Below are 453,802 nucleotides of genomic sequence, written 5' to 3'. Positions count from 1 at the left end.
TGGGCGGCGCCCTGGCCGTGCATTATCTGGCCCTGCATCCCGAGCGTCGAGCGCGGCTGCACGGGCTGGTGCTCGACGGCGTGCCGGCCAGTTATCGCGATGTGGCGCGTGACGTGCTGAGCCAATCCTGGCTGACCTGGCCGTTGCAGGTGCCGCTGTCCTGGCTGGTGCCGGACGGCGACAGCGCCATTGCTTCCATCGCCCAGCTCGAGCCCTTGCCATTGCTGATCTTCCACAGCCTTGACGACGAGGTCGTGGCGTTTTCCAATGGCGAGCGCCTGAACCAGGCGGCCCGCTCGCCACGTCGCTTCATTGAAACCCGTGGTGGGCACGTGCAGACCTTCGCCGAGGATGCCTGGCGCCAGGTGCTGCTGACCTTTCTGCAAGACCCACTGGCCTTAGTCGACTCGCCCATTCCTCCCGCTTCCGTTTCCGAGACCTCGCAATGAAAGAACGTGATCCCATCCCCATGATCCTCACCGGCGTGGCCAGCATCGTCGGCACCATCGGCGTGCTCTGGTACTACGGCTATCTGCATTTCGCCAAGCCTGAGGACGCGCTGTTGCTGTCGGAGTTCACCATGCTCAAGACCATCCCGGGGGAGGATTACAAGGTGTCGCTCAAGCCTGCCGACCAGGTGGCGCAGTGTGTCGATGGCGTGCTGGTGCTGTTCGACACCCAGCAGAAGGGCCTGACTGGTGTATTGGTGGACAGCAAGAAGCAGGCCGTACGTTGCCTGGGGCAGGAAACGCCAGCGCTGGAGCAGTAAGGCGGCGCAGGGCGTTCAGGCCCCCTGGCAGGGGTAAAAAGAAAGGTTCTTCGCGGAATCTCGGGAAAATTAGTATTGATACCGGACTGGCAATACGGTGTGAGTTATTCTCGTGTCTGTTCCGAATTGCCGCGTTTTTGCTGATGTTTTTGGTTTCGCCCTCCCGGGCGAGTCACTTTTGACGGGCAAAAGTAACCAAAACCCTCCGCCCGGTCATCCGGCCCTCGCTGCGCGAGGGTTCGCTCACTCCATCGCCGCTCCAGAGGCCCGCCACGGTGGGCCATCCCTGGCCCATCGCGGCTCTCGCGACATCCATGTCGCTCGACCTCTTCCACGACGATTCCGTTCGCCCTCCTGGGCGGGCTCTGCACGCGCCTGAACGCGAGGTAACCCAGAAGTAGTGCGCAGTGCTTGTACATGTGTCAGCCCTAGGGCTGACCGGGATGCCGGCTGAAAGCCGGCAAGCTATCCGGGAGAATGAAACTACGCGAATGAAAGTTTTGGTTTAACTCGACGACGCAGTCGCGGCTCCAGAGCTACCAGAACACGCCAGGCGTACCTTGGAATGCCAGTTCGTTCAGGCGCGCAAATGCCCCCTTCAGGAGGCCGAACGTAGGCATTGCGCAGGGGGCGAGTGGCATGGATGCCACGAGAGGCGTAATGGGCCAGGGATGGCCCATGTACGCCGACCCCGGAGCGATGCCGGAGTGAGGGAAGTCGAGCGCAGCGAGACCCGGATGGCGGGGGTGCGTTTCTTTTGCTTACTTTTCTTTGCGCATTTCAAAGAAAAGTGAGTCGCCCGAGGGGGCGAAACCTGGAATCTCTGAAAACACCCAAAGCGGCGTCCAGAACACCCACACAAGACGGCAAGATCACACAAACTTGCCAGTCTGGTGTCAACCAGGCATTCCCCCTGAAAATACGATGAATCAAAAGAAACCCGCCATGAGGCGGGTTTCTGCCACAGCGGGGAGGGGATCAGGCCCCACTGGCCGAACGCGGTACCACCGGCTGGTTGTCGTTGGAGATGGTGACCTCCACCCGACGGTTCTGCGCCCGACCGGAATCGGTGCTGTTGTCCGCCACCGGATACTCCTTGCCATACCCCTGGGCGACGATACGCGACGGGTCGACACCCGCACGCACCAAGGCCATGCGCACCGCGTTGGCGCGGCGTTCGGACAGGCCCAGGTTATAGGTGGCCGAGCCGACGTTATCGGTGTAGCCCTCGACTATCACCTTGCGCTCCGGGTTCTCCTGAAGGAACTGCGCCAGTTGGGTGATGCTCGGGTAGGCACTGCTCTTGAGCTCGGCCTTGTTGAAGTCGAACAGCACGTCACCGAAGGTCACCAGAGTGCCGCGCTCGGTCTGCTTGGCGTTGAGCTTGTCCTGCAACTTGCGGATCTGCGCATCGCGGGCGTCCAGCAGGGCCTGGGCGCGTTGCGACGAGGTGTTCTGCAGCTCAGCTTCGGCCTCGCGCAGGGCAATGGTCTGCTTGGCTACTTCCACCCGTTGGTTGGTCAGGTAGGCCAATTGGTCGACCTTCTGCTTGTCCGCGTCGTCCAGGTAGGCCTTGTCGGCCTTGTCCAGCCATTCCTTGGCTTCCTTGGTCTCCAGCGCGGCCAGGCGATTGGCCTGCGGATCGCTCTGCAGCGTGGAAAAATTGCTACGTGCCGACTCCAGATTGGGGTTGGGCTGGTTGGCGCAGGCCACCAAGCCGATGCTCAGGGCCAGCAGGGTGGGAAGCATGATGTGTTTACGCATGGCGTTCATCCTTTGATCAGTCGGTGAATGGAGGCGTCGACAAGCCCATTACTGGGCGTTGCGCATGCCTTCCTCACGCAGCTCTTGAATCCCTTGACGGGCATCTTGCAGGGCGCGCTCAGCCTTGGCGGCCTGCGCCTTGCGCTCGGCAACGCGGGCATCCCATTCGGCCTGTTCGGCCAGACGACGTGCCTTCTCGTAGTCTTCGTCATGCATGGCGAACTCGGCTTCCTTGAGTTTGTCCTGCGCGGCCTTCATCTCCACAGGTGCGAACTCGGTCGCACCGGCGCTGACCGCCGAATTCACCGCCGACTCCGATACGGCGTATTGCTCGCTGGGGGGATTGCCGGCACAACCCGCCAGGAGCAGGCTGCTGCCGAGTAGCAGGGCGGCCAGTTTGAAACCACGCAGGGGCGTGGCAGAACCTTTCACATCGAGGGTCTTGGTGAGGGTTGAATCCATTTTTCAGCACTCCTGTGAACGATGAAGTTCGAGACGTTCGGCCTGGGCCGCAGTGCGCGAGATTCACGGCAATTCAATGCGGCGACCTGTCTTTACTGACTGAGGCGTTCGCGCGAGAGTTCAAAAAAGATGGCAATGTGATTGGGGATTTCTGTCTGACCGGTTGGTCATTTTTCTGCGCTCGTATCGAGCCCTTCAGGCCCATGGTCATACGGCAAAGCCTTGAAAAGACGGCGTTGACTGGGCCACTCTGTGAAGCAATCGTTGCCACCGGCGGGGGAAGGCCTGATGACCGATATCGATCTGCGCTTGCGCAAGGACGTGCATCTGCTGGGCGAGCTGCTCGGCGAAACCATTCGTCAACAGCATGGTGATGCCTTCGTCGAGAAGATCGAAGCCATCCGCCACAGTGCCAAGGCCGATCGCAGTGGCGACTCGGAGCGCCTGGGGGCGACCCTGGCCGGGCTCGGCGAAGAGGAGTTGTTACCGGTGGCGCGGGCCTTCAACCAGTTCCTCAACCTGGCCAACATCGCCGAGCAGCAACATCAGGTGCGGCGCCGCCGAGCGGATGAAGAGGAGCCGTTCGAGGCCGTGGTGCTCGATGAGCTGCTGGCGCGTTTGTGCGGCGCCGGCCAGGATGCCGACGAGCTGGCCCGGCAACTCGCCCGGCTGGACATCGAACTGGTGCTCACCGCGCACCCCACCGAAGTGGCGCGGCGTACCCTGATCCAGAAATACGATGCCATCGCCGCGCAACTGGCGGCGCTGGATCATGACGACCTGTTGCCACGTGAACGCGAGGCCGTGGTCGAGCGCCTGCGCCGGCTGATCGCCGAGGCCTGGCACACCGAGGAGATTCGCCGTAGCCGGCCGACCCCGGTGGACGAGGCGAAGTGGGGCTTCGCCGTCATCGAGCATTCGCTGTGGCATGCCGTGCCGCAATTCCTGCGTGGCGTCGATCGCAGCCTGCAGGCTGCCACCGGCCTGCGCCTGCCGCTGAGCGCGGCGCCGATTCGCTTCGCCTCGTGGATGGGCGGCGACCGCGACGGCAATCCCAACGTCACCGCCAGCGTCACCCGCGAAGTGCTGCTGCTGGCGCGCTGGATGGCGGCCGACCTTTATCTGCGCGATGTCGACAGCCTGGCTGCCGAACTCTCCATGCAGCAGGCCAGCGCGGCCTTGAAGGCCCGGGTCGGCGATGTCGCCGAGCCTTATCGGGCCTTGCTCAAGCAGGTACGCGAGCGCCTGCGCGCCACCCGTCAGTGGGCGCATGACTCGCTGGCTGCCGAGGTGCCGGCGCCCAATGCGGTGCTGCATGACAACCAGGAACTGCTGGAGCCCTTGCAGCTTTGCTACCACTCGCTGCACGAGTGCGGCATGGGCGTGATCGCCGATGGCCCCTTGCTCGACTGCCTGCGCCGCGCCGCCACCTTCGGTCTGTTCCTGGTGCGTCTGGACGTGCGCCAGGATGCCGCGCGGCATGCCGCAGCGATGTCCGAGATCACCGAATACCTCGGCCTGGGGCGTTATGCCGAGTGGGACGAGGACACCCGCCTGACCTTCCTGCAACGCGAACTGGGCAGTCGCCGGCCCTTGCTGCCGAGCGACTACCGACCCAGTGCGGACACCGCCGAAGTGCTCGCCACCTGCCGCGAGGTGGCGGTTGCACCGGCTGCCTCGCTGGGCTCCTACGTGATTTCCATGGCTGGCGCCGCCTCCGACGTGCTGGCGGTGCAACTGCTGCTCAAGGAGGCCGGGTTGCGCCGGCCGATGCGTGTGGTACCCCTGTTCGAGACCCTCACCGACCTGGATCACGCCGGCCCGGTGATCGACCGCCTGCTGCAGTTGCCCGGCTACCGTGCACGCCTGCATGGCCCGCAGGAAGTGATGATCGGCTACTCCGACTCGGCCAAGGATGCCGGCACCACGGCGGCGGCCTGGGCGCAGTATCGGGCGCAGGAGGAACTGGTGCGCCTGTGCCGCGAGCATCAGGTCGAGCTGCTGCTGTTCCATGGCCGCGGTGGCACCGTGGGGCGTGGCGGCGGCCCGGCTCACGCGGCGATCCTGTCGCAACCGCCGGGCTCGGTGGCGGGGCGCTTCCGCACCACCGAGCAGGGGGAAATGATCCGCTTCAAGTTCGGCCTGCCGGATATCGCGGTGCACAACCTCAACCTCTACCTGGCTGCCGTGCTGGAAGCGACGCTGTTGCCACCACCGGCGCCGGAACCCGCCTGGCGGGCGATGATGGATCGTCTGGCCGAGGATGGCGTGACGGCTTACCGCAGCGTGGTGCGCGAGCATCCGCAGTTCGTCGACTATTTCCACCAGGCCACGCCGGAGCAGGAACTCGGGCGCTTGCCGCTGGGTAGTCGTCCGGCCAAGCGGCGTGCCGGCGGCGTGGAAAGCCTGCGTGCCATCCCGTGGATCTTCGCCTGGACGCAGACCCGTCTGATGCTGCCGGCCTGGCTCGGCTGGGAACGTGCCCTGGGGCAGGCGTTGAGCCAGGGCGAGGGCGATCTGCTGAGGGAGATGCGCGAGCGCTGGCCGTTCTTCCGCACCCGCATCGACATGCTGGAAATGGTGCTGACCAAGGCCGATCTGGCCATCGCCGAGCTGTATGACCAGCGTCTGGTGGAGGCGAACCTGCGCCCGCTGGGCGCGCAATTACGCGACCTATTGTCGCAGGCCTGCTCCGCCGTACTCGAAGTGACCAGCCAGTCCAGGCTGCTCGCCCATAGCCCGCAGACCCTGCAGTCGATCAGCGTGCGCAACACCTATCTCGACCCGCTGCACGTCCTGCAGGCCGAGTTGCTGGCCCGTTGCCGGCAGCGCGAACAAGCGCCGGAGAGCCCTCTGGAGCAGGCGCTGCTGGTCAGCGTGGCAGGCATTGCCGCCGGCTTGCGTAACACTGGCTGAAGGTGTGAAAGCAGGCTGTGCGAGGTGGGTAACGGCCGCTTCATGCCGCCAGGAGTAGGGGATTTATCCGACTTTTGGCTGCTTGTGCAGCAACGGAGCGCTGTGTATCTTGGGCAGCCTTTTGGCCGCTACGGCTGCCGCAGACCTTTCCAGAGATTGGCCCCACGAGGCGAGTCCGACGATCACTACACAAATCTTGAGGAGCACATCGATGCGCGTGATTCTGCTGGGGGCGCCCGGTGCCGGCAAAGGTACCCAGGCTCGCTACATCACCGAGAAGTTCGGTATTCCGCAAATCTCCACCGGCGACATGCTGCGCGCAGCGGTCAAGGCCGGTACCGAGCTGGGGCTCAAGGCCAAGAGCGTGATGGATGCCGGCGGTCTGGTCTCCGATGACCTGATCATCAACCTGGTGAAGGAGCGCATCGCTCAGCCCGATTGCGCCAATGGCTTCCTCTTCGATGGCTTCCCGCGCACCATTCCGCAGGCCGAAGCCCTGCGTGACGCTGGCGTCGCTCTGGATCACGTGGTGGAGATCGCCGTGGACGACGAAGAGATCGTCAAGCGCCTGTCCGGTCGCCGTGTGCACCCGGCTTCCGGCCGCGTCTACCACACCGAATACAACCCGCCGAAAGTGGCTGGCAAGGACGACGTCACCGGCGAGGAGCTGGTGCAGCGTGAAGACGACAAGGAAGAGACCGTGCGTCATCGCCTGTCCGTCTACCATTCGCAGACCAAGCCGCTGGTGGACTTCTACCAGAAGCTCGCCGCCGAAACCGGCACGCCCAAATACACCCACGTTCCGGGTGTCGGCAGCGTCGAGCAGATCACCGAGAAGACCCTCGCCGCCTTGGCCTGAGTCCGGCTCCCAGGGGGAGCAAGCTCCCTTGCGCAAAGGCCCGTTTCGGGCCTTTGTCGTTTCTGTTGCGCATGCCGGCCTGGCCCGTATCGCTGAGCCTCGCTACGCTGATCCTTCGACCCTTGGGTATATGGGCCTGGGTCATCTTCCCCCTGAAAGAGGACATTCGATGAGCGAGACATGCAAAGGTCGTCCTATCTGGCTAGGACTGGCCATATCGCTGCTGAGCCTGGCTAGCGTGCAGGCCGACGAAGCTGCCAAGCCGGATTGCGCCGTGGCCGAATTCACCATGGGCCTGCGTTTCCAGCAGCAGTCGGCGGAGATCCAGGCACTGCAACTGCAGGCCTACAACATCGCTACGGAGAAGCTGGACAAGGCCGTGGCGGCCGCCAAAGATCCGTCCAAGCTGGCCATCGTCACCGACCTGGACGAAACCGTGATCGACAACAGCGCGCTGCTGGCGCGCGACCTGAGCAACTGTCACCAGTACGACGCCTGGGACACCTGGCTGCCCTGGGAGCGTGAAGGCACGCCGGCGCTGATTCCCGGCGCGAAGCAATTCCTCGAGCATGCCGACAAGCTGGGTGTGACCATCCGCTACATCTCCGATCGTTCCGACGAACAGAAGTCCTACACCCTGGCCACCCTGAAGAGACTGGGCTTGCCGCAGGTGTCCGCAGACAGCGTGCTGCTGCTTGGCCCGCCCAAGGTGGAGCGCCGTGCCCTGGTCAGCGCCGATCACCAGATCGTGCTGCTGCTCGGTGACACCCTGCACGATTTCGATGCGCGTTTTCGCAAGACGCCGCTCGACGCGCAACGCAAGACCGTCGCCGAAGAGACCGGCAAATGGGGCACCGAGTGGATCGTTTTCCCCAACGCGGGCTATGGCACCTGGTCCAAGGCACCGCTCAAACCCTGGGACGCCAAGATGGAAATTCAGCCCTGGTAACGCCTGGCCGACAGCCGTCTGTGGCTGCCGCTCACGCCCTGCGGGCTGGAAAACGCCGAGCCGGTCTAATGCCGGCTCTTTTTCTGCAGCCATACGAAACCGATGACCACTCTCCTGGCCCTGGATACCGCCACCGAAGCCTGCTCCGTTGCCCTGTTGCACCAGGGGCGCGTGCTCAGTCACTACGAAGTGGCGCCGCGCCTGCACGCGCAGCGTCTGCTGCCGATGATCCAGCAGTTGCTGGGCGAGGCTGGTATTGCCGCTAACGCCCTCGATGCCATCGCCTTCGGCCGTGGCCCGGGGGCCTTCACCGGGGTGCGCATCGCCATAGGCGTGGTGCAGGGGCTGGCCTTCGCCCTCGACCGCCCCGTATTGCCGGTATCCAACCTGGCCGTGCTGGCGCAGCGCGCTTTTCGTGAGCAGGGCGCACGGCATGTGGCGGCGGCCATCGATGCGCGCATGGATGAGGTGTACTGGGGCTGCTATGGCGAAGAGCAGGGCGAGATGCGCCTGCTCGGCCAGGAGGCGGTGCTGCAGCCGGAGCAGGCCGAGGCGCCGCGCGGGATCAGCGCCGACTGGTTCGGTGCAGGCACCGGCTGGGGCACCCATGCCGCACGTATCGCCCTGCAGCCTTCGGCCCAGGATGGCAGCCTGCTGCCCCATGCCGAAGACCTGTTGAGCCTGGCGCGTTTCGCCTGGGCGCGCGGCGAAGCGTTGCCAGCCGATCAGGCGCAGCCGGTGTACCTGCGGGACCAGGTGGCCACGCCGAAAGCACCGCCGGCATGACAACTGGTCGGATGCCTGGCGTCAAGATCCCCTTGGCATTTGCCAAGGCCGGCACTCACCGCTACATTGCCAGCATTGCCCACTGTTCAGCCGAGCCCCCGAGCACTTCCTAGATGCGCATCGACGGTTACCTACCTTCCTACTCGCCAGATCGTGGCCCCCGTTCGGGCACCGCGGTCACGCCCTATCGCGAGGCGCAGCGGGAGATCGAGGTTCAGCGTGAGCAACCGGCGGCACCGTCGAGCAGCCAGGGGCTGGAACAGCAGCCGCAGATTCGTCGCGTGCAGGCCAGTAGCGCCAACAGCGACAGCCTGCCGAGCCGTGAGCAGAGCGCCACCTACGCCCAGCCGCGTCTCAGCGACCGCGTCGCCCAAGCGTTGGCCAGCTACAGCACCACCGCCACCTATGCCAACGAATCCGACGCGCAGGAAGTGCTCGGGCTCGACCTCTACGCCTGAGCGTCTGCGATGCGCTTCCGGCTGGCATGACTGCGGCGCTCCCCTATTTCCTCGGCTGTCCGTCCTGGAGTGAGGCCGCCTGGCGCGCCACGCTCTATCCCGCCGACACCCGGCCGGTGGATTTTCTTGCCCGCTACACCCAGGTCTTCAATGCCGTCGAGGGCAACACCACCTTCTATGCCCGCCCCAGCGAACAGACCGTGGCGCGCTGGGCACTTGCCATGCCGACGAACTTTCGCTTCTGCGCCAAGCTGCCGCGCGATATCAGCCACAGCGACGATCTCTGCCTGCAACTCGAAGCCAGCGCGGATTTTCGCCAGTTGCTGGCACCACTGGGCGAGCGGGTGGCGCCTTACTGGTTGCAACTGCCAGCCAGCTTCGGGCCGCCGCGCCTGGCCGAGCTGGCGGCGTTCATCGAGGCCTGGGGCGATACGGCGCTGGCCATCGAGGTGCGCCACCCGGAGTTCTTCGCCAAGGGCGAGGCCGAGCGAGCACTCAATCGCCTGCTGCAAGCACGTGGTATCGAGCGTATCTGCCTGGATTCACGGGCGCTGTTTAGCTGCACCGAGCAGACGCCAGCGGTGCTGCATGCCCAGGCCAAGAAGCCGCGCCTGCCGACCCGCCCCACGGCCTTCAGCGGCAGTCCGCAACTGCGTTTCATCGGCCACCCGGAGCTGCTGGCCAACGACCCTTTCATGCAGCCCTGGTTGGACAAGGTGGCCGGCTGGATCGAGCAGGGATTGCGTCCATATGTCTTCGCCCATACCTCGGACAACCGTTTGGCGCCGGAGCTGGCGCGACGTTTTCATGAGCAGTTGAGCCAACGCCTGCCCGGTCTGGCCGAGTTGCCGGCATTGCACACCGAGCCGGAGCTGGAGCAGCTCGGGCTGTTATGACGGGAGCGCTCATGCGAACAGGGAAGATCGGTCGTTTGTTTCTGCTTGCACTGCTGTCGAGTGCTCTCGTGCTGCTAGCGTTATGGCGCGGCTGGTTGGAGGTAGCGCCGCGTTTCAATCCCTGGGCACCCCTGGACGTGCGTGAGGCGCCTAACCTGCTGACCGGCTTCAAGCTCTGGCGTCTGAAAGAGGATCGCGCCTTGTGTGATCAGGCCCTGGCCAGCTCCGACCTGCGCTTCACCCGCCTGGGCGATAGCACGCCGCGGCCTGGGTGCCCGGTGGAAAACGCCGTGCGCATTCAGGGCGCCGGCATCGGCCTGAACAGCAGTTTCATGGCTACCTGTCCCCTGGCCGTGAGTTTCGCCCTGTTCGAGCGCCATGGTCTGCAGCCTGCCGCGCGTGAGGTGTTCGGCCAGCCGGTAGCGCGCCTGGAGCATATCGGCAGCTTCGCCTGCCGCAGCATCGCCGGCAGCCAACGGCCCAGCCAGCACTCCTACGCCAACGCGTTGGACATCGTCGGCTTCCGCCTGCGCGATGGCCGACGCATCAGCGTGCTGCACGACTGGTCGGGGCAGGGCGACAAGGCACGCTTTCTGCGCCGGGTTCATGAGGCAGCCTGCGACAGCTTCAACATCACCCTGGGGCCGGACTACAACGCCGCCCACCGTGATCATTTTCACGTGGACATGGGCATGTGGCGGATGTGCCGCTAGCGGGCACCTCTAAGAACTGGTTCATCGCATTTTCAGGGGGAATGCGTGGTTGAGACCGGACTGGCAAGTTTGTGTGTTGTTTTCGGTGTTCAAGCTGCTTATCGGCGTTTAGTTGATAGCTCCTGTTTCGCCCCCCGGCGACCTTCTTTTGTCAAACGCCACAAAAGAAGGCAAAAAGGCCCCGCCATCCGGCCCTGGCTACGCCAGGGCCGGATGAAAGGGCGGAGGTTTTGGTTACTTTTGCCCCAAAAGTGACTCGCCCGGGAGGGCGAAACCAAAAACATCAGCAAAAACGCGGCAAACTGGAACAGACACAAGAACAACCAGCAAGCCAACACAAACTTGCCAGTCCGGTATCAATACTGATTTCCCCGAGATTCCGCGAAGCACCTAAAAAACTAACTCGGCTTTGGCTTCCTGCGTTGCTCTACCTCCTGCATCCCTGCAGTCTTCGCCTACGTTTTTCAACGGCCTGCTAGGGGGCTTGCGTGCTCGGCAAGTGCTGCGGCATTCCCGGAGCGCATGGCGCACCCTACGCGCATGTCGATGTGGCGCGACTAGCGCTTGGCCAACAGCAGGTCGGCCGCCTGGCCGCTGCGCCCATCGGCGAACTCGAACTGGCCCAACTGGGCGATCTGATCGTAAGCACCGAGGGCGATATTCACATTCCGTGGACGCAGGTCGATGGCGCTGACGCCGGCCTCGCCCAGTGTCTGCAGTTGTTGTCGACCCTGAGCATCGAAACGCAGCAGGCGCAGCCTGTCGAACATGGCATCGGCGGTATCGATACGGCCATCGCCGTTGTCGTCGAAGCGGGCTAGCTCGGCAAAACCGTTGGCTGCGCCGTGCTGGTCGCCGAACAGCTCGCGGCCGTCATCGATGTGCCCGTTGCCATTGCGATCCAGGGCCAACAAGGCGTCGTCGCCGACAGGGGCGCTGATCGAATCCTGGCGGCCATCGGCATCAAGGTCGAAACGTAGCGGGCGATCCAGGCCACTGGTGGAGAAACCATTGCCCGCCAGATCCAGCACCAGCGGGTCGACCTGTTGGGGTGTCTGCTCGACCCTGACCTCCAGCTCCAGGCCGCGCTGCTCGACCACGGCCTGGCTGAGCGCCTCGGCAGCGCTGGACACGGCTGGCGGCTCGTCCTTCTGACGCAGCTCGCGGGTGATGTCGCCAGGCGTCTGCTGATCTTCGATACCCAGGGTACGGCGCAGTATCTGGTAATCGACGGACTCGCGCGTGGCGCTGTCGAGCGTATCGTCCGCTGGGCGCGGGCTGGCAGGGAGGCTGCTGGGGCGTGGAGCGGAGAGAGCGTCAAACATGATCACACTCGATGCGGCTGTCGTTGGCCGGCTCTGGCAGAATGTCACCTCTTCGATATCGGCCGAGTCGCCGATGCTTTGAGTGATTCTTGAGCAGAATGAGCCAATGACCGACGAGCGGCACAACGCCAGCATCCGCATGCACGCCTTGCATCCCCAGTACGCCGCAGCGGCCGCGCAGTGGGCCACACGCCTGGGCCTGGCGCAGAGCGGTGACAGCGAATACGCCCTGCAACTGGGTGAAGAAGGGTTGCAATTGGTGGAGATCGGCGACAAGGCGCCAGGGCCGGTGCGTGTGGACTTCGTCGAGGGGGCGGCGGCGCATCGCCGTCAGTTCGGCGGTGGCAGCGGGCAGATGATCGCCAAGGCCGTGGGGCTGCAGCCGGGCATTCGCCCGCGCACGCTCGATGCCACGGCCGGGCTCGGCCGCGATGCCTTCGTTCTCGCCAGCCTCGGTTGCGAGATGACCCTGATCGAGCGTCAGCCGCTGGTCGCGGCCTTGCTGGAAGACGGCCTGCAGCGTGCCGCCCTGAATCTCGAGGTGGCGCCCATCGTAGCGCGCATGCGCCTACTCACCGGCAATGCCATCGAACTGATGCAGGCCTGGCAGGGGGAGGCGCCGCAGGTGATCTACCTAGACCCGATGTTCCCGCACCGCGACAAGAGCGCCCTGGTGAAGAAGGAGATGCGCCTGTTCCGTCCCTTCGTCGGCGATGATCTGGATGCCCCGGCATTGCTGCAGGCCGCCCTGGCCCTGGCCAGTCATCGGGTGGTGGTCAAGCGCCCGCGCAAGGCGCCGGCCATCGAGGGCAGCAAGCCAGGCTATGTGCTGGAAGGTAAATCCAGCCGTTATGACATCTATCCGAAGAAGAAGCTGGAAGCCTGAGTCTCGAATGGCGTCTCGTTACTGCGCGCCGGATCCTGGCCGATAGGCGCGCAGGAAGAGCTGCACCGCGTCGTTCATGTGCAGCTCGGCGGCCTTGCCTTGCAGCGGTTCGCCACAACCGATCAGCAGGCGGAAATGCGCGCCGCCCTTGAGCAGACAGAAGAAATGATCGGCCGCGCGTTGCGGGTCGTCGATGGCCAGCAGACCGCGCTGTGCGGCTTTGCCCAGCAACAGTTCCATCTCTTCCTGAATGCGCAGGGGGCCGGCTTCGTAGAACATCTGCGCCAGCTTCGAGCCCTGGCTGGCCAGGTTGACCATCATGCGATGCATTTCTACCGACTCGCGGCTGTTGACCAGCGCGAGGAAGCCACGGCCAATCTCGAGTAGCTGTTTTTCCAGCGGCACGTCATCCGGCAGCTTGAACAACAGCTCGGGCAGTTGCTCTTCGCACTTGGCCTTGATCGCAGCGGAGAACAGCGTCTCCTTGTCGGTGAAATGGTTGTACACCGTGAGCTTGGAAACCCCGGCTTCGTTGGCGATGGCATCCATGCTGCTGCCGTCGTAGCCATGGCGCAGGAACAGCGTCTTGGCAGCGTCGAGAATGGCGCGGCGCTTGGCGGGATCCTTGGGGCGGCCGGGGCCGGAAGGCTGTAACAACTTGTCAGGCATTGATGGCTTTTAATACTGGACTGGTGAGTTTGCTATTTCTACTATACTCGGCAGTACAAATATTCCAAACCTTCTTTGAAAGGTCGTCATCATGTCCCGCCATGTCATCGCACTCCTTGCGTCCCTGGGTCTTTCCGTCCTGCTTTCTGCCTGTGGTAACGGCGAGCAGAACGAGCTGTCCATCCGCCCTGCCATGGTAGTACACCCCCAGCCAGCCGCCGCCCTGGTCGACAGCTACCCAGGGGAGGTACGCGCCCGCCTGGAGCCTGAACTGGCTTTCCGTATCGCTGGCAAGGTGAGCAAGCGCCTGGTGGACGTCGGGGATCGGGTCAAGCGCGATCAGCCACTGGCCGAACTGGATCCGCAGGATGTGCGTCTGCAACTGCAGGCCTCACGGGCCCAGGTGGCGGCGGCCGAGGCCAATCTGCAGACCCTGCGTGCCGAGCGTGAACGTTACAAGGCGTTGCTGGCACGCAACCTGGTCAGCCGCTCGCAATACGACAATCTCGACAACCAGTTCCGTTCTGCCGAAGCGCGACTCAAGCAGGTGCGGGCCGAATACGATGTGGCGCGCAATCAGACCGACTACACCGTGCTGCGCGCTCCGCAGGACGGGGTGATCGCGCGGCGCATGCTCGAAGTCGGGCAGGTGGTGGCGGCCGGGCAGGGCGTGTTCACTCTGGCAGCCGATGGTGAGCGTGAAGTGGCGATCAGCCTGCCCGAGCATAATTTCGGCCGCTTCCAGCTCGGCCAGAGCGTCGAGGTGGAGCTGTGGTCACAGCCGGGGCGGCGCTTCCCCGGGCGCATTCGCGAGATGGCACCGGCGGCCGATCCGCAGTCGCGTACCTTCGCCGCGCGAGTGGCCTTCGCTGAAGGCGATATACCAGCCGAACTGGGCCAGAGTGCGCGGGTGTTCATCGCCAGCGACGGCTTGGTGCCGCTGGCCGTGCCGCTGTCTGCCCTGAGCGCCGAGCAGGATCAGCCCTTCGTCTGGGTGGTCACATCTGCCGAGCACAAGGTGGAACGGCGGGCGGTGCGTGTGGGCGCCTATGGTGACAACCAGGTGCCGGTGCTCGAAGGGCTGAGCGCCAGCGACTGGGTCGTGGCTGCCGGCGTGCACATGCTGCGTGAGGGGCAGCAGGTACGCCCGGTCGATCGTGACAATCGCAACGTCGACATGGCCGCCAAGGAGTAAGCCGATGAGCTTCAACCTGTCTGCCTGGGCGTTGCGCCACCGCGAGATCGTGCTCTATATCATGCTGCTGCTGGCCATAGTCGGTGGTATTTCCTACACCAAGCTGGGGCAGAGCGAGGATCCACCCTTCACGTTCAAGGCCATGGTGATTCGCACCAACTGGCCGGGTGCCAGTGCCGAAGAGGTGGCACGTCAGGTCACCGAGCGTATCGAGAAGAAACTGATGGAAACCGGCGAGTACGACCGCATCGTCAGTTTCTCGCGGCCGGGGGAGTCGCAGGTTACCTTTATGGCCCGCGACTCGATGCGCAGCGCCGAGATTCCCGAGCTTTGGTATCAGGTGCGCAAGAAGATCAGCGATATCCGCCATACCCTGCCAGTCGGCATCCAGGGGCCATTCTTCAACGATGAATTCGGCACCACCTTCGGCAACATCTACGCGCTGACCGGCAGTGGCTTCGATTACGCAGTGCTCAAAGATTATGCCGACCGCATCCAGTTGCAATTGCAGCGGGTCAAGGACGTGGGCAAGGTGGAGCTGGTCGGCCTGCAGGACGAGAAGATCTGGATCGAACTGTCCAACACCAAGCTGGCTACCCTGGGCCTGCCCCTGGCGGCGGTGCAGCAGGCGCTGGAAGCGCAGAATGCGGTGGCGCCTGCCGGCTTCTTCGAGACCGCCAGCGAGCGCATTCAGCTTCGCGTCACGGGGCGCTTCGAGTCGGTGGAGGAGATTCGCAGTTTCCCCATCCGCGTGGGCGATCGCACCTTCCGTATCAGCGACGTGGCGGAGGTCAAACGCGGCTTCAACGACCCGCCTGCACCGCGCATGCGCTTCATGGGTGAGGATGCCATCGGCATTGCCGTATCGATGAAGGACGGCGGCGACATCCTGGTGCTGGGCAAGGCACTGGAGGGTGAGTTCGCTCGCCTGCAGCAGACTTTGCCGCTGGGCATGGAGCTGCGCAAGGTGTCGGATCAGCCGGCAGCGGTGAAAGCCGGTGTGGGCGAGTTCGTCAAGGTGCTGGTGGAGGCCCTGACCATCGTCCTGCTGGTCAGCTTCTTCTCCCTCGGCCTGCGTACCGGCCTGGTGGTGGCGCTGGTGATTCCGCTGGTGCTGGCGATGACCTTCGCCGCCATGTACTACTTGGGGATCGGCCTGCACAAGATTTCCCTCGGCGCGCTGGTGCTCGGCCTGGGGTTGCTGGTGGACGATGCGATCATCGCGGTGGAGATGATGGCGATCAAGATGGAGCAGGGCTATGACCGCTTCAAGGCGGCCAGTTTCGCCTGGACCAGCACCGCCTTTCCCATGCTCACCGGGACCCTGATCACGGCGGCCGGTTTTCTGCCCATCGCCACGGCGCAATCGGGCACCGGCGAATACACCCGCTCGATCTTCCAGGTGGTGGTGATCTCCCTGGTGGCCTCGTGGATCGCCGCGGTGATGTTCGTCCCCTATCTGGGCGACAAGCTGCTGCCGGATCTGGCCAAGCTGCATGCGGCCAAGCATGGCGGCGATGGTGCGCACGACCCCTATGCCACGCCCTTCTACCGGCGGGTGCGAGGGCTGGTGGAGTGGTGCGTGCGCCGGCGCAAGACGGTGATCGTGCTGACGTTGGGTTTGTTCGTGGCCTCCATCCTGCTGTTTCGCTTCGTGCCGCAGCAGTTCTTCCCGGCCTCCGGGCGGCTGGAGCTGATGGTGGACATCAAGCTGGAGGAGGGCGCTTCGCTGAAGGCTACCGAAGCCGAGGTCAAACGCCTGGAGAAGATGCTGCAGAGCCAATCCGGCATCGACAACTACGTGGCTTACGTGGGCAGTGGTTCGCCGCGCTTCTATCTGCCGCTGGATCAGCAGTTGCCTGCCGCCAGCTTCGCCCAGTTCGTCGTGCTGGCCTCCAGCATCGAGGAGCGCGAGCGCCTGCGCACCTGGCTGATCGAGGTGATGGGTGACGAGTTCCCCAGCCTGCGCAGCCGCGTCAGCCGCCTGGAAAATGGCCCACCGGTGGGCTATCCGGTGCAGTTCCGGGTCAGTGGTGAGCATATCGACGAGGTGCGTGCGCTGGCGCGCCAGGTGGCGGACAAGGTGCGGGAAAATCCACACGTGGCCAACGTACACCTGGACTGGCAGGAGCCGAGCAAGGTGGTGATCCTCGATATCGATCAGGATCGCGCCCGGGCGCTGGGGGTCAACACCTCGGACCTGTCGCGCTTCCTGCGTGGTTCGCTGTCCGGCACCAGCGTCAGCCAATACCGCGAGGACAACGAGCTGATCGAGATCCTGCAGCGTGGCACGCCGGAGGAGCGCACGGCGCTCAGCCAGTTGCCGAGTCTGGCGGTGCCCACCGACAGCGGCCAGAGCGTGGCGCTGTCACAGGTGGCGACGCTGGAGTATGGCTTCGAGGAAGGCATCATCTGGCACCGTAATCGTCTGCCGACCGTTACCGTGCGTGCCGATGTCTATGGCAAGGAGCAGCCGGCCAGCCTGACGGCGCAGATACTGCCGACCCTGGAACCGATCCGCGCCGAGCTGCCCAGCGGTTACCTGCTGGAAGTGGGGGGCACGGTGGAAGATTCGGCTCGTGGACAGAAGTCGGTCAACGCCGGTATGCCGCTGTTCATCGTGGTGGTGCTGACCCTGCTGATGCTGCAGCTACGCAGCTTCTCGCGCTCGGCCATGGTGTTTCTCACCGCGCCGCTGGGGCTGATCGGGGTGACCCTGTTCCTGCTGATCTTCCGCCAGCCGTTCGGCTTCGTCGCCATGCTCGGCACCATCGCCCTGGCCGGCATGATCATGCGCAACTCGGTGATCCTGGTCGACCAGATCGAGCAGGACATCAGTCATGGGCTGGATCGCTGGCATGCCATCATCGAGGCCACGGTGCGGCGCTTCCGCCCCATCGTGTTGACCGCCCTGGCGGCGGTGCTGGCGATGATCCCGCTGTCGCGCAGCGTGTTCTTCGGGCCCATGGCGGTGGCCATCATGGGCGGGCTGATCGTCGCCACGGCGCTGACCCTGCTGTTCCTGCCGGCCCTCTACGCCGCCTGGTTCAGGGTCAAGGAGCGGGAAATGTAGGGTGCGCCGTGAGCACCAATAAGGCGGGGGCGATGCGCACGGCGCAGCCTGCGAAGCCGGACTGCTGGGAAAGCGCCATAAAAAACGGGAGCCACTGGCTCCCGTTTGTTCATTGCAGCGGATAAGACTTATTCGTCCATCTGCGACTGCAGGTAGTTCTGCAGGCCGACCGCTTCGATCAGGCCGAGCTGGGTTTCCAGCCAGTCGATATGCTCTTCCTCGGACTCCAGGATGTCTTCCAGCAGATCGCGGCTGGCGTAGTCGCCGGCGCTTTCGCAGTAGGCGATGGCCGCCTTGAGGTCGGCATGGGCCTTGTGCTCGATCTTCAGGTCGCACTCGAGCATTTCCTTGGTGTTCTCACCGATCAGGATCTTGCCCAGATCCTGCAGGTTGGGAATGCCTTCGAGAAAGAGGATGCGCTTGATCAGCTTGTCCGCATGCTTCATCTCGTCGATGGACTCGTGGTACTCATGCTCGCCGAGCTTCTTCAGGCCCCAATCTTCGTACATGCGCGCATGCAGGAAGTACTGGTTGATGGCGACCAGCTCATTACCGAGGATCTTGTTCAAATGCTGGATAACTTTCTTGTCACCTTTCATGGGCGCTCCTGCAAGGCATGTCGAGTTGTCGATAAGGCTGGATTTTCAGCCTTGATCAATCCTCTGTCAAACCTAACTATTTGAATTTTAAACGAAAATTAAACTTAATAAGAATGTTTAGAATCTGCATCGAGACGCCAAGCGCTTGAATTCAAATAATAAAAAATAAACGACGGCAGCCCCTTGGCACGGGAATGCCGAGATGCTGTGAAAATATTTTTAGCAACTTGGCTGCAAGCCTCTGGACGAGGCCCGCAGGCGAGCTCAGGCCGCGTAGGCCGAAGGATGGTGTTGTTGCAGGTAATGTTGCAGGCGTAGCTGCTGGGCGCTGCTCATGAACAGCCCCAGCTTGCTGCGGCGCCAGAGGATGTCGCTGCTGCTGCGTGCCCATTCCTCGCGGCACAGGTAGTCCACTTCGCGGGTGTAAAGACCGGCGCCCAGGTGTTCGCCCAGATCCGTGAGGCTGTTGACCCCTTCGAGCAGGCGCCATACCCGGCTGCCATAGCTGTTGGCCCAGCGCTGGGCCAGCGGTGCGGGCAGCCAGCCATGGCGTTTGCACAGTTGTTCGGTGAGGCTGGCAACGTCATCCATGTCCTCGCCACCGGGCAGGGGGGCGCCGGCCGTCCAGCTCGGCCCCATGCGCGGAAAGCTCGGCTGTAGAAGTGCCATCGCCGATTCCGCCAGTTTGCGGTAGGTGGTGAGCTTGCCGCCGAACACCGAGAGCAAGGGTGCCTCTCCAGGGGCGCCGGCCAGCGACAGGGTGTAGTCGCGGGTGATCGCCGAAGGTTCATCGGATTCGTCGTCGCACAGGGGGCGCACACCGGCGAAGCTGTGCAGCACGTCGCCGCGCACGAGCTGCTTGCGAAAGTGGTCGTTGACCACCTTGAGCAGGTAGTCGGTTTCTTCTTCGCTGATCGCCACCTTGGCCGGATCGCCCTGGTATTCGCGGTCGGTGGTGCCGATCAGGGTGAAACGCTGCAGGTAAGGGATGGCGAAGACGATGCGGCGATCCTCGTTCTGCAGGATGTAGGCCTGCTCGCCGTCGAACAGCTTGGGCACCACGATATGGCTGCCCTGGATCAGGCGGATGCCGTAGGGCGATTCCTGCTTGAGGTCTTCGCGCAGCAGACGTGCCACCCAGGGGCCGGCGGCATTGACCAGGCCGCGTGCGCGAATCGAGAACAGGCTGCCATCGGCACGCTCCAGATGGATGTGCCACAGGCCCTTGCTGCGGCGGGCGCTGACGCAGCGGGTGCGCGGATGGATATGCGCGCCTTTTTCCCGTGCGGCCATGGCGTTGAGCACCACCAGGCGGGCATCGTCGACCCAGCAGTCGGAATACTCGAAGCCGCGGGTGATATCCGCCTTGAGCGGGCTGCCCGCGCCGAAACGCAGGCTGCGCGAGGCCGGCAGGCGCTCACGCTTGCCGAGGTGATCATAAAGGAACAGGCCGGCGCGGATCATCCAGGCCGGACGCAGGTGCGGGCGGTGCGGCAGTACGAAGCGCATCGGGCTGACAATGTGCGGCGCCTTGGCCAGCAGTACTTCACGCTCGGCCAGGGCTTCGCGCACCAGGCGAAATTCATGATGTTCGAGATAGCGCAGGCCGCCATGGATCAATTTGCTGCTGGCCGAGGAGGTATGGCTGGCCAGGTCGTCCTTCTCGCACAGGAACACGGACAGGCCGCGTCCGGCGGCATCGGCGGCGATGCCAGCCCCGTTGATACCGCCGCCGACGACGGCGAGGTCATAGACTTCGGCAACAGGACTGGCGAGATGATCATGGGGCATGGCGGCACACTCGGCATGAAATCGACTGGGTTATGTTCGTTTCCGAACATACTCTAGTCGAATGTGCGCATACGTGCCAGGTGCTCGTGCGTTTTCGCGCCGAGCGGTCGACCTGCTGTCTCAGACCAGGTCGAGGTGCACCTTGTTGGCCTGCAGCAGGCGCAACACCGGAGCGGGGGGCTGACTGTCGGTGAACACGCGGTCGACCAGGCTGATCGAACCCAGGCGCACCACGGCGTTACGCCCGAACTTGCTCGAGTCGGCGGCGAGAAAGACCTGCCGCGCGTTGTCGATGATGGCCTGGGAGACGCGCACTTCCTGATAGTCGAAATCCAGCAGGCTGCCGTCTTCGTCGATGCCGCTGATGCCGACGATGGCGTAATCGACCTTGAACTGCTGGATGAAGTCCACCGCTGCCTGGCCGACCACGCCACCATCGGCGCGCACCGTGCCGCCAGCCACCAGCACCTCGAAATCCGCCTTGGCGCTGAGCTGGGCGGCGACGTGCAGGTTATTGGTGATGATCTTCAGGCCCTTGTGGTTCTGCAATTCACGGGCGATGGCCTCGGTGGTGGTGCCGATGTTGATGAACAGCGAGGCATGGTCGGGAATCTGTGCCGCCACGGCTTCGGCGATGCGTTGCTTCTCGTCGCGCATTTGCCCGGCACGCATGCCGTAGGCGGTGTTCTGAATGCTCGAGGCCTCGCAGGCGGCGCCGCCATGGGTGCGGCGCAGCAGGCCCTGTTCGGCAAGCTGGTTGATGTCGCGGCGGATGGTCTGCGGCGTCACGGCGAAGGCCTGGGCCAGTTCGTCGATGCTGACGTAGCCGCGCTCGCGGGCGAGGTTGAGGATGTCGTGCTGGCGGGGAGCGAGGTTCATGAGCGCTTCCTGTGAGGTTTCCTCATTATAGGGTGTAGCGATGAGCGTTTTCGGCCTGCTACTGTAAGGCATCTTTCTTTGTATTTTCACATCCGAACATGACTCCTGCGATCGATCTGTTGAAGAAGGCCAAGGCCGAGCACCGTGTGCTCAGTTATCAGCATGACCCCAAGGCTCCTTCCTATGGGCTGGAAGCGGCGGAAAAGCTGGGGCTGGCGCCGGAACGGGTGTTCAAGACGCTGTTGGCGGTGACCGAGAAAGGTGAGTTGCTGGTAGCGGTGGTGCCGGTGACCGGCAGTCTCGATCTCAAGGCGCTGGCCAGCGCCGCCGGGGTGAAGAAGGCCGATATGGCCGACCCGGCCGCCGCGCAGCGGGCAACCGGTTACCTGGTGGGCGGCATCAGCCCGCTTGGCCAGAAGAAGCGCCTGCGCACCTTCATCGACAACTCGGCACGTCAGCATGCGAGCATCCACGTCAGCGCCGGGCGGCGTGGCTTGGAGTTGGAGCTTTCGGCCGAGGTGCTGGCGCATTACACCCAGGGGCACTTCGCGGCCATCGGCAAGGTCTGACGACCCGACGCGCCTAGATCGATTCATGAACAGCCTCTCGATGGGGCTCGCCTCCAGGCAGGCGGCCCATGATGCAGACAAAAGTGGCGAGAGCCATTGATAACAACAAGGAAAAGCCATGTCTCAGTACCTGTTAGCCATCGACCAGGGCACCACCAGCTCCCGCGCCATCGTCTTCGACACCGAGGGCCGCCCCGTGGCGCGGGCGCAGCAGGAGTTCCGCCAGTATTTCCCCCGGGATGGCTGGGTCGAGCACGATGCCGAGGAAATCTGGTCGTCCACCCTGGCGGTCTGCCGGGAGGCCATCGCCAGCAGCGGCCTGGCTGTCGAGGCGATCGCCGCCATCGGCATCACCAACCAGCGCGAAACCACCCTGGTGTGGGATGCCGCCAGTGGTGAGCCGATCCATCCGGCCATCGTCTGGCAGGATCGGCGCACCGCCGATTACTGTGCACGGCTCAAGGCCGAAGGCCACGAGGCGCTGGTGTCGGCCAACAGCGGCCTGCTGATCGACCCTTACTTTTCCGCCACCAAGCTGCGCTGGATCCTGGAAAACGTGCCTGGCGCCCGTGAGCGTGCCGAGCGCGGCGAGCTGCGTTTCGGTACCGTCGACAGCTTCCTGCTGTGGCGTCTGACCGGCGGCAAGGTGCACCGCACCGATGCCAGCAATGCCTCGCGCACGCTGATGTTCAACATCCACGAGCAGCGCTGGGATGAAGAGTTGTTGAAGCTGTTCGAGATTCCCGCCAGCCTGCTGCCCGAGGTGCTCGATTGCGCCGCCGAGTTCGGCCACGCCGACGCCGAGCTGTTCGGCGCCAGCATTCCGGTGCTGGGCATGGCCGGCGACCAGCAGGCCGCGCTGATCGGCCAGGCCTGCTTCCAGCCGGGCATGGTCAAGAGCACCTACGGCACCGGCTGCTTCATGATCCAGAACACCGGCAGCGAGCCGGTCAGCTCGAAGAATCGTCTGCTCACTACCGTCGGCTATCGCCTCGGCGGCAAGGTCACCTACGCGGTGGAAGGCAGCATCTTCGTGGCCGGGGCTGCCGTGCAGTGGCTGCGTGACGGTATCAAATTGATCAGCCATGCCCGCGACAGCGAAGCGCTGGCCGAGCAGACCGGCCAGGCCTGTGGTGTGTATCTGGTACCGGCGTTCACAGGGCTGGGGGCGCCTTATTGGGATCCCAAGGCGCGTGGCGCGATCTTCGGTCTGACTCGCGATACCGGCATCAAGGAGATCGTCACCGCCGGCCTGCAATCGGTGTGCTACCAGACCCGCGATCTGCTCGAAGCCATGCGCCAGGACGGCGCCGCCGCGCCCAGCGCCCTGCGTGTGGATGGCGGCATGGTGGAAAACAACTGGGTCATGCAGTTTCTCGCCGACATCCTCGGTGTCAGCGTCGAGCGCCCCGAGGTGACCGAAACCACGGCCCTCGGTGTGGCCTACCTGGCCGGTCTGCAACTGGGCCTGTATGCCGATCTGGATGCCATCGCCAGCCATTGGCACCGCCAGCAGCGCTTCGAGCCGAAGATGGACGAAGCGCAGCGGGGGCAACTTTATGAAGGTTGGCTGGACGCCGTGCAGCGAGTGCGCAGCGAAGCCTGAGGCAACTGTTCGGTTGCAACTGTGTCTGGTGGCGGAGGATTCGGGCCGGCATGCTCGTGGTTACCCAAGTAGCCAGGACATCCGTCATGCCCCTCGAATTCCATCAGGTCGATGCCTTCACCGCACAGCCTTTCGCCGGCAACCCGGCCATGGTCTATCGCCTCGACGCCTGGCTCGATGAGGCGTTGATGCAGTGCATCGCCGCCGAGCACAACCTCGCGGAAACCGCTTTCGTGGTGAAGGAGGAGGGCGTCTGGCATATCCGCTGGTTCACCCCCGGCAGCGAGGTGCCATTGTGCGGTCACGCCACGCTGGCCACGGCCAAGGTGCTGTTCGATCTCTATGACGAGCCGGGCGAGGTACTGGATTTCACCTGCCTGTCCGGCCCGTTGCGCGTGACCCGCCAGGGCGAGCGGCTGGAGCTGGACTTCCCGGTGCGCCCGACCGTGCCGGTGACGCCTGCGTTACGAGCCGATGTCGAGGCGGCATTGGGGCAGTCGGCTGGCGAGGTGCGGGCGCTGCTCAACCCGGATGGCAGCGTGCAGGAGCTGATGGCGGTAATGGCCAGCGAGGCCGAGGTGCGCGCCTTCGTGCCCAATCTGCCGGCTCTTGCGGCGTTGCCTGGGCTGGGGGTGCTGATCAGTGCGCCGGGCGAGCGGCACGATTTCGTCTCGCGCTATTTCGCCCCGGCCATCGGCATCGATGAAGACCCGGTCACCGGCTCGACCCACTGCATGCTGGTGCCTTACTGGGCAGAACGGCTCGGACGTGATCGCTTCAGCGCTTTCCAGTGCTCGGCGCGCGGTGGCGAGCTGCACTGCCAACTGCAGGGCGAGCGGGTGAAGATCGCCGGGCAGGCCCGGCATGTCGCCAGCGGTCGGTTGTTCGTCTGAGGTTCAGTCGCTGCTGACCCGGCGCACGCCACTGGATTCGCCAAGGCTGATCTGGGCGGCGACGCTGCCCTGGGCCGGGAAGGCCACCAGGTGGTCGGCGGCGACGCGGATGCCCACTTCGTCCCCCGGCAGATGGTCGGCATGGCTGGGGAATATCGATTCCAGCTGAGTGCCGGTGGGCAGTTGCAGGCGGTAGAGGGTGGCGGCGCCGAGGAAGGTCTTGCCGACGATGCGTGCCTGCAGCGCGCTATCCGGATCCGCCACGATGTCGTCCGGGCGCAGCAGCACGTCCACCGCGCTGCCCTGTGCCCAGGTGTAGGCGCGGTTGCCGCGGATCTCGCCCAGCTCGGTCTGCACCCTGTTCGGGGCGAGCAACTGGCCGCGAATGAAGTAGCCCTGGCCGATGAAGCTGGCGACGAAGGGCGTCAGCGGCTCGTGATAGAGGTTGAACGGCGTGTCCCATTGTTCCAGATGGCCGCTCTTGAACACGCCGACCTGATCGCTGACGGCGAAGGCTTCTTCCTGGTCGTGGGTGACCAGGATGGCGCTGGTGCCGCGTGCCTTGAGAATCTCGCGCACCTCATGGCTGAGGCGCCGGCGCAGTTCGCCATCGAGGTTGGAGAACGGCTCGTCGAGCAGCAGCAGTTGTGGCGAAGGCGCCAGGGCACGGGCCAGGGCGACGCGCTGTTGCTGACCACCGGACAGCTCGTGCGGGTAGCGCTTGGCCAGGTGGCCGAGCTTGACCAGTTCGAGCAACTCGTCAGTGATGCGTTGGGCATCGGGCTGCTGGCGAATGCCGAAGGTGACATTCTGCGCCACGTTCAGATGGGGGAACAGGGCGTAGTCCTGGAACACCATGCCGATGCGGCGTTTCTCCGGTGCCAGGGTAAAGCCGGGGCGGGAGATGACCTCGCCACCTAGCTCGATCTCGCCGCTGAGGATCGGCTCGAAACCGGCGATGGCGCGCAGGGTGGTGGTCTTGCCGCAGCCTGAAGGGCCGAGCAGACAGCCGATGTCACCGGCGTTGAGGTGCAGATCGAGTGCCTGCACCACCTTGTGCGCCTGGTAGCCACAGCTCAGCCCGCGTAGCTGCAGCAGCGCGCTCATGCGTGGTGGTACGCCGGCTCGACCAGCAGTTCCAGCAGCGCCTTCTGCGCGTGCAGGCGGTTCTCGGCCTGATCCCAGGCCACCGAGCGTGGGTCATCGAGCATGTCGACGCTGATTTCCTCGCCACGGTGCGCCGGCAGGCAGTGCATGAACAGCACGTTGTCGGCGGCGAGGTCGAGCAATTGCGGGGTGACCTGATAGGGTCGGAAGCGCGCCAGACGCTGCTCGGCCTCTTCTTCCTGACCCATGGAGGCCCATACATCGGTGCTGACCAGATGGGCGCCGGCCACGGCCTCGCGCGGATCACGCAGCACCTGCACGCGCTCGCCGGCCAGGGAGAGGAAGCGTGCATCGGGCTCGTAACCTTCGGGGCAGGCGACGCGCAACTGGAAGTCGAACTGCATCGCCGCCTCGATGTAGGAATTGCACATGTTGTTGCCGTCGCCGATCCAGGCCACCGTCTTGCCGGCGATGCTGCCGCGGTGTTCGAGGAAGGTCTGCATGTCGGCCAGTAGCTGGCAGGGGTGCAGGTCATCGGACAGGCCGTTGATCACCGGCACCTTGGACTTGGCGGCGAACTCGGTGAGGTTGCTGTGGGCGAAGGTGCGGATCATCACCGCATCGAGCATGCTCGACATGACGATGGCGGCGTCGCCGATCGGCTCGCCACGGCCCAGTTGGGTATCGCGCGGCGAGAGGAAGATGGCCTGGCCGCCGAGCTGGATCATGCCGGCCTCGAACGACAGGCGGGTGCGGGTCGAGGCCTTCTCGAAGATCATGCCCAGCACGCGGTTCTTTAGCGGCTCGAACAGCACGCCGCGATTGCGCAGATCCTTCAGCTCGATGCCTCGGCGGATCAACCCCACCAGTTCGTCCGGTGTGTAATCCATCATCGAGAGAAAATGTCTGACGCTCATCGTTAACTACCTTTATCACTACAGTTCGCAAGCTGGTGCCGCTGCATAAGTGCTGAAAACGGCGAAGCTTGCGGCAGGAGGCCGCAGGATGCGACGAAACAGGGGGAAGGCGCGATCTTATAAGGAAATGACGAGGCGGCGCAAATTGCCGCCCCATAATGGACAAATCGCTGTTTTGTAAGCTATTTCCTAAACCCTTGTGCGACCTGTCACAAAAATGACATTGAAGCTTGCGCCGCTCTAGATCGGCCTTCTAGGATGCCGCCGCCTTTCCAAGGCAATGCATTGCCCCCGTAATGGGGTTCCCATGGAAAATATTGTGCAAAGGAGTTTTGCATGAAACACGTAGCCTACGCCGCCGCTTTCTCCGCTCTCGCCCTGCTGACTGGCTGTGCCAGCCAGAACGTTAGCCAACCGACCGCTCCGCTGACTGGCGCTGTCGAGACTAACCTCAAGGCGGACGTGAAAGTGGGCGAGCCCATCTCCGGTCAATCTTCGGTGAACATCCTGTTCGGTGTGTTCAAGCTGGGTGGTGATACCCAGTTCGCCGACGGCGTGACCTACGGTGGTGGCGAGGGTGGTTTCGCGCTGGGTCTCGACCCGGTTGCTTCCGCCAAGTCCGCAGCTGCCTACAAGGCAGTCAAGGCCTCGGGTGCCGACCTGATCGTCGCCCCGCGTTACGAAGTGAACGTTCAGGATTACTTCGTGTACAAAACCGTTAACGTCAACGTTACCGGCAAGAAAGGCACCGTGACCTCCATCCGTTAATTCGGATAGTCAGGGTAGCTGTCTGAATCGGCAGGCTTGATGCCTGCCGATTCATGAGACGAACGCTGCTGGCGTCGTCGTCTCGCCCGGCCCATAGTTCCAGACCTGCGACCACGATGGTCGACATGGATCAGAACAAGAGGCCCGGCCATGACCCAGTCCCTCCATTACCGTGCATGCCACCTGTGCGAAGCCATCTGCGGCCTCGCCATCGAAACCGCGACCCAGCCTGACGGCAGCACGCAGATTCGCTCGATCAAGGGCGACGCCCAGGACAGCTTCAGCCGTGGCCATATCTGCCCCAAGGCCGTGGCGCTGCAAGACATCCAGAACGACCCCGACCGCATTCGCCAACCCATGCGCCGTATCGGCGACACATGGCAGGCCATTGCCTGGGAGGACGCCTTCGCCCTGGTCGCCGAGCGTCTGAGCGCGATCCAGGCCGCTCATGGGCAGAACGCGGTGGCCGTGTACCAGGGCAACCCCAGCGTGCACAACTATGGGCTGATGACCCATAGCAACTACTTCCTCGGCCTGCTGAAGACCCGCAACCGTTTCTCCGCCACCTCGGTCGACCAGCTTCCGCACCATCTCACCAGCCACCTGATGTATGGCCATGGTCTGCTGATCCCGGTGCCCGATATCGATCACACCGACTTCATGCTGATCCTCGGCGGCAACCCGCTGGCCTCCAATGGCAGCATCATGACCGTGCCGGACGTGGAGAAACGCCTGAAAGCCATCCAGGCCCGTGGTGGCAAGCTGGTGGTGGTCGACCCGCGGCGCAGCGAGACCGCGGCGATCGCCGACCAGCATCTGTTCGTGCGTCCCGGCAGTGACGCCGCCTTGCTGCTGGGCATGCTCAACACCCTGTTCGACGAGGGGCTGACCCGCCCCAGTCACCTGCCGGTCGAAGGGCTGGAGCAGGTGCGTGAAGCCATCGCAGCCTTCGATGCCGAGGCGATGAGCGCGCGCTGCGGGGTGCCGGCGGAGACAATCCGCCAACTGGCACGGGACTTCGCCGCCGCCGACAAGGCGGTGTGCTACGGGCGCATGGGGGTTTCCACCCAGGCCTTCGGCACCCTGTGCCAGTGGTTGGTGCAGTTGATCAACCTGGTCAGCGGCAACCTCGACCGCGCGGGTGGCGTGCTCTGCACCCAGCCGGCGGTGGATCTGGTGGCGAGCACTTCGGGTGGGCATTTCAACCGCTGGCAGAGTCGCGTGTCCGGGTTGCCGGAGTACGGCGGCGAGCTGCCGGTAGCGGCGCTGGCCGAAGAGATGCTCACCCCTGGCGAGGGGCAGGTGCGTGCCTTGATCACCGTGGCCGGCAATCCGGTGCTGTCCACACCCAACGGGCGCAAGCTGGAGCAGGCGCTGGAGGGGCTGGACTTCATGCTGGCGGTGGACTTCTACATCAACGAAACCACCCGCCATGCCGACCTGATCCTGCCGCCGACCGCGCCGCTGGAGCACGACCACTACGACACCACCTTCAACCTGCTGGCCGTGCGCAACGTCACCCGCTTCAACGAGGCGGTACTGGCCAAGCCGCAGGGCGCCCTGCACGACTGGGAGATCTTCGTCGGCCTGGCCCAGGCCTTCGCCAAGCACAATGGTCTGGAGCTGAAACCGACCCTGGCCCCGGAGCAGATGATCGACATGGGCCTGCGCTTCGGCCCCTATGGTGATCGCAGCGAGCGCAAGCTCAGCCTGGCGGCGCTGCGCGAGCAGCCGCACGGTATCGACCTGGGGCCGCTGCAGGCGAACCTGGTGGCACGTCTGAAGACTCCGAGCAAGGCGGTGCAGGCTGCACCCGAGCTGCTGTTGGCCGATCTGGCGCGTTTTGCCGAGCAGGCCGCGTCGGCTGCCGATGAGCTATTGCTGATCGGTCGTCGCCATGTGCGCAGCAACAATTCCTGGATGCACAACTATCATCGCCTGGTGAAGGGCAAGCCGCGCCATCAGTTGTTGATGAACCCGGCCGATCTGGCCAGTCGTGGTCTGGCCGATGGTCAGCGCGTACAGGTACGTTCGCGGGTCGGCAGCATCGAGGTAGAGGTGGCAGCCAGCGACGAGGTGATGGCCGGTGTGGTCAGCCTGCCCCATGGTTGGGGACATGCCCGTCCGGGCGTGCAACTGGACATCGCCCGTGCGCAACCGGGTGCCAGTGCCAACGACCTGACCGACGAGCGTCGGCTCGATGCACTGTCCGGCAATGCCGTGCTCAATGGCGTGCCGGTGCAGGTGGTGGCTGCGTAGGCCGCTAAGATCCAAGGTCGCATTGAGACAATGTGGCGACGGCAAGGCCGAGCATTATGCTCGGCTTTTCGCTACAATCGCGCCACCGTGGCGACCTTCGGGTCGCGAAGTCTATGCCGAGGTGCCCCATGGATATCATCGAAATCATCAAAGAGCAGATCGCCAACAACACCGTTCTGCTGTACATGAAAGGCTCGCCCAACGCTCCGCAGTGTGGCTTCTCCGCCCGTGCCGCGCAGGCGGTGATGGGCTGCGGCGAGAAGTTCGCCTACGTCGACATCCTGCAGAATCCGGAAATCCGCGCAAACCTGCCCAAGTACGCCAACTGGCCGACCTTCCCGCAACTCTGGGTGGCCGGTGAACTGGTCGGCGGCAGCGACATCCTCAGCGAGATGTATGAGAAGGGCGAGCTGCAGACCCTGATCAAGGATGCCGTGAGCAAGGCCAGCGCCTGATCGCCAGCCGTGCACGACAAAGAACCCGCCTCGGCGGGTTCTTTGCTTTCTGCCATCAGCTTTCTATTTCTGCAGCCACTGGCCGTTCAACTGGATGTACTGGCCCTTTGGGGTGCGGTCGATGGCCTTCTTGCCGGCGATGGCCTCCACATCGCTGAGGCCGATGCCGTTGTCCTTGGCCACTTTCTGGTATTCGGCGCGGCGCGCCTGGTTGATCAGCCGGGCGATCTCCTCGGCCTGGCCGCCGGGCCTGACCACGCCGAGATAACCATTGGGCTGCTCGCCCAGTTGGCCGCTGGTCTTGGCTTCGCTCAGGGCGCTCATGGCCTGGTTGAGACTCATGGCATAGGCCGGCAGGCTCAGGGTCAGTGCCAGCAGCAGCGTCGAGAGGTATCGAATCATCGTCTTTCTCCGTGGAACCGGTCGGGCAGGGGGCTCAGAACAGACCGCTGTCTTCGTTGAAGACCTCGTCAAGCGCCCTGTCCACCTTGATGTAGATTTCATGCTCGACCTTGACGTTGAGGTTGATGTTGATCGGCTCGTTGGGCATGGCCAGTTGCACCGTCGGGGTGCAGGCCTGGCACAGTAGCCCGAGGCTCAGGGCGGCGAGGAGGCGATACGGGCGCATGGCGCTACTCCTTGGGTGCTTGGGGGACGCGCTGGCGCATCCGTTGCTGAATCCGTCGCTGGATGATGTCGTTGACCTTGCCGGTCAGTTGCAGGCTGGCCAGCAGGGCTGGAATGTCTTCTTCCAGATTGATGTTGAAGTGAATGGGGCGGCCCTGCTCGATGGCCGGGTTCTGTCCATGCAGGCGTATGCCAAGGCGCAGTGTGCCGGAGCTGTCGTAGTCGAGGCTACTGCTGAGCAGATCGTAGTGGAAGTCCTGCAGCGCGTCGGTGACCAGCTTCATGCCGGGGTTGGTCTGGCCCATGGCGCGTATGCGCGGTGAGTCAAAGCGCAGGCGCCCACCGGGCGGGCGGGCCTGGATCTGGCCGCCTTCGATGCTCAGGCCTGTGCCCAGGTGCACGGGCAGGGTGCCATCGATCAGGCCGCTGCCGGCCAGCCCCTCGGTGGGATAGACACGAAACAGGGTTTCCAGATTCAGGCCGCGTAGCTGCAAGGGCAACACCTGTTCGGGCTGCGCCAGATCCCAACGGGTGGCATCCAGGCTGAGCTGACCATCGAGCACGCCCAGTTGCGCCTGTTGCAGGTGCACCTGGCCGACTCCGGGCTTGTTCAGGCGCGCCTGGTAAGACCCCTGTAGCTTCAGTGGCCCGAGCACGATACCGGGATCGATTTCGGCGGCCTGCAGATCGGCGAGCTGCAGGTTCAGACGATCACCGTCGAGAGCCAGGCGCAGCGTGCCGTCGACCCCACTCAGGCTGCTGCGGTCGTAGATACCGGCCAGGCCCTTGCCGCTCAGCTCGGCATTCAGGTGCAGCGGCTGGCCAACGGGTAGCGCCAAGTGGGCCTGGCCGTGCAGGCGGCCCTGATCCAGCGACAGCAGCGGTGGCCAGTGGCGCAGGGTGGCTGGCAAGGGGTTGCCGGCGCGCAGGAACAACTCGTCCAGGCGGGCGTCCAGGCGCATGCCGCTTGCCGCATCACGTTGCAGTTGCAGGCCCAGTTGCAGGCCGGAGTCGGCCGCCAGCGAACCCGTGGCGGACTGCTCATCGAGAGTGGCCTGCACTTCACCTTGCCATCGCCAGCCTTGGGGGTTCAGCACCGCCTGCCGCAGTTCGCCCAGTTCCAGCTTGAGCGGGCCGCTCAATTGCGGCGACTGGGGTGAGCCTGTCAGTTTCAGAGCGGCCAGTTCGGCATGCAGTCGCCTGGCTTGCACTTCTGCTTGTTGCACACGTTCGAGGGTCAGTTGCGAGCCGGGTTCGAGCTGCAGATCCACATGCTGTTCGGCGAGCATGCCGGCAAGCTGCAGTTTCAGGTCGATGCCCCCGAGCTGGCTGTCGGCCAGTTGCAGGCGTTCGCTGCGGGCATGCAGGTGCGCCTGTCTGACCTGGAGTTGCCAGCCCGGCCACTGCCCGAGCGCCAGTTCGGCTTCGGCCTCCAGGCGCAGCGGGCCCTGGCTGCTCAGGGCCAGGTGCAGGGCGATATCGGTTTCGTCCTGCTTGGCTACCGGGCTCAGGCGCAGCGTCAGTGGGCCGCTGTCCAGGCCCTCGGCTATCTGAGCCTGCCAGGGCGCGGCGCCTGGGTCGAGCTGCAGTTCGCCTTGCAGTTGCCGCGCCTGCCAGCGCGTGCCCAGGTTCTCCAGGTGCAGCGCCAGCGTGCCACTGAGCAGGCCGAGCCTTGGCACTGGCCAGGGTTCGGGTAATTGTGCATCCAGTTGCAGCCAGCCAGGGCTTTGCAGCAGGTGCGACAAGGCCGCCGTGTCGCCCAGTTGCACCTGCCACTGGGCATTGAGTGCCATCTGTCGCGGGGCCTGGGGCAGGGCGGTGTCATCGCGCAACAGCCATTCGCCCAGCCAGTCGACGACCCAGGCAAGATCCCCGCTACCCGGGGTGCCCAGTTCGCCCTGCCAGCGCAGGCCGGCAGCCTCTGGTTGCAGGCGGGTATCCAGGAGCATCTGCAACTGTTCATCGAGCAGCAGGCTGGCGGTCAGGTGCCGCGGCGTGTCGCGCGTTGGCGCCAGGCCCTCGAGCGTTGCCCGTAGTTCGGCGTGGTGTTCGCCGCGCAGCAGTTGCGCACTCAGTTGCAGGGCGTCGCCCTGCTGGCGCAGTTCGAGGTCGCCTGCCAGCGTGCAGCGGCCCCTGGCGCAGGGTAGGTGCGCGTCGATGCTCTGCAGTTGAATGTGCGCAGGCAGCCAGGGCAGGATTGCCGCTAGCTGGCCGAGGTCGAGAGGCGGCTCGCTGCGACTTTCGCCGGAGCTGGCCTGCACTTCCACCTGCAGGCCATGCAGCGACAGGCTGGAGTGTGGCCACAGGCGCAGCCGTACTTGCTCGGCATGTAGGCGCAGGCTGCCATCGTCACGCAGCAGGCTGAGATCCTCGGCGTGCAGGCCCTGCCAGGTGGGGCCGAGACTGCGCCAGTCGAGCTGCAGGCCTTGTGCGTCCAGCAGGCCATGCACGCGGTAAGCGGCGTAGCCGGCGAGCATCAGCAGCAGTACCAGCAATGCTGCCAGGCTTTTCAGCCAGAATCGCCGGCTGCCCATGCTCTCTCCTCGTCCGCGCATCAGTCGGCGACGGTAACCCAAGGTGTCGAAGGTGCCAAGCCGGGGCGAACGGGCATTGCTGCTGATCCGCTTCTACCGCGCAGTTGCCGCCGTTCAGCGAATATCAGGCCTTGTTGGCAACCCCGGCGATTACCGGGCGACTCAGGCGCTGGGCTCGGCCATGCGTGCAGGGCAGGTGCAGACTTTCCGGTTCCGCTCGGCGCGCTGTCCGGCAGGCGGTAACAAGGTGGCGCTGTACGTATCTGGGCCTTTGCCGAGAACAAACCCCGTAATCTTCGGCTGTGGTTGTGCGAACCACGGCCGACTACGGGGCCTTCAAGCAGGCGCAGACGCCCGATCAACCGCGGCTGTTCCGTCGAGTGCAATTTCTGCTGCAGGGGCAGTTGCCGCAGCTGGCCTGAAATACTCGACGAACTGCCTGCAATGCCCCGAAACAGAGCGCTGCGCGGATTTGCCGCACGGAGTTGTGCACAATGACGGCGCAGCTTGTCATGTCACTGTCAAAAAGCGCCGTAAGCGTTTGATTTTTCGTAGCGCTTTATTAAGTCAATGAAAAATATGAAATTTTTTAGCTGGTGAAAAAATCGACAGTTTGTCTCGAAGCCCCGATTCTTAGGCACTCAAGCCCCTTTCGCGCAACTTGTTCACTGAGTTATCCACAGGTTCTGTGGATTGTGTCGAGACATCGCGCAGGAACCGAATTCACCTCGTCTGGCAAGTCTTTACCTTGGCGAAAAAAAGAGTAGAGTGGCGCGCCCCAGCAGTAACCCTCTGTTGATTTATGCCTCGTGTTCTCCCTGCAGTAGCCGCTGTCACCCCCTCTGGCCGCACCCGTTTGCCCATGCGTGTCGCGCTCTGGCTCCTCGACCGTCCGCGTCTGGGGCAAGCGCCCAGCGTCAAGCGCATCGCCGGCAACCTGCTCAAGCAACCGGCACGCAGAGGCTGCGTGCAGGCGCAAAGCCGCCTGGGCCAGTTGCTCTGCCGTGACTGTGGCAATACCCGTGATCGCCGTATCGGCTACGAACTGCTGCGTCAGGCGGCCCGTGCCGGTGATCGTGGCGCCCAACAGGAGCTGCAGCGCCTGTCGCGCTGAACACGGCTGCTGGCCCTGTGTAGGCTGCCGTCTGGGTATACTGCCCGGCACTCGCACCTGGAGTGTCTATGCCCATCGATCCCTTATCCCTCGCCATTGGCGCTACCGTCACCCTGATTCCGCTGCTGGCCGGCCTCTGGGCGTTGCAGCGGCGCGTTGTCCAGGCTCAGGGCGAACAGGCGCTGCTGCAGGAGCGTCTGGAACATGCGCAACTGAGCCAGGCGGGCCTGCATGCCCAGCTCGACGCCTGCCGCACGGAGCTGGCCGAGATCAGCGAGATCAAGGTCGAGCAGCAGACCGAGCTGGCCGGTCTGCGCCGTGAGAACGAGCTGCTGCAGCAGGAGCGGCAGATCGCCCGCGAAGCGGCGCAGAGCTGGAACCTGCAGCGCGAGCGCAGCGAGAGCGAAGTGCGGCGGCTGACCGCCGAATGTGCGGCGCTATCGGCGGAGCTGCAGGAGAACCGCGACAATCAGCAGCAACGCCTGGACGACCTGCAAGGCGCCCGCGACGAACTGCGCGCGCAGTTCGCAGAGCTGGCGACGAAGATCTTCGACGAGCGCGAGCAGCGTTTTGCCGAGAGCAGCCAGCAGCGCCTCGGGCAACTGCTCGACCCGCTCAAGGAGCGCATCCAGGCCTTCGAGAAGCGTGTCGACGAGAGCTATCAGCAAGAGGCACGCGAGCGTTTTTCCCTGGGCAAGGAGCTGGAGCGCCTGCAACAGCTCAACCAGCGCCTGGGTGACGAAGCGACCAACCTGACCCGTGCCCTGAAAGGGCAGAAGACCCAGGGCAACTGGGGCGAGTTGGTGCTCGAGCGGGTGCTGGAGCATGCCGGCCTGGAGAAGGGGCGTGAGTATCGCACCCAGGTCAGCCTCAAGAGCGCCAGTGGCGAGCGCTACCAGCCGGATGTGCTGGTCAATCTGCCAGGCGAGCGCCAGGTGATAGTCGATGCCAAGGTCAGCCTCAACGCCTATCAGCAATTCATCGCTGCCGAAGACGAGGCCAGCCGCCAGCAGGCGCTCAAGCAGCACCTGCTGTCCTTGCGCAGCCACCTCAAGGGTTTGTCCGGCAAGGATTATCAGCGTCTGGAGGGCTTGCACAGTCTGGATTTCGTCCTGCTCTTCGTGCCCATCGAGGCGGCGTTCGCCGCTGCCTTGCAGGCCGAGCCGAACCTCTTCCAGGAGGCCTTCGAGCAGCAGGTGGTGATCGTCAGCCCGACCACTCTGCTGGCCACCTTGCGGGTGATCGACAGCCTCTGGCGCCAGGAGCGCCAGGGGCAGAACGCGCGCGAGATCGCCGAGCGTGCCGGCCAGCTCTACGACAAGTTCGTCGCCTTCATCGCCGATCTGGACGAGATGGGCAGCCGCCTGCAGCAACTGGACAAGGCCTACGCCGCCGCGCGCAACAAGCTGATCGATGGCCGCGGCAATCTGGTCGGGCGGGTGGAGAACCTGCGCCTGCTCGGCGCGCGGGCGAGTAAGAACCTGCCGGCTGACCTGCTCGAACGTTCGGCCGACCTGCCGGCATTGGATGAGCGGTAAGTGAGCATTTCGGGATATCAGAAAAGGCAGTCTTGATACCGGACTGGCAAGTTTGTGTGAGTGCTTGTTCGGGTGCTTGTTCCGGCTTGCCGCGTTTTTGCTGATGTTTCTGGTTTCGCCCTCCCGGGCGAGTCACTTTTGTAGGGCAAAAGTAACCAAAACCCTCCGCCCGATCATCCGGCCCTGGCTGCGCCAGGGTTCGCTCACTCCATCGCCGCTCCAGAGGCCCGCCACGGTGGGCCATCCCTGGCCCATCGTGGCTTTCGCGACATCCATGTCGCTCAACCTCTTCCACGACGATTCCGTTCGCCCTCCTGGGCGGGCTCTGCACGCGCCTGAACCTGCGGTAACTCTTTGGGACTCTGCGTGCTTGAACATGAGGTCAGCCGTAGGGCTGACCGAGATGCCGGCTGCAGGCCGGCAAACTGAAACTAGGCGAATGAAAGTTTTGGTTTAACTCGAGGACCCAATCGCGATTTCATAACCACAGAACACGCCGAGCAACCTATGGAGTGCCCGTTCGTTCAGGCGCGCGAGTGGCCCCTTCAGGAGGGTGAGTGGAATCGTTGTGTAGAGGGTTGAGCGGCATGGATGCCGCGAGAGCCGCGACTGGCCAGGGATGGCCCTTCGCGGCGGGCCCTCGGAGCAGCGATGGAGCGAACGAACCCCGGCGCAGCCGGGGCCGGATGGCGGGGCCAAGCCTTTTTGCCTTCTTTTGTGGCGTTTGACAAAAGAAGGTCGCCGGGGGCGAAACGGGAGATATCAACTAAACGCCGATAAGCAGCTTGAACACCGAAAATGACCGGATACATCACACAAACTTACCAGTCCGGTATCAACCAATCCTATGCAGAGAACCCACTTTCAACGCAGCAATGTCACGGCTGTTGTCCAACGCCCTGCTAACGGCGCCGTTGCTGTTCGATACGCTCCACATACTCCCGCAACCAGCCGGCCAGCTCACCTGGCTCGGCCAGAAGTTGCCAATGCCCGGCCCTTACCTTGCGCCGGGTCAGCGATGGCGCCCAGCGCTGCAGATCATCGAATAGCTGTGGCCGCACGAAGCGATCGTGCAGCGCCACGATCAACTGCACCGGCACGGGGGTGGTGCGAATGCGCGGGCGGAACAGGCGACGGATGAAGTTGGCGCGATAGAGCTGTACACCGTGGATGCCATCGGCGCGCTGGCTGGTGTGTCTTTGCGGCTGGGCGATGCCCTCCAGGCGTTGCAGCAGCCAGGGCCAGGCGCGATCCAGGCCGAGACGCCAGGTCAGTTCGGGCAGCAGCGGCAGGTGAAAGAAAGCGATATACCAGGAGCTGAGCAATTGCCCTGCGGCCTGTAGCCAGGGGCGCAGGCGACGCTGCGCCAGACGTTCGCGCAGCCAGTGACCGACGTGATCCAGGCAGGGCCCGGAGAGGCTGGTATAGGAGGCCAGCAGCGGCTGCATGCGTGGCTCGGTCACCGCTTCCCAGGCCTGGATCGAGCCCCAGTCGTGGGCCACCAGATGCACCGGGCGGTTCGGGCTGGTGGCCAGGATCACCGCCTCCAGATCACGCGCCAGGTGTTTCAGGCGATAGGCCTGGCGCTGGCGTGGTTTATCCGAAGCGCCAAAGCCGCGCACGTCATAGGTGATGATCTGATAGTCGGCGGCCAGCGCAGCGATCAACGGCAGCCAGACGCCATGGTGATCGGGGTAGCCGTGTACCAGCAGCAGGGGAGTGGCATCTGCCCGGCCCCAGCGCTGCACGGCCAGGTTCAGGCCATCGCCACGGACGGTCAGCCGTTGCAGCGCAGGTGGTTCGAGTGGCAGGGCGGCGTTCATGACAGGCCCTCGGTGTGGCAGGTGTGAGGCAAGCAGGTCGGCATCGGGGCTCCAGGTGCAGGTTTCTTACATCGTTCGATGTCATTGTTGTGCGCCTGGCAGGCCTTGCCTAGCGCCCCTGGTTGCTGGCCTGCTGTGTTACCTCCGGGCGAAAGCCCTCTGGCATGCGGGTTTCCCGGCCTGATGGAGGCTTACCGCTGACACCTGAAGGCGGTAAGTCCAGCCCTTGGTTCGGGTGGCCCATGCGGTTGTTGCACCTCATTGAGCGGGGCTATGATCGGCCGATGAAAATTTCCTCCCCATTGGTGCAACGTCTGCTCGGCATGAGTCACCCGGTTGCCGAGGCGACGCAGGCTGAATTCAGCGTCGAGCAACTGGCTGCCGCCGCGCAGACCACCGTGCGCAACGTGCGTGCCTATCAGGATCGCGGCTTGCTGCCGCCGCCGCAGCGGCGTGGCCGGGTCGGCATCTACAATGCCGAGCATCTTTCGCGCTTGCGCCTGATCGGTCAGTTGCTCGAGCGCGGCTACACCATCGCCAGCATTCGTGAGCTGCTGGAAACCTGGGAGCAGGGGCGTGACCTGGCCCATGTCCTGGGTCTGGACGAAGCCATTCGCGGCCCAGGGCAGCCGGAGGTCGCCTCGCGTCTGGAGTTCAGCGAGCTGCAGGAGCTGTTCGGCGAAGCGCTGGACGATTCATTGATCGAACGCGCCCAGGCCCTCGGCCTGCTGGAGTTCGCTGGCGATCATCTGCGCGTGCCCAGTCCACGGTTGCTGGCTGCCGGGGTGGCGCTTTACCGCGCGGGCATTCCCTTGCCGATACTGCTCGATGAGCTGGCGACCATACGTGGCCATATCGAACGGGTGTCGACCGGCATCGTGCGGATGATCGTCGAGCAATTGGTCAATCCCCGTCTGCAAGCGCCGCTGCCGCATGCTCGCGAACTGGAACACCTCAGCGCCCAGTTGCTGCAGTTGCGCCCCCTGGTGGAGCAGGTGATCGAGGCCGAACTGAGCCGTGGTCTGCCGCTCGCTGCCAATCGGGAACTGAGTGAACGGGTCAATCAGTTGCTGCAGGGCTTCCTGCAGCGCTCTTCATGAGTACAGCAGCGTGGCGGCGCCGGTAAGCAGCCCGAGCAACATGATCGGCAGACAGCGCAGCGCCAGATGACGACCGCCAATCAGCAGGATCAACCCGGCCTTGACCAGGCTGTTGCTCAGCGCGGCAAGGAAGATACCGTGCACGGCCACCTGCTGATTCAGCCCCGCCTGGGCACTGCGTGCCAGTGACAGGGTAATGGCATCGACATCTGCCAGCCCTGACACCAGTGCCACCAGATACACCCCGGCATCCCCCAGCCAGTGCCTGGCCCCCTCGACCAACGCCAGGATTAACACCAACAGCGCAGCGAAACGCAGTGCTGGCGCCAGCTCGAAAGGGTTCTTCAGCGGTGGTTCGCCGCCTTCTTCCGGTGTGCGACCGGCCAGGCGATAGAAAGCGAGCGCGCCAGCGGCATATATCAGCATGGGCACGGCCAGTGGCCAGAACAACTGGGCGAGCAGAGCATGCTCGATCACCCCCACTTCCAGCAGCACGCGGGGAAACATCAGCGCCGAGGTGGCCAGCAGGCCGCAGACCAGCATGGCCCGCAAGCGCGTGTTCCCCTGCAGGCGGGCGAGGGTGAGGGTCATGGCGGTGGAAGAGACGATGCCGCCAAGCAGCGCGATGATCAGCAGGCCGTGACGGGTGCCCACCAGGCGAATGGCGACGTAGGCGGCAAAACCTATGGCGGCGATGACCACCACCATCCACCAGATCACGTAGGGATTGAACACGCCCCAGGGGCCATAACCTTGATTGGGTAGTGCGGGCAGCAGCACCAGGGAGATGAACAGCAGCTTCAGGGCGCCCAGCACCTCGCTCTCGCTCAGGTGCTGCAGCGCACTGTGCAAGGTGCGCTTGAGGCTGAGCAGCAAGGCCACCGCCACCGCACCCGCGGCTGCCAAGGGCGCCTGACCCGCCACCGCCAGGCTGCCGAGGGCGAAGGTGATCAGCAGTGCCACCTCGCTGGTCATGCCCAATTCCTGATGCTGGGTCAGGTCGCCGATGTAGGAGGTCAGTACCAGCGCGCTGAAGCCCAGGAACACCACGGCCCAGGCCAATACGCCGAAGTGCTCGCCGAGTAGCAGGGCGAAGCCCCCGAGCAGGCCGCTCAGGCCGAAGGTGCGGATGCCTGCGGCCAGGCGTGCATCGTCCTGGTCACGCTCCTGCCAGCCGCGCTCGGCGCCGATCAGCAGACCGGCCGCCAGGGCGCTGGCGAAGTTGAGCAGCAGTTGCAGCGCATCGGACATGGCGCATCCTTGAGCATGGGGGCTTCTGACAGTCTAGCGCCCCTTGCCTGGCGCACCTTGCGCCAGGTCAGTCCGACTCAACCGCGTAGCGGCAGATGCCGACTGAGCAGGGCACGCAAGGCGGCCGGTTTGACCGGCTTGGGTAGATAGTCGAGGCCGGCGGCGTGTACCTCGGCCACCAGTTCGGGGCGGCCGTCGGCGCTGATCACCACGCCGGGCACTGGCTCGCCCAGACGGGTACGCAGCCAGGCCATGAGTTCGGTGCCGGTCTCGCCTTCGTCCAGGTGGTAGTCGATCAAGGCCAGTTGTGGGCGCACTGCCTCACTGAGCAGGTGTTCGCATTCCACGCGGTTGCGCGCGATCCACACCTGGCAGCCCCAGCGTGACAGCAGGCTGTGCATGCCGGTGAGGATGCTGTCCTCGTTGTCGATGCATAGCACCTGGGTGCCTTGCAGCGGTTGTGCGTCACTGGCCGGCGCGCCAGTGCCTTGCACTTTCGGTGCAGGCTTGCGGGCCAGCGGCACGCTGACGCTGAACACGCTGCCCTTGCCCGGCCAGGAGCGTACTTGCAGGCCGTGACCGAGTACCCGGCACAGGCCATCGGCAATCGCCAGCCCCAGCCCCAGGCCTTTTTCGGCACGGGTCTGGTGGCTGTCCAGGCGCTTGAACTCCTCGAAAATCACCCTGCGCTTGTCTTCGGGGATGCCCATGCCGCGATCCCAGACCTCCAGGCGCAACTGATTGCCTTCGCGGCGCACGCCCAGCACCACCCGGCCCTTGGCGTAACGGAAGGCGTTGGTGAGGAAGTTCTGCAGCACCCGGCGCAGCAGCTTGATATCGCTGTCGATCCACTGCTGGCTGCCGTGCACGCGCAAGTCGATGCCCTGTTCGGCAGCCAGCACGCCGAACTCGGCGGCGAGGGTATCGAACAGGTTGGCCAGGGCGAAGGGGTGGCGATCCGGGGTGATGCGGCCGTTCTCCAGACGCGAGATGTCCAGCAGGTCGGTGATCAAATCTTCGGCCGAGCGCAGCGAGCTGTCGAGGTGGCGCACCAGTTCCTGGGCTTCGTCGGGCAGGGCTCCTTCCTGATGCGACAGGGCGGCGGAGAACAGCCGGGCGGCATTCAGCGGTTGCATCAGGTCATGGCTGACGGCGGCGAGAAAGCGCGTCTTGGACTGGTTGGCGGCTTCGGCATGGGCCTTGGCCTCGGTCAGTGCCTGGTTCAGTTGCGACAGCTCCTGAGTGCGTTCGGCAACGCGGCGTTCCAGGCTCTCGTTGGCTTCCTTGAGGGCGCGCTCGGCTTGGCGAAATTCGGTGATGTCGGTGAAGCTCATGACGAAGCCGCCGCCCGGCATGGGGTTGCCGATCAGCTCGATCACCCGGCCGTTGGGGAATACCCGCTCGTAGCTGTGTGCGGTGCCCTGGCGCATCCAGTACAGGCGCTTGGCCACACTCTCCTCGACATCGCCGCTGCCGAGCATGCCGCGCTCGGCGTTGAAGCGGATGATCTCGGCAATCGGCCGGCCCACGTAGATCAACCCGTCGGGATACTCGAACAGCTCCAGGTAGCGATGGTTCCAGGCCACCAGGCGCAGGTTCTGATCGACCACGCTGATGCCCTGGGTGATGTTCTCGATGGCGCCTTGCAATAGCGCACGGTTGAACTGCAGCACCTCGGACGCTTCGTCGACGATGCGTACCACGTCCTCGACCTGCATCTCGCGGCCTTCGATGGCCGCCTTGACCACCGCGCGGGTGCTCGAGGCGCCGAGCACGCCAGCGAGCAGGCGCTCGGTGTGGGCAATCCAGTCGCTGTTGGCCGGCTGGTTGGGGTCGAAGGTCTTGGCGTTGCCCTGGCGCTGGGCGAAGCGCATGAAGCTCTGGCGGGCGCGTTCCTCGCCGACGAAGCGCGCCGAGAGCATCAGCAGGTCTTCCACCTGCACCGCCAGCAGGCTGCGACCGCTGGGTTTGATGCCCAGGTCATGGCCGATGAAACGCCCGGCCTGCCAGTGCTCCGATACCCGGGTGCGGGAGAACCAGGAGACCCAGGCGAACAGCAGCATGTTGCCGGCCAGCGACAGCACCACGCCACGGGTCAGCGGGTCGACGTGCAGGCCGATGGGGGCATGCAGCAAGGTGGTCAAGCCGGGGAAGCCGGACAGCGACCAGCCCATGCCGCGCGCGGCCAGCGGCAGCACCAGGGTGTAGAACCACAGCGCGGAGCCGACGATCAGCCCGGCGAACACGCCACGGCGGTTGGCCTGCTTCCACACCAGCGCGCCGAACATGGCCGGTGCCAGTTGCCCGATGGCGGCGAAGGACACCTGGCCGATGGTGGCCAGGCTGGTGCCTTCGCCGAGCAGGCGATAGCAGACGTAAGCCAGCAACAGGATCAGCACGATGCTGACGCGCCGCGCCGTGAGCATCCAGTGGCGGAAGGCCTCGAAGGGGCGCTCGGTGTTCTTGCGGCGCAGCAGCCAGGGCAACAGCATGTCGTTGGAGATCATGGTCGACAAGGCGACGGACGCGACGATCACCATGCCGGTGGCCGCCGAAGCACCACCGATGAAGGCCAGTACTGCCAGGCCTGGGTGGGCTTCGGCCAGTGGCAGGCTGATGACGAAGGAGTCCGGGGCGATGCCGGCGGGTAGCAGCATCTGCCCGGCCAGAGCGATGGGCACCACGAACAGCGCAGCCAGTACCAGATAAGCCGGGAACACCCAACGCGCCAGGCGCAGATCCTTGGGCTCGATGTTTTCCACCACGGTGACATGGAACTGCCGTGGCAGGCAGACGATGGCGATCATGGCCATGCCGGTCTGCACCAGCATGGCTGGCCAGTTCACCGCCTTGGCCCAGAAGGCGTCCAGCTCCGGCGTGTGGCGGGCCTGGGCGAACAGGTCGTTGAAACCGTTGTACAGGCCGAAGGTGACGAAAGCGCCGACGGCGAGGAAGGCCAGCAGCTTGATCAGCGACTCGAAGGCGATGGCCAGCACCATGCCGCGGTGGTGTTCGGTGACGTCCAGGTTGCGCGTGCCGAACAGGATGGTGAACAGAGCCAGTGCCAGCGACACGATCAGCGCGGTGTCCTGGGCACTGGTGCCGGTGCTCTGCGCCTCGACGCCGATCAGCAGGTTGACGCCCAGGACGATGCCCTTGAGCTGCAGGGCGATGTAGGGCAGCACGCCGACCAAGCAGATCAGTGCCACCACCACTGCCAGCGACTGCGATTTGCCGTAGCGCGCGGCGATGAAGTCGGCGATGGAGGTGATGTTCTCCTGTTTGCTGATCATCACCATCTTCTGCAGTACCCAGGGCAGGCTCAGCATGAGGATGATCGGGCCGATGTAGATGGGCAGGAACGACCAGAGTTGCTCGGCCGCCTGACCCACTGCGCCGAAGAAGGTCCAGCTCGTGCAGTACACCGCCAGCGACAGCGAGTAGACCCAGGCACGAATCTTCGGCGGCATGGGCGTGCTGCGCCGGTCGCCATAGAAAGCGATGGCGAACAGTACGGTCATGTAGAGCAGGGCGACGGCGGCGATCAGCCCGGTAGACAGCGACATGCGGACACTCCGGAACGCAGGGGTAACGAAAGGAGCCCGCGTCTCGATATGGCGGGTCATGGGGCAGTGTTGCATCAAAGCGCGCGCGCGTCAGTTGCGACCAAGGTCGCACGGGCCGATTGCCGCAGGGACAATTGTGTAGCACGCTCGTGCCTGATAGCGTGATCGGCTCACGACTGCGTCAGAGGGCATCATGTTCAAACCGCAATTGGTCACCTTGCAACGGGGTGCGCTGCGCCTGGAGCCGTTGGCCGATAACGACATCCCGGCATTGGTGGCGCTGGCCGAGGCCAACCGTGAGGAGCTGCTGTACATGAATGGCACCCTGCGCCTGGACTGGTACCGCAGTGCGCTGGCCGACCAGCGTGAACAACGGGCGCTGCCGTTCGTCATCCGCTTGGGCGATCGTCTAGTGGGTACCACGCGCTTCGCCGATTTCCTCAATGCACTGCCGGCTTGCGAGATCGGCTGGACCTGGCTCGATCGTGAGCAGCATGGCAGTGGCCTGAATACCACCATCAAGTACCTGATGCTCAAGCATGCTTTCGACAACTGGGGCATGGTGCGTGTGCAGCTCAAGACCGCCGCCAGCAACCTGCGCTCGCAGCGCGCCATCGAAAAGCTCGGTGCCGTGCGCGAAGGCTTGCTGCGCAACCATCGGCGCCTGGCCGACGGCCGCCTCGACGATACGGTGCTGTACAGCATCACCGACCAGGAATGGCCGCAGGTGCGTCAGGCATTGGAAGCGAGCTTCGGCGCCTGAATCATGCAACCGGATGCAACGAGGGAGCACGTACGTTTCAGCACCAGCGCGGATGCGCAGGGGGTCGAGCTGTTGTCCGCGCGTTTCATCGAGCACCGTTTCGCCCCTCACGTGCACGATGGGCATGTGATTGCGGTGCTCGAGGCGGGCGCCGAGCGTTATCGCTATCGTGGTATCGAGCACCTGGCGGGGGCCGGTTGCATCGCTTTGCTCAACCCGGATGAGGTGCACACAGGCTCCAAGGGGGCCGAGCAGGGATGGCAGTATCGGGTGTTCTATCCGCAGCCTGGCACCTTCGACACCCTGCTCGAGGAGTTGGAGCTGCGGCCGAGCACGCCGATGTTTCAGGACAGCGTGCACCATGATCCGCTGCTGGCTACACGGCTGAGCGTTCTGCACCGCCTGCTGGAGACTCCGCGCAGTGATGCCTTGCAACGGCAGACCCTGTGGCGTGAGGTGATGCTCGAACTGTTGCAGCGCTATGCGCGCCTGCCGGTGCCGCGCGCAGCCGGGCGCGAGCCACGGGTAGTGGCCATGGCCAAGGAGCTTCTGGCCAGTCGGTTGTACGAGCCGCCGTCACTGGAGATGCTGGCGGAGAGCGTCAATCTCTCGCCTTTTCATTTCGCCCGGGTCTTTCGTCGCGCCACCGGCTTGCCACCCCATGCCTGGCTCAAGCAGCGACGCCTGGAGCAGGCTAGGGCCCTGTTGCGACAGGGCAGTGCACCGCTGTCGGTAGCGATGCAACTGGGCTTTGCCGACCAGAGTCACCTGTCGCGCCAGTTCAAGCAGGCCTACGGTATTGCCCCCGGCGAATATCGACGGGCTTGCCAGACCTGAAGCGCAAGATCGTTCAAGACCTCCCGTCGAGCAGCGGCTACGCTCGCAGCACCAAGGAGGTTCCATGTCTCGTCATCACGAATTCACCCAGGGCGCCCGCGACATGCTGCCGATGCTGCTCGGTGCCATGCCCTTCGGCATCATCTTCGGCAGCCTGGCGGGGGCCGCCGGGCTCGCCCCATGGCAGACGTTCGGCATGTCGGCGCTGGTGTTCGCCGGCTCGGCGCAGTTCATCGCCATCAGCCTGCTGGCCGGTGGCGCCGGCATCGCCGTGGTGCTGCTGACCACCCTGGTGGTCAACCTGCGGCATGCCCTGTACAGCGCCAGCCTGCAACCCCACGTGCGTCATCTGCCCAAGCGTTGGCGCATGCCGTTGGCCTTTTGGCTCACCGACGAGGCCTACGCCGTGGTGCAGCAACGTTACCTGCTTGGCGACGCCGGCGCGTATCGGCACTGGTATTTCCTAGGCGCAGCACTGGCCATGTACCTCAACTGGCAGGTCTGTACGCTGATCGGCGTGCTGTTCGGCCAGGCAATCCCCAACATCGGCGAGTGGGGGCTGGATTTCGCCATGCTGGCGACCTTCATCGGTATCGTCGTACCGATGCTGCGCAATCGCCCACAGGTCGCGGCGGCGCTGGTCGCCGCTGGCGTGGCCCTGGCCTGTCACGAACTGCCGTACAAGCTGGGGCTGATGGCCGCAGCGGCCAGTGGCATAGTCGTCGGCGTGTGGCTGGAGCGACGCCAGCCGCAGCAGGAGGTGGGCTGATGGATATCTGGTTGCTGATCCTGGGCATGTTGGCGATCACCTTCGCCACCCGCTACAGCCTGTTCGCCTTCCCCGACCTACGCTTCCCGCCGCTGGTACGCCAGGGCCTGCATTACGTGCCCACGGCAGTGCTGACGGCCATCGTGGTGCCGGGCATGCTGCTGCCAGACGGCCAGCACTGGGCGTTGGTCTGGAACAATGCCTACCTCCTGGCGGGCCTGGCCGCCATCGTCATCGCTGCCTGGAGTCGGCACCTGCTGGCAACCATCGGTGGGGGGCTGCTGGTGTTCTTCCTGTTGCGTTGGGCCTTTGGTCAACTGCCGATCTAGCAGGCCGTTGAAAAACGTAGGCGAGGCAGCCAGTGCAATACCGATGGCGGCCCCGCAAAAACAGCCGAAAAAGCGCAGTTTACGTGTTGTAAATGAGCATTTTGACTGGGCTCGCACGCGAGGCTGTTTTTAACGCAGCAATGGCAACGTAGGTAGTTTTTCAACAGCCTGCTAGGTTTGGTGGTGCGCACGGCGCACCCTACGCCAGCGCATTGAGCTTCAGTTCGCGCTGGCTAAAGCACATGTAGCGCTCGTTGGCGTTGAGTAGCAGCGTCTGCCCGTCGACCTCCAGCTCTTCCCCGAAGCAGCCTTCGGTCTGGCTGTGATAGAAGCTTTCTTCGGGGCTCGTGCTCAGGCACTCGTAGCGTTGTTGGCGTACCTGAATCTGCAGGCTGGGCAGGTCGATGTAAACGACCTGCATGTCCTGGCTCTGCCCGGCTTGCAGGTCGCAGCACTGCAGGATGGGGGTGTGGGTGAAGGGCGATGCCGAGAGCATGATGTGTTGGCAGCCCTGCAGATCGGGGCGTGCCACGCCGTCCACCAGCCAGTTGCCTTGTTCGTCGCGGCGCAGGCACAGGCGGCGCTGGCCATGATTTTCTACCTTGAGCCAGAGACGGCGAAATTGCCATTGCGGGTCGCAATCGATCAGATAGCTGGCGGCGACGCTTTCGCCCCTGATCACCTGCATCAGGTGACTGGCGGCATGAATGCCTTTGTCGTCATGGGTGAGGCGCAGGGATTCCACGCCAGGGGTGTGCCAAGGTTTCCATACCAGCGTTTGCTGCATCGGACGACTCCATGCCGAGCGCGAAACAGAAGGGAAGGGGCAAGCTGCGCGCCGAACACGTTCCCTCGTGTTCCATCAGTTGTTTGCGCGCAGCATAAATTGATGGCGATGTGATGTCTGTCAGCCTTTTGCTACAGGTGCGCAATTTCTTGCGCTTTTTTCAGCCCTTGCGGGTCAGCGGCGGGCGCTCGAACTCCACCCCTGGCAGACCATGACTCATCAGCGCACGGATATTGCCGTGGTCGTGGCCTTGCGGCGTGGCCAGCACGCTACGGTAGTGCTCGCCAAAGGCACGCAGGGCTTCGTCCTGGCTGAGGCCCTCGAGCAGGGCCAGGCCCAGGGTCTTGCAGGAGCCCTCGTTCTGCCCGGCAGCGTTTTCCACGTCACCGTTGCGAAAGGCGCTGGGCTGGTAGTCGTAGTGTTCGGCAATGAAGGCCAGGGTTTCGCTGAAGACGAAGTCGTCTTGCTGCAGGCGCTTGCGCAGCTCGGCGAGGGCGGTCATGCGGGTTTTCCTTTGTCGAATGCGGCTTTCTGTTCGGCCGTGGCTTCTTTCTGGTACTTGGCCTTCCAGTCGGCATAGGGCATGCCATAGACGGTTTCACGGGCCTGGTCGACGCTGACGTCCACTCCCATGTCGTCGGCGGCGGCTTTGTACCATTTGGACAGGCAGTTGCGGCAGAAACCGGCCAGGTTCATCAGGTCGATGTTCTGCACGTCCGGGCGCGTGCGCAGGTGCAGCACCAGGGCGCGAAAAGCAGCAGCTTCCAGTTCGAGGCGTTCTTGCTCGGTCATGGCGGATTCTCCAGGGCAGGGCGGTGGCGGCGATGATAAAAGCCCCCACCTGGGCCGGCAAGCCGAGCGCGACGCGGCTTTAGCGATGACCGGCCAGGGTGATCGACACCGACTCGGCGAAGCGCAGGGCATGCGGTTTGTCCACTTCCACTTCGGCGTAACGCACCGCCTCGTGGCGCATGATCAGGTCGAGGATCTCCTGGGTCAGGCGTTCGAGCAGGGCGAAACGGTTGCCTTCCACATGGGCGATGATCGCCTTGGTGATGGTGCGGTAGTTCAGCGCATGCTCGATGTCGTTGACCTGCACGGCATCGACGGCTGGGTAGAGAATGGTCAGGTTGATCAACACATCCTGCTTGTTGTTGATCTCTTCTTCCTTGATACCGATATAGGTGCGCAGGCGTAGATCCTTGACGCGGATGCGCGCCATTCCGGGTTCCAGTCGTGGCATCAGTTGTTCCGTCCGATCAGTTGCAGGAATTCGTGGCGCGTGTTGCACGACTCGCGGAAAGCACCCAGCATCACCGAGCTGCTCATCACCGAATTCTGCTTCTCCACGCCACGCATCATCATGCACATGTGCTTGGCCTCGATCACCACGGCGACGCCAGCGGCGTTGGTCACGTTCTGAATGGCGTCGGCGATCTGCTTGGTGAGGTTTTCCTGAATCTGCAGGCGGCGCGCGTACATGTCGACGATACGCGCCACCTTGGACAGACCCAGTACCTTGCCGGTAGGGATATAGGCCACATGCGCCTTGCCGATGAAGGGTAGCAGGTGGTGCTCGCACAGCGAGTACAGCTCGATGTCTTTGACGATCACCATTTCGTCGTTGTCGGAGGCGAACAGGGCGCCGTTGACGATTTCTTCCAGCGATTGCTGATAGCCGTGGCAGAGGTACTGCATGGCCTTGGCGGCCCGCTTGGGGGTGTCGAGCAGGCCTTCGCGCTCGGGGTTTTCACCGAGGCCAACAAGGATTTCACGGTAATGCTGGGAAAGAGGATGGCTCATGGCAGTGTCCTGGGGCGGTCGCCTCACTTGAGGTGACGGCCACCGTTTAGGCTGAGGATGGTTCCGCTCACATAGGGGTTGTCGAGCAGGTAGCGCAGGCTCTGGTAGAAGGCCTGTGGGCCGGGTTCGATGCCCAGCGCCGATTTGGCCAGGGCCTTGCTGCGGTAGGCCGCGTCATCGCCTTCGTTGAACATCAACAGCGCCGGGGCGATGGCGTTGACCTTGATGCGTGGCGCCAGGCGCGCGGCGAACGACAGGGTCAGGCTTTCCAGGCCGGCCTTGCTGGCGCAGTAGGCCGGGCGCTTGGCGCTGCCCTTGCGTACCACGTCATCGCTGACGTGGACGATGTCGGCCTGCTCCGATCGCAGCAGCAATTCGCTGCAGTGCAGGTTGATGAGGTAGGCCGCGAGCATGTGCAGGTTGAATAGCTGGCGGAAGGCCTCGGCTTCTTCACCGGGCGTTTCGGCCAGCCATTGTGAGGCGTTGTGAACGATGGCGCGCAAGCCGTCGCAATGCCCCTTGAGCTGCTCGATAAAGGCCAGGATGCCGGCCTCTTCGCTGAAATCGGCCTGCAGGGCAATGGCGCCGCGCTCACGCAGATGCGCGACGCTATCGCGTTCCTGGCGGTAACTGATGATCACGGCTTGGCCCTCGTCGAGCAGGCGCTCGGCGCAGTACAGGCCGACTCGTTGACTGGCACCGGTGATCAGTATGGGGAAGCTGGCTGCGCTCATTTGCGGCTCATGAATAAGACGATGAAGGCCTGGCTGTACTGCCTCGGGATACCTGACCAGTGGCAGGCAGTACGAACCAGACCGTGATTAAAGCTATACCAGAGCTGCATCTTGTACAACCATGCGAAGCGCATGGTTTTATTGTTGCAGGGGCAAGATTGGCCTATTTGCCTGACTTGAAAGGCTTTTTCTTGTGATCCTGTATTCTCTGTTTTTGTACTTTTGCTGTACGAATTTGGTGGTTTGTATAGGTTTTGCCGGCTGACATCGGTCAGCACGAGGCTGACCGATGGGCAAGGAGAGAGGGGGAGGTCAGAGCTTGCCGATGCTGGCCGGGCGCCTGTCCAGGCGGGCGGCATCGGTGCCGTGCAGCCAAGGCGCCAGCAGGTGGGTGGACAGCGGGATGAACAGGTAGGTCATCAATGGCGTCAGGGCCAGGGTCGAGAGCAGCACGCGGATGACCAGCGAGAAGTCGGCGAGCCAGGGACCGAAGAACAGGTTGAAGGCCAGCGAAACCGGAAAGAAGGCCAGCCAGATGGCGATGCTCTGCTTCCAGCGTGGCGGTTGGCGCAGGCCGTTGCCGAACCAGGCATCGAGGCCGATGGCGCGCTTTTCCTGGGGTTGGGCGTAGAGGCCTGCGCCCCTTTTCAGCCAGGCCCGGCGTGAGGCCGAATGCTCCCAGGCAGCCATGGTGCGTTCGTCGCTGAAGCGGAACACGATCTGGAATTCGTCGTCGCCTGGCGGCGGGGCCAGCACGCCGGAGCCGAGATAGCCGGGGAAGTCGGTGGCCAGATGTTCGCCTTCGTGCAGCCAGTTGATGAAGTCGTTGTAGCGACCATTGGCGACGCGGCGCGCCACCATGAGAGTAACGGGGGACATGGTGTATCTCCTCGACTGTTGCCCCTTGCCGGGGTATGGCATTGGGCGTGATCGAGCACGGGGTGTTGTGCTCGATGAAAATTCAGCAAGGATTATTCCGGTTTTTCCGAGCTTAGCCAGCCTCGCCATCTGACGGGTTTCGCAGCGGGCAGGCCTGGCCACCCCGACAGCGCGCTGCACCGTCGGGGTGCGGCAAGCGTGCCAGATGAGGGCGCAGGCGACAGAACAGGCGATAGCCCCATTCCAGCAAGGGGCGCAATGGGCGCCAGCGCAAGGGCGCGACCCAGGTTCCAAGGCCGGCGGCCTGCCAGCTCCACAGGCTGGCATCCAGCCCCAGCAGCCACTGGCCGTCGGCCCAGCGGGCGTGCAGGCGCTCGCGCATGGCTGTCAGGCTGAGGCCCAATACGGCGGGGTCGAAGTTTGCCGCGCTGATATCCACCAGCAGCAGGCGTGTTGGGCTTGCATGCTTGCGCAGCAAACGGATCTCCCGTGCGCAGAGCGGGCAGTCGCCGTCGTAATAGAGCGTCAGGGGCCAGGCTTCTGGGTTGTGCATGAGGGGGCTCTGTATAGTTGTTGTCCAATGTAAGGTGGCCGTTGCTGAGTTACAATGTCCGAACTTTCTCTTGCCGCGATCCCCACGCCATGACCGAACCCGCCGGTGCCATATCACTAGCGTCCAGTGCGCTGAAGCAGGAAGAGCTGTTCCCGATTCGCGAGGTGTCGCGCCTGACTGGGGTGAACCCGGTCACGCTGCGCGCCTGGGAGCGGCGTTATGGCCTGATCCAGCCGACCCGAACCGACAGCGGTCACCGCCTCTATTCACAGGCCGACATCGATGCCGTGCGCAGCATTCTGGCCTGGATCGAGCGTGGTGTATCGGTCAGCAAGGTCGGCAGCATCCTGGCCAAGAGTGCCAGCAATCGCAGCGTTGCCACGCCCGTTCACGACGAAGTCAGTAGCGATGACTGGAATCAGTGGCAGGCGCAGGTACGTCAGGCGCTGCAGGGGTTCGACGAGGCACGCCTGCAGCGTCTGTACGGGCAGATCTTCTCCTGTTACCCCTTGCCCGTAGTGTTTCAGGAAATCTTCATGCCGCTCTGGCAGGAGTTGCTGTTGCGCCAGGATGAGGTGGGGCAGCGCGCCGAATGGCTGCTGCTCGATGGCCTCTTGCGGGCACGTTGCTGGCAACGCCTGCAGATGGGGGCGCGCGAGGAGGCGAGCGGGCGAGTGTTGCTGGCAGCGCTGCCGGGGCATTGCCGTGAGCTGGAATTGCTGGTGGCGGCGTTGATGCTGAGCACGCTGGAAACCGAGGTGAGCGTCATTGGCCCTGGCATTGCGTTGCTCGACTTGCCACTGATCTGCGAGCGGATGCAGCCACAGGCGCTGGTGCTGTTCAGCAACCAGCCGCCCGCGGAGGATTTCCCGCGTCAGTTGGCGCGCCTGGCGCTGGGGCTGGATTGTCCGTTGATGCTAGCCGGCGATAGCTCCGATCTGGCCGAAGAAAGCCTGACAGGCTCACCCATCGCCTGCCTGGGCAGCGAGGGGCGCCTGATGCAGCGGCGCATGCGGCAGTTCCTCGCCGGGCATCTGGATACCTGAGCCGCTTAGCAGGCCATTGAAAAGCGAAAAACAGCCGAAAAAGCGCAGTTGGCGTGCTGTAAATGAGCATTTTTGAGGGGGCGCCTAGCCTGGGCTCGCACGCGAGGCTGTTTTTGACGCAGTATTGCCAGCGCACGACTGCATGGATGCAGGAGGTAGAGCGACGCAGGAAGCCAAAGCCGAGGTAGTGTTTCAACGGCCTGTTAGGCGCTGGCCTGGCTGGTCTGACTGGCTGCATGGTGGTCGAAGAGGAACTGGCGCAGGTGCTGTTCATCTTCGTCGTGCAGGGATTGCAGGCGATAGGCGTAGCAGGTGCCGGTAACGCGACGTACCAGGCGAGCCTGCAGATGGATGCAGGCTTCGTCCGGCAGTTGCAGGTTGGCGTGCAGGGTGTGCGCCGGTTTGCCCTTGTTGGCGCTACGCACCAGCATGCCATTGCTGGAGAGTTCGATGACTTCCAGACCGCCGGGACGGTTCTTGCCGTCCAGCAGGGCCAGAGGCTGTAACAGGGTCAGGCGCCAGGGCCGTTCGACTTCCCCGGGTTCGAGAATCAGAGGCGCCCCCACTTCCAGGCGTGGCGCCTGGCGCCCCTTGCGGATCAGGCGGATCGGGTAGCTGAGGTGCTTGTCCTGGCTGCGCGCGTCCAGGCTCAGGTACTCGTCGGTACCCAGTTGTTCGAGGAGTTCACCGAGTTGGGCGCCGATATCCGACGGTGCACGGCGTTCGCGCGATGTCTGCGTGGCTAGGTGCTGGATGAAGTCGATTTCAGCCTGAGTCAGGAGCGGGTCGTGGTTCATGACGGTCACTGCATGGTGATTCACCTACTGCAGACCGCGCTTCAGGCCATTAGTTTTGTACGTTCGTCAGCTTTTCACGCTCGCCAGCTCGGCGCGCAGTGCGGCCACCTCGGCTTCCAGCTCGCGCACGCGCTGCTGCGCCTCGACCTGCTCGGTGACATCCTTCTGAATGCCGATGTAGTAGGTCAGTTGATCGCCTTCGTTGAACACCGGGGTGATCGACAACTCGTTCCAGAAGGCACTGCCGTCCTTGCGATAGTTGCGAATGATCTGTCGGCATGGCTTGTGTGAGCGCACCGCCTCACGGATGGCCTGCAGACCCACCTGGGCCCGGTCGTCGCGCTGCAGGAAACGACAGTCCTGGTAGAGGATGTCGTCGCTGACATAGCCAGTCAGGCGCTCGAAGGCGGCATTGGCGTAGATGAGAATGTTGTCTTCCCCCTCTTGCTCGGCCACCACGATGCCATCATTGGAGGCGTCGACTACCAGTTGCAGCAGCTTGGCATTGATCATGGGGGTGATTCCTCGATGGATGTGCGCTGCATTCTAAGTCATCGAGTCGCGCTGTCCACTTGCGGCATAATGCGCGGCGTTTTTCCTGTATCTGGAGTTGTCATGAAAGTCGCCATCGTTTCGGGGTCGGTCTACGGCACCGCCGAAGAAGTCGCCCGCCACGCCGAACGGCTGCTCGAGGCGGCCGGGTTGCAGGCCTGGTACAAGAACCACATGAATCTCGATGAATTGCTGGCCTTCGCTCCTGATGCCGTGCTCACCGTGACTGCCACTACCGGCATGGGCGAGCTGCCGGACAACCTGCTGCCGCTTTACTGCGAACTTCGCGAGCGCCTGCCGGCCTGGAGCGGCAAGCCTGCCGCCGTGCTGGCGCTGGGCGATTCCAGCTACGACAGCTTCTGTGGCGCTGGCGAGTTGATCCGCGAACTCTATGCCGAGTTGGGCCTGCGTGAAGTGGTGGAAATGCTGCGTCTGGATGCCAGTGAAACGGTCACCCCGGAAAGCGATGCCGAACCCTGGCTGCAAGCCTTCGCGGCGGCGCTGAAGGCCTGAGATGCACCCGCGCGCTCGCCAGTTGATCGACAGCCTCGGGCTCGAGGCGCATCCAGAGGGCGGTTTCTACCGTCGCCTGTTCGTTTCGGCACAATGTGATGCGCAGGGGCGAGCAGCGTCGAGCGCCATCCTGTTCCTATTGCCTGCGGGTGTGGTCAGTCGCTGGCACCGGGTCGATGCCGATGAGCTGTGGCACTTCCATGAGGGCGATCCGCTGGAGCTGTTGATCGCCGAAGTGCCCGATGTGGTACGCATCGAGCGGGTCGGCCCGGTCGACAGCGGGCAGTTGCCGCAGCGCGCAGTGCCGGCACAGGCCTGGCAGGCAGCGCGTTGCACTGGCGCCTTCAGCCTGGTCGGTTGCACTGTGGCGCCGGAGTTCCAGTTCCAGGGCTTCCGCCTGCTCGCCAATGATCCGCCGCGCAGGCGCACTGGCCGCTGCTGCTGAGCGATTACGGCGATCTGCTCTGAGGTGGGAGCAGGTCGAGCCAGGCCTGCGCTGCCCGCGACAGGTAGGCGTCGCGGCGCCAGATGAACGCGATATCCCAGCGCAGATCCGAGTCCAGCAGTGTTCTCCTCACCACACCAGGTCGCTCGAGGCTGCGCGCCACCACGCGTGGCAGCAACACCACGCCCTGACCCGCGGCCACCAGTGCTGCGAGGAAGTCCGCCTGGCCGCTGCGTCCGCCCTCCTGCGGGGTGAAGCCCAGGCGCTGGCAGGCCAGTAACAGGCGATCATTGAGGGTGAAGCTCTGCTGGTAGAGCAGGAAGGGCGTCTCGGCCAACTGCTGCAGGTGCAGGCCCTGATGGCTTGCCAGCGCATGCTGGGCGGGCAGGAGGATATCCAGTGGTTCGTTGCAGAACGGCTGGTAGGCGAAGTCCGGATCGCTTGGCTTGAGGGCTGCGCCGATCTCCAGTTCGCCGTTGCGCACCATGCGCTCGACCATCTTGCTGCCACCCTCGGCGAGGCTGATGGTGATCTTCGGATAACGGCGTCGGTATTCGGCGAACAGGCCGGCGAACAGTGCATCGCTACCGAGCATGGGCAGGCCCAGGCGCAGTTCTCCACGAACCAGTTGCTCCAGGTCATCGAGTTCGCGTGACAGCTCCTGCTGCAGGCGCAGGAAGTCCTCGGCGCGACGGCGCACCACTTCGCCGGCATCGGTCAGGCGCAGGTGCGGGCCGTGTCGTTCCAGCAGGCGTACACCCAGGCGAGACTCCAGTTGGGCGACTTGCTTGCTCACGGCTGACTGGCTGGTGTGCAGCACGGCGGCGGCCTGGGTGAAACCACCCTGGCGTACCACCTCGGCGAAGCTGCGCAGTTGTTTGAATTCCATTATGGAATGGCCTCGATTCTAACAATTCGCTTTGGTGATGATAGGCCCGGGAATAAGCTGTTAGCCATATCCTTTGGAGCTTTACACATGGCTCGCATCCGCCATCTTTCCCGGCTGTGCTTTGAACTGGCGATCCTGATCGGCCTGTACCTGTTCGGTAGCTGGCTGGCTGCTCATCTGGGCTGGCCGGTTCCCGGTGGCGTCATCGGGCTTGGCCTGCTGCTGGCGGCTTTCGCCAGTGGTCGGGTCGAACCGGCGGCACTGCAACTGGGGGCGGGGTTGCTACTGGCGGAGATGCTGCTGTTCTTCATACCGGCGCTGATGAGCCTGCTCGACTATGGCAGTCTGCTGCGCACCGAGGGCTGGCGCATCCTGCTGGTGATCGGCAGCAGCACCCTGCTGGTGATGCTATTCACCGCCCTGACCGTGGAGCTGTTGTGCCGCCGGAGCCTGCGCCATGAGCCTTGAGCCCATGCCCCTGATGTGGCTGGCGCTGACCCTGGGAGCCTATGGCCTGAGCCGCTGGCTGTATCGGCGCAGTGGGCGTTATCTGCTGTCGCCACTGATCCTGGTGCCGCTGCTGTTGCTGGCGCTGGCCATTCCGCTGCACACGCGCTATGCGGAGTACATTGGCAACACCCACTGGTTGATGGTGATGCTCGGTCCTGCCACGGTCGCCTTCGCCGTGCCCATCTGGCAGCAGCGTGCGCTGCTGGCGCGGCACTGGCCGGCATTGCTCGGTGGCATGCTGGTGGGGAGCGCGGTGGCCATCCTCAGTTCCTGGTGGCTGGCTGGTGCCCTGGCCCTGGATAGCGAGGTCAGTCGCTCGCTGGTGCCGCGTTCGATCACCACGCCCTTCGCCATGCCCATCGCGCAGCGCCTCGGCGGCGTGGCCGAGCTGACGGCTATCTTCGTCATGCTCACCGGCGTTTTCGGTGCGGCAGCCGGTGGCCTGCTGCTGCGCTGGTTGCCGCTGAAGACGGCGCTGGCGCGCGGCGCGCTGCTCGGTGTTGGGGCCCACGGTGCCGGCGTGGCCAGGGCGCTGGAGGTGGGCAGCGAGGAGGGAACCGTCGCCGGGCTGGTGATGGTGCTGATGGGCTTGCTGAATTTCTTCGCCGCGCCACTGTTGCTCCTGCTTCTATAACGGCGGCGAATATCCTGCTATCGCGACGGCCCGGCGGGCCTCTGGCCTGCAAAGCCATGAAGAGGGCTGCCAGAGCGATTACCACTTCTTGGCACCACGGCTAGACTGCGGACACCACCGACCCACAACAAGACCGAGGTGTCAGCCGTGAACGCTCCGCTGCAACTGCCCGTCGTCAAGAATCAGGTTTCCGAAGCCGAATGGCGCGCCCGCGTCGACCTGGCTGCCTGCTACCGACTGATTGCGCTGTATGGCTGGGACGATCTGATCTTCACCCATATCTCGGCCAAGGTGCCGGGTACGGAAGATTTCCTGATCAATCCCTACGGCCTGATGTTTCACGAGATCACCGCCTCGAGCCTGATCAAGGTCGACCTGGCTGGCAACAAGCTGATGGACAGCCCGTTCGACATCAACCCGGCGGGCTACACCATCCACAGTGCGGTGCACGAGGTACGCCCTGATGTGGGCTGCGTGCTGCATATCCATACGGCTGCCGGCATCGCCGTGTCGGCGCAGAAGCAGGGCCTGTTGCCCTTGTCGCAGCAGTCGCTGTTCGTCCTCGCCAGCCTGGCCTACCACGGTTATGAAGGGGTGGCACTGAACCATGACGAGAAGGCGCGCCTGCAGGCCGATCTGGGCGACAAGAACTTCATGATTCTGCCCAACCATGGCTTGCTGACGGCCTTCGGCAGCATCGCCGATGCCTTTCTCGGCATGTTCGTCCTGCAACGTGCCTGCGAGATCCAGGTCATGGCCCAGAGCGGTGGCGCCGAACTCATTCATATCCCGCAGAGCGTGCTCGATGGTGCCCAGGCGATGATCGCCGGGGTGATGAAGACGCCGCAGGGCATGGGTGGCGCGCTGCCCTGGCCGGCCTTGCTGCGCAAGCTCGACCAGCAGATGCCAGGCTACGATCAGTGAGCACGCTGACGGGGATCGAGCTGAGCGCCTGGCGTGCCCAGGGCCAGACCCTGCACTTTCGCGGCCATGCCATCGGCTATTGGGTCGGCGGTGATGAGGCTGCCGAACCCCTGTTGCTGATTCACGGCTTTCCCACCGCGAGCTGGGACTGGCATCGCCTCTGGACGCCACTGACCGAGCGCTACCGGGTGATCGCCTGCGACATGCTCGGCTTCGGTTATTCCGCCAAGCCCCGTGGTCATGCCTACAGTCTGCTGGAGCAGGCCGATCTGCAGCAGGCGTTGCTGGAGCATCTGGGCGAGCGGCGGGCCTTGCACGTGCTGGCCCACGACTATGGCGACAGCGTGGCGCAGGAGCTGATTGCCCGGCATCGGGAGCAACGCCTGCACCTGGCCAGTTGCGTGTTCCTCAATGGTGGCCTGTTTCCCGAAACGCACCATCCGGTGCGGGTGCAGAAACTGCTGCTGGGGCCGCTCGGGCCCTTGATCGGTCGTCTGTTTTCGCGGCGTTCGCTGGCGCGCAGCTTTGCCCGTATCTTCGGCCCGCAGACCCAGCCCAGCGACGCCGAGCTGGATGCCCTGTGGCAATTGATCGCCCATGACAACGGCCCGGCGGTGATGCATCGGTTGATCCGCTACATGCCCGAACGTCGTCAGCAGCGTGAGCGTTGGGTGACCGCCATGCAGGCCACCGACGTGCCGATGCGGGTGATCGATGGCGCTGTCGATCCCATATCCGGGGCGCATATGGTGGCGCGGTATCGGGAGTTGATCGCCGATGCCGATACCGTCCTGCTCGAAGGCATCGGCCACTATCCGCAGCTCGAGGCACCGGCCGAGGTGCTCGAGCATTACCTGCGCTTTCGCGCTGCCATGGGCTCGCCTGCATAGCGGTTTGCTGGCCGGCAAGGCGGGCCAGGGCGAGCGCAGCGGCAGCAGCGGAGGGTGCGTCAGCGATGAAGATATTTATCGAACGACCTGCCTCGCGCGTCACTCACTAGTTCTGTCAATCACAGAAAAAGTCGAGGTGATCCATGAACAAGTTACTGTCCGCTTTTCTGCTCGGTGGGATGCTCAGCACCCTGACATTGCCGGCTCTGGCCGCTGGTGATGAAGACAACATCCGGCCGGCGCCGGCGCAGACCTTGCCGACCACACCAGGCCAGGACGATCCGACGATGCAGGGCGATGACGATGGCTCGCAGATTCCGCCGGCCGTGCCCAAGGCCGGTGGCCCCGCACGCGATGGCAACCCGGGTAACGACGGTGGTCCGGGGCGAGGCGATGGCATGGGCTCGGGTGATGATGGTGCCGACTCTGGTTCTGGCACTGGCTCTGGGTCTGGCTCCAGCTCGGGGTCTGGTTCCGGCAACTGACGGTCGAGCCGCATAAGGTCGCATTATCGGCCGTCATTCAGGTGCCCCGCACGCTCTTGTAGAGCCTGCGGGGCTGCCTGACACTCGGGACATTCGCAACCTGCCCGAGGAGCCAGCCCGATGAGCGATACCGTTCGTTTTGAAGATCAAGTGGTGATAGTCACGGGGGCGGGTGGTGGCCTGGGTCGCGCTCATGCGCTGCTGTTCGCCCGCCATGGCGCCAAGGTGGTGGTCAACGATCTCGGTGGCAGCACCCACGGCGAAGGTGCCAACGCTTCGGCCGCCGACAAGGTGGTGGAAGAGATCCGTGCCTTCGGCGGTACGGCGGTGGCCAGCCACGACTCGGTGACCGACGGCGACCGGATCGTGCAGACCGCGCTCGATCATTTCGGCCGTATCGACGTGCTGGTCAACAATGCCGGCATCCTGCGCGACAAGAGCTTCCACAAGATGGAGGATGCCGACTGGGATCTGGTCTACAAGGTTCATGTCGAAGGGGCCTACAAGACCACCCACGCCGCCTGGCCTTACTTGCGCGAGCAGAATTTCGGACGGGTGATCTTCACCTCGTCCACCTCCGGCATCTACGGCAACTTCGGCCAGAGCAACTACGGTATGGCCAAGCTCGGCCTCTATGGGCTGACCCGTACCCTGGCCATCGAAGGGCGCAAGAACAACATCCTGGTCAACGCCATCGCCCCGACTGGCGCCACCCGCATGACCGAAGGGCTGATCCCGCCGCAGGTGTTCGAGCAGCTCAAACCCGAGCTGGTCAGCCCGCTGGTGGTATACCTCGGCAGCGCTGCCTGCCAGGACAGCGGTGGCCTCTACGAGGTCGGTGGAGGCTGGATCGGCAAGGTACGCTGGGAGCGCAGCTTGGGCGTCGGCTTCGATCCCCAGGCCGGCTTCAGCCCCGCTGATGTTGCAGCGCAGTGGCAGCGTATCTGCGACTTCGACGGTGCCGCCCACCCGGCGGACAACGTCGAGGCGCTGCGGGAAATGATGGCCAACCTGCAGAAATACGCGATCTGATGCAGCGATAGGCTTAGCGCCAAGGATGGCATCCAGGCTGCGCGTCACCCTTTGCCCCCACTTTCGTCGGGTGCTGGCATCTCTGCGGGGGGCTAAGCTCGTTGCATACCTACAACAACAGGGAAGCCCCCGATGCGCCGTCTGCTGCTGTCGTTGCCCTTCGTCCTGCTCGCCGGCTGCTCCACGCCGGGGGCCTTCTTCGGTGATCTCGACGGTGAACCCTTCACCCCCCAGCAGCTCAGCGATGAGAACCGGGCCATGGTCTATCTCTACCGCCCGCGCAACGACTGGGCGGATCAGGAACTGGAGGCGCCGGCGCTGTTCATCGACAATCAGTTGATCGGCAGTCTGCCGAGCAATGGCTACCTGGCCCTGGATTTCGAGGCCGCCAACTACAAGCTGGAGATGCGCCGCCCACTGGCCGGCAGCTTCTGGACGCTGCTGGCCGACGGGCCGCTGGATTTCACCCTGATCACCAGTTTCTCCCTGGATGCCGCCGTGGGCGGCACCTACTACTTGCGCTACGACGAGGACGGCCCACCCCCCATGGGCACGGCCATGGAGGGCGGCGGCGAGGGGCCGCTGCAACTGGTCTCGGCAGAGTTGGCCGAGCGCGAGCTGCCGGTGACACGGCAGGTGCAGCCGCTGGCTCAGGTCGCTGCCAGCCAGGAAGAACCCGAGCGCCCGCAGCGCGGCTTCTGGCGATCAGTCGGCGAGGCGCTGGACAAGATCGGCATCTGAGAGGCGTAGTACCCGGCTGTTACCTGCTGCTGGGAGCGAGGGCGAATAATCAGCTCGCTCCATTCCACTTCAGGAGACGATCATGGCAGCCAAGAAGATTCTCATGCTGGTCGGCGACTACGCCGAAGACTACGAAACCATGGTGCCGTTCCAGGCCCTGCAGATGGTCGGCCACAGCGTGCATGCGGTGTGCCCAGGCAAGGCCGCCGGGCAGACGGTGCGTACCGCCATCCACGACTTCGAGGGCGAACAGACCTACAGCGAGAAGCCGGGGCACAACTTCGCGCTGAACTTCGACTTCGCCAAGGTACGCGCCGAGGATTACGACGCCCTGGTGATCCCCGGTGGCCGCGCGCCGGAATACCTGCGCCTGAATGCCGAGGTGCTGGCCCTGGTCAAGGCCTTCGCTGCCGCCGACAAACCCATTGCCGCCGTCTGTCACGGTGCCCAGCTACTGGCAGCAGCCGGCGTGCTGCAGGGGCGTGAATGCAGCGCCTATCCGGCCTGCGCGCCGGAAGTCGGCTTGGCGGGTGGCACCTATGTGGAGATCCCGGTGGATCAGGCTCATGTGCATGGCAAGCTGGTCAGTGCACCGGCCTGGCCTGCGCATCCGGCCTGGCTGGCGGCGTTTCTCAAGGTGCTGGGCACGGAAATTCGCCTGTAAACCCGTAGCCCGGACGCAATCCGGGGGCGCATGATGGGCTGGATTTCCCGGATTGCATGCGGGCTACGACAGGGAGCAGAAAGATGTGCGAACTCTATGTGAAGGCCGACCCCATCCTCTACGAATCGCGCTCACGTTCGCTGCGCATTCGTGGTGTGGTGACCACCTTGCGCCTGGAGAACCAGTTCTGGGACATCCTGCGCGAGATCGCCGAGGTCGATGGCATGACCACCAACCAGTTGATCGCCAAACTCTATGAAGAGGTGATGGATTTTCGCGGCGAGGTAGTCAACTTCGCTTCCTTCCTGCGCGTCAGTTGCACCCGTTACCTGGCGCAGAAGGCCGGCCGCCAGGTGCCGTTACGCCTGGTCGGCAGCAGCGCCTGAATCACTGATACATCCAGAAGTTCGGGTGTTCCTGCACGCTCGGCGCAACGCTTTGCTGGGTGGGGCGGTTTGACTGGAAGAAACGTCTGATCAGGCTCATGGCCGGGCTCCTGTAGGTAGGGGAAACAGGTGAGCATGATCAACGTCAGGCGTTCATAGTAAAAGTGGATTAATCCTATTTAATCGATAATTACTACCTATTTTAAGCGCCCCTTCAACGCCGAGGCAGGCGCACGCTGACCTGCAGGCCGCCTAAAGGCGAGTCCTGCAGGGCGATGCTGCCCTGATGCAGTTCCACCACTCGACGCACGATGGACAAGCCAAGCCCCGCCCCCTGGCCTTCGCCGAGGCGGAAGAAACGCTCGAACAGGCGCTCGTGCATGTCCACCGGCACGCCGGGGCCGCTGTCGTGCACCTGCAGGGTCAGCGCCTGCGCATCGCTGAGCAACTGCACCTGAATGCTGCCACCGAGCGGGGTGTACTGCACCGCATTGCTCACCAGGTTCTGCAGCAGGATGCCCAGGCTCGGCGCGTCGGCGATCAGTTGGTAGTCACCGCTGTCGCTGGCCTCCAGCACCAGATCCTGCTGGCGCTCGAGGGCCAGGGGCGTCAGTTCGGCCAGCTCGCCGCGGAGGAAGGCCAGCAGATCGAGATTGCTCATGCTCAGGCGCACGCTGTTGGGATCCAGGCGGGCCAGGGTGAGCAGTTGCGCCACCACGCGGGTGGCACGGTCGACGCCGCCGGCGAGCTGGCGCAGGGCCTCATCACGGTCGCGGGCATCCGCTGCCTCCAGGGCGTTCTGTGCGTGGATGCGCAGCACCGCCAGCGGCGTACGCAACTCGTGGGCGGCGTCGGCGATGAAGCGTTTCTCCTGATCGAGCAACTGGTTGACCTGCAGCAGCAACCGGTTCAGTGCCGCCGCCATCGGTTCCAGCTCGCCCGGCAGTGGCGGAAAGACCAGCGGCGCCAGGTTGTCCGGAGCGCGCCCGCGAATGGCCTGGGCCATGCGTTGCAGCGGGCTCAGGCCCCAGCCCACGACCAACCATAACAACAAGCCGACGATGGGCAGGCCGTACAACAAGGGCTGCAGGCTACGCCGGGCGATCTTGTCGATCAGTTCGCCGCGCACGTCCTCGCGCTCGCCAGCCAGTACCCAGTGGTTGTCACGCACATCCTGCAGAACGAACACCCGCCAGCGGTGTTCGCCAATACTCACGGTGTGGTAGCCGATCAGGTAGCGTGCCAGTTGCGTCAAGCGTTCGTGCATCGGCTGGCCTTCATCGGGCAGGGTCAGACCGAGCTGCTTGATCATGTCGTCGAGCAGCCCGGGTGGCGCACTGGCGGACTGGAACAGCACTTCGCCATCGTAGTTGAGCATCTGGAAGGCCAGCTTGCCTTCATACTCATGACCGAACAGGTTGTCCGGATTGCGCACGTTGCGCAGCAGCAAGGCTTCGTCGAGTACGGCCTGCATCTCGCGGCGCTCGTTTGCGTTCAGGTCATGGCGCACCAGCCCCATCAGCAGGCGTGCGGTCTGCGACAGTTGGGCGTCGAACAGCTCGCGTACCTCATGCACCGAGTCGTGGTAGATCTTGTGGCTGATCAGGCCGAAGCTGGCGGCCAGCATCAGCAGCAACAGAACCAGCAGGCGGGTGCGGATGGAGCCGAAGACTTTCAGCAGCCTCATTTGTCCACCAGATAGCCAACGCCGCGCACGGTGCGGATCAGCTCCGGAAAGAATTTCTTGCGTAGGTGGTGCACGTGCACTTCCAGGGCGTTGCTTTCCACTTCCTCGTCCCAGCCATAGAGCGCCTGCTGCAGCTTGTCGCGGGTCAGCACGCGGCCGGGCTGGATCAGCAACTCGTGCAGCAGAAGGAATTCCTTGCGCGGCAGGTTGAGGCTCTGGCCCTGGTATTCGACCATCTGGCTCGCCGGGTCGAGACGGATGCCACGGTATTCCAGTGCCGGTTGTGGGCGCTGGAAGCTGCGCCGCAGCAGGGCGCGCAGGCGCGCCTTGAGTTCGGCGACATCGAAGGGCTTGATCAGATAGTCGTCGGCGCCGGCATCGAGGCCAGCGATACGGTCGCTGGTGGCATCGCGCGCGGTCAGCACCAGCACCGGCACCGGGTTGGCGGCGGCGCGCAGGTGCTTGAGCACCTGCAAGCCATCCATGCGCGGCAGACCGAGGTCGAGTATGGCCAGCTCGAAGCTCTCGTGGCTCAGGGCGTGCAAGGCACTGGCGCCATCCTGCAGCCAGTCCACGGTATAGCCTTCGGGTTTCAGCGCGGTGCGAATGCCTTCGCCCAATGCCGGGTCGTCTTCGACGAGAAGAATGCGCATGGCAACTCCTGTAAGCGGTCCGAGTTAGCGGAGTTTACTCTCGACCTGCTGCAAAAGCGCCTTGGCTTCTGCACGGCGCCCCTGATCGGCCAGCTCGCGGCCAGGGCGATCCTTGGCGGCCAGGGCCTTTTCCAGCGCGGTGCGGGCTTCGTCGTAGCGTTTCTGGCGTTGCAGGAAGTCGCCGTAGAAGTAGTTCGGGTCGATGCCATCCGGGTTGATCGCCAGCGCCTGCTTGAGCATCTGCTCGGCTTTTTCGTCGTCGCCGAAACCGATCGGCCAGCCCGGAACCTGATAGTAGAGGCTGCCGAGGCTGGTGTAAGCCGAGCCGGCCAGTGCCTGCGGGTCGATGGCCAGGGCCTGTTCCAGACTGGCCTTGGCCTGCTTGACCAGGCTCAGGGCGCCGAGGCCGCCCTTGGCACCAGCCTCGGTGCTGAGGATGATGCCGCGCCAGATCAGCAACTCGGGGGCCTTGGGCTCGCTGGCCAGGGCCGCGTCGGCCTGGCTGACCAGCTTGGCGAAGGCTTCTTCACGTTGCTTTTCCGGCGTCTGGTAGTTGATCTCGGCCCAGCGGGTCTGCAACTGGTGCAACTGCGCTTCGCCGCTGGCGCTCAAGGCGAAGGCGGGCAGGGTGGTGAAGCCGAGCGTGGCGATGAGCAGGGTACGCAATGCGTTCACGAGTTTCTTCCTCAGGGTTTATGACGGGCGAAGCGTTGGATGATCGGCAATTGCTTGCGCAGAGCCTGGTCGACCACCTTGGGCAGTAGACCGTTGAGGCGTACGAACAGCCGCTCGGGCCAGCCGAGATGGCGTTCTTCCTGCTCGCGGCGAAGGGTGTCGAGCAGTTCATTGGCGACCTGTTCGGGGTCGTCCATGGCCACGCCCAACTCATCGTTCATCGCCACCACGCTGGGGGCGTTCATCGTCGTGCGGGTGGCGCGCGGAGCGAAGTAGAGAACGCGCACATGGGTATCGGCCAGTTCGCGCCGCAGGGCCTCGGAAAAACCACGCAGGGCGAACTTGCTGGCACAGTAGGCGGCGAAGCCGGGGTAGCCGATGGCGCCGAAGGTGGAGCCGACGTTGATCACCAGGGCTCGCCGTTGTGCCCGCAGCAGCGGCAGCAGGCGCTGGGTGATCTGCAGCGTGGCGGTGACGTTGAGGCCGATCAGCTCGGCGATCTGCTGTTCGTCCTGCTGGTCGAACAAGGCAAAACGGTTGACCCCGGCAGCGTTGATCAGGCAGTTCAGCCCACCGAAGTTCTGCGCAGCGGCTACCAGCACATCGCGCCCGGCACGACTGCCGATATCGGCCTGTACCAGTTGCACTTGGTCGGGGTAGCGCTGGAGCAGTTCCTGCAGGGGCTCCAGGCGTCTGCCCACCAACAGCAGATGGGCGCCCTCGCTGGCCAGGCGCTCGGCCAGGGCCAGGCCGATACCGCCACTGGCCCCGGTGAGCAAGGCACGGCAATCCGTCGGTTGCATGAGCTTACTCCTCGCCCGCTAGCGGCAGGCTGCGGAACATGTCGCCATAGAGGCGGTAGACCACCTTGGCGGTGTGCACCACGGCGGCCTTGTCATCGTCGTTGTCCAGGCGGCTCATCAGCTTCTTGAAGAACTCGATGTGATCCAGATCCAGGCTGCCGTGGGAGTTGAGGTAGCTGAAGGCCTGGCTCGGCAGGCGCAGCTTGTCCTGGATGATGCCGGCGGCCTGGGTGGCCAGGGCGATGCTGGTGCCTTCGAGGACGTTGACCATGCCGAAGAAACCCACCGGGTTGTGCCGGGCGATGTGGTCGTAGACGTAGGCCACCATCAGCTCGGTGGGCAGGCGTGGGGTGCCATGGCGTACGGCTTCCTTGTCCACACCGCAGGCGGCGATGTCATTGAGCACCCACTCCTGGTGGCCGGTTTCCTCCTCGATGTACTCGGCGATGGCTTCGCGCAGCCATTCCAGTCGTTCGGGCAGACGTGCGCCGCAGGCCATCAGCAGCGGTACGGTATGCTTGACGTGGTGATAGGCCTCGGTGAGGAAGGCGATGTAACTGTGCAGCGCCACCTGGCCGGTCATGGCCTGCTGGATGATCGGCGCGCCGAGCAAATAGTCGCGTTCGGCCTGGGTCTGCTCCAGCAGGGATTGGTAGAAACTCATGCAGGTACTCCTTCTGCCATCAACTCATCGATGGCGGCTTGGTAATGGGTGAACAGGGCTGTGCGACGCAGACGACCGTTGGCCGTGGCCAGATCGTTGCTCGCATTGAAGGGAGAATCGGCGCGCAGCCAGTGGTGCACGCGGGCGTAATCCGGCAGGCCGCGATTGACCGCGTCCACCGCTGCCTGTAGCTGCGCGTCGGGGGTATTGGGGAAGCGTGGCACCAGCACCGCGACGTTGGCCGGCAGCGCCTCGCCATGCAGCCAGGCCTGGGCGATGGGCAATTGCTGCACCAGCTCGGATTCGACCCACTCCGGGTTGACATTGCGCCCGTAGGCAGTGATGAACTGGTGCTTCTTGCGCCCATGCAGCACCAGGAAACCGTCCTCGAAATGGCCGAGGTCGCCGGTGCCCAGCCATTCGCCTTGCGGTGCCGGCTCACCGAGATAACCGAGCATGCGTGCGCCCTTGACCAGTACTTCGCCATCGTCCGCCAGCGTCACCTGCAGATGGCCGAGCGGCTTTCCGGTGCTGCCGAGGCGGCGCTGTTCGGGCGTGTTCAGGCACACCACCGAGGCGCATTCGGACAGCCCGTAGCCCTCGAAGATCGGCAGCTCCAACGCCTCGGCCCGCTCCAGCAATTGTGCAGAGACCCGCCCACCACCGACCGCGACGAAGCGCAGCGAACTCGGCAGTGGCAGGCCGCGCTCGGCGGCGCTGACCAGCGCCAGCAGCAATTGTGGCAGCAGGATCAGACTGTGCGGCTGGGCCGCTTGCAGCGCCTGCAGGAAACGCATCAGGTCGAAGCCGCTGGCGCCGCTCAGACCGACTTGCGCCATGGGCATCAGCTCCACCCGCGCCCCGGCCAGCAGCGGTGCGTAGACGCCGGCGATGTTCTCCAGCAGTGTCGCCAGCGGCAGGATGCACAGGTGGCGCTCGACGTTGCGACTGGCACTGGCCTCGACCAGGCTGCCAGCCACCGCCAGTTGCGTGACCAGATCCAGGCACACGCCCTTGGGCTGGCCGGTGGTGCCGGAGGTGTAGGTGATCTTGCAGGTATTCGGATGCAGCGTGGCCGGTTGCGCCACGTGGCGGCGATGGATTTCGCCCTCCAGGCAGACGAAGCCGGGGGCTGCGCTGCCGATCAGGCAATCGATGCCGGCGCTGTCGAGCACATGACGTCGCTGATCGGCGGAGAAGAACCCCGGCACGGGCACGCAGACCAGGCCGGCATGCAGCGCCGCCATATCCCACAGCACCCAGTCGATGCCGTTGTCCAGGGCCAGCGCCACGCGCTGCACGCCCAGGTCACGCAGGTGCCTGCCGCGGCTTGCCACCGCGTCGAGCAGTTGGGCGTAGCTCAGCGTACGTTCGCCCTCGATCAGCGCGACATGCTCGCCATATTGGGCCAGGCGCGTGAAGAAAGGCTCAGCTACAGACCACATCGGGCATCTCCTCCAGAGCATAGAGCGGTTGATGGCCGAGGCGTGGGTAGGCGCCCAGTTGCAGCAGGCGCTGATGGCCGCCATGGATATCGCCGGCCATCACCAGTGGGCGGCTGTCGTAGTAACTGCCCCAGTCGGCCAGCTCTGCGCCCATGCGCGCCGGGTCGGCCTCGCCGAGTGCGATTGGGGTCAGTCCCAGGCGCTGGAAACTGTTGAGCAGGGTCGGTGTGCCGGTGAAGGTGACCCAGCGAAAACCCAGCGCCACCAGCAGATCGGTGAGGGCGACTATCAGCAGGCGTGCGGCGCCGGGGTTGTCGGCGGCCAGGTTGCCCACTTCCACCAGTTCGCCACGGCCAGGCTCGGTGTGGCCCAGGCGTGCACCAATGGTCTTGTGGATCGGCTCGTCCAGATAGCGCTCGAGAAACAGCGAGCCATTGCCTGCGCTGCGCACACCCACCGCGCCGAGCAACTGCCCGGCTGGGTTCTCCAGGCCGAACAGACAGGGCATGAAGTGGCGGATGTGCGCGCCATGCTGCAACTCGAAGCGCTGGCGGATGAAATGCTCCAGCGCCGCGCGCCGCGCGCTGTCGGGGGAAGCCAGGTGGAGTTCGTAAGTATCCCCGCGCCCGATACGGGCCACGGGACGATCATGCTGTGCCCAGGGGAGTTCCATCGTCGGGATCTCGGTAATGAACCTGGGGCCGATTGTGCGAGGGGCTGGCTTAACGCTGTATTAAGGCTTTGCAGAATGTTTCGGGCGCTGCACTATCACGAAGGAATTTGCTCCAGCGGATAAGGTTCGCGCTGGGCAGGCCATTGCTGACAGGATCAAGATTGGGCATTCAAGGAGGAAAGATGACGCCAGCCAACGCTGACCCCAGGCTGCAACCCTTGCTCGCCGAACTGGCCGAGCTGATTCGCCAGGCGCGGCAACAAGCAGTGCGGGCCGTGGATGCGATTCAGGTGCAAACCTGCTGGGAAATCGGCCGACATATCGTCGAGTTCGAGCAAGGCGGGCAGACGCGTGCCGCCTACGGCAAGAAGTTGTTACCGACCAAGGGGCTGACGGCCGAGTTCGGCAAGGGCTTCGATGCTTCTAACCTGCGTTATATGCGTCTGTTCTACCAAGCCTTTCCAATTCGTGACGCACTGCGTCACGAATTGAGTTGGACGCACTATCGCACCCTTCTCAAGCTGGACAGCGACAGCGTGCGGCAGTGGTACATGAACGAAGCCGCCACGCAGAACTGGAGCACTCGCGCGCTGGAACGCCAGATTGGCACGCTGTATTACGAGCGCCTGCTGGCCAGTCAGGATCGCGCGGCGGTCGAGCAGGAGGCGGCGAGCAAACTGCGGGCCTTGGGCAAGAGCCCGCGTGAGTTCGTGCGCGATCCGGTGCTGCAGGGCAGCGAGCAACTTTTTGCCAGCAAGTACAAGCTGGTGCTGCCCAGCGAAGAGGAGTTACGCGCCGAGCTGGATCGAGAGCGAGCGCGCCTGGCCGAGCAACGTGGCCTGTACTGGATTGACTGAGCCTGGAGCATTACCTGCGCCTGCTGTGCCAGAGCGCCGAGCACCTGACTGGCCCGGCCCCCTTGCCTGAGCAAATTCAGCCTACCTGCGCAACCCAGTCGTTGAGGTTGTAGTAGTTGCTGATGCGCGCCACCTTGCCGTTCTTGATCTCGAAGAAGGCGCCGGCCGGCAGGACGTAGGTCTGGCCGTTGGCCGGTGGCAGGCCTTCGTCGTCGGCCAGGTACTCGCCATGCACCACGAATTCGGCAGCGGCGCGATCGCCTGCGGCGTTCTGCATGACCACGATGTCGGCCAGGCGCTCGCGGTAGCAGCGGTTCATCTTGTCCATGAAAGCGGCGAAGGTGGCCTTGCCGACCTGGCGCTCGCCCTGGTTGATGTCGTGCACCACGTCCTCGGCCAGCAGGTCGAGGAAGGTGGGCATGTCGCCGGCGTTGAAGGCGGCGTAGTAGGCCTGAACCAGTTCGGTGGCGGTCATGGCTAAGTTCCTTTCGTAGCGTGGTTAGTGGTGGAATGGCTCGCATGATAAGTTCGCGCTTTCATGCCGGCATAGCCGCCGGCGTCACCCTGCTGCTGGCGAACGACTCCAGATGGATATCGAATTGCTCCAGGGGCGGCAGATAGCGCCCCATATCGAAGACCTGGCGCATTTGCGCATCACGGTCTTCCGCGAATTCCCCTACCTCTACGACGGCAGCCTCGACTACGAGGCCGAATACCTCGACACCTACGTGCGCAGTGCCGATAGCCTGTGCGTGCTGGTACGGGACGGGGGCCGGGTGGTCGGCGCCTCCACGGCACTGCCGCTGGCCGATGAAACCGTGGAATTCCAGCAGCCGTTCCTCTCGGCGGGCTGGGACCCTGCGTGCATTTTCTACTGCGCCGAGTCGGTGGTGTTGCCGGCCTGGCGCGGCCATGGCCTGGGCGTGTGCTTCTTCGCCGAGCGCGAGGCCCATGCGCGCAAGCTGGGTCGCTTCGACTGGTGCACCTTCTGCGCCGTGCAGCGCCCGGCCGATCATCCGCGGCGGCCCGCCGACTACCAGCCGCTGGACGCCTTCTGGGCGCGCCGGGGTTATCGCCATCATCCCGAACTGCATACCCAGTACCACTGGCGCGACCTGGACGAAGCCGAGGAATCGGCCAAGCCCATGTCGTTCTGGCTCAAGGAACTCCAGTCATGATCAAGGTTGCCGCCTGCCAATATCACATCGACCTGCTGACGAGCTGGGATGCTTACGCCGAGCACCTCGCCAGGCTCTGCGAGGAGGCGGCCGGGCAGGGCGCCGAGCTGTTGCTGCTGCCGGAATATGCCGGGCTGGTGCTGACCGGGCAGTTGTCGGAAGCAGAACGCAGTGACCTGCATGGCTCCATCGCTGGCATCCAGGCGCTGCTGCCGCGCTGGTTGGAATTGTGCGAGAGCCTGGCGCGGCGGCTGCAGGTATATCTGCAACCCGGCTCGGTAGCCGTGCTGGATGATGACGGCGTCTACCGCAATCGCGCCTGGCTGTTCGGCCCCGACGGCTGCCTGGGCAGCCAGGACAAGCTGATGATGACCCGCTTCGAGCTGGAGCAATGGCAGATCGCTGCCGGCAGCGGGCTCAAGGTGTTCGACACGGCGCTGGGCAAGCTGGGCATCCTGATCTGCTACGACAACGAGTTTCCGCTGTTGGCGCGCACCTTGGCCGAAGCCGGAGTCGATCTGATCCTGGCGCCCAGTTGCACCGATACCGAGGCCGGCTTCTACCGTGTGCGCATCGGCGCCCAGGCGCGAGCGCTGGAGAACCAGATTGCAGTGCTGCAGTCGCCCACGGTGGGCCTGGCACCCTGGTCGCCCGCGCTGGACGAGAATATCGGCCTAGCCGCGCTGTACGTGCCGTCGGACTATGGCATGCCGGCCACTGGGGTGATTGCCGAGAGCGAAGCGCTGTGCCCCACGCGTAGTCACTGGCTGATCGCCGAGCTGGATCTGGCCGAGGTGCGCCGGGTGCGCGAGCAGGGTCAGGTGTTCACCCGGCGCGACTGGCCGCGGCAGTTCGACGATGGTCGGCTGGTGCTGCGTTGAACGCGCCAGAGGCATTGCCTGATTCGCCGCTGGCTGCTTATGAGCAGGCACTGGCGGGTGGTTTCGTCGCCGATGCCGCGCAGCGCCGTGCGGTCGAGGCGCTGCAGCTTTGCCACCAGGCCTTGCATCAAGGGGAATGCCCGCCCGGTGTGTACCTCTGGGGGCCGGTGGGGCGCGGCAAGACCTGGCTGATGGACAGCTTCTACAACAGCCTGTGTGTGCCAGCACGGCGTCAGCATTTCCATCACTTCATGCAGTGGGTGCATCGCCGCCAGTTCGAGTTGACCGGTAATGCCGACCCACTGCGTCTGCTGGCCGAGGAGCTGGGGCGCGAGGTGCGTGTGTTGTGCTTCGACGAGCTGTTCGTCAGCGATATCGGCGACGCCATGCTGCTCGGCCGTCTGCTCAGCCTGGTGGTGGAGCAGGGCGTGGTGCTGGTGGCCACCTCCAACCAGCCGCCGGATCAGCTTTATGCCGACGGTTTCAACCGCGAGCGTTTCCTGCCGGCCATCGCCGTGCTCGAGGCGCATATGCAGGTGGTGGCCGTGGACGGCGAGCAGGATCATCGCCTGCACCCCGGCACCGAGGTGCAGCGCTACTGGGTGCAGCAGCCGCAGGCGCTGGCCGAGTTGTTCGCTCGCTTGAGTCAGGGCCAGGTGGTCAGCCGTGAGCCGGTCGAACTGAGCCATCGGCATATCGCCAATCTGGGCAACTGCCCGGCAGCGCTGTGGTGCCGTTTCAGCGATCTATGCGAACAGCCGCTGGCCGCGCCGGACTTCATCGAACTGTGCGGGCGCTTTCCGGCCATCCTGCTTGACGGGGTACCGCGCCTGGGTGGCGAGCCACGCGAGGGGCGTATCGCCCGTGGCACCGAGGACGCTGCCGAGCGGGTCGATGCCGGGGATCGTCAACTGCCGGCGCTGGCACGCAACGACGATACGGTGCGCCGCTTCATCGCCCTGGTCGACGAGTGCTACGACCGCCGCGTACCGCTGTATATCGAGGCTGAGGTGGCGCTGGATGAGCTGTACACCCAGGGCTACCTCGAGTTTGCCTTTCGCCGTACGCTCAGCCGTTTGCGCGAGATGCAGTTGGAGCGCTTCGGCCGCTCATAGCAAGAGCATCTGCAGCTCACGGCTGACCTTGACGGTGATGCCGCCGCTGCTGGATTGCACGTCCTGGCTGGTGCCCTGCAGCGGGTTGTACAGGGTGCCACTGCCGTTGCGCGGCAGGCGCACGCTGCCTTCCTCCTGTGCCCAGAACCACCACAGCCAGCGGCCGTCGGCACGCTGCCAGGCGATGCTGAGCATGCCGGCCGGGGCGTTGGCGAAGCTCGGTGGGTTCAGCGGCGTCAGGCGTGGGCCGCTGATCTGCAGGAAGCGTTTGAGGGCCTGGTAGGCGGGTTTCTCGCTGCCATCCAGGCGCAGCAGACCGTAGTAGCGATCACGCGGTGTGGCGCGGGCATCCAGGTCGCTCAGGGTGAAGAGAAACACCCGGTCGAAATCCATCGCGCTCATCAGGGCCAGGCGCCGCAGCATGTAGTCGGCCTGGCCTTGTTCGCCGATGATCGGCTGCAGTTCCGCTGGGCCGGGGTAGCTCGACCAGCCGAACTCGGTGGCCCAGATCGGCCCGCTGCCGTACTGGCGCAGGTACTGGTTGACGGTATTGGCGTTGCTGATGAAGTCGCCCGCGCCGGGCACGTCGCCTTCCGGTTCCTGGCTGTAGGGGTGATAGGCCGTGACGCGGTCACGCTTGACGCTGCCGAGGCGCAGCAGCGCTTCGAGCATCAGCCCGCCACGCACCGGCATCTGGCTGTAGTAGGCATTGCCACCGATCACCTGGGTGGCGTCCGGGCGGGCGCTGGCCAGGGCGTTGAGGCTGCTTTCCAGCAACTGCTGGTACTGCAGCGGGTTTTCCGCTGGTTGCCAGAAGGAGGGAATGTTCTGCTCGTTCCACACCTGCCAGGCCTTGGCGTAAGGGTAGCGGCTGGCCAGGGTGGCGAAGCTGCTGGCGAACAGTTGGGCGTTGATCGGCGGGTATTGGTCGCGATTGCTCACGCCGCTGGGTGCGGAGGTGGCGAAGGGCGCCGAGCCCACCAGATAGATCAGCGGCTTGAGTTGCTCTTGCTCGACCACCTGCATCACGCGGTCGACCTCCGCCCATTGCCATTGCCCGGGGGCGGGCTCCAGACGATCCCAGTGCAGGCCCATGCGAATCCACTGCAGCTCCAGCTCCTTGAGCTTGGCGATCTGCTGGCGATAGGCCGCTTCGGGAAACCAGGGCAATTGCACGTTGAGGCCGAGAAAGTCGGCCCAGGCTACCGTGCGCGGTGCTTTCATCGAATAGGAAGGGCCGGCCTGGGCGGCAAAGGCGACGCCTGCGGCCAGCAGGAGGGTGGCGAATCCTTTGTACAGGTAGTGGAACATGGCTGCTCCCCCTTGCAGGGTGATCGGAGTAGCAGCATAGGAGCGGCAGGCTGGCGCTGATGTGCGCTGGGTCTGCTTGCGGATGGAGGGCAGCGATCAGGCGACTGACGGTTTGATGGCGTTTTGCTGCGCCTGGATATTGGCGTTTTGCTGCTGCACTTGGCAGCGCCAGGCCGCGAACGACGGTTTGCCAATGGAGGCAAACCGTCGTCTTGGCGAGCCATCAGCCAGCCAGATACTGTTCGGTGGCGAGCACCGTGGCGTAGGCGAACGCCAGCGCCGCCATATTGGCTGCATGCACCTGGGCGGCGGGGATCGTGCTGCCCTCGAAGGCTTGGTCGTGGGTGGCGCAGGCATCGTGAATGACGGTGGTGGCGTAGCCGAAGTCGGCGCTGGCGCGTGCGGCGGCGGCGATGCACATGTGGCTCATGGCGCCCACCAGAATCACCTGTTCGATGCTGGCGGCATCCAGTTGCGCTTTCAGATCGGTGCCAAGGAAGGCGTTGACCTTGTGCTTGAGCACCATGGCTTCGCCTACCTGCGGCAGCACGCTGGCATGCAGACGCGCGCCATCGCTGCCGGGGGCGAAGAAGGGCGCGTCGTCGCTCTCGAACTCATGGCGAACGTGAATCACCGTATCGCCTGCCGCGCGAGCCGCTTCGAGCACGCGTGCGGCGTTGCTGGCGGCGCTGTCCATGCCCGCCAGGGGCCACTTGCCACCTGCAAAATAATCGTTCTGGATATCGATAAGGATCAGGGCACGCTTGCTCATGGGACTCTCCGTGGGATGATGTGCGCCCACCTTAGCGCTGCAGTGCTGAGGCGAGGATGGGCGAGGCCGACAATCTGCGGGGAAAAACTGACAATGAGCGAGCGTTGCCTGGAGATCGGGCTGTTGCTGTATCCCGGTGTGCAACTGGCGGCGGTTCATGGCCTGGGCGATCTGTTCGCCGTGGCCAACCGCATGGTTGCCGAGCAGCAGCGGCAGGGACTGCCGAGCTTGCGCATCAGTCACTGGCAGGCGGATGCAACGGGCGCTCTGGTACGCGTGTTCGACAGCCAGCCGCAGGCCGTCGGGGCGCCGCAGGTGGTGATTCTGCCGCCCTGCCTGGGCGGCGATGCCGAGCAACCGCTGGCGGCCTGTTATGGCGACTGGTTACGCCAGCAGCATGGCGTAGGGGTGACCTTGGCCTCGGTCTGCGCTGGTGCCTTCCCGCTGGCGCATGCCGGCCTGCTCGATGGGCGCAGGGTGACCACGCACTGGGCGCTGGCGGCGCAACTGGCGGCGCGCTTCCCGCAGGTGCAGGTGCTACCGGAGCGCATGGTGGTCGATGACGGCGACCTGATCACAGCGGGTGGCCTGATGGCCTGGACCGACCTGGGCCTGGCCCTGGTGACGCGCCTGCTGGGGCCGACCGTCGCCGCGGAAACCGCGCGTTTTCTGGTGGTGGATCTGAACCGGGAGTCACAGCGGCACTTCAGCCATTTCGTGCCCAGCTTCGACCATGGCGATGCCGCCGTGCTGGCGGTGCAGCACTGGCTGCAGGGCGAGGCCAGCGCCGAAGCGGTGCTGGCGGACATGGCCGCGCGTGCCGGCCTGGGCGAGCGTACCTTTCTGCGACGTTTTCGTGCTGCCACCGGGCTGAAACCCACCGAGTACTGCCAGCAGTTGCGCGTGACCAAGGCCCGTGAGCTGCTTGAGTTCACTCGCCAGAGCATCGATCAGGTGGCCTGGCAGGTGGGCTATCGCGACAGTGGTGCTTTTCGCAAGGTGTTCGCCCGCCTGGTAGGCCTATCGCCAGGCGACTATCGTCGGCGCTTCGGCACCGCCGCGCGTTAGCAGGCTGTTGAAAAACTACCTCGGCTTTGGCTTCTTGCGTCGCTCTACCTCCTGCATCCATGCAGTCGTCGCCTAGGTTTTTCAACGGCCTGTTAGACCGACTCTTCCGCCGCTTTGCCCGCCGGGTTCTGCCGGGTGGGCATGGCGAGTATCTCCGGCAGCACTTCGCGAGCGAATACGGCATGCAGGCGGCGCAGTTCGGCCAGCGGGTCGCGGTGGTGATCGACGCGGATGTCCCAGAGCGGGTATTGCTCCTGATCGACTATGTAGATCACCGCGGACGACTCGCCATGACGATCGCCACCGCAGTGATCGCCAGCGGCCAGCGCCTCGATCAGGCGGTCGATCAGCGGGCGCTGCTCTTCGCGGCAAAAGGCCTCGGCCACGGCGTCCAGCACCTGCGGCCCGACCAGGCGATTGCCCTGCACGGAAAACTGCTCGCCGCTCAGTGAGCCGGCCCAGGGAATGCAGCGCTCACCCGTCCAGCAGACGGTATCGCCACGGGCATCGATCAGCGCACATTGGCGCAGTGCCATGCAGGGATCGGTGTCGTGCAAACGCGCCAGCGCCTCGGCGGCCGAAAGCCCCTGGCGCAGCAGTTGCAGGCCATCCAGGCCGAGATAGGGATTGACCTGTGCCTGGGTCGCCACCGCGCCCACGCCGGCAGCGGCATGGCTGAGCAGCTTGCCCACCGCCGGCATGGCCGTGGCAGCGGCAACGCCGAATTGTCCGCTACGCGGGCAGCGGGCGATAAGGGAAAAGGTCATGACGGCTCCTCGGCGATTTTCAGCTTAGGCCAGGCCGGGACGGGTATCGTTCCGCTTGGTTGGTTTTGCCTGATCAGGCAGGGCAGCGTCTAATGCGCGCAGTCCAACGCATGCAATCAGGAGTACCGCCATGATCCTTGGCAAACCGCTCGCCGACTGGTGTGCGGAATATCCGCTGCTCGACGAGCTGATCGCCCTGCGCGAAACCAGTTGGTTCAACCCTGTCGTGGCGCCTGCGGTCGAGGCGCTGGCCGACGTCGGCCTGAGCGCGGCCGATGTGGTCGAGGCCAGCGCCCGGCTGGCACGTTTCGCACCCTATCTGGCCCGGGTATTCCCGCAGACGGCCGGCAGTGGCGGCATCATCGAGTCGGATATTCTGCCCTTGCCGCAGATGCAGGCGCTGCTGTGTGAAGAGGCCGAAGGCGAGATCGGCACGCTGTGGCTCAAGCGCGACAGCCATCTGCCCATCTCCGGTTCGATCAAGGCCCGTGGCGGTATCTACGAGGTGCTCAAGCATGCCGAGGATCTGGCGCTGGCGGCCGGGCTGATCAGCCTCGACGACGATTATGCCTGCCTCGACAGCGACGCGATGCGCGCCTTCTTCAGCGGTTATCAGGTAGCGGTCGGCTCTACCGGCAATCTTGGCCTGTCCATCGGCATCATCAGCGCGCGCCTGGGCTTTCAGGCCACGGTGCACATGTCCGCCGATGCCCGCGAGTGGAAGAAGGACAAGCTGCGCGAGCATGGCGTGACGGTGGTCGAGTACGCCAGCGACTACAGCGTCGCGGTGGAGCAGGGACGGCGCCAGGCCGAGGCTGATTTGCGGTGCCACTTCGTCGACGACGAGAACTCCAGGCACCTGTTTCTCGGCTACGCAGTGGCCGGCGAGCGCCTCAAGCAGCAACTGGCGGCGGCCGGCGTCGTGGTCGATGCCGAGCATCCGTTGTTCGTCTACCTGCCCTGTGGCGTCGGCGGCGGGCCAGGTGGTGTGGCCTTCGGGCTCAAGCTGGCGTTTGGCGATGCAGTGCATTGCCTGTTCGCCGAGCCGACGCACTCGCCCTGCATGCTGCTCGGCGTGCATACGGGCCGGCACGACGAACTGGCGGTGCAGGACTTCGGCATCGACAACCGTACTGCCGCAGACGGTCTGGCGGTCGGCCGTCCATCCGGCTTCGTCGGCCGCGCCATGCAGCGGCTGATCGATGGCTACTACACTGTCAGTGATGAACAAATGTTCCGTTATCTGGCACTACTGGAGCGCAGCGAGGGCCAGCGTCTGGAGCCTTCGGCCCTGGCCGGCATGCCCGGTGTCTTGCGTGTTCTGGCCGAGCAGCAGGGCTATCGCCAGCGCATGGGCCTGACGCCGCAGCGTCTGGCGCGGGCGACCCATCTGGTCTGGGCCACGGGCGGCAGCATGGTGCCGCAGGCAGAGATGGACGGTTACCTGGCGCGTGGTCGACAGCTATTGCCTTGAGTGCCCCTGCAAAGGTACGAGCCCGGCTCTAGAGCGGGTTCGTGAAGCGCCGAGGCTTGCGCCGGGGGCTCAGTCCTGCGGTGCTACGGGCTTGTACGCCTCACCAGAAGGTGCTTCGGGCACGCGGTCACAGAGCTGTGCGGCAGGCATGCCGAGCCAGGCGCCCTGAGAGTAGTCGATGCCCAGGTGCAGAACACGCTCTTGCACCGAGCGTGAATGCACGAACTCGGCGACTATCTGCATGCGCAACTTGCGGGCGAACTGGACGATGCCGCGGGTGATGGTGCGGGCGTTGGCGTCGTTGTCCAGATTGTGGATCAGGCTGCCGTCGATCTTGATGATGTCGGCGCCCAGGCGTAGCAAATGCTCGAAGTTGGAGTAACCCGCGCCGAAGTCGTCGATGGCTACTCTGGCACCGAAGGTTTTCACATCGTCGATGAAGGACTTGACCTCGTCATAGTTCTTGATGCCTTCGGATTCGAGAATCTCGAAGATCACTCGGGGGCCTATGCCGGTCTCCTTCAGGCGCGTCCTGATGAAACTGATGGTGGCAGGGTCGGTGAGGTCTTCATAGGACAGGTTGAGGGAGAAATCGAAGGGTTCGTCGCGGAACTGAGCGAAACTCTTGTCCACCATGATCCGGGTAATCTGGCCATAGATGCGCAGCTTCTTGGCAATGTCCAGGAACAGGCCCGGGCTCACCGCTTGGCCCTGCTCGTTTATCAGACGCACCAGGCACTCGAACTTCTCCACCTTCCCGCTGTGGTTGTTGAGGATCGGCTGGAAGAAGGGCACGACACGGTCTTCCTGCAGCCCGGCTCTGAGCAGGGAGGCCCAGAGCAGATTGTGCTCGTATTCTTCCCTGACCCTGAGCGCGGGATCATAGACGCCGAAATGCCTGTGCTGGCGCCTGGCGAGCTTGAGCGCGATATTGGCGCAGGACAGCAGCTCTGCGCCATTGGCCGTGTGCGGGCCGCGGGCACTGGTGGCAGCGCCCTGGGTCACTGAAATGCCGAATTCCTGGCCGTCCCAACGAAATACCTGGGTGCCCGCGAAGGCCGCCAGCGCTGCCATGCGTGCCTCCAGATCATCCGGATCCAGGGGGACAGGGAAGCGCACGGCGAACTCGTCGGCAGGCATCTTGTAGAGCACGCAGTCCGACCAGGCCGACTCGCGGGCGACGAACGCGCTCAGGGCCTCGGCCAGTTCGCGCAGCAGGTTGTCGCCACACTGGTGACCGTAGAAGTCGTTGATTTCCTTGAAGGCGTCGATGTTGACCAGAATGAGGCTCTCGCGGCCCGGCACGTGCGTGTCGTGCAACAGTTTCGCGCGATTCTCGAGCTGGGTCAGTGCATCGGTGTAGAGGGCCTGGAGCAGGCGCATGATGGTGGCGACTATGTACAGAATGACCATCGACAGCACGAGCAGCACGATGCCCGTGGCGATGGCGATGCGCAGATTGCTCTGCCGCATGGGGGTTAGCACGGAGTCGATTTCGTCTTGCGGCACGCCGATACCGAAGGTCATGTTGGCCCGTGTCTTGGAAACGAACAGCCTGTAGTCGCGCCCTTCTATCGATAGCTTGTGTACCATCACCGGTACGCGAAAACGCCCGGAAGAGGAGATTTCCGGCGCGGCGGCTGGCGAGGAGAAGTAATCGTTGGACAGCGAGTCCATGATCGCCTGGCTGGTATCGGCGTTCTTGCCCATGGTGAGGCTGGACAGTTTGCGATCGTTGCCATCGATGAAGAAGGCAAAGCTGCTCTGCGTCACATCCACCGAGCGCACCAGGCGCATGATGTCATCGTTGCGCCAGGTGGTGCTGGCGAGGCCGATGAACTTGCCTTGATCGTCATACATGCAGGTCGTGACCGCCAGCATGGCATTCTCGGCGATGGGGTCGTAGTAGGCCGGTGTCCAATGAAAGCTCTGCGGGCAAGGGGCATTCTGTTCGGTCGGCAGGGCCGTTTTGTACCAGTCCTGCTCCATGTAAGGGGAGGACTCGTCGTTGTACCTGGGGTCGATGGCGACGGCATTCTTGTCCCAATGGGCGAACAGGGCGAACGCACGCTGCCTGGGCGTATAGGTGAAGGGTGTGAACCAGATGCCGCCGCCGTAGGCTTCGGGAAAGTTGCGCACGCGTTCGATCAGGGCGCGCTCGAACGTCTGCGTGTTGCTGGCGCCCTTGTGCCGCTGGCGATAGAAAAGCTCACCCAGGCGCGCCAGTGCGCTGGTATGCATCTCCAGCAGTTTGTGCTGGCTGTCGATGCGGTCGAGGTTGGCGTGAAAGGTATCCTCGATCTGGCGCATCCTCAGGGCTGACATGGCTTCTTGCGAGTAGCTCAGGTTCAACCAGGACATCAGGCCCATGCCGGACATGAACAGGGTCACCAACAGCAGCAGGATGGCCATGATCAGCTTTTTCAGGGACTTCATGTCCCCCCGGTCGCCAATTGCTGATGGCACGCGTATCCAGCGCATCAGGCCGGCCAGGCGATTGGCGTTCATGGTCGGCGCTCCAGCCTCTGGTTCAGGCGCTCGCGGGCAGCTTCGAGTTGCTCGGGAGTGAGGGCCTGGGCGACATCGTCACGTAGCGACCTCGCGCTAGCGTTTCCACCGGCCGTGGCGAGGCTTAGCCAATAGAAGGCTTCCGCGTCGTCTTGCTGCACGCCTTCACCTTTGGCGTAGAGTGTTCCCAGGCGGCTTTGCGCCTGCGCCAGACCATTCTCCGCTGCCTTGCGCAACCAGCGCCGTGCGGCGTCGGCGTCGGCAGCACCGCCTAGGCCCTTCTCGTATAGCTCGGCGAGGAGCATCTGAGCCTTGGTATTACCCTCCTGTGCGGCTGCCAGGAAGCGTTGCCTGGCCTTGTCGGAGGCTTGCGGAACTCCATCGCCTCGGTAATGCATCAGGCCGGCGCGGTAATTCGCTTCGGCCAGTCCGTGATCGCCTGCGGTTTCAAACCATTTCAATGCTTGGCCGGCATCCTTGGGCAGGCCCTTGCCTTCCAGATACAACAAGCCGAGGTGCAGCTCGGCTTCTGGCAAACCCTGGGCCACGGCCTTGCGCGTCCATTCGAGCGACTCCAGGGGGCGCTGTAGTACCTGGGCGATGGCGGCCATGTTGTATTGGGCTCTGGCATCGCCTGCCTGGGCCGGGTCGCGACAGACTCGCTCGGCTTCGCGGTAGTTGGCGATGGAGAACAGCAAATAGCAGTTCTGCAGCTCTTTCGACGAGGCAGGCGCTGCTTTGGGTGCCTCGGGCGCTGGCGTGCGCGGACTGGGTGTTTCGACGTTGCCGGCCTGCGCAGGCAGGCGTGCGGCAAAGTCGGCGACGACGGCTGGGCAAGCGATGCCGTAGCCGCTCCTGAGCTTTCTCAGATTAGCCGGGTTCAGCGCTCTGCCCTGGTAGCGCCTGGCGATCACTGCGCAACGCTTTTCCCGTTCCTCGCTGACCAGCTTGAGGTACTCGGCGCGGCTCGGGTCAGTGCGGTAGCGCACGAGATAGTCCGCCAGTGGGTCGATATAGGGCTGATCCAGCAGTGCCTGATACTCGCTGTGAGCAAGGCCAGTCTTGGCCTCCTGGTTTGAGGTCTCGGCCTCTGGCTTGGTGGCGCAGCCCGAGAGCAGCAGAGCGGCCGCGAATGCGGCGAATGCCGCCAGGCGTCTCACGCCCCCGGCCAGGGCCTCGTCTGTCTGTCCGCTCGCATGCAGAGCGGGGCTGTGGGCTCTATTGGTTGCTGCCAATTCAAGGGTCATGCTGATGCTCTTTGGTTCCGCTCGAGGCCCCTGCAGGGGGCCTGCTGGGGGCGAAGAGATTGATCAGGGCTGGCAGGACAACCGCCTATCCATTGCCCTGCAGGTATCTCGATGAACGATGTATGGGCAGGCTTTCAGGGAGCGCTCGATATCTTGCAAGCCGCTCCAGGGAAGCAGATTGGCGCTCGATCTTTGCTCCCCATGGCCTGGGGAGACGCTAGCGAAAGGCTTGCTGGGCCTGAGATCGGCTGGTGATCTGCAGTGTTTTCATGATCTCGACTGCTGAAACCCATGACCTCATGCAGCGAGATCGCACGTAATGGACACTCTAGGTGCAGATAATGGCATTTTGGTGGCAGGCTGTCACGGGGAGCGGGGCGGGCATGACGGGCGGGCATGCCTGCCAGAAACGACGAACCCGGCACTGGGCCGGGTTCGTGGGGTAGCGCTGTGAGGCTTACTTGATCTCGACCGCCAGGCTGTCGGCGATCTTCTTGCTCCAGATCGCCGGGCCGGTGTTGTGCACCGACTCGCCGTTGGTGTCGACCGCGACGGTCACCGGCATGTCCTTGACCTCGAACTCGTAGATTGCCTCCATGCCCAGCTCGGGGAAGGCGACGGTCTTCGAGGCCTTGATCGCCTGGGCCACCAGATAGGCGGCACCGCCCACGGCCATCAGGTATACGGCCTTGTTGTCCTTGATCGCCTCGATGGCGATGGGGCCGCGCTCGGACTTGCCGATCATGCCCAGCAGGCCGGTGCTTTCCAGGATCTGGCGGGTGAACTTGTCCATACGGGTGGCGGTGGTGGGGCCGGCTGGGCCTACCACTTCGTCACCCACCGGATCGACCGGGCCGACGTAATAGATGAAGCGACCTTTCAGGTCTACCGGCAACTGCTCGCCCTTGTTCAGCATGTCGACCATGCGCTTGTGCGCGGCGTCGCGGCCGGTGAGCATCTTGCCGTTGAGCAGGATGGTCTCGCCCGGCTTCCAGCTCTGCACCTCTTCCGGGGTGATGCTGTCGAGGTTGACGCGGCGCGCGCTCGGGCCGGCTTCCCAGACGATTTCCGGGTAGGCGTCCAGATCCGGTGCCTCCAGCGAAGCGGGGCCGGAGCCGTCGAGCACGAAGTGGGCGTGACGGGTGGCGGCGCAGTTGGGGATCATGCACACAGGCAGGCTGGCGGCGTGGGTCGGGTAGTCCATGATCTTGACGTCGAGCACGGTGGTCAGGCCACCCAGGCCCTGGGCGCCGATGCCCAGTTGGTTGACCTTGTCGAACAGCTCCAGGCGCAGTTCCTCGATGCGGTTCTGCGGGCCGCGGGCCTTCAGCTCGTGGATGTCGATGTGCTCCATCAGCACTTCCTTGGCCATCACCGCAGCCTTCTCGGCGGTGCCGCCGATGCCGATGCCGAGCATGCCCGGCGGGCACCAGCCGGCGCCCATGGTCGGCACGGTCTTGAGCACCCAGTCGACGATGGAGTCGGACGGGTTGAGCATGGCCATCTTCGACTTGTTCTCGGAGCCGCCGCCTTTGGCTGCGACGTCCACTTCCACCTTGTCACCGGGGACGATGGAGTAGTGAATCACTGCCGGGGTGTTGTCCTTGGTGTTCTTGCGCGCGCCTGCCGGGTCGGCCAGGATCGAGGCGCGCAGCACGTTTTCCGGCAGGTTGTAGGCGCGGCGCACGCCCTCGTTGATCATGTCGTCGACGCTCATGGTGGCGCCGTCCCAGCGCACGTCCATGCCCACCTTGACGAACACGGTGACGATACCGGTGTCCTGGCAGATCGGGCGGTGGCCGGTGGCGCACATGCGCGAGTTGATCAGGATCTGCGCCATGGCGTCCTTGGCGGCCGGCGACTCTTCCTTCAGGTAGGCCTCGTGCATGGCCTGGATGAAGTCGACGGGGTGGTAATAGGAGATGAACTGCAGGGCGTCGGCGACGCTCTGAATCAGGTCGTCCTGCTTGATCACGGTCATGGGGCGCTCCTCTGGCTGGGAACATCGGTAGGCAAGCGCCGAGTCGTGACTCGGCGCAACGGCAAAAGGGCACCCTCAGCAATTACCCGGGCGGGCCGACGCTGCAGTCGCGCCGTGTCGCCCTGATGCTCGAAGTGGGGCCGAAAAAGGCGCGGCAGTATAACGCACCCGCTGTAACGGGCACAGCCGCTGGGGATCGTAACGCCTGCTTATCGCTTCCCTAGGCTTTTGTCGGGCACATCTGTAGAGTAAGGCACGATGCCAGTATGGGGCGGAGCCCATGAGCTCAACCAGACGACGAGCCACGCAAAGCAGCCTGCAAAATCTTCTGCTCAAACGCTTCGCTATGGCATTCACGACCTATGTGATGATGGCGCTCGTTTGCTGGCTCGCTGTGCTCAACGATCTGTTCGTGGGCTCCGTCAGCAGTGCGGCATGGTTGACGCTCGGGGTTTTCGCCAGTCAGTTGGTGTTCCTGGCCTTGTTCCTCTCGGGGCAGAACCTGCGTTTCGAGGATCCCAGCCTCACCGAGGCGCAGGTGCTGGTGGCGCTGGCGTGGCAACCGCTGGTGCAGGCCTGCTTCGATAGCGCACGCGGCAGTCTGTTGGTCTTCTACGTATTGATCCTGCTGTTCGGTGTCTTCCAGCTAACGCCGCGCGTGTTCGTGCGCTGTGCTGTATTCGCCTTCCTGGGGTTTGCCACGATGGTACTGGTCGAGGCCTATCGCATGCGCCTGAGCGATCCGGGGCTGAGTTGGCTGCAGGTGTCGATCCTGTTCGTATTGCTGGTCTGGCTGTGCCTGTTTTCCGGTTACATGCAGGCCATGCGCCAACGCATGCGTCAGCGTCGTTTCGCCCTGCAGGCGCATCAGGACACCTTGCGCGGGATGATGCGCCAGCTCGAGGATCTGGCCGCGACCGATGAGTTGACCGGCTTGTTCAATCGCCGTCATTTCCTGCGCATGGCCAGTCGCGAGTTGCAACATATGCAGGTGGAACGGCAGCATGGTCTGGCCTTGATCGATCTCGATCATTTCAAGCGCATCAATGACAAATACGGTCATGCCGCTGGAGATCGCGTGTTGCAGACCTTCGCTTCGGTCGCGCGCTCCTGCCTGCGTGACGGTGACGTGATCGCCCGTTATGGCGGTGAGGAGTTCGTGCTGTTGTTGCCCAATACCGACGCCGACCAGTTCTCGGCCTGCTGCGAGCGCCTGCGTGAGGTCTTCTCCAAGGCCGAGCCGGTAGGCGTCAAGGTGGGGGAGCTCAGCCTGTCCATGGGCATGACCCTGCTCAATGCCGGGGATGACCTCGACGAAGCCCTACACCGCGCCGATCAGGCCCTGTATCACGCCAAGCGCAGCGGACGTAACCGCTGCGAGGCCACCTGGGAACAGGCCGATGCCTGAGTTGCGGGTCGGCCAGCGGCGATTTCAGGTGGCCGCACAGAGCAATCTGCTCGATGCCTTGCTGGGTAACGGTATCAATGTGCCGCATAGCTGTCGCGCCGGTAGTTGTCATGCCTGCCTGGTGCGCTGCGTCGAGGGTGAGGCGCATGATCGTCAGCCCGAGGCCTTGGCTACAGACAAGCGTGCCGAAGGTTGGCGCCTGGCCTGTCAGTGTCAGGTGGTCGGTGATCTGAGCGTCGAGCCCTTCGACCCGCAGCGCGATGGCCTGGCGGCCAAGGTCATGGCAGTGGACTGGCCCAGCCCGCAGGTATTGCGCCTGCGTTTGCAGCCGGCCAGGCCGCTACGCTATCGCGCCGGGCAACATCTGCTGCTCTGGCATGGCGATGTGGCTCGCCCTTACTCGCTGGCGAGCCTGCCCGGTGAGGATGACTGGTTGGAGTTCCATATCGATTGTCGTCAGCCAGGGGCCTTCTGCGATGCCGCGCGCAGCTTGCAGGTGGGCGACAGTCTGCGTCTGGGCGAGCTGCGTGGCGGCGCCTTGCAGTATGACGCGGACTGGCAGACGCGGCCGATCTGGCTGCTGGCCGCCGGCACCGGCCTGGCGCCTCTTTATGGCGTATTGCGTGAGGCGCTGCGCCAGGAACATCGGGGCGCCATCCGCCTGTTGCATCTGGCGCACGAACCGGCCGAGCATTATTTGGCCAGCGAGCTCGAAGCACTGGCCGAGGCGCATGCCAACCTGCAGGTCGAGCTGATCACGGCGGCGCAGTTGCCGGCTGCTTTGGCCGAACTGCGCCTTGTTTCGCGGCAGACCCTCGCCTTACTCTGCGGCCAACCCAAGGCACTCGACAGCTTTGCGCGGCGCCTGTACATGGCGGGTTTGCCGCGCGGCCAGATGTTTGCCGACGCCTTTCTCACCCACGCGTAGACCCAGGTGCCTACGGCTTCGGAGCATTGCATGAGTGAACATCTGCATATCGAACGCGACGCTGGCCTGTTGACCCTGCGCATGCAGCGTCCGGACAAGAAGAATGCGCTGACCCGAGCCATGTACGCCGGTATGGCCGAAGTGCTGGACGAGGCGGCCCGCGACGCGGCAGTACGCGTGGTGCTGTTGAGCGGAGACGAACACTGCTTTACCAGCGGCAACGATGTCGCCGACTTCCTGCAGGCGCCGCCTTCCGGCCTGAACAGCGAAGTGTTCCAGTTCATGCGGGCTCTGTTCGATTTTCCCAAGCCGGTGGTGGCAGCCGTTGCCGGGCCGGCGGTGGGGATCGGCACCACCTTGCTGCTGCACTGCGACCTGGTCTACGTCAGCCGCGACGCGCAATTGAAGATGCCTTTCGTCAACCTCGGGCTGTGCCCCGAATACGGCTCCAGTCTGATCCTGCCACGCCTTCTGGGGCATGCGCGGGCCGCCGAGCTGCTGTTGCTTGGCCAGAGCTTCAGCGGCGAGCAGGCTGCCGCCTGGGGCATCGCCAATCAGGCACTCGACGATGGCCCTGCCACGCTGGCCAAGGCCCGGGCGATGGCGTTGCGCTTTCTCGAGCTAGCGCCCTCGGCAGTCGCCGACAGCAAGCGCCTGATGCGAGCACCGGATCGTGAGGCCCTGCGCCGGGTGATCGAAGAGGAGGGCGTTCTGTTCAGTCAGCGGCTGCGCTCGCCGGAGGCCGTCGAGGCGTTGTCGGCGTTCATGCAGCGCAGAAAGCCAGATTTTTCGAGGTTCGCCTGATGGACAGCGCAGCTCTGCTCTGGGGCCTGCTGTTCGGTAGCATCGGCCTGGGCTTCGTCATCTACGGGCGGCGTCAGCGCAAGCCCATTCCTTTCCTCTGTGGGATGGGCCTGATGGGCGCTCCCTACCTGATGAGCAGCACGCTCTGGCTGGTGATGGCCGGTACCCTGTTGGTCGCCATTCCTTTTTTCCTGCATTCCTAAGCGCTGCACGCACTCCTGGCGTGCCTGCGCTGGACTGGTCGGCAAGCATCGCGAACGAAGCGCAAAACCGGCCGTTTGTCACATCGCCCGAAGAGCTTTCTTGTTGAGAGGTTCAGGCGGTCGAGCAGCAGATCTTCGATGCTGCTTGTCAGTCATCGCTTACATGAGGCGTCAGTCTTCAGGGCAAACGGGCTCTGATTCTTTCCGGTTCGTCTGTGTGAAATTTTCAAGCGATTGATACTAAGGGAGTTTTTATAAACGCTCTGTTTGCCGAAATGACATGCCGGTGATTTGTATGGGGTTGAGCGCGAAACGGGCGCGAGTAATATCGAGCCCGTGCTTAGGGAGAAGCACAGGTCGTCAGGAAGATGGTCAGGAATATCGCACGAAGCGATTCATCAGGACGATGAGTTGGGAAATAGAGGGACTAGGGACAAAAAGTGGGCGGGTTTTTCCCGCCCCTTTTTTTGTCCATGAAAAAGGGGATGCCGAAGCATCCCCTTTTGCGTTGCAAGCGCGGCCATCAAGCGTTGTGCTTGATGTCCTCCGGCTTCGCTTCGTCGTTCACCACGGCTTCACTGGGCTGCTCGCTTGCCTGCTCGGCAGGCTCTTGGCTGGCAGCGGGTTCGGCTGCAGCCTCCTGTGCTGGAGCGTTCTGCTCGGCCTGGGCGGCCTCACGAGCCAGGCGCTCGGCTTCGCGCTGGCGACGACGCACTTCTCGTGGGTCGTTCGGGGCACGGCCGGTGGCGTTGGCTGGAACCGGCGCAGGAGCCGGAGCAGCCTCTTCGACCGGCGCCGGAGCTGGAGCCGGCTCCTGAGCGGCCTCGACCACCGGCTCTGCTGGAGCGAGCGGTTCGGCGGACGGCGTTTCAGGCTCGGCAGGCGCTTCAACCTCGGCAGGTGCTTCGCTGGCGATGACAGGCTCGGCCTCGGCAGCAGACGCCTCGCTCACCGGGGCTTCGACCGCTTCGCTCGGCATGGCTGTGGGTTCTGCTGCTGGGACTTCGGCCTGAGCAGCAGGGGCTTCGGCGACAGGTGCTTCGGCCTGAGCAACCGGAGCGTCGCTCGCAGGAGCCTCGCTGGCCAGGTTTTCGCTGCTGTCGACGCTTTCGGCAACCACGGCAGCGGCTGCGGCAGTGGCTGCCGGAGTGACCGTCTGTGCTTCGTTGTTACCGGCTGCCTCGCTGTTCTCGGCGCTTTCGATCAGATTACCGTCAGCATCACGCTGACGTTCGCGACGGTTGCTGCGGCGACGCTGGCCACGGGAGCGGCGACGTGGGCGCTCGTTCTCGTTACCCCCCTCCTGCTCGTCATCGCCTTGTTGCTCGTCGTTCGGCAGCGCTTCGTCCTGCAGGGCCTCGGCCTGTTCCGGGCGTGGCTGGCGCTCTTCGCGTGGCGGACGCTGACGCTCCTGGCGTTCGGCGCGTGGCTGACGTTCGGTGCGTTGTTCTTCCTTGCGCGATTCGGCGGCGTTGTTGTCCAGCGGCTCGCGCAGTTCGCGCACGCGCTCTTCACGCGGTGCGCGTTCCTCGCGTGGGCGACGCTCACGACGGTTTTCCTGGCCTTCGCGCGGCTGACGCTCTTCGCGTGGCTGGCGCTCCTCGCGAGGCTGACGCTCTTCGCGCGGAGCACGTTCCTCACGCGCGCCGCGCTCTTCGCGGGGCTTGCGCTCTTCGTCGCGACGACCGCCACGGTTACGGCTCTGCTGACGGCCGTTGCGGCGCTCTTCGCGCGGCGGGCGCTCGCTGCTCTTTTTCTCTACCACAGCCGGCTGGGCTTCTTCTTCCTTACCGGCGAAGAGGCTGACCAGCGACTTGACCAGGCCCTTGAACAGGCTCGGCTCAGGCGCCTTGGTCGGCGCCAGCGGAGCCGGTTGCGGCTCGGCGGCGACCGGTGCGCTGCTGCGCGGCGCGGCCTTGATCGCGGCTTCCTGGCGAACCAGGGTGCGGGTCGCGGTGGCCGGTTGGGCAGCGGCGTCTTCGGCTTCGGTGGTGGCGGCGATTTCGTAGCTGGTCTGGCCGCTCAGCGCTTCGGGGTTGTCGTCACGCAGACGCTGCACCTCGAAGTGCGGGGTTTCCAGGTGATCGTTGGGCAGGATGACGATGCGTGCACGGGTACGCAGTTCGATCTTGGTGATCGAGTTGCGCTTCTCGTTGAGCAGGAAGGCGGCGACCGGGATCGGTACCTGAGCGCGGACTTCGGCGGTGCGATCCTTCAGCGCTTCTTCTTCGATCAGGCGCAGGATGGCCAGCGACAGGGATTCTACGTCACGGATGATGCCCTGGCCGTTGCAACGCGGGCAGACGATGCCGCTGGTCTCGCCCAGAGACGGACGCAGGCGCTGACGGGACATTTCCAGCAGGCCGAAACGTGAAATACGGCCGACCTGCACGCGGGCGCGGTCGGCTTCCAGGGCTTCACGCACCTTCTCTTCCACGGCGCGCTGGTTCTTCGCCGGAGTCATGTCGATGAAGTCGATGACGATCAGGCCGCCGATGTCGCGCAGGCGCAGCTGGCGGGCGATTTCTTCGGCTGCTTCCAGGTTGGTCTGCAGCGCGGTTTCCTCGATATCGCTGCCCTTGGTGGCGCGCGCCGAGTTGATGTCGATGGAAACCAGGGCCTCGGTCGGATCGATGACGATGGAGCCACCGGAGGGCAGCTTCACTTCACGTTGGAAGGCGGTTTCGATCTGGCTTTCGATCTGGAAACGGTTGAACAGCGGCACGCTGTCTTCGTACAGCTTGATCTTGCTGGCGTACTGCGGCATCACCTGCTGGATGAAGGACAGGGCTTCTTCCTGGGCTTCGACGCTGTCGACCAGCACTTCGCCGATGTCCTGGCGCAGGTAGTCGCGGATGGCGCGGATGATGACGTTGGATTCCTGGTAGATCAGGAACGGGGCAGGGCGGCTGGTGGAAGCTTCCTTGATGGCGCTCCACAGTTGCAGCAGGTAGTCGAGATCCCACTGCATTTCTTCGCTGGAGCGACCCAGGCCGGCGGTGCGCACGATCAGGCCCATGTCGGCCGGAGCGTTGAGGCCATTGAGTGCCTCGCGCAGTTCGTTGCGCTCTTCGCCTTCGATGCGGCGGCTGATGCCACCGGCACGGGGGTTGTTGGGCATCAGCACCAGGTAACGACCGGCCAGGCTGATGAAGGTGGTCAGGGCTGCGCCCTTGTTGCCGCGTTCTTCCTTCTCGACCTGGACGATGACTTCCTGGCCTTCCTTGAGCACGTCCTTGATGTTGACGCGGCCGCCTTCGGGGGCCTTGGAGAAGTATTCGCGGGAGATTTCTTTGAGGGGGAGGAAGCCGTGGCGTTCGGAGCCGAAATCGACGAAGGCGGCTTCGAGGCTGGGTTCTACGCGGGTGATGCGGCCTTTGTAGATATTGGCCTTCTTCTGTTCGCGGGCACCGGACTCGATGTCCAGGTCGTAGAGTTTTTGGCCATCTACCAGGGCAACACGCAACTCTTCGGGCTGAGTTGCGTTAATGAGCATTCTTTTCATGTGGTACCAATGGGTTCCGGGGCTAGCGGAAGCCACGTTAGGCACACACGACTCTCAGGGTCGGTGTCAGGCGCGTCAGAAACGGTCGTAAATCGTTCCCCTGTCGAGCGACGGCGCCATTAGAGGCTGCGGTCGCGACGGACGTCTCCTGCTTGCTGTGGTGACAGAAAGCACTCAATCAGGAGGAGGAATCAACTGCAGGTCGCGGACGAGATAAGGCGTCTTTGATCAAGCCAGAGGCTACGCAGGCCTGCTGTTGTACATCTCCACCCTACACGTATCGCTGAAAATCGGGTGCCGCGCGGATTCCGCAGCGGTTGTCATTATCACGACCGCCCGGCGGGCGAGTCGCGCATCATACTCAAGGCTTTATTTCCGAATTCTTCGCAGCCTTTTTGGCCGTTCTAAACCGAGGAATCCGTCGGACGGCCTCACGTCCCGAAAGGATTGCGCGGGCAGGGGATGGCAAGTTTGGCGATCATCCGCAAGCCAGGCCGCTTTTGGCGGCGTTCGCGACTATAGCAGTAATGATTAAGTGCTTCAATTCCATAAAAAATTGTTATGATTGCGCGATGACTACTCCTGCCTCTCCAACCTCCGGCGTCCAGCTGATCGAGGTTGCACCGGAACTTGCCGGCCAACGCATCGACAACTTCCTCCGGACTCAGCTCAAGGGCGTGCCCAAGACGCTGATCTACCGCATCCTGCGCAAAGGTGAGGTGCGTGTGAACAAGGGGCGCATCAAGCCCGAATACAAGCTGCAGGCCGGCGATGTGGTACGGGTGCCGCCGTTGCGTCTGCCCGAGCGCGACGAGCCCGAACCGCTGGCGCAGGGGCTGCTCGAGCGCCTGGAAGCGGCCATCGTCTACGAGGACAAGGCGCTGATCGTGCTCAACAAGCCCGCTGGCATCGCCGTGCATGGTGGCAGCGGCCTCAACTACGGGGTGATCGAGGCCTTCCGTCAGTTGCGCCCTGAGGCCAAGGATCTGGAGCTGGTGCACCGTCTGGATCGTGATACCTCCGGTCTGCTGATGATTGCCAAGAAGCGCAGCATGCTGCGTCATCTGCATGAGCAGTTGCGTGGCGATGGCGTCGACAAGCGCTACATGGCGCTGGTGCGTGGCCACTGGGCGACGGCCAGGAAGCAGGTCAATGCGCCGCTGCAGAAGAGCAATCTGCGCTCTGGTGAGCGTATGGTCGAGGTCGATGACGAGGGCAAGGAGGCGCTGACGTTGTTTCGCGTGCTGCGCCGCTTCGGCGATTTCGCCACCCTGGTCGAGGCCAAGCCAGTGACCGGGCGTACCCATCAGATTCGCGTGCACGCCAAGCATGCTGGGCACTCCATCGCTGGCGACTCCAAGTATGGCGACGATGACTTCACCCGTGAGATTCGCGAGCTGGGTGGCAAGCGTCTGTTCCTGCATGCCTACGAGCTGCACGTGCCGTTGCCCGAGGGCGGGGTGCTCAAGCTGGAAGCGCCCGTGGACGAAATGTGGGCCAAGACCCTGGAGCGTCTGAGTGCCTGACTATCGACTGCTGATCTTCGACTGGGACGGTACGCTGGTGGACTCCATCGGCCGTATCGTCGAGGCTATGCATCGCGCTGCCGACACGGCTGGCGTGCCGCGCTGCAGTGATGTCGCGGTGCGTGGCATCATCGGGCTGGAGTTGGGGGTGGCAATCCGTACCCTCTATCCGGAACTCGACGAGCCGTTGCGTATCGAAACCATCCGGCGTGCCTACAGCGAGCAGTACCTGGCGCTGGAAACCGAGCCTTCGCCGTTGTTTGTGGGTGTGGAGGAGTCGCTCGAGGTCTTCCGTGAGCAGGGCTATCGTCTGGCGGTGGCGACCGGCAAGGGGCGCAATGGTCTGAATCGGGTGCTGGCGGACAAGGGCTGGCTGGATTATTTCGACATTACCCGCTGCGCTGACGAGACGGCGAGCAAGCCTGATCCGCTGATGCTGCACGAAATTCTTGCGCATTGCCGGGTGCAGCCGGAGCAGGCGCTGATGGTGGGGGATTCGACCTTCGACCTGCTGATGGCGCGCAATGCCGGCATGGATGCGGTGGCGGTGGGTTTCGGGGCGCAGCCGTTGTCGGTGCTGCGTGAATGTGCGCCATGTCTGGCGATCAATGAGTTCAACGAGCTGCGTGCCTGGCTGCAAGGTCGGCATGTGCAGCCTTCTATGGAGGTGAGTGAAGATGTCGGATGAGTGGAAGTCATCGTCGTCGGATGGTGAGGATGCCAAGAGCTGGAAGCTGCTGGAGAAGGTTCTGCTGCTTGGTGTGCAGGAGCAGCGTCGCTCGCGGCGTTGGGGCATTTTCTTCAAGCTGCTGACCTTCATTTACCTTTTTGTAGCGCTGGGGTTGTTCCTGTCGACCTTGTACCAGAGCAAGGTGACCACGACCGGGTCGCACACTGCGCTGATCGAGATTCGCGGCATGATCGCCGACCGCGAGGAGGCCAGTGCCGACAAGGTGATCGGCAGCTTGCGCGACGCCTTCGAGGATCCCAACACCAAGGGTGTGATCCTGCGCATCAACAGCCCAGGCGGCAGTCCGGTGCAGTCCGGCTATATCTATGACGAGATCCGTCGTCTGCGTGGCGAGTATCCGCAGATCAAGCTTTATGCTGTGATCAGCGACCTGGGTGCTTCCGGCGCCTACTACATTGCCAGCGCGGCCGACGAGATCTACGCCGACAAGGCCAGCCTGGTCGGTTCCATCGGTGTCACGGCGGCCAGCTTCGGCTTTGTCGGCACCATGGAGAAGCTGGGCGTCGAGCGCCGCGTCTACACCTCGGGCGAGCACAAGGCCTTTCTCGATCCCTTCCAGCCGCAGAAGGAGGAGGAAACGCGCTTCTGGAAAACCGTGCTGGACACCACCCATCAGCAGTTCATCGACAGCGTGAAGAAAGGGCGTGGCGACCGGCTCAAGGTGGAGGGGCATCCGGAGTTGTTCTCCGGCCTGGTCTGGTCGGGCGAGCAGGCGCTGCAGCTCGGCCTGGTGGATGCTCTGGGCAGTGCCAGTTACGTGGCGCGTGAAGTGATCGGCGAGAAGGAAATGGTCGACTTCACTCAGCGTGATACGCCCTTCGATCGTTTCGCCAAGCGCCTGGGTGCCAGTGTTGCCGACCGTATTGCCCTGTGGATGGGCTTCCAGGGGCCGACGCTGCGATAAAGGCAGCGGCAAGCTTCAAGCGCAGTTGCTTTTGCTTCGACTTGAGGCTTGTCGCTTGAAGCTTGCCGCTATTGTCAGGGAACCTCCATGCCAACCTTTAGCAGCATGTCCACCAGGCGGATCAGTGGTAGGCCGATCAGGCTGGTGGCGTCTTCGCCTTCGGTGCTGCGGAACAGGCTGATGCCCAGACCTTCGGACTTGAAGCTGCCGGCGCAATCGAAGGGTTGTTCGCGCTGCAGGTAGCGCAGAATCCGTTCGTCGCTCAGCTCACGAAAGTGCACGGTAAAGGGTATGCAGTCTACCTGGCAGTTGCCGCTGGTGCTGTCGAGCAGGGCCAGGCCGGTGAGGAAGGTGACACTGCTGCCGCTGGCGGCGCGCAGTTGCGCCTGGGCTCGTGGCAGGTCGTGGGGCTTGCCGAGAATCTCGCCGCTGCCGAGCACGGCGACCTGATCCGAGCCGATGATCAGGTGGTCGGGATGGCTGGCGGCGAGGGCGCGGGCTTTTTCTTCCGCCAGGCGTTTGACCAGGTCTACGGCTGCTTCGCCTTCTCGCCGGCTTTCATCGATGCTCGGGGACTGCCAGGTGAAGGGCAGTTGCAGGCGGCCGAGCAGCTCGCGGCGATAGGGTGAGCTGGAGGCGAGCAGCAGCGCGGGCATGTTCTCTTCCTTTATATAGGCGGGCGGGAAATTCTACTGATCGCCGGAGCCTTAAAACAGGCCGAATTTCCTTTGACACGGGCAGGGTGCATCCCTAGAATGCTGCGCCTATGTTGAATGGGCCGATTCCACCTCACGTTGATCCGCGCAAGCTCGCCGACCGCGAAGCTACCCTAGAAGGGCAGCTCGAACTGGCCAGCCTGGAGCGTCTCTGCGACCCGCTTGCCGATACGGCAGGTAGAGTGCAGGCGAAATTTCATTTCGCACGTGATGAGCAGAAAACTGTGGTGATTCGCAGTGAGCTCGAGGTCGAGGTCAAAATGGTCTGCCAGCGTTGTCTGGAGCTGGTCGCGCTACCCATCCGCAGCGAATGTGAATACGCAGTGGTTCGGGTTGGAGCGAACACTCAGTCCTTGCCGAAGGGCTACGACGTGCTGGAAGTGGGTGAAGAGCCGCTGGAGCTGCTTGGTCTGGTCGAGGATGAACTGCTCCTTGCCTTGCCGATCGTTCCCGCTCATGCCCCAGGTGAATGCCAGCAGCCGGCCGGTCTCGATGAGCCCGAGCCAGGCGAGGACGAGGTATCGCGGTCCAACCCGTTCAGTGTATTGGCGCAGTTAAAGCGTGACCCAAACGTTTAGGAGTTGATGAGTTATGGCTGTTCAGCAGAACAAAAAATCCCGTTCCGCCCGCGATATGCGTCGTTCCCACGATGCGCTCGACGCGAACACCCTGTCCGTAGAGAAGAGCACCGGTGAAGTTCACCTGCGCCACCACGTTTCTCCGGAAGGCGTGTACCGTGGTCGCAAGGTGATCGACAAGGGCGCTGACGAGTAATCTTGTCCGCCTCGATCATCGCGATTGATGCAATGGGTGGGGACTTCGGTCCCCACTGCATTGTTCCGGCCTGCATTTCCGCGCTGGCCGAATTTCCCTCGCTGCACCTGACCCTCGTTGGTCAAGCCTCCCTCATCGAAGAGCAGCTCGAACGCCAGTCCGGCGATGTCGACCGCGCGCGCCTGCAGATTCATCACGCCAGCGAAGTGATCACCGCGAACGAGCGCCCGGCCCAAGCCCTACGCGGCAAGCCCGATGCCTCGATGCGTGTGGCGCTGGAGCTGGTGCGTCAGGGCCACGCCCATGCCTGTGTCAGCGCCGGCAATACCGGCGCGCTGATGGCCTTGTCGCGTTACCTGCTCAAGACCCTGCCGGGCATCGACCGACCGGCCATGGTCAGCCCGCTTCCCACCGAGCAGGGTCATTGCTACCTGCTGGATCTCGGCGCCAATGTCGATTGCAGTGCCGAGCATCTCTATCAGTTCGCCATCATGGGCGCGGTGGCGGCCGAGACGCTGGGCATCGAGCAGCCGCGCGTAGCGCTGCTCAACGTCGGCACCGAGGACATCAAGGGCAACCAGCAGGTCAAGCTGGCTGCTAGCCTGTTGCGCCAGGCCTCGGGGCTGAATTTCATCGGTTACATAGAGGGTGATGGCCTGTATCGCGGAGAGGCCGACGTGGTGGTGTGCGACGGTTTCGTCGGCAACATCCTGCTCAAGTCCAGCGAGGGGCTGGCGCGGATGATCACCGGGCGGCTCGAGCGCTTGTTCAGCGAGGGTCTGTTCGCCCAGACCATCGGCGCCCTGGCGATGCCCTTGCTGCGCCGCCTGAAGGATGATCTGGCGCCGGCCCAGCACAATGGCGCGAGCTTTCTTGGTTTGCAGGGCATTGTGGTCAAGAGCCATGGTGCCGCTGGCGAGGAGGGTTTTCAGAGTGCCATTCGCTGCGCATTGCGCGAGGTGCAGGAAAATCTGCCGCAGCGACTGCATGGTCGCCTCGAGGACATGTTGCTGTAAACTCGTCACGTTTTCAGAGCGCTGGCCGTAGCGGAATGTGACTGCGGCACGCGGCCTGTCATCCAACTGTCAGTTTGCTGCGCCAGGCTCGCCTGGCGCTGGTTTTTCGACTCAAGGGACCTATCCATGTCTGCATCCCTCGCATTCGTCTTCCCCGGTCAGGGTTCGCAAGCCCTGGCCATGCTCGCCGATCACGGTGCCCAGCAGAAGCTGGTACTCGACACCTTCGGCGAAGCCTCCGAAGCCCTCGGCTATGACCTCTGGGCGCTGACCCAGCAAGGCCCGGAAGCGCAACTGAACCAGACCGACAAGACCCAGCCGGCCATTCTCACCGCCTCCATCGCTCTGTGGCGCCTGTGGCAGGCCGAGGGCGGCGCCCAACCGTCGTTCGTTGCCGGACACAGTCTGGGCGAATATTCCGCGCTGGTTGCCGCTGGCAGCATCGGTTTTGCCGATGCGGTGAAGCTGGTGGAGCGCCGTGGCCAACTGATGCAGCAGGCTGTACCGGCCGGGCAGGGCGGCATGGCTGCCATCCTCGGTCTAGAAGATGCCGACGTGCTGGCTGCCTGCGCCGACGCCGCGCAAGGTGACGTGGTCAGTGCGGTCAATTTCAATGCCCCCGGCCAGGTGGTGATCGCCGGTAGCGTGGCTGCCGTCGAGCGTGCCATCGAGGCGTGCAAGGCGCGTGGCGCCAAGCGCGCCATGGCGCTGCCGGTCAGCGTGCCGTCGCACTGCGCCCTGATGAAGCCGGCCGCCGAGCGTTTCGCCGAGTCGGTGGAGGCGCTGAGCTGGCAGGCGCCGCAGATCCCGCTGGTGCAGAACGTCAGCGCCGCCGTGGTGTCCGATCTGGCTACCCTCAAGGCCGACCTGCTGGCCCAGCTCTACAGCCCGGTACGTTGGGTAGAGTCCATGGTGCGCCTGTCCGAACAGGGTGTCACCGACCTGGTGGAGTGCGGCCCTGGCAAGGTGCTGAGCGGTCTGAACAAGCGCTGCGTCAAAGGCATCAATACCCATAATCTGGACACCCCCGATGCCTTTGCCGCCGCCCGCGCAGCGTTGGCTTGAAACGGTTTAGGAAAGGAGAACAAACATGAGTCTGCAAGGTAAGGTCGCGCTGGTCACCGGCGCCAGCCGTGGTATCGGCCAGGCAATCGCCCTGGAATTGGGCCGTCAGGGCGCTATCGTTATCGGCACCGCTACCAGCGCCTCGGGCGCCGAGCGTATCGCCGAAACGCTGAAGGCCAATGGTGTCGAAGGTGCCGGCCTGGTGCTCGACGTAAGCAACGACGAATCCGTGGCCACCACGCTCGAACATATTCAGCAACATCTTGGCCAACCGCTGATCCTGGTCAATAACGCTGGTATCACGCGTGACAACCTGATGCTGCGCATGAAGGACGACGAGTGGCACGACGTGATCAATACCAACCTGAACAGCCTCTACCGTCTGTCCAAGGCCGTGCTGCGTGGCATGACCAAGGCGCGCTTCGGGCGCATCATCAACATCGGTTCCGTCGTCGGAGCCATGGGCAATGCCGGTCAGGTCAACTACGCTGCGGCCAAGGCGGGGCTGGAAGGCTTCAGCCGCGCCCTGGCACGTGAAGTGGGTTCGCGCGGTATCACGGTCAACTCGGTGGCACCGGGCTTCATCGACACCGATATGACCCGTGAGCTGCCGGAAGGCCAGCGCGATGCGCTGCTGACGCAGATTCCGCTGGGCCGTCTGGGCCAGGCCGAGGAGATCGCCAAGGTGGTCGGCTTCCTGGCTTCCGACGGTGCAGGTTACGTGACCGGGGCTACCATTCCGGTCAATGGCGGTATGTACATGAGCTGATAATGGGGCCTCCGAACGTCCGGAGGCTCTCGAATGTGACGCGAGCCATCAGAAAACTGTCATAGTCGCTGTCTAAAATCCGTTATAAAGCTGCAACAGGTTTATAGACAGATCGTTGAAGTGTTCCTGGGGGCTCCCCGGCATTCAGCTTGAAATGCTAAAAACCCTTTCTATACACTTGGCCGCTACCAGCTGCCTGGATTTGTCCAATTAGGAGTGAAAACAAGGTATGAGCACCATCGAAGAACGCGTCAAGAAAATCGTTGCCGAGCAACTTGGCGTCAAGGAAGAGGAAGTGACCAACAGTGCTTCCTTCGTTGAAGACCTGGGTGCCGACTCTCTTGACACCGTTGAGCTGGTGATGGCTCTCGAAGAAGAATTCGAGACCGAGATCCCGGACGAGCAAGCCGAGAAGATCACCACCGTTCAGGAAGCCATCGACTACGTGACTGCCCACGCGCAATAAGTCACCGTCAGCTTCCCGAGCTGCAGAAGCCGCACAGCCCTCAACAGGCGTGCGGCTTTTCTTTACGTGCAAGGCGCCTGTGCGCCTGAGTAGTAGAACAAGAGGAGATTGCTGTGTCGCGTAGACGCGTCGTGGTTACCGGTATGGGCATGTTATCGCCACTGGGTAACGATGTGCCGAGCAGCTGGCAGGGCATTTTGGCCGGCCGCAGTGGCATTGGCCTGATCGAGCACATGGATTTGTCCGCCTACTCCACCCGTTTCGGTGGGTCGGTCAAGAATTTCGATGTCGAGCCGTACCTTTCCGCCAAGGAAGCCCGCAAGCTCGACCTGTTCATCCAGTATGGTCTCGCTGCCTCCTTCCAGGCCGTGCGCGATTCCGGGCTGGACATCACCGATGCCAATCGTGAGCGTATCGGTGTGGTCATGGGCTCCGGTATCGGCGGCCTGACCAATATCGAGAACAACTGCAAGGTGTTGCATGAGCAGGGGCCGCGGCGCATTTCGCCGTTCTTCGTGCCAGGCTCGATCATCAACATGATTTCCGGTTTCCTGTCGATCCACCTGGGCCTGCAGGGGCCTAACTACGCCATCGCCACGGCGTGCACCACCGGCACCCATTGCATCGGCATGGCTGCGCGCAACATCGCCTATGGCGAGGCTGACGTGATGGTTGCCGGTGGTGCCGAGATGGCGGCCTGCGGCCTGGGTATGGGCGGCTTCGGCGCAGCCCGCGCACTGTCGACCCGCAACGACGAGCCGACCAAGGCCAGTCGTCCCTGGGACAAGGGGCGTGACGGCTTCGTGCTCTCCGATGGTGCCGGCGCCCTGGTGCTGGAAGAGCTGGAGCACGCCAAGGCGCGTGGTGCCACCATCCATGCCGAGCTGATCGGTTTCGGCATGAGTGGCGACGCCTTCCACATGACCTCGCCGCCCGAAGATGGCGCCGGTGCCGCCCGCTGCATGGCCAACGCCCTGCGCGATGCCGGCATCAATGCCGACCAGGTGCAGTACATCAACGCCCATGGCACCTCCACCTCGGCTGGCGACCTTGCCGAGGCGCAAGCGGTCAAGCGCGTGTTCGGCGATCACGCCTACAAGCTGGCGGTCAGCTCGACCAAGTCCATGACCGGTCACTTGTTGGGTGCGGCGGGCGCGGTGGAGGCGATCTTCAGCGTGCTGGCGCTGCGCGATCAGGTCGCGCCGCCGACCATCAACCTGGACGAGCCGGACGAAGGCTGTGACCTGGACTTCGTTGCGCACCAGGCCAAGGCCATGCCGATCGAGATTGCCCTGTCTAACTCCTTCGGCTTCGGCGGCACCAACGGTTCGCTGCTGTTCCGTCGGTACCACGGCTGATGCTGAGCTGGGTCAACGGTGCGCCCGGCGAGCAGTTGTCGGTTCGCGACCGTGGCCTGGCTTATGGCGATGGCCTGTTCGAGACCATCGCCGTGCGTGGCGGCCGCATCCCGCTGCTGGCACGGCATGTGGCGCGTCTGGGCGAAGGCTGCCGGCGTCTGTCCATTCCCCTCGACCTGGCGCTGATGGAAGGCGAGCTGCAAGCCTTCGCTGGGCAACTGGGCACGGGCGTTGCCAAGCTGATCCTCACCCGTGGCGAAGGCCAGCGTGGTTATGCGCCGCCGCAGCCCTGCCAGCCGCTGCGCATCCTTCAGGCAGCCCCCTTGCCGCAGTATCCCGCCACCCATGCCGAGCAGGGTGTGCGCCTGTTTCCTTGTTCCACCCGTCTGGCCGAGCAGCCTCTGCTGGCTGGGCTCAAGCACCTCAATCGTCTGGAACAGGTACTGGCACGTGCCGAGTGGCAGGATGCCGAGTGTGCCGAAGGCCTGATGCGTGACGGCAGTGGCCGGGTCATCGAGGGCGTCTATAGCAATCTGTTCCTGATCAGCGCTGGCACCCTGGTTACCGCCGAACTGTCGCGCTGTGGCGTGGCAGGGGTGATGCGCGCCGAGATCATCGAGCAGGCGCAGGTGCTCGGAGTGCCTATTGAGTTACGCGATGTTGCCTTCGACGAACTGCTGGCGGCTGACGAAGTCTTTCTCTGCAACAGCCTGTACGGCATCTGGCCGGTGCGCGCGTTGCAGGCGCAGCACTGGCCGGTCGGTACGCTCACCCGTAAACTGCAGGCCATCGTTCGCCGTCTCTTGGAATCCTGATCCGTGCTACGCAAGCTATTACTGCTGCTGCAATGCGGCCTGTTGTTGGCCGCGCTGCTGGTCGTCAGCGCCGCCTGGTTGCAGCACGAGGCCCTGGAGCAACCGCTGGGGCTGGAAGCGGAGCGCCTGTTGCAGGTGCCACCTGGCTCCACCCCCAGCGGGCTGCTCAATCAGTTGGAAAGCGAAGGGGTGATCCATGGCGCCTTCTGGCTGCGCCTGTATTGGCGCTTCAACCTCAAGGCGCCGTCCCTGCACAGCGGTGAATACCGCCTGCTGCCGCAACAGACGGCGCGTGACATGCTCGGTCTGTGGCAGCGTGGCGAGGTGGTGCAGTACAGCTTGACCCTGGTGGAGGGCTGGAACTTCCACCAGTTGCGGGCCGCACTTGCCAGGCAGGAAGCACTGACCCAGAAGCTGGTCGGCCTCGACGATGCCGAGCTGATGACGCGCCTTGGCCTGGCCGGGCAGCATCCGGAAGGGCGCTTCTTCCCCGATACCTATCATTACGTGCGCGGCATGAGCGACGAGGATCTGCTGAAGAAGGCCAATGCCCGGCTCGAAAGCGTGCTCGCGGAGGAATGGCGGCAGCGCGCCGAGGGGCTGCCGTACCGCGATTCCTACGAGGCGCTGATCATGGCCTCGATGATCGAGAAGGAAACCGGCGTCCCCGAGGAGCGTGACGAGATCGCCGGGGTATTCATCCGGCGCCTGCGCCTGGGCATGCGCCTGCAGACCGACCCGACGGTGATCTACGGCATGGGCGAGGATTACAACGGCCGCATCACCCGCGCCGATCTGCTGACGCCGACGCCCTACAATACCTACACCATCGACGGCATGCCGCCAACGCCGATCGCCATGGTCGGTCGTGAAGCCATCCACGCGGCGCTGCATCCACGTGAAGGCAAAACGCTGTATTTCGTCGCCAAGGGTGACGGCAGCCACGTATTTTCCAACACCCTCGACGAGCACAACCGCGCGGTGCGCGAATATCAGCTCAAGCGTCGAGCCGACTATCGCTCCAGCCCAGCGCCGCGCGCGGCTGACAGCCAATAAGGTTTTATCGTGACCGGTCTGTTCATCACCCTCGAAGGCCCGGAAGGCGCCGGCAAGAGCACCAACCGCGACTACCTCGCCGAACGCCTGCGCGAACGCGGCGTGGAGGTGCTGCTGACCCGTGAGCCGGGTGGCACGCCCCTGGCCGAGCGCATTCGCGAACTGCTGCTGGCACCCAGTGACGAGCCCATGGCCGTGGATACCGAGCTGCTGCTGGTGTTCGCCGCCCGTGCCCAGCACCTGCAACAGGTCATCCGCCCGGCCCTGGCCAGGGGCAGCGTGGTGCTGTGCGACCGTTTCACCGATGCTACCTATGCCTACCAGGGCGGCGGGCGCGGCCTGCCCATCGAGCGCATTGCCCAGCTCGAGGCGTTCGTTCAGGGCGAGCTGCGCCCGGATCTGACGTTGATCTTCGACCTGCCGGTGGAGGTGGGCCTGGCCCGTGCCGCTGCCCGTGGTCGCCTGGATCGCTTCGAGCAGGAAGGGCGGGGCTTCTTCGAGGCGGTTCGCCAGGCCTATCTGCAGCGTGCGGCACAGGCGCCGCAACGTTACCGCGTGCTGGATGCCGGGCAGAGCCTGGCTCAGGTACAGGCCGATCTCGACGCCCTGCTGCCGAGCCTGCTGGAGGCCTGCCGTGGCTGAGATCTACCCCTGGCAGACAAGCCTATGGCAGCAGCTTGCCGGGCGCGCCCAGCATGCCCACGCCTACCTGCTGCACGGCCCGGCCGGTATCGGCAAACGTGCCCTGGCCGAGCGCCTGATGGCACGTCTGCTGTGTCTGAGCCCGAATGGCCTGGATGCCTGTGGGCAGTGCAAGTCCTGCCACCTGCTGGCGGCGGGCACCCACCCGGACAATTTCGTCCTCGAGCCCGAGGAAGCGGACAAGCCGATCAAGGTCGACCAGGTGCGTGAGCTGGTGGAGTTCGTGGTGCAGACCGCGCAGCTTGGCGGGCGCAAGGTGGTGCTGCTGGAACCGGCCGAGGCGATGAACCTCAACGCCGCCAACGCCCTGCTGAAAAGCCTGGAAGAGCCTTCGGGCAATACCGTGCTGCTGCTGATCAGCCATCAGCCCAGCCGTCTGTTGCCGACCATCAAGAGTCGCTGCGTGCAGCAGGCCTGTCCCTTGCCAGGGCCGGGCGAGAGCTTGGCCTGGCTGGCCGGCGCGCTGCCGCAGGCCAGCGAAGAGGAACGTCGCGAACTGCTGACCCTGGCCGCCGGCTCGCCGTTGATGGCGCTGCGCCTGCAGGAACAGGGCGTGCGCGAGCAGCGAGCAGAGGTGGTCGAGGGGGTGAAGAAACTGCTCAAACAGCAGGCGACGCCGAGCCAGCTAGCGGAAAGCTGGAAGGCCTTGCCGATGAAACTGTTGTTCGACTGGTTCTGCGACTGGGCGCAACTGATGCTGCGCTATCAGTTGACCCAGGACGAAGAGGGGCTTGGCCTGGCCGACATGCGCAAGGTGCTGCAATACCTGGCGGACAAGACGCCCCAGCCCAAGGTGCTGGTGGTGCAGAGCTGGCTGCTGGAGCAACGGCAGAAGGTGATCGGCAAGGCCAACCTCAACCCGGTGTTGCTGCTCGAAGCACTACTGGTGCAGTGGGCAGCATTGCCGAGCAGCGAGCGCGGTTGAGCCGCTGCACCTGTGGATGGGGCAGGGCGTCACATTTGCCATCGTTATGCTGGCCAGCGGTTTGCACCCGAACCCGCGCAGGCCCTAGAATCGAGCAGCTAAGCAATAACCGCCAGGAATACGCCAAATGAGCCTGCCTCCCAATCTGGGTCCTCGTAACGGAATCTTGTCCCTGACCATCAAGGACAAGTCCGTGCTCTATGCGGCGTACATGCCCTTCATCAAGAACGGCGGTCTGTTCATCCCCACCAACAAGAGCTACAAGCTCGGTGACGAAGTGTTCATGCTGCTCAACCTGATGGACGAACCGGAGAAGATTCCGGTAGCCGGCAAGGTGGTATGGATCACCCCCAAGGGAGCCCAGGGCAACCGTGCCGCCGGCGTCGGTGTGCAGTTCAACGAGGGCGACGCCACCGCACGCAACAAGATCGAGACCTACCTGGCTGGTGCGCTGAAGTCCGATCGTCCGACTCATACCATGTAACGGCAGCGGCAAGCGGCAAGCCACGAGCGACAAGAAAGCGGCAGCGCTGGTGCCCGCTTTTGCTTGCGGCTTGAAGCTTGCCGCTAGAGGCTTTCCCATGCTTATCGACTCCCATTGCCACCTCGACCGTCTTGACCTCGCGGCCCATGGCGGCTCTCTCGACGCGGCGCTCGATGCCGCGCGTGCTGCTGGTGTCGGGCACTTCCTGTGCATCGGCGTCAGCGCCGACAACGCCGCCACGGTGAAGAGCCTGGCCGAGCGCTATGCCGATGTCGATTGCTCGGTGGGTGTGCACCCGCTGGATCTCGAACCGGGTGCCGAACCGGCGCTGGATTGGCTGCTGGGCGAACTGGCTCATCCCAAGGTGGTGGCCATCGGCGAAACCGGCCTGGACTATCACTACGAGCCCGAATCCGCCGAGTTGCAGCAAGCCTCGTTTCGCCTGCATCTGGAGGCGGCCCGCATCACCGGCAAACCGGTGATCGTGCACACCCGCGAAGCCCGCGCCGATACCCTGGCGTTGCTGCGCGAAGCGGGGTTGCCACAGGCCGGCGTGCTGCATTGCTTCACCGAGGACTGGGAGATGGCCAAGGCTGCGCTGGATATCGGTTTCTACATCTCCCTGTCGGGCATCGTCACCTTCCGCAATGCCGAAGCGCTGCGCGAGGTGGCGCGCCAGGTGCCGGCCGACCGCCTGCTGGTGGAAACCGACTCACCTTACCTGGCGCCCGTGCCGCACCGGGGCAAGCCCAACCTGCCGCAGTACGTGCGGGAAGTGGCCGAGTACCTGGCGGTGCTGCGTGGGGTGAGTTACGAGACTCTGGCCGAGCAGACCGGTAACAACTTCAAGCGCCTGTTTCCGTTGGCTGGCGTGGCGTGATGAGGTAGCCCGGATGCCATCCGGGGAATTGGATATACCCGGATTGCATCCGGGCTACGTTTCGCGAGACGCCATGAGATTTGGGTTCCGTGAAAACTCGGCCTGACACCGGACTGGCAAGTTTGTGTGTTGGTTTCGGTTGTTTTTGGTGTTCAAGCTGCTTATTGGTGTTTAGCTGACGCCTCTTGTTTCGCCCCCCGGCGACCTTCTTTTGTCAAACGCCACAAAAGAAGGCAAAAAGGCTTGGCCCCGCCATCCGGCCCCGGCTACGCCGGGGTTCGTTCGCTCCATCGTCGCTCCGAGGGCACGCTGCGAAGGGCCATCCCTGGCCAATCGCAGCTCTCGCGGCATCCATGCCGCTCAACCCTCTACGCAACGATTCCACTCACCCTCCTGAAGGGGCCATTCGCTCGTCTGAACGAACTGGCATGCCATGGGCTGCCCGGCGTGTTCTGGTAAAAGTGGAGTCACAGCATGGCAGTCGGGTTAAACCAAAACTTTCATTCGCGTACTTTCATCTTGCCGGCTTTCAGCCGGCATTCAGGTCAGCCCTACGGCTGACCTCATGTTCAAGCACTCCACGCTAGTTCTGGGTTACCGCAGTTCCAGGCGCGCGCAGAGCCCGCCCAGGAGGGCGAACGGAATCGTCGTGGAAGAGGTTGAGCGACATGGATGTCGCGACGACTGCATGGATGCAGGAGGTAGAGCGACGCAGGATGCCAAAGCCGAGAGCCACGATGGGCCATGGATGGCCCACCGTGGCGGGCCTCTGGAGCGGCGATGGAGTGAGCGAACCCTCGCGAAGCGAGGGCCGGATGATCGGGCGGAGGGTTTTGGTTACTTTTGTCGGGCCGGCCATCCGGGGCAAAAGTGACTCGCCCGGGAGGGCGAAACCAAAAACATCAGCAGAAACGCGGCAACTCGGAACAGACACAAGAACAACTCACACCGTATTGCCAGTCCAGTATCAAGGCCGGCATGCACGACACCCCACCAAGCACCCAAAAAAAACCCGGATTCTGGGGGATGAATCCGGGTTAAGACCATTAGGAGTAAAGCAAGGCACAGTCGTGCCCATACTGGCGGGACACTTGGGGGGATATGCCGCACACCAGCAGTTTCAGTATTGGCCAGCCTCGCCGAGCGTCCAGGCCAAATGGAATCTTTCTTAAACGGATTTGGAATACCCCAGCCGCTGTTGAGTCCTCAGTCTTTTGCCAACTGGGCCAGCAAGCCCAAAGTGTCCTCGATCACCTGCTCGCGGGTGTAGAAATGTGGCGACAGGCGCACGCCCGAGCCGCGCTGGATGCAGATCACCTGCTCTTCGCGCAGCCGCTGGTAGAGCGCCTGATTGTCCCAGCCGGCCAGGCTGAAATTGACGATGCCGGCGCGCCGTGCAGGGTCGAGCGGGCTATGGATCTGCGCGCCAGGTAGCGCGTGAATTCCAGCGGTCAGGCGTTGCACCCGCTGCTCCAGCAACTCGCCAACGCGCTCCATGCCGACTTCTTCGAGCAGCGACAGGCTCGCCTCCAGGGCAAAGGCGCCGAGCATGTTCGGGCTGCCGCACTCGAAACGCCGTGCGCTGCGTGCCGGCTGCCAGTCCTGGCGCGTGTAGTCGCCGGCATGCTCGAGCATGTGCCAGCCATATTCCTGCAGGGCGAGCTGCTCGCGCACCGGGTTGCGGCAATAGAACACGCCGAGCCCTTCCGGGCCGAGCATCCATTTGTGGCCGTCGGCCATGGCGAAATCGCAGTCATAGGCCTGTACGTCGAAGGGCAGGGCGCCGAGCTGCTGGATGGCATCGATGCAGAACATCACGCCTCGCTGTCGACAACCCTGACCGAGACGTGGCAGATCCAGGCGCAAACCGCTGGCATATTGCACCGCGCTGATCGACAGCAGCCGCGTGCGCGGGGTGATGGCGGCCAGCAGGGCGCCCTCCGGATCGGCGCCGCTGAGGTTCACCTCGATCACCTCCACGCCTTTGGGCGCCAGGGCCAGCCAGACGATGCGGTTGGAGGGGAACTCTTCGTCGCTGATGATCACCTGATCGCCGGGGCGCCAGTCGAGACCGAAGGCGACGAAGGAAAGTGCCTCGGAGGTATTCTTGACCAGTGCTATATCGCCGGTGCTTGGTGCGTTCATCAGGCGCACGAGGCGTTCGCGTAGGCTACGCTCAAGTTTCAGCCAGTCGGGATAGTCGCGCGCGCCGTGGGTCACGTTCGTTTCCGAGAACCGTCGTACTGCTTCGGCACTGCGTCTGGGCCAAGGGGCGACCGCCGCATGGTTCAGATAACGCAGATCGGGCGCTTGGGGGAACTCATCATGAAACACGTACATGGTCGGATGATCCGTGCAATTTGGCTACATTTAGGCATAATGTGCGCCTTCAAATTTTGACTCCACAGTCCCTTTATGCAGAAAGAACCCCGTAAGGTCCGCGAATTTCGCCGCCGCGAACAAGAGATTCTCGACACCGCATTGAAACTCTTCCTCGATGAAGGGGAAGACAGCGTCACCGTCGAAATGATCGCCGACGCGGTGGGCATCGGCAAAGGCACCATCTACAAGCACTTCAAGTCGAAGGCGGAGATCTACCTGCGCCTGATGCTCGACTACGAGCGCGACCTGAACGAGCTGCTGCATTCCTCCGACGTGGATCGCGACAAGGAAGCGCTGTCGCGCGCCTACTTCGAGTTCCGCATGCGCGATCCGCAGCGCTATCGCCTGTTCGACCGCCTGGAAGAGAAGGTGGTCAAGGGCAATCAGGTGCCGGAGATGGTGGAGCAACTGCACAAGATCCGCGCCTCCAACTTCGAGCGCCTGACCCAGTTGATCAAGGGCCGTATCGCCGAAGGCAAGCTGGAAGACGTGCCGCCGTACTTCCACTACTGCGCTGCCTGGGCACTGGTGCACGGCGCCGTGGCGCTGTACCACTCGCCGTTCTGGAGCAATGTGCTGGAGGATCAGGAAGGCTTCTTCCAGTTCCTCATGGATATCGGCGTGCGCATGGGCAACAAGCGCAAACGCGACTGAGCGCGACCTCGCGGCACAGCGATTGCGACCTCGCCGCTTCCGAAGCCGGCCTGCATCTATGAGGCGGCCGGCCTCGCGATATACTCCGGGCATCGAGCCATCGGAGCCTTTCATGATCGTCGACCGTCAGGGCAGACGTTTTCGCAACCTGCGTGTCAGCCTCACTGCCGCCTGCAACTATGCCTGTACCTATTGCGTACCGGACGGCAAGCGCCTGGTCGCCGCCCAGGACGAACTGTCCGCCGATGCCCTGGCGCGTGGCGTGGCCTATCTGATCGAGGCTGCGGGCATCGAGCGTTTGCGCATCACGGGTGGCGAACCGCTGGTCAGCACGCGGCTGGAGCCCTTTCTGCGCCAGGTCAGCCAGATGGGCCTGGACGACATCAGCCTCACCACCAATGGTCAGTTGCTCGAGCGCAAGCTGCCACTGCTGAGCGAGTGCGGTATTCGCCGTCTCAATGTCTCACTGGATACCCTCGATGCCGCCGCCTTCCGCAGCATCGCCCGTGGTGGCGACCTGGCCACGGTGCTGGCCGGCATGCAGGCGGCGCGCGAGGCGGGAATGAAGATCAAGGTCAATATGGTGCCGCTGCGTGGGCAGAACCTCGATCAGGTATTGCCCCTGCTGGACTATTGTCTGGAACGCGGCTTCGAGCTGCGCTTCATTGAGCTGATGCGCATGGGCCACCTGGCCCGTGATGGCAATGCCTTCAACCAGCAGTTCGTCGGCCTGCCCGAGTTGCTCGAACTGATCGGCAGCCGCCACCAGTACGTGCAGGCCAGTGCCCCGGTGGATGCCACGGCGATGCGCTATGCCATTCCGGGCGTCGGCCATTTCGGCGTGATCGCCAATGAGAGCGTGCCTTTCTGCCGCACCTGCTCGCGCTTGCGCCTGTCCTCCACCGGCTGGCTGCATGGCTGCCTGTCGTCGAGCAACCGCCACTTTGTCGGCGATCTGCTGGACAAACCACGCCACCAGGCCCTGCCGGCGCTGCAGCGGCTGCTGGTCAAGGCGTTGGGGGACAAGCAGGATCTGGCTTTTTCCGGCGGTGCCACGGTGATGAAGATCATCGGCGGCTGAGTCGCCGCTGTGTGGCTCGGCAGTCACGCCATGCCCGGATAAACTGTGCCGGCTTTTCCCTTGCGAGTGTGCTGCGGATGTCTGCCCGTTTTCCCATCGACTACATCGAACCGGTTTTTCGCCCACCGAGCGAAGCCCAGTCGCTGATTCTGCCAGTCACCAACGGTTGCTCCTGGAACCAGTGCACCTTCTGCGAGATGTACACTGCCGAGCAGAAGAAATTCCGTGCCCGTGACGAGACGCAGGTGCTGGAAGAGATTCGCCGCGCCGGCGAGCAGTTGATCGTCAATCGAGTGTTTCTCGCCGACGGTGATGCACTGGTGCTGCCGACCCGGCGCCTGCTGGCGATCCTGCGCGCCATCGGCGATTACATGCCCGAGGTAAGGCGGGTTTCCAGCTACTGCCTGCCGCGCAACCTGCGCAAGAAGTCGGTCGAGGAACTCAGAGAACTGGCCGATGCTGGCTTGAAGATGGCTTACGTCGGCTGCGAGTCCGGTGACGACGAGGTGCTGGCGCGGGTCAACAAGGGAGAAACCTACGCTTCCAGCCTGAGCGCTCTGGACAAGCTTGGCCAGGCCGGCATCAGTCGCTCGGTGATGATCCTCAACGGGCTTGGTGGTGAGGCGCTCAGCGATCAGCACGCGGACAACTCGGCACGGCTGATGAACGAGGCGCAGCCCGAATATCTGTCCACCCTGGTGGTCAGTTTCCCCATGGGCGAGGCGCGTTTTCGCCAGCGCTTCGTCGATTATCGGCCGCAGAGCCAAGTGCAACTGTTCCGCGAGATCGAGCGTCTTCTCGACGGGCTGCAGTTGCGGCAGACGGTGTTTCGCAGTGATCACGCCTCCAACTATCTGGTGCTCAAGGGCACCCTGGGGCGCGACAAGGAACGCCTGCTGGCCCAGGTGCGCAATGCTATCGAGCAGCCGCAGCAGGCGAATCTGCGCCAGGAGTGGCAGCGCGGACTCTGACCAGGCTGGCGCAGAATCTGCATCCCTGCCTTGTCCGCCGGTTTTCCGTCACCGGCTCGTGGAGGATCGATGAATGCGTAACCTGTTTCTCCTGCTGGCGCTGCTGGGCCTGGCCGGCTGCATGAAGGTCAGCGACCTGGCCAGTGGTGCCGAGTACCACCTGCGCGACGCCGGGTTCCTCGACCATGGCCGTACCGAGCGCATGGCCTCGCGGCGTCTGCAGCAGGATTCCTTCATCTATATCGCCCAGGGCCATTTCGTGCCGCCGGGGCATGGCTATCCCCGGCCCAACGTGGTGGCCGAGGAGGCCTTCAAGGGCTTCGTCCAGTACTTCCCCCTGGTGCGCCGCGCCAAGCAGCCGCTGGGCCTGGAACAGGCGATGGCTGAGGCTCGCGATGCGGGCGCCCATTACCTGCTCTACAGCCGCTTCGCCTACAGCGACGACCGCATCGGTAACGAGGATGAATGGGCGGATCAGGAGGCCCTGGATCGCCTGGGTACCGACCGCGCCGTGATCCAGCTGATGTTGATCGAGACCAACACACGCTTTCTGGTGGACACCGCCCGTATTCGCAGCCGTGGCGGCTTCCTGACGTTCTACGACGCCCAGCCGCAGGATCTCATCGGCCCAGCGCTGGAGGAATACGCCCGCAGCCTGCTGGGCGTGGCGCACTGAACGAGTCGTGCCTTTGCCGGGGGCCAGGCGTGCGATGTTGTATGCTCCAGGGGGCGTAGCGATGTGGAGGAGGACAGCGCATGAGCGATCCAGGCAAGGCCGGCGACCTGCTGGCACAGATTCCCAAGGGCGAAGGCAAGGGCCTGCCCCCGGTGCACCTGTGGAATCCGGATTTCTGTGGCGATATCGACATGCGCATCGCCCGCGATGGCACCTGGTATTACCTGGGTACGCCCATCGGTCGCAAGCCCATGGTGCGCCTGTTTTCCACCATCATCCGCCGCGATGGCGACGACTACTTTCTGATCACCCCGGTGGAGAAGGTGGGCATTCAGGTGGAGGACGCGCCCTTCGTCGCGGTGACCCTGCAGGTCGAGGGAGAGGGCGAGGCACAGGTGCTACGCTTCACCACCAATGTCGAGGATGAGGTCATCGCAGATGCCGAGCACCCCATCCGGGTCGAGCTCGACCCTGCGACACAGGAGCCCTCGCCGTACATTCTGGTAAGGCGTAATCTCGAGGCGCTGATTCACCGCAACGTGTTCTATCAACTGGTGGAACTGGCGATGCAGCGCGAGATCGACGGGCAGCCCTGGCTGGGTGTATGGAGCAGTGGGCAGTTCTATCCCATAGGGCCGATGCCGAGCTGAGAGCGAAGGCACCGGTGCGCGCGGCGCACCCTACGGATTTGAGGTGAGAGGCACATGCAGGAGCAGCGCATCGAAACCGCACGCCTGACATTACGGGCGCCTCAGGCCCTGGACGCCGCCGAGGTGCAGCGCCTGGCAGGTGATTTTCGTATCGCCGACGTCACCGGCAGCATCCCCCATCCCTATCCCCCCGAGCTGGCGCAGCAGTGGATCGAACGCTGTGTGCAGGGCTGGGCCAGCGGAGCGGCGGCCAACTTCGTCATCATCGAGTCCGACAGCGGACAACTGATCGGCAGCATGTCGCTCGAGAACATCACGCGAGGCGAGGCCGAGGTGGGCTACTGGATCGGCGTGCCGTACTGGAGTCGCGGCTACGCCAGCGAGGCCTGCAATGCCCTGGTGGATTTCGCTTTCCGCCAGTTGCGTCTGCGCCGCCTGCATGCCAGCCACCTGGCGCGCAATCCGCAATCCGGGCGCGTGTTGTTCAAGGCCGGCTTCCGTCACCTGGGCCTGGGCCATAGCGCGAGCGGGGAGCCGATGGAGCTGTACGAACGGGTATCCGGCGAGTAGGCGGCGCTGGCTCAGCGCACCCGATCCCGGCTCTGCACCGCCAGATCCAGCGCCTTCTGCATGTCCAGCCGTGCCGAGCGGCCGACGTCCTTGTCGCTCAACTGGTAGTTGCGTTCCGAGGGCAGGATGGGGGCGGTGAGGTCTTCGGCATCCATCGGCTCGAAGTCGTAGTCGCCGCCGATGGTCATGGCGCTGCGCCGCAGCAGCATGCGCACCTGTTCGGGTTGCAGATCCGGGTTGATCGACAGCATGGCGGCGACGACGCCGGTGACCATCGGTGTGGCGTAGGAGGTGCCGCAGTGTACGTCGCCGCTCTTATCGGCCTTGCGGGTAGAGGCACGGGCACAGGCCGCGGCGGTAATGTCGACGCGCATGTCGACGTTCGACGAGTTGCGTTTGACCACATAGGCCGGGTCGTCCACGGCGACGTCCAGGCGTTCGCTGCGCTGGTGCCCACCGACCACCAGCAACTGCTCGGTGATGAAGGAGGAGGGCAGGCGGTACTCGTCGCGCCCGGAGAAGGACGAGCCGTTGCCAGCGGAGTTGACCACCAGCACGTCCGGATGCTCCTTGCGCAGCCAGAGGAAGAACTCCTCCAGCAATTCCTCGTAGCCGCTCATGGCGATGCCCGAGCGCACCAGCGAGTCGATCTCGTCGCCCTCGACGTTGCGCGTGCCGACGCGGTGGATACCCCAGCTCCAGTTGAGCACACGCACGCCATCCTCGACCAGGTTGACCGAGGCGGCGATATTGGCGGTGATGCCGGCATCGGAGTTGCGCTCGACTATGACCTCGAAGCCTTTGCTGGCCTTGTCCAGGCCGCGCAGGAATCCGGTGTTGCCGCCCTTGTTCCAGTGCGCGGCGAGAATGCCGGCCACCGTGCTGCCGTGGTTGTCTGGTTGCTCGGCATCACGGGCGTAGAGGCAGGTACGGGGTTCGCCGTGTGCGCAGGCGCCCAGGTAGTCGGCGAAATCAGGGGCATCGAAATCGACGTTGCGCTCGATCACGCCTACGCGGATCGGCTTGGGCTCGATGGGAGCTGCATCGGCGCGAATGCGCCGCTGGTAGTAGTTCACTGCATCGGCAAAACGGTTCGCCGCCCATTCCTCGGAGTTCCTTTCCGGTTGTGGCGTTGGCGCGCGCGCCGCTTCGGCTTCTTCGCCTCGTTCAGGGGCGCTTTCTTCCACGATTACGGCATCGACGCTGGTTTCGTTGCCGATGCGCAGCACCAGGGCATCGCGTTCGGTGAGGTTGTGCACCGGCAGGCGCAACTGGTAGACATTCAGCGGTGGGATGGCGCCGACCACCTTGGCGCCGTATTTCTTTGCCAGGCGGGTGGCCTCTTCCAGACCGTCATGGCTTTCCTCGATCAGCAGGCTGACGAGATCGACGTAGGTGATCAGGCCGTCCATGTTCTTCGCCACCTCATCGGGGGTGGCGGCCAGTACGTGGCTGCGGTGCAGCGACAGCCATACCGGGTTGCTGGCGCGCGGGCCGTCTTCCAGCCAGAGCGGCGCACTCTGCTGCTCACGGCGATTGAGGCTAATACGCAGCTCGTCGTGGCTGCGTGTGACCGCCGAGGCTGGCAGGGTCTGCTCGCCCAGGTGCAGCCGGGGCAGCTTCTCGCCGAGGCCTCGCACCTGCAGGCACCAGTCCTGGCGTTCCTGCGCGAGCAGGTCGCCGCAGCGTTGCAGGCTGTGGATGCGCAAGGGCTCCTCGGCCTCGGCCAGCGGGCTGAGCAGGGCCATGGAAAAAGCGCAGAGCAGGGCACGGTTGGGCAGCATGGGTAAAGACTCCGTGGCGATTCCTGCTGTTCCGACTGCCTGGGGCGTGCTTCGTTCAGGTCGGGGATAGCTGAAAAGACGCGGCAGGCTGTATCTCGATCGAGCCGAATGCTCGGAAAAAAGTTACAGTATTACGTTATCTTTCCCGGTCTACGCGAAGCCTTCCATGTCCTCCAATCGCCTGCTCTCGATCGATGCCCTGCGCGGCTTGGTCATCCTCTTCATGTTGCTCGATCACGTCCGAGAAACCTTCTACATGCATCAGCAGGTGGGCGATCCGATGGACGTGACGGCCACCGACCTGGCGCTGTTCTTCAGCCGTACCCTGGCCCATCTGTGCGCGCCGGTATTCATTCTGCTCACCGGGCTTTCGGCATTTCTCTATGGCGAGAAGCAGATGAGCCGTGCGGCGACCAGCGCCTTTCTGTTCAAGCGTGGCTTGTTCCTCGTGGTGCTGGAATTCACCCTGGTGAATTTCGCCTGGACCTTCCAGTTCCCGCCCACGGTGATCTACCTGCAGGTGATCTGGGCCATCGGTCTGAGCATGCTGGCGCTGTCGTTGCTGCTGTGGTTGCCGCGCACGCTGCTGGCGGCGCTGGGCCTGGTGCTGGTGGCCGGGCACAACCTGCTCGATGGGCTGCACTTCGCGCCGGAGTCGGCCATGCACATCCCCTGGGCGGTGCTGCATGATCGGGGCTGGCTCGAATTCTCCGACTCGCTGCGCCTGCGCACCTCCTACCCGCTGCTGCCCTGGATCGGCGTGATTGCCCTGGGTTACGTGATCGGTCCCTGGTTTCGCTGGTCGAGTGAGTCTGCACAACGTCTGCAAGCCTTGCGCAGGTTCGGCTTTGCCGCGCTGGGCGTGTTCGTGATGCTGCGCCTGGCCAATGTCTATGGCGAGAAGCCCTGGGCGGTCGAGGCCACCTGGCAGCAGACCCTGATGGGGCTGTTCAATGTCACCAAGTATCCGCCGTCGCTGCTGTTCCTGGCGCTGACCCTGGGGATCGGCCTGTTGCTGCTGGCGTACTTCGAGCGGCACAACGCTGGCCGCGTGGTGCGCTCTCTGGCCGTGTTCGGCAGCGCGCCGATGTTCTTCTACCTGCTGCACCTGTACGTGCTCAAGCTGCTCTATATCGCGGCGTTCGCCATCTGGGGGGCGAATCAGGGGCATTATTTCGGCTTCGACTCGGTGGCCTGGGTCTGGGTGACGATGCTGGTGCTGGCGGTGCTGTTGTTCTTGCCCACGCAGTGGTTCGCCCGGCTCAAGGCGCGGCGGCGGGACATTCGCTGGTTGAAGTACCTCTGAGGGCGCCTGTCGTAGGGTGCGCTGCGCGCACCGGCTGTTTTCGAGACGGCCAATTGGTGCGCACGGCGCACCCTACGGCTAGGTGCGCTGCTCGACATCGACAGGATGCCTTACGTTGCAGGAGCCCGCTTGCTGTAATCCGCAGGGAGTGCCTGTCGTAGGGTGCGCTGCGCGCACCGGCTGTTTCGCGGTGGCCAATTGGTGCGCACGGCGCACCCTACGGCTAGGTTCGCTGCTCGGCATTGACAAGATGGCGTGCGTTGCAGGGGCCCGCTTGCTGTAATCGCAGGGAGCTTCCGTTGTAGGGTGCGCTGCGCGCACCGGCTGTTTCGCGGTGGCCAATTGGTGCGCACGGCGCACCCTACGGCTAGGTTCGCTGCTCGGCATCGACAGGATGCCGTACGTTGCAGGAACCTGCTTGCTGTAATCGCAGGGAGCTTCCTGTTGTAGGGTGCGCTGCGCGCACCGGCTGTTTCGCGGTGGCCAGTGGTGCGCACGGCGCACCCTACGGGTCGGTTTTCAGCGTTTCTGCGTTTACAGCTTCATGTTTACCGACAGGTAGGCCGAGCGGCCCGGCGCCGGGGAGAACATCGGCTGGTCGTCGCCACCCCAGAAGAAGTTGTCGAACCACACGTACTCGTAGTCACGGTCGGTCAGATTCTTCAATTGCAGGTCGAGGCTGGTGGTGTCGCTGAGCTGGTAGCGCACGTTGGCATCGAGCACCGCGAAGCCGCCGTACTTGCCCTGCTGGTTCAGTTCATCGATGTAGTAGTCGCCTTGAGCGCGGGCCTGCAGGCCGAAGCGCCAGGCATCGTTGAACTGGTAGTCGGCGCCGAGGTTGCTGATATAGCGCGGGGTGGAGAACACTTCCTTGCCGGCCAGCGACTGGCCACCTGCGGTGAAGGCGCTGACCACCTTGGCTTCCTGGATGGCGTGCGAGCCCCACAGCGTCCACTGCTTGTTGACCTGCACGGTGAGCTGCATGTCGACGCCGCGGCGACGGGTTTCACCCAGGCCGACTGTGGTGCCGGTACTGGGCATGTTGGCCACTTCATCGGTGGCGTCCTGCTGCCAGACGGCGATACGGGCTTCGGAGTCGGCGAAGGGCTTGAACTTCACGCCCACTTCCTTGCCAGTGTTGATCGAAGGCTTGAATGCCGCCTGGCCGGGCGTCAGGTAGGCCGGTTTATCGGAGCCGGTGAGGATCTGGAAGGTACGGCCCCAGTTGGCGTAGACGTTGATGTCCGGTGTGATGCTGTACACCACGCTGAGCTTGGGTTGCCTGATCCAGCCGTAATCCTGCAGCTCCGCCTTCGTGCCGTTGGCCAGCTCGGTGTTGCCGGAGAAGGTGTCCACACGGTACGCCGGGATGATCTTCAACTGCTCGATGGGTTGGATGATCGCCTGTACGTAGGCACCCGTGTTGTACAGGGTGTAGTGGTCGTCGTTCTGGATGCGCGCCGGCGCTGCGTCGAAGTCGGTGGGGATGCTGAAGTTGTAGCGGTAGCGGCGGTACTCGTTGTTCTGCTGCTCGTAGTTGATGCCACCGTCGAGGGTCAGCATCTCGTGGGCACGCCAGGTCAGGTTGCTGAGCATGCCGGTCTGGCGTTCCTGCCACTGACGGCGTTGACGCGGGGCATTGCCGACGGGGTAGTCGGTGAAGGTCACTTTGCGGTCATCATCGTAGCTGTTGTAGTACAGCTTGTTGCTCAGGGCGAGCGCGTCACTGAGCTGGAAGTCGGCATGCAGGCTGAGCTGCTTCATGTCGCGGTCGTCGCCGTCATTGGCGTTCTTGGCCGGCGACCGGGTGCGGCTGGCGGCCAGTTGCTCGGCGGTGAGAAAGCCGGGTTCCTCGGCCTGGTGGTGGTAGAGACGGGCGATCACGCCGAGCTTCATGCTCTGCTCGTCGTCGCTGACGAACCACTTGCCGCCGAGCGAGTACTTGTTCGATTCGCTGTGCTCGCGAAAGCCCTGCGAGTCCTGCTTGGCGAGGAAGTAGTTCTGCGCGAAGTTACCCTGCTCATGGCCCACCGCCAGCTGCACTTCGCGGGTGTCGAAACTGCCGTAGGTCACGCGGCCGTCGGTGTAATTGCCGCCCTGGCGGGTGACCATATTGACGTTGCCGCCGATGTTGTGCAGGCCGTAACGCGGGTCATTGGTGCCGCGTACCACCTCGATGTAGTCCAGCTCCAGCGGGAAGATCATGTCGATGAAGCGCTGGTTGCCGCTGTTGACGTTGCTCGGAATGCCGTCGATCAGCGTCTTGATGCCATTGATGTAGCCCTCACCATTGAAGGCGCGGAAGGTCACCTTGCCGGACTCGGCGCCCATGCGCGTTTCGGTCAGCTGGATGCCGGGCATCTGTCCCAGCAGCTCCCAACTGTTCATCACGTTCTTGTCCTCGATCTTGTCGCTGCCCATGATGTCGACCGAGGTGAGGATGTTGTCGGTACGCAGCGTGCCGCTTTCCTTGGGGGTGACGTAGAGCTCGCCGAGCGAGATGGTGGAGTCGCCTGCAGAGGCCGCGTGGAGGTCGGTGGTGACTAGGGCAGTCAGAACGGCAAGGGAGGCCGAGGTGGCTTTCATGGGTCTTCCTAGTGGTTGTCTTGCTTGAGTGGGCAGAGGTTGTTTCGCGTTGGGAGCGGATTCGTCGTCGAGTCGTCATGCGCGCCTCTTGATCCCGGGCTGGGCTGCACCGGGACAAGTCGAATCAATAAAATATGTTATACCATAACGTTTTGTGCGGAAATCCCGACGCGCTCAGAACCGGCAGATTTGGCTCAGCTCGGATCGGCGATGGCGCTACTCGCCGTCATAGAGGTGGAACTGGTTCTTGCCCTGGCGCTTGGCCTGGTACATCGCTTGATCGGCCTGGCTCAGTAGTTCCATGGCCGTGCAATCCTGGCCGGCATAGATCACGCCACCGATGCTGGTGGTGCAACTGTGCGCGGTGCCATGGATCGAGTAGGGCGCGGCGATGCGGGTCTTCACCTTCTCCACCACGCTGAGCAGCCACTGGTTGTCGCAGATGTACGACTGGTGCAGGTTGATCAGCAGCACGAACTCATCACCGCCCAGGCGCGCTGCCGTATCGGTCTTGCGCAGGGTGTCCTGCAGGCGTTGGCCAACTTCTTCGAGCAGGGCATCACCGGCCTCGTGGCCGAGCGTGTCATTGAGCTGCTTGAAGTTGTCGAGGTCGAGAAACAGTACCGCGAAGCTCGCCTGGTCGCGGCTGTAGCGATCGATGGCTTGCGTCAGCCGCTCGATCAGCAGCCGGCGATTGGCCAGGCCGGTCAGGGTGTCGTAGAAGGCCAGTTGATGAATCTCGGCTTGCGCCGCCTTGGCGCTGGATATGTCCCGGGCGATCTTGGATGCACCGATGATGCGACCGTCCTCGTTGTAGATGGGGGAAATGGTCACGGAAATGTCGATCAGATGGCCGTCACGGTGCAGGCGTTGAGTCTGAAAATGCTCGACTTTCTCACCTCGGGTGATCTTCTCGAGGATCTCGTCTTCCTCGAAGGCACGCTCCTCGGGGATGAGGCGGCGAATCGAGGTGCCGATCATCTCTTCGGCGCTGTAACCGAACATGCGCTCCGCGCCTGCGTTCCAGCTGGCGACGATGCTCTCGGTGCTCTTGCTGATGATGGCGTCGTCGGAAGATTCGACCAGGGCCTTGAAGTGCATCAGGTTCAGCGAGGCCAATTGGCGTTGCGTGCGCGCGATCCAGCCCAGTACGCTGTTGTTGTCCTGCGCCTTTATGGGGGTGAGGAAGTCGCCGTGTCCGAGCCGATTCAGGGTGTTCTGCAGATCCTGTATCGAGCAGCCGAGTAGCCGACGAATCTCTCTGCCGAGCAGCAGGATCAGGGCCAGCAGCGTGCCGCACATGACGAACAGGAAGAGCGTGGCGATCGACAGGCGTTGCTGCGCCATGTCCACCGCGTTCTGCGTGCGGGTGATGATCATCTGCTGCGCTTCGATGATCGGCTGCATCACCTTGGCCTTGAGGGTGATGAAGTGCTGATCGGCGAGAGTGGTCAACGCTCTGTCACGGTTGTGAGGCTGACGAGGCTCGCTATCGGCGAGTTGCATGGCGGCTCTTTCGATCTCGACCAACTCGTCGGAGTAGCGCTTGGCTTCGATGAGCTTGCTCAGTTCTCTCTCGGTGAAGCCGGTACGGCGCATCAGTTCGATCAGGGCGATACGCTCACCTAGCTCTTCGTGCGCGCTCTGGGCGTCATTGCCCTCTATGGCCTTCAGCTCCCAGTAGGCCAGGTTGTAATGGGCCGGACGCGGCTGCAGGCCATCGCGGATCGCCACCACACTGTCGAAGTGATCGAGGTAGCGGCGCTCGCCAGTGATCACGTAACTGCGCATCATGCGCGCCAGATCCGCCGAGGACTGGCGCAACTCCTCGGCCAGATTCAGAGAGAGTCGCCGTTGTTCGACCGCCTCCTGATACCTGGCCTGCTCGAGCAGCAGTACGACGAACGCCAGGCCCAGCATGAGCACCACAGCCAGCATGGCGTACAGATATCGGGTGAAGCGGTTGGGGTGTATGGGGCTATTCGGCATGGCTTGGCAGTTACTCTGCTCCAGGGGCTGAGTTCCATCTCGAGATCTGCCGACCTCCGAGCCTGTAGCCGCTCGAGGTTGGGGCCGATATCTCACTGGTACGTCCTTTTAGTTATAAGCCAACTTGGTGGGACGCGCCGGGCGATTACCTGATGAAATGGTCGAATTGTGCCGGGGTAAAGCGCCTGCAAGGCTTGACTGCTCATGCCATTGTTCTGTGCCATGGGCAGTGGACAAGGAGAGGGCTAGACGCCGTGCTCGAACGTGAACGACTTCATCGTGATGGTTATACCCTGCTGCGTCAGGCCATCGCCCCCGAGTGGCTCGATGGCCTGCGCGACGCCTTCGATGCCGGGGTGAAACCGGCGGATCAATGGCCCGTACCGCGCGGTACGGATTACCGCCACTCGCTGCTGGATGATGACCCGAGCGTGCAGGCCGTGTGCCGTTTGCCGCAGGTCTTGGCCGTGGTCGGGGCGTTGATCGGTGAGCGCTTCTTCCTCGCTCAGGTGGAAGGCCGCGAGCCCCTGGCAGGCCGTGGTCACCAGCGCCTGCATCGTGATCTGTCGGCTCAGCGGCCAGGGGATATCGCCAACGCCCTGGCCTATTTCGACGATTACGGCCCCGACAACGGTGCGACCCGCCTGGTGCCCGGCAGTCATCGCCCGTTGCCCGGCGCGCCAGAGGTCGATTTCGATGATGAGTCCGCTGTCATTCAGCTAGCGGGGCGCGCGGGTGACATCCTGCTGTTCGATGTCGACCTGCTGCATGCCGGCAGCCTCAACCCCAGTGGCGCGCGGCGGCGTAGCATCCTGATCAGCTATTTCTCGGCGAACTTGTATGAGTCGCACCTGCAGAGCATGGCCTTGCGAGGGGTACGGATGGACACCCGCGAGCGTTTCACTCCCGAGGACATGACCTGGCCCTGGGACGACCGCTGAATGCCGGGGGGCCGGTTCAACCGTTGGGTACCACCTCATAAGGCGTGTTGCTGATGAACAGGTTGCGCCAGTCCGGGCGCCATTGGGGGATGCTGAGGACGAAGCGCCGTTCACGCTTGTCGAACTCGATCCAGGTCACCCCCAGGGTCTGTTCATCCTCGCTGACCCGCATGTCCACGGATTGCCTGAGGTAGAGCGGGCTGCGAAATACCTGGGTCGGATCCTGGCGGTCGACGATGCGCAGGTACGACAGGCCACCGCCAGGGGTGAGCAGGCCGCGCACCGGCACGCTTTCGATCAGATGGCCACCTTGCGGGCTGACCTGGGAAACCGAGGCCGGCGCGTCGAGCGCCTCGTTCAGGCTCCAGCCCAGGAACAATGCAAGTGTCGCGAAAAGGCCGCAGGCTGCGACAAGGATCTTCTTCATGTCAGGGCTTGGCTATGTTGATGGCGGAGGTGCCAGGCGGCAGCGGCTCGCGCAGCAGATCGGAAAACACGCGGAAATCGCCGCCTTTGTTGTACCGGGTTCGGTACTCGGCGAAATGGCTGTTGAGCACCAGCATGTAGCGTTTGCTCTGTTCATCCATGTAGCGCCTCTGGTTTTCCGTGTTCATGCCGAACAACGACTGCTGCATGATGCCTTGGGAGACCGCATCCACACCGGCATTGTGCGCGAAAGCTTGCAGCAGGCTGGGGGCGATGCCATCGAAGTTCCAGAAGCCCAGCGGCTGGCTGAACACCGTGCCATCGTCGTTGAAGTCGTAGTTGTCCTCGGCGTAGAACAGCAGGGTTCGCGGCTGAAACTCGATGCGCTCGGCATACACCCGCACTTCGCCCTCGGCTGCCACCCGCAGGTTGAAGTCAGCCAGCGCTCCGCGCAGGTCGTTGAGGCCTTCGCTGCCCCATTTGGCAAAGGTGATGGGCCGTGAGTTGAAGTAGCCGAAGCGTTCCACCGCGCTGGCCAGGTTGGGGAACACCAGGGGGTAGCAGCCAGGGGCCTTGTCGCCATAGGCTGCGAGCAGATGCTTGCGGATCTGCCCCATGGCGGCGGCGTTGTTCCAGCTTCGGCGTAGCTCGGCGAGCACCGGCTTGACCTTGTCGAAGCTGGCCACCCAGCTCATCTTGACGATGCTTTCCTCGATGTACTGCGCCGGGGGCCACTCGGCGTGTTCCTTGACCCGTGTCGACATGCCGCCATTTTCCGTCGGCCAGGGTTGCCCCTGAAACCAGTGGCGCATCAGCGCGGCGGAAACCGGCCAGTCGATGGCCTCCATGGCGTCTGGAATGTCGGTGATCTTGAATAGCCTGGCTTGAACCGGCGTGCCTTGCGTCTGGCTCGCTGGGCTCAGGTTCGATTGTGCAACGACTGGCTCGGCGCTCGACATGTCCTTACCTCAACCGATGAAGATTTCGCTTTGTGGCTCGAACTCGACGGACACGACTTCGGCCGCATAGGCCGCTGCGCGTTTGGTCTTGCCCTGCTCATCGGTAACGCCTTCGATGACCTTGCCGGAAGCCGTCTTCAGCTTGTACGGGCGGCCAGCCAAGGGCTGGCCGGTATCGCTGTCGCTGAGCACGAAATGCTCGTCGAACTGACTGGGGATCGGCGCCGGGGCCGTGAAGGAGGCCGTGCTCACTGACGAGCCGACCAGAATGTCGCCCGAGCCGGTCACGATGCTGCCGCCATGGCTGGTGGGGCTGCCGAGGAAGGCGACCGGCTTGCCGTTGACCAGGATGGTGCCTTCTCCCTGAGTGATGGCGCCGCCACAGCTACTGTTGTCGCCGACGCGGGCAGCGGGCAGGTTGTTGAACAGCACATCGGCAGAACCCACCGCTATGGGGTTGGAACCGTGACCGGGCAGAGGGCAGGCGTGGGTATCGGATAAGCGGGCGGCAGGCTTGGCCATACGAGTTCCCTTCGTAGTCGTGGGGCGAGTCATGAAGACCCTAGCAGGGCTCAAGAGTTCTCGCGACCGCGCATCGCCGGTAATTCGACTCGTTTAACACTTTGCGTTGCTGCCACCATAAGGTCGGTGCGCCATGGCGGCAGCCTGTCCGTGCGCTCAGCCTCAGGCCGCCAGCAGCGCCTTGCCCAACGCCTCGTTGAAGGCTTGTATGTCGCCAGGGTTGCGCGAGGTGATCAGCGTCCAGTTCTGGCCCGGGCAGACCTGTACCTGGGTATCGACCCACTCCGCCCCGGCGTTGACCAGATCGGTGCGCACGCTGGAATAGGAGGTCAGCACCTTGCCGGGCACCACGCCGGCGTCGATCAGCAGCCAGGGGCCATGGCAGATCGCTGCGACCGGCTTGCCTGCTTCGCGGAACGCCTGCACCAGGCCCTGGGCATCGCCGTCCTGGCGCAGGGTATCGGCGTTCACCGTGCCGCCGGGAATCACCAGCAGGTCATAGTCCGGTGCAGCGAGGCCGGCGATCTGCGTATCCGACTGCACGCTGACGTCCTTCTCCTTGTCCTGCAGCCAGGTCTCGGCCTGGCCGCCCTTGATGCTGGCATGGGTGACCGTGGCGCCCTGATCCTTCAACGCCTGCATGGGCTTGAGCAACTCGTCGCGCTCGATACCCGTATTGGCGGTGATGAACAGCACCTTCTTGCCTTGCAGATTCGTACTCATCCGGAAAACCTCCGCTGATGCGCCACAGGGGCGCGGCTGAATGATCGCGTTGCAGAACGCGGTATGTATCAGGGTTGAGAGGCGGGCAGCGCAGAAGTTCGCATCGAGCGACGGGCGTGGCTTGTCCAGAGGGTATCGCTTCGCAATCGGGAGGGCGTTGATCGGCAGAGGTTGCTCCTCTGCCAATCGATTAGTCATGGCTGTAGGCTGCGGCGTGGTGGCAAGTACACCTCAGCCCTCCTCGGGGTTTTCTTCTCCTGCCATGCAGTGGATGAAGGCGTTGTAGGTGTCTATTACATATTCAGCCGACAAGGCGTTGCTTGCAGTGAAAGCTTCTGCCTGGCCTGATGCATCGGTGGTTGGGAGTTTGGTTTTCGCGGCGATTACCTTTATCGATTTCTCGATATCGAAGGATTCGTCGTTGATCTGCTTGGTGACGTCGTCCTGCAACTTGATGATCAGCCTGGTGGCGTTCGAGTTGATCGTGTTGAGGATTTTCAGTGCGTTATCCGTATTGCTCTGCAGGTTGACGAGATTTTTCGCCGCAGACAGAAAGCTAGCGCCGTTGTCTTTGTGCAGGCTGGCTACCAAAGCCTTGCTTTTAGGGGCCGAAAGTTTTGCCTTGAAGTCGGATGAATGTTCTTGCAAGCGCTCCAGCAGGGGGGCCTTGTTTTTCGCGGCATCCAACAGTTCCTGAAGGTTGGGTCTGGCACACGCAAGGCGGTTGTTCGCTTCCCGTACCAGTCGATCCTGAGTCTTGAAGTTGCCATAGGTGGAAAAACCGAGCGCGGAAAGGCCGATGGCTCCGGCTGATTTGTACAGCTCGGAGCCGCTACCCACCGCCGCACCTATCGCGCCTATTGCGGCACTGGCCAGCATGAGACCGTCACTGGCCGCCTGACTCTTGGCGGCCCCCGTGCTGTAGGACTCGTATTCCAGTTGCAAGCGATCGAGCAGGCAGATGGAGCTTGCCCGGCCATCGTTGCAAGAGGCGGCTGCAATATGCCTTGGGGCCGACATATTGGCGCAGCCGCTGACGAAGACCGCAATCAGGAGCAGGTAAAGGGGGCGCTGAAGCGTCATGCTGGTTCGTCCGTGAAGGAGATGGAGTCTTCAGCGTAGAAGGCTATTGGGTCATGTCAATATGATGTCATGGATTGGTTTGAGTCCATGCCGTAACTGCCAGGCACATGCAAGGCATGTAGGTGCTTGTCCGTTTACCAGAGGTCGGTATCGTGCCCTCTGTAGATAAGCTTCATTCCGGCAATTGCACCGCCTTGCCTTTGCTCCCGAACAGATTCCAGCTCGTCACGAACAGTGCTGCGACCAAAGGCCCGATCACGAAACCGTTGATGCCGAGCAGGGCCAGGCCGCCCAGGGTGGAGATGAGGATCAGGTAGTCTGGCAGGCGGGTGTCCTTGCCGACCAGAATGGGGCGCAGGATGTTGTCCACCAGGCCGATCACCAGCACGCCGAAGGCGGTGAGGACGATGCCTTGCCAGAGGCTGCCGCTGAGCATCAGGTAGATCGCCACTGGGGCCCAGACGATGCCGGCGCCGGCCGCTGGCAGCAGCGACAGGAAAGCCATCAGCACGCCCCAGAGCAGCGGGCTGTAGATACCCAGCACCCAGAAGATCAGGCCGCCCAGGGTGCCCTGTACCGCCGCCACCACCACGTTGCCCTTGACCGTGGCGCGCACCACGCGGGTGAACTTGATCTGCAGGCGGCGCTTGGTGGTCTCGCCCAGCGGAATGGCGGCGCGGATGTCATGAACCAGCCTGCGACCATCGCGCAGCAGGAAGAACAGCAAGTACAGCATCACGCCGAAGCTGATGAGGAATTCAAAGGTGCCCTGACCGATAGCGAACACCTTGGTGGCCAGGTATTGGCTGGCGGTCATGGCGCCCTGGGAGATCTTCTCGCGCAGGCCATCGAGGTCGGAAACACCGAAACGGTCGAGCTGCTCCTGCATCGAGGGGGGCAACGTCTGCACGGTTTGGGTGACGTAGGTGCCGATATCCAGCTCACCCGACTCCAGTTTTTCATACAGGGTCGTGCCTTCGGCTACCACCGCCGAGGTAATGAAGATCACCGGCAGGATCGCCACCAGCAGGCAGGTGGTCAGGGTCAGCAGGGCGGCCAGGTTATCCTTGCCGCCCAGGCGTTGCACCAGGCGCTGTTGCAGCGGCGCGAACACCACGGCCAGCACCATGGCCCAGAACACGGCACCGTAGAAGGGCAGCAGGATCCAGAAGAAGGCGATCGTCACCAGGACGAGCAGGAGGACGAAGGCTTTGCGTTCGAGGGGCATGGGCGGTTCGGGGCGATGGTTCATGCCCCTTAGTCCCCCCGATGGGCGGCAAAGTGCAGAAAAGTTGCCGGTGCCCGCTCACAGCCGGCGAATGGAGCGGCACAGCGTGACGATCAGCGTCTGCATCAGCGCCAGGGCGATGAGGAAGGTGGCCACGTAGGCCCAATGGCCCAGTTCGGCATGAATCAGTACCACCGAGCCGATGCCTGCACCGGCACCGATATTGCCGGCCAGGGTGATGAGCGAGTTGGCCTGGGCCGCGTGATCCTTGCCGGCGATCTCTTCGGACATGGTGATGAGCAGGGCATAGCCGGGTAACTGAAAGGCGCCCAACAGCGTGGCATAGAGCAATACGGTAGACGATGTGCTGGCCTGGTAGAGCAGGCAGATGCTCAGCATCACCGCCACGCCACAGGCGGCCAGCACGATGAACTTGCCGCCCAGGCGTTCGGCCAGTGGTGCGACGAACAGCGAGCCGACCACGCCGCCCGTGATCATCAGTGCGCCGGCTGCCGACAGGGTTTCGAGGGCGAAGCCGTGTTCTCTGAGCATGGGCTCCAGGCATAGGGCCAGGGCATTGAACAGGCCGCAGCCGATGACGGTGGTGATCAGCACAGGCGCCATGGCCGGCGCCCGCAGCAGTGGCAGCAAGCCGCCCTCGATGCCTGACGGAGTGAGGTCATGGCCCGGCCTGTGGGTGCAGAGCCACAGCAGCACTGCTGGTATCAGGCCCACCAGGCCGGTGAGCGCCAGTGCCTGTGGGATGCCATAGGCTTCGACCAGCAAGGGCGGCAGGCCGAGGCCCAGGGCCAGACCGAGGAACAACCCGGCCGTGCTGATGCCGATGGCGGTGCCGCGCTCGGCGTCGTCGAACCACTCGATGGACATTTTCGCCACGCCATTGAGCAGCATCGGTTGCGACAGGCCGATGAGCACCTGCCCGGCCATCAGGCTGAAGAAGCTGCTGTCGAACCTGAAACCCAGTGACAGCGCCAGCAGGCCACACCCCCAGGCTGCGCCTCGGCGGAAGCCGATCCTGTCGATCAGCCGGCCACAGGGTATGGAGAACAGGATGCACAGCAGCGGTATGACCAGAATGCTCAGGCTGCTGGCCAGCTCGCCCAGGCCATAGTGCTGTTGGATCTGGGCCTGCTGGGGGATGAGAAAGCTGACCTGTGCCTGATTGCTGCACAGCACCAGGGCGAACAGGGCAGCGACTGCCCAGCGCCACTGGCTCATGGGGCGGACGGTGGTTGGCGCGAGGCTGTCGGTCGGGTTTTGGCTGGGGTAACCCATTTCTTGTATGAACCTCGCGGGTGAGTCAGGAGAGAAACATGAGCGATGCTTATGTTTATCCTGGCGCGGGGTAAATGGGAAGAGGGCATGCGAAATTTGTAGGTTGCCAAGTGCTGGCTGACATCCGCCTGGGTGAGATCGACTGCGGCTGAAAATGGCGGGTGGTGGACTGCTGGCAGCCTTGCGTTGCAGGGCTGGCCCGTTCGTGCAAGGGCGCTGCCGTCTTGTCGCTCCTAGCTCCGCTCTGGCGAGCGGTAGGCACTGGGTGTAACGCCCACCTCGCGACGAAAGACCTGCGAGAAGTGACTGGGGCTTGAGTAGCCTACCTCCAGGCCAATATCGATAACGCTGTGGTCGGTTTCCAGCAGCAATTTACGTGCATGTGCCATGCGCAGGCGGATGAAGTAATGCGATGGCGACAGCCCGGTGGCGCGCTTGAACAGCCGGCTGAAGTGGTATTCGCTCAGTTGCGCGGCCTGCGCGAGGGCGGCCAGGGAAAAGTCTTGTGCTAGGCGCTCGGTCATCAGTTCGATCACGCGCCTCAGTTTGTAAGTCGGCAGGGCGTTGCGGAACCTGCCCATACTCGGCGGGGCTCGATAGTTGCGTACGAGGTGAATCGCCAAGGCCTGGGCCAGGCTGTGCACGAGGAGTTGGCTGGTGGGGCGGCTGTCGAGGAGTTCCGAACGAAGTCGTTCGAGCAGCAGCCGTACCCATTCGTCACGGCCACCAGAGACATCGACGAAGCTCACCATCGCGGCGTGCGGTAATGCTAGGTCGCGGGCTGCATTGTCGATCAGGGCGGGGGCGAGATAAAGGTGCATCACCTCGAAGCTGTCGCCATTGGTGGCCTGCCAGCGCATTTCATAGGGCTGCGTGGTGCTGGTCAGAAAAAAATCGCCGACGCACACCTCGGCCTGCTTCCATGCACCTCCTGGTTCACGCTCTTCGACGATGGCCGAGCCTGCCAGCACCATCACCAGCAGCGGCTCGGCCACAGCCGGCACCAGGATCGGCTCGGCGATGCTGCGGTGGATGAAGAGGTGCAACACCACATCCTGCGTGTCGGGCGACTGTGGCGAGACAGGATTGTCGCCGGGCATGTATCGCCACATGGCTTCGGCCGGAATCCGCAAGGCGTTGGACGAGTCGGCAGGTTTGGATTGCTTCATCAGTAACGTCTCCATCGATGCCAGGTGCCAGGGGGCAGGGTTAGAGGTTAGCGCGTGGGCGCTGGGCTGCCATCCCTCCATGCTTCAGCAGATCGAGCGCAAGATCGCGACAGCCAGCGCAAGACGGCGAAAGCCTGGCATGGTCAAGCGAGGGAAGATGAAACCGTATTCGAGCGCACCTGCATTTGTCGCTCGCTTCGCCCTGATAGATTAGATAAGGAGCCGACATGTCTGACATCAAGCACACCATCACGCAGGATTTTGAAGGCCAGGTTGCCCTGGTCACTGGTGCCGCCAGCGGCATCGGCAAGGCCATCGCGCTGTTGTTGCATGCTCGCGGTGCCAGGGTCATCGCGGAGGACATCGACTCCGCCGTGAAAACGCTGGCCCAGCCGGGGTTGGTACCCTTGGTCGCGGACATCACCGAGGACGGCGCCGCTGAGCGCGCGGTAGCGCTTGCGGTCGAGCAGTTCGGCCGGCTCGACATCCTGGTGAACAACGCGGGCATCATCATCAACAAAGCGGTGGTGGACATGAGCCGGCAGGACTGGGAGCGCATTCAGGCTGTCAACGCCACTGCTGCCTTCCTGCATTGCCGTGAGGCGATGAAGGCGATGATGCCGAACAAGGTGGGCTCCATCGTCAATATCGCCTCCTATGCGTCTTATTTCGCCTTTCCCACCATTGCTGCCTACGCAGCTTCCAAGGGGGCGCTGGCCCAGCTCACGCGCACCCTGGCGCTGGAGGCCATCGAGCATGGCATCCGGGTGAACGCCGTCGGTTCGGGCGATGTGGTGACCAACATACTCAACGATGTTGTGGAGGATGGCCCTGCCTTTCTGGCACAGCATGGCGAGGCAGCACCGATCGGCCGTGCGGCTCAACCGCAGGAGATCGCCGAGGTGGTCGCCTTTCTGGCATCCGAGCGGGCGAGCTTCATGGTCGGGGCGGTGGTCATGGCCGATGGTGGCATGACAGTGACGGCTGGCTGACATGCGATTCAGGCTGCACTCGCGCCAACGTGAGTCTGGTGCCGGTGCATCGCTCCAGCAAAGCAGCTCCAGCGTGACGAACAGTTTTCGAGGTCGGTGCGGCTCTTGACAGCTCTGGGATACTGGATGGCACGAGGATCATCAATCGAGGAGGTTTGGCCATGCGTGACGAGGAACTCAAGACGCTGTTCGATCAGCAGGCGGCGGGTTACGACCAGCAGTGGGCGGGCATGGCGCCGATCCGCCAGACGCTGTATCTGCTGCTCGATGCGCTGTTCACCGAACTGCCGGCCGATGCGCGGATTCTCTGCGTCGGGGTGGGCACGGGGGCGGAGATCGGCTACCTGGCCGAGCGCTTTCCCGCTTGGCGCTTCACGGCGCTCGACCCCTCGGGGGCGATGCTCGAGCAGTGTCGGCAACGAGCGCAGCGCGGCGGTTTTCTGCAGCGTTGCGACTTCCATGAGGGTTACCTCGATACGCTGGCGGCGCAATCCGCTTATGACGGCGCCACCTGTTTCCTGGTCTCGCAGTTTTTCCTCGATACCTCGGCCCGCACCGACTTCTTTCGGCAGATCGCGCAGCGCCTCAAACCCGGCGCATTGCTGGCCAACGCGGATCTGACCTGCGATACCCGAACGCCCGCCTACGAGGTGTTGCTGCGCCAGTGGATGACCCTGATGTCTGCCGCCGGCGTACAGCCTGAAATGCTCGAACGGGCGCGAGCTGCCTATGCCCGGGATGTGGCCGTGCTGCCGGCGCAGCAGGTGGCCGGCATCATCGAAGCGGCGGGGTTCAGCGCACCAGTGCAGTTCTTCCAGGCCGGGCTGATGGGGGGCTGGGGCTGCCGGCGTTTGGCCGAGGGCTGAACGCCGCGGCCATTCACTCCGTTCGGCTGCCGTGCTCGCGGTCGCGCGGGTAGTGTCGGTCGAGGGGGAAGGGCGGCAACCAGGCTTCGCGGCGGATGGTCCAGAGTTCGTAGGTGGGGGTGAACTGGTTCGGTTCGTCCAGCGAGCCAAGGTTCAGCTCGATTTCATCCGCCGTGCGCGAGAACACCGACGAGCCGCAACGCAGGCAGAAATGACGGCCGCCGTACTGGCCGGTTTCGCCTTCTATCGTCACCGCATCCTGTGCAAATATCGCCGAGGCATGGAAGAGGGCGCCGTGATACTTGCGGCAGTCCAGGCAGTGGCACAGGCCGACCCGGTAAGGCTGGCCGCTGGCTGTGAAACGTACCTGGCCGCAGAGGCAGCCGCCGGTGATGTGTGGCATAGGATGTACTCCATTTCTGGCGTGTTGGCTGCGACCCTAGCAAAGCCCTGAGAAGGCGGTATGTCGGTTGGCCTGTGACGCTGTGAAGGATGTCGCAATATGCCTGGCTGACGCCGCCATCGCCTTCGTAGCCCAGGTGAGGGCATGGGCTATCATGCCGCTACTTGTCATGAGCATGGAGATTTCGTGATGGGACTGTACTTGGGGATTGCCGGACTCATCGTCTTTCTGCTGGTAGTGATGTGGGCCGCGCGCAAAAAGCATACAGGCACGTACCACTCGAGCGACGCTGGCAGTCCGACCCTGGACAGCGGGGGCAGCTTCTTCGGTAGCGACTGTGGCGGCGGTGACAGTGGTGGCTGCGGCGGTGACTGAGTACTGCCGTTCTGCTCCCTCTGGCAATCCTTTGCCCTGTATCATCGACGGTAGAGTGTCGCGGCTTTCTCAGCATTGACTGCAGGCATGCCGTATTCGTACCTGGGGTCGTGCCGCTGGCAGGCCCAACCTTTTGCGAGTGATGACAGCATGATCGAGGTAACCGAAGTTTCCATTGCCGAGCTGCGTGCCGCGCTGGAGTCCGGCCGCACCACGGCGGTCGAGTTGGTCAAGGCCTATCTGGCCCGCATCGAGGCCTACGACGGGCCGAATACGGCGACCCGACTCAATGCGGTGGTGGTACACAACCCCGACGCGCTCAAGGAGGCCGAGGCCTCCGATGCACGCCGTGCTCGTGGTGAAACCCTCGGCCCGCTCGACGGCATTCCCTACACCGCCAAGGACAGCTACCTGGTCAAGGGGCTGACGGCTGCTTCCGGCAGCCCGGCGTTCAAGGATCTGGTGGCGCAGCGCGACGCCTTCACCATCGAGCGCCTGCGTGCGGCCGGTGCCATCTGCCTGGGCAAGACCAATATGCCGCCGATGGCCAATGGCGGTATGCAGCGCGGCGTCTACGGCCGTGCCGAGAGCCCGTACAACGCCAACTACCTGACCGCTCCCTTCGCCTCTGGCTCGTCCAATGGCGCCGGCACAGCGACCGCCGCCAGCTTCTCCGCCTTCGGCCTGGCCGAGGAAACCTGGTCGAGCGGGCGTGGCCCCGCCTCGAACAATGGCTTATGCGCCTACACGCCGTCGCGCGGGGTCATCTCGGTGCGTGGCAACTGGCCGCTGACGCCGACCATGGATGTGGTGGTGCCTTACGCGCGCAGCATGACCGATCTGCTCGAAGTGCTGGATGTGGTGGTGGCCGATGATCCGGACACCCGTGGCGATCTGTGGCGCCTGCAGCCTTGGGTGCCGATCCCGAAAGCCTCCGAAGTGCGCCCGGCCTCCTACCTCGATCTGGCCGCCAGCGCCGATGCGCTGAAAGGCAAACGCCTGGGCGTGCCGCGCATGTACATCAACAAGGACGAGCTGGCCGGTACCAGCGAAAATCCCGGCATCGGCGGGCCGACCGGGCAACGCATCCACACCCGCGCCTCGGTCATCGATCTCTGGGAACAGGCTCGTGCTGCCCTGGAACAGGCCGGTGCCACGGTGATCGAGGTGGACTTCCCGTTGGTCTCCAACTGCGAAGGCGACCGCCCCGGTGCGCCGACGCTGTACAACCGAGGCCTGGTGCCGCGCCAGTTTCTGCACGACGAGCTGTGGGAGCTGTCGGGTTGGGCCTTCGACGACTTCCTGCGCGCCAATGGCGACCCCAAGCTCAATCGCCTGGCCGACGTCGATGGCCCGCAGATCTTCCCCCACGACCCCGGCACCCTGCCCAACCGCGAGGATGACCTGGCCGTTGGCATGGACGAATACGTGCGCATGGCTCAGCGCGGCATCACGCCCTGGAACGAGATCCCCAGCGTGCCGGACGGCCTGCGTGCCCTGGAGATGACCCGCAAGCTGGATCTGGAAGACTGGATGGACGCGCTCGAGCTCGATGCGGTGATCTTCCCCGCCGTGGCCGATGTCGGCCCGGCCGATGCGGACGTCAATCCGCAATCGGCCGACATCGCCTGGAGCAACGGCATCTGGGTCGCCAACGGCAACCTCACCATTCGCCATCAGGGCGTGCCCACCGTCACCGTGCCCATGGGCGTGATGGCCGATATCGGCATGCCGGTGGGCCTGACCTTCGCCGGTCGCGCCTACGATGACTCGTCGTTGTTGCGACTGGCGGCTGCCTACGAGTCGACCGGCAGCAAACGCCTGATTCCACCGCGCACACCGCCATTGGCCTGAACCGCTGCGGCCGGGGAGGGCTCCCTTCTTCCTCGGCCAGGCTCAGCCACGGCCCCGATTCTCCCGCCATGCACATGGCGCTCACGAGCAAGGAGTTTGCCGCCATGGCATCCCCCGACAAGCATAAGAAACGCGCCCAGCGGGCCAAGACCAAGGCCAGGCAGAACCGTATGGGCAAGACCAGGGCCAAGGGCAGTCTCCTTCATCCGGTGCTGGCCGATCCGCTGATCGACGAGCCGTTCGATGATATCGAGTTCGACTTGAGCACCTTCGATTTCCAGGACATCGAGGAGAACGGTTTCGACCCGGCGCTGTTCGACGAGCTGTTCGTGCGCATGCAGTACGCCGAGCGCACCAGCCTGCTGGCGCTGTGCCTGGTATTTTTGCAATACCCGGTGCTGGAGCTGGTGGTGGCCGAAGAGTCGCAAGACTCGGCCACCGATTTCATCATGGCGTTGCTGATTGCCTATCGTGCCTTCTTCCATGATGAAGACGAGGACGCCGCCATCGCCTGGATCAGTAGCGAAGCCTTCCAGAGTGCCTACAACGAGGCCTCGCTGCTTCTGCAGCAGCGCAGCACGCGCGGCGCATAGGCGCGCGTGGCCTCCCCCATGTCCTCTTCGTCGCGACATATCCCCTGACATTTCCTCCTCCTGGTGTCTGCCGCTTAAAGGTTGCTGAAAGGTTGGCCTTTTAGCCTCCGGGCGTGCTTTTCGCGTGCCGACAAGAAAAAGAGGAGAAAGCGGTTTGTTGACCCTGATTGGTCTGTTGACCATTTGCTGCCTGGTTGTGCTGTTGCTCGTTGGGCGCATGTCGCCCGTTCTGCCATTGATCGTGGTGCCGCTGCTGGGTGCGTTGGCTGCGGGCTTCGGCCCCGAGGCGATTTCCGGTTTCTTCACCGATGGCATCGGTCGCGTCACCGCTATTGCCACCATGTTCGTGTTCGCCATCACCTTTTTCGGCGTGCTGCAGGACACCGGGCTGTTCCGCCCGTTGATCGGCGGTATGGTGCGCCTGACCCGCGGCAACGTCATCGCGGTGACCGTGGCCACGGCGGTGATCGGCATGCTGGCCCACCTCGACGGCGCCGGTGCCACCACCTTCCTGCTGACCGTTCCCGCTCTGCTGCCGCTGTACAAGCAACTGCGCATGAGCCCCTATCTGATGCTCCTGCTACTGGCTCTGGGCGCCGGCATCTTCAACATGCTGCCCTGGGCCGGGCCGTTGGGCCGCGCTTCGGCGGTGACCGGCATCGAGGTCACCGAACTGTGGCGCCCCCTGATCACCATTCAGGCCATCGGTGTGGTGCTGCTGATTGCCCTGGCCGCACTGCTGGGCTGGCGCGAGCAACGTCGCATCGTCGCCGGCAAGACGGGTGACGAAGGCGTACTGGTGGAAACCAGCAGCGACCTGCACGAGCCGAGCGCCGAGGAGCGTGAGCTGGAACGCCCGCGCCTGCTCTGGGCCAACGCCGCGTTGTTCCTGGCGGTACTGGTGTCGCTGTTCTCCGGCGTGCTGCCGGCCGGCTACATCTTCATGATCGGCCTGTGCCTGGCGCTGCTGATCAACTATCCGGGTGGCAAGGCGCAGATGCAGCGTATCTCGGCGCATGCACCGGCTGCACTGAGCATGGGCATGATCATCCTGGCGGCGGGTTCAATGCTCGGCATCTTCACCGGCACCGGCATGCTCACGTCCATCGCCCAGGATCTGGCGCAGGTGTTGCCGGCGCCGCTGGTAGGGCAGATGCATATCGTGCTCGGCCTGTTCGGCCTGCCCATGGAGCTGATGCTCAGCACCGACGCCTACTACTTCGGCCTGCTGCCAGTGACCCTGGAAGTGGTCAGTGCCCAGGGCGTGGAGCCGGCCAGCGTGGTCTACGCGCTGACCATCGGCAATATCATCGGCACCTTCATCAGCCCCTTCTCGCCGGCGCTGTGGTTGGCCCTGGGCCTGGCCGGGCTGGATCTGGGCCGCCATATCCGCTACTCGCTGTGGTGGATGTGGGGCTTCTCGCTGGTGCTGTTCGGCGCGGCCTGGGGGCTGGGCATGTTCTAGGGCCTGTTGAGGTTTCGCTCGCGGTTCGCGCCGAAACCTGGGCCCCAGGGGCTGGCGCCCCTCAGTCGTACAAGAAAGGGGCGCCATGCGCAGCATGGCCTTTGCTGCTGCAGCGGCAGGTTTCTAGCTGATCTCCACCTGATAGCGGAAATTCTCTGCGGCGGCGCGTGACAGGCGGTACTCCAGCGGGGTGCGATCGTAGCCCAGGGCGATGCGTTCGATGACCACGATGGGGCTGCCTTCGTCGACGTCGAGCGTGGCCGCCAGCGAGGCATCGGCAGCGGAGACGGTGAGGGTTTCCTGTGCCGAGGCGATACGTTGGCCGCAGTGCTCCTCGTAGAAGGGGTAGAGCAACTGGGGAAAGTCGTTCGGTGCGATCTCCTGCAGGGCGCCGAAACGTGAGGCTGGCAGCCAGATACGCTCATGGAACAGCGGACGACCTTCCACCAGGCGCAGACGCTGCAAGTGAATACAGGCTTCGCCCTCGGCCAACCGCAGTGCCTGGCGCGCGGCCTCTTCAGCGGGGACACGCTGGCAGTCGAGAATGTGGCTCAGCGGCACCTGGGTGAGGCCACTGGCGCTGACCTGACGAAAGAAACGGAACAGCGAACCGTCGAAATTCGGCCGCCGCACGAAGGTGCCGCGCCCCTGAGCACGCACCAGCAACCCTTCGGCCACCAGGGTCTCCACGGCCTTGCGCACCGTGCCCACCGCCACGCCGTACTGGCGGGTCAGTTCCGCTTCGGTGGGGATGGCCTCGCCCGGTAGCCACTGGCCAGCGGCAATTTTCGCCAGCATCTCGTCCCGTAGCCGCTGGTACAGCGGCAGACGTTCATCCTGTCCCAGGGGTGTAACGCTCATAGATCACGCATCCGAATCTCGACCGGCCGTCACTTTACCACTGGGTGTCGCGTTGACAGCAGTGGAACTCTCTCGATAGAGTCATATATTCATATATATGACTGAATGTCTGTATAAAAAGCAGTCGCCTCGACGCGCGGCTCGAACAATGAACGACAGAGGTAGTTTCGTGACGCCCATGCCTACTGCCAGCTTCACCGGCATCGACACCCATGCCCACATCTTTCGCCAGGATCTGCCGATGGTGCCCGGCCGTCGCTACAGCCCTGCGTATGACGCCACGGTGGAGCAGTACCTGGCTCATCTGGATGGCTGTGGCCTGTCCCATGGCGTGCTGATCCAGCCGAGCTTTCTCGGCACCGACAACCATTACATGGTCGAAGCGCTGCAACGTTTCCCCGAGCGCCTGCGTGGCGTGGCGGTGGTCGATGCGCAGGTGAGCGATGCCGAGCTGGACGCCCTGGCCGCCGCCGGCGTGGTAGGCGTGCGCCTGAACCTGATCGGCAAGGCTCTGGAGGATTACACCGGCGCGGCCTGGAACGAGCTGTTCCGCCGCCTGGCCCGGCGTGGCTGGCAGGTGGAGATCCAGCGCGGTTTCGATGATCTGCCGTCGATCGTGCCGGTGATTCTCGAATCCGGCGTCACCCTGGTGATCGATCATTTCGGCCTGCCGCAGCCCAGCCTGCATCTGGATGATCCACGGCACGAGGCCTTCTTCGCTCTGTTCGGCCAGGCGCCGCTGTGGATCAAGCTGTCTGCCGCCTACCGCAGCCAATCCGACCTGGCCCGCGCCCAGGCCATCACCGCGCATTTGCGCGCGGCCTGTGGCGGGGTGGGGCGCTTCCTTTGGGGCAGCGATTGGCCCAACACCCAGTTCGAGTCGCAGACCCGCTACGATCAGCAGTTCGCGCTGCTCGAGGCTCTGCTGCCCAACCCCGAGGAGCGCCGTCGCGTTCTGGTGGATAACCCTGCAACCCTGTTCGGCTTCGCGTAAGCGAGGCCTTCGCTCACATCAGAACAACAAAAGGAGTCAAACCATCATGATGAGCTTGCTCGTCGTCAGCGCGATCGTTCTTGCCGTCGCCTTGGGTTACACCACCAAGATCAACATCGGCCTGTTCGCCATTGCCTTCGCCTACCTGCTGGGCTGTTTCGGCATGGGCCTGAGCCCGGGCGACATCATCAGCATGTGGCCGCTGAAGATCTTCTTCGTGATCTTCTCGGTCTGCCTGTTCTACAGCTTCGCCACCGTCAACGGCACCCTGGAGAAGCTCGCCGGCCACCTGTTGTACCGCTGCCGTGGCGTGCCGCACCTGCTGCCTTACGCCATCTTCGTGACCGGTAGCGTGATCGCCGGCATGGGCGCCGGTTACTACACCGTGCTGGCCTTCATGGCACCGCTGACCCTGCTGCTGTGCCAGCGCACCGGCATGAGCCTGATTCTCGGCGGCATGGCGGTGAACTACGGCGCCCTGGCCGGGGCGAACTTCGTGTCCAGCCAGAGCGGCATCATCTTCCGCGGCCTGATGACCAGCGCCGGCATGCCGGAGAGCGAAGCCTTCGTCAATGCCCTGGCGATCTTCGCCAGCACGGCGATCATCCCGGTGCTGGTGATCAGCGCTTTCGTCTTCCTCGGTGGCCATGGCCGCAACCTGAAGAACGCGGTGATCAACGCCGACCTGCCCGAGCCCTTCAACCGCGAGCAGAAACTGACCCTGCTGCTGACCGTGCTGATGATGCTGCTGGTACTGGCTGCGCCGCTGGCGCTGCTGGCCTTCCCGGACAATGCCACGGTCAAGTTCATCAACAGCAAGGTGGACATCGGCCTGATCGCCAGCCTGTTCTCGGTGATCGCGCTGCTGCTGAAACTGGGCGACGAGCGCAAGGCCATCGCCTCGGTGCCCTGGTCGACGCTGATCATGATCTGCGGTGTCGGCATGCTGATTACCGTCGCGATCAAGGCCGGCACCATCGCTGCCCTGGCGTCGTGGATCAGCGGCAACATTCCGCCCGTGATGATTCCGGTGGCCTTCGGTGTGGTGGCGGCGCTGATGTCGATCTTCGCCAGCACCCTGGGTGTGGTGACCCCGGCACTGTTCCCGATGGTGCTGCCGCTGGCAGCCTCGATGTCGATCGACCCAATGATCATCTTCATCGCCATCGTGGTCGGCGCTCAGGCCACCTCGATCTCGCCGTTCTCCTCCGGTGGCAGCCTGCTGCTGGGCTCCTGCACCGAAGAGAAGGCGCGCGCCACGCTGTTCTCGCAACTGCTGCTGCGCGCCGCCCCCATCGGCTTCGTCGCCGCCATGCTGTTCAACCTGGCGCTGACCTTCCTGTTCTGATGCAAGCCTGCCGCGTTGGTGTGCCGCTCGTACGGCGCACCAACGCGGCGGCACCTCCTCCCTACTGCAATCGATAATGCGCCAGGTCACTCTGGCTCAGCAGGCGAATGCGCCCCTCCGGTACCTGCTCGATGGCTTCGGCCAGGCTGGTGTTCACCCCCATTTCGCGGAAGTAGCTGGCCGGGCTGACGAAGGCGCGTGGGCCGGCCGTCTGGGCCAGTGCCGAGTCACCATTGGCGAAGGGTGGGCGGCGCAGTGCCACGGCGCCCTTGATCGTGCGCTTCTTGCCGGCCGCCAGCAGGTAGATGCAACTGCCCTGGCACAGCCCGTCGGACGGCACCAGCACCTCGAAGCCGGTTTCGCGCAGCAGGCGCCCCATGCGCATGGCTTCCGGCGCGCTGCCGCCGAGGCTGTCGAGCAAGACGATCTTGCGCGTGAAGTGGCCTGGGTGGGCGCGCAGTCCTTTGAGCAGGGCTTCGTAATCGCCGGGCACTATCTCTTCGGAAACCTTCGCCGCCAACAGCCCGTCATGGGCTTCTACGGTCACCTTGGCCTGGGCCGGCAGTGAGGTAAGGAGGGCGGTGCCGATCAGGGTGAGGCGCAGAAACTGGGCAATCATCGAATGGGTCATGACGGTGGCTGGGGAGGCAGAAGATACCTGCGCGCGCACCGTCATGCACCTCTGGGCTGTCAGTGCGTTGCGCGTTGCACGCGCCAGGCCCAGGCGAACAGCACCAGGCCGCCGATGGCAGTGGCGGCGCCGATATAGCCGGTGACCGTCCAGTTCATGCCGGCGCTGATGGCCAGGCCGCCGAGCCAGGGGCCGAGAGCGTTGGCGACGTTGAAGGCGGCATGGTTGGAGGCTGCCGCCAGGGTCTGGGCACCGCTGGCGACGTCCATCAGGTGGGTCTGCAACGCCGGGCCGAGCGCGATCATGGTACCCAGGGCGAAGATCGCCGGCAGGATGCTCCACAGGCTGTGCGCGGCGAACGGGAAGACCAGCAGCACCAGGGTGCTCCAGGCCAGGATCCAGGCCACCGCGCGCAGGCGCAGGCGGTCGAACAGCCAGCCACCGGCGCTGTTGCCGACGATGCAACCGGCACCGAACACGGCCATGGCCATGGGAATCCAGCCTGGGCCGACCTGGGTGACGTGAAGCAGTGTCGGCGCCATGTAACTGAACACGCAGAACATCCCGGCGAAGCCGATGGCACCCATGCCCAGGGCCAGCCAGATCGGCGCACGATTGAAGGCGCGCAGCTCGCCTGTCGGGCTGCTGCGCTCCTCGTGCGGATCGGCTGGCAGGAAGATCGCCACCATGGCGATGGTGCTCAGGGCGATCACTCCGACCAGGGCGAAGGCGTAGCGCCAGCTCATGAACTGGCCGAGCCAGGTGGCCAGCGGGTTGCCGATCAGAATGGCCACGGTGAGGCCGGCCAGCACTCGGCTGACCGCCTTGGCGCGCTTGTGCGGTGGTGCCATGGACGCGGCCACCAGCATGGCGACGCCGAAATAGGCACCGTGCGGCAGGCCGGCGATGAAGCGGAAGATCAGCAGCGGCTCATAGGTCGGCGCCAGGGCGCTGGCGAAGTTGCCGAGGGCGAAGCAGGCCATCAGCAACAGGAGCAGGATGCGCCTCGGCAGGCGCGCGCCGAGCAGGGCCAGCGCGGGGGCGCCGACCACCACGCCGAGGGCGTAGGCGCTGATCACATGGCCGACCTGGGGTTCACTGACCCCCAGATCCTGGGCGACGTTGGGCATCAGGCCCATGATGGCGAACTCGCCGGTGCCGATGGCGAAGCCGCCGAGGGCCAGGGCAAGTTGAATGAGAAGGATCGCGCCCGGCGACAGCGAGGTCGCGGCGCTGGGAGCAGGGTGGCTCATGGAAAACCTTGGATTGGGTGGAGCGGGGCGCAGGATTATATTCTCCCAGTGCCTTGCTTGGGTATTGGCGGCCGCTCTATTTCGGGCTTTGTGACGAATGGTCGAGGTTGTTCTGCGCCTTCACGTAGTCGACGAAGGCGCGCAGCGGCGCTGGCACGTGGCGCCTGCTGTGGTAGTACAGATACGGGCCCTCGAAGTGTTGCCACCAGTCCTGCAGGAGGGGTTGCAACTGGCCATTGCTGAGATGCGCGGCAATGTATTCCTCGAAGGTATAGAGGATGCCATGACCGGCACAGGCCGCGGCGATCAGCAGATCCTGCGAGGAGCTGACCAGGCGGCCCTCGGGGGCGATGCGCAAGGTGCGTCCTGCCTGCTCGAACTCCCACACGCCCAGCTTGCCGCTGGCGAAGCGGTAGCCGAGCAAGCGGTGCTCGCTCAGTTCGCTAGGGTGCTGCGGCGTGCCGTGGCGCTGCAGATAGCTGGGCGCGGCGACTGCCATGAAGCGTTGCCGACGCGGCCCGATGGGAATGGCGATCATGTCCTTGGCCAGGCTTTCCTCGTAGCGAATGCCGGCGTCGTATCCGGCACCGATCACGTCGATGAAGGTGTTGTCCATGTTCACCTCCAACGCGATGCCGGGGTAACGCGCGAGAAAACCGTCCAGCAGGTGCGGCAGGATATGCCGCGCGATGACCCCCGGCACATGCAGGCGCAACGAACCGACCGGATGCTGCGGGTCTTCCTGCAGGTCGTTGAGCGCGGCGTTGATCTCGTCCAGCGCGGGACGCAGGCGTTCCAGCAGCCGCGCGCCGATTTCCGTGGGCGTCAGGCCGCGGGTGGTGCGATTGAGCAGGCGTACACCCAACTCCTTTTCCAGGCGCCGCACGCAATCGCTCAGTGACGAGGCCGACATGCCACGGCGTTGCGCCGCGACACGGAAGCCGCCGGCCTCGACCACGGCGGCGAACAGGGCGATATCGGAGAGGTTCGGTTGGCGCATGGGGGGCGGCCGGACTATGGCGAAGCCTTGGATGATGCGGCGTCGTGGCGGGTTTGCCAATCCTGAAGGGGAGACTGGGTGGTTCGTGTGGGAGCGGCTTCAGCCGTGAGCTTCGCCGTTACGGCGCTCATTCCCGGATTGCATCCGGGCTAGGGGGCGCGCCTTTGACACATCGGGTAACTGTCCGCCTGGCCGTATACGCTGTTCGGCTTTGGACGGCTTATCGTACAGGCCGTCTGCCCGCACCCTATGTCCTGTAGCTGCGCCTGTCTGGCGCATCGAGTCAACGGACACGAGGAATCGGTGATGAAAAAGAAAGTTGCACTAGGCCAGGGCCATACGCGCCGTGATGCTCTGAAGCTGTTCGCGATGGTGGGCGGCGGACTGGCCCTGGGGGCGCTCGGCACCTCGGTTGCCTGGGCCGATGTGGCGCCGCACTGGCAGGCGGCGGACATGCCAGCGCTGCGCGGCAAGCGTATGCTGGTCACCGGCGGCAGCAGTGGCATGGGCTTCGAGGATGCCCTCGCGCTGAGCCGGGCTGGCGCGCAGGTGATCATCGCCGCCCGCAATGCCCAGCGTGGCGTCGAGAGCATCGAGCGCATCCGTGCCCAGGTACCGGATGCGCGCCTGCGTTTCGAGCAGGTGGATCTGGCTGATCTGGCCTCGGTACGCAACCTCGCCCAGCGTCTGAACGACGAGAACGAAGCGCTGGATGTACTGATCAACAATGCCGCGATCATGGCGCCGCCGCAGCGTGGCGTGTCCCGTGATGGTTTCGAGCTGCAACTGGCCACCAACTTTCTCGGCCACTTCGCCCTTACCGGCTTGCTCCTGCCGTCGCTGCTCAAATCCGCCGATGCGCGGGTGGTGACCCTGGCCAGCATCGCCGTGCACCGTGGCCGTATCAATTTCGATGATCTGCAGTCGGAGAACAATTACAACCCCTATGCAGCCTATGCCCAGTCGAAACTGGCCTGCCTGATGATGGCGTTCGAGCTGCAGCGGCGCAGTCAGGCCAATGGCTGGGGCATTCGCAGCATCGCCGCGCACCCGGGGGTTGCCGTCACCGAGCTGGTCGAGCGCGGGCCCGGGTTGCAGAGCGAGTTCGGCCGCCAGTGGGCGGAGGATCGCGAGGCTTACCACTCGGCCGCGCAGGGGGCGCTGTCGTCGCTGTTCGCGGCAACGGCTGCCGAAGCCGAGGGTGGCCGTTATTACGGGCCCACCGGCGAAGAGGAAAAACGCGGCCCGCTTGGCCTGGCCAGGGTGCCGGCTGCGGCAGGGGATGCCGAGGACGCGGCGCGCCTGTGGTCGGTGGCCGAGCGCCTGACGGGCGTTCGCTACGGCTGAGTCATTACCCGTGCGCCAGGTGGGCGCCCCCCTTCGAGGAATTTCCCATGTCATCGTCAACCCTGTCGCAGCGCGTGGCCCTGGCCATCAACGCGCAGCGCGGCGAGCTGTGGCCAGCCCTGGCCGGCTTTGCCCTGTTCTTCTGCCTGTTCTCGGGTTATTTCATGCTGCGGCCGATCCGCGAGGCCATGGGCATCGTCTCCGGGGTGGAGAATCTGCAGTGGCTGTTCACCGCTACCTTCGTGGTCATGCTGGTGGCGGTGCCCTTGTTCGCCTGGTTGAGTTCGCGGGTGCCGCGGATTCATTTCATCGACTGGGTGTATGGCTTCTTCACCCTCAACCTGGCGTTGTTCGCCCTGGCGTTCTTCTCGGCGGCTGAGAGCCTGTGGCTGGCGCGCAGCTTCTACGTGTGGATCTCGGTCTACAACCTGTTTGTCGTTTCGGTGGCCTGGAGCCTGATGGCGGATGTGTTCGACAGCGAGCAGGCCAAGCGGCTGTTCGCCTTCATCGCTGCCGGTGCCAGTGTCGGCGGCCTGGTCGGGCCGGCGCTGAGTGCGTCGCTGGTCGGTCTGCTCGGGCAGAGCGGCCTGATCCTGCTGGCCGCCGTACTGCTGGCCATGGCGTTGTCGCTCAAGCAGGTGCTGATGCGCTGGCGCGAGCAAGGTGGGGCTGGGCGTGCAGGCGCGGTGCAGGCGGAAAGCCCGCGGCGCCCGGTGCCGGGCAATCCGTTCAGTGGCTTGCAGCGGGTGCTGGCTTCGCCCTACCTGCTGGGCATCGCCGGTTTCGTCATCCTGCTGGCCACGGCCAGTACCTTTCTGTATTTCGAGCAGGCGCGCCTGGTGGCCGAGCTGTTCCCGCAGCGCGCCGATCAGGTGCGCGTGTTTGGCACGATCGATTTCATCGTGCAGGGCGGCGCGCTGGTCGCCCAGGTGTTCATCACCGGGCGCATCGCCCGGCGTATGGGGGTGAGGGTGTTGCTGGCCTGCGTACCGCTGTTGGTGTGCATCGGCTTTATCGGCCTGCTGCTGATGCCGACCTTCGCCACGCTGGCGGCGCTGATGATCGTGCGCCGCATTGGTGAGTATGCCTTCGTGCGGCCTGGGCGGGAGATGCTCTTCGCGCCGCTGGATGCCGAGAGCAAGTACAAGGCGAAGAACTTCATCGACACCGTGGTCTACCGTGCGGGCGATGCCATCAGTGGCTGGTTCAAGAGCCTGCTGGACATGCTTGGCCAGGGCGCCTGGCTGGTGGCGCTGGTGGGCGCAGCCAGCGCTGCGCTATGGGGGCTGCTTGGCTGGTACCTGGGCACCCAGGCGGATCGCAAGGCGACCGAGCAGCGACTGCTGGCGACCCCATAACAGGCTGTTTGCTCAGTCGCGTGCCGGCGTGTTCAAGCCGCGCTTTACCGCCGGGCGTGCGAGGAAGGCATCGAGTACACGGCTGACGTTGCCGAAGCGCTCGAACTGCACCAGTTCGTCGGCTCCGTAGAAATCCACCAGGCAGCGTACCCAGGGCAGTACGGCGATGTCGGCGATGCTGTAGTCGCCCATGATCCAGTCGCGGCCCTGCAGGCGCTGGTCGAGCACGCCGAGCAGGCGTGCGGATTCGGCCACGTAGCGATCACGCGGGCGCTTGTCCTCGTACTCGGCGCCGGCGAACTTGTGGAAGAAACCGAGCTGACCGAACATCGGCCCGACCCCGCCCATCTGCCACATCAGCCATTGCAGGGTTTCGTAGCGCGCCGCTGGCTCCTCGGCGAGCAACTTCCCGGTCTTCTCCGCCAGGTAGACGAGGATGGCGCCAGACTCGAACAGTGCCAGCGGCTGGCCGTTCGGCCCATTGGGGTCGAGGATGGCGGGAATCTTGTTGTTCGGTGTCAGCGAGAGGAATTCCGGGCTGAACTGCTCGTTGTGCTCGAAGCTGACCAGGTGCGCCTCGTAGGGCAGGCCGGTCTCCTCGAGCATGATCGACACCTTGACCCCGTTGGGCGTTGGCAGCGAATAGAGCTGCAGGCGCTCGGGATGGCTTGCCGGCCATTTGTGCGTGATGGGGTAGCTGGAAAGATCGGTCATGGGGTTTCCTTTCGCGGCGGCGTTGAAGGTTCGTGGCATGTGGCGGGTCGGTTTCCAACAGGGGCCTGGTCGGGGTATGTTGCGACCCTCGCATACAGCATAGGGAGCGCCTTCATGAGCCTGATGGGCCAGTACGATTCCGACAACATCTTCGCCAAGATCATTCGTGGCGAAGCACCTTGCTACAAGATCTATGAGGACGAAGATGTCCTGGCGTTCCTCGATCTGTTCCCGCAGTCCTACGGCCATAGCCTGGTGATCCCCAAGCGCGCCACGGCGCGCAACATCCTGGAGATCGATACGGACAACCTGGCCAAGGTCATGGCCGCGGTGCAGAAAGTCGCCCGCGCCCTGGTGGACGAACTGCAGCCGGCCGGTGTGCAGGTGGCACAGTTCAATGGCGCGCCGGCCGGGCAGACCGTGTTCCATATCCACATGCACGTGATTCCGCGTTTCGAGGGCGAGGGGCTCGGCATTCACGCCGCCAACAAGGCCGATCCGGCCGAGCTGGAGAAGCTTCAGGCGCGCCTGAGTCAGCGCCTGCAGGAATGATGGGCGAGGGCGCCGGTAGCGGCGCCACTCGGCTCAACCTTGCTGGCTGGTCTTGCCGCCCCATTCGAGGAAACGCACCTTGTGCAGTTCGCCCTGGCTGTCGCGGTACACCATGATGGTCGGCACCACGCCACTCTTGTTGGAGTTGTCGGTGCGTTCGAGCACGCTGGCGATATCCAGTTGCATGCCGTAGTGGTAGTTCTCCACGGCCAGCCCATGGCCGGCCTTGCCGGTGTCATCGGCGAACGCCATGGGAGCCAGGCTGGAAATGACGGCGGAAACGAAAGTGGCAATTTTCATCGGTGTTTCTCCATGGGTTGACCTGCACCCAGTGGTGCAGTGGCTAGGTTTCCGATGAAACCACTCGGCGCCGCCTGGCTGAAATCGAAGCCCTTGCTAGTGGGCATCATCCAGATCGATGAAACTTGCTCAAGGCATTGATCACGCCAATACTCATGGCGCACCCGAGACGCCCACGGAGGGCTACATGCGTTCGTTCCTTTTCGCTGTACCGTTGTTGCTGATGGCTGGTTGCTCCTCGTTTCGCGCCGATCCCGAGCACGTTCGTCCGGTGCCGGAGGATCGCCTGCTGGCCTTCCAGAAGGCCGAGGCGAGTAGCGCGCACATCGTGGTCACGCGTGACTTCGGCCTGATGGGGGGCGGCTGTTACGTCGCCATCGAGGTGGATCGTAAGGTTGCCGCGCGCATCGGTGTGGGGGAGGAGGCGAGCTTTCAGGTGCCGCCGGGCACGCATATCGTCGGCATCACCCCGGATCGCATGGACGATACCCTGTGCGGCATGGGGCGCCTGCTGCGCGAGGTCGCCGTGCCGCTCGCGGCCGGGCAAACCCAGCATCTGCGCATCGTCAGCCAGAACAAGGGTGGTTTCGACATTCTGCTGGATGATCCCAGCCAGCGCTGATAGCGGAGATCCTTCGCTCAGGTCGAAGAGCTAGTGCTCGAACTCTTCGGCCATAAGCGCTTCCAGCCAGTCCATGAAGGCGCGTACTCGCCGTGGCAGGTGCGCACCGTGTGGATGCAGCAGATGCACCGGCATCGGCGCTGCCACCCAGTCGTCCAACAGACGGAGCAGACGCCCACTCTGCAGGTGGCTGCGCATGCCGATCAAGGGTGCCTGGATGATGCCCAGGCCACCCAGGCAAGCGCCCTCGTAAGCGTCGATGTTGTTCACCGTGACCCGTCCGGCCATGGCCAGGCGATGCAGCTTGCCGTCGCGCAGGTACTCGAAACCCTCAGGCCGTGTGCCGAAGGCAGTGACGTAGTGGATCAGGCTGTGCTGGGCGAGGTCGTCCAGGCTTTCGGGCGTGCCATGCGCGGCCAGATAGGCCGGGCTGGCGCAGTTGACCATCGAGAGTTGGCCCAGGCAGCGTGCCACCAGGCTGTCGTCATCGACGGCACCGATGCGCAATACGCAGTCGAAGCCTTCGCGCAAGGGCTCTACGCGTCGGTCGCTGCACCCCAGTTCGATCTCCAGGGCCGGGTGTGGGGCGAGAAACTCCTGCAGGCGTGGCGCTACCAGGCGCCGGGCGATTTCCGTGGGCATGTCCACCCGTAGGCGTCCGCTCAGCCCCTGGGTTTCATGACGAAACATATGCTCCAGCTCGTCCATCTGCGCCAGCAGTTCACGGCCGCGTTGGTAGAGCGCCTGGCCGTCCTGGGTCGGGCGCACCCGGCGCGTGGTGCGGTGCAGCAGGCGGGCATCGAGCAGGCGTTCCAGGTCGCGAACCTGTTCCGACACGGTCGAGCGCGGCAATCCCAGGCTTTCGGCAGCCTGGGTGAAACTGCTCAGTTCGGCGACGCGCTGAAAGGTGCGCAGCAGTTCCAGCTTGTTCATCAAGGCAGCCCTCATTGTTCGCTTATAGCGATCAGTATTTCCGGATTTGCTGGATTTATCACCATCCACGCCAGCAATAACCTGTGAGCGAACCTCATCAATCACCCCAGGAGATTGCTCATGACTCGCAAGATCGCACTCATCACCGGCGCCAGCCGTGGCCTTGGTCGCAGTGCTGCGCTGCACCTGGCCGCACAGGGCGTGGACATCATCGGCACCTATCGTAGCCAGGCCGACGAAGCACAGCAGTTGGTTCAGGAGATCGAAGCGCAGGGCGGCCGCGCCCTGATGCTGCAACTGGACGTCAGTGACAGCAGCCGCTTCGCCGCTTTCGCCGAGCGCGTCGCCCAGGGCCTGCGCGACACCTTCGCCAGCGAGCGTTTCGACTTTCTCATCAACAACGCCGGCATCGGCATTCATGCCGCGTGCAGTGACACCAGCGAGCAGCAGTTCGACGCGTTGCTGAACGTCCAGCTCAAGGGGCCGTTCTTCCTCACCCAGCGCCTGTTGCCGTTGCTGGCCGACGGCGGGCGCATCGTCAATGTCTCCAGCGGCCTGGCCCGTTTCACGCTGCCGGGCTACGGCGCCTATGCGGCGATGAAGGGCGGTGTCGAGGTGTGGACGCGCTATCTGGCCAAGGAGCTTGGGCCACGTGGCATCAGCGCCAACGTGCTGGCGCCCGGTGCCATCGAGACCGACTTCGGCCAGGGTGTGGTGCGCGACAATGCCGAGGTCAATGCCTTCCTCGCCAGCAACACGGCGCTGGGGCGGGTCGGTTTGCCCGATGATATCGGCGCCGCCTTCGCATTGCTGCTCAGCGATGCCGGGCGCTGGATCAATGGGCAGCGCATCGAGGCGTCAGGCGGCATGTTCCTCTGATTCGCCTGGCCGGCGTCGCAGTCTCACTTTCAGGTGCCGTTGCGCTTACAATCGGTGGGTCTGCACAGGGAGGTCGAGCCGATGGGATTACCGATAGCGATAGTGGGGGCGGGGACGGCTGGCCTGGCCAGTGCCATCTTCCTTGCCCGCCAGGGCTACAGCGTTCGCCTGCTGGAGCGGGTCGAGCATCTGCAGCCCGTGGGCGCCGGCATCCTGCTGCAGCCCTCAGGCCTGGCCGTGCTGCAGCGCCTCGGCCTGCTTGCCGAATGCACCGCACTGGGGGCACCGATCAGCCGCCTGTATGGCACCAATTGCCAGGGACGCACCATTCTCGATACCCGCTATCACCACTGGCAGCCCGGCAGCTATGGCCTCGGTATTCACCGTGGCGTCCTGATGACGGCGCTGCTCAGCGCGGCGCAACGGGCCGGCGTGCAGGTGGAAAGCGGCATCAACGTTACCCGATTCCAGCAGAGTGCCATGCACGTTCGCCTGCTGGGTGAAGGCGAACAACCTCTGGGGGATTTCGCCGCGCTGATCCTGGCCGACGGCACGCGTTCGGCCTTACGTGCTCAGATGCAGGTCAGGCAGTGGGTGCGGCCTTATCCCTGGGGCGCGCTGTGGAGCATGCTGCCGATGCCCTCGGCTCTGGAGTCCCGTGAATTGCGCCAGTGGTATCGCGGCTGTCGTGAGATGTTCGGCCTGATGCCCAGCGGCTGCACCCACCAGGCGCGTGACAGCGCCCTGACCAGCCTGTTCTGGAGCCTGCCATTGAGTGAGCATGACGCCTGTCGCGAGGCCGGACTCGATGCCTGGAAGACACGTGTGCGCGCCCTTGCCGGCGACGCCGTCGAGCCTTATCTGCAGCAATTGCATGACCCCGCGCAACTGACCCTGGCCGCCTATGCCGACGTGCGCATGCAGCGCTGGCACGATAACCGCGTTCTGGCCATAGGTGACTGCGCCCACGCCATGAGCCCGCAACTGGGGCAGGGGGCCAATATGGCGCTGGTGGATGCCGCCGCGCTGGCCGACGCCCTGGGTGCGAGCGATACGAGCGCGCAGCAGGCGCTGAACTGGTCGGCCATCTTCAGCCGCTACGGCGCAGCCCGCCGCGCTCACCTGCGTTATTACCGCCAGGCCAGCCGTTTGTTGACGCCGTTGTTCCAGTCCAACAGCAGTGCCCTTGCGGTACTGCGTGATATCGCCCTGACGCTCGCTCGGTACAACCGCTTTGGTCGTCAGCATGCCGTCAGCACCCTGGTCGGTGCGCGCAACGGCTGGCTGTGGTCTGGCGGGCAGAAGCGCGATCTGCATGTATGGACGGGGGAGCGGCAGGCGTGGGAGTGACGGCTCCAGACTGAGGCTTGTCGTACGCATCAGGCCTTAACGATAGCGTTCGAGGATGGCCTCGAACTCGCCGTCCTGCTTCATTTGTACCAGCGCCCGCAGCAGGGCCTGGGTCGGCACGTCCGGGGCGTCGCGGACGATGCAGGAGATCAGGTCGGCACTGACTTGCGCGAGGGCATGCAGGCGTTTCTCCTGGGGCTGGTTGCGGTTGAACCAGTCCAGGCTGAGTTGGCTGCTGATCGCGTAGTGATAACGGCCTGCCTCGAGTTTTTCCAGGGCCAGTTCCTGCGTGCGGGCATCTTCACGGTGTATGTCGCTGTTGCTCAGGAGCGGCTCCAGAGTGGGATAGCTGAAACCCAGCACTGTCCCCAGGCGCTCGCCCCGCAGCCGTTCCAGGCTGAAGTCGGGGTCGGCATCGCGCGCGACGATCAGGTCGCGCTGGAGCATGAAAGGCAGGCTCCAGATGTACTGGTGATGTGATGCGCCGAGCCAGCTCGGGTTGAGGTAGCAGCGCACGTCGATGCCTCCTGTGACCAGCAACTGCTGGATACGCAGGCGCGGCAGCACCAGCATCTGCGCGCGGCGGCTGACCTTCTGCGCGAGGCGCATCTGCAGGTCGTAGACGATCCCGTCCGTGGCCTGGCCGTCGACGACTTTCATCAATGGCATGGCCCAGCTTTCGGCCACCGAGAAACGCAGTGGGCGCTGCTCCTGTGCGAAGGCTGCAAGGCTGAGCAGGAGCGAGGAGGCGAGAAGCGGAAGGCGCATGCCGCTGCCGCGCAGGATAAGGGGACGAACCCTGTTCAAGCCGGTGCTGGCTCGAAACTGTCGGCGCGCGCCATCTGCCACATGCGCTGATAGAACTCGCCGCTGATCTCGCCACTGAGCAGCTCACCCGGTGCAAGGAACACGTGTTGCTGGGCGAACAGCTTGATCTCGCTGGCCGACAGGCGCTGCACCAGGTGCTTGGCATCGATCTGCGAGGGATGTGCGAGGCCGGCGGCGGCGAGCATCTCGGCCAGCGCCTTGAGCGTGTTGCGGTGGAAATTGTGAACCCGCTGGGCCTTGTCCTCTACCACCAGGGCGCGCTGGCGCAGTGGATCCTGAGTGGCCACGCCGGTGGGGCACTTGTTGGTGTGGCAGCTCTGCGACTGGATGCAACCGATGGCGAACATGAAACCGCGTGCCGAGTTGGCCCAATCGGCGCCGATGGCCATTACCCGGGCGATGTCGAAGGCGCTGACGATCTTGCCGCTGGCGCCGAGCTTGATCTTGTCGCGCAGATTGCTGCCGACCAGGGTGTTGTGCACGAACAACAGGCCTTCGCGCAGTGGCGCGCCGATATGGTCGGTGAACTCCAGCGGCGCGGCGCCGGTGCCGCCTTCCTTGCCGTCGACGACGATGAAGTCGGGGAGGATGCCGGTAGCCAGCATGGCCTTGACGATGCCCATGAACTCCCAGGGGTGGCCCAGGCAGAGTTTGAAACCCACCGGCTTGCCGCCCGACAGCTCGCGCAGTTGGGCGATGAACTGCAGCAGTTCGGTAGGCGTGGAAAAGGCGCTGTGGCTCGAGGGTGAGACGCAGTCCTCACCCATGGCTACGCCACGGGTGCTGGCGATTTCCGCGGTGATCTTGTGCTTGGGCAGGATGCCGCCGTGGCCCGGCTTGGCGCCCTGGCTGAGCTTGATCTCGATCATCTTCACCTGCGCCGTGCACGCCTGTTCAGCGAAGCGCTCGGGGTCGAAGTGACCGTCCTCGGTGCGGCAGCCGAAGTAACCGCTGCCCAGCTCCCACACCAGGTCGCCGCCGTGTTCGCGATGGTAGGGGCTAATGCTGCCCTCGCCGGTGTCGTGATAGAAGTTGCCCAGCTTGGCGCCCTCGTTCAGCGCGCGAATGGCATTGGCGCTGAGCGAGCCGAAGCTCATCGCCGAGATATTGAACATCGATGCCGAATACGGCTGGCGGCACTGCGGCCCACCGATCTCCACGCGAAAGTCGTCTGGATCGCTCAGCGGGGCCGGGCGCATGGAATGGCTGATGAACTCGAAACCGTTCTGGTACACATCGTTCAGCGTACCGAAGGGCTTGTCGGCGCCCTGATCCTTGGCGCGGGCGTAGACCAGCGAACGCTGCGCGCGGGAAAACGGCAGTTGCTCGGCATCGCCTTCGAGCAGGTACTGGCGGATCTCCGGGCGGATGCCTTCGACCATATAGCGGATGTTGCCAAGGATCGGGTAGTTGCGCCTTACCGCGTGACGGGTCTGCAACAGATCGAAGATGCCGATCAGGCTGAGCACTGCGGTGACCAGGGTGAAAGGCCACAACCAGTCGTGACTCAGAAAGGGCAGGCTGGCCAGGGTGAACAGCACGCAGAGGGCAAAGAATGCGTAGCGGCTGAGCAAGGAAAGGGTCATGTGGCCTCCTGAGCTTGGCTGAAGCGCAGACTCTAGACTAAAAGGTTATATGTGGTCATGTTCTGTCCTTGCAGACACTCTCAAGGGCTGAGGACGAAAGGCGTTGCGCTGTGGCACACTCAGTGGCCCGGAGCCAACCATCGCCAAAGCTTGGCCCACCTCCCCGATTTTCGGCCGGCGCGCTTGTCGCCGGCCTACTGCCTGAGGCCGCCCGCGGCCGAGAAGAGGAATGAGCGTGCATAACGTCGTGATCAGCGGTACTGGCCTCTACACCCCGGCCAACAGCATTTCCAACGAAGAGTTGGTGGCGTCCTTTAATGCTTATGTGCAGCAGTTCAACGCCGATAACGCCGAGGCCATCGCCCGTGGCGAGATGGAGGCGTTGAGCGAATCGAGCACGGCCTTCATCGAGAAGGCCTCGGGCATCAAGAGCCGCTTCGTCATCGACAAGGCCGGCATCCTCGACCCGCAACGCATGGTGCCGCGCATCCCCGAGCGCTCCAACGAAGAGTGGGGCATCCTCTGCGAGATGGCCGTGGGCGCTGCCAAGCAGGCGCTTGAGCGCGCCGGCAAGACCGTCGCCGATATCGACGGGGTGATAGTCGCCTGCTCCAACCTGCAGCGCGCCTACCCGGCGGTGGCCATCGAAGTGCAGGCGGCGCTGGGGATTCAGGGCTGGGGCTACGACATGAACGTGGCCTGCTCCTCGGCCACCTTCGGCATCCAGGCCGCGACCACCGCGATCCAGACCGGCCAGGCCCGCGCCATTCTCATGGTCAACCCGGAAATCTGCACCGGTCACCTCAACTTCCGCGACCGCGACAGCCATTTCATCTTCGGTGACGCCGCCACCGCGGTGATCATCGAGCGCGCCGACCAGGCCACCTCCAAGCACCAGTTCGACGTGGTCGGCACCAAGCTGCTGACCCAGTTCTCCAACAACATCCGCAACAACTTCGGCTTCCTCAACCGCGCGGCGGAAGAGGGCATCGGTGCCCGCGACAAGCTGTTCGTGCAGGAAGGCCGCAAGGTGTTCAGGGACGTCTGCCCGATGGTGGCCGACCTGATCGCCGCGCACCTGGCCGAGCACCAGCTCAACGTTGGCGACGTCAAGCGCTTCTGGCTGCACCAGGCCAACCTCAACATGAACCTGCTGATCGCCCGCAAGCTGCTCGGTCGCGATGCCGAGCCGCACGAGGCGCCGGTGATCCTCGACACCTACGCCAACACCAGCTCGGCCGGTTCGGTGATCGCCCTGCACAAGAACCAGGATGATTTGCCTGCCGGTAGCCTGGGTGTTCTAAGCTCCTTCGGTGCCGGTTATTCCATCGGCAGTGTAATTTTGCGCAAGCGTTGAACTCTCTGTAGGAGTGCCTGAGCTGCACGGAGCGTTCGGCTGCGTGCGCAGGCTCGATCTACGGGAGTGCCATGTCCGAATCCGATCTGCTGGAGCGCCTGCTCGCCGGTGAGCAAAAGGCCTACCGCGAGTTGGTCGCTCGCTACCAGGGCGCAATGCGAGCGGTGGCTTATGCCATCGTCGGCAGCCGCCATGTCGACGAGGTGGTGCAGGATGCCTGGCTCGCCGTGGTGCGCAACCTGGCGGGCTTTCAGGGGCGCGCCAGCCTCAAGACCTGGCTGCTGACCATCACCGCCAATACTGCGAAGACCCGGCTCAAGCAGAGCCGCCGCGAAGTGCTGCTCGACGACCTGCCCGCCCCTCATGGCACGGTCGGCGACGAGCGTTTCGCCGATGACGGCCACTGGCTGCTGGCCCCCCATACCTGGCATCAGGACAGCCCCGACGCGCTGCTCACCGAAGACGAACTGCGCCAGTGCCTGGAACATACGCTCACCAGCCTGTCCGAGCTGCAGAGCAGCGTCCTGCTGCTGCGTGAGCGCCAGGGGCTGGAGCTGGAGGCGATCTGTAATCTTCTCGACATCTCGCTCTCCAATGTTCGTGTGCTGCTGCACCGGGCACGCCTGAAAGTCTTCGCCACCCTGGAACATTTCGAGGAGACGGGCCAATGCTGACTTGCAAGGAACTGGTCGCTCACTCCAGCGATTTTCTCGATGGCCAACTGACGTTGCGCCAGCGCCTGGCCGTGCGCGCGCACCTGGCCATGTGCGGCAACTGCCGACGCTTTATCCGCCAGATGAAACTGACCCAGGCGGTGATCCGGCAAATGCCCGAGGGCGAGCTGCCCGAACTCGACGCCCTGGCCGAGCGCCTGGCGCAGAACCGGCGTAATCAGGGGTGAACCGCGTTCTTGCTGGACGGCTCGGTTGCGTCCTCACGCGTAGGGTGGATCGGGGCGCGTAGCCGACGCTTTTTTCATCCACCACCTGGCGACTGGCCGGGTCACGCACTCGCCACAATCAGCCTCGACCTGTTCCGGCGATCCACACCAATCCTGCGCATAAATACCCATCGCCACGGCCCGATGGAAGCTCGAATAGGGCCAATCCACCAGCCGCTGAACGTGACCATGTTTGAGCACCGTAGGATGGGTAGAGCAACGCGAAACCCATCGAATTTCCCCCGGGTTTCGCTGTGCTCTACCCAGGCTACTTGCTGGCTATGTACGGCAATTGCCGGCGCTTTATCCGCCAGATGAAACTGACCCAGGCGGTGATCCGGCAGATGTCGGAGGGCGAGTTACCCGAACTCGACCCCCTGGCCGAACGCCTGGCGCAGAACCGGTGCAATCAGGGGTGAACTGCGCCCTTGTTGGATGGCTTGGTTGCGTCCTCTCGCGCAGGGTGGATGACGCTTTTTCATCCACCACCTGGCGACTGACCGGGTCACTCAGTCGCCACAATCAGCCTCGACCTGTTCCGGCGATCCACACCAATCCTTCGCATAAATACCTATCGCCACGACCCGATGGAAGCTCGAATAGGGCCAATACACCAGTTGCTGAACGTGGCCATGTTTGAGCACCGTAGGATGGGTAGAGCAACGCGAAACCCATCAAATTTCCCCCGGGTTTCGCTGTGCTCTACCGAGGCTACTTGCTGTCGAACAGGCGAGTCCGGCAGAGGAACAAGGCCGATAACAATTCTTATCCCCGTGATCGCTTGAACGCTTGGCTCCCGCGTGCGAATTATAGAGTTGCCAGGGCGTGAGCGCCCACAACAGGCCGGATATACGAATGCAACCGCGCTGACGACAGGATCGAAAAGCTATTGCTCACTACTTGTGGGGAGAGTCCATATACCTTGATTAGGCCACGCTGCAGGGAAACTCGGCGTGAACTTGATCCAACAAACCGAAGCCCTCGCGTGCTGTACCGAATATGAAGCTGGCAGGGGTTTCACCACTGAAGATTGCGTAGGCGGACGTGGATGCAGATATTGCATCTCCAGCGCCATAGATCTTCATTGGTATACCGCTCACTTGCGGGATCTCGCCGCGAATAACGGTGCTCATAGTGGCCGATATTCCACCACCATTAGCCGGCCCATATCCGAAGCTCATTGGCTGCGGTCCAGACGCTGGAAAAGCGAAGCGCCAGAACCGAAGGTCTCCAAAGCGTGGACGTACCTCGATAGCCTTAATTCCAGCATTGCCCAAGTAGGCATCGTGCTGCCGAATAATCAGGTTAGTCTGAGTCGCAGTGTGTCTTGTAGGTGGGCGTTGTTCTACGGCAGCACGAATTTCCTCAATCCAATCCGGACTCGCTAGGTTCACGCAGAGTCGGGCTCGCAAGGCCGGTGGAACGTCTCGGATTGATACATTGTGTAGAAGGCCAATGAGCGGGAACGCTTCTTCTTTGGTCTCAATTGCCCGTTGCAACGCGTAGGCAAGTTCCTCTTGGCATGGCCTGCTCGCAAGGCTTGCCGGTGTAATTAGATATGCCCAGCCGGCGAGCGCATCGGAGCAGATGCGCTCGCCGAGCTGTGTCCATAGGTGCTGTCCTGGGATGAGAGCTACTCGGTCATATAAAGCTACGACTCCGGCGGCAGCAAGCTGCTGAATGAGGTAGTCAAAATCTCCTTCAGCGTTGTCAGCCCAAGCGTAGGTAATCCAAAGAGGGGGCATATCGAGGCGTCTCCTGTGTTGTCTAACGTTGCCAACACGCGCATCTGTATAGTGGAGGCGAAGCCGCAATGGAAAAGCTGTCGCTGTGTTTGGTTTTGTTAATTGCTTATTCGACGTTGTCAGCTGGATAGATCTCTATCATCAGTGAGTTGTCAGGAGCATTAGAAACGCCGAACTTCTTACCAATGACGCCAAACGTCTGAAGATTCATAGGTACGATCTTATTGAAGCCCATTTTTTGCAGCACGGCAGCCAGTTGATTCGCTAAAAAAGTTGTCTCTTTGCAGCCTGGATATCCCAGAGTTATGTGAGAGCGAACAATCTTTTCGGAATGTTGTGTTGAGAAGCGTGATATTTCTTGCTTCAGAAATTCGATATCTTCCTGGGTCACTTCGCGCTGCTGAAGACCTGTGTATTTATCTCCAATCTCACCATGATTGGTGCCGGTATTTATATTTTTCCCAGTGATGGTTTTTTGTTGTGAGAGAGGTTCTGAGGCTGGGCTGGGCTGAACCGCATTTACTTCAAACCAAAGGAATTTGGCATGCCGACCGCGCGCCCTGTCTATGTTGTACTGGATGAAAAGCACAATCAGCATTATTGCCAAGATGACAAACGACCCAGCAATGATCCACTGGAATATTTGATTGCTCAAAGCTGATTCAAGAATTTTATCCATATGCTCCTCAGCGAGATTAAATTAACAGTGATTAGATAGTCTTCCCTACTAATCCAATAGCATGGAAGACGGTATAACTCCGAAAAATGAAATCTTAAAGTTCAGGAAGATTTAAATTTTTCAATGACTTGGCAAACGAGGTATGCGCCAGCGCGTATTCGCTTGACTTCCACATTTCACGCTTTCATTACTACTGGGTAGGTATACACAAAGGCACTGGAAAGGTGCAAGGTGCGCGAGGGATCGTGTCGAAATCAACGGTCGACACAGAGTCGCAGCGCGTAGGGGCATGACGCTTTTCTTATCCACCGTTTGCGCTGGCTGTTCGGGCTACTGGCTATCGAAAGCCTCGCCGCTGAAGCGCCTCCCACGGTGTACTGGATGTTCCTGTGCCTGTGGGAGGGGCTTTCGGCTCTGGCATCCTGCTTCGCTCTACCTCCAGCATCCATGCAGTCGTAGCCGCGATTGGTAGCGGGCAAAGCGCCCCCGGATTTCATCCGGGCTACGAAAATTTTCAGCCTCGCTGTAACGCCCACATCTCTGCCTCGTCCATTGCTGCGAGGGCGCCAATCCGGCCCCGCATTCCGAAACGATGGAGAGATGCCATGAAACCACTCAATACCCTGACCGCTACCCTGGGCGCTGCGCTGCTGACTTCCGTGGCCTTTACCGCGCAGGCCGCGAGCAATCCCTTTGCCGCACAGGAGCTGAGCAGCGGCTACAGCCTGGCTGCTGGCGAGAAGAGCCAGGAAGGTTCCTGCGGTGAAGGCAAGTGCGGCGGCGAGATGAAGGCCGACAAGGAAGGCTCGTGCGGTGCCGAGAAGAAAGCCGGTGCCGAGGGTAAATGCGGCGGCGAAAAGAGCGAGTAAGCAGAGAGGGGGACGGGCCATGCAATTGGCAGAACTGGAAGGGGCCGGCCTGGGTTTGCGCCGTGGGCTGCTTGCCGAGTTGCTCGATGACGAGGCCAGCGGTGCCGACTTCCTGGAAGTGGCACCGGAGAACTGGATCGGTGTCGGTGGTCGACTGGGCAAGCAGTTGCGCGCCCTGAGCGAGCGTCGTCCGCTGCTGTGTCATGGTCTGTCCCTCAACCTCGGCGGCTTTGCGCCGCTGAACATGGAGCTGCTGCACGCCATCAAGGGCTTTCTCGACGAGCACGGTGTGTTGGCTTACAGCGAGCATCTGTCGGCCTGCGCCGACGAGGGTCAGCTCTATGACCTGATGCCGTTGCCGTTTTCCGAGGAGTCTATCGAGCGCATCGCCGAGCGCGTGCGCATCGTTCAGGACGTGCTGGGAAGGCCGCTGATCATCGAGAACGTCTCGGCCTATGCACGCCTGCCGGGCGAGCTGGACGAGGCGGATTTCGTTTGCGCCGTGCTGGAGCGCGCGGACTGCCAACTGTTGCTGGACGTCAACAACGTCTACGTCAACAGCCTGAATTTCGGCTTCGATGCCGCTGCCTATATCGCGGCGATGCCCAGTGAGCGCATCGCCTATCTGCATGTCGCCGGGCATTACGACCAGGCGGCAGACCTGAAGATCGACACCCATGGTGCGCCGGTGATCGACCCGGTGTGGGCACTGCTGAGCAGCGCTTATGCGCAGCATGGCGTGCGCCCGACGCTGTTGGAGCGCGATTTCAACTTCCCGCCGCTGGCCGAGCTGTATGCCGAGCTGGCACATATCCGCAGCCTGCAGCAGGCTGCGCAACCGCTGAGCAGGTACGGCACATGAGCGGTGTACAACTACAGCGCGACTTCGCCGCGCGCATCCGCCAGCCCGAGGCTCAGGCGCTGTTGCCGGGTATCACTGGCGAGCGCATGGCGATCTATGAGGAGCTGTTCTTCAACAATGTCGCCAGCCTGGTTGGCAGTGCCTTTCCGGTGCTGCGCGCGGTTTTAGCAAGCGAGCGTTGGCAGAGGCTGCTGCGCGCCTTCTTCGCCGAGCATCGGGCGGCGACCCCGTACTTTCCGCAGATCAGCCAGGAGTTCATCGCCTGGTTGCAGCAGGGGTATCGCGCCGAGCCGGAGGATCCGCCGTTCATGCTGGAGCTGGCGCATTACGAGTGGGTCGAGCTGGCGCTGGACGTCAGCGCGGCGCAACTGCCTGCACAAGGCTGGTCGCCATTGGCCTGGCCGTTGGCCTACCGCTGGCCGGTGCAATTGATAGGGGGCGAGCACCGCCCGTTGCAACCGCCAGCACAGCCAACCTGTTTGCTGGTCTGGCGCGATAGCCAGGACAAGGTGCGCTTCATGCAGCTGACGCCTTTCGCCTATCAGCTCGCACTGCGTCTACAAACCGGTGAGCCGGTGATGCAGGCACTGCAAGGCCTGGCCAATGCCCACGGCCTGCTTGCTGACGGTGCCTATTTCGACAACGCCCGCGCGCTGCTGGATAACTGGCAGGCACGGGATATCTGGTTTCCCCTCGCCGAGGACTGACTCATGATCGCTCTACTCAATCGCTGCCAGGATGCCCTGGAGGCGTCCCGGCGCCTGGATTTTCTCGGCCCGCTGCTGTTGCGCCTGTATCTGGTGCCGGTGTTCTGGATGGCTGGCACGCAGAAACTCAAGGACATCGACGCCACCGCTGCCTGGTTCGGTAACCCGGACTGGGGCCTGGGCCTGCCATTTCCCGAGCTGCTGGCCTGGGCGGCGGCGCTGACCGAGGCCGGTGGCGCCATTCTGTTGCTGTTCGGCTTTGCCGTGCGCTGGATCAGCATTCCCCTGAGCATCACCATGCTGGTGGCGATCTTCACCGTGCATTGGCCCTATGGTTGGCAGGCAATTGCCGATCCGTCCGCGCCCTTCGCCAACGAGCGCGTGCTGGCCGCGGCGGAAAAGCTCGAACGGGCGCGGGCGATTCTGCGTGAGCACGGCAATTACGACTGGCTGACGAGCAGCGGCAAGTTCGTGGTGCTGAACAATGGCATCGAGTTCGCCGCCACTTATCTGGTGATGCTGGTGGCGCTGTTCTTCAGCGGGGCGGGGAGTTGGTTGAGCGTCGATTACTGGCTGGCGCGGCGCTACGGACACCTCTAAAAACTAACTGCGTTGCCATCACCGCGTTAAAAACAGGCTCAAAATGCTCATTTACAGCTCGTAAACTCCGCTTTTTCGCCTGTTTTTGCCTTGTGCTGGCTGCCTCGTCTACGTTTTTAGAAGTGTCCTGGCGTGGATGAGGTCAGGATTCTTCGCGCAGGGCGTCGATCCACTCCTTGGGCACGTCGCGTCTGAGCGCCAGTTGGCACTGCTGGCTGTCGGGGTCGAAGACGATTACCGCCTCGCCCTTGTCCAGGGCGCGGCGTACCCGTTGTACGCGGGTTTCCAACGGCGTCTCGTCACCATTGTCGGTGCCGTCACGGGTGACGAAGTCTTCGATCAGGGCGGTGAGGGTATCGGCTTGCAGCAGATGAGGCGGTATCAGCACGGTGGGGCTCCGGTGTTGCGCTGTCAGGGCTCCGAGCGTGGGCTCAGGTAGCGCTCCAGGGTGTCGTACAGCAGTGTGCTGTCCAGGGGTTTGCTGAGAAAGTCGTTCATGCCGACATCCAGGCCGTGCTGCCGGTGCTCGTGCAGGATATGCGCAGTCAGGGCGATGATCGGCACCGCCGGCAATTGCCGGTTGCGCTCCAGGCGGCGTATGTCGCGGGTGGCCTCGAAGCCGTCCATTTCCGGCATCTCGCAGTCCATCAGCACCAGATGGAAGGCCTCCGGTGCCTGGCTGTAGGTTTCCACCGCAGCCTTGCCGTTGCTGACCAGGCGCACGTCATAGCCGCGCTTCTTGAGAAAGCCCTGAACCACCAACTGGTTCACCGGGTTGTCTTCGGCCACCAGAATGCACGGCGCATCGCCGTTTTCACTGCGTATTTCTCGAACCAAGGTATGCACCTGTGCGCGGGGTTCCTGATAGAGCTCGTCGAGGGCCTGGCGCAGGCTGTTGACGGCAACGGGTTGGGCCAGGTGCTGCAGGCGCAGACCCTGGCCGGAGGGTAGGGTATGGCAGTGCTCCGGCGGGCACACCAGTAGCACGCGCTGGCCCGGCTGCAATAGCGGCGCCAAGGATTCCAGCCAGTGCGTGACACTGCCGGGCCAGGGGGCGATCAATACCAGCAGTGGTGCGACCTTGAAGTCTTCCAGATATTCGTGCAAGCGCTCCGGTGTCTGGCAGCGCTCGGTGCGCATGCCCCAGCGCCCGAGCAGGCGGCTCATGGCATCCAGCCCCAGGCCATCCAGTGAGGCGAGCAGGGCCATGCGCCCAGCGAGCAGGCGAGCGAGTTCGTCCGGTGGCTCGATGGTCTGCGGCAGGGCTATCTCGAAGGCGAAGCGCGTGCCCTGGCCGAGGGTGCTCTGCACCTCGAAGCGCCCGCCCATCATCTCCACCAGCTCCTTGCTGATGGCCAGACCCAGGCCGCTGCCACCATAGCGGCGCGTGGTGCTGGAGTCGCCCTGGGCGAAGGAGTCGAACAGCTTGGCCAGCACCTGCTCGCTGATGCCGATGCCGCTGTCGCTGACGGCGAAGACCAGACTGGCGGCGCCCTGGCTGTCGTTGCGCCGGCTGATGCTGAGGGCGACGTGGCCTTCGGCGGTGAACTTGAGGGCATTGCTGAGCAGGTTCATCAGTACCTGCTTGAGCCGTGTCGGGTCGCCCTGGATACGTCGCGGTACGCCATTTTCCAGGCTCACGTAGAGGCGCAGATGCTTGTCCAGAGCCTGGCCGGTGAACAGGCTGAGGGTTTCGGAAATCATCTCTTCGAGATCGAAGTCGATCTGCTCCAGGCTCAGCTTGCCGGACTCGATACGGGCGTAGTCGAGGATGTCGTTGATCACCGCCATCAGCGAGCTACCGGAGCTGGCGATGGTGTCCACGTAGAAGCGCTGGCTGCGGTCGAGCTGGGTTTCGCGCAGCAATTGCAACATGCCCAGCACGCCATTGAGCGGGGTGCGGATCTCATGGCTCATCTTGGCCAGGAAACGGCTCTTGGCCTGGTTCTCGAACTCCGCCTGCTCGGCTGCACGGCGCGACTGGAAGCCTTCTTCCTTGAGCAGGTTGATGCGGTCGGCCAGGCCGATGGAGAGGGTGATCAGCTCGATGGTCACGCCGATCTTCACCGCCGCACCACCGAACACGCCGAATAGCTCCAGGCCCAGCGAGCCGGTGGTGGCATGGATGAAGGCGAACAGCAATATGGCCCAGGCCAGGGTGTAGTAGGAGCCGTAGCGCACACCACGGCGCCAGGCGTAGAGGCCGGTCAGCAGAAGGATCAACGACACCAGCGAGACGGTCAGGCTGGCGAGAATGTTCCAGGCGGCGAAACCGATCAGCGGCACCGACAGCAGGCAACCGACGCACGCCAGCATCAGCAGGCGCAGGCCGATATCCAGGCGTGGGAAGTATTGGCGGATATGGAGGAAATGCCGGCTGAACTGGATGGCGGTGAGGCAATGCAGGTACATCAGGATATAGATGGCCACCGACTGCAGCGCCACGTGTTCGGGCAGCAGCTTGAACAGCATGCCGTCGAAGCAGGTGGCCAGCAGGCCGACGTTGAGGCTGTAGGCCAGATACCAGAGATAGGCCGATTCACGCAGCGACAGGTAGAGGAACAGGTTGTAGCAGAACATGGCGAACAGCACGCCGTAGAACGCGCCGTTGAGACCCATGAGGTTTTCCTGGGCGGCGGCGCTGGCGCCATAGGTGGCGAAGTACATCGGCACGAATACCGTGCTGGTGGTTTCCACCCTGATCAGCAGGGTGCTGGTGCCGGGTTCGAGCTGCAGGGGAAACCAGAAGTTGCGCACTTGCACCGGACGCTGGGCAAAGGCGAAATGGTCGCCGCTTTCCTGTTCCAGGCGCTGCCCATCGGGGCCGAGCTGATAGACCTGGATATGATCGAGCAGCGGGTAGTTGACTTCCAGATAACCGCCCAAGGCATGGCCGAGGCGGTTATCCAGGCTGACCTTGAACCACCAGGCCGAAGCGTTCTTGCCCAGATTCGGTTGGGTGGCCTGGATGGGGGCGAAGGCGTTCGCATCCAGGGCCAGCACCTGATCGACGCTCATTTTGCCGCTCTTGTCTTCGTGATAGCCCAGGTAGGGGCTCAGGGACAGGCGCATGTCTTCCCTGTCCAGCGGCATGGATTGTCCTGCCCAGCTCGGGCAGGCCAGCCAGAAGAGCAAAAAAGCCAGGCAGAAACGAGGCATCCACGAACCTCTGGGCCAGAGTCATTCTTATCGCGAGCAGGCAGCTCGGGTTGGCAGGGCTGAAAAAGGGGGAACTCGCGTCCCCCCTCCAGTCTCGTGTCACTTTGCCTTTATGCAGTGCCGCCTTCAAGCGTCCTGTTCGCGCTGGCCGAGCAGGCTGTCCACGGGGGGAACACGGGTATCGCTTTCCATTTGCGCTTCGTGCTCCAGTTGATGGCTGAAACGCTCCAGCGAGCCTTGCGCGGGTTGCGCGTCGCTGGCGAAGACGGGTGGGCTGAGTACGTAGGCGGTGAGGATCTGGGTCAGCGCCTTGAGGCTGTCGATATGGGTGCGTTCGTAGCCATGGGTGGCGTCACAGCCAAAGGCCAGCAGGGCGGTACGGATGTCGTGGCCGGCAGCGACCGCCGACTGGGCATCGCTGTGGTAATAGCGGAACAGGTCACGGCGCACCGCGATCTCGTTCTCGGCGGCCAGGCGCAGGAGCTGGCGTGACAGGTGATAGTCATAGGGGCCGCCGGAGTCCTGCATGGCCACGCTGACGGCGTGCTCACTGGACTGCTGGCCCGGGGCGACCGGGGCGATATCGATGCCGACGAATTCGCTGACGTCCCAGGGCAGGGCGGCGGCGGCACCGGAGCCGACCTCCTCGGTGATGGTGAACAGCGGGTGGCAGTCGATCATCGGCTGCAGGCCATGATCGCGCATGGACTTGAGCGCGGTCAGCAGCGCCGCCGCACCGGCCTTGTCGTCGAGATGGCGGGCGCTGATATGGCCGCTTTCGGAGAATTCCGGCAGCGGATCGAAGGCGACGAAGTCGCCCACGGCGATGCCCAGGGCGTCGCAGTCGGCGCGGGTGGCGCAATAGGCGTCCAGGCGCAGCTCGACGTGATCCCAGCTCACCGGCAGGGTGTCGACGGCGGTGTTGAAGGCGTGCCCCGAGGCCAGCAGCGGCAGTACGCTGCCACGGATCACGCCGTTGTCGGTGAACAGGCTTACGCGGCTGCCTTCGGCGAAGCGGCTCGACCAGCAGCCCACAGGCGCCAGACCGAGACGGCCGTTGTCCTTGATCTCGCGGACGATGGCGCCAATGGTGTCCAGGTGCACGGATACGGCGCGGTCGAAGCGCTCGTACTCGCTCTGGCGCCCGCGCAGGGTGGCGCGGATGGTGCCACGGCGGGTCAGCTCGAAGGGGATTTCCAGTTCTTCCAGACGCTCGGCGACGTAGCGCACGATGGTGTCGGTAAAACCTGTCGGGCTGGGGATGGCGAGCATCTCCAGCAGTACCTTCTGCAGGTATTCGAGGTCGGGTTCGGGGAGTGGCTGCATGGAGTCTCCTTGGTCTGTATTGCTTGCGGAGGCTGTCTCTAGGTAGGAACGAATTCAGCGCCGATCGTTTCGTGACGCCGCAGATGAATCCGTTCCTGCACCCACGGCATCAGCCGGTCGCCTGGCTCAGCGGGAACAGCAGGTCGACGAAGCGCTCGGCGGTCGGCTGCGGCTCGTGGTTGGCCAGGCCGGCGCGCTCGTTGGCCTCGATGAACACGTGTTCCGGTTGATCGGCGGCCGGCACCAGCAGGTCGAGGCCGACCACCGGAATTTCCAGAGCGCGCGCGGCCTTGATGGCAGCGTCGCGCAGGGTCGGGTGAAGGATCTCGGTGACGTCCTCCAGAGTACCGCCGGTATGCAGGTTGGCGGTCTTGCGTACCGCCAGGCGCTGGCCGGCCGGCAGCACGCTGTCGTAGTCGAGGCCGGCACCGTGCAGGGTGCGCAGGGTTTCGGCGTCCTTGGGGATGCGGCTCTCGCCGCCGGTAGCGGCCTGGCGACGGCGGCTCTGTGCATCGATCAGTTCACCGATGCTGTGGTGACCGTCGCCGATGATCTCGGCCGGGCGGCGAATGGCGGCTGCCACCACTTCGTAGCCGATCACCAGGATGCGCAGGTCATGGCCTTCGTGGTAGCTCTCCAGCAGTACGCGCTGATCGAACACGCTGGCGCGCTCGATGGCTTCCTGCACCTCGCCCGGCGTGCGCAGATCCACCGCCACCCCCTGGCCCTGTTCGCCGTCCACCGGCTTGACCACCACCGCACCGTGTTCGGCAAGGAAGGCAGCGTTCTCTTCGGCACTGCCGGCCAGGCATTGCGCTGGCACGCTGAGGCCTGCGCGCGACAGGGCACGGTGGGTCAGGCGCTTGTCCTGGCACAGGGTCATGCTCACGGCGCTGGTCAGGTCGCACAGCGATTCGCGGCAGCGGATGCGGCGCCCGCCATGGCTGAGGGTGAACAGCCCGGCTTCGGCGTCATCCACCTGCACCTCGATGCCGCGACGCAGCGCCTCGTCGACGATGATGCGCGCATAGGGGTTGAGTTCAGCCTGCGGGCCGGGGCCGAGGAACAGCGGCTGGTTGATGCCGTTCTTGCGTTTCAGGCTGAAGGTCTGCAACTCGCGAAAGCCCAGCTTGGCGTAGAGTTTCTTGGCCTGCTTGTTGTCGTGCAGCACCGACAGGTCGAGGTAGTTCAGACCACGGCTCATGCCGTGCTCGATCAGATGGCGCACCAGCACCTCGCCGACGCCAGGGCGGCTGCATTGCGGGTCGACCGCCAGGCACCAGAGGCTGCTGCCGTTTTCCGGGTCGCGGAAGGCACGTTGGTGGTTGAGGCCCATGACGCTGCCGATCACCGTGCCGCTGTCCTCGTCCTCGGCCAGCCAGTAGGTGGGGCCGCCTTCGTTGTAGGGGGTGAGCTTGGCCGGGTCGATGGGTAGCATGTTGCGGGTCTGGTACAGGCAGTTGATGGCCTGCCAGTCGGCGTCGTTCTGCGCCCGGCGAATGCGAAAACCGCGAAAGCTGCGACGTGCCGGGCGGTAATCGGTGAACCACAGGCGCAGGGTGTCGGAAGGGTCGAGGAAGAGTTGCTGCGGGGCGTGGGCCAGCACCTGATGCGGCGCGGCGACGTACAGGGCGATGTCACGCTCGCCGGTCTGTTCGCCTAGTAGCGCTTCGGCCAGTGCCGTGGCATCCGGGTAGGTGTGGCCGATCAGCAGCCGGCCCCAGCCGCAATGGATGGCCTGCGGCTGGCTCGGCTCGCTGGTGTGATCTTCGGCCAGGCGCGCTTGCAGGCGTTCGTAGGAAGGCGTCTGGCCGCGGATCAGGCGTTGCTTGAAGGCAGGGGAGCGCATGAGTTGTCCTTCGCCGGTCTGAGCCGGATCGAGTGTTGAGTCGTGCCGATCCCGGATTGCATCCGGGCTGCGACCGTTCTTTAGCTCGTAGGAGCGGCTGGGCGACATTCCGTTTCGGCCGCGAGCCGCTCCCTTGTCATTACAGCCCTTGCTCGCTCAGCCACAGGTTGAGCGCCGCGAGCTGCCACAGCTTGGAGCCGCGTAGCGGCGTGAGCTGGCTCTGCGGGTTGGTCAGCAACTGGTCGAGCATCTTCGGATTGAACAGGCCGCGATCCTGGCTGGGATCGAGGAGCAGGTCGCGTACCCAGCCGAGGGTGGCGCCTTCCAGATGCTTGAGGCCAGGTACCGGGAAGTAGCCCTTGGGCCGGTCGATCACCTCACTGGGGATGACCTTGCGCGCTGCTTCCTTGAGCACGTACTTGCCGCCTTCAGGCAGCTTGAACTGCGCGGGGATACGCGCCGATAGCTCGGCCACGCGGTAGTCGAGGAACGGCGTGCGTGCCTCCAGGCCCCAGGCCATGGTCATGTTGTCCACGCGCTTGACCGGGTCGTCCACCAGCATCACCGTGCTGTCCAGACGCAGCGCCTTGTCCACGGCGGCCTCAGCGCCAGGCTGGGCGAAGTGCTCGCGGACGAACTCGCCGGCCATGTCGCCGGTCAGCCAGGCCGGCTGCACGCAGGCGGCATACTCGTCGTGCTCGCGGTCGAAGAAGGCGGCGCGGTAGGCGGCGAAAGCATCGTCGGCGCCATCGACCTGCGGATACCAGTGGTAGCCGGCGAACAGTTCGTCCGCGCCCTGGCCGCTCTGCACCACCTTGCAGTGCTTGGCCACTTCGCGCGAGAGCAGGTAGAAGGCGATGCAGTCATGGCTGACCATCGGCTCGCTCATGGCGCGGAAAGCCTGCGGCAGTTGCTCGAGGATTTCGTGCTCGCCGATGCGCAACTGGTGGTGACGGGTGGCGAAGCGCTGGGCGATCAGATCCGAATACTGGAATTCGTCGCCGCGCTCGCCGCCGGCATCCTGGAAGCCGATGGAGAAGGTCAGCAGGTTTTCCACGCCGGCTTCACGCAGCAGACCCACCAGCATGCTCGAGTCGACGCCGCCAGAGAGCAGCACGCCAACGTCCACGGCGGCGCGCTGACGAATCTCCACCGCTTCGCGCATGGTCTCCAGCGTACGGTCGCGCCATTCTTCCAGGCCGTAGTTCACTTCCTCGCCCTGCGGGCCGAACTGCAGCGTCCACCAGGTCTGTTGCTCGACCTGGCCGTCGGCGTCGACGCGCATCCAGGTGGCGGGCGGCAGCTTCTCCACGCCCGCCAGAATGGTGCGCGGTGCCGGCACCACGGCGTGGAAGTTCAGGTAGTGGTTCAGCGCTACGGCGTCCAGCGTCTTGGCGATGTCGCCGCCTTGCAGCAGGGCTGGCAGCGACGAGGCGAAGCGCAGGCGCTCGCCAGTGCGCGACAGGTACAGCGGCTTGATGCCGAGGCGGTCACGGGCTATGAACAGGCGTTGGCTATCACGCTCCCAGACGGCGAAGGCGAACATGCCGTTGAGCTTGGGCAGCAGCTTTTCGCCCCAGGCGTGGTAGCCCTTGAGCAGCACTTCGGTGTCGCCGCCGGAGAAGAAACGATAACCGAGCGTTTCCAGCTCGGCACGCAATTCGGGGTAGTTGTAGATGGCGCCGTTGAATACCATGGACAGGCCGAGATCGCTGTCGATCATCGGCTGGCCCGAGGCTTCGGCCAGATCCATGATCTTCAGGCGGCGATGGCCGAGGGCGATGGGGCCTTGGCTGTGGAAGCCATGGGCGTCTGGGCCGCGAGGGGCTTGGTGGTGGGTGATGCGTTCGACTGCCGCCAGATCCGCGGGGCGTCGATCAAAACGTAGTTCTCCAGCTATTGCGCACATAAGTTCCTTACCGGTGTTGCCGTTGGGGAGTGGCCCGTCATCGGGCCTTTTACACCAAAACAAAATAATGCTTTCATGTCAAAGTTTTGGTTGTTATGAATTGGTGCTTATGAGTGATAAAAAAGTTCCTGATGAAATAGAATTGTCATCCGTCATGGCGTTCGAGATGCCCCTGTTTCAGGCCCTGCGGCGCCTCCAGCAGGCAGGGGAGGTGCACGCCAAGCGCCTGTCTCGTTTCGGTGGGCTGACGCCCATGCAACTGATGGTGCTGCAGGTGCTGGCCAGCGAGACGCGGCTGACCGCCAGTGTGCTCAGCAGTCGCGTCAGCCTGACGGCCGCGACGCTATCTGGTCTGCTTGATCGCCTCGAGGAGCGCGGTTTGCTGCAACGCCAGCGCGACGACCAGGATCGCCGCCGCCAGTGGCTGTTGATCACCGATGCCGGCCGCGAACTGATCAAACAGGCTTCGTCGCTGATGCCACCGGAGTTCAACCAGCGTTTCGCCGCTTTGGCCGATTGGGAGCGCCACAGTCTGGCAGCGGCCTTGCTGAGGGCGGCCGAGCTGTGCGGTGAAATGGACTGAGGCAAGGCGCTTTATTTCAGAAAAATTCAAGCAGGGTGTTGACTTAGCACCGCCGCCTGCATAAAGTGCGCGCCTCGCTAAGGCACATGGGTGGTTAGCTCAGCCGGGAGAGCATCTGCCTTACAAGCAGAGGGTCGGCGGTTCGATCCCGTCACCACCCACCATTAGCGAATTTGGACGCAAGTCCAGCCGACGCGCAGCGGTAGTTCAGTCGGTTAGAATACCGGCCTGTCACGCCGGGGGTCGCGGGTTCGAGTCCCGTCCGCTGCGCCATTATTTCCCGGATCGACCTTGGGTCGGTTCGAGATGGTAAACCCAGCAGGGTGCCATCGGATGCTACAGAGTTTCATGAGTTACTTGGACGCAAGTCCAACCGACACGCAGCGGTAGTTCAGTCGGTTAGAATACCGGCCTGTCACGCCGGGGGTCGCGGGTTCGAGTCCCGTCCGCTGCGCCATATACGAAACCCGTCGATCGCAAGATCGACGGGTTTTTTATTTCTTGCGGGATCGGCGCTAGCCAGGCTCCGGGCGAGCATGGATTCGCTTTTGCGCTGCAATAAAAAAGCCCCGCACTAGGCGGGGCTCTTTTTCAAGCGATCAGCGCAGATCAACCAACGATCTGAACTTCTTCAGCTTGCATGCCTTTCTGGCCACGGGTAGCCACGAAGGAGACCTGCTGGCCTTCCTTCAGGGTCTTGAAGCCGTCAGCCTGGATGGCTTTGAAGTGTACGAACAGGTCGTCACCGGATTGCGGGGTGATGAAGCCGTAGCCTTTCTCATCATTGAACCACTTGACGGTGCCGTTCTGACGATTGGACATGTGATGTCTCCTAAACAGAATTGATAACAGCCTCGGAAAAGCCCAGGCCGGGACTGAGTGCAACGAGTACTAGGAGTCGGACGATGTTTGGATCGAGATCTAGGCATCAAGTAGCGATTCGCGGTGACACATGCAGCACAGTGATCACACCATACGTGTTTTTATCGCCAAGTGCGAATGCTGGATGCAGCTTTTTTCGCAAATATTGCGCAATGAGCCTGTTGCCGGTCTTTGAAGCGTGGCACCAGCCTCGGTAAGATGCGCTCACTTTTCTTGCAACGACCCAATTCAGGACCTTCGCCATGAGCATCAAATCGGACAAGTGGATTCGCCGCATGGCCCAGGAACAGGGGATGATCGAACCCTTTGTCGAGCGCCAGGTGCGTGGCGCCGATGCCAGCCGCGTGATCTCCTACGGGGTGTCCAGCTACGGCTACGACGTGCGCTGTGCCGATGAATTCAAGGTGTTCACCAACATTCACTCGGCCATCGTCGATCCGAAGAACTTCGACGAGAAGAGCTTCGTCGATATCAAGAGTGACGTCTGCATCATTCCGCCGAACTCCTTCGCCCTGGCCCGCACCGTGGAATACTTCCGCATCCCTCGAGACGTGCTGACCATCTGCCTGGGCAAGAGCACCTATGCGCGTTGCGGCATCATCGTCAATGTCACGCCGCTGGAGCCGGAGTGGGAAGGCCACGTGACCCTGGAGTTCTCCAACACCACCAATCTGCCGGCGAAGATCTACGCCAACGAGGGCGTGGCGCAGATGCTGTTCCTGCAGTCCGACGAGGCCTGTGAAGTGTCATACCGTGACCGGGGTGGCAAGTACCAGGGCCAGACCGGCGTGACCCTGCCCAAGGCCTGAATGCCTGGCAGCGCTACGAAGCCGGGCCATGCCCGGCTTTTTCATGGGCGAAGTCATTGGTCGAAAAGGCTGAATCTTCCCGAGCGGGCAGCACTCAACCTGCTACAGCCCACGCTCAGGAGAGCCCGCCATGTCCCTTGTCGACCTCAATGCTGCCGCCATTCCCGGCCAGCCCAATCCCGACGTGCCGGATCAGCCCGGTAAACCCGTGCCGCCGCAGGAGCCGGGCGAGCCGACCTTGCCTGATCAGCCGCCTCCTGCGCCGGTTGCCGGTTGCCGCCCTCGAGAAATCTGCGAGCGCAGCGCACGTCCGGCCGAGCGAGTGGTCAACGGACGGTTCTGAGAGGGCGCTCCATCCCCATGCCGAATACGAAGAAGCCGGGTAATGCCCGGCTTCTTCGTTATGCCTGCGAATTATCAGGGCACCAGCGGCAGCTCGCGCTTGTGGCGAGTGTTGTCGTAGGTGCGCACGATGGTGGCATAGGCTTCGTCGCTGACCTTTTCGCCATGCAGAAAGGCGTCGATCTCGGCATAGGTCACGCCGTGCGCTTCCTCGTCCGGTTTGCCTGGGCGCAGCTCTTCCAGGTCGGCGGTCGGGGTTTTCATCACCAGGTGCTGCGGTGCGCCCAGATGTGCGGCAATGGCGCGCACCTGCTTCTTCACCAGGCCGGACAGCGGGGCGAGGTCGCAGGCGCCGTCACCGAACTTGGTGAAGAAGCCCATTACCGCTTCGGCAGCATGGTCGGTGCCGATCACCAGGCCATTGTTGGCGTTGGCGATGGCGAACTGGGCGACCATGCGGATACGCGCCTTGATATTGCCGACGACGAAGTCGCGGCGTGCATCGCTGAGTTTCTGCAGATGGGTGACCTGCTCGCCGAGGCCGGTCACGCTGCTGGCGATATTGACCGTGTCCTCTTCATCGGCGCGGATGAATTTCAGCGAATCCTGGGCATCGTGCTCGTCGTGCTGAGCGTTGTGCGGCAGGCGCACGGCGATGAAGCGGTAGGTGCTATCGCCGGTTTCCGCCCGCAGTTCCTCGACCGAGAGCTGGGCCAGACGCCCGGCGGTCAGCGAGTCGACGCCGCCACTGATGCCCAGCACCAGCACCTTGAGGCCGGCATTCTTCAGGCTGTTCTTGATGAAGGTCTTGCGCTTCTCGATTTGGGCGATCAGCGCGGCCTCGTCGGCGAAGGGCGGCACCACATCGAGGGCGGCGGCGATTTCGGCTTGGCGGTTGCTCATGTCGGTGTCCTCACTGGGCGTCAGGGACGCGAAAGACGTGTTTGAGGTAGTGGACGAAATTCTCGTCGCGGCATTGGGTCTTGCCGGGTGTATCGGAGATCTTGGCCACCGGCTGACCGTTGCAGGCGATCATCTTGATCACGATGTTCATCGGCTCGACGCCGGGGATGTCGCAGGTCAGGTTGGTGCCAACGCCGAAGCTTACGTGTATTCGCCCGCTAAGTGCACGGTAGAGCCGTAGCGACTTGGGCAGGTCGAGGCCGTCGGAGAACACCAGGGTTTTGCTCATCGGGTCGATGCCGAGCTTCTCGTAGTGGGCGATGGCTTTTTCCGCCCACACCAGCGGGTCGCCGGAGTCGTGACGCAAGCCGTCGAAGAGCTTGGCGAAGTACAGGTCGAAATCCGCCAGGAAGGCGTCCATGGTGATGCAGTCGGTCAGGGCGATACCGAGCAGGCCACGGTACTCACGTACCCAGCAGTCGAGCGCGGCGATCTGGCTGTCGATCAGGCGTGGGCCCAGTTGCTGGTGCGCCATCAGCCATTCGTGGGCCATGGTGCCGATGGGCTTGAGGTCGAATTCGCGTGCCAGGTGCACGTTGCTGGTGCCGACGAAACGGCCAGGGAAGTCGCGCTTGAGGATATGCACCGCCTGCTCCTGCACGCGGTAGGAGAAGCGCCTGCGGGTGCCGAAGTCGGCGAGCTGGAAGCCGGCCAGTTCGCTCGGCGAGGCTTCGGCCTTGAGCCAGTCGAATTTCTCGTAGAGGCGTTCGGCGGCCTGCTCCAGCAGGACTTCGCGGTAGCGATAGCGGTTGCGTACTTCGCTGACGACGGCCAGCAGCGGAACCTCGAAGAGGATCACGTGCAGCCAGGGGCCGCGCAGGCGGATGCTCAACTGGCCATCTTCGATGCTGGTGTGCACGTAGCGCAGGTTGAAGCGGAACAGGCTGAGGAAACGGATGAAGTCCGGTTTGATGAAGGAGATGCGCTCGAGGAAGGCGAGCTGGTCGACACTCAGGCTCAGTTCGCTCAGACGTTCGATCTGGTAACGGATCTCGGCCAGATAAGGGGTCAGATCCTCGCTGCTGCGGCAGCGGAACTCCCATTCCACCTCGGCGTTGGGGTAGTTGTGCAGCACTGCCTGCATCATGGTCAGCTTGTAGAAGTCGGTGTCCAGCAGGTTCTGCACGATACGCTCGGCGAAGATGCTCTCGCTCATCGCGGATTCTCCTTGGCTAAGAGGCTGTCTAGCTGTTCCAGGCTGGCGCTGAGGGTGATGCCGCGCTCGCGCATGGCGATGCAGGCGGCTTCGGCAGTTTCGCTGGCGATTGCGCGGCAGGCCGGCAGGTGGACGATCACCTCGAAGCCTGCACGGCGCAGTTGCAGGGCCGTGGTCTTGACGCAGTAATCCAGCGCCAGGCCGCCGACCAATACAAGGTCGACGCCATTTTGCCGAAGAAATTCGATCACGCCTGTGCTGCGTTTCTCGCCCAGGTCGTGATAGCAGGCGCCGTAGGGGTGCAGATCCGGCTCCACGCCTTTCCACACGAAATAGTCGTAATCCAGAGGCGCGGGCAATCCGTCCAGCAGCTCGAAACCGGGGTGCCGGGTACGCAATGGCTGACCCAGGTGAGGTCGGCATTGGCCAGCGGCAGGGGTTGCAGCATCTGCGCAGGTTCCGGCACCACCCAGGCGGCCTGCGGGCTATGGGCGTCCTTGCTGCCGAGGCGCAACTGCCCGCGCATGGCCATCTGGTTCAGCGCCGGCACTATGGTATCGCCTTCGGGTACGGGCAGTTCGTCGGGGCACAGCGGGGTAAAGCCTTTCTGAGCGTCTACGTCGAAGCTGGCGATCTTCATGGTGCGCCTCCTTCTTGCGCATGGGGTGACTACATATTTCATCTGGTGAAATATGTAGTCAAGAGGTTTTTCTCATCGGGGCGTGAAAGATGGCGGATTATTGGTCAAGATGAAGTAAGTGGTAAGGAAAATTGAGGGACGCGATGAGTGCAGTGGAGGTTCTGGCCGGGGTGGATATCGTGGCCCTGCGTCTGGGCGACGAAGGTGGTCTGCAGATGCTGCTGCTGCGCCGCCAGCGTGAGCCCTATGCCGGGCAATGGGCACTGCCGGGTGTGCTGGTCAACGGTCGTTGTGCCGATGCCAGCCTGGATGCCGCCGCCGCCCGTGCCCTGGCGGACAAGGCCAGGCTGCAGCCACAGTATCTGGAACAGGTGGCGACGGTGGGCAATGGCGTGCGCGACCCGCGTGGCTGGTCGCTGAGCACCTGCTACCTGGCGTTGCTGGCGCCGGGTGCCGAGGCGCAGGATGAAAACCTGCGCTTCGTCGAGGTGCAGGCGGTCACCCGCGGCGCGCAGGCGTTGCCTTTCGACCATGCGCAACTGGTACGCCTGGCGGTGGAGCGCCTGCAGGGCAAGTCGGTGTACAGCTCGCTGCCGCTATACCTGCTGGCGTCGCGCTTCACCGTGACCGAGGCGCTCGGTGCGTTCCAGGCCTGTCTGGGCCAGCCGCTGCAGCACACCACCTTGCGCGGGCGCCTGGACAGAATGAAGGCGCAAGGCTGGATCCATGACACCGGCGAGAAGAACTACCCGAAGATGGGTCGACCCCAGAACTTGCTGGAGCACCGCCCGGTGGCGACGGGCGCCTTCATCTTCGACCGCAGCCTGCTCGCCTGAACGCTGACAGGCCACCTGCGGACTGTCATCCTGTGCCGATGTCGTTCGCGCCACGAGATCTTCGCCATGCCCTTACAGAGCCTCGACTCACTCAATGCGCTGCCGGCCGCTACCTGGGATGCGCTGTTGCCCGAGCCGCAGCCCTTCGTGCGCCATGCCTTTCTCTCCGCACTGGAGGACAGCGGCAGCGTCGGCGGGCACAGTGGCTGGCAGCCATCGCATCGCCTCTGGTGCGATGAGAGTGGGCAGGTGCAGGCGGCGCTGCCGGCCTATCTCAAGCAGCATTCCTATGGCGAATACGTGTTCGACCATGCCTGGGCCGATGCCTGTCGGCGCGCCGGTATCGCCTATTATCCCAAGCTGCTCGGTGCCGTGCCGTTCTCGCCAGTCGCTGGTGCACGCCTGCTCGGCGCGGCGCAGGCGGCGGAGCAGTTGCTCGATGCCCTGAGCATCGCCCTGGAGGACGAGGGGCTGTCGAGCCTGCATGTCAACTTCACTTCGCCGGCTTGCGATCAGGTGCTGGCCGGGCGTGACGGTTGGTTGCAGCGCCTGGGTTGCCAGTTCCACTGGCACAACCGTGGCTATCGCGACTTCCAGGACTTTCTCGATGCGCTCAGCTCGCGCAAACGCAAGCAGATGCGCAAGGAGCGCGAGCAGGTGGCCGGGCAGGGCATCGAGTTCGACTGGCGCCAGGGCCATGAGCTGAGCGAGGCGGACTGGGATTTCGTTTACCACTGCTATGCCAATACCTACCATGTGCGCGGCCAGGCACCCTACCTGACGCGCGCTTTCTTCAGCCTGCTGGCCGAGCGCATGCCCGAGGCGATTCGCCTGGTGCTGGCGCGCCAGCATGGCCGTGCAGTGGCCATGGCCTTCTGCTTGGTGGGCGGCGATACCCTCTATGGGCGCTACTGGGGCTGCCTGGCCGAGTTCGACCGCCTGCATTTCGAGACCTGTTTCTATCAGGGCATGGCCCTGGCCATCGACGCCGGTTATGCACGCTTCGATGCCGGGGCGCAGGGTGAACACAAGCTGATTCGCGGATTCGAGCCGGTCATCACGCATTCCTGGCACCGTCTCTGCCATCCTGGCTTGCGTGCCGCCGTGGCGGATTTTCTCGAGCAAGAGCGCCCAGGCGTGCGCGCCTATGCCGAAGAGGCCCGTGGTTATCTGCCCTTCCGGTAGTTATGATCGCGCGCCTCGCGGTGATGGCACGCACGTCGGTAAGTGCCCGGTGCTGGAGTTTCCTGCAAAAAATCCAGAGTTTTTTGCAAGAAGCAGACGCGGTGCAACCTCTACATTCCGCCGTCGGCTGTTATCAGGCCGTTTTTGCCGGTGTCTTGCTAGGCTCTGTACGAAAGAACGCCGAAGGCTAATGCTTTTCGTAGATAGCCTAGGATGAACCGGGTACCACCTCCCATGATCCGTATCAACACGGCGTGGTGCTTGCGTGGTGTTCGCCCCGAGCGAATGCGTTTTGCCAATGCTGGGAGTGGCCGAGTCCACGCCCTATAACAACAAACGAGAGGGGAGCCCCCCAAATGACAGCTAGTACTCCAATGCTGGTCACCTTCGTGGTGTACATCGCCGCCATGGTGCTGATCGGTCTGATCGCCTATCTGCGTACCAAGAACCTTTCCGACTACATCCTCGGTGGCCGCAGCCTCGGCAGTTTCGTCACCGCGCTGTCCGCCGGTGCTTCGGATATGAGCGGCTGGTTGCTGATGGGCCTGCCGGGCGCCATCTTCGTTGCCGGTATCTCGGAAAGCTGGATTGCCATTGGCCTGGTCATCGGCGCCTACCTGAACTGGCTGTTCGTGGCCGGCCGTCTGCGTGTGCAGACCGAGCACAATGGTAACGCGCTGACCCTGCCGGACTACTTCACCAATCGTTTCGAGGACAACAGCCGCATCCTGCGTATCTTCTCGGCGCTGGTGATCCTGGTGTTCTTCACCATCTACTGCGCCTCCGGCGTGGTGGCCGGCGCCCGTCTGTTCGAGAGCACCTTCGGCATGTCCTACGAAACCGCACTGTGGGCCGGCGCTGCCGCCACCATCGCCTACACCTTCATCGGTGGCTTCCTGGCGGTGAGCTGGACCGACACCGTGCAGGCCACGCTGATGATCTTCGCGCTGATCCTGACCCCCATCGTGGTGATGATCGCCACCGGTGGCTTCGACCCGGCGATGGTCGCCATCGAGGCGGTGGACGCGACCAACTTCGACATGCTCAAGGGCGCTACCTTCGTCGGCGTGATCTCGCTGATGGCCTGGGCTATTTCGGCCAGCCGCATATCCTGGCGCGCTTCATGGCGGCCGACTCGGTGCGCTCGATTCCGGCTGCCCGTCGCATCTCCATGACCTGGATGATCCTGACCCTGGCTGGCGCTGTTGCTGTGGGCTTCTTCGGCATCGCCTACTTCTCGGCACACCCTGACGTAGCCGGCCCGGTCGGCGAGAACCCGGAACGCGTGTTCATCGAGCTGGCCAAACTGCTGTTCAACCCCTGGATCGCCGGCATCCTGCTGTCCGCCATCCTCGCTGCGGTGATGAGCACCCTGAGCTGCCAACTGCTGGTGTGCTCCAGCGCCCTGACCGAAGATTTCTACAAGGCCTTCCTGCGCAAGGGCGCTTCGCAGACCGAGCTGGTCTGGGTCGGCCGCGCCATGGTGCTGCTGGTGGCTCTGGTGGCCATCGCTCTGGCCGCCAACCCGGATAACCGCGTACTGGGCCTGGTGTCCTACGCCTGGGCTGGTTTCGGTGCTGCCTTCGGCCCGGTGGTGATCCTCTCTCTGGTGTGGAAGGGCATGACCCGCAACGGCGCACTGGCCGGTATGCTGGTCGGTGCGGCTACCGTGATCGTGTGGAAGAACTGGATCGGCCTGGGTCTGTACGAGATCATTCCGGGCTTCATCCTCGCCACCCTGGCCATCGTCGTCTTCAGCCGTATCGGTCAGGCGCCGAGCGCCTCGATGATCAGCCGCTTCGACAAGGCCGAGCAGGAATACAAGTCGGTATAATCCGGCAGGCTGTACAGAAGGCGATGATTGCACGGCAGTCATCGCCTTTTTTCATTTCATGCGATCTGAACACGGAACTGCCTCATGCACAGCAACGATCCCTTGCACGGCCTCAGCCTGCAGACAATTCTCACCGCACTGGTCGAGCGTCTCGGCTGGGAGGGGCTGGCGCGCGAGGTGGACGTGCGCTGTTTCAAGCATGAGCCGAGCATCAAGTCGAGCCTGACCTTCCTGCGCAAGACGCCCTGGGCACGGGCCAAGGTCGAGGCGTTGTACCTGCAGACCTTCCGTGTAGGCGATTGAGTACCTGCCAGCAGCGTGATGCGTTGGCGTCGGTTTACTGCCAACTGATCCGGGTGGTGCTGGTAGGCGTTGTGCACAGCGTGGTGCTGGCGGCTTCGAGGTAGGGGGCCAGGATCGGTGCCATACCCTTGAGCACTTGCACCGGCAGTGCCGAGGTGAAGGAGAACCCCTCGGCGTCGCGCCCAGGCACGAAGGCGGTGAGGGTGCCGTAATGCCGCGGACCGAGGTAGAAGACGAAGGTGGCCGTGCGGTTGAGCGCCCGTGAACTGAGCACGCGGCCCCCAGAACCCACGCTTTCGATGCGGTTGTCGCCGGTGCCGGTCTTGCCACCCAGGGTCAGCAGTTGTCCGTCCGCCGGCTGGAAACTGCCCTGCAGGCGCCTGGCAGTGCCGCCTTCGACCACCTGCGAAAGGGCTTCGCGCAGCGCCGCAGCGACCTCCGAAGGCATGACCCGGCGCGCCTTGCTTCCTTCGTTGTGCAGGCGGGTTTCGTAGGGTGTGCCGACGGCGAAGTGCAGGCTTTCGATGCGTAGCACCGGCTGGCGGATGCCGTCGTTCTGGATGATGCCCATGAGCTCGGCCAGGGCCGCTGGGCGATCACCCGAGCTGCCCAGGGCGGTGGCCAGCGAGGGCACCAGATGGCCGAAGGGGTAGCCCAGGTTGCGCCAGCGCCGGTGGATGTCGGAGAAGGCCTCCACCTCCAGCATGATGCGAATGCGGCTGTCGCGGGCGCTCTTGTGCCGGCTGCGCAGGAGCCAGCCGTAGACCTCCTGACGCTCGCTGAAGCTGGCGGCGACGGCATCCTCGAAGCTGGCCTGCGGGTGGCTGGCGAGAAAGCCCAACAGCCACAGTTCCAGTGGATGCACCCGGGCGATGTAGCCCTGATCCGGCAGGCTGTAGGCACCGGGGGCATAACGCGTGTAGAGCTGCTCGATGCGTGCGTCGCTCAGCGCCTGTTGCGGTAGCTGTGCGCGCAGGAAGGCGGCGAAGCTGTCGCGCTCGGCGTCGGGGTGCAGGTAGCGATGCACGGCGGCCAGGCGTACTGGGGTTTGCTGCAGACCGCTGAGGAAGGTTTCCAAACGCAGTTGCTCGGGTTGGCCCTGGTACTTGCGCCAGAAGCGCAGGAGGAAGGTGCGCCCTTCGCGGTCGGCGAAACGCTGCAGATATTGCAGGCGGCGTGGATCCTCGTCGTCCTTGAGCAGTTCGGCGCTGTTCTGGTAGGTGCTGTAGCGCACCAGGTCGCGCATCAGGCGTACGAAGGGCAGGTTGATCGACTCGCGCAGCGCCTCGCGCACTGTGGGATTGCGGTCGTTGTCCTGGCGTCGGAAGTTGCCGAAGGTATGCACGCCGCCGCCGGTGAAGAAACGCTCGTGTGGGTTGGCCGAATAGCGCCGTTGTAGCGCGGCATCGAGCATGCTGGCCAGGTCGGCATCAGGATGCCGGCGCAGGTAATCGATGCTCCAGCGACTTAGCGGATCCTGTTCGGCGATATCCAGCGCAGCCAGCTCGGCGGCGGATTTTCCGGCATGGCGGCGATGCAGCTCGGCGATGATCTCCAGATAGGTGGTCAATACCCGCAGCTTGGCGGTGGAGCCCAGCTCCAGCTTGCTGCCTTCGTTGATGTCGAACGGCTGATCGGTGCTGTCGGTCTGCACCCGCACCAGGCTGCCATTGGCGGTGCGCTCGAACAGGGTGAAGCTGTAGCGCACGGCGGCGGTTTTCTGCGGTGACAGCAGGCGTTCGCCGAACAGCCCGATGTCTTCCGCGAAGCCCGGTTCGGCCAGGCGTTGCAGGTAGCGGCTGACGGCCTGCTGGAGATCATGTTGCAGCGTGCTGTGGGCGCTGAGATCGAGGCGGTCGAGGTCATACAGCGGCATGCCCAGCAGGCTGGACAGGCGCGAGCGCACCACGCTGATGCCCTTGTCGTTCTCCACCGTGCGCAGGTTGGGCTGCAGTGCCCAGTCGCGGTACTCCATGGGCTGATCCAGTGCGGCGTCGCGCAGCTTGGAGTCAATCACCCCGGCACTGGCCAGTAGGCGGATATGGCTGTCGGTCAGGGCTTGCAGATCCTTGCGACCCTGGGCCAGGTAATAGGTCGGGCGACGCTGGGCGATCATCAGCGACAGCACCTGACGCAACGCCAGGCCCCGCTCGGCGGCACTGGCCTGGGGCGTGCGTGCAGGGTCGAGCAGGGCGTTGACCTGGGCGAAGTCGGCGCCGTACCAGATGTGCAGACCATCGGCCAGACCATGCACCTCGCCATGCCCGGGCGCCGCCGACAAGGGCACGCTGTTGAGGTAGTCGCGCACGATGCGCTGGCGTGCGGCCAGGGTTTGCGGGCCTTGCTGGTAAGCACGCACGCTGGCGGAAATCATCTGGCGCAGTTTTTCCCCGCCAGACAACGTCAGCCCGTCCGGGGAATGGCGGTACTTCTCCAGTTGCGTGGCCAGGGTGCTGCCACCGGCGGACTGATCCTGCATGTCGAGCAGCTTGCCGAGCTGCGACAGCGCCGCCATGGCGAAACGTGGCCAGTCGACGGCTGGGTTGGCCAGGGGTTGCGTGGGATCCAGCAGATGACGGTTCTCGATGAACAGCAGGCTGCTGACAACCAGGGGTGGGATGTCCGCGAAGCTGGCGTAGCCTTGTCGGGGATAGTGGAAGTCATAGAAGGGCAGGCCACGGCAGTCGGTCAGCGTCAGGCCGCTGCTGCTCTTCTCCACATAGGGCGGGAAGAACCCGCTCTGGCTGTAGCGCAGCAGTGCCGGAGAGAAGCGCACCTGCTCGGTGATGCTGAAATCGCGTTGCTGCAGGCGCTCGAGCAGCAGGGGCAGATAGGCGTAGCCCTGGCGTTTGTCGAACGGGCCGTCGCTGGGGTAGACGATGGCCGGGCTCGGCCCCGGCGCCAACTGGTAGGTCAGAGTGGCGGCATAGCGGCTCAGCTCACGGGACTGGAAATGCGCGCTGCGTAGCTCGAAGGCCAGTAGCAGGGCCGCGCCCAGTATCAGCAGCGCCAACAACGCATAGCAGAGCCGGCGTCTGTGCCGTCTCCTTTTGCGCGCCTGCATTCCTTGCTGCGAATGGTCGTACCGCTGAAAAGCGGAGTGCCTTGATACGCCCATGACCCACCACTCGTGCCACGCTCAGCTATCAGATGCTTGTCGTGTAACTGCAGTCTAGCCCGTCTACCCGATAGTTGCCGGGAGCCGTGCGTGCCTCTGCAATAGGCCCTAGAATGCCTAGGGTCTGTTGCCGTTCCGTCGCGGCCGTGCGCGAAACGGCAACAGACCCTAGCACGCCTCGCGCAAGGACTCCCCCATGCAACGCGATCACCGTGAACAATTGCAGTTGAGCTGGCAGGCCAATGCCGATGCCTGGGCGGCGGCGGTACGTGAGCAGCGCATCGAGAGCCGTCGCCTGGTGACCGATGCGGCGATCCTCCAGGCCGTGCTGGCCTTGCAGCCCAGGCGCGTGCTGGACATCGGCTGTGGCGAAGGCTGGCTATGCCGTGGCCTGTTCGAGCATGGCATCGAGTCGGTGGGTGTGGATGCTTCGGCGCCCCTGATCGAACAGGCGCGCACCGCCTGCAAGGGCGGCAGCCAGTACCGTGTGTGCGGCTATGCCGAATTGCAGAACCATGCCGAGCAGTTGGGGCGCTTCGAGGTGCTGGTGTGCAATTTCGCCCTGCTCGAAGAGCCGCTCGAAGCCTTCATGCAGAGCCTGCACGGGCTGTTGGCGCCGGGTGGCAGCCTGTTGATCCAGACCCTGCACCCCTGGCGCGCCAGCCACGGGGAGCCCTATCAGGACGGCTGGCGGGTCGAGGATTTCGCCGGTTTCGGTGAAGGTTTCAAGGCGCCCATGCCCTGGTTCTTCCGCACGTTGCAGTCCTGGTTGAGTCTGATCGCGGCCACTGGCTGGCGCCTGGAGTGGCTGCAGGAGCCACTGCACCCGGAAAGCGTGCAGCCGGTATCGCTGCTGCTGCTGCTCAAGCCGCTCTGATCATGCAATTGCTGCTGAATCTCGACGTTCCCGATCTGCCGGCTGCGGTGGCTTTCTATCAGCAGGCCTTCGGGCTGAGCGTCGGGCGAGTGTTGTTTGATGGCACGGTCGTCGAGCTGCTCGGCGCAGGCGTACCGCTCTACCTGTTGCACAAGGCCGCAGCCACTCCAGCGTGTTCGCAGGCCGACGTGCGGCGCGACTATCAGCGGCACTGGATGCCGTTGCATCTGGATCTGCTCGTCGATGATCTGGACACTGCGCGGGCGCTCGCTGCTGGCGCACAACAGGAAGGTGAGATCAGTGAACATGACTGGGGACGTCTGGTCACATTGAGCGATCCCTTTGGCCACGGACTGTGTCTACTGCAATGGCGTGGTGAGGGGTATGACCTGGTCAGAAGCCCTGTGGGAGAAAGCGATGCGCAGAATTGAATTGGCAGGCGTGCAGGTGCCGGTGATCGGCCAGGGCACCTGGCGTATGGGTGAGGATGAGCGCCAGCGCGCGCGTGAGGTCGCCGCACTGCGTGAAGGGCTGGATCTGGGGCTGAGCCTGATCGACACCGCCGAGATGTACGGCGAGGGTGGCGCGGAGCAAGTGGTGGGCGAGGCCATTGCCGGGCGCCGTGACGAGGTGTTTCTGGTCAGCAAGGTCTATCCGCACAACGCCAGTCTGGACGGTGTCCAGGCGGCCTGTGAGCGCAGCCTGAAGCGCCTGGGTTGCGAGCGTATCGATCTCTACCTGCTGCACTGGCGCGGTCGCCATCCGCTGGCGGAGACCGTCGAAGGCTTCGAGCGGCTGCGTGAGCAGGGCAAGATCGCGGCCTGGGGCGTTTCCAACTTCGATCTGGACGACCTGCTCGAACTGGATCAGCCGGCGTGCCGAACCAATCAGGTGCTGTACAACCTGGAAGCACGTGGCATCGAACATGATCTGTTGCCTTGGCAGCAGCGCGTTGGCATGCCGCTGATGGCCTACTGTCCGCTGAGTCAGGCGGGTGCCTTGCTGCATGAGCCCAGGCTGCGCCGGGTCGCCGAGCGGCATGGGGGGACGCCGGCTCAGGTAGCGTTGGCCTGGACACTCAGGCAGGACGGCGTGATTGCCATTCCCAAGGCGGTCGACAGTTCGCATCTGCGCGATAACGCCGCGGCGGCTGCCATTAGCCTGCAGGCGGATGACCTGGTTTTGTTGGATGAGGCCTTCGCACCGCCGCAGGGCAAGCGACCGCTGGAAATGGTCTGAAGGGGCTGGCAGCGTGGCATTGCCCCGGAACGGAAAGGCGACAGGATCTGCCGCCGGCAATCAGTTGGCTGGATCGGCCGCCAGGCGTCCGGCGTCCTTGAGCAGCGCCTTGAGGAAGGCCTCCTGCAATTCCGGATCATTGCGGGTCAGCTCGATCAGGCTCTGTTCCAGCTCGCTGGCTTCTTCTTCCAGGCCGAGGTCGGACAGGCGTTTGACCCGATGCACCCACTGGGCCACGTCGTCGCCTTCCAGGTCGTCGAAGATCAGGTCATGGGCTTCGCGCAACTTGCTGCGCAGGGTATGGCTGACCAGCAGGCTGGCCTGCGCCTGGGCCTGACCCTGTTCATCCTCGACGCTCAGCAGCAGGGTGCCGATGCGGCCGATGTCCTGTTCACTGAAGGGGCTGTCGAGCAGGTTCAGGCGTAACACGCCATTGCGATCGGTGAGCAGCTCGAATTGTTGCTGGTTGGCCTTGACCTGCACAGGGCGTTCGGCCCATGGCAGGTTGCTGTACTCCATGCGCCGATCACGCTGGGTTTCGTTGATGCTGGCCAGGTTCTGCTCCGCGCGGCCGTTGGACTCGACGTTCATGAAGGGGTTGAGGCCGGCCATGCCGTAGCTGATCCAGTCACGGGTCGCGGTTTCCGGCAGGCTGCCGAGCAGCACCACGTTGAGCACGTTGGCACCGACACCGGCGACCACCGCCACCGCACCCATGGGCACCTCGTAGAGCTCGCGCCAGGGCTGGTAGGGGGTGTAGCGGTCGTAGCGACGGGTAACCTCGAAGGCAGTGACCTCGAAGCTCTTCTGCTCATGCACGCGCACGCGCCGTTGCGGCAGCTCCAGCACCTTGGGTTCACCGACATCGATCTGCAGGCTGTGATCCAGCAGTTTGCGTTCGATACGCTCCTCGTGTTCGCTGCGCTGCGGCAATTGATTGGCGCAGCCGCCGAGGAAGAGGGCGCCGCACAAGGCGGCGCCGATGAGGCGAAGGTTGTAGCTCGTGTGCATGATGGCTCGGCGGTGCGCTGTGATCAGCGGCTGATACGGGCTTGCAGGAAGGGCAGGATATCGGCCAGGGCGACGGCTTGCGGCTCGGTCTCGGCGCGGCTCTTGTACTCGAGGTTACCCTCGGCCAGGCCACGATCGCTGACCACGACTCGGTGCGGAATGCCGATCAGCTCCATGTCGGCGAACTTGATGCCGGGGCTGGTCTTCTTGTCGCGGTCATCCAGCAGCACCTCGAAACCAGCGGCGGTCAGCTCGGCATAGAGCTTGTCGGTGGCCTCGCGGACCTGCTCGGTTTCGTAGCGCAGCGGTATCAGGGCGATGTGGAAGGGTGCCAGGGCGTCGTTCCAGCGAATGCCGCGCTCGTCGAAATTTTGTTCGATGGCGGCTGCCACCACGCGGGAAACGCCAATACCGTAGCAGCCCATGGTCAGGGTCACCGGCTTGCCGTTCTCACCCAGCACCTGGCAGTTCATCGCCTCGCTGTACTTGGTGCCGAGCTGGAAGATATGCCCGACTTCGATGCCGCGCTTGATCACCAGGGTGCCCTGGCCATCCGGGCTGGGGTCACCTTCGACGACGTTGCGCAGGTCGGCCACGGTGGGCACCGGCAGGTCGCGCTCCCAGTTGACGCCGAAGTAGTGCTTGTCGTCGATGTTGGCACCGATGACGAAGTCGCTCATCAGCTCCACGGAACGGTCGATGATCACCGGCAACGGCAGGTTCAGCGGGCCGAGGGAACCGGCACCGGCACCGATGGCCGCGCGCAGTTCGGCATCGCTGGCCATGGTCAGCGGGCTGGCGACCTGCTCCAGGTTGGCGGCCTTGATCTCGTTGAGTTCGTGGTCGCCACGCACCACCAGGGCGATCAGCTTGCCTTCTTCGGCGGCGTGCACGATCAGGGTCTTGATGGTCTTCTCGATCGGCAGGTCGAAGCCTTCGACCAGGGCGGCGATGGTCTTGGCATTCGGGGTATCGACCAGGCGCAGTTCTTCGGTCGGCGCCGGGCGGCTTTTCTCGCGCGGCAGCGCTTCGGCTTTTTCGATGTTGGCGGCGTAATCGGAGCTGTCGCTGAAGGCGATATCGTCCTCACCGGAGTCGGCCAGCACATGGAATTCGTGCGAGCCGGTGCCACCGATGGAGCCGGTATCGGCCTGCACCGGGCGGAAGTTCAGGCCCAGGCGGGTGAAGACGTTGCAGTACGCCTGGTGCATGCGGTCGTAGGTTTCCTGCAAGGACGCCTGGTCGGCATGGAAGGAGTAGGCGTCCTTCATGATGAACTCGCGGCCACGCATCAGGCCGAAGCGTGGACGGATCTCGTCACGGAACTTGGTCTGGATCTGATAGAAGTTGATCGGCAACTGCTTGTAGCTGTTCAGCTCGTTGCGGGCCAGCTCGGTGATCACTTCCTCGTGGGTCGGGCCGACGCAGAATTCGCGGTCGTGGCGATCCTTGACGCGCAGCAGCTCAGGGCCGTATTGCACCCAGCGGCCGGATTCCTGCCACAGTTCGGCCGGCTGGATGGCCGGCATCAGCACTTCCAGGGCGCCGGCGGCGTTCATTTCCTCGCGTACCACGTTCTCCACCTTGCGCAGCACGCGCAGGCCCATCGGCAGCCAGGTGTACAGGCCGGAGGCCAGCTTGCGGATCATGCCGGCACGCAGCATCAGCTGGTGGCTGATCACCACGGCATCGGAAGGGGTTTCTTTCAGGGTCGAGAGCAGGAACTGACTGGTACGCATGTTTGGCCGTTCTGTCGGTTGCTAGGGCGTGTAGTAGCCCGGCATTGTACGGTGCCTGCACAGTGCCGTACAGGACGTGGGCAGGCCCATTGGCGTGATCGTACGGGGGAGTGGAGGATGTCGACATTGACCGCGCCAGAGGTGCAGGCGCTGATTCGGGCCGGGCTGCCCATGGCGGAGGATATCGACCTGCGCATCGACCGGCTCGATGCCGAGGGTGTAGTGGCGCGTGTGCCGTTTCACGCCAGGTTGGTTCGCCCGGGCGGCACGCTTTCCGGCCCGACCATGATGGCCCTGGGGGATGCCGCCATGTATGCCGTCGTGCTCGGGCGCCTGGGGCGTGTGGAGATGGCGGTGACGTCCAATCTGAATATCAATTTCCTGGTCAAGCCCAGGCCGGTGGATCTGTTGGCGCATGCCACCGTTCTGCGCCTCAGTCGGCGGCAGGCGGTGTGTGAGGTCTCTATCTATTCGGCGGGCAACGAGGAGGAGTTGGTAGCCCATGTCACGGGCACCTATGTGTTGCCGGGTTGATTGGCGAAAGGGTTCTGCCTGAAATGAAACAGCCCGGCAAAAGCCGGGCTGATTTTTACGTGAGTCGTTAAGTAATCGCAGGGATTACAGAACGCTCAGCGGGTACTCCACGATCAGGCGGAAGTCGTTGTTGTCAGAGCCATAGTTAGCATTCTGCGAGCTGTTAGCGCGATAGATGGCGCTACGAACGCGGAAAGACAGGTCTTTAGCGGCGCCTTCTTGAACGACGTATTTGGTCTCGAAGTTGAATTCGTTCTCTTCGCCGTCTTCAGTGCCAGCGCCGTAGCTGACGTTATCACCGGTGATGTAGCGAGCCATGAAGCTCAGACCCGGTACGCCATAGGCAGCCATGTCGATGTCGTAACGAGCTTGCCAGGAACGCTCGTCTTTGCCGTTAAAATCGGAATACTGAACCGAGTTACCCAGCCAGACGGTACCGCCGCCATCGATGCCATAGTTATGGCCGGTGTCGCCGGTGGAGCGCTGATGAACGATGGTGAAGGTATGGGCGCCCAGAGAGTAGGCTGCTGCCAGGCTCCAGATCTTATTATCGACTTTGCCAGCGAGTGCTTGGCCATCGTCGTCCGTTTTATAGAAGTTGAAGTCGAAGTTCATCGACTGCTCCTCTGCGAAGGGCAGAGTGTAGTTCAGGTTAACGTACTTCTTCTTCCAGAAATCTTCGACATCGGATGCGTGAATGGCACCACTGAAATTGTCGGTAAAGCTGTAGCTGGCACCCACGATGTTAGCTGACTTCAGGGTTCTGTTCCCTTGAGTCTTGCTGTCCCTACCAGTTGCAGTTTGGCTGCTCAGGGCAGTGAAACGACCGGCAGTTAGTTCCAGGCCTTCAATCTCATTGCTGGTGATCAGAGCGCCAGTAGCGACTTCAGGCAGGATACGTGCATCATCAGTAGAAAATACCGGACTGGCGACCATCTGGTTGCCGTACTTCAATACGGTGTTGGATACACGGAATTTGACAGCACCGCCAACTTCGCTCTGAGTGTCCTCGGGCTGGCCATCACCGTTTTTCGAGAACTGACCGATACCTGCGCGGCCTTTGCCACTATCCAGTTTGATGCTGCTCAGTGAGTGTGCGTCTACACCTACACCTACGGTGCCTTGGGTGAAACCAGATTCGTACAGCAGGCGGATGCCGAGGCCGAACTCTTCACTGTAGCCATTGCGCTTGCTGGAGGCGCCGTCAGTAGTGGTGTCAGCGCCGTTTTTGTAGTCACGGTTGTGATACAGGGCGCGATTGAAAATGTTGAAGCTGCTGTCTTCGATAAATCCATTGGATTCGGACTGCGCGCTGGCGAAGGCCATTTGGCTGGTGCCCGCGGCGACTGCCAGGGCGATTACGCTCCACTTCATCACTTGCATCGTGAATGCTCCTTGGGGTTTGGAAGAGTTGCGCTGCCCAATCTTTTGTTATATGGGCGGCTCTTTCTTTTTGTGTCGGCGGTAACTTATAGCACGCAACCAGTGTTGGCGATAGTTTCAGTCTATTCCTTGCGGCTTCTGTGGCTCCATGTCGCATGGAGTTGGGAAGGATGTCGCAAATCTGTAGCTGCTCTTGACGTGCTATGGCAAGCCGACGCTCTCGCGGTTCTGTCGTGCCGGATACCGCTGTTATTGGTTGACTGCACGGTGTACCGGGCATTGTGCAGTGCATTAGCAAGAGTCGTGCTCAAAATGGCATTCTCAGGCTAATCCGTTGATTCTCGTGGAGGCATCCGGGTGTAAAGCGGGAATTTCGTCACGTTTGGCTCTATTTTCATGAGCTGCGTTGGTCTGCTGGCGTGGGGCATGGGTGTTGCTCGGTTCACTCGGTCAGGCCTTGGCTACCGGGGGTAGGCTTTTGCTGGTAACGAGGTAGCAGGAGGTATTACCCAAGGAAACAAAATGGTGCGCGCTCGTGACGTGGGTGCATTCTGTTGGTGCGCTCTTTTCGAGGTGACCTGTCGGGGCAGGCTGCGTATGCTGCGCGCCTTGTGGCTCGGGGCGATGCCTCGATGTCAAACTGTGCAGGTTATCGCCAGAGGAGTGCTGCCATGTTCAGCCTGGATTCGCGTTTGCAGCAGGACTGCCTGCTGCTGGGGGACTTTCCGTTGTCGCGTCTGTTGCTGATGAATGACGCGCAATATCCCTGGTTCATTCTCGTGCCAAGGCGTGAGGAGGTCAGCGAGCTGTTCCAGCTCGATGCCGAGGATCAGCGCCAGCTCTGGCAGGAAACCACCTGGCTGGCCGAAACGCTCAAGGACACCTTCGCTGCCGACAAGATGAACGTGGCGACGCTGGGCAATATGGTGAGCCAGTTGCATATGCACGTGATCGTGCGCCGTCGCGATGATATTGCCTGGCCGGCCCCTGTCTGGGGTAGGCATGCGGCAGTACCCTATACCTCCGCGCAGGTCGAGGCGCTCAAGGGCAAGCTGCGCCTGGTTCTGACCGAGGACTTTCGTTTCGCCGAGGAGGACGCATGAGTCTGGAAGCACGCATTACCGAACTGGAGAGCCGCTTGGCCTTTCAGGACGACACGATTCAGGCGCTCAACGATGAGCTGGTCGAGCAGCAGCGGCGTATTGAGCGCCTGCAGTTGCAGTTGGCGGCTCTGGCGCGGCGTCAGGAGGAGTTGCAGGGGCAGGTGGGGGTGATCGAGAGCGAGGCGCCACCGCCACATTACTGAGTTTTAAAACAAGAAGCCCGCGACGATTCGCGGGCTTCTTGTTTTCTGGTGCTTGAGGGTCAGTGGCGCGAGGGTGCTGCAGCGATCACGTCTTCGGCTTGCAGGCCCTTGTCGCGCTGCATGACCGAGAATTCCACGCGTTGCCCCTCTACCAGCACACGGTGACCTTCACCGCGAATGGCGCGAAAGTGCACGAAGATGTCTTCGCCGGAATCGCGGGAGATGAAGCCAAAACCCTTGGAGGTGTTGAACCACTTGACCGTGCCGGTTTCGCGGTCTTCTTGCGGGGCACTGTGTGCCACGGCCTCATCGCGTGTGCTGATGCGAATGGCGGGGGCACTCGCCGCGGCTGGTAACTGGCAGGCCAGGTGCAGAGTGACGGCGGCGAAGGTGATCAGCAGGCTCAGCCAGATGGCGGGATGGCCGCCAATGCTCGGCAGCGGTGCCAGCAGCACCAATGCCTGCAGTACGGCGGCGAGAATCAGCAGGGCAGAGGCGAGACCTTGCAGTTGTTGGCGTAGCGTGCTGGTGGCGTTGCTCTGTACTGGGGCCAGGGTCAGGTTGAGTAGGGCGATCAGTGCCAGGTACAGCGCATCGGGCGTGCCCAGGAGGCCTTGCGGGGCGGAAATACCGGAAAAGAGCGACAGTAGCAGGGCGGCGAGCCCCACCAGGAGATGGGCGATTTTCAACATGTTTGAGTAACTCACTGATTGAATGACGAGGTGCTGGTGAATAACAGAGGGCGGCGCAAGCCGTTTTTGCCAGATTGCTTGCCGCTGCGGATCGAGAGTGCGGCTAGCGAAGCTATTTAACCGCAAAGGATGGGGCTACTCAAATCAAGCGCTTAGCGTACTTTCGTCTATGCGTGGGTGAACCTGGTTGCGGCCATTGCGCTTGGCTTGGTAGAGCGCGTCGTCGGCGCGTGTGAGCAGGCTTTCCAGGCCGTCGCCTGCCATGGCCAGGGCGAAGCCGAAGGAGGCGGTGATGCTGTCGAGTACCTGGTCGGTGCTGCGCACCTTGACTCGCAGGCCGTGCATCTTGTTGCGCAGGTGCTCGGCAAAGTGCCGGGCTGCTTCGAGGCTCTGGCACTCGCGCAAGACCACGCAGAATTCCTCGCCGCCGTAGCGAGCGGCAAAGGCTCGATTGGGCAAGTTCTCGCGCAGCAGACGACCGACGTGCTGCAGCACGCGGTCACCCAGTGGGTGGCCATACTGGTCGTTGAACTGCTTGAAGTGATCGATATCCAGCATGATCAGGGTCAATCCGTCCGTGGACTCGTTCAGTGCCTGTTCGAGCAGGCGCGTGAATGCCTGGCGGTTGAGCAGGTGGGTCAGGCTGTCGAGGGTGGCGGCCAGTTGGGCGCGTTCCAGTTGGTTGCGCAGGTGCTGTATTTCGCTTTGGGCGGCGCGCAGCTTGTAAAGCAGTTGTTGCTGCTGATCCTGCATCTGCTGCGTGCTTTCCTGCAGCTCACCGATCACGCCAGGCAGGTCTTCGATGAGGGGCTCGTGCAGGGCGCTCAGACTCTGGGCCAGGCTTAGCTGGTAGTGTTGGCTGCTGGTCACGCTGCGCGAGACGTCACCTTCTATGTCGTCCACCAGTTCGATGACTTGCTGCTGTCCAGCGCGCGCCTCTTCGAGTTCGCCATGGATGATGTGTTCGCGGAACAACTTGCGCGCGACCTCTCCCGGGAAGGCGTCGAAATCCTCGACGATTCTGTTCAGGCGCTTGTTCAGCTCAGTGTTCTCGCCACGGCTGTAGGTGTACCACAGCGCATAGTGCACGGGGCTTGGCGGAATGTCATGGCGCATCATCAGAGGTACGGCTTGCTTGAGGAGTGCAGCCGCAGTGCGTGTTTCCTCGGGGTACAGTTCGAGGAGAGTGGGGGGCTTCGGTATCTGGGACATGCGTGCACAGGCGCTTGGCGACATAGATACACAGCATAGAGCAGATGGATTGCAATCGGCTAATGAAAAGGCCCGGCGAGCCGGGCCTTGTAGAAACTCATACCGCCAGCAGGCTGCGCAGCATCCAGGCGGTCTTCTCGTGCACCTGCATGCGCTGGGTCAGCAGGTCGGCAGTGGGTTCGTCGCTGACCTTGTCCAGCAGCGGGAAGATCCCGCGAGCGGTACGCACCACGGCCTCCTGGCCTTCGACCAGTTGCTTGATCATGCCCTCGGCGCTCGGTACGCCTTCCTCTTCCTTGATCGAGGACAGGCGGGCGTAGGCGGCATAAGTGCCTGGCGCCGGGAAGCCCAGTGCCCGGATACGCTCGGCGATGGCGTCCACCGCCAGCGCCAACTCGGTGTACTGCCCCTCGAACATCAGGTGCAGGGTGTTGAACATCGGGCCGGTGACGTTCCAGTGGAAATTGTGGGTCTTCAGATACAGCGTGTAGGTGTCGGCCAGCAGGCGCGAGAGACCCTCGGCGATGGCGGCACGATCCTGTTCGGCGATTCCGATGTTGATGTCCATTCTCTTCTCCTGTGGTATGGCTCGGGATGTCTTGCCTCAGTTAATGGGGCAAGCCTATCACGGAGGGCGGGCGAGCCGGTTTGGGCTTGTATCAATCGAGTGCATGCTTAGAGGCTATCGATGGCCTGGAGTTCATTGCCCGCATGCCTTTGGCTGCTCATCGAGGGTGGCTATGTTGCGCCTGGCTCCGGTCGATCTGTCGCGGTGTGCTGCACTGGCGGCTGCGTCCTGTCAATTTAGGCGATATAATCCCGCCCTTTGTCAAAGCCGGGTGTGCGCCAAGGCGTGTGGCCGGCGTTGCTCCTGGCCTGAGTGCGCAGGGCAAGACCTGACCTGTCCAAGACCTAATTAGAGAAGCGAACCACGATCATGATGCGCAGCCACTATTGCGGCCAGTTGAACGAGAGCCTGGATGGCCAGGAAATCACCCTTTGCGGCTGGGTACACCGTCGCCGTGACCATGGTGGGGTGATCTTCCTCGATATCCGTGATCGTGAAGGCCTGGCCCAGGTGGTGTTCGACCCGGATCGTGCCGAGACCTTCGCCAAGGCCGACCGCGTGCGCAGTGAGTACGTGGTCAAGATCACCGGCAAGGTACGCCTGCGCCCGGCCGGTGCGGTGAACCCGAACATGGCGTCCGGTGCCATCGAGGTGCTGGGCTACGAGCTGGACGTGCTCAACGAGGCGGAAACCCCGCCGTTCCCGCTCAACGAGTACACCGACGTCGGCGAGGAAACCCGCCTGCGCTACCGCTTCATCGACCTGCGTCGCCCGGAAATGGCCGAGAAGCTCAAGCTGCGTTCGCGCATCACCTCGAGCATTCGCCGCTACCTGGACGACAACGGCTTCCTCGATGTGGAAACGCCGATCCTGACCCGCGCCACCCCGGAAGGTGCGCGTGATTACCTGGTGCCGAGCCGCACCCATGCCGGCAGCTTCTTCGCCCTGCCGCAGTCGCCGCAGTTGTTCAAGCAACTGCTGATGGTGGCCGGCTTCGACCGCTACTACCAGATCGCCAAGTGCTTCCGTGACGAAGACCTGCGGGCCGACCGCCAGCCGGAATTCACCCAGATCGACATCGAGACCAGCTTCCTCGATGAAAAGGACATCATGGACATCACCGAGACCATGGTGCGCAACCTGTTCAAGGAAGTGCTGGACGTCGAGTTCGGCGAACTGCCGCACATGACCCTGGCCGAAGCCATGCGCCGTTTCGGTTCGGACAAGCCGGATCTGCGTATTCCGCTGGAGCTGGTGGACGTTGAAGACCAGCTCAAGGACGTGGAATTCAAGGTCTTCGCGGGCCCGGCCAACGATCCGAAATGCCGCGTCACCGCGCTGCGCGTTCCGGGCGGGGCGAGCATGCCGCGCAAGCAGATCGACGACTACACCAAGTTCGTCGGCATCTACGGTGCCAAGGGTCTGGCCTACATCAAGGTCAACGAGCGCGCCGCTGGCGTCGAAGGCTTGCAGTCGCCGATCGTCAAGAACATCCCGCTGGACAACATCAACGTCATCCTCGACCGCGTCGGTGCGGTCGACGGCGACATCGTGTTCTTCGGCGCCGACAAGGCCAAGATCGTGTCCGAAGCACTGGGCGCGCTGCGTATCAAGCTCGGTCATGACCTGAATCTGCTTACCTGCGAATGGGCGCCGCTGTGGGTCGTCGACTTCCCGATGTTCGAGGAAAACGACGACGGCAGCCTTACCGCCATGCACCACCCCTTCACCTCGCCCAAGTGCAGCCCGGAAGAACTCAAGGCCAACCCGGGTGCGGCGCTGTCGCGGGCCTACGACATGGTGCTCAATGGCACCGAGTTGGGTGGTGGTTCCATCCGTATCCACGACAAGAAGATGCAGCAGGCGGTCTTCGAGGTGCTGGGCATCAGCGAAGCGGAGCAGGAAGAGAAGTTCGGCTTCCTCCTCGATGCGCTGAAGTTCGGCGCGCCGCCCCATGGTGGCCTGGCCTTCGGCCTGGATCGCCTGGTGATGCTGATGACCGGTGCGCAATCGATCCGCGAAGTGATCGCCTTCCCGAAAACCCAGAGCGCCGCCTGTGTCATGACCCAGGCACCGGGTGTGGTGGATGCCAAGTCGCTGCGTGAGCTGCACATCCGCCTGCGCGAGCAACCCAAAGCGGAATAAAGGCAGCGGCAAGCGGCAAGCGGCAAGCTTCAGGCTGCAAGAGCTTTTACTTGAGGCTTGTAGCTTGCGGCTTGCAGCTTAGAAGTTGATAGGAGTGAGTTATGGCTGGTCATTCCAAATGGGCCAATATCAAGCACCGCAAGGGTCGTCAGGATGCCAAGCGGGGTAAGATCTTCACCAAGTTGATTCGTGAGCTGACGGTCGCCGCCAAGCACGGCGGCCCGATTCCGGCGGACAACCCGCGTCTGCGCCTGGCCGTGGACAAGGCGCTGACCAACAACATGTCGCGTGATGTGATCGACCGCGCCATCGCCCGTGGCGCCGGCAACAACGAAGCCGACAACGTCATCGAGTTCAGCTACGAAGGTTACGCCCCGAGTGGCGTGGCCATCATCGTCGAAGTGATGACCGACAACCGCAACCGTACCGCCGCCGAAGTACGGCATGCCTTCAGCAAGTGCGGTGGCAACCTCGGCACCGATGGTTCGGTGGCCTACATGTTCGAGCGCAAGGGGCAGATCAGCTTCGCGCCGGGCGTCGATGAGGACGCGCTGATGGAAGCGGCGCTGGAAGCGGGTGCCGATGATGTGGAGATGGGCGAAGACGGCTCTGCCATGGTCTCCACCAGCTTCACCGAGTTCCACGCGGTGAACGAGGCGCTGAGCGCTGCCGGCTTCAAGGGCGAGGAGGCGGAAATCGCCATGATCCCCTCGATCAGTGCACCGATCGGCGATCTGGAAACTGCGCAGAAGGTGTTCAAGCTGATCGACATGCTCGAAGACCTGGATGACGTGCAGAACGTCTACCACAACGCCGAAGTGGCCGACGAGATCATGGAACAGCTCGGCTGAGGTGTAGCCCGGATGCGATCCGGGCCACGAACGAGGAAGCCGGAAGCGCTGTGCAGTGCTTCCGGCTTTTTCATGATTGATGGCGCGTCACGGATGACGGCATGCGGAGTGCCCCGTATACTCGCCAACTGGATAAATAGACAGTTGCTGACATGACCCTGATCCTAGGCATCGACCCCGGCTCGCGCATCACCGGCTATGGCGTGGTACGCGACACCGGGCGCGGCTGCGAGTACGTGGCTTCCGGTTGCATTCGCACTGGCAACGGGCCGCTGGCCGAGCGCCTGCAGATCGTCTTTCGCGGCGTCAGCGAGGTGATCCGTAGCCATGGGCCGGTGACCATGGGTATCGAGCAGGTGTTCATGGCGCGCAATGCCGATTCGGCCCTCAAGCTCGGCCAGGCCCGTGGCGCGGCCATAGTCGCGGCGGTGGAGGCGGGGCTGGAGGTCAGTGAATACACCGCCACCCAGGTCAAGCAGGCGGTGGTCGGCACTGGCGCGGCGGACAAGCAACAGGTGCAGATGATGGTCATGCACCTGCTGGGGCTGGTGCAGAAGCCGCAGATCGACGCCTCTGATGCCCTGGGTATCGCCCTGTGTCACGCCCACCACCGGCAGAGTCTCATTCCCCATGGACTGGCTGGCGCCAAGCGGCGTGGCGGTCGTCTTCGTTTGTAATCGGATTGAAGGAAAGCGCTGGTGATCGGACGTTTGCGCGGCACCCTGGCGGAAAAACAGCCGCCATATTTGCTTCTGGATGTGAATGGCGTCGGTTATGAGCTGGAAGTGCCGATGACCACCCTTTATCGTCTGCCTGCTGTGGGCCAGCCGGTCACCCTGCATACCCATCAGGTGGTACGCGAGGATGCGCACCTGCTCTACGGCTTTTTCGAGAAGCGCGAGCGTGAGCTGTTTCGTGAACTGATTCGCCTCAACGGCGTCGGCCCCAAGCTGGCCTTGGCCTTGATGTCCGGGTTGGAGGTGGACGAATTGGTGCGTTGCGTGCAGGCGCAGGATACCGCCGTGCTGGTCAAGGTGCCGGGGGTCGGCAAGAAGACCGCCGAGCGCTTGCTGGTGGAGCTCAAGGATCGCTTCAAGGCCTGGGAGTCGATCCCGTCCATCGCGCCCCTGGTCGTTGAACCTCAACTGGCTCAGGCAGTCTCAAGCGCGGAGAATGACGCCGTCAGTGCCCTGATATCCCTGGGCTACAAGCCGCAGGAGGCCAGCCGGGCAGTCGCAGCGGTCAAGGAGGATGGCTTGAGCAGTGAAGATCTGATTCGTCGCGCCTTGCGCGGCATGGCATAGGGTGGATGACGCCTTTTTCATCCACCGGCTTTTTGGTGGAAAACGCTGCGCGGTTTTCCACCCTGCATTGCAATTCAACGGACTCTTAGTGGAACCCTTCGATGATCGAAGCCGATCGCCTGATCACCGCCAGCCCGCGAGAGCGTGAAGAACAGCAGGACAGGGCCATTCGCCCCTTGCGCCTGGCCGACTATATCGGCCAGCCGGTGGTGCGCGAGCAGATGTCGCTGTTCATCCAGGCTGCCCGGGGTAGGGCAGAGGCGCTCGACCATACGCTGATCTTCGGCCCGCCCGGTCTGGGCAAGACCACCCTGGCCAACATCATCGCCGAGGAAATGGGCAGCTCGATCAAGAGCACCTCCGGCCCGGTGCTGGAACGCCCGGGGGATCTGGCCGCGCTGCTGACCAATCTGGAAAGCGGCGATGTGCTGTTCATCGACGAGATTCACCGTCTTTCCCCGGTGGTCGAGGAAGTGCTGTATCCGGCCATGGAAGACTTCCAGCTCGACATCATGATCGGCGAAGGGCCCGCCGCGCGGTCGATCAAGCTGGATCTGCCACCCTTTACCCTGGTCGGTGCCACCACTCGTGCCGGCATGCTGACCAATCCGCTGCGTGATCGCTTCGGCATCGTTCAGCGCCTTGAGTTCTACGGCATCGACGACCTGGCCACCATCGTCTCGCGTTCCGCCGGGATTCTCGGCCTGCCCATCGAGGCCAAGGGCGCCTACGAAATCGCCCGTCGCGCGCGTGGCACGCCGCGTATCGCCAACCGTCTGCTGCGTCGCGTGCGCGATTTCGCCGAGGTGCGTGGTAATGGGCAGATATCCCAGGCCATTGCCGACCAGGCGCTGAACCTGCTGGATGTCGACGAGCACGGCTTCGATCACTCCGACCGCCGCCTGCTGCTGGCCATGATCGAGAAGTTCGACGGTGGCCCGGTGGGCCTCGACAGTCTGGCCGCCGCCATTGGCGAAGAGCGCCACACCATCGAAGACGTGCTGGAGCCCTACCTGATCCAGCAGGGCTATATGATGCGTACCCCACGTGGGCGGGTGGTCACCCGCCATGCCTATCTGCACTTCGGCCTGAACATTCCCAAGCGCCTTGGCGAGTCGCCGGCGCCTGATCTTTTCTCAGCAGGTGAGCCATGACGAAAAAATTGTTACCGACCCGGATTGGCAAGTCTCGGAGGCGGGACTAGAGTATGCCCTCGCAAAACGGAGTCCAGCCGTTTCGTCATCGTTGTCGTGTCTACTACGAGGACACCGACGCCGGTGGCATCGTCTACTACGTCAATTACCTCAAATTCATGGAACGGGCTCGCACCGAGCGTCTGCGTGAGCTGGGTTATGCCCAGTCGACGCTGGCTGGTGAGGGCCTGTTGTTCGTCGTGCATTCGGCCGAAGCGCGCTACCACGCGCCGGCACGCCTGGACGACGAGCTGTTGATCAGCGCCGATGTGATCGAATTGAACCGTGCCAGCCTGCGTTTTCGTCAACAGGTCAGGCGAGCTGCGGATGATGTGCTGCTCTGCGAAGGGCAGTTCCTGGTGGCCTGTGTGCGCACCGACAACTTGAAGCCCCGGGCCATACCCGAACCGATGCGCCAAGCGTTCGCCGGTTCCCAGGTGTCCGGTCAAATTGCAGCAGGAGAGTAAGCGTGGAAGCCAACGCCGTTGACCATATGTCGATGTGGAGTCTGATCAGCAACGCCAGCTTTGTGGTGCAGCTGGTGATGCTCACCCTGGTGAGTGCATCGATCATTTCCTGGGTGATGATCTTTCAGCGCAGCAACGCCATACGCGCGGCCAAACGCGCGCTGGACAACTTCGAGGATCGTTTCTGGTCCGGTATCGACCTGTCCAAGCTGTATCGCCAGGCTGGTAGCAATCCCGATCCGGACTCGGGTCTGGAGCAGATCTTCCGTGCTGGCTTCAAGGAGTTCTCCCGCCTACGTCAGCAGCCGGGCGTCGACCCCGATGCGGTGATGGACGGCGTCGCCCGTGCCATGCGCGTGGCCATCTCCCGTGAGGAGGAGAAGCTGGAAACCGCGCTGCCGTTCCTGGCCACCGTCGGCTCCACCAGTCCTTACATTGGTCTGTTCGGCACCGTATGGGGCATCATGAACTCTTTCCGTGGCCTGGCGCAGGTGCAGCAGGCCACCCTGGCCACTGTCGCGCCGGGCATCGCCGAGGCGCTGATCGCCACCGCCATCGGTCTGTTCGCGGCCATTCCGGCGGTGATCGCCTACAACCGCTTCTCCGCACGCGGTGAAATGCTGATCGGCCGTTATTACACCTTCGCCGACGAGTTCCAGGCCATCCTGCACCGCAAGGTGCACACCTCGGAAGACTAAGGCGAGCGAAGAGGACAGGTTTTAACCATGGCGAGAATTCGCAACAGACGCAAACCGGTCGCCGAGATGAACGTGGTGCCCTACATCGATGTGATGCTGGTGCTGCTGGTCATCTTCATGGTCACCGCGCCGATGCTCAACCAGGGCGTCAAGGTCGAGCTGCCCAAGGTCAGCAGCGAGGTGCTGCCGCAGGATAATGACGCCCAGGTGCTGACCATCTCCATCAAGGCCGACAAGACCTATTACTGGAACATGGGCAGCGAAGTGGACATCGACACCGAGCAGGAGCGTGCCTCCACGCTGGCACAGATGACCCAGGCCGTCTCGGCGATCATTGCCGAGAACCGTCGTCAGGGTAAGAAGGTGCAAGTGTTCGTGCGCGGCGACAAATCCGTGGATTACGGCACCGTGATGGCGGCCATGGGCGGTCTGCAGCAGGCCGACGTGGGCAACGTCGGCTTGATCACCGAGGCCCCCTGATGCAGCAGCCCGAGCGTCCGCAATCGGAAAGCTACTTCTGGCCCATCGTCTGGGCCGTGGGCTTGCACGTCCTGATGTTCGCCATGCTGTTCGTCAGCTTCGCCTTCTCGCCTGAGCTGCCGCCGGCGCGTCCGGTGGTGCAGGCCACGCTCTATCAGCTCAAGTCGCAAAGCCAGGCCACCACCCAGACCACGCAGAAGATCGCTGGCGAGGCGCAGAAGACCTCGGCACCGCAGTTCGAGACCGAGCGTCTGGAACAGAAGAAAGCCGAGGAACAGAAGGTGGCGGCGGCCAAGAAGGCCGAGGAACAAAAGCAGGCCGAGGAGGCTCGAAAGGCCGAACAGGCCAAAGCTGAGGCGGCCAAGGCCGAAGCGGCGAAGAAGGCGGAGGCCGAGAAGGCCGCCGAGCAGAAACGCCAGGCCGATATCGCCAAGAAGCGCGCCGAGGAAGAGGCGAAGAAGAAAGCCGCCGAGGAAGCCAAGAAAAAGGCAGCCGAAGAAGCGAAGAAGAAAGCGGCGGAAGAGGCCAAGAAGAAGGCCGCTGCCGAAGCAGCGAAGAAAAAGGCGGCCGAGGAGGCCAAGAAGAAAGCCGAGGCAGCCAAGCGCAAGGCGGCCGAGGATCAGAAGGCAGCAGCCCTGGCTGACTTGCTGTCGGACAACGTAGAAAGGCAGCAAACTATTGCCGATACACACGGTGACCAAGTTGCCGGTAGCTACGACGATTTGATCCGACGCCTAGTGTCTGAAAGCTGGAGCCGTCCGCCATCTGCGCGTAATGGAATGAGTGTCGTGATTCAAATCAACATGTTGCCTGATGGAACTATCACCAATGCCTCTGTATCTCGATCGAGTGGGGACAGTGCGTTTGATAGTTCGGCGGTTTCAGCGGTACGCGCTGTCGGTCGCATTCCCGAGATGCGAGAAATACCGGCAGCTGATTTCGCACCTTATCGCTCATTCAAAATGACATTCACACCAGAGGATCTGTCGCTGTGAAAAAGCTGATGCAAACATTTTTCTTGCTGATCACATGCATTTCAATGAATGTCTGGGCAGAAGAAAAAAATATCCTAGTAACGAGTGGGGCCGATCGTGCAATCCCCATCGCCGTGGTGCCTTTCGGCTGGCAAGGCGGCAGCGTCCTGCCGCAGGACATGGCCGAAATTGTCGGTAATGACCTGCGCAACTCAGGCTATTTCGAGCCGATCCCGCGGCAGAACATGATCAGCTTGCCGACCCAGGCCAGCGAAGTCATCTACCGTGACTGGAAAGCCCTCGGCGCGCAGTATGTGCTGGTCGGCAACGTCGTGCCCAACGGCGGTCGCCTGCAGGTGCAGTACGCGCTGTTCAATGTTGCCACCGAGCAGCAGTTGATGACCGGTAATGTCGGCGGCGGCACCGAGCAACTGCGCGACATGGCCCACCATATCGCCAACCAGTCGTTCGAGAAACTCACCGGGGTCAAGGGGGCGTTCGCCACCAAACTGCTCTACGTGACTGCCGAGCGCTTCGGTGCCAACAACACTCGCTACACCCTGCAACGCTCCGACTACGATGGTGCGCGTGCGGTGACCCTGCTGCAGTCGCGCGAGCCGATCCTGTCGCCGTCGTTCGCACCGGATGGCCGTCGTATCGCCTATGTTTCGTTCGAACAGCGTCGTCCGCGTATCTTCGTGCAACACATTGACACCGGTCGCCGTGAGCAGATCACCAACTTCGAGGGGCTCAATGGCGCGCCGGCCTGGTCGCCGGATGGTTCGCGCCTGGCCTTCGTGCTGTCCAAGGACGGCAACCCGGAAATCTACGTGATGGATCTGGGCAGCCGGCAGATGCGCCGGGTGACCAACCACTATGCCATCGATACCGAACCTTTCTGGGGCAAGGACGGTCAGACCCTGTACTTCACCTCGGATCGGGCTGGCAAGCCGCAGATCTACAAAACCAATGTCAATTCAGGTGCGGTGGAACGTGTGACCTTCGTCGGCAACTACAACGCCAACCCGAAACTTTCGGCGGATGAAAAGTTGCTGGTGATGATCCATCGTCAGGAGGGTTTCACCGTGTTCAAGGTGGCCGCTCAGGATCTGGAAACCAACCGCCTGCGGATTCTTTCCGACACAAGTTTGGATGAGTCGCCCACTGTTGCGCCCAATGGCACCATGCTAATCTACGCCACCCGCCAGCAGGGCCGGGGAGTCTTGATGTTGGCGTCCACCAATGGACGCGTGAGGCTCCCTCTTCCTACCGCTCAAGGCGAAGTTCGAGAGCCTTCTTGGTCCCCTTACCTGAACTGATTGCGGTGCTTTACCTTAATTGCTTAACACACTGGGGTTCTTTAGGAGTTACATGATGGAAATGCTGAAATTCGGTAAGTTCGCTGCACTGTCCCTGGCTCTCGCCGTTGCCGTAGGTTGCTCCTCCAAAGGCGGTGACGCTACTGGCGAAGGCGCGGTCGACCCGAACGCTGGCTACGATGCCAACGCCAACGCTGGCATGGACGGCAGCCTGAGCGAAGAAGCCGCTCTGCGCGCTATCACCACTTTCTACTTCGAGTTCGACAGCTCCGACCTGAAGCCCGAAGCCATGCGCGCTCTGGACGTACACGCCAAGGATCTGAAAGCCAACGGCAACCGTGTCGTTCTGGAAGGTCACACCGACGAGCGCGGCACCCGCGAGTACAACATGGCTCTGGGCGAGCGTCGTGCCAAGGCCGTTCAGCGCTACCTGGTTCTGCAGGGCGTTTCCCCGGCTCAGCTGGAACTGGTGTCCTACGGTGAAGAGCGTCCGGTCGCTACCGGCCACGACGAGCAGTCCTGGGCTCAGAACCGTCGCGTAGAGCTGCGCAAGTAATTTGCCATGCTGAACTGCCGCCGTACTCTGACCCTTCTGGCACTGGCCTTGCCGCTTGCGGCAATGGCTGAGGTTCCCGTACTGGATAGCAGCTCCATGCAAGGGAGCAGCTATCCACCGGCGGGTTATGGTACGGCTGGCGCCTCCGTCGGGGCGGGCGCGCAAGCGCCCGTCTCGGCGCAGGGCATGCTGTTCAATCAGCTTCAACAGTTGCAGCAGGAACTGGCGCAACTGCGGGGTATGGTCGAAGAGCAGCAGAATGAAATCCAGCGCCTCAAGCAGGAAGGTCTGGAGCGTTACCAGGATCTGGATCAACGTATTTCCGCCGGTGCTGCTGCCGGTGCTCCCGCACAGAATTCTCCTACCACTGGCACGAACAACGCCAGTGGCACGCCGACGCCGCCGCCGGCTGCTCAGCAGCAGGCCAGCGCCGAGCCGGGTGACCCGGCCAAGGAAAAACTCTACTACGAGGCCGCCTTCGACCTGATCAAGGCCAAGGACTTCGACAAGGCGTCGCAAGCGTTCACCGCCTTCCTCAATCGCTACCCCAACAGCCAGTACGCCGGTAACGCGCAATACTGGCTGGGCGAAGTGAACCTGGCCAAGGGGGATCTGCAGGCCGCAGGTCAGGCCTTCGCCAAGGTCAGCCAGGCTTACCCGAACCATGCCAAGGTGCCGGATTCGCTGTTCAAGCTGGCCGATGTCGAGCGGCGTCTGGGCCACAACGACAAGGCGCGTGGCATTCTCCAGCAGGTCATCGCCCAGTATCCGGGCAGTTCGGCTGCGCAGTTGGCGCAACGCGACCTGCAACGCCTGTAAGCCTGAACGCTTGCCAAGAACCCGCGCCTGTCGCGGGTTTTTCTTGTGGCCTGGCATCTGGCGGCCATCGCACAGCGACGTTAAAAGGTTCATCGCATTTTCAGGGGGGATGCCTGGCTGACACCGGACTGGCAATACGGTGTGAGTTGTTCTGGTGTCTGTTCCGAATTGCCGCGTTTTTGCTGATGTTTCTGGTTTCGCCCTCCCGGGCGAGTCACTTTGCGGGCAAAGTAACCAAAACCTCCGCCCTTTCATCCGGCCCTGGCTGCGCCAGGGTTCGCTCACTCCATCGCCGCTCCAGAGGCCCGCCGCGGTGGGCCATCCCTACCTAGGCGGCCCCGGCCATCGCGGCTCTCGGCTTTGGCATCCTGCGTCGCTCTACCTCCTGCATCCATGCAGTCGTCGCGACATCCATGTCGCTCAACCTCTTCCACGGCGATTCCGTTCGCCCTCCTGGGCGGGCTCTGCACGCGCCTGAACCTGCGGTAACCCAGAATTTAGTGCGGAGTGCTTGAGCATGGGTCAGCCTTAGGGCTGACCAGAATGACGGCTGAAAGCCGGCAAGCTATTCAAGCGAATGAAACTGCGAAAATGAAAGTTTGGGTTTAACCCGGTGGCCATATCCTGGCCTCATCGTTACCAGAACACGCCGGGCGTAGCTTGGAATGCCAGTTCGCTCAGGCGCGCTAATGTCCCCCTTCAGGAGGGTGAGTGGAATCGTTGTGTAGAGGGTTGAGCGGCATGGATGCCGCGAGAGCCGCGACTGGCCAGGGATGGCCCTTCGCGGCGGGCCCTCGGAGCAATGATGGAACGAACGAACCCCGGCGCAGCCGGGGCCGGATGGCGGGGGTGCGTTTCTTTTGCTTACTTTTCTTTGCGCACTTCAAAGAAAAGTGAGTCGCCCGAGGGGGCGAAACAAAGAGTTTCCGAACACACCGAAGCGGCGCCCAGAACACCAAACAACACACAAACTTGCCAGTCCGGTGTCAATACTGACTTTCCCGAGATTCCGCGAAGAACCCGTTAAAAAGCACTCCCGACGATTTTTTGTCCGCGTTCACCGACTTCCATTAGAATGCGGCGCTGTTTGCGTGGCAGGGTTTCAGCTCGGCTGATGTCCTTGCCGCACGGCTTCATCGAGCATTGCTCCGTAGCGATGCTCCTTTCCTTCAACGCAACGGAGGCGGATGGCCTGTTTCGTCATCACGCCCGTGGCTACCATGCAAGAAACCCTGCGCATCACCGAGATTTTCTACTCGTTGCAGGGGGAGACGCGTACCGCCGGCTTGCCGACGGTATTCGTGCGCCTGACCGGCTGCCCCCTGCGCTGTCAGTACTGTGACACCGCCTATGCCTTCAGTGGCGGCGAGATCGTCACGCTCGATAGCATCCTCGAACAAGTGGCCGCCTACCGGCCGCGTTATGTCTGCGTCACGGGCGGCGAGCCATTGGCCCAGCCCAATTGCATCCCCTTGCTCGCTCGCCTGTGCGAGGCCGGTTATGAGGTGTCGCTGGAAACCAGCGGCGCGCTCGATGTCTCCAGGGTCGATTCCAGGGTCAGCAAGGTGCTCGACCTGAAGACACCTGGCTCGGCCGAAATGCAGCGCAACCGCTATGAGAACATCCAGTGGCTGACGCGCAACGACCAGGTCAAGTTCGTCATCTGCTCGCGCGAGGATTACGACTGGGCGGTTTCCAAGCTGATCGAGCACGACCTGGCCGCGCGCGCCGGTGAGGTGCTGTTCTCGCCCAGCCACAAGCAGGTCGATGCCCGCGCGCTGGCCGATTGGATAGTGGCGGACAACCTGCCGGTACGCCTGCAACTGCAACTGCACAAGATTCTCTGGAACGACGAGCCGGGACACTGAACATGAACGAGAAGAAAGCGGTCATCCTCCTCTCCGGTGGCCTGGATTCGGCCACCGTGGTGGCCATGGCCAAGGCTGAAGGCTACACCTGCTACAGCATGAGTTTCGACTATGGCCAGCGTCATCGCGCCGAGCTGCAGGCGGCCGAGCGTGTGGCCAGGCAGTTGGGCGTGATCGAGCACAAGGTCATCGGCCTGAACCTCAACGGTATCGGCGGCTCGGCGCTGACCGATGCCAGTATCGCGGTGCCCGAAGCCCCAGGCGAGGGCATCCCGGTTACCTACGTGCCGGCCCGTAACACGGTGTTCCTTGCTCTGGCCTTGGGGTGGGCGGAGGTGCTCGGGGCGCGCGATATCTTCATTGGCGTCAACGCGGTGGATTACTCGGGCTACCCTGATTGCCGCCCGGAGTTCGTCGAGGCTTTCCAGCGCATGGCCAACCTCGCCACCAAGGCGGGCGTGGAGGGGCAGGGCTTCAATATTTGCGCGCCGCTGCAGCAGATGAGCAAGGGCGAGATCATCCAGGCTGGCATGCGTCTGGGTGTGGATTATGCGTTGACCGTCTCCTGCTACCAGGCCGACGAGGATGGCCGCGCCTGTGGCAAGTGCGACAGTTGTCGCCTACGCGCCGCCGGGTTCGCCGCTGCTGGTGTGCCCGATGCTACCCGCTACTGCTGAAAAAGTTTTCGCGAAGTGTTGATTTCCTGAATTAAATCAGTATCATGCGCCTCGCCTTGGGTCGTTAGCTCAGTTGGTAGAGCAGTTGGCTTTTAACCAATTGGTCGTAGGTTCGAATCCTACACGACCCACCATCCTTTTCAGGGATTTCCAGTCTTTTCACTGGCTAGTCCCAGCACAGAGAAGTCCGCCCTTGCAGGCGGACTTTTTTGTTTCTGCGCCTCCTTATCATCTTGCCTGCCTGAGCGAGCCGATTTCATCGGCGGCTACCCAGGCCTGTGCTCTGTGCTGTTCGATGCCCTGCGCCTTGGCACGCAAACGCAACCTCACGTCCTCGCCGAGCTGCGTGCATTCGTACAGCTCGAAGCCCGGGGCCAGTGCGAGGGAATCTGGCGACAAGCCTTCGACCAAGGGCCTGGCATTGGCTCCCAGCAAGCGTGGCGCTACATAGAGCAGCAGCTCGTCGACCAGGCCGGCCCTGATCAGCGCTCCGCCCAGGCGAGCTCCCGCTTCGACGAACAGGTCGTGGATGGAGCGGTTGCCAAGCACCTCCATCAACTCCCAGAGCATCTTCTCGTCATCCCTGGCCAGCAGCGGCAAGCGCTCGACGTGATCAGCCAGATCCGTGGCGGGAGGGTTGTCGTAACGATGGGCGACGAGGGTCGGGGCCTGGGTGTCGAATACCCTGGCCTGCACCGGGACGCGCGACCAGCGATCCAGCACGATTCGTTTCACCGGCGGTACCGGATGATCGAAAGGGATGCGCACGGTCAGTTGCGGGTTGTCCGCCAGTACGGTTGCGCTGCTGGTCAGAATGGCCGAGCTGGCTTGTCGCCATAGCTGCACGTCATGTCGGGAGGCCTCGCTGGTGATCCATTTGGATTCACCATCGGCCAGGGCGGTACGTCCATCCAGGCTCATGCCATATTTCAGGCGCACCCAGGGCCGACCGCGCCGAGCGTTGGAGAGAAAGCCCAGGTTGAGCTCTTCCGCCTCTTCGCGCAGCAAACCCACGTCCACCTCGATACCCGCCTCGCGCAGCAGTCGCAGGCCATTGCCATCGACCTTATGGAAGGGGTCCTGGCAAGCCACCACGACGCGGCGGATACCGGCCTCGATCAAGGCCAGGCTGCAAGGCGGGGTACGCCCATAGTGGGCGCACGGCTCGAGCGTGACGTAGGCGGTAGCGCCTTTTGCCGCGGCACCGGCCTGTTGCAAGGCGAAGACTTCGGCATGGGGGTCACCTGCCCGCTGGTGCCAACCTTCGCCGATGATCCGCCCCTCGTGCTCAAGGACACAGCCCACACGAGGGTTGGGATGGGTGCTGTAACGTCCTCGGCTGGCCAGCTCCAGAGCACGGGACATGCAGCGTCGATCTGTTTCGGTGAAATACATTGCAGTGATCCATGCCTGCGCTGCCGGGGCGGCGCAGGGTGCGTGGTGCCTGCGAGGTGCTTGCACCCCGCAGGCGGGTGGCGTTTCAGGCTCGAGCCTCGATGGGGTACAGATGCCCGTCGTAGGAGCTGGCGATGAAGGTTTCCGTCTCCGGCGAGTAGGTGATGCAGGAGATGCCACTGGTGGTGGGTTTGCGCTGGGTGATCCAGCGCTGCGTTTCCAGGTCGAACAATGCCACCGTGCCACCATAGCTGCCGGTGGCGATCAGCTTGCGGTCCGGTGAAGCGGCGATGCATTTGACCGAGTGCAGGTGCGGGGTCTTGAACACCTCGCTCTTGCCGGCACGCCAGAGACGCAGCTTGAGATCCCGTCCAACGCTGGCGAAGCCACCCTCGATGGTGGTGCAGGCATTGGAGATGCGTTCATGGGCAAGCTCGTTGTAGGCATGCTCGGTGAAGTCGGAAATCCGATGGAAGGCGGCGGCCGTATTGGCGCAAACGCTGAAAAGGTATTCCTCGTCGGCGGATATGCCTTTGATCGCGTTGTCGTGCATCAGGATCTCGCCCTGATAGGCCACTTCGCCCTTGTCATCGAAGGCAAACACCAGGGCCTCGCCGGTATAGGTACCGATTGCCGCGTGCGGTTTACCGGCGCGCATGAAGGCGGTGCCGCAATTGAGTGGCGAGCGGTGCTGGTAGATCATCTTACCGCTCACCGCATCGAACACCTGGCCCATCTGGCCACCGGTCAGAATGGTGTCGCCAAAGGGCAGGAGGAAATTGCACAGGCTGCCGATCAGGGTGCTTGGCTTGCCGTTGACCAGCAACAGGCCGGCATCGCCGATGGCGTAGGTATTGCCTTGATGCACGGCGACGGCATTCAGACTGATGGCCTGCTCGATGCCATCGAGATCCCATTCGTTGGTGACGTGGTTCCACACGCCGTAGGACGAACCGAAGGTGACGAAGGCGATATGCCGTTCGCCGAGAAAGGTGCAGCTACGTGGCCAGATGAGATTGGGCAGGGAGCTTTCGGCGAGTTTCCTCAGCTCACCGTTGCCGAGTGCGTGCCAGAGCACCACCGAGCGATCGTAGCTGAGGCTGATCAACCAGCGTTTGCGATCATCCCAGACGACTCGCTTGACCCCGGCGGCATGGGCCTGATGACGACGCTGGCCGCTCTTGTCGATGAGGGTCAGGCGTCCTTCATCGTCACCGGCGAAGATGGTGCCGTCGCTGGCCAGGGCGATGGTGTCGGTTTCCACTCCGCCCAGGTCGATGCTCTCGATCTGAACACCGCGCTGGACGTCCCAGCGGCGAATGGTGCCGTCGTCGCTGCTGGAAACCAGGCTGGCGCCGTCGGCTGCCCAGCTCACCGAAATGACATCGGCCTGGTGGCCGCGCAGCACATGACGGCATTGGCCGCTGGCGACATCGAACAGACGGATCGTGTGATCCCGTGAGCAGGTGGAGACGGTATCGCCGGCTGGGTTGAAGACAGCCATTTCGACATCGTCCTCATGGCCGATGAGCGCCGCTTTCAAGCGCATGCTCGGGACTTCCCAGATGCGGGCACTGTAGTCGCTGCTGGCGCTGACCAGCAGTTTGCCGTCCGGGCTGAAGGCGCACTGGTTGGCGAGGTGGTCGTGGAAGACCCGGTGGATGGCTTGCTTGGTCTGGGCATCCCACAGGATGACCTGGTTGTCATAACCAGCAGTGGCGATGTAGCGCTCCTGAAAACTGGCGATGCCGCTGATGGGGGCAAAATGTTTCATCGCAGAACTCCTTGTATGTCAAACCGGCAGATCGAGCTTGATGGCGTGATTCTTCTTCTGGGCTTTGGCCAGCAGGTAGTTACGGTTGTGCGCGGTCACGAAGATGCCCGTGGGAATCACCTCGTCGACCTGCAGGCCGAAGGCGTGCAGCGCCTTGACCTTTTCCGGGTTGTTGGTCATCAGGCGGCAGCGTTTGACACCCAGCGCCGCGAGCATCTGCGCCGCGACGGTGAAGTCGCGGCCGTCATCGGGGAAGCTCAGTTGGCGATTGGCCTCGAAGGTATCCAGCCCGCCGTCCTGTAGGCGGTAGGCGGCCAGCTTGGCGTACAGCCCGATGCCCCGGCCTTCCTGGCGTAGATAGAGCAGCACGCCGCCTTCTTCGCTCATGCGCTCCAGGGCTTCGTTCAACTGGGCGCCGCAGTCGCAGCGATGGGAGCCAAAAATATCGCCCGTCAGGCATTCAGAGTGCACTCTGACCAGAGGTGACTCCTGCTCCAGGGAACCCATGACGATGGCGACATGTTCTTCGGGGGATTCAAGCCCATCGAAGGAAAAGAACTTTCCTACATGGCCATTGGGCAGGATCGGGATTTCGACGCAATTTCTTATACGGTATGCACACATAGCGAATCTCTCTGGAAACAGGTAGCGGATGTGCTGGCTGCCAGGCTCAGAGGCTCTCGGCCAGGCGAAAGCCCATCACGTAGATGGGTCTGGGAAACTTTCCGTGGCGCCGTGTGGCGCGCGCCAGATCACGGAAACGGGAAAAGCTCCCGCCGCGGGCGACCCGATGGTTCCCTACGGCGGCGATCAGGTCGTCGTTCACCTGCTCCCCTCCCGGATATGGGCGGTAATCGTCGGCGACGTACTCCTCGACATTGCCGGCCATGTCCAGGCAGCCGAAGGGGGAGGCGCCGCAGGCGAACAGGCCCACGGGCGTGGTCTGCAACAGGCCGGCCTCGGCGGTATTGGCATGGTCTGCCAGGAACTGCTGTCCCCAGGGGTATTCGAGGTTCTGCGGGCCGGCGGCGGCATACTCCCACTCGGCTTCGCTGGGCAGACGAAAACGCCGGCCGGTCGTCTCTGCCAGCCAGGCGGCATAGCAATCGGCGTCTTCCGCGCGTAGGCCGCTGACCGGGTGATTGGCCTGCTCGGCGGGATAGCGCCCTAGGAACCAGTTGTCCGGCAGGCGCTGTTCGCCGCTTTCCTGCAGAAAGGTTCGGTACTCCAGGTTGGTCACCGGATAACGGGCGATCCGGTAGGGTTCGAGCCGCACGCGGTGGCGTGGCGTCTCCTTGACGATCCATTGGCGGTCGAGATTGAGGTCTGCCAATCTATCCATGACCGTATCCAGCTCGGCCGTGTCCAGGCCTATGCATACCTCACCGCCCGGCACATCGAGCATCTGTGGGGTGAGGGGATCCAGGCGCGGGTCGCCGTATAGGGCGAGTAGACGTCCGGCGTGATAGCGCTGAGCCAGTGGCTCGTCTCGGCTTTCCAGCAGTGCCACCAGGCGCAGCCTGTCGAGCTGGGCCAGGGCCCGCAATTGATCTTCTGGCAGATGCAGTTCACGCGTGGCGGTGTAGGACTCGGGAAGTCCCAGCAAGGCCCGGTCGCTCAATTCCGGTGACGCCTTCGCCAGGAAAGGAGGTGAGTGGAAATGCTTTTCCATTGCCATCTTATCGCTCTCTATTAAATGAATATCAGGCAACGACTATGGCTTAAAGCCGGCAGGTCAAGCCGGTCTGTAGGCAGTTTTCCTGGAAGATGTCCCAGAAGCCCGGGGTATAACGTTTGATATCGCTGTCCAGGAGCATGGGCTTTTGCCAATGCACTTCGCGAAGTCCGGCTTCGGCCATGGCCGCTTCATAGTCTTCGCGGCTCCAGCGGAAGAAGGTGAAGGGGCTGGGTGGGGTGGTGACGAACTCGGCCTGATGACGGAAACCTTCCGCCCACGGCTCTTCGGTCAGTACATTGACTCCGTAATTGGTGAAGTTTCCCTTGGCCAGTTGGAAGTCCGGTTCGACCGTATAGGCGACCAGACGCCCTGAAGGTTTCAGGTTGTTGGCCACGGCCTTGAACATCTTTTTCATGTCATCCAGAGATTCGGCGTAATTGAACAACCAGGCCGCCATCACCATGTCGAACTTGCCAAACGACTCCATGTTGCAGACGTTACGTACATGAAACTCGATGGTGTCGCCGTTCTTGCGCGACTCTTCTCGAGCCAGGTCGATCATCTTTTCCGAAATGTCCACGCCGACCACGCGGCTCGCGCCTTTCCTGAGCAGTTCACGGCCGAAGAAACCATAGCCGCAGGCCAGATCCAGAACGCTCTGGCCTTTCACGTCGCCTGCCATGTGCATCAGCGTGCGTACTTCAACCGCACGTTGCGCAGCGGTGTCGGTAAAGTTCTCGAAGAGTCCGCCGATCGAGTCGTAGGTCGATTTCTTTTTCATCTCAAGTATCTCTTGTCATGGCATTGAAATAGTGGGCCTTTGTTTTGCACTGACAGAGCAGGGCGCAAACATTCAAGGTAAGGGTGCGCCAGGGTGTAATGGCAAAGTAATTGTCAGTTCACATCTCTGGCAGGCAGTTAATTGAAGCGAAATCATTCGCGACGCGAATAGATATAGGGGAGTTCTTTGGGGGGTTCCAATTCTTTTGCTGCATCATGAATATTCTTGCGGCGAATCAAGCGTCGTTTGTAATGCGCAAGTTAATCGACTGTTGCGCTGCTTTATAAAAGCGCGCGATATGCAGCGCGGGGTGGGGCGCAGCACTGAACTGCGATAAAAGAACAGTAATGGATGGCCGCCCTGGGCAAAAAAGCGAGGATCGGCGCTTATGGGAAATGAAGGTTTTATTTAATCGATATCCATACCCAACTCAGCCATCATTCGCCACGCGCATGATCATTTGTCGCAACCACGAATGGGCGGGATCGCCTTCGCGACGTTGATGCCAGATCAGGTCGAAGTCGAAAGGCTCGATCGCCAGCGGTGGCTCGAACACCCGCAGTCGCGGATCCACTTCAACCGACTCTAGGCTGCGCCGGGCCACGGTGAGAATCAGGTCGGTGCCGGCGATCAGCTCGTTGGCCACGCCCCAGTGCGGCAGGATCATCGCGATGCGCCTGTGCAAACCTTCCCGTGCCAGGGCGCGGTCGATTTCGTTGTCACCGCCCGAGCGCATGGCGACCAGGACGTGCGGACGTGCCAGCCAGGCTTCGCGATCGAGTACGCCGCTTTCTGGCAGGGTCGACGAGTCGGCCAGGCAGGCGAAGCGCTCGACGAACAGCGTACGCATGCGCAGCTTGTCCGAGTTCTGCCCCGGAAATACACCGAGCGCCATATCCGTTTCGCCATCTATCACATCGGCCAGCATCGACTCCCGGCTGGCCTGGTTGACGACGAGGTCGATGCCTGGGGCGATGGCGCGTAGCGCGCGGGTCAGGCCTGGTAGCAGCACGCGTGCGCCGTAATCCGACATGGCCAGGCGAAATGCCCGTTGCGCGCGGGTGGGATCGAACTGTGGCGGATCGAGCAGGGCGCCCAGTTGATCCAGGGAGTCGGTCAGCGGCTGCATCAACTCGCTCGCCCGCGTGGTCAGCTCGAGCTTGCCTGAGCGTCGAACCAACAGGGGGTCATCGAACAATTTGCGCAGATGGGCCAGTGAGTGACTGACCGCCGGCTGGCTCTTGTGCAGGCGCAAGGCCGCCCGTGAGATGTGTTTCTCCAGCAACAAGGCGTGCAGGGTGACCAGAAGGTTGAGATCGATGCGCCTAAGTTTATTCATTTGAAGAATATCCATTAAAAGAAATATGAATTTCCATTCAGGATATTAATACGTAAAAGTTCTTCCCAGGACAACCCATGAACTTGGAGTGATCGCATGTCTTCTCCGCTTTCTCTCGCTGGCGCAGCGCTGGCCCTGGCCGCCCTGATCGCCGGAGCCCTGGTGCCCTTTCAGGCCGGCAGCAACGCTGCGCTGGGACGGGCACTCGGCCATCCCTTGTGGGCAACCGTGGCCTCGCTGCTGGTCAGCCTGCTCGTCGTGCTGCCGGTCATTCTGGCCATGAGGGCGCCCGCACCATTGCTCAATCAGGCTGGTGCGCTCCCTCTGTGGGCCTGGTTCGGTGGCGTCGCCGGGGTCATCTACATCACCTCGGCGCTGATACTGACTCCGCGCCTTGGCGCGACCGGTTTCATCGTCTGCGTGATCGCGGGGCAGATGCTCACCTCCTTGCTCATCGATCACTTCGGTCTGATGGGGCTGCCTGTGAAGGAAGCCAATCTGGGCCGTGTCGGCGGTGTTCTGCTGATCTTCGCCGGCATGCTTATGGTGCAGTGGTTCACCAATCATTAGCGGCTGGCAGGAGCCAACGACTGGGCGTTCGTCGCGCACACCATCATCAACGCATCGTCAAACGCGGGAGATTTACAGGATGAAGACCTCGCTCGCTCTTGCAGTGGCCGTACTGAGTGCGGCTTCGCTGGCGACCTGGAGCCTTTGGCCGGTGCAGGCCGAGGAGGCTGAGGTGCACAGCATGCCCAAGGTGAAGGTCGCCTTGAGCAGGGTCGAGCGCCAGGACATGCCGCGCTACTACAACAGTGTCGGTACCCTGGAAGCCGTCACTCAGGTGCAGGTGAGCGCAGAAGTGCCGGGCAGGGTTGCCGCCCTGCATTTCGACTCGGGGCAGCGCGTCGAGGCCGGGCAACTGTTGATCAGCCTCAATGACGAGCCGGAGAAGGCGCAAAGACGACGCCTGGAGGCCGTGCTGCGCAATGCCGAGCAGCGTCTGCAACGCATTTCCAGACTGGCGCCCGGTGGTGCGGCCACCCGCGAGCAGCTCGATCAGGCCCGCGCCGACCGTGATGCGGCCCGAGGCGAACTGGATCAGGTCAACGCGCTGATCGCGCAGAAGAACATCCGTGCGCCATTCAGCGGCGAATTGGGCATCCGCCAGGTGCACCTGGGGCAATACCTCAATCCTGGCGATCCCATCGCCAACCTCAGCGACAATCGCCAGTTGCGGGTCAACTTCTCGCTCGACGAGCAGGCCCGTACCGAACTCGAACTGGGGCAAAGCGTCGAGCTGCGCTTCCATGCACGCCCGGATCAGGTCTTCGAGGCGCGCATCAATGCCATCGACCCGATTCTTGACGAGGCGCGGATGATTCGCGTCCAGGCCAGCCTGGACGGTGGCGACAACCATCTTGCCGCCGGGATGTTCGCCGATGCTCGGGTACGCCGCCCCAGCCGTGGCAAGACGCTGAGCGTTCCGCAAACCGCTGTTGTGGCGACCGCCTATGGCGACATGGCGTTCGTCGCCCGTGAGGAAGACGGCGTGCTGCGTGCCAAGCGCGTGGCGGTGCGCACCGGTGATGTGTGGAACGGCCGGGTGGAGATCGTCGAAGGCCTGCAGGCGGACGACCAGGTGGTGGTCTCCGGGCAGAACAAGCTGAGCGACGATACGCCCCTGGAAGCGCTGCCCCAGGACAGCCTGGCCGCTGCCGCCGGGCAGGGGACGCGGTCATGAAGTTCACCGACCTGTTCATCAAGCGGCCGGTTCTGTCGCTGGTGGTCAACGCGCTTATTCTGCTGCTGGGGGTGTTGGCGCTGGAGCATCTGCCGATCCGCCAATACCCCTTGCTGGAAAATGCCACCATCCGGGTGACCACCGAATACCCAGGGGCACCGGCCGAGCTCATGCAAGGCTTCGTCACCCAACCGATCGCCCAGGTGCTGGCGTCGGTGGAGGGGGTGGATTACCTGAGTTCCTCCTCGGTTCAGGGCAAGAGCGCAATCGACGTGCGCCTGCGCCTGGGGCAGAACTCCACTCAGGCACTGGTCGAGGTCATGGCCCGGGTCAACCAGGTGCGCTACCGCCTGCCGGAAGAAGCGTACGATCCGGTGATCGAGCGCTCCAGTGGCGACTCCACCGCGGTCGCCTACGTTGGCTTCTCGAGCCAGGAGCTGGCCACCCCGGCGCTGACCGATTACCTGTCGCGGGTGGTGGAGCCGATGTTCTCTTCCATCGATGGCGTGGCCAAGGTGGAAATCTTCGGCGGCCAGCGCATGGCGATGCGCCTCTGGCTCGACCCGGCACGCCTGGCCGCGCGCGGTCTCACCGCCGAGGAAGTGGCAGCGGCGATTCGCGCGGAGAACTACCAGGCCGCGCCCGGGAAGGTCAAAGGTCAGTACCAGGTTTCCGCTATCGAAGTGGATACCGATCTGACCAGCGTCGAGCAGTTCCGGGAGATGGTGATACACAGCGATTCGCGTGGCCTGGTGCGGATCAAGGACGTAGGTACCGTCGAGCTGGGCGCGGCTGCCAGCGAAACCAGTGCCTTGATGGACGCCCAGCCGGCGGTTCACCTGGGGGTGTTCGCGGCACCGCGCGGCAACCCGCTGGTGATAGTCGAGGGGATCAAGCAGCATTTGCCGGAAATCCGCAAGACGCTGCCGCCCGGCGTCGAGGTCGAGCTGGCATTCGAGACCGCGCGCTTCATCCAGGCCTCCATCAATGAGGTCATGCACACCCTGATCGAGGCGCTGTTGATCGTCGTGGTGGTCATCTACTTCTGCCTCGGCTCGTTTCGCACGGTGCTCATTCCGATCATGGCCATCCCCCTGTCGATGCTTGGTGCCGCCGGGCTGATGCTGGCCTTCGGCTTCAGCATCAACCTGCTGACCCTGCTGGCGATGGTGCTGGCCATTGGTCTGGTGGTGGACGATGCCATTGTCGTGGTGGAAAACACCCATCGGCACATGGCCGAAGGCAAATCGGCTGTGGTCGCGGCCCTGCTCGGCGCGCGGGAAGTGGCCGGGCCGGTGATCGCCATGACCCTGACCCTGGCTGCGGTATACGCCCCGATTGCCTTCATGGGTGGGCTCACCGGTGCGCTGTTTCGCGAATTCGCCCTGAGCCTGGCCGGCGCCGTGCTGATCTCCGGTATCGTGGCTCTGACGCTTTCGCCGGTGATGGCCTCCATGCTGCTGCGCAACGATCATGAGAGCCGCGTGGCGAAGGCCGCGAACCGCTTCTTCGAGTCGCTCGCGCAGCGCTATGGCAACCTGTTGGAGCGCTCGCTGGCGCATCGAGGTATTTCCCTGGTGGTCGCCGTGATCGTGCTGGTCAGCCTGCCCTTGCTCTACCAGCAGTCGCAGCGCGAACTGGCGCCCGTGGAGGATCAGGCGAGCATCCTCGCCGCCATCAAGGCGCCGCAGTACGCCAACCTGGCCTATAGCGAACTGTTTTCCCTCAAGCTCGACGAGGTTTTCCAGGAACTGCCGGAAACCACCAGCCGCTGGATCATCAACGGCACCGACGGGCCGGCCAACAGTTTCGGCGGTATCAACCTGTCTGCCTGGGATGAGCGCGAGCGCGACGCCTCGGCGATTCAGGCCGAGCTTCAGCAGAAGGTCGGTGCGGTGGAAGGCACCAGCATCTTCGTCTTCCAGTTGCCGCCCTTGCCGGGTTCCACGGGTGGCATGCCGGTGCAACTGGTGCTGCGCACCTCGCAGGATTACCGCACGCTGTATGACAGCATGGAGACGCTGAAGCGCAAGGCCCGTGAAAGCGGCCTGTTCGCTGCGGTGGACAGCGACCTGGACTACAACAATCCGGTGCTGCGCCTGCGTGTCGACCGTGACAAGGCCAATGCCATCGGCGTGCGCATGAGCGACATCGGCCAGTCCCTGGCCGTGCTGGTCGGCGAGAACTACGTCAATCGCTTTGGCTTTCAGGGGCGCTCCTATGACGTCATCCCGCAGGGCACCCGCGAAATGCGCATGAGCGCCGAAGCCCTCGGGCAACAATACGTGCGTAGCCGCGAAGGGCGACTGGTGCCGTTGTCCTCCCTGGTGCAGGTGGAGGAGAAGATCGACCCCAACAAACTGACCCAGTTCAACCAGCAGAACTCGGCCACGCTGCAGGCCATTCCCGCACCCGGGGTCAGCCTCGGTCAGTGCGTGGATTTCCTGGAGAAGGCCAGTGCCGATCTGCCGGTCGGCTTCACCCTGGACTGGCAGGCCGATTCACGGCAGTACGTCCAGGAAGGCAATACCCTGGTATTAGCCTTTGGTCTGGCGGTGATCGTCATTTATCTGGTGCTGGCCGCCCAGTACGAGAGCCTGGTGGACCCCTTGATCATCCTGTTCACCGTGCCCTTGTCGATCTGCGGTGCGCTGATTCCCCTGGCCCTGGGGCTGGCGACGTTGAACATCTACACCCAGATCGGTCTGGTCACCCTGATCGGCCTGATCAGCAAGCACGGTATTCTCATGGTGGTCTTCGCCAACGAGATACAGGTCAGGGAAGGGCTCGACCGCCACGCCGCCATACTGCGTGCTGCGCGCATTCGCCTGCGCCCGATCCTGATGACCACCGCGGCGATGGTGGTGGGCCTCATCCCGCTGCTGTTCGCCAGCGGGGCTGGCGCGCACAGCCGGCAGGGCCTGGGGCTGGTGATCGTCTGCGGAATGCTCGTGGGTACCGCCTTCACCCTGTTCATCCTGCCCACGGCCTACAGCTTGCTGGCCCGAGATCATCGGGCGCTGGAACTCGATCCAAGAACCGTCGAGTTGAAGCATGTAACGCAATGAGGCACTGCCAGGCGTCTGGCGACCACCCACGACCTCGCTTGGCGCCTTGGCATAAGCCGACTTTCCTCTGATTCGTTGGTCAGCTCGTTCTTTCCGGGGTTCTTGGGAAGGTATACTCGGCGCGCCGGACAACAATCAGAGCCTGATGAAATGACGCAGATTTCCGAACGTCTCCTCGTTCAAGCCCATCTCGATGCCAAGCAGCCCAAGCCGCTGACGGCCGAGGAGGAGGCTGTCTATCGCCGCGAGATCGCCGCCGAACTGAAGAAACAGAACGCGGTGCTGGTGGCGCACTATTACTGCGATCCAGTGATCCAGGCCCTGGCCGAGGAAACCGGCGGTTGCGTTGCCGACTCCTTGGAAATGGCCCGCTTCGGCAACCAGCACCCGGCGCAGACCGTGATGGTGGCCGGAGTCAAATTCATGGGCGAGACGGCGAAGATCCTCAATCCGGAAAAGCGCGTGCTGATGCCGACCCTGGAGGCGACCTGCTCGCTGGATCTGGGCTGCCCGGTGGACGAGTTCTCGGCTTTCTGCGACCAGCACCCGGAGCGCACTGTGGTGGTCTACGCCAACACCTCGGCAGCGGTAAAGGCGCGCGCCGACTGGGTGGTGACCTCCAGTTGCGCCCTGGAGATCGTCGAAAGCCTGATGGACAACGGCGAGACCCTCATCTGGGCACCGGATAAGCACCTGGGCAATTACATCCAGCGCGAGACTGGCGCCGACATGCTGCTGTGGGACGGGGCCTGCATCGTGCATGAGGAGTTCAAGTCCAAGCAGCTCATGGACATGAAGGCACTCTATCCGGACGCCGCCATCCTGGTGCACCCGGAGTCGCCGCAGAGCGTGGTGGAGCTGGCCGACGCGGTGGGCTCCACCAGCCAGTTGATCAAGGCGGCGCAGACCCTGCCCAATTCCACCTTCATCGTCGCCACCGATCGCGGCATCTTCTACAAGATGCAGCAGTTATGCCCGGACAAGACCTTCATCGAAGCGCCCACTGCGGGTAACGGCGCGGCATGCCGCAGTTGCGCGCATTGCCCCTGGATGGCGATGAATACCCTGGAGCGTGTGCTGACCGGGCTGCGTGAAGGCACTGGCGAGATTCAGGTGGATCCGGCGCTGATCCCCAAGGCGATCAAGCCGCTCAAGCGCATGCTCGACTTTACCCAGGCCGCCAGGCTCAAGGTGGCCGGCAACGCCTGAGAGGAGCAGCGACAAGCTTCAAGCCACGAGCTGTAGCAGGCCGTTGAAAAACTGCTCCCTCTCCCATTTATGGGAGAGGGGAGGCAAACACGTAGCCCGGATTGCATCCGGGCTACTTCAGCTTGCCCAGTTCTGCGGCTCGTTGACCAGGTCGAGCAGGGCGCGTAGTCGTCCGTAGTCGCGGCCGTTGAAGGCGAAGGCCAGGCGCGTCAGGTGACGTAGCTCGGGTTCGTCGTGCTCCTGCTCGCACTGCTGCTGCTGGCTGAAACCGCCGCTCTTGCACAGCCTGGCGAAATCGCTGTTCAAGCGTTCCAGGGCTGCTTCGCTCAGGGGGTGGTTGAGGCGAATCACGAAGCGATCCTTGAGCCAGCGGCTGGAGTGGAAGTTGCGATAGAAGCGGGCAATTTCATCCACCGCCTCTTCGGGGCTGTAGACCAGGTGCAGCAGGTTCAGGTCAGTGGGCAGAATGTAGCCGTTGCCTTCGAGCTGGCGGCGGATGAAGCCCAAAGCATCCTTCCAATAGCTGCCGCCCGGCTGGTCGAGCAGTATCACTGGCACCAGCGGGCTCTTGCCGGTCTGGATCAGGGTCAGCACTTCCAGGGCTTCGTCCAGCGTGCCGAAGCCGCCAGGGCAGAGCACCAGGGCGTCGGCTTCCTTGACGAAGAACAGCTTGCGCAGGAAGAAGAAGTGAAATGACAGTAGATACTGGCTGTCGCGCATGGTGGCGTTAGCCGTTTGCTCGAAGGGCAGGGTGATATTGAAACCCAGGCTGTTTTCCGGGCCAGCACCTTCGTGGGCGGCGGCCATGATGCCGCCTCCGGCGCCGGTAACCGCCATCAGATCACGGCGAGCCAGCATCGCGCCCAACTCGCGAGCCTGCTGGTAGAGCGGGTGATCAGCCGGTGTACGCGCCGAGCCGAATACCGTGACCTTGCGTCGGCGCTTGAGCTGCTCCAGCACGGCAAAGGCCTTTTCCATCTCGCGCAGGGTCTGCAGCATGATCTTGGCGTCCCAGCGGTTGCGGTCGGCCTGGGCCATGCGGATCACGGTGGTGAGCATTTCCCGGTACAGCGGCAGATTGGGGCTGGCGTTGGGCACGCTGAGGTTGATCAGTTCGTCGAGCTTGCTGCTCAGATCGACTTCACTGGTTTGCACATGGCGCGACAGATAGTCGTCCGTTTCATAAGGCATGGACATGCTCCTTTTCTGCGGCCGACGTGAGCGGATCACGCTCGCGCCTTTTCCGGTTCCTTGATTATGGAGTGCTCGGAACATTGCCACAGTCAGGTTGCAGTCGGGCTGCAATCTTTTCGTAAGCGCGGGTTACAGGGCGATCTGCTCGCCTGGCTCGGGGATATTGGCGATCCAGTTCAGGTGCCCGCGCAGAGCCTGCTGCAGCGCCTGCATTTTTTCCAGTTCGCCATGCACCAGGTACAGCTCGGGGTGGTGCTCGAACTGGCTGGCCCAGTCGAGTAGCTGCGATTGTCCTGCATGCGCGGAAAAGCCACCCAGGGTGTGCACCTGGGCTTTCACCGCGATGCGCTGGTGCAGCACTTTCACTGTGTCGGCACCGTCGACGATCAGGCGGCCGAGCGTGCCGCTGGCCTGGAAACCGGGAAAGACCAGGTGGCAGTTCTCGCGCCACAGGTTGTGCTTGAAGTGGTGGACGATACGCCCGCCATTGCACATACCGGCCCCAGCAATGATGATCGCGCCGCTCTTGACCCGGTTGATCGCCATGGACTCTTCCACGGTTGGGGTGCAGCGCAGCACCGGTAGCCAGTCCTCGACGCGTTGTACCCCTTTGGCAGCCAAGGCAGCCCGATCCTTCTCGGCAAACTGCTCGTGGTAACGGCTATAGATGGCGTTGGCGCGAATGGCCATGGGGCTGTCGAGAAACACTGCCTGTTGCGGCAGCAGGCCTTGCTGATAGAAGCGTCCGAGGTAGTAGAGCAGATCCTGCGTGCGGCCCACGGCGAAGGAGGGGATCAGTACGTTGCCATCGTCACGGTGGGCTCGCTGGAGGATGTCGGCCAGTTCCTCGAGGGTGTCTTCACTGCAGCGGTGGTCGCGGTCGCCGTAGGTGGATTCGAGCATCAGCACGTCGGCCTCGTGCAATTGCGTGGGCGCTTGCATCAGAGGCGAACAGGTATTGCCCAGGTCGCCGGAGAAGACCAGGCGTCGGTGCAGATGATGATCCTCCACGCACAGCTCGACGATGGCCGAGCCGAGAATATGCCCGGCATTGTGAAAGGTCACATGGATACCCTTGGCCACTTCGCTGCTTTGACCATAGGGATGGCGGCGTGTCTGGCTGAGCGCTCGTTCGCTGTCGGCGATGGTGTACAGTGGTTTTATCGCTGGCTTGCCCTGGCGGGCACGCCAGCGGTTCTCCCATTCGGCGTCCTTTTCCTGCAGGAAGGCCGAATCCATCAGCATCAGCTCCAGCAGTTCGCAACTGGCCTCGGTGGCATGGATGGGGCCACGGTAGCCCTCGGCGACCAGACGTGGCAGCAGGCCGCTGTGGTCGAGGTGGGCATGGGAGAGCACGACGGCGTCGAGGCTGCGCGGATCGAAGGCAAAGGCGCTACGGTTGCGATTCTCATCTTCGCGTCGCCCCTGATGCATGCCGCATTCGAGCAGCACCCTGGCGCCATCGCGGCTTTCGATGAGGTAGCAGGAGCCGGTGACCTGTTGGATCGCGCCGAGGAAGGTAAGCAGGGCCATGGTTCTGTCCTTGTCAGGAGGGACTATCGAGCTTGGCGAATTCATGCTCGGCTGGTCTTGATGCAGGTCAGTTCGCCTTTATGACAATCCACGGGTACCCTCTGGCGAATGGCGATATCGAAGCGGCCCACTACGCTGATGTCGACTCGTTCACAGTCGGGTGTCTTGCAGCCGTTCGTCTGGGGAACTTGGGGAAAGTCTGACGTCTGATTTACTTGCAGAGACGGGAAAGCAGGCGTTGGCTTTACCCCTCTCTGGACATCGGCACCGTGCCTGTGGTGGAAGTCATATGGCAGATTGTTAACCGCACTTCGTGGCTATCGCGTACTGTTGGCGCGGCAGCCTTAGTGGTCGTAACGGATATTGAAGAGTAAAGGGGGGCAGGTATGCCCAAGCTGATCGTGGAAGTGGATGAAGAGCTTTACCAGATGCTGCAGGAAGCTGCACGGGTGAACCAGCTAAGCCTGGAAGACGAATGCCTGCGTCGCCTCGAAGGCGGCGTGCGTCGCTCGCGCTACATGGATGCGCTGCTGGCGGAATTGCGCGCCGGCGATGCGCAGCGTCGCGCTAAGGGCTGAGGGCGGACGCCACTCAGCCTGGCGGGCTGCTGGCACGGGCTGGGCGTGGCGCCGTCCGAGCGGTGTCACAGGCCGCAGTCGCTGCGCTCGAATACCTCGGTGGTGATCGGCCGATTGCTACGGTATTCGCTGAACTGGTAGCGCAACTGCGCGCCCTGGCTCAGCAGTTGGCGGTAACCCGGATTGCGGCAGACGCTGGCCGCTAGCTGGCTCCTGACGATGTCGGGATTGCCGCGCATTTTCGCCGCATGTGCCGGGCGCACGCTGAGGTGGTTGATCAGGGTGTGGCCATCGACGGTATAACCCTGATCGAGAATGTCTTCGTTGATCGCCCGCGGCGTGCCCACGCTGCTTTCCTGGGCGACCTTTTCCAGCGTTCGCGTCAACTCCATTTCCTTGAGTGATGCCGCCTGAGCGAGCGGAAGCGTCAGGCTGAGCGCGAACGCGGGAAGAATGTAACGCAGCATCTGGGTTGACTCCTGAAAACAAGGACAAGGGGTTGGACAGAATGGCGTGGCCATTGTTCGGCTGCTGGCCATTTGCTCGTAACAAAGCCGGTGTTACCAAATGAGACCTGATGGCATTTGGCTGCCAGTCGCCGTCACGACCAAAGGCTGGGGATCGTCCTCATAGTACGTCCGTCCGAAGAACTAGCCGCTGTGCAAGCGGCGTTCAAGACAGCGTGCAGTGCAGGAGAATAATAATGACAACTTTCTCTCGGCGCTGGCCATCGTCTCTGATGGCTGGCAGTTTATTGGTTTTGCCCTGCCTAGAGGTGCAGGCCTCCGGTTATCACTTTGGTTCCCAGTCCGTTGCCGCTCAGGGCACTGCCCATGCCAACGGTGCGGAAGCGGCTGACCCTTCGACCATTTTCTACAACCCGGCAGGCCTGGCACGGCTCAGAGGCACTCAGGTGACCTCCGGGTTGACCCTGGTGTTGCCCGATGGCGAGTACGAGGACAAAGGCAGTCGTGACGTATTCGGCAATCCGGTGCAGGGCGATGCCGGTGACTTCCTGCCGGATGCGGCCGGGGCGCCGAATTTCTATATCTCGCATGAGATCAACGACCGGGTGACCATCGGTCTGGGCATCTTCACGCCCTACGGCGCCAAGCTCGATTACAAGGAAGACTGGGCCGGGCGCTACGGCATCCAGTCCGCCAGCCTGGAAACCGTGACCTTCAACCCCAGTATTTCCTTTCGCTTCAACGAACACCACAGCATCGGCTTTGGCGTCTCGGCGCAGTACATCAAGTCGATTCAACGTGGTGCTGCCGATGTGAAGGGGGCTTCGCGGCAGTTGGCCGGGCAGTTCGTCGATGCCAACTATGAAAGCACTCGTAACGCCGCCGATCCGATTCTGGGGCCGATCGTCGGCGGCATTGCCGGGGTTCCAGTGCCCGAGGAAATCACCTCCTGTCGAGGTGTGGCGGATCGCGATGGCTTCGTCGATTGCGTGGCGAACAACTTCGCCAACAACGTGCAGGGCGATGGCTATTTCCGCGTCAAGGGTGACGATTGGGGCTTCGGTTGGAATATCGGCTACATGTGGGAGCCGACCGAGTCGACGCGCTTCGGCGTGGCCTACCGTTCACACATCCGTCATACCCTGGAAGGTGAGACCAAGTGGAGCTTCGCCGATGTGCAGGGAGCCGTGCCTTCGCCTGCAACCTCATTGGAGGGTGGGTTCACCATCCCTCTCCTCAATATCTATGTGCCCCCCACGGACGCCTTGCAACAGGTCTTTGACGAGAACAACTGGGTCAACCCCGGCGACTTCGCCGCAACCCGCCTGCACCCGAACTCCACGGCCAAGACCGCCATCGATACCCCGGAAACCCTCTCGTTCAGTGCCTTCCATCAGCTAAACGACAAGGTGGCGTTGATGGCTGACCTGACCTTCACTCGCCACTCCCGGCTCGACGAAGTGCGCATAGGGATCGACCAGGTTGCCGGTTATCCCTACTTCAATGGCGTCACCGAGGGTGATCTGGCAGTCAAGCAGGATTGGAAGGACACCTACAAGATTTCCCTGGGCATGAACTACCAGTACAGCGACGACCTGCTGTTGCGTACCGGGGTGGCCTACGACAAGTCGCCGGTCAACTCCCCCGAGTTGCGCCATCCGGCTTTCCCGGATGCTGACCGCTACTGGCTGTCCTTTGGTGCCAACTACAAGTTCACCCCCGATACCTCGGTAGATCTGGCCTACAGCTTCGTGCAGTTCTCCAGCGGCAAGATGGACTACCGCGACGGCTGTTCGCCTGCCGGCTGGGTGCCGGGCAGTGGCGGTCTGTACGTGGACAGTGGCGAACGCTGCACCGGCAATGGCGGTAATTACACGGGTGAATATCGCACGCGCATCCACTTCGTCGGTCTGGCGCTGAATCACAGCTTCTGAAGCCGGGCGGCAGGGGGTGTTAGACTTGCGCCCCCTTTGCCGGCCCATCGCGTCATGACCTTACCTTCTTCTCCTGCGCCTCAGCATGCCGTTGCCCGCCTGCGCGCCGAGCGTCTGGCGCGTAGCCTGAAACCCTTCATCGCCCGTGGCTCGCGAGCCGAGCGCTGCCCGGCCTGTCGCATCCAGCCGGCCTATTGCCTGTGCGCCTGGCGCCCGCAGGTTGCGGCGCAGTCGGGCATGTGCCTGGTGATGCACGATATCGAGGCGCTCAAACCAAGCAATACCGGCTGGCTGATCGCCGACGTGGTGCCCGATACCCACGCCTTCGGCTGGGCGCGTACCGAGGTGGATCCGGCCTTGCCGACGCTGCTGGCCGAACCACAGTGGCAGCCTTATCTGGTATTTCCCGGTGAATATGCCGGCCAGGAACGCGTGGTCGAGGAGGTCAATCTGGCGCCCGGCAAACGGCCTCTGTTCGTGCTGCTGGATGCCACCTGGACCGAGGCGCGCAAGATGTTTCGCAAGAGCCCCTATCTGGATGCGCTGCCGGTGCTCAGCTTCAAGCCGGAGCAGCTCTCGCGCTATCGCCTGCGCCGCTCGACGCGCGGCGACCACCTGTGCACTGCCGAGGTGGCGGCGTTGTGCCTGGAGCTGGCCGGCGATGACCAGGCCAGTGCCGCACTGGACGATTATCTGGATGCCTTCAGCCAGCACTACCTGGCAGCCAAGCGGCGCCTGCCGCTGGATCTCAACGACGCGCTGCACCAGCGTCTACAGGCGTACCGCTGACGACCAGCGGTTTCGGCCACAACTGCGCGATCAGCATGCCGGCGAACATCAAGGCGCAACCCAGGTAGCCGCGCAAGGCCAGTACTTCGCCCAGCAGCAGGGCGCCGGCGATGGCGGCGAACACCGCTTCCAGCGACAGGATGATCGCCGCATGCGAGGCGATGGCGTGCTGCTGCGCCACCACCTGCAGGGTGAACCCGACCGCCACACCGAGCAGGCCACCGTAGAGGATGGCCGGTGCGGCGGCAAGGATGCCGTCTGGCGTTGCCGTCTCGAAGATCGCTGCCAGCAGCAGGCTGATCAGCGCGCAGGTGACGAACTGGATCAAGGCCAGGCGCAGCGGGTCATGACGGCTGGCGAAAAAACTCACCAGCAGCACATGGATGCCCCAGACGAAGGCGCCGGCCAGTTGCAGCCAATCGCCGGGCGCGACGCTGAAGCCTTCCCCGACACTGAGCAGGAACATGCCGAGCACCGCCAGGCTGGCGCCCAGCCAGATGCCCAGGCTGCTGCGCTGACCGATGAACAGACCGAGCAGCGGCACCACGATCACGTACAGTCCGGTAATGAAGCCGGAATTGGTCACGCTGGTGAACAGCAGGCCGACCTGCTGCAGATTGATCCCCAGCGCCAGTACCAGGCCCATGCTCACGCCGCCAAGCAATGTGCTGCGATCGAGCGCAACGGGCCGCTGGCGCTTGCCGCGTTGCAGCAGCATCAGTACCGGCAGCAGGGCCAGGCAGGCGAGGGCGAAACGCAGGCCGGTATAGAGAAAGGGGCCGATGCTGTCCATGCCCAGGCGCTGGGCGACGAAGGCGCTGCCCCAGATCATCGCGGTCAACAGCATCAGCAGATCGGCACGCAGGGCGGGATTTGGCATGGCAGTTCTCGGTGCAAAGCGCAGCATCCTGCCGCAAAGTATCGAGCTTGACCACCTCGTCACGTCTCGGCATGCTGAGCGCCGCCCTGGCTCCGCGAGGGGAGGCGGCGTGCCAGATGCGCTACGCTGAGCGGACAAGGGAGTCGAGGCGCTGTTACAGGGCGCCGCTCATAAAAACAACAGGATCCGCCAATGGCCGTTTATGAAATCCTGATTGCCGATGATCACCCGCTTTTTCGCAGCGCCCTGCATCAGGCGCTGACCCTGGGGCTGGGGCCCGATGTACGTCTGGTGGAAGCTGCCAGCATCGCCGAGCTGGAAGGCCGCCTGGCCGAGAAGGGCGACTGGGATCTGGTGCTGCTCGACTTGAACATGCCCGGCGCTTATGGCTTTTCCGGCCTGGTACTGCTGCGCGGGCAGTATCCGCAAATCCCGGTGGTGATGATCTCCGCTCAGGAAGAGGCGTCGGTGGTCAATCGCTCTCGCGAGTTCGGCGCCAGTGGCTTCATTCCCAAATCCAGCCCGCTGGAAACCTTGCAGCAGGCCGTGCGCCAGGTGCTCGATGGCGACACCTGGTGGCCGCCGCTGGCCGAGGAGAGTGCGCCGGTGTCGGAGGAAACCAAGGCCGCCAGTGCCGGGCTGGCCAGCCTCACGCCGCAACAGTTCCGCGTGCTCACCATGGTTTGCGAGGGCTTGCTGAACAAACAGATCGCCTACGAGCTGAGCGTTTCCGAGGCCACGGTCAAAGCCCACGTTACCGCCATCTTCCGCAAGCTGGGGGTGCGTACCCGGACTCAGGCAGCCTTGCTGTTGCAGCAGATGGAGTCGATCCCGGCGCACTGAGCCCAAGCCCAGTCTGTTCAGACGATGGGAGGCAGCACGATCTGATCGCTGCGACTCACACCTGCGGTGAGGGCACGGCACTGCTCGAGGAACTCGCGCATGGCGGCGGTCTGGTATTTCTGTTTGTGCCAGATGAAGTAGAACTGCCGACGCAGATCCAGCGCCGGGGTTTCCACCGCCACCAGGCTGCCCCGGCGGATGGCGTCGCGTAGGGCCAGGCGGGAAATGCAGCCGATGCCCAGGCCGGATTCCACGGCGCGCTTGATCGCTTCGGTGTGTTCCAGCTCCAGGCGGATATTCAAGCGGTTTGGATGATGGCGCATGGCCTGGTCGAAGGTCAGGCGGGTGCCCGAACCCTGTTCACGCAGGATCCAGGCTTCGTGGGTCAACTCTTCCAGACTGGCGCTGCCGCGCTGGGCCAGCGGGTGTTGTGGCGCGCAGAACACCACCAGCTCGTCCTCGACCCAGGGCTGCACCTCAATGTCCGGGTGCTGGCAGTTGCCTTCGATCAGCCCCAGATCCAGTTCGTAGTGGGCCACCTGCTGCACCACGTGGGCGGTGTTGTGCACCTGCAGCTTCACCCGGCATTCGGGGTGATGCTGCATGAAGCTGCCGATCAGCAGGGTGGCCAGGTAGTTGCCCACGGTCAGGGTGGCGCCGACGTTTAACGAGCCGTAACCGCTCTTGCCACCGAGCAGGCGTTCGATCTCGCGCGCCTGGTCGAGCAGGGCCACCGCCTGGGGCAGCAGTTGATGGCCCAGGGCATTGAGCGCCAGGCGCTTGCCGGCCCGGTCGAACAACTGGCAATCGGACTGGCGCTCCAGCTCGGTGAGCGAGGTGCTGGTGGCAGACTGCGACAATGCGAGCGATTGCGCGGCGCGGGAAACGCTCTCATGCTGCGCCACGGCGACGAAGACCTGAAGCTGTCTGAGGGTAAATCGCATATCGATATAACCGATAACCTATATCTTGATAATCCACTTAACAGATATTGTTGCCGCGAATAGAATGCCGCGCAATCGCGCCTTTGGGCGCTGTGTTTCTCGAGGAAAACATCATCATGAGCAATATGAACGTCGAGCGCGTGCTCAGCGTCCACCACTGGAACGATACCCTGTTCAGCTTCAAGTGCACCCGTGACCCGGGCCTGCGCTTCGAGAATGGCCAGTTCGTGATGATCGGCCTGCAACAGCCCAATGGTCGCCCGCTGATGCGCGCCTACTCCATCGCCAGCCCGAACTGGGAAGAGCACCTGGAGTTCTTCAGCATCAAGGTGCCCGATGGCCCGTTGACCTCGCAGTTGCAGCACCTCAAGGAAGGCGACGAGATCATCATCAGCAAGAAACCCACCGGCACCCTGGTGCTCGATGACCTCAACCCCGGCAAGCACCTGTACCTGCTCAGCACCGGCACCGGCCTGGCGCCGTTCATGAGCGTGATCCAGGATCCGGAAACCTACGAACGTTTCGAGAAGGTGATCCTGGTGCATGGCGTGCGCTACGTGAACGAAGTGGCCTACCGCGAGTTCATCACCGAGCATCTGCCGCGCAACGAGTTCTTCGGCGATGCGCTGAAAGAGAAGCTGATCTATTACCCGACGGTGACCCGTGAGCCGTTCGAGAATCAGGGCCGGCTGACCGACCTGATGCGCAGTGGCAAGCTGTTCGCCGACATTGGCCTGCCGCCGATCAATCCGCAGGACGACCGCGCCATGATCTGCGGCAGCCCGAGCATGCTCGACGAGACCAGCCAGGTGCTCGACAGCTTCGGCCTGAAGATCTCCCCGCGTATGCGTGAGCCGGGGGACTATCTGATCGAGCGTGCCTTCGTGGAAAAATAAGGTTTTTCGCGGGATCGCGGGGAAGTTGGTTTTGATACCGGACTGGCAAGGTTGTGTGTTTGCTTGGTGTTCTGGACGCCGCTGCGGTGTGTTCAGAAACTCCCTGTTTCGCCCCCTCGGGCGACTCACTTTTCTTTGAACTGCGCAAAGAAAAGTAAGCAAAAGAAACGCACCCCCGCCATCCGGGTCTCGCTTCGCTCGACTTCCCTCACTCCGGCATCGCTCCGGGGTCGGCTTACAAGGGCCATCCCTGGCCCTTTAAGCCTCTCGCGGCATCCATGCCGCTCGCCCCCTGCGCAATGCCTGCGTTCGGCCTCCTGAAGGGGGAATTTGCGCGCCTGAGCGGACAGGTATGCCAGGTTGGCGCTGCGTGCTCTGACGGCTGTGAAGTCGCAATGTAGCCATCAAATTAAACCGATACTTTCATTCGCATAGTTTCACCCACTTGCATAGTTTGCCGGCCTGAGGCCGGCATTCTGGTCAGCCTAAGGCTGACCTCATATTCAAGCACTTCCATGCTAATTCTGGGTTACCGCAGGTTCAGGCGTGTGCAGAGCCCGCCCAGGAGGGCGAACGCAATCGTCGTGGAAGAGGTTGAGCGGCATGGATGCCGCGAGAGCCGCGATGGGCCAGGGATGGCCCACCGTGGCGGGCCTCTGGAACGGCGATGGAGTGAGCGAACCCTGGCGAAGCCAGGGCCGGATGACCGGGCGGAGGGTTTTGGTTACTTTTGCCCTACAAAAGTGACTCGCCCGGGAGGGCGAAACCAAAAACATCAGCAAAAACGCGGCAATTCGGAACAAGCACCAGAAAAACACAAACTTGCCAGTCCGGTGTCCAGGTATTCCCCCTGAAAATGCGATGAACCAAAAATGAGCGTTTCCGCTCAACGACAAAGCCGCCGATGGGCGGCTTTGTCGTTTCAGGTGGCTCATGCATGCGTAGCCCGGATGAAATCCGGGCGATGGCGATACATGTTCCCCGGATTTCATCCGGGCTACGGGCTACGGTTTTACAAGCGCTTGGCGTCGAGGATCAGCACCGGCTCGCGCGGTACGTTCTGGTGCATGCCGCGGTTGCCGGTGGGCACCTGGGCGATCTTGTCCACCACGTCCATGCCACGGATCACCTTGCCGAACACGGCATAACCGAAGTCGCGCGAGCCGTGGTCGAGGAAGGCGTTGTCCTTCTGGTTGATGAAGAACTGGCTGGTGGCCGAGTCGCGCACCTGGGTGCGGGCCATGGCCAGGGTGCCGCGGACGTTGTGCAGGCCGTTGTCGGCCTCGTTCCTGATCGGCGAGTCAGTGTCCTTCTGGCGCATGTCGGCATCGAAGCCGCCGCCCTGGATCATGAAGCCGGGCATCACCCGGTGGAACTGGGTGCCATTGTAGAAGCCGCTGTCGACGTACTTGAGGAAGTTCTGCGTGCTGATCGGTGCCTTGTCGGCCGCCAGCTCCACTTCGATTTCCCCCAGGCTGGTGGTCAGCAGCACCTTGGGATTTTCTGCCGCCAGCAGGCTGGAGGACAGCAGCAGGGTGCAGGCAGCGAGCGCGAGTTGCTTGAGCATGATGGTCAGTTTTCCTTGTTGGCAGAGCCGTCGACTTCGGCGAGGAAGTCGAGCAGGACGGTGTTGAAGCGTTGCGGTTGATCCAGCGGTGTGGCGTGGCGTGAATGATCGATCACCTGCAGGCGCGCGTCGGGGAGCTCTTTCACATAGGCCTGCTTGAGTTCGATCGGGGTGTAGTCGCGATCGGCGGTGATCACCAGAGTAGGACAGGTGATGCGTTGCAGCCGTTCCCGCACGCCCCAGCCGATGATGGCGTCGAGGCTGGCGAGATAGGCACGCTTGTCGTTCTGCGGCCAACGCTGCTCTACCTTGCGCCGCAGTTCGGCCTGTTCCGGCAGGGGGAACAGCAGTTTGCCCAGGCCCTTGGCGATGGTGTCCAGTGGCAGCAGACGAGCCAGCAGCCAGCGTTTGGCGATTTCCAGGCGCTCGCGCAGGTTGTGCGGCTTCACTTCCGGAGCACTGTTGACGATGGTCAGGCTGCGCAGCAGATGCGGCTGATCGACACCGAGCTGAAAGCCGATCATGCCCCCCATGGAAATGCCCACCAGGTGCACCGGTGGCAGTTGCAGATGTTCGATCAATGCCGCGACATCTTCGGCGAAGTCGAGCATGCGATAACGCTGGTGAGGTTTGTCCGAGCGGCCATGGCCGCGTACGTCCAGGGCCAGCACGCGGTAATGGGCGCTCAGCGCGGGAATCTGCGCTTCCCAGTCCAGGGTGCTGGAGCCCAGGCCGTGCACCAGCAGCACGGGTGTGCCGTGACCACGATCCTCGTAGTGGAGCTGGCAACCGTCATTGTCGAAGTAGGGCATGGGGCGCCTCAGGTGCTCGACTGCGGTGCGGCGAAGGGGGCATCGAGAGGCGCGCAGTCGAAGTTCTTGATCAGCTCGATGAGGATCTGCGTGGCCGGGCCGAGCGCACGATCCTTGTTGTTATAGAGGAAGAAGCGTGGTTTGCGCACGCCGCCCTGGCTCAGGGGCAGAGGCTTGAGCAGGCCCTCCTGCAATTCGCGGGTGATCAGATGGCGCGGCAGCCAGGCAAAGCCCAGGCCGCTGCTGACGAAAGTGCGCGCGGTCGGCAGGCTGCCCACCGTCCAGCGTTGCTCGGCACCCAGCCAGCCGGCATCACGCGGTTGCAGGCGGCCACTGTCACGGGTGACGACCTGCATCTGGCCTTCCAGATCCTGGAAATTCAGTTCGCGTTGCAGGCGATGCAGCGGGTGTTCTGGGTGGGCGACGGCGACGAATTCCACCTCGCTCAGCTCGATGCCCAGGTGGCCGGTGATGTTCAGGGCGCTGATGGCCAGGTCGGCGGTGCCTTCGAGCAGCACTTCCTCGACTCCCGAAAGCACCTCCTCGCGCAGGCGCACGCGGCAGCCACGGCTTTGCGGCATGAAGGCCGACAGGGCGCGCACCAGGTTGGCCGTGGGGTAGGCGGCATCCACCACCAGGCGCACTTCGGCTTCCCAGCCCTGTTCCATGTGGTGGGCCAGTTCCTCGAGCTGGCTGGCCTGCTTGACCAGGTGCCGCGAGCGGCGCAGCAGCACGTCACCGGCCTCGGTGAGCACCGCCTTGCGTCCATCGATGCGCAGCAGCGGCACGCCGAGCTGCTCCTGCATGCGCGCCACGGTGTAGCTGACCGAGGATTGCGAGCGGTGCAGCACTTCGGCGGCTTGGGCGAAGCCGCCCTGATCTACCACGGCCTGCAAGGTTCGCCATTGATCCAGGGTTACGCGGGGTACCTTCATTACCTCATCCTGCTGTTGGGGCACCTCTAAAAACTACCTGCGTTGTCATCGCTGCGTTAAAAACAGGCTCAAAATGCTCATTTACAGCTCGTAAACTCCGCTTTTTCGCCCGTTTTCGCCTTGCGCTGACTGCCTCGCTTACGTTTTTAGAGGCGCCCATTGGCGCTCATTGCCAGTTAAACTGGCATTCTTCTGTCGGAGAACAGCGCATGAAAAAACTAGGTTGTCTGCTGTTGCTCATGGGCTTGCCACTGGGTGCCCATGCTTATCCCATCGAACTGGAGAAGCAGCTCAATGGCGCCGAGGTATCGGCTACCACCCAGGACATCGACCACAACATCGCGGGGTTGATGCTCTACAACTACGGCCAGCGCGATGCCGAGTGCAAGGCCGTGTTCCGCAATGGCCCGGAGGCGCCGCGTATCCGTCAGGCCAGCCTGGCACCCGGAGCCAACAACAACCTGGTGGTCAGGTTCAGCCGTAGCGTCATCCGTCTAAGGGTGGATCTGACCTGCAAGCCCAAGTAAGTCGAGGCTAGCGCTGCTTGTTGATCAAATCAACTTTATCGATATATGTAAGCGGATATTTGCTCTTTTTCATCGATAGGTGTGGGCGTAACCTGCGCTCCATCGACACCCACCCACTTCGATGGAGTCCTTATCATGTCCCGCGTTCTGGTTATCGAAAGCAGTGCTCGTCAACAAGGCTCGGTGTCCCGCGAGCTGACCCAGCAGTTCATCGCCCAGTGGCAGGCCGCCAACCCGGCCGACCAGGTTCAGGTACGTGACGTGGCGGCCAACCCGCTGCCGCACCTGGATCTGACTCTGCTGGGGGGCTGGATGACCCCGGCCGAGCAGCAGAGCGCGGCGGAGAAGGCCGCGCTGGCACGCTCCAATGAGCTGACCGAAGAGCTGCTGGCCGCTGACGTGCTGGTGCTGGCTGCACCGATGTACAACTTCGCCATTCCCAGCACCCTCAAGACCTGGCTCGATCACGTGCTGCGTGCCGGGGTGACTTTCAAGTACACGGAAACCGGCCCGCAAGGTCTGCTGACCGGCAAGCGTGCTATCGTGCTGACTGCCCGTGGCGGCATTTATGCCGGCAGCGCCCTGGATCACCAGGAACCCTACCTGCGCCAGGTACTGGCCTTCATTGGTATTCACGATGTGCAGTTCATCCATGCCGAAGGCATGAACATGGGTGGCGAGTTCGTGGAGAAGGGCCTGGCCCAGGCCAAGGCCAAGCTGGCCGAAGTGGCCTGATCACGTTCGACTCTCCTGAGTGCCCGCTTGCGGGTATTGCTGCCGGTCATGCCCTTGGGGTGGCCGGCTTTTTGTTGTCGCTTCGCGCAGGTGCGGGGGCTGCCCTGTAGGGTGCGCTGTGCGCACCGATACACAAGACCGCGCCTGGCCGTCCCGGATTGCATCCTGGCTACTCGGTTGGCGAGTCTGTAGCCCTGCATAAGCTGTGCAGTTGTGGATTGTCCGCCTTTGCCGAACGCGCTATGGTCGCCGCCTTCTTCCGGAGGTGGCCGTGCGATATCTGTGGATTGTGACCCTGCTGTGGGCCTTTTCCTTCAGCCTGATCGGTGAATACCTGGCTGGCCGGGTCGACAGTTATTTCGCCGTGCTCACCCGCATTCTCATTGCCGGCCTGTTGTTCGTGCCGCTGACGCATTGGCGCGGCCATGCGCCGGCCTTCGTGCGCGGCATGCTGCTGATCGGTGCCTTGCAGTTCGGCATCACCTACGTCTGCCTGTACCTGAGCTTCGCCGTGCTCAGCGTGCCGGAGGTGTTGCTGTTCACCATCCTCACTCCCTTGCACGTGACCCTGATCGAGGATGCCCTGAACCGACGCTTCAACCCCTGGGCGTTGGTAGCGGCGGGGGTGGCGGTGCTCGGCGCAGGCATCATCCGTTACGACGGCATCAGCCCGGGTTTCCTGTTCGGCTTTCTGCTGCTGCAACTGGCCAACTTCACCTTCGCCGCCGGCCAGGTGCTGTACAAACATCTGCTGCTGCGCCATCCCAGTGAGGGGCCGCAGTACCATCGCTTCGGCTTCTTCTACCTGGGCGCCTTGCTGGTGGCCTTGCCGGCCTTCCTGCTGCTGGGCAATGCCGAGCGCCTGCCGACGACGGCGCTGCAATGGGGTGTGCTCGGCTGGCTCGGCGTGATGGCGTCCGGGCTTGGTCTGTATTGGTGGAACAAGGGCGCCAGCTTGGTCGATGCCGGCACTCTGGCGGTGATGAACAATGCCCTGGTACCGGCCGGGCTGCTGGTCAACCTGCTGATCTGGAACCATGACGCCGACCTGCTGCGTCTGGCCCTGGGCGGGCTGGTGATCGCTGCCTCGCTGCCGCTGGCACGGCTCGGACGGGCCCGGGCCGTGCACGGGAGCGTAGCCTGATGCATTTGTCCGGGCGCGGCGTGGCGCTGTCGGTAGGCGCCTCGGTGCTGTTTGCCATGATGCCGGGCTATGTGCCCTGGCTGGCGCCGCTCGACGGCATACAGATCTTCGCCCAGCGCGTGCTCTGGTCGATTCCCCTGGTATTGTTGCTGGTGGTATTGACGCGGCAGAGTGCGTTGCTGCGCGAAACCTTCGGCCGTTTGCGCCGTGAGCCGCTGCTGCTGGCCGCCTGTCCATTGGCCGCTGCACTGATCGGCGTGCAGTGGGGGCTGTTTCTCTGGGCGCCGCTGGCGGGGAAGATGCTGGACGTATCCATGGGCTATTTCCTCCTGCCGCTGGCGCTGGTGCTCAGCGGCCGGCTGTTCTACGGCGAGCGTCTGCGTCCCTTGCAGCGCCTGGCGGTAATCTGCGCCGTGCTCGGCGTGTTGCACGAGCTATGGCGCACTCAGGCGTTTTCCTGGCTGACGCTGATCACCGCAGTGGGTTACCCGCCCTATATGATGCTGCGTCGTTGGATGCGTTTGGATGCGCTGTCCGGCTTCGTGCTGGAGATGCTCATACTGGCGCCACTGGCCATCTGGCTGATCGTCGCGTATGGCCCGGCCAATGCCTTCGCCAACAAGCCTGAACTCTGGTTGCTGATGCCGGGCATGGCGCTGATCGGCACCCTGGCGTTCGCCTCGATGATGGCATCGAGCCGACTGTTGCCCATGGGGCTGTTCGGCATCCTCAGCTACGTCGAGCCGGTGCTGTTGTTCGCCGTGGCGTTGCTGGTGCTGGGGGAGCGCTTCGATGCCGCGCAGTGGCTGACCTATCTGCCGATCTGGCTGGCGGTATTGCTGGTGGGCTGGGACAGTGCGCGCTTGCTGCGCAAGCAGGGCGCGGGTTGATCAGGCGGCACTGTGGCGGGCGTCGGACAGCGGCATGAGTTGGCTGTAGGGGTTGTTCACCCGGTAGTGCAACTGGATGACGCCACTGTTGAAGCGGCGCTGTTCGCATAATTCCAGGTTGCGTTCCAGCCCGGTGGCGAACAGGCGGATGCCGGCGCCGAGCAGGCAGGGTGTGAGGTTGATCAGCACTTCGTCGATCAATCCGGCAGCGTGACAGTTGCCCGCCAGGGTGCTGCCGCCCAGCAGCCAGGTGCGCTGCAGGCCTGCCTCGCGCAATACCGCCATGGCCTGGCTCGGGGTGCAGTGGGTCAATTGCACTTCTGCGCAGGGCCGCCGCAGGGCCGAGCGGGTCAGCACCACGCAGGGCTTGCCGGGGTAGGGCCAGGGGCCGCCCTTGGCCAGCAGGGCCTCATAGGCCATGCGCCCCATCAGCAGCGAGTCGATCCCGGCGTAGAACTGCTGGAAGCAGTTTTCCTCGTCCGCCTGGCGTTCGCTCTCGAGCCAGTCGAGGCTGCCGTCCGGACGCGCGATATAGCCGTCCAGACTGGAGGTGACGTGGTAGATCAGTGAGGGCTGCATCCTGCCTCCGCGAAGGGCGGGTGTTGGCGTTGGAGTGGTACACCGAGGACAAGTTCGCCAGCCGCCGTACCGCTGGTCGGCAGGAGCAGCCTGTCAGTTCAGCACATTGCGCAGGATCTCGTAGACGATGCCCGTGGCCACCGCTACCAGCACCACGTCGCTGCCCACCTGCTTCCACTCGTAACCCTCGTAGTGAGGCAAGCGTGCCGACAGGCGGCTGTCGAAGTTCTTGGCAATACCGGGTGGCAGAGGCTTGCCGCGGGCCAGGTTCTTGGCGATACCGGGCGGCAGGGAGGGGCTCGGGCCGATCAGTTGGCGATTTTCGCCCAGCACGATACGCACCTGGCCGATGTCCACGCTGGGGCCGCGCATGTCGAGTTGCACCTCGTCGTGACCGCCCTTATGCGGATTGCCCTTGCCTGGCGGTGGTGCGGCGAGCAGCGGGGAGGCAGCCAGCAAGGCGCACAGGCCAAGGCATACAGCGGCGTGAGGTTTCTTCGGCATGAGGGACGCTCCCGTGGTGTGATGTCAATTCGACGCTCGGTATGCGGTTTCGGTTCCTGTGCCTGTGAAGGTTAGCCCTGATCGCGCTGTTAATCGGGGGGCGAGTGCAAAGAAACTCGGCCCGGACGCCGGAAACCGTTAGGCTATGCACCGTTTTGTCGATCCTTCGAGGTAGTGTTGCCGTGTTTGCCCAATTCGCCCTGCATGAACGTCTGCTCAAAGCCGTGGCCGAGCTCAATTTCGTCGAGCCGACACCCGTGCAGGCGGCTGCCATTCCACTGGCGCTGGAGGGCAAGGATCTGCGCGTGATCGCCCAGACCGGCAGTGGCAAGACCGCTGCCTTCGTCCTGCCGTTGCTCAACCGCCTGCTCGGCGATGGCAACTCCCGCCAGCGCCTGAGCATTCGCGCGCTGATCCTGCTGCCGACCCGCGAGCTGGCGCAGCAGACCCTCAAGGAAGTCGAGCGTTTCGCCCAGTACACCTTCCTCAAGGCCGGCCTGGTCACCGGCGGCGAGGACTTCAAGGTGCAGGCGGCGATGATGCGCAAGATCGACATTCTGATCGGCACGCCGGGCCGCCTGATCGAGCATGCCAACGCCGGTAACCTGCCGCTCGACGAAGTCGAAGTGCTGGTGTTCGACGAGGCCGACCGCATGCTCGACATGGGCTTTGCCGAGGATGCCCAGCGTCTGGCCGAGGCCTGCGGGCCGCACCAGACCCTGCTGTTCTCCGCCACCACGGGAGGCAACGGCCTGCGCGAGATGATCGCCAAGGTGCTCAAGGAGCCCCAGCACCTGATGCTCAACAGCGTCAACCAGCTCAACGAGGGTACCCGCCAGCAGATCATCACTGCCGACCACAATCATCACAAGGAACAGCTTGTGGACTGGCTGCTGGCCAACGAAACCTATGACAAGGCCATCGTCTTCACCAATACCCGGGTGCAGGCCGACCGCCTCTACGGCAAGCTGGTGGCGGCCGGGGTCAAGGCCTTCGTGCTGCACGGCGAGAAGGATCAGAAGGATCGCAAGCTGGCCATCGAGCGCCTACGCCAGGGCGCGGTCAAGGTACTGGTGGCCACCGATGTGGCGGCGCGCGGGTTGGACGTCGATGGCCTGGATCTGGTGATCAACTTCGACATGCCGCGCTCCGGCGATGAGTACGTGCACCGCATCGGCCGTACCGGTCGCGCCGGTGGCGAAGGCCTGGCGGTGTCGCTGATCTGCCATGGCGACTGGAACCTGATGTCGAGTATTGAGCGCTACCTCAAGCAGCGTTTCGAGCGTCGTACCATCAAGGAACTGAAAGGCGCCTACCAGGGGCCGAAGAACCTCAAGGCCTCGGGCAAGGCCGCTGGCAGCAAGAAGAAAAAGACTGAGAAGAAAGACCCGAAGAAGGCCGCCGCGCCCAAGCGCAAGACCGGCCCACGCCCGGCCGGCAAGCCTTCCGCCCTGGTCAGCGCCGACGGCAGCGCGCCGCTCAAGCGCAAGAAGCCGGTGGCAGAGTAGCGGTGTAGGGTGGACGACGCTTCATTCGTCCACCGTTCTACGCTGGTAACGCACGGTCTGCCCCTCTCCCATTTATGGGAGAGGGCTGGGGAGAGGGTGGCTCAGGCCATTCGGATCTGTCAGATAGGCCCTCTCCCCCGGCCCCTCTCCCGCTTGCGGGAGAGGGGGGGCTCAATCCACCCCGACGAAACCACCGGTCTGGTGCTGCCACAGGCGTGCATACAGACCGCCACGGGCGATCAGCTCGGCGTGGCTGCCGGTTTCGATCACCTGGCCCTGGTCGATCACCACCAGGCGATCCATGCGCGCGATGGTGGACAGGCGGTGGGCGATGGCGATCACCGTCTTGCCCTGCATCAGGCTGTCCAGACTTTCCTGGATGGCCGCTTCCACTTCCGAATCCAACGCCGAGGTGGCTTCGTCCAGTACCAGGATCGGCGCGTCCTTGAGCAGCACGCGGGCGATGGCGATGCGTTGGCGCTGACCGCCAGAGAGCTTGACCCCGCGTTCGCCCACCTGCGCATTCATGCCGCGCCCGCCCTGGCTATCGTCGAGATTGGGGATGAAGGTATCGGCACGCGCCTTGCGCACGGCTTCCCAGAGTTCCTCATCGCTGGCGCCAGGCTTGCCGTAGCGCAGATTGTCGCGAATCGAGCGGTGCAGCAGGGCGGTGTCCTGGGTGACCACGCCGATATGCGCGCGCAGGCTTTCCTGGGTGACCGTGGCGATGTCCTGGCCATCGATCAGGATGCGCCCGCTTTCCAGGTCGTAGAGACGTAACAGCAAGTTGACCAGGGTGGATTTGCCCGCGCCGGACGGGCCGACCAGGCCGATCTTCTCGCCAGGGCGGATGGCGATGTCGAGGCCGGCGATCACGCCGCCTTGCTTGCCGTAGTGGAAGTGGATGTCCTCGAAGCGTACCTCACCTCGGGTTACCTGGAGCGGCTGGGCGTCTTCGCGGTCGAGCACCTGGCGCGGCTGGACGATGGTCTGCATGCCGTCCTGCACGGTGCCGACGTTCTCGAAGATGCCGTTGACCACCCACATGATCCACTCGGACATGTTGTTGATGCGGATGACCAGGCCGAGAGCCAGGGCAATGGCGCCGGTGCTGATCAACGTCTGGCTCCACAACCACAGGGCCAGGGCGCCGGTGCCGACGATCAGCACGCCGTTCATGCAGGTGATGAGAAAATCCAGCGCGGTGATGGTGCGCGACTGCAGGCGGAACTTGTCGAGCAGTTCCTGCATGGCCTCGCGGGCGTAGCTTTCCTCCTCCTGCGAATGGGCGAACAGCTTGAGCGTGGCGATGTTGCTGTAGCCGTCCACCACCCGCCCCATGACCTTGGAGCGCGCGGCAGAGGCAGCAGCCGAACGCGCCTTGATGCGCGGCACGAAGTACCACAGCGCGGCGCTATAGCCGACTATCCACAGCAGCAGCGGCAGCACCAGGCGCAAGTCGGCGGCGGCGAACAGGTACAGTGCGCTGCCGGCATAGACCACTACATGCCACAGGGCGTCGATCACCTGCATGGCCGACTCGCGCAGTGATGGGCCAGTCTGCATCACCCGTTGGGCGACGCGCCCGGCGAAATCGTTCTGGAAGAAGCTCAGGCTCTGCTTGAGCACGTAGCGGTGGTTCTGCCAGCGGATCAGGTTGCTCAGCCCCGGGTTGATCGCCTGGTGTGCCAAGAGGTTGTGCAGGCCGAACACCACGGGACGGATGATCAGCGCCACCAGCAGCATCCACAGCAGGTCGCCCCGATGTTCGGCGAAGAAGCTGTTGGCATCCATGCTGGCCTGGGCCATGTCGATCAACTGGCCGAGGAAGGCGAACAACGCCACCTCGATCAGCGCGGCGAAGAAACCGATGATCAGTATGGCCAGCATCAGCGGCCACACCTGTTTCAGGTAGTGGCCGTAAAAGCGCAGCAGCCCCGCTGGTGGTGCGACATCGGGGCTGGGTTTGAAGACGTCGATCAACGACTCGAAGCGGCGAAACAACATGGAGGCGGCGTCCTGCCCAGAAAGCGAACGCCGATCCTAACGCGAACCTGTCTCAGGTGGCAGTGTTCTCTTCAGCTCACTGGCCCAGGCCAGTAGTGGCACTTCGGTCTGTGGTTGCCAGATGCGCCGCAGCAACAGCAGCAGTTGCTCGGGCTCGCCACGGGCGAAGGGCTGGCGGTCGATGCGTTCGTGTACCTGCCACTTGCCTTCTTGCCACTGGGCGAAGTCGAAGCGGAAGGGGTGGTAACCGGTCATGCCCAGGCGCAGGTCGGTGACGATCAGATGCCCTTCCACCCGGTCATAGCGCAGCACTCCGTTGGTGAACCAATGCAGGCGCTGGTGCATCGGCGAGTCGGCCAGCGCTGCCTGCAGGTGGGTGCCACGGGGCAGGCGCTGCAGTTGCGGTGGTGCGCTGTCGAACCAGCCGGTCAGCGCCTCGTGATAGTCCTCGCCATCCACCACGATGACGCGCCAGAGCAGGGTATTGAAAGGCGTCGGCGTGACGAACAACTGTTCGGCCTGGATGCCCTGGCGGGCCAGCTCACGTTCCACCCGTTGTTCGGCCATGAACTTGCCGGCCAGGCTGAAGCCGATGTACAGGGTCGAGATCGCCAGGGCCACGGCCGGTACGCGCCAGCTCTGCTCGCGCAGGCCGCTGAACAGGCTGACGATCACCGCCACCAGCAATGGCAGGCTGTATAGCGGGTCGATGATGAACAGGCTCGACCAGGCCGTGGGCGTTGGCATCAAGGGCCAGAAGAGCTGGGTGCCGTAGCTGGTGAAGGCATCCAGCAGCGGGTGAGTGATCAGCACCAGCCAGAGGGTGAGCAACAGGCGCCTGCTGCTGTAGCCGGGATGAGGACGAAAGCGCCGGATCAGCCAGGTGAGCAGCAGCGGCAGGCCGCTGAGCACGAAAAGCGAGTGGCTGAAGCCGCGGTGATAGGTCATCTCGGCCACTGCATCGCCGTAGTCGATGACCACGTCGAGGTCGGGTAGGGTGGCCAGCGCGGCGCCATAGAGCAGGGCCTTGCGCCCTTGCCAGCGACCGAGCAACGCGCCCTGTATGCTGGCGCCGAGAACGGCCTGGGTAATCGAATCCATTGCGTCGATCCATGAATGACGAGGCCGCTACGTTAGCGGAGCGCCGCCGCCGCTGCCGTAGCGAAATTTCAAGCAAAGGTTACAGTAGGCATCGCACCAGCCAGGCCATTCTTCCATGCTGATCATTTCCAACGCTGTCCACCTCCCGCTGGACGAGATCGAACTGACCGCCATCCGCGCCCAGGGTGCTGGCGGGCAGAACGTCAACAAGGTGTCCAGTGCCGTGCATTTGCGCTTCGACAGCCAGGCTTCGTCGCTGCCGCCGTTCTACAAGGAGCGCCTGCTGGCCGCTCGCGACTCACGCATCACCGAGGGCGGCGTGGTGATCATCAAGGCGCAGCAGTTCCGCACTCAGGAGCAGAACCGTGCCGATGCGTTGGAGCGTCTGGTCGAATTGATCCGCAGCGTAGCCAAGACCGAGAAGAAGCGCCGCCCGACCAAACCGACCCGTGGCTCACAGACGCGCCGTCTGGACGGCAAGAGCAAGCGTGGGGCGATCAAGGCTGGGCGGGGGCGGGTTGACTACTAGGGGGCTATACCGTTCGGGCGTTTCGGCGCGGCCGTACGCGTAACGTCGACAGTCTCTGATGGTTGGTTTTTCGCATGTTAGGGGGAGGGCTTGGTTGATACTGGACTGGCAGGTTTGTGTGTTGTTTGGTGTTCTGGGCGCCGCTTCGGTGTGTTCGGAAACTCCTTGTTTCGCCCCCTCGGGCGACTGACTTTTCTTTGAAATCGGATTGCCGTCCAGCGCAAAGAAAAGTAAGCAAAAGAAACGCACCCCCGCCATCCGGAACTAGGCGTCCCCGTCATGCTTCGCTCGACTCCCCTCACTCCGGCACCGCTCCGGGGTCGGCGTACATGGGCCATCCCTGACCCATTACGCGGGGCCGCCATCGGTATCTCGCGGCATCCATGCCGCTCGCCCCCTGCGCAATGCCTACGTTCGGCCTCCTGAAGGGGGCATTTGCGCGCCTGAACGAACGGGCAATCCATAGGTTGCTCGGCGTGTTCTAGTAGCGATGAAGTCGCGATTGGGTCGTCGAGTTAAACCAATACTTTCATTCGTGTAGTTTCAGCTTGCCGGCTTGCAGCCGGCATCCCGGTCAGCCCTAAGGCTGACCCATGTTCAAGCACTCCACTCTAATTCTGGGTTACCTCGGGTTCAGGCGCGTGCAGAGCCCGCCCAGGAGGGCGAACGGAATCGTCGTGGAAGAGGTTGAGCGACATGGATGTCGCGAAAGCCACGATGGGCCATGGATGGCCCACCGTGGCGGGCCTCTGGAGCGACGATGGAGTGAGCGAACCTCGCGCAGCGAGGGCCGGATGATCGGGCGGAGGGTTTTGGTTACTTTTGCCCGTCAAAAGTGACTCGCCCGGGAGGGCGAAACCAAAAACATCAACAAAAACGCGGCAATTCGGAACAGGCATAAGACACACACCGTATTGCCAGTCCGGTGTCAGTACGGGCTTTCCCGAGCCCCGCGAAGAATCTGATGCTCACAGCCTAAAGAAGCTCACCTTCTCCTGCATGCGCGTGGCCAGGTTGGCCAGTTCGCGGCTGGCCACGGCCACCTGCTCGGAGCCGGCCGAGGTTTCCTGAGTGGCCTGGTGAATGCGCCCGATGTTGGCGCTGACATCCGCGGCGACGTTGCTTTGCTGCAGCGAGGCGCTGGCGATCTGCGCGTTCATGCTGTTGATGGCGGTGACTTCCTGGTGGATCTTGCCCAGCGAGCTTTCGGCGATGCGGGTCTGCTCCACCGTCTGCTGCGCTAGTTCGCGGCTGTCCTGCATCACTTCTGCGGCCTTGTTGGTGCCAGCCTGCAAGGTGGCGATCATGCCGCGAATCTCGCGGGTCGACTCCTGGGTACGGTTGGCCAGGGAGCGTACCTCGTCGGCCACCACGGCGAAACCACGGCCGTGCTCGCCAGCACGGGCGGCCTCGATGGCGGCATTGAGCGCCAGCAGGTTGGTCTGCTCGGCGATGGCGGTGATCACGTCGGTGATCTTCTCGATGTTCTCGCTGTCCTGGGCCACCTGCAGCACGCTCTGTGCGGCACTCTCCAGGGTGTTGGCCAGGTTCTGTATGGCACCTGCGGTGCTGGTCACCACCTCATTGCCCTTGCTCACCTCGATATCGGCACTCTGCGTGGCATCTGCCGCCTGGGTGGCATAGCCGGCCACTTCGTTGACCGTCGCCGCCATCTGCTGGATGGCACTGGCGATCTGCGCTGCCTCGCTGGCCTGCAGGTGGATCTGCTGGTTGTTGTTGCTCGAGGTGTGCAGCAGTTGCTCGGAGGCCTGCAGCAGTTCGGCCGCCGCGCTGCGTACCTGGGTGATGGTGTCGGCCAGGCGGCGGGTGGTGTTGCCCAGAGCGGCCATCACGCTCTGTGGGTAGCGGGTGTCGATACGCTGGTCGAGCTGGCCATCGGCCAGGCGCCCAATGGCCTCGGCAACTTCGTGCGGCTCGGCACCGAGCGTCGACTTCAGGCGCTGGATGATCAGCAGGGAAATGCCGATGCCGAGCAGGATGGCCACCGCCGTGGCCAGCAGCATCAGCCACTGGAAGCTGCCCGCGGTGGCACGCACCGCATCGATGTGCTGGGCGATCTGCCGCTCCTGGAAGTCGATGTAGGCATTGATGTCCTTCAGCCATTGGCTGTAGGCCGGCGACACCTCCTTGAGCAGCAAGGCCTGCGCCCCGGCGCGATCATCCTGGCGGCGCAGGTTCAGCAACTGCTCGGTCAGTTGCAGGGTGCGCTGCTCGGTGGCCTGAATGGCTTCGAGCAGGCGTTGTTCCTCGGCGGTGGCCGGTTGGCTGGCGAGCAGTTGCTGCATCAGCGTGGTCGATTTCTGGTAGTCGCCGCGCAGGCGCTCGATGGTCTGCAGGTAGGCGTTCAGGGCACTGTCGTCCACCAGTACGGCGTCGCGAATGGCGATGGCACGGTCATGCACGCTGCCACGGAAGTTGATCGCGTAACGCTGCTTGAGGGCGGCGCCTTCGTTGACCTCGGTGAGCGTAGAGTCGATGAAGCCAACCCGCTGCACGCCGATCAGGCTGATCAGCAGCATCAGGGACAGGATCAGGCCGAAGCCCAGGCCCAGGCGTTGGGCAATGCTGAGTGGGGCGTGCATGGACGATGCTCCTATGAGCGCGCAGACGAAGAAGATGAGGGTGATTCTAGGGAGCGCCGCGACGGCACTACAGTGAATAGTGGCTACATGGCCAATAGCCATTATGCATCTATTGCACGGCGGGAGTGAGTGGCGGGGGGATTCTGCTGGCAGCCTTGCGCGGGCCAGTTTTTTGCGTCTGCACAGGACGCTCGTGCAGAGTATGGCGGGGCGCGCCTGGCGCCCCGCCACACATCCGCCAGGGCCTCAGATGCCCTGCGGAATCTCTTCACCGCCGAGGGCGCTGAACAGCTCGGGCAGGAACTCCACCAGAGTCATCATCATCAGGGTGAAGCTGGCATCCTGCTGAGCCAGGGCATCGTCGCCGCCATCCTGTTCGGCCTGCTCCTGAAGGATGTCCTCGAAGCGCAGGCGCTTGATGGTCAGCTTGTCGTCGAGGACGAAGGACAGTTTGTCCTGCCAGGCCAGCGATAGCTGGGTGACCTGCTTGCCGGTGGACAGGTGCAGCTGGATTTCCTCGCTGGTGAGATCCTGGCGCTTGCAGCGCACCACACCGCCATCCTCATGGGTATCGCGCAGCTCGCATTCATCGAGGACGAAGAACCCCTCGGCGGCGCTCTGGCTCTTCAGCCAGTCGGTAAGGGTGGCGGTCGGGGCGATCTTCACCGACAGCGGGCGCACCGGCAGCGAGCCGATGGCCTCGCGCAGGGTGGAGAGCAGGTCTTCGGCCTTCTTGGCGCTGGCGCTGTCCACCAGGATCAGGCCCTGTTTCGGCGCGATGGCGGCGAAGGTGCCAGATTTGCGAATGAAGGCGCGTGGCAGGAAGGCCTGGACGATCTCGTCCTTGATCTGGTCGCGCTCCTTTTTATACACCTTGCGCATCTGGGTGTTCTCGATCTCGTCGACCTTCTCCTTGAGCGCATCACGCACCACCGAGCCCGGCAGGATGCGCTCTTCCTTGCGTGCGCCGATCAGCAGAAAATCGCCGCTGACATGCACCAGCGGGGCATCGGCACCCTTGCCGAAGGGGGCGGTGAAACCGTAGGTGGTCAGTTCCTGGCTGGCGCAGGGGCGTGCCGGTTTGCTGGCCAGAGCAGCTTCCAGTGCGTCGGCGTCGAAGGGGATGTCCTGGGTGAGGCGATAGACCAGCAGGTTGCGGAACCACATGAGCGGGTGACTCTCCATTGGCTTGAGGGGGCGCTGACCGACCAGGCGGGCGCGCCAACGAACGGGGGGCAGGGGCTGCCTGCCGATATGCAGCGCGCATTATTGTCGCCTAGAGCGGCGAGGCCAACCCTGGCAAGTGGCCGTCTGGATAATTCCTGGGCATTCGCTAAGTTCTTGCTGCCTCGATAAATTTTTTTCACATCCAGGCTTGCCAAGGTCATCTGCGCTCACTAGAATGCGCCCCACTTCGAGAGTGAATGGGGTGGTTAGCTCAGCCGGGAGAGCATCTGCCTTACAAGCAGAGGGTCGGCGGTTCGATCCCGTCACCACCCACCAATCTCGCAGTTACGCGCAGCGGTAGTTCAGTCGGTTAGAATACCGGCCTGTCACGCCGGGGGTCGCGGGTTCGAGTCCCGTCCGCTGCGCCATTCTTCTCCTCGCTTCATCCCCTCCTGTGACAATTCTTCGGCGTTCGCCGAAAACTTCAAGAAATCCTTTGTACGCCTGAACTTGTGCGCTTTGCCGGGCTCCTAATGCCGTAGCCAGCAGCGTGCTGCTTCGCAGGCCTCGATCCTGTGATGTCTGCTTGCGTCGAGGCGCCAACAGACCCTAAGCTCGCGCTTTCACACGACGGCCTTCGGGCGCATCAACAAAGGAACAAGCATGAAACAGCATCGTTTGGCGGCGGCGGTTGCCCTGGTGGGTCTGGTACTCACGGGTTGTGATTCGCAGACCAGCGAAGTCGAACTCAAGAGCCCGGCGCAGAAAGCTTCCTACGGTATCGGCCTGAATATGGGACGCAGCCTCTCCGAGGAAGGCATGGACGATCTGGATTCCAAGGCCGTCGCCCAAGGTATCGAAGACGCGATGGCGAAGAAGGAGCCGCGCATCAAGGATGAAGAGATGGTCGAGGCCTTCACCTTCCTGCAGAACCGTGCCCAGGAGCGCATGGTTGCGCTGAGCAAGGAAACCGCCGAAGCCGGCAAGAAGTTCCTCGAAGAGAATGGCAAGCGTGAAGGCGTGGTGACCACCGCCTCCGGCCTGCAGTACGAAGTGATCAAGAAGACCGATGGCGCTCAGCCCAAGCCTGACGATGTGGTCACCGTTCACTATGAAGGCAAGTTGACCGATGGCAGCGTCTTCGATAGCTCGGTCGCCCGTGGCAGCCCCATCGATCTGCCGGTCAGCGGCGTGATCCCAGGTTGGGTCGAAGGTCTGCAACTGATGCACGTGGGCGAGAAGTACAAGCTGTACATCCCCAGCGAGCTGGCCTATGGCGAGCAGAGCCCGTCGCCGGCCATTCCGGCCAACTCGGTGCTGGTGTTCGATCTGGAACTGATCGGCATCAAGGACAAGAACGCCAAGGATCAGGACGTCGCTCAGTAACAGCCTGCCCTGATTGAAAAAAACGCCCCGTCTCTTGATGGGGCGTTTGCATTTTTGCGCTTGACCTGAGCGGGGCGAGCTGATCCAGGTGTTACGCTTATGCACATTGTGCGAATCACTCCCAAGTGATCGCCGTTACACTTGAATGACTTTTTCGTCAACTCACAACTTATTGATTTCATTGGGTTTTGTGGGCTGGGCAAAAAATGCCCGATCTGACTGAAGGCCCCATAGCACGGGGCTTTGGTAAGCTTGTCGAAAGTCTTTGCACAGGTTTATCCACAGCTTCGGTGGATAAACCGGCAACCCCAGGCAGTCACTGGGCTGCCAAGGAGCGATGATGAAAACTCCCTGGAAACTGGCGCGTTACCTTCCGCTTGCGGCGCGCTTCGTGCGTGAGGGCAAGCTGCCCGAACTGTTGCGCCAGCTTGCCGACAAGAAGACCCCGGTTGGCGCCCGCTTCGCCGCGCTCAGAGAGGACGTGCAACTGTTGCGTTCGCTGTGCCTGGCCTGGTTCAAGGGCGAATACCGACAGGTCAGCAAGCAGGCCTTGCTGATGGCCGTGGCGGCGTTGCTCTACTTCATCACACCGCTCGATGCCATACCCGATTGGTTGGTGGGCTTGGGGTTCGTCGACGACCTCGCCGTACTGGCCTGGGTACTCAATACCTGGAGGGACGAGCTGCAGGCGTTTCGCCTCTGGCGCGAGCAGCAATCGCCAGAGCGGCTTGCCGTCATCGAAGCGCTGCCTGCGCCGAGCGATGCCAAGGACGTTTCGCCTCGGGCGACCATCTGAGTCGGCCGCCTGTTAAGATGCCCCGAGCCTTCGGTTGCGCATTTTTCTGGAGAGACGATGACAGTGCAAATCATTGCCCGCGACGGCGAGCCGGAATACGCCGTGCTGCCCTGGGCCGATTACCAGGCCTTGCTGCAGGCCGCCGGGCAGAGCACGCAGGCACCTGTGATGCAGGATGCGGGGGCGCAGGGCAACGCCACGCGCCCGGCTTTGAGCCAGTTGCAGCAACTGCGTGAAGCCAAGGGCCTGGCCGCCGAGGAGTTGGCGCGCAGCGTCGGTATCAGCCCCCATTACCTGGCAATGATCGAACGTGGCGAGCGTCAACCCGATGCCGCCATCCTCCGTTCACTGGCCTGGCAGCTCGGCCTGGAGGGCTGGTCTTGAGCGTGCGCATCAGTCGTCAGCATTGGCAGGCATTGCTTACCGAGCTGGAGGATGCCCGCCGTCAGCGCCACCTGCTTACCTATCGCGCCCTGATCGAGCGTCTGGAACTGCCCAGCCCGGCCATGCAGACGCTCACGGCGGCGCTGGAACATCTCGCGGCGCTGGATGCGCGTGCCGATCGCCCATTGCGTAGCGCGCTGGTGATCAGCCAGGGCGCCAGCCGACTGCCGAGAACCGGTTTCTTCGACTGTGTGGCCCGCCTGGCCCGTTTCAGCGGCGCGCCCGATGGGGTCGCGGCGGCCTCCTGGCACGCTGCCGAAGTGACCCGTGTCTTCGAGTTCGAGTACCCCGACGATGTCTAGGTGGCTCTGGCAGTTACGGGCGCGCCTGGGCTACTGGCTGGCACGGCGCCTGTTCCATTGGCCATGGTTGATGCGCCAGCCGCGCGCCTGGCAGTGGATGCAGGGGCAATATGGGCGCATGGCCAATCTGGGCGATCGTGGGGCGCAGAGCTTCTATGGCCATATCCTGCTGTTTCGCGGTCAGGGCTTCGGCGCCCGCGAGGAGGGCCTGCGCCTGCTGCGCCTGGCGGCCCAGGCCGGTGATGGCAAGGCGGCCTATCAGCTTGGGCAACTGGCGCTCAAGGGCGATACCCGGCAACCGCCCGACGGCCAGGAGGCCGTGCGCTGGTGGGGGATGGCGCTGGCAGCGGGACATCCGCTGGCGGCCGGGCGTCTGGCTGTGCTGTATCGCGAGGGCGCGCCAGGGGTGGCGGCTGACTCCGCGCAGGCCGAGCACTACGCTCGCCTGGACGCTCAGGAGCGCTGAGCCGCCTCGATGATGTGCACGCTGTAACCGGGCATGGCCTTGGCGCCGCGCTTGGCATCGGAGGCCATCTCGGCGAGCAGGGCGGCGTCCAGATGCGCGCAGTCCTGTCCCTGCAACTGCACCACGCCCACCGACAGTGACAGAAGCGGGTATTCCTGGCGCTGGCCCTGGCGGTTATGGGCGACGAAGCAGCCAGCCTGCAGATGCTCCTCACGGTAGAAGCGTCGGCACTGGTTCTGGAAGTCGTCCAGCAGGCGGCTGAGTTTCTGTCGCCAGTCCTCGCTGCCCAGCACCAGCATGAAGTCGTCGCCGCCGATATGGCCGACGAAGTCGCGCGCCGGGTCGACGCGCTCGTTCAGGCACTGGGCCAGGCACAGCAGCACTTCGTCGCCCTTGGCATAGCCATAGAGGTCATTGAAGGGTTTGAAGCTGTCGATGTCGACGTAGCACACCGCTGCCGAGCGCTGCTGCTGCAGCAGGCGGGTCAGGCATTGCTGGATCGGCACGTTGCCGGGCAGCAGGGTCAGTGGGTTGGCGTGGCGTGCCTGCTGCAGCTTCTGCTCGGTGATCAGCTTGAGCACGTCGATGACGCGGCCCAGGCCGCGATAGCTGCCCTGCAGGGTGATGATGAAGTCTTCTTCGATACGCTGTCGGGCGCGGCTGGTGAGCAGGCGGCTGACCTTCTGCAGCGACTGGTAGAGCTCCACGGCGAGAAAGTCCTGACTCATCAGGCGGCTGATCGGCTTGCGCGCGAACAGATCGGTGGCGAAGGGCTTGAGCAGGGCCTCCGATAGCGAGTGGCGGTGGACGATGCCGATGGGCTGCTGGGCTTCGTCGAGCACGGCCAGGGAGTTCAGGTTCGGTTGCGCACGGAACATTTCCAGCACTTCGGCGGTGGCCGTGTGCTGGTTCACCGCAGGCAGCTCGTTGAGCAGCGGGGTAAGGTCATGGTGGTCGTCGTTGAGGACGGCCTGGTTGTCCTGCAGGCTGGTGAGCTGCTGGCGGACATCACGCGGCGGGCGCTCCTGTGGACGGCCAAGCAGGTAGCCTTGCATCAGATCCACGCCCATTTCGGCCAGCACGGTGAATTCCTCCACGCGCTCGATGCCCTCGGCGATCACCTGGGCACGCGAAGCCTGGGCCATCTTCAGGATGGAGCCGACGAACTCGCGCTTGACCGCGTCCTGATGGATGCCGTCGATGAAGTGGCGGTCGATCTTCACGTAGTCCGGGCGCAGTTCCGACCACAGGCGCAGGCTGGAGTAGCCGGCGCCGAGGTCGTCCAGTGCGATGGAGAAACCCATGGCGCGGTAGTGATGCAGGGCGTTGTCGAGCAGGGCGAAGTCTTCGGTCGGGGATTGCTCGGTGAGTTCTATGACCACCTGGCTCGGTGGAATGCCGAAGGCCTGTAGCAGCTTGAGCGTACGGCCTGGCTGGTGGCTGGCTTCGAGCAGAGATTCGGGGGATACGTTGAGGAACAGCTTGCCTTCCAGTCCCAGGTTGCTGAAACGCTTGCAGGCACTCTTGCGGCAGAGCATTTCCAGGTCGCTGAGACGACCGGCATGGCGGGCCACGGCGAAGAGGGTCAGCGGCGAGTGCAGCGGGCTGTTGGATGGCCCGCGGGTCAGCGCCTCGTAGCCGAGGATACGCTGCTCCGAGAGGGATACGATGGGTTGGAACAGGCTGTTGAGGTCGCCGTGAGCGAGGATGTTACCCAGGGCGCTCAACTGCTCGGTGACGGTCATGATGGTCTCGTTATGCCCGGAAACGAAAAAGGCCGATCAATGATCGGCCCCTGTATTTCACGACAGTTTAATGACTGTTTGATGACGAGTTGCGACAGCTTTCATCAATGTTGCGCCAAGGCCGGATTGAGGTTCAGGTAGTCGATGAGGATGTGCCCGGACTCGGCCAGGTAGGCATCGTCTTCCGGCGTGCTCTTGTCGTCTTCGACGGGCAGTGCATCTTCGTCTTGCTTGGCCAGCTCCTTGAGGGGTTCCTCACCCTTGGCCAGGCGTCGATTGTTCTCCAGCTTGAGCTGCTTGGCCTCGATTTCAGCCTGCCTGGCGCGGCGTTTGGCCTCGTTGAGGCTGACGGTGGTTTCGGCCATCAACTGTTTCGACAGGTCGATGCTGGCGCGGGTGAAGAGGAAGTCCGGGTCGTGAGCGGTGCGCTGATCGTGCTTGCTCTGTAGCTGCTTGAGGAACGGCTTGATCGGATCCAGTTCCGGCTTGATCGCCGGGCGGATGCTGTCCCAGGGCATGGCGGCCGGCAGGGCGCTCTCGCCGATGTCCTTGGTGTGCATCACGTCAGGGTAGGCGATATCCGGAAGCACGCCCTGGTGCTGGGTGCTCTGCCCGGAGACGCGATAAAACTTGGCCAGGGTCAGCTTCAGCTCGCCGTGATTGAGCGGCTGGATGGTCTGCACCGTGCCCTTGCCGAAGGTCTGGCCACCGAGTATCAGGGCGCGATGGTAGTCCTGCATGGCACCGGCGAAAATTTCCGAGGCAGAGGCGGACAAGCGGTTGACCAGTACGGCCATCGGGCCTTTGTAGTAGGCACCCTCGTGTTCGTCGGCCAGCACGTCGACGCGACCGTCGGCGTTGCGTACCAGTACGGTGGGGCCCTGGTCGATGAACAGGCTGGTCAGTTCGGTGGCTTCCTGCAGCGAGCCACCGCCGTTGTTGCGCAGGTCGATCACCAGACCGTCGACCTTCTCTTTCTGCAACTCGTCGATCAGGCGCTTCACGTCGCGCGTGGTGCTCTTGTAATCCGGGTCGCCGGCACGGAAGGCCTTGAAGTCAAGGTAGAAGGCCGGCAGTTCGATTACTCCGAGCTTGTAGTCATGGCCGTCTTGGGTCAGGTGCAGCACCTTCTTCTTCGCGGCCTGTTCTTCGAGCTTGACCGCTTCGCGGGTGATGGTGACCACCTTGCTGGTCTGGTCGCTCGGTGGGTTGCTCGCCGGGATGACTTCCAGGCGTACGGTAGAGCCTTTCGGGCCACGGATCAGCTTGACCACCTCGTCCAGGCGCCAGCCGATCACGTCGACCATGTCGTCATTGCCCTGGGCGACGCCGATGATCTTGTCCGCAGGAGCGATCTGCTTGCTCTTTTCCGCCGGGCCGGCCGGCACCAGGCGCACCACCTTGACGTAATCGTTGTCGTTCTGCAGCACCGCACCGATGCCTTCGAGCGACAGGCTCATGTTGATGTCGAAGTTTTCCGCGTTATCCGGCGACAGGTAGGTGGTGTGCGGGTCATAGGTGGTGGCGAAGGCGTTGATATAGGCCTGGAACACGTCCTCGCCACGGGTCTGCTTGAGGCGCGCCAATTGATTCTTGTAGCGCTTGGTCAGCAGCTCCTGGATGGCCTTGGTGTCCTTGCCGGCGATCTTCAGGCGCAGCACTTCGTCCTTCACGCGCTTGCGCCAGAGTTCGTCGAGTTCGGCGCTGTCTTTGGCCCAGGGCGCATTCTCGCGATCCACCTGCAGGCTCTCGTCGACCGTGAAGTCGATCTTGTCAACGCCCTTGTCGAGCATGGCCAGGGCATAGTCCAGGCGCTCCTGCAGGCGCTGCAAATGGCGACGGTAGATGGCGAAGCCGGGCTCCAGATCACCGCTTTTCAGCAGGTCGTCGAACTTGGTGCGCCACTGGTCGAATTCGGCGATATCCGCGGCCGTGAAGTAACTACGCGTGGGATCGAGCAACTTGAGGTAGTTGTCATAGATCTTGATCGAGCGTTCGTCATTGAGCGGCGGCTTGTTGTAGTGATGACGGCGTAGCAGTTCCACCACGTTGAGGCTGGCGACCACCTGATCGCGATCCGGCTGCAGGTATTGCCAGTCGGCGCTGGTAGTCTTGGCCGCCAGCGGCAAGGCGCTGAAGCCGAGGGCGAGTGCGAGTGCGGTGCTTGCGATAGAGCGCTTCATGCTGATTCGACGTAGTGGCAAGTGATAACGCATATTAGGCCGTATATGAGGGCGCCAGGTTCCGTTGGCGCTGAGCTAGGTTTCGTTTGCACTATGGAGGCAGCATGAAGGCATTGCAAGGCGTCGAAGGACGGGCCGAGTGGCTCGAGCAACCCGCGCTGGCATGTGACGTGGGGCAGATTCGGGTGAAAGTGGCGGCAGCCGGGCTCAACCGGGCCGATCTGCTGCAGCGTGCCGGGCTCTATCCACCGCCGCCCGGAGCCAGCCAGGCGTTGGGTCTGGAGTGTGCCGGTGTGGTGACCGAGGTTGGCCCCGGTAGCACCTGGGCGGTGGGTGATCGCGTCTGCTGCCTGCTGGCCGGAGGCGGCATGGCCGAGGAGGTGGTGGTCGATGCGCGCCATGCGCTGCCGGTGCCGGAGGGCCTCAGCCTGGCCGAAGCGGCTGGCGTGCCGGAAGTCTATGCCACTGCCTGGCTCAATCTGTTCCAGCTCGCTGGCCTCAAACCAGGGGAGAGGGTATTGCTGCATGCCGGTGCCAGCGGTGTCGGCTCGGCGGCTATCCAGCTATGCAAGGCCTTCGGTAACCCCTGCTGGGTCAGCGTCGGCTCGGCCGAGCGGCTGGCCTATTGCGAGGCGCTCGGTGCCCAGGGCGGTGTGCTGCGTAGCGAGGATCTGCAGGCCCTGCGCGATTTCGGCCCGTTCGACGTGATTCTCGACCCGGTGGGCGGCCAGTATGCGGCGCTCAATCTGGAGTTGCTTGCGCAGGATGGGCGTTGGGTCAACATTGGCCTGATGGGTGGGCGCGAGGCGAGGTTGGATCTGGCTCAGGTGCTGGGCAAACGCATCCAACTGATTGGCTCGACGCTGCGCAACCGCGACGACCGCTTCAAGGCCGAGCTGTTGCACGACCTGCAGCAGCAGGTATGGCCTTTATTCGGCGAAGGGCGCATCAAGCCGCAACTGGAGCGCACTTTTGCACTCAAAGACAGTGAGGCCGCTTTCGAGACGCTTGCCAGCAATCAGGTCAACGGCAAGGTGGTACTGCTGATTGACCCCGAACTGGCCCAATAGGGCACCTCTAAAAACTACCTGCGTTGCCATCGCGGCGTTAAAAACAGGCTCAAAATGCTCATTTACAGCGCGTAAACTGCGCTTTTTCGCCTGTTTTTGCCTTGCGCTGGCTGCCTCGCCTACGTTTTAGAGGCGCCCAATAGAGCCTTCGCTCATCGATTGAATGAATGCTGCGATTGCCACATTCAATCGATACCATGGGTGTAATCAATAAGCTTTTTTTCGATAGGGGGCTAATATACGCCCCATCGAAGTTATCAACCCTCAGTGAAACTCAACAAGGAGTCAGAGATGTCCCTCATCAACACTCAAGTGCAACCGTTCAAGGTCAACGCCTTCCACAACGGCAAGTTCATCGAAGTGACCGAGGAGAGCCTCAAGGGCAAGTGGTCCGTGCTGATCTTCATGCCGGCTGCCTTCACCTTCAACTGCCCGACCGAGATCGAAGACGCCGCCAACAACTACGCCGAGTTCCAGAAGGCCGGTGCCGAGGTGTACATCGTCACCACCGACACCCACTTCTCGCACAAGGTCTGGCACGAAACCTCGCCGGCCGTTGGCAAGGCTCAGTTCCCGCTGATCGGTGACCCGACTCACCAACTGACCAACGCGTTCGACGTGCACATCGCCGAAGAAGGCCTGGCCCTGCGTGGCACCTTCGTGATCAACCCGGAAGGCGTGATCAAGACCGTCGAAATCCACTCCAACGAGATTGCTCGTGACGTCGGCGAAACCCTGCGCAAGCTGAAAGCTGCTCAGTACACCGCCGCTCACCCGGGCGAAGTCTGCCCGGCCAAGTGGAAAGAAGGCGAGAAGACCCTGGCTCCCTCCCTGGACCTGGTCGGCAAGATCTAAAAATGGGCGCAGAGCTGCTGCGCTAGGTATTGCTGCGTTGAAATCAGGCTCGGGCTGCTCATTTACAGCTCGTAAACTCCGCGCCCTCGCCTGATTTCGCCTTGCACTACCGTCGCTCGCGACGCTCTTCATCCCATTTTTCGCCTTACGAGGCCTAAAAGGCCTTCAAAGGTGCCCGAACGCCCGGGCGCGATCCGTCCGGGCGTTTTTTCGCCCGTAATTCGCTATTTCTAGAGGATTCCCGTCATGTTGGACGCCAATCTGCAAACCCAGTTGAAGGCCTACCTGGAAAAGGTCACCCAGCCGTTCGAGATCGTCGCGTCCCTGGATGACGGCGAGAAGTCCAAGGAACTGCTCGGGCTGCTCGAAGACATCGTCGGCCTGACCGACAAGATCACCCTCAAGACCGATGGCAATGACGCCCGTCGTCCGTCGTTCTCCCTCAACCGCCCTGGAGCGGATATCGGCCTGACCTTCGCCGGCATCCCCATGGGCCACGAATTCACCTCGCTGGTGCTGGCCTTGCTGCAGGTGGGTGGCCATCCGTCCAAGCTCGATGCCGAGACCATCGAGCAGATCAAGAGCATCGAGGGCAAGTTCGAGTTCGAGACCTACTTCTCGCTCTCCTGCCAGAACTGCCCGGACGTGGTGCAGGCACTGAACCTGATGGCAGTGCTCAACCCCAACATCCGCAACGTCTCCATCGACGGTGCGCTGTTCCAGGAAGAGGTCGAGCGGCGCCAGATCATGGCCGTGCCGAGCGTCTACCTCAATGGTGAAGTCTTCGCTTCCGGCCGCATGGACGTGAAGGAAATCCTCGCCAAGATCGATACCGGCGCCGCCAACCGCGACGCCGAGAAGATGAGCGCCAAGGAAGCCTTCGACGTGCTGGTGGTCGGTGGTGGCCCGGCTGGCGCCGCCGCTGCGATCTACGCGGCGCGCAAGGGCATCCGCACCGCCATCGCCGCCGAACGCTTCGGCGGCCAGGTGCTCGATACCATGGCCATCGAGAACTTCATCTCGGTGAAGGAGACCGAAGGCCCGAAACTGGTGCGTGCCCTGGAAGAGCACGTCAAGGAATACGACGTCGACATCATGAACCTGCAGCGCGCCACCGCGCTGGTGCCGGCCAGCAGCGAAGGCGGCCTGCACGAGGTGAAGTTCGACAACGGCGCCTCGCTCAAGGCCAAGACCGTGATCCTGTCGACCGGCGCCCGCTGGCGCGAGATGGGCGTGCCCGGCGAGCAGGAGTACAAGGCCAAGGGCGTGTGCTTCTGCCCGCACTGCGACGGCCCGCTGTTCAAGGGCAAGCGCGTGGCGGTGATCGGCGGCGGCAACTCCGGCGTCGAGGCGGCCATCGACCTGGCCGGCATCGTCGCCCACGTCACCCTGCTGGAGTTCGCCGACACCCTGCGTGCCGACGCCGTGCTGCAGAAGAAGCTGTTCAGCTTGCCCAACGTCACCGTGATCAAGAGCGCGCAGACCACCGAGGTCAAGGGCGACGGGCAGAAGGTCACTGGCCTGGTGTACAAGGATCGCACCACCGAGGAGCTGCACAGCGTCGAGCTGGAAGGCATCTTCGTGCAGATCGGCCTGCTGCCCAACAGCGACTGGCTCAAGGGCACCGTGGAGCTCAGTCGTTTCGGCGAGATCGTCGTCGATGCCAAGGGCGCGACCAACATCCCCGGCGTGTTCGCCGCCGGTGACGTGACCACCGTGCCGTACAAGCAGATCGTCATCGCCATGGGCGAGGGCTCGAAGGCTTCGTTGTCCGCCTTCGACTACCTGATCCGCCATAGCTGATCGGGCATCGCAGAGACGAGAAAGGCCATCCTCCGGGATGGCCTTTTTCGTTTGTGTACGGTTTATCTACGTTTCAAACCTACCCAGCAGAGCTTTTTCATGACGACGGTATGAAACGATATTTCCACCACTCTGTATCTATCAATTCTTCAGGTCGCACTCGGCCATGATTCGCTCGCCTTCGGTGATGCGTGCCAGGGCGGGGCCGGCGATCAGCGTCAGGAGGTAGACGCCGAGCATGGCCGAGGTCAGGCCGAGCAGCATGCCGGTGTAGCCCAGGCGATCCAGAAGCACGCCGGCGGCCACCGGCACCGCCAGGCGCGAGACCACGAACAGGCTGGCCTGCAGGCCGTAATCGACGGCCTGGCGCTGGTGGCGGGTGAAGTACATCATCAGGCCGAAGACCATGGCGGAGATCGCGCCCATGGCCGCTGCCACCAGCGTTGCGCCGATGATCAGCCCGAGCGGGCCGGCCTGGCTCCAGAGCACGGCGGTCAGACTGGCCAGGGCGAAGAGGGCGAAGCCGGTGAACAGCGGCATGGCCCGGGCGACCCCGAGCCGGCGCAGCAGGCGCCCGCCCATCACGCTGGCCAGGGCACCGACCACGCCGCCGCCGACGCCGGCCACCCAGGCCACCTGGGTGGCCGGCATGCCCTGATCGAGCAGCAACGGCTTGAGGTACAGCCAACTGGCGCCAATGAACGGAAAGCAGGACAGCAGCAGGCAGATCCACAGCGCTGCCCCGGGTTGCTCGAAGTAGCCGCGCCAGTTCGGCTCGTACCTGCTCTGCGCAGCGTCTGCCGGGCCTTGCGGCGCCCCTTCGCCCAGCAATGGCAGCAGCAGCGCGCCCAGCAGCAGAGCGGCCGCCATCAGCACGAAGGGAGCCTGCCAGCCCCAGTGCGCGTGCACCAGCAGCATCAGGCCGCCACCGACGATGGCGGCCAGAAACAGCGCCGCCGAGCGGATCGCCCCGGCGCGCACGCGTTGGTCTTCCGGCAGAAGCTTGATCGCCAGGGCGTTGACCGGAATGTCGGCCCAGGTTGCCAGCACCCCGGCCAGCAGCGTCAGGGCGAAGAACAGGCCGTGCCTGTCGAGCAGTGCCTCCCTGCCCACCAGCAGCAGAACCACCGCCAGCCCCAGGTTCAGCAGCAGTGCCCAGCTTCTGTAATGCGCGCCGGCGAAGCGCCAGCGCTCCACCGGCAGCGCCAGCAGGAACTTGAACACCGCCGGCAGCCCGGCCAGCTGGAACAGGCCGATCTCGGTGCCCGACCAACCGTGCTGGCGCATCACCAGCGGCATGCCGAGCAACAGGTAGATGCTCGGCACCGCCAGGACGAAGTTCAGCCAGCCGAACAGCGCCTGGCGCCCGAGCAGATGCAATGCCTGGGGGTTCATTGCAGGCTCCTGCGGCCGATCACGGCGGTGACCGGGGTCACCGGGAACGGCACCTCGTGCTGCGTCTGCAAGGCGCTGAAACCGGCCCGCTGCATGGCCTGGCGCAGGCCGCCGGCGTGCGTCAGCTGGCGCCCGAGCATGCGCATGGACAGGTAGTAGGAGAGCATCTGCCGCGCCGCATCCTGGCTGTCGGGAATTTCCGCCTGGACGCAGACCAGCACGCCGCCTGGGCGCAGCGCGGCGTGGATCTTGCCCAGGGCCTGATCGATATCGGGCACGAAATGCAGCACGGAGGAGCACCAGATCAGGTCATAGCCCTCGCCGATCGGGTCGCGGATCAGGTCGCCGCTGCGGCCCCGCAGACGCCCGCCGAGGCCGGCCGCGTGGATGTTCTCTTCGGCCACGCTGATGGTCTCTGGCAGGTCGAACACCTCGCCGCGCAGGTTCGGGTTGGCCTTGGCCAGGGCGATGGCGACCAGCCCGGGGCCGCCGCCCAGGTCGAGCAGGCGTTGGGCACGGGGGAATTCGGGCAGTTGCGAGAACACCGCCAGCGCCGCCTCGGCCGTTGCCGCCCGTTGCTCCTGGGCGATCTGCAGGCGCGCTGCCGCCTGCCAGTTGGCTGCGGTGCCGGCGAGCCGGGGGGCGGTGCTTGCCTCGCCGGTGCGTAGCTGTTCGTCCAGGTGCTGGCCGAAATGGCGCAGCGCCTGCAGGCGCAGGCTCCAGGCGTCGCCGCAATGCTGCTTCGACTCGTGATCCAGGTAGCGGCTCGCCAGCCAGGAGGCCTGGTAGCGCCAGCCTTGCGCAGGCGTTGCGGCTTCCTGACGATCCAGCAGGCGCATGCTCCAGAGTATTTCCAGCAGATGCTCGGTGTTGTCCGGGTGCAGGCGCAGACGCTCGGCCACGCTGCCGGCCGGCATCGGCTCGGCGAGCAGGCGGAACAGCTTCAGCTCCAGGGCCACGCGCAGGGCGTCGGCCTGGACCGAGGCCAGGGCCAGGTTCCAGTAGGGTTGCAGCGGGTGGCCGCTGGTCGCGTCGGTGTGTGGGGTCATAATCGATAGCTCAGGCGTAGGCCGATCTCGCGTGGCTCGCTGTACACGCGGGCCATGCCATTGAGGTAACCGACGGCGTCGTAGCGCTTGTCGGTGGCGTTTTCCACGTAGGCGCTCAGGCCCAGGTGCTCGAAGTCATAGCCGGCGCTCAGGTCGAGCAGGGCGTAGCCGGCGCGGGCGTAGCGGTTGGCCGAATCGAGATAGGTGCGACCCACTCCGCTGACTCCGGCCTGGGCGAACCAGCCGCTATCGGCGTCGTAGCGCAGGCCCAGGTAGCTGGTCAGGTCGGGCGCGAAGGGGGCGCGGTTGCCCTGGTAGTCGGCGCTGCCGTCCTGAAAGCGCTCGAAGCGCGTGCGGTTGATGCCAAGCGAAGCCTGCAGTTGCCAATGGGCGCCGAGCAGGTAGTCGGCCTCCAGTTCCAGGCCGCTGCTGCGGGCCTCGGCGGCATTGGTGATGTAGACCATCACGGGCTGCACGATCTGCTGCACCTGCATGTCGCTGATCTGCATCCAGTAGAGGGCGGCCGAATAGCGCAGGCGACGTTCCGCGGCCCAGCCCTTGATGCCGAGTTCATAGGCGTCGACCTGCTCCGGGTCGTACCCTGGGTAGCCGGCCGAGGCGGAGAAGGCATTGAAGCCGCCAGCACGGAAGCCTTGCGAATAGCTGGCATAGGCCTGGGTGTCGCTGCTCCAGGCATACTGCAAGGCCAGCTTGGGGGTGAAGCGTTGCCACTGGTCGCTGCGGTTGCCGCTGTCACGGGGTGACAGGCTGACCTCGTTGCGCTCCATCCGCGCGCCCAGGGTCAGGGACCAGTGCGAGGTCAGCGCTTGCGTCCACTGGCCGAACAGGGCGGCGGTGTTGCCGCCCAGATCCACCTGGGTGCGGGTCATGGCCATGGGCAGCTTCTGGCGATAATCCAGCGAGTGGTCGTCGCGATCGGCATAGAGGCCGACGAGCCACTGACTCTCGGCCCCTTCGCCTTCCAGGCGCAGCTCCTGGGACAGGGTGCTCAGGTGGTAGTCGCGTTCGAGGTGCAGGGCGTCGATCGGCAGGAAGTCGGTGTCCTGGCGCACGCGATCGTAGAAGTCGTTGCGTGCCGTTATCGAGCGCAGGCGCAGGCCGGAATCCAGCTCATGCTCGATATCCAGCGACAGGCTACGGCCGCTGGAATGGTTCCAGCTACGGGTGCCGGAGCGCACCTCGCGGCGCGACGAGCCGGCCGCGCCCCATAGCGAGCCGCCATCACGGTAGTCCTGGCGGCTGTAACGCAAGGTGGCGCTGGTCGCTGACGCGGGTGTCCAGCGCAGCACGGCGCGGCCGTTGTGGCGCTCGCGATCATCCTCGTCGCGGCCACGGTAGGCGTTGTCGATGAAACCGTCCTGTTCGAGCCATTCGCCGGCGATGCCGCCGTACAGCGTATCGGCCACCAGCGCCTGGCTCAGATCGAAGCGCAGCACGCGCTTGTCGCGGTTGCCCAGGGTGGCATCGATCCGCGCGTAGGGCGCGTCGTCGATGGGGCGGGTATGCAGGTGCATCACGCCGGCCTCTGCGTTGCGCCCGTACAGGGTCGATTGCGGGCCACGGAGGATTTCCACTCGCTCCACCGCCAGCAGGTTGTGGTCGAAGCCCTGACCCATCAGGGTGGGCACGCCATCGACCAGCATCAGCACGGAGGAGGAGAACGCCGTGGCGCTGGAGCTGATGCCACGCATCACCGGCACGTTGGTGCCGGACTGGCCGAACGGCTGGAAGACGAAGTTCGGCGTGCGCCGGGCCAGCGCCTGCAGCTCGTCGGCCCCGGCGTCGCGCAAGGTCTCGCCCTGTACGACCGACACACTGGCCGGTACGTCCTGCAGATCCTGTTCGATCTTGTTGGCGGTAACGGTCATGTCCGGCAACTGCTGCGTTGCCGCCAGCGTCAGAGCCGGCGCCAGCAAGCCTCCCAGCATGCCGGCCGGCAAACGGATACCCATCTTTCCCATCTATCCCCCCGAACCCGGTAAATGACGAACGGGGCCGCAGATGCCCCCGTAGGCAGATACCTTCGCAACATGGCGTGCTATTGATTTGATACCAATGCTATAGATAGATAAGAATGAGTATCATATAGATTGGTATGAAATCTGGATTTTCCCGTATCTGAACAGGAGGAAGGACCCATGGCCGTTGTGCAACGGATCTCCCAGCCGCATCGATTGGCGATGAGCCAGGCACGCTTGGTACGCCGGGAAACCTCTGGCTGGGAGCGCCAGCAACTGCCGGAAGAGTTGGGCGACTGCCATTCGGAGCGTTTCGTGCTGGATCACGATCTGCTGGTGGTTCGCTCGCGCTACCATCCGACCCGCGATCTGATCGAGGAGACGGTCGATCCTCATGACCGCCACATGCTGGTGATCACCCTGGGGCTGCAGGGGCAGTCCGGCTACAAGGCACGCAATGGTGACACGCTGTGTTTCCGTGCCGGCTTCACCACCGTCACCGCGTTCCATGGCAGCCAGGGGGAACGCTGCTACGAAGCCGGCACCACGGTTTCCCAACTGCGTCTGCTGGTGGGTGAGAACACTCTGGTCAGGTACCTGGGCGCGGAGCGTGCCGGGACGTTGCTGGGCTCGGGGCATATCCGCCAACTGGCCTTTCGCAAGACCAGCGGGGCCAGCAGTGCCCATGCCGGAGCGCTGCAGCGGTATCTCAACGACCCGCAGCGTATCGCAGCGCTGGATATGCATATCCACACGCTCAGTCTGCTGTCCGAGCAGCTCAATCTGCTTTGCCCGGCAACGCCCAAAACGCTGCAATTCAGCACTCAGGACATCGAGAAACTGGAGCGCGCTCGCGACCTGATGATCGAACAGCTCGACCAGCCACTGACCATCGCCTATCTATGCGCAGCGGTAGGGTTGAACGAATTCAAGCTCAAGGAAGGTTTCCACTACCGCTTCAACACCACGCCCCACCGCATGCTCCACGAGATGCGCATGCGCAAGGCCCATGTCCTGCTGGAGAGCGGTCATCAGGTGGCGCAGGTGGCGTACCGCGTTGGCTATCGCTACCCGAACAACTTCAGTGCGGCGTTTTCCGCCTTCTTCGGCCAGGCGCCGAAGTCGGTGTTCGGTGCGCATCGGCGCCCGGGCAAGGAGCTGGCATCGGGCGAGTAATCTGGGCGCGAGGTTCGCCCACGTTGCAACGAAAAACGCCGCGCTCTGCGAAGAGCGCGGCGTTGGTGTCGTGGCGAGGGCTGCCTCAGCGTTTCAGGCCACCCAGGGTCAGCGGCATGTGGCGGTTCACGTCCTTGTACAGCAGGTAGCGGAAGCGGCTCGGGCCGCCGGCGTAGCAGGCCTGTGGGCAGAAGGCGCGCAGCCACATGAAGTCACCGGCTTCCACTTCGACCCAGTCCTGGTTGAGGCGATACACCGCCTTGCCTTCCAGCACGTAGAGGCCGTGCTCCATGACGTGGGTTTCGGCGAAGGGGATCACGCCGCCCGGCTCGAAATTGACGATGTTGACGTGCATGTCATGGCGCATGTCGCTGATGTCGACGAAACGGGTGGTGCTCCAGCGGCCTTCGGTGCCGGGCATGACAATGGGCTCGATGTCCTGTTCGTGGGTGACGAAGGCTTCCGGGTAGGGCACGCCCTCGACCGCCTGGTAGGCCTTGCGCAGCCAGTGGAAGCGCACCGCCTCGCTGCTCTTGTTGCGCAGCGACCAATCGCTTTGCGGCGGGATGAAAGCGTAGCTGCCCGGACGCAGGGCATGCTCGGTGCCGTTCAAGGTCAGGTCGCAGGTGCCTTCGACGACGAAGATCACGCCCTCGGCAGTTGGATCCAGCTCCGGCTTGTCGCTGCCGCCGTTGGGGGCGACTTCGACGATGTATTGCGAGAAGGTTTCGGCGAAGCCGGTCAGCGGGCGGGCGATGACCCACATGCGCATGTTGTCCCAGAACGGCAGATGGCTGGTGACGATGTCACGCATTACGCCTTTGGGGATTACGGCATAGGCTTCGGTGAACATGGCGCGGTCGGTCAGCAGTTGCTCCTGACCGGGATGACCGCCATGCGGGGCGTAGTAGAAGGGGGTTTTGCTCATCGAGAAGAGGCCTCGGCGATGGTGAAGCGTCGGGCGGGCGCCCGGCGGGGAAACTGACGTGCCAGCACTATAAGGAAGCGACGGCTGGATTCGGAAATTAAATAGTAGAATGCCTGGCAGTGGCTTTCATGATGGGTATATCCATGCTCGACCCGGTTCTTCTGCGCAGCTTTCTCGCCGTGGTGCAGACCGGCGGCTTTACCCGTGCCGCCGCCAGCCTGCACCTGACCCAGTCCACCATCAGCCAGCAGATCCGCCGTCTGGAGATGCAGGTCGGTGCAGAGTTGCTCGACCGTAGCGGGCGCTACGTGGTCACCACTACCGAGGGCGAACGTCTGCTCGGTTATGCCCAGCGCATCGTCGCGCTGCTGGACGAGGCGCAGCAGGCGTTGGGGCGCAGCGCGGAGGAGGGCGAGGTGCGTCTTGGCGTGCCGGACGATTTTGCCGCCAGCAGTCTGACGCCCTATCTGGCCGACTTCGCCGAGGCCTACCCCGGCATTCGCCTGGAGATCACCAGCGGTCTCAGCCATGACGTGTGGCGTGCCTTCAATGCTGGCGAACTGGATCTGGCGCTGATCAAGCAGCGTGCCGGCAGCGTCAAGGGCTTGGCCAGTTGGGCCGAACCGCTGGCCTGGCTGGACAGCCGCGAGCGCCCGGTGCTGGCGCGCAACCCGGTGCCGCTGGCGGTGTTCCCGCCCAATGGCCTGTACCGCCTGGAGATGACCCATGCGCTGGATGTCATGGGCAAGCCCTGGCGCATCGCTTACGTCAGCAGCAGCTTGCCTGGCGTCAGCGCTGCGGCCGAAGGGGGGCTTGGGCTGACCCTGCTGCCGCGCCGGCTGATCAGCCCGGCGCATCGCGAGCTGGGCGAGGCCGAGGGGTTTCCCACGGTAGCCCCGGTGGAGGTGGCCCTGCATGCCCGTGCCCAGCTACCTGGGCATGCCCGTGAGTTGGCCACGGCGCTGATCCAGGCCTGCGAAAGGATCATGGCCCTGTAGGGTGCGCTGCGCGCACCACGGCTGGAAGAGCATGGCTGATCTGCGACATGGTTTGAGACCGGACTGGCAAGTTTGTGTGTTGTCTTGGTTGGTGTTCTGGACGCCGCCTTGGGTGTTTTCAGATATTCTGGGTTTCGCCCCCTCGGGCGACTCACTTTTCTTTGAAATGCGCAAAGAAAAGTAAGCAAAAGAAACGCACCCCGCCATCCGGCCCCGGCTGCGCCGGGGTTCGTTCGTTCCATCGCTGCTCCGAGGGTCGGCTTACAAGGGCCATCCCTGGCCCTTTAAGCCTCTCGCGGCATCCATGCCGCTCGCCCCTCTACGCAACGATTCCACTCACCCTCCTGAAGGGGGACATTCGCGCGCCTGAACGAACCGGCATTCCAAGGTACGCCCGGCGTGTTCTGGTAGTTGTGAAATCGCGACTGGGCCATCGAGTTAAACCAAAACTTTCATTCTCGTAGTTTCATTCGCTTGAATAGCTTGCCGGCTTCCAGCCGGCATTCTGGTCAGCCCTAAGGCTGACCTCATGTGCAACCACTCCGTGCTACTTCTGGGTTACCTCGGGTTCAGGCGCGTGCAGAGCCCGCCCAGGAGGGCGAACGGAGTCATCGTGGAAGAGGTTGAGCGACATGGATGTCGCGACGACTGCATGGATGCAGGAGGTAGAGCGACGCAGGATGCCAAAGCCGAGAGCCGCGATGGCCGGGGCCGCCTAGGTAGGGATGGCCCACCGCGGCGGGCCTCTGGAACGGCGATGGAGTGAAACGTAGCGAAGCGGAGTAACAGCCGAAGGCTGGCCCGAAGGGCGAGCGAAGCGAGTAACGAACCCTCGCGTAGCAGGGCGGGGGCGCCTAGCTCGGATGACCGGGCGGAGGTTTTGGTTACTTTTGCCCGTCAAAAGTGACTCGCCCGGGAGGGCGAAACCAGAAACATCAGCAAAAACGCGGCAATTCGGAACAAACACCCGAACAACCAACAAGCCAGCACAAACTTGCCAGTCCGGTATCACGCTGACTTTCCCCGACACTCCTCAAATAACCTGAAGTCTAAACCGCGCCTCAGCCCTGTAGGGTGCGCTGTGCGCACCACGGCTGACGGCGGGCTGGGTGGCTGTGCCAGGTTTCCCCGGGTTGCATCCGGGCTACGAGATGAAACCGAAAGGATCCCGCGGCATGGCCACCGAACCGCGCCTCAGCGCCAATGCAGGATCGGCCAGCCAGCCCGCTCGGCGTGGGCGCGCAGGGTAGGATCGGGGTTGACCGTGAACGGCCTGTCCACCACCTGCAACAGCGGCAGGTCGTTACGCGAATCGGAATAGAAGCTGGCACCGGCCAGGCTCTCGCCCTGTTCGGCGAGCCAGGCATGCAGGCGCGTCACTTTGCCTTCGCGGTAGGTCAGTACCCCTTCGGTACGCCCGCTGTAGAACCCGTGCTGCACCTCTAGGTCGATGGCCAGCGCATCACTGATGCCGAAGCGTTCGGCGATGGCGCTGACCAGAAAATGCGCCGAGGCGGAGATCACCAGCAGGCGGTCGCCGGCCTGACGGTGCGCGGCCAGGCAGCGGCTGGCGTCGCTGTAGAAGATCGGTTCGATCACGTCCTCGACGAAGGGCTCTACCACATGGGCGACTTCCTCGGGCGTGCGGCCAACCAGGGGCGACAGGGTAAAGGCCATGTAGTCTTCCATGGCCAGGGTACCGGCGGCGTACTGGTGCATCAGCTCCTGCTCCTGGGCGATGAAGGATTCGCCATCGGCCCAGCCGATCTTCACCATTTCCTCCGTCCACAGGCTGGCGCAGTCGCCATGGATCAGGGTTTCGTCGAGATCGAAGATCGCCAGCGCCATCACGCCACCTCCCGGATCGCGGCTGCGTCGATCTGCAGGCTGACCGCCTGGCCGTTGCCATGCAGGTCGGCGGCCGAGCGGTTGAGCACGTCCACCAGCAACTGGCAGCCCTGCGCCTCGACGCGGTAGCGGATGACGTTGCCGAGCAGGCTGTGGCCAAGGATTTGCGCGGCGATGCCGCTGTCAGCGAAGGCGATGGCCTCGGGGCGGATGGCCACGCGCGAGGTTAGCGGCTGGCCGAGCAGGCGGCTGGCGGCGTCGGCCTCGAGCAGGTTGTAGTTGCCGATGAAGCCGGCTGCGAAGGCATCCACCGGCGCGGTGTAGAGGGTTTCGGCGTCGCCGCTCTGGACGATCTGCCCGGCGTTCATCAGGAAGATACGGTCGCTCATGGTCAGCGCCTCTTCCTGGTCATGGGTGACGAAGATCGTCGTCAGGTTCAGTTCCTGCTGGATGGCGCGGATCTGCTCGCGCAGGTGCTTGCGGATACGGGCATCGAGTGCCGACAGCGGTTCGTCGAGCAGCAGCAAGCGTGGGCGGGTAACCAGCGAGCGGGCCAGTGCCACGCGCTGGCACTGGCCGCCGGAGAGCTGGTGCGGGTAGCGGGCGGCGAAGTCGCCCAGCTCGACCATCTCCAGTGCCTCGCGCACGCGCTGCTCGCTTTCGGCCTTGGCCACTTTCTGCATGCGCAATCCGAAGGCGACGTTCTGCGCCACGCTCATGTTGGGGAACAACGCATAGCTCTGGAACACCATGCCGATGCCGCGTTTTTGCGGCGGCAGTGGCACCAAATCCTCGCCGCTAAGAACGATGCGCCCGCCGTCGACATCGGTCAGGCCGGCGATGCAGCGCAGCAGGGTGGACTTGCCGCAGCCGGAGGGGCCGAGCAGGGTGACGAACTCGCCCTGGCCGATCTCGCAGTTGATGTCGCTGAAGATACGGGTGTCGCCGTAGCTTTTATGCAGGTTCTGGATGCTCAGCAAGCTCATGCCTTGTCCCTGTTCAAACGGTTGGCCGCCCAGGTGAACACCAGGACGAAGAAGAAGTAGGAGATCACCAGTGCACTGTTGAAGTGGCCGCTGCTGTTGCGCATGTTGTTCAGGTACACCTGCAACGTCTCGTAGCGGGTACCCACCAGCATGTTGGCGAAGACGAATTCGCCGAACAGGAAGCTGAAGGAGAGGAACAACGACACCATCAGACCCTTGCGCAGGTTCGGCAGTACCACCAGAAACGCGGCCTTCCAGGTGCTGGCGCCGAGCAGGTGGGCGGCGTCCATCAGGTCGCGCAGGTTGATCGCCTGCAGGTTGTTGGCGATGGCGCGGTACATGAATGGCAGGGCGATGGTGAAGTAGCAGCCGAGCAGGATCCACGGCGTGCCGGTCATCGCCAGCGGGCCGGAGCCATAGAGTTGCAGCAGGCCCACCGAGGACACCACCGGCGGTACGGCGAACGGCAGCAGGATCAGCACGTTCATCAGCGCGTCGAGTCTGGGGAAGTGGTAGTGCACCACGAACATCAGCGGTAGGATCAGCACCACCGACAGCGCCAGGGCGCCGAAGCACACCAGCAGCGACTGGCCGAAGGCGCGCAGGAAGCGCTCGTCGCTCCACAGTGCGGCGTACCACTTGAGCGTCAGGCCGTCCGGCAGGATGGTCGCCGACCAGGTGGTGGCCAGTGAGTAGAGCAGGGTGCCGGCCAGGGGCAGCAGGAGGATGAGGAATAGCAGCCAGACCACGATGCGGTGGTAGAGGCTGACATCAGCGCGTGACATGCTGGCTCCTTTTCAGCAGTAGCTGGTGGACGACGGTGATCAGCACCATCAGCCCGACCAGAACCATCGACAGGGCGCTGGCCAGGTTCGGGTCCAACGAGATGTCACCGGAGACCAGTGCCGCGATACGAATGGGCATCACGTTGAAGTTGCCGGTGGTCAGGTAGTACACCGTGGCGTAAGCGCCCAGGGCGTTGGCCAGGAGGATGACGAAGGTGCCGAGCAGCGCCGGGGTCAGCACCGGCAGGCCGATGTGGCGCCAGAAATCCCAGGTGCCGGCGCCGAGCAGTGCGGCGGACTCGCGCCAGTCCTGGCGCAGAGCGTCGAAGGCGGGATAGAGCAGCAGCACGCCGAGGGGGATCTGGAAGTAGGTGTAGAGCACGATCAGGCCGTTCTTCGAGTAGAGGTTGAAGCTCTCGATCAGGCCGAGCTGGATCAGCAGCAGGGTCAGCGCGCCGTTGAAGCCGAGCAGGATGATGAAGGCGAAGGCCAGCGGTACCCCTGAAAAATTACTGGTCATGTTGGAGAAGGCGATGACGAAGTCGCGCAGCTTCGAGTCCACCTGGCGCAGCGAGTAGCTGCCGAGGATGGCGATGGCCATGCCGAACAGGCTCGACCAGAAGGCGATCTCCAGGCTGTGCTGGATCGCCTGCCGGTAGAAGCGCGAGGCGAAGATCTTCTCGAAATTGCCCAGGCCCCAGCCCGTGGGGCTGTTCAGGCTGTTGAGCGCCACCCACACCAGCGGCGCCACCTGGAACACCAGGAAGAATGCGGCGAAGGGCAGCACGAACAGCAGCGGCAGCCAGCGCCGCCGGGAATAGGGCACGCTCATCTCAGCAACTCCGCGCAGTAGGGTTTGTCGTGGGGCACGCCGAGCAACTGGCAGATGCTGCCGCACAGCTCGAGCTGCCCTGGGCGCGCATTGGCATCGAGGCTGAAGGCGTCGCCGATGACGAACAACGGCACCTGGCGCTCTTCGGGGAGCAGGCCGTTGTGCGAGCGGTCGACGTTCATGCCGTGGTCGGCGGTGACCAGCACCTGGTAGCCGGCATCGACCCAGTTCTGCAGGTGGTCGGCCAGCAGCACGTCGGCCATGCGCGCGGCGTTGCGGTACTGCGGGCTGTCCAGGCCGTGCTTGTGCCCGGCGTCGTCGATGTTCATCGGGTGCACCAGCAGCAGGTCGGGCGCGTGCTGCAGGCGCAGGCTTTCGGCGTCGACGAACAGGTGCGAATCCGGGTAATGGTCGGCGTAGTAGAAATGGCCGTACTGGATCGGCAGCGACTCATCGCAGGTATGCCGGTCGCGCACGGTGATGAAAGGCGAGCGGTTGTACAGCTCGCTGACCCAGTGATAGGCCGCAGCGGCGGTGCTCAGGCCGGCATCGCGGGCGTAATGGAAGATGCTGCGTTCGCGCGATAGGCGCGAGACATCGTTGTGCACCACGCCGCTGTCGATGGGGCGCACGCCAGTGAGGATGGCCTCGTAGAGCGGGCGCGACAGCGCCGGCAGTTCGCAGTCGAGGCGGTAGAGGGCGGCGCGACCGGCGTCGCACCAGGCGTGCAGATGGCCCATGGCGTGTTGTGCGACCGAGTGGCTGAGGCCGTCGAGCACGACGAGGATGACCTTGGAGGGCATGGGATGTCCTAAAAAGCGTAGGGTGGATCGCGCTTTATCGATCCACCGTATGGGTAAACGCCAAAATGGCAAGGTGGACGGATGCAGCGTCGTCCACCCTACGCGCGCTCCCACCGAGCGTGGTTTATTCCATATTGATGATCACGTTCTCTTGCCACATCTGCGGCAGGGCCTTGGAGGTGGCTTCCCAGGCGGCAGCATCCTTGATCGGCTTGACCTTGGCGTACTGCTCGTTGGGCAGCAGCTTGGCCTGTACCTCGGCCGGCAGGGTCAGGTGCTCGGCGCGGATCGGCCGGGCATTGCCCTTGGCCAGGTTGATCTGGCCGGCGTCGGAGAGGATGTACTCACGCGCCAGCTTGGCCGCGTTGGGGTGCTTGGCGTACTTGTTGATGATGGTGGTGTAGCCGGAGATCACCGAGCCATCGGACGGGATCAGCACCTCGAAGCGGCTCGGGTCGATCTGGTCGCGGTAGGACAGGCCGTTGAAGTCCCAGACGATGCCGACTTCCACTTCACCCTTCTCCAGGGTCTGGATGGTTGGGTTGGACAGCGACAGGCGGCCCTGCTCGGCGATGGCGGCGAAGAAGTCCAGGCCCGGCTGGATGTTCTTCTCGTCGCCACCATTGGCGATGGCGGCGGCCAGCACGCCATTGACCGCCTGGGCGGCGGCGCTGACGTCACCAATGGCGACGCGGTACTTGCCGTTCTTCAGGTCGGCCCAGGAGCGTGGCACGTCCTTGACCAGTTGCTTGTTGACGATGAAGGCGATAGAGCCGGTGTAGGCCAGCATCCAGTGGCCGTCCTTGTCCTTGGCCCAGTCCGGAATCTGCTCCCAGGTGCTCGGCTTGTAGGGTTGGGTCACGCCCTGCTGCACGGCGATGGGGCCGAAGGCGGCGCCGACGTCGCCGATATCGGCGGTGGCATTGTCCTTCTCGGCGGCGAACTTGGCGATTTCCTGCGCCGAACTCATGTCGGTGTCACTGTGCTTGAGGCCGTATTTGGTGCTCAGGTCGTTCCAGGTGTCCTTCCAGTTGGCCCAACTGTCGGGCATGCCCACGCTGTTCACCGTACCTTCGGCGCGAGCGGCTTTTTCCAGCGCCTGCAGGTCGGGGCCTGCAGCCATGGCGGAGGTGGCCAGAGCAATGGCCGAACCCATCAGAGAAGCCAGCAGCAGTTGTTTCATCGGAAACTCCTTTGCATGTGAGTGTTGGTCTAGATCAGCAATACCTGAGCCAATTTAGGCGCCTTCGATGACAGTTTTGTGTCCAGGCGCCGACGGCAGATGTCCAGTGCCGCCAGCGAGGCGCTTCCAGCAAGCGTAGACCATGGCTAGAGCCTTGATTTTTCTAGGTTGGAGCCTGGCATGAGCGATGCTTGTAGCTTCATTGTCATCGCTTGGTCATCTGCTTTGCCTAGGCTTGTCACAAGCATGAGCTGCAGGTCTTTGCCCTGTAATGGGGCTGGACTAGTCCAAAAGGGAAAAATTGATGCGTATAGAAGCGCCGCGTGCCGTCACCACCATCTGCCGTGCCTTACAGGAACAGATCGACCGCGGCCTGTTGCCCTCGGGCAGCAAGTTGCCCGCCGAGCGCAAACTCAGTGAATTGTTCGACACCACACGCATCACCTTGCGTGAGGCACTGGGCCAGTTGGAAGCGCAGGGGCTGGTCTACCGCGAGGAACGGCGGGGCTGGTTCGTGTCACCGACGCGCATTGCCTACAACCCGCTGGTGCGCACGCATTTTCACGCCATGGTGGCGGGACAGGGGCGGGTGCCAGCCACCGAGGTGCTGAGCGCGCGACTGATTCCTGCATCAGCGCAGGTCTGTCAGATTCTCGAATTGCCGGCTCTTTCCAGCGTTTATCAGGTGTGCCGGGCGCGGCGTATCGACGGGCGCCTGGTGCTGTACGTCGAGCACTACCTGAACCCGGCGTATTTTCCGGGGATTCTCGACTTCGACCTGACCCGCTCGCTCACCGACCTGTATGCCAGCGAGTACGGTATTCATTACGGGCGGGTGCGTTTCGACATGGTGCCCACGGCGCTGCACATCGAGGCGGCGGCCAGTCTGCGGGTGGCACCGGGCAGCCCGGCATTGCGCATCACTCGGGTCAACCGCGATCAGCACGGGCGCATCATCGATTGCGATGTGGAATTCTGGCGACACGACGCCATTCACGTCAGCGTCGAGGTGCCGGAGTAGAGAGGGGCGGCACGCGGGTGGGTGACCGTGGGAGATGCTTTAGCGGCGAGCTTTTGTCGCGGCTAAAGCCCCTCCCACGGTTTGCTTCTGCTGCGGATCAACCGCCGAGGTAGGCGTCGCGTACTTTCGGATCGTTGAGCAGCTCTTCGCCGCTGCCGCGCATGACGATATGGCCGTTCTCCAGCACATAGCCACGGTCGGCCAGCTTGAGCGCCTGGTTGGCGTTCTGTTCGACCAGGAAGACGGTCACACCGTCCTGCCGCAGTTGCTCGATGATGTCGAAGATCTGCTGAATGATGATCGGCGCCAGACCCAGCGACGGCTCGTCGAGCAGCAGCAGGTTGGGCTTGCTCATCAGCGCGCGACCGATGGCGAGCATCTGCTGCTCGCCGCCGCTCATGGTTCCGGCGCGCTGGGCGAAGCGTTCCTTCAGGCGCGGGAACAGGTGCAGCACCTTGTCCAGTTGCGCCTGATTGTCCGCCTTGTTGCCGAAGAAGCCGCCCATGGCCAGGTTTTCCTCGACTGTCAGGCGGGCGAACACGCGACGGCCTTCCGGCACGATGGCGATGCTCTTGCGCATGATCTCCGGGGTGTCCATGCCCACCAGCTCTTCACCCAGGTAACGGATGCTGCCACTGGTGGCGCGCGGGTTGCCGCACAGGGTCATGAGCAGGGTGGACTTGCCGGCACCGTTGGCACCGATCAGGGTGACGATCTCGCCTTTCTGCACTTCGATGCTGACGTCGTGCAGTGCCTGGATCTTGCCGTAGAAGGTGGAGACGTTGTTGAAGCTGAGCATGGATTACGCCTCCCCCAGATAGGCTTTGATCACGTCCGGGTTGTTGCGGATCTGCTCCGGCGTGCCATCGGCCAGGGGCGTGCCCTGGTTGATCACGTAGATGTGGTCGGAAATGCTCATCACCAGCTTCATGTCGTGCTCGATCAGCAGCACGGTGACATTGTGCTGGTCACGCAGCATGGCGATCAGCGCCTTGAGGTCTTCGGTCTCGCGCGGGTTGAGGCCGGCGGCCGGCTCGTCGAGCATGAGGATGCTCGGGCGGGTCATCATGCAGCGGGCGATTTCCAGGCGGCGTTGCTGGCCGTAGGCCAGGGTGCCGGCGCTGCGGTTGGCGAACTCCAGCAGGTCGACCTGCTCCAGCCAGTGCGCGGCGTACTCCATGGCCTCGCGCTCGCTGCGGCGGAACGCCGGGGTCTTGAACAGGCCGGCCAGGTAGCTGGTGTTGAGGTGGCGGTGCTGGGCGATCAGCAGGTTTTCCACCGCGGTCATGTCCTTGAACAGACGCACGTTCTGGAAGGTACGCACCACGCCCTTGCGGGCGATCTTGTGTCCCGGCAGGCCTTCGATGGCTTCGCCGTTCAAGCGGATGCTGCCTGAGCTTGGCTGGTAGAAGCCGGTCAGGCAGTTGAACACGGTGGTCTTGCCGGCGCCGTTCGGGCCGATCATCGACACCACCTGCTTTTCCTTGACGTTCAGGCCCACCCCGTTGACGGCCAGGAGGCCGCCGAAACGCATGGACAGGCCGCTTACTTCGAGAATCGTGCGGCTCATCGCTTCAGCTCCAGGTGGGGACGTTGCATCGGCAGCAACCCTTGCGGGCGCCAGATCATCATGAAGATCATGATCAGGCCGACGAAAAGCATGCGGTATTCGTTCAGCTCGCGCATCTCGTTCAGCATCACCATGACGATGGCGGCGAGGATCACGCCGAGCTGCGAGCCCATGCCGCCGAGTACCACGATGGCGAGGATCATCGCCGACTCGATGAAGGTGAAGGACTCCGGTGTCACCAGGCCTTGGCGCGCGGCGAAGAAGCTACCGGCGAAACCGGCCAGGCTGGCACCGATGGTGAAGGCCGAGAGCTTGATCACGGTGGGGTTCAGGCCCAGCGCGCGGCAGGCGATCTCGTCCTCGCGCAGGGCTTCCCAGGCGCGGCCGATGGGCATGCGCAGCAGGCGGTTGACCAGGAACAGGGTCAGCAGCACCAGCAGCAGGGCGATCAGGTAGAGGAAGATCACCTTGTACTGCGAGTTGTAGGCGATGTCGAAGAAGCCATGGAAGGTGGGCATGTCCGCTGGCACGCGGCGCTCGAATGACAGGCCGAACAGGGTCGGTTTGTACTCGTTGGCGATGCTGATGCCGTTGGGGCCGCCGGTCAGGTCGGTGAGGTTGCGCAGCAGGATGCGGATGATCTCGCCGAAGCCCAGGGTGACGATGGCCAGGTAGTCGCCGCGCAGGCGCAGTACCGGAAAGCCGAGCAGGAAGCCGAACAGCGCGGCCATCATCCCGGCGATCGGCAGGCAGATCCAGAAGCCCAGGCCGAAGTAGTGCGAGAGGATGGCGTAGCTGTAGGCGCCCACGGCGTAGAAGCCGACATAGCCCAGGTCGAGCAGGCCGGCCAGGCCGACGACGATGTTCAGGCCCAGGCCGAGCATCACGTAGATCAGGATCAGCGTGGCGATGTCCACCGCGCCGCGGCTGGCGAAGAACGGCCAGACCAGCGCCACCATGACCATGGCCAGGATGACCCAGCGTTGGGTGGAGGGCAGGGTGAGGAAGTTGCCGAGCTGGCCGGAGCCGGCCGGTAGCCTGGGCAGTCTGGCCCAGGCCGGGGTGATGCGGTCACGCAGCAGTTGCCAGAGGAACACCAGCGCGGCGGCACCGGCGATGCACCACAGCTCGAACGGCGTGGCGCCATGGACCTCCAGGTTGATGCCCACGGTGGTCAGCTTCAGGCCCAGCACCATGTAGCCCATGATCAGCACCAGCAGGGCACCGAAGAGGCCGGATTTGAGATTGCGCGTCATACCTTTTCAACCTCCGGACGGCCGAGGATGCCGGTGGGGCGGAACAGCAGCACCAGCACCAGCAGGCTGAACGCCACCACGTCCTTGTACTGATCGCCGAAGATGTCGGCACCGAAGGCTTCGGCCACGCCCAGCAGCAGGCCGCCGAGCACGGCGCCGGGGATGCTGCCGATGCCACCGAGCACGGCAGCGGTGAAGGCCTTGATGCCGGCGAGAAAGCCCAGGTGCGGGTTAATAACGCCGTATTGCATGCTCAGCAACACCGAGGCGATGGCCGCCAGGGCCGCACCGATGACGAAGGTCAGGGCGATGATGTTGTTGGTGTTGATGCCCAGCAGGTTGGCCATCTTCAGGTCTTCGGCGCAGGCGCGGCAGGCACGCCCCAGGCGCGAGCGGGAGATGAACAGGGTCAGGCCGACCATGGCGATGAAGGTGACGATGAAGATCAGCACCTGCATGTAGGAAATCACCACGCCATTGGCCGCGCTTTCACCGAGCACGAAGTTGCCCGGCAGCAGGCTGGGGATGGCCTTGTCCTTGGAGTCCTGGGAAAGCAGCACGGCGTTCTGCAGGAAGATCGACATGCCGATCGCGGAGATCAGCGGGATCAGCCGGTTACCACCGCGCAGCGGACGGTAGGCCACCCGTTCGATGCTGTAACCGTAGGCACTGGTGACGATCATGGTGACCACGAAGGCGGCGATCATGATCACCGGGACGGCGTCGATGCCGAACATGGCCAGGCCGGTGATGACGATGAAGGCGACGTACGCGCCGATCATGTACACCTCGCCATGGGCGAAGTTGATCATGCCGATGATGCCGTAGACCATGGTGTAGCCAATGGCGATCAGGGCATAGGTGCTGCCAATGGTCAGGCCATTGAGCAGTTGTTGTAGGTAGTGATAAAGATCAGGCATAGCCTAACTCCTGGGCAGCGCGTAAAGCGGCGCTTGTGGCGCAACGCGAGGCCGGAATTCTTCCAATAGACAAAAGCCCACTGCGATATGCAGTGGGCTTTGAGCTCAGACGGGTAGCTTACTTGGCTTCGGACTTGGTGCCGTCCTGGTGCCACTCGTACACCACGAAGCTGAAGTTCTTCAGATCGCCCTTCTCGTCGAAGGCCAGGGTGCCGGTGGGGGTGTCGAAGCTGTTGGCGCGCAGGGCTGCGGCCACTTTGTCGGTGTCGGTGCTGCCGGCTTTCTCGATGCCTTCGGCGATGACCTGCACAGCAGCGTAGGCCGGGAACACGAACGGGCCGCTCGGGTCTTCGTTCTTGGCCTTGAAGGCCTCGACCAGTGCCTGGTTCTTCGGATCCTGGTCGAATGACTTCGGCAGGGTCACCAGCAGGCCTTCGGAGGCCGGGCCGGCGATGGCGGAGATTTCCTTGTTACCCACGCCTTCCGGGCCCATGAACTTGATGTTCAGGCCGCGTTCCTTGGTCTGGCGCAGCAGCAGGCCCAGTTCCGGGTGGTAGCCGCCGTAGTAGACGAAGTCGACACCGGCCTGGTTGAGCTTGGCGATCAGCGCGGAGAAGTCCTTGTCGCCAGCGTTGATGCCCTCGAACATGGCGACCTTCACGCCTTTGCTTTCCAGGGTCTGCTTGACCGCAGTGGCGATGCCTTCGCCGTACTGCTGCTTGTCATGGATCACGGCAACAGTCTTCGGCTTGACGTGGTCGGCGATGAAGTTACCGGCGGTCGGGCCTTGCAGGCTGTCCAGACCGATGGTGCGGAACACCAGGTTGTAGCCACGGGCAGTGATTTCCGGGCTGGTGGAAGCCGCGGTGATCATCAGGATGCCTTCGTCTTCGTAGATGTCGGACGCCGGCTGAGTGGAGCTGGAGCACAGGTGACCGACCACGAACTTGACGCCGTCGTTGACGATCTTGTTGGCTACGGCCACGGCCTGCTTGGGATCGCAGGCATCGTCGTAGACCACGCCTTCGAGCTGGGCACCGTCGACGCCGCCGGCCTTGTTGATCTGCTCGATGGCCATCTTGGCGCCGATGAACTGCATTTCGCCGTACTGGGCGACGGCGCCGGTGACCGGGCCGGCCAGGGCGATCTTGATGGTGTCGGCTGCCATCGAATAGCTGGCCGCCCCAGCCAGTGCCATTGCGGCGAACAGCTTGGAAATCTGCTTAGTAGCCTTTTTCATAGTGCTCCACTCTTTATATCTTCGTTGTTTTAGTTCTTGCAGCCTTGGCAGCAGAACCGGGTTGGAAAACCCGTCCAGGCCACCGGCAACTGTACCGGAACAGTGTAGAGCGCCAATTTACGCCTTGAAAAGCCAGCAGTTGGAGGCGGCAGGAGGGGTGTCGCTAAATTGCAAGGAACGTATAGAAACACGGCGTGTCCTGCTGCAGGCGCCGAGCGCCTCGCGGCTTGCCAGCGGGTAGGTCGGCGCTATCATTGCGCGCTTCCATACGCCGACCGACAAAGGGCATGCCATGACGGAACACACTAGCACCCTCTATGCCAAGCTGCTTGGCGAAACCGCCGCCATCACCTGGCAGGAGCTGCAACCCTTCTTCGCCCGTGGCGCATTGCTCTGGGTCGAAGGCGGGCAGGATCTGGTGGCAGTGGCCGAGGCCGTGGCCAGTAATGACCAGGTCAGGGTCGCGCAGTGGATGGCGCAGGGCGTGCTGGGCAAGCTCGAAGATGGCCAGGCTGAGGATCTGTTGTCGCGTGACCCGCAGCTCTGGGCCGTGGTGGTGGCGCCCTGGGTGCTGGTTCAGGAAAGAGCATCGAGCGTTTCGTTGCACTGACAAGGTGCGGGCACGAAGCGTATGCCCGGTCTAGACTGCTTGCCTCATGCAATCGTGAACAGGTGAAGGAGTGGCGACATGTACGAGCCCGGTCATTTGCATCGTGACAACCTGCCAGGCCTCCCGGGGCAGCCCGAGTACAGCATCGACTTCTATTACGAGGTGCGCCAGGACGCCAAGGAGGGCCCCATGCTGCATGGGCGGCTCGTCGGTGAGATCGAGGGCAAGCCGTTCGAGGAGACCTTCGAGATGCATCGCGACACCGCCTTCAATTTCGCCAGCGTGATCTCGCGCCTGGTCGCCAAGCACGGCCTGCCTCCCAACCACAGCCCGATCATGCGCGAGCACAAGGAGTACGACGCGATCTTCGAGGACATTCGCGCCAAGCTGCACGCCAAGCCTGGAGAGTCGGTGAATTTCGACCACCTGGAAGAGGATGGCCTCTGAGCAGCAGGGTTGCCGTCCGTTTGCATCGTCTTCGAGGCGCCTCATGCCCTTTGCTGAACCCCTCATCGCCTTCACCCTGGCGGCCATCCTGCTGACCTTAACGCCAGGTATCGACACCGCGCTGGTATTGCGCACCGCTGCCATCGAGGGGCGGCAGCAGGCGTTGCGCGCGGCCCTGGGCATCAACGCCGGCTGCCTGCTCTGGGGCGCCGCCGTGGCTTTCGGCCTGGGCGCGCTGCTGGCGGTTTCCGAGTTTGCCTACAACCTGCTCAGGTACTGCGGCGCGGCCTACCTGGCCTGGCTCGGGCTGAACCTGCTGCTGCGCCCGCGCAGCTCGCTGGCCCCCGCGCAGGCCAGCGGCAGGCCCGGTGCCAACTGGTTCCTGCGTGGCCTGCTGGGCAACGCGCTCAACCCCAAGGTGGGCATCTTCTACGTTTCCTTCCTGCCACAGTTCATCCCGCAAGGGCAGCCGCTGATTCCCTGGACCTTCGGCCTGGTGGGCATTCACGTGGCGCTCAGCCTGATCTGGGCGCTGGTGCTGATCGGCGCCACCCGGCCGCTCGGCCGCTGGCTGCGGCGCGAGGCGGTGATCCGCTGGCTAGACCGTGGCACGGGCCTGATCTTCGTGCTGTTCGCCGCACGCCTGGCCTTGAGCCGGCGCTGAGTCCTGCCGCCGGCATGCTTTATTCCGGGTTCTTCGCATCTTAGGGGGAATGCTTGGTCGACACTGGACTGGCAAGTTTGTGTGTTTTTTGTGTTTTGGACGCCGCTGCGGTGTTTTCAGATATTCCGGGTTTCGCCCCCTCGGGCGACTCACTTTTCTTTGAAATGCGCAAAGAAAAGTAAGCAAAAGAAACGCACCCCCGCCATCCGGGTCTCGCTTCGCTCGACTTCCCTCACTCCGGCACTGCTCCGGGGTCGGCTTACAAGGGCCATCCTTGGCCCTTTAAGCCTCTCGCGGCATCCATGCCGCTCGCCCCCTGCGCAATGCCTGCGTTCGGCCTCCTGAAGGGGGCATCCGCGCGCCTGAACGAACGGGCACTCCATAGGTTGCTCGGCGTGTTCTAGTAGCCGTGAAGTCGCGACTGGGTCGTCGAGTTAAACCAATACTTTTATTCGCGTGGTTTCACACTCATGGATAGCTTGCAGGCTTTTAGCCGGCATCTCGGTCAGCCCCAGGGCTGACACATGTACAAGCAACTCGTAGGACGGACTCAGGAGCGCCAGCGAACAGTCCGCCGGTCAATGTCAGGCTCGGCACCACAACCTACGCCCAGAACACCAACACACAAACTTGCCAGCCCGGTGCCAAGCCTGACTTTTCCCGAAATTCCACGAAGAGCCTTATTCTGTGCCGGCGAACGGTGAACCAGGCGGTGACGATGGACAGGTTTCAGGAAATGAGGGTGCTGCTGGCGGTGACCGAGGCCGAGAGCTTCGCTGCTGGCGCCAAGCGGCTGGGCGTCTCGCCGGCCAGCGTGACCCGCGCCGTCGCGGCGCTGGAGGCGCGCCTCGGCACGCTGTTGCTGGCCCGCAGCACGCGCAGCCTGCGCCTGACCGAGGCCGGCCAGCGCTACGTCGAGGACTGCCGGCGCATCCTGCTGGAACTGGAGGAGGCCGAGGAACAGGCCGCCGGCGGCAGCGTGCGGCCGCGCGGGCGGCTGAGCGTGACGGCGCCGGTGATGTTCGGCGAGCTGTTCCTGATTCCGCGCATCGCCCAGTACCTCGATACCTATCCGGATGTGGAGGTCAACGCGCTGCTGGTCGATCGGGTGGTGAACATGCTGGAGGAGGGCATCGATGTCGCCGTGCGCATCGGTTCATTGCCCGAGGGCGATCATACGGCGCAGCAGGTCGGGCAGATTCGCCCGGTGGTCTGCGCTTCGCCAGCCTTTCTCGACCGCGTAGGGCGCCCGTGCCATCCGCATGAGCTGCGCGCTGCGCCCATCGTCATGTCCACTGCCAGCGGTCTGCTCAGCCACTGGCAGTTCGTCGGCGCCGATGGTGCGTTCGGCTTCACCCCCGCACCGCGCTTCACCGTCAGCTCCAACCAGGCGGCGATCAGTGCCGCGTGCCTGGGTTGGGGCTATACCCGCGTGCTGTCCTACCAGGTGGCTGCCGCGGTGGCCCGTGGTGAGATCGAGCTGGTGCTCGAAGCCTTCGAGCCTCCAGCCTTGCCGGTGCACATCATTCATCAGGGCGGGCGCCAGGTAGCGGCCAAGGTGCGCACCTTCGTCGACCTCTGCGCGGCGAGCTTTCGTGCCGACCCGGCCCTGCGCGCAGCCGGGGCAGCGCCTGCCGCATGAGCCAGCACCGGGAGATGCAGGTGTTTCTCGCTGTGGCCGAGGCAGGCAGCCTGGCCGCTGCGGCCAGGGCACTGCAACTGTCGCAGGCCACGGTGATGCGCACCCTGAATGCCCTGGAGCAGCGCCTGGGCAGCAGGCTGTTGCGGCGCGGGCCACGGGGCGTCCAGCTAAGCCCGCTGGGCGCGCGCTTCGCCAGCCATTGCCAGCGCATCCTGCAGCGCCTGGAGGAGGCCGAGCGCTCGGTGACCGGGCTGCACGCCAGGCCCGCCGGACAACTGACCCTGGCCTTGCCGCTGCTGATGACGCACCAGGTGCTCATGCCTATCGCCGTCGACTACCTGGCGGCTTTCCCCGAGGTGAGCCTGGCCACCTTGGCGCGCGAAGAACTGCCCAGGTTGCTGGAGGAGGGCATCGACCTGGCGGTGGTGGTCGGTCATCTGCCCAGTTCGTCCGGTTTCGCCATACCGCTGGGGCAGGTACGGCCGCTGGTCTGCGCGGCGCCAGCCTACCTGGAACGCTGCGGCCGGCCCGCCAGCCCGGATGAGTTGTTGGCCCACCGTACCATTGCCACATCATCGACCGGCCATGGCGGCGAGTGGCCTTTCGCGGGCTCGGTGGTAAAGCTCGCGCCGCGGCTGATCTGCAACACGCCGCAGGCGGCCATCCGTGCGGCGCTGGCCGGCTTCGGCCTGACCCGCTGCCTGAGCTACGAGGCCCATCAGGAGTTGCACAGCGGGCAATTGCTGAGAGTGCTGGAAGCCTTCGCCGATGCGCCCGTGCCGGTGCAGCTCCATTACCGCGAGGGGCGCCGGGCGGCGGCGCGGGTACGCAGTTTCCTCGATTTCGCCGTGCCGCGCCTGCGCGCTCACCCGGCCTTTCAGGTCTGAGTCGATTGCAGAAAATGAAATGGTGGATTGCCCGATATGGTGATTCTTATCGGGGATGGATGAGGTGAACATGGCTCCATCGTCGCGAATGCCTGGCGTTATCTCGCGATGCGTTCATCCGAACTTTGCCAAGGAGCCATCCCATGTCCCGTCCCGCCATCAAGCTGTACAACTTTCCTCGCTCCGGCCACGCTCACCGCGCCGAGCTGATGCTGTCACTGTTGCAACTGCCCACCGAGCTGATCTTCGTCGACCTGGCCAAGGGTGAGCAGAAGACACCGCAGTTCCTCGCCCTCAACTCCTTCGGTCAGGTGCCGGTGATCGACGATGGCGGCACCATCGTCAGCGATTCCAACGCCATCCTGGTCTACCTGGCCAAGCGCTACGGCAACGACGACTGGCTACCGCAGGAGCCGGCCGCCGCCGCCCGTGTGCAGCGCTGGTTGTCGGTTGCCGCCGGGCCTGTGGCCTTCGGCCCGGCTGCGGCGCGGCTTGTCACCGTGTTCGGCTACTCGTTCAACACCGAGGAAGTGATCGGCCGCGCCCATGTGCTGTTCGCCGTGATGGAGGGCGAGCTGAGCGCCAGCCCCTTCCTTGTCGGCGACAAGCCGAGCATCGCCGATGTCGCCAACTACTCGTACATCGCCCACGCGCCGGAGGGCAACGTCTCGCTCGAACCCTATCCGAACATCCGCGCCTGGCTGGCACGCATCGAGGCGCTACCGGGGTTCGTGCCCATGCCGCGTACGGCCGCTGGTCTGCAAGCCTGATCACAACCGCTGCCGGGCATACCGGCAGCACCTTGTTAAGGAGGGCGCAGCATGCAACGGCTCCCCAGCCATCGACAGTCACCCTGGCACGCCGGTGAAAGACGACTGCAGGAACAGGTCGGCGTCGCCGAACGCATGGAAGTGTTCGGGCAGAAGGTGATTCGCGACTACATGCCGGATCAGCATCGCGAGTTCTATCAGCAACTGCCGTTCATCATCGCCGGCACCGTGGATGCTGCCGGCCAGCCCTGGGCCACCCTGATCGAGGGCGAGGAAGGCTTCGTCAGCTCGCCCGACCCGCGCTTGCTGTCCTTCGATCTTTCCCGCATGGCACTCGACCCGCGCGACCCGGCCACGCTCGGCCTGGGTGCTGGCGAGGCCATCGGCCTGCTGGGTATCGAGCTGCACAGCCGGCGGCGCAATCGCCTCAACGGGCATGTCAGCCAGGCCTCGGCAAAACGCCTGGACATCGCCGTGGAGCAGGCCTTCGGCAACTGCCCGCAGTACATCCAGTTGCGCCAATACCGCCATGGGAACGAGCGGGGCGACGAGCGCCTGGATGCCACCGAACTGGATGCACGTACCCGCGCGATGATCCAGGGCGCCGACACCTTCTTCGTCGCCAGTTACGTCGAGTACGACGATGGCTGCCGTGCGGTGGACGTCTCCCACCGGGGCGGGCGTGCCGGCTTCGTGCGGGTGCAGGGCAAGCGCCTGACCATTCCCGACTACGCCGGCAACCTGCACTTCAATACCCTGGGCAACCTCAGCGTCAATCCGCGCGCTGGCCTGCTGTTCGTCGACTTCGCCACAGGTGACGTGCTGCAACTGGCCGGCCGCGCCGAGATCATCCTCGACAGCCCGCTGATCCAGGCCTTCGAGGGTGCCGAACGGCTATGGACCTTCGATATCGAGCAGGTGGTGTTGCGCCCGGCGGCGACTTCGCTGCGCTGGGAATTCCACGAATACGCGCCCACCAGCCTGATGACTGGCACCTGGGAGCAGACCGAGGCGCGTCTGCGTGAGCGGCGTACTCAGTGGCAGCGCTGGCGCGTACAGAGCCAGCAGCAGGAGAGTGCCGATATCCGCTCCTTCGTGCTGGCGCCGGAACAGGGCCCTGCCCCGAGCTTCGTCGCCGGCCAGCATCTGCCCATCCGCATCGTCAGCGCCACGGGCGAAACCCTGCAGCGTACCTACAGCTTGTCCAGCGCGCCGTCCGATGGTTTCCTGCGCATCAGCGTCAAGGCACAGGGCCTGGTCTCGCGGCATCTGCACGAGCAGGTCCAGGTGGGGGATGTGCTGGAGGTGCGTGCGCCGCAGGGTAGCTTCACCCTGAACAGCGCAAGCCGCCGGCCGCTGGTGCTGATCGGCGCGGGTGTCGGCATCACGCCGCTGTTGTCGATGCTGCGCGAGCAGGTGGCGCTGGGGCAGGGCAGGCCCATTCATTTCTTCCAGGGTGCGCGCACGCTGGCTGACTTGCCGTTCCAGGCTGAACTGGCTGAGCTGGTGCAGCGCGCCGCCGGCCTGCTGCATGTTCATCGGGCGCTCAGTGCCGCGGAGGCGGACGCGGTGCTCGGGCGTGACTACGAGCAGCCGGGGCGCCTCGATATGCAGCAGATCAAGGCGGCCCTGTCACTCGAGGGGCAGGACTTCTACCTGTGCGGTCCGACAGCCTTTACTCAGGCGATCTATGATGGCTTGCGTGATCTCGATGTTGCTGACGAGCGCATCCATGCCGAGGCCTTCGGCCCTTCGACGCTCAAACGCCGTACGGATGGTCAGAGCGTCATGCAGCCGCCTGCAGCGATCAAGGCGGTGCCGGTGTACTTCACGGCTTCGAGCAAGGAGGCGCGATGGACGCCAGGCAGTGGCAGCCTGCTGGAGCTGGCGGAAGGCCGTGGCCTGAGCCCCGAGTTCAGTTGCCGGAGTGGTTCCTGTGGCACCTGCAGGACGCGCCTGGTCAGCGGTCAGGTGCATTACCCCAATCCGCCGGCCGAGTTACCTCGGGATGATGGCAGCGTGCTGATCTGCTGTGCAGTGCCGGCTGCAGGCGAGCCGCTGCAGCTAGAACTCTGATGGGCTTCAGGTGCCGTAGGCCTGGATGCTGATGCGATTACGCCCTGCGCTCTTGGCCCGGTAGAGTTGCTCATCGGCCCATTTCAGGTGTTGTTCGAGGCTGGCCGTCGAACTCGGCAAGCGGGTCGCTACGCCGATGGAGAGGGTCAGCTTGTCGGCCACTTCGGAGGCGCGGTGCTCGATGCCGAGCTGCTGGATCGCCGCCTGCAACTGCTCCGCCACTGTCAGGGCACCGGCTTCGTCGGTGTCCGGCAGCAGAGCGGCGAATTCCTCGCCGCCCAAGCGGCCCACCAGGTCGTGAGGGCGGCGCACCGTGGTGTTGAGCGCCTGGGCGACCTCGCGCAGGCACTGGTCGCCCTGCAGGTGGCCGTAGAGGTCGTTGTACTTCTTGAAGTAGTCGACATCGATCATCAGCAGCGACAGCGGCTGTTGCTCGCGCAGGGCATGTGCCCGGGCTGCGGCGAAGCGTTCGTCGAAACCGCGGCGATTGGTGATGCCGGTCAGCCCGTCGAGCACCGCCATCTTGCGCAGTACGTCGCTCTGCAGTTTCAGCTTCAGGTGGTTCATCACGCGGGCGCGTACCACCAGCGAGTGAAAGGGCTTGCGGATGTAATCCACCGCGCCCAGCTCGAAGCCAATGGCTTCGTCGTCCTCGTGATCCTTGCCGGTGACGAAGATCACTGGAATATCGCGGGTTTCGGGCGTCACCTTGAGGCGCCTGCACACTTCATGGCCGTCAATGTCCGCCATCATCACATCGAGCAGGATCAGGTCCGGGGCCAGGTCACGGCTCATCTGCAGCGCCTGTTCGCCGCTGGTGGTCATGTAGACCTCGCAGTCGGCGCGAAACAGCTCGTGCAGTAGACGGATGTTCAGCGTCTGGTCGTCGACGACCAGTAGTTTCGGACGCTCGTGGAGATAGGGTTTGAGACGCTCCAAATCAATCACCTTGTATCGAGTGGTGTAATGCATGAAGCAGTTGCCGCGCCTGTGCGAAGTCCAGCGCGTCCACGGCCTGACGTATGGCTTCGACGCTGCCGCGCCATTCTCGTGGTATCTGCGCGGTCAGGGCCTGTACCGACTCGAGGGCGTTCAGGTTGCCCTGTTGCAATTGCAAGTCAAGGGCTTGCAGTGCCTGTTCCCATTCGCCGTCGGTTGCTACTGGCGTGTCCGCTGGCTCCTCTGTCGCAGGGGCGCAGGCGAACATCGCCCGCAGGCGTTCACAGCTCTCGGCCAGTTGCTGGCGCAGGCTATCGAGCCAGGTGCTGTCCTCGAAGAAGGGGGCGGCGTCCTGCGCGACCTGGCGTTCCAGTTCGGCGAAGTGGGCCGAGAGGCGTTGTGCGCCCATGGTGCCGGAGCTGCCCTTGAGGGTATGCAGGCTTCTGAGCACGGAGCGCAGGTCGCGTTGCTGCAGGTGTGTCTGCAACTGGTCGAGTTGCTGCTGCAGGTCGGTGGGTAGCACCTCCAGCATCGAGCGCAGCAGTGGCAGGTTACCGCCGAAGCGCTTGAGGATGGCGGCCTGGTCTTCCAGAGGAGCATTCTGCTCCGTAGGCGGTGTCGTCTGCGTGGCCTGCAGACCGCACCACTGGCGGATCACCGCGACCAGCTTGTCGATGTCGATCGGCTTGCCGACATGATCGTTCATGCCGGCCATCAGGCATTGTTCGCGATCGGCATTGGAGGCGTTGGCGGTCATGGCGATGATCGGCCGAGCCTGGTGCGCCGCATGTTGGCGGATGCGCCGCGTGGCCTCCAGGCCATCGATGTCCGGCATCTGAATGTCCATGAGGATGGCATCGAAGGCGGGGTGGCCGTTCAGGGTCAGTTGCACGCCTTCCAGCCCGCCCTCGGCAAGGCTGACTTCGGCACCTTCACCGGCCAGCAATTCGCGGGCGACCTGGCGGTTCAGCGCGTTGTCTTCCACTACCAGCAGGCGTAACCCCTGCAGGCGCTGACCCAGCTTGTATCCAGGGGTCGGCGTCTCACCGTTGCTACCATGGCGCGCCTGGAGGATACCGGCAACCAGTTGGCGCGGTGTGACTGGCTTGGTGAGAAAACCGGCGAAGGGCGCATCGGCCTCGCCATGGCGGTCGGCCAGTACCTCACGGCCATGGGCGGTGATCATGATGACGGTGGGCGGCGGGCGATGCTCCACACTGCTGGCGTGCATGCGCTGCGCCACTTCCAGCCCATCCATCTCGGGCATGCGCCAGTCCAGCAGGACGATGTCGTAGGGAGGCTGCGCCTGTTGCACGCAGCGCAGGGCTTCATCGCCGCTGGTGGTGATGTCGGCATGCCAGCCCAGGTCGAGGATGGTCTGTTGCAGTAGCTGCAGCGCCATCGGGTTGTCGTCGACGATGAGCACGCGCAGGTGCTCCGAATCGCTGCGGGTTTGTACCAGCAGGTCACTGCCGTTGCTGGTGCCCAGGTCGATGTCGAACCAGAAGCGGCTGCCCGCGCCGAGTCGGCTCTCCACCTGCAGCGTGCCACCCATCAATTCCACCAGACGCTTGCAGATCACCAGCCCCAGCCCGGTGCCACCATAGCGGCGGGTGGTGGAGGCTTCGGCCTGGGTGAAACCGTCGAAGATGCGTTGCAACTGGTGCTCGCTGATGCCGATGCCGGTATCGCTGACGGCCACGCGCACTCTGACCTGCTCGGCGCTGCGCTGCAGTTGCTGCAGGCTGACCACCACCTGACCATGTTCGGTGAACTTGAGGGCATTGCCGGCCAGGTTGATCAGCACCTGCTGCAGGCGCAGGCTGTCGCCTCGCAGCACCTCGGGCAGTGCGGTGTCGATGTCGAACATCACCTCGATGTCCTTGCCGCCCTGATTGCCGGCCAGTACTACCGCCAGGTCACGCAGCATGGGTTCCAGCTCGAAGTCGTGCAGGTCCAGTTGCAACTTGCCGGCCTCGATCTTCGAGTAGTCGAGAATGTCGTTGAGCAGGCCGAGCAGGGAATGCGCTGCCCCCTGTGCCTTGAGCACATAGTCGAGCTGGCGTGGATTGAGTTCGGTGGCCTGAACCAGTTGCAGCATGCCCAGCACCGCATTCATCGGTGTACGAATCTCGTGGCTCATGTTGGCCAGGAAGGCGCTCTTGGCCGCGCTGGCCGCGTCGGCCTGTTCCTTGGCATGGCGCAGACCCGCTTCCAGATGCAGTTGAGCGGTGATATCGCGGTTGATTCCGGTGATCAGGACGGGGTTGCCCTGGTCGTCACGCTCGACATGGGCGCCAGGTTGGATATACAGAATCTGGCCGTCGGGCCTGATGGCACGGAACACCTGGTCGAAGGGCGCCCGGCCAGCCAGCCCGTCCTGCAGGTTGGTCTCGGTGGCTGCCAGATCCTCGGGGTGAACACGGTTGCGCCAATGCTGGTAGTCGAGACCTTGTTCGCGCAATTGCAGCGGGTAGCCGTACAGCTCGAACATGCGGTCGTTCCACTGCAGATGGCCGTCGGCCGGTGTCCAGGACCAGATGCCGAGCTCCGCGACCTTGGCTGCCAGTGCCATCTGATCATGTGCCGCGAGCGCATCGCGGCGCAGCCTGATCTCCTGGGACAGATCCAGGGCGATGCCCAGGTAGCCCATCAGGCCGCCATTGGTATCGCGCATGGTGGTGACCAGCAGCTTCACGGTGATGCGCGAGCCATCCTTGCGCACATAGGTCCATTCGCGGTTTTCGACTTCTCCGCGCTCGGGCTTGTGCACGAACACGCGAAAGCCGCTGATGGGTTGGCCATATTCCGCACTGAGTTCTTCGCCACGGGCCTCTAGCTCTTCGGCGAGGTGGAAGATCGCCGGAGTCTGCAGCCCGATCACGTCCTCGGCGGCATAGCCCAGCAGGCGCTCGGCACCGCGGTTGAAGACGCTGATCACGCCATCCAGGTCCGTGGCGATGATCGATATTTCCGATGCCGACTGCAGTACGGTGTTGAGCAGCACGTTGAGCTCGCGCAGCTCCTGGGTACGTTCGCCTACTTGCTCCTCGAGGCTGGCGTTGAGTTCGAGGATGCGCGCCTGTGCCGCTTTCTGTGCCGAGATGTCACGCACGGTCTTGGACAGGCCGATCAGAGCGCCGGTGTGATCGACCAGCGGTGACACCGAGACGGAAACGTCCAGCAGGTGGCCGTCCTTGTGCCGACGCTGGGTGTCGAAATTGTCCACCGGCTGGCGCGCAGCGATACGTTGCAAGGCGCTGCGTTCTTCATCGGCGAGGTGCTCGGGAATGGTCAGGCCCAGCAGTGGCCTGCCGATGGCTTGTGCGGCGCTGTAACCGAAGATGCGCTCGGCGCCATGGTTCCAGCTCACCACCGTGCCATCGAGATTCTGGCCGATGATGCCGTCGCTGGAGTTGTCCACGATGGCTGCCGAGCGGGCCTGCTCGACGAGGATCTGCCGATGGCGCTGGCGGTTGACCAGGATCACACCGGTCAACGCCGCCAGCAGCAGGCTGAGCAGGGTGCCGATCAATGCCGCCAGGTGCGTGGGGAGCAGATTCAGTTGTTTGACGAAGGCGCTGGTGGCGTGCAGTTCGATCTGCCACTGCCGACCATAGACCTGCCGCGATACCGCATGCCTGGCAACGTCTTCCTCAGGCTGTGCAGCGGGGTGCTGATCGAAGAAACTCACCGGCTGATCGGCGTCGGTGATGTCGCTCAATTGCAGGTGCAGGCCTTCGCGATCGAGTTTCAGACCCTGGAGCACTTCCTCCGAGAGCAGGGGCGCGTAGCTCCAGCCGATGCCTTTGCTCATGCGTGTCGCGACGGTATCGGGGGTGACCGCGCCACGGTAGATCGGCAGCAGGATCAGAAAGGACTGCAAGGGATTGCCGGTGGCCTGCACCAGGGTGATGGGGCCGGTAATGCGCACTTCGCCGCTGGCCATGGCGGCCATGGCGGCGCTGCGGCGGTTGTACTCGGAAGCGATATCGAGCCCCACCGCCTGACGATTGCCCTCTATGGGTTCGATGTACTGGATGATGAAGCGTTCACCGTCATGCGCGGCTAGCTGGCGGATCTGGAAGTCGGGCATATCGTCGGCCCGGGCCTGTGCGAGAAAGCGCTCCTGCTGTTGCACCGGCACCCGACGAATGAAGCCGAAACCCCGTGCTCCGGGAAATTCCCGAGCGACATCGCGGGTCTTGCTGTAGTTGATGAAGCCCTGGCGGCTGATGCCATTCTCGCCGCTGGCCAGCACCGCCCCCCGCGCGCCGCGCAACCCATACTGGTAGAGCTCGATACGCTTGGTGACCACGTCCGCCGCACGCTCGGTGGCAGTGCTCAAGGCGTCTTGCAGGCGCTGTTGGTTGCTTTGTTGCAGCAGGCCGGTCACCAGTGCGGTCAGTGCCATGCCCGCAGCGAAGCTGAACAGGACGGCACGCCGCACGGAGAGTGTCCCTGTCTTCATCGCTTGTCCAGGTCGGTTTGCAGACCCAGGGTGTCGCATAGCTGCGCGAAGGGCATGGGCCGACAGTAATGGAAACCCTGCATCAGCTCACAACCCAGGGCCAGCAGTTTCTGCGATTGCTCGTGTTGCTCCACGCCTTCTGCCACCAGTTGCATGCCTAGCGCCTGGCCCATGCGCACGATGGCTTCGATGATCGCGGCATCGCTTGGGTCGGTGAGCATGTCGCGGACGAAGCTCTGATCGATCTTGAGCACGTCGATCGGTAGTTTCTTGAGGTAGGAGAGGCTGGAGTAGCCGGTGCCGAAATCGTCGATGGCGATGCGTACGCCCATCTGCTTGAGTGTCTCCAGCAGGCTGCGCGCCTGATCCACGTCGCGGGCCAGCACGCCTTCGGTGATTTCCAGTTCGAGCAGTTGCGGGGGCAACCCTGATTCCTTGAGCGCCTCGGTGATCATGCCGATGAAGGAGGCTTCGCGGAACTGTACCACCGAGATATTGACGCTCACGCACAGGCGCTTGCCGAGGTCGAGCAGGCGTTTGGCGTCGCGGCAGGCCTTGCGCAGTACCAGTTTGCCTATCGGTACGATCAGGCCGGTTTCTTCGGCCAGGGGAATGAACTCGGCCGGGGAGATCATGCCGTTTTCTTCGTGTCGCCAACGGATCAGTGCTTCCATTCCGCAGCTTTGCCCGTCGCTCACGTCGACGCGCAGTTGGTAGTACACCTCGAACACGCCCGATTCCAGCGCATTGCGCATGTGGCGTTCGAGCAGGTGGCGAGCACGGGCCGTGCTTTCGATGCTGTTGGAGAAGAAACGGTAGCGATTACGGCCTTCCTGCTTGGCCTGGTACATCGCCGAGTCCGCCTGGCGATAGAGGGTTTCGATATCCGTACCGTCATCGGGAAAGACGCTGATGCCGATGCAGGCGGAGAGGTCATAGCGATTGCCGGCCACCTCCATCGGCCTGGTGATGATCTCCAGCAGGCGTTCCACATGGTCACTGATGGTTTCGGAGCGCTGGATATCGGTCACCAGGATCACGAACTCATCGCCGCCCTGGCGGCTGACGGTATCCAGGTCACGAGCTGCCTGATTCAGGCGTTGGCCGACTTCGCGAAGAATCAGGTCGCCGGTGGAATGCCCCTGGGAGTCGTTGATGCCCTTGAAGTTGTCCAGATCCAGCAGCAGCACGGCGAGTTGGCTGCCATTACGTCGCGCCTTCTGCAGCATCTGTCCGGCGCGATCACGCAGCAGCATGCGGTTGGGCAAGCCGGTCAGGGCATCGACATAGGCCAGGCGCTTGGCCTCGGCGCGCAGGTTGAGGTGAGCGCGGATATGGGCGCGTGCCACCGGGATGCTCAGGGGCTTCTGGATGAAGTCGATACCGCCGAAATCCAGCGCCCGAATTTCATTATCCGTCTGCGTATGTGCTGTCACGAACATGATCGCCGCATCGCAGAGCTTAGGGTCGGCCTTGATCAGGCTGCACAGCTCGAAGCCGCCCATGCCGGGCATTTCGATATCCAGCAGCACCACATCCGGGCGGTAAAAGCGGGCCGCCTCCAGCGCCTGGTAGCCGTCATGCACGATATGCACCTGAGCCAGTTCGCCAACCGCTTCTTGCAGGATTCTGGCGTCACTGGGCTGATCGTCGACGATCAGTATGACCGGGGTGGGATCGAATCTGTTTTCAGGCATCTCGAAAGGGCCGAAAGCTTCAATTGAAAGGAGGATAGTTCAGTCTTGATGGGCATGCGCGGCCTTCGGCTGCGACGTTGTGGCAGGGGGGGAGTCCTGGCCCCGCGCACCAACTTGGCGCGCGGGGCAGGGGTATCAGAAGATGTAGTCGGTGGTCAGGAAGCTCGAGTGGCGGCCCTGGATGATGGCGCTGAATAGCGCCTTGTTGGCCTCCTGGTCACGGGTGGCCACCAGGGTGCGGATGGAGAACACGCGCAGCGCGTCATACACCGACAGGGTGCCCTCGGCCGAGTTCTTGCGCCCGTTGAACGGGTAGCTGTCCGGGCCACGCTGACACTGGGCGTTGACGTTGATGCGGCCGACCTGGTTGGCGAAGGCGTCGATCAACTGGCCCACCTGCGCCGGGTCGTTGCCGAACAGGCTGAGCTGCTGGCCGTAGTCGGATTGCAGCACGTAGTCGATCACTTCCTCGATCCCGTCGTAGGGCACCACCGGAATCAGCGGGCCGAACTGCTCCTCGTGGTACAGGCGCATGTCCGCGCTGACCGGGCTTAGCAGTGCCGGGTAGAAGAAGGTTTCGCGCTGGCTGCCGCCGCCTTCGTTGATCACCTTGGCGCCCTTGCTCAGGGCGTCCTGCAGCAGGCCGTTAAGGTAGTCGACCTTGCCCGGTTCGGGCAGCGGTGTCAGGGCCACGCCCGGCTCCCAGGGCATGCCCGGCTTGAGCGCAGCGAGCTTGGCGCTGAAGCGTTCGAGGAAGGGCTGCAGCACGGCGTGGTGGACGAAGAGGATCTTCAGCGCGGTGCAGCGCTGGCCGTTGAACGACAGGGCGCCGGTCACGGCTTCTTCCACGGCGTTGTCCAGATCCACCTGCGGCAGGACGATACCGGGGTTCTTCGCATCCAGGCCGAGCACGGCGCGCAGGCGGTGCGGGCGCGGGTGCAGTTTCTTCAGGTCGCTGGCGCCCTTGTTGGTGCCGATAAAGGCGAACACGTCCACCTTGCCGCTGGCCATCAGGGCGCTGACGGTGTCGCGGCCCTTGCCGTAGATGACGTTGATCACGCCGGGCGGGAAGCTGTCGCGGAAGGCCTCGAGCAACGGGCGGATCAGCAGCACGCCGAACTTGGCCGGTTTGAACACCACGGTGTTACCCATGATCAGCGCCGGGATCAGGGTGGTGAAGGTCTCGTTCAGCGGGTAGTTGTAGGGGCCCATGCACAGCGCCACGCCCAGCGGTGCGCGGCGGATCTGGCCGAGGGTGCCCTGTTCCAGCTCGAAGCGGCTGGAGCGGCGGTCGAGCTTCTTCAGCTCGTCGATGGTGTCGACGATGTAGTCGCAGGTACGGTCGAATTCCTTCTCGGCATCTTTCAGGCTCTTGCCGATTTCCCACATCAGCAGGCGCACCACGGCTTCGCGCTGCTGGCGCATGCGCGCGAGGAAGTCCTCTACGTGGCGAATACGCTCGGCCACTCGCAGGTTCGGCCACAGGCCCTGGCCGTTGTCGTAGGCGCGCACGGCGGCATCCAGCGCGGCCAGGGCGGCATCGGCGTCCATCAGTGGGGCGCTGCCGAGCACCACTTGTTCGGTCTGGCCGTCCTCACGGGTCAGGCACACCGGGCTACGCACGCTGGCCAGGGGGCCTTGCCAGGTGTGCAACTGGCCATCGAGCAGGTAGTCGCGCTGCTCGATCGGCATGTCCAGCCGGTAGGCCTCGGGAATCTCGGCGGCGCTGGGAAAGAGGGTGTGCAAGCGCTTCTCTATGTTCATGCTTCCAGTCCTTTCAGTCATTACGAGAGAGAGGCCTGCATGCTCCGCAGGCCGTTGGTTCAGACCAGCAATTGCAAGGCCTCGGCGCTGGCCTGGGTGATGCGCTGCCAGTCGCCGCCGCGTACCCAGGTGTCGTCGAGCATCCACGAGCCGCCGACGCACATCACGTTGGGTTGTTGCATGTAGTGTTGCAGGTTGCTCGGGTTGAGCCCGCCGGTGGGGCAGAAGCGCACGTTGCCGAAGGGGCCGGCGAAGGCCTTGAGGGCCGCGACGCCGCCGGCCAGTTCGGCGGGGAACAGCTTGAAGCGGCGGTAGCCCAGGTTATAGCCGAGCATGATTTCCGAAGCACTACTGATGCCGGGCAACAGGGGGACAGGCGACTGCAGGCCGGCTTCCAGCAATGCCTGAGTGCAGCCGGGAGTGACGATGAACTCGGCGCCTGCCGCCACTGCCTGCTGCAGCATGTGTTCATCGAGCACCGTGCCAGCGCCGATGCAGAGCTGTGGGCGCTGCTGGCGCAGCAGGGCGATGGCGTTCAGGCCGAGCGCCGAGCGCAGGGTGATCTCCAGGGTGTGCAGACCGCCGGCAGCCAGGGCGTCGGCCAAGGGCAGAATGTCCGCTTCCCGCTCGATCCTGATCACCGGGAGGATGCGCGCCGCCGTGCATATCTGGTCGATACGGGCGATCTGGCGGGTCATCTGCGTTGCCGGGGTGTCGAGGAGCGGGTGGCGTTGCGGGTGGTTCATCTTCAATCCTCGGAGGCCAGGCCTCCTGTGCTGTGGCGCGCTCGTAGCGGCCAGGTTGAGGTAGCGCTATCTTTGATTGCCATGCCGCTACGTAACGGGGCGTGGCGGCATGGCCTGTGGTTCAGGTGCTTTCGCGCAGCATCAGCTCGAAGCCCAGGTCGTGCACCTGCTCGGGCGGTGTTTCGCCAGCGATCAGGCCGAGCAGCATCTCGGCAGCGCGGCGGCCGATCGCTTCACGTGGGGTGCGAATGCTGCTCAGGCGCGGCACGCTGAAGGCTGAGGCCTGCAGGTCGTTGAAGCCCAGCACCGAGAGGCGTTCGGGGATGCGGATGCCCTGGCGCAGAGCTTCGAGCAGGGCACCCTGGGCCAGGTCGTCGTTGCCGAAGAATATGGCGTCCAGATCCGGGTGCTCGGCCAGCAGGCGGGCGAACAACTCGCAGCCCAGGCCGACGGTGGATTGCCGTGGCGTCAGCACCTCCAGGGTCGGGTCATAGAGGCCGGCGCGTTGCAGTACGCGGCGGAAGCCTTCGCCACGCAGCAGTGTGCGTTGATCCAATTGCGCGCCGACGAAGGCCAGGCGGCGACGGCCCCGGCCGATCAGGTGCTCGGCGGCACAGGCACCGGCCTGCACCTGGGAGAAACCGACGCAGTGCAGGCCGGCGCCGGGGTCGATGTCCATCATGTAGACGCAGGGAATGCCACTGGATTCGAGCAGGCGCCGCGCGCTCTCGGTGCGCTCGAAGCCGGTCAGCAGCATGCCGCGCGGCTGATGAGCCAGGTAGTTGCGGATCAGGTCTTCTTCTTCGTCACGCGAGTAGTGCGAATTGCCGATCAGCACTTCCAGGCCGCGTGGGCGCATCACGGCGTGGATGGCCTCCAGGGTCTCGACGAACAACTGGTTGGTCAGCGACGGCACGATCACCGCGATGCTCTGGCTGTGCGAGGAGGCAAGGGCACGGGCGGCCGGGTTGGCCACGTAGCCCAGCTTGCTGGCGGCCTCGCGTACCTTCTGCACCAGCTCTTCGGCGACGCTGGGAATGCCGCGTAGCGCGCGCGATGCGGTGATCGGGCTGACGCCGGCGTGGCGGGCCACCTCGTTGAGGGTCGGGCGCCCCGTGGTACGGGTGCTTCTACCTGTCTTGGACGTGCTCATCAGGGCTTATCGCCTGTCGTGTTTTTTATATTTTGCGGCACTCGAGCCCTGTATCGCGAGCCCTGCGCGTTCATCGGCCCGGGGTGGGCCTGCTTGCCAAGGTGAAATATCGGTTCTAGGATAGCGCTGTCTTTGGGGTGTTACAAATGCTCTGACACCTCATGAAGGCCTAAAAAGCAGCGATATCCTGCATTTTTTTGCCGTGGCGAGAACAAATACAATTTCATGGAGCGCTTTCTCCGTTGTTTTATCTGAGATAGCGCTACTTCTACGAGGTGCTTATGCATCCACCTATCCAGGCCCTGGTGATCATGGGTGTTGCCGGCTGCGGCAAGAGCAGTGTCGGGCAGGCCATCGCCCAGCGCAGCGATGCCCTGTTCATCGAAGGCGATGCCTTTCACCCTGCCGCCAACATCGCCAAGATGAGTGCCGGCATTCCCCTTGACGATCATGACCGCGCCGGCTGGCTGCAGCGCCTCGGCGAGGAGCTGCGCAGCGCCACCCGTGGCGGTCGGCGCGCCGTGCTGACCTGCTCGGCGCTACGTCAGTGCTATCGCCGCCAGTTGCGCCAGGCGGTGCCCGGGCTGGGCTTCGTCTATCTGGAGCTGAGCCGGGAAATGGCCGGGCAGCGGGTCGCCAATCGCCCCGACCACTTCATGCCGGCCAGTCTGATCGACAGTCAGTTCGCCGCCCTCGAACCCCCACACGTCGAGCCACTGACTCTAGTGCTCGACGCCACCTTGCCCGTCGACCAACTCGGCCTCGAGGCCGAGCGCTGGTGGAAGTCGACGGACGCCCTCGCGAGGCCAGCCTGACCACGCCTCGTTCCATTGCATTGCTCTACGACAAGAATAATGAGGTAGACCATGAACTCACTGGCTTCCACGCCCGACGCCACGCTGTTGTTGCTCACGGCTGCAGGTGCCGTTGCCTTGCTGCTGCTGTTGATCATGCGCTTGAAGGTGCATGCCTTTCTCGCCCTGGTGCTGGTCAGCGTCATCACGGCGCTGGTCACGCGCATACCCTACGATCAGGTGGTGCCGACGCTGTTGACCGGCTTCGGCAATACCCTGGCTTCGGTCGCTTTGCTGGTTGGCCTGGGCGCCATGATCGGGCGCCTGCTGGAAATGACCGGCGGTGCCCAGGTGCTGGCCGATACCCTGATCGGTACCTTCGGTGAGCGGCGCGCGCCGCTGGCGCTGGGGGTGGCCTCGCTGCTGTTCGGCTTCCCCATCTTCTTCGATGCCGGGCTGGTGGTGATGCTGCCGATCATCTTCAGCGTGGCCAAGCGCTTTGGTGGCTCGACTCTGCTCTATGCCTTGCCGGCAGCCGGTGCCTTCGCCGCCATGCATGCACTGGTGCCACCGCATCCGGGGCCAGTCGCCGCCGCTGATCTGCTCGGTGCCAACATCGGCTTGCTGGTACTGGTCGGTGGCCTTATCGCCTTGCCCACCTGGTACGTCGGCGCCTATCTGTTCGGGCAATGGGCCGGCAAGCGCTTCGAGGTGAAGCTGCCGAGCACCTTCCTCACCGATGTCGAGCGCGATGCCTCGGTGGCGCCGCCGAGCTTCGCCCTGGTGCTGGCGATCCTCTTGCTGCCGTTGCTGTTGATCTTCCTCGATACCGGGCTCAATACCCTGACGGTGATGGGCTACGTGCAGGCGAGCGACGCCTGGGTGCAGTTGCTGCGCATGCTGGGCAAGACCCCCGTGGCGCTGTTGCTCACCACTTTCCTGGCGCTGGCGATGTTCAGCGGTCGCTACAGCGCCAGGCATCTGGAGAAAGCTTGCGAAGGAGCACTCGGGCCGATCTGTTCGATCGTGCTGGTGACCGGCGCCGGCGGCATGTTCGGCAACGTGCTGCGCACCAGCGGCATTGGTGATGCGTTGTCGTCGCTGCTGGCCGATACCGGCTTGCCGGTGATAGTCGCGGCATTCGTCATCTCCGCCGCACTGCGCGTGGCGCAGGGCTCGGCGACCGTGGCGCTGACCACCGCAGCAGCGCTGATGGCACCCACCGTGGCCGTGACGCCGGGGCTCAGCCAGTTCGACCTGTGTTTCATCGTGGTCGCTATTGCCGGTGGGGCGACGGTGCTCTCGCACGTCAACGACTCGGGGTTCTGGCTGGTCAGCCGCTTCCTGCAGATGGACGAGAAGACCACCCTGAAGACCTGGACGGTGATGGAGACGCTGCTGGGTGGCATCGCCTTCCTGCTGGCTTTCATCGGCAGTTTGCTGCTCTGAGGCAGCCTGCAGGTCTTGGCGTTCAATGCAAACGCCCCGAATCAATCGGGGCGTTTGGTTGCTAAGCCGTCATCCAGTTGGGACTGACCATCTAGCTGGGCCTGTCAAGGCCTCTGTATCGATGTCGATGCTGTCCATCGGCATCGTGCTCTTGGGCGAAGCCGTTGCCGTTTCGAGGGAAACGGCAACGGCTTCCGTTCATCCTTGTTCTTGCGCCTCTTCCAGCGCCTGGCGGTAGGCATCGGCTTCTTCCTGAGAGCGGAAGATACCGACCAGTTCACCATTCTGAAGCACATCCCAGACCTCGATCCCCATGGCGCGGGCCTCGTGGGAAATATGTTCGTTGTCACGCTCATGCACGATCACGTTCATGCCTGTCTCCTCGAAATGCGGATGCGGCGATATGTCGCAGTTCTTTTATACGCCTCGTTAGCAAGCTAATTAAGTCGTTGTGTTTGTAACTAACTGTTGCGTGCATGCAACGAGCGAAACGGCATTATCGTTGTCGTGGTCGGCCTGCGAGCATCTGAAGTGGGTTGCTGCAGGGGGGGCTGGCTCACTCAAGCCACTGCGTTGGCGCAGTAAAAACCCGTCGCGAGGACGGGCTTAACCTGCTGCGCATCGATCAGTTGCAGACCTGGGCGATGGCGGCCGCCAGATACTCCAGGCGGTTGGCGTCCAGGCCGGCGACGTTGGCGCGGCCACTGCCGACCAAATAGATGCTGAACGCTTCGCGCAGACGTAGCACCTGCAGAGGTGAGAGGCCGGTGTAGGAGAACATGCCGCGCTGTTCGGCGATATGCGCGAAACGCTGGCTCAGACCGTGCGGTGCCAGGGCTTCGACCAGGCCGCGCCGCAGGCTGGCGACGCGCAGGCGCATGTCTTCGAGCTCTTCTTGCCACAGGCACTTGAGTTCGTCATCACCGAGAATGCTGGCAACCACGGCGGCGCCATGGGCCGGTGGCGTCGACCACAGATTGCGGGCGATGAAGGCTAGCTGGCTGCGAATGTCGACAAGCTTCTCGGCATCGGCGGCGCAGACGATCAGAGCGCCAGTGCGTTCGCGGTACAGGCCGAAGTTCTTCGAGCAGGAGCTGGTGATCAGCAGTTCCGGCAGCTCGGCGGCGCACAGGCGCACGGCCCAGGCGTCCTGCTCCAGGCCATCGCCGAAACCCTGGTAGGCGAAGTCGATCAAGGGCAGCAGCTCACGCGCCTTGACCACCTCCAGCACGCGCTCGAAGTCCTGCTGGGTCAGATCGAAGCCGGTGGGGTTGTGGCAGCAGGCATGCAGCAGCACCACGTCGCCTTTGGGCAGGTGGGTGAAGGCGCCGATCATGGCCTCCACATCGAGGCGATTGTTCGAGTCGACATAGGGGTAGTGGCCGACCACCAGCCCGGCTTCGGCGAACAGGGTTTCATGAATCGGCCAGGTCGGGTCACTGAGCCAGATACCGCGCCCCGGTAGGCAGTGACGGATGAAGTCGGCGGCCAGGCGCAGGGCGCCAGTGCCGCCCGGCGTCTGCGTGGCGCCGGCACGTCGCTCGGCCAGTAGTGGGGAGTCGGCTCCCAGTACGAGCTGGCTAAGGCGCTCGGCGAAAAGCGCATCGCCATGGCCGCCGATGTAGGTCTTGCTCAGTTCGCTATCGACCAGGCGCTGCTCGGCCAGCTTCACCGCACGTGGGATCGGCGTCAGGCCCTGGGCGTCCTTGTAGACGCCGACACCGAGATCCAGCCGGGCTGGATGGGTGTCGAGGAGATAGGCCTGCATCAGGCTGAGGATGGGGTCGCCTGGCACGCGGGCGACGCTGGCGAAATGGCTCACTTGCGGCCCTCGGTGCTGGCGGCGAGCAGATCGGTACGCGCCGCCATGATGAAGTCGTTACGGTGCAGGCCGCGCATCTCGTGGCTCCACCAGGTCACAGTGACCTTGCCCCATTCGGTGAGCAGGGCAGGGTGGTGGCCGACTTCCTCGGCGATGGCACCGACGGCATTGGTGAAGGCCAGGGCGTGGCGGAAGTTCTTGAACAGGTAGACGCGCTCCAGCTCCATATGGTCGCCGCGTACCTCGACGTTCCAGTCGGGAATTTCGCGGATCAGCTCGGCCAGCTCGGCATCGGTGACTTTCGGCGCGTCGGCTCGGCAGGCTTCGCATTGGGCTTGGGCAAGGCTCATGGCACTACTCCTGAGTAGGGTTCTGGGTGGTATGGATCGCCGCCTGGTGACGGCCACTGGGCAGTCGTCACCGGCGAGACCTTTGGGGGGCATGGCGTGAAGCGTTCGCCCCCTTGCATGGACAGGCGAGGGCGTCAAACGCTCACGCGGCCTTCGGCGGAAATTTCGGCGCGTGCAATCCGAGCTGCATGGCCTGCTGCACCAGCGCCATGATGTCCTGTTGCGCCAGCTCGAACAGGCGCTTGAGTTGTGGCAGGACGAAATACACAGGTTGCAGGATATCGATGCGATAGGGCGTGCGCATCGCCTCCAGCGGGTCGAAGGCCAGGTGCTCGGGTACATCGGACAGGGCGTAGAGGGTTTCCCGTGGGGAGGAGAGGATGCCGCCGCCATAGATGCGCCGACCGGCTGGCGTGTCGAGCAGGCCGAACTCGATGGTCAGCCAGTACAGGCGCGCCAGGTAGACACGCTGTTCTTTCGTGGCCCGCAGGCCGAGCTTGCCGTAGGTGTGGGTGAATTCGGCGAACCAGGGGTTGGTCAGTAGAGGGCAGTGACCGAATATCTCATGGAAGATGTCCGGCTCCTGCAGGTAATCCAGTTCCTCGGGCGTGCGGATGAAGGTGGCGACCGGAAACTGCTTGCTGGCCAGCAGCTCGAAGAAGGTCTGAAAGGGGATCAGCGCTGGTACCCGCGCCACGCGCCAGCCCGTGCTGGTTTCGAGCACGCGGTTGATTTCACCGAGCTGGGGGATGCGTTCCAAGGGCAGGTCGAGTTGCTCGATGCCATCCAGGTATTCCTGGCAGGCACGATTGTTGATCATCTCGAGCTGGCGGGTGATCAGGGTATTCCATACCCGATGCTCGCTTTCGGGGTAGTGGATAAAGCCACTCTCGTCCGGTTCTCGGGCCAGGTATTGCGTGCTCTTCATCGCTGCCTCCTGTGGGGCGCTGTTGTTCTTGTTCGCTCGCAGCTTGGCCCTGGCAGGCGGCTGCAGCCAGGGCCTGCAGGGTGCGCCGGCGGACGGTGCTAGCAGGTTTCTGTAAAAATTTCTTTACGTACTGGCCGATTCCTTGCTTTTTCTCGGTTCCAGCTCCTTGGTTCGTACAGTTTTCTTTACTGTCGATTGCGCGTCTGGGGCTTTTCTAGCGTCGGCTTGTTGCTGATGTTTTTTGATGAAGGCTATTGGTGAGGCGTTCGCCCCATGGTTCTGCGCCCTGGCGTTTTGCTCATGCGAGACAAGGGCAAGGTGCAGTCTCCTTCGTTCTTGTTGTGCCAATAGTTATTGGTGTTCGGCGTTATTAAGGCGAAACGGGGGCGTCATTCCTGACATGGATAATGGCTTTTTACTAAGTTCAAGTTTTGTTGAGGGAGCAGTGACTAGATATTCATTGGAAGTTGATGACTTATTCGCTACGTCGACTCGTGAAAGAATCGTAGCCAATACTGTTGCTCTTTTACTGTCTGCACTATTGCTTCTTGTTGAGCAAGTAACAGTCAGGCTGCGTAGGCGTGGTGAATAGAGTGTCCTGAGGTCACTGGCTTGGGGGAGGCGATCAGGCTGTACAGATATCCTGACAATGCGCGTGGCAATTTAACGAACAAATTCAGGTGTTCTGTAAGTTTATTTTTACGTCATGAAAACTTTACGCGCTCCGTTGGGTGGAAAGTAACTTGTACAGTGCCGAAAAGGCACGTTGTTATTGTTATTTGTTTGTGTAACAAAATATTTCAGTGGTGCGAGAAAGTCTGCCGAGGAAAAAAGGCGCCTTCTCCTCCGTGCATCCGATCATGGCTGACGATGCCGTCTTTTGGTCTGCCTTGCCTGAGTGATGAAGCTGTCTCCAGGGTCAGCTTCTGCTCTGGGCGAGCGTCTTGAAAATGGCGTCATTGACTTGTCGGTCACAATCTAGCTGCGCTATAAAAATTTGGAATTCTGCTGGGGGGGAGCGGAATTCCAAACCTTTCACGAAGCTTTCATTCCTGTTTATGACGTTTTCTTGACGTTTTGCTCGAGCTCATCGATGAGAATGAATGTCTTTACATTTCGTATTTATGGAGGCTGGGGCATGGAAACTAAGATACTGACTGCGGCAGGTTTCAATGTGTACACGGAGGTGTACTGGCGTGGTGAGCATGCCAAGACCCTGTTGCTGATCAATGGCGCGCTATCCACCACCGGGTCATTCGGGCAAACGGTCAAATACCTGCAACCACACTTCAACTTGGTACTGTTCGATCTTCCTTTCGCTGGAAAGTCGCGCGAGCACAACAAGTTGGCCAGTGTGGTGAGCAAGGAAGACGAAGTTCGGATCATTCTCGATCTGATCGAGCGCTTTCAGATCAATTATCTGTTGTCGGTATCCTGGGGCGGAGTGTCGGCGATGTTGGCGCTGGCTGAGTCACCATCGAGTGTCGAGCGGGCGATCATCAGTTCCTTTTCTCCGGTGATCAACGAGCCGATGCGTGATTATCTCGACAATGGCCAGGCTTATCTGGCTGCGCGTGACAAGCGCAAGATCGGCAGTCTGCTCAACGACACGGTGGGCAAGTATTTGCCCAGGCTGTTCAAGCTTTATAACTTCAAGCATCTGATCAGTCTGGCCGAGCACGAATACCAGCAGATCGAATTCCATATCGCTCAGGTTCGTGAACTGAGTGCCAAGAATTACGTGGAGCGCTTTGCCCAGATAAAAATCCCGGTATTGTTCGTCAACGGTGAGCGGGATGAGTACACGACCGCTGAGGACGCACGGCAGTTCGCCCAGTACGTGGCCAACAGTCATTTCGCGGTGGTGCCGGGGGCCGGGCATTTCCTCGACCTGGAGAGCAAGTCGGCCTGGTTGACGTCTCGCAAGACGGTGCTGGCCTTCCTGGAGGCCGAAGTCAGGGCGCCTGTGCATAGGGAGCTGTCACCTTCGCTGGTGTGATCGCTGGAGGGATCGGCAGGCAATGGGTCTGGGATTGGAAGCTGCAATGCGCTTGGATTGGCGTCGCTTTGTCGTGCTGGGGTTGATAGGAGCGCTGACGCTGGGTTGTTCTGCCGAGTCGGTGCCCGAGAAGCCGAGCGTGCGGGTGTTGGCGCAGCGGGTCGTGCAGGTGCCGGGGCGGGCGCACAGTCTGATGAGCGGCGATGTGCAGGCGCGCTTCGTCAGCGATCTCGCGTTTCCCAGCACGGGGAAGGTGGTGCAGCTCGCGGTCGATGTCGGCGACAGGGTGGTGGCCGGGCAGGTGCTTGGGCGGCTCGATCCGGTCGAGTTGCGTGCGACCCTGGAACTCAGCGAGGCCGACGTTCAGGCCTTGCAGGCACGGGTCGAGCTCGCCCGCGCCGATCATGCGCGCCAGGCACGCCTGCTGCCCAAGGGCTACACCAATCGCAACGAGTACGAGCGTGCGCAGGCTGCCCTGCAAGGCGCCGAGGCCGAATTGCGGACGGCCACGGCGCGGCGCCAGGTGGCCAGGGATGCCTTGGCCGACGCTGACCTGCTGGCGCTGGCCGATGGCGTGGTGGTCGCGCGTCCGGTGGCTGCCGGCGAGGTGGTGCAGGCCGGGCAGGTGGTGCTGTCACTGGCCCATGACGCGGCGCCCGAAGCGGTTTTCGACTGGTACGAGAAGCTGCCGGCAGGCCTGCAGGTCGGTGCTCCCATTCATCTGTACAGCTTGAACGAACCGGCACGCGAAATCATCGGGCAGGTGCGCGAAATCGCCCCACGGGTTTCCGCCCGTTCGGGCACCTTGCGCATCCGTGTCAGTCTGTCGGACGAGGCCGCGCGCTGGCCCTTGGGAACCGTGGTGGTGGCGCGCCTGAGCGAACCCTTGGGGCCGGTGGCCGTGTTGCCCTGGGCGGCCCTGAGTCGCGATCAGGGCCAGCCAGCGGTCTGGCGTATCGATGCGCAGCAGCGTGTCAGCCTGGCGCCGGTCGAGGTCGCCCGTTACGAAAGCGGTCGGGTGCTGGTGGCCGCCGGTGTGCAGGACGGCGATCTGGTCGTGGCCCAGGGCGGGCAGTTGCTTTATCCGGGGCAGCGAGTCGAGGTGGCCGGCGTGCTTGCAGCCAGCGCTGACGAGGTGCAGCCATGAGGTGGGCGCCGTGCTGGCTGACGTTGCTGGGGCTGCTGCTGGGCTGCCGCGAACAGACGGCGGCGCTGTCGGTTGAACGCCCGGTATCGTTCGCCGAAATCACCGATCAGCAGCACCAGTCCGAGGCGCGTTTCACGGGTACCGTGCAGCCGCGTGAGCAACTGGCAGCAGCCTTTCGCCAGAGCGGTCGCCTGCTCAGCCGGCAGGTGGAGGTCGGCCAGCGAGTGCGCCGTGGGCAATTGCTGGCGAGCCTGGAAAACACCGATCAGCACAGCGAGGTGCGCAGTCGCCAGGGCGAGTATCAGCGTGCCGAGGTGGCGTGGCGCAATGCCCAGGACGAGCTGGCGCGTTACCAGGGCCTGTATCGGCAGGGCGTTGGCAGCCTGGCCCGCCTCGAACAGTTGCACAGTGAGCTGCAGGTGCGCGCCGCGACCTTGCGCCAGGCGCGCATCGCCTGGCGTCGTGCCGAAGAGCATGTGCAGCAGACGCAGCTACTGGCGGATATCGATGGCGTGGTCACGGCCTGGCATGCCGAGGTTGGCCAGGTACTGGCCAGTGGTACGCCGGTGCTCGGCCTGGCGCGGCTGGACAGCCTGGAGGTCTGGGTCGATTTGCCCGCGCAGTGGTTGAGCGCGCTCGTGGCAACACCGCCGCGTATTCGTGTGACCGCGCTGAACGGCGCGGGCGAGGGCAGTTGGGCGCAGGTGCGGCAGATCGATCCGGTGCTGGATGCTGGCACCCGTGTGCAACGGGTTCGGCTGGCGCTGGAGCGGCTGCCGGCTGAGGTTCACCTGGGGTCGCTGGTCAGTGTGCAGCTCGTTGCGCCGCAGACCGCACTTGCGCCGGAGTTGCCAGCTTCGGCGCTGTGGATGGAGGCCGAGCAGCACTTCGTCTGGCGCATCGACGGGCAGAGTTCGCAGGTGCATGCCGTTGCGGTGGAAGTGCTGGGTGAGACCGGCACGAACGTGCGTGTGCGTGGCTCCCTGCAGCCGGGCGATCGTGTGGTCAGGGCCGGGGTCACGCGGCTGCGCGAGGGGCAGCAGGTCAGGCTCGAGGAGCGCAGTGGTTCATGAAGGAAGGCTTCAATCTGTCCGGCTGGGCGCTACGCCACCGGACGCTGGTCTGGTACGCCATGCTGGTCACCTTGCTGATGGGAACCTTTGCCTATCTGCAACTGGGCCGCGAGGAAGATCCTGCGTTTGCCATCAAGACCATGGTGATCCAGGCGCGCTGGCCCGGTGCGACTCTGGATGAAACCCTGCAGCAGGTCACCGATCGCCTGGAGAAGAAGCTCGAGGAGATCGACGCGCTGGATTACGTGCGCAGCTACACCCTGGCCGGCGAGGCCACGCTGTTCGTCTTTCTCAAGAGCGAGACACCGGCACGGGCGATCCCCGATGCCTGGTACGCGGTGCGCAAGAAGATGCAGGACGTTCGTGGCGAATTGCCCGGCGGCGTGCAGGGGCCAGCGTTCAACGACGAGTTCGGCGATGTCTTCGGCAACATCTATGCCTTGACCGGCGAGGGCTTCTCCCCGCGCCAGTTGCGCGACTACGCCGAGCGCCTGCGCCTGGGCCTCAAGGGGGTGCCTGGATTGGGCAAGGTGGAACTGCTTGGCAGCCAGCCCGAGGTCATCTATCTGGACTTTTCCATCCGTCGCCTGGCGGCGCTGGGCATCGATCTGCGTCAGGTGATCCAGAGCCTGCAGGCGCAGAATGCGGTCACTCCGGCGGGCCTCATCGACGGCGCGCAGGAGCGCATCGCCGTGCAGGCCAGCGGCGCTTTCGCCAGCGAGGCGGATCTCGAGGCCGTCAGCCTGCGTTTCGGTGATCGCCTGCTGCGTCTGAGCGATCTGGCGCACATCGAGCGCGGCTATGCGCAGCCACCGACTTCGCTGTTTCGCTACAACGGCGAGGCGGCCATCGGCCTGGCCGTGGCCATGCAGGCCGGGGGCAACATCCAGGATTTTGGCGCGGCCCTGCAGCAGCGTATCGACCAGCTCGCCGCCGACCTGCCGCTGGGCCTGGATGTGCATCAGGTCTCCAGCCAGGCGCAGGTGGTGGACAAGGCCATCGGCACCTTCACCAAGGCCCTGTTCGAGGCGGTGCTGATCGTGCTGCTGGTCAGCTTCATCAGCCTCGGTCTGCGCGCCGGCCTGGTAGTGGCCTGTTCCATTCCGCTGGTGCTGGCGATGGTCTTTCTGTTCATGGCCTACAGTGGCATCACCCTGCAGCGCATCTCCCTGGGGGCCTTGATCATCGCTCTGGGACTGCTGGTGGACGATGCCATGATCACCGTGGAGATGATGATCAAGCGCATCGAGCTGGGCGACTCCCTGCCCAAGGCAGCGACCCATGCCTACACCTCGACGGCCTTTCCCATGCTCACCGGCACCCTGGTCACGGTCGCCGGTTTCGTGCCCATCGGTCTCAACTCCAGCTCGGCCGGGGAGTACGTGTTCACCATGTTCGCGGTGATCGCCGTGGCACTGCTGCTGTCCTGGCTGGTGGCAGTGGTTTTCGCACCCTTGCTGGGGGTATACCTGTTGCGCCGGCCGGCACAGGCCGAGGTGCATGGCCAGCGTGGCTGGGAGCGGCTGTTCTCTGGCTGGTTGGCATTGGCGTTGCGTCATCGTAATTGGACGGTGGGGCTGACCCTGCTGGCCTTCGCCCTCTCCCTGGCGGCGACGCCGTTGTTGCAGCGACAGTTCTTTCCCGACTCGGATCGCCCGGAGATCCTGGTGGACTTCCACCTGCCGCAGCAGGCTTCGCTCGAGGCCACACAGGCGCTGATGGATCGCTTCGAGCAGACCCTGCGCGATGACCCGGACGTGCTGCGCTGGAGCTCCTATGTCGGCAAGGGGGCGGTGCGTTTCTACCTGCCGCTGGATCAGCAATTGAGCAACCCCTTCTATGGTCAGGTGGTGGTCGTCAGCCAGGGCGGCGCGGCACGTGACCGCCTGCTCGCGCGGTTGCGCCAGCGCCTGCGCCAGGACTTCGTCGGCATCGGCTTCAACGTGCAGCCGCTGAACATGGGGCCGCCGGTGGGCTGGCCGATCCAGTACCGCATCAGCGGCGCGGATATCCAGCAGGTGCGGGCTCAGGCCATGAGGCTGGCGGCGATCATCGATGCCCATCCGCACATCGGCCAGGTGGTGTACGACTGGAATGAGCCAGCCAAGGTGCTGCGCATCGACATCGAGCAGGACAAGGCCAGGCAGTTCGGCCTGTCCACGCAGGACACCGCGCAAATCCTGCACAGCGTGGTGTCCGGTACGAGCATCACGCAGATCCGCGACGGCATTCATCTGGTCGATGTGGTGGCGCGGGCGCAGGCCGATGAACGGCAGTCCCCGGAGCTGATCGGTAGCTTGCAGATACCCTCTGCTCGTACGGGTGAATCGATTCCGCTGCTGGCATTCGCTAGTATCGGTTACGCGCAGGAGCAGCCTCTGGTATGGCGGCGCGACCGCCTGCCGACCATCACCCTGAAAGCGAACATCATCGGCGACCTGCAGCCCGATGCGCTGGTAGAAGGGCTGGGCTCGGCGGTCGATGACTTCGCCGCGCAGTTGCCGGCAGGCTACAGGGTGGCGGTGGGCGGCGCGGTCGAGGCCAGTGCGCGTTCGCAACAGCCTATCCTGCGGGTGGTGCCGTGGATGCTGTTTCTGATGGTGACCTTGTTGATGATTCAATTGCAGAGTGTGAAACAGGTGTTGCTGGTGCTGAGCGTGGCGCCCCTGGGGCTGATCGGTGTGGTGGGCGCCTTGCTGATGACCGGCTCGCCGCTGGGCTTCGTGGCCATCCTCGGGGTACTGGCGTTGATCGGTATCATCGTGCGCAACTCGGTGATCCTGGTCAGCCAGGTGGAGCTGTTCCGTCGGCAGGGGCTCGCCTTGCAGGCGGCCGTGGTGCGTGCCACCGAGCATCGTTGTCGGCCGATTCTGTTGACGGCGGCAGCGTCCGGCCTGGCGATGATTCCCATTGCCCGCGAGGCGTTCTGGGGGCCGATGGCCTACGCCATGATCGGCGGCATCGCCGTGGCCACGGTGTTGACCCTGATCTTCCTGCCTGCCCTTTATCTGGTCTGCCATGCGCATGACGAGGGGCAGAGCCGCGCGGTCGATCAGGTGCCCGCTGATGCATGAGCGCGCGATGATGGTCATGGGTTTGCGCCTGCGGGCGTGGCACTCTCTCACACAAGGACAAAAGACCATTGAGAGTTGTTGATTTGCGAGTGACTTGCCGTGCCTTGCCAGCGGCATATCGACAGGAGGGCGCCTCTAAAAACCTAAGCGACGACTGCAGGGATCAGGAAGCCGAGGTGGTTTTTAGAGCTGCTCAGGAGGGCTGCCATGCGCATTAAGGTGCATTGCCAAAACCGTGTCGGCATCCTGCGCGACATGCTCAACCTGCTGGCCGATTACGGCATCAACGTGGCCCGTGGGGAAGTGGGCGGCGAGCAGGGCAATGCCATCTACCTGCATTGCCCGAACCTGATCAACCTGCAGTTCCAGTCGCTGCGGCCCAGGATAGAGGCCATCGCTGGCGTGTTCGGCGTCAGGCGCGTGGGGCTGATGCCCAGCGAGCGCCGCCATCTGGAGCTCAATGCACTGCTCGGCGCCCTGGATTTCCCTGTGCTGTCCATCGACATGGGCGGTGCCATAGTCGCTGCCAACCGTAGCGCCGCCCAGCTTCTGGGCGTGCGCGTGGACGAGGTGCCGGGCATGGCGCTGTCGCGCTACATCGAGGATTTCGACCTGCCGGAACTGGTGCGTGCGAACAAGGCGCGGATCAATGGCTTGCGCGTGACGATCAAGGGCGACGTGTTTCTGGCCGATATCGCCCCGCTGCAGAACGAACACGATGACAGCGAGGCGCTGGCGGGCGCAGTGCTGACCTTGCACCGCGCCGATCGTGTCGGCGAGCGCATCTACCACGTGCGCAAGCAGGAATTGCGTGGCTTCGACTCGATCTTCCAGAGCTCCAAGGTGATGGCCGCAGTGGTGCGCGAAGCGCGGCGCATGGCACCGCTGGATGCGCCGCTGTTGATCGAAGGGGAGACAGGTACCGGCAAGGAATTGCTGGCCCGTGCCTGCCACCTGGCCAGCCCACGTGGGCAGTCGCCGTTCATGGCGCTCAACTGCGCCGGCCTGCCGGAGTCCATGGCCGAAACCGAGCTGTTTGGCTACGGCCCCGGCGCCTTCGAGGGCGCGCGCCCGGAAGGCAAGCTCGGCCTGCTGGAGCTGACGGCCGGCGGCACCCTGTTCCTCGACGGTGTCGGCGAGATGAGCCCCAGGCTGCAGGCCAAGCTGCTGCGCTTCCTGCAGGATGGCTGCTTCCGTCGCGTGGGCAGCGACGAAGAAGTGTATCTGGACGTGCGGGTAATCTGCGCCACTCAGGTCGATCTGTCCGAACTCTGTGCCCGTGGCGAATTTCGCCAGGATCTGTACCACCGCCTCAATGTGCTCAGCTTGCACATTCCGCCGTTGCGCGAATGCCTGGACGGCCTGGAGCCGCTGGTGGCGCATTTTCTCGATTCGGCCAGCCGACAGATCGGCTGCGCGCTGCCCAAGCTGGCGCCACAGGCCTTGGAGCGTATGGCTCATTACCACTGGCCGGGCAATGTGCGGCAACTGGAGAACGTGCTGTTCCAGGCGGTATCGCTGTGCGACGGCGGTACGGTGAAGGCTGAGCATATCCGCCTGCCGGACTACGGCGCGCCACAGCCCCTGGGCGAGTTTTCAGTGGAGGGGAGCCTCGACGATATCCTCGGGCGTTTCGAGAAGGCGGTGCTGGAGCGTCTGTATCAGGAGCACCCGAGCAGCCGGCAACTGGGCAAGCGGCTCGGGGTTTCACATACCACCATCGCCAACAAGCTGCGTCAGCACGGGCTGGGCAAGGAGTAGGGGCGGTTACATCCCATGGGGTATCCGCTTCAACGACCGCCGTGCCAGGCCGCGACCACGCGCTCGCGCATGGCTCGGCGATCCTGCAGGCGGTCGATCATCCGCCCGGCCAGGTCGATCCAGTAGGGATCGGCCTGGGCCTGCACCACCGACAGGCCGGAGGCGAGATTGGCCCAGGCTGGCGGCAAGCGGCCGTGACGCAAGGCAAAGCCGCCGTCGCGGTCGCGTGCCAGGTAGCGTACACGGGTGATGCCGGCCAGCAGGATGCGGCCGTAGCACATCAGGCAGGGCTCGAGGCTGACATAGAGGGTCAGGCATCGGCGGTCGACCTGCGCATGCTCGGCTTCGAGCTGGTCGAGTACCTGCATTTCGGCGTGGGCGGCGCTGGCGTAGGTTGCGGCGAATACCTGGTTATGGGCGCTGCACAGCAGCTCACCTGCCTCATCCACCAGCAGGGCGCCGACCGCATAACAGCCTTCTTCGATGGCCAGCAGGGCCTGTTCGCAGCACAGCCTGGCCCAGGTGTCATCGGCATGGGTGCTGGTGGGCGCCTGCTGTAACAGGGCGAGATGCTCGGGGTTCATGCGCGTCTCCTGGGGGCAGGGTGTCGCGGGAGTATGGCCTGCCGTTTGGCCGGCGTTCTACGACCTTGGTGCAATAGGCAGGGCGTGCTCGGGTGGCGACACTGAGGTTGTCCTGATCATCCTGCGTGATCTGGGTGCAAGCGTTTCTGCATTCCTCCCCTGGAATGCCTTGAATGGGCGGGCGACCGAATTGGTCGCCCTTTTTTTGCCTGTTCGCAGGGGCAGTCCTGGCATCGGTCTGGCAATACGGTTCGAGCCTTTCACTGATCGTGCCCGTTTCACCTCTGGCAAACGCCCATAGAGAACGCGAAGGGCTCCTCTCATCATCCGAGCCAGGCGTCCGCCTGGCCTCGCAGCAGATGCGCTGAACTCGTGTGGCGCCCAAGGGTCAGTCTTCTGTCCCTGAATATTTCCAAATATGTCTGATATCGATGTCGAACATTACCAAGTGTGATTGGGCAGATATCTGCCTAGGCAGTATTGTGCATGGCACTAACTGCCTGGGCAGGTAAACACTGATGCCACATTTCGACCGTGAACGTTTCTCGCTGCAGCATTCACCCGGCCACCTGATCGCCCTGATCAACCAGCTCAAGGATCGGATTCTGGAGCGCCACGTGGTGGATCATCAGATCACCGCGGCGCAATTCAAGGTGGTGCTGCTGATCAGCCAGCAGCGCGCCAGTTCACCAGCCGATCTGGTGCGCCTGCTCAACCTCGACAGCGGGGCCATGACCCGCATGCTCGATCGCCTGGAGCACAAGGGCCTGCTGACCCGTGAGCGCAGCCAGGCCGACCGCCGCCAGGTGCACCTGCGCCTCACCGAAGCCGGCGAGGCGCTGGGCGTGCTGGGGCCGCAGATCGCGGCGGACGCCATCAATGAGCTGACCGGCTGCCTGACGCGCAGCGAACTCGACGAATTCCAACGCCTGATGAAGAAGATGCTGATGGCTGCCGACGCCTTGCCGCAGTTGCCAGGAGAATGAAGAACACCATGCCGTTGCGTACTCCCTTATCCGTGATTTTCAGCGCGCTGCTGCTGGCTGCCTGCGCTTCGCCGCAAGGACTGCTTACTCAAGGCCAGACCCTGGATGCCGGAAGCCTGCAGGGGCCTACCTTCAGCGGCGAGCTGTCGCCGGCGGCATGGCCGGCCAGTGACTGGTGGAACCGCCTCGGCGATCCACAGCTCAACGCACTGATCGACGAGGCCCTGCGCAGCAATCCGGATCTGCAGGTCGTCGACGCCCGCGCCCGTCAGGCCAATGCCACGGTGCTGGCGGCCGATGCCCAGCGCCAACCGACCCTGGGCATCGAGGCGGGTGTGACCCGTTCTCGCTCGGCACGGGTCGACGATCCCACTGGGCAGGGCAGGCGCTATGGCACCCTGCGCAGCCTGTCGCTGGAGGGTGGCTACCACTTCGATCTGTGGGGTGGCGACCGCGCCGCCTGGGAAGCGGCCCTCGGCCGCGCCCATGCCAGCGAGGTGGATCGCCAGGGCGCGCGCCTGACCTTGGCTGCCGAGGTGACCCGCGCCTACAACGATCTGGGCCTGGCTTATGCCACTCAGGATCTGGCCGAGCAGGATCTCCAGCGCAGCCGTGACATGCTCGAACTGGGCCGCAGCCGTGTCGAGGCTGGCCTCGACAGCGAATACCAGTTGCAGCAGACCCAGAGCCTGGAGGCCGCCGCCGAAGCCAACCTGACCGCTGCCTCCCAGCGGGTCGAGAGTGCGCGCATTCGCCTGGCGGTGATGCTCGGCCAGGGCCCGGATCGCGGCGCCACGCTGCCGCGCCCGCAACTGATCGCACCCAGCGCGGTGAGCCTGCCGGCCAACGTGCCGGCGGAGCTGATCGGTCGGCGTCCCGACCTGGTGGCGGCACGCTGGCGCGTCGAGGCCGCCAGCCGTGACATCGAGGCCAGCAAGGCCGACTTCTACCCCAATCTCAACCTGAGTGTTGCCGCTGGCAGCAAGTCGCTGCTCGGCGATGCCATGTTCGGTGGGGCCAGCCGCTTCTTCAGTATCGCGCCAGCGCTAAGCCTGCCGATCTTCGACGGTGGTGCGCGCCGCGCAGCGCTGGCCGGGCGCAATGCCGACTACGACCTGGCCGTGGCGCAGTACAACCAGACACTGGTCACTGCGCTGGGGGACATCGGTGACGTTATCCAGCGCATCCATTCCCTGGAACGGCAGATCGAGCAGCAACAACGGGCCCGCGACATCGCCCGCAGTTCCTACGACATCGCCATGCAGCGTTATGCCGATGGCATCGGCAACTACCTCGATGCCCTGAGCGTCGAGCAGCAACTGCTGCAGAGCGAACGTCAACTGGCCAGCCTGCAGGCCGAGCGCATCGACGCTTCGGTGCTGCTGATGCAGGCCCTCGGTGGCGGCTTCGAGGCCGCCACTGTGTCATCCACTTCCGCACGCTGAGTACTCGCCATGACCGACTCTCAAGCCACTTCTGCCACCGATAACTCGGGCAAGCGCAAACGCCTGTTGCTGGGCCTCGGGGCCATCGTCGTGCTGTGCAGCGCGGCGGTCTTCGCCTACCACGAGCTCTATGGCCGCTTCTACGAGGAAACCGACGACGCCTATGTCGGCGGCAACCTGGTGCAGATCACCCCACGCATCACCGGCACCGTCACCCGTATCGCCGTGGACGATGGCGACTACGTCGAGGCCGGCCAGCCACTGGTCTGGCTGGATCCGGCCGATACCCAGGTGGCGCTGCAGAGCGCCGAGGCCAACCTGGCGCGCACCGTGCGCCAGGTACGCGGGCTGTACAGCAACGTCGACAGCTACAAGGCGCAGGTGGCCTCGCGCAGGATCGACGTGCAACGCGCCCAGGCCGATTACCAACGCCGGGTGGCTCTGGCCAGCAAGGGGGCGATCTCCCGCGAGGAGCTGGCCCACGCCCGCGATACGCTGAACAGTGCCCAGAGCGCACTGGTCGCCGCCCAGCAGCAACTGGACAGCAACCAGGCGTTGGTCGACGACACAGTGATCGCCTCCCACCCGGAGGTGAAGAGCGCCGCTGCGCAGTTGCGCCAGGCCTTCCTCAACAATGCCCGCACCACGCTGCTGGCGCCGGTCAGCGGTTACGTGGCACAGCGTTCGGTACAGGTGGGCAGCCGCATTCAGCCGGGCGCGGCGTTGATGGCCGTGGTGCCGCTGCATGACATCTGGGTCGATGCCAACTTCAAGGAAACCCAGTTGCGCGAAATGCGCATCGGCCAACCGGTGACCGTCGAGGCCGACCTGTACGGCGACGACGTGATCTACCAGGGCCATGTCGAGAGCCTGGGCGTGGGCACCGGCAGTGCCTTCTCCTTGCTGCCGGCGCAGAACGCCAGCGGTAACTGGATCAAGATCGTGCAGCGCCTGCCGGTGCGCATCCAGCTAGACGAAGAGGCCCTGGACAAGCATCCGCTACGCATCGGCCTGTCCACCACGGTGACCGTCGACCTGCACGACCAGAGCGGCCCTCAGCTCTCGACGCAGATGCCCAAGCAGGTGCGCTTCAGCACGGCGGTCTATGACGAGCCGCTGGCCGAGGCCGATGCGCTGATCGAACGCATCATCCACGCCAACGGGCCACAGGCCTCGAGCGCCGAGCCGGCACGGCAGAACTGAGATGAGCGACGCCAATTTCCGCCCGGCCAGCATGCTGCTGGCCACCATCGGCATCTCCCTGGCGACCTTCATGCAGGTGCTCGACACCACCATCGCCAACGTGGCCCTGCCGACCATCTCCGGCAACCTGGGGGTCAGTGCGGAGCAGGGCACCTGGGTGATCACTTCCTTCGCCGTGTGCAACGCCATTGCCTTGCCGTTGACCGGCTGGCTGGCGCGGCGCTTCGGCGAGGTGAAGCTGTTCCTCGCCGCGGTGGTGCTGTTCGTGATCAGCTCGTTCCTCTGCGGCATCGCCCGCTCCATGCCCGAGCTGGTGGTGTTCCGTGCGCTGCAGGGGCTGGTGGCCGGGCCGCTTTACCCCATGGCGCAAACGCTGCTGCTGGCGATCTTTCCCAGTGCCAAGCGCGGCATGGCCCTGGCCTTGTTGGCGATGGTCACGGTGGTGGCACCGATCATCGGGCCGATTGCCGGTGGCTGGATCACCGACAGCTATAGCTGGCCGTGGATCTTCTTCATCAACGTACCCATCGGCATTCTCGCCACCCTGGTGGTCTGGGCGCAGATGCGCAACCGCCCGGAAGTCACCGAGCATCAACCCATCGACTACGTAGGGCTGATGCTGCTGGTGCTCGGCGTCGGCGTGCTGCAGGTGGTGCTGGACAAGGGCAACGACCTGGACTGGTTCGAGTCTGGCTTCATTCAGATCGGCACCGCCATCTCGGTGGTCTCGCTGGTGGCCCTGGTGATCTGGGAGCTGACCGACAGGCACCCGATCATCAACCTGCGCCTGTTCATGTATCGCAACTTCACCTTCGGCACCCTGGCGCTGGTGCTCGGCTATTCCGGCTTCTTCGGCATCAACCTGCTGCTACCGCAGTGGTTGCAGACCCAGCTCGGCTACACGCCGGTCTGGGCCGGACTGGCGGCGGCGCCCATCGGCATCCTGCCGTTGTTCCTGTCGCCGCTGGTGGGCAAGTACGCGCACAAGGTCGATCTGCGCCTGCTGTCCGGTGCCTCGTTCCTGGTGATGGGCGTCTCGTGCTTCATACGCGCCTCGTTCAATACCGAGGTGGATTACCGGCATATCGCCGAGGTGCAGGTGTTCATGGGGCTGGGCGTCGCACTGTTCTTCATGCCCACCACCAGCATCCTACTCTCCAGCCTGCCGCCGAGGGACATCGCCGACGGTTCCGGCCTGGCCACCTTCCTGCGCGTGCTGGGTGGTAGCTTCGCCTCGTCGCTGACCACCTGGATCTGGCACCGTCGGGAGATCTACCACCACGCGCAACTGACCGAGCACATCACGGCCTACGACCCGACCACCCAGCACTATCTCGAGCAACTTGGTGGCGCTTCGCAATCGGCTTATGCGCAGATCGACCGGGTGGTGGAAAGCCAGGCCTACATGCTCTCCACCGTGGACTACTTCACCCTGCTGGGCTGGTTGTTCCTCGGCCTGATCCTGATCATCTGGCTGGCCAAGCCGCCATTCTCGGCCAAGGGCGCGGAGGCGAGTGGCGGGCATTGAACACGGCGTTCGCGTCTCAGCCTTGCGCTTCGCTCATCCACTTGGGCTTGGGATAGCGACGATCCGCCTTGCCGGCCTTGAGAATCGCGCCGGGCACGTCGTGGCCGATCAGCTCGGGTAGGGTGGCGGCGGCTTGGAGCAGGGCGTCGAGATTCACGCCGGTATCCAGGCCCATGCGCTGGAACATGTGCACCAGATCCTCGGTGCAGATATTGCCGCTGGCGCCGGGTGCATAAGGGCAGCCGCCGAGCCCGCCGAGCGAAGCATCGAAACGGTCGATGCCGGCATTCAGCGCCGCCAGGGCGTTGGCCAGGCCCATGCCGCGGGTGTTGTGAAAGTGCGCGGTGAACACCGCCTCGGGCCAACGCTGCAGGGCCGCGCGGCAGATACGCTCGACCTGCGCCGGGTCGGCCATGCCGGTGGTGTCGCATAGGGTCACGCCTTGCACACCGATTGCCAGCAATCGCTCGGTCAGCTCATGCACGCGGGCCTTGGGCACTTCACCCTCGAAGGGGCAGCCGAAGGTGGTCGACAGCGAGGCGTTGATAAATACGCCGCTGCCCCGAGTGACCTCGATGATCTCGGCGAACTGCGCCAGCGACTGCTCCGGCGTCATGCGCAGGTTGGCCAGGCCATGGGTGTCGCTGGCCGACATCACCAGATTGATCTCGTCCACCTCGCAGGACAATGCCCGCTCGCAGCCCTTCACGTTGGGCACCAGCACGGTGTACTCCACGCCTGGCACGCGCTGGATGCCGCGCATCACCTCTTCGGCATCGCGCAGGTTGGGAATGGCCTTGGGCGAGGTGAAGGAGGTGACCTCGATCTTCGCCAAGCCGGTGTGGGACAGGCGGTCGATCAGGGCGATCTTGTCTGCGGTGGGCACGAAGGCGGCTTCGATCTGGAAGCCGTCACGGGTGGCGACGTCCTGGATATAGAGGCGTTTGTTCATGGGTAATCCTCAAGAGAAGCTTCAAGCTGCAAGTAAAAGCTTGTAGCGGCGTAGGGTGCGCTGTGCGCACCGGCTTGGGCTGCGGTTGTTCTGGTGCGGCTGTTCCGGTGCGCACGGCGCACCCTACGCGGTAGCTGCCGTTAAATAACCCCGCGCTCGCGCAGCCCCGCGACCTGCTCATCGCTCAGGCCGAGGCCGGCGAGGATGTCGTCGTTGTGCTCACCGAGTTGCGGGCCGCCGCTGCCGATACGGCCTGGCGTGCGGCTGAGCTTGGGCAGCACGCCCGGCACCTTGAGCGGGCCGACGCTGGTCTGTACCTGCTCGATCATCTGCCGCGCCAGGTAGTGCGGGTCCTGCACGATATCGGCGGCGGTATAGGGGTAGCCGGCCGGCACGCGGGCGCCCTTGAGCGCTTCGATCACCTCGTCGCGGCCGCGCTGGGCGGTCCATTCGGCGATGGCGCCGTCGATCAGCTCGGCGTGCTGGCTGCGCCCGTCGTTCTGCGCCAGGCGTGGGTCGTTGCCCAGGTCGTCGCGGCCGATCAGGCTCATCAGGCGCTTGTAGATGCTGTCGCCATTGCCGGCGATCAGTACGTAGCTGCCGTCCTTGCAGGGGTAGGAGTTGGAGGGGGTGATGCCGGGCAGGGCGCTGCCGGCCGGCTCGCGGATGTAGCCGAAGGCATCGTATTCGGGGATCAGGCTTTCCATCATGGCGAACACCGATTCGTACAGCGCCACGTCGATTTCCTGGCCCTCGCCGCTACGTGCACGTTCCTGCAGGGCCAGCAGCACGCCGATCACCCCGTACAGCGACGACAGCGAGTCGCCGATGCTGATGCCCACACGCACCGGCGCCTGGCCGGGGTAGCCGGAGAGGTGGCGCAGGCCGCCCATGGCTTCGCCGATCACGCCGAAACCGGGCAGGTCGCGGTAGGGGCCGGTCTGCCCGTAACCGGAGATGCGCAGCATGATCAGCCGCGGGTTGATCGCCTTCAGCGCCTCGTAGCCCAGGCCCCAGCCTTCCAGTGTGCCAGGGCGGAAGTTCTCCACCAGCACGTCGGCCTCGGCTACCAGCTTGCGCACGATGTCCTGGGCTTCGGCCTGCTTCAGGTCGAGGGTCAGCGAGCGCTTGTTGCGCGACTGCACATGCCACCAGAGCGAGGTGCCGTCCTTGATCTTGCGCCATTTGCGCAGCGGGTCGCCGACGCCCGGCGGCTCGATCTTGATCACATCGGCGCCGAATTCGCCGAGCAGCTTGCTGGCGAAGGGGCCGGCGATGAGCTGGCCCATCTCGATCACCTTGAGCCCCTGCAGGGCCATGTTGCTGGTGTTGCTCTGAGTCATGGCTGCACCTGATATGCCTGTGCGTTTCTCGTGGTGCGCAGGATGGCGCAGCGGCGCGGTGGCGACAATTGCCCAATGGCCAAGCTAGGCTTCGCGTATCGCGAAGTGGCATGCTGTAAATCAGCTTTCTGGCAACTTCGCTTCGCCAGGCACGAAATGGAGACCCTCATGCGCCGCATCGATTTCGTCACCCTCAAGCTGTTCGTCGCCATCGCCGACGAGCGCAGCCTGACCCGCGCCGCCGAGCGCGAGCACCTGGCTTTGGCGGCGGTCAGCAAACGCGTCAGCGATCTGGAAAGCCAGCTCGGCATCGCGCTGCTCTATCGTCAGCCCAAGGGTGTCGAGCTGACCCCGGCCGGCCACGCGCTGCTGCACCATGCGCGCAACATGATGGACAACCTCGAACAGCTCAACGCCGACCTCAGTGAATTCAGCGAAGGGGTGAAAGGCCATGTGCGCATCCACGCCAACACCTCGGCGGTGATCGAATTCCTGCCCGAGGATCTGGCCAGCTTCAGCCGCCTGCACCCACAGGTGAAGATCGACCTGGAGGAGCGGGTCAGCAGCGAAACCATCCGCGCCGTGCGCGAGGGGCTGACCGATATCGGCATCTTCGCCGGGCATGTGCCAGCCGAGGATCTGCAGGTGTTCACTTATCGTCACGACCAGTTGGTGCTGGTCACTCCGCGCGCGCATCCCCTGGCCGAACGCGACGGCCTGTTCCTGCGCGAGGCGGTGGGCTTCGATTTCATCGGCCTGCAGCAGGACGCCTCCTTGCACGGCCTGCTGCAGCAGGCGGCGCACAGCCAGGGCGTGAACTTGCGCCTGCGCATCCAGGTGCGCAGCTTCGAGGCCATCTGCCGGATGATCCACACCGGCATGGGCGTCGGCGTGTTGCCGGATCTGGCGGTGCGTACCTACCTGCCGGCGCTGGATGTGCGGGTGATCCCGCTGCACGACCCCTGGGCCCGGCGCGAACTCAAGGTGGCGGTGCGCAACCAGGACAACCTTTCGCTGACCGCGAAGCAGATGCTCGATCACCTGCGCCATAGCTCATCAACAGAGGGGGATTTGGCGCTGCCTTCGTGAATGCCGAAGGCTCGCTTGTCCAAATGTGAATTTCAGCCCGGGGAAAGGGCGCAGTAGAGTTCCGCCCAATCGACGGCGATCGCCCTCGAGGCTCAGACAAAAACAACAGGAGCTCTCCATGAAGTTCTCATTCGTCCGCCGTGGCCTGGCCGGCGTGCTCGCCGGTTGCGCACTGCTTGGCGCGCTGACGGCCCACGCAGCCGATCCGATCTTGATCAAGTTTTCCCATATCACCGCTGACAGCACGCCCAAGGGCCAGGGTGCGCTGCTGTTCAAGAAGCTGGTTGAGGAGCGCCTGGCCGGCAAGGTCAAGGTCGACGTCTATGCCAACTCTTCGCTCTATGGCGATGGCAAGGAAATGGAGGCGCTGTTGCTGAATGAGGTGCAGATGCTGGCGCCGGCACCTTCCAAGTTGGAGCAGTACACCAAGCAGTTGCAGTTGTTCGACCTGATGTTCCTGTTCGACGACGTGGCCGCCGCACAGCGCTTCCAGGCCTCGGAAAAGGGCAAGGCGCTGCTCAAGTCGATGGAGAGCAAGGGCATCACCGGCCTGGCCTACTGGCTCAACGGCATGCGCCAGCTCACCGCCAACAAGCCGTTGCTCGAACCCGCCGACGCCCGTGGCCTGAAGTTCCGCGTGCAGCCGTCCGACCTGCAGGCCGCGCAGTACAGCGCCCTGCGTGCCGTGCCACGGAAGATGGCCTTCGCCGAGATCTACCAGGGCCTGCAGACCGGTGTGGTCAATGCTCAGGACAACCCCTGGTCGAACATCTACTCGCAGAAGTACTTCGAGGTGCAGAAGTACATGACCGAGTCCAACCATGCCATCGGCAACTACCTGCTGATCACCAACACCCGGTTCTGGAACGGCCTGCCGGCGGACATCCGCAGCGAGCTGGAGCAGATCGTCGACGAGGTCACCGTCGAGGTGAACAAACAGGCCGAGGCACTGAACGCCGAAGCCCGTCAGGCCATCCTTGCTACCGGCAAGAGCGAGATCATCACCCTCACGCCCGAGCAGCGTGGCAAGTGGCGTGACGCCGTGCGTCCGGCGTGGAAGAAGTTCGAGGCGGAGATCGGTGCCGACGTGATCGAGGCTGCGCAGGCCGCCAACCAGCCTTGACCCCAGGTTCGGGCGGCGATCGGCTCAAAACGGCGCATATCGCGCCGTTTTGCCCGTTGGCTTGACGACGATCCGAGCGGTCGTGACAGGCTGCTGCGCCTGAGAGTGCCCTGTATTTACGACATATCCTTGGCGCTGCCGAATTGGCTTTGCATGCGCCGGGCAGGCCTGCACGACCATGGTCTTATCCTGGTAAGACCATGGTCGAATGGCCTCACGAAGGGGCGGGGGATACAAAAGGCAGCATAGAAAAACAACTAACTCGCCGAGGTGATTCCATGAGTGCTGCGTCCCTTTACCCTGTACGCCCCGAGGTGGCCGCGCGAACCCTGACCGACGAGGCCACCTACAAGGCCATGTATCAGCAGTCGGTGGTCAACCCCGAGGGCTTCTGGCGCGAGCAGGGCAAACGCATCGACTGGATCAAGCCCTACAGCAAGGTCAAGCAGACCTCCTTCGACGATCACCACGTCGACATCAAGTGGTACGCCGACGGCACCCTGAACGTCTCCTACAACTGCCTCGACCGCCATCTGGAAGAGCGCGGCGATCAGATCGCCATCATCTGGGAAGGCGACAACCCGTCCGAGCACCGGGAAATCACCTACCGTGAATTGCACGAGCAGGTGTGCAAGTTCGCCAACGCCCTGCGTGGTCAGGACATTCACCGCGGCGACGTGGTGACCATCTACATGCCGATGATTCCCGAAGCTGCGGTGGCCATGCTGGCCTGCGCCCGTATCGGCGCCATCCACTCGGTGGTGTTCGGCGGCTTCTCCCCGGAGGCGCTGGCCGGTCGTATCATCGATTGCCAGTCGAAAGTGGTGATCACCGCCGACGAGGGCGTGCGTGGCGGCAAGAAGGTGGCGCTGAAGGCCAACGTCGATGACGCGTTGACCAACCCGGAAACCCATAGCGTGCAGAAGGTCATCGTGGTCCAGCGCACCGGATCCGAGATCAAGTGGAACCAGCACCGTGACATCTGGTACGAAGACCTGATGAAGGTGGCCGGCAGCGTTTGCGCACCCAAGGAAATGGGCGCCGAGGAAGCCCTGTTCATCCTCTACACCTCCGGTTCTACCGGCAAGCCCAAGGGTGTGTTGCACACCACCGGCGGCTACCTGGTATACGCCTCGCTGACTCATGAGCGGGTATTCGATTACCGCCCGGGCGAAGTCTTCTGGTGCACCGCCGACATCGGCTGGGTCACCGGCCACACCTACCTGATCTACGGGCCGCTGGCCAACGGCGCCACCACCCTGATGTTCGAGGGCGTGCCGAACTACCCGGACGTGACCCGTGTCGCCAAGATCGTCGACAAGCACAAGGTCAACATCCTCTACACCGCCCCGACCGCCATTCGCGCCATGATGGCCGAAGGCAAGGCCGCCGTGGCTGGCGCCGACGGTTCCAGCCTGCGCCTGCTCGGCTCGGTGGGCGAGCCGATCAACCCGGAAGCCTGGCAGTGGTACTACGAGAACGTCGGCCAGAGCCGTTGCCCGATCGTCGATACCTGGTGGCAGACCGAAACCGGTGCCTGCCTGATGACCCCGCTGCCGGGTGCTCATGCCATGAAGCCGGGCTCTGCTGCACGGCCGTTCTTCGGCGTGCAACCGGCGCTGGTGGACAATCTGGGCAACATCATCGAGGGGCCGGCCGAAGGCAACCTGGTGATCATCGACTCCTGGCCGGGTCAGGCGCGTACCCTGTACGGCGACCACGACCGCTTCGTCGATACCTACTTCAAGACCTTCAAGGGCATGTACTTCACCGGTGACGGCGCGCGCCGCGACGAAGACGGCTACTGGTGGATCACCGGTCGCGTCGACGACGTGCTCAACGTTTCCGGCCACCGCATGGGCACTGCCGAGATCGAGAGCGCCATGGTCGCCCACCCGAAAGTGGCCGAGGCCGCAGTGGTCGGTGTGCCGCACGACATCAAGGGGCAGGGCATCTACGTCTACGTCACCCTGAATGCCGGCGAGGAGGCTTCCGAGCAACTGCGTCAGGAACTGAAGAACTGGGTACGCAAGGAGATCGGCCCGATCGCCACGCCGGACGTGATCCAGTGGGCGCCTGGCCTGCCCAAGACCCGCTCGGGCAAGATCATGCGCCGTATCCTGCGCAAGATCGCCACCGCCGAATACGATGCGCTCGGCGACATCTCCACCCTGGCCGACCCGGGCGTGGTGCAGCACCTCATCGACACCCACAAGCAGATGCAGGCCGCCTGCGCCTGATCGCTGACGGCACGGCGAAAACCCCGCCCGGCTAACGCCTGGCGGGGTTTTCTTTTGTGCATTGCAGGTGGGGCAGGGCTATCGAGCATGCCCAGGCACCTCTAAAAATTACCTCGGCTTTGCCTTCCTGCGGCGCTCTGCCTCCTTCATCCCTGCAGTCGTCGCCTAGGTTTTAGAGGCTCCCTACAGCTCGGGGAACCTTTTCTTTCTTTATCTTTCTTATGCGCAAGTTGTACAGAATAATTTTGTTTGTACAATTTTTTGCTTTGTGCATAATCGCACTGTGCCATCTTCAGTGGCCGTTCCATCCCGTTTCAGTGCTTTGCGTTGCCGCGCCCATGCGCGTTGGCACGAGGATTTCGTGCGCCCTTCAATTGCCCAGAAAAAGAGGCTCTCATGTTTGCCAACCTCAGCATGTCTCAAAAGCTGTATGCGGGTTTTGGTGTCGTCCTGTTGGTGATTCTCGTATTGGTGCTGTCTACCTGGCGTGGCTTCGATCAGGTCGATAGCACGGTCAAGCGCAACATTCACACCTATACCGTGATCAACGAGTCGGCCGATCTGCTGGCCAGTTTGATCAATATCGAAACTGGCGCCCGTGGCTTCATCATTACCGGGCGCGATCAGTTCCTCGGCCCGCTGGAGGCTGGTGAAAGAGACTTTCAAGAGCACATCGCCGAACTGCGCCAGATGACCCGCGACAATCCGGCCCAGCAGCGCCGCTTCGACGAATTGCAGGCGTTGCACGAGCAATGGTTGCACGAAGAGATCAACGCCAATCTCGAACTGCGTCGTCAGGTGACGGCTGGGCAGAAGACTTTCGATACGCTGGTCGAGCACGTTGCGGCCGGCGGCGCCAAGGTCAAGATGGATGCCATGCGCCGGCTGATCAACGAGATTCAGGGTGAAGAAAGCGCCTTGCTGGAGCGCCGCACGGACTCCATGAACGCCGCCAAGTCGCTGTCGCTGATCATCCTGCTGGTGGGGGGCGCGATTACCACGGTGCTCGCCATGAGCGTGGCCTTTACCCTGTCGCGCAGTATTGCCGGGCGTCTGCAACAGGTGGTGGAGGTGGCGCGCAATATCGCACAGGGTCGCCTGGACTCGAAGATCGAACGGGCAGGGGGCGATGAGATCGGCGTTCTGCTCGATGCCTTCGTCACCATGCAGGAGCGTCTGCGCGAGATGATCGGACAGATTCGTAGTGGCGCCGGCCAGTTGGTGACCTCGGCGCAGAGCATCTCCACGGCGTCGAGCCAGCTAACGGTGGCCGTGCAGGAGCAGTCGCATGCCGCATCGAGCATGGCGGCCACGGTAGAAGAACTGACCGTCAGCATCAACCATGTGGCGGACAACGCCAACGAGGCTCACGAGCTGTCCAGCGAATCGGGGCGGCAATCGGCCGAAGGCGGGGCGGTGATCCAGGAGACGCTGGGCAGCATGCAGCGCATCGCCGATACCGTGCAGGGTGCGGCGGCACAGATTGCCGAGCTGGGTCAGCATTCCGATCAGATTTCCTCCATCGTCAACGTGATCAAGGATATCGCCGATCAGACCAACCTGCTGGCGCTCAACGCAGCCATCGAAGCGGCGCGGGCCGGCGAGCAGGGGCGCGGGTTCGCCGTGGTGGCCGACGAGGTGCGTCTGCTGGCGCAGCGCACGGCCAACTCCACCCAGGAGATCACCGAGATGATCAAGAAGATTCAGAGCGGCACGCGCAATGCCGTGAGCAACATGGAAGTGGGTGTGGAGCAGGTCAACGGCGGTCTGGAGCAGGCCGGTCAGGCGGGCGACGCCATTGTCAGCATCCGTTCGGCATCTGCTCGCGTAGTCGGGGTGGTCGATCAGATTTCCCTGGCTTTGCGCGAACAGACCGTCGCCAGCCAGGACGTGGCACGCAACGTCGAGCGCATCGCGCAGATGTCGGTGCAGAACAGCGAGGCGGTCAGCGACACCTCGCGAACGGCGCACGATCTGCAGCAGTTGGCCGTGTCTCTGGAGAAAAATGTTGCGTTCTTCCGCTTTTGACTAGGCTCACAATAGCAAGCCACCAAGTTTGATCCTGAGAAGGAAGCACAGATGGGTATTGCCAGCCAGAGCATATTTCCTCAGCCATTTCGGGCCGTGGGATGCGCCGAGTGTCGAAACGCTGAGGCCCTGGGTTTTGATTTCACTATGGCGCTTCAGTTGATCGTCGATATCGAGGAACGACGGCCGTTTGCCTATGAGGCGCTGGTGCGGGGCTGCAACGGAGAGTCTGCCGGTGAGGTGCTGGGCTGGGTCAACGACAGTAATCGCTATCGTTTCGACCAGGCCTGCCGGGTCAAGGCCATCGAGCAAGCCGCCAATCTGGGCCTGCTCGACATCCCCGACTGCCTGCTGAGCATCAATTTCCTGCCCAATGCGGTCTATCGCGCCGAAACCTGCATTCGCGCGACGCTGGAAGCCGCCAGGCGCTTCGCCTTTCCACAGGAGCGCTTGATGTTCGAGGTGACCGAGGGGGAGCGAATCCACGACGCCGAGCACCTCAAGCAAATCTTCACCGAGTATGGGCGCCAAGGCTTCACCACGGCCATCGATGACTTCGGTGCCGGCTATTCGGGGCTCAACCTACTGGCCGAATTCCAGCCCGACATTCTCAAGCTGGACATGGCCCTTACCCGTGGTATCGACCGTGATGCAGTGCGCCAGGCCATCGTCGCCGGCATTGTCCTGGTGGCGCAGCGACTGGGCATCCGCATCATCGCCGAGGGCATCGAAAGTGCAGGGGAGCGCGATGCTTTGCTCGATCTGGGCATCCGCTACATGCAGGGCTTCCTCTTCGCCAGGCCGCAAACCGACAGGCTCTGTTTACCTTGAGCCACCCATGGAAAACGCCCTGATGATCAGGGCGTTTTCATTGGCCTGCGAGGTTTCAGAGGGCGCCGAACACCTTCTTCGCCAGGCTGGTGGCGGCTGCTGCCGGGTTCTGGCGGATGCTGGCTTCCTGCTTGGCGATCATCTCGAACAGGCCATTGAGCGCCTGCTCGGTGACGTAACCCTCGGCCGTCGCGTTCTTCGCATCGACCACGCCGAAACTGGCCGCCTGGCCGGCGAAGGCGTTGTACTGCTGTGCCAGGCCGACCTTGTCGGTGGCCTGCTTGACGATGGGTAGGAACTTGGCGCGAATTTGCTCGCGGCTGCTCTTGTTCAGGTACTGGGTGGCGGAATCCTGCGGGCCGGCGAGAATCGCTTTGGCGTCAGCCACGGTCATCTTCTTAATTGCATCGACCAGCAGTGCCTGAGCCTGTGGCACGGCGGCTTCGGCGGCCCTGTTCATGCTCTCTTCGAGCTGTTCCACCTGGGCGCCCATGCCCATCATCTTCATGGTCTTGGCAGCCTTGCCGAGCTTGCCGGGCAGCTCGATGCGCACGTCCGGGTTGTTGCTGAAGCCACCAGGCGTGCCCAGTTGCTTGACCGCCACCTGGGCGCCCTGGATCAGCGCATCCTTGAGGCCGCCGCTGGCGTCCTGCTGGCTCAGGTCGGAGAGGGACAGGGCGAAGACGTTGGCCGAGAGCAGCAGGCCGGCGGCGAATGTGGTGAGGCGCAGCATGAGGGTGATCCTTGTATCGGGGGAGTGTTTTGAGCTTAACAGGCTGTTGGGAAAACGGCTGCGTTGGTGCTGCAGGCTTGCAAGGTTCTTTCTGAAATGGCGGGGAAGTTGGGGTTGATACTGGGCTGGTAAGTTTGTATGCGGTCTTGTTGGCTTGTGTTGGCGTTCTGGACGCCGCTTTGGGTGTTTTCAGATATTCCGGGTTTCGCCCCCTCGGGCGACTCACTTTTCTTTGAAATGCGCAAAGAAAAGTAAGCAAAAGAAACGCACCCCCGCCATCCGGGTCTCGCTGCGCTCGACTTCCCTCACTCCGGCACCACTCCGGGGTCGGCGTACATGGGCCATCCCTGGCCCATTACGCCTCTCGTGGCATCCATGCCACTCGCCCCCTGCGCAATGCCTACGTTCGGCCTCCTGAAGGGGGCATTCGCGCGCCTGAACGAACGGGCACTCCATAGGCTGCTCGGCGTGTTCTAGTGGCTGTGAAATATCGAGTTAAACCAAAACTTTCATTAACGCAGTTTCATACGTTGAACAGCTTGCCGGCTTGAAGCCGGCATCTCGGTCAGCCCTAGGGCTGACCTCGTGTTCAAGCACTCCGCACTAATTCTGGGTTACCTCGGGTTCAGGCGCGTGCAGAGCCCGCCCAGGAGGGCGAACGGAATCGTCGTGGAAGAGGTCGAGCGACATGGATGTCGCGAGAGCCGCGATGGGCCATGGATGGCCCACCGCGGCGGGCCTCTGGAGCGGCGATGGAGTGAGCGAACCCTGGCGCAGCCAGGGCCGGATGATCGGGCGGAGGGTTTGGTTACTTTGCCCGCAAAGTGACTCGCCCGGGAGGGCGAAACCAAAAACATCAGCAAAAACGCGGCAATTCGGAACAGGCACAAAAAACAACACAAACTTACCAGCCCGGTATCAGCCAGCCGATAGCCGTGGATGGGCAGCACGCGCCGCTATGGCTATGATCAGAACCATGAATTCCCCATTACCCCTGCGCAATCCCTGCCCACCGGGCGCCTGTGACTGCCAGCGCGATGAGCTGCTGGATGTGCCGGGCGCCGACACGCGCGTGCTGCTGCTGACCCGCAATGAGGAGCAGCGCCTGCTCGAGCGCCTGGAAAACCTGAAAAGCTTGGAAGACCTCGAACGCATGCAGCAGCGTATGTTCGAGCAATTGGGCATTCGCCTGCATATCGAGCCGAGCCATGGCGAGGTGCGCAGCATGCGCGGCATTCACATGCGCTTCGACGCGCACCCAGGGTTGTGCCGCAAGACGCGGCAGAGCATTCCGGCGGCGATCCGCCGGGCCATGGAAAAGAACCCGGAAATCGCCTGGCGCCTGCTGGATTCCTTCGATCTGTTTGGTGGCCTGTAGCGGCTCTCACCAGGGCAGGGGCTGCCCATCGTAGGCGTGGAAGCTACCGCTGTGCTCGGGCCCCAGGCTGTCGATCACCTGCAGCATTTGCGCGGCGGCCAGTTCGGCGGGGCGCGCGGCTGTGGCGCCGCGAAAGGGTTGCGACAGCGGTGAGATCACCGTGCCGGGATGCAGGCTGAGCAGGCGCGCCTTGGGCTTGCTGCGTGCAAGTTCGATGGCGGCGGTCTTGATCAGCATGTTCAGCGCAGCCTTGGAGGCGCGGTAGGCGTACCAGCCGCCCAGGCGGTTGTCGCCAATGCTGCCGACCTTGGCCGAGAGCATGGCCATGGCGCCTTGCTTGTCGAGCAGCGGCAGGAAGTGACGCAGCACCAGTGCCGGGCCCAGGGCATTGACCTGAAACACCGCCTGCAAGGCATCGGCCTCGATGGCGTTGAGGCTCTTCTCCGGGGCGATGCCAGGGCGATGCAACAGCCCGGCTGTATGCAGGATCAGTTGAAAAGGGCCTTCCTCGACCAGGGCCTCAGCGGCGACGGCGATACTGCTCGGGTCTTCCATATCGATTGCCGGCGTGCTGCCGCGGCTCAGCTCACGCACGCTGGTGCAGTTACCATCGCCACGCAGCAGTTGGCAGAAGGCCTGGCCAAGGGTGCCACTGGCGCCGATCACCAGCGCCTTGTAGCCGCTGCCCAGGCTATTGAGACTCACGGCTGGGCGGCGCCACGGCGGAAGAACAGGGTGACCTGGCCAAGCTCGACGCCGAACTTGCTCATCACCGAACGGTTGATCATGGTGTCGTCGTCCATCAGGTACATCCAGTCATCGAAATGGACGACGTAGGTGCTGTCATCCACTGGCAGGTTGAGGTGGTAGCGCCAGTGCAGGGCATTGCCGGCCACTTCGCCGATGGCCTCGCCGACCACATCGCTGGCGGTACCGATCCAGCGCCCGCTTTCATCCGGGGTGAGCGTCCAGACGCGGCGCTGGCGGGTGCCGTCGCTATACAGGAAGCGCTCGTCGAGGATCAGCTTGTCGCCATCGCGGCGGCTCTGGATATCGACATGGAAGCGTTTGATCACCTCTCCGGAGCGATCCTGGAACATGCCCCAGGCCTGTACCGGGCCGGAGAAGAAGCTGGGTAGATCCAGCACGGGTTTCTCGTGGGCATAGCGTTCCACCGGAACCTGGCCACAACTGATCAGCAACAGGCTGGTCAGCACAATCACAAGGGCTTTCATGGGCTACCTCAAGGGTTGCGGCCGAGCAGCGCCGCACGCAGTTTCGGACTGCGGGTCTGCGGATCGAGCCAGATGGAAAAGAAGGCACGGGCGAAAGCCGGATCTTCGATGACGTGTTGCAGCTTGCCGTCGACATAGAAGCGGCAGCCTTGGCCGGGCAGATAGACGCCGGTGATGTGCGTGCCATCGCGAACATCGACGAAGGCCTGACGCATCTCTTCTGCCCACTGGGCTTCGCGCCCGCCCTGCAGGGCCTTGGCATCGATGCGACGAATTTCGTCGAGGCTGGTTTCCACCAGGGTTTCGCGGCTGATGTTGCGGCGGTAGGTGAGCTCCAGCGCGAAGGGCTGGTCGAAATTCACTGGCTGCGCCGGGCTCCAAAGCTTGGCGTTGTAGACCGAGAAGCCGAACCAGGTGAAATCACCGCTGCCGATCAACTCGGCCCGTGGCAGTTGTTCGCGCCAGCCGTTCTGGGTATTGGCCTGCGCCACAACGCTGAGTGCCAGAACGAGCAACGAGGCCGAACACAGACGCGCTAGCAGCGTCTTCATGAGCCATCCCTCCGCGGGTGGTGGCCGCGACCCGTCATGGTCACGGCTCTGGAATAAAAAAATCCGACAACCAAAAGGGGAGTGGTGGGTTGCCGGATTGCGCAGCTTGTCGTCAGGCGGCGAACTCCTCGTCGGAGAAGGCCATCAGGGTCTCCTTGCCGGCCTTGATCTCAGCCAGCAAGGTGCCGGCCTCCGGCAGGATGCGCGCCATGAAGAAGTCGGCTGACTTGATCTTGGCGTTGTAGAAGTGGGTCTCGGAGCTGCCGCCATCGAGTTGCCGGCGTGCCACCTGGGCCATCCGCGCCCACAGCCAGGCCAGGCTGGTGAGGCCGAACAGGCGCAGGTAGGGCGTGGCGGCCGCAGCGGCCTGCTCGGGATTCTTGCTGCCTTCGCTGGCCAGCCACAGGGTGGCTTGCTGGAGTTGCTTGACCGCCTGGGTCACCTCAGCAGCATGCGGCGCCTCGGCGTTGCGCTTGAGCCAGTCGTCGACCAGGGCGAAGAAGGCGCGCACCGCGCGGCCGCCACCCAGGGCAAGCTTGCGGCCCACCAGGTCGAGCGCCTGGATGCCGTTGGTGCCCTCGTAGATGCGGGTGATGCGGCAGTCACGCACCAGTTGCTCGATGCCCCAGTCTTCGGTGAAGCCGGAGCCGCCAAGCACCTGCAGGCCCTCGTTGGCGCAGGCAAAGCCCTCGTCGGTGAGGAAGGCCTTGACCACCGGGGTGAGCAGTTGCACCAGGTCATCGGCACGGCTGCGCGCTTCGGCATCCTCGGCGCCGTGGGCGATGTCCTGTTGCAGGCCAGCGAAATAGGCCAGGGCGCGGCACCCTTCGATCATCACCTTCTGCCGTAGCAGCATGCGCCTTACGTCCGGGTGCACCAGAATCGGGTCGGCGGCTTTGTCGGGCGCTTTCGGCCCGGCGATGGATCGGCTCTGCAGGCGCTCGCGGGCGAAGCCCAAGGCGATCTGGTAGGCACTCTCGGCCACGCCGAGGCCCTGCATGCCAACCATCAGGCGCGCCGAGTTCATCATGGTGAACATGCAACTCAGGCCCTTGTTCGGCTCGCCGATCAGCCAGCCCCGGGCGCCCTCGAAGTTCATCACGCAAGTTGCCGAGCCCTTGATGCCCATCTTGTGCTCCAGTCCGCCACAGAAGGCTTTGTTGCGGCTGCCGTCGTCGAGGAACTTGGGCACCAGGAACAGCGAGATACCCTTCACGCTGTCCGGCGCATCCGGCAACTTGGCCAGTACCAGGTGGACAATGTTGTCCACCAGATCATGTTCGCCGTTGGTGATCCAGATCTTGGTGCCGCTCAGGGCGTAGCTGCCGTCGGCTTGCGGCACGGCGCGGGTGCGGATCAGGCTGAGGTCGGTGCCGCACTGCGGTTCGGTGAGGCACATGGTGCCGGTCCACTCGCCGCTGATCAGGCGCGGCAGGTACTTCTCCTGCAGCTCGGGGGTGCCATGGCTGGTCAGGGCGTTGATGGCGCCGTGGGTCAGGCCGGGGTACATGCCCAGCGCCAGGTTGGCCGAGCAGGTCATTTCCTCCACCAGCATGTTCAGCACATGGGGCAGCCCCTGGCCACCGAACCGGGGCGGGCAGGCCAGTGCCGTCCAGCCACCTTCGGCGAATTGCCTGTAGGCCGCCTTGAAGCCCTCCGGCGTGCGCACGGAGTGGGTTTCCGGGTCGTACTGGCAACCCTGCTTGTCACCAGGGCCATTGAGCGGTGCCAGCACGTTCTCGGCCAGCCTGGCTGCCTCTTCGAGAATCGCGCCGCCCAGATCAGCGCTGAACTCACGCTGCTCGGGCAGCGCTTGCAGCACCTCGTAGGCTTCGAGCAGTTCCTCGAAGACGAAACGCATATCACGGAGCGGAGCGTGGTAAGACGGCATGGTGTTTTACCCTAAGCTGTACAATTTATTCGTGTGTACAGTTTTTGTAGAGTTATTTGGGGCGTATTGCAAGCTCTTTTGCTTGGGTATCGATGATGACCGATGAGTCAGTCTGATTCTTCTCCAGGTGGTTCAGCTTTTTTCCTGCCCGAAACGGCGCCGGATACCTGCTGCCGGTTTGCTTGTCGAGCAGCGCGCATTGGCAGCAGGAGAAGTCACCGTCAGTGACTTGCATTCGGCCAGCGACCTTCGAGAATGAAGTGATGGCACCTTGGATATCACCTGCATGCTCCAGACATTCTTCAAGCGTGTGGCTTTGCTCTGGGAGGCGTCCGATCTCGCCCTGATCGGCCAGCGCCGTGAGCGGCGCATGCGCCTGCTGGCCAGTTTGATGATGCCGCTGGTGGGGCTGGGCTGGGGGCTGTTCTTCGCCATTCGCGGTTACTGGCCCATCGTGCTGATGGATCTGGCAATCATCCTCTGCGGCATCGTCGTGTTCATCCTCACCCTGAACCACCGGCCGCGTAGCGCCAACCTGGTGCTGTTCGGCGCCTTGCTGCTGCTCATCGTCGGTTCAACCCTGCTGCTCGACCCGCAGACTCTGGCGGCACCCCGCGCCACTCACCTGTACCTGCTGCCGGTGGCGGTGGGCGCACTGATGGCATTTCGTGACGAGCCGCTCTGGCTGCGCTACGGCGTCTGTCTGACAGGCCTGCTGCTGTTCGTCGGCCTGGCGGCATCCACCTGGCGCCCCAGCGATCTCTACGTCTTGCCTGACGATCTGCGCATGGTCGGCTCCTGGGTGCAGGCGGGGACGGCTACGCTGCTGCTCTTTCTGCTGTTGCACATCCTGCAGAGCGATGCTGCCGAGCGTTCCGGGCTGGAGCGTGACCTGCAGGTGGCGCTGCGTGAGGAGCAGTTCGTGCTGCACTACCAGCCGCAAGTGAATCACGCCGGCCGAGTGATCGGCGCCGAGGCACTGATCCGTTGGCAACACCCGCAGCGGGGGCTGCTTGGCCCGGGCGAGTTCATCGATCACGCCGAGAAGACCGGGCTGATCATCCCCATTGGCCAGTGGGTGCTGGAGCAGGCCTGTGCCTGCCTGCGCCAATGGTCAGGCGACCCTGCACTGCGCGAGGTCAGTCTGGCGGTGAATATCAGCCAGAAGCAGTTTCACCGGCCAGGTTTCGATAGCGAGATACTGGCGCTGATCGAACGTCAAGGTATCGACGCGCAGCGTCTGGAGCTGGAGCTGACCGAAACCCTGATCGTGCAGGACATGGAAGACCTCGTTCGCAAGATGGCGCTATTGGTCGAGCATGGCGTGCGCTTTTCCCTGGACGACTTCGGCACTGGCTTCTCTTCCCTCAGCCACCTCAAGCGTCTGCCATTGGGCAAGCTGAAGATCGACCGCTCGTTCATCTGCGATGTGCTCAGCGATGCCAGCAGCGCAACCATAGTGCGCAGCGTCATCGCGCTGGGGCAGAGCATGGGCATGATGGTGATCGCCGAGGGAGTGGAAACCGAGGCTCAGCACGCTTTCCTGGTCGACAATGGTTGCAGCCAGTTCCAGGGCTATCTGTTCGGCCGACCGATGCCGCTGGCGGATTTCGTCCCTTTCGTCCGTCGCCTCGACACCTGAACCGCCCATCCCGCATTCGCTGCTCGAATGAACTCCGGGGGCGTCAGCAATGTCTGTCTGCTGTCGACTTGTCTGGGCAGGATTTGATGGCTATTGGCCGCCATCGCGTGGCTTTCAGCGGTGATCCTGTATGCAACTTCCGGTTGCCGGGCGCATGTCGACCATTGCCATGCCCGTCAGCCGGGCTTCGTACCACTCAGTCGAAGATTGCTCATGTTCCCATCCCGCCCTTTTCCCGTTCGATTCTCTCCGCTTCCCTCCCGCGCATTGGCGGCCTGCCTGCTCGGCGGTCTGCTCGGCACAGTCAGCCCGGCTCAGGCCGAAGAAGCCGCCAGCAATCAGCGTTGGGTCAGCGACAGCCTCAATACCTACGTGCGCAGTGGGCCCACCGACGGCTACCGCATCGTCGGTACCCTGACCTCCGGTGAGAAGGTGGAACTGCTGCGTACCCAGGGCGATTACAGCCAGGTGCGCAGCGAGAGTGGCAATACGGTGTGGATTCCCAGCCGCGATCTGCAGTCGGTGCCGGGGCAGGCCGAGCGCCTGCCACAACTGGAACAGAAGGTCGCCGACCTGACCGCCGAGCTCAAGGGTATCGACGATGCCTGGAAGGCACGGGTACAAGGCATGCAGGAAACCCTGGATTCGCGCAAGCAACTGATCGAAGAGTTGCAGGCCGCACGCAGTGCCCTGGATGCCGAGCTGACCAGCACCCGTTCGCAACTGCGCGATGCCCAGGCGCAGTTGGGCAACGAACAGCAGCAGGTGCTGATGCGTTACATGGTCTATGGCGGCAGCATCGCCGGCGCTGGCCTGCTGCTCGGTCTGATCCTGCCGACCATGCTGCGGGTGCGGCGCAAGCGTAACGATCAGTGGGTGTGAGCCCTCAGGCCTGGGCGGTCAGATGACGGGCGATGCCCTTTTTCAATGGCAGCAGGCCCTGGGCCAGGCGCAGGCCGGCGCCGCGCAGCAGGCGCACGGGTAGATGGTCGTTGGTGTACAACTCCACCAGCAGGTTGGTGGCCTGGTACAGTGGCCAGGTGGCCAGGCGTAGCTGACGCTCGTAGCGCGCCAGCGGGGCGACTGCGCCGATGTCCTGGCCCTTGGCCTGAGCCGCCAGCAGGGCGTCGCTCAATAGCTGCACACCGATCAGGCCGAAGTTGAAACCGTGCGCGGTGACCGGGTGCATGCCCACGGCGGCATCGCCGAGCAGGGCGCAGCGGTTGCCGACCATGTGCCGCGCATAGGCGCCCACCAGCGGGTAGGCATGGCGACTGCTGACCAGTTGCATGGCGCCCAGGCGGCGGTCGAAGCGTTGCTCCATCTCGCGGGCGAAGGCGGCTTCGTCCAGCTTCTGCAAGCGCTCGATCTCGCGCGGTGGCAGGGTCAGCACGGTGGACGACTGGCGGCCGTTGAGCGGCAGCAGGGCCAGGGTCTGGCCGTAGCCGAACCATTCCCAGGCCACTTGCTGGTGATCCTGCTCATGTTGCATGCGGCACACCAGCATGGTCTTGCCGAAGTCCTTGAGCTGCGCGCCGATGCCGAGCTGGCGGCGGGTTTCCGAGAAACGGCTGTCGGCAGCGACCAGCAGGCGCGGTTGCAGCACCTGGCCGTCGTTGAGTACCAGCTTTACCTCGTCCTGACCTTGCTCAATGGCGCGCAGGCTGCTTTCACACAGTAATTGCACATCGGCACACTCGCTCACGGCCTGGTAGGCGGCGCGGCGAATGGCCTGGTTGGCCACCAGATGGCCGAGGCGTTCGGCGCCGGCCTGTTGCGCGCGGATCTTCAGGGCGAACAGCGAGGGGCCGTTGAACACCTGGGCATCGCGCAGCACGGCGATCTCTTCAGCGGGCAGGCGTGCCCACAGGCCGAGGCGTTCGAGCAGCGCCTGCGAGCCATGGGTGAGGGCGATCTCGCGGCCGTCGAAGGCAGGTTCCGCCAACGCCTGCTCGGTCTGGCGCTCCAGCACGACGATGGACAGGCCTTGCCCGGACAGGGCGCGTGCCAGACACAGGCCGGCGGGGCCGGCACCGACGATGACGATATCGGGTGACATGCTGCTCTCCTTGCGAACTCGGAAAGAGCCGAGTCTAGGCTGCAGAAGAGGCGCGGATATTGTCCGGGATCATGTCGGCAGTGCGGGCCTTGTTTTCGGTGCGCACGGCGCACCTACGGGTTGGGCATGGCCGCGGACGATTGTAGGGTGCGCTGTGCGCACCAGCGGTTTGGTCCGGATGCCATCCGGGAAAATCCACCTTCCGGCCCCGGATTGCATCCGGGCTACAACTAGGCTGGAGAGGTACGGGGGATATGGTTCGGGATCATGGGCGTTGTTTCCGGTGCGCACGGCGCACCCTACGGGTTAGGCATGGCGCGGGCGGGTGTAGGGTGCGCCGTGCGCACCAGCGCTGTAGCCCGGATGCAATCCGGGGAATCCCTCCAGCGGCCCCCGGATTTCATCCGGGCTACAGCAACCCCGCCAGCAGGCGCCCGAGCACTTCCATGGCCTGTTCGCTGCGGGGGTTCCAGGGGTGGCCGTAGTTCAGCCGCGCGCAGTGGCGAAAGCCCTGACTGGCGGAGAAGATCGGCCCTGGCGCCAGGCTGATGCCCTGGGCCAGTGCCAGGCGCAGCAGTTGCAGCGAGTCCAGGCGCTCGGGGAACTCGAACCAGAGGAAGTAGCCGCCCGCTGGCCTTGTCACCCGCGTGCTGGCCGGAAAGTGCCGGGCGGCCGAGGCGAGCATGGCGCTCTGCTGCATTTCCAGCGCATGACGCAGCTTGCGTAGGTGGCGGTCGTAGCCGCCGTGCTGTAGGTAGTCGGCCAATGCGGCCTGGGCCGGCACCGAAGGGGAGATGGTGGTCATCAGTTTGAGCCGGGCGATCTGCTCGGCATAGCGCCCGCCGGCCACCCAGCCGATGCGATAACCCGGCGCCAGGCTCTTGGAGAAGGAGCTGCAATGCATCACCAGTCCGTCACGGTCGAAGCTCTTCACCGGCTTGGGCGGGTGACTGCCGAAGTACAGCTCGGCGTACACGTCGTCCTCGATCAGCGGCACCTGATGCTCCACCAGCAGCTCGTACAACGCCTGCTTCTTGGTCTCGCTCATGCTCGCACCGAGCGGGTTCTGCAGGCTGCTCATGAACCAGCAGGCCTTGATCGGCAGTTGCCCCAGGCTCTGTGACAGGGCATTCAGGTCGATGCCCTCGCGCGGGTGCACGGGGATTTCCACCGCCTTGAGTTGCAGGCGCTCCAGCACCTGCAGGCAGGCGTAGAAGGTGGGCGACTCGATCGCCACCAGGTCGCCCGGCTGGGTGACGCACTGCAGGCAGAGGTTGAGCGCCTCCATGGCGCCGTTGCTGATCACCAGCTCTTCCATCGGCAGCATCACGCCGCTGACCATGTAGCGCAGGGCGATCTGCCGACGCAGGTCGGCGTTGCCGGCGGTCATGTCGGCGATGATCTCGTGCGGCGAGAGCCTGCGCAGGGCGTGCGCCATGCTCTTGGCCAGGCGCGGCAGGGGGAACAGGTCGGGGCTGGGGAAGGCCGAGCCGAAGGGCACGGTGTGCGGATCCTTGAGCGAGGCGAGCACGGAGAACACCAGCTCGCTGACGCCGACATCGGTGGTCTGCGCGGCATGGGCGGTCAGCTCGGGTTCGTGCAGTGGGCGCTTTGCGTGCTCACGGACGAAGTAGCCGGAGCGTGCCCGCGCCTGGATCAGCCCGCGATCTTCCAGCAGGTAGTAAGCCTGGAACACGGTGGACGGGCTGACGCCATAGGTGCGGCTGGCGTGGCGCACCGAGGGCACTTTCTCGCCGGGGCCGAGTACGCCGGTGCGGATCAGCTCGGCGATCTCGTCGGCGAATTTTTCGTAGCGTTTCATCCTGTCCTGGTTCACCGCCGCAAAGGGTATGGGCGGACACTTTACGGGGTGAGCGGCAGACATGGCAGTGCCTCGTGAATCGTTCAGGAGGGGTATGGCGGATGTAGCCCGGATGCAATCCGGGGTGGCTCGATGTCCGCTCCCCGGATTGCATCCGGGCTACAGGTTCAACGCAGCGGCGCCAAGAAGGTGCTCTTGGTGCTCACATGGCTTTGCGAGTCGGCCTGGTCACGCACCTCGAAGCGGACGGTTTGTGGCCCAGCGCCATTGCTCGTGGCCGTCAGCGCGACGCTTACCGGCAAATCGCGAATCTCCCCCGGTGCCAGGTTCAACGTGCGCGGGCCGTGCAGCTCGAAGTCACCGGGCTCGACCAGTGCGATGGCATAGCTGCGTGGCTGCTGGGTCTTGTTGATGATCTTCAGGCTGTAGATGTTCTCGATCTGACCCTGGGCGTTCTCGCGGAACAAGCCACGGTCGCGGGTCACGTCCAGGGAAATCAGTGGGCGTTCGGCCAGTGCCCAGACGAAGGCGCCGATCATCACCGCCAGCATCGCCGCGTAGCCGACCAGGCGTGGGCGCAACCAGTGGGTCTTGCCGCCGGCCAGCTCGTTCTCCGAGCTGTAGCGCACCAGGCCACGGGCATAGCCGAGCTTGTCCATGATGCTGTCACAGGCGTCGATGCAGGCGCCGCAGCCGATGCACTCCAGTTGCAGGCCGTCACGAATGTCGATGCCGGTGGGGCAGACCTGCACGCACATCGTGCAGTCGATGCAATCGCCCAGGCCCTCGGCCTTGTAGTCGGCGTCCTTGCGCCGTGGGCCACGGTTCTCGCCACGGGCGGCGTCGTAGGAGATGACCAGCGTATCGCTGTCGAACATCACGCTCTGAAAGCGCGAGTAGGGGCACATGTCGCGGCACACCTTCTCACGCAGCCAGCCGGCGTTGATGTAGGTGGCAGCGGTGAAGAACAGCACCCAGAAGGCCGTGGTGGCGCCGACTTCAAGGGTCGCCAGATCCAGGGTCAGTTGGCGAATCGGGGTGAAGTAGCCGACGAAGGCCAGCGCGGTAACCAGACTCACCGTCAACCACAGAGCGTGCTTGGCGCAGCGCCGGGCCAGTTTCTGCAGCGACCAGGGCGCGGTATCGAGCTTGATGCGCTGGCCACGGTCACCCTCGGTGATCTGCTCGACACGCATGAAGACCCAGGTCCACACGCTCTGCGGGCAGGCGTAGCCGCACCAGACGCGGCCAGCCAGCACGGTGATGAAGAACAGGCCGAAGGCGGCGATGATCAGGATGGCCGAGAGCAGGATGAAATCCTGTGGCCAGAATGTGGCGCCGAAGATGTGGAACTGGCGGTTCTGCAGATCCCAGAGCACGGCCTGGCGGCCGTTCCAGTCGATCCAGGCGGTGCCGAAGAACAGCAGGAACAGCAGGCCGGCGCCGAGCAGGCGCAGGTTGCGAAAGCGTCCGGTGAAGCTGCGGGTGTGGATCGGGCCGCCGGCCTGGGCCGGGGTCAGGCGGATGGGTTTGCTCGGGTCGATGGTCTCGACGCTGCGCACGGGGATCAGATCGGTCATGTCGTTGCCCTCATCAGGCGTTTATTCAGGCTGGCAGCATGATCCGAGTGGGGCTGTTCGCAAAACAGACTCAGGTTTTCGATAAAAAAGCGGATCAGATGCTGGCGTCGAAAGCAGGGAAAAGTGCCTGGCAGGTCACCAGCCCGCGCCATTTCTGGCGTCTGCAGCTTTGCTGGCTGACAATACAGAGGTCGCCCTGCGACATCGCGCCACGCCAATCAGTGACCTGTGCTGGTCACTACCGCACCCATCTGATCCGCTTTTTTAAGGCTTTTCTGGCGCTGTTTTCAGTGCACGCCTGGCAGGCATAGTCGACGCCCCGTGATCAGGAGGCATGCCTGCATGTACCAATACGACGATTATGACCGCGCGCTGGTGCGCGAGCGCGTGGCCCAGTTCCGCGACCAGGTACAGCGGCGCCTGGCTGACGAGCTGAGCGAGGAGGAGTTCCTGCCGCTGCGCCTGCAGAACGGCCTGTACCTGCAAAAGCATGCCTACATGCTGCGCGTGGCCATCCCCTACGGCACCCTGTCGGCCAAGCAGATGCGTGCGCTGGCGCATATCGCCCGTGAATACGACCGCGGTTACGGCCACTTCACCACGCGGCAGAACATCCAGTTCAACTGGATCGAGCTGGAGCGCGTGGCGGACATCCTCGACTGGCTGGCCGACCACGACATGCACGCCATTCAGACTTCTGGCAACTGCGTGCGCAACATCACCACCGAGGCCTTCGCCGGCGTCGCCGCAGACGAGTACCTCGACCCGCGCCCGCTGGCCGAGATTCTGCGCCAGTGGTCGACGGTCAACCCGGAATTCCTCTTCCTGCCACGCAAGTTCAAGATCGCCCTGTGCGCCGCCGAGCAGGATCGCGCCGCGGTGCAGGTGCACGATATCGGCTTGCAGGTCTATCGCGACGCTGCCGGCGAGCTGCTGCTGCGCGTCTTGGTCGGCGGCGGTCTGGGACGTACGCCGATCATCGCTCAGCAACTGCGTGAGGGCCTGTCCTGGCGCGACCTGCTGTCGTACGTCGAGGCCATCCTGCGCGTGTACAACCGCCACGGCCGGCGCGACAACAAGTACAAGGCGCGCATCAAGATTCTGGTCAAGGCCCTCGGCATCGAGGCCTTCGCCGCCGAGGTGGAGCGTGAGTGGCAGATGATCAAGGACGGCCCGGCGCAGTTGACCGAGGACGAGTATCAGCGTGTTGCCGCTTCCTTCCGTCGGCCTGCCTATGCGTCGCTGGCGCAGACCGATCTGGACTTCGGCACCCACCTGGCGCGTGACGCCGGTTTCGCCCGCTGGGTCGCGCGCAATGTCATGGCGCACCAGGTGCCGGGTTACGTCAGCGTGGTGCTGTCGACCAAGCCCGGCATCAGCGCGCCGCCTGGCGATGTAACCGCCGAGCAGATGCAGGCCGTGGCCGAGTGGAGCGAGCGCTATGGTTTTGGCGAGATCCGCGTGGCTCATGAGCAGAATCTGGTGCTGCCCGATGTACGCAAGGCCGATCTGCATGCGCTGTGGCTGGAGGCCCAGGCCGCTGGACTGGGCAGCGCCAACGCCGGTTTGCTCACCGACATCATCGCCTGCCCGGGGGGCGACTTCTGCTCGTTGGCCAACGCCAAGTCGATCCCCATTGCCCAGGCCATTCAGCAGCGTTTCGACGACCTCGACTACCTGCATGACCTGGGCGAGCTGAGCCTGAACATCTCCGGCTGCATGAACGCCTGTGGCCACCACCATATCGGCAACATCGGCATCCTCGGCGTCGACAAGAACGGCAGCGAGTGGTACCAACTCACCCTCGGCGGCAGCCAGGGCCAGCAGGCGGCGCTGGGCAAGGTAATCGGCCCGTCGTTCGCCGCCGAGCAGGTGCCCGAGGTGATCGAGCGCATCGTGGGTACGTACGTGGACTATCGCGAGGTGGGCGAGGGCTTTCTCGACACCTTCCAGCGCATCGGCCTGGAGCCGTTCAAGGAGCGCGTGTACAGCCGCGAGGAGGTGGCATGAACAACCTGATACGCCTGATCGACGGCCAGGCCTGCATCGTCAGCGACGACCCCTGGAAACTGCTGGGCGAAGAGAGCGGCGCGTCGCTGATCCTGCCGCTGGCCGCCTGGCGCGAACGGCAATCGGCCGAGGTGCTGGAGGGCAGGGCGATGAGCTCCGACGGCCTGCTGCTGCAGGTGGATGACGAGCCGCAAGTGCTGCAGCCGTTTCTCGCCAGCCTGCCGCTGATCGCCATCGACTTTCCCAGCTTCCGCGACGGCCGTGGCTACAGCCAGGCTTACCTGCTGCGCACCCGCCTGGGCTGGCGCGGCGAGTTGCGCGCGGTGGGTGACGTGCTGCGTGACCAGTTGGCGCACATGCGCCAGTGCGGCTTCGATGCCTTTGCCGTGCGCGCCGACAAATCGGTGGAGGATGCACTCAAGGGGTTGGCAGGCCTGAGCGTGCTCTACGGTCGCTCGGCAATCGAACCGCGCCCCTTGTTCCGGCGCGGACGGCTCAAGGAGGAGTCGTTATGACGCTGCTGCGCGGCCTGTTCTGGCTGGTGCTGCTGCAGCTCGCCGGTGTCGTGCTCAATCACTGGCTGTTGCCCATGCTGCCAGCGGCGATCATTGGTCTGTTGCTGCTGTCGGTGTGGCTGATGTGGCGCGGCAGCGTGCCCGAGCCGCTGCAGCAGGCCGCAGGGGGCTTGCTGCCATTTCTGCCGCTGCTGCTGGCCGTGCCGGCCTCGGGGATCATGACCAGCGGTGATCTGCTGCTCGCCGAACTGCCGGTGATCGCCACGGCGCTGGTGCTGTCGCTGCTGATCACCGTGCCGTTCTGCGGCTGGTTGCTGCAAACCCTGATCCGCCGCCAGGAGCGCAAGCGATGAGCGTGCTGACTCAGCATCCGCTGTTCGCCGTCGCCCTGACCCTGGCGGCCTTTTTGATCGCTGCCTGGCTCTATCGGCGCAGCGGTTGGCTGCTGTTGCAACCGGTGCTGGTGTCCGTGGTGCTGATCGTCAGCACACTGCTGGCTTGCGGCATCGACTACGCCACCTACCGCGCGGGTGCCGAGCCCATCGCCTGGCTGCTGGGGCCGGCCACCATCGTCCTGGCCGTGCCGCTGCAGCACAATATCGCGCGCATTCGCCAGTTGTTCTGGCCGGTGCTGATCACCCTCTGTGCCGGTGGCGTGCTGTCGGTGGTGCTGACCCTGGCCATTGGCTGGGCACTGGGCGCCGACTGGAGCGTGGTGATGAGCCTGGCGCCCAAGTTCGTGACCATGCCGATTGCCATGCCGGTGGCCGAGCAGATCGGCGGTGTGGCCTCGCTGGCGGCGGTGATGGTGATGCTCACCGGGGTGATTGGCACGGCCATGGGGCCGCTGTTGTTGCGCTGGGCTGGGGTCGAACATCCGGCAGCCCGTGGCTTGAGCTATGGCATCAACGCCCATGCCATCGGTACCGCCCACGCCCTGCAGGAAGGCGAAGAGTGCGGCGCCTTCGCCGCATTGGGCATGAGCCTGCTGGGCATCGCCACGGGTTGCTCCTGCCGTTACTGCTGGCTTGAGCGGGCGGAATCCCGCCATCTGTCACGGCTGCCGCTCAGGCATCTGGCGAGTTCTCGCCAGATCTTGAGCCTGGTATGCGACAGAAAGCCGCGCAGTTACAGCTAAATCCTTTCAGCGGCACGCAATTTGCTTTAGTCGGCGACGCGATCGGAACAGGCCCGCCAAGAGGTCCGGAAACATTCCGCCGCGCCGTAGCGATACGGCTATCGCCCTGTTCGGCTTACCCGCCACAACCTGAAACCTTGCGCGCACGGCTAACTGTCGTGCGTCAACACTGGACTGTCTCATGAAAAGAACTCTGCTGGCGCTACTCTGCCTCAGCGTGATCGGTTGCTCCAAAACCCAGGAGCCCGAGAAAACCGTCGACGTCGTACTGATTGGTGCTGGCGTCATGAGCGCCACCCTCGGCACTTACCTCAACGAGCTGCAGCCCGACTGGAGCATCGACATCTACGAGCGTCTCGACCGCGTCGCCGGTGAGAGCTCCAATGCCTGGAACAACGCCGGCACCGGCCACTCGGCGTTCTGCGAGCTGAACTACACGCCGGAAACCGCCGACGGCGGTATCGACATCAGCAAGGCCATCGCCATCAACGAGTCGTTCGAGATCTCCAAGCAGTTCTGGGCCACCCAGGTCGAGCGCGACGTGCTGAGCAAGCCCAAGACCTTCATCAACAACGCCCCGCACATGAGCTTCGTCTGGGGCGACGAGAACGTCGAATACCTGCGCAAGCGCCACGCCGCTCTGCAGCACAGCAACCTGTTCCGTGGCATGGAGTTCAGCGAGGATCACGCGCAGATCGCCCAATGGGTGCCGCTGATCATGCAAGGTCGTGATCCGCAGCAGAAGGTCGCGGCAACGCGCATGGCCATCGGCACCGACGTCAACTTCGGCGAGATCACTCGCCAGTTGATCGACTCGCTGATCGGCAAGGACAAGGCCAGCCTGCACCTGGAGCACGAGGTGCGTGACCTGCAGCGCAACGCCGATGGCACCTGGCGCGTGACCGTGGCCGACCTGGCCAAGGGTGGCGTCGAGCAGAGCGTCAATGCGCGCTTCGTCTTCATTGGCGCCGGTGGTGGCGCACTCAAGCTGCTGCAGAAGTCCGGCATCGAAGAAGCCGAGGGCTACGCCGGCTTCCCGGTGGGTGGCCAGTTCCTCATGACCCGCAACCAGGACGTGGTCGCCCAGCACCTGGCCAAGGTCTACGGCAAGGCCTCGGTGGGCTCGCCGCCCATGTCCGTGCCGCACCTGGACACCCGCGTGATCGATGGCGAGACCGTGCTGCTGTTCGGCCCCTTCGCCACCTTCTCCACCAAGTTCCTCAAGAACGGCTCGCTGCTGGACATGTTCAGCGCCATGACCACCGACAACTTCCTGCCGATGGTCAACGCCGGCATGGACAACTGGTCGCTGAGCACCTACCTGATGGGCCAGTTGATGCTGAGCCAGGAAGAGCGCATGGCCTCCCTGCGCGAATACTTCCCGCAGGCGCGTGACGAGGATTGGGAACTGATCAATGCCGGACAGCGCGTGCAGATCATCAAGAAAGACGCCGAGAAGGGTGGCGTGCTGCAGTTCGGCACCGAGGTGGTGACCTCCGCCGACGGCAGCATCAGCGCGCTGCTGGGCGCTTCGCCGGGTGCCTCCACCGCCGCACCGATCATGCTGCACCTGATCGAGAAGGCCTTCGCCGACAAGGTCGCGACCCCCGAGTGGCAGGCGCGCTTGAAGGAGATCATTCCGTCCTATGGGCAGAAGCTCAACGATGACCTGGAACTGACCAACCGCATCCGCCAGTGGAGCAGCGAGCGTCTTGGCCTGCTGCATGTCGAAGTGGCCCCGGACGTAGACGTGGTCGCCGAGCCTGAGCCGAAAGCCGTGACCCTGTAAGGCATAAAGTGCTTTGCAAGAACCCGCCCTGCGTTATGCGCATGGCGGGTTTTTTTGGGCGCCGCATCCGGGCCAGGACGGGGGATCGCCCGCAAGCGGGGGCATGGCGTTTTCTGTGGGAGCCGGCTTGCCGGCGATCGGGGCGGTGATCCCCCCAGGCATTCACTCGGTCAGGGTCATCAGAATATCGGCGTACCAGGTGCAGTTCAGGCCCAGGGCTTCGTCTTGTTCCTCGTCACGATTGCCCAGCAGGCGGGTGGAGTGGATACCCAGCAGATGCCAGGGCAGTTCGCCATCGACGCTGGCGCGCTTGACCACCGGGGCGCCGCTGAGGCCACGATGGGTGCGGCCATCGGTGAGGAAGTAGCCAAGGCCATGAAAGCGCAGGCCGAACGATGAGGCCAACCCGGCGTGGCGCGCCACCGGCATGCGGTGCAGAGTGTCCTGGAAACCCAGGGGGAAGCCCACCACCAGCAGCGTCGAGCCAATCTCCACGGACTCATCGGCCTGCAACAGATGCTGCGGGGTGAAGGCCTGGTACAGGCTGCCCGGCGGCAGGGCGGGTTGCTGCAGTTCGATCACCGCCACATCGATCTCCCCGGCGCTATCGATGGCCTGGCGCCATTGGCGCTGATCGCCGTTGTACAGGGGGATGCCGAAATCGGCGGTGCTGGCCAGGTTGTCGGCATCGGTATGCAACTCGATGCACAGGCTGTCCGGGTGGTGGCCGCTAGGCTCATCGAGCACGACATGGCGACTGGTCACCAGGTACAGGCGGCCATCGCGCTGGAAGAAGAAGCCACTGGCGTTGGTCAGAACCTGCCCACCCGCCAGGGTGGTGATACGCGCCGCGCTGAGCATCAGGGAGTCGATCATGGGCAATGGCCTCCTGCCGGGAGTGGCTTAATGGCTGACCGCCAAACATGGCAGGGGTTCGTTCCGTAGGGTGCGCTGCGCGCACCTTGGCCAGTAGTTCGGTAAGGTGCGCCGTGCGCACCGGGGCTACGGTGATTTGAAGGTGCGCACAGCACACCCTACACACATTACGGTGGTGTCGGCTCGTCCTCGTTGCGATCCAGCGCCACCTGGCGGATCGACAGGCGAATCTCCGCCGGCAACACGCGTTTGGCGGCGCCTTCGGCCAGTTCGCTGAGCAGCGGATGATGGCTGAGCTTGCCGGCTTCGTCCTGACGCAGCACGCCCTGATCCAGCAGGCTCTGGATGAAGTGGCGGAACAGGCTCTTGTCGAAGAACTCCGGCGCGTTCAGGCCATGCAGAATGGACAGGCGCTGAGCCATGACCGTACACAGGTCTTCCAGCTCTTCGGCGCTGATCGCGTTCTGCCCGGCGTTGAGCAGCAGGGCGATGGCCATGTAGAAGCGCTGCAGGGTCTGCGCCACCGAACGCGACAGCAGGGTCAGCAGCACGAACTGGCGCGAGCTGGGCGCCGGGCGCACGTACACGTCGCCCTCGACCTTGAGCAGACCCTGTTCGACGAAGGCCGCCAGCCACTGGTCGATCACGCCTTCCAGCTCGCTCTGCTCCCAGCGGATGAACAACTCGGACTGCAGATAGGGGTACAACGCGCCGGCGTAGCGCAGGATCTGTTCGCGGCTGATCCGTGCGCTGCTCTGGAAGAAACTGGCCAGCAGCGCCGGCAGGGCGAAGATATGCAGCACGTTGTTGCGGTAGTAGGTCATCAGGACGGCATTCTGCTCGTCCAGATAGAGAATCTTGCCCAGCGCGTCCTTCTGCTCGGCCAGCAGGTCCATGTCCTTGACGTGCTCGATCAGCGCCGCGCCGTCACCCTCAGGCAGGGTGGTGTGCGGCGAGTAGGGCACGGCACGCAGCAGCGCCAGGTACAGGTCGAGCACACGGGCCAGGGCGCGGTCGTCCAGGGCCAGCTTGCTGGTGGACAGCAGGGCCAAGGCCACCAGGTTGACCGGGTTGATCGACGCCGCTTCGTTGAGGTGACGCGCCACGCGCTCACCCAGACGGTTGGTGGTGTCGTTGAGCCAGGCTGGGCGATACTGCGGGCCCAGCTCCTGCTGGCGCCAGCCGGGCTGCTGCTGGTCGAGAAACTCGGCCAGCTTGATCGGCTCGCCGAAGTTCACCGAAACCTGGCCGAAGCGCTGCTTGAGCGCGCCGAGCACCTTGAACAGGTCGAAGATCGACTCCTTCTTCTTGCTCGCGCCACGAAGTTCGCCCAGGTAGGTGCGGCCTTCCAGCACGCGTTCGTAGCCGATGTATACCGGCACGAAGACGATGGGCAGGCGGTGGCTGCGCAGGAAACTGCGCAGGGTGATGGCCAGCATGCCGGTCTTCGGCCGCAGCATGCGCCCGGTGCGCGAGCGGCCACCCTCGACGAAGTACTCCACCGGGAAGCCCTTGCTGAACAGGGTGTGCAGGTATTCGTTGAACACCGCCGTATACAGCGGGTTGCCCTTGAAGGTGCGGCGCATGAAGAAGGCACCGCCACGGCGCAGCAGGCCACCGATCACCGGCATGTTGAGGTTGATGCCGGCGGCGATGTGCGGTGGCGTCAGGCCGTTGCGGAACAGCAGGTAGGACAGCAGCAGGTAGTCGATGTGGCTGCGATGGCAGGGCACGTAGATCACTTCGTGGCCCTGGGCGATGTCACGCACGCCTTCGACGTTATGCACCTTGATGCCGTCGTAGATCTTGTTCCAGAACCAGGAAAGCACCAGCTCAAGGAAGCGGATTACCGTGTAGGTGTAGTCCGAGGCGATCTCGTTGCCATAGCGCAGTGCCTGGGCTTCGGCCTTCTCCAGGCTGATCTTCTCGCGTTCGGCTTCCTCGGCAATCGCCTGGCGCACCATCGGGTCGTGCACCAGGCCTTTGACCAGGTTGCGCCGGTGCGACACGTCCGGGCCGATTACCGCGGCCTTCTGGTTGCGAAAGTGCACGCGCAGGATGCGGTGCACCATGCGCAGGGTGCGCTCGTGGCCCTTGTCCTGCTCGACCAGTTCACGCAGGTGGATGGGGCTGGAGAACTGCACGCGGGTCTTGCGCCCGAGAATCAGAATGCTCACCAGGCGGCGCAGGCGCCCGGTGACGGCCCAGCTATCGGCGAACAGCAGCTTCCAGGCGCTGGTTTCGCGATCCGGCGACTGCCCCCAGAACACACTGACCGGCACGATCTGCGCGTCATCCACGTCATGTCGGGCGAGGGCGGCGACCACCCGTGCCAAGGTCGGCGAGATGCCGCGCTTGTCCTGGCGGCCGAACCAGTCCGGCTCCGGGGTCAGGTAGAAGAAGGCCGCCGGCTCGATGTGTTCCCCCACCGCCAGCGGTAGCACCGGGCGTGGCAGGCCAGCCTTGGTGCATTCGCGATCGAGCACCGCCAGGTCGCTCACCGAGGGCTGCTGCAGCACGTAGAACACCGGCTTGCTGCGGTCGAGCTTGAGGGTGAAGGCGGACTGGTTGATGGTTTCCGAGCGTACCCAGAGGTACAGCAGGCGGCGCAACGCGCTGAAGGCCATGCGGCGGAAGGGGGAACGGGTCATACGGGCTCTTGAACGATTAAACGAGCGCATGCTCGGGAAGGGCGCTAGTGTGCCGCAAGCCACGGCAGACGGGCAAAAAATCGTCGGGAACGATTTTGGCAAGTCACCAAAAACGCTCGCGTCCGTGCGTTCAGCCTGGCCAGCATACACAAGACAGATGACGGAAAAACGCGCGATGGCTCAGCACCCGTTGATCAACAGAACGGCAAACTAGGTGTTGGGTTCCCGAACCGAATGCCGAATCAGGCCGACCCGATGCAACGAATCGCCGCCTGACCGGGTGATTGCCCCTGCCTGTCCGTAGCCTGGATGTAATCCGGGGAAGGCGGCGGCCTTACGCCAGTTTCATCACCACCACCCCAACGATGATCACCGCGCAGGCCAGCAGGCGAATGGGGCGTAGGGTTTCCTTGAGCAGCACCACCCCCAGCAGCACGGCGAACAGCACACTGGTTTCGCGCAAGGCGGAGACCAGTGCCACCGGCGCCTGGGTCATGGCCCAGATGACGATGCTGTAGGCCGTCATCGACATCGCCCCACCGGCCAACCCGCCGCGCCAGTGTGGTCCCAGTTGCAGAAAGGCGCGCGGCCCGCGGCTGATGGCCAACACCAGCGCCATTACCACGCCGTTGACGGCGAACAGCCACAGCGAATAGCTCAGCGCATCGCCATTGGCGCGGGCGCCCATGGCGTCGCTCAGGGTGTAACCGGCGATGAACAGTGCCGTCATCAGGGTGCAGAACAGCATCGCCGCTTGTGGCGCCTTGTGTTGCCCGCCGCGCAACGCCATCAGCCAGATGCCCATCACCAGTATCAGCAAACCGCACAGTTGCCATGGGCTGAGGTCGTCATGCAGCAACAGCAGCGAGAGCAGGGCGACCATCAAGGGCGAGCTGCCGCGAGCGATGGGGTAGACCTGGCCGAGGTCGCCGTACTGGTAGGCGCGGGCAAGAAAGACGTTGTAGCCGATGTGCAGCAGCGCCGAAAGCCCGATCCAGAACCAGGCCGAACTCTGTGGAACTGCTACCCAGGGCAGGGCGCAGAGTGCCACCAGGCCGGCACCTATCTGGATCAGGGTGGCGCTGAGGAAACGATCCAGGCCGATCTTGAGCAGGGCGTTCCAGCCGGCATGCAGGGCGGCTGCGGCGATGACGGCGAGAAATACCGGAGTGTCCAAGGTTGGCCTCTATGACGATGCGGGCGAGCGCGCCAGGCTACTGTCTTTTGCGGCTGCGCGCACGAAACCCAGGCCAGAGCCTTGATCCCTTGGCAGATTCGCTGCATTGGGTCAGGCTGGTGGCCAAGCAACGGCTATGCTTAGTCGAGCTCTTCGCCCTCCTCAAGGCTCCAGGCTGACTACGTGAAGCACAGGATCATCACCACAGCGTTGCTCTACCTAGCTCTCGGCTCCGCTTTCGCTGCCGAGCCCTATCGGGTCGTCATGGATGAGTGGGCACCCTACAACTATCAGGAGAACGGCCGGCTCACCGGTATTTCCACGGATATCGTGCGTGCCATCATGGCGCTGACCGGGGATGATTTCGAGATTCAGCTAATGCCCTCCATGCGTGCCACGCTCACCCTGCGTAACCGGCCACGCACCATTATGTATTCCCTGTTCCGCACGCCCGAGCGCGAGGAACTCTACAAATGGGTGGGCCCCATCGTGGAGGAGTCCATCTACCCTTACCAACTGGCCGCTACCGCGCAGCCGATCAACTCCCTGGAGCAATTGATGCATGCCCCGCGAATCAGCACCCGGCACGCCGGCTTGGTGCCTGCACTGCTGCAGGAGCTGGGGTTTCGCAATCTGGACAAGAGCGCCACGAGCAGCATGCAGCTCTATCTCATGTTGCTGGCCGGACGCACCGATATCATCATCGGCGACACCCCTGCCGGGGTGGCTTACTACAGCCGAGAGCTGGGCATCGCGCCCGGTACGCTGCGGCGCATCCCCCTCGAACTGTTTCGCGCCCCCCTGTACATCGCCTTCAGCCACGACAGCGACGACGCCCTGGTCGCTGCCTGGGCCGACGCGCTGAACCAACTGCGCCGCTCGGGCGAGCTGGAGCGCATCGTGCAGCGCTATCTGCCGGCGCAGGGTAGCGATCATGCAGCGCCCTAGTGTTTCAAGTGTCTGCCTTGGCTGGCGAAGCCTGGCGTAGCTGATCCAGGCGCGCGCGGGTCGTCGCGTCCGCACCTGGCCCGGGCAGCAGCCCGAGATCCTTCAGGCCGACCGGCCGGTCGTCGACATCACGCAGTTGCACGGGAGCGAGTGGTGCCCCCGTGCGGCGATTGACGAGAAGCACCGGCGATCCTTCGGGCAGCGGGTTCCACTCATCGCCCCACTGCAGCATGGCAATGATGATGACGTGCAGGGCCCGGCCCTTGTCGGTCAAGGCGTATTCGGTGCCGGCACCGACGGCGTTCTTCACGACGATGCCGTACTCCTGCAGCGACTTGAGGCGCTTGGACAGGATGCCTTTGGAGATATCCAGGTTGCGCTGGAAGTCATCGAACTTGTTCGTCCCCCAGAACAGCTCGCGCACGATCATCAGATTCCACCAGTCGCCCAGCACGTCCACCGAGCGGGCGATAGAGCAATTGCGATCCTCGAAGGTGACTCGTTCCACTATGAAGGTCTCCGGGTATGCAGGCCTTTTCAGTGCCTGGCGAGAAAGCGGTTGACAGGTTTCATGATAGCACCTAATGTTTGGCTTGCATGGTTCTTTTATAGAACCTTTAAATCCAGTCCGACCGAGGTTCCGCTCATGATCAAGCATTTTCTGGCCGTAACGGCCTTCATCGTTGTAACGACGGCCCATGCCGCCCCTTTGCAAACCTGCCTCACCAATGAGCTGGAGCCCGGCTCGATCACGGCACAGATTGCGCTCGCTGCAGGCAACTGCTACCTGGCCCAGGCCAGTGACAATACGCAGCGCATCGTGGCCCTGGAGTATGCCCATAGCTGGTTTCTGCACGCTCAGGCACTCGGCGCCAGCCAGGCCAGCGAAGGCTTGGAAAGGGTCGAGCGGGGGCTGGCGCAAGTCGCTCAGGAGAATCGCTACGCAGTGCGGCCCTGAGCGTCGGGCCGGATGAGAGCAGGGCGCCGTAAGGCGCCCGGAATGGAGTGGCTATCTGGTCGTTTGGGCACAGTGCGGAATGCAGCAGGGATGGCCCAGGGCGGCTCGTTCAGATCCAACGGTCATTTTCCGCCGTAAGTTCGCCGCCTTCGTTGCCCGTATTCAGAACCCCACGGGGTTCGATGAGCATCATCTTCACTTCCTCGGCCGCATAAGGTTTGTGCTCGACTCCCTTGGGCACCACGTAGAGTTCGCCAGCCTGCAGAACGACATGGCCGTCGCGAAAATCGATACGTAGTTGTCCTTCGAGCACCAGAAAGGCTTCGTCGGTGTCGGCATGGGAATGCCAGACGAAGTCGCCTTCGACGCGCACCACCTTGAACTGGTAGTCGTTCATTTCCGCTACCACCCGAGGCGACCAGTGTTCGCGGATGAGTGAGAGCTTCTGCTGAAGGTTGATCGCGCCAGTAGCACGGTTATCGACGGGGTGAGACATCGGGGGATCCTCGTTGTGGTTTTCTTCAGACTAACGAGGTGCGATGGCGGCGTCTTGTACGATCCTACCGCTTCAGCATGGCTAGCCAGCGTGCCGGAGGTAGGCCGAAGCTGCGCATGAAGTGGCGCGTCATATGGCTCTGGTCGAAGAAGCCGGCAATCAGGGCGGCATCGGCCAGGCTCACTCCAGAGCGCATGAGCGTTCGGCAGTGGTCGAGGCGACGCAGGGTCACATAGCGATAGGGACTGGTCCCGAACAGCGCACGAAAGTCTCGCGACAGGCTCCAGCGCTCCTGGCCACAGGCATGCTCCAGATCATCCAGCGAAATGGTGCTGTCGAGGTGCGCGTGGATGTAGTCGCGAGCACGGCTGGCGGCGTGGTAGTCCGGCGTCCGGCGTCCACGCCGCCAGTTGGCCACGGCCTGCAGCGCCTGGGCCAGGTCGTAGATGGCGTCGTCTTCTTCCAGTGGGTCGAGCCTGTGCTCCATCGCTTGCATGAAGGCTTCCGTGGCCTGGCGCAGGCGTATGTCATCGCTGATGCCGCCCTCGACGAAAGGCAATGGTTTGCCGCCGAGCACCTGCTGAATCAATGCCGGATCGATGTACAGCATGCGATAGCGAAAGCCTGCGTCGGTGCCGGCCATGCCGTCATGCAATTCATCGGGGTGCAGCACCAGTGTGCTGCCGGGCAGGCTGTGGCGCATCGAGCGACAGTAGCGAAAGCTCTGCACGCCGGAGAGGGTGCGGCCTATGGCGTAGGTGTCATGTCGGTGCGGATCGTAGCCGTGGCCGCTGAAGTAGGCCTCGATACGCTCTATCCTGCCTGGCAGGTTGCTGTGCCGCACCCAGTCACTGGCGTTGCTGCGCCGGCTCACGCAAACACGCTTTGCAGGTCGTGCTGGCGCACTCGCAAGCCGTTTGCCCTCACTGGCGCAAATCCACCGCCGGTGTGCCCTGACCGTCGAAGAGTTGCGTCGGGTTACGCGGCAGGATGCTCGGGCTGTCTTGCCCGCCGCCATTGCCGAGAATGCGGATGTCGCCGTATTTCTTGCCGGAAAGCGCCGCCAGGCCGGCGCCGTCGCGCACCACGGTGGGCCGCAGGAAGACCATCAGGTTGCGTTTGATGTGCGAGTCGCGGGTAGAGCGGAACAGCCCACCGATCAGGGGAATGTCACCCAGCAGCGGCACCTTGGACACAGCCTGGGTGACGTCGTCCTGGATCAGCCCGCCGAGCACGATCACCTGGCCATCGTCGGCGAGGATGGTGCTCTTGATCGAGCGCTTGTTGGTCACCAGATCCACCGCCTGGGCGTTGAGCCCGGTGCTGGGGGCGATGGAGGAGATTTCCTGCTCGATTTCCAGGCGCAGGGTGGCGCCTTCGTTGATGTGCGGGGTGACCTTGAGGGTGACGCCGATATCCTTGCGCTCGATGGTGGTGAAGGGGTTGCTGGAGCCGGCGGCATCGGTGGTGTAGGAGCCGGTCTGGAAGGGCACGTTCTGCCCCACGAGGATTTCCGCCTTCTGGTTGTCCAGGGTCAGCAGGCTCGGCGTGGACAGCAGGTTGCTCTTGCTGTTGGCCGACAGCGCGGTGATCAGCGCGCCGAAGCGGTCGCTGCCGACGCCGATGATGGCGCCATCGGGCAGGCTGGTGTTGTCGGGGATTTCGCCGCTCTGCAGGATTTGCAGCACGGTGCCGACCGACAGCCCGGTGCCGCCGAAGTTGACGCCGCCGAGGCTGCCACGGCCGCCGCTGCCGCTGCGACCATCCACCGCCCACTGCACGCCGAGGGCGTCGGTGATGTCGCCGGAAATCTCGACGATGGCCGCCTCGACCATCACCTGGGCGCGGGGTACGTCGAGCTGGCGCACGATGTCTTCGAGGGTGGCCACCATGTCCGGTTCGGCCAGCAGCACCAGGGCGTTGAGGCTCTCGTCGGCGCGGATGAGGATATTCGCCGGTTTGCTGGTGGCATCGCTGCCTTGTTGGTTCTTCAGGCCTTCGGAGATTTCCCCGAGGGTTTCGGCCAGGGATTTGGCGTCGTTGTGGCGCAGGCGGATGACTCGGGTATTGGCCGAGCGGCTGCTGGGGCCGTCCAGCGAGCGGGCCAGGTCGGCCAGCTTGGCGCGGGCTTCCGGTGGGCCGAGCAGGATCAGGCGATTGGTGCGGGCGTCGGCCACCACCTGGGTGGCGCTGGTGCCCTTGGCCTGACCGCGGGCGATGCTGTTGTTGAGCACCTCGGCGGCGTCCATCACCCAGGCGTTCTGCAGGGTGACCACGGTGAAGTCCTGGGCGCCGCTGTGGTCGAGCTGGCGCACCAGCTCTTCGATGCGCGCAATGTTGGCGCTGCGGTCGCTGATGATCAGGGCGTTGGCCGAGGTGACGGCGGCCAGGTGGCCGTACTGCGGCACCAGCGGGCGAATCAGCGGTATGAGTTCGGCCACCGGCGTCTGCTGCGCCTGGATCAGGCGGGTCTCCAGGCGATCCGGGGCGGGGCGGCTGCTGTCGGCTTCGGCCTTGGCCTCGGCATTGGGCACGATGCGCGCCTGGTCGCCCTGGGTCATCACGCTGAAGCCATGGGTGGCCATCACCGAGAGGAAGAGCTGGTAGACCTCGGACAGCCCCAGCGGCGTGCTGGATACCACGGTGACCTGGCCCTTGACCCGGGGGTCGACGACGAAGGTCTGCCCGGTGATGGCGGCGATCTGGTCGATGAACTCGCGGATGTCCGCGCCCTTGAGGTTGATGGTCCAGCTTTCTTGCTGCTGGTTGCCACCGGCGGCCGGGGTTATTTCGGCGTACAGCGGCAGAGGGGCGCTGGCGAGACTGGCCAGGAGCAGGGCGAAGGTCAATCGGCTACGGAGGGCATGCATCGGTTCAGTCGCTTTCCTGGGGCTGATCGGTGGGGTTTTCCGGCTCGACGGCACCGGCTTCCATTTGTTCACGCAACGCCTGCATGCGCTGGCGCAGTTCTTCGCTGTTGTCCTGCTGCAGTTGCTCGAGCTGGTCGAGGGTGCTGTCGGTGGTCGCGTCGGGCATGGCCGGAACACTGTACGAGCTGCTGCTGGGACGAGGGAAACCTAGGCTTTCGCGGCGGCCGTTGCGCAGCAGCTCAACATGGTCGGCGTAGACCGCGTCGAGGCGTACGCCGTTGTCCACTTCGCTGCCCAGGCGATAAAGCTGCGCCGGCTGGCCCTGGCGCTGGATCAGCGCGCTGGAGCGTTGCGGGTCGCTGTGCACGAAGCTGCCGAGCAGGGTCAGTTGCAGGTTGGTGGCTGGCGGCGGGCCACTCTCGGGCCGTTGCGCCGTGCCGAAGAGCTGGGCGATGGGGGCGCTGGTGGTCGGTGTCGGGGCGCTGTTGCTGGCGCTGCTGGCAGTGGGCAACGGGCCACGCACCAGGCGCAGCAGGTCGGCGCTCTGCCAGGCGAGGGCGAGACTCATGATGATCAGCAGCGAGGCGCCAATCAGGGTTGGGGCTCTGTCCTTCAAGCGCAGGTGAACGGGCAAATGCATCACTCCGGAAACGGCGTTCTAGTTCTTCTTGGAGACGGCGCGGGCCGATCATAGCAGCCTGAACCCGCTTGGTATCCCCTGAGTTAACAGGCCGTTGAAAAACGTAAGCGAGGCAGGCAAGACAAGGCAAAAACAGCCGAAAAAGCGCAGTTTACGCGCTGTAAATGAGCATTTTGAGGCTGTTTTTAACGCAGTATTGCCAACGCAGGTAGTTTTTCAACAGCCTGTTAGGTGGGTGAATGGCTCTCGGCAATGTGTTAAAGATGGCTGCATCATTACCACAAGAAACCCTGGCCAGCACATGTGCGGCGCGTTGAACCCTTCGATGCTGCCGGACTTGGGTGACAACTCTGTGTATCAGTTGTCGCATTAGGCTGCGAGACTCCAGGCATCAGGTTCAGATTCAAGGTTCGCTGCATGAATGCTTCGCTGCCGGAAACGCCATTGCGCCGCTTGCCCTTCAGTTTTGCCAAACGCCATGGCGTGGTATTCGGCCTGCACGAGGGGCGCGTCTGCCTGATCCACCGCGCCGACTGCGAGCTGGCAGCCCTGGCCGAGGCGCAGCGCTTCGCTGGGCGTAGCTTACCTTTGCAGGCGTTCGGGGCCAGCGAGTTCGCCCAGGCACTGGGCGCTGCCTACCAGCATGATTCGGCCTCCATGCAACTGGCCGAGGACATCGGCGGCAGTTTCGACCTGGCCTCGCTGGCCGAGCAGGTGCCGGAAACCGAAGACCTGCTGGAGCAGGAAGACGACGCGCCGATCATCCGCCTGATCAACGCCATCCTCGGCGAGGCGATCAAGGAAAACGCTTCCGACATCCACCTGGAAACCTTCGAGAAACGCCTGGTGGTGCGCTTTCGCGTCGACGGCATCCTGCGTGAAGTGCTCGAACCCAAGCGTGAGCTGGCCGCCTTGCTGGTGTCGCGGGTGAAGGTGATGGCGCGCCTGGACATCGCTGAGAAGCGCGTGCCGCAAGACGGGCGCATTTCCCTCAAGGTGGGCGGGCGCGAGGTGGACATCCGTGTTTCCACGCTGCCTTCGGCCAATGGCGAGCGGGTGGTGCTGCGTCTGCTCGACAAGCAGGCCGGGCGCCTGTCGCTGCAACACCTGGGCATGCGCAGTGAAGACCGCGCGCTGATGGAAGAAACCGTGCGCAAGCCGCACGGCATCCTGCTGGTCACCGGCCCCACCGGCTCGGGCAAGACCACCACCCTCTACGCCAGCCTGGTCAGCCTCAATGACCATACGCGCAACATCCTCACCGTCGAAGACCCAATCGAGTACCACCTCGAAGGCATCGGCCAGACCCAGGTCAACGCCAAGGTGGACATGACCTTTGCCCGTGGCCTGCGCGCCATCCTGCGCCAGGATCCGGACGTGGTGATGGTCGGCGAGATCCGCGACAAGGAAACCGCCGAAATCGCCGTGCAGGCCTCGCTCACTGGTCACCTGGTGCTGTCGACGCTGCACACCAACAGCGCCATCGGTGCCATCACCCGTCTGGTGGACATGGGCGTGGAGCCCTTTTTGCTGTCTTCATCCCTGCTCGGCGTGTTGGCCCAGCGCCTGGTACGGGTGCTGTGCCCGGCGTGCAAGGAGGCCTATACCGCCGATGCCACCGAATGCGTGCTGCTCGGCGTGCCGGCCAACTCGCCGCCGACCCTGTACCATGCGCGCGGTTGCGCCCAGTGCCATCAGCAGGGCTATCGCGGGCGTACCGGCATCTACGAACTGGTGGTGTTCGACGAAACCATGCGCACCCTGGTGCACAGCCGGGCCTCCGAGCAGGACATGACCCGCCACGCCCGCACCCTGGGCCCGAGCATCCGCGACGATGGTCGGCGCAAGGTGCTGGAAGGGGTGACCACGGTGGAGGAAGTGCTGCGCGTGACGCGAGAAGAATAGATGGCCGCCTTCGAGTACATCGCCCTCGACGGTCGCGGTCGCCAGCAGAAGGGCGTGCTGGAGGCCGACAGTGCGCGCCAGGTGCGTCAGCTTTTGCGTGAGCGGCAGTTGGCACCGCTGGAGGTCAAGGCCACGCGCAGCCGCGAGCAGAGCAGTGGCGGCACGCGCCTGGGCTTTGCCCGTGGCCTGTCGGCACGCGACCTGGCTCTGGTCACGCGGCAACTGGCGACCCTGATCCAGGCGGCGCTGCCCATCGAAGAAGCCCTGCGCGCCGCGGCGGCGCAAGCCACCCATGCACGTATCCAGGGCATGTTGCTGGCGGTGCGCGCCCGTGTGCTGGAGGGCCACAGCCTGGCCGCCAGCCTCAAGGAGTTTCCCGCCGCCTTCCCCGAGCTGTACCGCGCCACGGTGGCCGCGGGCGAGCATGCCGGGCACCTCGGCCCGGTGCTGGAGCAACTGGCCGACTACACCGAACAGCGCCAGCAGTCGCGGCAGAAGGTGCAACTGGCGCTGCTCTATCCGGTGATCCTGATGTGTGCCTCCCTGCTGATCGTGGGTTTTCTGCTTGGCTACGTGGTGCCGGACGTGGTCAAGGTGTTCGTCGATTCCGGGCAAACCCTGCCGCTGCTGACCCGTGGGCTGATCGCCCTGAGCGACTGGGTCAAGGCCTGGGGCCTGCTGGCGGTACTGGTGCTGGGCCTCGGCGTGGTGGCCTTGCGCATGGCCTTGCGCGACGAAGCGCTGCGCCTGCGCTGGCATGGTTTTTTGCTGCGTCTGCCGCTGATCGGGCGGCTGGGACGCGCCACCGATTGCGCGCGCTTCGCCTCGACATTGGCCATTCTCACCCGCAGTGGCGTGCCATTGGTGGAAGCTTTGGCGATTGCCGGCGAGGTGATCGCCAACCGAGTGATCCGTGGCGAGGTGCTGGTAGCGGCGCAGAAGGTGCGCGAGGGCGGCAGCCTGACCCGTTCGCTGGAGGCCACCGGGCAGTTTCCGCCGATGATGCTGCATATGATCGCCAGCGGCGAGCGCTCCGGCGAGCTGGATCAGATGCTGGCGCGCACGGCGAAGAATCAGGAAAACGACCTGAGCGCACAGATCGCCTTGCTGGTCGGATTGTTCGAGCCGTTCATGCTGGTCTTCATGGGCGCAGTGGTGCTGGTGATCGTACTGGCCATCCTGCTGCCGATTCTTTCCTTGAACCAAATGGTGGGGTAACTAGGTGAAAAGCAGACAAGCAGGTTTCACGCTTATCGAAATCATGGTGGTGGTGGTGATCCTCGGGATCCTCGCCGCCCTGGTGGTGCCGCAGGTGATGAGCCGGCCGGATCAGGCCAAGGTCACCGCCGCGCAGAACGATATCCGCGCCATCGGCGCGGCGCTGGACATGTACAAGCTCGACAACCACAACTACCCCAGTACCCAGCAGGGCCTGGAGGCGCTGGTAAGCAAGCCGGGTGGCAACCCGCCGGCGAAGAACTGGAACAAGGACGGTTACCTCAAACGCCTGCCCATCGACCCCTGGGGCAACCCCTACCAGTACCTGGCACCCGGTACCAAGGGCGGCGCCTTCGACCTCTATTCCCTCGGCGCCGACGGCAAGCAGGGCGGTAGCGACCTGAACGCCGACATCGGCAACTGGGACCTCTGACCCGATCATGCCGTCGCTCGCCCCTACACATTTTGGCCAGCGCGGCTTCACCCTGATCGAGCTGCTGGTGGTGCTGGTCATCCTCGGTTGCTTGATCGGCCTGGCGGTGCTCAGTACCGGCATTGCCGGCCCGGCACGCGAGCTGCGTAGCGAGGCCGAGCGCCTCAGCGGGCTGATCGGCGTACTGACCGACGAAGCGGTGCTGGACAACCGTGAGTACGGGCTGAGTTTCACCCGCGAAGGCTACCGGGTGCTGCGCTACGACCCGCAACGTGCCGAGTGGCAGGCGTTGGATGAGCAGGCCCATCGTCTGCCTGGCTGGGCCGAGCTGACGCTCGAGGTGGAGGGCGAAGATGCCGACCAGGCCGCGAGCCTGCCGGCCAAGGCCAGCGCCGATAACCCGCAACTGCTGATTCTCTCCAGCGGCGAGCTGACCCCTTTCCGGCTGCGCCTGGGCGAACGCCGGCGTGATGGCCTGCGCCTGCAACTGTCCAGCGATGGCTTCGGCCTGCCGCGTGTCGAGGAGCTGGGCACGGGGCGCAGCGGATGAAATCAGCACGCGGCTTTACCCTGCTCGAAGTGCTGGTGGCCCTGGCCATCTTCGCCCTGGTCGCCGCCAGCGTGCTGACGGCCAGCGCCCGCAGCGTGCGCACCGCTGGCCAACTGGAGGACAAGACCCTGGCCATGTGGGTGGCCGACAACCGCTTGACCGAGCTGCAACTGGCCGACACACCGCCCGCCGATGGTCGTGATCAGGGCCAGGTGGAGTTCGCCGGGCGCCGTTGGGTGTGGCAGAGCGAGATCGAGGCCACCAGCGAGCCGGCCATGCGCCGCGTGACCCTGTGGGTGGCGCCCGAGCAGCGCAGCGCCAGCGGCGACCTGCGCGAGCGCGCGGTGGTCAGCCTCAGCGGCTTCCTGGAGACGCCGCAGTGATCCGTCTCCCTACGATTTCACTGCAACGCGGCTTCACCCTGCTGGAGTTGCTGATCGCCATTGCCATCTTCGCCCTGCTGGGGCTGGCCACTTACCGCATGCTCGACAGCGTGCTCAGCGCCGATGCCGTCACCCGTGAGCACGAACGCCAGTTGCGCGAACTGACCCGCGCCATTTCCGCTTTCGAGCGCGATGTGCGGCAAGTGGCGGTGCGCCCCATTCGCGACGGCTTCGGCGATGCACAACCGGCCCTGCACAGTGATCTGAACGATGCCTCGGCGCTGGAGCTGACCCGCGCCGGCTGGCGCAACCCGCTCGGCCAGCCACGCGCCGAGCTGCAGCGGGTGCGCTGGCAACTGAGCGGCGAGCAATGGCAGCGGCGTTACTGGCGCGTGCTCGACCGCGCCCAGGACAGCCTGCCGCAGGTGCAGCGTGCACTCGATGGCGTGACCAGCCTGAGCCTGCGCTACCTCGACAAGGACGGGCAGTGGCAGACCGACTGGCCGCCGCCCGAGCGCAGCGGAGAGGCGCGGCTCGTCGAGCTGCCGCGCGCGCTGGAGCTGCGCCTGGAACATCGTCGCTACGGTGAGCTGCGCCGGCTGATACGCCTGCCGGATCTGCCCCCGGAAACGGCGCCCGCCGGCACGCAGGTGCAGCCATGAGGCTTCAGCGCGGCGTGGCCCTGATTACCGTGCTGCTGGTGGTGGCCGTGGTCACGGTGGTGTGCGCCGGCCTGATCGCCCGTCAGCAGCTATCGATCCGCAGCAGCGCCAACCAGTTGCACGTCAACCAGGCCTGGCAGTACGCCCTGGGCGGCGAGACCCTGGCCAAGGCGATTCTGCAACGCGACCTGCGCCGGGGCGATCCGCGCCTGCCGGTGGATCACCTCGGCGAGCCCTGGGCACAGCCCATGAGCTTCCCGCTGGACGAAGGCGGCGAACTGCGCGTGCGCATCCTCGACCCCAGTGGCCGTTTCAACCTCAATGGCCTGGTGCGCCGAGGCCAGGTCAATCAACTGGCGCTGCAACGCTTTCGTCGCCTGCTGCTGCGCCTGCAGATCGACAAACCCTATGCCGAGCGCCTGGCCGACTGGCTCGATGCCGACAGCGAACCGCTCGGAAGCCAGGGCGCCGAAGACAACCAATACCTGCTGGCCACGCCGCCTTATCGGGCCGCCAACCGCTCCCTGACCGACGCCTCCGAACTGCGCCTGCTGCTGGAGATGGACGAGGCTGACTATCGCCGCCTGCTGCCCTTCGTCACGGCCCTGCCGAGCGAGGTGGCCCTCAACGTCAACACCGCCAGCGCGCTGGTGCTTTCCAGCCTGGCCGATGGCCTCGATGGCAACGCAGCGACGGCCTTGGTCGCGGCGCGTGGCCGCGAGGGCTTTGCCAGCCTGGCGGCGTTCACCGCGCAGCCCATGCTGGCTGGTCTGGGCACGGGCATCGGCCAGGGTGTGGCGGTGGGCAGCAATCATTTCGAGGTGATCAGCGAGGTCAGCCTCGGTGAGCGTCGCGTGGTATTGCGCAGCCTGCTGCAGCGCAGCAATGATGGCCAGGTCAGCGTACTGGCCCGTGATCTGGGGCAGGGCGGCGCCGCGCCGCCGCCCGTCGAGGAACCGCAACCATGAATCAACGATGGATCTTTCTGCCGCCCCAGGCCTGTCAGGGGCTCGACCTCGAGTTGCCGGTGCAACTGGTGACCGCCGACAGCAGCCGGGCGTTGAGCCTGCAGGCCGCGTTGCAGGCATTGGACGGGCCGTGGCAACTGGTGCTGCCGGTGGAGGCCGTGACCTGCTGCGCGGTGCAATTGCCGACGCAGAAGGCGCGCTGGTTGCGCCAGGCCCTGCCGTTCGCCGTGGAGGAACTGCTGGCCGAGGAGGTGGAGGCGATGCACCTGGCGCTGGGCGAGGCCCTGGCCGATGGTCGTCATCGGGTCTATGCCCTGCGTGCCGCCTGGCTGCGCGAATGCCTGGCGCTCTGCGCCGCACGGCCGCCCGAAGCGATTCGCATGGATGCCGATATGCTGCCGCATGAGGGCAGCCAGTTGCTCTGGTTGCACGAACGCTGGCTGCTCGGCGGCGAATCGGCGGTACGCTTGGCGTTGCAGGCCGAGGACTGGCCGCTGCTGGCCGCACGCTGCCCGACGCCCCAGGTGGCGGATTTGCCCGAGGGCATGAGCGCTCCGGCCCCGGTGGACGAACTGCGGCGCCTGGCGCATCCCTTTCAATGGCTGGCTCAGGTGGGGCAGGGCGTCGATCTGGCCCAGGGTGAGTTCACCGTGCGCGAGGCCGGTAGCGGCTGGCGCCGTTGGCAGTCGCTGGGCGGCGTGGTGGCCTTGTGTCTGCTATTGCAGTGGGGCTTCAACCTGGCCCAGGGCTGGTATCTGCAGCGTGAGGCCGGCGCCTATGCCGATGCCAGCGAAGCGCTGTACCGCGAGCTGTTCCCGCAGGACAGCAAGCTGATCAACCTGCGTGCGCAGTTCGATCAGCACCTGGCCGAAGCGCAGGGGCGTGACAGCCCGCTGCTCGGTGTGCTCGGCGACGTCGCCAGCGCCTTGCAGGCGGGTGGGGCGGCTCAGGTACAGGTCAGGCAGGTGGACTACAGCGCCACCCGTGGCGACCTGGCGTTGCAACTGCAGGCGCCGGGATTCGCCGAACTGGAGGGCCTGCGTGAGCGCCTGGAACAGACCAGCCGCGCGGTGCAGATGGGCTCGGCCAGCCGCGAGGACGACGGCGTCAGCGCGCGCATGGTGATAGGAGGATGAGCATGGCGACCTGGCGTGACCTCAATCAGACGCTGCACCAGCAGTGGCAGCGCTCGACCCTGGCGCAACGCCTGCAGACCCTGCCGCCGCGTGATCGTCTGGCGCTGTTGCTGCTCGGCGCCTTCCTGCTGCTGGTGCTGCTTTACCTGCTGCTGTGGCAGCCGGCGCAGCGCCAGGCGCGCGAAGCACGTGCCGCCTTCGAGGAGCAACGGGCGCTGTATGGCTACTTGCAGAGCCGCGCTCCCGAGCTGCGCGGCCGTGACCTGCAGGCCCGCGCCAGCCTCGACCCGGCCCGCCTGCAAGGCCTGGTGACCGCCTCGGCGGCGGAGCAGGGGCTGGTCATCGAGCGCCTGGATGCCGAAAGCCAGGGTGCCGTGCAGGTCGGTCTGCAGCCGGTGCCCTTCGAGCAACTGCTGCGCTGGATCGAAACCCTGGAGGCCCAGGGCGTGAGCGTTGAGGAAGCCGGTTTCGATCGCGCCGAAGACAACCTTGTGGTGGCGCGTTTGAGCCTGCGCGCTGGCTGACAGCTACTCCCGGCGCTGCTGGCCGGTGAACTGCAGCGTCGCCTTGCAGCGCCGGCAGTAGTAGCGTCGGCCCTTGGCCACCAGCGCATGGCGCTGGGCGGAGAAGGGAAATTCGCCATCGGCGCAACTGCAGCGATAGATGAAGCGGCTGACCGTGCGCCGCTCCACCTCATAGTTGTGGCAGCGGTGCGCTGGCAATTCGTAGACGCCACGCATGATCAGTTGCCACTCCTCGCCATGGGGCTGAATGCGCGGGCCGAACAACTGATGAGCGACCAGGTGGGCCACTTCGTGGGCCACGGTCTGGCGCAGGAAATCCTCGCGGTTGTCACGATAGAGCTGCAGGTTGAAGCGCAGCTTGTTTTCCGTCAGGTGAGCGACGCCGGCCTTCTGCCCACGCAGCTTGAAGCTGATCTCGGGGCGGGCGAAGCGTTGCTTGAAGAAGGCCTCGGCCAGTTGGTAGCAGGCTTCGACGCGGGCGTGGAGCTGTTCGGGCATGATCGCTGCCGAGGTATTGCGGTCGGCCGATTATGCCGCAAGCCGCGGCCAGGCGCAGGCCTCATTCGTCGCCGGGGGGCTGCGCGCGTTCCTCCTGGGTGCCGTAGCTCTGATCCTGCTGCACGCTGCGCTGGTAGGCCGGCTCCAGGCTGTAGCTCCAGAACAGGATCATGCTGACCAGGATGGTGACCAGCACCAGCAGCGCCACGCCCCAGGCCGAGGCGGCATAGAGCACGCTCTGCTGCTCGTCGATGCGCATGAAGCGCGGCAGGCCGACATACAGCAGGTAGCTGGCATGGGCACCGGCGATCAGCAGTACGGTGAGCGCCAGCCAGCGTGTTGGATACAGCGCGGCGATACCGGCGAGGAACAAGGGCGTGCAGGTGTAGGCGATGAAACCGACGCATTGGTTGAAGGTCGGCCTGGCCTCGAAAGTGCGTGACATGTAGCGCATGAAGTAACCCATGATGGCCACGCCCAGCAGGATCGACAGATACAGCAGCACGCTCAGTTGCAAGGCACTAGAGGCGTCGAGGCGAATGCGTTCGCGTTCGACCAGGCTCCAGCCGACCCAATGGGTGCCGATGAACAGGCAGAGCGCCGGCAGCAGGCTGATCAGCAGCAGGTACGGCAGGTAGTTCGCGCTGTTGCGTTCCTCGTCCTGGCGAATGCGCGTCCAGGCCTGATCGGGACGGGTGAGCAGGGTATAGAGATTCGTGTACATGGGGAGCACCATCCGCTGACTGCTTTAAAGAATCCGGCAGTGGCCAGGGCGGGTGGTTCAACCTGAATTTTTCGGCGGGGTTTCGAGCGTCCCCGGAAGCTGCATCCCTCCGTGGGGGGGCGAGACTCTGGCGCGACGCTCTGGATGGCGCCTTTGGTCACCATCTGAGCAACCGTTCGTCCTGCTTCATCAAATTGTCATGCTTATGTGGCAGCGCCGTCGAATGACTTTCATCAGACTCGCATTTCAGTGGGGTTCTGCGTTTCTGGTGTTTTCCATGCGTGCATTGATCTTTCTCGCCGCGCTACTGTGCGGCCTGCCGTCCTTTGCGGCCAATCGTTGTGACCTGAGTGAGCCAACCCGGTATGCCGATGTCGGCGACGTGCGCCTGGCCTATCAGAGCGTCGGGAGCGAACGCGATCCGACGTTGCTGTTGATCATGGGCCTGGGCGGGCAACTGATCCACTGGCCGAACGAAGTCGTGGCGCGTCTGTGCCAGCAGGGGTTCCGGGTCATCCGTTTCGACAATCGCGATGTCGGCCTGAGCAGTTGGTTGCGCCCGGTGCCGAGCATCAACCTGGGCTACGAGGTGGTGCGCTATCGCCTGGGCCTGTCGCTGGGTGCGCCTTATCATCTGCGGGACATGGCCGGCGACGCCCTGGGCCTGATGGACGACCTGGGTATCGCCGATTTCCACGTGCTGGGTGCGAGCATGGGTGGCATGATCGCCCAGCACCTGGCAGACATGGCGCCGCAGCGCGTGCTCAGCCTCACCCTGGTGATGACCAGCTCCGGCGCCGAAGGCCTGCCAGCACCCAGTGACTCGCTGCTCAAGTTGCTGGCCCGCCGCGAAGCCAGTACCCGCGAGCAGGCCCTGCAGCAGCAGGCCGATCTCCTGGCCGCGCTGGGTAGCCCGGAAGTCAGGGATGATCGCCAGGCGCTGCTCAAGCAGGCGCAGGTGGCTTATGACCGCGCCTTCAACCCGGAGGGGGTGCAGCGCCAACTGCTGGCCATTCTCGCCGAGCCCAGCCGTGTGGAACTGCTCAACCGTCTGCGTGTACCGACCCTGGTGGTGCATGGTACGGCCGACCCGCTGCTGCCAGTGATGCATGGCGTGCACGTGGCGGCGCATATCAAGGGCTCGGAACTGAAGCTGATCCCCGGTTTGGCGCATCGCTTCCAGGATGCTTTCAAGGAGCCGTTGCTGGCGGCGGTGTTGCCCTATCTGGCCGGGCATCGTGGCGACGGGGCGCAGTTGGCGCACCTGTGACGGGCGTTCACTCGGGCTTGCGCGGCGCCTTGCGATAGAGACTGTCGATATGCTCGCTGCAGTGCTTGAACAGCTTCTCGGCGAGCAATACCCGCTCGATGTAATCGGCGATGCCGCGCTCGGCGTCCTGTAGCGAGCGAAAGGGGCCTTCCAGAGTGCCTTCCCGGGTTGAGAAGAAATACCGACCATTGACCGAGCTGACGCGGGCGCTACGGAAGTAGGTGCCAGGCTGCTGATCGACACTGCGCTGGATATGCATGGTGGACTCCCGAGAAAGGGAAGGTCTGAGCGATGAGTCTAATGTGCGTCAGTTCACAGCATCAAGCGAAGCGATAGATGGTTGCCGTTTTCTGCTTTTTACCTGCTTTTTCAGGGTTTTTAATGAATTTTGGCGCCTGAAAGATGACACTGCTGGCGCGTCGATCGGTACAGTTGCGGCAGCAGGCCTCGACGAACTGTTACTGTGGTGGTCCCGGGCACTGCACTACAATGGTGCCCGCAGCCCTGGCATCAGGCCTGGCTGCCTGTTCGAGGTCGTCATGCATATCTCCTCCGGCCGTTGGCTTTACGGCTTGGCGCTCGCCCTGAGCACATCGCTGCTCTGGGGCATCCTGCCGATCAAGCTCAAGGAAGTGCTGCAGGTAATGGATCCGATCACGGTCACCTGGTATCGCCTGGCGGTGGCCGGTTCCCTGCTGCTCGCTTATCTCGCCGCTGCCCGACGCTTGCCACGCTTTCGTCCGTTGGGGCGCAAGGGCGCCTGGCTGCTGCTGTTGGCAGTCGGCGGGCTCACCGCCAACTACGTGCTGTACCTGATGGGCCTGAACCTGCTCAGCCCTGGCACCACACAGTTGGTGATCCAGGTGGCGCCTATCCTGCTGCTGATCAGCAGCGTATTCGTCTTTCGCGAGTCCTTCAGTCTGGGCCAGGGCATCGGCCTGCTGGTGATGCTGCTGGGCTTCGGCCTGTTCTTCAACCAGCGCCTGGATGAACTGCTCGGCTCGCTGACCACCTACACCACCGGCGTGTTGATCGTACTGGCTGCAGCCTTCGTCTGGACCTTCTACGGCCTGGCGCAGAAGCAGTTGCTGAGCCTGTGGAATTCGGTGCAGGTGATGATGGTGATCTACCTGGCCTGCGCCCTGTTGCTCACGCCCTGGGCGCAGCCGTTGCAGGTGCTGCAGTTGAGCCCTTTGCAGGGGTGGCTGTTGCTGGCCTGTTGCCTGAACACCCTGGTGGCCTACGGTGCCTTCGCCGAGGCGCTGGCGCACTGGGAGGCTTCGCGGGTCAGCGCGACCCTGGCGCTGACGCCGTTGGTGACCTTCGTCTCGGTGGCGCTGGCGGCGAGCTGGTGGCCTACGCACGTGCAGCCCGAGCAGGCCAACGGGCTGGCGTATGCCGGCGCGGTGATCGTCGTGCTGGGCTCCTCTCTGACGGCACTCGGCCCCTCGTTGCTGGCCAGTGTGCGGGCGCGCCAGGCGCGGCGCCTGGCCAGGGCGCAGGCTGCTTCAATCCAGCGGTAGCTCGGTGGTGCGTTTGACCTCGCTCATGGCGATGTGCGAGTGCGCCTCCTGCACGTGCGGGCGCTGCAGCAGATGGTCACGCAGGAAGCGCTCGTAGTCGCCGATGTCCTTGGCCACCACCTTGAGCAGGTAATCCGAGCCGCCGGCCATGCTGTAGCACTCCAGCACCTGCGGATAACCCACCACCGCCTGCTCGAACTCCTCCAGATTGCCGCGCCCGTGGGCCGACAGCTTGATGTCGACGAACACCGTGATGCCGAAGCCCAGGCGCTTGGGATTGAGCAGGGCGACCTTGCGCTCGATCAACCCCTCTTCCTGCATGCGATGGATGCGCCGCCAGCAGGGCGACTGCGACAGCTCGACCTTTTCCGCCACCTCGGCGGCGGAAAGATCCGCATTGTGCTGCAGCAGGCGGAGAATGCGGCGGTCGATGGGACTGAGCTTGTCCTGCATGATTGTTTCCATTTTCTTGTGATTGTTGGAAGGTTCATGCGCAGTATTGGCGTGTAAGCCCGAAAATAGAAAGAAAAAAGCCGAACCTCGCGGTCATGATTTAGACAAAATCTGTCGCAGTGATCCTGTGACGGCTTCCAGCGGAGCGTGTCTACCGTCGCGCTCCTTGTGCTCGCATAAGAATAAAAGGAGCGCTCCATGTCACTGGCCGAAATCCGCCTGGATGACAAATACCGCCTCGCTACTGGTCACCTCTATCTGACCGGCACTCAGGCGCTCACCCGCCTGCCCATGCTGCAGAAGAAGCGTGATGCCGCCTTCGGACTCAATACCGCCTGCTTCATCTCCGGCTATCGCGGCTCGCCCCTGGGCGGCCTGGACAAAAGCCTGTGGGACGCACGCGAGTACCTCAAGGAAAACCACATCCACTTCCAGCCCGGCGTCAACGAAGAGCTTGGCGCCACCGCCGTGTGGGGCAGCCAGCAGGCCAACCTGTTTCCTGGGGCACGCTACGACGGCGTGTTCGCCATGTGGTATGGCAAGGGGCCGGGCGTCGACCGCAGTGGTGATGTGTTCAAGCACGGCAACTCGGCTGGTGTTTCCAAGCACGGTGGCGTGCTGCTGCTGGCGGGTGACGACCACGGCTGCAAGTCCTCGACCATCGCCCACCAGAGCGAGCATGCGTTCATCGCCGCGTCGATCCCGGTGCTCAATCCGGCCAACGTCCAGGAGGTGCTGGATTACGGAATCATCGGCTGGGAGCTGTCGCGCTACAGCGGCTGCTGGGTGGCGCTGAAGACCATCGCCGAGAACGTCGACTCCTCGGCCGTGGTGGATGTCGACCCGCTGCGTATCCAGGTGAAGATTCCCGAGGACTTCCAGCTACCGGAAGACGGCGTGCATATCCGCTGGCCCGATCCGCCCCTGGCCCAGGAAAAGCGCCTCAACGTCTACAAGATCTACGCCGCCCGCGCCTTCGCTCTGGCCAACGATCTCAACCAGGTCAAGCTGGATTCACCCAACCCGCGCCTCGGCATCATCACCACCGGCAAATCCTACCTCGACGTGCGCCAGGCCCTGGATGACCTGGGCCTGGACGAAGCGCTGTGCGCCAGGGTCGGCTTGCGCGTGCTCAAGGTGGGCATGAGCTGGCCGCTGGAGCCGGTATCCGTGCATCGCTTCGCCGAAGGCCTGGATGAGATCCTGGTGGTGGAGGAAAAACGCAGCGTGATCGAGGATCAGCTCACCGGCCAGCTTTACAACTGGCCGGTAGGCAAGCGTCCGCGTGTGGTCGGCGAGTTCGACGAGCAGGGTAACTCGCTGCTGCCCAACCTCGGCGAGCTGACCCCGGCGATGATCGCCCGAGTGATCGCCAAGCGCCTCGCACCGATCTACAGCAGCCCCACCATCGAAGAGCGCCTGGCCTTCCTCGATGCCAAGGAACAGGCCCTGGCCGCGCCCAAGCACAAGACCCTGCGCACGCCGCATTTCTGCTCCGGCTGCCCGCACAACAGCTCGACCAAGGTGCCGGAAGGCAGCCGCGCTCTCGGCGGCATCGGTTGCCACTACATGACCCAGTGGATGGATCGCAGCACCGACACCTTCACCCAGATGGGCGGCGAGGGCGCCACCTGGATCGGCCAGGCGCCGTTCACCGACACCCCGCACGTGTTCCAGAACCTGGGTGACGGCACCTACTTCCACTCCGGTCATCTGGCGCTGCGTGCGGCCGTGGCCGCCGGGGTCAACATCACCTACAAGATCCTCTACAACGACGCCGTGGCCATGACCGGCGGCCAGCCCATCGACGGCGAGCTGCGCATCGATCAGCTCAGTCAGCAGGTGCATGCCGAGGGGGTGAAACGCATCGCCCTGGTCAGTGACGAGCCGGACAAATACCCGAGTCGCGCCACCTTTGCCCCAGGCGTGACCTTCCATCACCGTCGTGAACTGGACGCCGTGCAACGCGAGTTGCGCGAGTTCAAGGGCGTGTCGGTGATCCTCTACGACCAGACCTGCGCCACCGAGAAGCGCCGCCGACGCAAGCGCGGCAAGCTGGTCGACCCGGCCAAGCGGGTGTTCATCAACCCGGCGGTGTGCGAAGGCTGTGGCGATTGCAGCGTGAAATCCAACTGCCTCTCGGTGCTGCCGCTGGAAACCGAGCTGGGGCGCAAGCGCGAGATCGACCAGAGCGCCTGCAACAAGGACTTCAGTTGCCTGGAAGGCTTCTGCCCGAGCTTCGTCACCGTGCATGGCGGCAGCCTGCGCAAGCCTGAGGCGGTGGGCGCCAAGGCACTCTTCGTGACGCTGCCCGAGCCTCGTCGCCCAGCTCTGGCTCGGCCATGGAACATCCTCCTGCCCGGTGTCGGTGGCAGTGGCGTGACTACGGTCGGCGCGCTGCTGGGCATGGCCGCGCATATCGAAGGCAAGGGCTGCACCGTGCTCGACCAGGCCGGCCTGGCGCAGAAATTCGGCCCGGTGATCAGCCATATCCGCATCGCCGAGCGGCAGCAGGACATCTACGCCGTGCGCATCGCCGCCGGCGAAGCCGACCTGCTGCTGGGCTGCGACCTGGTGGTGGCCGCCAGCGAAGATGCCCTGGCCAAGCTCAACGACAAGATCGCCCATGCGGTGATCAACAGCCATGAAACCCCGACCGCCGAATTCACCCGTAACCCCGATGCCCAGGTGCCCGGCGCCGCCATGCGCGAGGCGATCAGCGAGGCGGTGGGCGAAGGCAAGACCCACTTCGTCGACGCCACCCGCCTGGCCACCCGGCTGCTTGGCGACAGCATCGCCAGCAACCTGTTTATGCTCGGTTTCGCGTACCAGAAAGGATTGGTGCCCGTATCGGCCGAGGCCATCGACAAGGCCATCGAACTCAATGGCGTGGCCGTGGCCTTCAACCAGCAGGCCTTCCTCTGGGGGCGGCGCACCGCCCACGACCGGGCAGCGGTGGAAAAACTCGTCGCCCCCCAGGTGGTCGAGGCGCCGCATTGCAGCACGCTCGACGAGATCGTCGAGGATCGTGCTCAGCGTCTGGCCGCCTACCAGAACGCCGCCTATGCTGAACGCTACCGCGAACTGGTCGCGCGCGTGCGCCAAGTCGACAACGATGCCGAGCAGCGCCTGAGCAAGGCCGTGGCGCGCTACTACTACAAGTTGCTGGCCTACAAGGACGAGTACGAAGTGGCGCGCCTGTACAGCGATGGCAGCTTCCGCCAGCAGCTCGAAGCGCAGTTCGAGGGGGATTACCGCCTGCAGTTCCACCTGGCACCTAGCTGGCTGAGCAAGCCCGATGCGGTCACCGGCGAACCCATCAAACGCAGCTTCGGGCCCTGGATGCTCAAGGCTTTCGGCCTGCTGGCGAGCCTGCGCTTCCTGCGCGGTACGCCGTTTGACCTGTTCGGCTACAGTGCCGAGCGACGCCAGGATCGCGAGCTGATCGAAGAGTACGAGGCCAACGTGGCCTACCTGTTGGCTGAACTCAAGCCCGACAACTACCGCACGGCGCTGGCGCTGGCCGAGCTGCCCGAGCATATCCGTGGCTACGGTCATGTACGCGAAGCGGCGGCGCGCCAGGCTCGCGAACAGGCCGAGCAGCTCAAGGCGCGCATGCTGGTCAGCGAGATCCACGCCGTGAGCCTGTTCGAGCCGGCAGCCTGAACAAGAGGAGGGGTAGGCGGCATGACAAACCGCATCAACGCCGCTAAGATGCCGCCCGGCCGTTGCGAATACGGCCCTGTCCCCTTAGTTCAACGGATAGAATAAGCCCCTCCTAAGGGCTAGATGCTGGTTCGATTCCAGCAGGGGACGCCATAGACATTCTCCCGAATGCTCCCGCATCCTCCCGAATAAGACGGGAACCAAGATAAACCGGCCACTAGAGCCGGTTTTCTTTTACCTGAATGCTCCCGAATGCTCCTAGATAACCCCGCTGATTAGGGGTATGTTTAGGGGTGTGTTGGTTCGATATTGGAGCGTACCCCCATGGCGCGCACTGTGACCCCGCTGACTGATCCGAAGTGCGAAGCAGCCAAGCCCCGTGAAAAGGACTACAAGCTGTTCGATGGTCAGGGCCTGTTCCTGCTGGTGAAGGCTTCCGGGGTGAAGACCTGGCGCTTGAAGTACCGGCGCCCGGACGGACGCGAGGGGCTGGCCACCTTCGGCAACTATCCGGCCATTGGATTACGGGCCGCGCGGGATCGTCGTGCCGAGGCCCTGGAGCAACTGGCGGTGGGCCGAGATCCGGTAGATGCGGCTAGGCAGGCGAAGGCCGATGCGGCCAGTGCTCGTGCCAACACCTTCATGGCCATGGCTCTGGAGTGGCATGCCGCCTGCGCCCTCAAGTGGTCGCCTGGGCATGCCTCCACGGTATGGCGCAACCTTGAGCTGCATGTGTTGCCGGCGCTGGGTGCGCGCCCGCTGGCCGATTTGAAAACCCGGGATCTGATGCAGCCTCTCAAGGCAGTAGAGAAGCGCGGCACCCTGGAACTGGCCGGCCGGCTGCGCCAGTACATCACCGGCATCATGCGTATGGCCGTGCAGCATGGGTTGATCGACAGCAACCCGGCCAACGACCTGGTTGGCGCTACCGCCACTCGCAAGAGCACCCATCGCCCAGCTCTGCCACTGGATCGGCTGCCTGAGCTGCTGCAGCGGATCGAAGCTGACTCGGGCCGGGCGCTGACCCAGCACGCGGTATCGCTCACCCTGTTGGTGTTCATCCGCTCCAGTGAGCTGCGCTTTGCCCGCTGGAGCGAGATCGATAGCGGCCGGGCCATGTGGGAGATACCTGGCCAGCGCGAGGCTATCGAGGGCGTCAAGTTCTCCCACCGTGGCGCCAAGATGGGTACCCCGCACCTGGTACCGCTGAGCCGCCAGACTCTGGAGCTGTTGGAGCAGGTTCGGCAGCTCACCGGCCGTTTCGATCTGGTGTTCCCTGGCGACCACTACCACCACAAGCCCATGAGCGAGAACACCATCAACAAGGCCCTGCGCCGTATGGGCTACGACACCAAGGTGGATCTGTGCGGCCACGGCTTCCGCACCATGGCCTGTTCCGCCCTGGTGGAGTCGGGGCTATGGACGAAGGATGCCGTCGAACGGCAGATGAGCCACCAAGAGCGTGACACGGTGCGCGGTGCCTATATCCATAAGGCCGAGCACCTGCAGGAGCGCCGGCTGATGTGCCAGTGGTGGGCTGATTATCTTGATGCCAACCGGCAGCAGCACATCACGCCTTATGACTTCGCCCATGGCGTTCAGAGTGCCACCAATGTTGTACCTATGAGCTTTGAGCGTTTTGCCTGAGCCTCTATTGTTCGAGTCTTTGCAGCAGATTCAAACCTGGGAACCGCGTTGAAACCACTCCAAGTAGCGCTTGAAGCTACCGTCATCCCAACTCTACAGCCGTCCGGGCGCCGAACTCCCGCAACAGGAACAGGTAATCAGGTCGCCGCACGCGATGCTTGATCGCGCAACGATCAAGGTAGAGAAGCCAGGCGTCTGCGCTGGCTTTGTCGGCGGCGGTTGGTGCGTCCGGTGGCGTCAGCGATCCCTGGAGCCCAAAAGGCTCATCCCAGGTGCTGTAGCGATAATCGAACTCGGCCCAGTCGTACAGGGTTTCACCAGGGCTCAAGCCGGGCATGCCGTTTGGCTCCGCGCCGCTCTCCAGCAGGATGCGCATCAACTCGACGTTCCGGGCCAGCATGGCGGTGTGCAGCGCCGTCATGCCTTCATCACCCGGCCGGTTGGGATCAGCCCCAAGCTGCAGGAGAAGGCGCAGCATGTCGGCGGCGAATGCCGGTACCGGGTCGGGGAGGGTAAGCACGGCAACGGCACGATCAAGCAGAGTCTCCCCGTCATCCAGGGCATTCAGATCCACGCCGGCCTGGGCCAACTGCCGCACCCGCTCGAAGTCGCCGGCGGCTGCCGCGTCCAGTAGTGCCGGAGTGGTAGTGTCCATTCTCTATAGGTGTCCCTGAGACAGATTAACTGGGCTCCTGATCACGGTAGTCGCGGGAGGTGGTCGGCTCAAGGTGGCCGGCTGAATTGACGGCTGCTGGTGCCGGGCGTACAACGCATGGGAGGCCGGTGTAGGGGGCCAACCTAGAGGGCGTTTCGGCGCACCAGGCGCCCCATAGGAACACCGGCCTTGGAGCCCCGGTATTGGCCGATGTCGACCTCTGACCCTCACGGGGTCATCTCGCGCGGAGAGGCTGCCGGGGCTTCTTTTGTCTTTTCTAGCGGCGCAGGCCAGTCAGTGGACTGGCGCCCGAGATAGCTCCCGCTGCCGGACGGCGTATACCGCGTTCAGTTCGGCCACCATCCTCTCTGATTCGGCGGCGCTGATCAGCCAGCAGAGAAAAAGTGCGTGCAGAACGCCTGTTGCGTGATCAGCTATCAACTGGAGCTGGTGCAGATCCGTCGCCTGTTCCTGACACCGGCAAAGCCACTGCACCAGTTCTCTGGCTGTGAGAGGTCTGGCGCCCAGAGCTTCGGTGAGCTCAGGCCCTAGCGCCAAATGCTTGAAGCCAATATAGCTTTTCGCGGTCGACTGATCGTTCTTCTGGTCGGTCACGCTCGTTCTCCTTGCTTCTGCGGTCTGCAGTTGCGCCCCCAGTTGGGCGCGTTACTGTAGGGGGTGTTCAGTTGTGCTCTACGTCTGCATCAGGCCAGCGCCACCGTGCCGCGCTGACGGCCTCGGTGTGCGTTAGCGGGTCGCAGATCATGATGCAGAGCGGTTTTCCGTCTTGGGTGATGCGCCAGTGGCTGCGCCGTTCCCGTCCGTCGTTCGCCGCCAGCTCGGCCAGTAGTTCGAGACGGTGGGCCTTGATGTACTTGCGCACGTCCGGAGTGAGCTTCGAGGCTGGGGAGACGACCAGGCGTTTCCCCGTGACCTTGGCGGTCAGGCCATGTGCACGGAGATAGTCGGTAGCTGCGCTCATCAGAAAACCTCCACATCGCTTTCGTCCCATTCAGGGGCACTTTCTTGAGGGGGTGTTTCATCCGTGACAACGTGACAACCCGCGTCACTGCTGGTCTGCGACGCTTTTTTATCCGCGACAGAGTGGCTCGGTGTCGCGGATAAAAAATCGCTAGAGGCCGCGCCATTGCTGGTTTGTCGCGCTGTCGCGGATGGACGGGGGTATCGGTGAGCAGGTACCGACCGAAGGCATCGAGGAAGCTGCTGAGGTCGTAGCCCTTCTTGTTGGCTGAGCCGATCCGAATGTCTTTCGACTTGATGCCGAAGTCGGCGAGCTTGGCCGATAGCTGCCGGGGGGAGATGGGCTTGCCGCGGTTCCAGGTCGCCCAAGGCGCCTCCTCATCGGCGACCAGTGCTTCCAGCAGATCCGCGCTGAAGATCTTGCTGGCCTTTTTGGCGTCGAAGACCGCTTTCACGTCGGCCAGCAGCTCGGCGCCGATGCTCGGCGCTTCGCCCTCCAGGCCGTGCAGCGTGATGGCGGCATTGCGGGCCGATTTCGGCCAGTGCTCGCCGGCCACCTCTGCGATCGCCAGCAGCGGTTCCCAGGCATCGTTGGCGCGGTCGTTCAGACCGGTGATGGGCGTTGGCCTGGCCCGTTCGATGGCCTCGCAGTTGTCCAAGGCGAAGCGCGCCAGACGTGAGCGCAGTTGCTCCCAGAGCATCGGGTCGGAGTGGCGCAGGCTTTCTACGCTTTCGCCGGCAGTACGCCGGCGCAGGCGCAGCGGCACGCTGCGATCGGCCAGGGTGTCGGCGATCTTGCCGATACCGCACAGCGCCTTGGCGCCCCACACGTTGAATGGGGTGGGCATGTGATCATCGCCAACGCAGCGGATAACGATGGCGCTGTCTCGGGTGAAGCCGGCATTGAGGATGCCTCGGGCGTCATCGTGCGCGGCCAGGAAGGCGTCCACCTCGTCGATCAACAGTGTCGGCGCCCATAGTTCGATGGAGCGGAACAGCGCCGCCGGCGCGATGTTGGAGACCTGCAGCGGCCGATGCACCAGCTTGCTCAGGGCTGTGAGCAAGATGCTCTTGCCGCAGCGTTTCTCCGGTGCCGTGATGTTGGCGATCGGTGCCACCTGCACCACGTCGACGAACCAGGTGAAAGCGGCCCATAGTGCGGCCGCGCGTAGCGTCTCCTTGTCCGCGATCACATGGCGGGCCAGGGCGTGAGTGATATCGTCCAATAGGTCGGCGCCATCCACTGGCATGGCCCAGGGTTCGACCTCAATGAAGATTCCGGCATTGGCTGCCGGCTGACCTTCCTCTCCACCAGGTGCGGTCAGCCGATCGAACTCCGACATGCTGACCATCCTGGCGTCCTTCACCTGCAGGCGCAGGCGGGCAAAGGCTGCAGGGTCTTTCCCGCGCATGGCACGCAGTTGCTCGAGGATGGCCGGCTCGAAGAGCGCGCCGGCGTCGCTGGAAAGGTTATGCAGTGCCTCTTGGATTGGGCTCTTGGCTTTCAGCTCAAGCGAGCTCATGCGCGGCCTCCCAGTTGGCTAGGTCGTTGAAGTCGGTGAGCGTTTTGGGCGCGTCTACCGGCCAGGCGGGGAAAGTGACGAGGGCGCCGACGGCGACCGCCGTAGCCATTGCGGCAGTTCTGCCTGGGTTGCCATCTGTCTGCCTGTCGTCGTCTCCGGCGATCACCAGGTCGGTGGCCGGGTACTTGGCGCGTAGCGCCTGGGTGACGGACAGGAGGTTTCCGGCATTCATGGCGCAGGCCACAGCGCAGCCGCTGTGTTGGTGCAGCGTGGCGCCAGTGGCCCAACCTTCGCAGATGTAGAGCTGCCGCCCGGGCTCAATGCAGCCGAGCGGCGAGTAGCAGCCTTTCACCTGGCCACCCGGCAGGAATCGCTTCTTGCCGTCCGGGCCGATGCGTTGCAGGTTCACCAGTTGGCCGGCGTGGTATAGCGGTACCAGTAACTCGCTCCCGCGCTGCCGCAGGGCGTGGGGACGCACTTGCTTGGCGACCAAGTAGGGATGGGCCGGGTCGGCTCGGCGGGCGTCTCGCCACAGCCTGGACGCTCGCTCGGCGGTGGCCTGCTGGCGCTGTTGCTGTTCGGCTTCCCGCTGGCGCCTGGTCTGCTCGATGCGCTGGCGCATCTGCTCGACCTCAAGTGGGTTGGCCGGCTCCCGGATAGACCAGGTGTGCGAGCCGCCAGCCTTCCAACTGCCGAAACAGCCAGAGGCGATACCATCTGGGTACAGCACGTACCAGCCGTTCATGCTGCCGGTGCGGTCACCGGGGACGTGGAAGCGATGAATCTCACCATCTGCCAGCGGCAACCAGTCGAGCCGGCCGAATACCCCTTGCAGGGCGTTGCGGAAAGCGATTTCAACTTTCTCCAGGCCGAGTGAGGCCGTCGGCGCAGAGGCGCCGTTTTTTCGGTTCATCGGGTTACTCCTTGGGCTTGGCGGCTAAGGCCCGCCGGCGCGGTTCAGATGCCAGAGCATCGTATTCCTCGGCACTGATGCGCCCGAGATCACGCAAGGCGCACAGGTATCCGAAAGCCCAATCGCCGGCCATTTCGCGCCCAGCGCTGATCAAACGGAGATCGTCAGCACGGTCTACGAACAGGGCGAGATGGCTTTCGCCAAGCTCGCCCAAGAGTTCGGGGAGGCTTCTCATGGTTGGCTCTCCTCGTTCTCGGCACGCGGGCAGTGCTGCAGCCTATACTCCGCTTCGCCGTGAAGGTCGCTCAGGTGTTGAGACAGCTTCCCCAGCGCCTGCATGAGCCACCCCAGGTTGCGAACCTCGTTGGCATCGATGCCGAAGTCCTCATTGTCGGCGGATGCAGCGATAGCCCAGCCGATGGCTGAGATACCGCTGTTCAGGATGCCGCTGTAGCTGCTCGAGGCGTTGGCGATGCTCCCGAGTCGCTCCACCTGCTCGGGCGACAGAGACTGCTTGCCGAGAACGGAGGGGAAGTCATCTATCGAGAGCAGCAGCTCTCTCCAATCTGGGCTGGCCATTACCGTACCTCCTTCCGGCTGCGATCCGCAGCGGTGCCCTGGCTGCCTGCATGAAGGCGCAGCGTGCTTTTCAGCTTGGCCCTGGCATCGGCCCTGGCTTCGATCAGCAAACCGCTCGGAACGCGATCAGCGAACCACCCGGCATGCACGCCCAGGTTACGGCCTGGAAGGCATCCCCGCAGTTTGGCGGCGGCCTTCTTGGCCTCGCGCCGCTTGGCGAAGGGGCCGCAGACACCGAAGGGAAATGACGGCCTGCGTTCATCCAGTACGAAGTAGTACGTCACGCCCACAGCACGCTCGACAAAGTACTTCATGGCCGAACCTCCCGAGCAACGTGCGCAGCGCCGACGGCGCGATGCCGCCAGCAGAAGTTGCCGCTGAAGGTTCGTACCTGCTCCAGATGGCGGCAAAGATCCTCGGCAATAGGAGAGGTGCGGCCACCGAGAGCGGGGACGATCTGCTGCAGGATCAACCGTTCCAGGCGGTCGTATTCCTCGCGAGCGAAGTTCATTTGTGCCATGCGCAGGGCGTTCAGCGTTGCTTCCTGCACAAGCTCACCAGTAATGCCATCGAAGGGGCGGATTGCGTTATGCATGGCGCACCTCCTGTACTGCAGCCAGAGCTGCCGAGAGGTTATTGGTCAGTTCGGCGGCGGCGGCCGGGCTCAGCGACAGGCTGCAAATCCCCAGCTCGAGCGTGATGCGGCCCTGACTCCAGGCGTGCAATTCGACTGGGTGGCCGTCGAGCTTGCCCTCTACGGCGTACACCAGTTCGGGGATGCAGGTGGGGCGGGTGGTCAGTTGGTTACGCATTGGCCACCTCCTGACTTTCCTGAGTATCTTCCACGGCCTGGCACAGGTCGTAACCGGCGTTCTTGATGTGAGTGCCAAGCGCCAGCAGGGCATGCCGCAGGCCGCTTACGTCGTTATCACTAAGGTGCCGTTCGATCCCGTCGACGCCCAGCAGGTTGGCGATAGTTTCCAGCCCGATGCCGGCGCTGGTCAGGTCGTTGCCGGTCAGGTCGACCATGCGGAGAAAGTCAGACATTGGCCACCTCCTGAACCTCCAGGGCACGAGCACGGGCCATGGCTTGGTTGTAGCGCCGGAGGCGGACGGACAGGGATGAGTTACCGCGGAGCGCGGCGATAGCGCGGGCACGCCAGGCGGCGGCGTGTTGCTGAAGTGCAGACGGATTGATGGCGTGTTTCATGGGTGTAGCTCCTTTTGCTGAGGAGCCATCACCGCTCGCGGCCAAGCGAGTAATGGTGACGGCTGTACGCGGGTTGGCCGACCGGGGCAAAAGGAACCCGGCACACCCGAAGGTGTCCCACGCACAGCCGCCATAACACGATGCTGCGGGCACAAAAAAAGCGCCTGCATGCACATGGTGGGCGCTTATGCGCCTTTTGCTGATCGACCGGCCAAGGTCGGTCGCGGGATTTACCGCGACAGACGAACCATAGCGCCAGTTCTGCTGCTGAGCAACTGCCCTGGAACTTAATCCCGCATAGCAATTCGCTGCTTGACCCAGGCCTTCACCTCGGCCAGTACGTAACCAACAGGTGCCTTGGGGTGACTGGTTCCCATGAGCGGCACCGCCTTGGGGAAGTCGCCCGACATGACTAGGCGCCGGATAGTCGATTTTGAAAGCCCTGTCATGCGGATCACTTCGGGTAGGCGAATGATTACGCAATCGTCTGGCAAGTTGATCGGCTGTTCTCGTTCCATGCGGTTCTGTCCTGTGTTGTCGTGGGAGTACTCGCAACACTGTAGACGGCCCCATCGCTAATGCTTCGCGGCCCCGATGGATGGGCTGCAGGTTCATACTTTCCCCCTTTGCTGCGCTTTCTGCTCCAGGCGGGCGTGCAACGTCTGCTGGCGCTCGCTGAAAGAGAGGCCGCCCTCGATCAGGATCTGATCCATCGCGCGCAGGTTCTGCAAGGTGGTGGCATTCACCAGGCCGGCGAAGGCTTCGGCTGCGCTCTCCGGTGCACCCTTCTGGCTGGGTGCTTTACCACCGGCATGCTCTGCCAGTGCCTGCTTGACGAACTCAGCCAGTGGGCTCGGTTTCCAGCTTTCTCCGCGGCATTCGGCCCAGCGGGCCAAGCCAGCAGCCAGGTCATGGTGAAGCCACAGGCCTGGGGCGAAGTCACGAACGCCGTTGCCAGGCACGCCTGGTGCTGCTGCCTTGTGGCCATCAACCGTTCCGGGTGTCTGGCGGATGATGCCGACGGCGGTCAACTCGCGAAGGAACTCAGGGCGTCGGCTGGAGCGCAGCCGGCCATCCTGCCAATGGCTGGCCAGTAGCTTGCCATTGTTTTCGGCAATGCTGGCGAGGGTCGGTTGTGTGCCATCGAGCATCAGATACTCGACAGGATTGCGGCCGCTGAAGCGCTTGACCAGAAGGCTCGCGTTGACCATCCCGTCTGCCGGATCGATGGCCATGACGCTTTGTTGGTGATGGCTAATGATGAGCTCGCTCATGCTGCAGCCTCCCCACGGCTAGCCAACTTCGCAGCGAGATATGCCTCTATTTCGACTCGCACGAAATAAACCCGGCTGGAGCGGTCGTTGCCGTCCTTCAAGGGCTTGGGGAAGTCCGGTTCCCTGGCTATCAGCTTGTCCAGGCCAGACGTAGTGCGTCGGAATAGCTCCGCTGTCTCCTTCTTGGTCAGCAGTTCATTCGCAATGGGTTTGGTAGGGGATGATTGATGTTGTTGCATGACATCTGCTCCGTTTTGGTGACGGGGCAAAGGCTGCAGCATCGTGGGGAGTGGGCCGCAAAGTGGGAAAAGTGGGTTATTTCCCTCTCCCAGCGTACTTTTCGCGACCGGAGTGGCGTATTCGTTTGGTCGTGGAGGCCTTGCTGTAGGCCTTTTTGAAGGTTTCTTCGGTGAAGTACAGCCCAGGGGTGTCGAGACAAATATTTTTGATAGCGATCTTGCCCGCATACGGGATGCTTAGCGGGTCGTATCCGAGGCGTCCGCAGGCTGCAAGTATCACTTTGATGCGCTCTTCAGTGATGTCTGGCTTGGTGCCAATGAGCGCATCTGCCAACTGCTCCAGTTGAGCCAGGCAGCCAGATACATCGCCCCTGACAAAATCAAGGAACTCCTGTGGTGTGCAAGGAAAGGATAGGCGGTGCTCATTTTCGGCGAGCATATCGGACTGCTGCCAAGCCGGGGCTTCAGCAATCTGGTCGGTCGTCCAGCCTTTGAAAGACACGCCGCGCTCGGAAATCAGGTACTGGCCATAGCTGCCCAGGCCGACGCCAGTGATCTTCACCCACGCGCTGATATCGATCTCGCCTGTGGGGAGGTTTGGCAACTCACGCCTCTCCCAGTCATCTCGCTGGTCGGTGAGCTCTCTGAGCATGTCTGTCAGTCGCTTACCCACGATGAAAAGGCCTCGCATGCGATGCATCAAGTAAACCATCGTCTGCGTGACAGTGAAAGCCCACAAATTAGCGCTTGCGCGCATGAGCCAGTGACATAACCAGAGCCCTCGAATCAACGGAAAAGAGGGCTATCAGATGCCAGCAATCGACGAAGGCTTGGGAATGCCCAGCCGGCAACGCAAGGAGCGACTGGAGGATTGGCGCCGCACGGGTATAGGTGATGGCCTCCAAGGCGGTGAGATCTATGCCCGCCGCGGCTCGGCTGGTGGCCTGGAATTGACCAACGACCTGGCCACTCCTACGGCTTCAGCATCCTCAACGCCAATGCCCCAAGGCGGCATGCGCCAGGATGTACCCGCGATCGGTGCCAACATGCCCGACGATGTGCCGCTGGCGCAGCGCGGATCCATCAACAATCTGGGCAACGGCCTCGGCACCTTCAGTCAGATGCAGCCGGGCGACAGTCGCTTGGCCATCGAGCGATTCGGCCGGGCAAACGAAATCCGCGCCCAGGCCCTGCAGAACGAGAGGCGCGGCGGCGGTCTGACGATCGTTCCTGATTCCACCCGCGCCCCCATATTCGCTGATCGGCAACGTGCTCGCCTTGAGGAACGCCAGGCCAATACCGAACTCACCAGGCAGCGAACCCAGCAAAGCATCATCTCCGGCATGGATGAACGTTTAACCGGCCAACTGGAGCGGCAGCGTCTTCAGCAGCAGATCCAGGCCGGCGATGTGGATATCAAGCGTCAGCAGGCGCTGGGCGGCATTCTGGCTGGTCTCGATGACCCTGCCTTGCAGGGCGACGCCCGTGCCCGGGCTGAGCGTAGCTATCTGCTGCAGACCGCACCGAACGCCTATGCCTCGTTGCAGGGCAAGGGCTCGAACCCTCTTACTGCACCTGTCCAGAGGCTTGAGGACGAAGATCTTTCTGCCATCGGCAGTGCCATGACGATGAATACCGAGCTATCTCGTATCGACAAGCAAATCGCCAGCGGTGAGCTCAATCTGGGGCTTTTCGCTAACGCCAAGAGCACCGCACTGAATGCCATTGGCGCCGGTGATCAGAACGCCCGCAACTACGCATCCCTCAACAGCACTCTGGAAAAACTGCGCAACGAGAGCCTGCGACTGAACACCGGGGTACAGACCGAAGGCGACGCCCAGCGCGCCTGGAATGAGCTGGTGACCAATCTGAAGAGTCCCGAGCTGGTTAGGCAGCGACTGGCCGAGATCCGGGCGTTGAATGATCGGGCTATTGGCATCCGTACCGGGATTATCAACAACCGTCGCACAGGCCAAGGGGCGGCTCCCTTGGACGTCGACTCGGTACTGGGGCGTGAGGTGTCGAACTCTGCTCAGTCGCACTCTGCCTCCACAGGGCGCCCGGTACCGATCGAAACCGATAGCGATTATGAAGCGCTTCCGTCTGGGGCGTTGTTCGTCGCCCCCGATGGCACCACTCGGAGGAAGCCATGATGGCCGGTTGGAAAGATGCCCCTCTGGTGGAGGGAGAGAACGAGCAGCAGCCGGCGTGGAAAAGCGCCCCGGTTGAACAGCAAGCAGGCCAGCAGAGTTCGGATATCGGTATCGGTGCCGGCCGCTCGCTGTTGCGTGGTGTCAACGATGGTTTGACCCTGGGCTTTGCCGACGAGATCAGTAGTGCGCTGTCGGCAACACTGAACCCCGTCATCGGCAGTGGCAATGACGGGGATACCTGGCGCGAGCGTTACGACCGCAACGTCGAGGGCGAGCGTGCACTTGATCGCCAGGCGCGTGAAAAGCATCCCATGGCCAGCGCCGCCGGCGGTATTGCGGGTGGGCTGCTGCCGATGGCGGCCACTGGTGGGGCTTCTCTGCTGCCATCTGCAGGCCGTACTGCCGCTGGGCCGGTATCGCGTGCCGCCTCTCAAATACCAGTTACCCAGGCAGCCCCGAGCCTTCTGCGAACGGCCGGTGAAGGGGCTGCTGTGGGCGGTGCGTATGGTGCTGCCTACGGCCTTGGTTCTGCTGAAGGGGATTTGCTGGAGCGACTGCCAGGCGCTGTTGATGGAATGACCACTGGCGCAGCAATCGGTGCCGGTATTCCACTGGCGCTGATGGGTGGCCGGGCTGCGGCTGGCGCCATGCGATCACCTGAGCGCTCGGCGGTGCAGCAGGTGGAGCGCGCGCTGGAGCGTGACGGCATGAGCGTCGACCAGTTCCGCCGCCAGTCGGATGAGCTGCAGCAGCGCTACCCTGGTGCTGCCATGCCCGTCGACGCCGGCGGGGAGAACGTCCAGGGGCTGCTTGAGCGCGTGGCGCAGACGCCAGGTGCTGGCCGCTCGCAAGTCATCCCAGCGTTGACGGAGCGGCAGCAGGGGCAGCCCCAACGGATAACCGAGGCGCTGCAGGAGTTGACCAAGAGCGAGCGCGACAGCTTCAACCGTGCGGCCGACGACCTTGGTCGCGCCACTGGCAATCAGCGCAGCGCCTATCAGGCAGTGGAAGAGGCGATGGCGCAGCGTTCACGTGATGCCCAGCCGCTCTACGAGCGGGCCTACAGTGAGGCTGTGCCCTGGTCGCATGAGTTAGAAAAACTATTTGAGCGCCCGGCGATGCAGGAGGGATACAGGCTGGCGGCACGTCGTGCGGCGAACGAGGGCAGAACTTTTCAAGGTAAATTCATCGACCTGAAAGAGGACGGTTCTTTCACTGTGAAGGACGTCCCGTCGACTGGTGATCTGGATCTGGTCAAAAAATCGCTTGATAGCAAAATCGGCACCCTTGAGCGTGCTGGTGACTACGGTGAGGCTCGGGTCATCAAGGATATCCGAGAGCGACTGCTCAGCATCATGGATAAGCACAGCCCGACCTATCGTCAGGCTCGAGCGGCCTGGGCCGGCCCGTCCCAGTTCATCGACGCGATAGAGAATGGCCGGACGATCCTGAGCCGGAACATCAGTGCAGAGGAACTGGCCGCTAACCTCGGTCGGCTGAACCCGTCCGAGCTCGAAGGCTTCCGCATTGGCGCGGTGTCAGCGATCACCAACAAGCTACGCAATGACCCAGCGAAATTGAGCGACACGACCAAATATTTGAGGTCGCCGGAGATGCGCGCCAAGGTGGCGGCCATGCTGCCGGACGACGCTGCCCGCCAGCGCTGGAGCGATCTGCTGGACTTCGAGGTGAACGCGTCTACCACGGCCGGGCGCAGCCTGGGCAATAGCGCCACTGCCCGGCGTGCAGCAGAAATGGCCGATGCCGATAGCATGGGCGGCGACTTGGTGTTGAGTGCCCTGGCTGGCACCCCTGTCGGGAATCTGTTCAGCCAGTTCGTTGGCAAGGCCGGCCGCAGTCTGCGTGACACCATTCGCTCTCGTTCCGATCAGGCCGTGGCTGATGTGCTGACCCGCCCTGATGGGCTCGGACGTGCACAGCGAGCTTCAGCGGAGGCCACCAGGCCGTCGTCGCCGCCCTTGCTGATCACTGGCGGGGCCAGTGCTGGCGCCGTCCAGGGTACCACCGGACGTGAGGCCCGCCCGACGGTGCAATCCCTTCTGCCGACCGTGCGCGAGCGGATGCGCGCCGACTATCCGCTCGATGCTGACGAAATAGCGCGGGAGACGGGCTCTACCAGGGCAGCAGCCAAGCAAGCGATCGCCCTCGCGCAGCGTGAGCAGCAGGCCATGGCCAAGACCTACAAGAGCGTGCCGGGAGCCAATCAGGCTCGGCGCGGCCTGCTCGATCCCGATGCCTACACAGTGGCCAAGACCGGCGACCGTGAATGGCGCATTCAAGCGAAAGCGGAGTAGGAGGGGAAGAGATGAGACAGCATCGTGAGGACGTGTTCTGCCATCAGGAGCTCCCGCTGACGCTGCCGATCACCAAGACGGTAGAGGAGTGGATCAGGGAGCTTGGCTCGAAGGAGGGAGCGGTGACCCTGCAGGTAACCAAGACGGCCAAGGAGTGGGCCGAAGCGCTTGGTGTGAACTGGGAGACCGTCAGGAAGCGGCGTTACCGTGGTTGGTCATGGACGGAAGCTCTGGATCCTCGCCTCAGAAAAACCACCTTCAATGATCGAGGGCTGCACTGATGGATATCTTGGAGAGAGCCGGGGTGCTCGACCGTCTCCCCAAAACTGGGGACACCCAACGCGCGCTGGAACTGGTGCGCACGGTACTGGATCAGTTGGCTGCGGAGCTTGAGGCTGAGACGAGAGAGTTGGCCGGGCCTGAGCTTCGCCTGCAGCAGTCGCTCGCTCTGCCCGGGCGAGCTGTTGTGCTGCGTGACCTGTCGATCGCATTGCGAGAGCTGATCAGCCTCGAGCGTCGGCAGCTTGGGCTGGAAAGTGCCCGGGGCGAGCGGTTGTTCGAGGTCTTGAGAGCGCTGGCAGCGAATGCCCATCGACCTGGTACCGACATGGAGGCCCAACCTGATGGGCAGTAAGCAGGCTTTCGACTGGGAAGCGATCGAGCGCGACTACCGCGCCGGTCTGCTTTCCATTCGAGAGATCGCCGGTCGCCATGGCTGCACGCACACGGCGATCGGCAAGCGGGCCAAGGCCGAAGGGTGGGCGCGCGACCTGAAGGCGAAGATCCGGGCGAAAGCTGATGCACTGGTTTCCAAGCGGGAGGTTTCCAGCGAGGTTTCCAGCAAATCAGCGGAAACTGAGCGGCAGATCATCGAAGCCAATGCCGAGGCCATCGTCAACGTGCGGATGGCGCACCGGGCTGATATCCGGCGCTCGCGCGGCCTGACCAACAAGCTGCTGGAAGAGTTGGAACAACTGATCGATCACCGCGAACTGGCCGAGTCGCTGGGCGAGATGATGCGCAGCCCGGACGCCTTCGGAAACGACCGGCTGAACGACCTTTACCACAAGATCATCGCGCTACCGAACCGCACCAAGATCATGCGAGAGCTGGCCGAGACGCTGAAGACGCTGATTACCCTCGAGCGCCAGGCATACAACCTCGACGAACAGGAGCATGACGAGCCCTACGAAGAGCGATTGCGGCGGCTGCTGGGGGAGTAGCTAAATCCCCACAAAGCCAGGAATTTAGCGTCTGACCCCCTGTAGGGTTCGATTTACCTGTTGACCGCATGCAGTCTGGTGGCTCCAACACAGGAGAGCACCACCATGATCAGAATGAAACCCGAGCACGAAGTCTGCCGTCCTGGCGAGCAATACCTCGATGAGGTAGCAGGCCCGCTCAGGATAGGGCGCTACACGCACAGCGATGAGCTCTGGATCTACTACTTCGGTACCGTTCAGGAGCGGCCTTGCGAGATACGCATGGCGAGTGTTCGCAATGAGCTTCTATGTGGCGGGTATAGCCGGGCAGAGGCCGGGTCTACCGTGGTTGTCTTGGTTAGAGAAACCAGGCCGCCGGAATAGCTGGAGCGGTAAGTCATCCGCGCCTGCGGCGCGTTACGACTTGTTCTTGCCTGTCAGCCAGGTGAGTGCGAAAGGTGCCGCAACTGCTATGAGCAAGCCTGTCAGCGGTATCGCGGAGCTGCTGATAATCCCGGTGGCGGCCAGAGCCAGCGCGGCGATATTGCCTATCATCAAGAAAACGAACAGCCCGCCCAATAACTGCGGCAAGGTCGGATAGCGTTTGCGCAAATAGGTTCCGATCGCAACGACCGCAAAGAGGAATGCGAGTGCGAGCAACATCGCACCATCTGTTGATGAGCCTCTTCCACCCCTGGCAATCGCCCCAAGAGGTAGCAGAAGAAGCACGGCGAAAGCTAGCAGTCGTTCCATGAGTTGGCCTCGCCCTGAGCATGTATCAGGAGAGGATAGTCACGCCTTGCGCTTGATGCTCACCACGTTGGCGCCAGTGCGCAGCGCATCTATCGAGTCGGCCCCGTATTGGGCCATGAGTAGGAATGCTGTGTTCACTGGACGACCTGCTGCGCTCAGTATGTCCGATCCGGCGGGCTGATTTTTGATTGCCCGCAGCAGGATCAAGCATCGGTCATCTTGGCTGTCAAAGCAGGGGTACTTTCGGCTTTAGGGGTACGTTTGGGGGTATGGCGGCAATGTCGAAACTCTCAAGGCCTTTTTTGCGTGGCCTTGATTGGCTATGTTCGATTCCAGCAGGGCCATCGACTCAGCAACGAAAAAGCCGGCTATCGCAGCCGGCTTTTTCGTTTTGGGTGTGGAACAGGTCGAGCGCCACCTCGATCGAAGTGACCCTCTCACTCACTTACCAGTTGAAGTTCACCGAGGTCAGCAGGGTGCGCTCGTCACCGTAGGCACAGGTGGAGAAGCTGCACTGCGTGTAGTGCTTGTTGGTCAGGTTGCTGGCGTTCAGGGTTACGGCCCAGTTGTCGTCGATCTGGTAGCGCGCCATGGCGTCGAACAGGGTGTAGGCTGGCATGGACGAATCCATTTCCGAGGCCTGCGTTGTACCCATGTAGCGAGCGCCGGCGCCTACGGTCAGTTGCGGCATGCCCCAGTGGACGAAGTCATAGCTGGCCCACAGGGCGGCCTGGTGGTAGGGCGTTTCGTCGGTGCGTTGACCCACTTCGGAGGCAATGCTGCTCTTGGTGGTGCGCGAATCGGTATAGGCGTAGGTGGCGATCACGCTGAGTGCTTGGGTGACATCCGCCTTGGCTTCCAGCTCCAGACCGCGGGAGCGTACCTCGCCGGTTTGGCGGTATTGGTCGGTAATTGGATCCTGCTTGAGCACGTTGGTCTGGGTCAGCTCGTAGACTGCTGCGCTGAGCAGCATGTTGCTGTCCTTGGGCTGATAGCGCACCCCGACTTCATACTGCTTGCCTTCGGTGGGGTCGAAAGTCTGGCCGGTGACCGACGCAACCGAAACCGGGAAGAACGACTCGCTGTAGCTGATATAGGGCGCCAGGCCATTATCCGCGAGGTAGACCAGGCCAGCACGGTAGGTGGTGGCTTCATCGCTCTGGCTCGCCTTGTCACCATTGCGATGCGCTGTTTGCTGTTGATCGGCCCAGTCATGGCGACCACCCAGAAGCAGAATCCACTTGTCGTCGAATTTGATCTGATCCTGCAGATAGATGCCTTTTTGCAGAGTGTCGAGCTGCGAGCCGCGATCCGCTGCGGGGTTCTTGTTGACCACCACCGGCTGGCCATAGTTGTAAGTTCTCAGATCCAGGCTAGGGGCGTTACCACGGAAGTTATGCGAGTCATAAGAGCTGTCGTAGCCGTCGAAACCGACCAGTACGGTGTGCTCGACGCTGCCAAGCTGCCACTTCGACTCGATGTTGGTATCGCTGGCCCAGGTTCGAGCACGTTCGTGGCGATCACTGTAGCGACGCAGCAGGGTGCCGGTACGTGCGGAGAAGTCGATGGCGGCGGTCGAGGGTTGAATCTGCAGGTAATTCCACTTCACGTCGGACTCGGAATAGCGCAGCTTGTGATTGAGCGTGATGTTTTCGTTGAAGCTGTGCGTGAACTCATAGCCGAGCGCCGACATCTCGCCGTTCATGTCGTCGTAGTCCGGCTCGCCGACGAAATCATGGCGACCAATCTTGAAAGCACCATCGCCCACGCCTTTCACCATCTGATAGGGCAGGGGCGCGAGGAAACGCGTATCGGTCTTCTGGTAGAAGGACAGCAGGGTCAGCGAGGTATCTTCGTTGGGGCGCCAGGTCAGCGCCGGGGCGATGTAGAACTTGTCGTCGTTGATATGATCCTGCTGGGTGTCGCTGTTGCGGCCGAGCAGGGTCAGGCGATAGCTCAGGGTGTCGCTGCCAGCCAGCGGGCCGCTGAAGTCCGCAGAGAGTTGCTTGCGGTCGTGGGAGCCTACTTGCAGGTTCAGCTCATGGAAGGGCGTTTCGGTCGGGCGCTTGCTGACGCCATTGATCATGCCGCCGGGCGAGAGCTGGCCATAGAGCACCGAGGCAGCGCCGCGAATGACCTCGACGCGCTCCAGGCCATAAGGTTCCTGAATGCCGTCGTAGGAGTTGTTCTGCAGGCGCAGGCCGTCGCGCAGCGAGCCGCCGGTGGCGGATTCGACCGAGAAACCGCGGAGGCGGAAGCGATCCGCAGTGCGGTTGAAAGCGGTCGAACTGGCGGTGAACCCTGGGGTGTAGCTCAGTGCCTGGGCCAGCGTTTCCGACTGGCGGTCGCGAATCTCGTCGCTGGTCACCACCGACAGCGACTGCGGCGTTTCGGTGATCGGTGTGTTGGTCTTGGTGGCACTCATGTTGCGCTTGGCAACATAGCCCGTCACATGCTCGGTGGGTTGTTCCACGACTTGGCCGGTGACATTGATGCTGCCGATTTCCACGGGATCTGCTGGGTTTGCCAGAGTAGCTTCTGCGGCGGCCAGGTTGCCTGAGCTCAGGCTGGCCATGGCCAGAGCCAGAGCGGAGAGACTGAAGGCGGGACGGCGAGCATCCTGTTTCGGGCGGTTCTGCATGAAATGGCGCATGGCGAACGAGTCCTGTTGTCGTCTGGTTAGGTGTCGGTGCAAGGCTGAGGATTTTCTGGTGATCCTGCATGCCGTCGCGCAGGTGGCAGATTGCTCTGGCGGTGTGGACTGTACATCTAAATGAGAAAGATTTGTACTAGCTCACAATTTATTGTCATCACCCAGCTATTGCTGCAAGCTACGCGCGGATGTTCATGGCTCGGACGCTGGCTCGAAGAACGCGACGTTCGCGAAGGAGCCGAGCAAGATTTTTCCTGGTGAATCCCGTATGCCTCCGAGCCTGCACGCCATGCGCGTTGGGCAGGTGGTGATGCGATCCGAATTGAGTGTGTGTGCATGTTGAAAGCGATGCGACTTCGGCTCCAGTTCGATGAGCTGAAGGTGCTGGATGACATCAGCCTGACGATTCCAGAGGGCTGCTTTACCGCGCTGATTGGCGCCAATGGCTGCGGCAAGACCACCTTGCTCAACGTGCTGGCACGTATGCAGCGGCCGGCCAGTGGTGAGGTGTTGCTCGAGGGTAAGCCCCATGCGCAGTTCTCACGACGTGAGTTGGCCAGGCGCGTTGCCCTGCTGCCGCAGCGCACCACCTCGCCGGCAGGCCTCACCGTGCGCGAGCTGGTCATGCAGGGGCGCTACCCCTGGCAGAACTGGTGGCAGCAGTGGAGCGAGCAGGATCAGCAGGCGGTGGATCGAGCGGTGGAACTGGCCGATATCGCCATGCTGCTGGATCGCACCCTGTCCACCCTTTCCGGCGGGCAGCTCCAGCGTTGCTGGATCGCCATGACCCTGGCGCAGGACACGCCCATTATCCTGCTCGACGAGCCCACCACCTTTCTCGATATCGCCCATCAGATCGCCCTGCTCGAGTTGCTGGCTGTGCTGCGTGACCAGGGCCGCACCATCGTCGCGGTGCTGCACGACCTGAACCAGGCGGCACGTTACGCCGATAACCTGGTGATGTTGTGCCAGGGCAAGGTGCATGCGCAGGGGGCGCCTGCCGAGGTGTTCACGGCGAGCAATCTCAAGGCCGTGTTCGACCTGGATGCGCACATCATCAGCGACCCGCATTCGGGCGATCTCTTGTGCGTGCCGGTGGCGCCCGCTCGATTACGAGCAGTCGAAGCCAAGGTCTGTTCATGAGCCGGGCGTGGAGCTGGCCACTGTGGCTGTCGATCCTGCTGGCGATCGGTCTGGCGTCGATGCTGCACCTGGCGGTGGGGGCCAAGTCGATTCCCTGGGCGGATGTCTGGCAGGCACTGGTGGCCTACGACCCGAGCAATGCCGATCACAGTGTCATCCGCGGCTCGCGCCTGCCACGCCTGTGGATTGCGATGGTGGTGGGAGCCTGCCTGGGCCTGGCGGGCACCGTGATGCAGGCGGTGGGTGACAACCCCTTGGCCGACCCGGGCATTCTCGGCATCAACAGCGGTGCGGCCTTGTTCGTGGTGGTCGGGCTGTTGGTATTGCCTGGCAACGATATGAGCATGATTCCTCTGTTCGCCTTCAGCGGCGCCCTGGTGGCCGCCGTCGGCGTCATGCTGCTGGCCGGGCGCACGCCCAATCCGGTGCGCCTGACGCTGTCCGGGGCGATGATGGCCGCGTTGTTCGGCGCCATCACCGCGATCCTGCTGCTGCTCGATCAGCAGGGGCTCGACAGCCTGCGCCGTTGGCTGACCGGCTCGCTCGGCATCACCGGTGCGAACCTGCCGACCTGGCTCTGGCCCTATGTCGCTGCCGGCCTGCTGCTGTGTCTGGTGAATGTGCGGGCATTGAATGCCTATCGCCTCGGTGCGCAGGTGTCCTCCAGCATGGGGGTCAATCTGCTGCGCATGCGCTTGCTCAGCCTGGCCGCCGTGGTGCTGCTGTCCGGTTGCGCGGTGGCGCTGGCCGGGCCCATCGGTTTCGTCGGCCTGGTGGTGCCGCATGCGGCGCGGCTGCTGCTCGGGCACGATCTGCGCCGTCTGCTGCTGGCGGCGCCGCTGCTCGGTGGCTTGCTGCTGATCCTGGCCGATGTGGTCGCGCGTACCCTGGTCAGCCCCTACGAACTCAACACCGGCATCGTCACTGCCCTGATCGGCGGTCCGGTGTTCGTCGTGCTGGTATTGAGGAAGATGAAATGAGCCGCTGGCTGACGACCCCGAGGCGTTTGGCCGGGCTGCCCTGGATCGGGCGGCCGATCGACCTGTTATCGGCTTTGCTGCTGATTGCGCTGCTGCTGGGGCTGGCACTGTATGCCGCCAGCGTGGGCAGCTATTCGATGGACATGGCGCAGCTCTGGCGGAGCCTGTTCTCCAGTGATGCCAGCGCAGCGCAGGCCAATGTGCTGTGGGAGCTGCGCCTGCCGCGCATCCTGCTGGCGATTCTCGGCGGGGCGGCGATGGCCCTGGCTGGCGTGCTGATGCAGTCGCTGACGCGTAATCCGCTGGCGGCGCCGGGATTGGTCGGGGTGGAGGCGGGCGCCAGCGTCACCATGTTGCTGATCCTGGTGCTCTGGCCACAGGCCTTGCCGCTGCCGCTCTATCCCCTGGCAGCGTTGCTCGGTGGTCTGGCGGTGGCGCTGTTAATCGTCGGCCTTTCCTGGCGTGGTGCCATTGCACCGCTGCGTCTGATTCTGGTGGGCGTGGGCCTGACGGCCATGCTCGGTGCCGTCGCCGATCTGTTGATCACCTACGGCAATATCGATCGCGTCGAGTCGGCGCTGATGTGGCTCGGCGGCAGCCTGCATCGTGGGGATTGGCCGCAGGTGCAGAGTCTGGCGCTGTGGTTGCTGATCGCTGGTCTGCCGCTGTTGTTCTGCCATCGCCAGCTCAATCTCATGCAACTGGGCGAGGGCGTGGCGCTCAGCCGAGGCCTGAACCTGACCTGGCTGATGCTTTTGCTGTTGCTGTGCAGCGTGATGCTGACTGCGGCGACGGTGGCCAATATCGGCGTGATGACCTTCGTTGGCCTGGTCGCGCCGCATCTGGCGCGGCAACTTTGTGGTGAACGACACGGCGCGCTGTTGCCGCTGTCGGCGCTGTTCGGGGCCGTGCTGGTGCTGCTCGGTGACACCCTGGGCCGTGCCTTGCTGCCGCCGCTGCAACTGCCGGCCGGCCTGGTGGTGGCGCTCATCGGTGCGCCTTATCTGTTGGTTTTGCTGGCGCGACAACGCAACCGCTGACGCGCCCCCATACAAGCTCATGAGGAAAATGATGCTGAAGCTCAAAGCCCTTTTGCCAATGGCCTGCGTGCTGCTCGGCCTGGCCTCGATGCAGGCTGTCGCCGCCGATACCCGTGTATTCGAGAACCGTTTCGGCCGTGTCGAGGTACCGGTGGCGCCACGCTGCGTTGTGTCTCTGCATGACCTCAGCCTGACCACCCAGCTACTCGAACTGGGCGTGAAGCCTTGCGGCTCCACCGGGCGCAAGAAGCTGTTTTCCGATGCCTTGTTTCGCGGTGCGCAGCAACGCTTCGATGTCTCCGGCATCAGTTATGTCGGTTCGCACCAGTCGCCCGATCTCGAAGCCATCGCCGCGCTCAAGCCTGATCTGATCGTCGGGCTCTCCTATCACGAGGAACTGAAGGAGCGGCTCAGCAAGATCGCTCCGGTCGTGTTGTTGCCAGCGCGCGAGGCCGATATCAAGACCTATGCCAGGGAGCTGGCCGACCTGGTGGGCAAGCAGCAGCGCTATGAGGAGATGCTCAAGGAGTACCAGTGGATCGTCGGCGAGTTCGCCAAGCGGGTGAAGGATCCAGGGCGCATTACCGTGACTACTTTGGAGGTCTACCCGGATGGTTTCCAGCTAATCGGCCGATCCGGCATGGATGACGTGATCGCCGACTTCGGCCTCGGGCGTGTGGCGGCCTACAAGGAGGCGCGGCAGAACGTGCCGTACAGCCTGGAGCGTATCGGCGACTTCGACAGTGATTTCATCATCGACACCTATGAGGAAATGCTCGGATCGGAAGCTGACACCGAGGCTTTCCGCCGTTCGCCGCAGTGGCAGAACCTGTTCGCGGTGAAGAACCATCAGTTCCTCTACTTCAACCGCAGCCGCTTCGCCGACACCATGCAGGGCATGATCGGCTCGGCCTACCTGCTGCTGTCGCATATCGGTGAGCGTGCCTACAACCTGCAGGAAAAGTAAGGGGCTGGCCGTAGATAGCAGCTTGTGGGGTGGCCAAATAATGGCCATGGAGCCTTCTAGCTCGGGCTTTTCGCAAAGGTGTGAGCGATTCATGGCTTATTATCAAATAATATTAATTCCTGTTTGATAGTGAGTGTGTTTTGCGATAATTTGGTGCGCCTCATCAGTAGCGCCAAGGAATCCAGATGCTCACCGACTCGCTCTTCCGCGCAGACCACGCCCCGGTTCAAGCAGATATCGAGGGGGCTCTGCCATTCGTCTTGCGCGCCCCTGTGTCAGGCGACTCCTGGCGCGATCATGCGGAACTTATCAAGGCAACCGTCGACCGCGAGTTGCACACCACCGGCGGTATCCTCTTTCGCGACTTCGCCTTCCGTGATGCCGGCGATTTCGAGGATTTCGCCCGTAGTTTCGGTCACGAGCTGCTGACCTACGACTACGCCTCCACGCCGCGCACCAAGCTCAACAGCCGCGTCTACACCTCCACCGAGTACCCCGCTCACCAGGTCATTCCGCTGCACAACGAGCAGTCCTACTCGCTGAACTGGCCGATGAAGATCTGGTTTCACTGCATTCAGGCCGCGCCGGTCGGCGGCGAAACACCCATCGCCGACAGCCGCCTGGTCTACCAGCGCATCGATCCCGTCATCCGCCAGCGTTTTGCCGACAAGCGCCTGATGTACGTGCGCAATTACGGCAACGGTCTGGATCTCACCTGGCAGCAGGCGTTCAGTACCGAGGATCGCAGCGAGGTCGAGCGCTTCTGCCGGCTCAGCCATATCGACTTCGAGTGGAAGGACGACGGCGAGCTGCGCACGCGCCAGGTCTGCCAGGCCGTGGCGCAGCACCCGGTCACCGGGGAGTGGGTCTGGTTCAACCAGGCGCACCTGTTCCACATCTCCAACCTGCCGGCGGCGCTACGCGAAACACTGGTGTCCATCGTCGGTGAGGAGGGCGTGCCGCGTAACGTCTTCTACGGCGACGGCTCGCCCATCGAGCTGGAGGCGCTGGAGCATGTGCGCGACGTGCTGCAACGCACCCAGATCAGCTTCCCCTGGCAGGCGGGCGATGCGCTGATGCTCGACAACATGCTGGTTGCCCATGGGCGTTCCACCTTCCAGGGGGCGCGCAAGGTGGTGGTGGCCATGGCCGAGCCTGCGCCATTGGGCTGACGCCCCTCACTCTCGATGCCGCCGCGAAGGCGGCAGAACTCGACTCTGCAAGATGAAGGACGACATATGCTCGATCGCCTGATGCGTGATTGCTGGCTGCGCGGTATTCGCCTGTCCGCCAGTGAAGGCCGCCTGATGATTTCCGCTGGCTCGCCAGAGGCGTTGAATTCGCCCCTGGAGCAGGAGCTGCAGGCACGCGCAGGCGAGATTCTGCCGTGGCTGCAGCGTCATCCGGATTACTTCGAGGCGCGTCCGCTCAGCGATAACGAGCAGGCCCTGTGGTTCCTGCAGCGCATGGAGCCGAACAGTTGCGCCTACAACATCGCCCTGGCTGGGCGAGTCAGGCCGCAATACCTCTGGGCGGATCTGCCGCAGCGTCTGGAGCGGGCCTGGCAGGCCGTACAGCGGCGTTATCCGCACCTGTGCAGTGCCTATGTCGAGCGTGATGGCCAGTTGCTGCAGTGGGACAGCCGCCCACAGCCCACCTCGCTGCAATGCGAGACCTGGCAGGGCGCGGATGCGGCCAGCGTGCAGCAACGCGTGATCGAACTGGCTGACAAACCCTTCGATCTGGCTGCCGGTGAAGTCAGCCGGCTGGTGCTGTTGAGCAACCAGTTGGATGACCGCGTCGAGCACACGGTGCTGCTGGGCATTCACCATATCGTCTCCGACCTGACCACCTTCGATGTGCTGTTCAGCGAACTGTTCGCCCTGGTCGATGGCGAAGTGCTTGCCGATGTCGACCCCCAGGCCTATCGCAACTGGTGCAGCGCCCTGCATATCCGCAGCGAGGCGATCGAGGCCGAGGAGCTGGCCTGGTGGCAGGCGCAACTGGCCGATGCACCAACGCTGGAACTGCCCACCGACTTCGCCCATGGCAGCACCCAGGGCTTCGAGGGCGGCGAGCTGTCGTTCCATTTTGGCGCGGACAACAGCGAGCGGCTGCGCACGGTGGCCAAGAGCCTGGGCGTGACGCCCTACGTTTACTGGTTCTCATTGTTCCAGCAGTTTCTCGGCATGCTCTCCGGGCAGGATGATTTCGTCCTCGGCACCCCCAGTGGCTGGCGCTTGAAGCGCGAGCAGGCCGAACTGCCGGGCTACCTGGTCAACCCCTTGCCGGTGCGCTGCCGGGTGCGTCGCGACCTGTCCAGTGCTGACTGGGCCAGGCAGGTGGCGGCCAACGTCAAACAGGCGCTGCGCCACCGTCACTATCCCTTCGCGCGCCTGGCCAAGCACCTGGATCTGCCGCGGCAGATGGGCCGGGCGCCGGTGTTCCAGCATATGTTCACCCTGAACAAGGAGCGTGACGTACCCTTCGAGCGCTACATCGAGCGCATGATCGGCGAGCAGCGTGGCGCGGCTCACGAGCTTAACCTGGTGGTCATCGATGATCTGCCTGAGTTCATCGGCCGTTGGCGCTACAGCAAGGCGCTGTATCGGCGCGAGAGCGTCGAGCGCTTCCAGGCGCAGTTCCTGGCCCTGGTCATGGCGGCCATGGAGCAGCCGGACGTGCCGTTCGCTGAACTGGACTGGCTGCCATTCGAGCAGCGTTCGCAGTTGTCTGGCGAAACCTTGCCGGTGTCAGAGGAGGGCGCCTGGCAGGCCTTCGTCAAACACTGTTTGGAAAAACCACAGGCCATCGCCCTGGAGGATCGGCAGGGCCAACTGACCTATGCCGAGCTGGCCAGTGCCGTGGTCGCCCGTGGCGAGCGCCTGCAAGGCTTGCTGAGCGTTCTGGGTGATCGGATTGCCCTGTGCCTGCCGCGCAGCCGTGAACTGGTGATGCATATGCTCGCTGCCTGGCAGTGCGGCGCTACCTATCTGGCCCTCGACCCGCAGTGGCCCGAGTCGCGTCTGCAGGACATCTGCCTGGATTCCACACCCAGGGTCTGCGTGGGTGAGGGCGAGCGGCCAGACTGGTTGCCAGAGCAGGTGCAGTGGCTGACTGTGCCGAGCAGTCCAAGCCTCAGCGAGGCGCCGCTGCGCACCAGCGTGCCGGCGGACTTGCCGGCCTACGTGGTCTACACCTCGGGCTCCAGCGGACGACCCAAGGGCGTGGAGGTGACCCAGGGCAACCTCGTGCACTACGTCAGCGCCTGCCTGGCGCGACTGCACCTGAGCAGCGATGCCAGCCTGACGAGCCTGGCCAGTTGCGCCACGGATCTGGGCCACACCGCCTTGTTCGGTGCGCTGCTCAGCGGCCGGCGCTTGCGCCTGCTGGACGAGGCGCTGGCCTTCGATGCCGAGGAGCTGGCGGCGCAGCTCGGCCAGCAGCCGGTGGACATGCTGAAGATCGTGCCCTCGCACCTCAATGCCCTGCTGGTGGCCAGCGAACCACAGCGCCTATTGCCGCGCCAGTGCCTGGTGCTCGGCGGCGAAGCCCTGGGCGCCGATCTGCTGGCACGGGTGCGCGCCCTGAGCCCGCACCTGCGCATCGTCAACCACTACGGCCCCAGCGAAACCACGGTGGGCGTGCTGACCCACGAAGTCGAAGGCGAGGGTGACGCACCGCTCGGCCGGCCCCTGGGCAACGTGCGCATCAGCGTGCGTGGGCCGGATGGCGCGGTGTTGCCGGCTGGCGTCAGCGGCGAGCTGTATATCGAAGGCGCCACCGTGGCGCGTGGTTACCTGAGTGCCAGCGAGATCGATCAGGCGCGTTTCGGTGAGCACGGCTATCGCACGGGCGACCGCGTTCGCCTCGATCATCTGGGGCGGGTGCTGTTCCTCGGGCGCCTGGATGAACAGGTGAAGATTCGCGGCTACCGCGTCGAGCCTTCGGAAGTGGCGGCGCAATTGCGCGCGTTGCCCCAGGTTGTGGACGTGCGCGTACTCAACGCACCGACGCCGTTGACCGGCAACCGCCTGGTGGCCTTCCTGGTCGCCGCGCCGAGCGCACTGGCGGATATTCAGTCCGCTTTGCAGGCCCGCCTGCCGGACTATATGCAGCCGGCGCAGTGGTATTGCCTGGAGGCCATGCCGCTGCTGGCCAATGGCAAGGTCGACCGTCAGGCATTGCTGAACCTGGCCGAGCAAGCACCACGCAGCGTCGAGGCGCGTGCCGAACAGCCGCTGAATGCCGTGGAAAGCACCCTGCTGGATATCTGGCGCGAACTGCTGGGCAACCCGGACATCGGCCCGGACGACAACTTCTTCGCCCAGGGCGGCGACTCGATTCTCGGCCTGCAGATCATCGCCCGCGCGCGCCAGCAGCAGATCACCCTCACGCCCAAGCAACTGTTCGCCGAGCCCAGCGTGCGGGCGCTGGCGCGGGTGGCGCAAACGCCGCAGCGGGCCAGGGTCGAGCGCCTGCTGGCGATTGCTCGGGAGATTCTGGAAAAGCCCGACCTGCAAGCCGACGACAACTTCTTCGCGGTCGGTGGCGACTCCATTCTCAGCCTGCAGATCATCGCCCGCGCCAAGCAGCAGGGCCTGCAGCTCAAGCCCAAGCAGATCTTCGAGTTCCCATCGGTCAGCGGCTGGGCCGAGCAGGCCGTGGAGCTCGCCAGTGTGGCCGAGCCGGCCAAGGTCGATAACGCCGAGCCAAGCGCCGCTTTCGCCCTGACGCCGATCCAGGCCTGGTTCTTCGACCAGCAGCAGAACACCCCGCAGTACTGGAACCAGTCCCTGCTGCTGGCCGTTCAGCAACCGCTGGAGCCGGCGCGCCTGGCCCAGGCACTGGCCACCTTGCTGCAGCGTCACAGCAGCCTGCGGCTGATCTTCGAGCAGAGCGCGCAGGGCTGGCAGCAACGCTATCAGCCGCTGTCGGCGGACATGGCCGGCAAGCTGCTGCAGGTGGTCGAACAACCGCTGGACGACGCGCTGCTGGAGCAGTGGCAACAAGGCTGGCAACTGGATCGCGCGCCCTTGATCCGCTGGGTGTACTTCACCGGCAGTGGGCATCTGCTGTGCACGGCGCATCATCTGCTGGTCGACGCCGTGTCCTGGCAGGTGCTGCTGGAAGAACTGGAAAGCCTCTACCTCGACCCGCAGGCTTCGCTGCCGGCGGTTTCCACCAGTTTCCATGGCTGGAGCGAGGCCTTGCAGCGACATCGCGAGAGCGCAGAGGTGCTGGCCCAGCGTGACTACTGGCAAGCGCAGTTGGCCGAGGAGGGCGAGGTCGCCCGTGACGTCAGTCTGTACGGCGAAAGCCGCACGCTGGAAACCAAGCTGTCCGTCGAGAAAACCGAACTGTTGCTGGGCGACTGCCATGAGGCCTACAGCACCCAGGTGCAGGATCTGCTAGTCGCGGCACTGGCGGGTGTGATCGGCCAATGGCTGGGGCGCGAGCAGGTCACCCTGGAGATGGAAAGCCACGGTCGCAGCGGCTGGGAACAGGGCCCGGATCTGTCGCGTTCGGTGGGCTGGCACACCAGCCGCTACCCCTTGGCCGTGCATGCCGCCGAACAACCGGAGGAGGCGATCATCGCCGCCAAGGAGGCGTTGCGCCGCGTGCCGGAGCAGGGCATCGGTTACGGCCTGCTGCGCCTCGATCCCCAGCACGGGCTCGGCGCCGCTTCGCTGCTCACCTTCAACTACCTGGGGCGGGTCGACCAGTGGCTGGGTGGCTCGCGCCTGTGGCGCCTGGCGCAGACGCTGTGCCCGGCCATGCGTGCCCCCGACACCCGCCGCACCCATCTGCTCGACGTCACCGCCCTGGTCGACCAGGGTCAGTTGCACATCGAATGGCGCTACGCCCCGCAGGTGCATGAGCAGACCCTGATCGGCGCACTGGCGCAGCAGTTCCAGCAGCGTATCGAAGCCCTGCTCGAACACTGCCTGGATCCCGAAGCCGGTCGCGCCACCGCTGCCGACTTCGCCGATTCGGGGCTTTCCGACGACGAATTCCTCGGCCTGCTCGAGCAATTGCAATGACCACCCCTGGCGCCCCCACATCCCCAGCCCACGGCAAGGAGACCCTCGGCATGAACGACAAGGTCAAAGCACTTTCCCGCAATATCGAGGCCATCTACCCGCTGGCGCCCATGCAGCAGGGGCTGCTGTTCCACAGCCTGATGCACCCGGGCAAGGGCATGTACCTGCTGCAGTACCGCCACGTGATGGTGCTGCCGCAGCTCGACCTGGACGCCTTCCGCCAGGCCTGGGCACAGGTGGTGGAGCGCCACGAGCTGCTGCGCACCTCCTTCGTCTGGAAGCAGCAGAAGCGGCCGATGCAGGTGGTGCACAAGCAGGTCGAACTGCCGATCACCTACGAGGACTGGTCGGCTATCGACGAGGCCGAGCAGCAGGCGCGCCTGGAGCATCTGCTGGCCGAGGAGCGTCGCGAGGGGCTGGATTTCACCCAGGCGCCGCTGATGCGCGTGCGCCTGTTCAAGCTGGCGCCGGACACCTACCAGTTCGTGCGCAGCTATCACCACATCCTGATGGATGCCTGGTGCTTCTCTATCATCATGATGGACTTCCTCGACGGCTACCGCGCCGCGCGTGAGGGTCGGCGCCTGGAACTGCCCAAGCCACGCCCGTACCGCGATTTCATCCGCTGGCTGGAACAGCAGAAGCCCGAGGATCATCAGGCCTTCTGGCAGCAACGCCTGGCCGGTTTCGACACGCCCACCACTTTTGGTTTCGGCCATGCTGGCCGTGTGCTCGATGCGCCGGAGCCGGTGGAGGATTGCGTCGAACACCTGAGCCTGGAGCAGACCCAGGGCCTGCAGCAGGCTGCCAGCCGCCTGGGTATCACCCTCAACACCCTGGTGCAGGGTGCCTGGGCCTTGCTGCTGGGGCGCTACAGCGGCAATCGCGACCTGCTGTTCGGCGTCACCGTGGCCGGGCGCCCGGTGCACATGCAGGGCATGGAGAGCATCGTCGGGCTGTTCATCAACAGCCTGCCGCTGCGTTGGAACTGGCAGCCGCAGCAGTCACTCGGTGCCTGGCTCAAGGCCCTGCAGGCGGAGAACCTCAGCCTGCGCGAGCACGAAAGCGTGTCGCTGGCGCAGATCCAGGGCTGGAGCGAGGTGCAGCGCCAGGATCTGTTCCAGAGCCTGTTCGTCTTCGAGAATGCGCCGATCTCCGCCAGCCTGCGTCAGGGCCAGTTGGACTACCTGATCAGCGACATGGCCAACCGCACCCACACCAACTACCCGATCACCGTGGTGATCGTGCCCGGCGAGCGCCTGCACCTGCAGTTGACCTACCAGACCGACTGGTTCCTGCGCGAGGAAGTCGAGCAGATGCTGCGCCATTTCCGCACGCTGCTGCTGAATATGGGCGAGGCCCTGGCCAGCGACGCCGATATCCCGCTGCAGCGCATCGCCATGCTCGATGCCACGGAGATCGCCCAGCAGCATGCCTGGGCCGCAGGTGGCCTGGCGGCGGACGAAGCGCAGTTGCAGCCGCTGTACGTCGAGCGTGTGCAACAGCAGGTGCGCCGCACCCCCGAGCGCATTGCCGTGGTGCATGGCGAGCGCAGCCTGAGCTTCGATCAGCTGAACCGGGCGGCCAACCGCCTGGCCCGCCATCTGCGCGCCAATGGCGTGCAGGACGGCGACCTGCTGGCGCTGCTCGATGAGCGTGGCCTCGACCTGGTGGTGATGATCCTCGCCGTGCTCAAGGCGGGTGCCGGCTGGCTGCCGCTGGACCCACGCAACCCGCCGCAGCGCCTGGCCCAGGTGCTCACCCAGAGCCGTTCGCCGCTGCTGATCCATGGCGCGGAGCAGAGCGAGCTGGCCCAGCAGGCGCTGCAGCAGATGGCCCAGCCACCGGCGGCGATCCGCTACGAGCCGGCGGCCCTGAGCGGCTACAGCGATGCCGACCTGGACATTCCAGTGCACGATCTGTCGCTGGCCTACTGCATCTTCACCTCGGGCTCCACTGGCACGCCCAAGGGCGCCATGGTGGCCCACGCCGGCATGCTCAACAACATTCTCGGCAAGTTGCCGGGCCTGGGCCTGAATGAAGATGACGTGATCGCCCAGAGCGCGCCGCAGTGCTTCGACATCTCCGTCTGGCAGACCCTCGCCGGCCTGGTGCTGGGGGCACGCACGGTGATTCTCGGCGACTGCGTGATGCAGAACCCCGAGGCCCTGGCCGAGGCCATCGCGCGGAATGGCGTGAGCATTCTCGAAGCGGTGCCGTCGCTGATGCAGAGCCTGCTCGACGCCGGTCTGGAGCGCACCGCGCTGCGCTGGGTACTGGCCACTGGCGAGGCGCTGCCACCGGCGCTGGCGCGGCGCTGGTTCGAGCGCTACCCGGGTATCCCGCTGATGAACGCCTACGGCCCGGCCGAATGCTCCGATGACGTGGCCTTCCATCCGCTCATCGAGTGCCTGGCGGAATCACGCAGCAGCGTGCCGATTGGCCGCGCCACCCTGAACAACCGCCTGTATCTGCTGGATGCCGAACTGCAACCGGTGCCACGCGGTGCGGTGGGGGAAATCTTCGTCGCCGGTGTCGGGGTTGGCCGTGGCTATATGGCCGACCCGGCGCGCACGGCGGCGGTGTTCCTGCCTGACCCCATCGCCAACGACGGCAGCCGCCTGTATCGCACCGGCGACCTGGCGCGCTTCCTGGCCAATGGCGAGCTGGAGTACGTCGGGCGTACCGACCACCAGGTGAAGATTCGCGGCCACCGTATCGAGCTGGACGAGATCGAAGCCTGTCTGACCCGTTACCCCGGTGTGCGTGAGGCGGTGCTGCTGGCCCGTGACGACCAGCAGCGCGCCAAGGTGCTGGTGGCCTACGTGGTGGCCGAGCCGCAGCCCTCCATCGAGGCGCTGCGCGAGTTCGTCGCCGCCAACCTGCCACCCTACATGCTGCCCAGCGCCTTCATGCTGCTCGAACGCATGCCGCTCAACGCCAACGGCAAGATCGACCGCAAGGCGCTGCCGGCGCCCGATTTCGCAGCGCAGAGCGAGGCGCGCTATGTGGCGCCACGCAGCGAGCTGGAAGCGCAATTGGCCGAAGCCTGGCAGGGCGTGCTGGGGCTGGCGCGGGTCGGCATCCAGGATCACTTCTTCGAGCTGGGCGGGCATTCGCTGCTGGCCACGCAACTGATCGGCCAGATCGGCAAGCTCAGCGGCAAGGAACTGCCCCTGCGCGTGGTCTTCGAGCGCCCGACCATCGCCGCCATGGCCGAGTGGCTGGAGCAGCAGGAGGCTGGCGAGGGTAACGCACCGAAGCGTCTGCCGCGTCCGCAGACCCTGCCGCTGTCGTTCGCTCAGCAGCGCCTGTGGTTCCTTCAGCAACTGCAGCCTGAAAGCCCGGCCTACAACCTGGCCGGCGCGGTGCGCCTGAGCGGCGACCTGCATGTGGCTGACCTGCAGGCAGCGCTACAAGCCCTGGTCGATCAGCACGAAGTCCTGCGTACCCGTTTCGTCAGCGACGGCGGCGAGCCGGTGCAGGTCATCCTCGCCAGGGCCGAGCTGGCCCTGCCGCTGATCGAGGTGGCCAGCGAGGCGCAGTTGCACGAGCTGCTGCGCCAGGACGCGATGACCCCGTTCGCCCTGGACAGCGGGCCGCTGCTGCGCGCCTGCCTGTATCGCCTGGGCCCGCAGGCGCATGTGCTGGCGCTCAATTGCCACCATATCGTCGCCGATGGCTGGTCGCTGCAACTGATCATCGACGGTCTCTGCGCTCATTACCGCGAGCTGCGCCAGGGGCGTAAACCGGCGTTGGTCGAGGCGCCGATGCAGTACGCCGACTATGCCCTGTGGCAACGCCAGTGGATGGACAGCGCCGCCTGCCAGGACGAACTGGCCTACTGGCGCGAGCAGTTGTCCGGCGAACTGCCGGTGCTCGAACTGGCGGCGGACTTCCCCCGTCCGGCCCATGCCAGCCAGGCTGGCGGGCGCGTCGAGCAGCGCCTGCCGGATGAGCTGGCGGCGCGCCTGCGGGCATTCAGCGCGAGCCACGGCTGGAGCAACTTCATCCCCATGCTCTGCGCCTTCCAATTGCTGCTGCGCAGCCGCAGCGGCGAGCACGACATCCTCGTCGGGGTGCCGGCCGCCAACCGTCATCACGCGGCCTTGCAGCCGCTGGTGGGCTGCTTCGTCAACACCCTGGTGTATCGCCAGAAGCTTTCCGGCACGACCAGCCTGTTGCAGCACATGAACGCCTTGCAGGCGCTGTCCGTGGCAGTGCAGTCGCACCAGGATCTGCCCTTCGACTACCTGATCGAACAGCTCGGCGTGGCTCGCCAGGTCAGCTACAACCCGCTGTTCCAGGCCATGTTCAACTACTTCCCGGGCCATGCCCTGGAGCGTTTCGAGCTGACCGACCTGATCGCCGAACCCCTCGACAATCGTCCGGACAGCGCCCTGTGCGACCTGCATCTGGACGTGCGCGACAGCGAGCACGGCATTGCCCTGAGCCTGCAATACAGCAGCGAGCTGTTCCGCGAGCAGACCGCCCAGGCGATGCTCGAGCAATACCTGGCGCTGCTCGAGGCCGTGCTCGAACAACCGCAGCAGGTACTCGGTGAGCTCGCCTGGCAGCCCGAGCAGCGCGCGCTGGCCCGCTTGCACGGCGAGCCTGTGCAGGGCCGCGAAGACATCCTGCAGGCTTTCGCCCGGCAGGTCGCCGAGCAGCCCGAGGCCATCGCCGTGCAGGCCGGCCAACGGCGCCTGAGCTATGCCGAGCTGAACCAGGCCGCCGAACGCCTGGCCGCTGCCTTGCAGGCCCGTGGCGTCGGCGCCGAGGATCGCGTGGCCCTGCGCCTGCCGCGCGATGCGCGTCTGCCCATGGCCATGCTGGCCATTCTCAAGACGGGCGCCGCCTACGTGCCGCTGGCCGAGGACACCCCGGCCGAGCGCGGCCGCTATATTCTCGCCCACGCGCAGCCGCGGCTGTGCCTGAGCAATGCCGAGGCCCTGGCGGAACTGGCCGAGTGGGGCAGCGATGTCGAGCTGTTGGATATCGATGCACTGAGCAGCAGCGAGCCCTATCGCGCGCCGAGCGTGCATCCCGCCCAGCTCGCCTACGTGCTCTACACCTCGGGTTCCACTGGCCAGCCCAAGGGTGTGGCCATCGCCCGTGGCAACCTGATGAACCTGATGCTCGGCGTGCAGCAGGTGCTGCCGTTGACGGCGCAGGACAGGGTGCTGGCACTGACCACCGCGACCTTCGATATCGCCATCGTCGAGCTGTTGCTGCCGCTCGGTCGCGGGGCCAGCATCCTGCTCGCCGACCGTGAGCAGGCACGCGACCCGCAAGCCCTCGACCGCCTGATCGAGGCCGGCCAGCCGACGGTGATGCAGGCCACCCCGGCCACCTGGCGCATGCTGGTGGCGCACACCCAGCGCAGTTGGCAGGGCGTGCGCGCCATTTCCGGCGGCGAGGCCCTGCCGAGCGCGCTGGCCGAGGCCATGGAGCAGCGTGGCGCGCGGGTGATCAATGGCTACGGGCCGACCGAGGCCAGCGTCTACAGCACCTTCGAGGTGCGTCAGGGCGACAGCGGCGGGGTGGAGGTGCCGATTGGCCGGCCAGTGGTCAATACCGCTGCCTATGTGCTGGACGCCGACCTGCAACCCGTGGCGCCGGGCGTGTCCGGCGAGCTGTACCTGGCCGGCGCCAACCTGGGCCGTGGTTATTTCGCCGCGCCGGCGTTGAGCGCGGCCAGCTTCCTGCCCGATCCCTTCGTGCCGGGCGCGCGCATGTACCGCACCGGCGACCGTGTGCGGCGCAATGCCAATGGCAGCCTCGACTACCAGGGACGCCTGGACTTCCAGGTCAAGCTGCGTGGCTTCCGTATTGAACTGGGTGAGATCGAAGCCCTGCTGGCGCGTATCGCCGGAGTGCGCGAAGCGGCCGTGGTGCTGCTCGGCAGCGGCGACAGTGCGCGCCTGGTGGCCTACTACTCGGTCACCCAGGCGGCGAGCGCCGAGCTGAACGACGCCGCGCTGCGCGCGCAACTGGCGCAGCACCTGCCGGATTACATGCTGCCAAGCCAGTTCGTGCGCCTCGACAGCTTGCCGTTGAGCCCCAGTGGCAAGGTGGAGCGCAAGGTGCTGCCGGCGCCCACGCAACATGAAGGCCAGCGCGATGGTGAACTGAGCCAGCCCTGGGAGGCGCAACTGGCCGAGCTCTGGTGCGAGCTGCTTGGTTGCAATGCGGTGGGCGCCGGCGACAACTTCTTCGCCCTCGGCGGCCATTCGTTGCTGGCGGCACGGCTGGTAGCACGTATCGCCGAACGCCACGGGCGGCAACTGCCGCTGCGCAGCGTATTCGAGTGCCCGACCCTGGGCGCACTGGCGGCCAGCCTGGCCACTGCCGAGGGGGCAGACGAAAGCATCCTGCGACCATTCGGCGAGGTTGCGGCGCCGCTGCATTTCACCCAGCAGCGGCTGTGGTTCCTCGACCGCTTGCAGGGCGATACCCAGGCCTACCACCTGTCCCTGGCCATGCACCTGCACGGCAACCTGCAAGCCGATGTACTGGAACGCGCCCTGGCGCAACTGGTGCAGCGCCAGCACAGCCTGCGCAGCGTGTTCAGCGAGACGGAGGCAGGCGCGCGGCAGCAGGTCGTGCAACTGCACGGCCCGCTACTCAGCGTCGAGCCGTTGCAGCAGGATGTGCAGTCGCCGGCCTTCGCCCGCACCCTGAGCGAGGAAGCGCAGCGCGCCTTCGACCTCGGCGCGACGCCGCTGTGGCGGGTGCGCCTGTATCAGGGCGCAGGGCAGAGCGTGCTGCAGGCCACCTTGCATCACATCATCGCCGACGCCCGTTCGCTGGAGATATTCTTCGACGAGCTGCAACGCCTTTACCAGGCCGAGCTGAGCGGAGCCCAGGCGGCGCTGGCACCGCTGCCGCTGCAATTCAGCGATGTTGCCGCCAGTTGGCAGAGCCCTGCCGGGCAGGCGCGCATCGACGCGCAACTGGACTACTGGCGGCAGGCCCTGGCCGGCGAGCCGCCGGTGCTGGATCTGCCCACCGACCTGCCGCGCCCTGCCGAACAGGGCTACCACGGGCGGCGCCTGCGTTTCGAGTTGCCGGTCGAGTTGGTCGAACGCCTGCGCAGCACCGCGCAGCGCCATGGCCTGACCGCCTTCGCGCCGCTGCTGGCGGCGTGGAAGGTGCTGCTGGCCAGGCATTCCGGGCAGCGCGAGCTGTGGATCGGCCTTCCGGTGGCGCAGCGTCAGCAGGCGCACACCGACAACCTTATCGGTTACTTCGCCAGCACCCAGGTGCTGCGCAGCCAGATCGACCCGCTGCAATCGGTGGCGTCGTTCTGGCAGGCCTTGCAAACCACCCACCTGGCCGCGCAGCAGCATGGCGATGTGCCCTTCGAGCGGCTGGTGGAGGCCTTGCAGGTACGCCGCGATCTGAGCCATACGCCGCTGTTCCAGGCGCTGTTCAACCTGATCCAGCGCGACGACGTGGCCGCGGTCGGCCAGGGCTTCGCCGGCCTGCCGGCGCAGCGTCTGGATGTCGAGAGCGACAGCGCCCTGGTGGACATCGGCCTGCATATCGAGCAGCACGGCAGCGCCTGGCACTGCGTGCTGGAGTACAACACCGAGCTGTTCGTCGCCAGCACCATGCAGCGCTACGCCGACGAGTACCGTCACCTGCTCGACGGCATGCTGGCGCGGCCCGAGGCGCGGCTGTGGGATATCGACCTGGCCAATGCCGATCACGCCCTGACACGCCGCCCATGGAACCTGCCGGCGCACGCGCTGAGCGAGACCGAGGATCTGATCGCCCGCTTCGAGCGCCAGGTCGCGCTGACCCCGGACGCACTGGCGGTGGATTGCCAGGAGCAGCGCTACAGCTATGCCCAGCTCAATGCCCTGAGCAATCGCCTGGCCCATTGGCTGCGCGCCCAGGGTGTCGGTTGCGATGATCTGGTCGCCCTGTGCCTGAGCCGTGGCCCCTGGCTGCTGCCCAGCATCCTGGCGATCCACAAGGCGGGTGCGGCCTATCTGCCGCTCGACCCACAGCAACCGGGCGAACGCCTGCGTTTCATCATCGAGCATGCGCGGCCGGCCCTGGTGCTCAGCGAGCAGGCCTGCGCCGAGGTGCTCGGCGCTGTCGACAGCACGCTCGTCGAGCACCTGCCGCTGGCCGAGCAGCCGGCGCACGACCTGGCACTGTCGGTGGCGCCGCTGCAGCGTGCCTACGTGATCTACACCTCCGGCTCCACCGGCACGCCGAAGGGCGTGCAAGTCACCCGTGGCAACCTGAGCAACCTGCTCGCCGGCCTCGACCGCCAGTTGCCGCTGAGCGCCGAGGACGTCTGGCTGGCCAGCACCACCTACGCCTTCGATATGTGCAAGCCGGAGCTGTTCCTGCCGTTGCTCAAGGGTGCGGCCATCCTCCTGGCGCGCCGCGAGCAGGTGGTCGATGGGCACCGCCTGTTCGAGCTGCTGCGTCGCGCCACGGTGTTCCAGGCCACCCCGGCTGGCTGGCAGCTCCTGCTGGAAACCGGGCGTGACGACTGGCCGGCCCTGCGCGGCCTGATCGGTGGCGAAGCGGTGCCGGCCGAGCTGGTCAAGGTGTTGCAGGCCAAGGGCGTGCAACTGATCAACGCCTATGGCCCGACGGAAACCACCGTCTGGTCGACCACCCAGGCGCTGCGCGAGGTGCCGGCCGGCGTCGCCGATATCGGCATGCCGCTGCTCAACACCCGTTGCTACGTGCTCGACGAATGCCTGCGGCCGGTACCGCTGGGCAGCACTGGCGAGCTGTATATCGCCGGCAGCGGGGTGACTCGCGGCTACCAGCATGCGCCGACCATTACCGCCGCAGCGTACTTGCCCGATCCGTTCGCCAGCGAGCCTGGCAGCCGCATGTACCGCACCGGCGACCTGGTGCGCCGCCGTAGCGATGGGCGCCTGGCCTATGTCGGCCGTGCCGACTTTCAGGTCAAGGTGCGCGGTTTCCGTATCGAACCGGGGGAGATCGAATCGCTGCTGCGCCGTTACCCCGGCGTGGAAGAGGCGGTGGTCATGCTCGATGGTCGCAGCCACAGCCTGTTCGCCTGGCTGCAGGCCGCGAGCCCGGTCGACGAGGCGGCGCTGCGCCGCCATCTGGAAAACCTGCTGCCGGCCTATATGGTGCCGGCCGGTTTCATCCAGCTACCTCGTTTCGCCCTCAATGCCAACGGCAAGATCGACCGCAAGGCCCTGCCGGCGCCGCAAGCGCAGGCCGAGCAAGGCGTAGCGCCGCGCACGGCACTGGAGCGCGAACTGGCCGAGCTGTGGCAGGAGCTGCTCGACCTGCCGCAGGTCGGCGTGCTCAGCAGCTTCTTCGAGCTGGGCGGCCATTCGCTGCTGGCGATGCGACTGATGACCCGGGTGGAGAGCCGCTTCGGCGTCAAGGTCGAGCTGCGCAGCCTGTTCCATAACCCGACCATTGCCGGCCTGGCCGAACAGATCGAAAACCCGCAGCGGCCTTCGACCGATCAGGCACTGGATGAGATGCAGCGTTTGCTGGCAGAGATGGAAGACTGAAGATGAATGCGACCAACCAACAGGCCTTTGTCGAGATCGCCCAGCGCTTGGCCTCACTGCCGGCGGACAAGAAGCAGCTATTCCGCCAGCGCCTGGCCGAGAAGGGCATCGATAGCTGGCGCCTGCCCATAGTCCCGGCCGCTGGCGGGGAGGGTGAAACCGCGCCGCTGGCCCATGCGCAACTGCGCTTTCTCTCGGCCGAGGCCCTGAGCAGCCGTGCGCTGTACAACCTCTGCTCGGTGCTGCGCTTCGATGGCCGCCTGGATCTGGCCTGCCTGCAGCAGGCCATGCAGCAACTGGTGGAGCGCCACGCCATCCTGCGCACCCGCTACCTGGCCGATGCCGAGGGCCGTTTGCAGGCGCACTGCGAGCCCTGGACGGCGGGCCTGCCGGCGGTCGAGCTGCTGCCCCACGAGGCGCTTGCCGACCCGCAGCAATGGTGCGCCGACGAGTACGCCCGGCAACTGGCCGAGCCCTTCGACCTGAGCCGCGAGGTGCCCTGGCGCTGGCGTGTGTTCAGCGATGCCGAGCAGGGCTGCACCTGGCTGTTCTTCACCATCCACCACGTCGCCTACGACGCCTGGTCGGCCCAGCAACTGACCCGCGAACTGGCCGAGGGCTACCGTGCCCTGAGCCTGGGTGAGCCGCCCCAGTTGCCGCCGCTCGATATCCAGTACGCCGATTACGCGGCTTGGGAACACGAATGGCTGGCCAGCGATGCCTGCCGCCAGCAGCTCGACTACTGGCGCAGCCAGTTGGCCGATGCGCCCGGCCCGTTGCCACTGCCATACGACCACCCGCAGCCGCCGGCCAACCAGCGCCGTCACAGCGGCGCGGTGCGAGTGCGTGAGCTGCCGGCTGCGTTGTCGGCGCAGGTGGATGCGGCCATCCGCGAGCAGGGCGTGACCCTGTACATCTTCGGCCTGACCGCCTTCGCCTGCCTGCTGGCGCGCTACAGCGGCGAGCGCGACCTGTGCCTGGGCACCTCGGTGGCGCAACGTGATCGCCCCGAGCTGGCGCCACTGATCGGCCCGCTGCTCAATACCCTTGTGATTCGCCAGCGCCTGGAGGATGACCCGGACTTTCGCAGCGCCCTGCTGCGCACCCGCGACAGCGTGGCGGCGGCGTTCGACCAACAGACCCTGCCGTATGAAAAGATCCTCGAAGCCCTCGACCGGCCCCGTTCCAGCCCGTTGTTCCAGGCCATGTTCGTGCAGGTCGAATTGCCGGAAAGCCGCACCCTGAGCCTGCCGGGAGTCAGCGTCGAGGTACTCGACCCGCCGCAGCGCCATGCCCGTTTCGACCTTACCCTGCGCCTGGTACGCAGCGCCGACCAGCGCCTGCGCTGCGAGCTGGAATACAGCGACGAGTTGTTCGAGGCGGCCACCATCGAGCAACTGCTCGACGATCTGCAGGCCATCCTGCAGGACGCTTCAGTCAATCCCGGGCAGCGCCTGTCGGCACTGCGCCTGGCCTCGCCGCGTAGCGAACTGCAGGGCCCTGCGCTGGACGCCAGCCCCGAGCCGCTGGATCGCCAGGTGCAGCAGTGGGCCGCGTGCACGCCGCAGGCACCCGCCCTGTGCGATGCCCGGCAGTCGCTGGCCTATGGCGAGCTGGCCAATGCCGTGCAGGCACTGGCGCTGCGTCTGGCCGAGCAGGGCGTCGGCCCGGGCCAGGTAGTGGCCCTGTGCATGCCGCGCAGTGCCGAGCAGGTGCTGGCCATGCTGGCCTGCTGGCAATGTGGCGCTACCTGCCTGTTCCTCGACCCGGCGCAGCCTGTGCAACGCTTGCAGCAACTGCTGGAAAGCAGCGCGGCGAGCCTGCTGCTGACCCTGGCCGAGGCGCCGGCGCTGAACGGCGCGGTGGCGCGTATGCAATTGAACGCCGCCGATCTTGCCGCCCCCGCCACGCAGCAGCCTGTGCCCAGCCTTAGCCAACCCGAGCAGGCCGCGTACCTGATCTACACCTCGGGCTCCACCGGCCAGCCCAAGGGCGTGCTGGTCAGCCATGCCAACCTGGCGCACTACGCCGCCGCCGTCAGCCAGCGTTTGCAGGCCAGCGCCGGCAGTCGTTGGGCGACCCTGGCCACGGTGGCTGCCGACCTGGGCCTGACCTGCGTATTCGCCGCGCTGCACAGCGGTGATCCGCTGATCCTGCCGGAGGCCGCGCTGGCCTTCGATCCACCCGGCTGGGCCGATTTCCTGGCGCAACATCCCGTGGACTGCCTGAAGATCGCCCCTTCGCATTTGCGTGGCCTGCTGGCGCTGGACGATGCCCGGCGGGTACTGCCGCGTCGCTTGCTGATCCTCGGCGGTGAAGGCTTCGATGCGGCGCTGTTCGCCCGTATCCGCGAACTGGCGCCGGAACTGCGTGTGTTCAACCACTATGGCCCGTCGGAAACCACCGTCGGCGTAGTCTGTGGCGAGGCGACGGAAGCCGGGCAGGGCGTTTACCTGCCCCTGGGCCAGCCGCTGGCCGGTGCCGAGCTGCGTATTGTCGATGCGGCGGGCCAGCCGGTGCCGCGTGGCGTGGCGGGCGAGTTGCTGATCGGCGGCCCGCAGGTCGCGCTGGGCTATCTCGGCCAACCCGAAGCCACGGCCGCTGCCTTTATCGAGGACGCAGGGCGGCGCTTCTACCGCAGCGGTGATCGGGTACGCCTGGATCACCATGGGCGTCTGGCGTTCCTCGGGCGCCAGGACGATCAGGTGAAGATTCGCGGTTTCCGCGTCGAACCCGGTGAGGTCAGCACCTGGCTGAGCCGACAGTCGCTGGTGCGCGAAGCCGCCGTGCTGGCACGCGAGATCCAGGGCCGTATGCAACTGGTGGCCTATGTCGCGCCGCGCCTGAGCGCGGACGAACTGAGTGCCCTCCAGGCGCAGGCCCGGGCGCAACTGCCCGAACCGCTGCAGCCGGCGTACTGGTCGAGCCTGGATGCCTTGCCGTTGACCGCCAACGGCAAGCTGGACCGCCGCGCCTTGCCCGAGCCTGAAGCGAAGGTGATGGTAGAAGAGGGCGGGCAGGCGCCGCAGAGTGCCAGTGAGCAATTGCTGGCCCGCTTGTGGTGCCAGGTGCTGGGTTGCGCCTCGGTCACCCGCCAGGACGATTTCTTCGCCCTCGGCGGCGACTCGATTCTCAGCTTGCAACTGATTGGCCGGGCCGCGCGCGAAGGGCTGCGCCTGCAACCGCGCGATGTGCTTACTCAATCAACCTTAGCGGCCATGGCGGCGAGCGCCGATTGCCGCGCGCAACCGCGCCTGGCCAGCATCCTGGCGGCCTTCCGCGAACTGCTCGGCCAGCCGCAACTGGGGCTGGACGACGACTTCTTCGCCGCTGGCGGTGATTCGATCCTCAGCCTGCAACTGATCGCCCGGCTGCGCCAGGCCGACCTGCGCCTGATGCCGCGCCAGTTGCTGGAAAACCCCACGCCACGGCAACTGGCGGCCGCGCTGGAGCCAGCAGCTGAACCGGCAGCGGCGCCGCCAGCACAGGTCAGCACCGTGGCGCGCCTGTCCCATGCTCAGGAGCGGCTGTGGTTCATGCAGCAGCTCGAACCCGATGCCACCGCCTACAACGTCACCCAACTGCTGGCCTTGCACGGCGAGCTGGACGTGCCACGCCTGCGCAGCGCCTGCCTGAGCCTGATCGAACGTCACGAAGCCCTGCGTTGCCGCTTCTTCGAGGACAACGGGCAGGTGCGTCAGCGCCTGGACACGGCACCTGAGTCCAGCTTTGCCCTGCACGATCTGCGCGCCTCGCCGGCAGAAGTGCGCGAGGCGGCGATCGCCCAGGCCGCGCAGCGGGTCTTCGATCTGGGCCAAGGGCCGCTGGTGGCCATCGATCTGTTTCAGCTCGCCGAAGACGACTATCGCCTGCTGTTCAATGCCCACCATATCGCCGTGGACGGCTGGTCCATGGGGTTGCTGGTGCAGGATCTGGCCGCACTCTACGAGGGCCGTCAGTTAGCGCCCAGAACAGGCCTGCTGCAGGTGATCGAAGCGCAGCGCCAGACGCTGGAAGGAGATGCCGGCCAGGCACTGCTGAATTACTGGCAGCAGCGCCTGCAGGGCTTGAGCGATGAGCCGCTGACCCTCAGCGAAACTCAGCGCCCCGCATCGCAGGAATATGCCGGCGCCCGTGAGCAGTTCCCGTTGCCAGGCGAGCTGACCTCGGCACTGGCGGCCCGCGCCAGGCAGCTCGGGGTGACCCCCTTCGTGCTGTATTTCGCCGCGCAGCAACTGCTGCTGTGGAAACATTCCGGGCGCCGCGATTTCGCCATCGGCCTGCCGGTGTCCGGGCGCGAAGCGGTGGACAGCCAGGCGCTGGTCGGTCTGTTCGTCAACACCCTGGCCTACCGCGTGCAGCTCGACGAGCTGGAAAGCCTGGAGCATTTCCTGCAACGCCTTGGCCAGCGCCTGACGGATGACCGCGCCCACGAGCAACTGCCGTTCGAGCGCCTGCTCGACGTGCTTCAGGTGGAGCGCAGTCTCGACCGCACGCCCTTGTTCCAGGCCCTGTTCAACTACCAGGTCGATCACCTCGGCGAGCGCAATCTGCAACTGCCGGGCGTCAGGGTAGCGCCGCTGGCATTGCCGCAGGGTGCGATCAGCGCCAAGTTCGATCTCACCTTCAACCTGTTCAGCCAGGGCCGCGGCGAGGAGGCCAGCAGCCAACTGATCGTCGAATACGCCACCGCGCTGTTCGATCCGGCGCGCATCCAGTGCCTGGTGGACGACTACCTAGGCGTACTGGCCAGCCTGGCGCATCTCGATCTGCAGCAGCCGCTGCTGGCGCTGCCACTGCCCTCGGTGCAACGCCTGCGTAGCGCGGGTGAAGCTGCCGAGCTGGAGGTCGAGGCGGATTTCGTGACCCGCTTCGAGGTGCAGGCCGCCTTGCATCCCCAGCGCACCGCGGTGTTCTGCCGCGCCCGGCAACTGAGCTACGGACAGTTGCAGGCACAGGCCAACCAGCTTGCGCACTGGTTGCTGGCGCAGGGTGTAACGGCGGAATCGACGGTCGCCTTCTGCCTGCCGCGCGACGAACGTCTGCTGGTCTGCCTGCTGGGCATCCAGAAGACCGGGGCGCAGTACCTGCCGCTCGACCCCAGCCATCCGCCAGCGCGGCAGGCTTCCATCCTGCAGCGGGCACGGCCGCACCTGCTGCTGTGCGAGCGTCAGGATGAGCATTTCCCGGCCGAGCTGCGCTGTCAGCGCTGGCAGGATCTGGCCTTGTCGGCGCAGCCCACGCATGGGCCGGCGTTGCCGAGGCACCTGCAGCAACTGGCCTACACCCTCTATACCTCCGGCTCTACCGGGCAGCCCAAGGGCGTGCAGATCAGCCGGGGCAACTTCGCCAACTTCCTCCTGGCGATGGAGCGCGCCTTGCCGCTGGACGGCGTGCAGTGCTATCTGGCGTTGACCACCGTGACCTTCGATATCAGCGGCCTGGAGCTGTGCCTGCCGCTCGTGCGTGGCGGCAGCGTGGTGCTGGCCGATGACGAGCAACGCCAGGACCCGCTGCTGCTGGGGCAACTGATCCGTGAGCGTGAGGTGGAGCTGATCCAGGCCACCCCGGCGACCTGGGCCATGCTGCTGCAGGGCAACCGCCAGGTGCTGGCCGGGCGCATCGCCCTGGCCGGTGGCGAGGCCCTGGCGGCGGAAATGGCGGGCGAGCTGAAGCAACTCGTCGGCTGCCTGATCAACGTCTACGGGCCGACCGAGACCAGTGTCTGGTCGACCCAGGCGCCGGTAAATGAGCTGAGCCAGCCGGTGGTGCCCATTGGCCGGCCGCTGCTCAACACCCGTTGCCATGTGCTCGACGAACACCTCTGCGAAGTACCGCCGGGCCGTGTTGGCGAGTTGTATATCGCTGGTGAAGGACTGGCCCGTGGTTATGCCGGGCAGCCGGGATTGACCTCCGAGCGTTTTATCGCCGACCCGTTCGGCGGCGCTGGCGGGCGCCTGTACCGCACCGGCGATCTGGCGCGCTGGCAGGCTGATGGACAGTTGTACTACCTGGGCCGCAGCGACGATCAGATCAAGCTGCGCGGCTTCCGTATCGAGCTGGGCGAGATCGAGGCGGCTTTGCTCAGCCATCCAGGGGTCGCCCAAGCGGTAGTGGCGGTGCAGGGCGAGCACCTGGCCGCGTTCTGGGTCGTGCAGCCTGGTGCCGAGCCGAGCGCAGACGCGCTGCGTGAGCATCTGCAGGCACGCCTGCCGGTGTATATGCTGCCGACCCATCTGCAAGCGCTGGCCGCATTGCCGCTCAACAGCAACGGCAAGGTGGATCGCAAGCAATTGCCGCAGATGAGCGACGCGCCTCGCACGGCAAGTAGCGTGCAGCGGCCGATAAGCGCCAGCGAGGCGTTGCTGAGCGAGATCTGGGCGCAGGTGCTGCAGCTCGAGCAGGTGCCGCTCGACGGGCATTTCTTCCAGCTCGGCGGGCATTCGCTGATGGCCGCGCAGGTGCGTTCGCGGCTGCGCGAGCAGGGTTTCGAGGTGCCGCTGCGCTGGCTGTTCGAGACGCCCGTGCTGACGGAGCTGGCAGCACGCCTGGAGACCCAGGCCGCCGCCATCGACCCGGCCACATTGAGCATCGCGCGGGTCGATCAGCACATCGACCAGCCGCTGTCGCCTGCGCAGCAACGGGTCTGGCTGATGCAGCAACTGCAGCCGGACGACAGCAGCTTCAACATGAGTAGCAACGTGCGCCTGCGTGGCCAGCTCGATGTCGAGGCGTTGCAGCGAGCCTTGCAGCGCGTGGTACGGCGCCATGCGATCCTGCGCACTACCTACCATCAGCAGCAGGGCGAGGCGCGCCAGCGTATCCATGCGCAGTCGGCGCTGACGCTGCAGGTGGAGAGCAGCAGTGAAACCCGGTGGGCCCAGGCGGCTCATGAACTGGCCACGCGCCCGTTCGACCTGAGTGCCGAGGCGCCGCTGCGCGCGGTGCTCTATCGCCTGGGCGAGCAGGAGCATGTGCTGCAACTGGTGCTGCACCATATCGCCTCCGACGGCTGGTCCGGCTCGGTGCTGATCGCTGAACTGGTGGAAGGTTACGAGGCCTATAGCCAGGGCCAGGCACCCGTGGAGCACGAGCTGGCGATCCAGTACGTCGACTATGCCGCCTGGCAGGTTTCGCCGGCGCTGCGTGCCCGTCAGCGCCAGGGCCAGCAGTTCTGGCAACGTACCCTGGCCGGCATACCGAGCCAGGTGCCCTTGCCGTTCGACTTCCAGCGTGGCGAGCGCGATGGCAGCGGTGGTGCGGCATTGGACTTCCAGTTGTCGGCGGCGACGCTGGCGCGCCTGGAGGCCTTGCAGCGTGACAGCGGCCTGTCGCTGTTCATGCTGCTGCTGACTGTGTATGCCGCCGTGTTGCAGCGTGAAACCCAGGGCCGCGATCTGGTCATTGGCACCGACGTGGCCAACCGCGAACACCCGGCCACCGAGGCGCTGATCGGCTTCTTCGTCAACCTGCTGGCCTTGCGCATCCGCGTGCAACCGGAACTGAGCTTCCGTGAGCAGGCGGCCTTGGTGCGCGATGTCTGCCTGGATGCCTTCGCCTGGCAGGACACGCCGTTCGAGCAGGTGGTGGAATGCCTCGACCTGCCGCGCGTGGCCAACCAGCATCCGCTGCTGCAGACCCTCTTCGTGCTCGACAACACGCCGCGTCAGCCGCGCCGCCTCGGCAACCTCGAGGTGACGCCGCTGAGCGGCGAGCAACAACACTCCAAGTTCGACATGGCGCTGTTCGCCAGTGCCGACGGCGATGCCCTCAGCCTGCGCTGGGTGTACCGCACCAGCCTGTTCCGCCCGGCCACCATCGAGCGTTTGCGCGACAGCTTCCTGGCGCTGCTCGACGCAGCCCTCGGGGCGCCGGACAGCCCCATCGATGCCTTACCTCTGCCTTCCAAGGGAGCCGCTGCCATGTCCACCCCCACGGACAACCCGATGCAACGCAAGATGAGCAAGCTCGGCAAGCTGCGCCAGAACGGCCCGGCTGCCGCTGCCACACCGATCGAAACCCGGCCGCTGCGCGCCGGCTCCAACTTCCCCTTGCTGGTGCAACTGCGCGAGCGCGAGCTGGCGCCAGCGGTGTGGGCCGAAGCCAATCGTGAGCAGGTGGAAGGTTGGCTGCGCGAGCACGGCGGGATTCTTTTCCGCGGCTTCGATCTGCCCACCCCGGCGGACTTCGAGCAGTTCTGCCAGGCCTTGTGCCCGGAGCTGTACGGCCAGTACGGCGACCTGCCGAAGAAGGAGGGTGGCAAGAAGATCTACAAGTCCACGCCTTACCCGAAAGACCGCATGATCATGTTCCACAACGAGAGCGCCCACCAGCATCGCTGGCCGCGACGGCAGTGGTTCTATTGCGAGACGCCGGCTGCCAGCGGCGGGGCCACGCCCATCGTCGACAGCCGTGAGGTGTACCGCGAGCTGCCGGCATGGCTGCAGGACAAGCTGCGCCGCAAGCAGTTGATGTACGTGCGCAACTTCAGCGCCAGCCTGGACGTCAGCTGGCAGCACTTCTTCCAGACCGAGGAGCGTGCCGAGGCCGAGCGCATCTGCCGCGAGGGTGGCATCGAGTTCGAGTGGCGTGGCGCCAACGAGCTGCACACGCGCCAGGTCTGCCCGGCGGTGATCCTCCATCCGCTGACCGGCGATGCCAGCTTCTTCAACCAGATTCAGCTCTACCACCCGGCGTTTCTCGATGCCGATATCCGTGAGCAATTCCTCAAGGGCCGCGACAGCGTCATGCCCCGGCAGGTGTTCTACGGTGATGGCAGCGAGCTGGAAGAGGCGGCCATCGAGGCGATCAACGCCGCCTACGAGCGTTGCGCGGTGCGCTTCGACTGGCAGCGCGGCGATGTGGTGATGCTCGACAACATGCTCGCCGCCCATGCCCGCGACCCCTTCGAGGGCGAGCGACGCATCGTCGTCGCCATGGGCGACATCTACCGCCGCGATCAGGTGGCGGCGGCACCGGCTACGCCTGAGGAAAACGCTTTGGAGATGACACCATGATGGATCTTGGTCTGCCGCTTTCCCCGGCTCAGAAGCAACTGGCCGAGGCCAACCCGCAGGCGTATCGCTGGGTGCGCATGACGCTCGCCGGCGTTGCCCCGGAGCGGGTCGAACAACGTCTGCGTGAGCTGCTGAACAGCCATGAGGCGCTGCGCCTGCGCTACCAGCGCCCGCTCGGCGCCACTGGCCTGCGCCAGCGCGTGGCCGAGTCGGGCGAGTTGCGCCTGGACTGGCGCCAGGCCGCTGCCGACACCGATGCGCAGGCCTGGCAGCGCGAGGCCCAGACCCAGTGCCAGGCGCAGCAACCCGACCTGCTGGCCTGGTGGCGCGACGAACAGCTATGGCTGGCACTGCCAGCCTACTCGCTGGATCTGCGCAGCCTCGAGCAACTGCGCCGTGAGCTGCTGGGGCAGGGCGCGGCACTGCAGGGCGAGCCGATGCAGTACGGCGACTACGCCGAGTGGATCGCCGGCCTGCAACTGGACGAGGACGCCGAGCAGGGCGTGCAGTTCTGGCGCAACCTGGCCTTGCAGGAGGTGCCGGGGCTGCGTCTGATCGAACGCTACGGCATGGCCAGCGGTGCCCGTGGCTGCGTGCAGCAGGCGCTCGACCCTGCATTGCGTTCGGCCGTGCAAGCACTGGCCGAGGGCGAGGCGCTGGCCGTCGAGCCGCTCGCCCTGGCAGCCTGGGGTACCTTGCTCGGCCGCCTCAACGGTCAGCGTCATGCGCAACTGGGCCTGCAGCACGATCCGCGCGACGATTATGAAGAGCTGCAAGGTGCCTACGGGCTGTTCGAGCAGACCCTGCCCATGCAGGTGCATCTGTCCGAGCACGCCAGTTGGCTCAGCCTGGCGCGGCAACTGGCCCGGCAATTGGAAAACGCCGTGCTCTGGCAGGAATACCTCGGCCAGGCCGAGCTGCTGCCGGAGTGGCGCGCCAGCTATCAGGCCGGGCTGCGCGTGCAGCACCTGGCCGATGTGCAGGCGCTGCAGGCCTTGTCCTTCGATACGCCGCTGGAGCTGCAACTGCACTGGCTGCTGGATGAAGCCGGCCAGGGCCAGTTGGCGCTGGTGTACGACAGCGGGTTGTATCGCCGTGAGCAGATGCAACTGCTGCTGCGCCGCTATGTGCATTGGCTCGGCCAACTGCTGCAGGCGCCGCAAGCGCCGCTGGACAGCCTCAGTGCCTTGCTGGCGGAGGAGGCGCAGCCGGCGGCGACTGCCGGGGAACTGCCTGTGGACGTGGATATCGTCGAGCGCTTCCGAGCTCATGCGCGCAACCAGCCGCACAGCCCGGCGCTGCGCGATGGCCGGCAGGTGCTGTCTTACGCCGAGCTGGACGAGCTGAGCGAGCGGGTGGCCGGCAGCCTGCAGCAGGCCGGTGTCGGCCCTGACCAGGTGGTGGCGCTGCTGCTGCCGCGCGGCGCGCAGATGCTGGTGGCCATGCTCGCCTGCTTCAAGGCCGGCGCGGCCTATCTGCCGCTGGATCCGGCGCTGCCGCCGCTGCGCCTGGCCAGCATTCTCGACGATGCCAAACCTGCGCTCGTGCTGCATCTGGATGAGCAGGCGAACCCGAGTGAGGTGCCTGGCCTGGCCTGGTCGCAGGCCAGCAGCGCTGCACCACTGGCAGAACCCGTGGTCAGTGCGTCGCAGCACCTGGCCTATGTGCTCTACACCTCGGGTACCAGCGGCAAGCCCAAGGGTGTGCAGATCGAGCAGGGGCAGCTACGCCATTATGTGAGCCAGATCACCCATGCACTGGATCTGCCGGCCGGTGCGCACTACGGGCTGGTGTCCTCGCTGCTCGCCGATCTGGGCAATACCGTGCTGTACCCGGCCTGGTTGCAGGGCGGCTGCGTGCACCTGCTGAGCCAGGCCAGCGTTACCGATGCGCAGGCCTTCGCCGAGGAACTGCGCGAACATCCGCTGGATGTGTTGAAGATCGTGCCGTCGCACCTCGAGGCATTGATCGGCGAGCATCCGCTGGAGGGTGTGCTGCCGCGTCAGGTGCTGGTGCTTGGCGGCGAAGCGGTGGGCGAGAGCCTGCTGGCGCGTCTGGCACAGGCCGCGCCCGGTTGCCGTCTGTACAACCACTACGGGCCGAGCGAAACCACGGTGGGCGTGCTCTGGCGCGCCATCGACAGCGAGCTGGGGAGTAGCGGCACGGCACTGAATCAGGTGTTGGGCAACAACCGTATCTACCTGCTCGACGAACAGCAGCGCCCCGTACCTTCCGGGCAGGCGGGTGAGCTGTGCGTGGCCGGTGCCAGTGTCGGTCGTGGCTACCTGGGCAATGTCGGTAGCTCGGCATTCGGTCAAGACCCGCTATCCGGCGCGCGCCTGTATCGCACTGGCGACCTGGCGTTGCGCCAGGCCGATGGTGCTTTGCGTATCCTCGGGCGCAACGATCAGCAGGTGAAGATTCGCGGGTTCCGCCTGGAGCTGGCGGAAGTCGAACAGGCCTTGCGCGGCCTGCCGGGTGTGCAACAGGCGGCGGTGCTGCTCGATGGCGAACGCCTGCTGGCCTTCGTCGTGGAGGAAGAGGGGAAAAGCCGGGCAGCCAACCTGCTGCGCGACGACCTGGCCCGGCAACTACCGGACTATATGCTGCCCGCCGGCATCTTCGCCTTGAAAGCCCTGCCGCTGAACAGCAATGGCAAGCTGGATCGTCAGGCGCTGCTGGAGCGTGCCCGGCAGCGCATGCAGGGCGCGCGGGTGGCCCCGGTCGGCGAACTGGAGGGGGCGGTGCTGGAAATCTGGTGCCGCGTGCTGGGTGTCGAGGATCTCGGCGTGACCGACAACTTCTTCGCCATGGGTGGGCATTCCCTGGCGGCGATCAAGGTGGTGGCGCTGATTCGCGAGCAACTGGGGCTCAACCCGCCAACCAATCTTTTGTTCGAGCGGCAGACCGTGCGCGAACTGGTGCATAGCCTCGATCAGGGCGTGAGCAGCGAGGGCTGGCAGGTGCTGAGCGATGTGCCCGGAGATGCGCCGGCCTTGCTCCTGGTACATGGCGCGGATGGTCACCTGAAAGACTACCGACCGTTGCTGGCGCAACTGGGCGAAAACCAGGCCGTTTATGGCCTGGCGGCATTTGAAGAGGGTTGGCAAAGCAAGGATCTGGACGCGTTGCTGCAGCGCTATGTGCAGAGCATTCCCGAGTCGCTCAAGCAGCGGCCGCTGGTGGTGCTGGGCTGGTGCCTGGCTTCGCGCCTGGCGCTGCTGTTGATTGCGCACCTGCAGTCAGCCGGCTTCAGCATCGAGGCCTTGGCGGTGGTGGATCATGACCCCCAGCGCAGCCTTGCTGGCGACGGCGACGAGGGTGGCCAGTTGCTCGCCGACCTGGTGTTCCTCTGCGGCAGCCGTGCGCGGCCGCTTGGCGACAGGTTGCGTGAGCGTCTGGCCCGGCAACTGGTCGCTTGCGATTATGCCGAGGGGGTGACCCGCCTGCTGGCCGACGCCGAAGTGCTCGAGCATCTGCAATGGGAGGGCGCTGAGGCCGAGTTGCAGGCCGCGATGGTGCGCTACCGGACGATCAAGACGCGCCTGTACGAACAGGCCTTACCGGTGGTCGACGTGCCCATCTGGTTGTGGCGCAGCAATGCCCACCGTGATCTGCGTACACCCTGGCAGGCACATACGCGCAAGGCGCTGCATGAACTGAGCCTGGATGTCGGTCATCATGCGATCCTTGCCGAGCCGCGCCTGAGTGCGGATCTGTTGTCCTTGCTGGCGCCGAGCATTGCGCCGCAACACCAAGCCGAGAAGGTGTCGAGCTGATGATGTTATTGAAGGAACTGCTGATTGACGCGCGCTGGCGCATTTTCCTGGCGGTGCTGTGCAGTGCCTTGAGTGCGGCCTGCAGCATCGGCCTGATCGGCTATATCAACCGCAGCCTGGAGCAGGGGCTGGATGACCTGAGCCAGGCGCTGGCGCTGTTCGCCGGTCTGCTGTTGCTGCTGTTCGTCAGCGGCACCCTGGCCCAGTGGCTGCTGGTGCAGATCGGCCATCGCCTGGTCTATCAGTTGCGCCTGCGCCTGGTGGGCAAGGTGCTGGGCACAGCACTGGAGCGCATCGAGCGGCTGGGCAGCCCGCGCATCTACAACGCTCTGACCAAGGACGTGACCACCGTGGCCACGGCCTTCAAGCAACTGCCGATCTCCCTGTACAACGGCCTGCTGCTGCTGGCTGGCCTGGCCTACATGGCCTGGCTGAGCCTGCCGTTCTTCGCCCTGACCCTGGCGGTGATCGCCTTCGGCGTGGTGCTCGACGTGCTCCTCGGGCGCAAGGTCAAGCGCCTGATGCAGCAGGTGCGGCAGCAGGATGACCAGTTGACCGAACAGTTCGAGGCGACCATCAACGGTCGCTGCGAACTGGCCTTGAGCCGCGAGCGTCGGCAACTGCTCTACAACCAGCGCCTGGAGCCGATCGCGCAGGCCTCGCTGCAGGCCTCGGTACGCGCCGATACCCTGTGGGCGATCAACCTGAACTGGACCTCGCTGCTGGTGTTCCTGCTGATCGGCACGCTGTTCTTCCTCGGCCAGGGCCTCGGGATGCTGAGCCAGCAGGTGGTGGTGGGCTACGTGCTGGCGATCATGTTCCTGCGCACGCCGATCTCGATGATCCTCGATGCCGTGCCGGCGGTGATCCGCGGCCATGTCGCCTTGCAGGCCATCGATGACCTGGCCCTGGGCGAGACGGTGCAATTCACCCTGCCGGCCAAGGCCGCCGAGCCTTTCCGTGAGTTGCGCCTGAGCAAGGTGCAATACCGCTACCCCGGGCAGAGCGACGAGTTCGCCTTCCAGCTGGGTCCCATCGATCTGCATGTTCGCCGTGGCGAGCTGATCTTCATCGTTGGCGGCAATGGCAGCGGCAAGTCGACCCTGGCCAAGTTGCTGACCGGGCTCTACCAGCCCAGCGAAGGGACGGTCACGCTCAATGGCGTGACGCTGGAGGCCGCGCACAGCGAGTGGCACCGTGAGCATTTCGCAGCGATCTTCGCCGACTTCTATCTGTTCGCCGATGTGCTGGGGGAGAACGGCCAGCTCGATGGGCTGGAGGAGCGGGTCGAGCACTACCTGCAACGCCTGGGGCTGGCGCACAAGGTGCAGTTCGTGGAGGGGCGCCTGTCCACCACGGCGCTGTCCCAGGGGCAGCGCAAGCGCCTGGCCCTGCTGTTGTTGATGATGGAAGGGCGCGAAGTGCTGCTGCTCGACGAATGGGCGGCGGACCAGGATCCGGTGTTCCGTCACGTCTTCTACCACGAGCTGCTGCCCGAGTTGCAGGCTGCGGGCAAGACGGTCATCGCCATCAGTCACGATGACCGCTACTTCGACGTGGCCGATCGCATCTATCGCCTCGATTACGGCCAGTTGGTGGATTACGACCGCAGCAGCGAGAGCCCTTTCCAGTTGGTCAGGTAGTGGGTTACTCGGGCGTCTTGTCGCGATCGAGCGGGCAACTGCTGCAATAGTCGACGCCGGGCAGGCGGTAGCGAATGCAGCAGATGCGCCGTAGCCGCTGCGGTTCGCTGGTGCCGACGTCCTTGTAGTACACCGGGGCGAACAACGGGTTGCGTCGGCCATCGGGGCGCAGGCGGCTTTCCAGCACGGCTCTGGCCGGGGCGGAGCAATCGGGCGTTGCCAGTGGATGCAGTTCGATTTGCGTCGTGGCGGATTCAAAGAGGTTGCCGGCGTTGCTCCAGAACAGTCGTGGCGAGGCTTTCGAGACCCTGGCCATCACCTCGATCACCGGTTCCAGATGCCCTTGTATCAAGGCACTGAAGCGCTCGAAGGGCGGGCAGGGCGACAGACTGCTGCCGTCATGGGGCAGTCGCAGGCCAAGCGGTTTGCCTTCTGCCGAAAGGGCGACGCCGACATCACTCAGGGCGATAGGCAGTTCGCGCTGCAAGAGCAAGCTGGCCGCCACGGTGGGAGCCAGGAAGCAGAAATACCATTTCGACCAGATGGAGGTCAGTGCCAGCAGATCGTTGGTGCCATGGCGGGCTGCCAGGTCACCAATGAACGCGGCGAAATAGTCCGGCTGAAACAGTTGCGAGCCGGCAACTGCCTGCTGTTGATCACTGGCCAGTTGCAGGTTTTCCCCATAGGCCGCCAGCGGGCCGCTGAACAGCGGGGCAAGACTGGCGATCATCAGAGGCGCTCGTTGCCGCCGCAAGGCAGCGTTGGAGGTGGGTCGAGAGGGGAAAGGGTTATCTGAGCCATGCTTGATATTTGCTGGTGAGACTCGTTATCACTTGAGGTGGCGGCAGTATAAACACACCTCATCCTGCAAGCGAACCGGACAGTGGTGTCGGGGTGAGAGGAAGGTTAAATTTGGTTAATGATAATTGTTATTAACTGTATTATTCTGCCAACGCTCGTGTACAAGGCTCAAGCGGGCCCACGGGCATTCGCATCGTCAGTGAAAAACGGAGTGGAAAATGAGTCTGGACAGTCCTGAAACGCGATTTTTGGTTGTGGTCAACGATGAGGAGCAGTACTCCATCTGGCCCGACTACAAGGAGATACCGCAAGGCTGGCGCGCGGCCGGTAAACAGGGCAGCAAGGAGGAGTGCCTGGCCTATATCGAGTCGGTCTGGACCGACATGCGGCCTTTGAGCCTGCGTAAAGCCATGCAGGGGCAGGGGCGCGGCTGATGCAGCGTGCATCCAGCCCCTGGTTTTCCCTGTTGCCGAGCGGCAGCCATGCACCCGCGCTGCGCTTGTACTGCTTCCCCTATGCCGGGGCAGGGCATACGGTTTTCCAGCATTGGCGCGCTGGGTTGCCGGGTGATATCGAGCTGGCTCTGGTCAAGTTGCCGGGGCGCGGGGCGCGCTTCGGCGAGCCTCGCGCGGCTGCGCTGGCCGAGTTGGCTGAAGCCCTGGCCGTGGCCATCACCCAGGCCAGTACCGACGGCATTCCCTTCGCTTTCTTCGGCCACAGCATGGGCGCGTTGCTGGCTTTCGAGACGGCGCGCCGGCTGGCTCGGCAGGGGCTGTCGCCGACCCTGTTGCTGGCCTCGGCCCGCACCGCGCCGGTCGCCCATGGCTGGCGCGAGCGGGTGGCGGATCTGCCGCCTGCACAGTTTCTCGAGGTCATCCGTGACATGAACGGGATGCCTCGGGAGTTGCTGGACAACCCTGAGTGGGTCGAGCTGTTCCTGCCGATCATCCGTGATGATTTCGCGCTGTGCGAAGACTACCGTTACAGCGCTGCGCCACCTTTGTCGTGTCCCATCCATGTGTTGGCTGGGCAGACGGACGCCAGTGTACCCCTGTCACTGCTCGATGGATGGGCTCAGGAAAGCCAGGTCGACTGCCGGACATGGCTGTTTCCCGGCGGTCATTTCTATCTGTTCGAGCAGGAGGCTGAGTTGCTCGCGCTCATGCAGCGCCTGTTACTAGGCGAGTCGCTCAAACGGGCGGTTGGCTGAGCCCAGGGCTATCGCATTCCTACCTCAAACTTTCTGTTGAGATCGCCGGCTGCTGCCGACCCGTATACTTTGCACGTTCGTGCTGCATGTCTCACTTGTGTCATTTGATTAATATAATGATAGTAATTATCATTTGTAAATTGACGCTGGCCATGGACTTTGCACGGGGCGCTGTCTGACATCCGATAGCAGCAACTTGGAATCGCCTGAGTTGACTGATCGTTCGTTGCACTACGCTCGATCCGGCGGCGTCGTCAGATAACGCGCTATCCGCGCGACACGAGGATGCACTCATGAATGCGATCACCCCGATTTCCACCACCGTAGTCGATCTACAGAGCCGGCACAGCGGGCTCCGTCAACGCTACTGTCTGGACAGCACGCCGGCGCTGCAGCGGCAAATGCAGCGCGAATCGAATGCGCGCAGCTACCCGCGGCGCATACCGCTGGAGCTCAAGCGGGCGCAGGGGGTGTACGTCGAGGACTCGCGCGGGCAGGTGTACATCGATTGCCTGGCTGGCGCCGGCACCCTGGCGCTGGGGCACAATCATCCGGTGGTGGTCGAGGCCATTCAGCGAACCCTGGCATCGGGCATCCCGCTGCACACTCTGGATCTGAGCACGTCGGTCAAGGATGCCTTCGTGCAGACCCTGTTCGAGCTGCTGCCGGGGGACTTCGCCAAGGACGCGCGCATCCAGTTCTGCGGCCCGACCGGGGCGGATGCAGTGGAGGCGGCGCTCAAGCTGTCGCGTACGGCCACCGGGCGGCAAAGCGCTCTGGCTTTCCATGGCGCCTACCATGGCATGACCCTTGGCACCTTGTCGCTGAGTGGCAACCTCGGGCCGAAGAATGCCCTTGGCGGGCTTCTGGCGGGCGTGCAGTTCCTGCCGTATCCCTATGACTATCGTTGCCCGTTTGGGCTATCCGGCGAGCAATCGATCGATGCCAACCTGCATTACATCCGCCACATGCTGAGCGACCCGGAAAGCGGAGTGACCCAGCCGGCGGCCATGATCCTGGAAACGGTGCAGGGCGAGGGCGGCGTGATTCCCGCGCCCGATCGCTGGCTGCAGGGGCTGCGGGCGATCACCCGTGAGCACGGCATTCCACTGATTCTTGACGAGATTCAATGCGGCATCGGCCGTACGGGCGATCTGTTCGCCTTCGAGCGCAGTGCGATCACACCCGATGTCATGACGCTGTCGAAGGCCATCGGCGGTGGTCTGCCGCTCTCGGTGGTGGTCTATCGGGGCGAGCTGGATCAATGGCAGCCTGGCGCCCATGCCGGCACCTTCCGTGGCAACCAACTGGCCATGGCCGCTGGTGATGCCACCTTGCGTTTCATTCAGCGTGAAGGCATCACTGGCCATGTACGCAGTGTCGGCGCACGCCTGCAGGGGCTGCTACAGGGGCTACAGGCCGAGTTCGACTGGGTCGGCGACGTGCGCGGGCGTGGCCTGATGCTGGGCATGGAGATCATCGATCCTGCCAGCCAGGATGCCCTGGGCCGGCCGGCCGCCGATGGCGACAGGGCGCGCAAGCTGCAGCGGGCCTGCCTGGAGCGTGGCCTGATCGTCGAGCTGGGTGGGCGACATGGCGCGACCGTCAGATTCCTGCCGCCGCTGATCATCAGTGAGGCCGAGATTGAGCTCGTCGGGCAGATTCTCTACCAGGCTGCCCAGTCCGTTCAGGGATTCGCTTTCGCCGCGCAGCAATGACCTGAGCCCGATAGCGGCAGGGGCAAGCCCCTTTTCATGGAAGGCTTGTGCGGTAGCGTACAAGCCTTCTGTCGTTTCAGCCCTGGCGGCGTTCTTCTGCCAGGCAGGCTGCCGCAGTGAACAGTACGTCGGTGGAGGAGTTCAGCGCGGTTTCCGCCGAATCCTGGACGATGCCGATGATGAAGCCGATGGCCACCACCTGCATGGCCACGTCGTTGGGGATGCCGAACAGGCTGCAGGCCAGCGGAATCAGCAGCAACGAGCCGCCGGCTACGCCTGAGGCGCCACAGGCGCTGATCGAGGCCAGGACGCTGAGCAGCAGGGCGGTGGGCAGGTCGACCGCGATGTTCAGGGTGTGCACGGCCGCCAGTGTCAGCACGCTGATGGTGATGGCGGCACCGGCCATGTTGATGGTGGCACCGAGCGGGATGGACACCGAGTAGGTTTCCTCGTGCAGGCCCAGGCGCTGGCACAGTTGCAGGTTGACCGGGATGTTGGCCGCCGAGCTGCGGGTGAAGAAGGCGGTCAGGCCGCTTTCGCGCAGGCAGGTGAAAACCAGCGGGTAGGGATTGCGGCGAATCTTCCAGTACACCAGCAGCGGGTTGACCACCAGTGCCACCAGCAGCATGCAGCCAACCAGTACCAGCAGCAGGTGCAGGTAGCCGAGCAGGGCATCCAGGCCGGAAGTGGCCAGCGTGGAGGCCACCAGGCCGAAGATGCCCAGCGGGGCGAAGCGAATGACCAGTTTGACGATTGCGGTCACACCATGGGACAGGTCACCGAGCAGTTGCTTGCTGCTGGCGTTGGCGTGGCGGAAAGCGAAGCCCAGGCCGATGGCCCAGGCCAGTATGCCGATGAAGTTGCCTTTGAGCAGGGCGTTGACCGGGTTGTCGACGATGTTCAGCAGTAGCGTCTTGAGCACCTCGCCGATGCCGCCGGGTGGGGTCAGTTCAGCCGCCGAGCCGCTCAGTACCAGGGTGGAGGGCAGAGCAAAGCTGGCGGCGACCGCGACCAGTGCGGCGCTGAAAGTGCCGATCAGGTACAGCAGCAGGATCGGGCGGATATGGGTCTGCTGGCCTTGCTGGTGATTGGCGATGGAGGCCATGACCAGAATGAACACCAGAACCGGGGCGACAGCCTTGAGCGCCGAAACGAATACGTCACCGATGAAACCTACGGCCAGCGCGGCCTGTGGGGCGACCAGGGCCAGGCCGATGCCGATGAGCAGGCCGGTGAGGATTTGCACCACCAGACTGGTGCGATTGAGCAGTTGCAGGAACGGGGTGACGGCTTGTGGCATGACGCAGGTCTCTATCTTGTTGGCCGCGCGTGATTCGCTGGCCTTTTCAGAGGCTTTCCGGCTAGGGTCTGTTGACGTTTCGGCGCGGCCGCGAGCGAAACGTCAACAGACCCTAGGGGCGGAAAAACAAGCGCGCGACTCTAGCACAGTCTTGGCAGGCAGTTGCCTTGCCCCAGGGCGCTGGGCGAACGGGTGCAACACTCTGTCGCATCCACGGAAACCTGACGGCCCAAGGCTGCGCCGGCTGGGCTTGTGTCGCGAGCAGTGCATGCCTTCACCGCATCCGCCACAGACGTGCCCTGGCGATTGGCGCTACCCTATGACCATGCGTGGCCGCGTTAGCGGCGCTGTCGGTTGCGAACTGTTCGAGCCCGAGCCCGTCGAAGCTCAGAATCGCTGCATACGCCAGTCAAGGGCCTTCCCTTATCGCCGTTTCACGACATTCCGCTGTACTGGGCGTGAGCCGTTGGCCACGTTACGCAAAAGGAGCTCTACCCACTGTGCGCCTGATCTGGAAATCCTTCCGCTCACTGTATTTCGCCACCTTGCTGATGCTGCTCGGCTCCGGCCTGCTCAGTACCTACCTGGCCCTGCGTCTGGCCGATAGCGTAGATGGTCTGTGGGTGGGCGCCTTGATGGCGGCCAACTATTTCGGCCTGGTGCTCGGCGGCAAGCTGGGGCATCGGCTGATTGCCCGGGTCGGTCATATTCGTGCCTACGTCGCCTGTGCCGGGGTGGTTACTGCAGCGGTACTCGGTCATGGTCTGGTGGAGTGGCTGCCGTTCTGGCTGCTGCTGCGCATGCTGGTCGGCCTGGGCATGATGTGCCAGTACATGGTGATCGAGAGCTGGCTCAACGAGCAGGCCGAAGCCAAGCAGCGCGGCCTGGTGTTCAGCGGCTACATGGCGGCTTCCTACCTGGGCCTGATCCTGGGGCAACTGGCGCTGGTGGTGCACCCGACCCTGGGTCTGGAGCTGCTGATGCTGGTGGCCCTGTGTTTCGCCCTGTGCCTGGTACCGGTGGCGTTGACTCGGCGCCTGCATCCTGCGCCCTTGTACCCGGCGCCGCTGGAGCTGCGCTTTTTCCTCAAGCGAGTACCCCTTTCGCTGACCACCGTGGTGGTGGCCGGGTTGTTGATCGGCTCCTTCTATGGCCTGGCGCCGCTGTATGCCACGCGCATGGGGCTGGCCACCGAGCAGGTGGGCCTGTTCATGGGCAGTTGCATCCTGGCGGGGCTGTTGGTGCAGTGGCCCTTGGGCTGGCTGTCCGACCGCCGAGACCGGGTGCGCCTGATTCGTGGTTGCGCCGTGCTGCTGCTGCTCGCCGCTGCGCCACTTGCTGCGTTGCCACAGGTGTTTCTCGGGCTGCTGATCGGCATTGGTTTTCTCGTCAGCCTGATGCAGTTCAGCCTCTATCCCCTGGCGGTGGCCTTGGCCAACGACCATGTGGAGCCGGAACGTCGGGTATCGCTGACGGCCATGCTGCTGGTCACCTTCGGTGTGGGCGCGTGCATCGGGCCGTTGCTGACGGGGCTGCTGATGCGCTTCTTCGGCGCCAACATGCTGTATGCCTTCGTCTGTTTCTGCGCGCTGATCCTGATCTGGCGGATTCGCCCTGAGGTGGTCACCCATCTGCACCAGGTCGATGATGCACCGCTGCAACACATGGCCATGCCGGGCAACGTGGCCAGTTCCCCGCTGGTCGCCGCGCTGGATCCACGGGTCGATGAGCAGACCGTGCAGGAGCAGATGCAGGAACCAGCGGTGGCGGTGGCTGCCGAGGCTGCAGAGAATGAGGATCGCGAGCGCAGCGCTGGCGCTGCAGGCTGAGGGCCTGTCCCTCAGTCGCTTTCGGTGCGTCGGGCCTCGCGCTGCAACTGGTAGACGAAGCGCTCCACCTGGCGCTGCTCCAGCCCATTGATGTGGTAGAAGCGGGTGCCGACGAAGGTGGTGTCGATCTTCGCCTGGTAGTCCACGTGGCGCAGCTCGACGGCGGTGGTCACGGTGCCGAACGGCAGATATGCGGTCAGGTTCTCGTGTACCTGGCCGTTCTGCAATTGCTGGCTCAGGTCGCCGGCGAAGCGCAGTTTGCAGCCGGTCGCGGAGATGTCGAGCAACTGTCCTTGCAGGGGTTCGCGCAACTTGTCGCCAGCGAGTACCACCTTGATCAGGTCGGTCTGCTTCAACGAGGCGCGGAAGGCGCCGCGGCGCTGGTGATAGATCACCTCGGTGGGCAAGGGCGCCCAGTAGCAGGGGGCTCCTTCGTGCTGGCCAACTTGCACGCTGTGCTCGCATTTCCAGGCTACGCGCACGCCATCGCGGAAGGCTTCCACGGAGAAGCTTTCGCCTTGCTTGAAAAATCGCTCACCATCGGTGGGGATGATTTCATCTAGGGCGATACGCGCGCGCTGCTGGTCGATCTCCACCACGTAGCTCTGAAAACGCTGGCTACGCTCATGGAATTGAATGATCAGAGGGTCATGGTTCTGCAGGAGCTGGCGCAGCGTGGCGATGATTTCCACCTGGGCCTTGAGCAGCTTGGGTGGTTGCGGGCCACTTTCCTCTTGGAATGCGCTGGACACAGTTTGAAGCTCTCCAAATCTTCGGCCGCTATAGGTGCTAGCGTGCCGGGGCACTGGCAGGCCGGCGTGGGCTGCATGTCCCTGTGCTGTTATTGTGCTGAGGCTCAGGCCTGGCTGAGCGGTCGGTGCTGCGCGATTCTAGCGGTAGTCCCGCGACTGTCATAGATGCCGGGCGTATCGCTGCCGCGCAGAATGCCCAGCACCTGGCTGACGCTGGCCTTGTTGGCACGGATCAGCCTGCCGTTGCGCAGGTTGGCATCCTGGCAGCGCTGCAGCAGGGTGGAAAGCTCTTCGCTGCGCGTCAGCAGTTCGTCGCCGAGGCTGGAGCGGGCAGCCAGAGCGTGCAGCCCAGCGCGATCAGCGCTCAAGCCGACCGAGCGCAGCAATTGGCTGCGTTCATTGCCGTGCTGTTGTAGTTGGCTGAGAAGGGGTTGTTTTTCGCCGAGAAGGCTGTCGAGACGGGCGAGGTCGCGTTCACCCAGTGCCAGAAATTCGTCGTCGATCAGTTCAAGAAGTCGCTCGGCAATGCCGATATCGGAAGTGAACAGGTGCAGCAGGTTGGTATCTAGCATCTTGGGCTCCAGGGGAGACGGGCGTCCAACACCCCCAGCGCCTTAGGCTTAACGCTGGGACTCGAAGTTGAGCAGCTTCTGGGCGACGCGTTGGTCGTCGACCTGGTAACTGCCTTCGGCGATGGCCTTCTTCAGTTGGGCCACACGCTCCTTGTTGACGATCGGCTGATCGTTCAGCTTCTCGCTTGCCTTTTGCAATTGTCGTGCCTGGCTGCTTAGCTCGACGGATTCGCCGCTCTTGACCGGGCTCTGTTTCTCTTCGCCCTTGGCGACGGGCGCCTGATTCGATTGCGTGGCCTCGTTGCGGCCAGCCTGAGTCGAGCCCGCACGCCCCGTGTTCGCGGGGGTAGTGGCGTTATTCAGCCGGTTGAAGTCGATGACCATGATGCAGAACCTCGGACGATTGTTGGACGCTTGCCAAGCTTTTCGGCCCATGGCGGAAAAACTTTAGGAAAAAATTCGGCGTCGTTGGACAGTGTAGGAAATCACCCGCCTGTTGCGCCATAGCAAAGATACCTACATGGCTACTTCCACCTGGCCGGGACCGATCACCCGGGCGCGAATGACCCGTTGCGAACGCAGGTTGCGCACCTGGATCTGCTCGCCGGGTGCGCCGTTGGACAGGGCTTCACCAGGCATGCGCACATTCACCGTGCTGCTGCGAGCGCTGATCACCACCTGATCACCCTTGCGGATCGCATCGACAATCTCCAGATAGTTGGGGGCCAGTACCTGCTCGCTTTGTAACTGTCGCGTCAATTTCTTGCCGATGGCCTGCACGGGGTCGGTCAGGTAACCCTGATTGAGCTGGCCAACGTCACGTTCGACCAGGCTCACATCGGCTGCGCTGAGCACGCTCTTGCGCTTCATGGGGCGCGTGAGTATCAGCACCGGGCGGAACAGGCGCACCTCGCCCGGCACGAAGACCGTCCAGGGCGCGCTGCCGTCGCAGCGTACGCGCAAGGTGACGCGGCCCATCGGTTGCGCAGGGCTTTCCAGGCGCACGCTCAGGGCCTGGTCGCACTGCGGCAGACGCAGGCGCGGATCGATTCGATTGATGCTGATCTCATGGCGTCCCTGAATTTCGCTACGCTGTAAATATTCCACCACGGCCGACTCAAGAAACGACTCGGCAGCGCCGATAAGTTCTTCGGGCGTGGTGACGCTCGCCGGCGCGCCTACGCTATAGCCGAGCAATGGCAAAGCGAGTAAAACGGGGCGCAGGCTGCGACAGATTGCCAGTGGCTGACGGGATGATGACGTTCTAGGTTTCATGCTCATTGACGAAGCAAGCCGCGTGCCGCCTGCTAGGCTGTTACAACAAGCGTTACTTGACGATAAAGACAAAGGAGTCCGGGCATGGCCGGGTTACTGGATTCGGTTAACCAGCGTACGCAGTTGGTGGGGCAGAACCGCTTGGAGTTGTTGCTGTTTCGCCTGGATGGCCCGCAGTTGTACGGGATCAACGTATTCAAGGTGAAGGAGGTGCTGCAATGCCCCAATCTCACCATCATGCCCAAGTCCAATGCCGTGGTGCGTGGCGTCGCCAACATTCGTGGCGGCACCATTCCCATTCTCGACCTGGCCATCGCCATCGGTCGCAAGCCGCTGGATGACCTCAAGAGCAGCTTCGTCATCATCACCGAGTACAACACCAAGGTGCAGGGATTCCTGGTGCGCTCGGTGGAGCGCATCGTCAACATGAACTGGGAGGAGATCCATCCGCCACCCAAGGGCACCGGCCGCGACCATTATCTGACTGCCGTGACCCGTCTGGATCAGCAGTTGGTGGAAATCATCGACGTGGAGAAGATTCTGGCCGAGGTCGCGCCCACGTCCGAGGTGATTTCCGCAGGGGTGATCGACGAGCAGGTGCAGAGCAGCGCGGTGTCCAAGCGGGTGCTGATCGTCGATGACTCCTCGGTGGCGCGCAAGCAGGTGTCGCGCTGCCTGCAGAGCGTCGGCGTGGAGGTCATCGCGCTCAACGACGGGCGCGAAGCCCTGGACTACCTCAAGGGCATGGCCAACGAAGGCAAACGCCCTGAGCAGGAGCTGTTGATGATCATTTCCGACATCGAGATGCCGGAGATGGATGGTTACACGCTCACGACCGAGATTCGTGCCGATTCCCGCATGCAGAAGTTGCACATACTCCTGCATACTTCACTTTCGGGTGTGTTCAACCAGGCGATGGTGAAGAAGGTCGGTGCCGATGACTTCCTTGCCAAGTTCAAGCCAGACGATCTGGCATCACGCGTGGTCGATCGCATTCGTGCAGCGGATGGGGCTCAGGGGTAACTCTTGGCGAACGTTAGGGTTGGTGAGGCGGCATTAGTGTCTTCAGGTAATTTGGATTTCGAGCAGTTCCGGACGTTTCTGGAAAAGGCCTGCGGTATTCTGCTGGGTAGTAACAAGCAGTATCTGGTCTCCAGTCGCCTGAACAAGCTGATGGAACAGAACGGCATCAAGACCCTGGGCGAGCTGGTGCAGCGCATGCAGAGCCAGCCGCGTGGCGGCCTGCGTGAGCAGGTCGTCGATGCCATGACGACCAACGAGACATTATGGTTTCGTGATACCTACCCGTTCGAGGTACTCAAGAACCGGGTCTTGCCTGAGATGATCAAGTCCTATCCAGGGCAGCGTCTGCGCATCTGGTCGGCGGCCTGTTCGTCGGGGCAGGAGCCTTATTCGCTGTCCATGTCCATCGACGAGTTCGAGCGCAGCAACCTGGGGCAGCTCAAGGCGGGCATTCAGATCGTGGCGACCGATCTGTCGCCGTCGATGCTGGCCAACTGCAAATCTGGCGAGTATGACAGCCTGGCCATGGGCCGTGGCTTGTCTCAGGAGCGCCTGCAGCGCTATTTCGATCCCAAGGGGCCTGGGCGTTGGCAGGTCAAGGCGCCGATCAAGAGTCGTGTCGAGTTCCGTCCGCTGAACCTGCTGGACAGTTATGCGGCGCTGGGCAAGTTCGACATCGTGTTCTGTCGTAACGTGCTGATCTACTTCTCCGCCGAGGTGAAGAAGGACATCCTCACGCGCATCCATGCCACTTTGAAGCCGGGCGGCTATCTGTTCCTGGGGGCTTCCGAGGCGCTCAACGGCCTGCCGGACAAGTACCAGATGGTGCAGTGCAGTCCGGGGATCATCTACAAGGCCAAGTAAGGCCAGGCGCAGCACGCTCAGACGACGGGAGGCCTTGGCCTCCCGTCGGCGTTTGTGCCTGTCGCAGTCTGCTGTCGAGCGAACCCTTGGCAGAGGAGGCAAAGCCTCTGGCCGGCTTTGCCGCTGGCTTGCCAGCAGGCGGTAAAGCCTTGCCGCTTTGCCGCTTTCGAGCCGGCAACTTAATCTCAAGTCATTGATATATAAGGTTTTAAATAAATGGCACAGCCTTTGCTGTATGTCTGCCAACAGTGACAGACGGCCCTAGCGGCAAAGGTTCAGAGCATGAGCATCAACTTCGGCAGAGCCCTTGGCATCCACGAACAGGCACTCGGTTTTCGCGCCCAGCGCGCCGAGGTGCTGGCCAACAACATTGCCAACGCCGACACGCCGAACTACAAGGCGCGTGATCTGGACTTCGCCAGTGTCCTGGCTGCCGAGAATTCGCGTCAGCAGCGCGGCCCTGTCTCCCTGAGCCGTACCGACAGCCGCCACATCGCCGCCGATGGTGTGCCTAGCGGCGAAGCCGAGCTGCCCTACCGCACGCCGTTCCAGGCGTCGCTGGATCAGAACAGCGTCGACCTGCAGGTCGAGCAGGCGAACTACGCCGAGAACGCCGTGCAGTTCCAGGCCAGCTTCACCTTCCTCAACAGCAAGTTCAAAGGGCTGACCGCAGCCCTGCGCGGCGAATAAGGAGCGCGATCATGTCCCTAGCCAGTGTTTTCAACATCGCCGGTACCGGCATGAGCGCCCAGAGCACTCGCCTCAATACCATTTCCAGCAACATCGCCAACGCCGAGACCGTTTCCTCGAGCCTGGATCAGACCTACCGCGCCCGCCACCCGGTGTTCGCCACCGTGTTCCAGCAGGCGCAGAACGGCGATCGTGGCTCGCTGTTCGCCGAGCAGGACGAGGCCGGCCGTGGCGTGCAGGTGCTGGGTGTGATCGAAGATCAGAGCAGCCTGATGCCGCGCTACGAGCCTGACCATCCAATGGCTAACGCCGATGGTTACGTCTATTACCCGAACGTCAACGTGGTCGAGGAGATGGCCGACATGATTTCCGCCAGTCGTGCCTTCCAGACCAACGTTGAAATGATGAATACCGCCAAGCAGATGCTGCAGCGTGTGCTGACCCTGGGTCAGTAAGCCAATACGAGGAGCGCAGGTCATGAGCACCGTCAGCGGCACCAACTCGGTACTGGATCAGTACCAGCTCAAGCAGGACACCACCAAGAGCAAGGATCTCGGCAAGAACGAGTTCCTCAACCTGCTGGTGGCTCAGCTCAACAACCAGAACCCGCTGGAGCCTCAGGGCAACGGCGAGTTCATCGCCCAGTTGGCGCAGTTCAGCAGCCTGGAGGGGATCCAGCAGTTGAACAGCAGCGTCAACTCGATGATGTCCAACTTCCAGTCCTCGCAGGCGCTGCAGGCTTCGTCGCTGGTGGGGCGCAAGGTCATCGTGCAGGGCGAGAAGGCGGTGGTCGACACCAGCGAGAGCTTCAAGGGCAGCGTGACGGTGCCGGTAAGCAGCAAGAACGTCTATGTCAACGTCTTCGACAATTCCGGTGCCCTGGTGACGCGCGTCAACCTGGGCGAGCAGGTGGCCGGCAATGCCAGCTTCATCTGGGACGGCAAGGACGACAGCGGCAAGATCATGCCGCCCGGCACCTACAAGTTCGAGGCGCATGCCACCTATGGCAGCGAGACCAAGGGGCTGTACACCCAGTTGCCGGCCAATGTCGACAGTGTCGCGCTGGGTGGCAAGGAACTGATGCTCAATCTTGCCGGCCTCGGCAGCGTTCCGCTTTCCCAAGTGCAGATCATCGGCCAGTAATTATTGTTGCCGGCCATCCCGGCAAAGGAGTTTTCCATGTCGTTCAATATCGGTCTCAGTGGTCTGCGTGCCGCGACCAATGACCTCAACGTCACCGGCAACAACATTTCCAACGCCGGCACTGCAGGCTTCAAGCAGTCGCGTGCCGAGTTCGCCGATGTCTATGCATCCTCGGTGCTGGGCACCGGCAAGAACCCGCGCGGCAGTGGTGTGCTGCTTGCCGACGTGTCGCAGTTGTTCAATCAGGGCAACATCAACTACACGCAGAATGCCCTGGATCTGGCGATCAACGGCAACGGCTTCTTCATGACCAGCAACAACGGCAGCATGAGCTACACCCGCGCCGGTTATTTCGGCACCGACCGTGACGGTTACATCGTCAACAACTTCGGCTATCGCCTGCAGGGCTACTCGGCCGACGAGTCGGGCAACATCCTGCCGATTCAGAGCGACCTGCGCATCAATGCCGGTCAGCAGGAGCCCAGGGCCACCACCTCGGTCACGCAATCGATCAACCTCAACTCCAACGCCGTGCGCCCGGCCAATGCCGGCACCATGGCTGCGCCGACCTTCGATCCAAGTGACTCGAAATCCTTCAACTGGTCGACCTCCACCAATATCTACGATACGCAGGGCAATGCCCACGTCATGTCGCAGTACTTCGTGAAGAACGAGGCGCCGGCCAACAATGGCTGGGTCATGCATGTATTGATCGATGGCGTGAACCCGCGTGATCCGACCAGTACCCAGCCATTCAGCTATACGATGAATTACGATGCGGCCGGTCAGCTTGCCAACCCGGCTTTCACCCCGATCGCCAGCACCCCGGCCAACCCGGCATTGGATGCGCCGGCCATTCCGGCAGCCGCGGCTAACGGCACCTTCGTCCTGGCCCAGGCCGACTGGGTGCCGGCCGAGAAGGATCCGGCCAACCCTGGCGCGCTGGTGCCCAACGGCGCCGACAGTTCTGCCTTTACCTTCGACATGCGCGGTTCGACCCAGTACGCCACGGCCTTTGGCGTCAACAGCGTCAGTCAGGACGGCTATACCACAGGCCAGCTAGCGGGCCTGGAAATCGACGATACCGGGGTGATCTTCGCCCGTTACACCAACGGCCAGTCGAAGATTCAGGGGCAGGTGCTGATGGCCAACTTCGCCAACGTGCAGGGTCTGACGCCCAACGGCAAGACCGAATGGGTGCAATCCTTCGAGTCGGGTGAGCCGGTGATCGGTACGCCGCGCAGCAGTACCCTGGGGGCCTTGCAGGCCGGCGCGCTGGAAGATTCCAACGTGGAAATCTCCGACCAGTTGGTGAACCTGATCGTGGCGCAGCGCAACTACCAGGCCAACGCCAAGACCATCGAAACCGAGAGCGCCATCACCCAGACCATCATCAACCTGCGCTGATCCCTGGCGCGCCTGGCAAAGCGGCAAGCCTGGCTTGCCGCTTTGCTGCTTCCGGCCCGGCAAAACTTCGCCGCCAAGATCCTCAAAGCCTTTTTATCTTCTCTAATACTCCTTTTAAATCAGTATCTTGTGGTTGTTTTTCGGGAATGGCACGGCACTTGCTGTAGAGCATGCAAAGAGCCAAGGGCACGTCGCCCACTCGGAGGATTTCCATGGACAAGATGCTGTACGTCTCCATGACAGGTGCGCAGAACAACAGCCTGGGGCTGCGCGCCCACGCCAACAACCTGGCCAACGTGTCGACCACCGGTTTTCGCCGTGATTTCGAGCAGGCGCGCTCCATGCCGCTGTTCGGCGAAACCTTCCCGGCCCGCGTATTCGCCATGAGCGAACGCCCGGCCACGGATTTCCGGCCAGGCTCGTTGCAGGAAACCGGGCGTGATCTGGACGTGGCCGTCGGCGGCAAGGGCTGGATCGCCGTGCAGGCTGCCGATGGCAGCGAAGCCTATGTGCGAACTGCCAGCCTCAACATCGATGCCCTTGGCGTCCTGCGCACCGGCAATGGCTTGCCGGTCATGGGCAATGCCGGGCCGATCGCCGTGCCGCCGGAGCAGAAGGTGGAGATCGGCCAGGACGGCACCATCAGTATCCGCGCGCTGGGCGAGGCACCCAATACCCTGGCCGAGGTCGACCGCATCAAGCTGGTCAATCCCGATCCCAAGCAGATGGAGAAGGGCACCGATGGCCTTATCCGGGTCAAGGGCCAGCCCCAGGTCGAGCCCGATGCCACCGTCACCCTGACCTCGGGCTTTCTCGAGTCGAGCAACGTCAATGCCGTCGAAGAGATGACCGCCATCCTCGCGCTGTCCCGCCAGTTCGAGCTGTCGGTGAAGATGATGCGCACCGCCGAGGACAATGCATCGTCCGTGGCTCGGGTTTTGCAACTTAGCTAATTACCAGTACGCGGCGCCGTAAAACCGGCGCCCGAGGAGAAACGACATGCTTCCGGCTCTGTGGGTCAGCAAGACAGGCCTGTCCGCCCAGGACATGAACCTGACCACCATTTCCAACAACCTGGCCAACGTGGCGACCACCGGCTTCAAGCGCGACCGCGCGGAGTTCGAGGATCTGCTGTACCAGATTCGCCGTCAGCCGGGTGGCCAGTCCACCCAGGACAGCCAACTGCCCTCCGGCCTGCAGCTCGGTACCGGGGTGCGCATTGTGGGCACGCAGAAGATCTTCACTGCAGGCAGCCTGCAGACCACCGAGCAGCCGCTGGATCTGGCGGTCAACGGTCGCGGTTTCTTCCAGATCCTGATGCCCAATGGTGACGTGGGGTATACCCGCGACGGCAGCTTCCATCTCAATTCCGATGGCCAGATCGTCACTTCTCAGGGTTTCGCGCTGGAGCCTGCCATCGTCCTGCCGGCGGAGGTGCGTACCTTCACCGTGGGTGAAGACGGCACCGCCTCCGTGACCACTGCCGGCAACCCGCAGCCGCAGGTCATCGGCAACATCCAGTTGGCCGACTTCGTCAACGCCGCCGGCCTGGAAGCCATCGGCAACAACCTGTTCCTGGAAACCGGCGCCAGTGGTGCGCCGCAGGTAGGGGCGCCGGGACTCAACGGCCTCGGCACCACGCTGCAGAACACCCTGGAAAACTCCAACGTCAGCGTGGTCGAGGAACTGGTGAACATGATCACCACCCAGCGCGCTTATGAAATGAACTCCAAGGTGATTTCCACCGCCGATCAGATGCTGTCGTTCGTGACGCAGAACCTCTGATCCATCGAGCCCGACTAGTTACACCGTGAGGTAGAGGTTATGAACCGGCAATTGATCTGTTTTCCCCTGTTGGCGAGCGTGCTGCTGAGCAGTGGCTGCGTGGCGCCGACGGCCAAGCCGGACGATCCCTATTACGCGCCGGTGCTGCCACGCACGCCCATGCCGGCGGCGCAGAACAACGGCGCGATCTATCAGGCCGGGTTCGAGAACGGCCTGTATGACGACCGCAAGGCCTTCCGCGTCGGCGACATCATCACCATCACCCTCAACGAGCGTACCCAGGCCAGCAAGAACGCCAACAGCGCACTGAAGAAGGACAGCAGCGGCACCCTAGGCGTGCCCAACCTGTTCGGCATGGCCGTGGCCCCTGACAACCCGCTGCGCAGCCTCAGCGCCCTGGGCATGACCAACAACAACCTGAGCCTGGATTCGAGCTGGGATTCGCAACGCGCCAACACCGGCTCCGGGCAGGCAGGGCAGAGCAATAGTCTGTCCGGTTCGATCACCGTGACCGTTGCCGAAGTACTGCCCAACGGTATCCTCGCCGTGCGCGGCGAGAAATGGATGACCCTCAATACCGGCGACGAGCTGGTACGTATTTCCGGCCTGGTGCGCGCCGACGATATCGCCACCGACAACACCGTGGCCTCGACCCGTGTGGCCGATGCGCGCATCACCTATTCCGGCACGGGCGCCTTCGCCGATGCCAACCAGCCGGGTTGGATGAGCCGCTTCTTCATGAGCCCGTTGTGGCCGTTCTGAGCTGGAGAGCCGTTATGACATCCTGGATCAGCGCCCTGCGCCCGGCCGTTCGTGAGAGCAAGCCGCAGTACTCCTGTCGTCAGCAGTTCGCCGCAGCGCAGTGTGGCTATCGCCGCCGTGGTGCCAACGACTGGCTGCTGCTGGCGACGATGCTGTGCAGCTTGCTGATCAGCCTGCCGACCCAGGCCGAGCGTCTCAAGGATCTGGCCTCCATTCAGGGCGTGCGCAGCAACCAGCTGATCGGCTACGGCCTGGTGGTCGGTCTCAACGGCACCGGCGACCAGACCACGCAGACACCTTTCACCGTGCAGACCTTCAACAACATGATGGCGCAGTTCGGCATCAAGGTGCCGGCTGGTGGCAACGTGCAGCTCAAGAACGTCGCCGCGGTTTCGGTGCATGCCGATTTGCCGGCGTTCGCCAAGCCGGGCCAGGCCATCGACATCACCATCTCCTCCATCGGTAACGCCAAGAGCCTGCGCGGCGGCAGCCTGCTGATGACGCCGCTCAAGGGCATCGATGGCAACGTCTACGCCATCGCTCAGGGCAACCTGGTGGTCGGCGGCTTCGATGCCAGTGGCGCCGATGGTTCGCGCATCACCGTCAACGTGCCCTCGGCCGGACGCATTCCCGGCGGTGCCACGGTCGAGCGCCCTGTGCCCAGTGGTTTCGATCAGGGCAATACCCTGACTCTCAACCTCAATCGCCCCGACTTCACCACGGCGAAGAACATCGTCGATCAGATCAACGACCTGCTCGGCCCCGGCGTGGCTCAGGCCATCGATGGTGGCTCGATCCGCGTCAGCGCGCCGCTCGACCCCAATCAGCGCGTCGATTACCTGTCGATTCTGGAGAATCTGCAGGTGGAGGCGGGCAAGGCGGTGGCCAAGGTCATCATCAACTCGCGCACCGGCACCATCGTCATCGGCCAGGACGTCAAGGTGCAGCCAGCGGCCGTGACCCACGGCAGCCTGACCGTGACCATCACCGAAGACCCCATCGTCAGCCAGCCCGAAGCACTCTCCGGTGGCCAGACCGCCGTGGTGCCGCGCTCGCGCGTCGGTGCCGAGGAAGAAAAGAAACCGATGTTCAAGTTCGGCCCAGGCACCAGCCTCGACGAAATCGTACGTGCGGTGAATCAGGTCGGTGCCGCACCTTCCGACCTCATGGCCATCCTGGAGGCGCTCAAGCAAGCCGGCGCCCTGCAGGCTGACCTGATCGTGATCTAAAGAGGCAAAAGCGTATGGATTCTCGACTCTCAGCCGGTCTGCTCGGCGCCAAGAGCCCGGTCGACAGCGGCTCGTTCAACGACCTGAACCGTCTCAACCAATTCAAGGTGGGCGGTGACAGCGAGCAGAACATTCGCAAGGTGGCCAAGGAGTTCGAGTCGCTGTTCGTCAACGAAATGCTCAAGGCCATGCGCTCGGCCAATGCCGTGTTCAGCGAAGGCAACTTCATGAACAGCAACGAGAGCAAGACCTACCAGGACATGTACGACCAGCAGTTGGCGGTCACCCTGTCCAAGGAAGGTCGCGGCATCGGCCTGGCCGATGTACTGACGCGGCAGATGTCCAAGCTCAAGCAGCACTCCGATCGCCCCAACCCCTTTGCCCAGGTGCAGCAGCCGGTCGCGGCGCAAAGTGCCGAGCAGAGCGTCAAGGGGGTCTCCGGCTTTCGCGAGAGCGATGATGTGGCCGCACTCAATCGTCGGCGCCTGGCGCTGCCGGGCAAACTGACCGATCGCCTGCTGGCCGGCATTGTGCCCGCCGCTGGCGATGGCAAGACACTGGCTGGCGAGGACTGGATTCCGGCGCAGGTCAGCACGGCCAAGACCACGGCACCGAAGCTGGACATCGATGCCCTCGCTGGCCGGCGCATCGCCCAGCCGCCGCTGGCGCCGGGCAAGGCCGCCTTCGCCTCGCCACAGGAATTCGTTGCCACCATGTTGCCGATGGCCGAGGCGGCTGCCGAGAAAATCGGTGTCGACCCGCGTTATCTGGTGGCTCAGGCCGCGCTGGAAACGGGTTGGGGCAAATCAATCATCCGCACCCGCGATGGCGACAGCAGCCACAACCTGTTCGGCATCAAGGCCCATGGCGGCTGGGAAGGGGACTCGGCGCGGGTGTTGACCACCGAGTTCAAGGGCGGCAAGGCGGTGAAGGAATCCGCCAGCTTCCGTACCTACGAGTCCTACGCCCACAGCTTCGATGATTACGTGCGCTTCCTGCAGGACAACGGTCGCTACGAGAAGGCGCTGAACGTTACCGAGAACCCGGAGCGCTTCGTCAAGGAACTGCAGCAGGCCGGTTATGCCACCGACCCCAACTACGCGCGCAAGATCTCCCAGATCGCCCGTCAGATGCAGACCTATCAGGCGGTCGCGGCTGCCGATGGCTCGACTACCAGGACCTGAGATTGAAGCATGGCTGACCTACTGAACATCGGCCTGTCCGGCCTGTCGGCGAACAAGACCTCGCTGTCGGTCACCGGCCACAACATCGTCAACGTCAACACCCCCGGCTTCTCCCGCCAGGATTCGGTGCAGGCCACGCGCGTGCCGCAGTTCAGCGGTGCCGGTTACATCGGCTCGGGCACCACGCTGGTGGACGTGCGGCGCATCTACAACGACTTTCTCACCACCCAGGTGCGTAGCAGCACGGCGTTGAACTCCGATACGCAGTCCTACCTCAGCCAGATCAACCAGCTCGACTCGCTGCTGGCCGGCAGTACCACCGGGGTGACGCCCGGCTTGCAGAAGCTGTTCAGCGCCCTGCAGACCGCCGCCGAAGACCCGGCCAACATTCCCGCACGGCAGTTGGTGCTGTCCGAGGCCGAAGGTCTGGCCAAGCGTTTCAACACCGTATACGACCGTCTGTTCGAGCAGAACAGCTTCATCAACAAGCAGCTTTCGGCGGTGACCGACCAGGTCAATCAGTTGGCGACCTCCATCGCCGGCTACAACGACGCCATCGCCATCGCTTCGGCCAACGGGCGGGCACCGAACGATCTGCTCGACGCGCGCGAAGAGGCGGTGCGCAAGTTGTCCGAGTTCGTTGGCGTCAGCGTGGTGCCGCAGGACGACAACAGCTACAACCTGTTCATCGGCTCCGGCCAGCCTCTGGTGGTCGGCAGCACGGCTTCCAAGTTGCAGATCACTCCTGGGTTGTCCGACCCGCTGCGCAGCGAGATCCAGTTCGTCAGCGGCAATTCCCAGCAGAACGTCACCTCGCTGATCACCGGCGGTGAGATGGGCGGCCTGCTGCGCTATCGCCAGGACGTGCTGGACGTTTCGATGAACTCGGTGGGGCGCCTGGCGCTGTCGGTGGCCGACCAGCTCAACGTCCAGCTCGGGCAGGGGCTCGATCTCAACGGCCAGTTCGGCAACGAGCTGTTCCGTCCGCTCAACGACCCGCTGTTGCTCGCTCAGCGCAGCCTGGCACGGGTGGGCAACAGTGACCCCTCGGCCAACCTCAATGTCAGCATCACCGATACCACCCAACTGACCACCAGCGATTACGAGGTGCAGTTCACCAGCGCCACCGAATACGTGGTGCGCCGGCAATCCGATGGCACCCTGTTTCCGCCGACCCCGGCCACCTTCGACATCACCACGGTGCCAGCGCCGGAAATCGACGGTTTCAGCCTGGGCGTCGCCGCCGGCACCTTCGCCGCGGGCGACCGCTTCCAGATCATGCCCACCCGCAATGCCGGGCGCGACATCCGCGCGGACATGAAGAACCCCGAAGAGCTGGCCTTCGCCGCGCCGCTGAAGGCCGAAACCAGCCCGGGCAACATCGGCACCGGCAAGATCAGCCAGCCGACCCTGAAGACCGAGATCGACATCTATGACCCGGCGGCGCAAGCCGACCTGGAAACCAGCCTGCGCAACGCGCCGCCGCTGCGTATCGTCATGGGTGCCGCCGGTGGTGCTACGCAGAGCTACAACGTGGTGGACATCAACGGCAACGTGATCAATACCGGCAACATCGTGCCGGGTCAGGACAACGCCCTGACCATCAACGTGCCGGCCAATCCGCCGGGGATTCCGGTGGCCTTCGAGTATCAGGTGAACATCAGCGGCCGGCCGGCAGCAGGCGACAATTTCTCGGTGTCGTTCAACACCAATGGTGTGTCCGATAACCGCAACGCCCTGAACCTGGTCGACCTGCAAAAGAAATCGGTCATCGGCATCAACCCGGCCGCGCCGGATACCACGGGCTCGAGTTTTTCCGATGCCTATGGTGACCTGGTCGAGCGGGTCGGTACTCTGACCAGCCAGGCTCGGGTGGATGGCCAGGCGACTTCGGCGATCCTCAAGCAGGCCACCGACAACCGCGACTCGGTCTCCGGGGTGAACCTGGACGAGGAGGCCGCCAAGCTGATCCAGTTCGAGCAGTACTACCAGGCCTCCGCGCAGATCATTCAAGTTGCGCGTAGCCTGTTCGATACCCTGATCAATACATTCTGATAGCGACCCTCCTGAATGCGGGAGGGTCAAGCCTGCTCCGATGGCAGGTACCGCAAGAGGCAAGCCTTATGGTCATGCGCATTTCCTCCGTTCAGGCGTTCAACAACGGCGTCTCAGGCCTGGGGAACAACTACGCCAACGTGATCCGCACCCAGGAGCAGATCAGCAGTGGCAACCGCATCCTGACCCCGGCGGACGATCCGGTCGCCTCGGTGCGCCTGCTGCAGCTCGAGCAGCAGCAGTCGGTGCTCAAGCAGTACAACGACAACCTGACGGCAGCGAAGAACAGCCTGTCTCAGGAGGAAACCACGCTCAACTCGGTCAATACCGTGCTGCAGCGGGTGCGCGAACTGGCCGTACAGGCCGGTGGCGGGGCTCTGTCTTCGGCTGACCGCAATTCCATCGCCAAGGAGCTGTCCGAGCGCGAGGCCGAGTTGCTCAACCTGATGAACAGCCGCAACGCCCGTGGCGAATACCTGTTCTCCGGTAACCTGGGTAAGACCGAGCCTTTCGTACGCAACCCGGATGGCACCTACTCCTATTTCGGCGACGAGGGCCAGCGCAGCCTGCAGGTGGCCAGTTCCACCAACGTGGCGATCAACGACAACGGCAAGCGCCTGTTCGAGGACGTGAGCAACGCCGATCGGGTGATCAACGCAGGCGGCGTCAATAATCCGGCTCTGCCGACCCCGCCCTTGCCCGCGACCACCATCGCTGCCGTGCCCGAGGATGAGCAGCGCGTGTTCATGTCGCCGGGGCTGGTGGAGGACGAGCGCGCCTTCAATGCCAGCTTCCGCAGCGGCGAACCCTATTCGCTGGCCTTCGTCAGTGGCAACGAGTTTCGCATCTACGATGCCAGCGGCGCCGACGTCACCTCGGAGATTCCTGGCGGCGGCAAGATCGATCCGCTGGTCAGCGGCGGTAACTCCATCAACTTTCGTGGCATGCGTTTCCAGCTCGATGTGGCCCTCAAGGAGGGCGACAACCCGCTGGATCTGGACAACCTGCTGGCCGATATCCAGCCACCGGCCACCGCTGGCTCGCCTGGGCTCGGTACGCACAGCTTCACCTTGCAGTCGGCACCGACCGAGTTCGCCGTGACCCGCTCCTCCACCAATGCCTCGGCGGCCGTGGTGGCCGGCGGCACCATCGTCAACCAGAACACCTTCGACAGCCAGTTCCCCACCTCCGGCGTGGTGCTGCGCTTCACCGACGATACCAACTACGAGGTTTATGCTCAGCCCGTCGGCCCCAACAGCCCGGTGCTGACCACGGGCACGGCTGCGGGGCCGTATCCGTCGACCTTCAACGTCTATGGCGTGGACTTCACCCTGTCCGGGCCGGCCAGTGCTGCCGGCGGTGACGAGTTCGGCGTCAAACCGCAGTTCCAGGAACAGCGCGGCATCCTCAACACCATCTCGCGTCTGCGTCAGGCGCTGGAATCCTCGCCCACCTCGCCGGCCGGCAACCTGGCCGTGCGCAATGAGGTGGCCATCGCCCTGAAGAACCTCGACAACGGCATGGCCAACGTCGATGAAGTGCATACCGAGATCGGCGCGCGCCTCGGTCTGATCGAGACCACCAGCGTCGACAACGAGGACGTGGCTCTGGTGAACAAGTCCGTGCAGGCCGAGTTGCGCGAACTGGACTACGCTGAGGCCCTGTCGCGCCTGTCGTTCCAGAGCATCATCCTCGAGGCGGCGCAGCAGAGCTACGTGAAGATCGCCGGGCTGAATCTGTTCAATCAATTGCGTTGAACGCTCGTTGCATCGATTTGCTTGCTGCGGGTTGGCCGACTTCTTGCTCTACTGGGAAAAAGATCGTGCTTGTGCCAGCTATCCGGCGCAGGCATTTCCCGGTCTACGCTTGATAGTGTCAGAACCGACGACCTGTGAGGGCATATCTTGACTGACTCTCGACGCATCAAGGGACGACAGGTAGCCATCGATTACGATGCTACGCAGTCTTTCTTCGAGTCCCGCGGACAGCGCGAATACACCAATCTGCTCAGTGCAACCATGTACCAGGATCGCGAGCCTGATCTTGTGGCGGCGCGTGATCTGGCCGAGAAGGCCGCCGTGGCAGCCGTGCTGGGTCTAAGTGGCGTCAAAAGTGCGCTCGATATCGGCTGTGGCATCGGTCGCTGGGGCTGGTTTCTCGTCGAGCACTGTCCTCGGTTGCAGTATCTCGGGCTGGATTTCTCGTCCAGCCTGATTGGCAAGGCACGACAGGAGGCCGAGCAGCGTGGTATCGCAGGGCTCAGCTTTCAGGTCATGTCGGCAACCGATATTCGCGCTGACGAGCTTGCCGTACCGGGGCCTTTCGATCTTCTTCTCATATCCGGCCTGCTCATCTATCTGAACGATGAGGACTGCGTGAAAGTGCTCCGCGATGCTGCCTGCTTCTGCGCCCCAGGTGGTGCCATCTACCTGCGTGAGCCGGTTGGTGTCAGCGAGCGTTTCACCCTCGATCGCTATTACTCTGAAGAACTGGCAGATGAATACTCGGCCATCTATCGTACCGTCGACGAGCTGCAGGCCATGATGAATGCGGCCTTTGCCGGAAAGGCCATAAGGATCGAGCGAGAGGGGTTCCTGTTTCCCGATGGGTTGGAAAAACGGGTGGAAACCCGTCAGTATTTCTTCGTGCTGCGCTGTGAGGGAGAGCAGGGATGACGACAGCCTACTGTTTCGATCTGGATGGCACCCTGACTCGCCAGGAACTGCTGCCTCTGATTGCCTCCTCTGTGGGGCTGGAAGATGAAATCAGTGTCTTGACGCAGGCCACCATCGACGGCCTGTTGCCCTTCGACAAATCCTTCAAGCTTCGCGTGCGCCTGCTGCGTGATGCCAGGCTGGACTGGATTCATTCGGCCCTCGACGAACAGGTGGAATTCGACCCGGCCATACTCGAGTTCATATCGCGACATCCACAGCAGGCATTCGTGGTCACCGGCAACCTCGATCTCTGGGTCAGGCCCGTGCTCGACAAGCTGGGGATCCAGAGCTTCACCTCGCGGGCGCGGCTGGGTCAGGACGGTCAGTTGGAAGGGGTCGAGCATATCCTTCATAAAGGCGATGCCGTCAGCAGTTTGCGCGGGCGCTTCGAGCGTATCGTTGCGGTCGGCGAGGGTATGAACGATGTACCGATGTTCGAGGCCGCCGACTGGCGCATTGCCTACGGCGGGGTGCATGCCCCCAACCAGGTGCTGGTCAAACTCAGCGATTTCGTTACCTACGACGGGAAAGCCCTATGTCGCCTGTTAAGCACGTTGTGATCAGTGCGGCCGGTATCGGCTCGCGTTTGGGGCTGAACAAGCCCAAGTGTCTGGTCGAGGTGGCTGGGCGTTCACTGCTGGACTGGCATCTGGAGCGTCTGCAGTGGGCCGAGACCGTCTGGCTGGTAGTGGGCTTTCATGAAGACGAAGTGATCGAGCATGCCGTCTCCCTACGCCCGGATCTGATCATCGTGCGTAATCCCGACTATGCACGTACCAACACCTTGCAGAGTATCTATCGCGTGTCGCGTCATCTGGGCGAGCGCTTTCTGGTTCTTGATGCGGATACCGTGGTCGAGCCGCGCAGTTTCACTGCCTTTCTTGAGGCCAGCGCTGATCATGAGCAATTGATCGGAGTGTCACCCTATATCACCAGCGATGGGGTGAGGGTGCTTCTCGACGATTCGGGGGCGCTGGTGCAGGGCTTTACCCGTGAGCCGCGTCCGGCAATGGAGTGGACGGGGATCGCCGTACTGCGCCCCGAGCTCGTGCGTAACGAGCCTATCTATGTCTACCAGGCGATTGAAACACATCTGCCTTTGCCTGCATTCGAGCTCAAGGCGTTCGATATCGACACCACGGCGGATCTCGATATGGCGCGCAATGTACTGGCCAGCCAATGGGGACAGAATCGATAGCCAGCCCCATGCATGCGCCTCGCAAAAGATGGCGCAAAGGCGAGCCACATAACAGGGATCGAGCGTGATCTTGGACGTAACGAGAAACACCCATTACAAGGTTGAACCCGTATGAGCGATAGCAGGGGTGAAGTCTCCCAGCGCTTTTGGCGCCAGGCCAGGAGTGGCCGGCTGGACAAGCCCGAGATCTACTCTCAGCAACATTTCGTGTTGAACACCTACATACTGCCGTTGCTGCCTCAAGGTGGACGGTTGCTCGATCTGGGCTGCGCCGATGGCGAAATTACCCAGGTGCTGGCCAAGGACTGCCGAGAGGCGCTGGGCGTGGATCTTTCGCCGCACCTGATCGAGCAGGCCTGTAAACGCCAGGTGCAGGGGCTGCGTTTTGCCCAGGGCGATATCACGGGGCTGGAGATCGATGGTCGTTACGAACGGGTGGCGAGCATGGGCTTGCTGGCCTGTCTGATCGAGCCTGCAGCTTTCACTCGCGCCGTGAATACGCTGGTGCAGGCCCTGCAGCCCGGTGGTTATCTGGTACTCGAGGACTGGCTGATGCTCGACGGCGCAGCCGAGCATTATCACTGCGACGCTGAGTACGAGACCCTCTACCGGCAGGAGGCGCCGTATCTGCAAGCCTTTACCCAGCAGGGGCTGCGTCTGGTGCAGCGCTTCGTGCTGGCCGAAGGGCAGCAGGGGCAGGGCCGGGTGCTGTACCTGCTGCATTGCCCGGCAAACACCGAGGCCACTGCGCTGAGCGTGGGGAAGAAGCTCAGCGTGGCGATCTTCTATCAGCTACCGGCCTCCTGGGGCAATGTCAGCAGCGTCTGGGCGGCCCTGTGCAAGGACGAGTCGATTCACACCACGGTGGTGCTCCTGCCTTTCCTGCACGTCGACTACAGTTGGAACCGGCAGGACTCGCAGCGGCATCTCGACGCCCTGGGCGTGCCTTACGTCTACTGGGATGAACTGGATCCGGACACGGCACACTTTGATGTCGCCTTGTTCACCTCGCCCTACGACGCCACCCGGCCGCTGCCTTACCAGTTTGCCGAGGTACGCCGGCGTGTAGCCTTCACTGCCTATATCCCCTACGGGCTCGAAGTGGGCGGTGGCGAGGCCAATATGGCCATGCAGTTCGGCCAGCCGGCGGAAATGCATGCCTCCGCCGTTTATGTGCGTTCGCAAGGGGCCAAGTCGTTGTTCAGTCGCCATTGCCCCACGGGAGACAGCCATGTGGTGGTGTCCGGCCATCCGCGCATGGATGGGCTGGTCGAGCTCGAACGCTTCCCGGTGGATCCGCACTTGCTGGAGCAGATCGGCGGGCGCCGGGCGGTGTTGTGGAATGCGCACTTTTCCTTCGACGCCGATCAGTGGTCCACCTTCGATCGTCTCGGCCTGGACATCGTCGCGGCGTTCGCTGCGCGCAAGGACCTGGCGCTGCTGTTCCGGCCGCACCCGCTACTGTGGCGCAAACTGGTCAACCTGGGGCTGCTGGATGCCGCTGGCGTCGCAGCCATGCGCGGCGAACTGGAAGCGCTTGGCGTGATCATCGACGAGCGCGCCGATCATCGACATGCCTTTGCCGCCAGTGATGCGATGATGAGCGATGTCGGTTCGTTCCTGATGGAGTACCTGGTAACCGGCAAGCCGGTCCTGTATCTGGAGAATCCCCATGGTCTCGGCCTCAACGCTGAGGGTGAAGCCGTGGTTCAGCATTATGATCGGGCCGCGGACATGGCCGGGGTCGAGCTGTTCCTCGATGGCTTGAGCCAGCGCCCAGCCGATGATGCCCAGCGACGCAAGGCGTTTATCGAGCATTTCTTCGCCGGCTTCGATGGTCATGCCGGAGAGCGTGTGGTCAATCACATCAAGTCGGCGTTGAGCCTATGAGTTCGATTCATCCACTGGCCGACGTGCAGTCGAGCGCCATAGGCGAGCACACCCGTATCTGGCAGTTCGTCGTGGTGCTGCCCGGCGCGCGTATCGGCAAGGACTGCAATGTCTGTTCGCACTGCTTCATCGAGAACGATGTGCTGATCGGCGATCGCGTCACCATCAAGAGCGGCGTGCAATTGTGGGACGGGCTGCGCGTGGCCGACGATGTCTTCATAGGCCCCAACGTCAGCTTCACCAACGATCGCTATCCGCGTTCGCGTGAATACCCGGAGCGTTTCGAGACTACCATTATCGAAGCGCGCGCCTCGATTGGCGCCGGTGCGGTGATCCTCCCGGGGCTGGTAATCGGGCAGGGCGCGATGGTCGGCGCGGGGGCGGTGGTCACGCGTGACGTGCCGCCTGGAACCCTGGTGTTGGGCAATCCGGCGCGGGTCGTGCGCAAGCTGGATGATGGGCTGGTGCAGGCATGATTCCCTTTCTCGATCTGCAGCGTTTGAACCAGCGCTTCGAGCCGGAATTCGTCGCGGCCTTGCAGCGGGTGCTGGCCAGCGGCTGGTTCATCCAGGGCGAGGAGCTGGCGGCGTTCGAGGAGGAGTTCGCGGCCTATTGCGGCGTAGCCCACTGCGTGGGGGTCGGCAACGGGCTCGATGCCTTGACCCTGATCCTGCGCGGCTACGTGGAGCTCGGCCGGTTGACGGCGGGTGACGAGGTCATACTGCCGGCCAACAGCTTTATCGCCACCGCGTTGGCGGTCTCCCAGGCCGGCCTGGTGCCGGTGCTGGTGGAACCGGACGAGGCCACCGCCAATCTCTCGCCGGCAGCGGTCGGTGCCGCGCTCACGACACGTACGCGGGCCCTGTTGCCAGTGCATCTGTATGGTCGTTTGGCCGATATGCGCGCACTGCGCGAGCTGGCCGACAACCATGGGCTGTTGCTGATCGAAGACGCGGCTCAGGCCCACGGTGCAGCATTGGATGAGCGGCGGGCCGGCAGTTTCGGCGAGGCAGCGGGTTTCAGTTTCTTTCCCGGCAAGAACCTCGGGGCGCTGGGCGACGGCGGGGCGGTGCTGACGGCGGATGCCGAACTGGCAGCCTGCGTGCGGCAGTTGCGCAGCTATGGCTCCAGCCGCAAGTACCTCCACGAGATGCAGGGCGTGAATTCCCGGCTCGATGAACTGCAGGCCGCTTTTCTGCGTATCAAGTTGCGTGCATTGAATGCTGACGTGGCCGAGCGAGATGCGCTGGCCAGACGTTACTGCGCGGCCATCGACAACCCACATATTCGCTTACCGGCCCTGCCTGGCAGTGGTGAGCGCCATGCCTGGCATCTTTTCGTCATTCGCAGCCGCCAGCGCGATGCCTTGCAAGCGCATCTGGCGCGCGCCGGGGTGCAGACGCTGATCCACTATCCCACACCTATCCACCGTCAGGCCGCGTACAACGAGTTCAGTGCGCTGAACCTGCCGGTGGCGCAAGGGCTCAGCGAGCAGGTGCTCAGCCTGCCGCTCTACCCGGGCCTGACGCCGGAGCAGGTCAACCGCGTTATCGATGCCTGCAATGATTTTGCCGCCATCGAACCCCATACATCTGCACGGGAGCACTGACGTGTCACTGCAGCATTGCAAGATCATCGATCTGCCGAAAATAGAAGACCCGCGTGGCAACCTCACCTTCATCGAGGGCGGCCGCCATATACCCTTCGAGATCAAGAGGGCCTATTACCTGTACGACGTACCGGGCGGCTCGCACCGTGGCGGCCATGCGCACAAGGACTTGCACCAGTTGCTGATCGCCATGTCCGGCAGTTTCGACATCACCCTCGACGATGGCCGCACCAAGTTCAAGTACCACCTCAACCGCTCCTACTATGGGCTCTACATCCCGCCGATGATCTGGCGCGAGATCGATAACTTCTCCAGTGGTTCGGTGTGCATGGTGCTGGCCTCGGAACACTATCTGGAGGATGACTACTACCGGGACTACGATGAGTTCCGCCAGGTCGTCACGGGGGGAGGTGACGCATGAGTGAGCGTCCTGAGGGGTCGATCGCGACGCCCGCCCTCGATCATTTGCGCGCCGGCCTGACGCGCTTGCGCGAATTCAAGGATGCCAGGCGCGCAACGCCGCTGGTGAGCGTCTGCATCGCGGCTTACAACCATGAGGCTTACATTGCCGAGGCGATCGACTCGGTACTGGCGCAGCGCTACCCGAACATCGAGATCCTGGTGGCCGACGATGCCTCCAAGGACGGCACGGCCGCCGTCATCGAGGAATTCGCGCTGCGCCATCCGGGGCGGATCCGCACCGTGCTGCTGGCAGAGAACGAAGGCCCCTCGCGAGCGGCCAATCGTCTGTTCGAGATGGCTCAGGGTGAATTCGTCGCCCTGCTCGGCTCCGATGACCGCATGCTGCCGGAGCGTATCGCCCGGCAGGTGGAGTACCTGCGCGGCGACCCCGAGTGCGTCGCGCTGTTCAGCGAAATCGCGGTCATCGACGCCCAGGGGGCGAGGGCAGGGGGGGACACCGAGGCGTTCTTCAACCAGCCGATCACCCACCTGCGCCGTCAACTGCTGACCGGCAACTTTCTCAATGCGCCCTCGGCGATGGTGCGCAGGAGCGACTTGCTCGCGCTTGGTGGTTATGACCCGCTGCTGCGTTACGTGCAGGACTTCGAGCTGTGGGGACGCTTGCTGGCGCGGGGCAGCATCGCCCGGTTGCCGGAGTGCCTGACCGAATATCGCGTGCATGGCTCGAACCTGAGTATCTTCGATGATCGCGGGCCGAACTTCTCCGCTCGCAGCGAAACGCTCGAAACCATCGTCGGCTTCGCCCGCCAGTGGCCCCTGGAATCGCTGCTGCTGCGCCAGCCGGAGCATGATCAGGAACGTGCTGCGGCGCTGCTTGAGCTGGCGGGTGTGCTGCAACTGGTCGATCGCAAGTTCTTCGGCAAACCGGCCCTGGGCACTGCCCATGCCTATCAGCTCGCCCTGCAGGCCGGGCGTCTGTATCCCGAGCTGGCCAAGCTGGCGAAACAGCATATCGAACGCAGTCTGGAAAACGGCTTCGATGCGCAGTGGCAGCCCTGCGCCTGGCAGCAGGGGCGCGCCTGGTTCGGCGAGCCGCGTCTGGCGCTGGGCGATGCCAGCGGCCTGCGCGGTGAGCTGAACACCTGGCTGGCGGAGCGAATTCCCACCCAGGCGCAGCGCACCCTGATCGATGCCTACCTGCAGGCCCATGACGGCGGGCCGTTGATCGCGGTGGTGATCGTCGACCTGGTCGGCGATACCGAAGCGCTGGCGGCCACCATCAAGAGCCTGGGGGCCGAGGACAACTGGTATGCCTCGGTGCGCATCCTGGTGCTGTCCGTGGCTGACGTTCCGGCCACGCAACGAGGCGGCAAGCTGCACATGCTGCAGGTGGACGCCGACAGTTATATCCATACGCTCAACGCCGAGCTGGGCGAGATGGATTTCGCTTGGGCGATGGTCGTTCAGGCCGGGGAACTGTTCACCCCCACCGGGCTGTTGATCGCCGGCCTCGAGCTGGTTTCGGCCAGTGCCTGTACGGCTGTCTATGGTGATGAGCTGCAGCGCCTGCCCTCCGGTGACCTCGGGGCGGCGTTCCGACCGGCGTTCAACCTTGATCTGCTGTTGAGCTTTCCCGTGGGCATGGCGCGGCACTGGCTGTTCCGTCGTGACGTCCTGCTGCAGCTCGGCGGCTTCGCTGAACAGGATGCCGGCGCCATGGAACTCGGCCTGATCCTGCGCCTGATCGAAAACCAGGGCTGGGGCGGTATTGGCCATGTCGATGAGCCGCTGCTGATTACCCAGGCCCCGGTGCTCAAGGACTGCCCCGACGAGCAGGCCATCATCCATGGCCATCTGCAGCGTCGCGGCTATGCGGCAGCGCGGCTGGTGCCGCATCTGCCGGGACGCTACCGGATCCACTATGGCCACCAGGATGTGCCGCTGGTTTCCATCATCATCCCGACCAAGGATCAGCTCCCCATCCTGCAGCGCTGCGTCGAAAGCCTGCTGGAGAAGACGGCCTACGGCAACTACGAGCTGCTGATCGTCGACAACAACAGCGAAACGCCCGAAGCCCTGGCCTGGTTCGAGGGGGTCGAGGCGCTGGGCGACAGCAAGGTGCGTATCCTGCGCTATCCGCACCCGTTCAACTATTCGGCGATCAACAATATGGCGGCGCGCCAGGCGCGCGGCGACTACTTGGTGCTGCTCAACAACGACACTGCGATCATCAGCGAACATTGGCTGGACGAGTTGCTCAATCACGCTCTGCGCCCCGAAGTCGGTATCGTCGGCGCCAAGCTGCTCTACCCGGATGGCAGGATTCAGCATGCCGGCGTGTTGCTGGGCCTGCGTGGCCCGGCCGAGCACCCCTTCATCGGTGACCCGATGGACGCGCCGGGCTATATGCAGCGCCTGCAGGTCGACCAGAACTACAGCGCGGTCACGGCCGCCTGCCTGATGATCCGCAAATCGATCTATGCAGAGGTCGGCGGGCTGGAAGAGCAGCAGTTCAAGGTGTCCTACAACGACGTCGACCTGTGCCTCAAGGTGCGCGAGGCCGGCCACCTGATCGTCTGGACACCGCATGCCGTGCTGATGCACGAGGGCAGCGTGAGCCAGAAGCGTATCGATCCCAAGGCCGCCGAGGCCAAGTACAAGCGCTTCGTCGGCGAACAGGATGCGATGTATGAAAAATGGCTGCCGGCGTTGGCCAACGACCCGGCCTACAACCGCAATCTCTCGCTCAACGGCAAGGGGTTCGAGCTGGAGGCCGACAGCAACCTGACCTGGCGCCCGCTGACCTGGCGCCCGCTGCCGGTGGTGCTGGCGCACCCGGCCGATCCCTGGGGCTGCGGCAACTACCGGGTAATCAGGCCGTTGCGCGCCATGCAGCGCGACGCTCTGGTCGATGGCATGCTCTCCGAGGGGCTGCTACAGGTGGTCGAGCTGGAGCGCTACAACCCTGACGTGATCGTGCTGCAGCGGCAGATCGGCGACGAACGCCTGGAGGCGATGCGCCGCATCAAGCAGTTCTCCTCGGCCTTCACCGTTTACGAGCTGGACGACTATCTGCCCAACCTGCCTATCAAGAGCGTGCACCGCGAGCACATGCCCCGGGACATCCTCAAGTCCCTGCGCCGTGGGCTGGGCTTCGTCGATCGCTTCGTGGTTTCCACCGCGCCGCTGGCCGAAGCCTTCTCCGGGCTGCATGACGATATTCGCGTGGTGGAGAACCGCTTGCCGCTCGAATGGTGGCAGGGCCTGGAGGCCAAGCGCAGGCGTGGACGCAAACCACGGGTCGGTTGGGCCGGCGGGGTCAGCCATACTGGAGATCTGGAGTTGATCGCGGATGTGGTCAAGGAGCTGGCAGGGGAGGTGGAGTGGGTCTTCTTCGGCATGTGCCCAGCCGCCATCCGTCCCTATGTGCATGAAGTGCATGCCGGGGTCGAGATCGATTCGTATCCGGCTGCATTGGCGCGTCTGGATCTGGATCTGGCGGTAGCGCCGGTCGAGCAGAACCTGTTCAACGAATGCAAGAGCAATCTGCGTCTGCTCGAATATGGCGCTTGTGGCTTCCCCGTGGTGTGCAGCGATCTGGAATGCTACAAGGGTGACCTGCCTGTGACCCGGGTGAAGAACCGTTTCCGCGACTGGGTCGAAGCCATCCGCATGTATATCAACGACCTCGATGCGGCAGCCGTGGCGGGGGATCGCTTGCGCGCGGCGGTTTACCGCGACTGGATGCTCGAGGGCGCAGGCCTGCAGCGCTGGCGCGACGCCTGGATGCCGGACTGAGTGAGCGATGATCACCGTCGGGCCAGGCCAATGGCTCGACGGTTTTCAGTCAAAATTCCATGCAGGTCAGGATTTTTTGGCTAAGTGATTGACCGGCAAGAATAAAAAAAAGCTGAAAAAAGTCCCTAAAGCTCCCCAGGGAGTCGCCGATAAAGAGATCGAATGCGAACTATCTGGGCGTCTGAGCAAGCAGGCCCGAGCTCGCAGGCTCAGACAATCGGTACTCAAGGTCATCTGGAGGCAATACCATGGCCCTTACAGTCAACACCAACGTTGCGTCCCTCAACACTCAGCGTAACCTTAACGCCTCGGCTAAAGGCCTGGACACTTCCCTCCAGCGCCTGTCCACCGGTGCCCGTATCAACAGCGCCAAGGACGATGCCGCCGGTCTGCAGATCGCCAACCGTCTGACCAGCCAGATCAATGGCCTGGGCGTTGCGACCCGTAACGCCAACGACGGTATCTCTCTGGCGCAGACCGCTGAAGGTGCCCTGCAACAGTCCACCGGCATTCTGCAGCGTATGCGTGACCTGGCACTGCAATCGGCCAACGGCTCCAACGGAGCCACCGAGCGTGCCGCCCTGCAGTCCGAAGTTTCCCAACTGCAACAGGAGCTGAACCGTATCTCCGAAACCACCAGCTTCGGTGGTCGCAAGATCCTCGACGGCAGCTTCGGTTCGCAGAGCTTCCAGGTCGGTGCCAACGCCTACGAGACCATCAGCGTCTCCATCGGCTCTGCTGCCACCGATCGTATCGGTATCAACCGCGTTACCACTTCCGGCGGTGCAGCCGGTGCCATCACCAGTGGTGCCAGTGGCGCTACCGAGTTTGGCAGCACTGCCTACTCGGATGCGTCCTTCGAGATCTCCTCGAAGTTCACCACCAATGCTGCCAGCGGCAAGGTGACCATCACCGGTCCGGCCAGTGGTGCAGCCGCCAGCGAGATTGCCCGTGCCGTCAATGCCAAGAGCGACGAAACCGGCGTGACCGCCAATGCCCGTACCGTGGCCGAACTGGGCGCCATCTCCGCCAGCGGCACCATCTCCTTCGAGCTCTACGGTGCCAACAGCAACACCAAGTCGACCGACAAGACCGTCATCTCCGCGGTCGTGACCGACACCAAGAACCTGGGTGCACTGGCTGACGCCATCAACAAGGAAACCGGCAAGACGGGTATCTCGGCTGTCTCCAAAGGTGACAAGATCGAACTGGTCAGCTCCCGCGGCGATGCCATCGCCATCAAGAACTACCAGGGCGGCAGCGGTGCCACCGCTACCCTGCAGGCGAAGAACTTCGAGGGCGACGAGAACGTCGGTACTGCGGCTACCATCAACGGTGGTGCAGGTGCCCGTGCCGATGGTCAGGTTCAGCTGGAAGCCGCCGATGCCTTCGAGGTCACTGGCATGACCGCTGGTCTGGGTGCAGACAAGTTCAGTACCCTGGATTCGGTCAAGGATGTGGACATCAGCACGGCGGGAGGTGCACAGACCGCTCTGGGTATCATCAACGGCGCGATTTCCAACATCGACAGCCAGCGTGCCCAGCTCGGTGCGGTGCAGAACCGCTTCGAGAACACCATCTCGAACCTGCAGAACATCTCGGAAAACTCCTCGGCTGCTCGTGGTCGGATTCGTGACACCGACTTCGCTGCCGAAACTTCGGAGCTGACCAAGAACCAGATCCTGCAGCAGGCCGGTACTGCTATCCTGGCCCAGGCCAACCAGTTGCCGCAGGCTGTGCTCAGTCTGCTGGGCTAAGGTCGAAGGCGCTAAACTACGGGGGGAAGGGCCTGCAGGCTCTTCTCCCCGTTACCTCATTGTGAGGATTAATTTATGGACGTCGGTTCGGTCAAACCTCCAGTAAACCCTGTCATTGCACGTGATGCTGGCTCTTCGGCTGCGATGGACTCGCGCCGGCAGCCCGTCGGCAGCAGTGCAGGCATCGTTGCTCCCGTTACCCAGGGCGTGAATGACAAGGCCCAGGCTGAAGCACGTATCGTCGAGCCCACTCAGGAAGTGAGCCGCGAAGAGGTCGAGGATGCGGTGGCTACCATCCAGGAGTTCGTGCAGTCGGTGCGACGCAGCATCAATTTCGCGGTCGACGATGGCTCCGGTCGTGTAGTGGTCAAGGTGACCGATGCCGGATCGGGTGACGTGATCCGACAGATACCATCGGAAGAGGCGCTCAAGCTGGCAGAGAATCTGTCGGAAGTGCGCAGCTTGCTGTTCAAGGCTGAGGCATAAGCAGTAAACCTTGGCATGGGTTTTGACTATTACTCGTCCACAGGACGAGTGAAGTCGAATTATTGACGAGGTAACGCGACATGGCGGGTATTCCAGGAATCGGCTCAGGCATCGACATCAAGAGCATCGTCGAGGTATTGGTCAATGCCGAGAAAGCACCCAAGACCAACCAGCTCGATCGCCTCGAGAAACAGACCACCACGCGCATTTCGGCCATCGGCACGTTGACCGGGGCGCTGAATACCTTCAAGAGCGCCATCGATCCCTTGAACAAGGCCTCCTTGTTCGAGTCACGCACGGCCAGCACCTCCAACAGCAGTGTGGTCAAGGCCACGGCGACTTCTACCGCCCCTGCTGGCAGCTACAAC

The 453,802-nt window shown here is 63.7% G+C and carries 406 protein-coding genes, 7 tRNA genes and 6 pseudogenes (2 of these 419 cut by a window edge); 242 read left to right on the top strand and 177 right to left on the bottom strand.

The window, feature by feature from the left end:
• Both PVE35_RS18930 and PVE35_RS18925 read left to right on the top strand, forming a co-directional pair.
• Positions 1-449, top strand: the 3' portion of a protein-coding gene (locus tag PVE35_RS18930; RefSeq protein WP_268178665.1) for an alpha/beta hydrolase. The gene continues 442 nt to the left of window position 1, outside the view; the window shows 449 of its 891 coding nt (coding positions 443-891); its start codon lies beyond the left edge, outside the window; the stop codon is at positions 447-449.
• On the top strand, positions 446-769 hold the full coding sequence (locus tag PVE35_RS18925; protein WP_268178664.1) for a hypothetical protein: 324 nt from the start codon (positions 446-448) through the stop codon (positions 767-769). The genes PVE35_RS18930 and PVE35_RS18925 overlap by 4 nt, the downstream gene beginning before the upstream one ends.
• Positions 770-1,747: 978 nt before the next feature.
• On the opposite strand, the gene PVE35_RS18920 is transcribed toward PVE35_RS18925, so the two are convergent.
• Positions 1,748-2,533: an OmpA family protein gene (locus tag PVE35_RS18920; protein WP_268178663.1), complete on the bottom strand. Its 786-nt coding sequence runs from the start codon at positions 2,531-2,533 to the stop codon at positions 1,748-1,750.
• A gap of 48 nt (positions 2,534-2,581) precedes the next feature.
• Entirely contained in the window at positions 2,582-2,995 is a 414-nt protein-coding gene (locus PVE35_RS18915) for a DUF4398 domain-containing protein (RefSeq protein ID WP_268178662.1), read from the bottom strand.
• 288 nt (positions 2,996-3,283) lie between these two features.
• Between PVE35_RS18915 and ppc the strand changes: the two genes are divergently transcribed.
• The 7 genes from ppc to PVE35_RS18880 all read left to right on the top strand — a co-directional run bounded on the left by ppc (position 3,284) and on the right by PVE35_RS18880 (position 10,572).
• The gene (gene ppc, locus PVE35_RS18910; protein WP_268178661.1) at positions 3,284-5,911 is read left to right on the top strand and encodes a phosphoenolpyruvate carboxylase; all 2,628 of its coding nucleotides are present in this window, start codon (positions 3,284-3,286) and stop codon (positions 5,909-5,911) included.
• 211 nt (positions 5,912-6,122) lie between these two features.
• The gene (adk, locus tag PVE35_RS18905) at positions 6,123-6,770 is read left to right on the top strand and encodes an adenylate kinase (protein WP_268178660.1); all 648 of its coding nucleotides are present in this window, start codon (positions 6,123-6,125) and stop codon (positions 6,768-6,770) included.
• Between the two features lie 169 nt (positions 6,771-6,939).
• Positions 6,940-7,719 (top strand): 5'-nucleotidase, lipoprotein e(P4) family, encoded by a 780-nt coding sequence (locus tag PVE35_RS18900; RefSeq protein ID WP_277372673.1) that lies wholly within the window; start codon positions 6,940-6,942, stop codon positions 7,717-7,719.
• A gap of 102 nt (positions 7,720-7,821) precedes the next feature.
• The gene (tsaB, locus tag PVE35_RS18895; protein ID WP_277372672.1) at positions 7,822-8,505 is read left to right on the top strand and encodes a tRNA (adenosine(37)-N6)-threonylcarbamoyltransferase complex dimerization subunit type 1 TsaB; all 684 of its coding nucleotides are present in this window, start codon (positions 7,822-7,824) and stop codon (positions 8,503-8,505) included.
• A 113-nt stretch (positions 8,506-8,618) separates the two neighbouring features.
• Positions 8,619-8,963, top strand: coding sequence for a hypothetical protein (locus tag PVE35_RS18890; RefSeq protein ID WP_268178657.1), 345 nt, complete (start codon positions 8,619-8,621; stop codon positions 8,961-8,963).
• 26 nt (positions 8,964-8,989) lie between these two features.
• Positions 8,990-9,859 carry a DUF72 domain-containing protein gene (locus PVE35_RS18885; protein WP_277372671.1) on the top strand — a complete coding sequence of 290 codons (870 nt, stop codon included), beginning with the start codon at positions 8,990-8,992 and terminating at the stop codon, positions 9,857-9,859.
• Between the two features lie 11 nt (positions 9,860-9,870).
• A complete protein-coding gene (locus tag PVE35_RS18880; protein ID WP_268178655.1) occupies positions 9,871-10,572 on the top strand; it encodes an extensin family protein in 702 nt (233 codons plus the stop codon).
• Positions 10,573-11,129: 557 nt separating this feature from the next.
• On the opposite strand, the gene PVE35_RS18875 is transcribed toward PVE35_RS18880, so the two are convergent.
• Positions 11,130-11,897 (bottom strand): hypothetical protein, encoded by a 768-nt coding sequence (locus PVE35_RS18875; RefSeq protein WP_268178653.1) that lies wholly within the window; start codon positions 11,895-11,897, stop codon positions 11,130-11,132.
• A 106-nt stretch (positions 11,898-12,003) separates the two neighbouring features.
• Here PVE35_RS18875 and PVE35_RS18870 point away from each other — a divergent pair, with 106 nt between their 5' ends.
• Positions 12,004-12,783, top strand: coding sequence for a class I SAM-dependent methyltransferase (locus PVE35_RS18870; protein WP_277372670.1), 780 nt, complete (start codon positions 12,004-12,006; stop codon positions 12,781-12,783).
• Between the two features lie 18 nt (positions 12,784-12,801).
• Here the strand turns inward: PVE35_RS18870 and PVE35_RS18865 are convergent, their stop codons facing one another.
• The gene (locus tag PVE35_RS18865) at positions 12,802-13,452 is read right to left on the bottom strand and encodes a TetR/AcrR family transcriptional regulator (protein WP_268178651.1); all 651 of its coding nucleotides are present in this window, start codon (positions 13,450-13,452) and stop codon (positions 12,802-12,804) included.
• A 91-nt stretch (positions 13,453-13,543) separates the two neighbouring features.
• Here PVE35_RS18865 and PVE35_RS18860 point away from each other — a divergent pair, with 91 nt between their 5' ends.
• The gene (locus tag PVE35_RS18860; RefSeq protein ID WP_277372669.1) at positions 13,544-14,647 is read left to right on the top strand and encodes an efflux RND transporter periplasmic adaptor subunit; all 1,104 of its coding nucleotides are present in this window, start codon (positions 13,544-13,546) and stop codon (positions 14,645-14,647) included.
• 4 nt (positions 14,648-14,651) lie between these two features.
• On the top strand, positions 14,652-17,720 hold the full coding sequence (locus tag PVE35_RS18855) for an efflux RND transporter permease subunit (RefSeq protein ID WP_277372668.1): 3,069 nt from the start codon (positions 14,652-14,654) through the stop codon (positions 17,718-17,720).
• A gap of 128 nt (positions 17,721-17,848) precedes the next feature.
• Here the strand turns inward: PVE35_RS18855 and bfr are convergent, their stop codons facing one another.
• From bfr to PVE35_RS18840, 3 genes are all read right to left on the bottom strand, one after another.
• On the bottom strand, positions 17,849-18,319 hold the full coding sequence (gene bfr / locus PVE35_RS18850) for a bacterioferritin (protein ID WP_268178648.1): 471 nt from the start codon (positions 18,317-18,319) through the stop codon (positions 17,849-17,851).
• Between the two features lie 264 nt (positions 18,320-18,583).
• Positions 18,584-20,110, bottom strand: coding sequence for a glycerol-3-phosphate dehydrogenase (gene glpD / locus PVE35_RS18845; protein WP_277372666.1), 1,527 nt, complete (start codon positions 20,108-20,110; stop codon positions 18,584-18,586).
• A 120-nt stretch (positions 20,111-20,230) separates the two neighbouring features.
• On the bottom strand, positions 20,231-20,989 hold the full coding sequence (locus PVE35_RS18840) for a DeoR family transcriptional regulator (protein WP_268178646.1): 759 nt from the start codon (positions 20,987-20,989) through the stop codon (positions 20,231-20,233).
• A 98-nt stretch (positions 20,990-21,087) separates the two neighbouring features.
• On the opposite strand from PVE35_RS18840, the gene ybaK reads away from it, so the two are divergent.
• From ybaK to PVE35_RS18825, 3 genes are all read left to right on the top strand, one after another.
• A complete protein-coding gene (ybaK, locus tag PVE35_RS18835) occupies positions 21,088-21,558 on the top strand; it encodes a Cys-tRNA(Pro) deacylase (protein WP_277372665.1) in 471 nt (156 codons plus the stop codon).
• A 118-nt stretch (positions 21,559-21,676) separates the two neighbouring features.
• Entirely contained in the window at positions 21,677-23,164 is a 1,488-nt protein-coding gene (glpK, locus tag PVE35_RS18830; protein WP_277372664.1) for a glycerol kinase GlpK, read from the top strand.
• A gap of 86 nt (positions 23,165-23,250) precedes the next feature.
• Positions 23,251-24,057, top strand: a complete 807-nt coding sequence (locus PVE35_RS18825; protein ID WP_268178643.1) for a PhzF family phenazine biosynthesis protein — start codon at positions 23,251-23,253, stop codon at positions 24,055-24,057.
• 3 nt (positions 24,058-24,060) lie between these two features.
• Here the strand turns inward: PVE35_RS18825 and PVE35_RS18820 are convergent, their stop codons facing one another.
• Complete coding sequence (locus PVE35_RS18820) at positions 24,061-25,164, bottom strand: ABC transporter ATP-binding protein (RefSeq protein ID WP_277372663.1); 1,104 nt, start codon at positions 25,162-25,164, stop codon at positions 24,061-24,063.
• Complete coding sequence (gene argF / locus PVE35_RS18815) at positions 25,161-26,081, bottom strand: ornithine carbamoyltransferase (RefSeq protein WP_277372662.1); 921 nt, start codon at positions 26,079-26,081, stop codon at positions 25,161-25,163. Before argF ends, PVE35_RS18820 begins: the two co-directional genes overlap by 4 nt.
• Before the next feature lie 336 nt (positions 26,082-26,417).
• On the opposite strand from argF, the gene PVE35_RS18810 reads away from it, so the two are divergent.
• The 3 genes from PVE35_RS18810 to grxD all read left to right on the top strand — a co-directional run bounded on the left by PVE35_RS18810 (position 26,418) and on the right by grxD (position 29,563).
• Positions 26,418-26,849 carry a hypothetical protein gene (locus PVE35_RS18810; protein ID WP_268178640.1) on the top strand — a complete coding sequence of 144 codons (432 nt, stop codon included), beginning with the start codon at positions 26,418-26,420 and terminating at the stop codon, positions 26,847-26,849.
• A gap of 150 nt (positions 26,850-26,999) precedes the next feature.
• Positions 27,000-29,108 (top strand): molybdopterin oxidoreductase family protein, encoded by a 2,109-nt coding sequence (locus PVE35_RS18805; protein WP_277372661.1) that lies wholly within the window; start codon positions 27,000-27,002, stop codon positions 29,106-29,108.
• Positions 29,109-29,236: 128 nt separating this feature from the next.
• The gene (gene grxD, locus PVE35_RS18800) at positions 29,237-29,563 is read left to right on the top strand and encodes a Grx4 family monothiol glutaredoxin (protein ID WP_277372660.1); all 327 of its coding nucleotides are present in this window, start codon (positions 29,237-29,239) and stop codon (positions 29,561-29,563) included.
• A 63-nt stretch (positions 29,564-29,626) separates the two neighbouring features.
• Here grxD and PVE35_RS18795 read toward each other — a convergent pair whose 3' ends face one another.
• The 3 genes from PVE35_RS18795 to PVE35_RS18785 are packed head-to-tail and all read right to left on the bottom strand — an operon-like array spanning position 29,627 to position 32,724.
• Positions 29,627-29,965 (bottom strand): YdbL family protein, encoded by a 339-nt coding sequence (locus tag PVE35_RS18795; RefSeq protein ID WP_268178637.1) that lies wholly within the window; start codon positions 29,963-29,965, stop codon positions 29,627-29,629.
• Between the two features lie 34 nt (positions 29,966-29,999).
• On the bottom strand, positions 30,000-30,191 hold the full coding sequence (locus PVE35_RS18790) for a YnbE family lipoprotein (protein WP_268178636.1): 192 nt from the start codon (positions 30,189-30,191) through the stop codon (positions 30,000-30,002).
• A gap of 4 nt (positions 30,192-30,195) precedes the next feature.
• Positions 30,196-32,724 (bottom strand): YdbH domain-containing protein, encoded by a 2,529-nt coding sequence (locus PVE35_RS18785; RefSeq protein ID WP_277372659.1) that lies wholly within the window; start codon positions 32,722-32,724, stop codon positions 30,196-30,198.
• Positions 32,725-33,586: 862 nt separating this feature from the next.
• Between PVE35_RS18785 and PVE35_RS18780 the strand changes: the two genes are divergently transcribed.
• Both PVE35_RS18780 and rmuC read left to right on the top strand, forming a co-directional pair.
• The gene (locus PVE35_RS18780) at positions 33,587-33,838 is read left to right on the top strand and encodes a sel1 repeat family protein (RefSeq protein ID WP_268178634.1); all 252 of its coding nucleotides are present in this window, start codon (positions 33,587-33,589) and stop codon (positions 33,836-33,838) included.
• Positions 33,839-34,020: 182 nt separating this feature from the next.
• On the top strand, positions 34,021-35,376 hold the full coding sequence (gene rmuC / locus PVE35_RS18775) for a DNA recombination protein RmuC (RefSeq protein WP_277374908.1): 1,356 nt from the start codon (positions 34,021-34,023) through the stop codon (positions 35,374-35,376).
• 902 nt (positions 35,377-36,278) lie between these two features.
• On the opposite strand, the gene PVE35_RS18770 is transcribed toward rmuC, so the two are convergent.
• Positions 36,279-37,199 carry an alpha/beta fold hydrolase gene (locus tag PVE35_RS18770; RefSeq protein WP_277372658.1) on the bottom strand — a complete coding sequence of 307 codons (921 nt, stop codon included), beginning with the start codon at positions 37,197-37,199 and terminating at the stop codon, positions 36,279-36,281.
• 284 nt (positions 37,200-37,483) lie between these two features.
• Here PVE35_RS18770 and PVE35_RS18765 point away from each other — a divergent pair, with 284 nt between their 5' ends.
• Positions 37,484-38,299, top strand: a complete 816-nt coding sequence (locus tag PVE35_RS18765; protein WP_268178632.1) for a MerR family transcriptional regulator — start codon at positions 37,484-37,486, stop codon at positions 38,297-38,299.
• On the opposite strand, the gene PVE35_RS18760 is transcribed toward PVE35_RS18765, so the two are convergent.
• Together PVE35_RS18760 and PVE35_RS18755 are read right to left on the bottom strand one after the other, a co-directional pair.
• Positions 38,294-39,550 carry an MgtC/SapB family protein gene (locus tag PVE35_RS18760; protein WP_268178631.1) on the bottom strand — a complete coding sequence of 419 codons (1,257 nt, stop codon included), beginning with the start codon at positions 39,548-39,550 and terminating at the stop codon, positions 38,294-38,296. The two genes, PVE35_RS18765 and PVE35_RS18760, sit on opposite strands and share 6 nt — an antisense overlap.
• A gap of 77 nt (positions 39,551-39,627) precedes the next feature.
• Complete coding sequence (locus PVE35_RS18755; RefSeq protein WP_268178630.1) at positions 39,628-43,116, bottom strand: PAS domain-containing hybrid sensor histidine kinase/response regulator; 3,489 nt, start codon at positions 43,114-43,116, stop codon at positions 39,628-39,630.
• A 193-nt stretch (positions 43,117-43,309) separates the two neighbouring features.
• Here PVE35_RS18755 and PVE35_RS18750 point away from each other — a divergent pair, with 193 nt between their 5' ends.
• The 4 genes from PVE35_RS18750 to PVE35_RS18735 all read left to right on the top strand — a co-directional run bounded on the left by PVE35_RS18750 (position 43,310) and on the right by PVE35_RS18735 (position 45,814).
• Complete coding sequence (locus PVE35_RS18750; protein WP_268178629.1) at positions 43,310-43,879, top strand: GNAT family protein; 570 nt, start codon at positions 43,310-43,312, stop codon at positions 43,877-43,879.
• A gap of 3 nt (positions 43,880-43,882) precedes the next feature.
• Positions 43,883-44,716, top strand: a complete 834-nt coding sequence (locus tag PVE35_RS18745; protein WP_268178628.1) for an AraC family transcriptional regulator — start codon at positions 43,883-43,885, stop codon at positions 44,714-44,716.
• A 64-nt stretch (positions 44,717-44,780) separates the two neighbouring features.
• Positions 44,781-45,485, top strand: coding sequence for an AzlC family ABC transporter permease (locus tag PVE35_RS18740; RefSeq protein ID WP_268178627.1), 705 nt, complete (start codon positions 44,781-44,783; stop codon positions 45,483-45,485).
• Positions 45,485-45,814: an AzlD domain-containing protein gene (locus tag PVE35_RS18735; RefSeq protein WP_268178626.1), complete on the top strand. Its 330-nt coding sequence runs from the start codon at positions 45,485-45,487 to the stop codon at positions 45,812-45,814. The genes PVE35_RS18740 and PVE35_RS18735 overlap by 1 nt, the downstream gene beginning before the upstream one ends.
• A gap of 199 nt (positions 45,815-46,013) precedes the next feature.
• Here the strand turns inward: PVE35_RS18735 and PVE35_RS18730 are convergent, their stop codons facing one another.
• The 8 genes from PVE35_RS18730 to PVE35_RS18695 form a co-directional block, all read right to left on the bottom strand.
• A complete protein-coding gene (locus tag PVE35_RS18730; RefSeq protein ID WP_268178625.1) occupies positions 46,014-46,601 on the bottom strand; it encodes a putative glycolipid-binding domain-containing protein in 588 nt (195 codons plus the stop codon).
• Positions 46,602-46,761: 160 nt separating this feature from the next.
• Positions 46,762-47,103 (bottom strand): HopJ type III effector protein, encoded by a 342-nt coding sequence (locus PVE35_RS18725; protein WP_277372657.1) that lies wholly within the window; start codon positions 47,101-47,103, stop codon positions 46,762-46,764.
• Positions 47,100-47,393 (bottom strand): DUF1244 domain-containing protein, encoded by a 294-nt coding sequence (locus PVE35_RS18720; protein ID WP_277372656.1) that lies wholly within the window; start codon positions 47,391-47,393, stop codon positions 47,100-47,102. The genes PVE35_RS18725 and PVE35_RS18720 overlap by 4 nt, the downstream gene beginning before the upstream one ends.
• 79 nt (positions 47,394-47,472) lie before the next feature.
• Positions 47,473-47,844: a dihydroneopterin triphosphate 2'-epimerase gene (gene folX / locus PVE35_RS18715; RefSeq protein ID WP_268178622.1), complete on the bottom strand. Its 372-nt coding sequence runs from the start codon at positions 47,842-47,844 to the stop codon at positions 47,473-47,475.
• Entirely contained in the window at positions 47,844-48,404 is a 561-nt protein-coding gene (folE, locus tag PVE35_RS18710; RefSeq protein WP_268178620.1) for a GTP cyclohydrolase I FolE, read from the bottom strand. Before folE ends, folX begins: the two co-directional genes overlap by 1 nt.
• A gap of 23 nt (positions 48,405-48,427) precedes the next feature.
• Positions 48,428-49,138, bottom strand: coding sequence for a dihydromonapterin reductase (gene folM, locus PVE35_RS18705; protein WP_277372655.1), 711 nt, complete (start codon positions 49,136-49,138; stop codon positions 48,428-48,430).
• A gap of 312 nt (positions 49,139-49,450) precedes the next feature.
• Positions 49,451-50,017, bottom strand: a complete 567-nt coding sequence (locus PVE35_RS18700) for an antibiotic biosynthesis monooxygenase (protein ID WP_277372654.1) — start codon at positions 50,015-50,017, stop codon at positions 49,451-49,453.
• A 112-nt stretch (positions 50,018-50,129) separates the two neighbouring features.
• Positions 50,130-50,570 (bottom strand): DUF393 domain-containing protein, encoded by a 441-nt coding sequence (locus tag PVE35_RS18695; RefSeq protein WP_277372653.1) that lies wholly within the window; start codon positions 50,568-50,570, stop codon positions 50,130-50,132.
• Positions 50,571-50,659: 89 nt separating this feature from the next.
• Between PVE35_RS18695 and PVE35_RS18690 the strand changes: the two genes are divergently transcribed.
• The gene (locus PVE35_RS18690; protein ID WP_277372652.1) at positions 50,660-51,616 is read left to right on the top strand and encodes a MerR family transcriptional regulator; all 957 of its coding nucleotides are present in this window, start codon (positions 50,660-50,662) and stop codon (positions 51,614-51,616) included.
• A 203-nt stretch (positions 51,617-51,819) separates the two neighbouring features.
• Here PVE35_RS18690 and PVE35_RS18685 read toward each other — a convergent pair whose 3' ends face one another.
• Positions 51,820-52,413 carry a PilZ domain-containing protein gene (locus PVE35_RS18685; protein WP_268178615.1) on the bottom strand — a complete coding sequence of 198 codons (594 nt, stop codon included), beginning with the start codon at positions 52,411-52,413 and terminating at the stop codon, positions 51,820-51,822.
• Between the two features lie 66 nt (positions 52,414-52,479).
• On the bottom strand, positions 52,480-52,926 hold the full coding sequence (locus tag PVE35_RS18680; protein ID WP_268178614.1) for a PAS domain-containing protein: 447 nt from the start codon (positions 52,924-52,926) through the stop codon (positions 52,480-52,482).
• A gap of 102 nt (positions 52,927-53,028) precedes the next feature.
• Here PVE35_RS18680 and PVE35_RS18675 point away from each other — a divergent pair, with 102 nt between their 5' ends.
• Positions 53,029-53,478 carry a flavodoxin gene (locus PVE35_RS18675; protein WP_268178613.1) on the top strand — a complete coding sequence of 150 codons (450 nt, stop codon included), beginning with the start codon at positions 53,029-53,031 and terminating at the stop codon, positions 53,476-53,478.
• A gap of 1 nt (position 53,479) precedes the next feature.
• Positions 53,480-53,923, top strand: a complete 444-nt coding sequence (locus tag PVE35_RS18670; protein WP_277372651.1) for a cupin domain-containing protein — start codon at positions 53,480-53,482, stop codon at positions 53,921-53,923.
• A gap of 4 nt (positions 53,924-53,927) precedes the next feature.
• Here the strand turns inward: PVE35_RS18670 and PVE35_RS18665 are convergent, their stop codons facing one another.
• On the bottom strand, positions 53,928-54,812 hold the full coding sequence (locus PVE35_RS18665) for a LysR family transcriptional regulator (protein WP_268178611.1): 885 nt from the start codon (positions 54,810-54,812) through the stop codon (positions 53,928-53,930).
• Positions 54,813-54,899: 87 nt separating this feature from the next.
• On the opposite strand from PVE35_RS18665, the gene PVE35_RS18660 reads away from it, so the two are divergent.
• From PVE35_RS18660 to PVE35_RS18620, 9 genes are all read left to right on the top strand, one after another.
• Positions 54,900-55,280, top strand: a complete 381-nt coding sequence (locus PVE35_RS18660; protein ID WP_277372650.1) for a CidA/LrgA family protein — start codon at positions 54,900-54,902, stop codon at positions 55,278-55,280.
• Positions 55,270-55,956, top strand: coding sequence for an LrgB family protein (locus PVE35_RS18655; protein ID WP_268178609.1), 687 nt, complete (start codon positions 55,270-55,272; stop codon positions 55,954-55,956). Before PVE35_RS18660 ends, PVE35_RS18655 begins: the two co-directional genes overlap by 11 nt.
• Positions 55,957-56,103: 147 nt before the next feature.
• Entirely contained in the window at positions 56,104-56,880 is a 777-nt protein-coding gene (locus tag PVE35_RS18650) for a class II aldolase/adducin family protein (protein ID WP_277372649.1), read from the top strand.
• Positions 56,877-57,770, top strand: a complete 894-nt coding sequence (locus PVE35_RS18645) for an alpha/beta hydrolase (protein WP_277372648.1) — start codon at positions 56,877-56,879, stop codon at positions 57,768-57,770. The genes PVE35_RS18650 and PVE35_RS18645 overlap by 4 nt, the downstream gene beginning before the upstream one ends.
• 143 nt (positions 57,771-57,913) lie before the next feature.
• Positions 57,914-58,255: a hypothetical protein gene (locus PVE35_RS18640; protein ID WP_268178606.1), complete on the top strand. Its 342-nt coding sequence runs from the start codon at positions 57,914-57,916 to the stop codon at positions 58,253-58,255.
• Between the two features lie 120 nt (positions 58,256-58,375).
• Positions 58,376-59,287 (top strand): SDR family oxidoreductase, encoded by a 912-nt coding sequence (locus tag PVE35_RS18635; protein WP_268178605.1) that lies wholly within the window; start codon positions 58,376-58,378, stop codon positions 59,285-59,287.
• A gap of 132 nt (positions 59,288-59,419) precedes the next feature.
• On the top strand, positions 59,420-60,028 hold the full coding sequence (locus PVE35_RS18630; RefSeq protein ID WP_268178604.1) for a DUF2846 domain-containing protein: 609 nt from the start codon (positions 59,420-59,422) through the stop codon (positions 60,026-60,028).
• Between the two features lie 79 nt (positions 60,029-60,107).
• Positions 60,108-60,692 carry a DJ-1/PfpI family protein gene (locus PVE35_RS18625; protein WP_277374907.1) on the top strand — a complete coding sequence of 195 codons (585 nt, stop codon included), beginning with the start codon at positions 60,108-60,110 and terminating at the stop codon, positions 60,690-60,692.
• Between the two features lie 83 nt (positions 60,693-60,775).
• Positions 60,776-61,078, top strand: coding sequence for a ribbon-helix-helix domain-containing protein (locus PVE35_RS18620; RefSeq protein WP_277372647.1), 303 nt, complete (start codon positions 60,776-60,778; stop codon positions 61,076-61,078).
• 214 nt (positions 61,079-61,292) lie between these two features.
• Here the strand turns inward: PVE35_RS18620 and PVE35_RS18615 are convergent, their stop codons facing one another.
• Genes PVE35_RS18615 through PVE35_RS18585 form a run of 7 tightly spaced genes read right to left on the bottom strand, consistent with a single transcriptional unit; the run spans position 61,293 to position 67,678 of the window.
• Entirely contained in the window at positions 61,293-62,765 is a 1,473-nt protein-coding gene (locus PVE35_RS18615; protein ID WP_277372646.1) for an ATP-binding protein, read from the bottom strand.
• Entirely contained in the window at positions 62,762-63,418 is a 657-nt protein-coding gene (locus tag PVE35_RS18610) for a response regulator transcription factor (protein ID WP_268178601.1), read from the bottom strand. The genes PVE35_RS18615 and PVE35_RS18610 overlap by 4 nt, the downstream gene beginning before the upstream one ends.
• 24 nt (positions 63,419-63,442) lie before the next feature.
• On the bottom strand, positions 63,443-64,093 hold the full coding sequence (locus PVE35_RS18605) for a tetratricopeptide repeat protein (RefSeq protein WP_277372645.1): 651 nt from the start codon (positions 64,091-64,093) through the stop codon (positions 63,443-63,445).
• An 11-nt stretch (positions 64,094-64,104) separates the two neighbouring features.
• Positions 64,105-64,896, bottom strand: a complete 792-nt coding sequence (locus tag PVE35_RS18600) for an SDR family oxidoreductase (RefSeq protein ID WP_268178599.1) — start codon at positions 64,894-64,896, stop codon at positions 64,105-64,107.
• Positions 64,897-64,900: 4 nt separating this feature from the next.
• Positions 64,901-65,560: an iron-containing redox enzyme family protein gene (locus PVE35_RS18595; protein ID WP_277372644.1), complete on the bottom strand. Its 660-nt coding sequence runs from the start codon at positions 65,558-65,560 to the stop codon at positions 64,901-64,903.
• On the bottom strand, positions 65,557-67,005 hold the full coding sequence (locus PVE35_RS18590; RefSeq protein ID WP_277372643.1) for an AMP-binding protein: 1,449 nt from the start codon (positions 67,003-67,005) through the stop codon (positions 65,557-65,559). Before PVE35_RS18590 ends, PVE35_RS18595 begins: the two co-directional genes overlap by 4 nt.
• Positions 66,989-67,678 (bottom strand): thermostable hemolysin, encoded by a 690-nt coding sequence (locus PVE35_RS18585; protein ID WP_268178596.1) that lies wholly within the window; start codon positions 67,676-67,678, stop codon positions 66,989-66,991. The genes PVE35_RS18590 and PVE35_RS18585 overlap by 17 nt, the downstream gene beginning before the upstream one ends.
• A 182-nt stretch (positions 67,679-67,860) precedes the next feature.
• Here PVE35_RS18585 and PVE35_RS18580 point away from each other — a divergent pair, with 182 nt between their 5' ends.
• A complete protein-coding gene (locus PVE35_RS18580) occupies positions 67,861-68,535 on the top strand; it encodes a DUF1016 N-terminal domain-containing protein (RefSeq protein ID WP_277372642.1) in 675 nt (224 codons plus the stop codon).
• Between the two features lie 76 nt (positions 68,536-68,611).
• Here the strand turns inward: PVE35_RS18580 and PVE35_RS18575 are convergent, their stop codons facing one another.
• Positions 68,612-69,010 (bottom strand): nuclear transport factor 2 family protein, encoded by a 399-nt coding sequence (locus PVE35_RS18575; RefSeq protein ID WP_277372641.1) that lies wholly within the window; start codon positions 69,008-69,010, stop codon positions 68,612-68,614.
• Positions 69,011-69,122: 112 nt separating this feature from the next.
• Between PVE35_RS18575 and PVE35_RS18570 the strand changes: the two genes are divergently transcribed.
• The 3 genes from PVE35_RS18570 to zapE are packed head-to-tail and all read left to right on the top strand — an operon-like array spanning position 69,123 to position 71,709.
• Positions 69,123-69,713: a GNAT family N-acetyltransferase gene (locus tag PVE35_RS18570; RefSeq protein ID WP_277372640.1), complete on the top strand. Its 591-nt coding sequence runs from the start codon at positions 69,123-69,125 to the stop codon at positions 69,711-69,713.
• Complete coding sequence (locus PVE35_RS18565) at positions 69,710-70,594, top strand: carbon-nitrogen hydrolase family protein (RefSeq protein ID WP_277372639.1); 885 nt, start codon at positions 69,710-69,712, stop codon at positions 70,592-70,594. Before PVE35_RS18570 ends, PVE35_RS18565 begins: the two co-directional genes overlap by 4 nt.
• Positions 70,591-71,709 (top strand): cell division protein ZapE, encoded by a 1,119-nt coding sequence (gene zapE / locus PVE35_RS18560; RefSeq protein ID WP_277372638.1) that lies wholly within the window; start codon positions 70,591-70,593, stop codon positions 71,707-71,709. Before PVE35_RS18565 ends, zapE begins: the two co-directional genes overlap by 4 nt.
• Here the strand turns inward: zapE and PVE35_RS18555 are convergent.
• Together PVE35_RS18555 and PVE35_RS18550 are read right to left on the bottom strand one after the other, a co-directional pair.
• A complete protein-coding gene (locus PVE35_RS18555) occupies positions 71,704-73,020 on the bottom strand; it encodes a beta-galactosidase (RefSeq protein ID WP_277372637.1) in 1,317 nt (438 codons plus the stop codon). The two genes, zapE and PVE35_RS18555, sit on opposite strands and share 6 nt — an antisense overlap.
• Positions 73,021-73,243: 223 nt before the next feature.
• Complete coding sequence (locus tag PVE35_RS18550; RefSeq protein ID WP_277372636.1) at positions 73,244-73,792, bottom strand: cysteine hydrolase family protein; 549 nt, start codon at positions 73,790-73,792, stop codon at positions 73,244-73,246.
• A gap of 93 nt (positions 73,793-73,885) precedes the next feature.
• On the opposite strand from PVE35_RS18550, the gene PVE35_RS18545 reads away from it, so the two are divergent.
• Positions 73,886-74,860, top strand: coding sequence for a GlxA family transcriptional regulator (locus tag PVE35_RS18545; RefSeq protein WP_277372635.1), 975 nt, complete (start codon positions 73,886-73,888; stop codon positions 74,858-74,860).
• A 92-nt stretch (positions 74,861-74,952) separates the two neighbouring features.
• Here PVE35_RS18545 and PVE35_RS18540 read toward each other — a convergent pair whose 3' ends face one another.
• Positions 74,953-75,627, bottom strand: coding sequence for a DUF1028 domain-containing protein (locus PVE35_RS18540; RefSeq protein ID WP_277372634.1), 675 nt, complete (start codon positions 75,625-75,627; stop codon positions 74,953-74,955).
• A 130-nt stretch (positions 75,628-75,757) separates the two neighbouring features.
• Between PVE35_RS18540 and dsdA the strand changes: the two genes are divergently transcribed.
• On the top strand, positions 75,758-77,101 hold the full coding sequence (gene dsdA / locus PVE35_RS18535; RefSeq protein ID WP_277372633.1) for a D-serine ammonia-lyase: 1,344 nt from the start codon (positions 75,758-75,760) through the stop codon (positions 77,099-77,101).
• A gap of 69 nt (positions 77,102-77,170) precedes the next feature.
• Here the strand turns inward: dsdA and PVE35_RS18530 are convergent, their stop codons facing one another.
• The 3 genes from PVE35_RS18530 to PVE35_RS18520 form a co-directional block, all read right to left on the bottom strand.
• On the bottom strand, positions 77,171-79,609 hold the full coding sequence (locus PVE35_RS18530) for an EAL domain-containing protein (RefSeq protein ID WP_277372632.1): 2,439 nt from the start codon (positions 79,607-79,609) through the stop codon (positions 77,171-77,173).
• The gene (locus PVE35_RS18525; RefSeq protein ID WP_277372631.1) at positions 79,606-80,856 is read right to left on the bottom strand and encodes a tetratricopeptide repeat protein; all 1,251 of its coding nucleotides are present in this window, start codon (positions 80,854-80,856) and stop codon (positions 79,606-79,608) included. The genes PVE35_RS18530 and PVE35_RS18525 overlap by 4 nt, the downstream gene beginning before the upstream one ends.
• Before the next feature lie 457 nt (positions 80,857-81,313).
• Entirely contained in the window at positions 81,314-82,837 is a 1,524-nt protein-coding gene (locus PVE35_RS18520; RefSeq protein WP_268178584.1) for a fumarate hydratase, read from the bottom strand.
• Positions 82,838-83,117: 280 nt separating this feature from the next.
• Between PVE35_RS18520 and PVE35_RS18515 the strand changes: the two genes are divergently transcribed.
• Genes PVE35_RS18515 through PVE35_RS18500 form a run of 4 tightly spaced genes read left to right on the top strand, consistent with a single transcriptional unit; the run spans position 83,118 to position 86,180 of the window.
• Complete coding sequence (locus tag PVE35_RS18515; RefSeq protein WP_277372630.1) at positions 83,118-84,245, top strand: GGDEF domain-containing protein; 1,128 nt, start codon at positions 83,118-83,120, stop codon at positions 84,243-84,245.
• A complete protein-coding gene (locus tag PVE35_RS18510) occupies positions 84,238-85,173 on the top strand; it encodes an iron-sulfur-binding ferredoxin reductase (protein WP_277372629.1) in 936 nt (311 codons plus the stop codon). The genes PVE35_RS18515 and PVE35_RS18510 overlap by 8 nt, the downstream gene beginning before the upstream one ends.
• A 30-nt stretch (positions 85,174-85,203) precedes the next feature.
• On the top strand, positions 85,204-85,977 hold the full coding sequence (locus PVE35_RS18505; protein WP_277372628.1) for an enoyl-CoA hydratase: 774 nt from the start codon (positions 85,204-85,206) through the stop codon (positions 85,975-85,977).
• Positions 85,977-86,180: a hypothetical protein gene (locus PVE35_RS18500; RefSeq protein ID WP_268178579.1), complete on the top strand. Its 204-nt coding sequence runs from the start codon at positions 85,977-85,979 to the stop codon at positions 86,178-86,180. The genes PVE35_RS18505 and PVE35_RS18500 overlap by 1 nt, the downstream gene beginning before the upstream one ends.
• 523 nt (positions 86,181-86,703) lie before the next feature.
• Here PVE35_RS18500 and rne read toward each other — a convergent pair.
• The gene (gene rne / locus PVE35_RS18495) at positions 86,704-89,685 is read right to left on the bottom strand and encodes a ribonuclease E (RefSeq protein ID WP_277372627.1); all 2,982 of its coding nucleotides are present in this window, start codon (positions 89,683-89,685) and stop codon (positions 86,704-86,706) included.
• A gap of 572 nt (positions 89,686-90,257) precedes the next feature.
• On the opposite strand from rne, the gene rluC reads away from it, so the two are divergent.
• Genes rluC through sppA form a run of 3 tightly spaced genes read left to right on the top strand, consistent with a single transcriptional unit; the run spans position 90,258 to position 92,866 of the window.
• Positions 90,258-91,211 (top strand): 23S rRNA pseudouridine(955/2504/2580) synthase RluC, encoded by a 954-nt coding sequence (gene rluC / locus PVE35_RS18490; protein ID WP_268178577.1) that lies wholly within the window; start codon positions 90,258-90,260, stop codon positions 91,209-91,211.
• Positions 91,204-91,899: an HAD-IA family hydrolase gene (locus PVE35_RS18485; RefSeq protein ID WP_268178576.1), complete on the top strand. Its 696-nt coding sequence runs from the start codon at positions 91,204-91,206 to the stop codon at positions 91,897-91,899. Before rluC ends, PVE35_RS18485 begins: the two co-directional genes overlap by 8 nt.
• Complete coding sequence (gene sppA / locus PVE35_RS18480; RefSeq protein WP_268178575.1) at positions 91,889-92,866, top strand: signal peptide peptidase SppA; 978 nt, start codon at positions 91,889-91,891, stop codon at positions 92,864-92,866. The genes PVE35_RS18485 and sppA overlap by 11 nt, the downstream gene beginning before the upstream one ends.
• Before the next feature lie 74 nt (positions 92,867-92,940).
• On the opposite strand, the gene PVE35_RS18475 is transcribed toward sppA, so the two are convergent.
• Positions 92,941-93,522 carry a nucleoside triphosphate pyrophosphatase gene (locus PVE35_RS18475; RefSeq protein WP_277372626.1) on the bottom strand — a complete coding sequence of 194 codons (582 nt, stop codon included), beginning with the start codon at positions 93,520-93,522 and terminating at the stop codon, positions 92,941-92,943.
• A gap of 110 nt (positions 93,523-93,632) precedes the next feature.
• Here PVE35_RS18475 and PVE35_RS18470 point away from each other — a divergent pair, with 110 nt between their 5' ends.
• The 13 genes from PVE35_RS18470 to PVE35_RS18410 all read left to right on the top strand — a co-directional run bounded on the left by PVE35_RS18470 (position 93,633) and on the right by PVE35_RS18410 (position 103,892).
• The gene (locus PVE35_RS18470; RefSeq protein WP_268178573.1) at positions 93,633-94,160 is read left to right on the top strand and encodes a YceD family protein; all 528 of its coding nucleotides are present in this window, start codon (positions 93,633-93,635) and stop codon (positions 94,158-94,160) included.
• A 13-nt stretch (positions 94,161-94,173) separates the two neighbouring features.
• Positions 94,174-94,356 (top strand): 50S ribosomal protein L32, encoded by a 183-nt coding sequence (rpmF, locus tag PVE35_RS18465; RefSeq protein ID WP_268178572.1) that lies wholly within the window; start codon positions 94,174-94,176, stop codon positions 94,354-94,356.
• A gap of 32 nt (positions 94,357-94,388) precedes the next feature.
• Complete coding sequence (gene plsX / locus PVE35_RS18460; RefSeq protein WP_277374906.1) at positions 94,389-95,372, top strand: phosphate acyltransferase PlsX; 984 nt, start codon at positions 94,389-94,391, stop codon at positions 95,370-95,372.
• A 126-nt stretch (positions 95,373-95,498) separates the two neighbouring features.
• Positions 95,499-96,437, top strand: a complete 939-nt coding sequence (gene fabD / locus PVE35_RS18455; protein WP_268178571.1) for an ACP S-malonyltransferase — start codon at positions 95,499-95,501, stop codon at positions 96,435-96,437.
• 25 nt (positions 96,438-96,462) lie between these two features.
• Positions 96,463-97,206, top strand: coding sequence for a 3-oxoacyl-ACP reductase FabG (gene fabG / locus PVE35_RS18450; protein ID WP_003245179.1), 744 nt, complete (start codon positions 96,463-96,465; stop codon positions 97,204-97,206).
• 229 nt (positions 97,207-97,435) lie between these two features.
• On the top strand, positions 97,436-97,672 hold the full coding sequence (acpP, locus tag PVE35_RS18445; protein WP_003245177.1) for an acyl carrier protein: 237 nt from the start codon (positions 97,436-97,438) through the stop codon (positions 97,670-97,672).
• Between the two features lie 113 nt (positions 97,673-97,785).
• Positions 97,786-99,030, top strand: a complete 1,245-nt coding sequence (fabF, locus tag PVE35_RS18440; RefSeq protein ID WP_268178570.1) for a beta-ketoacyl-ACP synthase II — start codon at positions 97,786-97,788, stop codon at positions 99,028-99,030.
• Complete coding sequence (pabC, locus tag PVE35_RS18435) at positions 99,030-99,845, top strand: aminodeoxychorismate lyase (protein WP_277372625.1); 816 nt, start codon at positions 99,030-99,032, stop codon at positions 99,843-99,845. The genes fabF and pabC overlap by 1 nt, the downstream gene beginning before the upstream one ends.
• A gap of 3 nt (positions 99,846-99,848) precedes the next feature.
• Entirely contained in the window at positions 99,849-100,901 is a 1,053-nt protein-coding gene (mltG, locus tag PVE35_RS18430; RefSeq protein WP_277372624.1) for an endolytic transglycosylase MltG, read from the top strand.
• Positions 100,902-100,910: 9 nt separating this feature from the next.
• The gene (gene tmk / locus PVE35_RS18425; protein WP_268178567.1) at positions 100,911-101,543 is read left to right on the top strand and encodes a dTMP kinase; all 633 of its coding nucleotides are present in this window, start codon (positions 100,911-100,913) and stop codon (positions 101,541-101,543) included.
• Entirely contained in the window at positions 101,536-102,528 is a 993-nt protein-coding gene (locus PVE35_RS18420) for a DNA polymerase III subunit delta' (RefSeq protein WP_277372623.1), read from the top strand. Before tmk ends, PVE35_RS18420 begins: the two co-directional genes overlap by 8 nt.
• A 127-nt stretch (positions 102,529-102,655) precedes the next feature.
• Positions 102,656-103,012: a PilZ domain-containing protein gene (locus PVE35_RS18415; RefSeq protein ID WP_268178565.1), complete on the top strand. Its 357-nt coding sequence runs from the start codon at positions 102,656-102,658 to the stop codon at positions 103,010-103,012.
• A gap of 97 nt (positions 103,013-103,109) precedes the next feature.
• Entirely contained in the window at positions 103,110-103,892 is a 783-nt protein-coding gene (locus PVE35_RS18410; RefSeq protein WP_268178564.1) for a TatD family hydrolase, read from the top strand.
• Positions 103,893-105,098: 1,206 nt separating this feature from the next.
• On the opposite strand, the gene PVE35_RS18405 is transcribed toward PVE35_RS18410, so the two are convergent.
• A complete protein-coding gene (locus PVE35_RS18405) occupies positions 105,099-106,232 on the bottom strand; it encodes an aminotransferase class V-fold PLP-dependent enzyme (protein ID WP_268178563.1) in 1,134 nt (377 codons plus the stop codon).
• A gap of 75 nt (positions 106,233-106,307) precedes the next feature.
• Between PVE35_RS18405 and PVE35_RS18400 the strand changes: the two genes are divergently transcribed.
• The 6 genes from PVE35_RS18400 (at position 106,308) to PVE35_RS18375 (ending at position 110,876) form a co-directional block, all read left to right on the top strand.
• Positions 106,308-106,928 (top strand): TetR/AcrR family transcriptional regulator, encoded by a 621-nt coding sequence (locus tag PVE35_RS18400; protein ID WP_268178562.1) that lies wholly within the window; start codon positions 106,308-106,310, stop codon positions 106,926-106,928.
• Positions 106,929-107,040: 112 nt separating this feature from the next.
• Positions 107,041-108,009 carry a radical SAM protein gene (locus PVE35_RS18395; RefSeq protein ID WP_268178561.1) on the top strand — a complete coding sequence of 323 codons (969 nt, stop codon included), beginning with the start codon at positions 107,041-107,043 and terminating at the stop codon, positions 108,007-108,009.
• Positions 108,010-108,086: 77 nt separating this feature from the next.
• Positions 108,087-108,980 (top strand): radical SAM protein, encoded by an 894-nt coding sequence (locus tag PVE35_RS18390; RefSeq protein WP_277372622.1) that lies wholly within the window; start codon positions 108,087-108,089, stop codon positions 108,978-108,980.
• A gap of 73 nt (positions 108,981-109,053) precedes the next feature.
• On the top strand, positions 109,054-109,656 hold the full coding sequence (locus tag PVE35_RS18385) for a DUF4823 domain-containing protein (RefSeq protein WP_268178559.1): 603 nt from the start codon (positions 109,054-109,056) through the stop codon (positions 109,654-109,656).
• A gap of 80 nt (positions 109,657-109,736) precedes the next feature.
• Positions 109,737-110,306: a DUF1285 domain-containing protein gene (locus PVE35_RS18380; RefSeq protein ID WP_277372621.1), complete on the top strand. Its 570-nt coding sequence runs from the start codon at positions 109,737-109,739 to the stop codon at positions 110,304-110,306.
• Positions 110,307-110,360: 54 nt separating this feature from the next.
• Positions 110,361-110,876, top strand: a complete 516-nt coding sequence (locus PVE35_RS18375) for a GNAT family N-acetyltransferase (protein ID WP_277372620.1) — start codon at positions 110,361-110,363, stop codon at positions 110,874-110,876.
• Between the two features lie 11 nt (positions 110,877-110,887).
• Here PVE35_RS18375 and PVE35_RS18370 read toward each other — a convergent pair whose 3' ends face one another.
• Complete coding sequence (locus tag PVE35_RS18370) at positions 110,888-112,660, bottom strand: S8 family serine peptidase (protein WP_277372619.1); 1,773 nt, start codon at positions 112,658-112,660, stop codon at positions 110,888-110,890.
• A gap of 166 nt (positions 112,661-112,826) precedes the next feature.
• Between PVE35_RS18370 and PVE35_RS18365 the strand changes: the two genes are divergently transcribed.
• Positions 112,827-113,966 (top strand): heparan-alpha-glucosaminide N-acetyltransferase domain-containing protein, encoded by a 1,140-nt coding sequence (locus PVE35_RS18365; protein ID WP_277372618.1) that lies wholly within the window; start codon positions 112,827-112,829, stop codon positions 113,964-113,966.
• Positions 113,967-114,500: 534 nt separating this feature from the next.
• On the opposite strand, the gene PVE35_RS18360 is transcribed toward PVE35_RS18365, so the two are convergent.
• A complete protein-coding gene (locus PVE35_RS18360) occupies positions 114,501-116,552 on the bottom strand; it encodes a TonB-dependent receptor (protein WP_277372617.1) in 2,052 nt (683 codons plus the stop codon).
• A 216-nt stretch (positions 116,553-116,768) separates the two neighbouring features.
• Positions 116,769-118,541: a diguanylate cyclase gene (locus PVE35_RS18355; RefSeq protein WP_277372616.1), complete on the bottom strand. Its 1,773-nt coding sequence runs from the start codon at positions 118,539-118,541 to the stop codon at positions 116,769-116,771.
• A 254-nt stretch (positions 118,542-118,795) separates the two neighbouring features.
• Here PVE35_RS18355 and PVE35_RS18350 point away from each other — a divergent pair, with 254 nt between their 5' ends.
• Positions 118,796-119,482, top strand: coding sequence for a phytanoyl-CoA dioxygenase family protein (locus tag PVE35_RS18350; protein WP_277372615.1), 687 nt, complete (start codon positions 118,796-118,798; stop codon positions 119,480-119,482).
• 16 nt (positions 119,483-119,498) lie between these two features.
• Here PVE35_RS18350 and PVE35_RS18345 read toward each other — a convergent pair whose 3' ends face one another.
• The 8 genes from PVE35_RS18345 to PVE35_RS18310 all read right to left on the bottom strand — a co-directional run bounded on the left by PVE35_RS18345 (position 119,499) and on the right by PVE35_RS18310 (position 126,903).
• Positions 119,499-119,909, bottom strand: coding sequence for a hypothetical protein (locus PVE35_RS18345; RefSeq protein ID WP_277372614.1), 411 nt, complete (start codon positions 119,907-119,909; stop codon positions 119,499-119,501).
• A 1-nt stretch (position 119,910) separates the two neighbouring features.
• Positions 119,911-120,867 (bottom strand): DUF6402 family protein, encoded by a 957-nt coding sequence (locus tag PVE35_RS18340; RefSeq protein WP_268178550.1) that lies wholly within the window; start codon positions 120,865-120,867, stop codon positions 119,911-119,913.
• A 9-nt stretch (positions 120,868-120,876) separates the two neighbouring features.
• Positions 120,877-121,389, bottom strand: a complete 513-nt coding sequence (locus PVE35_RS18335) for a PAAR domain-containing protein (protein WP_277372613.1) — start codon at positions 121,387-121,389, stop codon at positions 120,877-120,879.
• Positions 121,390-121,551: 162 nt separating this feature from the next.
• Entirely contained in the window at positions 121,552-122,112 is a 561-nt protein-coding gene (locus tag PVE35_RS18330; RefSeq protein ID WP_277372612.1) for a type 1 glutamine amidotransferase domain-containing protein, read from the bottom strand.
• A 231-nt stretch (positions 122,113-122,343) separates the two neighbouring features.
• Positions 122,344-123,195 carry a hypothetical protein gene (locus tag PVE35_RS18325; RefSeq protein WP_277372611.1) on the bottom strand — a complete coding sequence of 284 codons (852 nt, stop codon included), beginning with the start codon at positions 123,193-123,195 and terminating at the stop codon, positions 122,344-122,346.
• Positions 123,196-123,367: 172 nt separating this feature from the next.
• Positions 123,368-124,423: an AI-2E family transporter gene (locus PVE35_RS18320; RefSeq protein ID WP_277372610.1), complete on the bottom strand. Its 1,056-nt coding sequence runs from the start codon at positions 124,421-124,423 to the stop codon at positions 123,368-123,370.
• Between the two features lie 78 nt (positions 124,424-124,501).
• A complete protein-coding gene (locus PVE35_RS18315; protein WP_277372609.1) occupies positions 124,502-125,719 on the bottom strand; it encodes an MFS transporter in 1,218 nt (405 codons plus the stop codon).
• Between the two features lie 233 nt (positions 125,720-125,952).
• A complete protein-coding gene (locus PVE35_RS18310; protein ID WP_268178544.1) occupies positions 125,953-126,903 on the bottom strand; it encodes a helix-turn-helix domain-containing protein in 951 nt (316 codons plus the stop codon).
• Between the two features lie 212 nt (positions 126,904-127,115).
• Between PVE35_RS18310 and PVE35_RS18305 the strand changes: the two genes are divergently transcribed.
• Positions 127,116-127,880 (top strand): SDR family oxidoreductase, encoded by a 765-nt coding sequence (locus tag PVE35_RS18305; RefSeq protein ID WP_268178543.1) that lies wholly within the window; start codon positions 127,116-127,118, stop codon positions 127,878-127,880.
• A 161-nt stretch (positions 127,881-128,041) separates the two neighbouring features.
• Positions 128,042-128,746: a class I SAM-dependent methyltransferase gene (locus PVE35_RS18300; protein ID WP_277372608.1), complete on the top strand. Its 705-nt coding sequence runs from the start codon at positions 128,042-128,044 to the stop codon at positions 128,744-128,746.
• 13 nt (positions 128,747-128,759) lie between these two features.
• Here the strand turns inward: PVE35_RS18300 and PVE35_RS18295 are convergent, their stop codons facing one another.
• Positions 128,760-129,149, bottom strand: a complete 390-nt coding sequence (locus PVE35_RS18295) for a GFA family protein (protein ID WP_277372607.1) — start codon at positions 129,147-129,149, stop codon at positions 128,760-128,762.
• Positions 129,150-129,674: 525 nt separating this feature from the next.
• Here PVE35_RS18295 and PVE35_RS18290 point away from each other — a divergent pair.
• The 3 genes from PVE35_RS18290 to PVE35_RS18280 all read left to right on the top strand — a co-directional run bounded on the left by PVE35_RS18290 (position 129,675) and on the right by PVE35_RS18280 (position 133,436).
• Positions 129,675-131,378, top strand: coding sequence for an amidase (locus PVE35_RS18290; RefSeq protein WP_268178539.1), 1,704 nt, complete (start codon positions 129,675-129,677; stop codon positions 131,376-131,378).
• A gap of 104 nt (positions 131,379-131,482) precedes the next feature.
• Positions 131,483-131,971 (top strand): hypothetical protein, encoded by a 489-nt coding sequence (locus tag PVE35_RS18285; RefSeq protein WP_277372606.1) that lies wholly within the window; start codon positions 131,483-131,485, stop codon positions 131,969-131,971.
• Between the two features lie 154 nt (positions 131,972-132,125).
• Positions 132,126-133,436, top strand: a complete 1,311-nt coding sequence (locus PVE35_RS18280; protein ID WP_277372605.1) for a citrate:proton symporter — start codon at positions 132,126-132,128, stop codon at positions 133,434-133,436.
• A 123-nt stretch (positions 133,437-133,559) separates the two neighbouring features.
• On the opposite strand, the gene PVE35_RS18275 is transcribed toward PVE35_RS18280, so the two are convergent.
• Positions 133,560-134,297: a GntR family transcriptional regulator gene (locus tag PVE35_RS18275; protein WP_277372604.1), complete on the bottom strand. Its 738-nt coding sequence runs from the start codon at positions 134,295-134,297 to the stop codon at positions 133,560-133,562.
• 178 nt (positions 134,298-134,475) lie between these two features.
• Here PVE35_RS18275 and PVE35_RS18270 point away from each other — a divergent pair, with 178 nt between their 5' ends.
• Positions 134,476-135,291, top strand: coding sequence for an amidohydrolase family protein (locus PVE35_RS18270; protein ID WP_277372603.1), 816 nt, complete (start codon positions 134,476-134,478; stop codon positions 135,289-135,291).
• Between the two features lie 46 nt (positions 135,292-135,337).
• Entirely contained in the window at positions 135,338-136,639 is a 1,302-nt protein-coding gene (locus tag PVE35_RS18265) for an SLC13 family permease (RefSeq protein WP_268178534.1), read from the top strand.
• A 61-nt stretch (positions 136,640-136,700) separates the two neighbouring features.
• On the opposite strand, the gene PVE35_RS18260 is transcribed toward PVE35_RS18265, so the two are convergent.
• From PVE35_RS18260 to PVE35_RS18250, 3 genes are all read right to left on the bottom strand, one after another.
• Entirely contained in the window at positions 136,701-137,258 is a 558-nt protein-coding gene (locus tag PVE35_RS18260) for a hypothetical protein (RefSeq protein WP_277372602.1), read from the bottom strand.
• A 71-nt stretch (positions 137,259-137,329) separates the two neighbouring features.
• Positions 137,330-138,523 (bottom strand): MFS transporter, encoded by a 1,194-nt coding sequence (locus tag PVE35_RS18255; RefSeq protein WP_277372601.1) that lies wholly within the window; start codon positions 138,521-138,523, stop codon positions 137,330-137,332.
• A gap of 76 nt (positions 138,524-138,599) precedes the next feature.
• Positions 138,600-139,523, bottom strand: a complete 924-nt coding sequence (locus tag PVE35_RS18250; protein ID WP_277372600.1) for a LysR family transcriptional regulator — start codon at positions 139,521-139,523, stop codon at positions 138,600-138,602.
• A 306-nt stretch (positions 139,524-139,829) separates the two neighbouring features.
• Between PVE35_RS18250 and PVE35_RS18245 the strand changes: the two genes are divergently transcribed.
• Together PVE35_RS18245 and PVE35_RS18240 are read left to right on the top strand one after the other, a co-directional pair.
• The gene (locus PVE35_RS18245) at positions 139,830-140,870 is read left to right on the top strand and encodes an SDR family oxidoreductase (protein ID WP_277372599.1); all 1,041 of its coding nucleotides are present in this window, start codon (positions 139,830-139,832) and stop codon (positions 140,868-140,870) included.
• Positions 140,871-140,917: 47 nt separating this feature from the next.
• Entirely contained in the window at positions 140,918-142,228 is a 1,311-nt protein-coding gene (locus tag PVE35_RS18240; RefSeq protein ID WP_277372598.1) for an MFS transporter, read from the top strand.
• A gap of 12 nt (positions 142,229-142,240) precedes the next feature.
• On the opposite strand, the gene PVE35_RS18235 is transcribed toward PVE35_RS18240, so the two are convergent.
• Positions 142,241-142,942 (bottom strand): glutathione S-transferase N-terminal domain-containing protein, encoded by a 702-nt coding sequence (locus PVE35_RS18235; protein WP_268178528.1) that lies wholly within the window; start codon positions 142,940-142,942, stop codon positions 142,241-142,243.
• A 114-nt stretch (positions 142,943-143,056) separates the two neighbouring features.
• Here PVE35_RS18235 and PVE35_RS18230 point away from each other — a divergent pair, with 114 nt between their 5' ends.
• A complete protein-coding gene (locus PVE35_RS18230) occupies positions 143,057-143,494 on the top strand; it encodes an HIT family protein (RefSeq protein WP_277372597.1) in 438 nt (145 codons plus the stop codon).
• Between the two features lie 33 nt (positions 143,495-143,527).
• Here PVE35_RS18230 and PVE35_RS18225 read toward each other — a convergent pair whose 3' ends face one another.
• Positions 143,528-143,794 (bottom strand): DUF2790 domain-containing protein, encoded by a 267-nt coding sequence (locus PVE35_RS18225; RefSeq protein WP_277372596.1) that lies wholly within the window; start codon positions 143,792-143,794, stop codon positions 143,528-143,530.
• A gap of 187 nt (positions 143,795-143,981) precedes the next feature.
• On the opposite strand from PVE35_RS18225, the gene PVE35_RS18220 reads away from it, so the two are divergent.
• Positions 143,982-144,416, top strand: coding sequence for a 3-isopropylmalate dehydratase (locus PVE35_RS18220; RefSeq protein ID WP_268178525.1), 435 nt, complete (start codon positions 143,982-143,984; stop codon positions 144,414-144,416).
• Positions 144,417-144,446: 30 nt separating this feature from the next.
• Here the strand turns inward: PVE35_RS18220 and PVE35_RS18215 are convergent, their stop codons facing one another.
• On the bottom strand, positions 144,447-145,349 hold the full coding sequence (locus PVE35_RS18215) for a LysR family transcriptional regulator (RefSeq protein WP_277372595.1): 903 nt from the start codon (positions 145,347-145,349) through the stop codon (positions 144,447-144,449).
• Between the two features lie 120 nt (positions 145,350-145,469).
• Here PVE35_RS18215 and PVE35_RS18210 point away from each other — a divergent pair, with 120 nt between their 5' ends.
• Positions 145,470-146,228 (top strand): SDR family oxidoreductase, encoded by a 759-nt coding sequence (locus tag PVE35_RS18210; RefSeq protein WP_277372594.1) that lies wholly within the window; start codon positions 145,470-145,472, stop codon positions 146,226-146,228.
• A gap of 81 nt (positions 146,229-146,309) precedes the next feature.
• Positions 146,310-147,578, top strand: coding sequence for an NAD(P)/FAD-dependent oxidoreductase (locus tag PVE35_RS18205; RefSeq protein WP_277372593.1), 1,269 nt, complete (start codon positions 146,310-146,312; stop codon positions 147,576-147,578).
• Between the two features lie 36 nt (positions 147,579-147,614).
• Here PVE35_RS18205 and PVE35_RS18200 read toward each other — a convergent pair whose 3' ends face one another.
• Positions 147,615-148,346 (bottom strand): ABC transporter substrate-binding protein, encoded by a 732-nt coding sequence (locus PVE35_RS18200; protein ID WP_277372592.1) that lies wholly within the window; start codon positions 148,344-148,346, stop codon positions 147,615-147,617.
• 35 nt (positions 148,347-148,381) lie between these two features.
• Complete coding sequence (locus tag PVE35_RS18195; RefSeq protein WP_277372591.1) at positions 148,382-149,992, bottom strand: FMN-binding glutamate synthase family protein; 1,611 nt, start codon at positions 149,990-149,992, stop codon at positions 148,382-148,384.
• A gap of 235 nt (positions 149,993-150,227) precedes the next feature.
• On the opposite strand from PVE35_RS18195, the gene PVE35_RS18190 reads away from it, so the two are divergent.
• The 4 genes and pseudogenes from PVE35_RS18190 to PVE35_RS18175 all read left to right on the top strand — a co-directional run.
• Complete coding sequence (locus tag PVE35_RS18190; RefSeq protein WP_277372590.1) at positions 150,228-151,349, top strand: beta-ketoacyl-ACP synthase III; 1,122 nt, start codon at positions 150,228-150,230, stop codon at positions 151,347-151,349.
• Between the two features lie 71 nt (positions 151,350-151,420).
• Positions 151,421-152,023 (top strand): RNA polymerase sigma factor, encoded by a 603-nt coding sequence (locus PVE35_RS18185; protein WP_277372589.1) that lies wholly within the window; start codon positions 151,421-151,423, stop codon positions 152,021-152,023.
• Positions 152,017-152,250 (top strand): zf-HC2 domain-containing protein, encoded by a 234-nt coding sequence (locus tag PVE35_RS18180; RefSeq protein ID WP_268178518.1) that lies wholly within the window; start codon positions 152,017-152,019, stop codon positions 152,248-152,250. The genes PVE35_RS18185 and PVE35_RS18180 overlap by 7 nt, the downstream gene beginning before the upstream one ends.
• A 314-nt stretch (positions 152,251-152,564) precedes the next feature.
• Positions 152,565-152,708 (top strand): annotated as a pseudogene (locus PVE35_RS18175) (anti-sigma factor); the annotation flags it as partial.
• Between the two features lie 1,432 nt (positions 152,709-154,140).
• Here PVE35_RS18175 and PVE35_RS18170 read toward each other — a convergent pair.
• Positions 154,141-154,713, bottom strand: coding sequence for a hypothetical protein (locus tag PVE35_RS18170; protein WP_277372588.1), 573 nt, complete (start codon positions 154,711-154,713; stop codon positions 154,141-154,143).
• A 605-nt stretch (positions 154,714-155,318) separates the two neighbouring features.
• On the opposite strand from PVE35_RS18170, the gene PVE35_RS18165 reads away from it, so the two are divergent.
• The 4 genes from PVE35_RS18165 to PVE35_RS18150 are packed head-to-tail and all read left to right on the top strand — an operon-like array spanning position 155,319 to position 157,751.
• Positions 155,319-155,582 carry a hypothetical protein gene (locus PVE35_RS18165; protein WP_277372587.1) on the top strand — a complete coding sequence of 88 codons (264 nt, stop codon included), beginning with the start codon at positions 155,319-155,321 and terminating at the stop codon, positions 155,580-155,582.
• 19 nt (positions 155,583-155,601) lie between these two features.
• Positions 155,602-156,444, top strand: coding sequence for a DUF692 domain-containing protein (locus tag PVE35_RS18160; protein WP_277372586.1), 843 nt, complete (start codon positions 155,602-155,604; stop codon positions 156,442-156,444).
• Positions 156,441-157,151: a putative DNA-binding domain-containing protein gene (locus PVE35_RS18155; protein WP_277372585.1), complete on the top strand. Its 711-nt coding sequence runs from the start codon at positions 156,441-156,443 to the stop codon at positions 157,149-157,151. The genes PVE35_RS18160 and PVE35_RS18155 overlap by 4 nt, the downstream gene beginning before the upstream one ends.
• A gap of 3 nt (positions 157,152-157,154) precedes the next feature.
• The gene (locus tag PVE35_RS18150; protein ID WP_277372584.1) at positions 157,155-157,751 is read left to right on the top strand and encodes a DoxX family protein; all 597 of its coding nucleotides are present in this window, start codon (positions 157,155-157,157) and stop codon (positions 157,749-157,751) included.
• A gap of 142 nt (positions 157,752-157,893) precedes the next feature.
• On the opposite strand, the gene PVE35_RS18145 is transcribed toward PVE35_RS18150, so the two are convergent.
• The 5 genes from PVE35_RS18145 to PVE35_RS18125 form a co-directional block, all read right to left on the bottom strand.
• Complete coding sequence (locus tag PVE35_RS18145) at positions 157,894-158,139, bottom strand: YheU family protein (RefSeq protein ID WP_277372582.1); 246 nt, start codon at positions 158,137-158,139, stop codon at positions 157,894-157,896.
• A 23-nt stretch (positions 158,140-158,162) separates the two neighbouring features.
• Entirely contained in the window at positions 158,163-160,910 is a 2,748-nt protein-coding gene (locus PVE35_RS18140) for a hybrid sensor histidine kinase/response regulator (protein WP_277372581.1), read from the bottom strand.
• 126 nt (positions 160,911-161,036) lie between these two features.
• Positions 161,037-162,236, bottom strand: a complete 1,200-nt coding sequence (locus PVE35_RS18135; protein ID WP_277372580.1) for an osmoprotectant NAGGN system M42 family peptidase — start codon at positions 162,234-162,236, stop codon at positions 161,037-161,039.
• A 109-nt stretch (positions 162,237-162,345) separates the two neighbouring features.
• Positions 162,346-164,085 (bottom strand): N-acetylglutaminylglutamine synthetase, encoded by a 1,740-nt coding sequence (gene ngg / locus PVE35_RS18130; protein ID WP_277372579.1) that lies wholly within the window; start codon positions 164,083-164,085, stop codon positions 162,346-162,348.
• Between the two features lie 139 nt (positions 164,086-164,224).
• Positions 164,225-165,994 (bottom strand): N-acetylglutaminylglutamine amidotransferase, encoded by a 1,770-nt coding sequence (locus PVE35_RS18125; protein ID WP_277372578.1) that lies wholly within the window; start codon positions 165,992-165,994, stop codon positions 164,225-164,227.
• A 109-nt stretch (positions 165,995-166,103) separates the two neighbouring features.
• Between PVE35_RS18125 and PVE35_RS18120 the strand changes: the two genes are divergently transcribed.
• The 4 genes from PVE35_RS18120 (at position 166,104) to PVE35_RS18105 (ending at position 167,034) form a co-directional block, all read left to right on the top strand.
• A complete protein-coding gene (locus tag PVE35_RS18120; RefSeq protein ID WP_268178506.1) occupies positions 166,104-166,577 on the top strand; it encodes a MarR family transcriptional regulator in 474 nt (157 codons plus the stop codon).
• 88 nt (positions 166,578-166,665) lie between these two features.
• Positions 166,666-166,741: transfer RNA gene (locus tag PVE35_RS18115), tRNA-Val, on the top strand.
• A 32-nt stretch (positions 166,742-166,773) separates the two neighbouring features.
• A tRNA-Asp gene (locus tag PVE35_RS18110) sits at positions 166,774-166,850 on the top strand.
• A 107-nt stretch (positions 166,851-166,957) separates the two neighbouring features.
• A tRNA-Asp gene (locus tag PVE35_RS18105) sits at positions 166,958-167,034 on the top strand.
• Positions 167,035-167,186: 152 nt separating this feature from the next.
• Here PVE35_RS18105 and PVE35_RS18100 read toward each other — a convergent pair.
• Positions 167,187-167,399, bottom strand: a complete 213-nt coding sequence (locus tag PVE35_RS18100; RefSeq protein WP_268178504.1) for a cold-shock protein — start codon at positions 167,397-167,399, stop codon at positions 167,187-167,189.
• A gap of 302 nt (positions 167,400-167,701) precedes the next feature.
• Between PVE35_RS18100 and dcd the strand changes: the two genes are divergently transcribed.
• Positions 167,702-168,268 (top strand): dCTP deaminase, encoded by a 567-nt coding sequence (dcd, locus tag PVE35_RS18095; RefSeq protein ID WP_268178502.1) that lies wholly within the window; start codon positions 167,702-167,704, stop codon positions 168,266-168,268.
• Between the two features lie 69 nt (positions 168,269-168,337).
• Positions 168,338-168,539, top strand: a pseudogene (locus PVE35_RS18090) (hypothetical protein); the annotation flags it as partial.
• Positions 168,540-168,685: 146 nt separating this feature from the next.
• Here PVE35_RS18090 and nadE read toward each other — a convergent pair.
• The 3 genes and pseudogenes from nadE to PVE35_RS18075 form a co-directional block, all read right to left on the bottom strand.
• Positions 168,686-169,513 carry an ammonia-dependent NAD(+) synthetase gene (gene nadE, locus PVE35_RS18085; RefSeq protein WP_268178500.1) on the bottom strand — a complete coding sequence of 276 codons (828 nt, stop codon included), beginning with the start codon at positions 169,511-169,513 and terminating at the stop codon, positions 168,686-168,688.
• A 10-nt stretch (positions 169,514-169,523) separates the two neighbouring features.
• The gene (gene pncB / locus PVE35_RS18080) at positions 169,524-170,729 is read right to left on the bottom strand and encodes a nicotinate phosphoribosyltransferase (RefSeq protein WP_268178499.1); all 1,206 of its coding nucleotides are present in this window, start codon (positions 170,727-170,729) and stop codon (positions 169,524-169,526) included.
• Positions 170,726-171,369: pseudogene (locus PVE35_RS18075) on the bottom strand (nicotinamidase). The gene pncB and the pseudogene PVE35_RS18075 overlap by 4 nt, the downstream one beginning before the upstream one ends.
• Positions 171,370-171,512: 143 nt before the next feature.
• Between PVE35_RS18075 and PVE35_RS18070 the strand changes: the two are divergent.
• The 4 genes and pseudogenes from PVE35_RS18070 to PVE35_RS18055 all read left to right on the top strand — a co-directional run bounded on the left by PVE35_RS18070 (position 171,513) and on the right by PVE35_RS18055 (position 175,527).
• Complete coding sequence (locus PVE35_RS18070) at positions 171,513-172,205, top strand: NUDIX hydrolase (RefSeq protein ID WP_277372577.1); 693 nt, start codon at positions 171,513-171,515, stop codon at positions 172,203-172,205.
• A 66-nt stretch (positions 172,206-172,271) separates the two neighbouring features.
• On the top strand, positions 172,272-173,390 hold the full coding sequence (locus PVE35_RS18065; protein WP_277372576.1) for a GNAT family N-acetyltransferase: 1,119 nt from the start codon (positions 172,272-172,274) through the stop codon (positions 173,388-173,390).
• 356 nt (positions 173,391-173,746) lie between these two features.
• Positions 173,747-175,224, top strand: a pseudogene (gene putP / locus PVE35_RS18060) (sodium/proline symporter PutP).
• An 84-nt stretch (positions 175,225-175,308) separates the two neighbouring features.
• Positions 175,309-175,527 (top strand): VF530 family protein, encoded by a 219-nt coding sequence (locus tag PVE35_RS18055; RefSeq protein ID WP_268178494.1) that lies wholly within the window; start codon positions 175,309-175,311, stop codon positions 175,525-175,527.
• 34 nt (positions 175,528-175,561) lie between these two features.
• Here the strand turns inward: PVE35_RS18055 and PVE35_RS18050 are convergent, their stop codons facing one another.
• Positions 175,562-178,591: a transglycosylase domain-containing protein gene (locus PVE35_RS18050; protein WP_277372575.1), complete on the bottom strand. Its 3,030-nt coding sequence runs from the start codon at positions 178,589-178,591 to the stop codon at positions 175,562-175,564.
• 250 nt (positions 178,592-178,841) lie between these two features.
• Between PVE35_RS18050 and PVE35_RS18045 the strand changes: the two genes are divergently transcribed.
• From PVE35_RS18045 to PVE35_RS18035, 3 genes are read left to right on the top strand one after another with little or no spacing between them, the layout of a single operon-like run.
• Complete coding sequence (locus PVE35_RS18045) at positions 178,842-179,522, top strand: methyltransferase domain-containing protein (protein WP_277372574.1); 681 nt, start codon at positions 178,842-178,844, stop codon at positions 179,520-179,522.
• 2 nt (positions 179,523-179,524) lie between these two features.
• On the top strand, positions 179,525-179,953 hold the full coding sequence (locus PVE35_RS18040; protein WP_277372573.1) for a VOC family protein: 429 nt from the start codon (positions 179,525-179,527) through the stop codon (positions 179,951-179,953).
• Positions 179,940-180,761 carry an aldo/keto reductase gene (locus PVE35_RS18035; protein WP_277372572.1) on the top strand — a complete coding sequence of 274 codons (822 nt, stop codon included), beginning with the start codon at positions 179,940-179,942 and terminating at the stop codon, positions 180,759-180,761. Before PVE35_RS18040 ends, PVE35_RS18035 begins: the two co-directional genes overlap by 14 nt.
• Before the next feature lie 60 nt (positions 180,762-180,821).
• Here the strand turns inward: PVE35_RS18035 and PVE35_RS18030 are convergent, their stop codons facing one another.
• Together PVE35_RS18030 and PVE35_RS18025 are read right to left on the bottom strand one after the other, a co-directional pair.
• Positions 180,822-181,772 carry a hypothetical protein gene (locus tag PVE35_RS18030; RefSeq protein ID WP_277372571.1) on the bottom strand — a complete coding sequence of 317 codons (951 nt, stop codon included), beginning with the start codon at positions 181,770-181,772 and terminating at the stop codon, positions 180,822-180,824.
• 23 nt (positions 181,773-181,795) lie between these two features.
• Positions 181,796-183,511: a proline--tRNA ligase gene (locus PVE35_RS18025; RefSeq protein ID WP_268178485.1), complete on the bottom strand. Its 1,716-nt coding sequence runs from the start codon at positions 183,509-183,511 to the stop codon at positions 181,796-181,798.
• Positions 183,512-183,637: 126 nt separating this feature from the next.
• Here PVE35_RS18025 and PVE35_RS18020 point away from each other — a divergent pair, with 126 nt between their 5' ends.
• Positions 183,638-184,045 carry a PaaI family thioesterase gene (locus PVE35_RS18020; protein ID WP_268184359.1) on the top strand — a complete coding sequence of 136 codons (408 nt, stop codon included), beginning with the start codon at positions 183,638-183,640 and terminating at the stop codon, positions 184,043-184,045.
• 84 nt (positions 184,046-184,129) lie between these two features.
• Here PVE35_RS18020 and PVE35_RS18015 read toward each other — a convergent pair whose 3' ends face one another.
• The gene (locus PVE35_RS18015; protein ID WP_268178483.1) at positions 184,130-185,428 is read right to left on the bottom strand and encodes an OprD family porin; all 1,299 of its coding nucleotides are present in this window, start codon (positions 185,426-185,428) and stop codon (positions 184,130-184,132) included.
• A 671-nt stretch (positions 185,429-186,099) separates the two neighbouring features.
• Between PVE35_RS18015 and PVE35_RS18010 the strand changes: the two genes are divergently transcribed.
• Positions 186,100-186,531, top strand: coding sequence for an HIT domain-containing protein (locus PVE35_RS18010; protein ID WP_277372570.1), 432 nt, complete (start codon positions 186,100-186,102; stop codon positions 186,529-186,531).
• Positions 186,528-186,734, top strand: a complete 207-nt coding sequence (locus tag PVE35_RS18005) for a SlyX family protein (protein WP_268178479.1) — start codon at positions 186,528-186,530, stop codon at positions 186,732-186,734. The genes PVE35_RS18010 and PVE35_RS18005 overlap by 4 nt, the downstream gene beginning before the upstream one ends.
• A 59-nt stretch (positions 186,735-186,793) precedes the next feature.
• Here PVE35_RS18005 and PVE35_RS18000 read toward each other — a convergent pair whose 3' ends face one another.
• The 4 genes and pseudogenes from PVE35_RS18000 to PVE35_RS17990 form a co-directional block, all read right to left on the bottom strand.
• Positions 186,794-187,036, bottom strand: a complete 243-nt coding sequence (locus PVE35_RS18000) for a cold-shock protein (protein WP_268184357.1) — start codon at positions 187,034-187,036, stop codon at positions 186,794-186,796.
• A 120-nt stretch (positions 187,037-187,156) separates the two neighbouring features.
• Positions 187,157-187,426, bottom strand: a pseudogene (locus tag PVE35_RS25475) (cold shock domain-containing protein membrane protein); the annotation flags it as partial.
• Between the two features lie 144 nt (positions 187,427-187,570).
• A complete protein-coding gene (locus tag PVE35_RS17995; RefSeq protein ID WP_268178478.1) occupies positions 187,571-188,638 on the bottom strand; it encodes a GGDEF domain-containing protein in 1,068 nt (355 codons plus the stop codon).
• Between the two features lie 97 nt (positions 188,639-188,735).
• On the bottom strand, positions 188,736-189,206 hold the full coding sequence (locus PVE35_RS17990) for a Dps family protein (RefSeq protein WP_268178477.1): 471 nt from the start codon (positions 189,204-189,206) through the stop codon (positions 188,736-188,738).
• A 369-nt stretch (positions 189,207-189,575) separates the two neighbouring features.
• On the opposite strand from PVE35_RS17990, the gene aspS reads away from it, so the two are divergent.
• The 15 genes from aspS (at position 189,576) to PVE35_RS17915 (ending at position 202,691) form a co-directional block, all read left to right on the top strand.
• Positions 189,576-191,351, top strand: a complete 1,776-nt coding sequence (aspS, locus tag PVE35_RS17985) for an aspartate--tRNA ligase (RefSeq protein WP_277372569.1) — start codon at positions 189,576-189,578, stop codon at positions 191,349-191,351.
• Positions 191,352-191,452: 101 nt separating this feature from the next.
• Positions 191,453-192,202, top strand: a complete 750-nt coding sequence (locus PVE35_RS17980; RefSeq protein ID WP_277372568.1) for a YebC/PmpR family DNA-binding transcriptional regulator — start codon at positions 191,453-191,455, stop codon at positions 192,200-192,202.
• Positions 192,203-192,354: 152 nt separating this feature from the next.
• Positions 192,355-192,879 carry a crossover junction endodeoxyribonuclease RuvC gene (gene ruvC / locus PVE35_RS17975; RefSeq protein ID WP_268178474.1) on the top strand — a complete coding sequence of 175 codons (525 nt, stop codon included), beginning with the start codon at positions 192,355-192,357 and terminating at the stop codon, positions 192,877-192,879.
• A 21-nt stretch (positions 192,880-192,900) separates the two neighbouring features.
• Positions 192,901-193,506, top strand: a complete 606-nt coding sequence (gene ruvA, locus PVE35_RS17970; RefSeq protein ID WP_268178473.1) for a Holliday junction branch migration protein RuvA — start codon at positions 192,901-192,903, stop codon at positions 193,504-193,506.
• A 101-nt stretch (positions 193,507-193,607) separates the two neighbouring features.
• Positions 193,608-194,660 carry a Holliday junction branch migration DNA helicase RuvB gene (ruvB, locus tag PVE35_RS17965; protein ID WP_277372567.1) on the top strand — a complete coding sequence of 351 codons (1,053 nt, stop codon included), beginning with the start codon at positions 193,608-193,610 and terminating at the stop codon, positions 194,658-194,660.
• A gap of 53 nt (positions 194,661-194,713) precedes the next feature.
• Positions 194,714-195,166: a tol-pal system-associated acyl-CoA thioesterase gene (ybgC, locus tag PVE35_RS17960; protein WP_268178471.1), complete on the top strand. Its 453-nt coding sequence runs from the start codon at positions 194,714-194,716 to the stop codon at positions 195,164-195,166.
• 2 nt (positions 195,167-195,168) lie between these two features.
• On the top strand, positions 195,169-195,864 hold the full coding sequence (gene tolQ, locus PVE35_RS17955; protein WP_268178470.1) for a protein TolQ: 696 nt from the start codon (positions 195,169-195,171) through the stop codon (positions 195,862-195,864).
• Positions 195,865-195,891: 27 nt separating this feature from the next.
• Positions 195,892-196,344 carry a protein TolR gene (gene tolR, locus PVE35_RS17950; protein ID WP_268178469.1) on the top strand — a complete coding sequence of 151 codons (453 nt, stop codon included), beginning with the start codon at positions 195,892-195,894 and terminating at the stop codon, positions 196,342-196,344.
• Positions 196,344-197,339 (top strand): cell envelope integrity protein TolA, encoded by a 996-nt coding sequence (gene tolA / locus PVE35_RS17945; protein WP_277372566.1) that lies wholly within the window; start codon positions 196,344-196,346, stop codon positions 197,337-197,339. Before tolR ends, tolA begins: the two co-directional genes overlap by 1 nt.
• 44 nt (positions 197,340-197,383) lie before the next feature.
• Positions 197,384-198,637: a Tol-Pal system beta propeller repeat protein TolB gene (gene tolB / locus PVE35_RS17940; RefSeq protein WP_277374905.1), complete on the top strand. Its 1,254-nt coding sequence runs from the start codon at positions 197,384-197,386 to the stop codon at positions 198,635-198,637.
• 55 nt (positions 198,638-198,692) lie between these two features.
• Positions 198,693-199,193 carry a peptidoglycan-associated lipoprotein Pal gene (gene pal, locus PVE35_RS17935; RefSeq protein WP_268178467.1) on the top strand — a complete coding sequence of 167 codons (501 nt, stop codon included), beginning with the start codon at positions 198,693-198,695 and terminating at the stop codon, positions 199,191-199,193.
• Positions 199,194-199,199: 6 nt separating this feature from the next.
• On the top strand, positions 199,200-200,012 hold the full coding sequence (gene ybgF, locus PVE35_RS17930; RefSeq protein ID WP_268178466.1) for a tol-pal system protein YbgF: 813 nt from the start codon (positions 199,200-199,202) through the stop codon (positions 200,010-200,012).
• Between the two features lie 1,220 nt (positions 200,013-201,232).
• On the top strand, positions 201,233-201,880 hold the full coding sequence (gene queE, locus PVE35_RS17925; RefSeq protein WP_277372565.1) for a 7-carboxy-7-deazaguanine synthase QueE: 648 nt from the start codon (positions 201,233-201,235) through the stop codon (positions 201,878-201,880).
• Positions 201,881-201,882: 2 nt separating this feature from the next.
• Positions 201,883-202,557 carry a 7-cyano-7-deazaguanine synthase QueC gene (gene queC, locus PVE35_RS17920; RefSeq protein ID WP_277372564.1) on the top strand — a complete coding sequence of 225 codons (675 nt, stop codon included), beginning with the start codon at positions 201,883-201,885 and terminating at the stop codon, positions 202,555-202,557.
• Positions 202,558-202,615: 58 nt separating this feature from the next.
• Positions 202,616-202,691 (top strand) — tRNA-Lys (locus PVE35_RS17915).
• A 94-nt stretch (positions 202,692-202,785) separates the two neighbouring features.
• On the opposite strand, the gene ribD is transcribed toward PVE35_RS17915, so the two are convergent.
• The 6 genes from ribD to PVE35_RS17885 form a co-directional block, all read right to left on the bottom strand.
• On the bottom strand, positions 202,786-203,922 hold the full coding sequence (ribD, locus tag PVE35_RS17910; protein WP_277372563.1) for a bifunctional diaminohydroxyphosphoribosylaminopyrimidine deaminase/5-amino-6-(5-phosphoribosylamino)uracil reductase RibD: 1,137 nt from the start codon (positions 203,920-203,922) through the stop codon (positions 202,786-202,788).
• 115 nt (positions 203,923-204,037) lie between these two features.
• Entirely contained in the window at positions 204,038-205,726 is a 1,689-nt protein-coding gene (locus PVE35_RS17905) for a WD40 repeat domain-containing protein (RefSeq protein ID WP_277372562.1), read from the bottom strand.
• 18 nt (positions 205,727-205,744) lie between these two features.
• Positions 205,745-206,350: a GTP cyclohydrolase II gene (gene ribA / locus PVE35_RS17900; RefSeq protein ID WP_074675557.1), complete on the bottom strand. Its 606-nt coding sequence runs from the start codon at positions 206,348-206,350 to the stop codon at positions 205,745-205,747.
• Positions 206,351-206,396: 46 nt separating this feature from the next.
• The gene (locus PVE35_RS17895; protein ID WP_268178461.1) at positions 206,397-207,347 is read right to left on the bottom strand and encodes an SUMF1/EgtB/PvdO family nonheme iron enzyme; all 951 of its coding nucleotides are present in this window, start codon (positions 207,345-207,347) and stop codon (positions 206,397-206,399) included.
• 100 nt (positions 207,348-207,447) lie between these two features.
• Entirely contained in the window at positions 207,448-208,185 is a 738-nt protein-coding gene (locus PVE35_RS17890; RefSeq protein WP_277372561.1) for a class I SAM-dependent methyltransferase, read from the bottom strand.
• A gap of 430 nt (positions 208,186-208,615) precedes the next feature.
• Positions 208,616-209,524, bottom strand: a complete 909-nt coding sequence (locus PVE35_RS17885) for a LysR family transcriptional regulator (RefSeq protein WP_277372560.1) — start codon at positions 209,522-209,524, stop codon at positions 208,616-208,618.
• Between the two features lie 96 nt (positions 209,525-209,620).
• Between PVE35_RS17885 and PVE35_RS17880 the strand changes: the two genes are divergently transcribed.
• The 4 genes from PVE35_RS17880 to nadA all read left to right on the top strand — a co-directional run bounded on the left by PVE35_RS17880 (position 209,621) and on the right by nadA (position 215,545).
• A complete protein-coding gene (locus tag PVE35_RS17880) occupies positions 209,621-210,094 on the top strand; it encodes a DMT family transporter (RefSeq protein WP_268178458.1) in 474 nt (157 codons plus the stop codon).
• 79 nt (positions 210,095-210,173) lie between these two features.
• Positions 210,174-211,268: an efflux RND transporter periplasmic adaptor subunit gene (locus PVE35_RS17875; RefSeq protein ID WP_277372559.1), complete on the top strand. Its 1,095-nt coding sequence runs from the start codon at positions 210,174-210,176 to the stop codon at positions 211,266-211,268.
• Complete coding sequence (locus PVE35_RS17870) at positions 211,265-214,336, top strand: MexW/MexI family multidrug efflux RND transporter permease subunit (RefSeq protein ID WP_277372558.1); 3,072 nt, start codon at positions 211,265-211,267, stop codon at positions 214,334-214,336. The genes PVE35_RS17875 and PVE35_RS17870 overlap by 4 nt, the downstream gene beginning before the upstream one ends.
• A gap of 150 nt (positions 214,337-214,486) precedes the next feature.
• The gene (gene nadA / locus PVE35_RS17865) at positions 214,487-215,545 is read left to right on the top strand and encodes a quinolinate synthase NadA (protein ID WP_268178455.1); all 1,059 of its coding nucleotides are present in this window, start codon (positions 214,487-214,489) and stop codon (positions 215,543-215,545) included.
• Between the two features lie 117 nt (positions 215,546-215,662).
• On the opposite strand, the gene PVE35_RS17860 is transcribed toward nadA, so the two are convergent.
• A complete protein-coding gene (locus PVE35_RS17860; RefSeq protein WP_268178454.1) occupies positions 215,663-216,736 on the bottom strand; it encodes an LOG family protein in 1,074 nt (357 codons plus the stop codon).
• A gap of 132 nt (positions 216,737-216,868) precedes the next feature.
• On the bottom strand, positions 216,869-218,272 hold the full coding sequence (locus tag PVE35_RS17855; protein WP_268178453.1) for an MBL fold metallo-hydrolase: 1,404 nt from the start codon (positions 218,270-218,272) through the stop codon (positions 216,869-216,871).
• A gap of 386 nt (positions 218,273-218,658) precedes the next feature.
• Here PVE35_RS17855 and PVE35_RS17850 point away from each other — a divergent pair, with 386 nt between their 5' ends.
• Positions 218,659-218,850, top strand: coding sequence for a hypothetical protein (locus tag PVE35_RS17850; protein ID WP_268178451.1), 192 nt, complete (start codon positions 218,659-218,661; stop codon positions 218,848-218,850).
• Positions 218,851-218,915: 65 nt separating this feature from the next.
• Here the strand turns inward: PVE35_RS17850 and PVE35_RS17845 are convergent, their stop codons facing one another.
• A complete protein-coding gene (locus PVE35_RS17845) occupies positions 218,916-219,317 on the bottom strand; it encodes a quorum-sensing-regulated virulence factor family protein (RefSeq protein WP_268178450.1) in 402 nt (133 codons plus the stop codon).
• 236 nt (positions 219,318-219,553) lie between these two features.
• Here PVE35_RS17845 and PVE35_RS17840 point away from each other — a divergent pair, with 236 nt between their 5' ends.
• Positions 219,554-221,251, top strand: a complete 1,698-nt coding sequence (locus tag PVE35_RS17840; RefSeq protein WP_277372557.1) for an OmpP1/FadL family transporter — start codon at positions 219,554-219,556, stop codon at positions 221,249-221,251.
• Positions 221,252-221,305: 54 nt separating this feature from the next.
• The gene (locus PVE35_RS17835; RefSeq protein WP_277372556.1) at positions 221,306-222,040 is read left to right on the top strand and encodes a tRNA-uridine aminocarboxypropyltransferase; all 735 of its coding nucleotides are present in this window, start codon (positions 221,306-221,308) and stop codon (positions 222,038-222,040) included.
• Here the strand turns inward: PVE35_RS17835 and PVE35_RS17830 are convergent.
• Positions 222,000-222,920 (bottom strand): DMT family transporter, encoded by a 921-nt coding sequence (locus PVE35_RS17830; RefSeq protein ID WP_277372555.1) that lies wholly within the window; start codon positions 222,918-222,920, stop codon positions 222,000-222,002. The two genes, PVE35_RS17835 and PVE35_RS17830, sit on opposite strands and share 41 nt — an antisense overlap.
• 192 nt (positions 222,921-223,112) lie before the next feature.
• Here PVE35_RS17830 and erdR point away from each other — a divergent pair, with 192 nt between their 5' ends.
• Entirely contained in the window at positions 223,113-223,763 is a 651-nt protein-coding gene (gene erdR, locus PVE35_RS17825; protein WP_268178444.1) for a response regulator transcription factor ErdR, read from the top strand.
• A 17-nt stretch (positions 223,764-223,780) separates the two neighbouring features.
• On the opposite strand, the gene PVE35_RS17820 is transcribed toward erdR, so the two are convergent.
• On the bottom strand, positions 223,781-224,707 hold the full coding sequence (locus PVE35_RS17820; RefSeq protein ID WP_277372554.1) for a LysR family transcriptional regulator: 927 nt from the start codon (positions 224,705-224,707) through the stop codon (positions 223,781-223,783).
• A gap of 116 nt (positions 224,708-224,823) precedes the next feature.
• Here PVE35_RS17820 and fpr point away from each other — a divergent pair, with 116 nt between their 5' ends.
• Entirely contained in the window at positions 224,824-225,603 is a 780-nt protein-coding gene (gene fpr, locus PVE35_RS17815) for a ferredoxin-NADP reductase (RefSeq protein WP_268178441.1), read from the top strand.
• A gap of 1,012 nt (positions 225,604-226,615) precedes the next feature.
• On the opposite strand, the gene PVE35_RS17810 is transcribed toward fpr, so the two are convergent.
• Genes PVE35_RS17810 through PVE35_RS17800 form a run of 3 tightly spaced genes read right to left on the bottom strand, consistent with a single transcriptional unit; the run spans position 226,616 to position 228,917 of the window.
• Entirely contained in the window at positions 226,616-227,170 is a 555-nt protein-coding gene (locus tag PVE35_RS17810) for a peptidylprolyl isomerase (protein WP_277372553.1), read from the bottom strand.
• Positions 227,171-227,175: 5 nt separating this feature from the next.
• Complete coding sequence (locus tag PVE35_RS17805; protein WP_277372552.1) at positions 227,176-227,982, bottom strand: alpha/beta hydrolase; 807 nt, start codon at positions 227,980-227,982, stop codon at positions 227,176-227,178.
• An 8-nt stretch (positions 227,983-227,990) separates the two neighbouring features.
• Positions 227,991-228,917 (bottom strand): LysR family transcriptional regulator, encoded by a 927-nt coding sequence (locus PVE35_RS17800; protein WP_277372551.1) that lies wholly within the window; start codon positions 228,915-228,917, stop codon positions 227,991-227,993.
• 209 nt (positions 228,918-229,126) lie between these two features.
• Here PVE35_RS17800 and PVE35_RS17795 point away from each other — a divergent pair, with 209 nt between their 5' ends.
• The 4 genes from PVE35_RS17795 to rarD all read left to right on the top strand — a co-directional run bounded on the left by PVE35_RS17795 (position 229,127) and on the right by rarD (position 232,213).
• Positions 229,127-229,444: a 3-phosphoglycerate kinase gene (locus tag PVE35_RS17795; RefSeq protein WP_277372550.1), complete on the top strand. Its 318-nt coding sequence runs from the start codon at positions 229,127-229,129 to the stop codon at positions 229,442-229,444.
• A 135-nt stretch (positions 229,445-229,579) separates the two neighbouring features.
• Positions 229,580-230,179: an FMN-dependent NADH-azoreductase gene (locus PVE35_RS17790; RefSeq protein WP_277372549.1), complete on the top strand. Its 600-nt coding sequence runs from the start codon at positions 229,580-229,582 to the stop codon at positions 230,177-230,179.
• 271 nt (positions 230,180-230,450) lie between these two features.
• Positions 230,451-231,323 (top strand): carboxylate/amino acid/amine transporter, encoded by an 873-nt coding sequence (locus PVE35_RS17785; RefSeq protein ID WP_277372548.1) that lies wholly within the window; start codon positions 230,451-230,453, stop codon positions 231,321-231,323.
• The gene (gene rarD, locus PVE35_RS17780) at positions 231,323-232,213 is read left to right on the top strand and encodes an EamA family transporter RarD (protein WP_268178432.1); all 891 of its coding nucleotides are present in this window, start codon (positions 231,323-231,325) and stop codon (positions 232,211-232,213) included. Before PVE35_RS17785 ends, rarD begins: the two co-directional genes overlap by 1 nt.
• Here the strand turns inward: rarD and PVE35_RS17775 are convergent, their stop codons facing one another.
• Both PVE35_RS17775 and PVE35_RS17770 read right to left on the bottom strand, forming a co-directional pair.
• On the bottom strand, positions 232,214-232,792 hold the full coding sequence (locus PVE35_RS17775; protein WP_268178431.1) for a dihydrofolate reductase family protein: 579 nt from the start codon (positions 232,790-232,792) through the stop codon (positions 232,214-232,216).
• 93 nt (positions 232,793-232,885) lie between these two features.
• Positions 232,886-233,296: an anti-virulence regulator CigR family protein gene (locus tag PVE35_RS17770; protein ID WP_268178430.1), complete on the bottom strand. Its 411-nt coding sequence runs from the start codon at positions 233,294-233,296 to the stop codon at positions 232,886-232,888.
• Between the two features lie 182 nt (positions 233,297-233,478).
• On the opposite strand from PVE35_RS17770, the gene PVE35_RS17765 reads away from it, so the two are divergent.
• Positions 233,479-234,804, top strand: coding sequence for a DEAD/DEAH box helicase (locus tag PVE35_RS17765; protein ID WP_277372547.1), 1,326 nt, complete (start codon positions 233,479-233,481; stop codon positions 234,802-234,804).
• A gap of 171 nt (positions 234,805-234,975) precedes the next feature.
• Here the strand turns inward: PVE35_RS17765 and PVE35_RS17760 are convergent, their stop codons facing one another.
• A complete protein-coding gene (locus tag PVE35_RS17760; RefSeq protein ID WP_277372546.1) occupies positions 234,976-236,811 on the bottom strand; it encodes an ABC transporter ATP-binding protein in 1,836 nt (611 codons plus the stop codon).
• Positions 236,812-236,847: 36 nt separating this feature from the next.
• Positions 236,848-237,912 (bottom strand): metal-dependent hydrolase, encoded by a 1,065-nt coding sequence (locus tag PVE35_RS17755; protein WP_277372545.1) that lies wholly within the window; start codon positions 237,910-237,912, stop codon positions 236,848-236,850.
• A 115-nt stretch (positions 237,913-238,027) separates the two neighbouring features.
• Here PVE35_RS17755 and arfB point away from each other — a divergent pair, with 115 nt between their 5' ends.
• Positions 238,028-238,441, top strand: a complete 414-nt coding sequence (arfB, locus tag PVE35_RS17750) for an alternative ribosome rescue aminoacyl-tRNA hydrolase ArfB (protein WP_277372544.1) — start codon at positions 238,028-238,030, stop codon at positions 238,439-238,441.
• A 968-nt stretch (positions 238,442-239,409) separates the two neighbouring features.
• Here the strand turns inward: arfB and PVE35_RS17745 are convergent.
• Complete coding sequence (locus PVE35_RS17745; RefSeq protein ID WP_277372543.1) at positions 239,410-241,044, bottom strand: methyl-accepting chemotaxis protein; 1,635 nt, start codon at positions 241,042-241,044, stop codon at positions 239,410-239,412.
• Between the two features lie 246 nt (positions 241,045-241,290).
• Positions 241,291-242,211 (bottom strand): recombination-associated protein RdgC, encoded by a 921-nt coding sequence (gene rdgC, locus PVE35_RS17740; protein ID WP_268178424.1) that lies wholly within the window; start codon positions 242,209-242,211, stop codon positions 241,291-241,293.
• Between the two features lie 260 nt (positions 242,212-242,471).
• On the opposite strand from rdgC, the gene PVE35_RS17735 reads away from it, so the two are divergent.
• From PVE35_RS17735 to PVE35_RS17705, 7 genes are all read left to right on the top strand, one after another.
• Positions 242,472-242,547 (top strand) — tRNA-Val (locus tag PVE35_RS17735).
• 15 nt (positions 242,548-242,562) lie between these two features.
• Positions 242,563-242,639, top strand: a tRNA-Asp gene (locus tag PVE35_RS17730).
• A 235-nt stretch (positions 242,640-242,874) separates the two neighbouring features.
• Positions 242,875-243,597: an FKBP-type peptidyl-prolyl cis-trans isomerase gene (locus PVE35_RS17725; protein WP_268178423.1), complete on the top strand. Its 723-nt coding sequence runs from the start codon at positions 242,875-242,877 to the stop codon at positions 243,595-243,597.
• A gap of 340 nt (positions 243,598-243,937) precedes the next feature.
• Positions 243,938-244,393 (top strand): DUF1232 domain-containing protein, encoded by a 456-nt coding sequence (locus PVE35_RS17720; protein ID WP_277372542.1) that lies wholly within the window; start codon positions 243,938-243,940, stop codon positions 244,391-244,393.
• Between the two features lie 57 nt (positions 244,394-244,450).
• On the top strand, positions 244,451-244,777 hold the full coding sequence (locus PVE35_RS17715) for a helix-turn-helix transcriptional regulator (protein ID WP_268178421.1): 327 nt from the start codon (positions 244,451-244,453) through the stop codon (positions 244,775-244,777).
• The gene (locus PVE35_RS17710; protein WP_268178420.1) at positions 244,774-245,139 is read left to right on the top strand and encodes a hypothetical protein; all 366 of its coding nucleotides are present in this window, start codon (positions 244,774-244,776) and stop codon (positions 245,137-245,139) included. Before PVE35_RS17715 ends, PVE35_RS17710 begins: the two co-directional genes overlap by 4 nt.
• Positions 245,132-245,605 carry a sel1 repeat family protein gene (locus PVE35_RS17705; RefSeq protein WP_277372541.1) on the top strand — a complete coding sequence of 158 codons (474 nt, stop codon included), beginning with the start codon at positions 245,132-245,134 and terminating at the stop codon, positions 245,603-245,605. Before PVE35_RS17710 ends, PVE35_RS17705 begins: the two co-directional genes overlap by 8 nt.
• Here the strand turns inward: PVE35_RS17705 and PVE35_RS17700 are convergent.
• Positions 245,593-247,350: a bifunctional diguanylate cyclase/phosphodiesterase gene (locus tag PVE35_RS17700; RefSeq protein ID WP_268178418.1), complete on the bottom strand. Its 1,758-nt coding sequence runs from the start codon at positions 247,348-247,350 to the stop codon at positions 245,593-245,595. The genes PVE35_RS17705 and PVE35_RS17700 overlap by 13 nt on opposite strands.
• A 104-nt stretch (positions 247,351-247,454) precedes the next feature.
• Positions 247,455-249,533: a carboxy terminal-processing peptidase gene (locus PVE35_RS17695; RefSeq protein ID WP_268178417.1), complete on the bottom strand. Its 2,079-nt coding sequence runs from the start codon at positions 249,531-249,533 to the stop codon at positions 247,455-247,457.
• 104 nt (positions 249,534-249,637) lie between these two features.
• On the opposite strand from PVE35_RS17695, the gene PVE35_RS17690 reads away from it, so the two are divergent.
• The 3 genes from PVE35_RS17690 to ahpF all read left to right on the top strand — a co-directional run bounded on the left by PVE35_RS17690 (position 249,638) and on the right by ahpF (position 253,261).
• Positions 249,638-250,603, top strand: coding sequence for an NAD(P)H-quinone oxidoreductase (locus tag PVE35_RS17690; protein WP_277372540.1), 966 nt, complete (start codon positions 249,638-249,640; stop codon positions 250,601-250,603).
• Positions 250,604-250,894: 291 nt separating this feature from the next.
• Complete coding sequence (gene ahpC, locus PVE35_RS17685; protein ID WP_268178415.1) at positions 250,895-251,458, top strand: alkyl hydroperoxide reductase subunit C; 564 nt, start codon at positions 250,895-250,897, stop codon at positions 251,456-251,458.
• Between the two features lie 246 nt (positions 251,459-251,704).
• Positions 251,705-253,261 (top strand): alkyl hydroperoxide reductase subunit F, encoded by a 1,557-nt coding sequence (gene ahpF, locus PVE35_RS17680; RefSeq protein WP_277372539.1) that lies wholly within the window; start codon positions 251,705-251,707, stop codon positions 253,259-253,261.
• A 141-nt stretch (positions 253,262-253,402) separates the two neighbouring features.
• Here ahpF and PVE35_RS17675 read toward each other — a convergent pair whose 3' ends face one another.
• From PVE35_RS17675 to PVE35_RS17665, 3 genes are read right to left on the bottom strand one after another with little or no spacing between them, the layout of a single operon-like run.
• Positions 253,403-254,656, bottom strand: coding sequence for an MFS transporter (locus PVE35_RS17675; RefSeq protein ID WP_277372538.1), 1,254 nt, complete (start codon positions 254,654-254,656; stop codon positions 253,403-253,405).
• Positions 254,653-255,705: a methyltransferase gene (locus PVE35_RS17670; RefSeq protein WP_277372537.1), complete on the bottom strand. Its 1,053-nt coding sequence runs from the start codon at positions 255,703-255,705 to the stop codon at positions 254,653-254,655. Before PVE35_RS17670 ends, PVE35_RS17675 begins: the two co-directional genes overlap by 4 nt.
• A complete protein-coding gene (locus PVE35_RS17665) occupies positions 255,702-257,678 on the bottom strand; it encodes a TonB-dependent receptor (protein ID WP_277372536.1) in 1,977 nt (658 codons plus the stop codon). Before PVE35_RS17665 ends, PVE35_RS17670 begins: the two co-directional genes overlap by 4 nt.
• A 186-nt stretch (positions 257,679-257,864) precedes the next feature.
• On the opposite strand from PVE35_RS17665, the gene PVE35_RS17660 reads away from it, so the two are divergent.
• Positions 257,865-258,860 (top strand): AraC family transcriptional regulator, encoded by a 996-nt coding sequence (locus tag PVE35_RS17660; protein ID WP_277372535.1) that lies wholly within the window; start codon positions 257,865-257,867, stop codon positions 258,858-258,860.
• Positions 258,861-258,945: 85 nt separating this feature from the next.
• Here PVE35_RS17660 and PVE35_RS17655 read toward each other — a convergent pair whose 3' ends face one another.
• A complete protein-coding gene (locus PVE35_RS17655) occupies positions 258,946-259,788 on the bottom strand; it encodes a bifunctional allantoicase/(S)-ureidoglycine aminohydrolase (RefSeq protein ID WP_268178409.1) in 843 nt (280 codons plus the stop codon).
• A 143-nt stretch (positions 259,789-259,931) separates the two neighbouring features.
• On the opposite strand from PVE35_RS17655, the gene PVE35_RS17650 reads away from it, so the two are divergent.
• Positions 259,932-260,786, top strand: coding sequence for a LysR substrate-binding domain-containing protein (locus tag PVE35_RS17650; protein ID WP_346772066.1), 855 nt, complete (start codon positions 259,932-259,934; stop codon positions 260,784-260,786).
• A 1,194-nt stretch (positions 260,787-261,980) separates the two neighbouring features.
• Here PVE35_RS17650 and PVE35_RS17645 read toward each other — a convergent pair.
• The 6 genes from PVE35_RS17645 to PVE35_RS17620 all read right to left on the bottom strand — a co-directional run bounded on the left by PVE35_RS17645 (position 261,981) and on the right by PVE35_RS17620 (position 267,223).
• The gene (locus PVE35_RS17645) at positions 261,981-262,634 is read right to left on the bottom strand and encodes an HAD family hydrolase (protein WP_268178407.1); all 654 of its coding nucleotides are present in this window, start codon (positions 262,632-262,634) and stop codon (positions 261,981-261,983) included.
• Positions 262,634-263,620 (bottom strand): ABC transporter ATP-binding protein, encoded by a 987-nt coding sequence (locus tag PVE35_RS17640; protein ID WP_268178406.1) that lies wholly within the window; start codon positions 263,618-263,620, stop codon positions 262,634-262,636. Before PVE35_RS17640 ends, PVE35_RS17645 begins: the two co-directional genes overlap by 1 nt.
• Complete coding sequence (locus tag PVE35_RS17635) at positions 263,617-264,405, bottom strand: ABC transporter permease (protein ID WP_268178405.1); 789 nt, start codon at positions 264,403-264,405, stop codon at positions 263,617-263,619. Before PVE35_RS17635 ends, PVE35_RS17640 begins: the two co-directional genes overlap by 4 nt.
• Positions 264,392-265,237 carry an ABC transporter permease subunit gene (locus PVE35_RS17630; RefSeq protein WP_268178404.1) on the bottom strand — a complete coding sequence of 282 codons (846 nt, stop codon included), beginning with the start codon at positions 265,235-265,237 and terminating at the stop codon, positions 264,392-264,394. The genes PVE35_RS17635 and PVE35_RS17630 overlap by 14 nt, the downstream gene beginning before the upstream one ends.
• Complete coding sequence (locus PVE35_RS17625; protein ID WP_277372533.1) at positions 265,234-266,040, bottom strand: alkaline phosphatase family protein; 807 nt, start codon at positions 266,038-266,040, stop codon at positions 265,234-265,236. The genes PVE35_RS17630 and PVE35_RS17625 overlap by 4 nt, the downstream gene beginning before the upstream one ends.
• Positions 266,041-266,164: 124 nt before the next feature.
• A complete protein-coding gene (locus PVE35_RS17620) occupies positions 266,165-267,223 on the bottom strand; it encodes an ABC transporter substrate-binding protein (protein ID WP_268178402.1) in 1,059 nt (352 codons plus the stop codon).
• Positions 267,224-267,527: 304 nt separating this feature from the next.
• Here PVE35_RS17620 and PVE35_RS17615 point away from each other — a divergent pair, with 304 nt between their 5' ends.
• On the top strand, positions 267,528-268,244 hold the full coding sequence (locus PVE35_RS17615; RefSeq protein WP_268178401.1) for a UTRA domain-containing protein: 717 nt from the start codon (positions 267,528-267,530) through the stop codon (positions 268,242-268,244).
• A gap of 97 nt (positions 268,245-268,341) precedes the next feature.
• On the opposite strand, the gene PVE35_RS17610 is transcribed toward PVE35_RS17615, so the two are convergent.
• The 5 genes from PVE35_RS17610 to PVE35_RS17590 all read right to left on the bottom strand — a co-directional run bounded on the left by PVE35_RS17610 (position 268,342) and on the right by PVE35_RS17590 (position 273,230).
• On the bottom strand, positions 268,342-269,043 hold the full coding sequence (locus tag PVE35_RS17610; protein WP_268178400.1) for an ATP-binding cassette domain-containing protein: 702 nt from the start codon (positions 269,041-269,043) through the stop codon (positions 268,342-268,344).
• 3 nt (positions 269,044-269,046) lie between these two features.
• Positions 269,047-269,814 carry a high-affinity branched-chain amino acid ABC transporter ATP-binding protein LivG gene (gene livG, locus PVE35_RS17605; RefSeq protein WP_277372532.1) on the bottom strand — a complete coding sequence of 256 codons (768 nt, stop codon included), beginning with the start codon at positions 269,812-269,814 and terminating at the stop codon, positions 269,047-269,049.
• Positions 269,811-271,070, bottom strand: a complete 1,260-nt coding sequence (locus tag PVE35_RS17600) for a high-affinity branched-chain amino acid ABC transporter permease LivM (RefSeq protein WP_277372531.1) — start codon at positions 271,068-271,070, stop codon at positions 269,811-269,813. Before PVE35_RS17600 ends, livG begins: the two co-directional genes overlap by 4 nt.
• Entirely contained in the window at positions 271,067-271,990 is a 924-nt protein-coding gene (livH, locus tag PVE35_RS17595) for a high-affinity branched-chain amino acid ABC transporter permease LivH (RefSeq protein ID WP_277372530.1), read from the bottom strand. The genes PVE35_RS17600 and livH overlap by 4 nt, the downstream gene beginning before the upstream one ends.
• A gap of 118 nt (positions 271,991-272,108) precedes the next feature.
• Positions 272,109-273,230 carry a branched-chain amino acid ABC transporter substrate-binding protein gene (locus tag PVE35_RS17590; RefSeq protein WP_268178396.1) on the bottom strand — a complete coding sequence of 374 codons (1,122 nt, stop codon included), beginning with the start codon at positions 273,228-273,230 and terminating at the stop codon, positions 272,109-272,111.
• A 292-nt stretch (positions 273,231-273,522) separates the two neighbouring features.
• On the opposite strand from PVE35_RS17590, the gene PVE35_RS17585 reads away from it, so the two are divergent.
• The 7 genes from PVE35_RS17585 to PVE35_RS17555 all read left to right on the top strand — a co-directional run bounded on the left by PVE35_RS17585 (position 273,523) and on the right by PVE35_RS17555 (position 280,326).
• On the top strand, positions 273,523-273,840 hold the full coding sequence (locus PVE35_RS17585; protein ID WP_268178395.1) for a DUF2288 domain-containing protein: 318 nt from the start codon (positions 273,523-273,525) through the stop codon (positions 273,838-273,840).
• Between the two features lie 78 nt (positions 273,841-273,918).
• Positions 273,919-274,287 carry a DUF5064 family protein gene (locus PVE35_RS17580; protein ID WP_277372529.1) on the top strand — a complete coding sequence of 123 codons (369 nt, stop codon included), beginning with the start codon at positions 273,919-273,921 and terminating at the stop codon, positions 274,285-274,287.
• A 43-nt stretch (positions 274,288-274,330) separates the two neighbouring features.
• Positions 274,331-274,951 (top strand): LysE family translocator, encoded by a 621-nt coding sequence (locus tag PVE35_RS17575; protein WP_277372528.1) that lies wholly within the window; start codon positions 274,331-274,333, stop codon positions 274,949-274,951.
• Between the two features lie 718 nt (positions 274,952-275,669).
• Positions 275,670-276,593 carry a LysR family transcriptional regulator gene (locus PVE35_RS17570; RefSeq protein WP_277372527.1) on the top strand — a complete coding sequence of 308 codons (924 nt, stop codon included), beginning with the start codon at positions 275,670-275,672 and terminating at the stop codon, positions 276,591-276,593.
• Positions 276,590-277,480, top strand: a complete 891-nt coding sequence (locus PVE35_RS17565) for a LysR substrate-binding domain-containing protein (protein WP_277372526.1) — start codon at positions 276,590-276,592, stop codon at positions 277,478-277,480. Before PVE35_RS17570 ends, PVE35_RS17565 begins: the two co-directional genes overlap by 4 nt.
• 143 nt (positions 277,481-277,623) lie before the next feature.
• The gene (locus tag PVE35_RS17560) at positions 277,624-278,250 is read left to right on the top strand and encodes a glutathione S-transferase (RefSeq protein WP_268178391.1); all 627 of its coding nucleotides are present in this window, start codon (positions 277,624-277,626) and stop codon (positions 278,248-278,250) included.
• Positions 278,251-278,301: 51 nt separating this feature from the next.
• Positions 278,302-280,326 carry a pyridoxamine 5'-phosphate oxidase family protein gene (locus PVE35_RS17555; RefSeq protein ID WP_277372525.1) on the top strand — a complete coding sequence of 675 codons (2,025 nt, stop codon included), beginning with the start codon at positions 278,302-278,304 and terminating at the stop codon, positions 280,324-280,326.
• 6 nt (positions 280,327-280,332) lie between these two features.
• Here PVE35_RS17555 and PVE35_RS17550 read toward each other — a convergent pair whose 3' ends face one another.
• The 6 genes from PVE35_RS17550 to PVE35_RS17525 all read right to left on the bottom strand — a co-directional run bounded on the left by PVE35_RS17550 (position 280,333) and on the right by PVE35_RS17525 (position 291,096).
• On the bottom strand, positions 280,333-281,265 hold the full coding sequence (locus tag PVE35_RS17550) for a diguanylate cyclase (RefSeq protein ID WP_268178389.1): 933 nt from the start codon (positions 281,263-281,265) through the stop codon (positions 280,333-280,335).
• A 1-nt stretch (position 281,266) separates the two neighbouring features.
• Positions 281,267-285,715, bottom strand: coding sequence for a CHASE domain-containing protein (locus tag PVE35_RS17545; RefSeq protein WP_277372524.1), 4,449 nt, complete (start codon positions 285,713-285,715; stop codon positions 281,267-281,269).
• 17 nt (positions 285,716-285,732) lie between these two features.
• On the bottom strand, positions 285,733-287,433 hold the full coding sequence (locus PVE35_RS17540; RefSeq protein WP_268178387.1) for an EAL domain-containing response regulator: 1,701 nt from the start codon (positions 287,431-287,433) through the stop codon (positions 285,733-285,735).
• A gap of 135 nt (positions 287,434-287,568) precedes the next feature.
• Complete coding sequence (locus tag PVE35_RS17535) at positions 287,569-289,197, bottom strand: NADP-dependent glyceraldehyde-3-phosphate dehydrogenase (protein ID WP_277372523.1); 1,629 nt, start codon at positions 289,195-289,197, stop codon at positions 287,569-287,571.
• Between the two features lie 59 nt (positions 289,198-289,256).
• A complete protein-coding gene (locus tag PVE35_RS17530) occupies positions 289,257-289,895 on the bottom strand; it encodes a bifunctional 4-hydroxy-2-oxoglutarate aldolase/2-dehydro-3-deoxy-phosphogluconate aldolase (RefSeq protein ID WP_277374904.1) in 639 nt (212 codons plus the stop codon).
• 169 nt (positions 289,896-290,064) lie between these two features.
• Positions 290,065-291,096, bottom strand: a complete 1,032-nt coding sequence (locus tag PVE35_RS17525; protein ID WP_268178385.1) for a LacI family DNA-binding transcriptional regulator — start codon at positions 291,094-291,096, stop codon at positions 290,065-290,067.
• Positions 291,097-291,377: 281 nt separating this feature from the next.
• Between PVE35_RS17525 and PVE35_RS17520 the strand changes: the two genes are divergently transcribed.
• A complete protein-coding gene (locus PVE35_RS17520) occupies positions 291,378-291,911 on the top strand; it encodes a gluconokinase (RefSeq protein ID WP_268178384.1) in 534 nt (177 codons plus the stop codon).
• Between the two features lie 51 nt (positions 291,912-291,962).
• Positions 291,963-293,339 carry a GntP family permease gene (locus PVE35_RS17515; protein ID WP_277372522.1) on the top strand — a complete coding sequence of 459 codons (1,377 nt, stop codon included), beginning with the start codon at positions 291,963-291,965 and terminating at the stop codon, positions 293,337-293,339.
• 198 nt (positions 293,340-293,537) lie between these two features.
• On the opposite strand, the gene PVE35_RS17510 is transcribed toward PVE35_RS17515, so the two are convergent.
• The 4 genes from PVE35_RS17510 to phhA form a co-directional block, all read right to left on the bottom strand.
• Positions 293,538-293,711, bottom strand: a complete 174-nt coding sequence (locus PVE35_RS17510) for a hypothetical protein (protein WP_268178382.1) — start codon at positions 293,709-293,711, stop codon at positions 293,538-293,540.
• Between the two features lie 253 nt (positions 293,712-293,964).
• Entirely contained in the window at positions 293,965-295,161 is a 1,197-nt protein-coding gene (locus PVE35_RS17505; protein WP_277372521.1) for an amino acid aminotransferase, read from the bottom strand.
• Positions 295,158-295,511 carry a 4a-hydroxytetrahydrobiopterin dehydratase gene (locus PVE35_RS17500; protein ID WP_277372520.1) on the bottom strand — a complete coding sequence of 118 codons (354 nt, stop codon included), beginning with the start codon at positions 295,509-295,511 and terminating at the stop codon, positions 295,158-295,160. Before PVE35_RS17500 ends, PVE35_RS17505 begins: the two co-directional genes overlap by 4 nt.
• 142 nt (positions 295,512-295,653) lie before the next feature.
• Complete coding sequence (gene phhA / locus PVE35_RS17495) at positions 295,654-296,439, bottom strand: phenylalanine 4-monooxygenase (protein ID WP_277372519.1); 786 nt, start codon at positions 296,437-296,439, stop codon at positions 295,654-295,656.
• A gap of 1,093 nt (positions 296,440-297,532) precedes the next feature.
• On the opposite strand from phhA, the gene PVE35_RS17490 reads away from it, so the two are divergent.
• From PVE35_RS17490 to PVE35_RS17470, 5 genes are all read left to right on the top strand, one after another.
• Positions 297,533-298,438: an alpha/beta hydrolase gene (locus PVE35_RS17490; protein WP_346772057.1), complete on the top strand. Its 906-nt coding sequence runs from the start codon at positions 297,533-297,535 to the stop codon at positions 298,436-298,438.
• Between the two features lie 46 nt (positions 298,439-298,484).
• Positions 298,485-299,585, top strand: coding sequence for an efflux RND transporter periplasmic adaptor subunit (locus tag PVE35_RS17485; protein WP_277372517.1), 1,101 nt, complete (start codon positions 298,485-298,487; stop codon positions 299,583-299,585).
• Entirely contained in the window at positions 299,582-300,658 is a 1,077-nt protein-coding gene (locus PVE35_RS17480) for an efflux RND transporter periplasmic adaptor subunit (RefSeq protein WP_277372516.1), read from the top strand. The genes PVE35_RS17485 and PVE35_RS17480 overlap by 4 nt, the downstream gene beginning before the upstream one ends.
• Positions 300,655-303,732 (top strand): efflux RND transporter permease subunit, encoded by a 3,078-nt coding sequence (locus PVE35_RS17475; protein ID WP_277372515.1) that lies wholly within the window; start codon positions 300,655-300,657, stop codon positions 303,730-303,732. Before PVE35_RS17480 ends, PVE35_RS17475 begins: the two co-directional genes overlap by 4 nt.
• A gap of 207 nt (positions 303,733-303,939) precedes the next feature.
• Positions 303,940-305,493 carry a sigma-54-dependent transcriptional regulator gene (locus PVE35_RS17470; RefSeq protein WP_268178374.1) on the top strand — a complete coding sequence of 518 codons (1,554 nt, stop codon included), beginning with the start codon at positions 303,940-303,942 and terminating at the stop codon, positions 305,491-305,493.
• Between the two features lie 29 nt (positions 305,494-305,522).
• Here PVE35_RS17470 and PVE35_RS17465 read toward each other — a convergent pair whose 3' ends face one another.
• A complete protein-coding gene (locus tag PVE35_RS17465; protein WP_268178373.1) occupies positions 305,523-306,077 on the bottom strand; it encodes a nucleoside deaminase in 555 nt (184 codons plus the stop codon).
• A 518-nt stretch (positions 306,078-306,595) separates the two neighbouring features.
• Here PVE35_RS17465 and PVE35_RS17460 point away from each other — a divergent pair.
• From PVE35_RS17460 to PVE35_RS17445, 4 genes are read left to right on the top strand one after another with little or no spacing between them, the layout of a single operon-like run.
• Complete coding sequence (locus PVE35_RS17460; protein ID WP_268178372.1) at positions 306,596-307,063, top strand: MarR family transcriptional regulator; 468 nt, start codon at positions 306,596-306,598, stop codon at positions 307,061-307,063.
• A gap of 8 nt (positions 307,064-307,071) precedes the next feature.
• The gene (locus PVE35_RS17455; protein WP_277372514.1) at positions 307,072-308,508 is read left to right on the top strand and encodes an efflux transporter outer membrane subunit; all 1,437 of its coding nucleotides are present in this window, start codon (positions 307,072-307,074) and stop codon (positions 308,506-308,508) included.
• 9 nt (positions 308,509-308,517) lie between these two features.
• Entirely contained in the window at positions 308,518-309,711 is a 1,194-nt protein-coding gene (locus tag PVE35_RS17450) for an efflux RND transporter periplasmic adaptor subunit (RefSeq protein ID WP_277372513.1), read from the top strand.
• Between the two features lies 1 nt (position 309,712).
• A complete protein-coding gene (locus PVE35_RS17445; RefSeq protein ID WP_268178369.1) occupies positions 309,713-311,239 on the top strand; it encodes a DHA2 family efflux MFS transporter permease subunit in 1,527 nt (508 codons plus the stop codon).
• Positions 311,240-311,255: 16 nt separating this feature from the next.
• Here PVE35_RS17445 and PVE35_RS17440 read toward each other — a convergent pair whose 3' ends face one another.
• Complete coding sequence (locus PVE35_RS17440; protein ID WP_277372512.1) at positions 311,256-312,191, bottom strand: hydroxymethylglutaryl-CoA lyase; 936 nt, start codon at positions 312,189-312,191, stop codon at positions 311,256-311,258.
• A 140-nt stretch (positions 312,192-312,331) separates the two neighbouring features.
• Positions 312,332-313,534, bottom strand: coding sequence for a CaiB/BaiF CoA-transferase family protein (locus PVE35_RS17435; protein ID WP_268178367.1), 1,203 nt, complete (start codon positions 313,532-313,534; stop codon positions 312,332-312,334).
• Between the two features lie 168 nt (positions 313,535-313,702).
• On the opposite strand from PVE35_RS17435, the gene PVE35_RS17430 reads away from it, so the two are divergent.
• From PVE35_RS17430 to PVE35_RS17410, 5 genes are all read left to right on the top strand, one after another.
• Entirely contained in the window at positions 313,703-314,623 is a 921-nt protein-coding gene (locus PVE35_RS17430) for a LysR substrate-binding domain-containing protein (protein ID WP_277372511.1), read from the top strand.
• Positions 314,624-314,741: 118 nt separating this feature from the next.
• Positions 314,742-315,746 carry a TRAP transporter substrate-binding protein gene (locus tag PVE35_RS17425; RefSeq protein ID WP_277372510.1) on the top strand — a complete coding sequence of 335 codons (1,005 nt, stop codon included), beginning with the start codon at positions 314,742-314,744 and terminating at the stop codon, positions 315,744-315,746.
• 278 nt (positions 315,747-316,024) lie between these two features.
• A complete protein-coding gene (gene acs / locus PVE35_RS17420) occupies positions 316,025-317,986 on the top strand; it encodes an acetate--CoA ligase (protein WP_268178364.1) in 1,962 nt (653 codons plus the stop codon).
• Positions 317,987-318,382: 396 nt separating this feature from the next.
• Positions 318,383-320,014, top strand: coding sequence for a methyl-accepting chemotaxis protein (locus PVE35_RS17415; RefSeq protein WP_277372509.1), 1,632 nt, complete (start codon positions 318,383-318,385; stop codon positions 320,012-320,014).
• A 51-nt stretch (positions 320,015-320,065) separates the two neighbouring features.
• Positions 320,066-320,845, top strand: a complete 780-nt coding sequence (locus PVE35_RS17410) for an EAL domain-containing protein (RefSeq protein WP_277372508.1) — start codon at positions 320,066-320,068, stop codon at positions 320,843-320,845.
• Positions 320,846-320,900: 55 nt separating this feature from the next.
• Here the strand turns inward: PVE35_RS17410 and PVE35_RS17405 are convergent, their stop codons facing one another.
• Positions 320,901-321,578, bottom strand: a complete 678-nt coding sequence (locus PVE35_RS17405; RefSeq protein ID WP_277372507.1) for a DUF4197 domain-containing protein — start codon at positions 321,576-321,578, stop codon at positions 320,901-320,903.
• Positions 321,579-322,554: 976 nt separating this feature from the next.
• On the opposite strand from PVE35_RS17405, the gene PVE35_RS17400 reads away from it, so the two are divergent.
• Complete coding sequence (locus PVE35_RS17400) at positions 322,555-322,956, top strand: hypothetical protein (protein WP_268178359.1); 402 nt, start codon at positions 322,555-322,557, stop codon at positions 322,954-322,956.
• A gap of 6 nt (positions 322,957-322,962) precedes the next feature.
• Here PVE35_RS17400 and PVE35_RS17395 read toward each other — a convergent pair whose 3' ends face one another.
• From PVE35_RS17395 to PVE35_RS17375, 5 genes are all read right to left on the bottom strand, one after another.
• Entirely contained in the window at positions 322,963-323,661 is a 699-nt protein-coding gene (locus PVE35_RS17395) for an SDR family NAD(P)-dependent oxidoreductase (RefSeq protein WP_268178358.1), read from the bottom strand.
• Positions 323,658-324,191, bottom strand: coding sequence for a DUF3833 domain-containing protein (locus PVE35_RS17390; RefSeq protein WP_268178357.1), 534 nt, complete (start codon positions 324,189-324,191; stop codon positions 323,658-323,660). The genes PVE35_RS17395 and PVE35_RS17390 overlap by 4 nt, the downstream gene beginning before the upstream one ends.
• A gap of 8 nt (positions 324,192-324,199) precedes the next feature.
• The gene (locus PVE35_RS17385; RefSeq protein ID WP_268178356.1) at positions 324,200-324,742 is read right to left on the bottom strand and encodes a chalcone isomerase family protein; all 543 of its coding nucleotides are present in this window, start codon (positions 324,740-324,742) and stop codon (positions 324,200-324,202) included.
• Positions 324,743-324,854: 112 nt separating this feature from the next.
• Positions 324,855-326,633 carry an acyl-CoA dehydrogenase C-terminal domain-containing protein gene (locus tag PVE35_RS17380; RefSeq protein ID WP_277372506.1) on the bottom strand — a complete coding sequence of 593 codons (1,779 nt, stop codon included), beginning with the start codon at positions 326,631-326,633 and terminating at the stop codon, positions 324,855-324,857.
• A gap of 52 nt (positions 326,634-326,685) precedes the next feature.
• The gene (locus PVE35_RS17375; RefSeq protein WP_277372505.1) at positions 326,686-326,868 is read right to left on the bottom strand and encodes a hypothetical protein; all 183 of its coding nucleotides are present in this window, start codon (positions 326,866-326,868) and stop codon (positions 326,686-326,688) included.
• A 51-nt stretch (positions 326,869-326,919) separates the two neighbouring features.
• On the opposite strand from PVE35_RS17375, the gene PVE35_RS17370 reads away from it, so the two are divergent.
• Both PVE35_RS17370 and PVE35_RS17365 read left to right on the top strand, forming a co-directional pair.
• Entirely contained in the window at positions 326,920-328,275 is a 1,356-nt protein-coding gene (locus PVE35_RS17370; protein WP_277372504.1) for an EAL domain-containing protein, read from the top strand.
• A gap of 213 nt (positions 328,276-328,488) precedes the next feature.
• Positions 328,489-329,157: a TIGR04211 family SH3 domain-containing protein gene (locus tag PVE35_RS17365; RefSeq protein ID WP_277372503.1), complete on the top strand. Its 669-nt coding sequence runs from the start codon at positions 328,489-328,491 to the stop codon at positions 329,155-329,157.
• 4 nt (positions 329,158-329,161) lie between these two features.
• On the opposite strand, the gene ubiM is transcribed toward PVE35_RS17365, so the two are convergent.
• From ubiM to ccoG, 3 genes are all read right to left on the bottom strand, one after another.
• Positions 329,162-330,334, bottom strand: coding sequence for a 5-demethoxyubiquinol-8 5-hydroxylase UbiM (ubiM, locus tag PVE35_RS17360; protein WP_277372502.1), 1,173 nt, complete (start codon positions 330,332-330,334; stop codon positions 329,162-329,164).
• Between the two features lie 409 nt (positions 330,335-330,743).
• Positions 330,744-332,156: a GntR family transcriptional regulator MpaR gene (mapR, locus tag PVE35_RS17355; protein ID WP_277372501.1), complete on the bottom strand. Its 1,413-nt coding sequence runs from the start codon at positions 332,154-332,156 to the stop codon at positions 330,744-330,746.
• Between the two features lie 167 nt (positions 332,157-332,323).
• The gene (gene ccoG, locus PVE35_RS17350; protein WP_277372500.1) at positions 332,324-333,736 is read right to left on the bottom strand and encodes a cytochrome c oxidase accessory protein CcoG; all 1,413 of its coding nucleotides are present in this window, start codon (positions 333,734-333,736) and stop codon (positions 332,324-332,326) included.
• Between the two features lie 38 nt (positions 333,737-333,774).
• On the opposite strand from ccoG, the gene PVE35_RS17345 reads away from it, so the two are divergent.
• From PVE35_RS17345 to PVE35_RS17320, 6 genes are all read left to right on the top strand, one after another.
• A complete protein-coding gene (locus tag PVE35_RS17345) occupies positions 333,775-334,047 on the top strand; it encodes a hypothetical protein (RefSeq protein WP_268178346.1) in 273 nt (90 codons plus the stop codon).
• 31 nt (positions 334,048-334,078) lie between these two features.
• Positions 334,079-335,746 (top strand): nitrite/sulfite reductase, encoded by a 1,668-nt coding sequence (locus PVE35_RS17340; protein ID WP_277372499.1) that lies wholly within the window; start codon positions 334,079-334,081, stop codon positions 335,744-335,746.
• On the top strand, positions 335,743-336,261 hold the full coding sequence (locus tag PVE35_RS17335; protein WP_277372498.1) for a DUF934 domain-containing protein: 519 nt from the start codon (positions 335,743-335,745) through the stop codon (positions 336,259-336,261). The genes PVE35_RS17340 and PVE35_RS17335 overlap by 4 nt, the downstream gene beginning before the upstream one ends.
• Positions 336,258-336,614 carry a CidA/LrgA family protein gene (locus tag PVE35_RS17330; RefSeq protein WP_268178343.1) on the top strand — a complete coding sequence of 119 codons (357 nt, stop codon included), beginning with the start codon at positions 336,258-336,260 and terminating at the stop codon, positions 336,612-336,614. The genes PVE35_RS17335 and PVE35_RS17330 overlap by 4 nt, the downstream gene beginning before the upstream one ends.
• Positions 336,611-337,399 (top strand): LrgB family protein, encoded by a 789-nt coding sequence (locus PVE35_RS17325; RefSeq protein WP_277372497.1) that lies wholly within the window; start codon positions 336,611-336,613, stop codon positions 337,397-337,399. The genes PVE35_RS17330 and PVE35_RS17325 overlap by 4 nt, the downstream gene beginning before the upstream one ends.
• A gap of 181 nt (positions 337,400-337,580) precedes the next feature.
• Positions 337,581-339,188 carry a malate:quinone oxidoreductase gene (locus PVE35_RS17320; RefSeq protein ID WP_277372496.1) on the top strand — a complete coding sequence of 536 codons (1,608 nt, stop codon included), beginning with the start codon at positions 337,581-337,583 and terminating at the stop codon, positions 339,186-339,188.
• Between the two features lie 162 nt (positions 339,189-339,350).
• Here the strand turns inward: PVE35_RS17320 and PVE35_RS17315 are convergent, their stop codons facing one another.
• The 3 genes from PVE35_RS17315 to PVE35_RS17305 form a co-directional block, all read right to left on the bottom strand.
• Entirely contained in the window at positions 339,351-340,064 is a 714-nt protein-coding gene (locus tag PVE35_RS17315) for a serine protease (protein ID WP_268178340.1), read from the bottom strand.
• Between the two features lie 167 nt (positions 340,065-340,231).
• The gene (gene plsB / locus PVE35_RS17310) at positions 340,232-342,715 is read right to left on the bottom strand and encodes a glycerol-3-phosphate 1-O-acyltransferase PlsB (RefSeq protein ID WP_277372495.1); all 2,484 of its coding nucleotides are present in this window, start codon (positions 342,713-342,715) and stop codon (positions 340,232-340,234) included.
• A 334-nt stretch (positions 342,716-343,049) separates the two neighbouring features.
• Positions 343,050-343,892, bottom strand: a complete 843-nt coding sequence (locus PVE35_RS17305; protein ID WP_277372494.1) for an EamA family transporter — start codon at positions 343,890-343,892, stop codon at positions 343,050-343,052.
• 183 nt (positions 343,893-344,075) lie between these two features.
• Here PVE35_RS17305 and PVE35_RS17300 point away from each other — a divergent pair, with 183 nt between their 5' ends.
• Entirely contained in the window at positions 344,076-344,840 is a 765-nt protein-coding gene (locus PVE35_RS17300; protein WP_268178337.1) for a transporter substrate-binding domain-containing protein, read from the top strand.
• Positions 344,841-344,844: 4 nt separating this feature from the next.
• Here PVE35_RS17300 and PVE35_RS17295 read toward each other — a convergent pair whose 3' ends face one another.
• Positions 344,845-345,348, bottom strand: coding sequence for a helix-turn-helix domain-containing protein (locus PVE35_RS17295; RefSeq protein ID WP_268178336.1), 504 nt, complete (start codon positions 345,346-345,348; stop codon positions 344,845-344,847).
• Positions 345,349-345,486: 138 nt separating this feature from the next.
• Here PVE35_RS17295 and PVE35_RS17290 point away from each other — a divergent pair, with 138 nt between their 5' ends.
• Positions 345,487-345,798: a hypothetical protein gene (locus tag PVE35_RS17290; RefSeq protein ID WP_268178335.1), complete on the top strand. Its 312-nt coding sequence runs from the start codon at positions 345,487-345,489 to the stop codon at positions 345,796-345,798.
• Between the two features lie 109 nt (positions 345,799-345,907).
• On the opposite strand, the gene PVE35_RS17285 is transcribed toward PVE35_RS17290, so the two are convergent.
• The 4 genes from PVE35_RS17285 to PVE35_RS17270 form a co-directional block, all read right to left on the bottom strand.
• The gene (locus PVE35_RS17285; protein WP_268178334.1) at positions 345,908-346,294 is read right to left on the bottom strand and encodes a cupin domain-containing protein; all 387 of its coding nucleotides are present in this window, start codon (positions 346,292-346,294) and stop codon (positions 345,908-345,910) included.
• 64 nt (positions 346,295-346,358) lie between these two features.
• Complete coding sequence (locus tag PVE35_RS17280) at positions 346,359-347,168, bottom strand: AraC family transcriptional regulator (protein ID WP_268178333.1); 810 nt, start codon at positions 347,166-347,168, stop codon at positions 346,359-346,361.
• 49 nt (positions 347,169-347,217) lie between these two features.
• A complete protein-coding gene (gene gspD / locus PVE35_RS17275; RefSeq protein ID WP_277372493.1) occupies positions 347,218-349,164 on the bottom strand; it encodes a type II secretion system secretin GspD in 1,947 nt (648 codons plus the stop codon).
• A gap of 4 nt (positions 349,165-349,168) precedes the next feature.
• Entirely contained in the window at positions 349,169-349,804 is a 636-nt protein-coding gene (locus PVE35_RS17270) for a type II secretion system protein N (protein WP_268178331.1), read from the bottom strand.
• Between the two features lie 417 nt (positions 349,805-350,221).
• On the opposite strand from PVE35_RS17270, the gene gspE reads away from it, so the two are divergent.
• Genes gspE through PVE35_RS17225 form a run of 9 tightly spaced genes read left to right on the top strand, consistent with a single transcriptional unit; the run spans position 350,222 to position 357,583 of the window.
• The gene (gspE, locus tag PVE35_RS17265) at positions 350,222-351,709 is read left to right on the top strand and encodes a type II secretion system ATPase GspE (protein WP_277372492.1); all 1,488 of its coding nucleotides are present in this window, start codon (positions 350,222-350,224) and stop codon (positions 351,707-351,709) included.
• A complete protein-coding gene (gene xcpS, locus PVE35_RS17260; protein ID WP_277372491.1) occupies positions 351,710-352,927 on the top strand; it encodes a GspF family T2SS innner membrane protein variant XcpS in 1,218 nt (405 codons plus the stop codon).
• Positions 352,928-352,970: 43 nt separating this feature from the next.
• A complete protein-coding gene (gene gspG, locus PVE35_RS17255; RefSeq protein WP_277374903.1) occupies positions 352,971-353,360 on the top strand; it encodes a type II secretion system major pseudopilin GspG in 390 nt (129 codons plus the stop codon).
• A gap of 7 nt (positions 353,361-353,367) precedes the next feature.
• Complete coding sequence (gspH, locus tag PVE35_RS17250) at positions 353,368-353,910, top strand: type II secretion system minor pseudopilin GspH (protein WP_277372490.1); 543 nt, start codon at positions 353,368-353,370, stop codon at positions 353,908-353,910.
• A complete protein-coding gene (gspI, locus tag PVE35_RS17245) occupies positions 353,907-354,293 on the top strand; it encodes a type II secretion system minor pseudopilin GspI (protein WP_268178327.1) in 387 nt (128 codons plus the stop codon). Before gspH ends, gspI begins: the two co-directional genes overlap by 4 nt.
• 14 nt (positions 354,294-354,307) lie before the next feature.
• A complete protein-coding gene (gene gspJ / locus PVE35_RS17240) occupies positions 354,308-354,955 on the top strand; it encodes a type II secretion system minor pseudopilin GspJ (RefSeq protein ID WP_277374902.1) in 648 nt (215 codons plus the stop codon).
• Positions 354,952-355,923, top strand: coding sequence for a type II secretion system minor pseudopilin GspK (gene gspK, locus PVE35_RS17235; RefSeq protein ID WP_268178326.1), 972 nt, complete (start codon positions 354,952-354,954; stop codon positions 355,921-355,923). The genes gspJ and gspK overlap by 4 nt, the downstream gene beginning before the upstream one ends.
• Positions 355,920-357,059: a type II secretion system protein GspL gene (gspL, locus tag PVE35_RS17230; RefSeq protein WP_277372489.1), complete on the top strand. Its 1,140-nt coding sequence runs from the start codon at positions 355,920-355,922 to the stop codon at positions 357,057-357,059. Before gspK ends, gspL begins: the two co-directional genes overlap by 4 nt.
• A gap of 2 nt (positions 357,060-357,061) precedes the next feature.
• Positions 357,062-357,583, top strand: a complete 522-nt coding sequence (locus PVE35_RS17225; protein ID WP_277372488.1) for a type II secretion system protein M — start codon at positions 357,062-357,064, stop codon at positions 357,581-357,583.
• A gap of 3 nt (positions 357,584-357,586) precedes the next feature.
• On the opposite strand, the gene PVE35_RS17220 is transcribed toward PVE35_RS17225, so the two are convergent.
• Together PVE35_RS17220 and PVE35_RS17215 are read right to left on the bottom strand one after the other, a co-directional pair.
• Positions 357,587-358,081 carry a SprT family zinc-dependent metalloprotease gene (locus PVE35_RS17220; protein ID WP_277372487.1) on the bottom strand — a complete coding sequence of 165 codons (495 nt, stop codon included), beginning with the start codon at positions 358,079-358,081 and terminating at the stop codon, positions 357,587-357,589.
• Between the two features lie 61 nt (positions 358,082-358,142).
• Complete coding sequence (locus tag PVE35_RS17215; protein WP_277372486.1) at positions 358,143-358,805, bottom strand: Yip1 family protein; 663 nt, start codon at positions 358,803-358,805, stop codon at positions 358,143-358,145.
• A gap of 277 nt (positions 358,806-359,082) precedes the next feature.
• Here PVE35_RS17215 and PVE35_RS17210 point away from each other — a divergent pair, with 277 nt between their 5' ends.
• Entirely contained in the window at positions 359,083-360,075 is a 993-nt protein-coding gene (locus PVE35_RS17210) for an alpha/beta hydrolase (RefSeq protein ID WP_268178321.1), read from the top strand.
• Positions 360,076-360,082: 7 nt separating this feature from the next.
• Here the strand turns inward: PVE35_RS17210 and PVE35_RS17205 are convergent, their stop codons facing one another.
• The gene (locus PVE35_RS17205) at positions 360,083-360,334 is read right to left on the bottom strand and encodes a DUF6316 family protein (protein ID WP_268178320.1); all 252 of its coding nucleotides are present in this window, start codon (positions 360,332-360,334) and stop codon (positions 360,083-360,085) included.
• A gap of 280 nt (positions 360,335-360,614) precedes the next feature.
• Here PVE35_RS17205 and PVE35_RS17200 point away from each other — a divergent pair, with 280 nt between their 5' ends.
• A complete protein-coding gene (locus PVE35_RS17200) occupies positions 360,615-361,598 on the top strand; it encodes a DMT family transporter (RefSeq protein ID WP_277372485.1) in 984 nt (327 codons plus the stop codon).
• Here PVE35_RS17200 and PVE35_RS17195 read toward each other — a convergent pair.
• Positions 361,584-362,051 (bottom strand): Lrp/AsnC family transcriptional regulator, encoded by a 468-nt coding sequence (locus PVE35_RS17195; protein ID WP_268178318.1) that lies wholly within the window; start codon positions 362,049-362,051, stop codon positions 361,584-361,586. The genes PVE35_RS17200 and PVE35_RS17195 overlap by 15 nt on opposite strands.
• Before the next feature lie 198 nt (positions 362,052-362,249).
• Here PVE35_RS17195 and PVE35_RS17190 point away from each other — a divergent pair, with 198 nt between their 5' ends.
• The 3 genes from PVE35_RS17190 (at position 362,250) to PVE35_RS17180 (ending at position 367,364) form a co-directional block, all read left to right on the top strand.
• Entirely contained in the window at positions 362,250-365,717 is a 3,468-nt protein-coding gene (locus PVE35_RS17190; RefSeq protein ID WP_277372484.1) for an indolepyruvate ferredoxin oxidoreductase family protein, read from the top strand.
• A gap of 78 nt (positions 365,718-365,795) precedes the next feature.
• A tRNA-Arg gene (locus PVE35_RS17185) sits at positions 365,796-365,870 on the top strand.
• Positions 365,871-366,041: 171 nt separating this feature from the next.
• Positions 366,042-367,364, top strand: coding sequence for an integrase arm-type DNA-binding domain-containing protein (locus PVE35_RS17180; protein ID WP_277372483.1), 1,323 nt, complete (start codon positions 366,042-366,044; stop codon positions 367,362-367,364).
• Positions 367,365-367,446: 82 nt separating this feature from the next.
• Here the strand turns inward: PVE35_RS17180 and PVE35_RS17175 are convergent, their stop codons facing one another.
• From PVE35_RS17175 to PVE35_RS17100, 16 genes and pseudogenes are all read right to left on the bottom strand, one after another.
• Complete coding sequence (locus tag PVE35_RS17175) at positions 367,447-368,019, bottom strand: ankyrin repeat domain-containing protein (RefSeq protein WP_277372482.1); 573 nt, start codon at positions 368,017-368,019, stop codon at positions 367,447-367,449.
• Between the two features lie 294 nt (positions 368,020-368,313).
• Positions 368,314-368,634: a hypothetical protein gene (locus PVE35_RS17170; protein WP_277372481.1), complete on the bottom strand. Its 321-nt coding sequence runs from the start codon at positions 368,632-368,634 to the stop codon at positions 368,314-368,316.
• 67 nt (positions 368,635-368,701) lie between these two features.
• A complete protein-coding gene (locus tag PVE35_RS17165) occupies positions 368,702-369,001 on the bottom strand; it encodes a hypothetical protein (RefSeq protein ID WP_277372480.1) in 300 nt (99 codons plus the stop codon).
• A pseudogene (locus PVE35_RS17160) lies at positions 369,001-370,523 on the bottom strand (DUF3631 domain-containing protein). The gene PVE35_RS17165 and the pseudogene PVE35_RS17160 overlap by 1 nt, the downstream one beginning before the upstream one ends.
• A complete protein-coding gene (locus PVE35_RS17155) occupies positions 370,510-371,436 on the bottom strand; it encodes a toprim domain-containing protein (RefSeq protein WP_277372479.1) in 927 nt (308 codons plus the stop codon). The pseudogene PVE35_RS17160 and the gene PVE35_RS17155 overlap by 14 nt, the downstream one beginning before the upstream one ends.
• 4 nt (positions 371,437-371,440) lie before the next feature.
• Positions 371,441-371,671 (bottom strand): hypothetical protein, encoded by a 231-nt coding sequence (locus PVE35_RS17150; protein ID WP_277372478.1) that lies wholly within the window; start codon positions 371,669-371,671, stop codon positions 371,441-371,443.
• The gene (locus tag PVE35_RS17145; protein ID WP_277372477.1) at positions 371,668-372,015 is read right to left on the bottom strand and encodes a hypothetical protein; all 348 of its coding nucleotides are present in this window, start codon (positions 372,013-372,015) and stop codon (positions 371,668-371,670) included. Before PVE35_RS17145 ends, PVE35_RS17150 begins: the two co-directional genes overlap by 4 nt.
• A complete protein-coding gene (locus tag PVE35_RS17140) occupies positions 372,015-372,329 on the bottom strand; it encodes a hypothetical protein (protein ID WP_277372476.1) in 315 nt (104 codons plus the stop codon). The genes PVE35_RS17145 and PVE35_RS17140 overlap by 1 nt, the downstream gene beginning before the upstream one ends.
• Positions 372,326-372,610 (bottom strand): hypothetical protein, encoded by a 285-nt coding sequence (locus tag PVE35_RS17135; protein ID WP_277372475.1) that lies wholly within the window; start codon positions 372,608-372,610, stop codon positions 372,326-372,328. The genes PVE35_RS17140 and PVE35_RS17135 overlap by 4 nt, the downstream gene beginning before the upstream one ends.
• Positions 372,603-372,827, bottom strand: coding sequence for a hypothetical protein (locus PVE35_RS17130; protein WP_277372474.1), 225 nt, complete (start codon positions 372,825-372,827; stop codon positions 372,603-372,605). Before PVE35_RS17130 ends, PVE35_RS17135 begins: the two co-directional genes overlap by 8 nt.
• Complete coding sequence (locus PVE35_RS17125; RefSeq protein WP_277372473.1) at positions 372,820-373,062, bottom strand: hypothetical protein; 243 nt, start codon at positions 373,060-373,062, stop codon at positions 372,820-372,822. Before PVE35_RS17125 ends, PVE35_RS17130 begins: the two co-directional genes overlap by 8 nt.
• Positions 373,055-373,225 (bottom strand): hypothetical protein, encoded by a 171-nt coding sequence (locus PVE35_RS17120; RefSeq protein WP_277372472.1) that lies wholly within the window; start codon positions 373,223-373,225, stop codon positions 373,055-373,057. The genes PVE35_RS17125 and PVE35_RS17120 overlap by 8 nt, the downstream gene beginning before the upstream one ends.
• Before the next feature lie 287 nt (positions 373,226-373,512).
• Positions 373,513-373,743 carry an AlpA family phage regulatory protein gene (locus tag PVE35_RS17115; protein ID WP_277372471.1) on the bottom strand — a complete coding sequence of 77 codons (231 nt, stop codon included), beginning with the start codon at positions 373,741-373,743 and terminating at the stop codon, positions 373,513-373,515.
• Between the two features lie 93 nt (positions 373,744-373,836).
• The gene (locus PVE35_RS17110; RefSeq protein ID WP_277372470.1) at positions 373,837-374,460 is read right to left on the bottom strand and encodes a hypothetical protein; all 624 of its coding nucleotides are present in this window, start codon (positions 374,458-374,460) and stop codon (positions 373,837-373,839) included.
• 35 nt (positions 374,461-374,495) lie between these two features.
• The gene (locus PVE35_RS17105) at positions 374,496-374,738 is read right to left on the bottom strand and encodes a transcriptional regulator (protein ID WP_277372469.1); all 243 of its coding nucleotides are present in this window, start codon (positions 374,736-374,738) and stop codon (positions 374,496-374,498) included.
• Positions 374,739-374,814: 76 nt separating this feature from the next.
• Entirely contained in the window at positions 374,815-375,390 is a 576-nt protein-coding gene (locus PVE35_RS17100; protein ID WP_277372468.1) for a hypothetical protein, read from the bottom strand.
• 157 nt (positions 375,391-375,547) lie between these two features.
• On the opposite strand from PVE35_RS17100, the gene PVE35_RS17095 reads away from it, so the two are divergent.
• The 5 genes from PVE35_RS17095 to PVE35_RS17075 are packed head-to-tail and all read left to right on the top strand — an operon-like array spanning position 375,548 to position 380,429.
• On the top strand, positions 375,548-376,891 hold the full coding sequence (locus tag PVE35_RS17095; protein WP_277372467.1) for a hypothetical protein: 1,344 nt from the start codon (positions 375,548-375,550) through the stop codon (positions 376,889-376,891).
• On the top strand, positions 376,888-379,206 hold the full coding sequence (locus PVE35_RS17090) for a hypothetical protein (protein ID WP_277372466.1): 2,319 nt from the start codon (positions 376,888-376,890) through the stop codon (positions 379,204-379,206). The genes PVE35_RS17095 and PVE35_RS17090 overlap by 4 nt, the downstream gene beginning before the upstream one ends.
• An 11-nt stretch (positions 379,207-379,217) precedes the next feature.
• Positions 379,218-379,487: a hypothetical protein gene (locus PVE35_RS17085; protein WP_277372465.1), complete on the top strand. Its 270-nt coding sequence runs from the start codon at positions 379,218-379,220 to the stop codon at positions 379,485-379,487.
• Positions 379,487-379,840 (top strand): hypothetical protein, encoded by a 354-nt coding sequence (locus PVE35_RS17080; RefSeq protein ID WP_277372464.1) that lies wholly within the window; start codon positions 379,487-379,489, stop codon positions 379,838-379,840. Before PVE35_RS17085 ends, PVE35_RS17080 begins: the two co-directional genes overlap by 1 nt.
• Positions 379,830-380,429 carry a hypothetical protein gene (locus tag PVE35_RS17075; RefSeq protein WP_277372463.1) on the top strand — a complete coding sequence of 200 codons (600 nt, stop codon included), beginning with the start codon at positions 379,830-379,832 and terminating at the stop codon, positions 380,427-380,429. Before PVE35_RS17080 ends, PVE35_RS17075 begins: the two co-directional genes overlap by 11 nt.
• Positions 380,430-380,825: 396 nt before the next feature.
• Here the strand turns inward: PVE35_RS17075 and PVE35_RS17070 are convergent, their stop codons facing one another.
• Entirely contained in the window at positions 380,826-381,161 is a 336-nt protein-coding gene (locus PVE35_RS17070; protein ID WP_277372462.1) for a hypothetical protein, read from the bottom strand.
• Between the two features lie 445 nt (positions 381,162-381,606).
• The gene (locus PVE35_RS17065) at positions 381,607-383,814 is read right to left on the bottom strand and encodes a TonB-dependent siderophore receptor (RefSeq protein WP_277372461.1); all 2,208 of its coding nucleotides are present in this window, start codon (positions 383,812-383,814) and stop codon (positions 381,607-381,609) included.
• A gap of 348 nt (positions 383,815-384,162) precedes the next feature.
• Between PVE35_RS17065 and PVE35_RS17060 the strand changes: the two genes are divergently transcribed.
• The 10 genes from PVE35_RS17060 (at position 384,163) to PVE35_RS17015 (ending at position 417,957) form a co-directional block, all read left to right on the top strand.
• Complete coding sequence (locus PVE35_RS17060; protein WP_277372460.1) at positions 384,163-384,957, top strand: ABC transporter ATP-binding protein; 795 nt, start codon at positions 384,163-384,165, stop codon at positions 384,955-384,957.
• Positions 384,954-385,937: an iron ABC transporter permease gene (locus PVE35_RS17055; protein WP_277372459.1), complete on the top strand. Its 984-nt coding sequence runs from the start codon at positions 384,954-384,956 to the stop codon at positions 385,935-385,937. Before PVE35_RS17060 ends, PVE35_RS17055 begins: the two co-directional genes overlap by 4 nt.
• Positions 385,934-386,977, top strand: a complete 1,044-nt coding sequence (locus tag PVE35_RS17050; protein WP_277372458.1) for an iron ABC transporter permease — start codon at positions 385,934-385,936, stop codon at positions 386,975-386,977. The genes PVE35_RS17055 and PVE35_RS17050 overlap by 4 nt, the downstream gene beginning before the upstream one ends.
• Before the next feature lie 31 nt (positions 386,978-387,008).
• A complete protein-coding gene (locus tag PVE35_RS17045) occupies positions 387,009-387,944 on the top strand; it encodes an ABC transporter substrate-binding protein (RefSeq protein WP_277372457.1) in 936 nt (311 codons plus the stop codon).
• 185 nt (positions 387,945-388,129) lie between these two features.
• On the top strand, positions 388,130-389,116 hold the full coding sequence (locus PVE35_RS17040) for a TauD/TfdA family dioxygenase (RefSeq protein ID WP_277372456.1): 987 nt from the start codon (positions 388,130-388,132) through the stop codon (positions 389,114-389,116).
• A gap of 66 nt (positions 389,117-389,182) precedes the next feature.
• The gene (locus PVE35_RS17035; RefSeq protein WP_277372455.1) at positions 389,183-393,988 is read left to right on the top strand and encodes a non-ribosomal peptide synthetase; all 4,806 of its coding nucleotides are present in this window, start codon (positions 389,183-389,185) and stop codon (positions 393,986-393,988) included.
• 50 nt (positions 393,989-394,038) lie between these two features.
• Positions 394,039-403,518, top strand: a complete 9,480-nt coding sequence (locus PVE35_RS17030; RefSeq protein WP_277372454.1) for a non-ribosomal peptide synthetase — start codon at positions 394,039-394,041, stop codon at positions 403,516-403,518.
• Positions 403,519-403,520: 2 nt separating this feature from the next.
• Positions 403,521-412,535: a non-ribosomal peptide synthetase gene (locus PVE35_RS17025; RefSeq protein WP_277372453.1), complete on the top strand. Its 9,015-nt coding sequence runs from the start codon at positions 403,521-403,523 to the stop codon at positions 412,533-412,535.
• On the top strand, positions 412,532-416,314 hold the full coding sequence (locus PVE35_RS17020; protein WP_277372452.1) for an amino acid adenylation domain-containing protein: 3,783 nt from the start codon (positions 412,532-412,534) through the stop codon (positions 416,312-416,314). The genes PVE35_RS17025 and PVE35_RS17020 overlap by 4 nt, the downstream gene beginning before the upstream one ends.
• Positions 416,314-417,957: a cyclic peptide export ABC transporter gene (locus tag PVE35_RS17015; protein WP_277372451.1), complete on the top strand. Its 1,644-nt coding sequence runs from the start codon at positions 416,314-416,316 to the stop codon at positions 417,955-417,957. Before PVE35_RS17020 ends, PVE35_RS17015 begins: the two co-directional genes overlap by 1 nt.
• A 4-nt stretch (positions 417,958-417,961) precedes the next feature.
• On the opposite strand, the gene fhuF is transcribed toward PVE35_RS17015, so the two are convergent.
• Positions 417,962-418,687, bottom strand: coding sequence for a siderophore-iron reductase FhuF (gene fhuF, locus PVE35_RS17010; RefSeq protein WP_277372450.1), 726 nt, complete (start codon positions 418,685-418,687; stop codon positions 417,962-417,964).
• Between the two features lie 289 nt (positions 418,688-418,976).
• Between fhuF and PVE35_RS17005 the strand changes: the two genes are divergently transcribed.
• The 3 genes from PVE35_RS17005 (at position 418,977) to PVE35_RS16995 (ending at position 421,686) form a co-directional block, all read left to right on the top strand.
• Positions 418,977-419,192, top strand: a complete 216-nt coding sequence (locus PVE35_RS17005; protein ID WP_268178304.1) for an MbtH family protein — start codon at positions 418,977-418,979, stop codon at positions 419,190-419,192.
• A complete protein-coding gene (locus PVE35_RS17000; protein ID WP_268178303.1) occupies positions 419,192-419,968 on the top strand; it encodes an alpha/beta fold hydrolase in 777 nt (258 codons plus the stop codon). Before PVE35_RS17005 ends, PVE35_RS17000 begins: the two co-directional genes overlap by 1 nt.
• 293 nt (positions 419,969-420,261) lie before the next feature.
• A complete protein-coding gene (locus tag PVE35_RS16995; RefSeq protein WP_268178302.1) occupies positions 420,262-421,686 on the top strand; it encodes a diaminobutyrate--2-oxoglutarate transaminase in 1,425 nt (474 codons plus the stop codon).
• Positions 421,687-421,762: 76 nt separating this feature from the next.
• Here the strand turns inward: PVE35_RS16995 and sstT are convergent, their stop codons facing one another.
• On the bottom strand, positions 421,763-422,986 hold the full coding sequence (gene sstT, locus PVE35_RS16990; RefSeq protein ID WP_277372449.1) for a serine/threonine transporter SstT: 1,224 nt from the start codon (positions 422,984-422,986) through the stop codon (positions 421,763-421,765).
• 500 nt (positions 422,987-423,486) lie between these two features.
• On the opposite strand from sstT, the gene PVE35_RS16985 reads away from it, so the two are divergent.
• Positions 423,487-424,815: an MFS transporter gene (locus PVE35_RS16985; RefSeq protein ID WP_268178300.1), complete on the top strand. Its 1,329-nt coding sequence runs from the start codon at positions 423,487-423,489 to the stop codon at positions 424,813-424,815.
• Between the two features lie 11 nt (positions 424,816-424,826).
• Here the strand turns inward: PVE35_RS16985 and PVE35_RS16980 are convergent, their stop codons facing one another.
• From PVE35_RS16980 to flgA, 4 genes are all read right to left on the bottom strand, one after another.
• A complete protein-coding gene (locus PVE35_RS16980; protein WP_268178299.1) occupies positions 424,827-425,567 on the bottom strand; it encodes a flagellar brake protein in 741 nt (246 codons plus the stop codon).
• A 104-nt stretch (positions 425,568-425,671) separates the two neighbouring features.
• Positions 425,672-426,139, bottom strand: coding sequence for a flagellar protein FlgN (locus PVE35_RS16975; protein WP_277372448.1), 468 nt, complete (start codon positions 426,137-426,139; stop codon positions 425,672-425,674).
• A gap of 48 nt (positions 426,140-426,187) precedes the next feature.
• Positions 426,188-426,523, bottom strand: coding sequence for a flagellar biosynthesis anti-sigma factor FlgM (gene flgM / locus PVE35_RS16970; RefSeq protein ID WP_268178297.1), 336 nt, complete (start codon positions 426,521-426,523; stop codon positions 426,188-426,190).
• A gap of 132 nt (positions 426,524-426,655) precedes the next feature.
• Positions 426,656-427,414 carry a flagellar basal body P-ring formation chaperone FlgA gene (gene flgA / locus PVE35_RS16965; protein ID WP_268178296.1) on the bottom strand — a complete coding sequence of 253 codons (759 nt, stop codon included), beginning with the start codon at positions 427,412-427,414 and terminating at the stop codon, positions 426,656-426,658.
• A gap of 84 nt (positions 427,415-427,498) precedes the next feature.
• On the opposite strand from flgA, the gene PVE35_RS16960 reads away from it, so the two are divergent.
• The 24 genes from PVE35_RS16960 to fliD form a co-directional block, all read left to right on the top strand.
• Positions 427,499-428,437, top strand: a complete 939-nt coding sequence (locus PVE35_RS16960) for a chemotaxis protein CheV (RefSeq protein WP_268178295.1) — start codon at positions 427,499-427,501, stop codon at positions 428,435-428,437.
• Between the two features lie 36 nt (positions 428,438-428,473).
• Positions 428,474-429,301, top strand: coding sequence for a protein-glutamate O-methyltransferase CheR (gene cheR, locus PVE35_RS16955; RefSeq protein ID WP_268178294.1), 828 nt, complete (start codon positions 428,474-428,476; stop codon positions 429,299-429,301).
• 282 nt (positions 429,302-429,583) lie between these two features.
• Complete coding sequence (gene flgB / locus PVE35_RS16950) at positions 429,584-429,991, top strand: flagellar basal body rod protein FlgB (RefSeq protein WP_268178293.1); 408 nt, start codon at positions 429,584-429,586, stop codon at positions 429,989-429,991.
• A gap of 11 nt (positions 429,992-430,002) precedes the next feature.
• Positions 430,003-430,446: a flagellar basal body rod protein FlgC gene (gene flgC, locus PVE35_RS16945; RefSeq protein WP_268178292.1), complete on the top strand. Its 444-nt coding sequence runs from the start codon at positions 430,003-430,005 to the stop codon at positions 430,444-430,446.
• A gap of 22 nt (positions 430,447-430,468) precedes the next feature.
• Entirely contained in the window at positions 430,469-431,134 is a 666-nt protein-coding gene (locus PVE35_RS16940; RefSeq protein WP_268178291.1) for a flagellar hook assembly protein FlgD, read from the top strand.
• 36 nt (positions 431,135-431,170) lie between these two features.
• Complete coding sequence (gene flgE / locus PVE35_RS16935; protein ID WP_277372447.1) at positions 431,171-432,541, top strand: flagellar hook protein FlgE; 1,371 nt, start codon at positions 431,171-431,173, stop codon at positions 432,539-432,541.
• 212 nt (positions 432,542-432,753) lie between these two features.
• Entirely contained in the window at positions 432,754-433,494 is a 741-nt protein-coding gene (locus PVE35_RS16930; RefSeq protein ID WP_268178289.1) for a flagellar basal body rod protein FlgF, read from the top strand.
• A gap of 46 nt (positions 433,495-433,540) precedes the next feature.
• Complete coding sequence (gene flgG, locus PVE35_RS16925; RefSeq protein ID WP_268178288.1) at positions 433,541-434,326, top strand: flagellar basal-body rod protein FlgG; 786 nt, start codon at positions 433,541-433,543, stop codon at positions 434,324-434,326.
• A 39-nt stretch (positions 434,327-434,365) separates the two neighbouring features.
• Positions 434,366-435,088, top strand: coding sequence for a flagellar basal body L-ring protein FlgH (gene flgH / locus PVE35_RS16920; protein WP_268178287.1), 723 nt, complete (start codon positions 434,366-434,368; stop codon positions 435,086-435,088).
• 149 nt (positions 435,089-435,237) lie between these two features.
• Positions 435,238-436,317, top strand: a complete 1,080-nt coding sequence (locus PVE35_RS16915; protein ID WP_268184347.1) for a flagellar basal body P-ring protein FlgI — start codon at positions 435,238-435,240, stop codon at positions 436,315-436,317.
• 14 nt (positions 436,318-436,331) lie between these two features.
• Positions 436,332-437,501, top strand: a complete 1,170-nt coding sequence (gene flgJ / locus PVE35_RS16910) for a flagellar assembly peptidoglycan hydrolase FlgJ (RefSeq protein ID WP_268178286.1) — start codon at positions 436,332-436,334, stop codon at positions 437,499-437,501.
• Between the two features lie 9 nt (positions 437,502-437,510).
• Positions 437,511-439,556: a flagellar hook-associated protein FlgK gene (gene flgK / locus PVE35_RS16905; RefSeq protein WP_268178285.1), complete on the top strand. Its 2,046-nt coding sequence runs from the start codon at positions 437,511-437,513 to the stop codon at positions 439,554-439,556.
• Between the two features lie 74 nt (positions 439,557-439,630).
• Positions 439,631-441,313, top strand: a complete 1,683-nt coding sequence (locus PVE35_RS16900; RefSeq protein WP_277372446.1) for a flagellar hook-associated protein 3 — start codon at positions 439,631-439,633, stop codon at positions 441,311-441,313.
• Between the two features lie 147 nt (positions 441,314-441,460).
• Positions 441,461-442,231 (top strand): class I SAM-dependent methyltransferase, encoded by a 771-nt coding sequence (locus tag PVE35_RS16895; RefSeq protein ID WP_268178283.1) that lies wholly within the window; start codon positions 441,461-441,463, stop codon positions 442,229-442,231.
• Positions 442,228-442,833, top strand: coding sequence for an HAD family phosphatase (locus PVE35_RS16890; RefSeq protein ID WP_268178282.1), 606 nt, complete (start codon positions 442,228-442,230; stop codon positions 442,831-442,833). The genes PVE35_RS16895 and PVE35_RS16890 overlap by 4 nt, the downstream gene beginning before the upstream one ends.
• Positions 442,809-443,471, top strand: coding sequence for an NTP transferase domain-containing protein (locus PVE35_RS16885; protein ID WP_277372445.1), 663 nt, complete (start codon positions 442,809-442,811; stop codon positions 443,469-443,471). The genes PVE35_RS16890 and PVE35_RS16885 overlap by 25 nt, the downstream gene beginning before the upstream one ends.
• 111 nt (positions 443,472-443,582) lie before the next feature.
• Positions 443,583-445,361, top strand: a complete 1,779-nt coding sequence (locus PVE35_RS16880) for a methyltransferase domain-containing protein (protein ID WP_277372444.1) — start codon at positions 443,583-443,585, stop codon at positions 445,359-445,361.
• Positions 445,358-445,837 carry an acyltransferase gene (locus PVE35_RS16875; RefSeq protein ID WP_268178279.1) on the top strand — a complete coding sequence of 160 codons (480 nt, stop codon included), beginning with the start codon at positions 445,358-445,360 and terminating at the stop codon, positions 445,835-445,837. The genes PVE35_RS16880 and PVE35_RS16875 overlap by 4 nt, the downstream gene beginning before the upstream one ends.
• Positions 445,834-446,970, top strand: a complete 1,137-nt coding sequence (locus PVE35_RS16870) for a DegT/DnrJ/EryC1/StrS family aminotransferase (protein WP_268178278.1) — start codon at positions 445,834-445,836, stop codon at positions 446,968-446,970. The genes PVE35_RS16875 and PVE35_RS16870 overlap by 4 nt, the downstream gene beginning before the upstream one ends.
• A 1-nt stretch (position 446,971) precedes the next feature.
• The gene (locus tag PVE35_RS16865; protein ID WP_268178277.1) at positions 446,972-447,391 is read left to right on the top strand and encodes an FdtA/QdtA family cupin domain-containing protein; all 420 of its coding nucleotides are present in this window, start codon (positions 446,972-446,974) and stop codon (positions 447,389-447,391) included.
• Positions 447,388-451,191, top strand: coding sequence for a glycosyltransferase (locus tag PVE35_RS16860; protein WP_277372443.1), 3,804 nt, complete (start codon positions 447,388-447,390; stop codon positions 451,189-451,191). Before PVE35_RS16865 ends, PVE35_RS16860 begins: the two co-directional genes overlap by 4 nt.
• A 248-nt stretch (positions 451,192-451,439) precedes the next feature.
• The gene (locus PVE35_RS16855) at positions 451,440-452,948 is read left to right on the top strand and encodes a flagellin (RefSeq protein ID WP_268178275.1); all 1,509 of its coding nucleotides are present in this window, start codon (positions 451,440-451,442) and stop codon (positions 452,946-452,948) included.
• 75 nt (positions 452,949-453,023) lie between these two features.
• The gene (locus PVE35_RS16850) at positions 453,024-453,434 is read left to right on the top strand and encodes a flagellar protein FlaG (protein WP_268178274.1); all 411 of its coding nucleotides are present in this window, start codon (positions 453,024-453,026) and stop codon (positions 453,432-453,434) included.
• Between the two features lie 80 nt (positions 453,435-453,514).
• Positions 453,515-453,802, top strand: the start of a protein-coding gene (fliD, locus tag PVE35_RS16845; protein ID WP_268178273.1) for a flagellar filament capping protein FliD. Its footprint extends 1,179 nt past the window's final position; 288 of the gene's 1,467 nt are visible here — the first part of the coding sequence; the start codon lies at positions 453,515-453,517; the stop codon falls past the right edge of the window.

This window comes from Pseudomonas sp. AA-38, from assembly GCF_029457475.1.
Classification (GTDB): domain Bacteria; phylum Pseudomonadota; class Gammaproteobacteria; order Pseudomonadales; family Pseudomonadaceae; genus Aquipseudomonas.
This window is presented reverse-complemented; position numbering and strand designations above follow the sequence as displayed.

Excerpts from the sequence above, each read along its gene's own strand:
- PVE35_RS18925 (WP_268178664.1), top strand. The coding sequence starts at position 446 with ATGAAAGAACGTGATCCCATCCCCATGATCCTCACCGGCGTGGCCAGC.
- PVE35_RS18920 (WP_268178663.1), bottom strand. The coding sequence starts at position 2,533 with ATGCGTAAACACATCATGCTTCCCACCCTGCTGGCCCTGAGCATCGGC.
- PVE35_RS18915 (WP_268178662.1), bottom strand. The coding sequence starts at position 2,995 with ATGGATTCAACCCTCACCAAGACCCTCGATGTGAAAGGTTCTGCCACG.
- ppc (WP_268178661.1), top strand. The coding sequence starts at position 3,284 with ATGACCGATATCGATCTGCGCTTGCGCAAGGACGTGCATCTGCTGGGC.
- adk (WP_268178660.1), top strand. The coding sequence starts at position 6,123 with ATGCGCGTGATTCTGCTGGGGGCGCCCGGTGCCGGCAAAGGTACCCAG.
- PVE35_RS18900 (WP_277372673.1), top strand. The coding sequence starts at position 6,940 with ATGAGCGAGACATGCAAAGGTCGTCCTATCTGGCTAGGACTGGCCATA.
- tsaB (WP_277372672.1), top strand. The coding sequence starts at position 7,822 with ATGACCACTCTCCTGGCCCTGGATACCGCCACCGAAGCCTGCTCCGTT.
- PVE35_RS18890 (WP_268178657.1), top strand. The coding sequence starts at position 8,619 with ATGCGCATCGACGGTTACCTACCTTCCTACTCGCCAGATCGTGGCCCC.
- PVE35_RS18885 (WP_277372671.1), top strand. The coding sequence starts at position 8,990 with ATGACTGCGGCGCTCCCCTATTTCCTCGGCTGTCCGTCCTGGAGTGAG.
- PVE35_RS18880 (WP_268178655.1), top strand. The coding sequence starts at position 9,871 with ATGCGAACAGGGAAGATCGGTCGTTTGTTTCTGCTTGCACTGCTGTCG.
- PVE35_RS18875 (WP_268178653.1), bottom strand. The coding sequence starts at position 11,897 with ATGTTTGACGCTCTCTCCGCTCCACGCCCCAGCAGCCTCCCTGCCAGC.
- PVE35_RS18870 (WP_277372670.1), top strand. The coding sequence starts at position 12,004 with ATGACCGACGAGCGGCACAACGCCAGCATCCGCATGCACGCCTTGCAT.
- PVE35_RS18865 (WP_268178651.1), bottom strand. The coding sequence starts at position 13,452 with ATGCCTGACAAGTTGTTACAGCCTTCCGGCCCCGGCCGCCCCAAGGAT.
- PVE35_RS18860 (WP_277372669.1), top strand. The coding sequence starts at position 13,544 with ATGTCCCGCCATGTCATCGCACTCCTTGCGTCCCTGGGTCTTTCCGTC.
- PVE35_RS18855 (WP_277372668.1), top strand. The coding sequence starts at position 14,652 with ATGAGCTTCAACCTGTCTGCCTGGGCGTTGCGCCACCGCGAGATCGTG.
- bfr (WP_268178648.1), bottom strand. The coding sequence starts at position 18,319 with ATGAAAGGTGACAAGAAAGTTATCCAGCATTTGAACAAGATCCTCGGT.
- glpD (WP_277372666.1), bottom strand. The coding sequence starts at position 20,110 with ATGCCCCATGATCATCTCGCCAGTCCTGTTGCCGAAGTCTATGACCTC.
- PVE35_RS18840 (WP_268178646.1), bottom strand. The coding sequence starts at position 20,989 with ATGAACCTCGCTCCCCGCCAGCACGACATCCTCAACCTCGCCCGCGAG.
- ybaK (WP_277372665.1), top strand. The coding sequence starts at position 21,088 with ATGACTCCTGCGATCGATCTGTTGAAGAAGGCCAAGGCCGAGCACCGT.
- glpK (WP_277372664.1), top strand. The coding sequence starts at position 21,677 with ATGTCTCAGTACCTGTTAGCCATCGACCAGGGCACCACCAGCTCCCGC.
- PVE35_RS18825 (WP_268178643.1), top strand. The coding sequence starts at position 23,251 with ATGCCCCTCGAATTCCATCAGGTCGATGCCTTCACCGCACAGCCTTTC.
- PVE35_RS18820 (WP_277372663.1), bottom strand. The coding sequence starts at position 25,164 with ATGAGCGCGCTGCTGCAGCTACGCGGGCTGAGCTGTGGCTACCAGGCG.
- argF (WP_277372662.1), bottom strand. The coding sequence starts at position 26,081 with ATGAGCGTCAGACATTTTCTCTCGATGATGGATTACACACCGGACGAA.
- PVE35_RS18810 (WP_268178640.1), top strand. The coding sequence starts at position 26,418 with ATGAAACACGTAGCCTACGCCGCCGCTTTCTCCGCTCTCGCCCTGCTG.
- PVE35_RS18805 (WP_277372661.1), top strand. The coding sequence starts at position 27,000 with ATGACCCAGTCCCTCCATTACCGTGCATGCCACCTGTGCGAAGCCATC.
- grxD (WP_277372660.1), top strand. The coding sequence starts at position 29,237 with ATGGATATCATCGAAATCATCAAAGAGCAGATCGCCAACAACACCGTT.
- PVE35_RS18795 (WP_268178637.1), bottom strand. The coding sequence starts at position 29,965 with ATGATTCGATACCTCTCGACGCTGCTGCTGGCACTGACCCTGAGCCTG.
- PVE35_RS18790 (WP_268178636.1), bottom strand. The coding sequence starts at position 30,191 with ATGCGCCCGTATCGCCTCCTCGCCGCCCTGAGCCTCGGGCTACTGTGC.
- PVE35_RS18785 (WP_277372659.1), bottom strand. The coding sequence starts at position 32,724 with ATGGGCAGCCGGCGATTCTGGCTGAAAAGCCTGGCAGCATTGCTGGTA.
- PVE35_RS18780 (WP_268178634.1), top strand. The coding sequence starts at position 33,587 with ATGCGTGTCGCGCTCTGGCTCCTCGACCGTCCGCGTCTGGGGCAAGCG.
- PVE35_RS18770 (WP_277372658.1), bottom strand. The coding sequence starts at position 37,199 with ATGAACGCCGCCCTGCCACTCGAACCACCTGCGCTGCAACGGCTGACC.
- PVE35_RS18765 (WP_268178632.1), top strand. The coding sequence starts at position 37,484 with ATGAAAATTTCCTCCCCATTGGTGCAACGTCTGCTCGGCATGAGTCAC.
- PVE35_RS18760 (WP_268178631.1), bottom strand. The coding sequence starts at position 39,550 with ATGTCCGATGCGCTGCAACTGCTGCTCAACTTCGCCAGCGCCCTGGCG.
- PVE35_RS18755 (WP_268178630.1), bottom strand. The coding sequence starts at position 43,116 with ATGTCGCTGTCTACCGGGCTGATCGCCGCCGTCGCCCTGCTCTACATG.
- PVE35_RS18750 (WP_268178629.1), top strand. The coding sequence starts at position 43,310 with ATGTTCAAACCGCAATTGGTCACCTTGCAACGGGGTGCGCTGCGCCTG.
- PVE35_RS18745 (WP_268178628.1), top strand. The coding sequence starts at position 43,883 with ATGCAACCGGATGCAACGAGGGAGCACGTACGTTTCAGCACCAGCGCG.
- PVE35_RS18740 (WP_268178627.1), top strand. The coding sequence starts at position 44,781 with ATGTCTCGTCATCACGAATTCACCCAGGGCGCCCGCGACATGCTGCCG.
- PVE35_RS18735 (WP_268178626.1), top strand. The coding sequence starts at position 45,485 with ATGGATATCTGGTTGCTGATCCTGGGCATGTTGGCGATCACCTTCGCC.
- PVE35_RS18730 (WP_268178625.1), bottom strand. The coding sequence starts at position 46,601 with ATGCAGCAAACGCTGGTATGGAAACCTTGGCACACCCCTGGCGTGGAA.
- PVE35_RS18725 (WP_277372657.1), bottom strand. The coding sequence starts at position 47,103 with ATGACCGCCCTCGCCGAGCTGCGCAAGCGCCTGCAGCAAGACGACTTC.
- PVE35_RS18720 (WP_277372656.1), bottom strand. The coding sequence starts at position 47,393 with ATGACCGAGCAAGAACGCCTCGAACTGGAAGCTGCTGCTTTTCGCGCC.
- folX (WP_268178622.1), bottom strand. The coding sequence starts at position 47,844 with ATGCCACGACTGGAACCCGGAATGGCGCGCATCCGCGTCAAGGATCTA.
- folE (WP_268178620.1), bottom strand. The coding sequence starts at position 48,404 with ATGAGCCATCCTCTTTCCCAGCATTACCGTGAAATCCTTGTTGGCCTC.
- folM (WP_277372655.1), bottom strand. The coding sequence starts at position 49,138 with ATGAGCGCAGCCAGCTTCCCCATACTGATCACCGGTGCCAGTCAACGA.
- PVE35_RS18700 (WP_277372654.1), bottom strand. The coding sequence starts at position 50,017 with ATGTCCCCCGTTACTCTCATGGTGGCGCGCCGCGTCGCCAATGGTCGC.
- PVE35_RS18695 (WP_277372653.1), bottom strand. The coding sequence starts at position 50,570 with ATGCACAACCCAGAAGCCTGGCCCCTGACGCTCTATTACGACGGCGAC.
- PVE35_RS18690 (WP_277372652.1), top strand. The coding sequence starts at position 50,660 with ATGACCGAACCCGCCGGTGCCATATCACTAGCGTCCAGTGCGCTGAAG.
- PVE35_RS18685 (WP_268178615.1), bottom strand. The coding sequence starts at position 52,413 with ATGAACCACGACCCGCTCCTGACTCAGGCTGAAATCGACTTCATCCAG.
- PVE35_RS18680 (WP_268178614.1), bottom strand. The coding sequence starts at position 52,926 with ATGATCAATGCCAAGCTGCTGCAACTGGTAGTCGACGCCTCCAATGAT.
- PVE35_RS18675 (WP_268178613.1), top strand. The coding sequence starts at position 53,029 with ATGAAAGTCGCCATCGTTTCGGGGTCGGTCTACGGCACCGCCGAAGAA.
- PVE35_RS18670 (WP_277372651.1), top strand. The coding sequence starts at position 53,480 with ATGCACCCGCGCGCTCGCCAGTTGATCGACAGCCTCGGGCTCGAGGCG.
- PVE35_RS18665 (WP_268178611.1), bottom strand. The coding sequence starts at position 54,812 with ATGGAATTCAAACAACTGCGCAGCTTCGCCGAGGTGGTACGCCAGGGT.
- PVE35_RS18660 (WP_277372650.1), top strand. The coding sequence starts at position 54,900 with ATGGCTCGCATCCGCCATCTTTCCCGGCTGTGCTTTGAACTGGCGATC.
- PVE35_RS18655 (WP_268178609.1), top strand. The coding sequence starts at position 55,270 with ATGAGCCTTGAGCCCATGCCCCTGATGTGGCTGGCGCTGACCCTGGGA.
- PVE35_RS18640 (WP_268178606.1), top strand. The coding sequence starts at position 57,914 with ATGAACAAGTTACTGTCCGCTTTTCTGCTCGGTGGGATGCTCAGCACC.
- PVE35_RS18635 (WP_268178605.1), top strand. The coding sequence starts at position 58,376 with ATGAGCGATACCGTTCGTTTTGAAGATCAAGTGGTGATAGTCACGGGG.
- PVE35_RS18630 (WP_268178604.1), top strand. The coding sequence starts at position 59,420 with ATGCGCCGTCTGCTGCTGTCGTTGCCCTTCGTCCTGCTCGCCGGCTGC.
- PVE35_RS18620 (WP_277372647.1), top strand. The coding sequence starts at position 60,776 with ATGTGCGAACTCTATGTGAAGGCCGACCCCATCCTCTACGAATCGCGC.
- PVE35_RS18615 (WP_277372646.1), bottom strand. The coding sequence starts at position 62,765 with ATGAGGCTGCTGAAAGTCTTCGGCTCCATCCGCACCCGCCTGCTGGTT.
- PVE35_RS18610 (WP_268178601.1), bottom strand. The coding sequence starts at position 63,418 with ATGCGCATTCTTCTCGTCGAAGACGACCCGGCATTGGGCGAAGGCATT.
- PVE35_RS18600 (WP_268178599.1), bottom strand. The coding sequence starts at position 64,896 with ATGCAACCGACGGATTGCCGTGCCTTGCTCACCGGGGCCAGTGGCGGT.
- PVE35_RS18595 (WP_277372644.1), bottom strand. The coding sequence starts at position 65,560 with ATGAGTTTCTACCAATCCCTGCTGGAGCAGACCCAGGCCGAACGCGAC.
- PVE35_RS18590 (WP_277372643.1), bottom strand. The coding sequence starts at position 67,005 with ATGTGGTCTGTAGCTGAGCCTTTCTTCACGCGCCTGGCCCAATATGGC.
- PVE35_RS18585 (WP_268178596.1), bottom strand. The coding sequence starts at position 67,678 with ATGGAACTCCCCTGGGCACAGCATGATCGTCCCGTGGCCCGTATCGGG.
- PVE35_RS18580 (WP_277372642.1), top strand. The coding sequence starts at position 67,861 with ATGACGCCAGCCAACGCTGACCCCAGGCTGCAACCCTTGCTCGCCGAA.
- PVE35_RS18575 (WP_277372641.1), bottom strand. The coding sequence starts at position 69,010 with ATGACCGCCACCGAACTGGTTCAGGCCTACTACGCCGCCTTCAACGCC.
- PVE35_RS18570 (WP_277372640.1), top strand. The coding sequence starts at position 69,123 with ATGGATATCGAATTGCTCCAGGGGCGGCAGATAGCGCCCCATATCGAA.
- PVE35_RS18565 (WP_277372639.1), top strand. The coding sequence starts at position 69,710 with ATGATCAAGGTTGCCGCCTGCCAATATCACATCGACCTGCTGACGAGC.
- PVE35_RS18555 (WP_277372637.1), bottom strand. The coding sequence starts at position 73,020 with ATGTTCCACTACCTGTACAAAGGATTCGCCACCCTCCTGCTGGCCGCA.
- PVE35_RS18550 (WP_277372636.1), bottom strand. The coding sequence starts at position 73,792 with ATGAGCAAGCGTGCCCTGATCCTTATCGATATCCAGAACGATTATTTT.
- PVE35_RS18545 (WP_277372635.1), top strand. The coding sequence starts at position 73,886 with ATGAGCGAGCGTTGCCTGGAGATCGGGCTGTTGCTGTATCCCGGTGTG.
- PVE35_RS18540 (WP_277372634.1), bottom strand. The coding sequence starts at position 75,627 with ATGACCTTTTCCCTTATCGCCCGCTGCCCGCGTAGCGGACAATTCGGC.
- dsdA (WP_277372633.1), top strand. The coding sequence starts at position 75,758 with ATGATCCTTGGCAAACCGCTCGCCGACTGGTGTGCGGAATATCCGCTG.
- PVE35_RS18530 (WP_277372632.1), bottom strand. The coding sequence starts at position 79,609 with ATGAACGCCAATCGCCTGGCCGGCCTGATGCGCTGGATACGCGTGCCA.
- PVE35_RS18525 (WP_277372631.1), bottom strand. The coding sequence starts at position 80,856 with ATGACCCTTGAATTGGCAGCAACCAATAGAGCCCACAGCCCCGCTCTG.
- PVE35_RS18520 (WP_268178584.1), bottom strand. The coding sequence starts at position 82,837 with ATGACCGTGATCAAGCAGGACGACCTGATTCAGAGCGTCGCCGACGCC.
- PVE35_RS18515 (WP_277372630.1), top strand. The coding sequence starts at position 83,118 with ATGAGCTCAACCAGACGACGAGCCACGCAAAGCAGCCTGCAAAATCTT.
- PVE35_RS18510 (WP_277372629.1), top strand. The coding sequence starts at position 84,238 with ATGCCTGAGTTGCGGGTCGGCCAGCGGCGATTTCAGGTGGCCGCACAG.
- PVE35_RS18505 (WP_277372628.1), top strand. The coding sequence starts at position 85,204 with ATGAGTGAACATCTGCATATCGAACGCGACGCTGGCCTGTTGACCCTG.
- PVE35_RS18500 (WP_268178579.1), top strand. The coding sequence starts at position 85,977 with ATGGACAGCGCAGCTCTGCTCTGGGGCCTGCTGTTCGGTAGCATCGGC.
- rne (WP_277372627.1), bottom strand. The coding sequence starts at position 89,685 with ATGAAAAGAATGCTCATTAACGCAACTCAGCCCGAAGAGTTGCGTGTT.
- rluC (WP_268178577.1), top strand. The coding sequence starts at position 90,258 with ATGACTACTCCTGCCTCTCCAACCTCCGGCGTCCAGCTGATCGAGGTT.
- sppA (WP_268178575.1), top strand. The coding sequence starts at position 91,889 with ATGTCGGATGAGTGGAAGTCATCGTCGTCGGATGGTGAGGATGCCAAG.
- PVE35_RS18475 (WP_277372626.1), bottom strand. The coding sequence starts at position 93,522 with ATGCCCGCGCTGCTGCTCGCCTCCAGCTCACCCTATCGCCGCGAGCTG.
- PVE35_RS18470 (WP_268178573.1), top strand. The coding sequence starts at position 93,633 with ATGTTGAATGGGCCGATTCCACCTCACGTTGATCCGCGCAAGCTCGCC.
- rpmF (WP_268178572.1), top strand. The coding sequence starts at position 94,174 with ATGGCTGTTCAGCAGAACAAAAAATCCCGTTCCGCCCGCGATATGCGT.
- plsX (WP_277374906.1), top strand. The coding sequence starts at position 94,389 with ATGGGTGGGGACTTCGGTCCCCACTGCATTGTTCCGGCCTGCATTTCC.
- fabD (WP_268178571.1), top strand. The coding sequence starts at position 95,499 with ATGTCTGCATCCCTCGCATTCGTCTTCCCCGGTCAGGGTTCGCAAGCC.
- fabG (WP_003245179.1), top strand. The coding sequence starts at position 96,463 with ATGAGTCTGCAAGGTAAGGTCGCGCTGGTCACCGGCGCCAGCCGTGGT.
- acpP (WP_003245177.1), top strand. The coding sequence starts at position 97,436 with ATGAGCACCATCGAAGAACGCGTCAAGAAAATCGTTGCCGAGCAACTT.
- pabC (WP_277372625.1), top strand. The coding sequence starts at position 99,030 with ATGCTGAGCTGGGTCAACGGTGCGCCCGGCGAGCAGTTGTCGGTTCGC.
- PVE35_RS18415 (WP_268178565.1), top strand. The coding sequence starts at position 102,656 with ATGAGCCTGCCTCCCAATCTGGGTCCTCGTAACGGAATCTTGTCCCTG.
- PVE35_RS18410 (WP_268178564.1), top strand. The coding sequence starts at position 103,110 with ATGCTTATCGACTCCCATTGCCACCTCGACCGTCTTGACCTCGCGGCC.
- PVE35_RS18405 (WP_268178563.1), bottom strand. The coding sequence starts at position 106,232 with ATGTACGTGTTTCATGATGAGTTCCCCCAAGCGCCCGATCTGCGTTAT.
- PVE35_RS18400 (WP_268178562.1), top strand. The coding sequence starts at position 106,308 with ATGCAGAAAGAACCCCGTAAGGTCCGCGAATTTCGCCGCCGCGAACAA.
- PVE35_RS18395 (WP_268178561.1), top strand. The coding sequence starts at position 107,041 with ATGATCGTCGACCGTCAGGGCAGACGTTTTCGCAACCTGCGTGTCAGC.
- PVE35_RS18390 (WP_277372622.1), top strand. The coding sequence starts at position 108,087 with ATGTCTGCCCGTTTTCCCATCGACTACATCGAACCGGTTTTTCGCCCA.
- PVE35_RS18385 (WP_268178559.1), top strand. The coding sequence starts at position 109,054 with ATGCGTAACCTGTTTCTCCTGCTGGCGCTGCTGGGCCTGGCCGGCTGC.
- PVE35_RS18380 (WP_277372621.1), top strand. The coding sequence starts at position 109,737 with ATGAGCGATCCAGGCAAGGCCGGCGACCTGCTGGCACAGATTCCCAAG.
- PVE35_RS18375 (WP_277372620.1), top strand. The coding sequence starts at position 110,361 with ATGCAGGAGCAGCGCATCGAAACCGCACGCCTGACATTACGGGCGCCT.
- PVE35_RS18370 (WP_277372619.1), bottom strand. The coding sequence starts at position 112,660 with ATGCTGCCCAACCGTGCCCTGCTCTGCGCTTTTTCCATGGCCCTGCTC.
- PVE35_RS18365 (WP_277372618.1), top strand. The coding sequence starts at position 112,827 with ATGTCCTCCAATCGCCTGCTCTCGATCGATGCCCTGCGCGGCTTGGTC.
- PVE35_RS18360 (WP_277372617.1), bottom strand. The coding sequence starts at position 116,552 with ATGAAAGCCACCTCGGCCTCCCTTGCCGTTCTGACTGCCCTAGTCACC.
- PVE35_RS18355 (WP_277372616.1), bottom strand. The coding sequence starts at position 118,541 with ATGCCGAATAGCCCCATACACCCCAACCGCTTCACCCGATATCTGTAC.
- PVE35_RS18345 (WP_277372614.1), bottom strand. The coding sequence starts at position 119,909 with ATGAAGAAGATCCTTGTCGCAGCCTGCGGCCTTTTCGCGACACTTGCA.
- PVE35_RS18340 (WP_268178550.1), bottom strand. The coding sequence starts at position 120,867 with ATGTCGAGCGCCGAGCCAGTCGTTGCACAATCGAACCTGAGCCCAGCG.
- PVE35_RS18335 (WP_277372613.1), bottom strand. The coding sequence starts at position 121,389 with ATGGCCAAGCCTGCCGCCCGCTTATCCGATACCCACGCCTGCCCTCTG.
- PVE35_RS18330 (WP_277372612.1), bottom strand. The coding sequence starts at position 122,112 with ATGAGTACGAATCTGCAAGGCAAGAAGGTGCTGTTCATCACCGCCAAT.
- PVE35_RS18325 (WP_277372611.1), bottom strand. The coding sequence starts at position 123,195 with ATGACGCTTCAGCGCCCCCTTTACCTGCTCCTGATTGCGGTCTTCGTC.
- PVE35_RS18320 (WP_277372610.1), bottom strand. The coding sequence starts at position 124,423 with ATGCCCCTCGAACGCAAAGCCTTCGTCCTCCTGCTCGTCCTGGTGACG.
- PVE35_RS18315 (WP_277372609.1), bottom strand. The coding sequence starts at position 125,719 with ATGGGTTACCCCAGCCAAAACCCGACCGACAGCCTCGCGCCAACCACC.
- PVE35_RS18310 (WP_268178544.1), bottom strand. The coding sequence starts at position 126,903 with ATGGAGACGTTACTGATGAAGCAATCCAAACCTGCCGACTCGTCCAAC.
- PVE35_RS18305 (WP_268178543.1), top strand. The coding sequence starts at position 127,116 with ATGTCTGACATCAAGCACACCATCACGCAGGATTTTGAAGGCCAGGTT.
- PVE35_RS18300 (WP_277372608.1), top strand. The coding sequence starts at position 128,042 with ATGCGTGACGAGGAACTCAAGACGCTGTTCGATCAGCAGGCGGCGGGT.
- PVE35_RS18295 (WP_277372607.1), bottom strand. The coding sequence starts at position 129,149 with ATGCCACACATCACCGGCGGCTGCCTCTGCGGCCAGGTACGTTTCACA.
- PVE35_RS18290 (WP_268178539.1), top strand. The coding sequence starts at position 129,675 with ATGATCGAGGTAACCGAAGTTTCCATTGCCGAGCTGCGTGCCGCGCTG.
- PVE35_RS18285 (WP_277372606.1), top strand. The coding sequence starts at position 131,483 with ATGGCATCCCCCGACAAGCATAAGAAACGCGCCCAGCGGGCCAAGACC.
- PVE35_RS18275 (WP_277372604.1), bottom strand. The coding sequence starts at position 134,297 with ATGAGCGTTACACCCCTGGGACAGGATGAACGTCTGCCGCTGTACCAG.
- PVE35_RS18270 (WP_277372603.1), top strand. The coding sequence starts at position 134,476 with ATGCCTACTGCCAGCTTCACCGGCATCGACACCCATGCCCACATCTTT.
- PVE35_RS18265 (WP_268178534.1), top strand. The coding sequence starts at position 135,338 with ATGATGAGCTTGCTCGTCGTCAGCGCGATCGTTCTTGCCGTCGCCTTG.
- PVE35_RS18260 (WP_277372602.1), bottom strand. The coding sequence starts at position 137,258 with ATGATTGCCCAGTTTCTGCGCCTCACCCTGATCGGCACCGCCCTCCTT.
- PVE35_RS18255 (WP_277372601.1), bottom strand. The coding sequence starts at position 138,523 with ATGAGCCACCCTGCTCCCAGCGCCGCGACCTCGCTGTCGCCGGGCGCG.
- PVE35_RS18250 (WP_277372600.1), bottom strand. The coding sequence starts at position 139,523 with ATGCGCCAACCGAACCTCTCCGATATCGCCCTGTTCGCCGCCGTGGTC.
- PVE35_RS18245 (WP_277372599.1), top strand. The coding sequence starts at position 139,830 with ATGAAAAAGAAAGTTGCACTAGGCCAGGGCCATACGCGCCGTGATGCT.
- PVE35_RS18240 (WP_277372598.1), top strand. The coding sequence starts at position 140,918 with ATGTCATCGTCAACCCTGTCGCAGCGCGTGGCCCTGGCCATCAACGCG.
- PVE35_RS18235 (WP_268178528.1), bottom strand. The coding sequence starts at position 142,942 with ATGACCGATCTTTCCAGCTACCCCATCACGCACAAATGGCCGGCAAGC.
- PVE35_RS18230 (WP_277372597.1), top strand. The coding sequence starts at position 143,057 with ATGAGCCTGATGGGCCAGTACGATTCCGACAACATCTTCGCCAAGATC.
- PVE35_RS18225 (WP_277372596.1), bottom strand. The coding sequence starts at position 143,794 with ATGAAAATTGCCACTTTCGTTTCCGCCGTCATTTCCAGCCTGGCTCCC.
- PVE35_RS18220 (WP_268178525.1), top strand. The coding sequence starts at position 143,982 with ATGCGTTCGTTCCTTTTCGCTGTACCGTTGTTGCTGATGGCTGGTTGC.
- PVE35_RS18215 (WP_277372595.1), bottom strand. The coding sequence starts at position 145,349 with ATGAACAAGCTGGAACTGCTGCGCACCTTTCAGCGCGTCGCCGAACTG.
- PVE35_RS18210 (WP_277372594.1), top strand. The coding sequence starts at position 145,470 with ATGACTCGCAAGATCGCACTCATCACCGGCGCCAGCCGTGGCCTTGGT.
- PVE35_RS18205 (WP_277372593.1), top strand. The coding sequence starts at position 146,310 with ATGGGATTACCGATAGCGATAGTGGGGGCGGGGACGGCTGGCCTGGCC.
- PVE35_RS18200 (WP_277372592.1), bottom strand. The coding sequence starts at position 148,346 with ATGCGCCTTCCGCTTCTCGCCTCCTCGCTCCTGCTCAGCCTTGCAGCC.
- PVE35_RS18195 (WP_277372591.1), bottom strand. The coding sequence starts at position 149,992 with ATGACCCTTTCCTTGCTCAGCCGCTACGCATTCTTTGCCCTCTGCGTG.
- PVE35_RS18185 (WP_277372589.1), top strand. The coding sequence starts at position 151,421 with ATGTCCGAATCCGATCTGCTGGAGCGCCTGCTCGCCGGTGAGCAAAAG.
- PVE35_RS18180 (WP_268178518.1), top strand. The coding sequence starts at position 152,017 with ATGCTGACTTGCAAGGAACTGGTCGCTCACTCCAGCGATTTTCTCGAT.
- PVE35_RS18170 (WP_277372588.1), bottom strand. The coding sequence starts at position 154,713 with ATGGATAAAATTCTTGAATCAGCTTTGAGCAATCAAATATTCCAGTGG.
- PVE35_RS18165 (WP_277372587.1), top strand. The coding sequence starts at position 155,319 with ATGAAACCACTCAATACCCTGACCGCTACCCTGGGCGCTGCGCTGCTG.
- PVE35_RS18160 (WP_277372586.1), top strand. The coding sequence starts at position 155,602 with ATGCAATTGGCAGAACTGGAAGGGGCCGGCCTGGGTTTGCGCCGTGGG.
- PVE35_RS18155 (WP_277372585.1), top strand. The coding sequence starts at position 156,441 with ATGAGCGGTGTACAACTACAGCGCGACTTCGCCGCGCGCATCCGCCAG.
- PVE35_RS18150 (WP_277372584.1), top strand. The coding sequence starts at position 157,155 with ATGATCGCTCTACTCAATCGCTGCCAGGATGCCCTGGAGGCGTCCCGG.
- PVE35_RS18140 (WP_277372581.1), bottom strand. The coding sequence starts at position 160,910 with ATGCCTCGTTTCTGCCTGGCTTTTTTGCTCTTCTGGCTGGCCTGCCCG.
- PVE35_RS18135 (WP_277372580.1), bottom strand. The coding sequence starts at position 162,236 with ATGCAGCCACTCCCCGAACCCGACCTCGAATACCTGCAGAAGGTACTG.
- ngg (WP_277372579.1), bottom strand. The coding sequence starts at position 164,085 with ATGCGCTCCCCTGCCTTCAAGCAACGCCTGATCCGCGGCCAGACGCCT.
- PVE35_RS18125 (WP_277372578.1), bottom strand. The coding sequence starts at position 165,994 with ATGTGCGCAATAGCTGGAGAACTACGTTTTGATCGACGCCCCGCGGAT.
- PVE35_RS18120 (WP_268178506.1), top strand. The coding sequence starts at position 166,104 with ATGAGTGATAAAAAAGTTCCTGATGAAATAGAATTGTCATCCGTCATG.
- PVE35_RS18100 (WP_268178504.1), bottom strand. The coding sequence starts at position 167,399 with ATGTCCAATCGTCAGAACGGCACCGTCAAGTGGTTCAATGATGAGAAA.
- dcd (WP_268178502.1), top strand. The coding sequence starts at position 167,702 with ATGAGCATCAAATCGGACAAGTGGATTCGCCGCATGGCCCAGGAACAG.
- nadE (WP_268178500.1), bottom strand. The coding sequence starts at position 169,513 with ATGAGCAACCGCCAAGCCGAAATCGCCGCCGCCCTCGATGTGGTGCCG.
- pncB (WP_268178499.1), bottom strand. The coding sequence starts at position 170,729 with ATGAGCGAGAGCATCTTCGCCGAGCGTATCGTGCAGAACCTGCTGGAC.
- PVE35_RS18070 (WP_277372577.1), top strand. The coding sequence starts at position 171,513 with ATGAGTGCAGTGGAGGTTCTGGCCGGGGTGGATATCGTGGCCCTGCGT.
- PVE35_RS18065 (WP_277372576.1), top strand. The coding sequence starts at position 172,272 with ATGCCCTTACAGAGCCTCGACTCACTCAATGCGCTGCCGGCCGCTACC.
- PVE35_RS18055 (WP_268178494.1), top strand. The coding sequence starts at position 175,309 with ATGCACAGCAACGATCCCTTGCACGGCCTCAGCCTGCAGACAATTCTC.
- PVE35_RS18050 (WP_277372575.1), bottom strand. The coding sequence starts at position 178,591 with ATGCAGGCGCGCAAAAGGAGACGGCACAGACGCCGGCTCTGCTATGCG.
- PVE35_RS18045 (WP_277372574.1), top strand. The coding sequence starts at position 178,842 with ATGCAACGCGATCACCGTGAACAATTGCAGTTGAGCTGGCAGGCCAAT.
- PVE35_RS18040 (WP_277372573.1), top strand. The coding sequence starts at position 179,525 with ATGCAATTGCTGCTGAATCTCGACGTTCCCGATCTGCCGGCTGCGGTG.
- PVE35_RS18035 (WP_277372572.1), top strand. The coding sequence starts at position 179,940 with ATGCGCAGAATTGAATTGGCAGGCGTGCAGGTGCCGGTGATCGGCCAG.
- PVE35_RS18030 (WP_277372571.1), bottom strand. The coding sequence starts at position 181,772 with ATGCACACGAGCTACAACCTTCGCCTCATCGGCGCCGCCTTGTGCGGC.
- PVE35_RS18025 (WP_268178485.1), bottom strand. The coding sequence starts at position 183,511 with ATGCGTACCAGTCAGTTCCTGCTCTCGACCCTGAAAGAAACCCCTTCC.
- PVE35_RS18015 (WP_268178483.1), bottom strand. The coding sequence starts at position 185,428 with ATGCAAGTGATGAAGTGGAGCGTAATCGCCCTGGCAGTCGCCGCGGGC.
- PVE35_RS18010 (WP_277372570.1), top strand. The coding sequence starts at position 186,100 with ATGTTCAGCCTGGATTCGCGTTTGCAGCAGGACTGCCTGCTGCTGGGG.
- PVE35_RS18005 (WP_268178479.1), top strand. The coding sequence starts at position 186,528 with ATGAGTCTGGAAGCACGCATTACCGAACTGGAGAGCCGCTTGGCCTTT.
- PVE35_RS17995 (WP_268178478.1), bottom strand. The coding sequence starts at position 188,638 with ATGTCCCAGATACCGAAGCCCCCCACTCTCCTCGAACTGTACCCCGAG.
- PVE35_RS17990 (WP_268178477.1), bottom strand. The coding sequence starts at position 189,206 with ATGGACATCAACATCGGAATCGCCGAACAGGATCGTGCCGCCATCGCC.
- aspS (WP_277372569.1), top strand. The coding sequence starts at position 189,576 with ATGATGCGCAGCCACTATTGCGGCCAGTTGAACGAGAGCCTGGATGGC.
- PVE35_RS17980 (WP_277372568.1), top strand. The coding sequence starts at position 191,453 with ATGGCTGGTCATTCCAAATGGGCCAATATCAAGCACCGCAAGGGTCGT.
- ruvC (WP_268178474.1), top strand. The coding sequence starts at position 192,355 with ATGACCCTGATCCTAGGCATCGACCCCGGCTCGCGCATCACCGGCTAT.
- ruvB (WP_277372567.1), top strand. The coding sequence starts at position 193,608 with ATGATCGAAGCCGATCGCCTGATCACCGCCAGCCCGCGAGAGCGTGAA.
- ybgC (WP_268178471.1), top strand. The coding sequence starts at position 194,714 with ATGCCCTCGCAAAACGGAGTCCAGCCGTTTCGTCATCGTTGTCGTGTC.
- tolR (WP_268178469.1), top strand. The coding sequence starts at position 195,892 with ATGGCGAGAATTCGCAACAGACGCAAACCGGTCGCCGAGATGAACGTG.
- tolA (WP_277372566.1), top strand. The coding sequence starts at position 196,344 with ATGCAGCAGCCCGAGCGTCCGCAATCGGAAAGCTACTTCTGGCCCATC.
- tolB (WP_277374905.1), top strand. The coding sequence starts at position 197,384 with ATGAATGTCTGGGCAGAAGAAAAAAATATCCTAGTAACGAGTGGGGCC.
- pal (WP_268178467.1), top strand. The coding sequence starts at position 198,693 with ATGGAAATGCTGAAATTCGGTAAGTTCGCTGCACTGTCCCTGGCTCTC.
- ybgF (WP_268178466.1), top strand. The coding sequence starts at position 199,200 with ATGCTGAACTGCCGCCGTACTCTGACCCTTCTGGCACTGGCCTTGCCG.
- queE (WP_277372565.1), top strand. The coding sequence starts at position 201,233 with ATGCAAGAAACCCTGCGCATCACCGAGATTTTCTACTCGTTGCAGGGG.
- queC (WP_277372564.1), top strand. The coding sequence starts at position 201,883 with ATGAACGAGAAGAAAGCGGTCATCCTCCTCTCCGGTGGCCTGGATTCG.
- ribD (WP_277372563.1), bottom strand. The coding sequence starts at position 203,922 with ATGTCCCGTGCTCTGGAGCTGGCCAGCCGAGGACGTTACAGCACCCAT.
- PVE35_RS17905 (WP_277372562.1), bottom strand. The coding sequence starts at position 205,726 with ATGAAACATTTTGCCCCCATCAGCGGCATCGCCAGTTTTCAGGAGCGC.
- ribA (WP_074675557.1), bottom strand. The coding sequence starts at position 206,350 with ATGTGTGCATACCGTATAAGAAATTGCGTCGAAATCCCGATCCTGCCC.
- PVE35_RS17890 (WP_277372561.1), bottom strand. The coding sequence starts at position 208,185 with ATGAAAAAGAAATCGACCTACGACTCGATCGGCGGACTCTTCGAGAAC.
- PVE35_RS17885 (WP_277372560.1), bottom strand. The coding sequence starts at position 209,524 with ATGAATAAACTTAGGCGCATCGATCTCAACCTTCTGGTCACCCTGCAC.
- PVE35_RS17880 (WP_268178458.1), top strand. The coding sequence starts at position 209,621 with ATGTCTTCTCCGCTTTCTCTCGCTGGCGCAGCGCTGGCCCTGGCCGCC.
- PVE35_RS17875 (WP_277372559.1), top strand. The coding sequence starts at position 210,174 with ATGAAGACCTCGCTCGCTCTTGCAGTGGCCGTACTGAGTGCGGCTTCG.
- PVE35_RS17870 (WP_277372558.1), top strand. The coding sequence starts at position 211,265 with ATGAAGTTCACCGACCTGTTCATCAAGCGGCCGGTTCTGTCGCTGGTG.
- nadA (WP_268178455.1), top strand. The coding sequence starts at position 214,487 with ATGACGCAGATTTCCGAACGTCTCCTCGTTCAAGCCCATCTCGATGCC.
- PVE35_RS17860 (WP_268178454.1), bottom strand. The coding sequence starts at position 216,736 with ATGCCTTATGAAACGGACGACTATCTGTCGCGCCATGTGCAAACCAGT.
- PVE35_RS17855 (WP_268178453.1), bottom strand. The coding sequence starts at position 218,272 with ATGGCCCTGCTTACCTTCCTCGGCGCGATCCAACAGGTCACCGGCTCC.
- PVE35_RS17850 (WP_268178451.1), top strand. The coding sequence starts at position 218,659 with ATGCCCAAGCTGATCGTGGAAGTGGATGAAGAGCTTTACCAGATGCTG.
- PVE35_RS17845 (WP_268178450.1), bottom strand. The coding sequence starts at position 219,317 with ATGCTGCGTTACATTCTTCCCGCGTTCGCGCTCAGCCTGACGCTTCCG.
- PVE35_RS17840 (WP_277372557.1), top strand. The coding sequence starts at position 219,554 with ATGACAACTTTCTCTCGGCGCTGGCCATCGTCTCTGATGGCTGGCAGT.
- PVE35_RS17835 (WP_277372556.1), top strand. The coding sequence starts at position 221,306 with ATGACCTTACCTTCTTCTCCTGCGCCTCAGCATGCCGTTGCCCGCCTG.
- PVE35_RS17830 (WP_277372555.1), bottom strand. The coding sequence starts at position 222,920 with ATGCCAAATCCCGCCCTGCGTGCCGATCTGCTGATGCTGTTGACCGCG.
- erdR (WP_268178444.1), top strand. The coding sequence starts at position 223,113 with ATGGCCGTTTATGAAATCCTGATTGCCGATGATCACCCGCTTTTTCGC.
- PVE35_RS17820 (WP_277372554.1), bottom strand. The coding sequence starts at position 224,707 with ATGCGATTTACCCTCAGACAGCTTCAGGTCTTCGTCGCCGTGGCGCAG.
- fpr (WP_268178441.1), top strand. The coding sequence starts at position 224,824 with ATGAGCAATATGAACGTCGAGCGCGTGCTCAGCGTCCACCACTGGAAC.
- PVE35_RS17810 (WP_277372553.1), bottom strand. The coding sequence starts at position 227,170 with ATGCTCAAGCAACTCGCGCTCGCTGCCTGCACCCTGCTGCTGTCCTCC.
- PVE35_RS17805 (WP_277372552.1), bottom strand. The coding sequence starts at position 227,982 with ATGCCCTACTTCGACAATGACGGTTGCCAGCTCCACTACGAGGATCGT.
- PVE35_RS17800 (WP_277372551.1), bottom strand. The coding sequence starts at position 228,917 with ATGAAGGTACCCCGCGTAACCCTGGATCAATGGCGAACCTTGCAGGCC.
- PVE35_RS17795 (WP_277372550.1), top strand. The coding sequence starts at position 229,127 with ATGAAAAAACTAGGTTGTCTGCTGTTGCTCATGGGCTTGCCACTGGGT.
- PVE35_RS17790 (WP_277372549.1), top strand. The coding sequence starts at position 229,580 with ATGTCCCGCGTTCTGGTTATCGAAAGCAGTGCTCGTCAACAAGGCTCG.
- rarD (WP_268178432.1), top strand. The coding sequence starts at position 231,323 with ATGCATTTGTCCGGGCGCGGCGTGGCGCTGTCGGTAGGCGCCTCGGTG.
- PVE35_RS17775 (WP_268178431.1), bottom strand. The coding sequence starts at position 232,792 with ATGCAGCCCTCACTGATCTACCACGTCACCTCCAGTCTGGACGGCTAT.
- PVE35_RS17770 (WP_268178430.1), bottom strand. The coding sequence starts at position 233,296 with ATGCCGAAGAAACCTCACGCCGCTGTATGCCTTGGCCTGTGCGCCTTG.
- PVE35_RS17760 (WP_277372546.1), bottom strand. The coding sequence starts at position 236,811 with ATGTTGTTTCGCCGCTTCGAGTCGTTGATCGACGTCTTCAAACCCAGC.
- PVE35_RS17755 (WP_277372545.1), bottom strand. The coding sequence starts at position 237,912 with ATGGATTCGATTACCCAGGCCGTTCTCGGCGCCAGCATACAGGGCGCG.
- arfB (WP_277372544.1), top strand. The coding sequence starts at position 238,028 with ATGCTGATCATTTCCAACGCTGTCCACCTCCCGCTGGACGAGATCGAA.
- PVE35_RS17745 (WP_277372543.1), bottom strand. The coding sequence starts at position 241,044 with ATGCACGCCCCACTCAGCATTGCCCAACGCCTGGGCCTGGGCTTCGGC.
- rdgC (WP_268178424.1), bottom strand. The coding sequence starts at position 242,211 with ATGTGGTTCCGCAACCTGCTGGTCTATCGCCTCACCCAGGACATCCCC.
- PVE35_RS17725 (WP_268178423.1), top strand. The coding sequence starts at position 242,875 with ATGAAACAGCATCGTTTGGCGGCGGCGGTTGCCCTGGTGGGTCTGGTA.
- PVE35_RS17720 (WP_277372542.1), top strand. The coding sequence starts at position 243,938 with ATGAAAACTCCCTGGAAACTGGCGCGTTACCTTCCGCTTGCGGCGCGC.
- PVE35_RS17715 (WP_268178421.1), top strand. The coding sequence starts at position 244,451 with ATGACAGTGCAAATCATTGCCCGCGACGGCGAGCCGGAATACGCCGTG.
- PVE35_RS17705 (WP_277372541.1), top strand. The coding sequence starts at position 245,132 with ATGTCTAGGTGGCTCTGGCAGTTACGGGCGCGCCTGGGCTACTGGCTG.
- PVE35_RS17700 (WP_268178418.1), bottom strand. The coding sequence starts at position 247,350 with ATGACCGTCACCGAGCAGTTGAGCGCCCTGGGTAACATCCTCGCTCAC.
- PVE35_RS17695 (WP_268178417.1), bottom strand. The coding sequence starts at position 249,533 with ATGAAGCGCTCTATCGCAAGCACCGCACTCGCACTCGCCCTCGGCTTC.
- PVE35_RS17690 (WP_277372540.1), top strand. The coding sequence starts at position 249,638 with ATGAAGGCATTGCAAGGCGTCGAAGGACGGGCCGAGTGGCTCGAGCAA.
- ahpC (WP_268178415.1), top strand. The coding sequence starts at position 250,895 with ATGTCCCTCATCAACACTCAAGTGCAACCGTTCAAGGTCAACGCCTTC.
- ahpF (WP_277372539.1), top strand. The coding sequence starts at position 251,705 with ATGTTGGACGCCAATCTGCAAACCCAGTTGAAGGCCTACCTGGAAAAG.
- PVE35_RS17675 (WP_277372538.1), bottom strand. The coding sequence starts at position 254,656 with ATGAACCCCCAGGCATTGCATCTGCTCGGGCGCCAGGCGCTGTTCGGC.
- PVE35_RS17670 (WP_277372537.1), bottom strand. The coding sequence starts at position 255,705 with ATGACCCCACACACCGACGCGACCAGCGGCCACCCGCTGCAACCCTAC.
- PVE35_RS17665 (WP_277372536.1), bottom strand. The coding sequence starts at position 257,678 with ATGGGTATCCGTTTGCCGGCCGGCATGCTGGGAGGCTTGCTGGCGCCG.
- PVE35_RS17660 (WP_277372535.1), top strand. The coding sequence starts at position 257,865 with ATGGCCGTTGTGCAACGGATCTCCCAGCCGCATCGATTGGCGATGAGC.
- PVE35_RS17655 (WP_268178409.1), bottom strand. The coding sequence starts at position 259,788 with ATGAGCAAAACCCCCTTCTACTACGCCCCGCATGGCGGTCATCCCGGT.
- PVE35_RS17650 (WP_346772066.1), top strand. The coding sequence starts at position 259,932 with ATGCTCGACCCGGTTCTTCTGCGCAGCTTTCTCGCCGTGGTGCAGACC.
- PVE35_RS17645 (WP_268178407.1), bottom strand. The coding sequence starts at position 262,634 with ATGGCGCTGGCGATCTTCGATCTCGACGAAACCCTGATCCATGGCGAC.
- PVE35_RS17640 (WP_268178406.1), bottom strand. The coding sequence starts at position 263,620 with ATGAGCTTGCTGAGCATCCAGAACCTGCATAAAAGCTACGGCGACACC.
- PVE35_RS17635 (WP_268178405.1), bottom strand. The coding sequence starts at position 264,405 with ATGTCACGCGCTGATGTCAGCCTCTACCACCGCATCGTGGTCTGGCTG.
- PVE35_RS17630 (WP_268178404.1), bottom strand. The coding sequence starts at position 265,237 with ATGAGCGTGCCCTATTCCCGGCGGCGCTGGCTGCCGCTGCTGTTCGTG.
- PVE35_RS17625 (WP_277372533.1), bottom strand. The coding sequence starts at position 266,040 with ATGCCCTCCAAGGTCATCCTCGTCGTGCTCGACGGCCTCAGCCACTCG.
- PVE35_RS17620 (WP_268178402.1), bottom strand. The coding sequence starts at position 267,223 with ATGAAACAACTGCTGCTGGCTTCTCTGATGGGTTCGGCCATTGCTCTG.
- PVE35_RS17615 (WP_268178401.1), top strand. The coding sequence starts at position 267,528 with ATGCGTATAGAAGCGCCGCGTGCCGTCACCACCATCTGCCGTGCCTTA.
- PVE35_RS17610 (WP_268178400.1), bottom strand. The coding sequence starts at position 269,043 with ATGCTCAGCTTCAACAACGTCTCCACCTTCTACGGCAAGATCCAGGCA.
- livG (WP_277372532.1), bottom strand. The coding sequence starts at position 269,814 with ATGAGCCGCACGATTCTCGAAGTAAGCGGCCTGTCCATGCGTTTCGGC.
- PVE35_RS17600 (WP_277372531.1), bottom strand. The coding sequence starts at position 271,070 with ATGACGCGCAATCTCAAATCCGGCCTCTTCGGTGCCCTGCTGGTGCTG.
- livH (WP_277372530.1), bottom strand. The coding sequence starts at position 271,990 with ATGCCTGATCTTTATCACTACCTACAACAACTGCTCAATGGCCTGACC.
- PVE35_RS17590 (WP_268178396.1), bottom strand. The coding sequence starts at position 273,230 with ATGAAAAAGGCTACTAAGCAGATTTCCAAGCTGTTCGCCGCAATGGCA.
- PVE35_RS17585 (WP_268178395.1), top strand. The coding sequence starts at position 273,523 with ATGACGGAACACACTAGCACCCTCTATGCCAAGCTGCTTGGCGAAACC.
- PVE35_RS17580 (WP_277372529.1), top strand. The coding sequence starts at position 273,919 with ATGTACGAGCCCGGTCATTTGCATCGTGACAACCTGCCAGGCCTCCCG.
- PVE35_RS17575 (WP_277372528.1), top strand. The coding sequence starts at position 274,331 with ATGCCCTTTGCTGAACCCCTCATCGCCTTCACCCTGGCGGCCATCCTG.
- PVE35_RS17570 (WP_277372527.1), top strand. The coding sequence starts at position 275,670 with ATGGACAGGTTTCAGGAAATGAGGGTGCTGCTGGCGGTGACCGAGGCC.
- PVE35_RS17565 (WP_277372526.1), top strand. The coding sequence starts at position 276,590 with ATGAGCCAGCACCGGGAGATGCAGGTGTTTCTCGCTGTGGCCGAGGCA.
- PVE35_RS17560 (WP_268178391.1), top strand. The coding sequence starts at position 277,624 with ATGTCCCGTCCCGCCATCAAGCTGTACAACTTTCCTCGCTCCGGCCAC.
- PVE35_RS17555 (WP_277372525.1), top strand. The coding sequence starts at position 278,302 with ATGCAACGGCTCCCCAGCCATCGACAGTCACCCTGGCACGCCGGTGAA.
- PVE35_RS17540 (WP_268178387.1), bottom strand. The coding sequence starts at position 287,433 with ATGCCTGAAAACAGATTCGATCCCACCCCGGTCATACTGATCGTCGAC.
- PVE35_RS17535 (WP_277372523.1), bottom strand. The coding sequence starts at position 289,197 with ATGAACATAGAGAAGCGCTTGCACACCCTCTTTCCCAGCGCCGCCGAG.
- PVE35_RS17530 (WP_277374904.1), bottom strand. The coding sequence starts at position 289,895 with ATGACCCGCCAGATCGCCCGTATCGACCAGATATGCACGGCGGCGCGC.
- PVE35_RS17525 (WP_268178385.1), bottom strand. The coding sequence starts at position 291,096 with ATGAGCACGTCCAAGACAGGTAGAAGCACCCGTACCACGGGGCGCCCG.
- PVE35_RS17520 (WP_268178384.1), top strand. The coding sequence starts at position 291,378 with ATGCATCCACCTATCCAGGCCCTGGTGATCATGGGTGTTGCCGGCTGC.
- PVE35_RS17515 (WP_277372522.1), top strand. The coding sequence starts at position 291,963 with ATGAACTCACTGGCTTCCACGCCCGACGCCACGCTGTTGTTGCTCACG.
- PVE35_RS17510 (WP_268178382.1), bottom strand. The coding sequence starts at position 293,711 with ATGAACGTGATCGTGCATGAGCGTGACAACGAACATATTTCCCACGAG.
- PVE35_RS17500 (WP_277372520.1), bottom strand. The coding sequence starts at position 295,511 with ATGAGCCTTGCCCAAGCCCAATGCGAAGCCTGCCGAGCCGACGCGCCG.
- phhA (WP_277372519.1), bottom strand. The coding sequence starts at position 296,439 with ATGAAGAGCACGCAATACCTGGCCCGAGAACCGGACGAGAGTGGCTTT.
- PVE35_RS17490 (WP_346772057.1), top strand. The coding sequence starts at position 297,533 with ATGAGAATGAATGTCTTTACATTTCGTATTTATGGAGGCTGGGGCATG.
- PVE35_RS17485 (WP_277372517.1), top strand. The coding sequence starts at position 298,485 with ATGCGCTTGGATTGGCGTCGCTTTGTCGTGCTGGGGTTGATAGGAGCG.
- PVE35_RS17480 (WP_277372516.1), top strand. The coding sequence starts at position 299,582 with ATGAGGTGGGCGCCGTGCTGGCTGACGTTGCTGGGGCTGCTGCTGGGC.
- PVE35_RS17475 (WP_277372515.1), top strand. The coding sequence starts at position 300,655 with ATGAAGGAAGGCTTCAATCTGTCCGGCTGGGCGCTACGCCACCGGACG.
- PVE35_RS17470 (WP_268178374.1), top strand. The coding sequence starts at position 303,940 with ATGCGCATTAAGGTGCATTGCCAAAACCGTGTCGGCATCCTGCGCGAC.
- PVE35_RS17465 (WP_268178373.1), bottom strand. The coding sequence starts at position 306,077 with ATGAACCCCGAGCATCTCGCCCTGTTACAGCAGGCGCCCACCAGCACC.
- PVE35_RS17460 (WP_268178372.1), top strand. The coding sequence starts at position 306,596 with ATGCCACATTTCGACCGTGAACGTTTCTCGCTGCAGCATTCACCCGGC.
- PVE35_RS17455 (WP_277372514.1), top strand. The coding sequence starts at position 307,072 with ATGCCGTTGCGTACTCCCTTATCCGTGATTTTCAGCGCGCTGCTGCTG.
- PVE35_RS17450 (WP_277372513.1), top strand. The coding sequence starts at position 308,518 with ATGACCGACTCTCAAGCCACTTCTGCCACCGATAACTCGGGCAAGCGC.
- PVE35_RS17445 (WP_268178369.1), top strand. The coding sequence starts at position 309,713 with ATGAGCGACGCCAATTTCCGCCCGGCCAGCATGCTGCTGGCCACCATC.
- PVE35_RS17440 (WP_277372512.1), bottom strand. The coding sequence starts at position 312,191 with ATGAACAAACGCCTCTATATCCAGGACGTCGCCACCCGTGACGGCTTC.
- PVE35_RS17435 (WP_268178367.1), bottom strand. The coding sequence starts at position 313,534 with ATGACTCAGAGCAACACCAGCAACATGGCCCTGCAGGGGCTCAAGGTG.
- PVE35_RS17430 (WP_277372511.1), top strand. The coding sequence starts at position 313,703 with ATGCGCCGCATCGATTTCGTCACCCTCAAGCTGTTCGTCGCCATCGCC.
- PVE35_RS17425 (WP_277372510.1), top strand. The coding sequence starts at position 314,742 with ATGAAGTTCTCATTCGTCCGCCGTGGCCTGGCCGGCGTGCTCGCCGGT.
- acs (WP_268178364.1), top strand. The coding sequence starts at position 316,025 with ATGAGTGCTGCGTCCCTTTACCCTGTACGCCCCGAGGTGGCCGCGCGA.
- PVE35_RS17415 (WP_277372509.1), top strand. The coding sequence starts at position 318,383 with ATGTTTGCCAACCTCAGCATGTCTCAAAAGCTGTATGCGGGTTTTGGT.
- PVE35_RS17410 (WP_277372508.1), top strand. The coding sequence starts at position 320,066 with ATGGGTATTGCCAGCCAGAGCATATTTCCTCAGCCATTTCGGGCCGTG.
- PVE35_RS17405 (WP_277372507.1), bottom strand. The coding sequence starts at position 321,578 with ATGCTGCGCCTCACCACATTCGCCGCCGGCCTGCTGCTCTCGGCCAAC.
- PVE35_RS17400 (WP_268178359.1), top strand. The coding sequence starts at position 322,555 with ATGAATTCCCCATTACCCCTGCGCAATCCCTGCCCACCGGGCGCCTGT.
- PVE35_RS17390 (WP_268178357.1), bottom strand. The coding sequence starts at position 324,191 with ATGAAAGCCCTTGTGATTGTGCTGACCAGCCTGTTGCTGATCAGTTGT.
- PVE35_RS17385 (WP_268178356.1), bottom strand. The coding sequence starts at position 324,742 with ATGAAGACGCTGCTAGCGCGTCTGTGTTCGGCCTCGTTGCTCGTTCTG.
- PVE35_RS17380 (WP_277372506.1), bottom strand. The coding sequence starts at position 326,633 with ATGCCGTCTTACCACGCTCCGCTCCGTGATATGCGTTTCGTCTTCGAG.
- PVE35_RS17375 (WP_277372505.1), bottom strand. The coding sequence starts at position 326,868 with ATGCAAGTCACTGACGGTGACTTCTCCTGCTGCCAATGCGCGCTGCTC.
- PVE35_RS17370 (WP_277372504.1), top strand. The coding sequence starts at position 326,920 with ATGCTCCAGACATTCTTCAAGCGTGTGGCTTTGCTCTGGGAGGCGTCC.
- PVE35_RS17365 (WP_277372503.1), top strand. The coding sequence starts at position 328,489 with ATGTTCCCATCCCGCCCTTTTCCCGTTCGATTCTCTCCGCTTCCCTCC.
- ubiM (WP_277372502.1), bottom strand. The coding sequence starts at position 330,334 with ATGTCACCCGATATCGTCATCGTCGGTGCCGGCCCCGCCGGCCTGTGT.
- mapR (WP_277372501.1), bottom strand. The coding sequence starts at position 332,156 with ATGAAACGCTACGAAAAATTCGCCGACGAGATCGCCGAGCTGATCCGC.
- ccoG (WP_277372500.1), bottom strand. The coding sequence starts at position 333,736 with ATGACCGATCTGATCCCCGTGCGCAGCGTCGAGACCATCGACCCGAGC.
- PVE35_RS17345 (WP_268178346.1), top strand. The coding sequence starts at position 333,775 with ATGATCCGAGTGGGGCTGTTCGCAAAACAGACTCAGGTTTTCGATAAA.
- PVE35_RS17340 (WP_277372499.1), top strand. The coding sequence starts at position 334,079 with ATGTACCAATACGACGATTATGACCGCGCGCTGGTGCGCGAGCGCGTG.
- PVE35_RS17335 (WP_277372498.1), top strand. The coding sequence starts at position 335,743 with ATGAACAACCTGATACGCCTGATCGACGGCCAGGCCTGCATCGTCAGC.
- PVE35_RS17330 (WP_268178343.1), top strand. The coding sequence starts at position 336,258 with ATGACGCTGCTGCGCGGCCTGTTCTGGCTGGTGCTGCTGCAGCTCGCC.
- PVE35_RS17325 (WP_277372497.1), top strand. The coding sequence starts at position 336,611 with ATGAGCGTGCTGACTCAGCATCCGCTGTTCGCCGTCGCCCTGACCCTG.
- PVE35_RS17320 (WP_277372496.1), top strand. The coding sequence starts at position 337,581 with ATGAAAAGAACTCTGCTGGCGCTACTCTGCCTCAGCGTGATCGGTTGC.
- PVE35_RS17315 (WP_268178340.1), bottom strand. The coding sequence starts at position 340,064 with ATGATCGACTCCCTGATGCTCAGCGCGGCGCGTATCACCACCCTGGCG.
- plsB (WP_277372495.1), bottom strand. The coding sequence starts at position 342,715 with ATGACCCGTTCCCCCTTCCGCCGCATGGCCTTCAGCGCGTTGCGCCGC.
- PVE35_RS17290 (WP_268178335.1), top strand. The coding sequence starts at position 345,487 with ATGATCAAGCATTTTCTGGCCGTAACGGCCTTCATCGTTGTAACGACG.
- PVE35_RS17285 (WP_268178334.1), bottom strand. The coding sequence starts at position 346,294 with ATGTCTCACCCCGTCGATAACCGTGCTACTGGCGCGATCAACCTTCAG.
- gspD (WP_277372493.1), bottom strand. The coding sequence starts at position 349,164 with ATGCATGCCCTCCGTAGCCGATTGACCTTCGCCCTGCTCCTGGCCAGT.
- PVE35_RS17270 (WP_268178331.1), bottom strand. The coding sequence starts at position 349,804 with ATGCATTTGCCCGTTCACCTGCGCTTGAAGGACAGAGCCCCAACCCTG.
- gspE (WP_277372492.1), top strand. The coding sequence starts at position 350,222 with ATGAATGCTTCGCTGCCGGAAACGCCATTGCGCCGCTTGCCCTTCAGT.
- xcpS (WP_277372491.1), top strand. The coding sequence starts at position 351,710 with ATGGCCGCCTTCGAGTACATCGCCCTCGACGGTCGCGGTCGCCAGCAG.
- gspG (WP_277374903.1), top strand. The coding sequence starts at position 352,971 with ATGGTGGTGGTGGTGATCCTCGGGATCCTCGCCGCCCTGGTGGTGCCG.
- gspH (WP_277372490.1), top strand. The coding sequence starts at position 353,368 with ATGCCGTCGCTCGCCCCTACACATTTTGGCCAGCGCGGCTTCACCCTG.
- gspI (WP_268178327.1), top strand. The coding sequence starts at position 353,907 with ATGAAATCAGCACGCGGCTTTACCCTGCTCGAAGTGCTGGTGGCCCTG.
- gspK (WP_268178326.1), top strand. The coding sequence starts at position 354,952 with ATGAGGCTTCAGCGCGGCGTGGCCCTGATTACCGTGCTGCTGGTGGTG.
- gspL (WP_277372489.1), top strand. The coding sequence starts at position 355,920 with ATGAATCAACGATGGATCTTTCTGCCGCCCCAGGCCTGTCAGGGGCTC.
- PVE35_RS17225 (WP_277372488.1), top strand. The coding sequence starts at position 357,062 with ATGGCGACCTGGCGTGACCTCAATCAGACGCTGCACCAGCAGTGGCAG.
- PVE35_RS17220 (WP_277372487.1), bottom strand. The coding sequence starts at position 358,081 with ATGCCCGAACAGCTCCACGCCCGCGTCGAAGCCTGCTACCAACTGGCC.
- PVE35_RS17215 (WP_277372486.1), bottom strand. The coding sequence starts at position 358,805 with ATGTACACGAATCTCTATACCCTGCTCACCCGTCCCGATCAGGCCTGG.
- PVE35_RS17210 (WP_268178321.1), top strand. The coding sequence starts at position 359,083 with ATGCGTGCATTGATCTTTCTCGCCGCGCTACTGTGCGGCCTGCCGTCC.
- PVE35_RS17205 (WP_268178320.1), bottom strand. The coding sequence starts at position 360,334 with ATGCATATCCAGCGCAGTGTCGATCAGCAGCCTGGCACCTACTTCCGT.
- PVE35_RS17200 (WP_277372485.1), top strand. The coding sequence starts at position 360,615 with ATGCATATCTCCTCCGGCCGTTGGCTTTACGGCTTGGCGCTCGCCCTG.
- PVE35_RS17195 (WP_268178318.1), bottom strand. The coding sequence starts at position 362,051 with ATGCAGGACAAGCTCAGTCCCATCGACCGCCGCATTCTCCGCCTGCTG.
- PVE35_RS17190 (WP_277372484.1), top strand. The coding sequence starts at position 362,250 with ATGTCACTGGCCGAAATCCGCCTGGATGACAAATACCGCCTCGCTACT.
- PVE35_RS17180 (WP_277372483.1), top strand. The coding sequence starts at position 366,042 with ATGGCGCGCACTGTGACCCCGCTGACTGATCCGAAGTGCGAAGCAGCC.
- PVE35_RS17175 (WP_277372482.1), bottom strand. The coding sequence starts at position 368,019 with ATGGACACTACCACTCCGGCACTACTGGACGCGGCAGCCGCCGGCGAC.
- PVE35_RS17165 (WP_277372480.1), bottom strand. The coding sequence starts at position 369,001 with ATGAGCGCAGCTACCGACTATCTCCGTGCACATGGCCTGACCGCCAAG.
- PVE35_RS17155 (WP_277372479.1), bottom strand. The coding sequence starts at position 371,436 with ATGAACCGAAAAAACGGCGCCTCTGCGCCGACGGCCTCACTCGGCCTG.
- PVE35_RS17150 (WP_277372478.1), bottom strand. The coding sequence starts at position 371,671 with ATGAGAAGCCTCCCCGAACTCTTGGGCGAGCTTGGCGAAAGCCATCTC.
- PVE35_RS17145 (WP_277372477.1), bottom strand. The coding sequence starts at position 372,015 with ATGGCCAGCCCAGATTGGAGAGAGCTGCTGCTCTCGATAGATGACTTC.
- PVE35_RS17140 (WP_277372476.1), bottom strand. The coding sequence starts at position 372,329 with ATGAAGTACTTTGTCGAGCGTGCTGTGGGCGTGACGTACTACTTCGTA.
- PVE35_RS17135 (WP_277372475.1), bottom strand. The coding sequence starts at position 372,610 with ATGCATAACGCAATCCGCCCCTTCGATGGCATTACTGGTGAGCTTGTG.
- PVE35_RS17130 (WP_277372474.1), bottom strand. The coding sequence starts at position 372,827 with ATGCGTAACCAACTGACCACCCGCCCCACCTGCATCCCCGAACTGGTG.
- PVE35_RS17125 (WP_277372473.1), bottom strand. The coding sequence starts at position 373,062 with ATGTCTGACTTTCTCCGCATGGTCGACCTGACCGGCAACGACCTGACC.
- PVE35_RS17120 (WP_277372472.1), bottom strand. The coding sequence starts at position 373,225 with ATGAAACACGCCATCAATCCGTCTGCACTTCAGCAACACGCCGCCGCC.
- PVE35_RS17115 (WP_277372471.1), bottom strand. The coding sequence starts at position 373,743 with ATGGAACGAGAACAGCCGATCAACTTGCCAGACGATTGCGTAATCATT.
- PVE35_RS17110 (WP_277372470.1), bottom strand. The coding sequence starts at position 374,460 with ATGGCCATCGATCCGGCAGACGGGATGGTCAACGCGAGCCTTCTGGTC.
- PVE35_RS17105 (WP_277372469.1), bottom strand. The coding sequence starts at position 374,738 with ATGCAACAACATCAATCATCCCCTACCAAACCCATTGCGAATGAACTG.
- PVE35_RS17100 (WP_277372468.1), bottom strand. The coding sequence starts at position 375,390 with ATGCTCAGAGAGCTCACCGACCAGCGAGATGACTGGGAGAGGCGTGAG.
- PVE35_RS17095 (WP_277372467.1), top strand. The coding sequence starts at position 375,548 with ATGCCAGCAATCGACGAAGGCTTGGGAATGCCCAGCCGGCAACGCAAG.
- PVE35_RS17090 (WP_277372466.1), top strand. The coding sequence starts at position 376,888 with ATGATGGCCGGTTGGAAAGATGCCCCTCTGGTGGAGGGAGAGAACGAG.
- PVE35_RS17085 (WP_277372465.1), top strand. The coding sequence starts at position 379,218 with ATGAGACAGCATCGTGAGGACGTGTTCTGCCATCAGGAGCTCCCGCTG.
- PVE35_RS17080 (WP_277372464.1), top strand. The coding sequence starts at position 379,487 with ATGGATATCTTGGAGAGAGCCGGGGTGCTCGACCGTCTCCCCAAAACT.
- PVE35_RS17075 (WP_277372463.1), top strand. The coding sequence starts at position 379,830 with ATGGGCAGTAAGCAGGCTTTCGACTGGGAAGCGATCGAGCGCGACTAC.
- PVE35_RS17070 (WP_277372462.1), bottom strand. The coding sequence starts at position 381,161 with ATGGAACGACTGCTAGCTTTCGCCGTGCTTCTTCTGCTACCTCTTGGG.
- PVE35_RS17065 (WP_277372461.1), bottom strand. The coding sequence starts at position 383,814 with ATGCGCCATTTCATGCAGAACCGCCCGAAACAGGATGCTCGCCGTCCC.
- PVE35_RS17060 (WP_277372460.1), top strand. The coding sequence starts at position 384,163 with ATGCGACTTCGGCTCCAGTTCGATGAGCTGAAGGTGCTGGATGACATC.
- PVE35_RS17055 (WP_277372459.1), top strand. The coding sequence starts at position 384,954 with ATGAGCCGGGCGTGGAGCTGGCCACTGTGGCTGTCGATCCTGCTGGCG.
- PVE35_RS17050 (WP_277372458.1), top strand. The coding sequence starts at position 385,934 with ATGAGCCGCTGGCTGACGACCCCGAGGCGTTTGGCCGGGCTGCCCTGG.
- PVE35_RS17045 (WP_277372457.1), top strand. The coding sequence starts at position 387,009 with ATGCTGAAGCTCAAAGCCCTTTTGCCAATGGCCTGCGTGCTGCTCGGC.
- PVE35_RS17040 (WP_277372456.1), top strand. The coding sequence starts at position 388,130 with ATGCTCACCGACTCGCTCTTCCGCGCAGACCACGCCCCGGTTCAAGCA.
- PVE35_RS17035 (WP_277372455.1), top strand. The coding sequence starts at position 389,183 with ATGCTCGATCGCCTGATGCGTGATTGCTGGCTGCGCGGTATTCGCCTG.
- PVE35_RS17030 (WP_277372454.1), top strand. The coding sequence starts at position 394,039 with ATGAACGACAAGGTCAAAGCACTTTCCCGCAATATCGAGGCCATCTAC.
- PVE35_RS17025 (WP_277372453.1), top strand. The coding sequence starts at position 403,521 with ATGAATGCGACCAACCAACAGGCCTTTGTCGAGATCGCCCAGCGCTTG.
- PVE35_RS17020 (WP_277372452.1), top strand. The coding sequence starts at position 412,532 with ATGATGGATCTTGGTCTGCCGCTTTCCCCGGCTCAGAAGCAACTGGCC.
- PVE35_RS17015 (WP_277372451.1), top strand. The coding sequence starts at position 416,314 with ATGATGTTATTGAAGGAACTGCTGATTGACGCGCGCTGGCGCATTTTC.
- fhuF (WP_277372450.1), bottom strand. The coding sequence starts at position 418,687 with ATGATCGCCAGTCTTGCCCCGCTGTTCAGCGGCCCGCTGGCGGCCTAT.
- PVE35_RS17005 (WP_268178304.1), top strand. The coding sequence starts at position 418,977 with ATGAGTCTGGACAGTCCTGAAACGCGATTTTTGGTTGTGGTCAACGAT.
- PVE35_RS17000 (WP_268178303.1), top strand. The coding sequence starts at position 419,192 with ATGCAGCGTGCATCCAGCCCCTGGTTTTCCCTGTTGCCGAGCGGCAGC.
- PVE35_RS16995 (WP_268178302.1), top strand. The coding sequence starts at position 420,262 with ATGAATGCGATCACCCCGATTTCCACCACCGTAGTCGATCTACAGAGC.
- sstT (WP_277372449.1), bottom strand. The coding sequence starts at position 422,986 with ATGCCACAAGCCGTCACCCCGTTCCTGCAACTGCTCAATCGCACCAGT.
- PVE35_RS16975 (WP_277372448.1), bottom strand. The coding sequence starts at position 426,139 with ATGCTAGATACCAACCTGCTGCACCTGTTCACTTCCGATATCGGCATT.
- flgM (WP_268178297.1), bottom strand. The coding sequence starts at position 426,523 with ATGGTCATCGACTTCAACCGGCTGAATAACGCCACTACCCCCGCGAAC.
- flgA (WP_268178296.1), bottom strand. The coding sequence starts at position 427,414 with ATGAAACCTAGAACGTCATCATCCCGTCAGCCACTGGCAATCTGTCGC.
- PVE35_RS16960 (WP_268178295.1), top strand. The coding sequence starts at position 427,499 with ATGGCCGGGTTACTGGATTCGGTTAACCAGCGTACGCAGTTGGTGGGG.
- flgB (WP_268178293.1), top strand. The coding sequence starts at position 429,584 with ATGAGCATCAACTTCGGCAGAGCCCTTGGCATCCACGAACAGGCACTC.
- flgC (WP_268178292.1), top strand. The coding sequence starts at position 430,003 with ATGTCCCTAGCCAGTGTTTTCAACATCGCCGGTACCGGCATGAGCGCC.
- PVE35_RS16940 (WP_268178291.1), top strand. The coding sequence starts at position 430,469 with ATGAGCACCGTCAGCGGCACCAACTCGGTACTGGATCAGTACCAGCTC.
- flgE (WP_277372447.1), top strand. The coding sequence starts at position 431,171 with ATGTCGTTCAATATCGGTCTCAGTGGTCTGCGTGCCGCGACCAATGAC.
- PVE35_RS16930 (WP_268178289.1), top strand. The coding sequence starts at position 432,754 with ATGGACAAGATGCTGTACGTCTCCATGACAGGTGCGCAGAACAACAGC.
- flgG (WP_268178288.1), top strand. The coding sequence starts at position 433,541 with ATGCTTCCGGCTCTGTGGGTCAGCAAGACAGGCCTGTCCGCCCAGGAC.
- flgH (WP_268178287.1), top strand. The coding sequence starts at position 434,366 with ATGAACCGGCAATTGATCTGTTTTCCCCTGTTGGCGAGCGTGCTGCTG.
- PVE35_RS16915 (WP_268184347.1), top strand. The coding sequence starts at position 435,238 with ATGCTGTGCAGCTTGCTGATCAGCCTGCCGACCCAGGCCGAGCGTCTC.
- flgJ (WP_268178286.1), top strand. The coding sequence starts at position 436,332 with ATGGATTCTCGACTCTCAGCCGGTCTGCTCGGCGCCAAGAGCCCGGTC.
- flgK (WP_268178285.1), top strand. The coding sequence starts at position 437,511 with ATGGCTGACCTACTGAACATCGGCCTGTCCGGCCTGTCGGCGAACAAG.
- PVE35_RS16900 (WP_277372446.1), top strand. The coding sequence starts at position 439,631 with ATGCGCATTTCCTCCGTTCAGGCGTTCAACAACGGCGTCTCAGGCCTG.
- PVE35_RS16890 (WP_268178282.1), top strand. The coding sequence starts at position 442,228 with ATGACGACAGCCTACTGTTTCGATCTGGATGGCACCCTGACTCGCCAG.
- PVE35_RS16885 (WP_277372445.1), top strand. The coding sequence starts at position 442,809 with ATGTCGCCTGTTAAGCACGTTGTGATCAGTGCGGCCGGTATCGGCTCG.
- PVE35_RS16880 (WP_277372444.1), top strand. The coding sequence starts at position 443,583 with ATGAGCGATAGCAGGGGTGAAGTCTCCCAGCGCTTTTGGCGCCAGGCC.
- PVE35_RS16875 (WP_268178279.1), top strand. The coding sequence starts at position 445,358 with ATGAGTTCGATTCATCCACTGGCCGACGTGCAGTCGAGCGCCATAGGC.
- PVE35_RS16870 (WP_268178278.1), top strand. The coding sequence starts at position 445,834 with ATGATTCCCTTTCTCGATCTGCAGCGTTTGAACCAGCGCTTCGAGCCG.
- PVE35_RS16860 (WP_277372443.1), top strand. The coding sequence starts at position 447,388 with ATGAGTGAGCGTCCTGAGGGGTCGATCGCGACGCCCGCCCTCGATCAT.
- PVE35_RS16855 (WP_268178275.1), top strand. The coding sequence starts at position 451,440 with ATGGCCCTTACAGTCAACACCAACGTTGCGTCCCTCAACACTCAGCGT.
- PVE35_RS16850 (WP_268178274.1), top strand. The coding sequence starts at position 453,024 with ATGGACGTCGGTTCGGTCAAACCTCCAGTAAACCCTGTCATTGCACGT.